This is a genomic window from Methylobacterium sp. CM6241 (assembly GCF_054817845.1).
Genome location: NZ_CM139246.1, coordinates 534,196 through 995,568, shown reverse-complemented (window position 1 = coordinate 995,568; position 461,373 = coordinate 534,196). Strand labels below are relative to the sequence as shown.

Here is a 461,373-nt window from a genome sequence, read left to right as displayed (position 1 = left end):
CAGGTCTCGTGCTCTAGATAGATATGCCGTCTGGTACAACTGTGCCGGAATGGCGTCATTCAGATAACCGCGCCTCACGTCGGCGCTTCGGAAACCCGATGAACGAACGCGTCGAACCGACGTCCCTCAAGGACATCAAGCCGTTGCAGACCAGCTCCTCCGCGACCGCCAGCCTGCCCTCCGACCATCCGCCCGTGCGCTGGGGCCGGGTCGGCGTGCTTCTGATGAATCTCGGCACGCCGGAGGGCACGAGCTATTGGCCCATGCGCCGCTACCTCAAGGAGTTTCTGTCCGACCGGCGCGTCATTGAGGTGCCGCGCCTGATCTGGTGGCCCATCCTGAACCTCATCATCCTCACGAAGCGTCCCGGCCCGAAGGGGCGCGATTATGCCAGCGTGTGGAACAACGAGCGCAACGAGGGTCCGCTCAAGACCATCACCCGTGGGCAGTCCGAGCGGCTGCAGGCAGCGATGGGTGATTCCGTCGTGGTCGACTGGGCGATGCGCTACGGCAAGCCGGAAGTGTCCCTGCGCATCCAGGCGCTCCTCGACCAGGGCTGCGACCGCATCCTGCTGGTGCCGCTCTACCCGCAATATGCCGCCGCCACCTCGGCTACCGCCTGCGACCAGGCCTTCAAGGCGCTGATGCAGATGCGCTGGCAGCCGACCGTCCGGGTCTCGGCGCCGTATCACGACGACCCCGTCTATATCGAGGCCATGGCCACCTCGATCCGCGAGGGATTGGCCAAGCTCGATTTCGAGCCGGAGGTGATCCTCACCTCGTTCCACGGCGTGCCGAAGAGCTATCTTCTCAAGGGCGATCCCTACCATTGCCAATGCGTGAAGACCGGGCGGCTGATCCGCGAGGCCCTGGGCTTCTCGACGGAACGGATGCGCACGACCTTCCAGTCGCGCTTCGGCAACGAGGAATGGCTCAAGCCCTATACCGACGAGACCGTGCAGACCCTCGCCAAATCCGGTGTGAAGCGCATGGCCATCGTGGCGCCGGGCTTCACCGCCGACTGCCTCGAGACCCTGGAGGAGCTCGACGGTGAGAACCGCCATTATTTCGAGGACAATGGCGGCGAGCGCTTCGCCTACATCCCCTGCCTCAACGACAGCGACCTCGGGATGAAGGTGATCGAGAACGTGGTCCGCCGCGAATTGCAGGGCTGGATCTGAGACGCCGACACCGCCCGCATGGGAGGTCGGCGGACTTCCCGCTCCGTGGGTGGTCGCCAAGTCCGGATGCGGTTGATAAAGGACGCGGCATCAGACGGCGGGTGAACCATGACGAGACCGGAGGCAGTCGATCCGATCGACACCGTGCGAGCGGATGAGGGAACGCGGCTCCTCGCGCATTTCTCGCACGGAGGCTACGGCCCGGTGACGCCCGCCGTGCTGCAGCCGGTGGAGCCGTTCCTCGAACTCTCCGGCGAGGATATCCGCCGGCGGATCTTCGTGACGCAGGACGCATCGGGCGCGGAACTGTGCCTGCGGCCGGAATTCACCATTCCGGTCTGCCGCCAGCATCTGGCGCGGGGCGTCGGGACGACCGCCGATTACAGCTATCTCGGCCCGGTCTTCCGGCTCGGCTCCGGCGAGGCGGAGGAGTTCCTCCAGGCGGGCATCGAATCCATCGGCCGCACCGACATCCCGGCGGCGGATGCGGAGGTACTCGGCCTCGCCCTCGAAGGCCTCGACCTGCTCGGAGCCGGTGAGGTCTCGGTAAGGCTCGGCGACATGGGCGTCATCGACGCGCTGCTCGATGGGCTCAACGTGCCGCCGGCCGCCAAGCGGCGGACGTTGCGAGCGCTGGCAGCCGGCCGTTCCCTGGACGACGTCACCACCGTGGCGACCGTGGAAGACCCGCATGCCGGCCTCCTGGCGGCGATCCAGGGCCAGGATCCGAAGGGCGTGCGCGCCTTCGTCGAGGACGTTCTGTCCATCGCCGGCATCTCCCGCGTGGGCGGACGCAGCGCCGGCGAGATCGCGGAACGCTTCCTCGCCAAGGCCTCGGCGCGGGCTAATGGCGGCGCCGGGCTCAACACTGAGAACCGCGCCATCGTCGAGCGCTACCGCGCCATCTCGGGCGATCCGGATCAGGCCGCCAACTCCATGCGCGAGCTCGCCGCCTCGGCGGGCGTCACTTACGCGCCGCTGGAAGCCGCCCTCTCCTTGTTCGAGGAGCGGACCGGCTTCATGGCCGCGCGCGGTCTCGACGTGGAGCGGTTCCGGTTTTCGGGCAGCTTCGCCCGCAACCTCGATTATTATACCGGCTTCATCTTCGAGGTGACGCGAGGGCAGGGCGCCGCCCCCCTCGTCGGCGGCGGCCGCTATGACGGCCTGCTCCAGCATCTGGGCAGCCCCACGCCGATCCCGGCCGTGGGCTGCGCCGTCTGGCTGTCCCGTGTCCTCACGTCGGAAGGATCGTCCCGTGGCTGAGACCGTTCCGACTCCCCAGGCTTCGCAAGGCCCGGCCGAGGGCCCCCTCGTCCTCGCCGTGCCCTCGAAAGGGCGCCTGCAGGAGAACGCTTCCGCCTTCTTCGCCCGGGCGGGGCTGAAACTCGCCCAAGGGGCGGGGGCGCGCGACTATCGCGGCAAGCTCGTCGGCGTACCGGATGTGGAGGTGCGCTACCTCTCGGCTTCCGAGATCGCCAACCAGCTCGCCAGCGGCAGCGCCCATCTCGGCGTCACCGGCGAGGATCTGATCCGCGAGAGCCTTCCCGATGCGCGGGGCCAGGTCGAGTTGCTGACGCCGCTCGGCTTCGGCCAGGCCACCGTCGTCGTCGCGGTGCCGCAGGCCTGGATCGACGTCCGCGCCATGACCGATCTCGATGAGGTCGCGGCCGAACTCCGCATCCGCCACGGGCGCCGCCTGCGCATCGCCACGAAATACGTGAACCTGACCCGGCGGTTCTTCGCCGAGCACGGGGTCGCCGATTACCGCATCGTCGAGAGCCTCGGTGCCACGGAAGGCGCGCCTGCTTCGGGCTCGGCGGAAATCATCGTCGACATCACCACCACGGGGGCGACGCTCGCCGCCAACGCCCTCAAGATCCTCGACGACGGCATCATCCTGCGTTCGGAGGCCAATCTCGTCGCCTCGCTGACGGCGCCCTGGGGCCAGAGCCAGAAGAAGGCATTGCGCACCGTGCTCGGCCGGATCGCGGCGGAGGAGCGCGCGCGCCTCACCCGCGAGATCCGGGCGGCGATGCCGGCCGACGGCGATCTCGATCTCGCCGGGATCAGCGCCCTGCACGATGCCCAGCTGCCCTACGGCATGCCGGAGAACCGGAGCGCCGAGATCGTGCTCCACTGCCCGGTGGACGCCACGTTCGACCTCGTGGACGATCTCGTGAAATCCGGAGCGAGCGCGGTCAGCGTCAGGCGGATCGACTACGCCTTCGGCCCGGACAACCCATTGATCGACCGGCTGCTCACGCGGCTGGGCTGAACCTCTGTGGGGCCTGCTTCCTACAGCGGCCCCTGCTTGGCGAATTCCGAGAAGACGCCGCGCAGGGTCTTCAGGCGCGCCTCGTAGGCCTTGGTCAGGCAGGCGACGTCCGCTGCGCAGCTGCGCCGTTCCTGCAGCCAAGCCTCCTGGTCGTCGCGCAGCTTGGCGTTTCCGCCCATGGGCAGGAGCCCGCGCAGGATCTCGAACCGGACCGCCATCTCCACGTCGAGATCGTTGAGGGGAAGATGGCCGCAGATCGCCTTTTCGTCGGGCGTCTCCGCCTTCTCGCACGGAAAGCTCGCGGCCTCGGCACCGGATGCGGCCAGCATCATGACCGCGGCAAGGCCCCATGCTCTGTAACGAGGATGCGATGCGATCATGATCAGAATCCCGGCTTGACGATGACGAGGATGACGATGGCCACCATGAGGAGCGTCGGGACCTCGTTGACCATCCGGTAGAAGCGGTGGGTCCGCGCGTTCCGGTCTGCGGCGAAATCCTTGACCATCCGCGAGAACCAGCCGTGGCAGCCGCTCATGGCGAGGACCAGGGCGAACTTCGCCTGCATCCAACCCGACGCGTAGAACCCGCTCTGCCAGACGAGGAACAGGCCGAGCAGCCAGGTGACGATCATGGCCGGGTTCATGATCGCCTTCATCAGGCGCCGTTCCATGACCTTGAACGTCTCGGACTGGGCCGAGGAGGCCGGCCCCTCGGGCAGGGACGCGTGGTAGACGAAGAGGCGCGGCAGGTAGAGCAGCCCCGCCATCCAGGAGATGACGGCGATGACGTGGATCGCCTTGATCCAGGGATAGAGCGTGTCGGCCATGGTCAGGCCGTCAGCGCCGCAATCTGGCGAGCATCCGCTCCACATGGGCGATCGGCGTCTGCGGGGTGATGCCGTGGCCGAGGTTGAAGATGTGCGGCAGTCCCTCCGTCGCCTCGAGCACCCCGTCCACGGCCGCGTCGAGGGCCTCACCGCCCTCGATCAGCGTTTCGGGGTGGATGTTGCCCTGGGTCACGGTGCGCGGCGCCACGGCACCGCGCAGGGCCTTCAGATCGACGCTCCAATCGACGCCGACGGCGTCCGCCCCGGTCTCCGCCATCACGCGGGCATGGCCTTCCAGGCCCGAGCCCCGGGCGAAGACGATGATCTTCGCCCCCGGCACGCGGGCCCTGACCCCGTCGACGATGCGGGCGATGGGGGAAAAGCTCCAATGTTCTAGGGCGTCCGCCGTCGCCCCGGGAGCGCGGGGCAGCGAACCGGCATGGGATTCGAAGATCTGGACCGCATCGGCACCGGCTTCGAGCTGGCGCGACAGGTACTCGATCTGCACCGAGACCAAGCGGTCGATGAGCGCTTCCACCAGGGCGGTCTCGGTATCGGCGAGCGCGCGGGCGGGAGCGAGGTCGGGCGTGCCGCGTCCGCCGATCATGTAGCTCGCCACCGTCCAGGGACCGCCACAGAACCCGAGAAGCGTCGTCTCGGCCGGCAACTCGGAGCGAAGGCGCCGGACGGTCTCGAAGACCGGCTCCAAATGCTGGAAGATGCTCGGATCGTCGGCCTGTTTCAGGCGGGCGAATTCGTCCCGGCCGTGGACCGGATCGAGACGCGGGCCTTCCCCTTCGACGAAGCGGACATTCTGCCCGAGGGCGTCCGGCACGACGAGGATGTCGGAGAACAGGATCGCCGCGTCGAAGCCGAACCGTCGGATCGGCTGCAGGGTCACTTCGGTGGCGAAGTCCGGATTGTAGCAGAGGTCGAGGAAGGAGCCGGCCCTGGCCCTGACCTCGCGATATTCCGGAAGGTAGCGCCCGGCCTGCCGCATCATCCAGGCGGGAGGAATCCGGGACGGCTTGCCGTCGAGAACCTGAAGCAGCGCACGATCGGTGCCGTCACGTCGAGTCATGCGCGTATCCGCCCGGTCCATCTTGATGGGGGGAGACCCTCCCCCTTGGAACAGAGCTATGACGTCCCGGCCCCTTCTCGGGAAGATCTTTTGCCGAGGGACGTTGTTTTACCGCAGGACGTCCCCGCTTCTCCCATGCCCACTTCCGAAAGCCCTGTTCCCTGCGAGAGCCTCTGGGGTGGCCGAAAATCCCTGTCCCCGTCCCGTCTATCTAATAAGAAAAGAGAGATTCGAGGACTCTGTTTTTTCTTTTAGACGGGGGATGACGGGACCGCGAACTTGTCCACACCCCATCCCCGCCGCACCGCCGTTAACGGGGCTTTAACGGGTTCGCGCTAACTTTCGAGAACGGGAAGTCTAATCAGCGACTTGCGCGCCGTGATGGGTCCCCCGTGCCCGAACCCTCCCTGAATCTCCCAAACCGGGATCGGGACGAGGGTCGTTGGTCTGCATGTTGACGTGAGAGTCGACAACGCGGGGGAAGGTTCCGCCCCCGGCCCGGACAGGGGTGCTTTATCCCCACCTGTCGACTCCGGCCTTCAGGTGTGGTGGATAACCCGGAGATCCCTCGAGCCCGTCCGCCGGCCTGGGATGGGAATTTCCGATGAGTCGCAGCTACTTCCACCTCCATCTCGTGTCGGATTCCACCGGTGAGACTCTCATCAATGTGGGTCGCGCCGCCGCCGCCCAGTATGAAGGCGTCTCGGCCATCGAGCATGTCTATCCGCTGGTGCGATCCTCGGCCCAGCTCGAACGGGTGATTTCCGAGATCGAGGCGGCGCCGGGCCTCGTTCTCTACACGCTCGTCGGGCACGACCTGACCGAGCGTCTGGAAGCGGCCTGTCGCGAGACCGGCTCGCCCTGCCTATCCGTGCTTCAGCCGGTCCACGCCCTGCTCCAATCCTATCTCGGTGCGGAGACGACGGCGCGGCCCGGGGCGCAGCACATGCTGAACGCCGAATATTTCAAGCGCATCGACGCGATGAACTTCACCCTCGCGCATGACGACGGTAACCTGCCCTTCGACATCGACGAGTCCGACGTGATCCTCGTGGGCGTCAGCCGCACCTCGAAGACCCCGACGGCGATCTATCTGGCCAATCGTGGGCTGAAAACCGCGAATTTCCCGCTCGTGCCCGGCATGCCGGTGCCGCCCAATCTCGAGAACGCCCGCAAGCCCCTCGTGGTCGGCCTTCTCGCGTCTCCTGAGCGGATCGTGCAGATTCGTCAGAACCGTCTGCTGAGCCTGAAGGCGGACGACACCTCTCTCTATGTCGATCGCGACGCCGTCGCCGACGAGATCGCCGCTTGCCGCAAACTCTGCAGCCGACATCGCTGGCCGACCATCGACGTCACGAGGCGGTCCATCGAGGAGACCGCCGCCGCGATCCTCGATCTCCATCGCGAGCACCGGCTCAAGTTCATCGTGGCGTGAAACGCGAAGCGAGTTCCGTCATGACCCATCTCTGGCTTCCCGAACGTCCATTGGTTCTTGCCTCCGGCTCGCCGACGCGCAGGCATCTCCTGGAAGCGGCCGGACTCGATGTGGAAGTCGTGATCCCGAATGTCGACGAGCGAGGCATCGAGGCCGATTCAGGCCCCCTCGCCCCCGCCGATCTCGCTTGCCGACTGGCCCTGGCCAAGGCACGGGCGGTCGCGGAAAAGGCCCGCGACAGGATCGTCCTGGCCGCGGATCAGGTTCTCGCCTGCGACGGGGAGGTGTTCCACAAATCCGCCTCCCTCGACGCGGCGAAACATCAGCTGAGCCGGCTATCCAACAGGATGCACTCCCTGCATTCCGCTGCCGCCCTGATCGTACCGGGACGGGAGCCGGACGTGATGCATGACGAGGCCCGTCTGACCATGCGGGATCTGAGCGCGGTCGCCATCGACACCTATCTGGCGATTGCCGGGCATGACCGCGTCACCGGCACGGTAGGGGGATACCAGCTGGAAGGCCTCGGCATCCATCTGTTCGCGGAAATCGAAGGCGCCCATCCCACGATCCTCGGCCTGCCGCTAACCGGATTGCTCGACCGGTTGCGCTGCCATGGCTGCCTTGCCTTCTGATCCCGAACGCCCCGCGAGACCCATTCATGATCAAAGCCTTCGTCGTCGGTCATCCGATCGCCCATTCCCGGTCGCCGATGATCCACGGACACTGGCTCTCGACCCTCGGGCTCGATGGGTCCTACGAGCGGATCGACGTGGCGCCGGAGGATTTTGGGGCCTTCCTGCGCGGCCTGAAGGCTGCCGGGTTCGCCGGCGGAAACGTGACTTTGCCACATAAGGAAGCCGCCTTCGCCGGGGCCGAGGTGCTGACGGCGTCCGCCCGGCGGATCGGCGCGGTCAACACGCTCTCCTTCGACGGCCAGGGTCGTCTCGTCGGCGACAACACGGACGCCGTCGGCTTCACCGCCCATCTCGACGAGACCCTTGGGGCGGATTGGCTCCGTGCGGATGCCGGCGATGTCGTCATCCTCGGAGCGGGAGGGGCGGCACGGGCCGTCGTCGCGGGCCTCCTCGACCGGCCGGCGAGCCGCATCCTCGTGGCCAACCGCACGCGCTCGCGGGCCGAGGCCATCGTAGAACTCGACCCGTCCCGCGTGGAGGCCATCGACTGGGATGGGCTCGACGATGCCCTCCGCCGCGCGCGGCTTCTCGTCAACACCACCTCACTCGGCATGACCGGAAAGCCGCCCCTCGACATCGTTCTCGATCGTTTGCCGGCTGAATGTGCCGTGGCCGATATCGTCTATTCGCCCCTGGAGACGCAGCTTCTCGCAGCAGCTGCGGCACGAGGGCATCGCGTGGTCGACGGGCTCGGCATGCTGCTGCATCAGGCGGTTCCCGGTTTCGAGCGCTGGTTCGGGACCCGCCCCGTGGTGACGCCGGAGCTGCGTGCCCTGATCGTCGCCGATCTGGTCGCGAAGCGATGACCCAGCCGTTCATTCTCGGCCTCACCGGCTCCATCGGCATGGGGAAATCGACCACGGCCGCCATGTTCGCCCGGCGCGGCATTCCGATCCACGACGCGGATGCAGCGGTGCGGCGCCTCTACGCCGCGGGTGGAGCCGGCGCCCGCCTCATCGCCGACCTGTTCCCTGACGCCATCGCGGAGGACGGCTCCGTCGACCGCGCGTGCCTGCGGGACCATGTGCTCGGCCGGCCCGATTCTCTCGCCCGGCTGGAAGCCGCGATTCATCCCCTCGTCCGCGCGGAGGAGCAGCGATTCCTCGACGAGCATGCCGACGGCTCCCTGGTGATCCTCGACATCCCCCTCCTGTTCGAGACCGGCGGCGAGGGCAGATGCGATGCGGTTCTGGTGGTGACGGCGGATCCTGAGATTCAGCGGCAGCGTGTGCTGGCGCGCCCCGGCATGTCCGAGGCGGCTTTTGCCGCGATCCTCGCCAAGCAGATGCCCGATTCCGATAAGCGCGCCCGTGCCGACTTCCTCATCGATACCGGGCTTGGCCTTGCTGGCGCCGAAAATCAGGTCGACGCTCTCATCGAACGGCTCGTCGGCGCAGGCCAAGCCTGACCGACCGCTTCGTTTCTCCTCGAATGGACCGCACCATGCTCCGTGAGATCGTCCTCGACACCGAAACCACCGGTACGGATGCCAAGAACGGGGACCGGCTGATCGAGATCGGCTGCGTCGAACTGATCAACCATATCCAGACGGGTGTGACCTTCCACCGTTACGTCAATCCGACACGGCCGGTCTCGCAGGGTGCGTTCGGCGTCCACGGTCTCTCCGACGCGTTTCTGGCCGACAAACCCGTCTTCTCGGCGATCGTGGACGATTTCGTCGCCTTCTGCGGCGATTCCCCCCTCGTGATCCACAACGCGCCCTTCGATGTGGGCTTCCTCAACATGGAGTTCGCCCGGCTCGGCGAAGGCGGGCCGCCGCAGATCGATCTGGGGGCGGTGGTCGACACGCTGCAGATGGCGCGGCGCAAGCATACCGGCGCTTCCAACAGCCTCGACGCGCTTTGCGTCCGTTATGGGATCGATACGACGCGGCGCACCAAACACGGTGCGCTTCTCGACGCTCAGATCCTGGCCGAGGTCTATATCGAGCTGCTGGGCGGCAAGCAGACAAGCCTTGGCCTGGCGATGGTCGAGGCCGCCGAACCGATCCAGATCGTCGCCTCCGGCGACGGTCCCGTCGCCACGGGGCCGCGCCGATTGCGCAACCGCTTGAACCCCTTGGACGTTAGCCAGCATGCTGCGTTCGTCTCATCTCTCAGTGCAAGCCCGATCTGGCGCGACTATGTCAGCGAGAGCGAAGGCGAGTAAATATCGCCTAGGTGCAATGCAATAAAACACATATTGCATTGCAACAGAACCAGCTTACATCTTTGCACAACGAGTCGGCGCGGAGGCGAATCGAGCCCATCGTCGATGCCGGATCAGCTTTTATCCTGCATCGATCAGATCCGCTGGCCGCTCGTCGACACACATGTCCAGCACCCAAGAAAGCGATCATGCGATGGCTGATCACCCGAACCGGACACAGGCACGTCTGGCCGATCTCGTCGAAGCCACCAAGCTGACGGGGGCGGGCCGCTTGCAAGAAGCGTCCGATCTCATCCAGCGCGGCCTGTTCGGGAGCCAGGGCGCCAGCCATTCCGGTCAGACGGCGGAATCCGCAACCTCCACGCATTCGGCAGGTGGGATCGCGGAAGGTCTGCACGATCAGTTTCGTGGGGCCCTGGATCAGGTCGCGCGGAAATTCGGCCTGTCGTCGCCATCCGGCGCGGTCGCTCAAGGCGCGACTGCGACTGCTCCGGCGACGTCCGGCTTCATGGGGTTCGATCCCGCGACGCTGTTCCGAGACGGAAACGTTCCGTCTCTCACCACGGGAGAGGGAACTTTCACCGCGCATTCCTTCGCCAACGAAGCGGGTGCGCGCGACTACAAGCTCTACATTCCCAGCCGTACGGTCACCCATCCTCCCCTGGTCGTGATGCTGCATGGCTGCACCCAGTCGCCGGACGATTTCGCTACCGGAACCGGCATGAACCTCCTTGCCGAGCAGGAAGGGTTCCTCGTCGCCTATCCAGGCCAGAGCACGAGGGACCATGGCCAGCGCTGTTGGAACTGGTACCAGCCCGGCGATCAGGCACGGGGCCTGGGCGAGGCCGAGATCATCGCTGGCCTTACCCGTGAGGTGATGCAAAACCACGATGTCGATCCGCGCAGGGTCTACATCGCTGGCCTCTCCGCCGGTGGCGCGGCCGCTGCCAACGTGGCCTTGGCCTATCCCGATCTCTACGCCGCTGTCGGCGTGCATTCCGGCCTCGCGGCAGGATGCGCTGGCGACGTCTCCTCGGCGCTCACGACGATGCGTCTCGGGCCTTCGGGAGCCGCCATCCTCCAGGAAGGGACGCCCCGCGTACCGACCATCATGGTTCACGGCGAGAACGACAGCACCGTCCACCCGCGCAATGGCGAGCAGGTCCTGCTCCAGGCCGGCGTCGATGCGCTCACGCCTTCCGTCTCGGACGGCGTGAGTCCGGGCGGGCTCTCCTTTATCCGCACGCGTTATGCCGACGAGACCGATCGTGTGGTGGTGGAAAGCTGGGTCGTGCGCGGCCTCAACCATGCCTGGTCGGGGGGCGACCCGTCGGGCAGCTACACCGACCGTCGGGGACCCGATGCGTCACGGGCGATGGTCGATTTTTTCATGGCCCACCGCCTCGACCGACCGCGCCAGTGAATCGCTGTCAGACCGCCACGTTGTCGATGAGTCGCGTCGAGCCGAGATAGGCGGCGACCAGAATCCTGGTCGCTCCCGTGGCGTGTTCCACCGGGGCCAGCGTGTCGGCATCGCACACGCTGAGATACTGGATCGTGCTGAACCCGGCCTCGATCAGCCGATCGGTCGAGGCGGAGACGAGGGGGGACGCGGCGTTCCCCGCCCGTAATCCTTCGGCGATGATCGACAGCTCGCGGTGCAGAAGAGGGGCGATCCGTCGCTCCTGTGCATCGAGGTAGCGGTTGCGGGAGGAGAGGGCGAGGCCGTCCTCCTCTCGCAATGTCGGGACGCCGCCGATGGCGACGGGGATGTCGAGGTCACGCACCGCGCGGCGGATGACCTGCAATTGCTGGAAATCCTTCTCGCCGAACAGGGCGGTATCGGGCTGGACCTGGTTGACGAGCTTCGTCACCACCGTGGCGACGCCGGAGAAATGGCCCGGACGAAACGCGCCGCACAATCCCTCGCTGATGCCCGCCACCGTGAGGCTGGTGGAGAAATCCGTCGGGTACATCGTCTCCACGGTGGGACAGTAGGCGGCATCGACGCCCGCCTCCGACAGGAGCGCGAGATCGGCCTCGGTATCGCGCGGATAGCGCGAGAAATCCTCGCTCGGCCCGAACTGCGTCGGGTTGACGAAGATGCTGACCACGACCCGCTCCCCCAGTTCCCGCGCCCGGGTCACGAGGGAGAGGTGGCCCTGGTGCAGGGCACCCATGGTGGGCACGAAGACGACACGGTCGCCCGCCGCTTTCCAGGCGCGGATGCAGGCCCGCATGGGGTCCACCGCGTCGAACCGGACCGGGGTGACGGGCGAGGCTTGGCTGCTCATCGGGGCTCTTCGGCGGGACTTTATGAGGGGTGTGGATCGTGCCTCGACTATCCCAGATCCATGCCGGAACGCCAGATGGCGCCGTTGGGCGACGTCAGTTGCAATAGGGCAGCAACGACCTGCCGAACGGATCGTCGACGCCCAGTGCCGGCTTGAAGCCGTAATAGCTCGGTTTTCCGAGCCCGTAGGTCGATCCGACATAGCTCGGATCGTCCGGCGCGTCGGTGGGAATGGGCACGCTTCTCGGGATACAGGCGACCCGTCGGGGTCTCGCACGCTCCCGTCGGGGCGTGCTGTCCTCGTCCGCGCGCGGGAAGTAACGCGGCGGCGGCTCGGCTCCCGGAACAGGGCGGTTGGCCTCCACACCGTAGGGGGTGGACCAGCGCTCCCGCGCGTCTGCGGCCCGGGCCGGGCCGTCCAAGACGGACGCGACGAAACTTGCCGCGATCAGCACCCTCGCGGCATGGCCTCCTGCTGTCTCGCGCCCTCGGCTCATGTCATCCCGCTGCGTGCTCCCGTCGCCGGAAGCCCTGTCGATGGGCGTTCACCGCCCAACTCCCCGTCCTTGGACGAGGCTCGAAATTCTCAGAACAGGGTGAACGAAACGTTACCGTCGCAGAGCCCGACCATCGAGATCCGCCAAAGGGTTGACCGGCTCGGCGGAAGGCCTGTCGATCTTGAACGGCTTCGACAGGTTGCCGGCTAATAGAGCCAGGTCCGGCGTCGCTTCCTCGGTTCGGCCATAGAGCGAGGCGTCGAGGGCGGCCAGTGCCTCGGAGATGACCGGATTGGAGCGCCAGAGCCGCGCGAGTTCGGGTTCGCGCTCGAAGACCGGGCCGAGGGCAGCGCGGAAACCCGGCCCATCACCGGCTTCCGCGTGGCGTGCGAGTTCGCGACGCGTCGCACGGTCGAGGCGCAGGGTCCGAGAGCGCCTCGGAACGCCAAAGCCGATGAGGGCGAGGCCGAACCCGAAAGCTCCCACGGCCGCAGCCGCAACGACCATCGGCGAGGCCGGAGCGACGGGTTTGGCGTCCTCGTCCCGGTCGGGCAGGCCGCCGCCGATCTGGCGGGCCGGGATTTCCGCTTCCCGCAAGGTCCGCGAGACGGTGTCGAACCAGGGAATGGTGATGGCATCGAGCGGGACGATCTCGGTGACGGCAGGGCGCACGTCCCATTGATAGGTCGCCCGCGCCACCGGACCAGTCGGGGTGATGATCGTCTCGCGGGTCACGGGGCCGGCGAAGGTGAGGATACCGCGTGTGCGCATGACCGGCCTTGGCGGCAGCCCTTCGGCCACCAGCCCCTGCGCCTCCAGGGTGACGATGCGCCTCGTGGTCTCGCCGATCTTCACCGTTTCGGGATCGGGGCTCCAGGAATCCGTGATCGTGACGTCCCGCGCCGGTAGCCACCACGGCTCCTTTACGTCGGGGCCGCCCACCGGCTTCGTCCAGGTGGCGACGGGCAGCGAGACCGGTACGGAGGGAACGTCCACCACCTTGCGGGTTCCGCCATCGTTGATGGTGAGGCGGTGGATGAACGGGTCGATGGTGAAGTCGCCCGGATGGTGCGGGAAAATCGCGATGGTGCGGTCGAAGGCCACCGCCACCTGTCCGTCCGGCAGGCGTGTCTTCGACCAGGTGTCCCGGCCGAGCTGGGTCCAGCTGAAATTCGCCAGCGACGGCTGGACGACCTCCTCCAGCAGGATCGCCTGCCGGTAGACGCCGCGAATGTGGAGCAGCACCATTTCCCGCGAGAACGGCGCAGCGTTACCGTTGAGCTCCGGCGTCACCGTCAGGGTGAGGTCGCCGGGAGCGATTTCGGCCTGTGCGGGAGCGGCGAGGAATAGGAACGCGCCGAGCATGAGGATGCCACGCCGTCCGTGATCCCTCCCCCCTCTGCGGGGGAGGGTGGCCCGCGAAGCGGGTCGGGAGAGGGGAGCGCCAGTTCCGGAGAGGTCGTCCCCTCTCCCGCCTGCTCCGCAGGCACCCTCCCCCGCAGAGGGGGGAGGGTTGGTATCCGGGCGATACACTCCGCTTACCATGGGTTGCTTCCTGCCGGGACCGCCGTGCCCGCTTCCACACGCACCGCTTGCTCGGCTTTCAGGCGCAGCTTGAGATACCGGCCCGGATCGTCAGGCAGGGTCTGGAGCCAGAGGCGGTCGGGGCGGATTTCGTGCGCCTCGAAACTCTTCGTCACGCGCCGCGCCTCCCGCTCCGGGGCGGCGGCGACCATGGCGGAACCGGCGCCCGTGCGTCCACGACCGGCGGCATCGCTGGCCGAGCCTCTCGCTTCACCTTTGCCGGAATCCACCGATTGCTGCTCGGCCTTGCCGCGCCGCGCCACCTTGCTGTTGCCCGGCGTCGAGGAGGAGGTGCCTCCCTCCTTATTGCCGGCCAGTCCCTCACCGACGGAGGAGGCCTTCATGTCGTCGTTGGGATCCTGATTCGAGGTTTTGTTGTAGCGCGAGCCCACGGTCGCGGTGGCATTGGCGAGGCCGCCGCCCTTGCCCGGATCGCCCGGCCCCTCGGCCACGAGGCGGGCGACGAGGGAACGATTGGCCTGCGCATCCGCATCGCGTGGATTGTATTGCAGGGCGACGTCGTAGGCGTCGATGGCGCCCTGGTAATCGCCCGAGCGCGCGAGCGCATTGGCGAGATTGTAAGCGTTGCGCCGGCTGCCATTCCGGAAGATCGCGATGGCCTCCTCGTAGCGCCCCGCCTCGTAGAGCGCGGGCCCGCGCCAAGCCGGATCGGCAAGGATGGTGGCGGCGGCGTTGGGCAGGCCGAGGCTCATCAGGCTGCGACCGAGCGTCGTGCGCGGCTCCGAAACCAGGGTGAGGCCGAGAATGCCGGCCCCCGCCAGCGTGATGCCGGCGATCCTGGCCCAGCCGGTCCAATGCCGGGGCAAGTAACGGGCGAAGGGAAGACGATCGGGCAAGGAGAGGCGCGCGGTGCTCATCAGGCGCTCCTGCGGAACAAGGCGAGGGCAGGAAGCAGGGCGAGGAGGATCAGCCAGCGTCCCAGATCGGCGAAGGCGAGCACGGTGTAGCCGCCCGCCGCCAGATGTTGCGCCGTGCTGGCCCCCACCACATCGAGGAGGGCGGCCGGCCTGTCGAGATCGACGGTGAGGCCGTTGCCCGTGCCGGTCACCCGGTCGAGGGCCGCCCGGTCCGGCTTGGGCGATCCCGCCGGCAGGGAATTGGTGGCCGGAACGAACACGGCATGGAGGTGCCATCCCTTGTTCCGGATCGCAGTGGCCTCGCGCATGGCGGCATCGCCGATCCCGTCGCCATCGGTGACGAGGACCACGTCGCCGGCGATGACGCCGGCCTCCTCCAGGGTCCGGCGCGCGATGGCGAGGCCGCGCTCGGGATGGGTGCCGCGATCGGGCACGGTGTCGCCGTCGAGGGCGAACAGGACGAGGCTCAGGGCGTCGCGATCCGTGGTCGGTGGGGCGGCGAGATAGGCGTCGCCGGCATAGACCACCACGGCGACGCTGCGGGTGCCCGCCGCCTGGGCCACGCTGTCGGCGATCTGGCGGACCTCCTTGAGGTGGCCGCCCTCGGCCACGGAGCGCGAGAGATCGATGACGACCACCGTCGCATCGAGGTTGCGGAAGGTCGCTGCGTCCGGGCGCTCGATGGCCGGTCCCGTGAGGGCGATGGCGATGAGACCGGCCGCGATGGCGGCGGCGAGGTTGGCCTGGCGCCGCCCACCGAGGACGGCTCCGCGCGTCTCGAGGAAGGCCATCAGGCCGGGATCGACCGCCTTCGCCCAATCACCCAGCGGGGCCGAGCGCCAGGCCGCGCGCAGGGCGAGGATGAGGATGACGGGAATCGCCAGGAGCCACCAGGGCCGCAGGATGGCGAGGGAGAGAAGGTCGCTCATGCCTTGCGCCTCGCCACCAGCAGGCCCGCCGCACAGAGCAGGGCGAGGCCGGCGGGCCAGGGCCACAGGTCCTGCCGCAGGGGGACCGGGGGAGCCTTGGCCCGACCCCCTTCGATGGCATCGATCGAATCCGCCATGGCGATGAGGTCGTCGGTGGTCTTCACCCGGAAGAAGGTGCCCCCGGTGAGAGTCGAGATGTCCCGCAAGGTCTCGGCATCGACCACATCCTGCTCGCCGTCGGCATTGGACATGTCACGGGGGCCGAGCGCGATGGTGTGGACCTTGACGCCGAGCTCCTTGGCCAAAGCCGCCACGTCGCGCGGCGTGGTCTGGCCGGCATTGTTGGCCCCGTCCGTCATCAGCACCACCACCTTCGATGTGGCCTGCGGGATATCGGACGCCTCGCCGGAGGTGGCCGGCACCAGCCGCTTGAGGGCGAGGCCGAGACCGTCGCCGATGCCGGTGGAGCGGCCAACGAGGCCGATCGTCGCCTCGTCGAGGGCGCGCGCCACGGTATTGGTGTCGAAGCTCGGGCTCGCGGCGACGTAGGATTCGTTGGCGAAGATCACGAGGCCGATCCGGTCCCCGGCCCGGCGGCGGATGAAGTCGGTGCCCACCCGCTTCACCGCGGTGAGCCGCGTCACGGTCTCGCCGTCGATGGCGAAGTCGCGCCGCTCCATGCTGCCGGACAGGTCCATCACCAGCATGATCTCGCGACCCGAGGCCGGAAGCGCGGTGGCGGGCAGGACGAGGCGGGGGCCGGCGAGCGCCGCCACCAAGGCGGCCCACAGGGTCCAGATCAGGAGCGAGCGCCCGCGCCCGCGCGCCGCCACGCCGTCCCCCCGGGCGGAGCCCATCACGACGGTGGCCGGAACGCGCAGGGCGCCGCTCGATCCCATCCGTTCGGGCGGCAGCAGCCGGGCCGCGAGAAAGGGCAGCGGCAGGAGCAGCAGCGCCAGGGGCGCGGCGAGATCGAAGGCCGAGAGGAAAGCGGTGAACCAGGCTGGCATCGGCTCAGGCCCTGATCCGCGCGAAAAGACGGCTGAGTTCGGAATCCAGGGTCTCGACGTCTGCCGGGGAGAAGCGCCGGTACAGGCCCTCCGTCACGACCCTGCCTGCGCCCTTGCTGAAGACATCCGTGGCGAAGAGGCGGTCGAGGGTGGCCGCCCAGTCGCGTCCCTGGGTCGAGGCGGCCTCGTCGCCGGCGAGCGTCCGGGCGAGGCGCCGCAACAGGCGGGCCTGCGCGATGAGGCGTGCGTCCGGAGCGAGTGTGCGCGTCTCGGCGAGGCCGCGCAGGGCCGAGGCCCGCACCGAAGCGTTCGACCGCGCCCGCATCAGCCTGACGAGGCCGACGAGAAGGGCCGCGACGAAGCCCAGCGCGATGGCCAGCACCACCTCGCCCTGCGCGCCGCTGCCCGCATCGGCCGGGAGGTGCAGGCCGCGCAGCTGGGTGAGATCGGTGGGGGAGCTAAGCGGGTTCACGCGCTACAGCACCGCATCGAGACGTTCCATCAGCGGAGCATAGGCCTCTGGACCCGCCTCGGCATCGAGGCGCAAACCTTCGATGCCGCGCCGCGCATAGGCGATGAGTCGGTCGTCGGGCACGCCGTCCGTATTGGCGGCGGAGCGCCCGACCTGAACCGTGCCGCGCTGCCCGTCCGGCGTGGCGAACGGAAAGAACCCCGCCGGCTTCCTACGCTCGAACGCATCGCTGACGAGGACGAGGCGGATCGACAGGCGCTCGGCCAGCACGGTGAGCAGGTGGTCGAATTCAGGCCCCGGCGCGTCCAGCGCGCTGCCGATGACGAGATGGCCGCCGGACGGAAGCAGGCTCGCCGCTACGGTGAGGCTGCGGTCGAGGGGGGGATCCTGCATGTCCGAGGCGGCGAGCGCCTGGGCATGGGCCATGGCAAGGGCACCCGTCACCGCCGTCATGGCCCGCTCGCCGCCGCCGGGACGGACCACCACCGGCTCCCCCGAGGACGCGGCCACGAGACCGATGCGGCCACCATCGCCGACGATGCGCCAGCCGAGCAGCACCAGGGCTTCGGCCGCGGCCACCGAGCGCAGGGCGCGACGCGTGCCGAACAGCATGGAAGGGCGGAAATCCGCCAGTAGCACCACGGCGCGGTCGCGCTCGTCATGGTGGGTCCGCACGTGGAGGATGCCGGTGCGGGCGGTGGCGTTGCGGTCGATATGGCGGCGGTCGTCGCCCTCGGACCAGAGCCGCACGTCGTCGGGCTCCGATCCGCGTCCACGCCGGCGGGTGACGATGCCACCGGGAAGGCCCGCCAGGGTGCGGGTGGCCGGCGAGACGCCGCGTCGGGCGAGGTGGCGTAGCCCCATCAGGGCCTCGCCCGAGAGGTGGATACCGGGGCCGTGCGCGGAGCCCGTGGTCGGGCCGGAGGGGGACGCCATGACTGTGCTACCCGACCATTCCGCCTTCAGAGCGCCCGGACCCGCTGGACGAGGCCCGTGATGATGCCCCGCGCCGTCTGTCCCTCGGCTGCTGCGCGCCAGGTGAGCCCGATCCGGTGCGCCAGGGCGTCGGCGGCGAGATCCGAGATATCCTCCGGGATCACGTGGTCGCGGCCGCGCAGATAGGCCCGCGCCTTGCCGGCGAGCATCAGCGCCAGCGTCCCGCGCGGGGAGGCCGGGTGCTCGATCGAGGCGCGGAGATCCGGGGCCGCCTTGTCGGTGCGGGTGCCGGCCACGAGTCGCACCAGATAGTCCTTGAGGGCCGACGAGACGTGGACGTTGAGGGCCGCCGCGCGGGCGGCGCGGATCTCCGCCACTGTGAGCTTCACCGGCATCGCCTCGGCATGGTGGTTCAGTTCGCCCTCGACGAGGTCGAGGATGCGGCGCTCGGAGGCTTCGTCGGGCATCTCCACCACCACATGGAGGAGGAAGCGGTCGAGCTGTGCCTCCGGTAGCGGGAAGGTGCCCGCATGCTCGATGGGATTCTGGGTCGCTACCACCATGAACGGGTCGGGCAGGACATGGGTATGGCCGGCGACCGTGATCTGTCCCTCTGCCATGGATTCCAGCAGCGCCGACTGCACCTTGGGCGGGGCGCGGTTCACCTCGTCCACGAGGATGAGGGAGTGGAACAGCGGACCGGGCAGGAACTCGAAATCCCCGGCATCCTGGCGCCAGACGGTGGTGCCGGTGAGATCGGCCGGCATCAGGTCGGGCGTGCATTGGATGCGGGCGAAGCTGCCGTCGAGCCCGTCCGACAGGCGTTTGACCGCGCGCGTCTTGGCGAGGCCGGGCGCGCCCTCGATGAGGAGATGGCCACCGGCGAGAAGCCCGATGAGCAGACGCTCCACGAGGGTTTCGGCGCCGATGAGTCCGTGGCTCAGGCCATCCCGCAAAGCGAGGATGCGTGCGCGAAGCGCCTCGTCGGCGGCTGGCGCCGCCGAGGTAGCGGGACGCATGGCCAGTGTCGCGTCGCTCATGAGCGCGCGTCGGCCGGAGCCGCCCGCAGGGCTGCCGCAACGGATAAGCGGGGCATGATCGTGGCAGGGCCGGCGTACAGCACCATGCGCGTCTCCTCGGGCGGATTCTTAAGAGATCCCTATATCGATCGGGTTTGCATGCAGCGGAGCACCGGCGTCAATCCCGTGGGACGTTTCCCGTGAAACACGAGGGTGAGATCGGGCAGAATGCCCGACCACCGGGATTTCATGAAGTCGAATGCATGCAGAGCGGATTTCTCTGCCGATCCCGAGGATCTAAGCCGGAATTCGGCGTTATGTCGCATCCTGCGAGACGTCGGTGGAAACCGAGGGCCGACCTCCCGGTTTCCGTGCCAACCCAGCGAGCAGACTGGAGCAGACCATGAATACAGACCTCTTCCCCGGCTTCAGCGCGGACTGGATCGACATTCCGGAGGGCCGTTTCTTCGCCCGCAGCGGCGGTCGTGAGGATGCACCTCCCGTCATCTTCCTTCATGGATTTCCGCAGACTCATGCCTGCTGGCACCGCATCGCGCCGGCTTTGGCCGAGACCCATCGCGTGGTGTGCCTCGATCTGAAAGGCTACGGCTGGTCGGAAGCGCCCAAAGGTGACCCCCACCACGAGGCCTATTCCAAGCGCCGCATGGGTCGCGACGTGGTGGCGATCATGGAGCGGCTCGGCCATGTCCGCTTCGCACTCGTGGGTCACGATCGCGGCGCGCGGGTGGGCTACCGACTCGCCCTCGACGAGCCGGGCCGGATCGAGCGCCTCGCCCTTCTCGATATCCTGCCCACCCTCGTTCAGTGGGAGCGGATCGAAACCGATCCCGACGTGTCGTCGCATTGGGCATCCCTGGCCCGGCCGGCCCCCGGTCCGGAGGAGGAGATCGGCCGCGATCCGGTCGCCTATTTCGAAGGCCTCCTTCGGCAATGGAGCAATGCCCGGAGCCTCGACCCCTTCGCCCCGGAAGCCTTGCGCCTCTATCGCGAGAACTGGAACGTGCCCGAGCGCATCCACGCCTTCTGCGAGGATTACCGCGCTGGCGCGACCCGCGACCGCGAGGCCGACCTCGACGACCTCGCGGCAGGAAAGACCCTCTCCTGCCCGACGCTGATCCTCACCGGCGACGGCTATCTCGACCATTCTCACGAGACCCCGCTGGCGGCGTGGCAGCGGACCTTCGCGCCGAAGGCCGAGGCCGTTGACATCACATCGGGGCATTTCCTCGCGGAGGAGAATGCCCCCGAGACGCTCAAGGCCCTGCGGGCCTTCCTCGGTGGCTGACGCGCGAAGCGTCACCGTTTCGTCATGGGCGGGCGACATGCAGCGCCCATGACTGCGCTCCTCGCTTCGCCACTGCCGGAATTCGTGAATTCCGCCGTCAGTCTCATCGTCGCTTTCGTGCTCGGCACGATGATCGGGGCCGAACGGCAATATCGCCAGCGTACGGCGGGCCTGCGCACCAATGTGCTGGTGGCGGTGGGGGCGGCGGCCTTCGTCGATCTCGGCATGCGCCTCGAAGGCACGCGCGGCGCGGTGAGCACGGTCGCTTACGTTATCTCCGGCGTCGGTTTCCTCGGGGCCGGCGTCATCATGAAGGAGGGCATGAACGTGCGTGGCCTCAACACCGCGGCCACGCTCTGGTGCTCGGCGGCGGTAGGAGCCTTCGCCGGGGCCGACTTCCCCCTGGAGGCCTGTTTCGTCACGGCGGCAATCCTGTCCGGCAACACCCTGCTGCGGCCCCTCGTCAACGCCATCAACCGCGTCCCCATCGATGAGAGCCAGACCGAGGCCACCTACGAGGTCCAGGTCACGGTGCCGGCCGAGCATGCCGGCCCCGCCCGCGACCTTCTCGTGGAACGGCTGGAGGCGGCGCATTACCCGGTCGGCGGCACCGAGGTGGTGGAACGCGGCGAGGAGACGGTGGAGGTGGTGGCGACCCTGGTGGCGACGGCGGTGGAGTCCGCCGAACTCGACGCGGTGGTGGCCGGGCTGGAGCGCGACGAGCGGATCAGCCATGCCACCTGGTCGGTCCAGACCGCCGATTGAGCGCGTCCGCCGCCATTGCCGCCGTGAGGAAAAGACCAACCTAGGCCCGTGATGCCGGGCCTCGCCCCGGCGATGGAGGACCCCAACCATGGCCGGAACACGCAGGAACGCATTGATCGTTGGGGCCTCCCGCGGCCTGGGCCTCGGATTGGTGGAGACGTTCCTCGCGCGAGGCTGGGCGGTCACCGCCACCCAGCGCTCGCCCTCCGCCGAATTGGCGGCTTTGGCCTCCGACGCGCTCGGCATCGAGACCGCCGATATCGATGATGACGCGGCGGTTGCCACTCTCCACGACCGACTTGCTCACCAACGCTACGACCTGATCTTCGTGGTGGCCGGCGTGGCGACCCAGGCGCACGATCCTACCCATGACGTCCCGCGCGAGGTCGCCGCGCATGTCTACCTCACCAATGCCATCAGCCCGATCCGCTTCGCCGAACGGTTTCGCGATCGGCTGGCGGGCAACGGTCTCATCGCTTTCATGAGCTCCGTCCTCGGCAGCGTCGCCCTCAACGAGAGTGGCGGATGGGAGACCTACCGCGCGAGCAAGGCGGCGTTGAACACGTTGGCGATCAGCTTCGAGATCCGTCACCGCGACGAAGGGTTCGGCGTGGTCCTTCTCCATCCCGGCTGGGTCCGCACGGAGATGGGTGGCGAGGAGGCGGATCTCGACGTGGCGACGAGCGTCGCCGGTCTGGCCGACGTCATCGAGAATCGGCTCGGCAAACCCGGTATCGCCTATCTCGACTATACCGGCGCGACCTTGGCCTGGTAGGCGGTCAGCGCCGCCCGTCGAGGGGACGGCCGCGCCGTTCCACCACGACGGGCGGGCGGGTACGACGCTCGACGATGACGGTGCGCGGCGCCCGGCTCGGGCTGCCGGCGGTGAGGATGCGCTCGGAGATCTTCTCGGGCTTCTGCTTCCCGGCGGCGAGCACGTGCGGGCGCACCTCGTCGAGGGGAAGTCCGATCAGGCCAGCGGCAATCTCGACCTGCTGTTCGAGATCGTCCGCGAGATCCTGCGCGGCAGCGACCGCCTCGGGGATCGTGGGCGGTTCGCGCCGCACGCGGATCGGGGGCAGGTCTTGGAAGGATTTCGGCGTCTTCTTCACGACTCGGCCCACGCTCGACATGAGCCGAGGATAGCGCGACAGGGGCTCCGGTGCATTGCACCATTTTAACGATGCACCCACGCGTTTCGCGCATTCCCCATCGTTGGAGTCGGAATTTCCGCCAGATCGAGGCCGGGATGCCATTTCCCTATTCGATTGCCTGAGCGAATGCCCATCGGAGGAGCAAAAGACGCGTCATTATGACGCATATTCCAGTGGCTCCGTTGGGGCCTCGCTCGATGCGTTGCGCGCCGTCAGGCTCCCGTCGATACTGCGCCCATCATGTCTCCCATCACCGATCTCACCGATTCCAGGCTGGTCCCGGCCCGCCCCGACCTCGCCGATCTCCGCCTTCGCGGCCGGATCGACGCCGACCGCTATGTAGCCGGGCAGCCCGGCCGGCTCATCGTGGCATCCGCGCCCTTGCGGCGGCGACCGAGTCTCGACGCCGGCATCGAGACCGAAGCGGTCATGGGCGATCCCCTGACCCTCTACGACACGAGCGACGGCTTCACCTTCGTACAGTTCGAAACCGACGGCTATGTCGGCTACCTACCGGCGGAATCCTGCGCCCCGGGCGTCCCGTCCCCGACCCATCGGGTGACGGCCATTCGGACCTTCCTCTATCCGGCCGCCAACATGAAACGGCCACCACTCGGGCACGTGAGCCTCGGTGCAGGGCTCGGCGTCACCGGGCGGGAGGGTGAGTTCCTGCGCTTGGCGGAGGACTCTTACGTCTTCGCCGATCATTGCGTCCCGGTCGGCACAGTGGAGTCCGACCCTGCCGCAACCGCCGAGCGTCTCGTGGGCACGCCCTATCTGTGGGGAGGTCGCACCAGTCTCGGGCTCGATTGCTCGGGCCTCGTCCAACTTTGCCTCGCCATGGCGGGCATTCCGTCTCCCCGCGACGCGGATCAGCAGGAAGCGGCTCTCGGCACGGCGCTGCCCCAGCACCTCGACGGCTTGGTCCGGGGCGATCTCGTCTTCTGGCGCGGCCATGTGGGGATGATGCTGGACGAGACCCGTCTCATCCACGCCAACGGCCACCACATGGCGGTGGCGGTGGAGCCCCTGGGGGTGGCGGTGGAGCGCATCGCCGAGAAGAGCTACGGCGTGGTGACCTCGCTCCGGCGCATTACGGCTTCAGCCGGGCCTTGATTCGGGTGATCAACCCGTCACGGACGTCGCGATAAGCTTCGAGGCGCTGATCGCGTGAGGCTTCCTGCATCAGCGTCGGGTCCGGCGTCGGCCAGTATTCCACGTCGACGGCGTTGGTCCGAGTGACCTCCAGAGCCGCGTGGTGCGCCTCGGGCGACAGGGTGATGATGAGGTCGAAATTCAGCCCCTCCCACTCCTCCAGTTCGAGGAGGGTCCGGGGTCGGTGCTTGGAGGCGTTGATGCCGATCTCGTCGAGGGCCGCAACCATGAACGGGTCTGCCGGCTCGCCGGAGCGGACGCCCGCTGACTGCACATAGGTGGACTTGCCGAAATAGTGACGCGCCACCGCCTCCGCCGCGAGGGACCGCACGGCGTTGAAGTTGCACATGAACAGCACCGACTGCACGCGCGTCTTCTTCGGGCCGGCCTCTTCCGCCATCCGGTGACTGCCTCGGGCTTCAAACGACGGGGAGGGCGCTCACGCCTTCCAGTGCAAGGCGAAGACCAAGGTGAACAGGCGTCGCGCGGTGTCGTGGTCGAGATCGACCTTGCCTTCGAGGCGCTGCCGGAGGAGTTCGGAGGCTTCGTTGTGCAGGCCGCGCCGTCCCATGTCGATCGCCTCGATCTGAGTCGGTGAGGCGGTCTTGATCGCGTTGTAGTAGCTCTCGCAGATCATCTCGTAGTCGCGGATCACCCGGCGGAATGGGGTCAGCGACAGGAGATGGGTCATCACCGGCTCACCGTCCTGCCGGCGGATCGCGAAGGAGAGCTTGTTCTCCACGAGGCCGAGGGTGAGGGCGTAGGGGCCCTCGCGTCCGGGAATGGAGAAGTGGTTCTCCTCCAGGATGTCGAAGATCGCGATGGCGCGCTCGTGCTCTTGATCGGGATTGCCCCGGCCGATGGAATCCTCGTCGAAGGTCACCGCCGCGAGGCGGTGGATGGACGACGCTTTCTCTGCCGCTTGTCCCGTTTCTGGTTGTTCTGAGCCGGCCATCGTCCCCTCACAGATTCAGGCGGATCGCGACCGAGCGGGCGTGGCCGTCGAGGCCCTCCGACCGTCCCAGCGCGATGGCTGCCGGCCCCAAGGCCCTCAGCGCGGCGGGATCGCAGCGCAGGATCGTCGTCCGCTTCATGAAGTCGAGCACGCCGAGGCCCGAGGAGAACCGTGCCGAGCGGGCGGTGGGCAGCACGTGGTTCGGGCCGCCGACGTAATCGCCGATGGCTTCCGGCGTATGGCTGCCGAGGAAGATCGCACCGGCATTGCGAACCTTGGCGGCCAGGGCCTCCGGGTCGGCGGTCTCGATCTCCAGATGCTCCGGGGCGAGGCGGTCGACCAGGGGCACGGCCTCCTCGAAATCCGAGACGAGGACGATCGCGCCGTAATCGCGCCAGCTCGCCCGGGCGATGTCTGCGCGGGGCAGGGTGGCCAAAGCGCGTTCCACCGCGATCTCCACCGCATCGGCGAGGGCGGGCGAATCGGTGATGAGAATCGACTGGGCGGCCACATCGTGCTCGGCCTGGGCGAGGAGGTCGGCGGCGACCCAATCGGGGTTGGCATGACCGTCGGCGAGGATCAGCACCTCGGACGGACCGGCGATCATGTCGATTCCGACCTGCCCGAACACCCGGCGTTTGGCGGCGGCCACCCAGGCATTGCCCGGTCCGACGATCTTGGCCACGGGGGCGATGGTCTCGGTGCCGTAGGCCAGCGCCGCCACGGCCTGGGCCCCGCCGATCCGGTAGATCTCGGTAACGCCGGCAAGGTCCGCCGCGGCCAGGACCAGGGGGTTCATCTGTCCCTCGGGCATCGGCACGACCATGACGACACGCGGGACCCCAGCGACGCGAGCCGGAATGGCGTTCATGAGGACGGAAGAGGGGTAGCTCGCCGTCCCGCCGGGCACGTAGAGCCCCACCGATTCCAACGACGTCCAACGCCAGCCGGACGTCACGCCGAGATCGTCGGTGGCCATGTGGTCGCCGGGTACCTGGCCGCGATGGAACGTCTCGATGCGGGTCGCGGCGAGCCGCAGGGCATCGAGGGACTCGGCCGGGCAGGCGGCGATGGCAGCCCGTACCTCATCCGGGGTCACCCGCAGGGTCGCGGCGGAGAAGTCCTCGCCGAGCCGGTCGAAGCGGCGGGTGTAATCCACCAGGGCGGCGTCGCCCCCGGAGATCACACCGGCGATGATCCCGCGAACGGTCTCGTCCACATCCTCGGAGATCTCGCGCTTGACGCTGAGAAGACCGGCGAAGGTGGTGGCGAAATCGGCATCGCGGCTGTCGAGGCGCACCATCAGGCAGAATCTTTCACGACGTTGTCCTTGTCGGAGGGAGCCGTACCCGCATCACCTTGGATCGCGGCGCGGCCGGCTTGCGCCGCCTCGTGATCGGGGCGGCCTTCCACCTCCCAGACCGGACCGAGATCCTTCAGCCGCGCTTCGATGCATTCCACATCGAGCTGGATCGCTACTTTGCCGGCAAAGACCAGGGTGATGGTGCCGGAGGGTTCCTCCTTCGGCTGGAAGGTGACGGCCAGAAGGTTGAGAGGCTCGTCGGAGGTGGAGCCGGGCGTGATTCCGCGCGCGCGCACGGCCATGACCCGCTCGAAATGGAGGCCGGTGAGGCGACGGCGCGGGGCCTCCCCCTCCGGGGCCGACCAGTCGAAACGCCGCCCCACCAGCACGAAGCGGTGTGACGGTGCGAGATAAGCGAGATCCTGCGGGAGCAGGACCGCATCCTGAAGATGGGCCGAGAGGATCGCGAGATCCTCCGCGTCGAGGGCAGCGAGCTTGAGGAGCTCCATGTCGGGTTCGCATCTGGCCGGACGCCGCCGGATCGGGCGCCGGATGTGGAAGAGGGTCGGCCGTAGGTAGCGAGGCGGCCGCCCTGCGGCAACTGCGCGGCCCGGAACAATTACGGCGTGCCGGCGATATGGGCCGTTTGCGGGGGGCGACGTCAGACGGCGTTCATGCGGAACAGGTTAGTCTTTCGCCGTACTCTCGATTGGGACATCCACCACCATGATTCTCGGACCCGTATGCCGCATCGCCTTCGCCGCCCTGACCGCCCTGGCGGCGACGACGGCCCTCGGCCTGGGGCAGGCCCAGGCGCAGGTCCAGTTCCGCATCGACGATGGCTACGACAGGTCGCCTCGTGGCCGTTCGCCCTACGGCGACGACCGGCCGCGGGGCTATGATCGCTACGATGGCTATGCCCGGCCCTACGAGGATGGCGAGCGTCGGCCGGTGCAGCAGCAGCGATACGGACGCCAGCGCATGGGTAGCGTCTGCGTCACGGCGCGCGGCAATTGCCCCGCCTATCCGAGCCCGATCCAGTCGCCCTGCCGCTGCGACATCCCGGGATTCGGCCCCAAGCGCGGCAACGTACTGGAATAGTGGCCTTGTCCGGGAGGCGAGGACCGCCTCCCGGACAGGAGAGGCTCAGGAGCGGATGCGGCTGATCTCGGCGCCGCAGCGGCCGAGCTTGGCTTCGAGCGCTTCGAAGCCGCGATCGAGATGATAGACCCGGTTGATGCTGGTCTCGCCCTCGGCGGCGAGGCCGGCGATGACGAGGGAGACCGAGGCGCGCAGGTCGGTCGCCATGACGGGCGCGCCCTTGAGGCGCTCCACCCCGTCGACGATGGCGAGATCGCCCTCGAGCCGGATCCTGGCCCCGAGGCGCGCCAGTTCCTGCACGTGCATGAAGCGGTTCTCGAAGATGGTCTCGCGGATGTGGGACTGGCCCTTGGCGAGGGTCATCAGCGCCATGAACTGCGCCTGGAGGTCGGTGGGGAAGCCGGGGAACGGGTCCGTGGTCACGTCCACCGCAGCGATGCCGCCGCCATTGCGCCGAATGCGGATCGTGTCGGCGGTGCTGGTGATCTCGGCGCCCGTCGTCGTCAGCACGTCGAGCGCGCTGTGCAGCAGGTCGGCCCGGGTGTTCTCCAGGGTCACGTCGCCCCCCACCATGGCGGCCGCCATGGCGTAGGTGCCGGTCTCGATCCGGTCCGGCAGGACGGTGTGGCGGGCGCCGTTGAGGCGCGAGACACCCTCGATGGTGATGCGCGGGGTGCCGGCCCCCGAGATCCTGGCGCCCATCTTGATGAGGCAATCGGCGAGATCGACGACTTCCGGCTCCCGCGCGGCATTCTCGATCAGGGTCGATCCGTTGGCGAGCGCCGCTGCCATCAGCGCCACATGGGTACCGCCCACCGTGACCTTGGGAAAGTGAATCTCGCCGCCGCGCAGGCCACTCTTGGCCTTCGCCACCACGTAGCCGCCGTCGATCTCCACGGTGGCGCCGAGGCGCTCCAGGGCCATCAGCATGAGGTCGATGGGGCGGGTGCCGATGGCGCAGCCGCCGGGCATCGAGACACGGGCCTCGCCGAAGCGCGCGAGCAGCGGCGCGATGACCCAGAAACTCGCCCGCATGGTGGAGACGAGTTCGTAGGGCGCGGTGGTGTCGATGACGTTGGAGGCAGTCAGCCGGATGGTCTGGCCGGTCTCCGTCGTATCGCCCGGGCGCTTGCCCACCACCATGTGGTCGACGCCGTGATTGCCGAGGATGCGCAGCAGGGCGTGGATGTCGGCGAGGCGCGGCACGTTCATGAGTTCGAGGGATTCCCCCGTCATCAGGCTCGCGATCATCAGCGGCAGGGCGGCGTTCTTGGCGCCCGAGATCGGAATGACGCCGTGGAGCGGCTTTCCGCCGATGATGTTGATCCGGTCCATCGTCGTCCTTCGCGCGGCGTCACGCCCCTCCCCGTAACGAGAGGGCGGCGCCATCCTGGTTCTGCAAACGGTAGCGGTGCGCTCGCGGCACGGCCTTATCGAGCCGCCTATACGTGAGTTTTGTCCGAAAAAGGATCGTCAGCCGTCTCCGTCGCGATCCGGCTTCGCGTCCGGTCGCTCATCGGCATCGCCTGTTTCCGCTGCGGTCGCTGCCTGCCCACGGATCCTCGTCTGCGCCTTGCGCCGTTTCAAGTTGTCCCGCAGGGCCGCCTTCAGGCGCTCGTTCCGCGTGGCATCGTTCTTCATGGCGATCACTGCGCGACCCTTCGTCGCCAGGGCGAAATACCGGCTTTGCGACCCGGTCTCAACAGGCGCAGAGCTGGAATGCAGGAGTCGACTTGAACCAATTCCAAGTTCGCCTGTATCGTCAGGGCCGTGGCGTCGAAATCAGCACCGTCTGATTCCTTCCGCGCCATGCGAAGCGAGATCGTTGCGCCAGCGGGACTCATATCGACGAGGCCTGCAGCGGAGAGTTTGGTGCTTCGGAACAAGCCCTTTGTAACGATGCTGCTGCTGAATGCAGACGAGCGGATGCCGAGGCCGCCTAGAGCGGCGCTGACATGCGGTCGGCCATAGCGTGAAGGACGGATGCCCGTGAATCGGATGCCCGCGATGACGATGATCAGCGATACGACGACGCCCCGTGATCCCTCGGCCGAAGGATCCTCTACCCGCGCGTCGTTCGGGCACGGACGAACCGATTACGAAGGCTACTTCCGCAGGGCGGTGGACCGGCTGCACGACGAGCGGCGCTACCGGGTCTTCGCCGATATCGAGCGGATCGCCGGACGTTTTCCCACCGCCAACTGGCGCCGTCCCGACGGTGGCACCCGCGAAATCACCGTATGGTGTTCGAACGATTACCTTGGCATGGGCCAGCATCCGGACGTGGTCTCGGCCATGACCAAGACCGCCGCCCGATGCGGCGTCGGCGCCGGCGGCACCCGCAACATCGCCGGCAACAACTCGCCGCTGGTGGATCTGGAGCGTGAGCTCGCCGATCTGCACGGCAAGGAGGCGGGCCTCGTCTTCACCTCGGGCTACGTTTCGAACCAGGCCGGCATCTCCACCATCGCCAAGCTGATTCCGAACTGTCTGATCCTGTCGGATGCGTTCAATCACAATTCGATGATCGAGGGCGTGCGCCATTCCGGCTGCGAGAAGCGCATCTTCCGCCACAACGATCTCGCCCATCTCGAGGAACTGCTGATCGCCGCCGGGGACCGCCCCAAACTGATCGCCTTCGAGAGCGTCTATTCAATGGATGGCGACGTCTCCGACATCACCGCCATCTGCGACCTCGCCGACAAGTACGGCGCCATGACCTATCTCGACGAGGTCCATGCGGTGGGGCTCTACGGCGAGCGCGGCGGCGGCATCGCCGAGCGCGATGGGGTGATGCACCGGGTCGATGTGATCGAGGGCACCCTGGCCAAGGGCTTCGGCTGTGTCGGCGGCTACATCACCGCTTCCACTGTGCTGTGCGACGCCGTGCGCAGCCATGCGCCGGGCTTCATCTTCACCACCGCCCTGCCGCCGGCCATCGCGGCGGCGGCCCGCGCCTCGGTGCGTTACCTCAAGCGCTCGCAGGTGGAGCGCGCGGCGCATCAGCGCCAGGCCGCCCTCACCAAGGCCGCGCTGGAAGAGGCGGGCCTGCCGGTGCTCCCCACCGAGACCCATATCGTGCCGGTGATGGTGGGCGATGCCGAGCTGTGCAAAGCGGCGGCCGACCACCTCCTCGAACAGCACGGCATCTACATCCAGCCGATCAACTACCCCACCGTGCCGCGCGGCACCGAGCGCCTGCGGATCACGCCTTCGCCGTTCCACGACGCGGCCCGCATCGCCAAGCTGACGGCGGCCCTGACGGAGACCTGGGACACGCTCGACCTGCCGCGCGCCGGCACGGTGTTCGTCGAGGCGGCGGAGTAGGAATCGATCAGTTCAACCGCCAGAGCGTGACGGTGAGCAGAGTCGCGAAGGCGACCCAGGCGGCGTAGGGCACGAGCAGCCACGCCGCGAACCGGTCGAAGCGCCAGGACAGGCGGATGGTCCAGAGGATCATCACCAGCATCGCCGCTGCGACGATTCCCGCCCAGCCGAGGGCATGGGCCGAGAAGAAGACCGGCGACCAGGCCGCGTTGAGAGCGAGCTGGGCGAGGAAGGCACCGACCGCCAGCCACCATCCCCGCCGCATCGGACCCGTCGCCGGAGACGCTCCGAGCAAACGCCAGAACGACAGCGCGATCATCGCGTAGAGAATCGTCCAAGCTACCGGGAACAGCCAGTTCGGCGGGTTGAAGCCGGGCTTCGTCAGGCCGGCATACCAGCCCTCGATGTTCGGCATGGTGCTGAGCGAGCCGACGACGGACGTCGCCACCACCGGCAGGATGGCGACCGCGAGTCTCGCTATCGGAGAGAGCGGCGAGCGATACGGAATGTGAGAGGTGGTCATGCCGATGTCTTACCCGTATCGCGATTCTCCGTTCCGGTCCCGTGGGGCCCGAACCCGACGAGATCGTCGAGGGAGACGGCCAGGGCCGAGGCGAGCTTGCACAGGGTCTCGATTGTCCCCTCCCGTTTTCCCGTCTCGATCTGCGACAGGTAGGCCTGCGCGATGCCGGCTTTGTCCGCGAGGGTTGCCGCCGTCATGCCGCGATGGTCGCGCCAGACACGGATGCGATTCTCACCCGAAAGCAATCGTTCGACGATCGCCGAGGGCACGAGTTCTTCTTCACCGAGGGCGAGCTTGCGCTGAAACTCGGTGACGGCGAGGCGATCCTCCGCATTCTCGGCGGCTTCGAGCAGGGCTTCGTATTCCGCTTCCGGCAACACGACGAGCCGCTCGCCCCCTGCCGTCACGATCGTCTGGGCACCCATGGCGAACCGTCCTGATTTAATCGTATGCGCTACCGCGAGGCGCGATTTTAATGATGGCGAGGATATGCCCGTCCTGGGTGAACAGGATTCGCCAGTCGCCGACCCGCAGGCGATAGACACCATGCTGACCCTTCAGAGCCTTCACGTTGTTGGCCTGAGACCCCGGATGTCCGGCATATTCGTCGATCTTCGTTCGAATGAGTCTCGCTACGTTCGCCGGCATGCGGGTCAGTGCCCTCACGGCGTCCTTGCTGTAGGCGACCTGCATCATGACGTGAGCGGATAGCGAAATTCGTCGAGGCGGAACATAGCATTCCGCTATTGTTTCGCTGCGTCTCTCCCACGGGTCAAGCGGCCCATTTGCCGGAACGATACCTATGTCCGAACCCGCCGAAGATCCCTCGTCCACTCACGCCAAGCCGGGTTTCACCAAGCGTACCCTCGCCGCGCAGGCCATGGGCCATGTCGATCCAGTGACGCGGGCGGTGGTGGCGCCGCTCCATGTCTCGACGACGTTCATCCGCGATCCCGACAACGGCTACAGTTCGAGCTTCTCCTATGCCCGGCCCGACAACGCCACGACCCGCGAGGCGGAGGCCGTCATTGCCATGCTGGAGGAGGCGGAGGCCGGCGCGATGCTGTTCGGCTCCGGCATGGCGGCGGCCACGGCCGTCTTCTCGGCCCTGGAGCCCGGAGACCATATCGTCGCCCCCCTCGTGATGTACTGGGCGCTCAAGCGCTGGCTGCAGCAGGAAGCGCCGCGCCGGGGCTGGGGCCTCGACTTCGTCGCCATGGACGATCTCGACGCCCTGCGGGCTGCGATCAGGCCGGGCACGACGAAGCTCGTCTGGGTGGAGACGCCCGGCAATCCGCTCTGGACCATCACCGACATTGCTGCCGCGGCCGAGCTCGCGCACGGGGCAGGGGCGCGTCTCGCCATCGATTCCACCGCCGCCTCGCCGATCCACACACGGCCCCTGACGCTCGGGGCCGACATCGTCATGCATTCGGCCACCAAGATTCTGAACGGTCATTCGGACGTTGTCGCCGGTGTCCTCGCTTCAGCGCGCACCGATGCGTTCTGGGAGCGGATCGGCGCGATCCGTGCCGGCGGTGGGGCGATCCTCGGGCCATTCGAGGCCTATCTCCTCATGCGCTCGCTGCGGACCCTACCCCTGCGGGTCGCCGCGCAATCGGCCAATGCGGCGGACCTCGCCAGGCGCTTGTCGGCGCATCCGCGCGTGGCGTCGGTGCTCTATCCCGGCCTCCCCGACGATCCCGGCCATGCGGTGGCGGCACGCCAGATGGAGGGCGGTTTCGGCTTCATGCTGTCGATCCGAGTCGCGGCCGGCGAGGAGGCAGCCATCGCCACGGCGGCACGGGTGCGCCTATGGAAGCGCGCCACATCGCTCGGCGGCGTCGAGAGCCTGATCGAACACCGCGCCTCGGTGGAAGGGCCGGGCACGCCATGTCCGCCCGATCTGCTACGGCTCTCGGTGGGGATCGAGCATGCGGACGACCTATTCGCCGATCTGGACGCGGCCCTCGGCTGATTTCCTCGTTCGTTCTTGGTGCGATCCCGCCCTTCGCGCATTGTGCGAGGGACGGACCGCCGCCGGGCGGTCGCCGCGCTGCGAGCGAGGACGACCCGATGCGATACCCTGTTCCCCTTCTGACCGGTGCCCTCGCGCTCGTCGCTCTCACCGGGGCCGCCTTGGCCGCCGATGGGCCGCCCAAGCTCGACGTGCAGGCGACCTGCAAGTCGTCGGTCCGCGCGGAAGCCAGCGTCAGCGACACTTCCACCGTCGAAGGCTGCCTCCGTTCGGAGGAGGCGGCGCGCAAGGAAGCCCAGCGCCGATGGGGCGACTATTCGCCAGCCGCCAAGAGGCAGTGCGAGAAGCAGTTCGAGGCCGGCGGCTTCCCGTCCTACGTGGAGATGGTGACTTGCCTCGAACTGGCGAGCGGCACGGTTCCGACGCAGGGCACCGGACCGGGCGCGGATACCAGTTCCGGCGCCCGACGTGAGAAGGCGGATGGGAATGCCGGCGCCGCCACCGCCGAGCCGAAGCCAAGCCAGCGCACCAACCCGATCGAAGTGCTGGAGAAACCCTAGCCTCTCACTGCTCTGACCTCATCGCGGTGCGGAGATTTCCGCCTCCGCGCTTGCCCAGACGTCCGGGCGAACGGGCTTGCTGCGCTCTTCGCCCCGGCGGACCGATGCGAGGTCCAGGAGTTCGGCGCCACGGTCGGTGTCGTCGATGGAGAGGAACAGGCCGTTCCTCTGCGAGGCGCGGCCGAGATCGGCACGGCTGGTCAGCACGCTGAAGGCCGGGCTCGTGAGCAGGGCGAGGGCCACCGGCCCCATCCACAGGGCGAGCCAGGGGTCACCTGCATATGCGAGAAGGCCGGTGAGCAGGGCGCCCGCCACCAGGGCGTCCACCTGCAAGCGGATCGCTTCCGACCATGGCACCTGCCGGTCGTCGCGCGCCTGTGAATCCCAGCGCACCACGCGGCCGATGAAGGTGGTGGCGACGGCGCCGGCGGCAAAGACCGTCATGATCGGCCAGAGCAGCACCCAGACGATCTGTTCGAGCACGGCGCTCTTCAGGAGCGAGGCGGTGCCGCCGAAGGCCGCACGGCGGGTCGACGACGCCAGGACGTGACCGAGGCTGAGAAGCTTCGGCAGGGCCAGCACGGCGACAACGAGGGCAGCCAGCGCGTGGGCGGCGAGGCCCGTCCCGGTGAGTCCATAGGCCAGGAGGCCGAGATCGCCGGTCACGGCGGCCTGGATAGAGGCGGTGGCGAGGAACAGCACCCAGAGCGGGCAGGCGAGGTAGGACAGGATCCCGACCATCAGGTGCCAGCGGCTCGCCGCCCGAAGACCCGGCAGGGTGGTGATGCGCAGGTGCTGCATGTTGCCCTGGCACCAGCGCCGCTCGCGACCGAGAAGATCGATGAGGTTCGTTGGCATCTCCTCCCAGGTGCCGCCCATCTCCGGCAGGAGGTGGACCTCCCAGCCGGCCCGGCGCAGGAGCGCGCCCTCGACGATGTCGTGGCACAGGATCTCGCCGCCGAGCGGCGCCTTGCCGGGCAGCACCGGCAGTTCGGCATTATCGGCGAAGGCCGCGACCCGCAGGATCGCGTTGTGTCCCCAATAGCTTCCATCCGCGCCCTGCCAGGTCTCGAGGCAGCGGATCGACAGCGGCGCGTAGAGCCGCACGGCGAATTGCTGGATACGGGCAAACAGCGTGTCCCGGCCGGTCGCGTAGGAGACGGTCTGGATCAGCCCGACCTTGGGCGCTTCCTCCATCAACCGGGCGAGGCGGCGCATGGTGGCGCCGGTCATCAGACTGTCGGCGTCGAGCACGATCATGAAATCGTATTCCGAGCCGTAGGACTTGCAGAACTCAGCGATGTTGCCGGCCTTGCGGCCCGCATTGTCCTGGCGCCGCCGGTAGCGGAAGCGCGGCAGGCCAGGGCCGTTCAGGCGCGCCCATGCCTCGATCCGGGCGAATTCATGCTCTTCCACCGCCGCGATGGCACCGTCACGCGTGTCGGAGAGGACGAAGATGTCGATATCGGACCCGTCGCCGCCGCCACGCTGAAGCGAGCGGGCCATGACGCGCAACGCGGCGAACACCGCCACCGCGTCTTCGGCATGGATCGCCACCACGGCAGCCGTGCGGCTGAGGCCCGAGGCGGTGGCCGGAACCGTGGCCGAGCGGATCTCGATCGCGGATTTGGCGTCATCGCCGAGCCCCGCCGCCACGAGTCCGTAGACGTATTGCCAGGCGACGAAGGATTGCCACGTCATCACGAGGCCGAACAGGACCAGCACGGTCCAACCCAGAATGCCGTCCGGGCGTCCGTAAGCGGACAAAGCGAGCCAGGAGATCGCGGCCGCGGTGGCCAGGGTCGGCAGGGCCAGCAGGAGCCGCCGCATCAGCAGCGAAGGGGCCTCGCCGGACTGACTTTCGGGAATTGCCGGGTTCGGGATTCCGACCGGGGATGCGTCGTGCGACAACCGCGTGATGGACATGGGGCGCTGGACACTCGATCGAGGCTGAGAGGGGCCGTCGTCCATCATGAAGCGAAGGACATCGATGATACGGGGCGACGGTGAAGACGAGCGTTCGGGGCGTGATGCCCCCTCGCGGCGACAGACCTTGCAAACCGCGCTCAGCGTGGCCGCAGGCATGATAATGCCTAGTGCCGTCGACCTGAATACCGTCAGAACGATGGCCGCCGATAAAGTCGACCCTCCCCGTGACGGGCCGATGACCTTCGAGGGCGTCGTGGCCCAGGCCCGCCGCCTCGCAGGCGCACCCTACCGGCCCGCTCCGGAGGATCTGCCGGCATCCCTCGCTGGCCTCAGCTACGACGGTTACCGCGCGATCACCTTCCGTCCCGACGCAGCCCCTCGCCTCGGTGGTTCATTCTCGCTGCAGCTGTTCCATCGCGGTTTCCTGCAGAAGAAGCGCGTCGCCCTGTTCCTCCAGCCGCCGGACGGGCCGCCGCAGCCGATCCTCTACCAGTCGGGCCTGTTCGATCTCGGCTCCGATCTGGCAGGGCAGGATTTTCCGCGCGATCTTGGCTTTGCCGGCTTCCGGCTGCATCACGCCTTCGACGATAGGAAGCCGGCTCACCAAGAGGAATTCCTAGTCTTCCTCGGCGCCTCGTATTTTCGGCTTCGCGGAAAGGCGCAGGAATACGGCCTGTCGGCGCGCGGTGCCGCGATCCAGACCGGCGGTCCCGGCGCGGAAGAGTTTCCGGACTTCACGGCGTTCTGGATCTGCGAGCCGAAGGCCGATTCCCGCGCCGTCACGATCCTGGCGCTCCTCGATTCACCGAGTCTCGCGGGTGCCTATCGCTTCGTGGTGGAACCCGGCGCGACCTCGCGAATGGTCGTCACCGCCTCGCTGCATCCCCGCGCCGCGATCCCGCGTCTCGGCCTCGCGCCGCTCACCAGCATGTTCCTGCATGGCGCGAACGGTCCGGGCGCGCGCGGAGCCGAGCCGTTCGACGATTTCAGGCCCCAGGTTCACGATTCCGACGGGCTCGTGGTGGCGACCAAGGACGATCGCCTTTGGCGTCCCTTGAGCAACGGACGGCGAGAGCCGCAGATCTCGGCTTTCCGCACCGAACCCCTCGACGGGTTCGGACTGTTCCAGCGCGAACGAAACTTTGCCGCCTATCTTGATGTCCAGGCCCGTCACGAGGCGCGACCCGGCCTCTGGGTCACGCCCCAGGCAGGGTTCGGCGCCGGGGGTGTGCAACTTTTCGAAATCCCGTCCCGCGAAGAGTACATGGACAACATCGTCGCCGCCTTCGTGCCGGATGCGGCCGTCGCGGCGGGGAGTGCCCTCGACCTCGCCTACACTCTCGCCACTGTCGGGGCCGAACCGGACACCGCGGTGCTCAGCGCGCTCGCCCGGGTGGTCTCCACCCGCGTCGGTTCGGCCGAGCGCTTGCGCCCGACCACGCCGCCCAGCCCGGAGCGGCGGCTCTACGTCATCGATTTCGAAGGGCCGGGCCTGCCCACCGGCCCAGCCGGTGACATCGCGGCCGAGGTCTCGGCCAGCGCCGGCGCCATGGTCGATCCGGTGGTGGAGCGGGTGCCCCAGACCGGCGGCTGGCGCCTCTACGTGGAATGGCGCCCGCCGACGCCGCTGCCGCCCGGCGACGTCGTCCTGCGTGCGCGCCTCATGCGCGCCGGTCGCCCGATCAGCGAGACCTGGGACAACGCCGCCTGATCGCCGGGCAACCTCACGACTTGGCGAGGTGCGACAGGGATCGGAACGAGAGTACCGGCCGGGGAGTCCTACCTTGGAACAACACCAAGTTGCGGAGCCGCACGGTTCTCTCGAGGCCGTCGAAACGCCTCGGGGCGCGGAATCCGCCATTCCCCGGAGCAGCACCCTTGGCGACCGAGACCCCCTACCTGCGCTACACGCCCGCCGTCGAGATCCCTGAAGCCGATGAGGCCGAGACCAGCCGGGCCCTGAACGAGACCATGCGCTCCATCAGCGAGACGACCCTCGCCCATGGCGGTCATGCCATCCGCAGCGTCCATGCCAAGGCGCATGGCGCGCTGAGGGCCGAGTTGGAGGTGGCGACCGACCTGTCCCCCGAACTGGCGCAGGGCCTGTTCGCGAAGCCGGGGCGCTATCCGGTGGTGATGCGCTTCTCGACCATTCCGGGCGACATCCTGGACGACAGCGTCTCCACCCCACGCGGCGTGGCGATCAAGGTCCTCGGTGTTGAGGGAGAGCGTCTCGAAGGATCGGAAGGGGATGCCACGCAGGATTTCGTGCTCGTCAACGGGCCGGCCTTCTCGGCGCCGGGACCGAAGCAGTTCCTGGCGACTCTGAAGCTCCTCGCCAAGACCACGGACCGGGCGGAAGGGCTCAAGAAGGCCGCATCGGCGGCGCTTCGGGGCGTGCAGAGCGCAGTCGTCGCGACCACCGGTTCGCCGAGCCCGACCCTGGCGACCCTCGGTGGGCAGCCCGAGACGCATCTCCTGGGCGACAGTTTCTACAGTCAGGTCCCGCTGCGCTTCGGCGATCACATCGCCAAGATCTCCCTCGTCCCGGTCTCTCCCGAAATGAGGGCGCTGGCGAACAAGCCTCTGGACGACACGAGCGCCGCCGACGCGATCCGCGAGGCGGTGATGGAGCATTTTCGCATCCACGGCGGCACCTGGGAATTGCGGGCGCAGCTGTGCCTGAACCTCGACGACATGCCGGTGGAGGACGCCTCCGTAATCTGGCCCGAGACCGCGAGCCCCTACCGTACCATTGCCACCCTCACCGCCGCGCCGCAGGCGAGCTGGAGCGAGGCCCGCGCCGCCTATGTCGATGACGGATTGTCGTTCAGCCCCTGGCACGGGCTGGCCGCGCACCGGCCGCTCGGCGGGATCATGCGCATGCGCAAATCGGCCTACGAGATGGGCAAGCGCTTCCGGGCCGAGAAGAATGGCCGCCGCATCGAGGAGCCGAAGAACCTCGACGCTCTGCCGGATTGACGCCGGACGTTGCTGCAATGCGACAGGGCAGCGGCGATGATCGGTGCGGGATCATCCCGCAATTGACCCTCTCGTCGCGGCCGACCTAGCCTGAGACTGACGGTTCCTCTTCGGGGGATCAAAAGGGAACGCGGTGAGGATCTTGCGTCCGATGCCGCGGCTGCCCCCGCAACTGTAAGCGGCGAGCCCATCATCAACACGTCACTGGGTCTTCGGGCCTGGGAAGACGATGAGAGGGCGTCGACCCGCGAGCCAGGAGACCTGCCGTCAGTCGTGGTCACACGCGAAACGCATCGGGCGGGGTGTCCTGGTGGGGTGTCGGGGCCTGCGCTCGCGTAGGGATCGGCTTCGTTCGCGGTGACGTGCCACTGCCGTTGCCCGAGGTCTCCGCCTGTGTCCGCCCGTCTCGTCCCTCCGCTCCTCGCCCTCGGATTTCTGGCATCCGCCTCGCCGGTTCTTGCTCAGTCCGGGACGGCAACCACCGCCGAGGCGACCCTCAACGAACTCTCCGTGGCCGCCGACATACGCCCGCCCCCTGCAACGGCCGGTCCCGGTCTCGGTGGGGCCACTGGTGGAACCGGCGGGGCCGAGGCGTTCGGCGCCCTGTCCGCTCCCGCGCTGACGTCGAGTTCGGGCGTCATCACCGGCAGGGCCCTCAACGATCGCCCGGTGACCCGCCCCGGCGAGGTGCTGGAGGCCGTGCCCGGCCTCATCGTCACGCAGCATTCCGGCGAGGGAAAAGCCAACCAGTACTTCCTGCGCGGCTTCAACCTCGACCACGGCACGGACATCGCCATCACCATCGACGGCATGCCGGCCAACATGCGCACCCATGGCCACGGCCAGGGCTATGCCGACATCAACTTCCTCATTCCCGAACTCGTCGGCGCGGTGGAGTTCCACAAGGGCCCGTATTTCGCCCGTGACGGGGATTTCGCCTCCGCCGGATCGGTGCGGATCGACACGATCGACGCGGTGCCCCGCCCTCTTGCGCTCACCTCCATCGGGAGCTTCGGCTACAAGCGGGCGCTCACCATCGCCTCCGCACCCCTCGGGGAGGGGACGCTCCTCGCCGCTGGCGAGGCTCAGGTCTATGACGGCCCGTGGGTGGTGCCGGACGACATCCGCAAGCTCAACGGCGTTCTCCGCTACAGCCAGGGCACTGCCCTCGACGGGTTCTCCCTCACCGGCATGGCCTATTCCAACCGCTGGACGGCGACGAACCAGGTTCCGCAGCGGGCCATTTCCGAAGGCGTGATCGGCCGCTTCGGCACTCTCGACCCGAGCGATGGGGGTAATGCGAGCCGCTTCTCCCTGTCGGGCCGCTGGAGCCGGTCGGACGACGGCGGCGTCACCCGCGCCAGCGCCTACGTCATCCGCTCGAACCTCAACCTGTTCAACAACTTCACCTATTTCCTCAACGACCCGGTCAACGGCGACCAGTTCCGCCAGCTCGACAGCCGCACCGTCGCCGGCGGCGAGATCGCTCGGGTGTTCAAGGGTGAGCTGTTCGGCCTGCCCATGGAGAACGAGATCGGCGTGCAGGCGCGGTTCGACGACATCCATGTGGGACTGTTCAACACGCGGGCGCGCACCTCGCTTTCCACCGTGCGCGACGACCGCGTGCAGGAGGGCAGCGCCGCCCTCTACTTCGAGAACCGCCTGCGCTGGACCGACTGGCTGCGCACCAGCGTCGGCCTCCGCGCCGACGCCTACGACGCGAGCGTGAGATCGAACAATCCGCTGAACTCAGGCCATGCGCAGGACGGCATCGTCAGCCCCAAGCTCGGCGTCGTGTTCGGCCCCTGGGCCGAGACCGAACTGTTCGTGAATTACGGCGAGGGCTTCCATTCCAACGACGCGCGGGGCGCGACCATCACGGTCGATCCGGGCAACCCTCTGTTCCCCCTCGACCGGGTGCCGCTGCTGGTGCGCTCGGTGGGCTCGGAGGTGGGCTTGCGCAACCGCTCCATCGCCGGTCTCGAATCGACCGTGACGCTGTTCCAGCTCGATTTCGATTCCGAGAACCTGTTCGTGGGTGATGCCGGCACCACCGAGCCGAGCCGCCCGAGCCGGCGCACCGGCATCGAGTGGACCAACCACTACGCGGTCACGCCCTGGCTCGCTCTCGACGCCGACCTCACCGTCACCCATGCCCGCTTCGCCGATCGCGACCCGGCCGGAAGCCGCATTCCCGCCGCCCCCACCGCCATCGCGGCGGCCGGCTTTACCCTCGGTGAGGCGCTCGGCTGGTTCGGCACGATGCGGCTTCGCTATTTCGGGCCGCGCCCGCTCATCGAGGACAATTCCGTCCGCTCGAAGCCGACCACGCTGGTGAATGGCCGCATCGGCTACAACTTCGAGAACGGCGTCACGGTGCAGTTCGACATCCTCAACCTGCTCAACGTCAAGGCGAGCCAGATCGACTACTTCTACGAGTCGCGACTGCGCGGCGAGCCGGCCGGCGGCGTGGCCGACACGCATCTGCATCCGGTGGAGCCGATGGCGGTGCGGCTGACGGTGGCGGGGCGGTTTTGAAGATTATCATCGGGGCAAATATTGCGATTGTAAATTGTTGGTGTTCAGAAATTAGCGGATAAATGAATGCTACCGATAAGATTTAGCCCATTCGGCCAAGGATTTTCGCACCGCACTAGGCCATTCTCTAACCGGTGGCTGTACGATTATATTTTTATATCTTGGCTTAAAAGCAGTGTAAATGGTTTTTGTCTGCAGATCGAGTGAAATAAATGAGCCTGTCTGATCGCATTCTGATTTAATGCATGCGGTTCCTGTCAGAATATCACCTTCATACACCGTGCTGCCAATCCCTGATATTTGTTCAAGATAATGTTTCAGATTAGGACCAACATTACGCTCGATAGATTTCAGTAACTCATTGCTTTCTAGAATATCGGACGGGTGCGTAATTTTACGATCCCACAGAGTGTTCCAGCCCTTTGACGTATCAGCAGATTTTGTCATCTCTGTACGGGAGAGCCCGGTCTCTGGTAACCAAATCCACGTGCGAACTTTTCTGCCGACAGCTCCTTTTTCAACGATATGAATGCTATCGTCTCGATATGTTATATTTGTTTCGGCGCAAACATCGAGTGGGCCAAATAATTTGGGGGGCTTGCCATTCTCGATTGATATTATGAATGGAGCAGCGTCGCACGTGTTGCCCCCAGGGCCAGCCGAGCCAACTATATAGAAAACATTATTCATCCGATCTATTTTTTTGAGATGGATATTGGCAGCCTTGACTATTATGTTTCCCCCAAAATTTAGAACACGATTGAAGTCCTTGTCCTCATACGAAGGATTGTAGGAAAGTCTGTGACCGAAAATCTCAATGTCGATTTGCTGGGCTTTGGCGGGAGAGAGTAAATAAGCAATGCATATTGTAACAATAATTAGGTATAATTTCATCGATATGGTGCCTTTTATAGCCTATTAAATAAGTATATTAGTGGTTATAGGAGAATGTAATTCGGAGGTATGTTCAAGATCTGTTGCCGTTTAGGTTGGGCCAGAGGTATTGTAATTTGGCGCTTGACGGACAACCCGGTCCTAAACGCGTCAGGCTGAACTCGGTCCCGTTCCAATAAAGGATCGGCCCGCAGGGATGCTCGTCGGCCTCGTCGCATTTCGGCCCGTGGTCGTCGATGAGGATCGCCGGGCGGCCATCGAGGTTTCGAAACGCGAGTTCGTGCACTTCCATGTCGAACACCTCGACGAAGGTGCCGTTCGACGAGGCGAGGATCTGCGTCGCGCAGCCCTCGGCGCTGCACGCCTCGGCCGACTCGCCGTCGTCGCCGCATCGAACGGCCCCAAAATTGAGGGTGAAATCCGGCACCCCGTCTCCGTTCACGTCCTGCCGCTTGAGGAAATCCGGCCTGAGTGTGGACGTCCGGCCCTTGCAGATATCCGTGGCCGCAGCGACGGCAGCCGCGACCGGCGGCGGCAGATCCTCTGCTGCGGCGGCGAAAGTCAGACCTGCGAACATCACGATTGCGGAGGCATGGCGCATACCGGAAGGATGTCGGCGCTGGCTGATTCTGTCGAGGGATGAGGGCAGCGTCCGGTTGAGTTGAAGCCTTTGGCGCGCGAGAACGCCTTCGCCGCCTTCAGCGCGACCGAATGCCGAAACGACATCACTGCCGCAGGATAAGACGACGCCTGTGACCCGACCTGAACGGCGACCGCTCTAGCGGAGAACTTGCTACGGCCCCACCCGCTTCCGCACCACCATCTCCCCCCGGAACAAGAACTTCTGCGCGCGCTTTCCGGTGTCCACCTCCGTGGTGAACACGTTGCCCTTGCTGTCCACGGCGAGGTTGTGGACCCAGTGGAAGTCGCCGGCCATGCGGCCGTTGCGGCCGAAGGCGCCGAGCACTTCGCCGGTGTCGCGCTTGAGGGTGCGGACCTCGTTGTTGGCGCCGTCCGCGTTGAGGAGGTAGGTCTGGTCGGGGTCGGGCCAGAGCGCCAATTCCCAGACCGAGCCGTTGGCGCGGGTGTTCTTTTCCACGAAGAACTCCTTCACGAAGCTGCCGTCGCGGCGGAACACCTGGACCCGGTCGTTGGCCCGGTCGCAGACATAGACCAGCCCGTCGCGGGCGATCTGGACGCAATGGACCGGGTTGCGGAATTGCTGGGCCGGCGCGGCGGCTGGGTCGTAGGCGGGCAGGGTCTCGTCGGTGGGCGGCTTGCCGTAGGCGCCCCACATCCGCTTGAACGCCCCGGTCTCGGCATCGAACACGATGACCCGGTGGTTGAAGTAACCGTCGGCGACGAAGAGCTCGTTGGTCTCGGGGTCCACCTGCATGGCGGCGGGCCGTCCGAGGCGGGTCGTGTCGAGGCTGTTGGTCTGTGGACCCTGCTTGCCGATCTGCAGGACGAACTTGCCCTCCGGCGTGAATTTCAGGATCAGCCCGTCCTGCTCGCCGTTGCCGGCGAGCCAGACGAAGCCTTTGTGGTCGATATGGATGCCGTGCTCGTTCTGCGGCCAATCATAGCCTTCGCCAGGCCCACCCCATGACCTGACGAGGGTGCCCGCCTGGTCGAAGACGAGCACGGGCGGAGCGGGGTGGCAGCATTTGGTGCGCGGCGGGTTGAGACTCGCGGCCTTCTCGTCGTCGGTGAGGGAGCGCGGGCGCTGCACCACCCAGATCCGGTCCTCGGCATCCACCGCGACGCCGGACGCCTGACCCATGATCCAGTTGTTCGGCAAGGGTTTAGGCCAAGTCGGATCGACCTGGAAGGTCGGGGGCTCCGCTGCGGCCACGCCTGCGAAGGCGACGGCGAGCACGGCCAGACCAAGCCTGAGCCTCATGGTATTTCTCTCCCAAACCCGTTTTTTGTTGAAGTAAGTCTCCGCCGGGCCGGGGCCTTTGTCCATCGACCGCACCTGACCGATCGGTATTGACACGCGGCATTTGTCACCAGGATCGGCCTTCGAGAATCCACCGGATCACCCCTCCGGTTTGACCGCTCTCCGGCCCGGCCTGTAGACACCGCGGCCCCTTCACGCGCGCGAGGATTCCATGGCGGCCATCACTGCAACCATCGCGGCGGAGCTCAAGGTCGCCGAGCGGCAGGTCGTTGCTGCCGTCGAACTCCTCGATGGCGGGTCGACGGTGCCGTTCATCGCGCGCTACCGCAAGGAGGTCACCGGCGGCCTCGACGATTCCCAGCTCCGCGATCTGGAGGAGCGCCTCGCCTATCTGCGCGACCTGGAGGCGCGCCGCGCCGCCATCCTCGAGAGCATCGACGGCCAGGGGAAGCTCGACCCGGCCTTGAAGGCGCGCATCCTCGGTGCCGACACAAAGGCACGGCTCGAAGACCTCTACCTGCCGTTCAAGGTGAAGCGCCGCACCAAGGCGCAAGCCGCCCGCGAGGCCGGGCTCGGCCCCCTGGCGGAGGCCTTGCTCGCCCATCCCGAACGCGCGCCGGAACAGGCTGCCGCCGCCTTCGTCGATGCGGGCAAGGGCATCGCCGATGTCGAGGCCGCGCTGGAGGGCGCCCGCACCATCCTGATCGAGCGATTCGGCGAAGACCCGGAACTGGTGGGCGCCTTGCGCGACACGGTCTGGCAGCGCGGCCGGATGACCTCCACCGTCAAGAAGGGCAAGGAAGCGGCCGGCGAGAAGTTCGCCGACTATTTCGACTTCTCCGAACCGCTCACGCGCCTGCCCTCGCACCGCATCCTGGCCCTGTACCGGGGCGAGAAGGAGGACATCCTCGACCTCGACATCACCGACGCCCCCGGCGACGTGGCCGAGAAGGGCGTGCCCACCTGGCAGGAACTGCGCATCGCCCGCGCCTTCCGCATCGGCGATCATGGCCGGCCGGGGGACCGATTCCTGATGGAGACCGTGCGCCGGACCTGGCGCACCAAGCTGAAACCCGCCCTCGACACCGATCTGCGCGGACGCCTGAAACAGGTGGCCGAGACCGGGGCCGTGGGCGTCTTTGCCGGAAACCTTCGCGACCTGCTGCTTGCCGCCCCCGCCGGTGCCCGGCCGACTCTCGGCCTCGATCCGGGGTTCCGGACCGGGGTGAAGGTCGCGGTGGTGGATGCCACCGGCAAGGTCGCGGCCACCGACGTGATCTACCCGCACGAGCCCCGCCGCGACTGGAACGGCGCGCTCGTCGCGCTGGCCAAGCTCTGCCGCGCCCATAAGGTCGAACTCATCGCCATCGGCAACGGCACCGCCTCGCGCGAGACCGACAAGCTCGCCGCCGAACTCATCGCCAAACAGCCGGAGTTGAAGCTCACCAAGGTGATGGTGTCGGAGGCCGGCGCCTCGGTCTATTCGGCCTCCGCCTATGCCAGCGCCGAATTGCCGGGCCTCGACGTGACCCTGCGTGGGGCTGTCTCCATTGCGCGGCGCTTGCAGGATCCGCTCGCCGAACTGGTGAAGATCGAGCCGAAGGCCATCGGCGTCGGTCAGTATCAGCACGATCTCGGCGAGGGCCAGCTCTCCAAGGCCCTCGATGCGGTGGTGGAGGATTGCGTGAACGGCGTCGGCGTCGACGTGAACATCGCCTCCGCGCCCCTGCTCGCCCGCGTCTCCGGTCTCTCCGAGCGGGTGGCGGCCAACATCGTGACGACGCGGGACGAGAAGGGCCCGTTCCGCACCCGCGCAAGCCTCAAGAAGGTGGCCGGCCTCGGGCCCAAGGCCTATGAGCTCGCCGCCGGCTTCCTGCGCATCCGCGATGGCGACGATCCCCTCGATGCGTCGGGCGTGCATCCGGAAGCCTATCCGGTGGTGCGCCGCATCCTCGCCGCCGCCGGACAGCCCATCCAGGCCGTCATCGGCAACGGTCCCGTCCTGAAGAGCCTCGACCCGAAGCGCTTCACCGACGAGACCTTCGGCCTGCCCACGGTCACCGACATTCTGTCGGAATTGGAAAAGCCCGGCCGCGATCCGCGACCGGCCTTCAAGACCGCGACCTTCCAGGAGGGCGTCGAGAAGATTTCGGACCTCCGACCCGGCATGCGCCTCGAAGGCGTCGTCACCAATGTCGCCGCCTTCGGCGCCTTCGTCGATATCGGGGTCCACCAGGACGGTCTCGTCCACATCTCGGTCCTGGCCGACCGGTTCGTGAAGGATCCGCGCGAGGTGGTGAAGCCCGGCGACGTGGTGCAGGTGCGCGTCGTCGAGGTGGATGCCAACCGCAAGCGCATCGCGCTCAGCATGCGCTCGGAGGAAGCGGGTGCGCCGCGCGGCGGGCGGCCGGAGGAACGCTCCTCACGTCCCCCGCAGAGACCTGCGCCAAATCCGGCGCCACGCGGCCCGGCCCCGGACGGCGCGTTCGCCGAGGCCCTGCGCCGGGCGGCTGAGGGCAAGGACCGGGGACGCCGCTGACGGTGCGCATTCCCCCTCTCCCCGTGCGCGGGGAGAGGATCGCGGACACCTTGCCGTGTTCGCGATGAGCGGAGGCAAAGCCGAAGCGAGGGTGAGGGGGACTCTTCGGATGAGGCTCCTTCGGACGCGCCCCCTCACCCTCGGCTGCCGCCTCGCCGCGCCGACGACGAGGTCGTCGCGGCCCTCTCCCCGCAAGCGGGGCGAGGGGATGCACCCTCCCTCAGCACGCCGCCACGTTCACCGCGAGACCGCCGAGCGAGGTCTCCTTGTACTTCGCCTGCATGTCGTTGCCGGTCTGGCGCATGGTCTCGATGACCTCGTCCAGGCTGACCCGATGGATGCCGTCACCGCGTAGTGCCAGGGAGGCGGCCACCACCGCCTTGTTGGCCCCGAAGGCGTTGCGCTCGATACAGGGGATCTGGACGAGGCCGCCGATCGGGTCACAAGTCATGCCGAGATGATGCTCCATGGCGATCTCGGCGGCGTTCTCGATCTGCAGGGTCGAGCCGCCCAGCAGCGCGGCGAGGCCCGCCGCCGCCATGGCCGCCGCCGAGCCGACCTCCCCCTGGCAGCCGACCTCGGCGCCGGAAATCGAGGCGCGGCTCTTGATGAGACCGCCAATGGCTGCCGCCACCAGCAGGAATTCGCGGCCGCGCTCGTCCGACCAGCCGGGGCAGAAATCGCGGGCGTAGCGCAACACAGCTGGGACGATCCCGGCGGCGCCGTTGGTGGGGGCTGTCACCACCCGCCCGCCGGCAGCGTTCTCCTCGTTCACCGCGAGGGCGAACAGGCTGATCCAGTCCACGATCTCGTGGGCCGGCCGGGCGTTGATGTGGCGGTTGGCCTCCAGATCCTCGAACAGCTTCTTGGCCCGCCGCCGCACCTTGAGGCCGCCGGGCAGTTCGCCGGTCTGGCGCAGACCCCGGTCGATACAGGCGAACATCGCGTCGCGAATCGCGTCCAGCCCCTCGTCGATGGTCTCGCGGCTGCGGCTCGCGCCCTCGTTGGCGCGCTGGACCTGGGCGATGGAAAAGCCGGTGCGCAGGCATGTCGCCAGCAGATCGGCGGCGCTGGCATAGGGCAGCGGAAACGTCATTGCCTCGCCCACCGCCGCCGCTTCCTCGCCGACCACGAAGCCGCCGCCGATGGAATAGCAGGTGACCGTGTCGAGCACGCCGCCATGCTCGTCGAGGGCGCGGAACCGCATGCCGTTGGTATGGACCGGTAGCACCTCGGTGAAGTTGAAGACGAGATCGGTCTCGAGGGCGAAAGCCGGTCCACCGAGGCCGAGCCTGCCCGTCCGCTTCGCTTCGGCCACGTATTCGTCGACCCGGTCGGGGTCGATCCCGGCGGGGCTATGGCCGAGCAGGCCGAGAAGAATGGCGACATCGGTCCCGTGCCCGCGCCCGGTCCAGGCGAGGGAGCCGAAGATCTCGGCGCGGATGCGCGCGAGGCCGGGACGCCGCCGCGTCCGCTCGCGGAAATCGAGGGCCGCCACCATCGGCCCCACCGTATGCGAGCTCGACGGGCCGATCCCGATCTTGAACAGGTCGAAAGCGCTGATCATCGGTCCCGGTCCGCCTCATCCGCAGCGTCGCGCCACCATGCGGCAGTGCGATCGCTCATCAGACAGACCGTGATCTGAAGATCGCGCCCCGTCTTCGCAAGTGCGCCGTCCGACCTGCGAAATCCGGGCCGGACACGTTCTGTTCCGACGGGCCGCGTGGCGGGGGCGATGCTCCGGCTCATATCAGGCCACACTGAACCTGACCCAAAGACCAGGGCCGCTGAGGTCCTGCGGACGACCGCCGCCGCGCCGTCGCGTGGGCAGACCTCGATGAGTCCGGCTCATCGAGGTCTGGTATCAGTGGAAGAACGGCAGAAAGTGCGGCGCGTAGAGGCCGAAGCCCAGCATCACGAGGCCGGCGACGCCCAGGAACCCGCCCGCCAGCGTCAGTGCGGCGATGCCGGTGATGACCTGGGCCGAGGCGAGCACGATCCCGATCTGGAAGGCGGCCGAGCCGAATTCGTAATGGTGGTAGCGGTGGAGCGCGAGGTCGCGATGCTCCTGCGAGGCCCGCGCCTTCTCCTGCAGCTCCTTGCGCCCGTCGCCGGTGGCGGGGTCCGATTCCCAGCGCGCCATGGTCTTGGCCCATTCGGCCCGTTTGGCGGCGATGGCCGGTGCGTTGGCCGTCTCCGGAGGGATCAGGGCGAGGGTTTCGTCGGCAGTCTTGAGGATGGTGCCGCGGATGGTGCGGGCCTGGTAATAGGCCCACTGGTTGGAGGATTCGACGTTGGCGCTGAGCGCCTCGGTCTGCGCCCCCTTGGCCAGGGTCTCGGCCAGCGCCAGGAACAGCGCCAGCACCGAAATCAGCAGCGCGACCTTCTTGTTCGAGCCCTCGATGGCTCCGTGACCCGACATGCCGGATGCTCCCTCTCGTGTTCGACGGCGGGAGTCACAGCCGATCCGCCGAGGAAGCGCAACCGTTTCCTCGGTGGTTCTGGGCCTGCGTCGTCCGGCTCCTCAATCCTTGAAGACGTAGCCGGCGATGATCTTGAGCCCGACCGGGCGGCCGGCGGCGAGGCGGTGGGTATCGGAGGCCTCCACCACGACGGTCTTGCCTTCGGGGCGGTCCACCTCGATCCGCTGGCGGCCCTGGCTGCGGTATGACGAACGCACATGGCCTTCGAGATGGGCCTGGTCGGGCTCGGCGAATTGCAGCTGCCACGGTCGGGCATAGAGCTTGACCGGGCCGACGAGACCGGCCGGGGCCTTGACCGGGGTCAGCCGGCCGTTGACCCGCACCTCGCCCCCCTGAACGATCGCTTCGACTTCGATCGTGTCGCCAAGGAACTTGAGCACGGTGGAGGAGACCGGGTTTTCCTGGACCTCGTCCGGGGTGCCGATCTGTTCGAGTCGGCCCTTGGACAGGACGGCGACGCGGTCGGAGAGCTCCAGCGCCTCGTCCTGGTCATGGGTCACGAAGATCGTGGTCTGGCCGGTGCGGTCGTGGATCTCGCGAAGCCAGCGGCGCAGGTCCTTCCTCACCTGGGCGTCGAGGGCGCCGAAGGGCTCGTCCAGCAGCAGCACGCGGGGCTCCACGGCCAGGGCGCGCGCGAGCGCGATGCGCTGGCGCTGGCCGCCGGAGAGCTGCGACGGGTAGCGGTCGGCGAAGCCCGAGAGCTTGATGAGGTCGAGGAGATCGCCGACCCGGCGTTTGATCTCGGCCTTGGCCGGCCTGTCCGCACGCTTCCGGGCGTTGAGGCCATAGGCGATGTTCTCGGCCACGCTCATATGCTTGAACAGGGCGTAATGCTGGAACACGAAGCCGACGGCCCGCTCCTGCACCGGAACCCGCGTGGCATCGTCGCCGCCGAAGATGATGCGGCCGCGATCGGGAAAATCGAGCCCGGCGATGATGCGCAGCAGCGTGGTCTTGCCTGAGCCCGAGGGGCCGAGCAACGCCAGCAATTCGCCCGCCTGCACGTCGAGGGAGAGGTCGTGCAGCACCGCCGCCGTGTCGAAGGTCTTCGACAGGTTCTCGACCCGGATCGCCGTGGACGAACCCACCGGGTCAGTGACCCCGTGCGCCCGCTGCGATCTCGGCACTGAAGCGCCATTCGAGGAGTGATTTGACGAGGAGGGTGACAAGAGCGAGGCCGGCAAGGAGGGAAGCGACGGCGAAAGAGGCAACGAAGTTGTACTCATTGTAGAGGATCTCCACGTGGAGCGGCAGCGTATTTGTCAATCCGCGGATATGGCCTGAGACCACCGACACCGCGCCGAATTCGCCCATCGCCCGGGCGTTGCAGAGGAGCACGCTGTAGAGCAGGCCCCAGCGGATGTTGGGCAGCGTCACGGTCCAGAACGCGTGCCAGCCCGAAGCGCCGAGGGTCAGCGCCGCTTCCTCTTCGGCGGTTCCCTGTTCCTGCATCAACGGGATCAGCTGGCGGGCGACGAAGGGGAAGGTGACGAAGATCGTGGCGAGCACGATGCCGGGAACGGCGAAGATCACCTGGATGTCGTGCGCGATCAGCCACGGACCCAGAAGGCCCTGGGCGCCGAAGACGAGTACGTAGATCAGCCCCGAGACCACCGGCGAGACCGAGAATGGCAGGTCGATGAAGGTCACGAGCAGGTTCTTGCCGCGGAACTCGAACTTGGCGATGGCCCAGGAGGCCATGATGCCGAAGACGAGGTTGAACGGCACGGCGATGGCCGCCGTCAGCAGGGTCAGGCGGATCGCCGAGCGTGCATCCGCCTCCGTGAAGGCGGCGAGATAGGCTGACCAGCCTTTCGCGAAGGCCTGGATGAACACCGTCACCAACGGCAGCACCAGGAACAGGGCGAGAAAGACTACCGCGATCCCAATCAACACCACCCGGACGACACGGCCTTCCGTGACCACGCTCCGTGCGCGGGCGGGCGGACCTCCGGCCTGGAGATCGGGATCCCGGACATCCGGGTTTCCGACAACGGCGCTAGACATAACCGAACCTCCTGCGGCTCCAGGCCTGGATCAGGTTGATGGCGAGCAGGGTCAGGAACGAGATCCCGAGCATGATCGTCGCGATGGCGCAGGCGCCCCCATAATCGAATTCCGAGAGCTTGATGACGATGAGGAGCGGGGCGATCTCGGAGACGTAGGGAAGGTTGCCGGCGATGAAGATGATCGAGCCGTATTCACCGACGCCGCGGGCGAAGGCGAGGGCGAAGCCCGTGAGCACGGCCGGGATCAGGGGCGGTAGCACCACCTTCACCAGCGTGTGCCAGCGGCCGGCGCCGAGGGTGGCCGATGCCTCCTCGATCTCCTTGTCGATCTCGACGATCAGGGGCTGCACCGTCCGTACGGCGAAGGGCAGGCCGATGAAGACCATGGCGATGTAGATGCCCACCGGCGTATAGGCGGCCTCGATCCCGAGCTTGGCGAGCTGTTCGCCCACGAGACCGTTGGGGGCATAGAGGGAGGCCAGGGCGATGCCGGCGACGGCGGTCGGCAGGGCGAAGGGCAGATCCACTACCGCGTCCACGATCTTGCGGCCGGGAAACCGGTAGCGGGTGAGAACCCAGGCGATGAGGAAGCCGAAGACCGAGGCGGTCAGCGCCGCGAGGAGCGAAACCCCGAAGCTTACGCGCAGGGCGCTGGCGACGCGCGGATCGGTGGCGACCGCCCAGATTCCCGACAGGCCGAGGCCGGAGGCGCGGGCGACGAGAGCGGCCAGGGGCAGCAGCACGATGATGCCGAGGCAGGTCAGGGTATAACCGAAGGTGATCCCGAAGCCGGGAATCACACTGGGCTGACGGAAGCGTCGTCTCGGACGCAGAGGGGGCTCTGCCATGGGGTGGTCCTGATAATGGATCGCCTCGCTCACGCATCGGCGGGTCGGGAAGCGGGCACGGTGTCCGGCTGAGGTCGCCCCCTGCTCCCTGGGCACCCTCCCCGTGACGGCTGCTAGATTCACACACCTGCTCTTCAAGGCAGAGCGCGTCCCTCTCCCCCCTTGTGGGGAGAGGCTAGGAGTGGGGGTGGCTCCGCCAGCCTCCGCAGCATCAGGGTCGCACAACCACCCCCACCTCCTACTCCTCCCCGCAAGGGGGAGGAGGGCAGGGTAGCGCGCATACCGCGACATGTGTGCCTATCGTCGGCCGGAGAGAGGCGCGCTACGGCGCCGGCTTGCTCAGCTGGTCGAACAGCCCACCATTGTCGAAGTTCTTCTTCTGGATATCGTCCCAGTTGCCCTGAAGATCCTCGATCTTGAAAAGTTTCAGTTCGGGCAGCTGCGCCAGATGCTCGGGCTTGGCGGCCTCACGCTTGATTGGGCGGTAATGATGCTTGGCGAAGATCGCCTGCGCCGCGTCCGAATAGAGGAACTGGAGATAGGCCTCGGCCTGCTTGCGGGTGCCCTTCTTGTCGACATTGGCATCCACGAGGGCGACCGGCGGCTCGGCGTAGATCGAGGTAGGCGGAACGATCACGTCGAACTTGTCGCGGCCGAACTCTTCGAACACCAGATAGGCTTCGTTTTCCCAGGTCGGCAGCACGTCGCCGAGACCGCGCTGGGCGAAGGTCACGGTGGAGCCGCGCGCACCGGTATCGAGCACCGGCACCTGCTTGTAGAGCTGGCCGACGAAGGCGTTGGCCTTGTCGGCGTTCTTGCCTTCCTTCTCGTAGGCGTAGCCCCAGGCCGCGAGGAAGTTCCAGCGGCCGCCGGCCGAGGTTTTCGGGTTCGGGGTGATCACCTTCACGTCGGGCTTCACGAGATCGCCCCAATCCTTCACGTCCTTCGGGTTCCCCTTGCGCACGAGGAACACCACGGTCGAGGTGTAGGGCAGGCCTTCATTGGGCAGCTTGGTGCGCCAATCGGCAGGAATCTTCTTCGAGATGCGGCTGATCGCATCGATGTCGGAGGGGATGCCGAGGGTCACCACATCGGCCGGGATGCCGTCGATGACGGTGCGGGCCTGCGAGCCGGAGCCGCCATGGGCCGCGCGGATGGTGACCGTCTCGCCGGTCTTCGCCTTCCACTCCTCGATGAAGGCCGCGTTGATCTCCTTATAGAGTTCCCGCGTCGGGTCGTAGGAGACGTTGAGGAGTTCGGTCTGCGCCTGGGCGCTGCCGGCGGCGAACAGCGCGGACCCGAACCCTGCCGAGACCAGGCCGAGCGAACCGGCGCACAGGGCAATGACACGTCTGCGGTTGGACAGACGGCGGGCATTCGGCGTGGAGGATAGGTTCGAGCTCACAGGTTCGTCTCCGGCTACATCGCGGCTGCGGGACAAAGCCGTCCCGACGCCTCGGTGGCGCTAGGTTTCGTTCGTTTTAAAGAACAATGTCAAGCTTGACCGAGGGGTGCCTCTTTCGTTCTAGATAGGCAATTCTCCTTACGAAAGCGAAGGCGTGAGGAGGAAAACATTTGCTATAGAAATATGTTCTATCTATATCCGCTAAAGTAGAATATATAGCCTCGGTCGGTTAGTTCTATAGAACGAACGTTCCGTAACATTTCCCGCGCTAAGGTGCATTGCAGCATCCAGCCCGGTTTCCCGGGTCCGTACGCGCGGAGTGTCTCATAGGTGGGGTCGGTCATGGAGCAGCGATAGCGCGCCATTCCGGCCAGACACGACGGAAAACCGGATGCGGGAACCCGCAGCCGGTTATGCTGGCAGGAGGGCTTCCCGAACGCCTGAGAATCAGGAGATCGGGACAGGCTTGGTCTGGAAGGAGCAGCGCCTGCGCAGGCGTCCCTTCGAGGAACGGCTCAGTCGGAGGCGAGGGCGACCAGGGAGAACAGGGTCGCGAGCAGGATGTTTCCGGCGACGACGAGAACGAGGACGGTCATGGGATGGGATTTCGCGGGTTGGCGGAAGACGGGCCGGGCAGGTCCAGCACGTAGGCGCGACCGATAGCACCGCAATTCTGAACGCTGTGTGTCGTCTCGCTCATCCCTCTGACGGATCGCGCCTGTAACGGGTCACCCCTTCCGCCGACCGAGCTTCAACAGCAGGGATTCGATGCGTTCGCCAACCGGTTCGATCAGCGAATCGGCGTAATGGGCCCGCAGGTTCAAACCGAGATGGCGTCGCACGCTTGCCGTGAGCGATACCGGCCTGCCCCGCGGCGTCCGACCGTCCTGCCCGTCATCCGGCTGCATTTTGGTCATGAGGGGAACTCCGCTCATGCCGACTTCCCAAGGAGGGACTGGGTCGGCCTTGACCGGAAGGCTGCCAGGGAATGGTTAAGAACAATTTTATCCATTTCCGTAAAAAGTCTGTAAGGCCAAGCTTCTAGGGCGAGCGCCCCGTTTTCCCTTATCTGTCAATGACATTTTACATTTTTCGAAGCGAAATAAATCCGCCAGCCATACCTCTGGGAGGAAACGGCGCGGGTGCAAAGGGTTGCGTCCGGCCAAGCCCCCTGCCGATCCGCAAACAGGGTTACCGAATGGTTTCCAGCTGTGGACGGCTGCGCCGAAGCGGGGTTACAACGCTCTCGCTCACTGAGTCGGATTCAAGTGTTCGGAGAGCAAAAATCGCATGAAGGGGAGATCTTCAAAGAATGCAGACCATCACCATCACAGTGCGAGAACGTGACACCGTATTAGCGGCGCTGCGTTACTATCAATTCTATCGCCTTCAGGGCCATCCTTTCGATCCTCGGCAAGATCACCTGATCGATGCAATTGCAAGTCACTCAGGTGAAAGTCTAGATCTTGCGGAGATCGACGATCTTTGTGCCGGCATTCAGGGCAACAAACACGCCTTGAGCGCGGCTGCGTAACACCCCCACAGGGGTCCTCGATACGTCGGCGGCGGCCCTCCTGCGCCGCCTAAAGACGGGGATGGGCCGAGCGCCGCACACTCCACGTCTTCGCCAAGACGACGCTGGTCGGGGCGGATGTCCGAAACGGCCTCAAAAAGAAAAACCTTCTCTTTTCACGATTTGCCAGGACATCCTTCACGACCCGCTGGGCCATCACCCATCCGGCCCACGTGCAGGCCGCAGGCACCGTGCCGGGCTCCCCCGGCCGGTGCGCCGCGACGATGCCCGAAAGCTCGACCGGACCCATCGGCCCTTCGCTTCACGGAGCCTTGGCGAGCTGATTCTTGGCCCGCTCGACCGCCGCGTTGCAGGCCTGGGCGTCGCCCTTGCCGTCGGCAGTGCGCGCCTCGTCCAGGGCGACCTTGGCCTGCATCGCGGCATCGGCGCCTTTTCCCGCCTCAGCGGATTTCTCCGGCGGAGCGGCCGGGGTGGAGGCATTGCCTCCCTGCGCGGTTTCTCCCTGGCCTTCGCGCGCGCCGGCCGCCGCCTTACCCGAGGTCGAGGCGGAGATGGCGCCCGTCGCCTCGTCCTTCACCCGCGTCTCAAGGCGCGCGATCTCTTCCGAACAAGGTGAGGCGAGGGCCGTGCCCGCCGCGAGGCCGATGGTGAAGCCGGCAGCCAGCAACACGGCGAGGGGACGGGATTTCTGAATCATGGGGTATCCTCAAGGGGGGCTGTGACGGGACAACCCGTGTCCGTCCCCTTCGGCTCCCCTGACGCGGCGAAGTTTACGCCTCGGCGAACCCTGTCGATCCCGGCCGCGCACCGCCATGGTCGTGGTCGCATTCACCGTGGTCGGCCAGCACCTGGATGACCCGGCACTCACCCACCCGCCCGTGCCCGCATTCCGTCACCATGCGCTGCAGCTCCGTACGCAGGGCGATCAGCCGGGTGATGCGCTGCTCCACCTCCGCGAGGTGCCGTCGCGCCAAGCGGTCCACCTCGGCGCAGGATTCCTCCGGTTGCGCGCTCATGGCGAGAAGTTCGCGAATCGCATCCACCTCGAAGCCGAGTTCGCGCGCGTGACGGATGAAGTTGAGCCTTGCCACCTCGGCGTCGCCATAACGGCGCTGCTGCCCGTCGGTACGCGGGGGCGACGGCATCAGCCCGACCTGCTCGTAATAGCGGATCGTCGGTACCTTCACCCCGGCGCGGCGCGACAAAATTCCGATCGAGAACGTCATTTTCCGCTTGATCCTCTAGTCGCTAGAGCTTGTAGGCTCCTGTTTAACGACGAAACGAGGAGAGAGCCATGGCCGAATCCTGCTGCGGCACGAGCCTGAAGCAGCCTGAAACCCACACGCACGTGCATTCCCACGATCATGACCATGACACGGCGGGCGCGCACGACCACGCCGTGGCGACGCAGGCTCCGAAGGCCTCGCCGCACGAGGAATCCTGCGGTTGCGGCGGGGGCGTTCCGGTCTTCGACGGGGTGGATCCGCGCTACAAACGGGTGCTGTGGTTCGTCATCGCCCTCAACGGCGCGATGTTCCTCACTGAGATGGCGGCCGGCCAGGCGGCGGGTTCGCAGGCGCTGAAAGCCGACGCCCTCGACTTCCTGGCCGATACCGTCACCTACGGCCTCAGCCTCGCGGTCATCGGTGCGAGCCTTCGCACCCGCTCGTTGGCGGCTCTGGCCAAGGGGGTGAGCCTCAGCCTGATGGCGGTCTGGGTCTTCGGCTCGACGATCTACCAGACGCTCGTTCTCGGCGTGCCGAGCGCGGAATGGATGGGCGGGATCGGCCTGCTGGCGCTCGCCGCCAACGTCGCCTCGGTGCTGCTGCTGATGCGCTACAAGGACGGCGACGCCAATGTCCGCTCCGTCTGGCTGTGCTCGCGCAACGATGCCATCGGCAACATCGTGGTGATGGGCGCGGCGCTCGCCGTCTGGGGCACCACATCCGCCTGGCCGGACCTTGCGGTCGCCGCTCTCATGGCCGGCATCTTCCTCACCTCTTCGGTCCAGATCCTGAAACAGGCCTGGGGCGAGTATCGCGAGGGGGGCCGGGAGGCGCGGGTCTTGGCGGCCGAGTGAGGGGGGGACCACCTTAATATGACGTGGTCATTCCGGGGCGCCGAAGGCGAGCCCGGAATCCAGAGCCACCAAAGGTACAGGACCTTGCGCTGTCGGCGTTTCTAGATCCCGGGCTCTGCTGCGCAGCCCCGGGATGACGTCGCTGATCCGGAAAATCTTCGGCCCCTTACAAGAAAGGGGCCGAAGAGTGTTGCGGTCTTACGAGCTCAGCTGGTCGCGGATCGGCAGCTGCCGGATGCGGCGGCCGGTGGCGGCGAAGACCGCGTTGGCGATGGCCGGCGCCACGGGGGGGACGCCCGGCTCACCGACGCCGCCGAGCGGACTGCTGTAGTCGTTGTTCTGGATCAGGTGGACGTGCAACTCCTTCGGGGCGGCGTCGAGACGGGTGATCTCGTAGCCGTCGAAGTTGTTCTGCTGCGCGCGCCCGTCCTTGAAGGTGATTTCGGCCGACAAGGCCAAGCCCATCCCCATGACGACGGCACCCTCCATCTGCGAGCGGATACGCTCCGGGTTGACCTGCGGCCCGCAATCGACGGCGATGTCGATGCGCTTGACCGAGACTTCGCCCTTGGCGCCCACTTCGACCTCGGCGGCGACCGCCGTGTGGGTGACGAAGCTGTAATGCCCGGCAATGCCGAGGCCTCGTCCCTTCGGCAGCTTGCGGCCCCAGCCGATCCCCTTGGCCGCCGCCTCGATGACCCCACGCAGGCGCGCGGTCTCGATCGGGTAGCGGGCCGGGTCCTCGCCGTAATTCCACACATCGCCGATGGTGGTCGGGTCGATCACCCGGTCGGGGCCGATCAGGGCCAGCAGGTACTCCTTCGGGTCCTTGCCCGCCGCGTGCGCCAACTCGGCGACAAACGACTGGATCGCGAAGGCGTGCGGGATGTTCGACACCGAGCGGAACCATCCGATGCGCACATGCGCGTCGGCCGCCGGGTTCTCGAGCCGGATATTCGGCACGGCGAACGGCGTGTTGGTCAGTCCCATCCCGAGCTCGAAGGGCAGCTCGTTCTTGGCGCCGGCGGCGAAGATCGAGCCGATCGTGGGCGCCGCCGAACGGTGGAGCCAGGCCACCGGCATGCCCTTGTCGTCGAGGCCGGCCTCCAGGCGCTCCACCGAGATCGTGTGGTAGTAGCCGTGATGGAGGTCGTCCTCGCGGGTCCAGGTGAGCTTGACCGGCGCACCGTCCACGGCCTGGGAGCACAGGGCCGCCTCGAGCACGTAATCGGGCTTCGACTTGCGGCCGAAGCCGCCGCCGAGCAGCGTCACGTTCACCCGCACCTTGTCGGCAGGCAGGTTGAGCTTCTTGGCCAGGCGGTCATGGGTCGCCTGGGGAGCCTGTGTGCAGGCCCAGGCTTCGCAGAACCCGTCCTTGATCCGCACGGTGGCGGCCGGCGGCTCCATCGGGGCCTGGACGAGATGGGGCACGAAATATTCGGCCTCGATCCGCTGCTTGGCCTTGGCCATGGCACCGTCGACGTCACCCTGGTTGCGAACGACCTTGCCGGGCGCGCGTGCCGCCTTCTCCAACTCGCCGCGGAAGGCGACCGAATCGTAATGGGCGTTCGGGCCGTCGTCCCAGGTGATCTTCAGGGCGTCGCGGCCCTTCATTGCCGCCCAGGTGTTCTTGGCGATGACGGCGACGCCGCCGATCGGCTGGAACTCGGACGGGATCTCGGGCGTGTCGATCTTGAACACCTTGACCACGCCGGGGACCTTCATGGTCTCGGCATCGTCGTAGCTCGCCACCTTGCCGCCGAAGACCGGCGGGCGGGCAACGAGGGCGTAGAGCATCCCGTCGAGACGGGTATCGAGGCCGTACATGGCCTTGCCGGTGGTGAAGTCTTGGTTGTCGATGAGGCCGATCTTGCCCTTGCCGATGAACTTGAAGGCTTTCGGATCCTTCAGGGTCACGCTCTCGCGGGCGGGCACGGCGAGTTCGGAGGCTGCCGCTGCCACGTCGCCATAGCCGAGCGTGCGCTTCGACTTGGCATGGGTGAGGACCGAGTTCTCGGCCTTCACTTCCGCTGCAGGCACGCCCCATTGCTTGGCGGCGGCCTGGACCAGCATGGCCTTCGCTGCCGCACCTGCATGGCGCAGATGCGGGAAGAAGTGGCGGAGCGAGCGCGAGCCGTCGGTGTCCTGGTTGCCGAACCGGGCTTCGTCACCCCAGGCCTGGGCGACCTTCACCTTGGCCCAATCCGCCTCGAGCTCGTCGGCGACGACGAGGGCGACGGAGGTGCGCACGCCTTGGCCCATCTCCGAGCGATGGCAGGTGATGGTGACGGTGCCGTCCGGCGCGATGGCCACGAACACCTTCGGGTCGTCCTGCCAGCCATGCGGCATGGCATCGGCGCCGAATTTCTTCGGCTCGTCCTTCTTGTCCTCGGCACGCGCGGAGTCACGCCAGGACAGGGCGAGCACCAGGGCGCCCATGCCGCCGAGCATGGCGCGGCGGCTGACATTGGCGAGAGCGCTGGGCGCTTCGGGGGCGGCGGTCGTCTCGGTGGCGAGGTCGGCCATGATCTGTGCGTCGTGAATCACAGGCGCTCTCCCTTGTTGGCGGCCGGCGCGTTTCCGGCGGCCTGATGGATCGCGGCGCGGATGCGCGGATAGGTTCCACACCGGCAGAGGTTGCCGCTCATGGCCTCGTCGATCTGGGCGTCGTTGGGCTTCGGCGTCTCCTTCAGGAAGGAGGCCGCCTGCATCATCTGCCCGCACTGGCAATAGCCGCATTGCGAGACATTGAGGTCGCGCCAGGCCACCTGGACCGGATGGTTGCCATCGGGCGAAAGCCCCTCGATGGTCACCACCTCCTGGCCTTCGGCTGCGGAGATGGGGGTGACGCAGCCGCGCACGGCAGTGCCGCCGAGATGGATCGTGCAGGCGCCGCACAGGGCCTGGCCGCAACCGAACTTGGTGCCGGTGAGGCCGACTTCGTCACGCAGGAACCACAGCAGCGGCATGTCGGGATCGCCGTCGAAGCTGCGTTCAGCCCCGTTCACGGTGAGTTTGATCATCGGTCTATCCTGTCATCGATCAGGCCACGGACCGGTCGAGATCGGCGGGCTACCGATCCGTTGGGCTCGCGAATACCTTGGAGGTCGTCACTCAGGCGCGGGGCGCGCGCGACATCGTCGCCGTCCCGCATCGAAACGTCCCTGAGGTGCGGCAGCGGATCCGGCACCCCTCGACAGGGAACCGTCGCAGTGCACGAAGCCCCCACGCCCCGTACCTCATAATGAATCCAATTAAACGGTAGGGGTGCTGCGGTGCAACGGCCGGCAGCCACGGGCGTCGCTTTCGTGAAGCTCGGCCGAGGATTCGATGTGCTGTTGCGCACAGTACGTATCGGGCGTCTGGGACGCTTTCGAATGTCGCTCGTTGTTTATGCCGGCTCTGCAGACATCGCTCCAGCGGGCCTCGGTGAAGCGCCAAACCTTTCGAATCGCTTCGACATAACGGTGCTCGAACCGTCCGGCACTTCGCCTCGATCAGGTCTCCACGAGGCCGAAGCTGGACCCGCTCGCCTCGGAATCACCGCGCCCATGGGGTAGAGCGAGGTATTCCGATGAGCGCATCTCGATGAGGCGCGAGACCGTGCGGTCGAACTCGAACGCCTCTCGGCCCTCGGTCGCTGTGTAGAGACCGGTCGGCTCGGCGGCGGCCGAGGCGATCAGTTTCACGTGGGCATCGTAGAACGTGTCGACGAGGGTGATGAAGCGCTTGGCCTCGTTGCGGTTCGCCTCGCCCATCACCGGGATGTCCGAAAGGATCACCGTCTTGAAGGAATGGGCGATGGCCATGTAGTCGGCGGCGCCCAGCGGCTGGGCGCAAAGGTCGGCGAAGCCGAACCGGGCGACGCCGGCGGCCTCCTCCGGCACGGCCACCTCGCGGCCTTTCACGCGGATCGTGGCAGGCTTGCCCCGGGCTTTGCCGGTGAGCCCCTTGAAGGCCTGATCGAGGGCGGCGGCGGCCGTCTCGTCGGCAGGCACATGATAGACAGAAGCGCCACCGAGCTTCTCCAGGCGGAAATCCGTCCGGGAATCGAGCTTCAGGATCTCGACCCGGCTCTTCAACTCCGCGACGAAGGGCAGGAACAGCGCGCGGTTGAGCCCGCCTTCATAGAGCCGGTCGGGCTCGACGTTGGACGTCGCGACGACGGTGACGCCGCGCTTGAACAACGCCCCGAACAGCCGGCCGAGGATCATCGCGTCGGCGATGTCGGTCACGGTGAACTCATCGAAACACAGCAGCGTCGCCTCGTCCGCCAGGGCGTCGGCCACCACTGGGATCGGGTCGTCACCCTTGGCCGTGCCCGCCTTAAGGGCCTGCCGGTGGGCATGGATGCGCTCATGGGCATCCGACAGGAAGCCGTGGAAATGGACGCGGCGTTTCTTGCCCGGCGCCGCCTCGTGGAAGAGGTCCATCAGCATGGTCTTGCCGCGGCCGACGGAGCCCCAGATGTAGAGGCCCTTGGGCGGACCTTCGCTGTCGCCGCTGCGGCCGAACAGCCAGCCGAGCGCGCTGCCCTTCTTCGCCCGCCGCCGCCGGTCGAGATCCTGGACCAGCCTGTCGAGGGCCTGGACCAGATGGGTCTGAGCCGGGTCGCGCTCGATGGCGCCCGACGAGACCAGCATGTCGTAGCGCGCCGAAACCGGACCGGCAGGAGAATCACCGCCCTGCGAACCGGTGGAGGATGCGGAACCTGAGGGGGGACTCACGGCGATGGCGACCTTGGATACGGGACGGCGCAAGGGCCGCGTGCGCGTCGATGGAACCGGTCCGGCGACAGGCCCGAAGACCGGTCTGCCGCGCGTCGCCGGAGGGATCAAGCACGGCATGCCGGCCGGATGACGTTTTGTTGCATTGCACAAAATCGGCGGCGATGCCATCTCGTGGCCTCCTCGAGGGAGGTCACGCCCGGAGCCAGCGCACATCAGCGCAATGTCATCCGGAGTACGACGGCACAATGCCCGACACCATTTCGACCGGACCGAATGTCCGGCGCCTCTGGCCCAGCGACCGAGCCATGGTCGAGGCCTATTTCCTGCGGCTCGACCCCGATACCAGAGCCAACCGGTTCATGGCCGCCGTGAGCGATACCGCGGCCGTTGCGTATGCAGCCCGCGCCCTCAAGGTCGAAGGGCTGGTCTTCGGCGGTTTCGTCGAGGGGACCTTGCGCGCGCTCGGCGAATTGCGTCCGCTCACCGGCCCCGTGCCGGGGCTGAGCCTCGGCCGCGATGCGGAGGCGGCCTTCGCCGTGGAGCGCGGGTTCCGCCGCAACGGCCTCGGCCATGCCCTCTTTCGACGGATCGTCTCGGCGGCGCGCAACCGCGGCGTCCGCGATCTTCATGTCCGCTGTCTGAGCCGGAACGGCCCGATGCGCGGGCTCGCCACCAAGCTCGGCGCCGAAGTGACCCTGGCCGATGGCGAAGCGGAGGGGGCGCTCGTCCTCGCCCGTCCGACGCCCGCCTCGCTCTGGCGCGAGGGGATCGACGAGGCGCTGGATTTCACCCTGGCGGTGGCCGCCGCCGCCGAGCCGCTGAAACGAGCGGCGTGAGAGATCAAGCGGATTGGCGGCGAGGTCGCCGGACGCTATCCTGGGTTACTCTCGGGCGTCGCCGTCGGCTTCGCATTCGCCCGGCTCCCTGTTCGAAAAGATCACTCCGCCATGAGATCCGTGCTTGCTGCCTGCATCGTCGTGGCTCCTCTCGCCGTTTCGGCGCAGGAGCGGCCAGCGACCCCCGCCATGCTCTGCGCCGACGCCGCAGCCCTGGTGAACCGCGTCGGGGCCATCGTGATGACGACGGGGCCGATCACCTACGACAGGATCGTCCGCGACGGTGGGTTCTGTCCCCTGCCGGAAGCGCCCAAACCCGCCTACGAACTCACCCAGGACGTGGCGAAATGCTTCGTCGGCTATGTCTGCCGCGACAAGTTCAACGAGGGCAGCACGCGCGACTGAGTCCGATCGCGGTTCAGGGCCACGGCCAAGCTGCCATGTTGAAGCCAAGTCTCCACCCGATGGCCGCCGCACCACGGCGCTAACGAAGCTCCTTCGATCACGATCGGGGAGGGGGCTTCTCATGACCATCGGCGAGAATTCGGCACAGGATCGGCGTTCCCGGGAGGGACATGCCACGACGCGCCTGGAGCATTGCGTCGCCCATACGCTGCGGGTGATCGAGGCGGCCCGCATCGAGCGGGAGGATGCGCCGGTGAAGGCGGCCCGTCGCCATCTGGCGGAAATCTACGGCGTCACGCGGCTCAACCGACGCCTGGAGCGCAATCGACATTCGGCGTGAATCCGGCGGCGTTCAGCGCGGCGCACTCCCCGGTTTCATCGCCAGCCAGATCGTATGGCGGGCGCCGCTGGTGACATTGGCCCTGACAGGAACCTCCTCCACGGCGAACCCGCCCCGGCGAAGGCGCTGAGTAAAGGTCCGGTCCGGATGCGCGGACCATACGGCGAGCACGCCGCCGGGCCGCAGGGCCGTCATGGCCGCGCCCAATCCCGCCCCGTCATAGAGCCTGTCATTGGCCGCCCGGGTGAGCCCGTCGGGGCCGTTATCGACGTCGAGGAGGATGGCGTCGTAGGCGGCGGTCGCCGAGCGGATCGCGCCGACGACATCGCCGATCCGCAGGTCCACCCGCGTATCGTCGAGGGCATTCGCCGACAGGGCGCTCAACGGCCCGCGCACCCATTCCGCCACGTTCGGCACGAGTTCGGCGACGACGATCGCGGCGTCGGGGCGCAACGCATCGAGGGCCGCGCGCAGGGTGAAACCCATGCCGAGACCGCCGATCAGGAAACGCGCGCCCGCGCGGCCTCCGACCCGCTCCGCCGCGAGTGTCGCGAGCGCCTTCTCCGAGCCGCTGAGGCGGCTGTTCATCAGCTCGTTATGTCCGAGCTGGATCGAGAATTCGCTGCCGCGCTGAAGCAGCCGCAACTGGCCCTCGTCCCCGGGGATCGGTGCGGTGTCGAGGACGAGCCAGGGAATCATGAGCGGGGCCGGCGGGACTGCATGCCGACCCGGCTATCACAGCTGGGGCGGGGGATCACGCGATGCCGGGCAGGCGCCCCTCCCCCGACAGGGGAGGGGCCATTGGCATCCGGCTAGAACAGGCCTTCGATCTGCCCGTCGGCATCGAGATGGATGCCCTCCGAGGCGGGGACCTTGGGCAGGCCGGGCATGGTCATGATCTCACCGCAGATCACCACGACGAAGCCGGCGCCGGCCGAGAGCCGCACGTCGCGCACAGAGATGAGGTGGCCCGAGGGAGCACCCATCAGGTTCGGGTCGGTGGAGAACGAGTACTGCGTCTTGGCCATGCAGACCGGCAGGTTGCCGTAGCCGTCCTTCTCGAACTGGGCGAGCTTGGTGGCGGCCTTCGATTCCACCTGGATGTCGCCCGCGCCGTAGAGCTTGGTGGCGATGGTCTTGACCTTGTCGGTGAGCTTGGTGTCGGTCTCGTAGGCGAAGGTCAGCGGCTTCTGCTCGCCCTCGGCGAGCTTGACCACGGCCTGTGCCAACTCCTCGGCGCCGGCTCCGCCTTCCGCCCAATGCTTGCAGGTGATGGCCTCGACATCGAGCTTCTCGCGGCACAGCTCCTTGAGCTTGGCGTGTTCCGCGTCGGTATCGGCGTAGAAGTGATTCACGCCGATGACGACGGGCAGGCCGAAGCCGCGCACGTTGGCGACATGCCGGGCGAGGTTGGCGAAGCCCTTCTCCAGGGCATCGAGGTTCTCGGAGCCGAGCTCCTTCTTCGACACGCCGCCATGCATCTTGAGGGCGCGCACCGTGGCGACGATGACCACCGCCGAGGGTTTCAGCCCCGCCTGCCGGCACTTGATGTCGATGAACTTCTCGGCACCGAGATCCGCGCCGAAGCCGGCTTCGGTGACCACGTAATCGCCGAGCTTGAGGCCGGCGCGGGTGGCGATCACCGAGTTGCAGCCATGCGCGATGTTGGCGAAGGGGCCGCCATGGATCAGGGCAGGGTTGCCCTCCAGGGTCTGGACCAGGTTCGGCTGCAGCGCGTCCTTGAGGAGCACGGTCATCGCGCCGGTAGCCTTGACGTCGGCCAGCGTCACCGGCTTGCGGTCGCGGGTCTCCGCGATGACGATGCGGCCGAGACGGGCCTCGAGGTCGTCGAGATCACGGGCGAGGCAGAACACAGCCATGACTTCCGATGCCACGGTGATGTCGAACCCGTCCTCGCGCGGGAAGCCGTTGGCGACACCGCCCAGCGACTGGGTGATCGACCGCAGGGCGCGATCGTTCATGTCGACGACCCGGCGCCAATGGATGCGGCGCACGTCGATATTGAGCTCGTTGGCCCAGTAGACGTGGTTGTCGATGAGCGCGGCGGCGAGGCTGTGCGCCGAAGTGATGGCGTGGAAATCGCCGGTGAAGTGCAGGTTGATCTGCTCCATCGGCACGACCTGGGCCTTGCCGCCGCCGGCGGCACCTCCCTTCATCCCGAAGCACGGGCCGAGCGAAGGCTCGCGCAGACACATCACCGTCTTCTTGCCGATGCGGTTCAGCGCATCGCCGAGGCCGACCGTGGTCGTGGTCTTGCCTTCGCCCGCCGGGGTCGGGCTGATCGCGGTCACGAGGACGAGCTTGCCCTCGGGCTTCGATTCCAGCGACTTGATGAAGGCATGGTCGATCTTGGCGATATGCCGGCCGTAATGGTGCAGGGCATCTTCCGGCACGCCGATCTTCTCGGCCACCTGCGTGATCGGCTGCAGGGTAGCCGCGCGGGCGATCTCGATGTCTGAGGGCATTGGTCTCTCCCGGTCTGTCGTCGCGATGGCGTGTCGCGCTTAACGCTTCTTGTGGACGATCGTGGGTTCGCGGCGTCCGGCGGCGACCCGCGAACAATCCATGCTTCACCGTTGCCATCACTGTGAGCGATGGAGCAAGCAAAAGCGCGTCGGAATTTTTCAACGCGTCTGCAAAATTTCATTTGAGAGCGCCGAGGCTCGGGCGGGTCGCCCGCCTAGGCGGTGTGCGGGGCGGAGTCAGCCCGACATCGCCGTCGCCGTGTAGCCGGCCTGGTTCAGCGCTTCGGCGATCGTCAGGCTCTGGGCGTCGGTGGTGATCGCCACGCGGCCGTGATCGCGGTCGACGGCGACATGCGCCTCCGGATCGATCCGCAGAATGGCCTTGCGCACCGCCTCAGCGCAGCCGTCGCAGGTCATGCCGTCCACCTGCATCAGCAGGTCTACCCGTCTCGTATCCATCCAACCGCTCCCGTCGCTGGGTCACGTCTCGCACCTCATGTAGAGCCAAATCCCCTCCCGCCGCGAGGGGGGATGGTCCGGGGGGCCTCGGAGGCGCTGCCAGGCTGGCTGAAGCCAAGCTTCGAAGCTCATGCAACACATGGCAAAAAACCGGTTCACGCAGCCCGCGCCCATCTTGTGGGACCTCGTCGCCTCGGCGACAAACGGAGCCTGTCTCGATTTGCGTAAACCGTGAGCGAGGCCCCGTGATCTCCGCTCGATCGTCGTGAGGATAAGAGTATTCCGATGGCCCGGATCGTCGGCCGACGCACGGGCCCGTGGCTCCTGAGTCTCATCGGGTTCGTGGTCCTGGCGCCGCTCGCAGTGATCTCCCCCCTCGGCGGCGCCTTCGGACTGGCGGCCATGAGTGGTCTCGTCGCCATCCTGGCCGCGCGCCGGGCGGGCGCGCTCGACCTGCGGTGCGAGAAGCTTTCGGGAGAGCTGGATATCTTGTCCCAACGCCTCGTGCGCCTGGAGACGGTGGCCCGGCTCATCGCCGACCAGCAGATGCGGATCGAGCGCGCCCGTGCCGAGGAGGACGGCCCGGCGGAGGCCAAGGCCCCCAAGGAATCCTCGGTGGATGCCGCCGTGGAGGAGGTCACTGCAGAAATCGGCCTGCTCAGTGGCATCGTCCGCGAACTCGCCGCCGTGGTCGCCACGCAGGACGGAGAGATCGCCCGCCTGAAGGCAACGCCACCGGCCGCTCCCACTCCGACCCCGATCGCCCGTCGTGACGCCGCGGATGCCTCCATCGTCCCGCCGCCTTCCCCGCCGCCGAGAACCGAGACCGCTGCGGCGCCCTGGGTGCCGCGCGCCTGGCCACCGCAGGAGCGGTCCGAGACGGTCGCGGACCGGGTACGGCCGGACCGGAGCCGGGATGCGGTCATGGTCGCGGCCTTCGACGGCGGCGGGCTCGAAGTCCATCTCCAACCCATCGTCTCTCTGCCGCAACGCAAGGTCGTGTCCTACGAGGCGCTGGCGCGCCTGCGACTCGGCGCCGACATTCTCAAGCCGGAACTGTTCCTGCCGGCCCTCGAACGCCATGGGCGAACCACCGAACTCGATCGCCGCATGCTTCCCCTCGTCGCCACGGTGGCCCGCCACCTCAGCGGACGCGGCAGTCAGGCTGCTGTGACGTACGGCCTGTCGCCGCATTCCCTGTTCGAGCCCGGCTTCCTGCGCACGCTGCCGCGGCTGCTCGCCGGTGAATCCGCGCAGTCGGGACGCCTCGTGATCGCACTGCCCCAGTCGAGCTGGCGCAGCCTCGACGCGGAGCAAGCCGGCGCCCTGGCAGAACTGCGCGGTCGCGTGGGCTTCGCCCTGGACCGACCCGTCGACCTGCGCCTCGACCCCCTGGCCCTGGCCGATCGGGGCGTCAGTCAGGTCAAGGTGCCCTCCGATCTTCTCCTGCGACCCGATCCCCGCCAGGCCATGCCCGATATCGCCCTGGACGATCTCGTCGCCTCCTTGTCCCGAGCCGGCATCCGGCTCGTCGCCGACGCCGTCGAGCGCGAGAGCGACGTTCCCGATCTCATCGACCTCGACGTGCCGCTGGCGCAGGGCTCGGTCTTCGCCCCGGCCCGAGCAGTGCGGGCCGAGGTCCTGGCCGCCGCTCCGGTTCAAGCCGCGCCGCCAGAGACGCCACCATCACCTCAGGAACCCGGCGACGATCCCGAACCGCCGCCGCAGCGCCGGCCGTTCCGCGACTTCCTGCGCCGGGCCGGCTGAAGCCCCCTGCTTCGATCCCGATGCGTTGATTTCGGAGTCCGGCGGGCCTAACCGGTCGGCCATCCCGTCATGCCCCGAATTCCTTGCCAGTCAGGCCAGATCCATGAGCGAACCGTTCGCGCGCGCCACAACGCCGGCGCAGATCCCGACCCTGGGCGGTCTTTCAGACGTCGCCGAGCGCTACGACCTCATTCTGTGCGACGTCTGGGGTGTGCTCCATGACGGGACGCGGGCTCATCGGGGAGCGGGCGAGGCGCTGATCCGATTCCGCACCCTGCCCGAAGCCGGTCGCCGACGGCGCGTCATTCTCGTCTCGAATGCCCCACGCCCCTGGGCCGGCGTCCAGACCATCCTCGACGGCTACGGCGTGCCGCGCGAGGCCTATGACGCCATCCTCACCTCCGGCGACCTGACCCGGCGCCTGATCGCGGAGCATCCGGGCGAGCGCATCCACCATCTCGGGCCGGAACGCGACGCGACGATCTTCGATGGCCTCGATATCCGCCTCGTGGCGGCCGGTGAGGCGGAGCGTGTGGTCTGCACCGGCCTGTTCGACGACACGGTCGAGACGGCGGAGGATTACCGGGATACGCTGGCCGGCTTCCGGGCACGGGACGTGCCGATGATCTGCGCCAATCCCGATCTCGTGGTCGAGCGCAAGAAGAAGTTGATCCCCTGCGCCGGCCTGATCGCGCAAGCCTATGCGGAGATCGGTGGTTCAGTGACCTATGCCGGCAAGCCGTACCGTCCCGTCTACGAGGCGGCGCTCGCCATGGCGGCGGACCTCGATGGCGGCACCGCGCCGGACGTCGCCCGCGTCCTCGCCGTCGGCGACGCCCTGCGTACCGATATCGCGGGGGCGGCGGCCTACGGAATCCCGAACCTGCTGGTGGCGCGCGGCATCCACGCGGAGGAGCTCGGCGTCCTGGCCGAACACGACACGCTCGGCGAGGTGGCCGAATGGCTGGCCCGCCAGGAGGTCCACCCGGATGCCGTCATCGAACGATTGGTCTGGTAGGCTCTCGCGGCTTGATCGTTCCAAAGCCGCGAGGCCCGACTGATCACGCGAACAGAGCGTCGATCTCGTCCTGGGCCGTGGCGGGGCCCTTGATCTGCGGTCCGTTGAGGAGGAGGAGCTCGGCCCGAACCCGGCGCTCCACCTCCGCCGGATCTGTGCCGCTTTCGTCCTTCGCCTTCACGGCGGTGGCGAAGCGCGACAGCCGATTTTCGAGCTGCCGCAGGGATTCGCTGACCTTCGCGATCCGCTGCCCAGTAATGTCCTGGAACGTGCAGGCCTCGAAGATATCGTTCATCCGTGACTCGACCGAGGCACGGTAGTTCTTGTCGTTGGGCAGGCTGAGGATTTCCTCGGCTGCCGTCATGATCGAGTTCGTCGCGCCGGCCGTCGCCTCGACGACGCTGCCGAGTTCCACATGGGCCATCGGCAGCCGGTCGCGGGTGAGCTCGTTCGCCCGCAGGGCCGCGATCTCCTTCCGGACATGCGCGATGTAGTCGGCGATCTCGACCAGCTCTCGGATCAGCGATGGGCGTGTCGATGCCAGCGTAGGGCCGTTCGTCCGTGCTTTCTCGCCCATGCCTATCGCTCCACGACACTCTGCTTCGTCGAAGAAGGGAAAGCGGGTCTGCGGCTCAAGCGCCGCAGACAGCCTCGATCTTGCTCTTCAGGGTTGCCGCATTGAAGGGCTTGACGATGTAGTTGTTCACGCCGGCCTTCTTGGCCGCGATCACGTTCTCGGTCTTCGATTCGGCGGTGACCATGATGAACGGCGTGGTGCGCAGGGCCTCGTCGGCACGGACATGGCGCAGCAGCTCGTAGCCCGTCATCGGCTCCATGTTCCAGTCGGAAATCACGAGGCCGTATTTGCGGTTCTTCAGCCGAGCCAGGGCCGCTGTTCCGTCAGAGGCATCATCGACTTCTTCGAAGCCGAGCTGCTTGAGCAGGTTGCGGATGATGCGGACCATCGTCTGATAATCGTCCACGACGAGGATCGGCATGCCGAGATCGAGGGCCATGGGTCGGGGTGCTCCGTCGGTGCAGGGCCGGTGCGGCGCGCCGCGGACCGGATCAGTGGCAATATTTCTTGGGGAAGCGCCGCCACGCGCCGCCTCTCGTTCGTGAAAGTACCGCACCCCGCATTGCGAAGCGGTTAATTGGACAGGGGATCTTGCATCCCGCACTGATCGACCGTCACTTCCCTTGACCCTCCCCCGGCTTTTCGACAGGTTCCGGCGCGAATTCCCCCTTCGGTCGCTCCTTCGGCCGCTGCATTTTCGAGACCGCTTGAACCTGATGGCGCCTGCCGACGACCTTTCCGCGCGTCCCGCAGCCCGCTCCCCGTCGGGGCGGCCTTTCATCATCTGCCGCGAGGACGAGGCGGTGCCGGCATCCCTAGCGGGGGCCATCGCGGCGATCGGGAATTTCGACGGCGTGCACCGGGGCCATGGCGCCCTGGTCGAGGCCGTCCGCGAGGAGGCGGACAAGCGCGGCGTCCCGGCGGTGATGCTGACCTTCGAGCCGCATCCACGCGCTTATTTCGCTCCCGACCTGCCGATGTTCCGGCTGACGGGCCCGGCCGCCAAGGAGATCGTCTTCGCCCGTCTCGGCCTCGACGGCCTGATCGTGCGCCGTTTCGACGCGCTCATGGCGGGGACGACCGCCGCCGGTTTCGTCCACGAACTGCTCAAGCGCGATCTTGGCGTGTCCGGCGTCGTGATCGGCCACGACTTCCATTTCGGGCGTGGGCGGGAGGGAACGCCGGAGGTGCTGGCTCGGCTCTGCGCGGAGGCCTCCCTCGCATGCCGGATCATTCCCGCCGTCTCCATCGGGGAGGGGGAAGCCCCCGTCTCGTCGAGTGCGATCCGGGAAGCCCTGCGGCAGGGCGACATCGTCCTGGCGAACCGGCTGCTCGGCTATCGCTGGTTCGTCTGCGGAGAGGTCCGGCACGGAGACAAGCGCGGCCGTACGTTGGGATATCCCACGGCGAACGTGGCGCTGCCCGATTGTGGCCTCGCCCACGGCATCTACGCCGTCCGAATCGGGCTACCCGATGGTTCGGTCCGGGACGGCGTCGCGAGCTACGGGCGGCGCCCGACCTTCGACGACGGCGCTCCCCTGCTCGAAGTCAACCTATTCGGCTTCTCGGGCGATCTCTACGGACAGACCATCGCGGTGGAGTTCCTGGGCTACATCCGCGGCGAGGAACGCTTCTCCGGCGCCGAGGCCCTGATTGCCCGGATGGATGTGGACGCGGCCGAGGCGCGCGTACTCATCGCAAACGACCGCGTTCCGTCGATGATCGGCTGAATTCCGTCGCGGCCTCCGGGTCGCGATATCCGCCGGCTCAGCGCTTGGCGGGATCGATCGAGGCGAGGCGACGCGCCGCCTCTTGCAGCGCGCTCTGGTGGCCGTTGCCGCTGAGCGCATAGACCGAACGGCCCGCCGTCCAGTAGACGGTCTCCCCGTCGCCCGGGCTCGCCACCTCGCCGGTGAAGGCCGCCTCGCTGGTGCCCCGCGCTGCGAACAGCGAGACTTCGCCGAGATCGGGCGCGTCGATCATGACCTCGACCCCGGCCCCGTGACGGGCGGGCACGATCTGGACATCGCGCACCGACCAATCTCCCGGCAGGTCCGGCAGGACGATGCCGGTGGCACTCGAGATGCCGGCTTTGTCGTAGCTCGGCGAGGCGGGCGAGCCGAGGCGGGCGCGGATATGGGCCACTTCCCTGGCCTGGCGCGCATCGGCGACCAGGGCCGGGTCGACCGGCGCGGCGAAGGTGTCGGGCACGCCGAACACGCCCGTATCCGAATGCGCGATCCAGCCGGCGCCCACGAGGAGCACGATCACCGCCGCACGCTTCAGCCGCTCACCGGCACGCCGCCATGCCATGGATCGATCGAGGCGGCGGGCCGCCGCGCGGTTGCGCTCCGGACCCGGCCCGGGCAGCTGCGCGAAAGCCTGACGCAGGGCGTCCCTGTCATGCATCTCGGCCATTACCCGCGCGGCAGCCGCCGGCGTTTGGGCGAGATAGGATTCCACCTCGAGCCGGCGCATGACGTCGAGCTGTCCGTCGACGAAGGCGGCGAGGTCACTGTCGGTGATCGGGTCGATCATGACGGTCGGTATCCAGTTCAACGATCGAAAGCGGTGACGCTTTCATGCAGTCCTGACACTCGTCACCGAGTGCCCTCGAATTCGGTGCGGTTACGGACCGCCCATGGCCTTGGATGCGAGGCGGATGTCCTGCCTCGTATCCTGGCCGTTCCAGTCGCTGACGAGGCGCAGATGCGGCCGCTCGGGCTTTCCCGAACCCGATCCGGGTAAGGAGCCGGAACGGCTTCGGCCGCTGCCGGCCTCGCCTTCCTCGAAAGCGCGCAGGGCCGCGCGGCCACGCCCGAGTCGCGACATCAGAGTGCCGATGGGAATACCGAGCACCGCCGCCGCGTCGGCATAGGCCATGCCCTCGAGGGTCACGAGATGGAGCGCGGCGCGCTGCTCCTCGGGCAATGTGAGGAAGGCCTGGCGGATTTGGGCGAGGCGCACCTGCCCTTCCTGGGAGGGCGGTACGCTCTCGTCGCTCATCTGGACGAGGGATTCGGCGTGGCGGGCTTCCACCCGCTTGCGGCGCTGGTCGTCGATGAAGACGTTGTGCAGGACCGTCATCATCCAGGTCCGCAGGTTGGTGTTCGGCCTCACGGAGAGGCCGGATTCCAACGCGCGGACGAGGGTGTCGTGGACGAGATCGTCGGCTTTCAGCGTGTCGCGCGTCAACGAGCGCGCATAGCGTCGCAAGGGGACCAGAAGGTCGACGATGGAGGAGGCGGTCTGAGTCGGTTCGGCCGTCATGGATCAGTTAACGCGCGAGCCCGGCCGGCTAATCCGACCGGGCGGCACCCTATTGATAGGTCGCCTTGAGATTCAGCGTGCAAGTCCGTCCGATCCCCTCGTAATGCTCGGCGAGCCAGGCTTGCGCCGCCGCGCGGCCCTTGTCGCGGAGGCCTTCGAACACGCCGAGCCGCGCATCCATCCGGGAGGACGCCTTGTAATCGTCGAGGGCGCCCGTCCCGTCGATGCGGTGCACCAGCATGCGGTGGTAGTCGTTGCGGCCGAGCACCCCGTCCTCGATCAGTCCGTCGACGAAATCGATGGCGCGCAATTCACGCATCAGGTTGGCGTTGAAGGTGATCTCGTTGAGCCGGTCCTGGATCTCTTCGCGCGAACGCGGGGTCTCACGGCGCTCTACCGGGTTGATCTGGACCAGCACCACGTCGCGCGTCTGGGCACCGTGGAAGAGTGGGTAGATCGGCGGATTGCCGAGATAGCCGCCATCCCAATAGGGCACGCCGTCGATCTCCACCGCCTGGAACACCGTGGGCAGGCACGCCGAGGCCATCAGGTGATCGATGCTCAAGGTATCCCGCTCGAAGACGGCCAGCTTGCCCGTCCAGACATTGGTGGCCGAGACATAGATCCCGGCGGTCTCCGCCGCCCGGAGGCGTTCGAAATCCACGTGCTTGGCCAGGGCCTTGCGCAGCGGGTTTACGTTGAGCGGGTTGGAGACGTATGGGCTGGTCTTGAGCGCCCGGGTCCAGAAGTCCAGGATCGGGTTCTGGCTCCAGAGGTCGAACAGCTGGTCGAAGAGCCCGCGCTGGGCCGGCCACAAATCGCCGTCGAGGCTCGCCTCACGCCAGAACCGGTCGAGAGCGGCGCGGGCGCCCTCCGGCCCTCCGGTGATCCATCCGTCGACCATCACGACCGCGTTCATCGCGCCGGCGCTGGCACCCGTGACGGCCTCGAAGGCGAGACGGCCATCCTCGATCAGGGCATCCAGCACGCCCCAGGTGAAGGCGCCATGGGCGCCGCCGCCCTGCAGGGCCAGGGCCACGGTCTTCTCGGCTTTCGGACCGGCGAGGCTGACGGCTGGACGCGAGACGGGCCGCGACTGGGCCACTTCCCTATCGGTAGAGGGCGAATCGACCGGGGAGGAAGGTTCGGATTCGAGCATCGTCAGCTCCACGTGGCGGGTTTGCACAGGCGCATCGAGAGGGTGCACATGGGCATGCTGCAATGCAGCATCAAAGGTCGCAGGGCAGCAAACCGGTGGCTGCATGGATCGGTTCCGCTTGGGATGCCCCTGTGACTCACATGTCGCACTGCGCCAATTCCCTCGACATCGCCCATGGGATAAGACATGTCACCCGACGCTGGGCCAAAGTGTCGTGCGCGGTCCGTCCTGCCCCGTGGTTCTCCCATGCGGTCAGCGGGCTTGACGCACGCGACGCCCCATCTCAGCTAACCAGCAGAGCCCTCTGTCACCGGGCTCTTCACCCGATCTTCGCAAAGGATCGGTAGAATTCGATACCAGACGACCATGGCCGGGCGCTCGCTCCAGGGCAGGCCAGGCCATAGGTAAGGTCAGCGATGGACGCCATGATGGAAGCCACCCCAGCCGATTCGTTCGGCCCCGGCATCTCGATTACCGGCCCGGAGATCGCCGGTCCCGCGCCGCGCCACCGCACGGTGGGCGTGACTGTCGGCGAGGGCGAGGGAGCGGTCACCGTCGGCGGTGGAGCTCCGGTCGTCGTCCAGTCGATGACCAATACCGACACGGCGGATATCGACGCCACCGTGGCGCAGGTCGCCGCCCTGTCGCGGGCGGGCTCCGAACTCGTGCGCATCACGGTCGACCGCGACGAGGCCGCCGCCGCCGTCCCGAAGATCCGTGACCGTCTCGCCCGCATCGGCGTTCACGTGCCGCTGGTGGGCGATTTCCACTATATCGGCCACAAGCTCCTCTCCGATCATCCGGCCTGTGCCGAGGCACTGGCCAAGTACCGGATCAATCCGGGCAATGTCGGTTTCAAGGAGAAGAAGGACACGCAGTTCTCGACCATCGTCGAGCAGGCGGTCCGCTACGGCAAGACCATTCGCATCGGCGCCAATTGGGGTTCCCTCGACGAGGCGCTGCTCACCCATCTGATGGACGAGAACGCCCGGTCCGCGCGTCCCATCGATGCCCGCGCCGTGATGCGCGAGGCCATGGTGCGCTCGGCATTGTCCTCGGCACAGCGCGCCGAAGAGCTCGGTCTTCCCAAGAACCGGATCATCCTCTCGGCCAAGGTCTCGGCGGTGCAGGATCTGATCGCGGTCTACCGCGAAGTCGCCCGGCGCTCGGATTACGCGATCCATCTCGGCCTCACCGAAGCCGGCATGGGCTCGAAGGGGCTGGTGGCGGCCTCGGCGGCCATCGGCGTGCTTCTGCAGGAAGGCATCGGCGATACGATCCGTTATTCGCTGACGCCCGAGCCCGGCGGCGACCGGACCGTCGAGGTCAAGGCATCTCAGGAACTCCTGCAGACCATGGGCTTCCGCACCTTCGTGCCGATGGTCGCTGCCTGCCCCGGCTGCGGCCGCACCACCTCGACGACGTTCCAGGAACTCGCCCGCGACATCCAGAACTGGATCGTCACCTCGATGCCGGAATGGAAGAAGACCTATCCGGGCGTCGAAGGTCTGAACGTTGCGGTGATGGGCTGCATCGTCAACGGCCCCGGCGAATCGAAGCATGCCGATATCGGCATCTCGCTTCCCGGCACCGGAGAGACCCCCACCGCTCCGGTCTTCATCGACGGCAAGAAGGCGATGACCCTGCGCGGTGCCACGCTCGCCAAGGATTTCGAGACGGTGGTGATCGATTACATCGAGCGCCGTTTCGGCCAGGGTGCCCGCACCGCCGCCGAGTGAGATCCTCCGTCGTGAGGATTAGCGTCCCGCGTCGTGCAGCCGCGGGACGCATTCGCTCGACCTACCGCGGGAGAGGGTTTCTTCGTCACGGGTTCGTCGTTCTCGACCCCCTGCCCGCGTGATACGGATCTGGCATGCTTCGCGCAGGTCTCCTCCCCAGAGGTGTCCTGCGGAGATGCGCGCTCACTGATTTGGGTCGCCAGGCTGGCAGCAAGTTGCCGGGGCGAGGCGGGAGACAGGGCCTCCACGATCCGGATGGTCGCTAGGTCGGTCGCCAAGGTCCCTCGGTCGAAGTCCAGCGTAAAGCCAAGCCTCCTCGTTCGATTCCCTTTCCCGTCGCAGAAGCCTGATCACAGCGCATGACGCAAACCGCCACCCCGAGCGTACCCGGCGCTCAGCCCGACCCCGCGGCTCGTCCCGAGACAGGGCCAAGCGAGCATGGGCATGGGAAGACGAGCTTCTGGACGCTGGTCGTCGGCTCGGTCGGCGTCGTCTACGGCGATATCGGCACCAGCCCGCTCTACGCGTTCCGCGAGGCGCTCGGCCCGGCGAGGGCCGACGGCATCTTGCTGACCGAGGAAGTTCTGGGCACGACGTCGCTGATCCTCTGGGCGCTGCTGCTGATCGTCACGATCAAGTACGTCGTCATCCTGCTGCGCATGGACAATAACGGCGAGGGCGGCATCCTCTCGCTGATGGCATTGGCCCGCAAGGCGCTGGGCGGGTCGCGCATCGTGTTCATGCTCGGGCTGCTCGGCGCATCCCTGTTCTACGGCGACGCCGTCATCACGCCGGCCATCTCCGTGCTCTCGGCCGTGGAGGGGCTGAAGCTCGTCACCCCGGCCTTCGAGCATTACGTCCTGCCGATCACGGTGGCGATCATCTTCGCCCTGTTCATGGTGCAGAGCCGGGGCACCAGCAAGGTGGCGGCCTTCTTCGGCCCGATCATGGTGGTGTGGTTCCTGGCGCTGGGGCTCGCGGCGCTGCCGCACATCGTTTCGCGCCCGGAGGTCTTCCAGGCCTTCAATCCCTGGTACGCGCTGCACTACCTCCTCGGCCACGGTACCGGGGCCCTGGTGGCGCTGGGCGCGGTGTTCCTGGCGGTGACCGGCGCCGAGGCGCTGTTCGCCGATCTCGGGCATTTCGGACGCCGGCCGATCCAAGTGGCCTGGCTCGGCCTCGTGGCCCCGTGCCTGACCCTGAACTATCTCGGCCAGACGGCGCTGGTTCTCAACGCGCCGGACACGACCGACCCGTTCTACCAGCTCGTGCCCGAATGGGGTCTTCTGCCCATGGTGATCCTGGCGACCATCGCCACCGTCACCGCGAGCCAGGCCGTCATCACCGGTGCGTTCTCGCTGTCGCGCCAGGCGATCCAGCTCGGGCTGCTGCCGCGCCTCGAAATCCGCCACACGTCGGAATCGCATTCGGGCCAGATCTTCCTGCCGCAGGTGAACATTCTGCTGCTGATCGGCGTTGTGGTGCTGGCCGTGCTGTTCCGCTCCTCCTCGGCGCTGGCCTCCGCCTACGGCATCGCCGTGACGGGGACGATGCTGCTCACCGCGAGCATGGGCTTCATCGTGCTCTGGAAGTCGTGGAAATGGTCGCCGATCGCCGCCGCCGCCGCGATCATGCCGTTCATCGTCATCGAGTTCCTGTTCCTGCTCTCGAACATGCTCAAGGTGTTCGAGGGCGGCTACGTGCCACTCGTGCTGGCCGGGATGCTCATCATCGTGATGTGGACCTGGGTGCGGGGTGTGAACATCCTGTTCAACAAGACCCGCAAGACCGACGTGCCGCTGCTCGAACTCGTCGGCATGCTGGAGAAGAGCCCGCCCCATCATGTGCGCGGCACGGCGGTGTTCCTCACCAGCGACCCGTCGATCGCTCCGGCGGCCCTGCTGCACAACCTCAAGCACAATAAGGTGCTGCACGAGAAGAACGTCATCCTGACGGTGGAGACCGTGGACACGCCGCGCTCCAGCGATGCGGACCGCATCCGCATGGAACCGATCGGCCCGCACTTCTCGAAAATCGTGATGAAGTTCGGCTACATGGAAACGCCGAACATCCCGCGGACGCTGACGCTCCTGAAGAAGCAGGGCTTCAAGTTCGACATCATGGCGACGTCGTTCTTCCTGTCGCGCCGCTCGATCCGCCCGGCAGCGCATTCCGGCATGCCGCTCTGGCAGGACCGGATCTTCATCACGCTGGCCAAGAACGCCAACGACGCCACCGACTTCTTCCAGATCCCCACCGGCCGCGTCGTGGAAGTGGGGACTCAGGTCACCGTCTGAACCGGCCGGGTCACGGCCTCGGCAGGTTGATGATGGGCGGCGGCGGAGGCGCCTCGGGGGCGAGGGCTGCCAGCGTCGCCGGGCTTTTGCCGGCCGAGCCTCTGGCAGCCGGACCCTGGGCATGAGCAACCCGCGTTGTCGTCGCCGGCTTCGGTGAGGTTTTGGAATGCGCTCCCTGGCTCACGGCGGCATGGGAGGTGGCGACGGCGCGACCCGGTTCAGCCTGGACTGCCTGGATCGCTGGAGCGGGCTGGGTGCCCGTCACCTCCGGTACGGCGGCGGCCACCGTTGCCACCGGAACGCTGGTGGGAGCCGAATTCGCGACGGCCTGGACCGATGCGGACGGGGCCGCTTCGGGGGCGACGAGCGTCGGTGCGGCCGCATAGGCCAGGGCGGCCGGCGGGCGGGCCTGCTCTACGGCGCCGGGCTTGCGCTTCTCGTAGAAGGCGTTGCCGCCGGCCACCGCGACGTAATGCATGTTGTTGTAGTGGAACGTGCGGCCCGCCGTGTGGAAGTACATGGCGCGACCGACCTTGGGATGGCGCTGGCCGGCCAGGACCGCGTCGGCCGCGTCCGCGACCTTGGTCAGGTCCTTCTCCGCCATGGGCTTGGTGAGTACGCCGGTGGCGAACTGCCGGGGCTGGCCGACGACGGCGCAGATGCCGCCATTCGGAAAGGCGGCGGCTTCGAGGCGGTTCATCACCACCGTGCCGACGGCGAGCAGGCCCTCGGAATCGCTGCGGTTCGATTCGAAATACATGGCGCGGCCGAGGCAGTCGCGCTCTTGGTCGCTCACCGCCATGGGTTTGGCCGCGAGGCCCGGGCCGCCGAGGGAGCCGGTCGTGGTGGGGGAATTGCAGGCACCGAGGCCCATCGTCGTCATCAGCAGGACTCCGTAAAGTCCCGTCGTCGCCGATCGGGGATACCCCATGCCGTCTCGCTCCCGTCCGTTTCTCGAACGGTCTAGCTCGACGGCAAATGTGGTTTCTTTTCGGACACGGTTCGAATGACCGGGGCTTCTTCCCGCCGCTGTGGTCCTGAGGTCACGCCCGGCCTTCGTCGCCGATGCGGAACGGGTGCCTGCGTCAGAGCATCGGCAGGTGCTTGGGCTTGCGCCCACGGGGAAAGGCGGCGTCGAGACGCTGCCGGTGATTCTCCGTCAGGATCAGGTCGCCGGCCGCGGCATTCTCCTCCACATGGGCGATTCGCGAAGCTTTCGGGATCGCCAGGATGGAGGGCGACTGCGTCAGCGCCGCGAGCGCGACCTGCCGCTGCGTCGCCCCCGTTTCGGCGGCAATCTCTCCGAGGACGCGCCCGCCGGCCGAGTCCGGACCCGGAAAATCGTCATGGCCGAAGGGGCTGTAGGCGACCAATGCGACGCCATGCGCCTCGCACCAGGGCAGGACGGCATGTTCGATCGCCCGTTCCCCGAGATGGTAGAGAACCTGGTTGCAGGCGATGCGGCCCTCGCCGGCCACGGCGAGCGCGTCATCGAGGTCGGAGACGTCGAAGTTGCTGACGCCCCAGGAGAGCAGCTTGCCCTGCCGGATCAACCCCTCGAAGGCACCGATGGTCTCTTCCAGCGGGGTCCCACCCCGCCAGTGCAGGAGGTAGCTGTCGAGCCGGTCCGTCTTCAGGCGAGCCAACGAGCGTTCGCAGGCGGTGACGACGGATCGGGCCGAGGCATGGTTCGGCAACACCTTCGAGACGAGGAACACCTCGTCGCGCCGCCCCTCGATCGCCTCGGCCACGACGAGTTCGGCCTCGCCATACATCTCGGCGGTGTCGATATGGCTCATTCCGAGATCGAGGCCCCGCCGCAGGGCGGCGACGGCGTCGGGCCGGTGTGCCTCGTCGAGGTACCACGTGCCCTGTCCGATGACAGAGACGGGGCGTCCGGTCTGCCCGAAGGTTGTCTGCCGCATGCGGATCTCCCCTTCGAATAGCCCACGGCCGGATGCAGGTCCGGCCGAGCGGGCCCGCCTCAGGCCGTCAGAGTGCCGTGGCAGTGCTTGTACTTCTTGCCAGAGCCGCAGGGGCAGGGCTCGTTGCGCCCGACGCGGCCCCAGGTCGTGGCGTCGTTCGGGTCACGCTCGATGACCGCCATGTCCGGGGAGAGCGCCTGCGCTGCATAGCCGTAGGCCGGGCCGCCGCCGCCATCGCTGCCCGTGCCGCGCCCGGCATAATCCATCTCGTTCTCGCCGGTGACGGGATCGAGATGCTGGGCGAACATGGAGGGCAGTTCCGGGCTGGCGAAGGGGTTCGCCCCCTGCGGCTCCTGCTCCTGATAGGTGATCTCTATGCGGGCGAGCTGCTGGGTCACCTGCTCGCGCAGGCTGCCGACGAGACCGTTGAAGAGCTCGAACGCCTCGGACTTGTACTCGTTGAGCGGGTCGCGCTGGGCGAAGCCGCGCCAGCCGATCACCTGACGCAGGTGGTCGAGGGTCACGAGATGCTCGCGCCAGAGATGGTCGAGGGTCTGAAGCAGGACCTGCTTCTCGACATAGGTCATGACCTCGGGCGTGTTCTTCTCCGTGCGGGCGGCATAGGCCTCGTCGGAGGCGGTGCGCAGGCGGTCGCGCATTTCCTCGTCGGCGATGCCCTCTTCCTTGGCCCAATCCTCTACCGGCACGTCGAGGTTCAGCACCTCGGCGACGCGCAGGCGCAGGCCTTCGATGTCCCATTGTTCGGCATAGGCATTCTCGGGCACGTGGATGGCGACGAGATCGTCCACGACGCCGTGGCGCATCTCGTCCACGGTGTCGCGCACGCTGTCCTGGCCCATGAAGTCGCGGCGCTGCTCGAACACGACCTTGCGCTGGTCGTTCATGACGTTGTCGTACTTGAGCACGTTCTTGCGCATGTCGAAGTTGCGCGCCTCGACCTTCTGCTGCGCCTTCTCGATCGCCTTGTTGATCCAAGGGTGGATGATCGCCTCCCCCTTCTCCAGGCCGAGGCGGGTGAGCATCCCGTCCATGCGGTCGGAGCCGAAGATCCGCATCAGATCGTCCTGGAGCGACAGGTAGAATTTCGAGCGGCCGGGATCGCCCTGGCGGCCGGAGCGGCCGCGCAGCTGGTTGTCGATGCGGCGCGATTCGTGGCGTTCGGTGCCGATGATGTAGAGGCCGCCGGGAAGGGCCTTCTTGCGGCCGGCCGCGAGGTCGGCGGGCTCGCCCGAGGCCAGAACCTTGGCGCGGTTCTCCTCGATCTCGGCCTTGATCGCCGCAATCTTCGCGTCGCGCTCGGCGCCTTCGGGCACGCCCGCGAGCTCCTTCTCGAGACGCATCTCCAAGTTGCCGCCGAGTTTGATGTCGGTGCCGCGCCCGGCCATGTTGGTGGCGATGGTGATGGCGCCCGGCACGCCGGCCTCGGCCACGATATAGGCCTCCTGCTCGTGGAAGCGGGCGTTCAGCACGGCGAAGGTCTTGGTCACACGGCCTTCGCGGGCGGCGGCGTAGACGTCGGTGAGCGCGTTCAGGTCGGAATAGTCGAGCTGGCGGAAGCCGGCCTTGGTCAGCATCTCGGCGAGGTGCTGCGACTTCTCGATGGAGCCGGTGCCGACCAGGATCGGCTGATGGCGCGCATGCGCCTTCTCGATCTCGGCGATGATGCCGTCGTACTTCTCGCCCACCGTCCGGTAGACCTCGTCGTCCTCGTCGACGCGCTCGACCTCCTTGTTGGTCGGGATGTCGACGACTTCGAGCTTGTAGATCTCGGCGAATTCATCGGCCTCGGTGGAGGCGGTGCCGGTCATGCCGGCGAGCTTGGAATAGAGCCGGAAGTAGTTCTGGAAGGTGATCGAGGCGAGCGTCTGGTTCTCGGGCTGGATCGTCACCCGCTCCTTGGCTTCGAGCGCCTGATGCAGGCCTTCCGAGTAGCGTCGGCCCTGCATCATGCGGCCGGTGAACTCGTCGATGATCACCACTTCGTCGTTCTTGACGATGTAGTCCTTGTCCAGGGTGAACAGGGTGTGGGCGCGAAGCGCCTGGTTCACGTGGTGGACGAGGCTGACATTGTGGGCGTCGTAGAGGTCACCCTCCTTCAGCAGGTCGGCGCCGCGAAGCAGATCCTCGATGAACTCGTTGCCGCTCTCGGTGAGCGAGACCGAGCGCTGCTTCTCGTCGAGGTCGTAATGCTCCTTCTCGAGATGGGGCATCAGCGCGTCGACGGAGACGTAGAGTTCCGAGCGGTCGTCCACCGGGCCGGAGATGATGAGCGGCGTGCGTGCCTCGTCGATCAGGATCGAATCGACCTCGTCGACGATCGCGAAATTGTGCCCGCGCTGCGACAGCTGCGAAAGCTCGTACTTCATGTTGTCGCGCAGGTAGTCGAAGCCGAACTCGTTATTGGTGCCGTAGGTGATGTCGCAGGCATAGGCGTCCCGGCGCTGCTCGTCATCGAGCCCGTGGACGATGGTGCCGACGGTGAGGCCGAGGAAGCGATAGACCCGGCCCATCCACTCCGCATCGCGAGAGGCGAGGTAGTCGTTCACCGTGACCACGTGCACGCCGAGGCCCGACAGGGCGTTCAGGTAGACCGGCAGCGTCGCCACCAGGGTCTTGCCTTCGCCGGTGCGCATCTCGGCGATGCCGCTCTCGTGAAGGACCATGCCGCCGATGAGCTGCACGTCGAAATGGCGCTGGCCGAGGGCGCGCTTGGCCCCTTCGCGCACGGTGGCGAAGGCGGGAACGAGGATATCGTCGAGGGTCTTCCCGGCAGCAAGCTCGGCCTTCAGCATGTCCGTCCGGGCACGCAGGGCCTCGTCCGACAGGGCGGAGATCTCCGGCTCCAGGGCATTGATCTCCGCGACGCGGGGGCGATAGCCCTTGACGCGGCGATCGTTGGACGAGCCGAATATCTTCTTAGCGAGGGCGCCGAGCATCGTGAACCTGCGGTCGATCGAAATATCAGAAGGCGTGAGTTGGCCGGGCTTATAGAGGTAAATATTGTACGGCGCATCCGAAAGGGCGGACTGCCTTCAACTCCGAAAGCCGGTGAGCGCGCGGCCGACATCCTCGTCACCGGACGGCAGTCGATCTGCTAAAGCGCCAAAGCGGCTCTTTGGTTCTCGATGATGCGGACCAGAGCCAGGGCCGTGAGCTCCGAGGATTTCGGATTGGCCGGCAGGGCCTGATTCTCGATGCTCATGTCGAGGGTCCCGAAAGCGCCCGTCGCCTGAAGGCGGTGTCCATTGCCGGTGGCGCGGGGATCCGCCACCAGGGCGATCCGCGTCCTGTCGAGGCCGATGCCGGCGAGCGCCGTGATCACCGCGACATTGGCGTTGGCCGGGAACAGCCGGGCTGCCTCCCGCGCCGTCCCTTCGAAGAAGGTCGTGGCCTCCGTCAGGCCATCGAGATCGATCCACTCTGCCGCCGGGGTGCCAATCCAGGCCACGGGCGGCTTGACGATGCGATGCGTCACCGAGTCCAGCGGCAGGATCGAGGCCGCAGCGAGGGCGTCGACGGCGGCGAGTGCGCCGGTGGGTACGAGGATCTGGCTTCCATGCGCCTCCGCGGCGGCGACGAGCCTGTCGAGAAGACCAGCCTCGCAGAAGGCGCTGGTCGACGAGACGGCGAAGCTCTCGGCGTGACGGAGCGCCACGAGGCCCCAGGGTTCCACCGCCGCCCGTCCGGCCGCTTCGATCACCATGTCGGGCTCGACCCCGGCCAGGGCAGCTGGTTCGGGTAGCCAGCGGATCCAGGCGGGAAGGTCGGCCTCATCGGGCCTCACTCGCGTCCCGACGCCGGCCAGGACGACGTCGCTGCCCCGAGCGTCGAGAAGGTGCGTCACCCGGCGCGCGATGGCTCCCCAGCCCACCAGGGCGATACGAAGCGGCCGACGGCGATCCGGCCGCGCCACCGAAAGATTAGAGAGTAGAGACAAGGGCCGGTATCCCACGACTGGCGAAGGCTGACGCGGCTCAACGCCCTGCTGCGCGATCTCAAGAAATCTTCGGCCGCGGGCCTGTCAAGCTTCCTGCCGGCCGCTGGACATACAGGCGTCAGTTGATCTCGCAGAAACCCATGCCGGTGCCGACGACGCGCTTGTCGGCGCACCATGTCGCGGCCGTGCGGATCTCCCTCGCCGCCGGCGCAGGGACCGGGAGGACGGGGCGCAAGGTCACGGCCCGTCCCGCTACGGTATCGTTCTCTGGCGCATGTGCACTGGAGCGGATGGGCCGCGACGCGCCGATTCCAGCACCCAGGGCAGCCGATCGGGCGGGAGTGACGGAGGGAGCCGGACGGGAGACCGAAACGGAGCGTCCGCCCTTGAAGCGGGCCTGCGCCGTCGTGATCGAGGCGGACAGGATGAGACAAGCGGTGGTGATGATGACGCTGGTCCGCATGCCGCTCTCCCAGGAAGTCCGGAAAGGATGGCGCATGCGGGCTTAAGACCGCTTTATCGTGATCGGTCGGATTCGCCCGAAACCCCACATGCGCTTGTCTTCCGCCCTTGCCCGCGCCACCTCTCGCCCACAGATGCCCGCGGCGTCCCGCCGCTCGCTGTTGCCACGTCTCCAACCTGGCCGGACAGAGCCTCATGGACGTGGCATCCACCTGTTCGAGGAATCCCCATTGATGACGACGCCTCTCCTTCTCCGGCGCTCGGGCGCCATGGCGCTGGCCGTTGCGCTGCCCTTCGCCTCTGTGGCCTTGCCGCTGCAGGCCTTGGCGCAGACGCCGCCTGCCCCGGCTGCGGCTGCGGCTGCGGCGGCTGCGGCGGCTGCCCCGGCCGCCCCGGCGCTGCCGCCCGAGACGGTGGTGGCCAAGGTGAACGGCTCGCCGGTCACCGCGGGCGACCTCGCCATCGCGGCCGAAGACCCGGCGCTCTCGCTGCCCGGCGTCGACGAGGCCCAGAAGAAGAACCTGCTCATCGATTACATGGTCGACCTCAAGGTCGGCGCGCAGGCCGCCGAGGCGGCCAAGGTCGGCGACTCGCCCGAGTTCCAGCGCAAGCTCGCTTATTTCAAGAGCAAGCTCCTCCTCGACGAATATCTGGAGCGCGAGGCCAAGAAGGCGGTGACGCCGGAGGCCGCCAAGGCGCTCTACGACCAGACCCTCACGACGATGAAGCCCGAGGAAGAGGCGCATGCCCGTCACATCCTCGTCGACAATGAAGAAGAGGCGAAGAAGATCTCGGCCCGGATCAAGGGTGGCGAGGACTTCTCCAAGATCGCAGCGGAAGTCTCGAAGGATCCGGGCTCGAAGACCGAGGGCGGCGATCTCGGCTGGTTCACCAAGGAGCGCATGGTCGCCCCCTTCGCGGAGGCCGCCTTCAAGCTCCCGGTCGGTCAGGTCTCCGACCCGATCAAGACGCAGTTCGGCTGGCACGTGATCAAGGTCGAGGAGCGGCGCACCAAGCCGGTGCCGACCTTCGCCGAGATGAAGGAACAGGTGGACCAGTACCTCACCCGCAAGTCGCAGCAGGACCTCATCCTGAAGCTGCGCGAGAGCGCCAAGATCGAGCGCACCGATGCGGCCACGCCCGCCGCCGCACCCAAAGCCCCCTGACGTTCGGCTTCCCGAATCCGGACGGTCTGCGAAAACGAAGAAGGCCTGCCCCGTCGCCGGGGCAGGCCTTCGTCTCGTCGATGCCGCGAGGAGGCGTCAGGCGATGTACTGGGCGCCGTTGATCGTCAGGGTCGAGCCGGTGATGAAGCCCGAATCTTCCGCCGCGAGATATTCCACCGCGCGGGCGATCTCCTCGGCCTCGCCGAGGCGGCCCACGGGGATGGTCGAGATGATCTTGTTGCGGATATCTTCCGGCACCGCCATCACCATGTCGGTGGCGATGTAGCCCGGCGCGATCACGTTGACGGTAATGCCCTTCGAGGCGCTTTCCTGGGCCAGCGCCTTGGCGAAGCCGATCACGCCGGCCTTGGCGGCCGAGTAGTTGGTCTGGCCGGCCTGGCCCTTCTGGCCGTTGATCGACGAGATCAGGATGATGCGGCCGAAATTGCGGGCGCGCATGCCCTCGATGACGGGGCGGGTGCAGGTGAACATCGAATCGAGGTTGGTCTTGATGACCGCCTGCCACTTCTCGAAGGTCATCTTGTGGAACGCGCCGTCGCGGGTGATTCCGGCATTGTTCACGAGGATGTCGATGGGGCCGACTTCGGCTTCGACGGCCTTGATGCCGGCTTCGCAGGCGGCGGCGTCGCCGACGTCGAACTTGAAGACCGGGATGCCGGTCTCGGCCTTGAAGGCGTTGGCGGCCTCGTCGTTGCCGCCGTAATTCGCGGCGACCTTGTAGCCCTTGGCCTTGAGGCCCGCCGAGATGGCGGCACCGATGCCGCGCGTTCCGCCGGTGACGAGGGCGATGCGTTCCTGAGCCATGGCTTCCTCCAATTTTCTTGACGTCTGATGGATCGTGACGTGCAATTTCTTGCACATGAGCGGCACTGCCGGGGCTTAGCGCACCCGTGTCCTTCCGCCCATTCCATTTAAATTTGCTGCGCCCTCAAGAATTCTCCTGGACGATGTCCAAGGTTTTTGTCGGGGGCGCAGCCGTTATACTGTATTCAATCGTGCCGGAACGCTTCAGGTGCGCTCAATGCACATGGCCACGCCCATTCCGCCGCCGATGCAGAGGGTGGCGAGACCCTTCTTGGCATCGCGACGCTTGAGCTCGTGCAGCAGCGTGACGAGGACGCGGGCGCCGGACGCGCCGATCGGGTGGCCGATGGCGATGGCGCCGCCATTGACGTTCACCTTGTCGGTGTCCCAACCCATGTCCTTGTTCACGGCCAGCGCCTGGGCGGCGAAGGCCTCGTTGGCCTCGATCAGATCGAGGTCGGAGGGCTTCCAGCCGGCCTTGTCCAGCGCCTTGCGCGAGGCCGGGATCGGGCCGGTGCCCATCACCTTCGGGTCGACGCCGGCGGTGGCCCAGGACACGATCCGGGCCAGCGGCGTGATGCCCCGGCGCTCGGCTTCCGAGGCCGACATCAGCACGATGGCGGCAGCGCCGTCGTTGAGGCCGGACGCGTTGGCGGCCGTCACGGTGCCGTCCTTCGAGAAGGCGGGCTTGAGCTTGGCCATCGCCTCCACGGTGGCGCCGTCACGGATGTACTCGTCGGTGTCCACGATGGTGTCGCCCTTCCGACCCGGGACGGTGACGGGGACGATCTCGTCCTTGAAGCGGCCTTCCTTGCGGGCGGCCTCGGCCTTGTTCTGCGACTTCGTCGCGAACTCGTCCTGCTGCTCGCGGGTGAGCTGGAAGGCCTGGGCCACGTTCTCGGCGGTGGTGCCCATGTGGTAGCCGTTGAAGGCGTCCCAGAGCCCGTCCTTGATCATCGTGTCGACGAGCTTCACGTCGCCCATCTTCTGGCCGCCGCGCAGGTATTGCGCGTGAGGGGAGAGCGACATCGATTCCTGACCGCCGGCCACGATGACCGTGGCGTCGCCATTGGCGATCTGCTGCATGCCGAGGGCGACGGTGCGCAGGCCCGAGCCGCAGACCTGGTTGACGCCCCAGGCGGTGGCCTTCTCGGGGATGCCGGCCTTGATGGCGGCCTGGCGGGCCGGGTTCTGGCCGGCGCCGGCGGTGAGGACCTGGCCGAAGATCACTTCGTCCACGTCGTCGGGGGAGACGCCGGCGCGATCCAGGGCGGCCTTGATCGCAATGGCGCCGAGCTCATGGGCCGGGACGGTGTTGAAGGCACCTCCGAACGAACCCACGGCGGTGCGCGCCGCTCCGACGATGACGATGTCTTCCGCTGCCATTGACGTTCTCCTCTGGGTAGCCCGCGCGACGTTGAAGCCCTCCGATGGGCATGCGCACTTAAGGCCAACTGAAGCGATGAAAGCGCTGGGCAAGGTGAAGTCAAGCGCGTGCGGAAGCTCGGCGAGGGAGTCGGCGAGTGACCTGCCGGTCTTTGTTACCGAAGGCGTCGCGCGGCGTGTGGCACTATTCTGCGGGGATCAGGGCCAAATTGCTGTTTTCGTCGGCGGGCGAAAGCCTTAAGGTCCGCTTACGCGCAGTGATAAATGATACCCGGACGGCGCATCGGGCCTCGAAGGGATTGGGCGCTGGAATGAATGTGTCGGGAAAGGCCACGAGGATGGCGGAGAACGGTAAGTCGCAGCAAACCGTTATCAAGAAATACGCAAACCGGCGTCTGTACCATACCGGAACCTCGACCTACGTCACCCTCGAAGACCTCTCGACGATGGTGCAGAACGGGGAGGATTTCCTCGTCTATGATGCCCGTTCCGGCGACGACATCACCCGCTCCGTCCTGACCCAGATCATCTTCGAGCAGGAGAACAAGGCGGGCGAGGACAACCTGCTGCCGGTGGCCTTCCTTCGCCAGCTCATCCGCTTCTATGGCGACAGCATGCGGACCATGGTGCCGAGCTTCCTCGAATTCTCCATGGCGAATTTCGCCCGCGACCAGGACGGCCTGCGCGAGAAGATGAACCAGAGCTTCGCCCCCTCGGTGTTCCAGAGCGCCATGGAGGAGCAGGTGCGGGCCAATATGAGCTTCTTCGGCGATGCCATGAAGATGTTCACCACCTTCGGCACCGGTCCGCTCTCCGGCATGAAGACCTCCGCATCGGCGCCGACGCCGACCCAGCCATCGAGCGCGGCTCCCGCGCCCGACAGCGACCTCGACGAGTTGAAGCGGCAGATGGCGGAGATGCGGAACCGTCTGGAAGATCTCGCCAAGAAGTAGCTCGGCGGCGCAAATAACCAATCGCCGATTTCGTCCTGAAGGAATGCTGACGAAACGTTAACGTCGGCCCGCGCGTTGCGCTTTTCTGCCCATCATAGGCGGAAAGGCGATAAGTGTCACAGAACGGCACGGGAAATCGCCCCAAAACGGGACAGTCGGTCCCCGAGGGGGATCGAGAGACGGCGCGGACGCTCGTAGTCGTCGATGGCGGCGAGGCAGTCTCACGCAGGTCGAGCGCTACCTATGGCAGGCCGAACGCCGAGTTTCTGACCCAGCTTCTCATCAGCGGCGACCCGGCCATGCGTGCCTCCCGCACGGAGCGTATGCGCTCCGCCACGGCGCGCTACGCCGAGACGACGCGGATCGGCACGGGCCGGCGTCGCGCCTGACGTATCGGGACAGGCGACGCAAAAAACCGCCCGAAGGCGGTTTTCGCAAGACAGCGTTTCATGACGTCGTTTCGTCCCGGTCCTTATCGAACCGATGACGGAGCGAAGAATCAGGCCTCGGCCGACTTCACCTTGAGGACCTGGCGGCCGCGGTACATGCCGGTCTTCAGATCGATGTGGTGGGGACGACGCAGCTCGCCCGAATCCTTGTCGGCGACATAGGTCGGGGCCTTGAGGGCGTCGGCGGACCGGCGCATGCCGCGCCGCGAGGGGGAGGTCTTTCGCTTCGGAACGGCCATGGGGTAGTCCTGCTACGGCAAAAAGGGTGCCCGGGCGCCGCCCCGCGAGGGAAGAGGCAACCTCGGCACCGTGTTCAAACGGAGATTCGATGGCGGGTGTATAGCGATACATCGGCCGTCTGGCTAGAGCCGCCCGAGGCCGGACGTCCGGAAAAAGGAACCGCCGATCCTGCGGGGAGGCTGCCGGTCCGGACTCGCCGGAAGGTTCACCGGTCTGTGAAGTCCCGTTAAGCGCCGGTTCAACCGCCGCGCTTCACTTTGCAGATACGGTGACGCCTCGTCGAAGACTGCGCCGCCACATCCCGGGAGATTGCCGTGACTTCATCTCGCATGACCACATCTCTGCTCCGCACTCTGGCCGTGCTCGGCTGCCTCGCGGCGGCTCCCGCCCTTGCCCAGGCGCCGAGCCCGTCGACGCCCTCGACGTCCACCCCTCCCACCGTTGCACCGAAGGCGCCGACAGCTCCGGCCGCCCCGGCCAAGCCCACGGCGGACAAGCCCGTCGCTCCCGTCACGCCAGCGGCCAAGGTCGATCTCATCGACCTGAACAGCGCCTCGGTGGCGGAACTCGAAGCCCTGCCCGGTATCGGTGCGGCGCGCTCCGCCGCGATCGTCAAGGGCCGGCCCTATCACGGCAAGGATCAGCTCGTGTCGAAGAAGATCCTCACACAGGGCGTCTATGACGGGATCAAGGACAAGGTCATCGCCAAGCAGAAGTAGCCGCCCGGCTCGATGACCCGGCGCTCGTCCGGCGCCGGGTTGTTCGCGGGCAGGCGCGGTGTTACGCGGCCGGGGTAGCGATTGCCCCGCCAGAAGACACAGAACCGATGCCTCCTCAGCCCATCATCCGCGTCCATCGCGGCGATCTCCCGGCCGATTACGTGCCGGGCGCGGCCATCGCCATCGATACCGAGACGTTGGGTCTCAATCCGCATCGTGATCGGCTCTGCGTCGTCCAGATCTCGCGCGGCGACGGCAGTGCCGATGTCGTTCAGATCGTGCCTGGCTCGAGCCCGCCCGAAATACTCAAGCGCGTGCTGGCCGATCCGGCTGTGACGAAGATCTTCCATTTCGCCCGGTTCGACCTCGCCGTGCTGTTCAGGGCCCTCGGCGTGATGCCGGCCCCCGTCTACTGCACCAAGGTCGCCTCCAAGCTCGCCCGCACCTATACCGACCGGCACGGCCTCAAGGATGTGGTCCGCGAACTCGTGGGCGTCGACCTGTCGAAGCAGCAGCAATCCTCGGATTGGGGCGCCGAGTCCCTGAGCCAGGCGCAGGTGGAGTATGCGGCCTCCGATGTGCTGCATCTGCATGCGGCGCGTGCCCGCCTCGACGCGATGCTCGCCCGCGAAGGGCGCATGGATCTCGCGCGGAACTGTTTCGACTTCCTGCCGACCCGCTCCCTCCTCGATCTCGAAGGCTGGGCCGAGACCGACATCTTCGCCCACACCTGATCGGGCACGCGCATGCCGCAGGAGGGTGTGCAGGGGACGGTGCGGCGGCGCACATCGATCGTGCCCCTGCGACCCCGTGCGGTTGATGATTCCTCAATGCTCCGCCCATAAGGTTGTTGCACGGCCACAACTTCGCCATCGGCCGCGCGCATCCGGCGCTCGACATGGTTGACGCTGGCAGGCACGGCTCAGCACATGATTGACGGGATGTGGCACGTTGCAGGGTGCAACGTGCCGGTGTCTCATCGGATCGGTCAGGCGAAGCGGCTCGGATCATCACCATGCACGGGGTCGACGCCATCCACGCGACGGGGACGACGGGATCGGGAGCCGATGCGCGCCGCAACCGCGCTCATAAGCGGGCTCGCAACCACAGTACGCAGGTTCGCTACCTGCGCCGCCTCATTCCTCTCTCTGCCGGTGCGGCGATTCTCGCCCTCGTCGTGGGGACGCTGTTCAACCCCTTCGGCACCGTCCTGCCGGCCGTCACCATGGGGCCGGTCACCCTGTCGGGCACCAAGGTCAAGATGGAGAACCCGCGTCTGTCCGGTTTCCGGAAGGACGATCGGGGCTACGAGGTCATCGCCACGGCCGCCTTCCAGGACGTGCGCAAGCCGACCCTGATCGAACTGCAGGCGATGAAAGGCCATCTCGTCACCGACGATTCCGGCGGGCTCGCCCATATGGAAGCCGCCTCGGGCCTGTTCGATTCGGCACGCGAGACCCTGGTTCTCGAACGCGACATCAAGCTCTGGACCGACAAGGGCGAGGATATCCGTCTCCTCACCGCCGCCATTGATTTCAAGGCCGGGACGGTGAAGTCCGACCAGGCCGTCGCTGTGACGCTTCCCACCGGGACGGTGGCCTCCGACGGCCTCGACATGGTCGATAACGGCCGCGTCATCTCCTTCATCGGCAACGTCCACGCGGTGTTCCACGGATCGGACAAGGCCGAGGGCGCCGGCTCCGAGAGCAAGCCAGACGTGAAATCGCCGCGCATCCTCACCTCCGCCGCCGAACCGCAGGATGGGAAGGCACGCCGGTGAACCGTTCCACGCTGGTCTCCACCCTCGCCCTCTGCGGCCTCCTCGCGGCGGGGAATGCGGTGGCGCAGATTCCGTCCGGCACGTCTCCGGCGCCTGCTGCGAAGGCGAACAAGCCGACCGCTCCCGGAAGCACCTTCGGCGCGAGCGGCGGCAAGGACCCCGTGAAGATCGACGCGGACCGGCTCGACGTGTTCGACCGGGAGAACAAGGCGATCTTCGCCGGCAACGTCGTGGCCGTGCAGGGCGACAGCACCATCCGCTGCTCGACGATGACGGTGCATTACAAGCGCGGCAAGGATGCCAAGCCCGGGGCACCCGCGCCTGCCGCCGATGGCGCCAAATCTCCAGCCGGTATGGCCGAGAACGGTATCCAGAAGGTGGAATGTGCCGGCCCCGTCACCGTGGTGCAGAACGATCAGGTCGCCACCGGCGACAATGCGGTGTTCGACCAAGAGGCCAAGCGCATCGTGCTCACCGGCAATGTCGTGCTGAGCCAGTGCCAGAACGTCACCCGCGGCAGCCGCCTCGTCTACGACATGAATACCGGCCGGGCGAACATGGACCCGATGGCCGGCGGCCGCGTCTCCGCGATGTTCGTGCCGCAGAAGGAGGAAGCCGCCAAGGGCGGGGCCAAGGGCTGCGCCCAGCCGGCGAGCGCTGCGGGCAAGCCGGCACCCAAGCCCTCCGAAGCCAGCGCGGACAAGCCTACCGCGAAACCGAGAGCGCAGGCCAATTGACCTCCGCTCTGCCGCTGGCCTCGGTGCCAGACCCGATCAGCCCGCGAATCGCCGGGTCCGTCTCAGACGGAGCCGGGCGTGCGCCGTCGCTCCTGTCGCGCCTCTTCGGCCGCGGTAAGGGACGGCCGGCGGCCGGGGAGACGGGCCTGTCCGGGAATGGCGGCGGTCCGGGCATCCTCCACGTCGAGGGCCTCCGCAAAAGCTATGGCGCGCGTACCGTGGTCCACGAGGCTGGGCTGACCGTGCGCAACGGAGAGGCCGTGGGCCTGCTCGGCCCCAATGGCGCGGGCAAGACCACGATCTTCTACATGATCACCGGACTGGTCTCGGCCGATCGCGGCTCGATCAGTCTCGACGGCCTGCCGATCACCCACCTGCCGATGTATCAGCGGGCCCGTCTCGGCATCGGCTATCTGCCGCAGGAAGCGTCGATCTTTCGCGGCCTGTCGGTGGAGGACAATATCCGCGCGGTGCTCGAAGTGGTGGAGCCGAACCGCAAGGAGCGCGAGCGCAAGCTCGATTCGCTGCTCGAGGAATTCGACATCGCGCGCCTGCGCAAATCACCCTCGATCGCGCTTTCGGGCGGGGAGCGCCGCCGTTGCGAGATCGCCCGCGCGCTGGCGACCTCTCCGAGCTTCATGCTTCTCGACGAGCCCTTCGCCGGCATCGACCCCATCGCGGTGGGCGACATCCAGGATCTGGTGAAGCACCTGAAGCAACGCGGGATCGGCGTTCTCATCACCGACCATAACGTGCGCGAGACGCTGGGCCTCATCGACCGCGCCTATATCGCCCATTCCGGCCGCATCCTCACCGAGGGTACGCCTGCCGAGATCGTCGCCAATGAGGATGCGCGGCGTCTCTATCTCGGCGAGGATTTCCGCCTTTAGGTCCTCGCTGGCTAGTAGGGTCCAAGGACCGCGAAGCTTCGCGCGACTCGCACGACCTGATTCATTCCAGATGTGACATGCGGTGAGACTAGGCGACCGCGATGCTGCGTTGCCGCCTCGCGGATGGCCCGAGGCGACGGATGCATCCCGGCCTCAGCCGGTGCCCTTCCACCCACTGCCTATTTTGTCGCCAAACTTCATACCTTCTCTAGATTGCATGCGTTTTGTGCATGTTGTTTCAGCGAGCCGGCAATGTCGCTCGCGAGGCGATGGCTTTTTGACGTGGAATATCAGAGCGTTGGGTTTGGCCGGGCCGGACGGAGGATGCTCTGAGTCATCCGCTTCGATGTTGCGCTGCGGCAAGTCCAAGGGAATCACGCACTTCGCGCTTTGACGGCAGGGCGAGATGGCGATAGACATATGCGAAGAGAAAAAGAAGCAATATTCATGCCGAGTGGCGTAGGGGTTCTGTGCCTGCCCTCGGCTGGGCTCACCTGAAGGCGTCGGGGCAACACCATGAGTTTGCTGCAGCGACTGGAAATGCGTCAGGGCCAAGCCCTGGTGATGACGCCACAGCTTCTCCAGGCGATCAAGCTTCTTCAGCTCTCCCAGATCGACCTCGCCACCTATGTCGACGCCGAACTCGAGCGAAACCCGCTGTTGGAGCGCGTCGAAGGCGATGCGGACGGTGAGCGCGTAGGCACGGAGCCGGCCGTGGACGCCTCGGGTGACGGGGAGGGGGATTTCGATTCGTCCGAGCCGGACAACTGGATGGCGACCGAGCTCACCGCCAGCGGTGCCGAGATGGAGAGCGTCCTCGACACCCGCCTCGACAACGTCTTTTCCGACGAGAATCCCAGCCATGCCCGCGAGGCCGCGTCCGGCGACATGCTGTCTCTGACACCTGCGCCCTACGGCAATACCGGCGGCAGCTTCGATGGAGAGGCGCCGGATTTCGAGGCGACCCTGACCTCGGAAGTCTCTCTCCGCGAGCATCTCAGCGCGCAGCTCGATCTCGCTACGCGCGACCCGGGCGACCGGCTGATCGCCGGCTTCCTCATCGATGCGGTGGACGATGCCGGCTACATGCGCGAATCCATCGACGAGGTGGCCGAGCGCCTCGGCGCCAGCCTCGATTCGGTGGTGCGGATGCTGAAGCTGATCCAGACCTTCGATCCGCCGGGAATCGCCGCCCGCGATCTCGCCGAATGCCTGAGCCTGCAACTGCGCGAACGGGACCGGTTCGATCCGGCGATGCAGGCGCTGGTCTCCCGCCTCGACCTCGTGGCCAAGCGCGATTTTCCGAGCCTGCGCCGTGTCTGCGGCGTCGACGACGAGGATCTCGTGGACATGCTGGCCGAGCTGCGCCGTCTCGATCCCAAGCCCGGCCGGGCCTTCGGCTCGCGCGCCGTGGAGGTCCTGATCCCCGATGTGTTCGTGCGGGCGGCCTCCGACGGGTCCTGGCTCGTGGAACTCAACGCCGAGGCGCTGCCCCGCGTGCTGGTGAACCAGAGCTACTATGCCCGCGTCTCACGCGGCGCCTCGGCCGAGGGCGACAAGGCGTTCCTGTCCGAATGCCTGCAGACCGCCAACTGGCTCACCCGAAGCCTGGAGCAGCGGGCGCGGACCATCCTCAAGGTCGCCTCCGAGATCGTGCGCCAGCAGGATGCGTTCTTCGTCAACGGGGTGGCCCATCTGCGGCCCCTCAACCTTAAGACCGTCGCCGAGGCCATCGGCATGCATGAATCCACCGTCTCGCGGGTCACCTCCAACAAGTCGATCGGCACCAGCCGCGGCACGCTGGAGATGAAGTACTTCTTCACTGCCGCCATTCCGGGGGCCGCGGGCACGGCCTCGCATTCCTCCGAAGCCGTGCGCCACCGGATCAAGCAGCTCGTGGACGGCGAGGCGGCCGGCGACGTGCTCTCGGATGACGCGCTGGTGCAGAAGCTCCGCGACGAGGGCATCGACATCGCCCGGCGCACGGTGGCGAAATACCGGGAATCGTTGCGTATCCCGTCCTCGATCGAGCGTCGCCGCGAGCACTTCGCCTACGCCCGCTGAGGCGCGGTCCGCGAAGCGCGGAGCCGATCCCGCAACCGCGTGCGGCGCACCCCGCGGAGCCGGCTTTCCATTCCGTTGACTTCTCTCCCCGACGCTCCTTTACTCACCTGCCGAACGTCGAAAAACCGGAGGATACATGGGGTCATTGCGTGTCACAGGCCATGGCCTGGACCTTGGCGAAGCCCTTCGCGGGCGCGTCGAAGAGCGAATGGCCGGGACCTTGTCGAAGTATCTCGACAGCCACATGAACGGCACCTGCTCCGGCCATGTGACGCTTCGACGGGACGGCACGGCCTACCGCACGGATTGCGTGCTCCACCTCGTTTCCGGCCTCACCCTCGAAGCCTCGGGCGCCTCGCATGACCCGCATTCGAGTTTCGAGCAGACCGCCGACAAGCTCGAGAAGCGCCTGAAGCGCTACAAGCACCGCCTCAAGGATCATGGCGCTGCCCTGCACGAGGGAGCGACGGTCCAGGCGGCCTATGCGGTGTTCCAATCGCCGAGCGAGTTGGACGGGGACGACCTTGAGGACGAGGCGGATCAGGAAGACGAGGCGCATCCTCCCGTGGTGGCCGAGAGCACCAAGACGCTGAAGCGTCATTCGGTGAGCGAGGCAGTGACGGCCCTCGACCTCACCGGTGCCCCGGTGATCGTGTTCGTTCATGCTGGCACCGGACGGATCAACGTCGTATACCGCCGCAGTGACGGAGCGATCGGGTGGGTGGACCCACCCGACGCGGCGTCCTGATCGATCGGCCCGGAGCGGAGATTCTTCTTCGGAGAAAGCCGGTCCGTGACGAGAGGCCGAATTGCCGTCCGGGATGCGTGATCCCGGCTGGCTATCCGGCCTAAGGGCCGTTAGTCGACCATCGGCCGTTTCCGGGTGCGTGGGAACCACGCATCCGTAGCGCTATTTCAAATGAGCGGCGTCCATTTGGCCGTCGCCGATGGGGCGACTGTCCTTATCATGCCAGTTCTGGAATTCCTCAGTCCAGATTCCGTGGTGACCTCTCTGCGCGCTCGCGCGAAGAAGCAGATCCTCCAGGAATTGAGCGCCCATGCGGTGCGCCAGCTTCCCGCGCTCGACGAGCGCGAGGTGTTCGAAACCCTGCTTCAGCGTGAGCGCCTGGGGTCTACCGGCATCGGCGACGGTGTCGCGATTCCCCACGGCAAGCTTCCGGGGCTCGACCGCCTGTTCGGCCTCGTCGCCCGCCTGGAGCGTCCGGTAGATTTCGAGTCGCTGGATGGCCAACCCATCGATATCGCCTTCCTCCTGCTCGCTCCGGAAGGGGCAGGGGCCGAGCACCTCAAGGCGCTCGCCCAAGTGGCGCGGCTGCTGCGGGAGCCGGGCATGCTGGAGCGGATCCGCGCGGCGCGGGATTCCAGCGCGCTCTATTCTCTGCTGACCCAGACGACGAAATCCGAAGCGGCATGAAACGCGTGAATTTGGATAAGTGCCGGTCTTCGGCCGCTGCCGCCGTCGCGTGTGCCATCCTGTGGGGCGCGCCCGCCCATGCCGATGTCGCGTGCGCGCGCGACGTCCTCGTCGCCAATTCGATGCAGCGCCAAGCCATCGACCAGCTCGAACAGGCCGATGGTGACGATGCCAACCGGTGCCGCGTCTGGCGCCGGCACGTGGAGACCATGCGCCGGGTCTCGAGCGTCTACGGCCGTTGCCTCTCCGGAGCGGAGCGGGCCGCCAAGCTCAACGAAGTGCAGACCTCGGAGAAGGATTTCTCGGGGCTCATCCGGACTCGCTGCCGCGGTCTTTGAAGACACGACCACGCACAGGCGGTTGATGCCCGCCGATTGACTCAGGGGCGAGGCATCGGTTGTCCTCGTCCACACCGCCATGCTTTTCGCCCGCCTCTCCGACGACCTGTTCAAGCCGCTCGCCTCGCCGAGCCGGGCGTTCAACGCGGCCCTGCTGCTGCATCTGCATGCGCGCGTCTTCGCAGAGACAACCGAACCTCTGCGCAAGAGCGAGTTGCTCGCCTCCATCGGCGATTTCTCCGCCGACTGGTCCCAGGGCGAGATCGCCGACGACGATGCCACGCCGGCCGATCCGATCGAGCGCCGCTCTGCGGTCTATCGGCGTCTCCTGGAGGCCGGCTGGCTCGTGGAGCGGCGCGAGCGCTACGTGCCGGTGGTCGATTTCGACCCCGATGCCCGCCACGTCATCGAGGAACTGGCCCGTATCGACCGGGGCGAGACCCGCTCCTATGGCGGCGCCGTGCTCGAAGTGCTGGGCAGTCTCGAGAGTGCCGTGGCCAACCCGGCCGAGCGTTCGGAGGCCCTCGTCAACGCCGCCAAGGCGTCCCGCGCCTTCCTCGGACACCTGCGCAGCCTCGCGGGCTCCATGCGCAAGATCGAGGAGCGCATCCTGCGCGAGGAGGACCAGGGTACGGCCTTCCGGCTCTATTTCGAGGAGTTCGTCGCGCGCCACCTCGTCAGTGACTACCGTACCCTGCACACGCGCCTGAACCCGTTCCGCTTCCGCTCCGGCATCGTGCGGGAGGCCGGACGAGCGCTGCGCGACCCCCTCACCATCCGGGCCCTCGCCGAAGCGGGACTGCGTGAGGGGCGGGCCGCCGACCTTCCCCTCGCCGAGCGGGCGGTGCGGCGCGACCTCGCTGAGATCCTGTCGATCTTCGAGGGGCTCGACCGGCATCTCGACAGCGTCGCCGACATCGTCGCCCGGCTGGAGCGCCGGATCGCCGCGTCCCTGCGCTACACGGATCACCGCGATTCCGACCGGATCGAGCGCACGGCGGCGGCGCTACGGGCGGTGGGGGCTGCCGAATGGTCGGATTCGGCGCCCCTCGCCCAGGTCTCGCTCCTGCGTCCGCCGATTGGGGAGCCGCATTTCTATACGCCCCGGATGAGGCGGACAGCGATCCTGTCCGAGCCCCTGCCGGAGATCCATCTCGACCCAGCGATCGAGGCTTTCATCCTGGCCAAGGACGCCTTCCGCCAGCGGGTAATGGTGACGCCCGAGCGCGTCATCGCCTTCGTCGAGCGCAAGCTCGGGACGAACCCCGCCATCCGCGGATCCGAGATCGTCGTGGCGGATGTGGACGAGTTCGTGGTGTTCCAGCGTCTGCGCGAGATCGACGTGCTGTTCGACGGGCTCCTCAACGATCGCTACCGCCTCACCCGTGTCGCGGGCCGTGTCTCCAACGGCTGGCTCGATTGTCCGGATTTCATGGTGGAGCGGTCGTCCCCGCCCCCAACACGCGGGCCAGCGAGCGCGGGCGAACGGCGACCGCGGAGATAAGACCCCGCGCGTCGTCCCGTACGGTGGGGAAGACCGAATGTTTGCGTGCATTGCACAATTGTCGTGACAGACGAGATGTCATCACAAACGTGTCAATGCCCTTGGCAGACTTGAAGAGTCGGATCATCCTCTCGGTATACCCGCATCAAAGCGGGACTGATAAGGAGGTTAACCCATGAGTACCGGCAAGTGCTTGATCAAATCCGCCTGGATCGCCGTCGAGGTGGGGAAGGAGCGCACCGAGAGGGTTCTCGTCGTCGAGACCTACATTGCCGTCAGCCCGCTGGAGCGGAATTTCGACGGTGACCGTTATTCCAAGGTGGTGGAGGAGGTGCAGCGCGTGCTCTCCCAGAACCCCTCTATCGACCGTGCCTCGATCCTGAGCATGCATCGCGACACGGAATGCCTGTCGTTGTTCAAGGCCTCCCCGGCGAAAGCCGCGTGAGGAAGCGGGTTTTGTGTCGCGAGGGCGATCCGAGTAACGAGGCGGGGTGACGGGGCGCCGTGTCCCGCTCGACTGGACCGTCTGAATGATCGAGGCCTTCCGCGCCATCGTCGATGGCGACGAGCCACCGCCTCCGGGTGCCCGTGCACCGTCCGAGGAGGATCTCATCCGCGCGCTTCAAGTCGTGCTGAAGAGCCAGTGCCTCTATGCCGATACGCCCGGTATCGGCCGGTCCTACGAGATCGCCCGGTATTACGCGCCGTTCTTCAAAAGCTATTTTGCCTGTCTCGGCTACTCGTTCGAGGTCTCGCCCCGCGACCAGATGGTGTTCCTGCGCGTGCCTGCCGACGGCGTACGCCATGACGGGCAGGCCGAGCGCCTGCGCAAGGACGAGACCCTCGTGCTGCTGGCCCTGCGCCTCGCCTATGAGGAAGGGCTTCGGAAACACCGCGTCACCACCGACGGTGTCGTGGAATGTACCACCGATGACATCGCCGAATCGATCCGCACCGCCGCCCGCAGCGAGGCGCCGGAAGAAGCGCGCCTCACGGAGATCCTGCGCCTTTTCGCCCGCAAGGGTGCCCTTCGCCTGGGCGAGCGCGACAAGGTCGAGAAGATCACGCCGTTGATGATCTTTCCCGGTGTCGCGGTGCTCTCACCCGATTCCTGGATGGAGCAGGTCCGCGCCTGGGCAGCGGCGCGAATGGACGATGACGGCTGAGCCCGATCAAGGGCGGCATCCACATCGGGGTTAAGATTTCACATGAAACATGCGTGGCACGGCTCGAAGCCCCGACGTCGCCCCCTGTGAAAAAGAGGACGATGGGACCGTCGACTTGCATCGTCGGGCCGCCCCGTCCATGCCGTGGCTCCGTCATTTCCATCGAGGACTTGCCCGCCCGGTGTATCGGCTCACCGACATCGCCCTCTCGAATTGGTACCTGATCCGCCGCGAACAGATCCGGATCCGGGGAGCGGCTGCCTTGGTGGGGCCGACGGGGGCCGGCAAGTCGACGATCTTCGACGCTGTCGGCACCGTGCTCGCCGGCAACAACGCCAGCCGCCTCGCCCTCAACGCGTCTGCCTCGGGGCGCAGCGCCCGCACGGTCCGCGATTACTGCCTCGGCTGGATCAGCGACCCCGCCGAGGGCGGTCGTCCCACCCGCGAGGCCTGCGAGACCCTCATCGTCCTCGTCTTCGAGAACGAGACCACCGGACGCGTCGTCTCCGTCGGTCTCGCGCTCGCGGCCCGGGCCGAGGACAGTCGCGAGACCACCCTCTCGCGCTTCATCGCGGTCGGACACCGGTTCGAGATCGCCGATTACGTTCGCGAGACCGCCGAGGGCAGCTACGTGGCGCCCTGGCCGGAGATCGCAAAGGATCTCCGCATCCGGGCGGACAGGTTCGAGGAGTTCCGCTCATCGGGCGAGCGTTTCACCGCCGACTTCCTGGCGCTGATGCGCGAGGGCGCGCCGAGCCCCGAGCCGCGCCACTTCCTGCGTACGTTCTCCAACGCCGTGGCGTTCAAGCCGATCTTCGATTCCTCCGCCTTCGTGCGCTCCTTCGTCCTCGAACCCGAGCCTCTGGACGTCGCGCGCATCCGCCAGTCGGTGGAGAACTGGCGCCGTCTCCTGGAGACCATCGAGGAATTGGAGCGCCGGCTCTCCCATCTCGGCCGAATCCTCAAGCGCTACGAAACCTGGGCGGAAGCCAGCCTCTCGGCCACCCTCGACGAGTTACGAGCGGCCGGCGCCGACCTGCGCCGCCGCATCCTCGACTACAGCCAGGCCCGCTCTCGCCTCGGCGACGTGGCGGAACGCCTGCGCATCGCCCGCGAGAGCGTGAGCACCAGCCAGGGTTTCGTGCGCGAGATCGACGGCGAGATCGCGGGCAAGAAAGCGATGCTGGCCGGGAGCCAGGGGGAGGGGCGGCTCGCCGCCTCCAATGCCGGCCTCGCCATGCTGGCGCGCGACAAGCGCGACCTCGCCACCCGCGTCGCCGATCTGGTGGGGCTGGTGCAGGAGGCGGGCAAGCTCAACGTCGTCTTCTCCGAGATCCAGCGCATCGATCCGGAATCGGCGCGGATCGTGGCCGCCTGCTCGCGCTCCGGCCTGCGCCGCGATGCGCCCCCCGAGGAATCGCTTCGCTCGGACGGACCGCTCGGCCCCCTTCTCACGGCCCTCGCTTCCCTCTCCGACATCGCCACCCCCCTCGATACCGCTGCCGAGGACATGGCCCTGCGTGCCCGCGCTCAGGAGAAGGAGGCGCATGCCCTCTCCGCCGAAGTCGGCAGCGGGCGCGCGGGCGGCGCGCGCCTCTCCTCGGACACGGCCGCTTTCCGCGACGAACTCGCCCGGCTCGGGATCGAGGCGACGCCGATCTGCGAACTCGCCGAGATCACCGATCCGAAATGGGGACCGGCTCTGGAGGGCCTGCTCGGAGGCGCCCGCGAAGCTCTCGTCGTCGAACCGGACCGGCTGAATGAGGCTTTCGCCCATCTCGAAGCCCGCAAGAGCCAGTTCTATCGCTGCCTGCTGGTGAAGACGACGGACACCGCGCGCCGCCGGGGCGGGCGCGACGACGAAGGGCCGATCTCGCTGATCGAGACTCGCGATCCCCATGCCCAGGCGTTTCTCGCGGCACGGCTCGGCGGCTACGATCTCGCCCCCAACGACGCGGCCTTGGCCCATATGAGCCGCGCCGTGGCGCCGAGCGGCCGCTCGACCTCCGGCATGGCCTATTCCGTAGTGCGGCCGGTTCAACTGATGATGACCCGTGGCAGCCGCGGTCCCACGGCGGAGAGCCGGCAGAACCTGGAACACGCGGTCAATGAGGCACGGCGCCTGCGCGGCGCGGCCGGCGTGCTGCGCGAGGCCGCCCGTATTGCCGCCATGCTGCGGGTCCGACTCGCCGACGCCAATCTCGACATCGTCTCCCTGCGCCAGGAGGCTGACGCGATGGAGGGACGGCGACGCAGCCTCACCACCGAGCGCGAAGCCGTGGAGAAGGCCGATACCGGCGCGTTGGAGGCCGAGATCAAGGAGCTCGCCAAGGAGCGATCGGCCTATCTCACCGAACTCGTTCAGGTGCTGGAGCCGAAGCGCGACGCGCTGCTCGGCGAAGAAGCGGGCCTGAAGGCGAAGGTCGCCACCGCGCGGGAGGCGATCCGCGCCGCGCTTCAGGCAAGGCGCGGCGCCCATGCCCGCTGGATCGCGGGGGATTCCGTGCGCATCCGTCTCGTCCGGCCGGACGGGTTCGATCCGCTGGCAGTGGCCAAGGCGCGGGCCGACGCGGCGGGCCTCGAATCCAAGGAGTTGGCTGCTTTGGCCAATGCGGCGCGCGGCGCCGCCCGCGAGGCGATGGAGACGGCGCGCACGCAAGGCCGTGCCGCCGAGCGCGATCTCGCTGAATACTGCGTCCAGTGGCGTATCGAGAACCCCCTGGGCAACGGTGATGCCCCGGCCTCCTTCGGCTTTTCCTGGGTCGCCCGCGCCCATGACGAGGTGGCGGGCCACGAGCTGCGGCGCTACCGCGACCAGGCCGTGCGCGCGGAGAGCGAGATGCGGCGCCTCATGACCGAGGACCTACTGACGCGCCTCGCCGACAAGTTCGAGCGGGTCCGCACCCGTCTCGATGCCCTGAACGAACGTCTCTCGACCCAGACCTTCACCGGTCAGACCTACGCCTTCGAGGCCACCGTCGATCGTCGCTACGCCGCCGTGCATGCCCTCGCCACCGAGGTGGCGCGTTCGGCCGACGCAGCGCAAGCGATCCTGCCGGGGGAGGGCGAGGACGTACCCCCGGGGCCGCTCGCTGCCGCGATCGAGGAGATCACCGCCCTGATCGCCGGGGACGAGAGCGCGGCGCGGCTCGCCGATTACCGCAATTACTTCGTCTACGAGATCGGCATGCGCGACAAGGCGGGCAACCGCACCACCATGTCGAACCGGGCCTTGCGTGGCTCGGGAGGCGAGGCGCAGGCGCCGTTCTACGTCGCCATCGCCGCATCACTCGCCTCGGCCTATTACCCTGGAGACCGGCCCGGCGACGAGAATCCCGGCCTCGGACTCTGTCTCCTCGACGAGGCCTTCTCGAAACTCGACGTGCGCAACTCCCAGGCTTTGGTGGACCTCTACCAAGCCTGGGGATTACAGCTTCTCATCGCGGCGCCCGAGGACAAGCGCACCACCCTCACCGAAGTGATGGACACCATCGTCACCGTCTACAAGAGCCCGGATCTGACCTCGGTTCGGATCGAGGCCGAGCATCCGCTCGAGACGGCCAAGCGCGCACTCGCCGCCATCAACCCGGAACGCCAGGGTATCGAGCGATTCCAGGTCTCCGACGCGGCGGAGTGAGGGGCTTGGCCGGAGGCACCTCCTTACCGTCGCTTTGGCTTCGCCTTTCGCTCACCGAAGGCATGACGGGGTGCCCTCCGTTCCTTTCCCCGTAGGCGGGAAGAAGGGAAGGGGTGCCTAACGCGATGCGCTTTGCTGTGACGAAGGCGCGATCAGACCTGACGCGAGGCAGCGTCTCGGATCGCGGTAAGAGTCAGGATGGCGGGGGCATCGCTCCCGGTTACCGCGAGGTGATCGGCGCCGCTGGATAGGAGCAGCGCCAGGGCGTCCTTCAACGACGTTTCCGCGGTGACGCCCGGCGCATCGCCTGGATCGCCCGGAACCGCGATCGCGCCCGCTTGGCTCAGGGCCAACCGGCGCAAAGCCCGGTCTTCACCGACGAAGCTCTCCACGAATCGGTCGGCCGGGGCTGCGAGCAGGCGGTCCGGCGTGTCAGCCTGGACGATCCGGCCCTCCCGCATGAGCACGACGCGGTCGCCCATCCGCATCGCCTCGTCGATATCGTGGGTGACGATGATCACGGTCTTCTTGAGCCGGCGCAGGATCTCGCCGACCTCTTCCTGAAGCCGGTCGCGGGCGACAGGGTCCACGGCGCCGAAGGGTTCGTCCATGAGGAGCACGTCAGGGTCCGCCGCCAGGGCGCGGGCGACGCCGACGCGCTGGCGCTGGCCGCCGGACAATTCGTCGGGCCGTCGCTGGCGATACGCGTCCGGGTCGAGGCCGACGAGGTCGAGCATCTCGTCCACCCGATCTGCGATCCGGGCGGGTGTCCAGCCCAGGAGGCGGGGCACGGTGGCGACGTTCTCGGCGACCTTCCGGTGCGGGAACAGACCGATGCCCTGAAGCACGTAACCGATACCACGGCGCAGCCGCACCGGATCGACCTCCGCCACGTCGCGTCCGTCGAGGAGAACACGTCCGGCATCCGGCTCCACCAGACGGTTGACCATGCGCAGCGTCGTGGACTTGCCGCAGCCGGAGGGTCCGATGAGGACGCAGGTCGTCCCGGCGGCGATGTCGAGTTCGATCCCGTCGACGGCGGGCCGCTCTGCGCCGGCAAAGCGGCGCGAGACGCCCTCGAACCGGATCATCGACCGAGCCTCGCGGTCTCTGGCGTCAGCAGCCGAGGCAGATCGAGCCCATGGTGGTCCGCATCTTCCGGTCCCAAGCCTTGTCGCGCGCTGCGGATATCTTCTGGGCCTTGAGCATGTCGGCTTCGGTGGAGGCCCGATTGAAGGTGGAGCCCGGCGGCTTGGTCACGCCCATGGCAGTGGTAATGCGCTTCGGCGCAGGCTGCTGTGAAATGTTCGAGGGCTGCGCCTGAACGGGCACGGCGACGAGCAGGCCCAGACAGACGGACGCGGCAAGGAAGCGTGTCATGATCAATCTCGACTTTTGAAACATATAATGACGCAGTAGCAGGCCGCGGATACCAGCGTTCCCGGTCCGCCATGCTTGGTCCGCCATGACGGCAAGGTTATGGCTTTCCGAGGCGGTCTACTGACGACAGCGCAGACAGTGCCGAATCCTCACGCGGTCTTGCGTGTGCCAGCGCACCGGTCGATCACCGGTAGTCCTCAGCGGCGTCAGGCGAGGTGGGACGTATCGGCCGGAACGCGACCAGGGTCATGTCGTCCCGGCGGCTCTCGAGCCCCCGATAGGCAACGAGCTCAGCCTCGAGAATGCTGATCTGCCGGCGGAGTTCCTCGTCGCGGCTGCGAACGAGAATATCCGACACGCCACGATGCCCGAGGAGCCGGCGTTGCGCGCCGGGGGGGGCCATCTGGTCGGTGAGGCCGTCGGTCATCAGGTAGAAGGTGTCGCCCGGCGCCACGTCCAGAATGATGTCCTCGGTCGTGAACCGGGTGCTCCCGTGCCGTGGGTAGCCGAGCCCGTGCCGCGCGCCCTTGATCCGGGCGAGGCCCGCTTCCGTGATGCTGGTGAGCGCCAGTCCGGCGCCGGCGAAGCTCAGCCTTCGTGCTGCGGGGTCCCAGATGCACACGCCGCAATCGAGCCCATCGTCGGATTCCGCACCGCGCCCGTCCTGGCGCAACTGGACGCGGACCATCTCGTCGAGGGCCGTCAGGATCTCGGCGGGCGAGCGTAGGCCGCGCTCGTGCAGCAGCCGGTCGAGCGCGGTGGCGACGATGAGGGTGATGAAGGCGCCCGGCACCCCGTGGCCGGTGCAATCGGCCACCACGACGATGCTGAGGTCGTCGAGGCGTTCCAGCCAGAAATAGTCGCCGCCGACTTGATGCAGCGGCTCCCACAGAACGGCGACGTCAATGCCGGCGCCGGCCAGTGCCGCCCGGTCGGGCAGGACGGAGGTCTGGATCCGGCGGGCGTAGCCAATGCTCTCCATCACCTGATTGTTGGCGTCCGCGAGCTTGGCATGAGCCTGTTCGAGCTCGGCGAGAAGCTGCTTCGCCTCGTCGCCGGCGCGCAGGCCCTCTACCATACGGTTGAAGGCCGAGGAGATGACGTCGATCTCGTTGCTGGCCCGGACGGCACCGTCGAACTCCACCAACGACCAGCGCTTGTGCTCGACCTCGCGCATGGCGAGCAGCAGTCGCTTCAGGGGGGCGAGGACGTGTTTGCGGACATTGGCATGGAGGGTCAACACGAAGGCGAGCATCAGGATGAGGGTCGCCCCCAACGCCAGGAGCGCCTGTTTCTCGGCGTTGCGGCGCAGGGCTTCGGTGGACAATCCCAGCGTCAGTCGCCCCGCGGATTCTGCGCGCCCCGCCACCGTGACGGTGCTGGAGGCGCGGATGAGTTCGAGGCCCCGACCGGCCGGTATCTCGCCGACGGACATCACCAGCCCGCCTGCCGCGTTCCAGGCGCGCACGAACTGGAAGGCCGGATCGAGGGTGAGGGCCTGGATCTGCGCCGTGAAGACGTCCGGGCGCTCGCTCCAATCGGGGCGGGCGATGGAATGGGCGGTCAGAGTGACGAGGAGGTTCGCCCGTTCGGTATAGAGCCTGAGGCTGTCGGTGTAGTTCACCCAGGCGATGCCGATCTGCGTCGCCAGCACGACGATGGCGATCACCGGGTAGATCCGCAGGAACAGGGTGTGGGCCAGACTGTCGAGGTCGCGTCCCTGCGCAGAGCCGCGCAGCGCCCCAGGCCGCATCGTGCCGAGCGCGGATGCCGAGGCGTCGGCGAAACCGGCGAGTTCCCGGAAGTCGTCGCCGCTCAGGGGACCGCCGCCCCTCAAGGAGCGCTTGCGGGGGGGAGAACCGACGGCGGGCGATGCCACCTTGCCCCCCGGATCGGAGGTCATGGCGGCGAGACGGTCCGGATCGAGCTGCGGAACGAGCGGACGCAGCCGCGTCCGGCATGTTTGGCGGCATAGAGCGCGGCATCGGCCCGGCCGAGCGTCTGTTCGAAGGTCTCGGTTCCCTCGATGGCCGCGACGCCGATACTGACGGAGAGCGCCAGCGGTCCGCCGGGCCATTCCACCCAGGTCTCGTCGACCAGCCGGCACAAGTCCTCGGCGACCACGAGCCCGGCATCGGGTTCGATCTCGGTGAGCAGGATCGCGAATTCCTCGCCGCCCATGCGGCCGATCACGTCCACCTTGCGCAGCCGCTTGCGACAGGTCTCGACGAAGCAGATGAGAGCCGCGTCCCCGGCGGCATGGCCGAACTCGTCGTTGAGCCGCTTGAACCGGTCGAGATCCGCCATGAGGAGGCAGGCGGGAACTCGGTCGCGTTCGTATCTCAGCCATTCACGCCGGCTGATTTCCATGAAGCGGCGACGGTTCACCGCGCCGGTGAGATCGTCGGTATCGGCCAGGCTCCTCAGCTTGGCTTCGAGACGGGTCCGATTCTCGATTTCGCCGGACAGCGCCTCGTTGAGGGCCTGGAGGTCGCGTTGCTGCTCCGCGAGGCGGCGGTTCGCCCTCTGCAGGTCGAACTGCATCCGGTCACTCAACCTCACGAGGCGGCGCTGCTCGTCATAGCTGCGGCGGTAGGCCTCGGCGAGTTGCTGAACGCCGCCCGCGACCTGCGCGAGGCCCGCCAGCATCCCGTCGGTCTTCACCAGGACCGCTTCTTCGGTGTCGTAAAGACTGAACGCTTCGCCGACGGCGGGTGGATCGCCGATCTGCGCAACGATCTCAGGCTTGGTCTTCATCCGCATCAGTGCCCCGTCTGCGCGGTCTCGACGAGATCGAACCGTGCGTGGGTGAAGTCCGACGCGAAATCCTCCCCGGCCTCGGCGATGGTCTCGTCCCCCTCGGCATGGAGCCAGCGGATGGTGACGCTACGGCCTGCCTCGGCGGCGTCCTCGAGAGGCATGAACAGGTTCATCAGGCCCTTCGCGCTCGAAGAGTTGAAATAGACGAGGGCGACTTCGAACACGATCGGATCCGTGCTCGATGCGGCGAGGTAGGTCCGCAAGGCCTGGAGCAGGGGGCCGAAGAAGGCCGCGGCATCCTCCGGGTACGATTCACCGGCCAGCCTGAAACGGCCGGCGGCGAAGTCGAAATCCACCTCGGGGGATCGGGGGGTGGCTGGAATCTGAATCCGGTCCATTGCTGGGGCGCCGTCAGATGAAGGCTTTGAGGCAGAACAGACTGCGCTCGCTGCCAAGGTCGTGAAATTCGAACTCGACCGGTGCGCTCGACCGGCGAGCGATCTCGATCAGCCCGATGCTGCCGCCCAGACTGCCTTCATCGGGGGCCTGGCGTAACTTTTCGCGGTAGAAACGCTTGAGTTCTTCGCTCGACATGCCGGCAATATGGTCCAATCGCTCGCGCAGGATAGCGGCATCGGCCTTGGGAATCTCGTTGCCGCACACGACGAAGAAATGTCCGTTCTCGACGCCCACAACGATCATTCCCGCGCTGATCATACCGCCGGAGGCCCGGTCCGTGGGAAGTTTGTCGGCCGAATACCGGATGATGTTCTGGGCCTGCTCGACGAAGATCGAGAACACCCGCTTGGCGATGGTGGCGTCCGTCTCACCCTGGATCATCCGAAGCTTCAGGACTTCCCCGAGCGAGAACAGGACATTCTCCGAAAGGTCGCCGCCGAACGAAAGGATGATGCCGTTGCGCTTCGACGTCTCGAAGAAGGATTTGAAATCCTGCGCGAGCAATGCGTCCTCCCTGGACAAGGCGGATGGTGATGCCGGAGCGGCGTCCAAGCACACGATCCGGAAGCATTAGCTCCAAAGCGTCTACGGAGAGTTATCGCTCCGGCGCTCGCCCGAGAGAAGCACAATTCGTTCCACCCGATTAACCACGGTGTGCCGGGCCAGGGTCCGTCATGATCCGGAAGGGGGACTTCCCAATTCCGAAGTCTTGTCGTCAAGTCATGAGCCGTTGAGCCGACCGGTCGAGAGAAACAATTTATAGGGATTTGACACTGTAGAAGTCGCGGGTGCGCGTTGGCGTGGGCACGAATCCAGACCTCGTCGGTCTGAAGTGGATCGGATCGTGACGCAAGAGAAGTCCGTCCTCATCGTATCGGATCGGCCGGACCGGGTAAGGCTGCTGGCGCGCGCCATCACCACGATTCTCCCTTGCCGCAGCGTCCTCGGCGACCAGTCGATACCCGCCATCCTCCCCGTCGTCGCAGTCATCGACATGGACCCTCGGGAAGGCGTGGCGGCAGCCTGGGCGACCCGCCTCCTCATGTTGCGCGTGCCCTGCCTCGTCCTCACCGGTTCGCCTGCCGACATCCCGCACAAGGCGAATCCGGCTCTGCGCATCGCCGCGGCCGATACTCCGCGCCCAACCATCCTCTCCCTCCTCCTCAGCCTGATCGACGCCGGCCGGAAGATGCGGACACGGCGCGACGGCGAGAACGCCGCTGTGGAAGCGAAGGCGCATCGCGCCTGTTCGGTCGTGGCGGGCATGTTCCATGCAGCGCAATTCGATCAGTCGATCTCGGCCGACGAGGTCGATGCCGGCACAGACGTCATTCTGGAAGCCGTCTCGGAGGGGGGGATCCGTGCGTGGCTCGACGTGCTCGGACGCTACGACGAGTTGCTCTATCAGCATTCTCTCAGCGTCGCCGGGTTCGCCGCGGCCTTCGGCTTCCACCTCGGGATTCCGCGGGCCGACCGGAAGCGCCTGACCAAGGCCGCACTGCTGCACGATATCGGCAAGGCCAAGATTCCCCTCGCCATCCTCAACAAGCCCGGCGCGCTGACCTCGGACGAACTGGCCATCATGCGGACTCACGCCGCCGCCGGCGCCGACATGCTCACCGGGCAGGAAGGGTTCGATCCCGCGATGCTCGATGTGGTCAGGCATCACCATGAGATGCTCGACGGCAGCGGTTACCCGTCCGGCCTCACCGGCGATGCGATTTCCGATCTCGTCCGCCTCGTAACGATCTGCGACATCCACTCCGCTCTCACCGAACGGCGCGCCTATCGCAAGCCGCTCCCGCATGCCGAAGCCCATGCCATCATGCTCGGGATGACGGGCAAGCTCGACATGCCGCTCCTGCGGGCCTTCCTGCCCATCGTCAGGCTCTCGACCCCCGACGACGCCCTGGTCTAGGGATTGCGGCGTTCGGTTTACCGAACCCGGACCCGTTTGCGGGACCCGTTCACTTGGATCGATGTCCCAGGACGGCCGCAATTTTTGCAAGAAAGTTCTAGTTCAAAAGTTTTATCTCTTCGTGTGAGATCTAAGCGAAGACTCATCTCCCTCGCCTTGTTCTTTTAAAAGCACGTTTCGTTGACCCGGATCGTCGCTGCGATCACAGTTCGGCAACGATGGCGGGGCGCATTCGACGATCGGACGGAACGGTCTGATCGATGCCCCCGGCACATTCCCGAACCCGATCGGTAGGCGCTCGATGTCTCTACAAGGCAGCTCTTTCTCAGGCCCGCTCCCCCGCATCGTCGGCTTCAGCGCCAATCTCCAGCGTCCCTCCAAGACGCGGGCGCTCGTCGAAGCGGTGGCCGAGGCGACCGGTGCGCGGCTCCGCGCCGATATCCGCCTGTTCGACGTCGTCGATGCCGGGACCGGCCTCGGCGCGGCCTGGTCGCGCGATCAGCTTTCGCTGCCGGCCCGGCGTATCCTGGAGGCGATCGAGAACGCCGATGCGCTCATCGTCGGGACGCCGGTCTACAAGGGCGCCTATACCGGCCTGTTCAAGCACCTGTTCGACTTCGTCGATCCGGCGGCTCTCGTGGGCAAGCCCGTCGTGCTGTCGGCCACGGGCGGAGGCGCGCGTCACGCCCTCGTCGTCGAGCATTCCCTGCGGCCTCTCTTCGGCTTCTTCAGCGCGCAGGCCGTCCCGACCTCCGTCTATGGCAGCGACGCGGATTTCTCCGACGGAATCCTCGTCGACGAGGGCGTGCGGGGCCGCGTTTCCGATGCTGCGTCCCAGCTCGCCGCGCTGCTCGGCGCACGGGCGAAGCCCTCGGCTTCGTTCGAGGCCGCGCCGGCCGCCGCCTTCGCCGCTCCGAACCGATAGCCCGCTCGGACGACCGGGGGCGCCGGCCGGGCGATGCGCCCGACGGCGCCGAGATCGGCGCCTCCTACAGAGCCTCAGTCAGCAAGGGCTGGACACATGCCACGGAAGACAACCATCGGTTCCGACATCCTCGGCCGCCTGACACCCTGGCTCGTGCCGGTGGCGATCATCGCCGGCTGGCAGGCGGCGGCCTCGACCGGCCTCGTTTCCACCCGCTTCATGCCCGCGCCCTCGGACGTGATCGCCGCGGGCTGGCAGGCGAGCAAGACCGGTGAGCTTTGGGCCAATCTCTGGATCAGCTTCCTGCGGGCGGCCGTCGGCTTCCTCATCGGTGGCAGCATCGGCTTCGCCCTCGGCCTCGCCAACGGCCTGTCGCAGCTCTCCGAGAAGCTCACCGACACGACCCTGCAGATGGTGCGCAACATCCCGCACCTGTCGCTGATCCCCCTGGTCATTCTCTGGTTCGGCATCGACGAGGAGGCCAAGCTCTTCCTTGTGGCCATCGGCGTATTCTTCCCGATCTACGCCAACACCCTGCACGGCATCCGCTCGGTGGATCCGCAACTGGTGGAGATGGGCCGGGTCTACGGCATGTCGCCCACGACCTTGTTCCTTCGGGTGGTCCTGCCCGGTGCGCTGCCTTCGATCTTCGTCGGCCTGCGCTACGCGCTCGGCATCATGTGGCTCACGCTCATCGTCGCCGAGACGATCTCGGCCTCGTCCGGCCTCGGCTACATGGCGATGCAGGCGCGTGAGTTCATGCTGGTGGACGTGGTGGTGCTGGCCATCGTCATCTACGCCCTCCTCGGCAAGATCGCCGACACCCTGACCCGGCTGCTGGAGCGTTCGTTCCTCGCCTGGAATCCAGCCTATCGGAATATCTGAGGGGCATCGACCCGACGTGCCCCTGTTCTTCGATCAACCCTACGGACGACGTCCATGACCGCCTCCACCCTGCTTCGGGCGTCCGACGCCCCTCTCGCGCCGCCCCGCGAGGTGCCCGTCGCTCCCCCGCTCCGCCAGTCCACGCGTCCTGCGGCGACCGCAGGCACAGGGGTCGCCGTCACCCTGCGCGGCTTGGCGAAATCCTTCGACGGTCATCAGGTGATCGAGGGGCTCGACCTGCACATCCCGGCGGGCCAGTTCGTGGCCATCGTCGGCCGTTCGGGCTGCGGCAAAAGCACCTTGCTGCGCCTGATTCTCGGGCTCGAACAGCCGAGCGCGGGGCGGATCGACCTGGAGAACCCAGGTGCGCGCTCGGCTACCAAGCGCATCATGTTCCAGGAGCCGCGCCTGCTGCCCTGGGCCCGGGTCGCCGACAACGTCGCCGTGGGGCTCGGCGGGGCCGGGCGGCGCCAGGAACGGCGCGAGCGGGCCGCTTCCGTGCTGGCCGAGGTCGGCCTCACCGACAAGGCCGGCAACTGGCCGGCGACCCTCTCCGGCGGCCAGCGCCAGCGCGTCGCCCTGGCGCGCGCCCTCGTCAGCCGGCCGGGCCTGCTCGCCCTCGACGAGCCCCTCGGTGCACTGGACGCCCTGACGCGCATCGACATGCAGGACATGATCGAGCGGATCTGGCGCAACCAGGGCTTCACCGCCATCCTCGTCACCCACGACGTCGCCGAGGCGGCAGCCATGGCCGACCGCATCCTCGTGGTGGAGGAGGGCCGCGTCGCCCTCGACCTGACCGTGGACGTGCCCCGCCCGCGCCGGCGCGGCGACCCCGAACTCGCTCGGCTGGAAGGCCGTATCCTCGACCATCTGCTGAAGGACCGTGCCCCGGTCTGATCCCCGGACGCGCGCGATCCCACCGGCACAACACCAGGAGCATCCCATGACCGCAGAGACCGACGTCCTCTGGTTCCTTCCCACCCATGGCGACGGCCGCTACCTCGGCGCGCAGGAAGGCGCCCGCGACGTGTCGCTGGCCTATCTCCGCCAGATCGCGCAGGCCGCGGACGAGCTCGGCTATTACGGCGTGCTGCTGCCCACCGGCCGCTCCTGCGAGGATTCCTGGGTCATCGCCTCGGCTCTCGCGGCGCTGACGAAGCGCCTGCGTTTCCTCGTGGCGGTGCGTCCCGGCCTGCAGGAGCCGTCGATGGCCGCGCGCATGGCCGCGACCCTGGACCGGATCTCGGACGGGCGCCTCCTCATCAACGTCGTCACCGGCGGCGACCCGGTGGAACTGCGCGGCGACGGCGTCTTCCTCGACCATGACGAGCGCTACGTTGTCACCGACGAGTTCCTGCATGTCTGGCGCGGGCTGATGTCCGGCGAGACGGTGAATTACGAAGGCAAGCATCTCAAGGTGGAGGACGGCCGGCTCATCTTCCCGCCGGTCCAGAAACCCTATCCGCCGCTGTATTTCGGCGGCTCCTCGCCGGCCGGCATCGAAGTCGCGGCCGAGCATTGCGAAGTCTACCTGACCTGGGGCGAGCCTCCGGCGGGCGTCGCCGAGAAGATCGCCAAGGCGAAGGAAGCCGCCGACCGCAAGGGCAAGACCTTCTCCTACGGCATCCGCCTCCACGTCATCGTCCGCGAGACCGAGGGCGAAGCCTGGGCCGCGGCCGAGAACCTGATCTCACGCCTCGACGACGAGACCATCGCGCGGGCGCAGGCCACTCTCAAGCGTCAGGATTCCGTGGGCCAGAGCCGGATGATGGCGCTCCATGGCGGCGACCGCACAAAGCTCGAAGTCTCGCCCAACCTCTGGGCCGGCGTCGGCCTCGTGCGCGGCGGCGCCGGCACGGCGCTCGTGGGCTCGGCCGATCAGGTGGCGGACCGGATGAAGGAGTATATCGACCTCGGGATCGATCGCTTCATCCTCTCCGGCTACCCGCATCTGGAGGAGGCCTACCGCTTTGCCGAACTCGTCTTTCCGAAGCTGCCGCTCCGCGCCACCACCGGCGTTCCCCCGAGCAACGCCCGCAACAACGGCCCGTTCGGTGAAGTCATCGCCAACGACATCGTGCCCAGCCGCCGCATCGCGGCGCATTGAGGGAGAGCATCGCCTCTCCCCGCTCGCGGGGACAGGGCTGCGACTACCCCGTCGTCGGCGCGGCGAGGCGGCAGCCGATGGTGAGGGGCTGACGCCGAAGGAGGTTCTTCCGGTGAGTCCCCCCTCACCGTCGTTCCGGCTTCGCCTCCACTCACCGGATGACCGACAAGGTGCATCCGGTCCTTTCCTCGCACGCGGAGAGAGGTGGGGCTCTCACCGGACATCTGTTCCAGAAGCTGTACGAGGACATTCCATGCCCCGTTCCACTGCGCGCACCCTCTCCCCGCCCAGGCCGACGACCCTCGCCCTCCTCACCGCCCTGGCGTTCCTCATCCTCGGTACGCTGCTGGCGCGCGCGGAGGACAAGGTCATCCGCGTCGGCTACCAGAAATACGGGACGTTGGTCCTGCTCAAGGGCAAGGGCCTGCTGGAAAAGAAGCTGGCGCCGCTCGGCTACCGGGTGAGCTGGGCCGAGTTTCCCTCGGGGCCGCCGCTGCTGGAGGCGCTGAATGCCGGGGCCATCGATCTCGGCTCGGCCGGGGAGGCGCCGCCGATCTTCGGGCAGGCCAACAACCCGGATTTCCTCTACGTCGCCCACGAGCCGGCGGCACCGCTCGGCGAGGCGATCCTCGTCGCCAAGGACAGCCCGATCAAGACCGTCGCCGATCTGCGCGGCAAGAAGATCGCCCTGAACAAGGGCTCGAACGTCCATTACTTCCTGGTCGAGGCCTTGGCGAAGGCCGGCGTGCCCTACGAGGCGGTGACGCCGGTCTTCCTGGCGCCCGGCGACGCGGTCGCGGCCTTCTCGCGCGGCGCCGTCGATGCCTGGGTGATCTGGGACCCCTTTCTCGCCTCGGGCGAGCGGGCCACCGGCGCGCGGACTCTCGTCAACGGCACCGACATCGTGCCGAACCGGCAGTTCTACCTGTCGACCCGCCCATTCTCCGACGCCAACAAGGAGGCGCTCGATACCACCCTCGCGGCGATCGGCGAGATCAACGCCTGGGCCAAGGACAATACCGACGCGGTGGCAGGCGAACTGGCCCCCGCCATCGGCATCCCGGCGCCGATCCTCACGATCGCCCTCAAGCGGCTGACCTACGGCGTGACCCCGCTGGACGCGGCCGTGATCGCCGACCAGCAGAAGGTGGCCGACACGTTCCACCGCCTCGGCCTGCTGCCCAAGCCCATCACGGTCTCCGACGCCGTGCGGAAATCCGGGAGCTGATGGGGCTCTACCGCCCGGCCGGCGCCGACATGAGCCGGCGCAGGACGAGGTGGGTCGTCCCGCACAGGACGAGGGGGATGACGACGAGAAGGCTCGCGAACCAGGCCCAGGCCGGCATCATCGTCTGGGCGACGGCGTCGCTCATGCCCCAGACGTAGTTGATGTTGACGGGGTCCAGCCCGGCATCGGGGCGCGGACCGGGCATCAGGAAGAAGCACACGAACAGCACCGCGACTGCGAGGCCGGACCATGCCGCCCAGGCACGCCGGTCATAGCCGAGGCGCCAGACTAGGTAGACGAGCAGGAACGGCAGCCAGCCGTGGAACAGCGAGAGCCCGCGCAGGAACAGCGGGTTCCCGGCCTTGACCATGTAGGCGGTCATGCCGGTGAGCGACACGCCGCCGAGTTCGGCGAGAAAATCTACCACCCAGAGCAACTGGGGTGCCAGGATGCCCACCGTCGGCATGGAGACCAGGAGCGGGCTCTCCCGCCAGATCCCCACCAGGGTGAGCAGCAGGGCGACGTCGCAGAAATAGAGGAAGTTGGTCGGCCCGTACCAACTCCAGTAGACGGGCACGAGCACCGCCATGAAGGCCGTATAGGCGAGCTTGAGGGCTAGCGGCAGGCGTTGTGCGCTCGCCGGTTCGAGAGAGGCGGCGGCGTCGGCCAGGGTCGCTTCCGCGACCGCGAGGGGATCGGTCGCTGGGACCATGCTACCGCTCATGTCCGATCCTCATTCATGTCCGCCGCCCCTTCGTCCGTCGAATCGATCGGCCGCTTCAAAGCTTGGCCCAGGCGGAGGACACACGAATTCGCGAGCCTCCGGCGTGACGCGTCGCACGCGAGGGGCGTCATTGCTGGGGGCCGGCTTCGCATGCGAGCCGCGATGAGCCTTCACGGCGGTCAGGCCGCGGCGCGGTCGCGTCCCGACGCCTTGGCCTCGTAGAGGGCCTCGTCGGCCCGCGCGATCGCCCGGATGAGCGACGTTTCCCCCGCCGCGACCATGCTCACCCCCATGCTGGCGGTCCAAGTCGGCAGGTCCGGCAGCGCCCGGAAGGCACGTCGTAGATCGTCCGCGAAGGCGAGGGCGGTCTCGCGGGCGGTGTCGGCGAGAACGACGATGAACTCGTCGCCACCCAGGCGCACGAAAAGGTCCCGGCCCGAAAGGCGGCGCATGGTGCAGGTGGCCAGGGCGACCAGCACCGCGTCGCCCGCCGCATGGCCGTAACGGTCGTTGATGGACTTGAAGTGATCGACATCGATGGCGATCACCGCCGTGTCCAGGGCGACGATAGCCGGCGAATCCGCCGTGAGGCCGGCGCGATTGAGAGCGCCCGTCAACGTATCATGCAGGGCGAGACGGCGAAGAACTGCTTGCGCCCGTTCGCCCGGCATCGAGATGAGGCCGAGATTGAGGATAGGGAGCAGGATCTGGTCCGCCAGCAGTGGCACCAGGGCCACGGCATAGGGGATCTCACTGTGGTTCGTCAGGATGACGAGCGTGAGCAGATAGGCGGGGATGTATCCGAGGAGCGCCAGTCCGGCGATGCGGCGCCCTCCCATGACGTCGCCGCGCCGGCCGCTCACGAGAACCGAGCCGATCGCCAGCATGACGACCGCCAAGCCCAGGATGCCACCCATTTGCGCGGCCGTCCGGTCCAGCAGAAGGGCGGGGCCGAGATATCCGAGGCCGGGCACCAGGATCAGGGGAATCGCCCAGGGGCGACGCTTTGGCAGACCGTCGAACCGGTCCACACCGGTGAGGACCAGGAGAGAGGAAGCGCCGAGCAGCGCGTGCAGGACCGCGATCGCAACCGGATGATCGCCCACCACTCCGAAGCCGATCATGATCGCCGCGTAGAGTCCGGAACTTGCCGCCCAGTCGAGCAGGAAAGATTGTCCGGTCCGGTTGCGCCACAACGTCAGATAGACCGTCATGAAAGCAACGCTTATCAGCGTGCTGCATAGACTAAGGGTCGGCACGTCGGGAATCGGAAACATGAAGGCGACTTCGTAGCGGCACGGACCGAAACTGTCTTAACGGCAAAGCCTTAAGAGCGCATCACCGAAGGATCCGGTCCAGCTGAATCCTGGCGATAACTGTCGCGAGGTTGGTGTGATGTGATAAATACCGGCGCTCTGCTCGTGGCGATTGGGCGAGGATAATCCATCGCCGGTGCACTAAGTCGTCGCGAAGTATCGTTGCTCGTCGAGCGCGTGTAAGCCTTTCGCGCGACTTTCAAGGTTGCACCACGACCTGCCGGGTCGGCGGTCACTCCAGCCTCACAACAACGCTGTCGCTGGCACCCGACGCGTCCATCACCGAGATCCTGGCGAAGCCCGCGCCGTCCGGTGACCATTCCGATTGGCGCCGGGCGCTCTCGGCGACGGGCAGGCTGTTGACCATCCAGGTGAGGGGCAGCACCCCGCCGAGCGCCTTCAGGGCGAGGCTCGGCGCAGGGCCGGGTTCGGCGAGGCCGAGATCGATGCGGGCGCCATTCGGCGGGTAGGCGATCTTGAGGGCCGAGCCCAGGGCCGCCGACAGGGTCTTGGGCACGTCCTTGCGGATGTGGCGCAGGGGCGGCGGCAGGCCGGCGGTGGTAGTCACCAGGGCGTCGCGCGGCATCGGCACGGAATCGGGCTCGCCGCCGAAGCGCGAGAACGCGTCGAACAGGATCGGCGCGGCCACCGCCCGACCGACGAGACCCGGCACGGCGTTGCCGTCCGCCCGCCCGACCCAGACCGCGATGGTGACGCGCCGGTCGAACCCCACCGCCAAAGCATCGCGATAGCCGTAGGATGTGCCGGTCTTGAACGCGATCCGGTTGGGTAGCGCGTTCTCCGGCGGCGGCGCACCGCGCAGGGTATCGGCGACGTACCAGGCCGCCACCGGTTCGGTGACGCGCAGCTCCGGCGGGGGCGATGCGGCCGGCCCGTCGAGGCGGCGGATCAGGTCGGGCACCGAGCCTCCACGGGCGAGGCCGGAGAACAGCCGCGCGAGGTCGGTGAGGGTGATGCCGAGGCCGCCCAGAGCCACCGGCAGGCCGGGTGCCGTGTCGCGCGGCAGGTCGATCCGCGCTCCCGCGCCGCGCAGGCGGGCGACGAAGCGGGCGGCGCCCACCGCCTCCAGCAGGTCCACCGCCGGCACGTTCAGGGAGAGCTGGAGCGCGCGCCGCGCCGTGACGGTGCCCTGGTAGCTGAGGTCGAAATTCTCCGGCGCGTAGGAGCCGGCAAAGCGCACCGGCCGGTCGTCGAGAAGGGTCTCGGGATGGGCGATGCCGTTCTCGAAGGCCAGCGCGTAGATGAACGGCTTCAGGGCCGAGCCGGGCGAGCGGATCGCCCCCGTCATGTCGATGGCACCGGAGCGGCTGGCGTCGAGATAGCCGGCGCTCCCTACCTGCGCGATCACCGCGCCGGTGCGGTTATCGATGGCGAGGATCGCCGCCGAGATGCCCGGCCCGATGGCCGCGGCGCGCTCGGCGGCCAGCCGTTCGAGGCTCGCCTGCAGCCGCCCGTCGAGGGAGAGGCGCTGGACCCGCGCGGCGGGATCGGCGGCCACGGCCGCTTCTGCCGCATGGGCCGCCAGCATCGGGAAGGGCTTTCGCTGGTCCGGCACCGGTTCTGCCTTGGCGGCCTTCGCCTCGGCGGGCGTGATGATTCCGCGCGCGGCGGCGATGTCGAGCACCCTGTCGCGCGCCTGCCGGGCGCGGGCGGGAAAACGATCCGGCCGGCGCGCCTCGGGCGCCTGCGGCAGGCCGACGAGCAGGGCGGATTCGGCGAAGGAGAGCCGGGCGGGCTCGCGCCCGAAATAGGCGAAGCTCGCCGCCCGCAAGCCCTCCACCGGGCCGCCATAGGGGGCGAGCGCGAGATAGAGGTCGAGCACGCCGTCCTTCCCCAACCGGCGTTCCAGCTGGACCGCCCGCACCATCTGCCGAAGCTTGGCGCTGAGCGAGCGCTCGGGGCGCGGCTCCACGAGGCGAGCCACCTGCATCGACAGGGTGGAGCCCCCGGAAACGATTCTGCCGTGGCGGAGCCATTGCCAGGCGGCGCGCAGGGTCGCTGCGGGGTCGATGCCGGGATGGTCGGCAAAGCGCCGGTCTTCGTAGGCCTTCAGCATGGCGAGCATGCGCGGATCGACATCCGCCCCCGTCACCGGCAACCGCCAGCGCCCGTCGGCGGTGGCGAAGGGGCGCAAGAGATGGCGGTCCCGGTCGAGGATGACGGTTGATCGGAGGCTCGCCTGGGTCAGGTCGAGGGGCGGGAGGGTCGCGACGAAGCGCCAGAGGGCGAGGGCGGGGAGGAGGATGAGGAGGGCGATCACGCCGCCGGAAACCCTCCCCCCCTTGCGGGGGAGGGTGCCTGCGGAGCAGGCGGGAGAGGGGGCGACCTCTCCGGACGTGGCGCTCCCCTCTCCCGACCCACCTCGTGGGCCACCCTCCCCCGCAAAGGGGGGAGGGGAGGGGATGTCGCGTTCCATGAGCCTACTTCGCGCTCACCTCGACCGAACCGAAGGCGGTGCGGCCGAAGCGTTCGGGGCGGTACATGTCCTCGATGGTGGCGCCGGGATGGACATAGGTGCCGGGTGAGACCGCCCGCACGGTGTAGGCCACGGTGAAGAAGGCGGATTGCTCGGGGCTGCGCTCGTAGGCCGCCACGAAACGATCGTCTCGGAACTCGGTGCTCACCGGCTGCACGTCCGACTTGGCGAAAGCGAGCCCCGCCAGGGCATCGGAATCGAGGAGCTTCGGATTGTCGATCTCCAGCCCGGCGGGCAGGCGGTCCACCAGCAGGAGGCGGCCGGCGCTGGCCTTGGCCTCGGCCACCTTAAGCACCACCACGAGGCGGTCGTTCTGGCGAACTCCTTGCGTGAGATCCACCACCGTGCCGTCGAGGCGATGATAGGTTCGCTCGATGGAGTAACCCCGTGATTCCGCCGGCTCCGGCGCGATGGGATTGCCCGACACGCTCACCACCGTCTGGGCGGCGCCCGTCCCGTCATTGGTGATGGTGACGGGCCTCGCGTCGAGGGCGGGGGCGCGGTAGAGCCGCGAGACCGGGCCCGATTGCCGCGTGCCGTCGACGCTGAAGCTCAACGCTTCCGCGTCCTTGGCGAGCCCCTCGGCGGCAAGCACCATCCAGGCATTCTCCTGGGTGCTGGTGAGGCGTCCGCTGGCCCGCTCCTGGGTGATGACCTGACCCAACGGCCGGATCGTCTCGCGGGCGAGGCCCGTCTCGGCGGCGAGAGCGAGAAGGCCGGCCCCGTCGCGCAGGCGCGAGCCGTAATCGGCGCGATAGGTCGAGGTGTCGCGCGCGGATCCGAGCGCGGTCACCGCCGACTCGAACGCCTTGGCCGCGCGGCCCCGGTCGCCGAGGAGGGCGAGGGCGGCTGCGATCTGGCCGCGTCCGAGAGGGGTCGCGAACTCACCGAGCTTGGTGTCGGCGAGGTAGCGCAAGTCGCCCATCACCGGGCGCCCGTTCCGGGCCAGCACGTAGGCGGCGTAGGCGATGTCCATGCCGCCGTCACGCACCTCCGTGGTGTTGGCTACGGTGTTGCGCAGGCGGTCCAGGGCGTTGGCGAAGGCGGTCTGCGGCACCGCGAATCCGCGTTCACGGGCGCGGGTCAGGAAGTCGGTGACGTAGGCGTTGAGCCAGACGTCGCTCGACCCCCCGACGCTCCACAGGCCGAAATCGCCCGAAGCGTCCTGGCGCGAGAGCACGCGGTCGATGGCCTCGCGCACCCGCTCGTCCACTTTGTCGTCGATGCCGAGCCTGTCGAGGGAGGCGAGCTTGTTGACGTAGAGGAGCGGCATCGCCCGGCTCACCGTCTGTTCCGAGCAGCCATAGGGATAGCGGTCCAGTGCCTGGAGCAGGGCGGGCACGTCGAGGGCGGCGAGCGAGGAGGCCGTCACCGAGACCGAGCCGGTGCCGGGGAGGATGTCGGCGAGGAGGTCGCCCGTCACCTGCATGGTGGCGCCGGGTTCGAGGGAACTCACCGAGCGGCGGACCAGGGCTCCGGTCCCGGGGCCGATATTCAGCGAGAAGCTCTGGCCGACGGTGCCGGTAATTCCGGGGCCGGAGAGGTTCACGTCGAGCCGCGACAGGCCGGGGCCGGAGGCGGTGATCGGGATCACCAGGGAGCCCTTGGCGCCGGCCTCCAGCTTCATGGTGCTGTGGACCGCGCCGGCCGAGACCAGGACCGGGCCGGTGAGGTCGAGATCCACGGTATAATCGCCGGCCTGTCCCTCGACATTGTCGATGGCAATGAAGAAGCGCGAGCGGTCGCCGACATTGAGGAAGCGCGGCAGGGTGCCGGTGAGCACGACGGGATCTCGGATGATCACGTCGGCCTGCGCGGAGCCGACCTTCGCTCTGCTCCAGGCGGTCACCATCACCCGGCCGGTGCCGTTGAAGGCGGGCAGGGGAAAGTCGACGCTGGCCCGGCCATCGGGGCCGACGCGGACCACACCGGAATAGAGCGCCAGCGGCGCCTGGGTCGGCGGAGAATCAGATAGTTCCGCCGCGCCGCCGTCACCGCCCGAGCGGATCGCGCCGAGCGTGCCCTGCATGCCGTCGATTAGGTATCCGTAGAGGTCTCGGATCTCCGGTCCCAGCGCCTTCTGGCCGAAGAAATAGCCGAAGGGATTGGGCGATTCGTAGCGGGTGAGGTTGAGGATGCCGACATCGACCAGGGCCACGCTGATCCGTGCTTCCTCGCCGGAGGAGAGACCGGCGAGCTGGATCGGCAGGGTCAGGGTTTCGCGGGGCCGCGTGGTCACAGGCGCCCCTACGGTCACGGCGAGGCTGCGCTTGTCGGTATCCACCGAGAACCAGGCGAGGCCCAGTGCCCGGCCCGGCAGGCGCTTGGCCGCCTGGTCGAGCGGACGGTAGGCGGTGGCGACGAGATAGGCGCCCGACCCCCATTCCGCCTTCACGGGAATATCCACGGTGGTCCCGCTGTCCGACACCGTGACGTCGAGGATGTCGTGGACCTTGTCGCTCACCACGGCGAGGGTGGCCGTGCCCCTGAAGCGCGGCTGGAGGCGCGCCCGCAGGGTCTCACCGGCGGCATAGCTCGGCTTGTCGAGCTTGAGGTCGAGGAGATCGGGCACGTCCGCGGTCTCGGATCCGCCCCAGCCCACGGTGAAGGTGACGCTGACTGTGGCCTCGGGCCGGCCGGCGACCAGGGCTTCGAGGCGGTAGGTACCGAAGCTGACCGTGGAACTGACCCGGCCCGGCGCATCGGCGGCGAGGTCGAGCCGTCCATCGGCGATGCGCCGCGTCGAGGTGACCGGCTCGAACGACCAGCGCCCGCCTTCGCGGTACCATTGGTAGTTCCGGTCGACCTTCGACAGGGTCCAGGCGACGCCGTTCTGTGGGATCTTCCGTCCTTCGGGACTCGCCATGACCACGTCGAACGTGGCGACACCGCCTTCCGCGAGGTCGCCAGAAAAATTCTTGCGGATGGCGAGGACGGGGCCGGAAGGCAGGATCGGCAAGGTGAGGCTGCGGCTCAGCGCCCGCCCGCCCGGCTCGCCGACCTGCAGCGTGATCTTCGCCTCGGTGGGGCGCGGAGCGCTGAGCGCCTGGACCGGCACCGTCACGGTCGCCGATCCCTTGGCGTCGGTGGTGGCCTTGGCCTCGATCTCGGCCGAGGTCGCCTCTACCTTCTCGTCGTCGAGGCCGATGGAGAACCCGTCGAGCCCCTTGATCCCGCTCGTCGCGGCGGCCTGGACCAGGACCGTACCCGACACGTCGAGGCCCGAGCCCGGCGCGCCGTAGAGGTAGCGCGCGGCGACGTCGATGGTCGCGGCCTCGCCCTTCGTCAGGGTCGGGCTCCTCGGGGTGAGGGTGACCTCCAGGCGCTCGGGTACGTAATCCTCGACGAGGAACGTGGCCTCGCCGACAGGTGGCGCCTTCGCATCGGTATAGGCGGCGATCCGCCAGGTGCCGTGCATCGCTCCCGGCATCAGGGCGAGGGGCAGGGCGCGGCCGCCGAGGCCGGCATCTGCGACCTGGACGCGGCGATACTCGACCCCGTCTGGACGCTTCACCACCAGGGTGAGGGGAAGGTTCGGCACGGCGATGCCGGCGGCGTCACGCAGCAAGGCCGTGACCTGCACGGTCTCGCCGGAGCGATAGACACCGCGCTCGGGGAAGACATAGGCCTCCACCGCACCCGGCTGCGGACGGCCCTTCACGCCCCGGTCGGTGAGATCGAAGGCGCTCTGAGAGAAGTCGAGGAAGCCGTAATCGTCGCCGAGCTGGGCGACGACGAGGCCGGGCGCGATCCCGCCCTCGCCCCGCGCGAGGCCCGGATCGAAGGCGACGTGGCCCTGGCCGTCGGTCTTCTTCGTCGCCAGCACCTCGTTGTTGCGGGCCACCAGACGGATTTCGGCGCCGGGAACCGTCTTCGCGTTGGCAAGCGAGCGGGCGAAGACGTGGATGCCGTCGCGGCCCTTGAACGCGGTGAGGCCGAGATCCGAGACGACGAACCATTGCGTGGCCTGGGCCTCGTAGCCGCCATCCTCGTCCGTCGAGGCGGCGACGCCGCTGGCCTGGGCCAGCATGATGTAGATGCCGGGCTCCAGCTTGCCGACCGCCTGCAGCACCGGAAAGGCGGTGATGGCCTCGTGGTTCAGTTCGGCCTTGGCCGTGTCGAGGGTACCCTTCCAGACGCGCATGCCCTTCTGATCGGCGATGGTCTTCGCGGTCATGCCGCTGAGCTGACCGAGGAACTCCTCCGAGCGCAGGGACGGCAGCAGGCCACGGTCGCCAACGCGCAGCACCTCCACGTCGATCTTCGGCGCGTTGACCGAGACCAGCGGCACGCCGGCCTGTCCGGTGCGCGGCAGGACGTAGTTGCGCCCGGTGAAACGTACCTGGGGCGAACGGTCCCGCACGTAGACTTCGTAATCGGCCGATTTCAGCAGAGCCTCGCCCACGGAGGACGGGATGCCCGAGCGCAGCACGAAGGCGTAGCGCTCGCCATGCTTCAGCCCGTCCACGCAGATCTGCTGCCCGCTGCCGGTGACGGCGGCGTTGGCGGCGCCCGAGACGGCGACGAAGGGCGTGAAATCGGTCTTCGGGGCTAGGCTTTCGGAGAACTGGAAGCAGACGCGCGGGGCGGCGGCGTCGGAATCAACCTTGTAGTCGAGGATGCGGAAGCCGTGCTCAGCGCGCAGACCCTCATAGGTTTCGCGCACCGTGGCATCGTCGGCGAGCGCGAGGCTGGCGCGGTAGGCCTCGAGCGAGGGCCGCCATTCGGATTCATCGGCATAGACCTCGCCCAGCGTCGCCAGGGCCTCGGCCTCGGCGGTGGCACCGCGTGCCTTCAAGTAAGCCTGATAGGCGGCTGCCCGAGCCTGGCCGCGGAGGCGCTGGCGGAAGGAGTAGTCCCCGGTCTGGTCGTCATTGCCCACCGTGCTCGCAGCGCGGGCATAGGCGATCCAGTTCTGCGGGTCGCCCGCATCGGCGGCAATGGCCCCGGCGAGGGGCTTGAGGGCATCGGCCGGCTTCTCGGCCTCCACCAGGGCCTCACCCTCGGCGCGCAGCTTGGCCGCCGGTTTGGCGGGACCGGGGGCGGCCTCCGACCGCAACGTCGCCTCGAGACGGAATCCGTCACTGGCCAGCGCGTCACGCTGAAAAGCCTTGGGTAATGGCGCTGGTTTCGGGGGTGCGATCCGCGCCACCGGACGGTCGGGCGCCTGGGCGAGAGCCGGCATCGCGACCAGACCGCCGAGCGCCAGAGTACTGGCGAGAACGCTTCTGGCAAAGACGGTTATGGAAAAATGGGCGGTCGCGCGCCCGAGCCTGGTTGATCCCGACATCGCCCACCTCGTCTTCGGCGGCATCCGATCCCCCCTCGGTGCCGCGCCGGACCCTAGCACCTCGCGCGCGCGCCGCAATGACGCGCTCGCTCTGACAATCGGCTGGAAATCCGGCGATCCCTCTGTCACACCTTCGCAAACGGCATCGGCACAGGCCATCGGGGAGCGTGGACCATGACGCAGCGCGCGCGATTCGCAGGGGTTGCGGCGGCTCTGGCCCTCCTCGTCCTGCCGGTTCAGGCGCAAGGCCCCGCCCAGGCGCCTGCCCGTGCGGCACCGGCGGCCGACCCCGCTTTCGAGGCGGCGAAGGCGGCTTTCGAGCCCCTGCCGGAGGCGGAGAGGAAGGGCCTGCAGGACGCCCTGGTCTGGACCGGCGACTACAACAGCGTCATCACCGGCACGTTTGGGCGCCGCACCTATGACGCCCTGCTCTCCTACCAGAGGCGTGCCGGCAACCCGGCGCCCGGCTTCCCGGACGCGAGGATGCGGGCGGCGATCCTCGCAGCCGGCGAGATGGCTCGGAAGGCGGCGCGCTTCACCGTGAAGCCCGATTCGGCGAGCGGCGTCATGATCGGCGTGCCCGAGCGGCTACTCGCCAAGCGCAGCCCTCAGGCCGGCGGAACCCGCTGGCAGGGCGGGGATGGCCGCGTCACCCTCGACACGAAGTCCTTCGCTCCAGACGAGACCAGCCTCGACGCCCTGTTCACCCGCATCACCGCGCCGGGCCCCGACCGCAAGGTCACCTACAAGATCAAGCGGCCGGATTTCCTCGTGGTCACCGGCGAGACGGCGACGGGCAAATCCTACATCCGCTATGCCGCCGCCCCGGGGGGAGTTCGCGGCTTCACCATCGGCTACGACAAGGCCCTCGGGCCGGATGTAGACCGCTTGGTCATCGCCGTCGCCAACAGCTTCGTACCGTTCCCGGAGACGGCCGATGCCGCTCCTGCCCAGGTAGCGGTCAAGCCCGGTGGGACACTCGACAGGTCCACGCCGGCTCCGGCGGTGAAAGCCCTGCCGCCTCTGGTCCGCGCCGCTGTGACGACAGGCATCGGCCTCGTCGTCGCCCCGGGGCGTGTCCTGACAAGCTCCTCGGTCCTGGAGACCTGTGCGGCACCACGGATCGCCGGCGCGGCAGCACGCATCGTCAAGGTGGATGCAGGCCGCGGTCTGGCACTTCTCGAAGGGACCGGCGCGAAGGGCCGCGTTGCCACCCTGGCCTCGAAAGGGAGCGCGTTGACGCCGGGCGATGCGCTCGTGGTCCTGGGGGCCGATGCGGGAGGCGGGATCGCCGTCTCGTCGGGCCAAGCCGCCGGGGATCGGCTCTCCGCGCCGCTACAGCCCGGATCGTCGGGGGCCATCGTGCTCGACCGGGACGGAGCCCTGGCGGGCCTTGTCGCCCGCTATCCGTCGTCGCCCCGTCTCGTCGCCGGTGTGGCGCCGCCAATGAGCTACCCGATGGTCGATGGCCTCGTGGCCTTCGCGTTCCTGGCCGAGAACGGCATCTCGCCGGGGGCGGCCAGCGGCGGATCGGGTTCCACCCTCGGCGCGGTCGCCTCCAGGGTGGCTGACTCGGTGGTCGGCCTCACCTGTCCATAAGGATCGCGTTGTCCCGGATGCATGACCTGCGGGGCGCCGGAACGCCCCGCAGATCCGGTCGTGCGGTCAGAGGCGTCCCGTGACCAGAAGCACGATCAGGATGATGATGAGGATACCGCCCAGACCGAAGCTCTGCCCGCGATAAGCGCCGCCACCGAGGAAGTTGCCGCCGCCGAGGACGGCGAGGATCAGAATGATGAGCAGGATGGTGGTCAGGGTCATGGGAAAGAAACTCCGGTCACGCCCAACCAACATTGCTTGAGCTTGACCGGTGCAACGTCCATCCGCCGATTCCGTTCAACGCGACCGCGTCACGATGATGCAGATTGATGACGGTGTTGCAGGAAAGTCGATTTCAGCCCCAGCAGCACGGTCGGACGGCCATGAGACGCACCCGTCACCGTCCGGTATCAGGCCCGCCAGTCGGGGAGATCGCCCGCCGTTTCCGTGAGCCAGGCCGGCACCGGTAACCCGCGCTCGGTAAGGAAAGCCGGGTTGAACAGCTTCGATGCGTAGCGCGCCGCCCCGTCGCAGAGAATGGTCGCGATGGTGTGGCCGGGGCCGAGAACCCGCGCGAGCCGGATCGCGCCGGCGACGTTGATCCCCGATGAGCCGCCCAGGCTGAGCCCTTCCTCGCGCATCAGCCCGAACACGATGTCCAGGGCTTCCGTGTCGGGGATGCGGAAGGAATGGTCCGGCCGGAACCCTTCGAGATTGGCGGTCACCCGGCCCTGGCCGATCCCTTCGGTGATCGAGGAGCCTTCGGCCTTCAGCGTGCCGGTGGTGTAATAGGCATGTAGCGCCGATCCCTCTGGATCGGCGAGCGCGACGGTGATTCCGGGCTTGAGCGCCCGCAAGGCCTGGGCGGTGCCGGCGAGGGTGCCCCCCGTCCCAGCGGCGCAGACGAAACCGTCGATCCGACCCTCCGTCGCGGCGAAGAGCTCGGGGCCGGTCGTGTCCACATGCGCCTGGCGGTTGGCGATGTTGTCGAACTGGTTGGCGAAGAAGGCGCCGGCGGGTTCGGTCGCAGCGAGGCGCTCGGCGAGCCGCCGCGCTACATGCACGTAATTGTCCGGGTTGGAGAACGGTACGGCCGGCACCTCGACGAGGCGGGCGCCGGCGAGGCGCAGCGTCTCCTTCTTCTCGGCCGATTGCGTCTCCGGGATGACGATGACCGTGCGGTAGCCGCGGACCGAGGCGACGAGGGCGAGCCCGATGCCGGTATTACCCGCCGTCCCCTCGACGATGGTGCCGCCCGGCCGGATCGACCCGCGCCGCTCCGCATCCGCGACGATGGACAGGGCCGCCCGGTCCTTCACCGACAGTCCGGGATTGAGGAACTCGGCCTTGCCGAGGATGGTGCAGCCGGTGAGGTCCGACGCCCTGCGCAGGTGGATCAGCGGCGTTCCGCCGATGGCGGCGAGGACGTCGCCGGTGAGGGAAGGGGTGCGCGTGGTCATGACGGGTCGGGCGTCTCCTGCGATGTGAGGAGCGACGAGCATGACCGACACGGCGTCCCGCGACCACCCACGATCACGCGGATCGCAGAAAGGTACGCGTATCTGTCGAGAAGGGGTTGCCAAGCTGAAAAGGAGATTCTAGACACCCCCACCGACGGCGGAGCGCACAACTCTCCCCCGGTCAGGTCGGCGCCCGTAGCTCAGCTGGATAGAGCACCAGACTACGAATCTGGGGGTCAGAGGTTCGAATCCTTTCGGGCGCGCCAACACTTAGCTAGGTTTCCAGTCTAGCTGAAACTTCCAGGAGCCATGCTACGGGTAACACCGTGAGCGCCCTGTGAAATTAACCCTACCCTATCTCATTCTTGATCCTGCTTCATCGTTCAAGCGACTGACTCGCTGTCCGATCGATTCGGACGTGCCTTTCCGTGCTGCGCCGTTCGGGACGGATGAAACCAAGGCTATTCTGACGCTTTGATCGATTACGATCCGCCACGGGTTGGCGATCGTTGGCGAACGAAGCCGAAGGAGGGAAGGGTGCCGAGACGTGTCGCGGAGCTGAGAGGAGATCCGGCATTCGCTCAGGCCGTGCATGCGGTGCGGGGAGCCGCGAGCGTCTTGAGCGGACGTGCCGTTACGCAGGAGGAAGCGGAACTGCTGGTGAGCTTCGCACTCGCTGCCTATGCGAATGCGGGCGGTCTGACCGAGCCCAGCCTGAGCCGCCTTTCGCAATTCTCGAACACGCTGCCGTCCCAGGAGAAGTTCGAGACCCTCCTGAAACACTGATGTCGTTTCGAGACTTGTCGAGCCAAGCGACAGAGGCTGGCTCTCGTCAAAGAGCCGCCTCGCAAGATCCGATCTCCACCATCAGGGAGCTTTCCATGCAGGATACACCCGAAGCCGATAAGGCCGCGCGCGACATCGCGGAGAACGTTCTGGCTGCCTATGTCAGGCAGGTGAATTCGCGGATCCACCCAGGCGTCGAGCAGACCCTCGTCACGCGTCTGGCCGAGGCCATTCGTCCCCGGATGGATGCTGCGGCGGAAGACCTTGTCGCGATCGCCAATGCGGTACTCGACGATGTCGAGTTGACCGCCCCCGAGATGCGCGGACCCAGGATGACATCCCTGAACCCGATCGACAGATCCGTCACGGCGGCTTTGCGCTGACGGTCGACGCAGCCGGCGAGAAGCGTCCCGCGCGTGGGGGCATGGGTCGAGCACCTGACGGGGGAGACCATCTGCCATGAGCCGGAGCCGGGATACCTCCTCCACCGCTCTGGATGTGGTTGGCCGGCTGTCGGAAGTTTCTCGGCTCGCGGGCCAGCTGGTAGACCGTGTCCTCGGCGCCCAGATCGCCAGTCAACCCATTCCCGAAGCGCAGATCCATGCGCTGCTCGATGCCGCCATCATCCTCGATGCCTATGCGATGAAGCTGCCACCGCTGCTTGAGCAGATGATCGGCAAGGTCGAGGATGACGAGAGGGACAATCCGGCGGCGGGTTGCAAGGCCGATGGTGCGGGGGTGGACGCCGAGCGCCGGGCTTGGCCGTCGCCCCACTCCGAGGGGACAAAGGATTGAGAGAACCCTTTGGTCGCGGGATCATCGACCGGTTCGTCAGAGTTGATCGATCACACCCATAGCACGGAGGCAGTTCCATGGCCGACATCCGTCATTCGCGCCCCGACCCAATCGAGCAGGGCGCGCAGGCCCGCATCCATGGTCATCCCAAGGATGCATGTCCCTATCCTCGCGATAGCGAGGAGCGTTTATCCTGGATGGAAGGGTATGACGGCACGCCGCGCGAGGAAGAGCCGGTCCGACCATCGTACGAAAGGCGTCTTTGAGCGGAAGCCGGGCGCGGCCCATCGCGTGAGAGAAGGAAGGGCCGCGTCTGTAAACAAAGCGCGACGGACGGTCAGGCTGCCGTCCGCGCCTCGTAATAGAACGCGGCAATTTCATCGATCAAATCGCGCTTCTGCTCATCGATCAGATCCGAGAGGATGTCGTCACCTTCCCGGTCGATGGCCGATACGAGGCGGATGTCGGGGAAAACTCCCTCGAACGTCACCAGCACTTCCGCCTGGGCGTAGGGATCATGGGGGTCGAGACAGTGATGGCTCATCATTGGGCAAACGGCGCTCACTTCGGTCAAGAACGAAAATGCCATACACGCGGTCCGCCCAGGATAATATATAGCATGATAATGCTTATTCGCGCATCGGGGCGGCACGCCGCCACGCTCTGACCCATTTTGGCGGGGAGCGGCGGCGCGTCGGATACCGCAACGCGGCCCCCGTTTCGACCGCAACGCGACCCCCCTTCGACCGCCATCCATCGGTCCTTGGCCTCAGTCCGGCGGAACGGCGCATCCTCCCGATGGTTGTCGGCGCGGAGGGCCACCAATGCGCGCAGTGATTTTCGATATCGACGGGACGCTGCTCGACAGTGTCGACCTGCATGCCCAGGCCTGGGTCGATGCCTTCGCCCATTTCGGGGTGGAGACCGATCCCGCTCTGGTCCGGCGCCAGATCGGCAAGGGCGGCGACGAGCTGATGCCGGTCTTCCTGCCGCCGGATCGCGTCGCTCGCGAGGGCGAGACGATCGAGGCTTACCGCTCCGACCTGTTCAAGCGCGAGTACCTGGATCGGGTGCGGCCGTTCCCCGGGGTGAGAGCTTTGTTCGAGCGGATCAGGGCAGCGGATCTACGGATCGCCCTGGGGTCCTCGGGCAAGAAGGACGAAGTCGAGCATTATCAGGAGTTGCTCGGCATCGCCGACCTCGTCGACGTCGTTACGTCTTCGGATGATGTGGAGCGCTCCAAGCCCCATCCCGACATCTTCGAATCGGCCCTGAAGAAACTCGCGCCCCTCGAACCTCGATCGATCCTCGTGGTCGGCGATACGCCCTACGATGCGGAGGCCGCGGCCAAAGCCGGTCTCTCGACGATCGGCGTCCTCTGTGGCGGCTTCCCCGCTGCGGACCTGTCGAAGGCCGGCTGCATCGCGATCTATCGAGACCCGCAGGATCTGCTCGCCGGTTTCGATCGCTCTCCCCTCGTCGCCTGACATCGCCCCATCGGTCCGACACTCCGTCGGAGCGCAGGTCAGGGGCTCGCTTCGTCGCAGCCTGGAACAGGGGCGAGTGGTCGTTCTTATCAGAATGACGCTGCGCACCGCCTGGATGCGAAGTAACGGAGCCAATAAAGATGATGACGATTCGTCGAAGCCTTGCCGTAGCGGCGGCCGTACTCATTGCGGGTCCGGCTTATTCCCAAAGCAAGCCTCTGGCGCCACCGGCAACCGATGCGATGCCGCCGGTCGAACTGACGGTTGCACTCGAGAATGGAAAGCCCGTCTGCAGTCCGGCCGAGTTGCGGCTGCCCGCCGACACCAATGTGGAGCTTCATATCGTCAGCACGGCGAACGCGCCCGTAACGATCACCGCCGAGGGACAGTTCGAGAACGCCAAGGTGCTGCACGCGGATGGCGACCTCGTCCACGTCATGAGCGAGAAGGGCTACACCGTGAAGCAGAACGGCAAGGGCGTGCTGCGGTTGCGGACCATGAAGGCGGGCGAGACCGCCTATGGCTGCACCAGCACCCGTAATGCCGATGCCCCCTTCGTCGGCAAGCTGATCCTGACGCCACCCGCCGGATGACCAGATGGCGCTCCGGCTCAAAGCCGTGCGCCGTCATCTTCTTGGCCGGCTGCTCTGCCCCTGGCAACTCTTCGGAGATCCGCCTGTCCGGCCACCATTCTCAGTGTCGTTAAGCTATGTCTTAACCGGAAAGCCTCAAGAACCCAGTCTTGAGCGCTGTCGATGCGAGCCATCGCCCTGACCGGCCATCACGGCGCGAACAATCATGCTCGATTGTGAAGGCGCGAGACAATGGCCGTACCGGGTTCAGCACCAGCCAGCCGCAGCGACGGCAAGACCGCCCTGCTGTATCAATTCCAAGATCGCGACGGGACGTACCATTTCGCCGGGGAGGACCATATCGACGGGGTCCTGATCGGCGCGAAATGGACGATCGGCACGCTGACCTACAGCTTTCCCACGAGCGGGAGCTTCTACGAAGGGTCCGGTTATGAGGAAAATCCGGGTCAGTTCGGAGACCCCCTCTACCACCAGGCCTTCGATCCGCAGCAGCAGGAGGCGACGCGCTACACCCTCGACCTCGTGGCTTCCTACACCAACCTGAATTTCCAGGAGATCACCGAGACCGCCACGACCCATGCCGAGCTGCGCTTCAGCCAGACCTTCTGGAAAGAGGAGGGCTCGGCCCATGCCAACTTCCCGTCGAGCAATCTCCAAGCCGGGGATGTCTGGTTCGGAACCTACTCCGACCAGCCGTTCTACAGCGTTCCGGCGATCGGAAACTGGGGCCAGGCAACGAACATGCACGAGATCGGGCATGCGCTCGGCCTGAAGCATGGCCATCAAGATTATACCTACGTCCCCCTGAATGGCGACCTCGGTCTCGCCGGTAGCCCGCCCCGCTACGGCACGGCGGCGCTTCCCCTGGAGAAGGACGGGCAGGATTGGTCGCTGATGACCTACCGGTCCGACCCGACCAATTTCGATCATCCGTTCGAAGGCGAGGGGTTCAACCAGCCTCAGACCTACATGCAGGACGACATCGCCGCCCTGCAATTCCTCTACGGCGCCAATTTCAAGACCCAGAGTGGCAACACGACCTATCGCTGGGACACCAAGACCGGCGAGCTATCCATCGACGGCATCGGCCAGGGCGCTCCGACCTCCAACAAGATCTCCATGACCGTCTGGGACGGCAACGGCCGGGACACCTACGATCTCTCCAATTATGCGACCGCCCTCGACGTGGATCTCCGCCCGGGGGCTTTCTCGACCTTCTCCACCGCGCAGCTCGTCAACCATCAGGCCTATAGCGGCGGCGACGCGATCGCGGTCGGCAACGTCGCCAACGCGCTCCTGCACCAGGGCGATCCCCGCTCCCTGATCGAGAACGCCATCGGCGGCCGGGGGCATGACCGGATCGTCGGAAACACGGCCGATAACAGGCTCGACGGTGGCCTCTCGTCCGACAAGATGTTCGGCCTGACCGGGAACGACACCTACCTCGTCGATGACGGGCGCGACGTGGTGGTGGAGTGGGCCGGCCAGGGAACCGACTACGTGCGGAGCAGCGTCTCCTACGCGCTCGGCGAGAATGTCGAGCACCTGATCCTCATCGGCAATGCCGCGACGAAGGCCACCGGCAACGATGGGGCGAATGCGCTGCGCGGCAATGCGGGCGACAATGCCCTCAATGGCGGGTCCGGACACGACCGGCTCTACGGCAATGACGGCGCTGACACGCTCCTCGGCGGCCTGGGCAACGACCGGCTCGAAGGCGGCGCCGGCAACGACAGGCTCTATGGCGGTTGGGGCAACGACGTTCTCATCGGCGACAGGGGCGACAACGTCTTGATCGGCGGGCGCGGAGACGACCAGTTCTTCCTCGGCGCGGGAGCCAACCGCTCGGTTTTCGACATCCATTCGGGACACGACACGCTGTTCGATTTCAGCGCCTCGAGCGGTGACCGGATCGATCTCTCCGGGCAGAGCTATGCCGTCGGGCGATCCTCCGACGGCTATGCCCTGCTCACCCTGTCGGGCGGCGGTACGGTCGAGCTCGACCATATCCGAGTCTCGCAGGTCGATTCGGGTTTCTTCGTCTGAGAACAGACCTCGCTGAGTCTGACTCATCGAGGCCTGCCCGCGCGACGGCGCGGGGGCGGTCGTGCGCCGGATCTCACTGATCCTGACCTATGGGTCAGGATCAGTGAGACCGGGTATGAGGCCGTTCATGCCGCATGGTCCGCTTGCAAACCCCATCTCGCCATGGCGGCCGATTGCCGTGCCGCCCGGTCACTCGGTCGCTGGGCGTTTGTTCAAGGGGCTCTCAGGGGAAAGGCGGCCGATTCATCGCTGCTCTTCCACAACGATCGATAAAAGCCCCGCAATGCCGGGTGAGACCTGTTCGCTCTCTTCAGTCTGCAAACAAGCCGATGACTATTGCTGAATGTTAGCCGCCACATAAAGTAAGAATTAATTAATACTTAAGCTTCGTGGGCGATATCGCGCTTGCACATGCAAATGGAGGGCGCAGTCTTCCATGGGTAAGACGGCAACGAATAGGCTATATAATGCTATTTAACAGGGCCGTGAAAGCAGCGACCTCTCGCAATACTCTCTTCGGAGGATTTTCCGGCGTCGCCTCCAAAGCGACGGCGTCGATCGTGATCTCCCTGTTCCTGGTCCTGATCTGCCTGTCGCTATACTTGTTTACGAGCCAGTCTCAGGAAGTCGAGAGGGCGGTCAGGCTGAGCGCCACCAATCTCGGAAACGCCGCGTCCCGGAACGTCAGCAATTGGTTGATCGGCAAATCCGACTTGGCGGAAATGGCCACCCAGCAGATCGTCAAGGGAATGGACGACCGTCAGATCGACAAGGTTCTGGGATCGCCGGCCATGACCAAGTCGTTCATTCTCAGTTCCTTCGGGGACGTCCGGGGGAATTACACGAAGATCCCGAAGGGCCCCATCCGGCCAGGATACGATGCACGCGAGCGTCCTTGGTTCAAGGCTGCGGTCGAAGCCGGGGGCGTCGCCATGACGGACCCCTATATTGCCGCCAGCACCCAGGAAATGACCATCACGATTTCAGCGCCGGTCTATGACGAGACGAAGGAGCTGTTCGGCGTGATCGGCAACGACTTCAGTGTCGATGTCCTTTCGAAGATGATCAACGAGGTCGATATCGGTGGTTTCGGCTACGCCTACCTGGTCTCGAAGACCGGTAAGATCCTCGTCCATTCAAAGGCCGAGCTCCTCGGAAAGCCGCTTTCCGACTTGGTCTCCGGACCCCTTCCGCCGATCGGACCGGCTTTCACGGAGGTGACGGAGGAGGGCCGTTCTACGCTCATGACCTTCGTTCGCGTGCCCAACCTGCCGCCCGCGATGGAATGGTACGTCGCCTTGTCGATCGATCAGGCCAAGGCGTTCGCCCCCGTCCAGCGCCTCAAGTTCGTGATGATCGTCGCAACGCTCTCGGCCCTGGTCATCATGGCCCTCGTCGTCAGCCAGCTCCTGTCACGCACGGTCGCCCGTCCGCTGGGAAGTCTCGTGAAGGTTCTGGAGCACATGTCCGCCGGTCACATCGACACCGAGATCAAGGCCGCCGCCCGGAAGGACGAGATCGGCGCGGTCGGGAGAGCGGTGGAGGGCATCAAGACGATGGTCGCCCAGAAAGCCGCCGACGTGGCCGACCGTGATCGGATCGCCAAGGAAGCCGCTCTCCGGGAGCGCCAGAGCACGATGATGGCGATGGCCGACGATTTCGAGAGGTCCTTCAGCAGTGTCATCGGGCTCGTCGCCTCGTCGGCCACGGAGCTTCAGGCCACGGCCCAGACGATGACATCGGCCGCCAGGCAGACGGCCGGTCGGTCGACCACCGTGGCGGCGGCGGCCGAGGAGGCGGCGACCAACGTCAACACCGTCGCGGCCGCGGCCGAGGAACTGGGATCGTCCGTGCAGGAGATCGGGCGTCAGGTCGATGGCTCCGCCAATCTCGCGCAATCCGCCGTGTCCGAGGCCAGCGAGACACGCCGTCTCGTGGAGGAACTGAGCGGCAGCGTCGCGCGCATCGACGCGGTGGTCGAGATGATCTCGACGATCGCGAGCCAGACGAACCTGCTCGCCCTCAACGCCACCATCGAAGCGGCGCGGGCCGGGGAAGCGGGACGCGGATTTGCCGTTGTCGCCGCCGAGGTCAAGGAACTCGCCAACCAGACGGCCCAGGCCACCAAGGAGATCTCCGGGCAGATCGCGCGTGTTCAGGGCTCCACCGAGCAGACGGTCCATGCGATCGGCGAGATCGCAGGCCGCCTCCAGGAGATCAATGGTGTCGCGACCGCCATCGCTTCCGCGGTGGAAGAGCAGGGGGCGGCGACCCAGGAGATCGTGCGGAACGTGGCCGAAGCGGCGGCCGGAACGAAGGAGGTGACCTACAACATCTCCGGCGTGGCAGGCGCCGCCGAGGAAACGGAAGCCGCCGCCGCCCAGGTGCTCGTCTCGGCGTCCGAACTCTCGCGTCACTCCGAGTATCTCTCGAGCGAGGTCGGCCGCTTCCTGGCGACCGTGCGGGCCGCCTGACCCCGAGGGGAACACGTCGTCGGGTTTGGACGGACGAGAATGGAAGGGGTGGGACGCCACCGGGCGGCGTCCCACCCCTCGTGCCCTTGGAGGAAGCCGGACGGCGCCGGCCAGACCCGGCCTCACCCCGCCCCCGCCTCCACGACCCTGACCACGCTGCGGCCGTTGCCGCGCTTCTCCACCCGGACCTGCACGGCGATGCGCTCGATCATCGCCGCCACATGGGTGATGACGCCGACCTTGCGGCCGCGGCCCTGGAGCGTCTCCAGGGCGTCCACGGCGAGGTCGAGGGTCTCGGCGTCGAGGGAGCCGAAGCCTTCGTCGATGAAGAGCGTGTCGACGAAGGAATCGCGGCCCTCCAGACCGGACAAGGCAAGGGCGAGGGCGAGGGAGACGAGGAAGCGCTCGCCGCCCGAGAGGCTGCGGGTGGCGCGCACCTCCTCGCCCATGTCCCGGTCGACCACGTGGAGGGAGAGGTTGGCCGGGTCGCCGCGCACCAGCCGGTAGCGCGGGCTCAGGGCCAGCAGGTGCTCGTTGGCGAGCCGGACCAGGTGCTCCAGCGTCACCCCTTGCGCGAAGAGGCGGAACTTGATGCCGCTGGCCGAGCCCACGGCGTCGTTCACCGCCTCCCAGACAGAGAAGTCGGCGCGTGCCTCGGTGATCGCCGCCTCCAGCCCCGCCGCGCGCAGGCGCGCCGCGTCGTCCCGTTCGAGATCAGCCGTGATGGCGCCGAGACCCTGTTGATGGGCGGTGATCGTCTCGCCGAGGCCGGACGCCGCCGCTTGCGTGGCGGGACCGTCGATCTCGGGCGCGTCGAGCAGGTTTGCGAGGTCGGCCCGCCGCGTGGCGAGGGCGGTCTCCGCTTCGCGGGCTTCCGCCATGCGCGCATCCACGGCGAGGCGCAGGGAGGAGCGGATCTCCGGCGCGAGGGCGAGGGCCTCCCGCACGGCCTCGACACTGCGCGGGGCGCAGGCGGACGTGAAGACGGCATCGGCCTCCTCACGCAGCCGCCGGGCCGCGTCGCGGGAAGAGGTCCCGTGCTCGGCCGCCGTCACCGCCGAGGCGAGGGCGGCGAGGGCGGCGGCGCGGGCCTCCTCCGCCCGTTTCAGCGCATCGCGGGCGAGCTTGCGCGCGTCGTTGGTCCGGGTCCGATGCAGGCCGGTCTCCTCGCCGCCGAGGAGGGGCGCCCGTTCGGCCCGCAGCTCGGCGAGCTTTTCGGAACGGGCCAGCGCCTGGCGTCCGGCCGCGTCCGCGGCGGCACGGGTGAAGTCCAGGGCCTCGACCGCGCCGGCACGACGCGACGCGAGGGCCTGGACCTCCCGCTCGAGCTCGTCGCGCTGCCGGTCGAGGGTGCGGTGCACGGCGGCGATCTCGGCCACGCGCCTGGCCGCGCCAGCCCCGTCCCGGTCGAGATCGGCCAGCGACAGGCCGGCGCAAGCGAGATAGGGCGCGATCTCGCGGGCAAGGGAGTCGAGCCGCTCCGTATGGCCCAAAACGCGGACCGTCTCGCCGTTGGCGGTGAGTTCGGCCAGACGCAGGGCCTCGCGCTCGGCGGCGCGGGACAGTTCCGCCGCCTCGATCTCCCGGCCACCGGCCTCGATCCGCGTCGCGACGGCGTCGATCTCGCCGCGCAATGTCCCGGCCCGCTCCAGCGCGGCCAGCAGCGGCTCGCGTGCGACCTTGAGGGCATCGATCAGGCCCGTGAGCATGGACACCGCCTCGGCATCGAGCCTTGCCGGGACATGTCCGCCGACCGCCGCATCGCCATGGGTGGCGAGGAGGTGCGGGTGGAGTAGCGCATAGGCGGCGTTGGCGCGGTCCAGCGTCTCGATGGCGGCTGCCGCTGCCTGCTCGGTATTGCTCAACCTCGCACCGGCGGCGGCGCGTGCCGACGCTGCCTCCGCCTGGGATTGTCCGGCGGCGGCGATGGCCGCATCCTGCTCCGCGCGCTGCGCCTTCAGTGCCGCCGCCACCCGCCCGAGCCCATCCTGATCCTGGTCCCGGGCATGCGGATGATCGGTGGCGCCGCAGACCGGGCAGGGCTGATCCTCGATCAGCACGCTGCGCAGATGGGCGGCCTGCTGCGAGACGGCCTCCTCGGCCAGCTCCGCCAGAGGGGCGACGGCCTTTCGCAGCTCGACCGCGCGGGCCTGCCGGGCGGCGGCCTCTTCGCTGGCCAACCGCGCGGATTCGAGGGCCAACCTCGCGGATTCCGCCTCTGTCCTGGCCCGTTCGAGGGCGAGGGACGCCTCCGCGTGGCTGCGCGCGAGGGGCAGCGCCTCGCGCAGCTGCTCGGCGAGCCGGTCGATCGTGCCCGAGCGCGCCCGTGCCGAGGCTTCGCCGACCTGTTCGAGCTCGGTGCTCAGCGCTGCCCGGCGCTCGGCCGCTTGCGTCCGCGCCGCCTTCGCCTGTGTGATCGCCCGGTCCCCCGTGGCGATCGATGCCGAGAGGCGGGAGGCCTCGTCCGTGGCCTTGCGGAGATCGGCCTTGGCCTGGGCCAGTTCCGCGCCGAGGCTCGCGCGCTTGGCGAAAAGCTGCTCGGCCTCGTTCGTCCGTTGGGCGAGAAAAGCCCCGCCCGTATCGGCCGCGAACCGGGCGGCGACGTCGCTGCGCGCGGACGCTGCCGCCGCGTGACTGGCATCCAGATGGGCCAGCGCCGTCTGTGCCTCCAGAGCCTTCGCCTTGGCGGCGTCGGCCGCCTCGGCGGCAAGGGCGGATTCGGTGGCGGCCTCGCCGATCCGGGTGTCGAGTTCGGCCGCCCGCGTCCACACCGGCCCCAGCGCCTTGAACCCGGCTTCCGACGCCTCGTCCGCCTTGGCGGCCTCGTCATGAGCCACCCGCGCGGCGCCGGCCCGCGCCTCGGCCTCGCCGCGCGTCGTCAGGGCCAGTGCCAGGGCGGCTTCGGCGGCGGCGAGATCCCGCTCTGCCCGAGCCGCATTTCTCGCCGGCTCGCGAAGGGGCTCGACCGCGTCGAGCTCGGCCAGGCGAAGGCTGTCGGGCCGATGGATGTCCAGCGCCTCGCGCGCCAGGGCGAGGCGGGCTTCGGCCGCCGCCACCTGCCCCCGTGTGTCGGCGATGCGCCGTGCATGGGCCAGCGCCGCGTTCAGCTCCGCCAGACGGCCGGACAACTCCGCCACCTCGGTGAGAATGCGCGCCCGCTCGGCGTGTTTCTCCGTCCGCGCCGCCTCGTCGAGGAGGCCGACGGCGTCGCGATGAGCCTCCAGCTCCTTCACCTTGGCGCGCTCCGCCTCGGTGCCGGCATGAACCCGTTTCGAGATCTCGGAATAGATCGCCGTGCCGGTGATCTTCTCCAAGAGTTCCGCGCGCTCGCCCTCGGCAGCCAGGAGGAACGCGTCGAACTCGCCCTGGGCCAGCAGGACGGTGCGGCGGAACTGGTCGAAGGTGAGGTCGGTGAGGTCGCAGATCGCCGCGTCGACGAGGCCGGCCTTGCTGTCGCCGACGGAGCTCCCGTCCGCCAGCCGGGTGAGGGAGCGCGTCTTGTTCTGGAGACGGCCATTGGCCTTGCCGCGCGCTCGGTAGACCGACCATCGCGCGCAGTAGCTCTGCCCGTCCCGGCCGATGAAATCGACCTCGGCGAAACCCTCCGTCGCCCCCCGCCTCAGGATCGCCCGCTCGTCGCCGATGGTGATGGGATCGCCGCCGGGATCGGGCGCGCGCTCGCGGCCGCTCGTGGCGACACGCGGATAGCGCCCGTAGAGCGCGAGGCAGAGGGCGTCGAGGATGGTCGACTTGCCCGCCCCCGTCTCGCCGGTGATGGCGAAGATCCCGGTGGCGCCGATGGGGCCGCCGGACAGGTCGACGGAGAAGGGAGCCGCCAGGCTCGCGAGATTTTCGCCGCGTATCGCCAGGATGCGCAAGGGTCGTGGCCTCGTCTCAAGAAGTCAGGGGGATGCGGGGAAGGGTGTCATAGCCCAGGATGACGAGCGGACGAGGGTGATGCAGACGCCGCGCAACGATGTCCACACGCGGCGGGATGGCGGCAGGGCTTCGAACTCGGGTGAACGGGATGTGGCATGACACTGAACAAGCCACGTCGTCATTCCGGGGCCGCATCGCTGAGCCCGGAATCCAGAGCCGCTCCGTGGGCTCGATAGGGCACGCCCGGCGGATCTGGCTCGCACGCCTCTGGCGCGGCCCTCCGGGGCCGGGCTCGCCTTCGGCGCTCCGGAATGACGGCGCTGGTGCCAAAATTGGTGTGAACGGTCCCGCAGACCGGATGGCATCGACCCGCATTCGGAGCTCTTGGGATGGCGGACGCCCATAGTCGCTCATCTTGACTGCGCCCCCTCGGAGAACGCCGGAAGGAAACGAGCGGTCTCTTCGGAGGAGAAAACGAGATCGAAGAGTGCAGCATCTGCCTCGTGCCGCGCTTGGAAGCTCTTCGGCGCCTGTCATGAGGCCACATCTCACGACCTTATCGCTGACGACCCATCCGCAATCCACCCAAGCCAGCCGTAGAACGGACAGACAGGTCCCGCCCCAACACCGCCGTGAGAAGCAGTTTTTGTCGGGCTCGAAAGCCAACATAGGAACATGGCTCCACCAATCCTAAGGGAGGCTGGAGTGTGACATCGCGCCACAAACGATGCGATGAGACGCTACGCCAAGACTTCCGAGCGCAACAGTAGAATCCCTTCATATGCGTCTGTCGCGCATCGTGCTAATGCCTCTCGAAATATTTAATTAAGAGGGGGGAAATGCAATGGCTAACTCGGTAAGCAAAGGGCTGAAGTTCGAATATTTCGACGCGGCCTTGAACGTTGCAAATCTAGCCGTCAACTTGGTCTCGCTGATTCCTGGTGTCGAACTCCCTAAAGAATTGACCCAGCTCTTCGGTGGTGCAGACACGGATCCGACCGTGGAACGCCTGGATGAAATGAGCGAGCAGCTCGATCAGATCGTCGAGCTGAACAAAAAGGTACTTGCGGCAGTCGATGAAGTTAGGAACGATATCGATCGAAATATTCTATCAAATATCAAGTCCGACGTAAGCGATGCTAAAACTTACGTCCATCAGTACCTAACAACAAGCGATCCTGAACTGGCAAACAGTTACCTGTTTGAGGCGGAAAGACTCTCGACATCTGCGGTCACACGGGCAAAGAACTATCTTTTGGATAGCAATGCCGATGCCGCCATTGCCGTTCCGGCGCTGCTATCCGCAATTACCACTCGAATTGCCGTCATTCGCGAGATCGGCGATGGGGCAACGTCCAGCGCACAATATAAAGAGACATTGCAGACGGCAATCGAATCGCTGTCCACGGGTATCGAAAAGTTCGAAGAGTCCGCTCAGAACAATATGCCGGCGAAGCTCGATGTGTATGAGAGGCAATCCGGTGATTTCACGCAAGTATGGATCAGGGTTTCCTACGAGCCGGCGTCCGGATCGATTTTTCAGGCTGAAATATTCGCAGGGGACAAGGGGACTGCATCGGTACAGCAGATGCTCGATGCGACAACCCTCATTTACGCCAATGGATCTCAATCCCTAAGAGAAGTGACTGATTATAGTGCCATCAAGGACCTATACATAAGGCGCGCACCTGTAGAGCAAACAACAAAACCGAATTTTTTGACTGATTTCAATAAATTAGAAGAAGATACCTTCAACAATTATTTCAGAGAAGCAAGAGGCATTGAAAAGCTCGAAAAATCTGCCGCTGCCCTGCTGAGCTTGACGCAAGGTCAGCATATCAAGGGTACGAACAACGACGACACCAATATTCGGGCTGATTCGAGCCTCGATGTGATCACCACCAAATGGGGTGAGAAGTTGCTCGCCCCTCACACACTGGAGGGCCTGAAAGGCAACGACACCCTCTTCGGCGGCCAAGGCGGCGACACGCTCCGGGGCGGCGGCGGCGGGATCGTCTACAGCGCGGAGGGCGACGGCAACGATACCCTTCACGGCAACGGCGGCGACGACATCCTGATCGGCGGCACGGGCAACGACCGGCTCGACGGCGGCGTCGGCGACGACCGTATAGACGGCGGCGACGGCGTCGACATCGCGAGCTACAAATCGGCGAAGGCCGGCGTGATCGTGTCCCTCGATGAGCAGGACTGGCAGGCGGTCGTCCCAGAAAAGACGATCGTGTTTCAACCAGACCCTTTCCCCTCCGAGGGGGGAGTCATCATCACCCCCCCTCCCATCATAACAACGATCCCGGCGGAAAAGGACCGCCTCCTGAACATCGAGAACCTCGAAGGCAGCGAGTTCAGCGATCGGCTCACGGGTGACGAAGGGAAAAACGTCATCCTCGGTTTGGCCGGCAACGACATCGTCAACGGCGGTAGGGGCGCGGACCGGATGGCGGGCGGCGTCGGCAACGACACCTACGTGGTCGACAACGCCGGGGATGTCGTCGTCGAGGCGGCCAATGCCGGCACAGACACTGTCCGCTCGTCCGTCAGCGTCACGTTAGCGGCCAATGTCGAGAACCTGACACTCACCGGCACCGCCGCCATCAATGGCACCGGTAACGCGCTGGCCAACACGATCCTGGGCAATGGCGGCGCCAACATCCTCGACGGCAAGGCTGGAGCCGACACGCTTCAGGGGTTCCGCGGCAACGATATCTACTATGTCGACACTGCCGGCGACCGCGTGTTCGAGGTGGCGGGTGGGGGCACCGACCGGGTGTTGACGAGCATCAGCTACGCGCTCGGAGCCGGTCAGGAGATCGAGCGGCTCGACACGACGAGTGCGGCCGGCACCACCGCGATCAAGCTCAGCGGCAACGAACTTGCCAACACCCTGGTGGGCAATGCGGGTGCCAACACCCTCGACGGTGGCGCTGGCGCTGACCTGCTCTATGGCCGCGCCGGCAACGACACCTACCTCGTCGACACTGCGGGCGACCGCGTGTTCGAGGTGGCGGGTGGGGGCACCGACCGGGTGCTGACGAGCATCAGCTACGTGCTCGGAGTCGGTCAGGAGATCGAACGGCTCGACACGACGAGTGCGGCCGGCACCACCGCGATCAAGCTCAGCGGCAACGAACTTGCCAACACCCTGGTGGGCAATGCGGGTGCCAACACCCTCGACGGTGGCGCTGGCGCTGACCTGCTCTATGGCCGCGCCGGCAACGACACCTACCTCGTCGACACTGCCGACGACCGCGTGTTCGAGGCGGCGGGTGGCGGCACCGACCGGGTGCTGACGAGCATCAGCTACACGCTCGGAGTCGGTCAGGAGATCGAGCGGCTCGGCACGACGAGTGAGGCCGGCACCACCGCGATCAATCTCAGTGGCAACGAACTTGCCAACACCCTGGTGGGCAATGCGGGTGCCAACACCCTCGACGGTGGCGCTGGCGCTGACCTGCTTTATGGCCGCGCCGGCAACGACACCTACCTCGTCGACACTGCCGACGACCGCGTGTTCGAGGCGGCGGGTGGCGGCACCGACCGGGTGCTGACGAGCATCAGCTACACGCTCGGAGTCGGTCAGGAGATCGAGCGGCTCGGCACGACGAGTGCGGCCGGCACCACCGCGATCAATCTCAGTGGCAACGAACTTGCCAACACCCTGGTGGGCAATGCGGGTGCCAACACCCTCAACGGTGGCGCTGGCGCTGATCTACTCTATGGCCGCGCCGGCAACGACACCTTCGTGTTCTCGACGGCCTTAGGTTCGAGCAACATCGACCGCCTCACCGATTTCGCGGCGGCGGATGACACGATCCAGTTGGCGCGGGACGTGTTCACCGCCCTCTCGGCGGGTGGCCTCGCGTCGAGCGCCTTCAAGGATCTCGGCAATACCGGCGCCGTGGTCGATGGCACCGACCGCATCCTCTACAACCACGACACCGGTGCGCTCTCCTACGACGCCGATGGTAGCGGCACGGCCAAGACGGCCATCCAGTTCGCCGTCATCGACACCAAGGTCACGCTGACCCACGCCGACTTCCTGGTGGCGTAAGCCCGTGACACGCCCTGGCCGGACACTTTGCGTTCGGCCAGGGCTTCTTGATTCTCAAAGCTCTGGGCCACCTACGCAAGATATCGCCGTGGGTGGTCTGCCAGCACGTCGCACGCCCCTCATAGGAAGGGTCGCCGCCGGCCGGGATGGGTTCTCCGCTCTCGAGCCCTCACAAGCATTTGGCCGTCTTGTCACGGCACCTCACTCAGGCGTGGTGTAGCACGCGGCGCGAGCCCTAGGAGCCCGTCCGAGTAACGATTTTTCGGATTGAGGTCGGGGTTGAGATCAAGGCGAGCCCGCCCGCGTCATGCTCAGCGCCCGGCCTTGGCCAGCTTGAGGAGGTTGTGGGCGGTGCAGATCATCGCCCATTCGCCCCGGACCTGATCGAGCCCGCGGAGCAGGAACTGGCGGAAGCCCAGGGCCTGCTTGATCTGCCCGAATACCGGCTCGACGACCTGCTTCCTGAGGCGGTAGCGGCTCCGGCGGCCAGCCCGCTTCAGCCGCGCGGCCATCGCACGCATCAGGGGCGTCTTCGTCAGCTTACGACGCCCGGCCGCATCCGCCTCGCCGTGACGCGCCCGCCCCGGAGCGAGATAGGCGGTGATCCGCCGCTCCTTCAGCGCGGCCAGGTTCGCCTCGTTGGCAAAGCCTGCATCGCCCGAGACCTCGCGCGGCTTGCGCCCGAGATGAGCGCGGACGTCGTCGATGAGCGGCACGAGGGCGCGAGCGTCGGCGGCGTTCGTCACGAGGCGGTGGGCTACGATGATCTGATGCGCGGCATCGACGGCGATCTGCCCGTTGTAGCCCTGCACGAACCCGTCGCGGGTCGGCAGGATCCGGCTGTCCGGGTCGGTGAAGTTGCGCTGCGCCCGGTCCGGCGGACCGCCGTCCTCACCGCGCAGGGGCCGCCCCTGCCGGCGCATGCCCGAGGATGCACCCGGCCCGCTCTCGTCCTCGGGGTCGGGCGGATCGACCGCTTCCGCTTCCAGCGCGGCCTTGGCGGCGCGGATCGTCTCCAGCCGTCGCTGCTTGTCGGCCATCCAGTCCGGCGTCTCGTCGCCCCGTCGGTTCGCGCCCTGCACCGCATCCTCGGCCGCGTCCGCCTCCCGCGCCTGCTCCAGCCAGGCGTCGACTTCGGCGGCCAGCGCCGGCTCGGCCGTCTTCATGCGTCCGTAGCTCATCGCCTTGTGGCGGGAGGCGTTGGCCTTCACCTTGGTCCCGTCCACCGCCACGTGGGCGAACTGGACCAGACCGGCCGCGCGGCACAGGCGCAGCACCTGCACGAACAGGTCCGACAGGGCCACGAGGTGGCGCTTGCGGAAGTCGGCGATGGTGCGGAAGTCCGGCCGGTTCAGCCCGGTCACCGCCATGACGTCGACCCGCTCCTCGCAGGCCCGGGCGAGCTGACGCGACGAGTACAGGCCACGGCTGTAGCCGTAGAGCAGGAGCGCCACCATCATGCCCGGGTGGTAGGGCGGGTAGCCGCGCTCCTCGACGTAGGTGTCGAGGATAGCCGAGAGGTCGAGCGCTTCCCGCACCGTGTCGCGGACGAAGTGCGCCATGTGCCCGGGCGGCACGAACTCGTGCAGCGAGGGCGGCAGCAACCAGCCCTGATCCACATCCCAGGAGCGAAACACCTTGGCCATGAGCCGAGTGAATCACCCTCTGGCCTCGCCGTCGAGAGGATTACTCGGACGGGCTCCTAGCGGATCGGCGGACAGGGGACGTTGCAGAACGTCTGGACGTAGCTGGGCGAGACGTGAGGACCTCATCGGGGTCGGCTCCTCAGATCGGTGCCGGCGTCTCCCGCTCATTGATCTAAGCTTTCAAGTGGGAGTCCGACGAAGCCTTGGATGATGCCCGCCTAGGGCGTTCCTCGCCCAAAAGCAGACTGGCAAAAATCCACCCTTCCCGGACGTTGAGCGATGGGGACCAAGCGTCGAATTTCCACCACCAGGAATCGGAACGGGAGCCTGGGGGCGATCTTTCAGGGCGACCTTTCAAACGGAGATACTGACCGGCAGGCGCCGCGACTTTGACATCGGACACCGGCTCGTGTCATCGGGCCGCGATGACGATGCGAGACCTTCCCCCCGGTGAAGGCCCCCTTGGCACGGGCTCCGGCGGGGAACGGCGGGTCGACCTTGGCCGTTGGCAGAGGCATCGCTTCTGTGCGGGCGCGCGATCCGATCCCGCATCGGGCCATCCTGCATCGAGCATGGCGACGAAGAGAGGGTGGCAGTGAGTGTCCTCGTGAACGGCGGCGAGTGCGGCGCGCTGATCGAGGCCGCGGATTGGTCTGCGACGCCCCTCGGGCCCTTCGAGTCCTGGCCTGTTTCCCTCCGCACGCTGACGGCGATGATGGTCGCCTCGCGCCAGCCCATGTTCATCACCTGGGGGCCGTCGCGGATCGTCCTCTACAACGACGCCTATGCGCTGCTGCTCGGCCACAAGCACCCGGACGCGATGGGGCGTCCCATCGCGGAGGTCTGGTCGGAGATCTGGAGCGACCTCGCGCCCATCGTCGCCGATGCCTATGCGGGACTCTCCATCCAGATGGACGATGTCTCCTTCGTCATGGAACGCAACGGCTTTCCGGAGGAAACGCATTTCGCCTTCTCCTACACGCCGGTGCGGGAAGAGGACGGCTCCGTCGCGGGTTTCTTCTGCGCCTGCACCGAGACGACCGGCCGGGTCGGCGCCGAGACCCGGCTGCGCGAGAGCGAGGCCGAGGTGCGGGGCGTCCTCGACGGGATGGGCGAGGGTTTCCTCCTGCTCGACCGCGATTTCCGTGTCCGCCGCATCAACGCCGAGGGCCTGCGCCTCGACGGGCGCCCCTCCGAGGCGATCCTCGGCCGTCACCTCCTCGACGTGTGGCCGGATGCCGAGCGGATGCCGACCTGGCCGCTCTACCGCCGCGCCATGGCCGAGCGGGCCTCGGCCGAACTCACCTACCGCCATACTTCGACGCAGCAGGACATCTGGATCGAGGTGCGGGTCTACCCGTCGGGAAGCGGCCTCTCTGTCTTCTACCGCGACATCAGCGAGCGCAGAGCGTCCGAAGAGGCCCTGCGCGAACGTGAGGAGCGCCTGCGCCTCGTGATGGAGGGCGCGCGCGACCACGTCGTCTTCACCATGAACCCGCAGGGCGTCATCACGAGCTGGTCGGCGGGCGCCGTCGAGGTTCTCGGCTGGAGCGTCGCCGATGCGCTCGGCCGTCACGGTTCGATGATCTTCACGCAGGAGGACCGGGCGAAGGGGATCGATGCCGGGGAGATCTCCAGGGCCGTCGAGACCGGCCGCGCCGATGCCGAGCGCTGGCACCAGCGTTCGGACGGGACGCGCGTGTTCCTCGCCGGCTCCCTCCACCGGCTGCCGCCGGACCTGCAGGGCCGCTCGCCCGGCTTCCTTCGGATCGCCCGGGACGAGACCCAGCGCAGGGCACAGGCCGAAGCGCTGACGGAGAGCGAGGCGCGGTTCCGCAACATGGCGGACCACGCTCCCGTGATGATGTGGGTCACGATTCCGGACGGGTCCTGCATCTATCTGAACCGGCGCTGGTACGAGTTCACCGGGCAGACCGAGGCGGAGGCCCTCGGCCTCGGCTGGACCAAGGCGACGCATCCCGACGACGAGGGGCTGGCGGCCGACACCTTCCTGTCCGCCAATGCTTCGCACGAGCCCTTCCGGGTCGAGTATCGCCTGCGCCGGGCCGACGGCACCTATCGCTGGGCCATCGATGCGGCGACCCCGCGCTTCGGCACGGAGGGCGAATTCCTCGGCTATGTCGGCTCGGTCATCGACATCGACGAGCGCCGGGAGGCGGAGGAGCGCCTGCGCCAGAGCGAAGGGCGTTTCCAGGCCATCGCCGATTCCATCGACCATATGGTGTGGTCGACCCTGCCGGACGGGCACCACGATTACTTCAATCAACGCTGGTACGACTATACCGGCGTCCCGGCGGGTTCCACCGACGGCGCGGGCTGGAACGGCCTCTTCCACCCCGACGACCAGGACAAGGCCTGGACGGTCTGGCGCCATAGCCTGGAGACGGGCGAGCCCTACCATATCGAGTATCGCCTGCGGCACCGGTCGGGCCAGTACCGCTGGGTGCTGGGGCGGGCGCAGCCCGTGCGCGACACAGGCGGCCGGATCGTGCGCTGGTTCGGCACCTGCACCGAGATCCAGGACATCGTCGAGGCGCGCGACGTGCTGGCTCGCTCGCGGGCGGAGCTCGAACGCGAGATCGCCGAGCGCATCCAGGAACGCGTGCGGATCTGGACGCTGATCCCCGACCTGCTGATGTCGGGCACCCTGGGCGGCCAGTTCCTCAGCGTGAACCCGGCCTGGAGCAAGATGCTCGGCTACGACGAGGCGACCCTGCTGGCGACGCCGTTCTGGCAGATCATCCACCCCGATTTCCTCGATGTCAGCGCCGGTGTCGTCGAGGCGATGCGCCAGGGCCGCACCATGCGGCACCAGAACCAGATCCGCACGGCGGCCGGCGAGTATCGCTGGTTCGATTGGGTCAGCGCGCCGGTGGGCGACGTCTTCTACGCGGTGGCCCGCGACATCACCGAGGAGAAGGCCCGCGAGGCCGCTCTCGCCCAGACCCAGGAGGCCCTGCGTCAATCGCAGAAGATGGAGGCGGTGGGCCAGCTCACCGGCGGCATCGCCCACGACTTCAACAACCTGCTCACCGGCATTTCGGGCAGTCTCGAATTGCTGCAGACCCGCATGGCGCAGGGGCGGCTGACCGAACTCGACCGCTACATCAACGCGGCGCAGGGCGCCTCGCGCCGGGCGGCGGCCCTGACCCACCGGCTGCTCGCCTTCTCGCGTCGCCAGACGCTGGACCCGAAGCCCACCAACGTGAACGGCCTGGTCTCGGGAATGGAGGAACTGATCCGCCGCACGGTCGGGCCGGCGGTGACGATCGAGGTGGTCGGCGCAGCGGGCCTGTGGCCGGCTTTGGTGGACCCCAACCAGCTCGAGAACGCGCTGCTGAACCTCTGCATCAACGCGCGCGACGCCATGCCTGATGGCGGCCGCCTCACCATCGAGACCGCCAACAAGTGGCTCGACGGGCATGCCGCCCGCGAACGCAACCTCGAACCCGGCCAGTATCTCTCCCTCTGCGTCAGTGACAACGGCACCGGCATGACGCCGGAGGTGATCGCCCGCGCCTTCGATCCGTTCTTCACCACCAAGCCGCTGGGCGAGGGCACCGGCCTCGGCCTGTCGATGATCTACGGCTTCGTGCGGCAATCGGGCGGCGAGGTGCGGATCTATTCCGAACTCGGCGAGGGCACGACCATGTGCCTCTACCTGCCGCGCCATTACGGCGAAGCCTCCGAGGTGGACGAGGCCGGCGCCTTCGCCGCCGCGCCGCGCGCGCAACGGGGCGAGACCGTGCTCATCGTCGATGACGAGCCCACCGTGCGCATGCTCGTGACCGAGGTGCTCGAAGAGCTCGGCTACACCGCCATCGAGGCGGCAGACGGGGCCTCCGGCCTCAAGGTGCTGCAATCGGACGTGCGCATCGACCTCCTCGTCACCGATGTCGGCCTGCCCGGCGGCATGAACGGCCGCCAGATGGCCGACGCCGCTCGGGTGGCGCGGCCCGACCTCAAGATCCTGTTCATCACCGGCTATGCCGAGAACGCCGTGGTCGGCAACGGGCATCTCGAGCCCGGCATGCAGGTGCTGACCAAGCCCTTCGTGATGGAAGCGCTGGCCGGCCGGATCAAGGACATGATCGCCTCCGGGTAGGGCTGAATCCGGCACCCGAACCCTCGTCTCCCTTCGGGGCGGCCCGACGCGAGGGTGGCGGCGCTCGTCACCCGCCCACAGGGAGGAGAGTCTTTGGCTCGGAAGGGGTTTATCCGGCTGTTTTCAGACAAAGACCTAACTGTATTTTAAATAGCGGAGTCATATTGGATCAGATCGGTTTCAGCACAAACCTGTTCTGTAGGGGTTCAAGATGGCGCAATTTCGTTATACGGCGAACGGTAATTATGACTTCGACAAATCCGAGTTAAAATATCAAGATTCAATCAACACGGAAGCCAGGACGCTAGATTTCGGTCCAGGATCGGCGATTTCAGGGTATAGCCAATATGGAGACGAGTTTATCTACTTGATAGATGGTCCGGAATTCGAGTCGGTATTCCGTTCCTCCGGCGTGACGATCCAGGAAGTCGGCCTCTACGGCGATTCTAGCGACTTCGACTACGTCACGCGCGTCACCGGCGGGAATTTCGGGGATGTGTTCCGCACGGGCGACGGCGACGACGTCCTGAACGGCGGCGGCGGCAACGATGTGCTGGAGGGCGGTGGCGGCGCCAACGCCTTCGACGGCGGCACGGGCACGAACACGCTGAGCTACGAGCATTTCGATATGCCCGGCGGCTCGTTCGGAATGATTGTCGACTTGTCGACCGGCCAAGCCAGCGATTGGTCAACTGGCACGGCCGTCAAAGATACGTTCTCGAATATCTCAAATGTTCGAGGATCGCTGTATAAAGATGGTGTAACCGGTGACAATAACAGCAACGTCATCGAAGGCGGTGCGGGTGATGACGAAATGATCGGCGGTGGTGGCCTCGATACTCTGAGCTATGCGCATTCGAGCGAGAGTGTGAATGTCGATCTTGATCGAGAATTTGGTATCGGAGGCGACGCGGAGGATGATCAATTTACATCGTTCGAGAACATCCTCGGCAGTACGTTCGGCGATGCACTCTACGGAGACGGCGGTGCCAACACGCTGTACGGCAATGGCGGCGCTGACGAATTGTACGGACGGGGTGGCGACGATCGCCTCGTCCTCAGCAGCTCGCCCGCGAAGGTGCAGGGCGACGAGGGAACGGACCTGCTCTTCATCCTCACGGGCAACCTTGTCGAGCTCACCGAGCTTTCGTTCACCAGCTCTGCCAGTATCGAGAAGGTCTACGTCCGCAACCAGGCAGCTCTCGACATGACGGGTGTCGATGTCGGCACGAAGATCTATTCGCAGAGCCAGGCCAACGGTTTCTCCATCATCACTGGCACGGACAGTGCCGACCGCATCGTGGCCGGAAAGGGCGGCGACACCCTCAACGGCGGTCAGGGTGGCGATGCCCTCTTCGCCGGCGCGGGAGCCAACGTCTTCGTCTTCGCCTCGGGTGATGGCCGCGATGTCATCCGCAGGTTCGAGGCGGGCAGCGACGTCATCGACGTCAGCATGCTCGCGAGCAGCATGGATGGGCTGAAGATCGGATCTTTCCACGGCGAGGCCAACACGATCATCACGTTCACGGGCGATTCCGGACCGTCCGACAAGATCATCCTGCTCGGCGTAACGGCCGATTCCGTGACGGAAGGCAGCTTCGTCTTCTAAGGTCTGCACCCTCCTCCGGCCTGCCCGGTCGCGCGATCCCAGCAGCGCGACCGGGCGATCGTCTATGCCGAGCACCGTGGTCGGCAACGGTCCTCTGGCATGCGGGTGCCGGCCGGCCGCATTGAGGACATGATCCCCTCCGGGCGGGGCTTAAGGACGGCATCCGGCCCTCGCCCCCTTCGATGCAGCCCGGCGCGAGGGTCGCGCCGCTCGTCACCCGCCCGTAGGGAGGAAAGTCTTGGGCTCGAAAAGACTTTATCCGGCTATTTTCAGACAAAGCCATGTTTGTATTTTAAATAGGTGTGTGGTATTGAATAATATTGGGTTTAGCACGAATCTGTTCTGTGGGGATTCAGGATGGCTCAATTTCTTTATACGTCGAACGGCAATTACGACTTCGAAAAATCCGAGTTAAAATATCAACAGCCAATCACCACGGAAGCTAGGACGCTCGACTTTGGTCCTGGATCGGCAGTGCAAGGGTATGATTTTTTTGGAGACGAATTTATATACTTGGTCGATGGCCCGGAATTAGTAGCGCATGCCCTTCCCTTCAACCTGACGACCCGGTCTGCCGGTCTCTATGGCGATTCCAGCGACTTCGATTACGTCACGCGGATCACTGGCGGAAATTTCGGGGATATGTTTCGCACCGGCGACGGTGACGACGCCCTGAATGGCGGCGGCGGCAACGATGTGCTGGAGGGCGGTCGCGGCAGAAACACCTTCGATGGCGGCACGGGTACGAACACGCTGAGCTACGAGCATTTCGATGCGCCCAGTTTCGACGATTCGTATGGTGTGGGCATCGACATGGTGAGCGGCACAGCCAGCGATGGCACTGACAGCATCGTCTTGGATACATTCTCGAATATTTCTAACATTCGCGGCACGCAGTATGCCGACACCATTGAAGGCGACGCGGCAAACAACGTCATCGAAGGCGGTGCAGGCGTAGACGATATGATCGGTGGCAATGGTATCGATACGTTGAGCTTCAAACATTCGAGTGCTGGCGTGATTGTTGATCTCCGAGAAGGTGACGGCTTCGGCGGTGACGCGGAGGGAGATACATACGAATTGTTCGAGAACATCCTCGGCAGTACGTCCATTGATGTGCTTTACGGAAACGGCGACGCCAACACGCTGAACGGCAATGGCGGTTCCGACGAATTGTATGGCCGGCGTGGCGACGATCGCCTCGTCCTCAGCAGCTCGCCCGCGAAGGTGCAGGGCGACGAGGGAACGGACCTGCTCTTCATTCTCAAGGACAGCACCGTCGAGCTCACCGACGTCTCGTTCACCGGCTTGGCCAGCATCGAGAAGGTCTATGTCCGCGACGGGGCAACCCTCAGCATGTTGGGTGTCGATGTCGGCACGAAGATCTATTCGCAGAGCCTGGCCGATGGCGGCTCCACGATCACCGGCACGGACGGAGCCGACCGCATCGTGGCCGGAAAGGGCGGCGACGACATCACCGGCGGTCAGGGTGGCGATGCCCTCTTCGGCGGCGCGGGCGCCGACACCTTCGTCTTCGCCGCGGGCGATGGCCGCGACGTCATCCGCAAGTTCGACGCGATCAACGACAAGATCGACCTCAGTAGCCTCGACGGCGACACGGATGGCCTGGACGTCCGGTCGTTCCAAGGCGGCGACAGCACGCTCATCACCCTGACCCGCGAATCCGGACCGACCGACAAGATCATCTTGATCGACGTCGCGTTCGGTACCCTGTCGGAGGGTAGCTTCATCCTCTGACGCCCGAACCGTCATCCAGCCTGCCCGGTCGCGTGATCCCAGCGCGACCGGGCTATCGCCTATGCCGAGCACTGTCGTCGACAACGGTCCTTTGGCATGCGGGTGCTGGCCGGCCGCATCGAGGACACGGTCGCCTCCGGCCGGGGCTGAGGACGGCATCCTGCCCTCGCCCCCCTTCGGTGCGGCCCGGCGCGAGGGTGGCGCCGCTCGTCACCCGCCCGCAAGGGGGGGGCAGCTTTTGGCTCGGAAGGGCTTTATCCGGCTTTTTCCAGATAAAGCCATAACTGTATTTTAAATGGTAGAGTCATATCGAAGCATAGCGGTTTTAGCGCGAACCTGTTCTGTGGGTGATCAAGATGGCTCAATTTCGTTATACGTTGAACGGCAACTACGATCCCGAAAATTTCAATATTGGATATCAATCATTAATCAACACGGAGGCCAGGACGCTCGATTTCGGCCCTGGTTCCGTGATTGACGGATATGAAGATTCTGGAACTTCTCTTGTGTACTTCTTGGATGGGCCGGGGATTGAATATGAGGACCAGATCTTCCAACTGACGACCCAGATGGCTGGCCTCTACGGCGATTCCAGCGACTTCGATAAAATCACGCGGGTCACCGGCGGGGATTTCGGGGATGTGTTCCGCACGGGCGATGGCGACGACGTCCTGAACGGCGGCGGCGGCAACGATACCCTGGAGGGCGGTCGCGGCGCCAACACCTTCGACGGCGGAGCCGGCACGAACACGCTGAGCTATGAGCATTTCGATGCGCCCAGTTTCGGTGATTCGTATGGTCTGGGCATCGACATGGCACGCGGCACAGCCAACGATGGCCTAGGGACCATCGTCGCGGATACATTCTCGAACATCGCCAACATTCGCGGCTCGCAGTATGGAGACACCATTGACGGCGACTCGGCGAACAATGTCATCGAAGGCGGCGATGGTGCCGACTATCTCACCGGCGGCGGCGGCATCGATACGTTGAGCTACGCGCATTCCGAAACAGGCGTGACCATCGATCTTGAGCAAAGAATTGGATCCGGTGGCGACGCGGAGGGGGATGACCAATGGGGGTTCGAAAGCATCCTCGGCAGCACGACCGATGACGTCCTGTCCGGAAACGGCGACGCCAATACCCTGAATGGCAATGGCGGTTCCGACGAATTGTACGGTCGGGATGGCAACGATCGCCTCGTCATCAGCAGTTCGCCCGTGATGGTGGATGGTGGCGAGGGGACGGACCTGCTCTTCGTCAACAAAGGCAGTGCCGTCGCCCTGACCGACGCTTCGTTCACCGGCTTGGCCAGCATAGAGAGGGTCTATGTCCGCGATGGGGCGGCCCTCAGCATGACGGGCGTCGATATCGGTGCGAAGATCTATTCGCAGAGCCTGGCCGTTGGCGGCTCCACGATCACCGGCACGGACGGCGCCGACCGCATCGTGGCCGGAAAGGGCAGCGACTACATCACCGGCGGCAAGGGCGGCGATTCCCTCTTCGGCGGCGCGGGTGCCGACACCTTCGAGTTCGTCTCGGGCGATGGTCGCGATGTCATCCGCAAGTTCGATGTCACCGAGGATGTGCTCCACATCGGTGTCATCACGAGCAGCATGGATGACGTGAAGATCGGATCGTTCCACGGCGAGGCCAACACGATCATCACCTTCACGGGTGACACCGGAGCCTCGAACAAGATCATCCTGCTCGGCGTCACGGCCGATTCCGTGACGGAAGGCAGCTTCATCTTCTGACGCCCGCGCCGTCCTCCGGCCTGCCCGGTCGCGTGATCCCCTCGCGACCGGGCAGGCGGGTCGAGCGTCTCTCTATTGGGCGCGGCGCGACAACGACACCGCATAGGCCGGCGAGCGAATCGCGAACATCGGGTCGTCGGCCGGGCCGGCGATGCCGGCGGGGAGGTCCACCACCGGATCGAACGTGGCCGCGTCACAGGTGGCGGCGGGCTCGAGAGCCGTGATCGCGAGTGTGCCGAGCGTCGTGCTCTTGCGGCTGTCCTCGGGCCACAGAGCGGTCGGGTCGGCGGTGGGGTCGCCGGCCTCGCCGTGGATCGCCACCAGGGAGAAGGTGGCCGGCCCCTTGGCGAGGCGGTCCTTCAACTCGTCGGCATAGAAGCTGTCGGGCTTGGCCTTGAGATCGTCTTCGCTCAGGCCGAGCTGTCCCGCATCCGCGACGGTCTTCAGCTTCACCACCTGCGCCTCGCCCTTGGCGTTCGTCAGCGTATAGGCATGGACGCCCCAGTAATCGACGCCGGCATAGCTCGCCGGAACCGGGCGCGCATTGAGCCAGGCCGCCTGTTTCGTGGTCTCCGGATTGGCGGCGGCGAAGGCCTTGACCTTCTCGGCATCGGGTTTGCCGTCGGGCCCGGGCGCGCGGACGGAGACGAAATCGAACAGCTGCTGGGGCGTGCGCGCCGAGAAGACCGGCGCGGAAATGATGACGAGGACGAGGTCGCCCGCCGGGTCGCGCAGGCGCATGGCGAAGCCCCGCGTCACCGGCTTGGCCTTGTCCGACACGTTCGGATTGCTGCCGCCCATGGAGAAGCGCGCGGTCACCGGCACAGTCTTGGCGAAATGCGGTGCCTTCGACAGCCCCGCCGCCTCGGCCGAGGGCGTGAACTGCCCGGTGAGGCAGACGCCCTTGGCGCCGCTGGCCCGCACGCCGGGCTTGTTTCCGCCGGCCACGAACTGGCCGTTGACGATGGCGGCGGCATCCGCCTCCTCGGCTTGAACCGGGGAGGCGAGGGCGAGCGCCATGGCGCAGCCGGTGGCGACGATCGTAGATTTCATGGCGCTGTTTCCCCCGTCGCCCGGCTCGCATCGGCATGGGCCGGCAAAACTCGATGGCGCACAATCGAATTATAATATGTACAGGGTAACGGCGGCGTGACAAGGACCGGTTCGTCGGGACCGACCCCCCGAGAGCCTGTTTAAGGTGTTTGTCCAAGGCTTCACCTCATCCTGAGGCGCTCGGCTTGGATGATCGACCTTGCCATGGGCATTCGCCGATCAATCCAATCAAATTGCTGACGGATTCAGGCCTCGGCCTCGGCCCGGACCCGGTGGAACACCTCCAGATGCCCCGGCTCCGGCGGGGTGCCCCGCACGCGCGCGAAGGCGAGGCGGAAGAGGTCTTCGGGGTCGCGCTCGGACAGGCGCACGAGCGGCGCCGCGTCGACGGCCTCCGCGACCGGATCGGCCGCCGCCGTCACGCGGGTATCGACGATGCGGACGGGGAAGCCTTCGGCGATCCGGTCCACCTCCGCGCGGTGGCCCGGCCCCAGCCCCTCGCGGGCGAGGCGGACCTGGATATAGGGCCGCTCCTCCATCGGCAGGGCCGGGTCGAGGCCCAGCGCCTTGAGATGGTCGCCGAGTTCGGAGAGCCGCATGTCGCCGCGCGGCGGCAGGCGCAGGAACGGAACCGGGCGCGGGATCGGGATGTGTTCCACCCGGGCCGGTCCGTCGCCGAGGGTGACGAGGCTGACCCCATGCGCGTAGGGCTGCTCGGTGGCCGAGAGCGGGATCAGCGAGCCGGAATACCGCACCATTCCGCCGCCGATGGTCTGGGCCTTGTGGAGATGGCCCAGCGCCACGTAATCGGCCTCCACCGGGAACACGTCGGGCGGCACGGCGTGTTCTCCCCCCACCAGGATGCGGCGCTCGGCCCCCTCCGATTCGGTTCCCCCGGCCACGTGCAGATGCCCGGTGAGGAGAAGCGGCAGGCCGGAGAGATGCGGGGCCGCCGCCTCCATCACCTGGGCGTAGAGGGCCCGCACGGCCCGGACGATGGGGGAGCCCTCCTCCCGGCGCATCTGCGGCAGGCAGGCGGCGGTGGGATAGGACACGGCCAGGATCTGGGCCGCCACATCGCCGTTCCTGAGGATCGGAACGAGATGACGCTCGATGGACAGGGCGCCGTCGCGGCGGCGGACATTGCCGATGACCCGAACCCCGATGGCCTCGAGGATCGGGCTCGGCGCTTCGAGGCGCCCGGCCGCGTCGTGATTGCCGGCGGTGAGGACGATGGTCATGGAAGGGCGCGCCCGGTGCAGGCGCACCAGCACCTCGTAGAGCAGCGCCTGCGCCTCGCCCGACGGGTTCTGGCTGTCGTAGACGTCGCCCGCCACCACGAGGGCGTCGACCTCGTGGCCGACGACGATGGCTTCGAGATGGGCCAGCGCCCTCGCATGCTCGTGGGTGCGCGAATAGCCGCGCAGTGACTGCCCGATATGCCAGTCGCCCGTATGCAGCACGCGGATCACGTCATCGCCTCCAACTCGCCCGGACATCGTCTGTGCGGCGAGGAGGCTTGTAGCGCGCCGCCGCCACCGGTCCCACCCGGCGGCCCGCAACCGCTCGTCGGATAGCCGCTTAACGGCAGACCGTCACGTTCTTGACCACCCAGCCTTCGCCCGCCTGCCACAGCTTGCGGCGGCTGCGACCACAGCGGAGTTCGTCCGGCTCGGCCGATGTCCAGGTGACGCCGGGCGCTTCCGTCGAGCTGGTCTCGGCGGCCTCCTTGGCGAGGGATCCGGTGGCGACGGGCGCAGCCTTCGTCTTCACCGTGTTGGCCTTCACCGTCCGCGACCTTTTGGCAATCTTCGTCCGGGAGGCTCCGGTCTTGGCGGAGTCGACGGCCTTGAGCGCTGTCGACGATTGGGCGGGCTTCGGACCCGCGAAAGCGGGTTTCTCCCCCGCGAGTGTCAGCCCGAAGGCGAGCGTCAGGACCGACGCGCCGAGGCGTGCGAAAGAAGAGATCGGCACAGAATTCGTCCGTCTTCCAAAGATGTGATGGTGTTGAAATGCAGCGCCTTATGTCGATGCGGACGGATATTTTTGCAATCGCAAGGATCGATGAAATCGGACATCTCCCGCATATTCTCGCGGCATGATGAAAGGTCGGTGGATTCTCCCTTCCCGGACCGTGCCGCCGGTCCGACCGGACCGCAATGCTGATGAGCGACGGCCCGGCGTGACGGCGGCCCCTGGTCTTGCTAAGTCACCGCCCAATCTTGGCTTTAGTCCTCGCGCCCTGGCGAGCGGCCCATCTTTGAGTACCTCATGTCCGAACGCCCCCTCATCGAGCGTCCCACTCTTCCCTTCAGCCGGCGGACCCTGCTGAGCGGCGCCGGCGCGACCCTGGTCCTGGCCGGTTCACCGCTCGCCGCTCTGGCCCAGGTCCGTGGCCGCCTCGCCATTGAATCCGACGACGGATACGGCCCCTATGACGACGACCGTCTCTACCGGGACGAGGCCGGACGGCTCTATCGCCGCCGTGGCGGTCGCTACGAGCCCTATCGCGAGCGCGCCACCGCACCGCGTTTCGAGGACGACCCCGATTCGGATCCCTATGCCGATCTGAACGCCCACCGCCGTGCCGAGCAGCCGCCGGCGAACCAGGGCAACCCCGTCTCGCGTCCCGTGGATAATGGTCCGATTGACTACGCCCGGGCCTATGCGGCGATCACCGACGAGCCCTTCCCGGTTCATGCCTTCAACTGGCGCAAGGCGAACCCGAACTTCCTGCGCCAGGAGATCGCCTATACGGGCGCGGAGCCTCCGGGCACCATCGTGGTCGATCCGCGCGCGCACCACCTCACCCTGGTTCAGCCCAACGGGCGGGCGCGCCGCTACGGCGTCGGCGTCGGCAAGCAGGGCTTCTCCTGGTCCGGCGTCTCGACGGTGAATTCCAAGCAGATGTGGCCGGATTGGTATCCGCCCAAGGAGATGATCGCGCGGACGCCCAAGCTCGCCCGCTCGGTGACCCAGCTCCAAAGCGGCCTCGGCGTGCCCGGCGGCTCCCGCAACCCGCTCGGAGCGCGGGCGCATTACCTCTGGCAGGACAACAAGGACACGCTCTACCGGATCCACGGCACCCTGGAGCCCGAATCCATCGGTCTCAGCGTCTCGTCCGGCTGCATCCGCATGATCAACCAGGACGTGATCGACCTCTACGGCCGCGTCGAGATCGGCACGCGGGTAGTCGTGCTGACCTGAATCCGGTCATCGCCGGCGGGCGCCGCCCGCCGGATTCCACCCCGGCGCCGGCATCCGGGGCCGTATGAGTGTCACGACAGCGCGAGCGTCACCGTGCTGCGGCCCGGGAATCGGAACTTCCCTCGCCTCTCTGGCTTCTTCCCGTCACAGGGTGTGCGCTGAGCGCCGCCCACGATCGGAATTCAACCGGAGTTATGACGTCATGGCAAAGAGTTTGAGCGGGCGTACGCGCGTCGATGGGGATCGCCTGAACACCCCGACCGATCTCGCCCCCGAGGCGACGAAGAAGATCGCCGAGGGCCTGACCGTGCTGCTGTCGGACCTCTTCGCCTTGTACGTGAAGACGAAGAACTTCCACTGGCACGTGAGCGGCCCGAACTTTCGCGACTATCACCTGATGCTCGACGAGCAGTCGCAGCAGATCTTCGCCATCATCGACGATGTCGGCGAGCGCGCCCGCAAGATCGGCGGCACGACCCTGCGGTCGCTCGGTCAGGCCGCGCGGCTGTCCCGCGTCGAGGACAACGACGCCGAGTATGTCAGCCCCCTCGAAATGCTGGCCGAGCTGCGCGACGACAACAAGACTCTCACCGCCAACATGCGTGAGCTCCACGAGGTGACGGACGAGGCCAAGGACGTCTCCACCACCAGCCTGCTGGAAGAGTGGATCAACCAGTCCGAAGAGCGGACATGGTTCCTCTACGAGGCGACCCGCAATGCCACCGAGGGCGGCCACTAATCCTCACCGTCTCCGTATCGAGACATGAAAAAGGCCCCGCATCGAAGGATGCGGGGCCTTTTTCCGGTCGTCTCCAGCAGGTGGCCGGAGCGGTGACAGCCTCACAAGGCGAGGGTGATCTCGCCTTCGCGGACGGCGCGCTCGGCTCCGCCGGCCTTGATCCGGTAGAACGGCTCGCCGGTCTGGTCCTCGGGAACGAGGCGGACGATCTCGAAGACGTCGGTCGGATCGGCCTTGAGGTCGGCATAGCCGATGCGCTCGCGGCGCACGCGCTGCCCGAGCTTGAATTTATGGGCCATGAGATATGCCTTTCTGAGCGGACGCAAACGGTTCTGCGTCCTCGGACGGGTATTCGTGGTCGCGCGTCGCCTTGCCGGAAGGCACAGGACCGAACATCGGCCTGCCTTGCGGAAAAGGACGAGATGGGCGGCAACCCCGTCCGGAGATGCCACCCTGCGCTCGAACCCACACGAAGGACCGAGCCAACCCATTGACCGTCGCTGCCCCGATCATGCCGGAGCGGCCACGACATCGCAGCCGGACAGCGCCATCATCGAACGTCATGTTCGGTAAAGCCGTCCGGTAGTTCGTTCCGAAACATCGGCTCTCGCAGGGCGGAATCCGCCGCGAGGCCGGAGACTTCGGAGGCGAATGCCTTACTTGCGCGCCTTCGCCTTGCGGGCGGCGTAGCGGGCATCGCGCTGCTGCTTCTGCTCGATGCGAGCGGCGGCGGCGAGGGCGATCTTCTCTTCGGCGACGCGAGCCGCTTCGATGGCCTGGCGCTCACGCTCGGCCTCGGCCTCGGCGACGGCCTGGGCGGCGGCAGCGGCGCGCTCGGCCTCACGGGCGGCGACGCGGATCTCGCGCTCACGGGCAATGGCTTCACGCTCGGCCTTGCGGGCGAGAACCGTCGGATCGTCAGCGGCCGGCCGGTCGCGGAAACGCGCCAGGGCGGCCTGACGGGCTTCTTGCGAAGCCTTGAGGCGGTCGGTCATGGAGTTTTCGTTGAATTGGCTCACACAGAATCCTGGTCTGGGAAGCGGCCGGGAACGACCGCGGGACAGTGGACGAGGCTCCGAACCGAACCGGTCGGGAGATGGATAAAAACGCAGGAAGCCGCTCTCCAATGGAGAGCGGCTCCTTGTCCAATGTCAGGCTCTCGTAGGAGCCTCACATGGCCCATATGCGATATGGTTCAGGCGGCCTGGAGATTGCCGGCGGACTGCTTGCCGCTGCGCTTGTCGGTTTCCATTTCGTAGGAGACCTTCTGGCCTTCGGCGAGACCACGCATTCCTGCGCGCTCGACAGCGGAGATGTGCACGAACACATCGTTGCCGCCGTTATCCGGCTGGATGAAGCCGAAGCCCTTTTGCTCGTTGAACCACTTAACAGTACCGACAGCCATCATAATCCTTCGCCCTTGCGGGCATCATAGTTCGGAGGTCCGCACGAAGATGTACGGCCTTCTCCGTTGTCTCGATTCGCACCCGACTTCCACTCTGCGAAAGCTCTTTGGCTCACACAGATGAAAATCTGATCACGCTTCGATCTCTGTTATGTACTCTCAATGGCGGGATTTAGCAAATGCCATGAAAAACTTGGGTTTTATTTTCGAGCACGGAGAGAAATTTCCGCCGGTGCCGCGTCAATACGGGCGCTGATTTCGCTCTGCCGAGAGGCCTCATTCGGCCGGGGAGGAGCCCAGCGGCAGGTCCATCTGGGCGCTCTCGGTATCGCGCCCGCTGCGGCGGTCGAGAAAGCCGAGGATCGGCGAGACGCTTACCCCGTGCAGGACGATGGAGAGCAGGATGGTCAATCCCGCCGTGCTCCAGAGCAGGCTCGCTCCCTCGAAGGCCGCATGACCGGAGGCGTAGGCGAGATAGTAGATCGTGCCGAGCCCCCTGATTCCGAAGATGCTGATCACCGCGCGTTCGGCGGCGGGCTGATCGTGCCCGAAGAGGCTGATCCAGCCGCAGAGCGGCCGGACCACGAAGATGACCAGAAGCGCGAAGGCAACGCCCGCCCAGGTGAGGTCGCGCAGGAGTCCGCCGCCGATGGCGAGTCCGAAGCCGACGAGAAGGATCATCATCGTCAGGCGCTCGAACGCTTCGGCCGACCCGTGCAGCGCGTGATGGTAATCGTGGCCGTGGTCGGACCAGCGCATGGCCAGCGCCGCGACGAAGACGCCGATGAAGCCGTAGCCATGCACGGCCTCCACGGCCGCATAGGTCAGGCAGGTGATGCCGAGAGCGACGAAACCGTCGCCCGTCCGCGAGAGCCGTGCCCGGTTCGGCAGGTGGAAGGTCAGCCAGCCGAAGCCCCGTCCGATCGCGGCACCCAGCGCGACGCCGGCCAGGATCTTCCACACCAGCGAGACGCCGACCCATTCGGTCCACCCGGCGGCGCTCAGGCCGTTCGCGGCCACGAGGGCGATGGCGAGGTGGACGAAGGGGAAGGCGAGCCCGTCATTGAGCCCGGCCTCCGAGGTGAGGCCGAACCGCATATCGTCCTCGACGCCCTGAGACGGCGGGCCGACCTGGACCTCGGAGGCGAGGACCGGGTCGGTCGGCGCGAGGGCGGCCGCGATCAGGAGGGACGAGGCGAGGCCGAGGGCGAGGAGATGCGAGGCCAGGAACCCGAGGATCAGGATCGTCAGCGGCATGGCGAAGGCGAGGAGGCGCCATGTCACCATCCAGCTTTTCCAGCCGACCCTGCGGTCGAGCTTCAGCCCGGCCCCCATCAGCGAGATGATGACGACGAATTCACTGACCTTCTCGATCAGGCGCAGATGCTGCTGGGGCCGGGGGGAGAAGTCGGCGATTCCGGGGATCAGCGAGAGGCCGGCCCCGATCGCGACGCAGCAGATCGGCAGCGACAGCGGCAGCTGCCGAAGAACCATCGGCAGCCAGGCGGTGAGGAGCACGAGGGCGCCAAAGCCCCCGAGCATGATGACATAGGCGTCCATAACCCGCGATTCGTCCCTGTACGCTCTTCGCCGGAATCACCACGACCCATACGCAAGACCGATTGTTCACCGTCAGCATGTCGTATGGGAGCGACGCCGTTGCGGGCCGCTCCCGATCCATCCTCAGCGCGTGCCCGACCGCATCGTCATGTCGGGGTTGAGATCGACCCATTGGCGCGTCTCCGCCGCCCGGTAGAGCGCCTCGATCAGGCGGACGTCGCGCAGGCCCATCTCGCCGGGCGTCCGCAGCTCTCCGCCCTCGGCGATGATCTGCGAGAGGTGGTCGATCTCGCCGGTGAATTGCACCGCATCGCCCTCGGCCGTCAGCACTTCGTCGGCCCGCTTGGCGTCGCTGACGACGAGCCGGTTGCCCTGGTAGGCGGTGCCGGGATCGAGGGTCGCCACGCCCTTCTCGCCCCAGATGTCGATCCGCTTCTTGTCGGAGCTGTAGCCCGACGAGACCGTGGCGCGCCGGCCCGAGGGAAAGACCAGCTGCGCCGTGAACACATCCTCGACCTGCCCGAAACGCGGATCGCCTTCCGGCGAGTGCATCGAGGCCGAGACCGAGGACGGGCTCTCGCCGAAGAACCATTGCAGGCCGTTGAGGCCGTAGATGCCGATATCCACGAGCGATCCGCCGCCGGCCACGGCCTTCAACATGCGCCACTGGTCGCGCGGCCGCGACGGCTCCAGGGGGCGGTGGTGGTCGGAGGAGGCGAAGCGGACGTCGCCGAACTCGCCCTTGTCCATCATCGCCTTGGCGCGCAGGTTATGCGGCTCCCAATGGACCCGGTAGGCGATCATCAGGCGGCGGTCGGCGGCCTTGGCAGCGTCGATCATCCGCTGGCAATCGGCGGAATTGGTGGCCATCGGCTTTTCGCAGAGAACGTGCTTGCCCGCCTCCAGCGCCTTGATGGTCAGGTCGGCATGGGTGGAGTTCGGCGTCACGATGTAGACGGCCGCAATATCCTTGTTGTCGGCCATCTTTCCCATCGTGCCGTAATCGTAGATCCCCCCGGCCTCGACTCCGTAGCGGGCCGCGACGGCTTTGGCCTTGTCCAGATTGCCCGAGACGAGGGCCACGGTCTTCGAGCGGCGGGCCCGTTCCAGAGCGGGCAGAACCTGGGCCTGGGTGAAATCGCCGAGGCCGACCACGGCCCAGCCGAGATGCTTGTCGCGCGGCAGGGGCGGGGGCTGGTCGAGCTTGGGCTCCGGCCGGCCGGTGGGGGTGGTGGGGATCGCCTGCGAGGCGGCGCGCTCGGAAGCCAGTACACCGCCGATTCCGGCGAGGCTGCCGGCCATGAAGAGGCGGCGGGACGGCGTCGTATGCGAGGCGTCGGACATCGTATCTCCGGATCCAGGAGGGTTGAATCTCGCGGCCGGATCGAGGATGCCGCCCCCTGACAACGCATGACGCTCCAATCGGATTCCATCGGAACCTGCGGTGGAGGCGCGCGGGGCGGATTAAAACACGAGACCCATCTCGGCGGGTCTCGCGCGACAGGCGGTTTTTACTGGGACGTCGTTGTTACTTGAACGTCTTGCGGGGGTCGAAAGCGTCGCGCACGGCTTCGCCCGCGAAGATGAGCAGGCTCAGCATCACCGCCACCACGAAGAAGCCGGTCAACCCGAGCCAGGGAGCCTGGATGTTGTCCTTGCCCTGCGCCAGCAACTCGCCGAGGGAGGCCGAGCCGGGCGGCAGGCCGAAGCCGAGGAAGTCGAGGGAGGTCAGCGTCCCGATCGAGCCGTTGAGGATGAACGGCATGAAGGTCAGCGTCGCGACCATGGCGTTGGGCAGGAGATGCCGGCTCATGATGCGGATGTTGGAGAGGCCGAGCGCACGGGCGGCGCGGACATATTCGAAATTGCGCGCCCGCAGGAACTCGGCCCGCACCACGCCGACCAGGGCCACCCAGGAGAACAGCAGCAGGATGCCCAACAGCACGAAGAAGCCCGGCGCGATGAAGGCCGAGATGATGATGATGAGGTAGAGGGTCGGGATGCCGCTCCAGACCTCGATGAAGCGTTGCAGGGTCAGATCGACCCAGCCGCCGAAATAGCCCTGCACCGCCCCGGCGATCACGCCGATCACCGAGGAGACGATGGCCAGGATCAGCCCGAACAGCACCGAGATGCGAAATCCGTAGATGACGCGGGCCAGCACGTCGCGGGTGGTATTGTCGGTGCCGAGCCAGTGCATCTCCAGGCCCTCGCAACCCTCCCGGCCCGTGGTCTCCGCGCCATTCTGCTTCGCCGCCGCCTGGCATTGCTCGTCCGTGAGCATCCAGGTGGGCGGCGAGGGCGAGGGGGTCGGCAGCCCGTCGATGATCGTGTCGTAGGAATAGGGGATCGGCGGCCAGACCGCCCAGCCATGATCGGCGATCTCCTTGCGGGTCTCCGCCGAGCGGTAGTTCGGCCGCGCATAGAACCCGCCGAACTTTTCGTCCGGATAGTCGATCAAGACGGGAAACAGGATCTCGCCCTTGTACGAGACCACCAGGGGCCGGTCGTTGGCGATGAATTCGGCGAACAGGCTCAAGGTGAACAGGCCGACGAAGATCACGAACGACCAGAAGCCGAGCCGGTTGCGCCGGAAATTCGAGAGCCGCCGCCGGTTCAGCGGCGACAGCCCCCGTGCCGTCGGCACGAGGGGAGGCGGAGCGGCAACGGGGACGGCTTCCGCGGGGCGGGCGATCTCGTTCATGAGACCGCCCCTATTGGATTGTGCGTCAGCCGTCGAGACGGACGGCCGTTCCCTCGATCTCGTTGGGGCGCAGGCCGCCGGTCTTCTCGAGGTGGCGGCGCAGCAGGCGCACGTTGCGACGATTGGCCTTGAACGCGGCATCGAAGATGTCGCCGGCCAGTGGGACGGCACCGATCACCCCGTCGAAGGCCACGTTCATGGCCATGCGGGCGAGCAGCCATTTCGGCGCGCCGAGGCGGCGTGCCTCGTAGACGATGTAGGAGGCGAGCAGCATGCCCGCCGCATCGCCGATGATCGGAACGAGGCCGACCACGGCGTCCAGCCCCACCCGCCGGTTGATGCCGGGGATCACGAACGCCGAGTCCATGATGTGGGCGAACTGCTCCAGCCGCAGCAGCGCGGCCTCCCGGCTGTCGGGCTCGGCGCGGAAGCGTGTGGCGGTCCCATCGCGCCGGCCGAAGGGGTCGTTGGGCAATTCGCGAGTGGCGAAGACGGCGTCGTTGAAGGCCATGGCGGGGCTCCGGGGGATGCGCGTCGTGGTCATGATGCAGGATGTGGCCCTGCCCGGGGCAAGCTGCAAGCACCGGGCCCGCACGGCCGTGCCGCTTCATCAAAAGCTGCTCCGCATCAAACCCGCGAGACGGTCCAGGGCCGCGTCGAGGGTCGCATCCTGCTTGGCGAAACACAGCCTGACGAGGTTGCGCACGGCCCCCTGCGCATAGAAGGCGCTGATGGGAATCGCCGCCACCCCGTGCTCCCGCACGAGATGCCGGCAGAAGGCGACGTCGTCCGCGCAGCCGAGGCGCGGGCCCAACTCGGCGATATCGACGGTAAGGAAGTAGGTCGCCTGCGACGGCAGCACGGAGAAGCCGAGGCCTGTGAGTCCGGCGCTCAGCCGGTCGCGCGAGCGGGCGAACCGGGCGCGCATCTCGAGGAAATAGGCCTCGTCCTTGGAAAGCCCGTAGGCCACCGCCTCCTGCAGGTTCGGCGGCGTGGTGAAGGTGAGGAACTGGTGCGCCTTCGAGACCACCTTGAGCAGGGGCGGCGCCGCCATGACGAAGCCGACCTTCCAGCCGGTCAGGCTGAAGATCTTGCCGGCCGAGCCGATCTTCACGGTGCGGTCCCGCATGCCCTCGAACCCGATCAGCGGGCGATGGGGCCGTCCATCGAAGGTCACGTGCTCCCACACCTCGTCGCAGATGGCTGTCACGTCGAATCGCTCGCAGAACCTCGCCAGCAATGCGAGATCCTGTTCCCCGAACATCGTCGCGGTCGGGTTCAGCGGGTTGTTGAGAACGACGACGCGGGTGCGCTCGGAGAAGGCCTGCGCCAGCGCCTCTTCGTCGAGGCGGAAATGCGGGGGCTGCAGGGTGACGAAGCGCGGGATGCCGCCGGCCTGCCGGATGATCGGCAGGTAGGCGTCGTACATCGGCTCGAACAGCACGACCTCGTCGCCGGGCGAGACCAGGGCGAGCAGGCTCGCGGCCAGGGCCTCGGTGGCGCCCGATGTCACCATCACCTCGGTGTCGGGATCGAGAGCGAGTGCCTGATGGCGCTCGTAATGGGCGGCGATGGCGCGGCGAAGCACCGGCAAACCCATCATCGGCGGGTATTGGTTGTAGCCGTCGCGCAGGGCATCGGCGGCCTTCTCGCGCACATCCGCCGGCCCGGGATCGTCCGGGAAACCCTGTCCGAGATTGATCGCCCCGAGCTCGCGCGCCAGCACCGACATCACGTCGAACACGGTATTGGGGAGGTCGGCGAAAACAGGGTTCATCCGGGAAACGCTCGTGGGCGATAAACTGAAGCTGACGTCGTCCGCCCCCCTCGGTAGCATGGGCGTTTCGGGCCGGAAATCGTGCTTTTGGGAACGTGCGCGATCGCACGCCCCTCCGCCCGTAATCCCGGACCGCGCCTGACGATTGTTGACATTCATCAGGCGTAACGTAGGTTCTGGCCATGGCCGGAGCGGTCGCCGCTCAACAGGAACACCGCCCCCTCGTTTCGGTTGGGCGACGTACCGCTCCGGTCCTTCCCAAGAAGCCGATCCCCCAAGGATTGAAGTCGTCGCTCCGGCTCGGGGCGGCGGCTTTTTCCGCGTTCCGCTTGTGCTTCGACGGTCCTCCGGGGTAGCGACCTCGTATCGGATTACGAGGACGACCGCGTTGAGTACCCGCGCCTGCTGCGCCCTTGCCTTCCTCATCGCCCTGGCGGGAGCGGGATTGCGCCTCGCCATGCCGGTGACGCCGCCGGACGCGGCCTACCACGCGGTGGTCGAGGCCTACCCGTCGAAGCCACTCCCCTGAAGGCTTCGGCCGATCCGCCGCCGGAACGTCGGAAACAACCCGGAAACTTCCGCGCCGCACTGGCGTCGCAATAATCCGGCATTTCGGCCGCGATGCTGAGCGATCGATCGACGGGTAAGACCCACCGGCAACCCAGCGCGGCTCCCGGCACTGTCCCGGATCGGCGCCCCGCTGCGCGGTGGTCGCGCCCCCTGTTCCCTCGGGACTCACGTCGCCATTTCGTCCAGACTGCGCGGTGCCGTTCGGGAGCGATCGGCTGGATTGTCGAGGCATGAACGAACAATCGCCCATCCGGACCGAAACGGCCCGGGAATTCAGACCGGACACCCCGGCGCCGACGCGCCGGCGAAGCCGTGTGGGAACATGGTTGATCCTGCTCCTCCTCCTTGCGGGGGCGGGAGCGGCCGGCTACAGATTCTATCTCGCGCCCAAGCTCGCGCCCAAGACGGAGAGCACGGCCGACGGCGCGCCCGCCCGCGGCAAGGGCGCCCGTGGACGTCCGGGCGACATGCCACAGGCGGTCGGGGTCGCCACGGTCTCCACCGGCGAGATCCCGGTGGTGCTGTCGGGCCTCGGCACGGTGACGCCGCTCGCCACCGTGACGATCCAGTCGCAGATCAGCGGCTATCTCACGGAGATCGGCTTCCGTGAGGGGCAGACCGTGAAGAAGGGCGATTTCCTCGCCCAGATCGATCCGCGCATCTACGAGGCGCAACTCGCCCAGTACCAGGGCCAGCTCGCCCGCGATCAGGCCCTGCTGCAGAATTCGAAGCTCGACCTCGCCCGTTTCCAGCGCCTCAGCCTGCAGGATTCGATCTCGAAGCAGAACGTGGACACGCAAGCGGCCCTGGTGAAGCAGAACGAGGGCACGGTCGCCATCGACCAAGCCCAGGTCGACCAGCAGAAGCTCAACATCGCCTATACGCGCATCGTCTCGCCCGTGGAGGGCCGCGTCGGCCTGCGCCAGATCGACCAGGGCAATTACGTCACCGCCGCCTCCACCAACATCGTGGTGGTGACGCAGCTGCATCCGATCTCGGTGGTCTTCACCCTGCCCGAGGACGACGTGGCGCGCGTCATGCGCCGCCTGCGCTCGGGGGCGAAGCTCACGGTGACCGCCTATGACCGGGGCGATGCCAACGTGCTCGCCACCGGCACCCTCGACACGGTGGACAACCAGATCGACACCACCACCGGCACGGTGAAGCTGCGCGCGCTGTTCGACAACAAGGACGAGAGCCTGTTCCCGAACCAGTTCGTGAACGCCAAGCTCACCGTGGACACGGTGCGGGATACGCCCATCGTCCCCACCGCCGCGATCCTGCGCGGCACGCCCGGCGCCTATGTCTACCTGCTCGACAGCGACGACAAGGTCGTGGTCCGGCCCATCACCGTCGGCGAGGCCGATGGCACGCGCAGTGCCGTCACCAAGGGGCTGGCGGTCGGCGACCGGGTGGTGGTCGACGGGACCGACCGCCTGCGCGACGGCGCCAAGGTCCGCGTCACCGAGGGCGGCAAGGGGCAGGCGCCACCTCCCGGCGAACCTGCGGCGCCCGGCCAAGCCGCGCCCGGCCAAGCCGCACCTGCAACCGACGCCCCGGCCACGACATCGACGCCCGCCGCCGGGACACCTCCCGAAAACCCGCCGCAGAAGCGCGAGCGCCGCAGAGAGCGGCCGGCGGCGCAGCCGTGATGGTCACTCTCGACGCCGTTTCTCCCTCCCCCCTCTGCGGGGGAGGGTGCCTGCGGAGCAGTCGGGAGAGGGGACGACCTCTCCGGACAGCGCGCTCCCCTCTCCCGACCCACTGCGTGGGCCACCCTCCCCCGCAGGGGGGGGAGGGGAGTGGCGGCGCGCCCGTCATGGCCCTTACCCCATGAACCCGTCCCGCATCTTCATCCTGCGTCCCGTCGCCACCACGCTGTTCATGCTGGCGATCCTGCTGGTCGGCATGGTGTCGTACCTGAACCTGCCGGTCTCGGCCCTGCCGTCGGTGGAGTACCCGACGATCCAGGTGCAGACCTTCTATCCCGGCGCCAGCCCCGAGGTGATGACCTCGGCGGTGACGGCGCCGCTCGAGCGGCAGTTCGGCCAGCTCGCCAACCTCAACCAGATGACCTCGCAGAGTTCTGCGGGCGCCTCTGTCATCACGCTTCAGTTCAGCCTGGATCTCGGCCTCGACATCGCTGAGCAGCAGGTCCAGGCGGCCATCAATGCGGCGGGCAACCTGCTGCCCTCCGACCTGCCGGCGCCACCCATCTACGCCAAGGTCAACCCGGCCGACGCGCCGATCCTGACCCTGGCCCTGACCTCCACGACGATGCCGCTCACCGAGGTGCGGGATCTCGCCGAGACGCGGCTCGCCCAGAAGATCAGCCAGGTCTCCGGCGTCGGCCTCGTCAGCATGGGCGGCGGCCAGCGCCCCGCCGTGCGCGTGCGCTTCAATTCGCGTGCGCTGGCTGCCTACGGCCTCAACATCGACGACCTGCGCACCACGATCACCAACCTCAACGTCAACACGCCGAAGGGTACGATCGACGGGCCGACCCAGTCCTACGCCATCAACGCCAACGACCAGATCCGCGATCCGAAGGCCTACGAGCAGGCGATCATCGCCTACAAGAACGGCTCGGCGGTGCGGCTCTCGGACGTCGCCGACGTGGTTAACGGCCCGGAGAACACCAAGCTCGGCGCCTGGATGGACGAGACGCCCGCCGTCATCCTCAACATCCAGCGCCAGCCCGGTGCGAACGTCATCGCCACCGTCGACAAGATCAAGGCGCTGCTGCCCCAGCTGCAGGGGACGCTGCCCGCCGCGATCACGGTGACGCCGCTCACCGACCGCACCACCACCATCCGCGCCTCGGTGCACGACGTGCAGGTGGAGCTGGCGCTCGCCATCGGCCTCGTGGTGCTGGTGATCTTCCTGTTTTTGCGCAGCCTGTCCGCGACCCTGATCCCGAGCCTGTCGGTACCGCTCTCGCTCATCGGCGCGCTCTCGATCATGGATCTCTACGGGTTCTCCCTCGACAACCTGTCCCTGATGGCGCTGACCATCGCCACCGGCTTCGTCGTCGACGACGCCATCGTGGTCATCGAGAACATCGCCCGCCACGTGGAGGAGGGCGATTCGTCGATGGAGGCGGCCCTGAAGGGCAGCCGCGAGATCGGCTTCACCATCATCTCCCTCACCGTCTCGCTCATCGCGGTGCTGATCCCGCTCCTGTTCATGGGCGACGTGGTGGGGCGCCTGTTCCACGAATTCGCCATCACGCTCGCCGCCACCATCGTGATCTCGGCGGTGGTCTCGCTCACCCTGGTGCCGATGCTGTGCGCCCGCCTGCTCAAGCACGCCCCGGAGGCGGAGCGCCGCGAGGGATTCATCGCGCGGGCCGGCCGTAGGGCCATGGACGGGGTAATCTCCGGCTACGGGCGGATGCTGCGCATCGTGCTCAACCACCAGGGCCTGACCCTGGTGGTCACCCTCGGCACCATCGCGCTCACCGCCTACCTGTTCGTGGTCATCCCCAAAGGGTTCTTCCCGGTCCAGGATACCGGCGTCATCCAGGGCGTGACCCAGGCCGACCAGACCGTCTCCTATGCCGAGATGGCCGACCGCCAGCAGCAACTCGCCCGGATCGTCCTGCAGGACCCCGATGTGGCGAGCCTGTCCTCCTTCATCGGCGTCGACGGGCAGAACGTGACGCTGAATTCCGGACGGTTCCTCATCAACCTGAAGCCGCATGAGGGCCGCGCCACCGATGCCAGCGCGATCATCCGCCGCCTGAAGGAAGCGACGCGCGGGGTCGCCGGCATCCGGCTCTACATGCAGCCGGTGCAGGACCTCACCATCGACACGGCGGTGAGCGCGACGCAGTATCAGGTGATCCTGGAGAACCCGAACCTCTCCGAGTTCGAGACCTGGGTGCCGCGCTTCGTCCAGGCGCTGCAGCGCTCGCCGCTGCTGTCGGACGTGGCGAGCGACCTCCAGGGCAACGGGTTGGCGGCCTACATCACCATCGACCGGCCCACCGCGGGCCGCTACGGCATCACCCCCGCCACCGTGGACAACGCGCTCTACGACGCCTTCGGCCAGCGCATCGTCTCGACGATCTTCACCCAGTCGAACCAGTATCGGGTGATCCTCGAGGCCGACCCGGACCTGCACAAGACCCTCGACAGCCTGAACGGCATCTTCCTGCCCTCCTCCACGGCGGCCTCGGGCCAGGTGCCGCTTTCGGCGGTGGCGCGGATCAGCGAACGCCGGGCGCCGCTTCTCATCAGCCATCTCGGCCAGTTCCCGGCCACCACCGTCTCGTTCAACCTCGCCGAAGGCGCGGCGCTGGGCGATGCGGTGCAGACGATCGAGGCGGCGCGGAAGGAGATCGACCTGCCCCCGAGCTTCCGCGTGGTGCCGCAGGGCTCGGTCTTCGCCTTCCAATCGGCGCTCTCGAACCAGCTCTTCCTGGTGATCGCCGCCATCGTCACCGTCTACATCGTGCTCGGCGTGCTCTACGAGAGCTTCGTCCACCCGATCACGATCCTCTCGACCCTGCCCTCGGCCGGGATCGGCGCCCTCGTCGGGCTGATGCTCTACGGCATGCCGCTGGACATCATCGGCGTCATCGGCATCGTGCTGCTCATCGGCATCGTGAAGAAGAACGCGATCATGATGATCGACTTCGCGCTCCAGGCCGAGCGCGAGGAGGGCATGGCCCCGCGCGACGCGATCTACGAGGCCTGCCTGCTGCGCTTCCGCCCGATCCTGATGACGACGCTGGCCGCCCTGTTCGCGGCGGTGCCCCTCATCCTCGGCACCGGCGTCGGTTCCGAACTGCGCCAGCCGCTCGGCATCGTCATCGCCGGCGGCCTCATCGTTTCCCAGGTGCTGACCCTGTTCACCACCCCGGTGATCTACCTCGCCTTCGACCGGCTGGAGCGCCGGTTCAAGCGCGGCGGCGGCGCGAAGGCGGCGGGGGTGACGCCGTGAGCTGGGACCTTGCCGTCACTCTCCCTCCCCCCTCTGCGGGGGAGGGTGGCCCCCGAAGGGGGTCGGGAGAGGGGAACCCGGTTTCCGGATCGGACGCGCAGAGCGACGATGGGCGCACCCTCGTCAGACCGACTCCCCATTTGCGTGCGTTCGCCCGCGAGCAACGTCGGCTCCGTACCCTTGCCGAGGATGCGTTCTGGCAGCAGGTGCGCGGTAGCCGCTTCCGTGGGCTCAAATTCAGACGCCAGGTTCCCCTGCCGCCCTACATCGCCGATTTCCTCTGCGCCTCCGCCCGTCTGATCGTCGAACTCGACGGAGCCCCGCATGACGAGGCCGAACGCCGTGATCGCGACGCCGCGCGCGATGTCTGGCTGCGGGAGCAGGGGGGCGAGATTCTGCGCTTCCCGAATGACCGTGTCCTGAGCGATCTCGCCTCGGTCCTCGACACGGTCGGCGCGACCGTCGAGGCGCGGCTGGCTCGCGCCGCGTCCGGCCGCGTCGCTCCCCTCTCCCGACCCGGCCTGGCGGCCGGGCCACCCTCCCCCGCAGAGGGGGGAGGGAGTATGCGCCCGGCTCCCCGCCCATGAACGTCTCCGAGCCGTTCATCCGCCGTCCGGTCGCCACGACGCTGCTCACCATCGGGGTGTTGCTGGCGGGCATCTTTGCGTTCTTCAAGCTGCCGGTGGCGCCGCTGCCGCAGGTGGATTTCCCCGTCATCCTGGTCCAGGCGCAGATGGCCGGGGCCTCGCCCGAGACCATGGCGACGACGGTGGCGGCCCCCTTGGAGCGGCGCCTCGGCATCATCGCCGATGTGGGCGAGATGACCTCCACCAGTTCCGTCGGGACGGTGCGGATCGTCCTGATGTTCAATCTCAACCGCGACATCGACGGGGCCGCCCGCGACGTGCAGGCGGCGATCAACGCCGCGCGGGCCGACCTGCCCACCGCCCTGCGCTCGAACCCGACCTATCGCAAGTTCAACCCGGCCGATGCGCCGATCCTGATCCTCGGGCTCACCTCGAACACCCTGTCGCCGGGCCAGCTCTACGATTCCGCCGCCACGGTGGTGCAGCAGAAGATGTCCCAGCTCCCCGGGGTAGGGAATGTCGATATCGGCGGCTCGTCGCTCCCGGCGGTGCGGGTCGAACTCGATCCAACCGCCCTCTACAATTACGGGATCGGGCTCGAAGGGGTGCGCGCCGCGATCGCCTCGGCCAATGCCAATTCCCCGAAAGGGGCGATCGAGACCGACACCCGCCATTACCAGCTCTACGCCAACGACCAGGGCCGGGTGGCGGCGGATTATCGCGACATCGTCGTGGCCTACCGCAACGGGGCGGGCGTGCGCCTCACCGATGTGGGCAAGGTCGAGGATTCGGTGGAGGACAAGCGCAACCTCGGCCTCGTGAACGGCCGGCCGGGCGTGATCCTGTTCATCTACAAGCAGCCCGGCTCCAACGTGGTCGACACCATCAAGGCGGTGAAGGCGGCGCTGCCGCAGGTCCAGGCCGCGCTGCCGGGAGATATCGATCTCACCGTCACCGGCGACCGCAGCGCCACGATCCGTGCCTCCCTCGCCGAGACCGAGGAGACCCTGATCATCGCGGTCGTCCTCGTCATCGGCGTGGTCTTCGCCTTCCTGCGCTCCGGCCGGGCGACCCTGATCCCGGCCGTGGCCGTGCCGATCTCGATCATCGGCACCTTCTCGGCCATGTACCTGCTGGATTACAGCCTCGACATCCTGTCGCTGATGGCCCTCATCATCGCGACGGGCTTCGTGGTGGACGACGCCATCGTCGTCCTGGAGAACATCCAGCGCCATATCGAGCTCGGCAAGCCGAGGGTGGAGGCCGCCCTAACCGGGTCGAAGGAGGTCGGCTTCACCGTCATCTCCATGACCCTGTCGTTGATCGCGGTGTTCATCCCGATCCTGCTGATGGGCGGCATCGTCGGGCGGCTGTTCGAGGAATTCGCCGTCACCCTGTCCCTGGCGATCCTGATCTCCCTGGTCCTCTCGCTCACCACCACGCCGATGATGTGCGCGCTGCTGCTCAAGCGCGAAAGCGTGCCGGAGGGAGAGGCGCCGCGCCGCCCCAACCTCCTGATCCGGGGGCTGGAAGGCGCCTTCGAGGGAACGCTGCGCGCTTATGAGCGGACCCTGCGGATCGCCCTCGCTCATCGCCGCCTGGTGCTGCTCACGCTGTTCGCGACGATCGGGCTCAACGTCTATCTCTACATCATCGTCCCCAAGGGCTTCTTCCCCGAGCAGGATACGGGTCAGATGATGGGCGGCATCCAGGCCGACCAGCGCATCTCGTTCCAGGCGATGAAGCAGAAGCTGGAACAGGCGACCGCCATCGTGCAGGCCGACCCGGCGGTGGACAGCGTCGTCGGCTTCACCGGCGGGCGCGCCACCAACTCAGCCAACGTCTTCGTCGGTCTGAAACCGCGGGGCGAGCGCGCCTCGATCACCGAGGTGATGACCCGGCTGCGGCCGAAGCTGGCGCAGGTGGCGGGCGCCCGGCTGTTCCTGTTCCCGCGCCAGGACCTCCGCATGGGCGGGCGCCAGAGCTTCGCCCAGTACCAGTACACCCTCCAGGGTGACACGGCCGACGAGCTCTATGCGGCGGCGCCCCGGCTCGTGGAGGCGCTGCAGAAGAATCCGGTCTTCGCCGACGTCACCTCGGACCAGCAGGAGGGCGGGCTCGAGAGCCGCCTCGTCATCGACCGGGCCACGGCCTATCGCTACGGCATCACGCCCGACAAGATCGACAACACGCTCTACGACGCCTTCGGCCAGCGGCAGGTCTCGACGATCTACAATCCGCTCAACCAGTACCATGTCGTCATGGAGATCGCGCCGCGCTACCTGCAGAGCCCGGAGACCCTGAAGACCGTCTTCGTCTCGACATCGGGCGGCAAGGCGCGCGGCTCGGCCATTACCAACGCCGTGGCCGGGACGGTGGCGGGGGCCGCGACGACGGGGACGACGGCCTCCACCATCGCCGCCGATTCCGCCCGTAACGCCGCCTCCAACGCCATCGCGGGCGGGGCGGGGGCCTCGTCCAGCGCACCCGTTTCGAGCGCCAAGGAGACGATGATCCCGCTCTCGGCCTTCGCCCGGGTCGAGACCGCGAACGCGCCCGTGCAGGTGAGCCACCAGGGCCTGTTCGTGGCGACCACGCTCTCGTTCAACCTGGCGCCGGGCAAGAGCCTCTCGGACGCCACCGCCGCCATCGAGGAGGCCGAGGCGCAATTGCGCCTGCCGGCGACGATCCACGGCGAATTCGCGGGCGCCGCCAAGACCTTCCAGGCCTCGTCCTCACGCCAGCCGCTGCTGATCCTGGCGGCTTTGCTGGCCGTCTACACCATCCTGGGGATCCTCTATGAGAGCTTCGTCCATCCGGTGACGATCCTCTCGACACTGCCCTCGGCCGGCATCGGCGCGCTGCTGGCGCTCCTCGTCTCCGGCACGGAATTCACCATCATCGCGCTGATCGCGGTGTTCCTGCTCATCGGGATCGTGAAGAAGAACGCGATCATGATGATCGACGTGGCGCTGGATGCCGAGCGCACGCGTGGGGCCACACCGAAGGATGCGATCTTCGAGGCCTGCCTCTTGCGCTTCCGGCCGATCATGATGACAACGCTGGCGGCCCTGCTCGGCGCCCTGCCTCTCATCCTCGCCGGGGGCGAGGGGTCGGAGATGCGCCGCCCCCTGGGCATCGCCATCGCCGGCGGCCTGATCGTGAGCCAGCTCCTGACCCTCTACACCACACCCATCGTCTATCTCTATCTCGACCGCCTCCGCCGGCGGAAGCCGACGCCCGGCGTTTCGGTGAGCCCGGCCGAATGAGCGGGCGTGACCGGACGATGCGACCCGCGCGTAGCAACCCTTCCCCCACGGACCTCGGGCTTGCCCGAGATCCGTCTTTGGCTGGCCAAGTCGGGCAGGCCCGACTTGGTGCGGGGGAGGGTGCCTGCGGAGCAGGCGGGAGAGGGGCCGATCTCTCCGGTCAGGGCGCTCCCCTCTCCCGACCCTCGCTGACGCGAGGGCCACCCTCCCCCGCAAAGGGGGGAGGGAAGGGGCGTTGGTGCCTGCCCGTCCTCGCCCTCGCCGCAACCCTCTCCGGCTGCATGGTCGGGCCCGATTACTCCCGCCCCTCCGTGGAGACGCCGCTGGCGTTCAAGCAGGGCGGAATGCGCGAGGACAGCGTGGCCCATGTCGCCACGCGGAAGGGCTGGCGCGCGGTGCAGCCCAATGACGGGGCCGAGCGCGGCGATTGGTGGCGCGTGTTCCGCGACCCCGCCCTCGACCGGCTGATCCGCCTCGTCGACGTGGACAACCAGAACCTGCGCGTCTCCCTGGCCTCCTACGACCAGGCGCGCGGCCTCGTCGCCCAGGCGCGCTCGGCGCTCTACCCCACCGTCATCGGCGCGCCGACGATCACGCGCTCGCGGACGCTCGGCACCGAGCGCACCTCGGTCTCGCTCCAGGCCCAGGCCTCGTGGGAGCTCGACCTGTTCGGCCGCATCCGGCGCAACATCGAGAGCGAGGTCGCCAATGCCCAGGCGAGCGCGGCGGATCTGGCGGCCGTGCGCCTGGCGATCCAGTCCGAGGTCGCCACCAACTATTTCAGCCTGCGCTACCAGGATTCGCTGCAGCGCCTGCTGAACGAGACGGTGGAGGCCTATAAGAAGAGCCTCGCCATCACCGAGAACCAGTACAATGCCGGCGTGGCGGCCCGCTCCGACGTGATTACGGCGCAGACGCAGGTGCAATCGACCCAGGCCCAGGCCATCGCGGTGGGCCTGCAGCGCGCGACTTTCGAACACGCCATCGCGACGCTGATCGGGCGGCCGCCCTCCGAATTGTCCCTGCCGAAGGGCAGCCTGCCGAAGACGCCGCCTGCGGTTCCGGTGGGTATTCCCTCCGCCCTGCTGGAGCGGCGCCCGGACATCGCGCAGGCCGAGCGCAGCGTGCAGTCCCAGAGCGAGCAGATCGGCGTCGCCGTGGCGGCCTTCTACCCGACCCTGGTCCTCTCGGGCTCGGGCGGCGTCTCGGGGCTGACCAGCAACGGCGTCTTCTCGGCGGCCAACCAGGTCTGGTCGGTGGCCGCCGCCGGCAGCGAGACCCTCCTCGATGGCGGCGCCCGCACCGCCGCCGTGCAGATCGCGAGAGCCGCCTACGACGCCACGGTGGCGACCTACCGCCAGACCGTGCTCACCGCCTTCGCCGAGGTGGAGAACGGCTTGGCCGGCGTGCGCATCCTCGCCCGCCAGCAGGCGGCGCAGGAGGAGGCGGTGGCCTCGGCCCGCCGCGCCGTGGAGATCACCCTCAACGAGTATCGCGCCGGCACGCAGAACTTCACCACGGTCATCACCGCCCAGGCGCTGGAGCTGAACAACGAGGTGACCGCCCTGCAGGTGCGGCTCAACCGCTTCACCACGGCGGTGAGCCTCATCCGGGCGCTGGGCGGCGGCTGGGACGTGCGCAGCCTTCCGACACCCGACGAACTCAAGGGCGACCGCCTGCCGATCGACCGGGGCCAAGCCGTCCGCACGGACGAGTGAGCCGTCCGCTGCGGGCGGATGGCGAGGGATTGCACGGGCGGTGACGGTGCGCGGCGCCGCGCGGATCAGGCGATGATGAGGAAGTCGGAGGCGGCGAGGGCCGTCTCCTTGGTGAGATGCGCGAACAGGACGGGTTTGTAGGTCGCCCCCGAACCGTCCCGGTCGAAGAAGAGATCGCCCGTCGCCGTGTCGTAGAGGATGCGGTCATCCGCATCCGAGGCTCGGGTGCCGATGGCGAAGGCGCCCTTGGCGAGCCGCCCGGTGGCAAGCCCGAGGAAGACGTCGTCGTCCAGCTTGACGGTGTCGTCGGCCCGCGAAAAGTCGGTGATCCGATCGACGTTCTTCCGGGCATCGAGGGCGGTGGCGAACACGAAGACGTCGTCGCCCGCCCCGCCCTTCAGGCGATCCTTCCCGGCGCCGCCGAAAAGCGTGTCGTTGCCGTCGCCCCCGAACAGCCTGTCGTTTCCCGCCCCGCCGAGGAGCCGGTCGGCGCCCGCCCTCCCGTCGACCCTGTCGTTGCCGGCGAGCCCGTCGATCCGGTCGGCGAGGACGCTGCCCCGCAGGATGTCGGCCTTGCCCGTCGGCAGGATGTAGGCCGGGTCGCCCTCATGGGTGCCGACCAGTCGGTCGAGGCCGCGCGTCGGCGCGGCGAAGGGGATGAAGCCGTCGACGAGGGCCAGGGCATCGAACTCCGCCACGCGCTCGGCGCCGTTGACGTAATCGACGGAGAAGACCGGCTTTCCGTTGCCGAGGAAGTCCTGCTTCAGGATCCCGATCGTCTCGGCATCGGGCCGGAGCGGATTGTTCTCGTCGCGGGCGCCGCGATAATAGAGGTCTTCCACCGCGATCCCGCCGATGACGTCGAGATAGGCTTCCCTGCGCGCCGTATCGTTGCCGAGATCGTTGAGGATCCAGGCGCCGTTCTGCGGGATGACGAAGAAGTCGGGGTTGGTCTCGCGGGTGTGTTCCGTGAGAGCGACGACGAAATCGACCATGCGCTGCGCGGCCTGCTTCACCGAGACGGGGTCGCCGGCCTGCCGGTCCTCGGCGGCGACTTCCGTGCCCCAGAAATAGTAGCCGTCGATGATGTCGAGATAGGCCGCGTCGAAACCCGCCGCGACGATGGCGTCGAAATCGCCCGTCCGCGCGTCGTTGAAGAGGATGTCCTGCCACTCCTTGTCCCAGAAGCGCACCTTGCGCGATTCCGGCCAGTCGGGATTGAGCGGCCCGAGCCAATCGGGCGCCCGCGCGCCGAGGTCGCCCTCCGCCAGTCCCGTCTCGGTCCAGCCGGGTTGCCAGTAATCGCGAAAGTCGGACGCCTCGCCGATGGAGATGTACGAGACGACCATGGAACGGCCGCCCATCCCGTCCTTCATGCGCGTGATGTCATCAGCCGAGAACCGGAGGGCGTTGGTGCCGTCGCGGGAGGAATCGATGACGAGGAGGTCATGGGTCGCCGAGGCGAGCAGATCCCGGTCGAGGGGCGCGCCATCGCGTCCTTGCAGTTCGTATCCCCAGGTCTCGACCGCGACGGTCCCGGTGGAGGTTCTGAAGGTGACCATGGGTCGATCGGTCCTCGCATTCGGCCGCGTCGCGGCGAGCGTCCTGCTGGGCGTGGCGGACGTTCGGCCTCTCTATGGGGTCGCAAGCCCTTAACGGAGGCTTCGATCGATCCGGCGTTTTCGATGCAAGCGATGCGTCCGATGTCGGCCGTCGAGCACGGGCCATGTTCCGCCACCACGGCAGCGTGATCGCTGCTATGCACCATGGATCGGAACGGCACGGCGCAAATCCGGTTTGACCCGCGTCGCCGATCCATCCCGGAGTATCCGTCCCATGAGCCGATCCGACGTCCCAGCGAGCGACGGCAAGCAGAAGCTCGCCAGTTCCGAGGTCGAGACCGCCCCCCCCTGCACCCTGGTGATCTTCGGGGCGGCCGGCGACCTGACGAAGCGCCTGCTGATGCCGGCCCTCTACAATCTCGCCGCCGGCGGGCTGCTCTCCGAGGGGCTGAAGATCGTCGGTATCGACCATAACGACCGGACGAGCGAGGGTTGGCGCGACGACCTCTCGCAGACGATGCAGTCCTTCACCCAGGACCACACCTCCGAATTCCACCCGGATTCCATCGACCCCCATCATTGGGGCTTCATCCGTGAGCGCCTGACCTTCACGAAGGGGGATTTCGAGGCGGCGGAGACGTATCATCGGCTCGCCCAGGACATCGGCGGCAACGCGATCTTCTACCTGGCCGTGTCCGCGCGCTTCTTCGGCCCGGTGGTGGACCATCTCGGTGCGGCGGGCCTGCTGAAGGAGGGGGAAGGCGCCTTCCGCCGCGTGGTGATCGAGAAGCCGTTCGGCACCGATCTCGCCTCGGCGCGCGCCCTCAACGCCCGCATCCTGGACCAGGCCGACGAGTGTCAGGTGTTCCGCATCGATCACTTCCTCGGCAAGGAGACAGTGCAGAGCATCCTGGCGCTGCGCTTCGCCAATGCCATGCTGGAGCCGATCTGGAGCGCCCGCCACATCGACCATGTGCAGATCACCGCCGCCGAGACCATCGGCGTCGAGCAGCGCGGCGGCTTCTACGAGCCGACCGGCGCACTTCGCGACATGGTGCCGAACCACCTCTTCCAGCTTCTGTCCATGGTGGCGATGGAGCCGCCCGCCAGTTTCGATGCGGAGGAGATCCGCAACGAGAAGGCGCGGCTCGAGGAAGCCGTGCGGCCGGTGACGCCGGATCAGGCGGTGCGTGGCCAGTACGCCTCCGGTGAGGAGCATGGGCATGCCGTGCGGGGCTACCGCGAGGAGGCCGATGTCTCGGCCGACTCCCGCACCGAGACCTACGCGGCCCTGAAGCTCTCCATCGATAACCCGCGCTGGTCCGGCGTGCCGTTCTACCTGCGCACCGGCAAGCGTCTGGCCGGGCGCCTCACCGAGATCGCCGTGCATTTCAAGCCGCCGAGCCACGGCCTGTTCGCGGGCACCGCTCTCGCGCCGAACGTCATGCACCTCCACATCGACCCCGACCAGGGGCTGAGTACCCAGTGGAACGCCAAGCGGCCGGGGCCGGAGATGCGCCTCGGCGCGGTCACCTCCTCCGTGCGGTTCGGCGATTTCTTCACGGAGGCGCCGAGCGTCGGCTACGAGACCCTGATCTACGATTGCATGATCGGCGACCCGACCCTGTTCCAGCGGGCCGACGCCATCGAGGCGGGCTGGGCCGCCGTCGATCCCCTGATCCGGGCCTGGGGCGACGCCCCGGTGGAGCTCTATGCGGCGGGCAGCAACGGACCGGCGGGGGCGGATGCCCTGCTCGCCCGCGACGGGCGGGCCTGGCTGCCTCTCGCGGAGGGGTGAGGCTCGCGCGTCTGGGCCTGTTTAAGGTGTTTTTCCCAAGGCTTCCCCTCATCCTGAGGTGCCGCGTAGCGGCCTCGAAGGAGGCTTCCAAGGATCGCGCGCCCACTGGAAGTCTCGCTCAAAGCCCTTTGCTGAAGCAAAGGGCACCTCAGGAAGAGGTGGTCGGCTTGGGAAAATGGACCTTGCCGGATGGCCGACTTTGGCATGCGCCGCCGCTGAGAAGTCCGATCGAAGGTCTCTTAGGCTGGCTCAGCGTCAAGCCGCCGGGATCTGCGGATGGGCGCGAGCGTGCGCAAGGCATCGTGGTGGAGGAGAAGGACGCCGGTGGCGCCCGACAGCCTGCGCGCGGCGGGGGTGAAGCCGGCATTGGAGACGACGGCCGCCATATCCGCCTGCCAATAGCGTGCGGCCGCCGAGGCCTCCTGGACCGCCGCGTTGCCCACGGGCTTCGTGTAGCGCTTGCACTGGAGGACGAGGCGGATCCCTGAGCGCTCGGCGACCACGTCGGCCCCCTGGTCGCCGCTGGCCTTCGTCGGGCGCGCCGCCCATCCCGCCTCGCGCAGCGCCTCGGCGCAGAAGCGCTCGTAGGCGATGCCGTCTTCCGGGGCCTCGTCCTCGTCCGGCAGAGCGACGGACAGGGCAACGTCGTCGATGATGTCGAGGACGATCGGCCAGCGGGTGTCGGCGAGGTCGGTGAAGCCCTTGGCATCGAGATGCGGCAGGATCGTCCGCTCGGCGAAGTAATCCCGCTCACGTAGCCAGCCATCGTCGATCCGGTTGCCGTAGGCGTCCTCGAAACATTCCTGGCGGCGGCGGAGGGCGAGGGTCTCGGCATGCGCGCGCGCGAGCCGGCGCACTGTCCGCCTGAAGCGCCGGGGCCTGTCGAGGCGATGCAGCAGGATCAGGCAGAGACAGAGGCCGGTCGCCGCCAGGGCGGGGAGTCCGAACCAGAAGGCCAGGCCCCCACCCAGGAGGGTGGTCCAGAACAGGCGCGCGACAAGGCTCGATCGACCGGACATGCGCACCCTTTCCCGCTGCCAACGCGCCCGCATCGGCCGCGCCCTCTTTCGCAGAATGCCGGGAGGGTCTTGCGACGGGCCTAACGTCGGCTCACGCCAGAAAAACCGCCTGCTCCGATAGTGCTGTGTTGCGCGAGACGAAATCGGATGTCGTCAATCGACATCAGGCAACAATGATGGGATTCATGCCCCTGGATTGGTGCGAATCCATTCACATCGAAGTGTGTTTGCGAAGGAAACGCACAAAGTGGATGATGCTACCGTGCGAACGGGGGAATTATTTATTATTTTGCATGCAGTTTGGCCCCAAAGAGTCTCGGGACAGGAAAGCGCAAGCGTTCCATCGGAGATGTGCTCGGTCGATGTGTGATCGCGACCGATGATATCTGTGTAGTTTTCTTGTGGATGAGGATGCCATTGGGCCGTGTGCCGGCCCCGATAGCACCGAGCACATCCGTTTGGCGTCCCGAACGAGTAATCCGCTCACGGCGGCCCCATCGATGCGGCACACCTATCGTCCGCACGTGAGAGAGCGGGGTACCACTCGCCTTCTCAAGCGAGAGAGCTTCTGATTCCGCGACGAAGCTCGATGAAGCGTTCGCAAGCCCGAAACGAGAGAACAAAAACGCGTAGAGTTGCATCCGACATGACCGAGTCAAATCGAATGCAGCTCTCCGTGTTCGTCCTACCGTGCATGCTTTAGACGAGGCGATCTCCCGCGTCGTCTCATCCTGCTTCAGCTCCAGGCCTTCGTTGTGTCACGCTCTTTCTAGCCAAAGCGGCATCCGCTTCGGCAGAGAGGCTTTAGGCTCCGGACCCATAAATTTGGCTTGGCAGGAGTGTCTGTGATTCGTTTGCCGTGGAGGAAGACCGGATGGACGAGTTTTGGCTGACGGACGCACAGTTTGCGAAGATTGAGCCGCACTTACCGACAGATACGCGCGGCAAGGAGCGCGTCGATGACCGTCGGGTGATCAGCGGCATCATCCAGGTGCTGAAGTCGGGCGGGCGTTGGGCGGATGCACCGCGCGAGGTCTATGGTCCGAAGAAGACGCTCTACAACCGGTTCGGGCGCTGGGCGGCCAAGGGTGTCTGGACCAATCTGTTCGAGATCTTGGCCAAGGCTGGCGGTCCACCCTCACAGGTGCTCATCGATTCCTCGGCCGTGAAAGCGCATCGCTGCGCATCCGGCGGAAAAGGGGGGAGCACAATCAGGCCATCGGCCGCTCGCGCGGCGGGCGCACGACCAAAATCCATGCGCTCACCGACCGGTTCTGCCGCCCGCTCGCTTTCCTGCTGACAGGCGGACAGGTCGCGGACTGCAAGGCAGGAGCCTTGCTCCTCGAGCGTTCGCCCCGGTGCCGTATCCTGCTCGCCGACAAAGGCTACGACAGCGATGCCATCCGCCGGCAGATCGAGGCGACGGGAGCCGCTCCCAACATCCCGCCAAAGTCCAACCGGCGCTGGAAGCCGTGCTTCTCGCCAGTCCTCTACAAGGGCCGCAATGCCATCGAGCGCATGTTCGGCCGCATCAAGGACTTCCGTCGCATCGCCACACGATACGACAGGCTCGCAACCCACTATCTCGCTGCCGTCTGCATCGCGGCAACCGTCAGCTATTAGTTATGAGTCCGGAGCCTAGGAGGCCAGAGCCGCGCGGGGGCGACGGCCGCGCGGTGCGGGAGAGGTAGGGGCTTCGGCGGCGGGAGGCTTTACGCGGGTCTTCCGGCGCTGCTGGCCCAGACCCATGTTCTTCGCCAGTTCCGACCTTGCCGCTGCGTAGTTCGGGGCAACCATCGGATAGTCGCTCGGAAGGCTCCATTTCGCCCGATACTCGTCAGGCGTCATGGAATAGCGGGTCCGAAGGTGACGCTTTAGCGATTTGAACTTCTTGCCGTCTTCGAGACAGATGATGAAGTCCGGCGTGATCGAACGCTTGATGGATACGGCCGGCGTCAACGGCTCGAATTTCTCCAGCGAAGCAGCCGCCGTCAGGTTGCTCAGGGTCGCATGGATCGATGCGATCAGCGCTGCGATATCCGAAACAGGTACGGAATTGTTGCTCACGAATGCCGAGACGATGTCGGCGGTAAGCTCAATGTAATCCGTTACAACGTCGTTCTCGAGTTCCACGCTCACCCCCGGAAGTAGGACAGTTTTAGACCGGCCCAAGGCACCGATCGATGCCGGCGGAAGGGTCTTGTCATCAACATGAGTTGACTAGGCAGTTCGTAGGGCAGCCATTAACAAAGCGCAAGAGGCTATGGCAAGACCACATCCTTAATGAAAACTGGAATGAAGCTTCAGGTCTGTTGGGGGAGCTTCAAGCACCGCAGAATTGGCTGATGTTACCGGGAGGGAGAGGATTTTTTTATCCCCTAAGCTCTGAAAAAAATTGCAGGCGACCATAGAAACGGCAATTTATTTGTTGAATTGGAACCTCGCTGCCCAGGTCTGAGCTATTTTAGGTCAGTTTCGCAACTTTGAATGTAGGCTTCCGAAATAAACTACACGCTTTGTAAGAATGTCTAAGCGTCCGTCGAATCGGCTGCCGAAACAGCCTCCCGTTGCGCAGGAGAAGAAAAGTTTTTCTGGGAATCTGCTGCCGAAAGACCGTTCAAGCCGTAGATGAGGGGCGATGCAGTCGGTTCTACGTAATCATCGCACCCCGTTCCGTCCGACAGAGTCGGATGTTTTCACGGCGCTACGTCCCGGCTTCGCGGCCCATAGCTTTCGAACCGCCTGACGGTTCGGGCGATCTCGGCATCCGACAGTATGATTGGTTTGCCCACCTGCAGCGCGGCTGCATATTGTCGGCATAGTGCTTCCATCTCTACCGCCAGCCACAACGCCTTCGTGAGGTTGCTGCCGATGGCGATCATGCCATGGTTGGCCAGCAGGCAACCAAGGCGATCCTCGAGGGCCGCGACGGCCGCGACAGAGAGCTCTTCCGTACCGTAGGGCGCGTAGGGTGCGCAGCGTATAGTCGGGCCGCCCGCCGCCGCGATCATGTAATGGACGGCGGGAATCTCTTGTCCGCACATGGCAAAGGCGGTGCAATAGGTCGGATGGGCATGCACGACGGCGCCGATCTCGGGTCGCCGCTGCAGGATATCGCGATGAAAGCGCCATTCGGAGGAGGGGGCGAGGGCATGGTCATGACCGCCCGCCATGGTCATCGGCACGATGTCCTCCGGCCGCAAGTCGTCGGCCGGGATGCCGGAGGGCGTCATGAGAAAGCCGTCGCGATAGCGTACGGAGACGTTTCCGGCGGTGCCCTGGCTCAGTCCCAGTGAGATCAGGGACCGCATCGCCTCGACGATGGCGCAGGAAATCTCGTAAGCTTCTGGCTCTGACATGTGGTTCCCCGAGTCGCGAAAGACCCATGCCTTATACCGTGCCGGTCGGCGTGATGTCGCATTCCGCCGCGCCGGCCTGATCGAAGGTCACGCCAGTTCATGAGCACCTATCGCTTCGAGGCGTTGCTGGCGCCACGGGCGATCGCGGTCGTCGGCCTCGGCCGGGGCGCGCTCGGCCAAGCCGTGGTCGGCAATCTGGAGAAGGCCGGGTTCGCCGGCCTGGTTCATCTCGTCGGCGAAGCGGGCCTTCCTACCCTCGACGACCTGGATGACACGCCGGATCTAGTCGTGATCGTCGCGGAGGCCGCGTTGGTGGAAGGCTGGGTCGAAAAGGCGGGCCTCCGGGGTGTCGCCGTGGCCGCCATCCTCACGTCCGGCCTGTCTCAGGAACTGTGCGAGGCGGTGCGCAACCGTGCGAGGCAATGGGGCATGCGCCTCCTCGGCCCCAACAGCATGGGGCTGATCGTACCGCGTGCCCAACTGGATGCCAGTCTGTTCGCGGCGGCGCCGAAAGCCGGCGATCTCGCCCTCATCTCGCAATCGGGCACGGTGGCCGCCGGCATCGTCGCCTGGGCCGCGCATCGTGATGTCGGGTTCTCGGCCGTCCTGTCCCTCGGCGCCGCCTGCGACATCGACATCGCCGATTGCCTCGACCATTTCGCCGCGGACATCCACACCCGCGCGATCCTGCTGTCGCTGAACGTGATTCCCAATGCGCGCAAATTCATGTCGGCCGCCCGCGCGGCGGCGCGCGCCAAACCCGTCCTGGTGCTGCGCACGGGGCGCCACGAGGCGCCTCTGCGCCACACGGTGACCCATACCGGCGCCCTCGCCCGGCCGGATGCCGTCTACGAGGCGGCGTTCCGGCGGGCGGGACTGCTCAGCGTCGACGGGCTCGACGCCATGTTCTCGGCGGTGGAGACGCTGGGCCGGCAGCGCCCCTTCCCCGGCCAGCGCCTTGCCATCCTGGGGAATGGCGAGGGCATCGGCGCGCTCGCCGCCGACAGGCTCGCCGACCGGGGCGGCACCCTGGCCGCGGCGGGGCTCGGCGGCAATCCCGCCGATCTCGGCGTCGAGGCGGATGCGCAGGCCTATGCCGACGCCCTTGGGCCCCTTCTCGCCGACCCGGCCAACGACGCCGTGCTGGCGATCCACGTGCCGACGGCCCGCTCCGACAGCGCCGGTGTCGCCTCGGCCATCGCCGACACGGTGAGCGCCGCCCGGCGCAAGGGTGGGCGGCGCAAGCCTGTCTTCGCGGTGACGGTGGGCGACGATGGCGAGGCCGGTGCCGTGCTCGCCGCCGCCGGCATCCCGCGCTTCGCCACGGACGCCGACGCCGTGGAAGGCTTCATGCATCTGGTCCGCTACCGCGAGGCGCAGGACGACCTGATGCGCACGCCGGATTCCCTCCCACGGGAATTCTCACCCGATGTCGAGGCCGCCCGCGCCATCGTGGCAACTGCCCTGGATGCGGGGGAGACTTGGCTCGATCCCCTCGCCGTGGCGGAGCTCCTGGCGGCCTACCGGATCGACAGCGTGCCGCTCACGCTCGCCCCCGATGTCGATGCAGCGGCAGCCGCTGCCTGGCCCATCATCGCCGAGGGCGGCGCCGTGGCACTCAAGGTGGTCTCACCGGACATCGTCCACAAATCCGATGTCGGCGGGGTGCGCCTGGACCTCACCAGCGAAGCCGATGTGCGCGCCGCCGCCGCCGACGTCCTCACACGAGCCCGGCGGCAGCGGCCGGATGCGCGGATCATGGGGTTCGCGGTCCAGCCTATGGTGCGCAAGGGTAAGCGCCGCGAGCTCATTGCCGGCCTCGCCGAGGATCCCGTCTTCGGCCCCGTCGTGGTATTCGGGCGGGGCGGCGTTGCCGTGGAGGTCATCGACGACCGGGCGCTTAGCCTGCCTCCCCTCGATCTCCGGCTCGCCAGCGAACTCATCGACCGTACCCGGGTGGCGCGGCGGCTCGCCGCCTATCGCGACGTGCCGGCGGTGGACCGGAGGGCGCTCGGCCTCATCCTAGTCAAGCTCGCCCAGCTCTCGGCCGACCTGCCCGAGGTACGCGAACTCGACATCAATCCCCTGCTCGCCGATGCCAACGGCGTGCTGGCCCTGGATGCCCGCGTGATGATCGGCCCCGGTCCGGAGCGGCGAGGCGGCACCCGAAACCCGCGCTTCGCCATCCGCCCCTATCCGGTGGAATGGGAACGCAATCTTGTGCTGAAGGGCGAGCGGGTCACCGTGCGCCCGGTGCGGCCAGAGGATGAGGGGCTGTTCAAGAGCTTCTTCGAGCAGGTCAGCGCCGAAGATCTGCGCCTGCGCTTCTTCATGCCCGTGCGCGACTTCAACCATGCCTTCCTGGCCCGGCTGACACAGCTCGACTATGCCCGCGCCATCGCCTTCGTCGCCATCGACGCGGAGACGGCGTCGATGCTCGGCGCGGTCCGCCTGCACGCGGATGCGAACCATGAGAGCGGCGAATACGCCATCCTGGTCCGCAGCGATCGCAAGGGCACCGGCCTCGGCTTCGCGCTGATGCAGTTGATGATCGACTGGGCGAGGGCGGAGGGTCTGAAGCGTATCGAGGGCACGGTCCTTCGAGAGAACCGCCCCATGCTGGCCGTGTGCCGCAACCTCGGCTTCTCGGCCCATCCGGACAAGGATGACGGCACTGTGATGAAGGTGAGTTTGGCTCTCGGCGAGCCGTAAGTGAGGCCGGGCAAGGCTCGGTGTCTCTCACGAAACTCCCGTTGCGCCGTCCCCCTGAGCGATAGCCGACGCTGACCGGGAGTTTCGTGAACGTTCTCAGTGCTTGGCCTTATTGTTGTACAGCAGGATCCCGATGAAGATCGTGCCGATGCACCATTTGGTGAGATAGACCCCATCGAAGCTGACATGCGGATAGTTCGGGTAGAATCCTAGCCGGAACAGCTCGATGACATGCGAAAGCGGATTCCAAGAATAGATCGTTCGCATTGGCTCTGGGGATAGGTCGACGGTCTTGAAGGCGCCGCTGAACATCATCATCGGTCTGCTCAAAAAGGCGTAGATTTTGCTCCAGCCGGGAAAATACGACTGAATGCTCGAGTTGATGAGTGCCATCCCCAGAGATAGGCAAGTGATAGCGAAAAGACTGATGAGGCACATATCCGGAGACCAAGGTGCGGCCTCTCGAATACCGTAGATGTAAAGTCCAAGAAAGAAGATAGTCATCAAGATTAGGTTTTGTATGACTTGAATCAGAAAGCGAGACAGAAGAAAATCGAATGGTTTGACGAAGTAATACTCTGCCGCTCGCGACTTCAGGCTACGAACGCCGCGAGCACAACGTCGGAAGACATAAAAGGGGAATACACCGGTTCCCATGAAGAGGAGTACAGACGATCCAAAAGGAGGTTCTTTTCCAAATAGAAAAATTCGCAATCCTGCTACGGTCGCGATGACGACGATCGGTTCGATGAAAAGCAGAATGCCGATGGCAGGATGAAAGTTACGAAAGCGAACTCCGAAATCCCGGACGATCAACGCCGTCATGATAGTCAGCCACGGTCGTGCCCTCTGCTTCGAATAAGCGGCCGGAAGGACGATCGAGGAGTTTGCCATCGTTCAGTCGCGATCAAAGTATGCCGGGTGACGCGGAGTGGCGGGTTGCGTGACCGGCACCGGGTGCCGGGTGCCGGGTGTTGCCTCGTCAAAAGGCCGGAATTTTATTCAAGGCCGCGCCGGCGGTCATGACGACCGAAGGCCGACCGCAGTCAGGCTCGGCTGTTCACAATCGAGCGCACGGCGAGCAGGCCAATGAACCAGATCGCCGCCAGGATGACAGCCCCGAGCACCATCGACAGGAACACGCGCGGGCCGCCTGCGCTTTCGGGCAGAGCCGGGCGAACGTAGGGCGTGAGATAGAGGTGCTGGGCGGCCGCGCTGGCTCGTGCGCGGTCGAGGGATTGCAGCGAGGTGAGCAGGATCGCCTGCGCATATTGCCGGTCCATATCGAGGGCCTCGAACCGGGCCACGACTCCGGCCAGGACATTGCGGCCAGAGCGGCTGCCCGAGACCTCTCGCTCGACAGAGGCCAACTGCTCGCGCGCTGCCTGGACGCGGGACTTGAGGGCCAGGACCGAGGGGGCTGTCTCGCTGAGATTCTGCCTGCGGATCGTGTCGTAATCCGCCTCGAGCTGTGACACCGATCCGCGCAGTGTGCCGATGAGCTGGGTGTTGCCCGAGACGACGCTGGGAATCGGATCGATCACTCCCTCCTTCTCACGGAACTCGGCCATGGCGGCGCGGGCCTTGTCAAGGCCGGCCTTGGCCCTCACGACCTCCTGCTCGGCGAACTTGACGGCATCTTCCTCGGCACGCTTGGCGATCTTGTTGACGAGGGTCTCAGACAAGGTGACGAGCTGGTTGGCGATGGTCAGGGCATCATCGGGCCGGAACGCCTTGATCTCGACGGAGGCGAGCCCGGTGAGGGGATCGAAGTTCGCCCAGATCATCTTGTTCCAGTATCGCACCAAGTGCTCTGCCGACCGGCTCCTGTCGAACCGGTTCGGCCAATCGATTTCAGGACGGCTGTAGATCTCGCGGATATCGACATTCTGAGACAACTCGTCGACCACCTGACGACTCTTGAGATAATCGATCACGACGAAGTTCTGTGCGGTGCCACCGCTCGCCGGCCCGCCGTGGCCGCCCATGGCGCTGGCGACCGCCGCTGCAGTCGTACCCCCGCTGCCGCCGCCGCCGAGGGGGCCGGCCGACGGCGTCACCTCGGTCACGGAGAACCGGAACTCGGCGAAGTATTGCGGGGTGGCGAGAAATAGAAAGTACAGCCCGAGCAGGCATAGCGGCAGGAGCACGACGATGCAGAAGCTGATCAGCATATAGCTCCAGTTGTGATCGGGCTGCGGCATCGGGACGAGCGAGAACGTCTCGTCTTCCGCGCCCTCGAGCGCCAGTTCCCGCCGCGCTTCGTCGTCGCGCCGGGGGAGCATCTCGAGGTCGTCGTTCACCGCCAGTTCGTTGGCCCGGGCCCGCTCTTCCTTGACCAGCGCGTCTTTAGTCTCGAGCACGGTTACCTTCGCGGTCGGCAAGCGCGTGATGTTGTTGGGCGCTGAGCTCATGCGTCGCGGGGCCTGTCATCAAAATTCGTCGTCCCTGACAGTAGGTCATTTCCCGGCCCTTTTGTGGCGGCGCACCAGGGATGTGGCCCGTGTGGCTTTCAAGTCGCCAGACGAGAGCTCGCAAGTGATCGTCGGGAAAGCCAGCTATTTCCTGCAATCTTCTGCTGGATAGAGCGGCTCTGGCGCACGCCCTGCACACATCTCCTGTCGCGCCTCCCCATTCTCCGGCGGGGCGCCGTCACGCCTTCGTGATGAGGTCTGGGCGCCTCGCGGCCAGCGGTCACGTCAGATCGGAAAAGTGCGCATCTGAACGGTGACGCGCAACGAAAGACGATCCGCTCGGGTCTACGGATAGCCGTAACGCGACTTGGCGGCGGCGAGCAGGGCGATGGCCTCACGGTCCTGCCCGGCATTGCAGGCCTCGGAAGCGCGGGCGAGGTCGGCCGAGAAGCGCGCGCCCACCGGCGGGTTGAGGTTGCCGGTCGCGACATCGCTGTCGACCACGGCCTGGGTGCGGGTGATGCTGGGACCGCAGCCCGAGCCCGTCGGCGAGGGGGCCAGGGCGGGGGCGGCAGCGACCGTGGCGGCAATGGGCGCCACCGCCGCTTTAGGGGAAGGACCGAATGCACTGCAGGCGCCGAGCGCAGCGGCAAGGCAGGTGACCAGCGTCAGGCCGGCGCGTCGTGGTAGCACCAGGTTCTTGGTCACGGAGCTATTCCTTCACGTTCCGGCGCGACGGGCCGGCGCAGCGTGGCCGCTGCGCCGGAATCTCGCTCTCCGGGCAAGTTCTTGCCCTCACGCAACCCGCTGGTCAATCGCCGGGCCTGGGCTCCGGCGACGATCCCATGTCGTCATATTCCAATCTTGTGTCGGCGGGTCATTTTGCCTTCTCGGCGATCGCCGCGAGACCGGATTCGTAGATTCCCGTGATGGCATCGGCCGCGACCGTATCCGGGACGCCCTTCGCCTTGAAGGTTCCCGTCCACGTCACCGTCGAGCCGGACCCTTTCGGGCTCACCGCGAGGGTGGAGGAGTAATTGGAGACCGGCAGGGGGCTCTCGACGATGGCGTAGGTGTAGCGCATCGCCGTGTCGTCGCGTGCCGTCTGCGATTCGACGATGGCGCCGCCACCCTTGAGGCTGAGGGTGCGCAGCATCGTGCGTCCCTTGGAGGAGGGCTCGCATTTGGCGATGGCCGGGTGCCAGGTGCCGATGCCGCAGAAATCGCCGATCGTCGACCAGACCTTGGCCGGCGGAGCCGCGATATCGATGGTCTTGGTGAGGTCGATGGCGAAGCCCGGAGCAGTGCCGGCGATGAGGACCAGACCCGGCAGAGCGAGGCGACGCATGAAGGTGCGCGACATGAGAGAGGGGTTTCCTTCTGGTTGATTTATAAGCGCGGATGGGTCCGCGCCTTGCCACCGTGCAAAGAGCAGCGAGCGGATAGGGGTAAGGCTGGTCGCGAACCGGGCCGGGGCAATGGCTCCGAGTCAAGCCCACGAAGATTTGACACCGGTCGGGGCGGTCGCAGTGCGATCCTTGTCAACGGAAGCGCCGGGGTTTACGTAGCCGCCTGACCGCGTGCTTCGCACGCCTGTCACGCCATTCGGGAGAGACGAGCCTTGGCCAACGCCGGCTCCACGCAGGACATCGCCGACGCTGCCTTCACGGCCGCGCGCGGTTCTGCGCGTCCTGGTGCTCTTTCCGCCGGCCTTCTCCTCCTTATCCGCCCCTGAGGGCCGGCCGGGCGCCTGCGCCTGGGCACTCAGGGGATCGTTTCGCGGCCGTGACTCCGAAGAGTCCGGTCGAGCCAATCGATGGGTTTAAAAGGCGCCGCGTCCTGAAGCGACCGCGCCTCCGACAGGACGACACGCCATGACCGACATCATCGCCCCAACCGCGGCCTCTCCGAAGGACAGGGTCCTCATCTTCGACACCACCCTGCGCGACGGCGAGCAATGCCCCGGCGCCACCATGACCCTGGACGAGAAGCTCGCCGTCGCCGAACTCCTCGACGCGATGGGGGTCGACATCATCGAGGCGGGCTTCCCCATCGCCTCGATCGGCGATTTCGAGGCCGTCTCCGAGATCGCCCGCCGCGCGAAGCGCGCCACCATCGCCGGCCTCGCCCGCGCCATTCCCGCCGATATCGCGCGGGCCGGCGAAGCCGTCCGCCTCGCCCGGCGCGGCCGCATCCATACCTTCGTCTCGACCTCGCCGATCCACCTCGCCCACCAGATGCGCAAATCCCAGGACGAGGTGATCGAGATCATCCTCAAGACCGTGGCGCAGGCCCGCGACCTCGTCGAGGACGTGGAATGGTCGGCCATGGACGCGACGCGTACGCCGATCGACTACCTGTGCCGTTGCGTCGAGGCGGCGATCCGCTCGGGCGCGACCACGATCAACCTGCCCGACACGGTGGGCTACGCCACGCCGGACGAATACCGCAGCATGTTCCGCCAGGTGCGCGAGCGGGTGCCGAATGCCGACAAGGCGATCTTCTCGGTCCATTGCCATGACGATCTCGGCCTCGCCATCGCCAATTCGCTGGCCGGTGTCGAGGGCGGCGCCCGGCAGGTGGAGTGCACGGTGAACGGGATCGGCGAGCGCGCGGGCAACGCCGCGCTCGAGGAGATCGTCATGGCGATCCGAACCCGCGGCGACGTGATGCCCTACGAGACCGGCATCGATACCACGATGCTCACCCGCGCCTCGAAGCTCGTCTCCCACGCGACGAACTTCCCCGTGCAGTACAACAAGGCCATCGTCGGCCGGAACGCCTTCGCGCATGAAAGCGGCATCCACCAGGACGGCATGCTCAAGCATACCGAGACCTACGAGATCATGACGCCGGCCTCGGTCGGCGTCGCCAAGACTTCGCTGGTGATGGGCAAGCATTCGGGCCGCGCGGCCTTCCGCTCGAAGCTGGAGGAGCTCGGCCTGCATCTCGCCGACAATCAGCTGCAGGACGTGTTCGACCGGTTCAAGGCGCTCGCCGACCGCAAGAAGCACGTCTACGACGAGGATATCGAGGCCCTGGTCGATCAGAACCTCGCCACGGCCCATGACCGCATCCGCCTGGTCTCGCTCTCGGTCATCGCGGGGACGCGAGGCCCCCAGCGCGCGACGATGAAGCTCGCCATCGACGACCGCATCGTCACCGAGGAGGCCGACGGCAATGGCCCTGTGGACGCGGTGTTCAACGCGATCCAGGCCCTGGTCCCGCATGAGGCGCAGCTCGAACTCTACAAGGTCGACGCCGTGACCGAGGGCACCGACGCCCAGGCCGAGGTCTCTGTCCGGCTCAAGGCCGGCGATCGTAGTGTCACGGCGCGGGGCGCCGATCCCGACACGCTCGTGGCCTCGGCCCGCGCCTATCTCTCGGCCCTGAACAAGCTCTCGGCGACGGCGGTCCGCCTCCACGCCCAGCACGCCGCATCGGTTTAGCCGGGAAAATGAAGCCCCGGGGGTGGACACCCTCCGGGGCCTTTGCTATCAGCCCCCTCGTCGCAGCGGGTTTTGGTGGCCGCCGCGATTGCCGCAAGGCAATGGGTGCATAGCTCAGTTGGTAGAGCAGCTGACTCTTAATCAGCGGGTCCAAGGTTCGAACCCTTGTGCACCCACCAAGAAATTCAAAGACTTAGTTGATTTTGCAGTCCAGCCTTCAAAGGCTGGGCTGCAAGTGGGCCGCAGTGGATATCATTGGGCATGTCCGCTCATCTCATTTGTTACGACGGTTCTCTTCACTTCCTACGATAATTCGTAGGTTCTGTGCCTGCGTTGCCCAATTTAAAGCACGGATCGAAGCCGTTCAGACGAGTGAATTGCGGAACCGTGCCAACGTGATGGCTATCCTACAACCTGCGCGAAGAGAGACGGGACGTTCAGTTCTCTCCGCCCGCCATATATTTGAATGACATAGCTAAGTTTGGCCTACTGACTGCCTACCGTGTGGCAATGTTGGCAGGGCAGGGAAGTCCCGGCACTAATCGATGTTGCTGCTTGCGTCGGCAGCAGAGACCGGATGGTCTAGAGCATCTTATGCGTATGTGGTCGATGCCGCGCAAGATTGCGAGGTTTTCCTAACGGAACGCCTATGGTGCCTCCTTGACGTGGACCTTGTGCTCTAGCTGGGTGACCACGACGGCGCTCATACTGCCGTATCAATCCTGGGTTACCGCTCCCTGCTGCGTAGCTGCCTCATCCAGCCAGCGATCACGTACACTGCGTATGCGGTAGCGTGCAGCCCCTTATGGGAAACGAGCGGCATGGGCTGACCAAGACCAGTCTGGGCCACATCCCCCAGTAGCATCAAATCGGCTAGCAAGAAGATCGAGAGACGCGCCGATTGGAAGCGAGAAAATTAAGAAGCATTGGTGCGTAGCCCGAAAGGAGTCGTCTCTTGGGCGCCTGCCACATATGTCACTGGGTGAGCTGATATGGCTACGCACATGAGAACTTGAAGCGTCGAGCGTCTGAGTGTGTCGGCTCCTCGCCGATAAGGTATTATTCCTGAGCGACGTCGTTGAGGCTGGTTTGGCAAAAGGCCGGTTGTTATGACTAACGAAAGTCGCTCACGGTTTAGCTAGGGGGCTCACGGTAAACTGAATTTACGGCTCAACACGGCCCAGGACCAAAAGCATTTTGCGCGGCCGGAATAAACACGATATGTCGCTGCATCTCGTTCAATATATATAAGGAAGTGAGAATTTGACTAGATACGTAATCCTACGCAGTCCAGCGACTGCGCCAGCTACATCGAGTTCCCGCCGAACCAGGGGGGCGCCTGCAATTGCCGACGAAGCAAGTATCGAGGTGGAAAACCTGCCCGACAAAGAGGTTGCGGGTCTGCGTCGAGACCCGGAAATTGTTGCGGTATGTCCAATCATGCCAGTTGCTCTGATAAAACCTTATATCTCAAGCCCCGGAACACCAGTAGATAATTGGGGGATCACAGCCGTGAAGGCGCGTGAGTCATCTTTCACCGGAGCAGGTGTTACAGTTGCTGTGCTCGATACTGGTATTGACGCGGAACATGAGGCATTCACCGGAATGAAATTGGTCGAGGCCGATTTTAGTGGCTCTGGCAACGGAGATCGTAATGGCCACGGTACGCATTGTGCGGGGACGATCTTCGGCAGGGACGTCGGCACAAGAATTGGCATAGCTAGAGGCATAGACACTGCCTATATAGGTAAGGTTCTAGCCGACAACGGAGGCGGTAGCTCTGATGCTCTATTCAACGGAATTAATTGGGCCCTGCAGCATAGGGCAAACATCATATCTATGTCCGTAGGGTTTGATTATCCGGGATTGGTGAATAAGCTCGTCGAAGACGGCTGGCCTACTAATTTGGCGACATCGAAGGCCCTAGAGGCATATCGGGGTAACTTGCGGCTTTTCGATGCTCTGATGCGACTGAACAAAGCGCAAGAAGACTTCGCCGCCTCTTCCCTGATCGTTGCGGCTGCTGGGAACGAGAGTCAACGTACCACTAGTCCGGACTACCGAATCGCAGCATCCTTACCTGCAGCTGCCGATGACGTTATCTCAGTAGCTGCAATCGGACGGAGTAACAACTTATACGACGTGGCAGACTTTTCCAACAGCCTTGCTACCGTTGCTGGCCCTGGCGTTGATATCATATCAGCTAAGGCCGGCGGTGGGCTGATTAGCTTAAGTGGGACTAGCATGGCATGCCCACATGTTGCGGGCGTCGCTGCATTATGGTGGGAAGCGGTTGGTCAGGGTCGTACGCAGGCAAGCCCATTGAACGTGCGGTCTAATCTCATCGCTTCAGCACAGGGTGATGTCTTCGTTGCTGGACTTGATGCGGCAGATGTAGGTGAGGGACTTATCTCTGCTCCGATTTAACAACAGCCCCATCCGGAACTAAGGGTTAATTTTTGTTATTAATGGACAGTAGAAAAAGTTAGAAGGAGTACAAAATATGACAGACTCTAAGAAAGTCAAAGACGAGGTTGTAGCTGGGTCCAAGTTTCGACATAGGATCAGGGGGTCAACATACAAGGTAGTTGGGGAAGCCCAGCTACAGTCGTCCACTCCAATCGGAGACAATGAGCGGCTCATTATCTATCGGGGAGCAGACGGTCGGATCTGGGCACGTCCTCTGAGTGAATTTCTCGATGGGCGGTTTGAGAAGTTGAGTGAGGAATAAGTTGCATGTCTGGCGCGGAAATATTCGCTGATTTATCGCCTATATACAGAACTGATTCGGTTTTGCTAACTCAGGTCGAGGCTCTCACGGGTATGAATAGTATATTTGTTTGATTCCCTGCGAGAATGATTTAGGGATACGTCTTCCACCGCAGATCTGAACGCCTGTTTGAAGCACAATCCGCCGGCAAGCGACACGTAAAACGATCCTGCAAATGTTATTGCTGCGTCATCATCGATTTCAGCGTTGCAGCCGATCACATAATCAACATGCGTCTTGAGCGCTCCGGCCAACGAAGTTGAGAAGCACGCGTTCAGCAGAACGCACTTAATGTTCTTCCCTAGACGGGCGAGATAATCAGCGATTTCTTCTGCGTATATGATTTGATGATGGCCGGCAGCATCTTCGAAAATTAAGCCGCCTGATATGCCATGTCCGCTGAAGTGGAAGATGTCAGCATTAGATCCTAATACGTTTGCGAGTAAATCTTTAGTACGCGCCGCGGTCTCAATCGAAAAATGTAAATCAGCGGCGCTATTTCTCAAGATCCGCAAGCGATGGTCGATATCTCGGTGCTCTTCCTCCAGCCTTATTCTAGGCTTATCGATTGGGCTTGCTGACAAAAGAAGAACCCTAAAACTCGGTCGGGGGGTGACACCAGCGATTCGATTGCGGATTGCTGCCCCCAAATCGTAGGCATTGCCCATTTGATCGAGAAGACTCAAAGTTTCGGCCGCCTTAAGTTTGCTATACAAACTAGTTTTGGCAGCGCCAAGCATTAGCCTCTCACTGAAATGGGGCGATTCCTCGTTAATACGCAGAGCTGCAGTTTCATAAAGTGGGCAATCATCAGAGAAGCGGGCGAAATGCTCTGCAAGGTGGCCGCGAACTATCTGATTCTGCTCCTGCGCGTACCAGTCCAAAGTGACGCCTTCAAGGCCATCGTAATAAGACGACCTGACGCCTTTTGCTAACCCCTCTCTCGCATCATCGGTCGCTTCGAGCGATGATCCCTGGGCGGTAATGTTAAGCCTTCGCCTCATCTCTGGGTCTCGTTCGGCAACTAATTGATAAACTTTCGCCTGAACATTTGGCTTTAAATCCCCAATTCTATCGAGATCTATTCCAAGGTCGCTGAAATCAAGGCGCTTGTTTTCGATAACTGACCAAACACTGTACTGCTGCACAATGTCGTCCGGGTGTGCGCCCAAACGTTTGACAAGTACGCCGTTCTTATGGGTCGGATGAAATAAATTCTCAATATCCCGATTAAGACCGACTGTAATAAGAGCGAGCCTGAGAACGTCATTTTCGGCCGTATCGATATCAATTTTTAGGGATCCAAGATCTAATTTGTCTGGGCTAGTAACTTGCAACGCAGCTAGCTTCCAGATCTTTGGATCGATTTCAGCAAGCGCAGCGATCGAATCGACGTCACCTCTTCGCATGAAACATAGCGCAGCAACACCAGCAGCCTCGATCTCGGCGTCACCTTGATATCTTTTGAGGGCGGCGTTCACGTAAAACTCAGAGTTTGCGTAGCGCCCAAATCGTGCGAGCGCATTGAGGCACCAGCGTACAACCTTCAAATCTTGCCCGGTTTGAAGCAACAGCCCGTTTATAATAGCCTCGACACCCTGGACTTCTTCCGAGGCAAGAAAAAATTCCTTTCGATAGAGCGAACATAGATCCTGGAGGGCCACCTTCTTGCGCTTGGCATCTCCACGCTCCAGCTCAAAACGCAGAATCGCGAGTTGCTGAGGGCTAATCCTTGGCATTATCGATCTTTTGACGAGAGTTGTATTTCAAACCTGCTAGCGCCAGAGCTGAAACTGGTTCAAAGGCATCTGGATCATTCAGTCTTTGATTTGGGTCGATCCAACGAAGATCGTTTAACGATAACCGGCGTGCAGTGGGTTCAAACCAGTCTGGGCATTCCCATTCTAGCACAAAAATTACGGACGGTTTTATTTGGTGTCCCGATAGTACGGCTGCAAATAAAATGGCAGGCTTTTCGATCTCTGATGGAAAAGCAGAGTATGAAAGGTCAAGGTCGTACATGACGGTCCTCAGGCCGCAGTCGGCAATCCCGAGATCGTCACTAAATAAAGTCTGATTCTTATAAGTAACTATTTCCGCAAATCCTATTGATTGGCGATTGGCGAATGCATCTCTGTTATCTCTATATAGACCGTTTCTATAAGAGAGGATTTTGTCTTTTTTCCGAACAACAGAAAACGCCCAAACGAGGTGATATCCCTCGTGCTGCGTCTTAGGGTCTATATGTTTCAGAGCTCCAGTTTGTGTTGCTTTCTCGATTACGCTGTGCCAATCAACAAACTGATCTTTGATAGTCAGCAGAAAATCTTCGGCTATTGCTAATGCTTCGGCTTTATCCAAGTCTCTGGTTCGGCGGCGTGCATGAAAGGGATCTTTATACTTTTCCGGGATCGCGGGGTCCGACCGCAATCGAGACAGGAAAAATTGTCCTGGGTTCGTTCTGAAGAAACGACTTTCCAGTTTATGCAGAACGATGTCTTCACTTAAACGTGCTTGTAATGTTTTGTGCTGAGTTTTTCCATAGAAACGGCGAGGAACGATTCCACCGCGATGGGCTGCGTCCATAATAGCGCGCGCCGTAAGCGGTCGACGAGCGGTTTCAAGAACTAGCTCGGCAATTTTCAGATAATTCTCGGGCTTCATAGGCGGCGGCTCATAACCCCATGAGCCACATAAATATTTTGGAATAGTTAATTTTTCCCATGCGGAATTTGGTCTGCTATCAGTTCTTGGGTTGAGGCGATAGTAATGCATCATTAATAATTGATTGCCGTGTCCGAATCATAACATCCTAATTGAGGGGAGGTGATGGCACAACCTGGGCGGTGCCGCATTCAGCTGTGGGGCTGTCTCGGTAGGGTTTGCCGGCGCGTGATGATGGTGCAGGTGATTTGGGGCATGATGGGGTAATCTCCCGGTTTCTTAATTCAGGAAATGAGAATGCAGAGGAGACGGTCGAGCCTGCAGAAGGCTTGTGCTTTGATCCCCCGGGGTGCCGTCGGCAGCTCGCCCTTCACCCGCGATTTTCTCGCTGCAGGCCGGAAGTGCGGGATAAGTGCGAAGGCTTAAGCTAACGCGAAGGGCTCCTGAAATCCATAGCCCTGTCCAAGTAGAGATGCTGAGAATTCTAGTCGCTCGGTCGAGGCCGGGGGAGGGGGATCGCTTTTCGGGTCTCACCCATGTGGGTGTAGTCGTCGGGGTTGGCGTTCAGCCAAGACGACGGAGAGCTGTATGCCGGGCCCGTCGGTTAGCAGGCTCCGCTCTATTTCATACTTGACCCGATCCGTTAAGTTGGGGTCACTTATTTCCGCCTACCGAGGGGCGTCTTGCTCGCTGCTACGGCCAGTGACAATTACTTCTAGGTGATTCCGTTCAAATTGTCGAAGGTTGGGAGAACTGTTTGTCCTTAGGCCAAAACCATAGGGTTTGTGCAGCTATGGTCGTAATGTAGGGGCATGGCGGCAACTCTGGCTACGAGCATTATCAATCTGGAGCACAATTCTGCTTACCGCTCATGACCTTCTCGGAGCTGCGTCGCGGGATCGTGCTACGATTCTGCCAACTTGCATAGCACTCCAGATACCCCCCCGCGCAGTCGCGATCCGCCGTGCATTCAGCTCGGCAGCGATAGCACGATGTGAAGCGATGCCAGTCTCTTGGATACTTTGGATCACCGGTATGATGTTGGCTGCGAAGACCGAAGCCTGAGCACGGTTCGCGCTGGCACCTTTGGCCGCGGCCTCCGCAAGGCTGGTCATGTTGCCCAGTCGGACCCCACGCAGCTTCAGGCTGGCAAGGGCAGCGCGGGTCCGGGCCGCGATCAGCTTGCGCTCTTGTTCAGCCAGCGCCGCATAGATGTGGAGCATGAACGGGTCAGCGTTCTCTCCCAGCTCTGTCACCAGGAACGGGATGCGTTGCGCCATCAGGCCGGCGATGAAGGCCACGTCTCTCGATAGCCGGTCGAGCTTTGCCACCACCACCGGGCATCGGAGCTTACGGGCCGAGGCCAGGGCGGCGGCGAGCTGAGGCCGTCGGTCCAGGGCATCGCTTCCCTTGCCAGTCTCTTGTTCCTCGTGCTCGGCCACGATGGCGAACCCATTGGCCCCGGCGAAGGTCAGCACTGCCTTGCGCTGTGCCTCGATTCCGAGGCCGCTCTTGCCCTGCTTGTCGGTGGACACTCGGAGGTAGGCCACCAGAGGTCGGATCACTGGTGTGACAACTCCGAAGGAACGTTCGGACTTGTCACAGAGCTCCATCCCGACCGGCTTGTTCATCTCGACCCTCACCCCTGCTCCGCCGACGGCGGAGCGTAGTTAAGCGAAGGTCGCCCGTAATCGAAGAACAAGCAACCAAACAATCTAGACGGAAAGCAAACAAAACACTTGACGATACTATGTAAGCGGATGGGTCGGTGCTTTTATATGGATATTAACATGCCCTAATATCAACTATGACAAATTAATGTTTCCAATAAAATTTCGTTTTACTTCGATGATAACAGGCAATGGTACCGCCGCCACACGCCTCTAGAGTTTCAAGTGGCACGCTCCGTCCATAAGCCTGAGCGGAACAGCAACCAAGCGCGGCTCCTTGCCCTTAGGTCTACCCCAGATGGGCGCAGGGGGAGCCTCGGATGAGTATTCCGGTCTCTAACGTGCGTGCCATTGGCTCGTCGCTGTTCATTTCGAAGCGACGTGTGGTTCTAGAAGCCGCTGGCGGTGGCTTGTTCATCGGCGTCTTTTGCGTCGTAGGGGCAGGCCTGCCCATGCTTCACTGAGCACACGTTGCCAAGTGATGATTAGGTCCGCCTAGAACGGTATCTGCTTCTGGGAACCCTTACACAGGTTGGCGTAGAGGTGGACTAGTGCCCGGTCGACGCGGGCAGTCCGCTCGTCCTGATCTGGCAGGCCGCGGACGATCGACAGGCGCTCGAACTCCACGTTGTCCGAACAGGACTTCCGTCCGTCCGGCCAGAAGATGCACCAGATCTCGTCGCCTGGGCTGCCAGGCAGACGCCACTTTGCATCCGTCATTTGGTCCACCACGATGCCGTTTCGGGTGCCTAGGACCTGGGGAACCTTCTTGATGTTCTCGGCCACCACGCGACCGAGGTAGAGTTCCTGGTAAAGTCCGTCGGTGTTCGGGCTCGGGGTTGCGGGCTTGTTGTCCCACTCCCCTGATATGCTCTTGAATGCCGGCCGGTTTCGATCGGTTATCCTGACCGTGCAGGACGCCTCGTTTGTGACACGGACCTCCCAGTTCAGGTCGGCAACAACGACGACACCGGGCGCTTCACGCTTTACCGTCGACGCCGCGCCGGATCGATGCAGCGTAAGTGCGGTTTCTTCAAGGGACTGCGCCGAAGCCGCATTGTGACCCATCAGAGAGATCGCGAGGACCACAATGGAAATCCGCTGCATCTTGTTTCCTCCTGACCCGACGTGGGTCTACCGCAATCCAACGCTGCCGTATTGAAGCGGGGACAGTAACGGATGAATGCACTTGAGGCTGTGATTCAGGCTAAGAATTAGACTTCGATCGGTGTGCTCAGTTCCCGATCCAAAACGGAGCGAGTGGTTCCCTTTTGGATGCTGATCACACTGGAGGCTCCAGCATCACGCGAGCGAGTGGGACGAGCTTGTGAGCTGCTACGAGCGCAGCATCAACTTTATCGATTTGATGTTGAAACGGCAGCTCCATATCGCACTGAGGGACAGAAAGTCTTAGTACTGTAGACTTTCCTGTCTGCAGAATCAATAAGTCCTCGGGCCAACTCGGCTGCCGCTGCGCGATTACATCTGTTTTAAGTGTTCCCTGAAATTCTAGATCCATGCACGCAGAATTATTTTTATGATTCAATGTCGTCTTTTTTGGAAAGCCCGATGCTTTAAAACGCATCCAGTCTGATTTAGGGCCCTTGGGTCCCGGCTTCTCCATTAATAATATCGGATGATGGGCTTGCAAGTGCTCCCAATAAGCGCGGTGAAATGCCGTCTTCCCGGCATGAACTTGCATTATACTCCCACGCCTACCCTGTTCTATAGCCTCGTCCATGATGGCACGACGCCACGCGGTCCGGAGGCCTTCTTGAGTAGCGAACCATTCCCTGATCGCTTCGTAAGGAACACGATGCTCATAGGCCGAATGCGCTGGTAGAGCATCGAGATAGATCTGAGGCGCACACATGCAAGTCACGAAGCGATCATAACGTCCAGCCTCTTGCGAGCGGACGCCCCGCAAGTGGTAGCGTACATCCTGTTCGTCCTGCTCGGGGGCCCCAACTTTGTTCTCGATCAGCACTGCGACGCGTTCGAGGCCAATCCGCACTCGCAGCAATAAGTCAGTCTCTCCATGCTGATCGTTGAGCGAATGCCACGCCCCATCAAAGACGGCATTAAGCCCTAGGCCAACTTGCTTGGCGAACCACTCTGCAAACGCAGGCACAACGTGGAACTCCTCCATTAGGAGGAGGTCGACATCTCTCTCCTGAACGGACTGCAGGTAACGGCCGAAATCAGAACTGGATGCGGGCATAAAGGGGCTTCTATGTTGATCACCCTCGTAGGGGTTCATGCTGGTAGCGTTTCCTGGAACTGAGCGCCAGGAGATCACGGGTGTCCAAGCCAATGCCTACGCCGCGCCGATGCTCTAAAATCTAGAACCGCGGCAATGTCTCGGTGAAGTTAGGGCTGCCTACTTGGCTATGGAGCCTCTGAGAAGGGTCAGGTCGATCAGCGCGCTGCTTCATGCAGCCTAAAAACCTTGTCCGTTAGCGACGCTCGCGCTGCAAGGAGCTTCTCCGGATTGACCTTGCTCGACAGTTCCTGGCGGCGCTTGCGCCCAAGAAAGGAAGCGATGCGCTCCGCGTTGGCACCGCTCGGGTTAGGAAGGCCGGCCAGGACCTGCCGACGATCAAGCTTAACCTGTGCAGCTACCATCTCGATCGCCTCACTGGCAACAGGCCCGAGCGGGACGAACACGGGGTTCGGAAGTGCCCTCATCTCCTCGCCGAACCACTTCATCAGGTGGGTGCGCAGCAGCTGCGTCGCGATCGTAGAGGGTGCTCCGGCGTAATTGGCGCCGTCAACGAAGACAGGGTAGCGCGGGATCGAGGTGAAGTGAACGCGATGCGCATTGCCTGCCCAGAGCGATCCCGCCGTGGCAATCCCAAGGGATCGGTTCAGGCCGATGCTGTCCAGCATGGCCACGAGGTTCATTCGCATAGGGCCGGAGAAACTACCGAAAACCTTAACGTCCTCCTCAACCTCTGTCTCGGTGCTACCGTTCTGAAGGCTTCTGCGGGGTGCGACCAGCGCATAGGCAACGTCAAGCGTCTTGCCTTGGCTACCGCCGGTCTCGATCCGCAAACGCTGCGGCCGAGCGATCTCCCCCTCAAGCTCGGTGGTCGTGATAGTTCGCAAGAGAGACACGAACGTGGAAAACAGGCTGTTGGTCATGGGCGATGAATCTCGATCGCTGCGAGTGAGGTGACGGAAAAGCGGAGGAGAAAGTGCTAGTGGCGCCGGAAGCGTCGGGTACGGTGCACGGCCGTGACGACGTACCCGTCGTCGCTGACCACCGCATAGACGCTCAGCCAGCACTAGATGGCCTGGGGGCCGCGCTGACCGCCAAATTCGTGGACCCACGTAACTGAGACAGCGACCGGCGACCGAAGCATCCTGCACCTCACGCAAAAAGCAGCAGGCTCGCTAGGTAGGCTGAGAACCCGGCCGGGGTGAACCGAACATCCTCTACGACCGGCCCAACTGCTCGTGCATAGAGGTGCGCCAGGTTGCGCATTTCCTCTGGGTCAGACACCTCAGCTCCAAAATCGGCGAGGTGGCAGAGCTGCCAGGCGGCGAGAGTGTCGAGTTGTTCCCCATTACGAGCGGCGAGCCATGTGAGCACTTGGTCCACGCGATAGACCAACGGCCGGCCGGGAGTAGGGCGGAACCAGGCTGCAGGCATTGGGTCTGGTGTGAGGCGGCGAGAGCGCCAGGTTGCCCATAGGCCTCGGTCTAGGTTGAGGGCAGCGGTCAGGGCGGAGGTAGAGATCGGGGACCAGGCGTAGAGGCCAGGAAACGTCACCTCTGAGGAGGGTGGGAGGGCCCCCAGAGTGGTCGGAGGCTTCATAATAGTAGCAGCCTGAAGTGAGATTGGTCTAGTATCAGGTAACACGTAACACTCCATTTTAAATTAGATCTCAAAGTGTACAGACTGGGGGTGGCGGGAGGTGAATGACTTGTCTTCTCCGCCCACCCCCACACTGGCGTTGTACAACCAGCCTCGGCGGGGAAGCCGGCCTGTTACATGTTACCGTGTTACCTCTCATCCTGCCTTGGCCTGCACGGCTTCCTCCTGACCCGTAGCCTGCTTCATAGGCGTGATGTTGGATCTATCCGCTGGAGCGCGCATCACCTCGACCTTCAGCGTGCTGTCCGGCGCGTTGAGGTAATCACGCATGTTGCGGATTGCCCACAAACGCACCTTCAGACCATTTGGGAGAGAGATCAGGCGATGCTCTCCGCCGTGGGACACGCCGACCTTCCGGGCGCCGACCTGCTTCATGGCCGCAACCACTTTCCCGGTCTCGACAGAGCCGACTACGCCGGCCATATGCGGGAGCCGTAGGGCCTCCTCCACCTCTCGCATCAGCACGATATCGCGGTAGAACGGGCCACTCTGCTCCTCGATCATTCGCGCGATCACCCGGCCGAGCGGAGTACGGCTGGCCTCTTCAGCGGCGTCGCGAGCACCTGTCCGGGGTGGTTCGGCGTGGGGCTTGAAGCTGCTGATGTCACGTGTGAGCAGCGCGTGCTTGAACGCTCCCATCGCAACAACATCCTCGATGGTGGCATAGATGTTCGCGAAGTAGGCATCGGTCTCCAGTTTGCGAGTGGTTGCGCCCACGAAGAACCGCCGGCTTCCAGGCCCGATCACCAAAGGAGCGTCATGATTACTGTAGATGATAACCCCGCGAGGCGTACGGCCGTCATGGAAGGGAATGTTCTTGCCTTCTACGCCAAACCACTCAGCAGTGAACCAGTCCTTTAGCTCCTCTGTCACCTCAAAACGTTCGCCGTGATTTGCTTCTTCGACGACCACCACCTGACGGTTGACCATACGGTCCTTGAAACGGCCTGAGAGTTCCTTTCCGCCCACCTTCTGAACGTTGCGGGCCCCGAACAAGGCTTCTAGGATAGTTCCGATCGTAGACTTTCCGTATCCTTCATCTCCAGTGATGATAAGGGCGCTCTTGATTTTGATGCCGGGCTTCTGAACGAGGTGCGCGAAATAGTCGAGAACGTGCTTCCGGGTGAGATCATCTGGGAACAGCATCTCGAAATGCAGCATAACACGCTTGGCTGCCTCCGCGTCATCATGCGCGACGGCGCCGCCCGCGAGCCAGGTATTGCACCAGGGCAGATCGTTCTCCTTCTCCACCATAAGACGGGTATCGCCTGGTAAGTAGTCGAATTGGGCCGCGCGGGGCGTTGCTGCCCAGCCCAGCAAAGTGTCAATTGTATTCTTCCCCACCTTGTCCCGGACCATGGTGCCAAAAGCTTTTGCCTTCAGCACCGCGCCACTTGCCGGAAGGAAAACTCGATCAGTTTCTGCGTCGTAGATCATGTTGGTCTGGAGTTTGACTCGTTGCAGGAGGTCATAGCCAGTCACCTCCTTGGTGCGCGGGTCACGAGGTTTGGGCGGGAGCTGTCCGAGGTTGTAGGGACCTTTGATGCGTCCCCAGAAAGGGCAGCGTTCGCAGCCCTTAAAAGCAATTTTGTTCTTGATGTTGGTGCAGGAGCGCGGACCGCTGGCACGGTGCGCCTGCATCATCTTCTGGGTGGTCTCTTCCTTGTCATAGCCGGGATACCTCGCGCTGATGACGTGCGAGATGTTCTCGCCGTCCCGGCATCGGCTGGTTACCGAAAGGACTGCGTACCACTCTTCTTCGCTGAGGTCGGCGGGGCGCTCATCAGCACGTTTGATGAAGGCGCAGCCCTCGCGGATGGGAGCGAACTCAGCGGGTCGGGGGTTGGCCGCGAGCTGCGCTTTGAACTCAGCGGACAAGTACTCAGCGACGGCACCACCCCCGCTGATGGCTGGTGTCTCGGGCTCGAAGGCACGTACCGCCTCGACCACAACCTTGGGAAGCTCAGCGAATTCGATTTCGCCTGGTGCCCGGCCGTCCTTCCAACGGTGTTGACCAACCGTGCCATTCGGGTAGCTCACCTTCGAGGGTGGCAAGATGCAGTTCACGGGTCCGATGCGGAACTCCAAGTCTGGCAAACCGAGCATCTTGCGCTGGAATTGAAGACCAGCGTCAGCTGGCACTCGGTAGATGCGCAAGCCGCCACCGCTGGCAGTAATCGCCTCGACGGTTTCGGGCATCGGCCCGAAACGTTCGTTGACTTTCGCCCAGCTCTCCAAGCCCTTACCACCGTGCTTGATGTCAATGTCGATCACCACGAACGAGTTGCCCGGCTTGAAACCGATGTTCTGTGCAGGGTCCAGAAACATGATGCCCGCGTGGTCGGGCCGGGTAATGCCAGGTCGGGTCTGCCAGTCGTTTCCGACTGGCTTCTTGGTGAGGGGGTGGATGAGCATCAGCTCCATGCCGAGACTGACGTAAGTTTTAGCGGCGTCCGCTGGTGAGATATTGTCAAAAAGAGAAAGAGAGCGCATATTCATAATGCTGAATGTCCTTTGCAGGCGTTAGTTTAGTAACTAGGAAGCCAGGTGTTGATTTCGCTTGGCCTTCTCGTTTTTGTATTCACCCCTGATATCCTGCAGGGCTTCGAATTTCTAAAAATACTGTGTGGCTCACAGTAAGAACCGGTGGGACGATCTCCTAAGCTGCGTATTCGCTCGATCCTGCTAGCGGTATGACCAATGCGGGGGGGGGCTGACCTGCATAGATTTTGTGTGGCAAATTTTGTAAATTTGAGCAGGAAAGATCTGCAAAAGCTTCGTTCTATCCGCAGTCGGCCATGACACACATTAGCGAGACCGACTCGCCAACCACTCCTCAAGGTCGCAGCGTCGGATGCCGATGCATCGCTCACTAAGCTGGATAATGCGCGGGCCACAACCGGCCTTTATTAGGCGACGGAGTGTGGACATAGAGACGCCTGCGGCAGTGCATACGGCAGGCAGCCGCAAGACAGTGGTCGTGTTCGATGAGGGAATACTATGAGTGTGCGCATCGCCCGTTACCATGCTTAACATGATAACCTCCAACCTTGATCGGATGAGCTGGGATTAGACCCTCGCAGTTAGTCCGGGGCCTGGCGCTAGTCCGCACCCAGAATGCGAACCTACATTACCCAGCAAAATAAGTGTTTATAGCGTGTCAGGCAAGCCTATAAGACGTCACGCCGTGAGATTTTTATTACCAAGTATTGCGTGCGGCACCGCTACGAGGTGGAAGAGCTTCAGGAGGTTCTTGAGGTATTGCGTTGCTCGACGCCAGTATTGCTGATTGCAAGGACGTGCGTGACCCACCGATCTAGGGCCTCGCGCTTCTCGCTCGCATACGAAGCTCGATTATATACGCCAGCTACACCGGCTCGTGAGCCAGAGACGTGGTTCAACACAGCCTCAACTACGTGCGGCAGCACACCAAGGTCCGCCATGCCAGTGGCGGTCGTCCGGCGCAGGTCATGGAGCACCCAAGGCGTGGTAATCCCCGTCAACTTATCCAACTCAACCTTGGCCTTGCTGAAACCGGAAAAGCCCCCCTCCCGTTGGCCGAATAGGAGGTCTCGCCCTTCTCGCATCGGCACGGCCGCCAGGATCGCAAGAGCAGCGGCTGATAGTGGCACGTCATGCCGGCGCTTGTTCTTCGTTCGCTCGGGCGGTAGCGACCACATTGCACCCTTAAGGTCCAACTCACTCCATCGAATGGCAGCCACTTCCTCCCGCCGCTGACCCGTAAGGATGAGCAGTCGGACGATCCGGCCGAAATCGCCATCGCCACAGCTGAGCCAGATAGCTCGCACCTCGCTGCCGGTGAGAGTGCGCTCGCGGGATATTTCCGCTGTTGCTTTGTTGGTGCCAATGACGGGGTTTACCTCGCTCAAGCCTTCGCCGGTGGCCCAGCTGAAGAATGCCGAAAGCGCTGCCCGTGCGCGGTTGGAGGCGAATGGGCCAGAGCTGGCTGCTATGCCGCTCAGCAGTGTTGCTACCTGCGCCCGCTTGATGTCGGCCAACGGCAGGGCATGCAGCGGCTTTGATTGAACGTCGAGGTAGCGCTTCACGTCGCCAAAGCTCGATGCACGAAGGCGGCCTTCCGCTCGCGTTAGGTAGCGGGGGAGAACGCTGCCGAACGTGACCGCCGCCCGTGCTTTGGCGGTTTCGCGCTCGGCCACTACGTCTATGCCGAGAGTGGCGTTGGCGATCCGTTTGGAAGCCTCCACGCGGGCAGTCGTAAGAGGAATTGAGCCCACTGATCCAAGCGTGAAGACCGTTGAGCTGCCGCCTTTCCGAGGGGGGCTTACGACCCAGTAGGCGCTTCCACTTGCGCGAAGACGAACGCCTAGGCCGGCACACTCAGTGTCCCAAACCTTCCGCTCGGTTTGCCCCGCCTCGAGCGTTAATGCAGCCACGCTGGCCTTGGTGAACTTCAGCAAATTTTTAGAGGGTGCACGTCGGGCCACGGATCGTCTCTGGGCTGAGCTGGGCGGCAAATGGGCCGCAGCAACAGCTATCATAGCCGAAACATCCTGGCTGCCCCTGATGCCGAAAGTCAGCGGGCCTTATCAAAAAATGAAGTTCTGACAGTAGTTTGGGCTGAGATGGACGGCGGGCTGATCGCTTCTGAACGCGCTTGAACCCTCAAGCTCCGTTTCTCTTAATCAGCGGGTCCAAGGTTCGAACCCTTGTGCACCCACCAAATATTTCAATGACGTAGCTGCTGATTGCTGGCTTCCTGAAAAGCCCTGGTAAACACATAGCTACCGGTTCGTTGCAGCGACCCTCCTTATGTTTCGAAGCTGGTGTTGAGCGAACGGAAACCCGTGAGCGCGGTGAGTTCGCACCTTCCTACAATTTTTCGAGTCGGGTCGATCCAAGCTGAGTCGGATGAGTTTGAATGGCAGGTCGCTGCCTGAAGCTTGCGGCGCCGTCGGATCCGTATGGCTACTTTCTTCACCTCAGACACCCATTTCGGGGATGCTCACATCCTGCGTCAGCGTGGAGGGGCGTTTGGATCACTCGATGATCACGACGCGGCTCTGATCGAGGGTTGGAACGACGTTGTCGGCGCGGACGATGACGTCTGGCATCTCGGTGATTTCGCTGCCGGAGCGAGCCGGGGGCGCTGCGTGGAGATCTTCGAGGCCCTGAGAGGCCGAAAGCGGCTGATCCGGGGCAATCACGACACCAATCGGGTTCTTGAATTGCCGTGGGTGAAACCGCCGCAGGAAACTGCGCGGATCACTGTTAGCGATGCCGATGGCACGGAATGGCGGCTGTTTCTCGCACATTACGCGCATCGAGCCTGGCCCGGCCTGTGGCGCGGGACGCGGCACCTGTATGGCCACACACATGGTTCACTGCCCGACACCCGCTTCTCATGCGATGTCGGCGTCGATGCATGGGGCTACCGACCCGTCGGTGTCGGCGAACTCATAACCCACCAGAACCAGGCTCACGCTGTCCCGGAAGAACTTCAACGGCGGAACGATTCTCGGACCGTATGATCGGCGCCGACGCTGGCGTCTCGGCACGAAAAATCCACCTGTGTCTCCGCACGGAGGCACCGCGTTTGCGGATATGGCAGCCGCCGAGGGTCAGGCCGTCGGCGTAAGGTCGTCGGTCGACCAAGTCTCACGAACGCCGCCGACATCGACCTCGTAGGCTTCGCCGAGGTTCCAGACGCCGACGATGGCTCCGACCCGACCGTCAGGCAGTCGGACGAGGTCGAGCTTTATGAATGGGGAAAGGGTCATGGCACGGCTCCTCTCTCCATCAAACGGCGCGCAGGCGTATTTGATCCGGACCAAGCTCCACGACAGCGGCGGAACGGCACTCGCCTGCCCCGCCGATACCATGACGGCAAGCGTGAGTGATTTCGCGCCAACCCGTTTCGGCCAATCGGGATCGGGACCTTCAACCTCTTTCAGCGTGGCGTTCATCGACGGCGACCTCGTCGTACATCCACGACCGACCGGTGCCCCTTCGTAAGCAAGCATTAACGCTGAGCGGGCATTCTCTCTTACTCGATCGATCAGCCGTTCGGACCATTGGGGTCCGCCCAGTTGAGATGGGAGTCAAACGGCCATGCCTCGCATGCTCGAACTGCTACGCTGGAAACTCCAGCTGCTTTTTGCTTGGACGCCGACACGTACTGTCGCGCTCAATCTGATCCTGGGAGTTTACGCTCTGGCAGGATGGGGTGCATTCGCGAACAAAGCTTCGCTCAACCGCGATCTGACGGATCAGGTCAGCCTCTTGCAGACAGAGCGAAACGGGTTGGTCGACCGGCAAAAACAGCTGGAGCAGGCAAGCGGCGAACTCTTGCGTGAGTGGCAAGGTAAGCTCGCCTCTGCCCGAGAGGAGCTCAGCCAAGCCGTTTCGGCTCGCGACGCAGCCAAAGGCCAGCTTGCCAGCTCTCAGCGCGCAGCTGCCGCTTCCAGGAAGCGCGTCGAGCAGGCTCGGGATCGGGTATCGGAGACAGGCAGCATCAAATCCGCGGAGCCGTCGAAGAAGGCTGCGGTCAAGCCGTAGGATCGCCTGGCCTGTCTGCCTTTGGTGTCCCGAGCCCTGACACGTGCTGTCTCCATCGGGCACCGAGGCTCGGCTCGTCGCGTTGAGCCAACGCAACCGTGTCTATCTACGAGCAGGTCACGGCCTTGAAAGGCCACGCGACGGTGAGCTTGAAGGCAAGGAAACGGTCGAGGTGACGCAACCCGTTCGGCACGCATTGCTTGCGTGCTGGAGAGCGGAGGCGAATACCGTGTGCTGCGGAGGGTCGAACCGTTCGCCGGTTGCTCCGATCAGCCGACCGAGTCCGCGTTCATTAGCCTGATCCTCGATACGCCGCTCCTGGACGGACCGATCACCGGGATCTGCTTCCGCCGCTACGTCGAAGAGACCTTGGTGCCGACCTTGAAGCACGGTGACACGGTCGTGCTCGACAACCTGACCGCCCACAAGGTCAGCGGCAGTGGCGCGACCATTGGGCGGCAGGCGCCCGTCTGCTCTACTTGCCGGCCTAATCGCCCGAACCGAAGGACCGCACGGCCAGGACAGCAATCCGGCCGGTGAGGTGCATCATCCCGCCCCCCTGAATGGCGTGTGTGCAGAGTTCGCCAGCGAACAGTTCCTTATCGCGACGGCCATGCGCGTCGAAGGTGACCTTGCGTTGTGAGCACCTCCCAAACGGCGGAGGCACTGAGGCCATTACCCAGCCCGGCGTTCACGGAGCCCGCAACGGCACCTTGGTCCCGAGGTTGTCCACCGAGGGGCAGGAAACCCTGCGCCTCCCTCTCACTCGCGGATCTCTTCACCGGTGGGCTTCCCGCCCCGAAATGTTCCCTGATCGAAACGAAAAGGGGTTGCAGTGATGGCAACCCCTTCGAACGTCTGTCGGAGACCCGGCCTTATTCAGCCGTGCCCCATTCGTCCTTGGCTTGGGCGGTGGTTCTATTCAGCTTCACCGTGCCGTCCTCCACCGTGTCGATGGAGTCGACATGGATGAAGTGATGCTGACCCTTGGCCTCGGGATCGGTCCGGGTGAGCTTGATGCGCTGCCCATCGAGATGATCCACCGTGCCCACATGCCCGCCATCCGAACCGATGACCGGCATATGGTCCTGGATCTTGCTGGGATCGACCATGATCGGAACTCCTTATTCGGCCTTGGCCTTGGCGCCCTTCTTCCGGGGGGCCGCCTCGTCCTCGGCCGGAGCCTCGTCCGACCCTTCGACATTGATGCTCTGTGCGATCTGCGTCAGGAGCTCGTCGGTCTTCTTCTCCTCCTGAAGGGTCTCGTCGAGGAGCTTGGCGGCATCCTCGTAGCCGAGCTGGCTCGCCCAGGTCTTCAGGGTGCCGTAGCGCGCGATTTCGTAGTGCTCGACCGCTTGGGCGCAGCCGATCAGGACCGCATCCGCCGCCGGGCTGCCGCCGAAATCCTCGAGATCTTCTTCCATCTCGGCGGTCAGGCCCTGCATGGCCTCACAGGTCTTCGAGCGTGCGGACTTGCCGATGATCTCGAACACCTGCTGGAGGCGCTCGACCTGCACGGCGCTCTCCTCGGCATGGGTCTCGAACGCCTGACGCAACTCGTCGTGCTCGGCGGCCTTGGCCGACTTCTTCAGAGCGCGAACGGATTGTCTCTCAGCGTAATAGACGTCCTTGAGCGTCTCGTAGAACGCATCGTGCAAGGTTTTCTGCTTGGCAGCCATAGATACCATCCCAATTTGTCGAATGTCTTATTTGATACCGACGCGTCGCAGCGCTGTCCGTCTCCTATGAACGCTCGCGTTGCCTTGCGGGTCCCAAAAAAGAAACGTCGGGATTTCGGGGAAAACTATGAAGAGCGCTGCCGTGCGGGGAACCTTTCGCCGCCAGCCTGGCTCCCCCGCCGCCGCCCGGTCGAGCCACGCCGGTGGTTGGCTTCAAGGCGCCGTGGCAGAATCGTCCGTTGCCTCCTGAAGCAGTCCGGGGGCGAGGCCGGAAATCTCCCGCGCGAGGAAACCCAGTGGGCCGATATCGGCGGCGAGGCGATGTCCCGCTTCGCCGTGCAGATAGACCCCCCAGAGGGCCGCGGTGAGGGGAGCGGCCCCTCGGGCGAGGAGCCCGACCACGAGGCCCGCCAGGGCATCGCCGGAACCGGACGTCGCCAAGCCGATGCCGCCGCCCTCGTAGAACCAGTGCGCGCCCTGCGGATCCACGATCCAGGTCTTGGCGCCCTTCATCACCACGACGACCTGCAGCGAAGCCGCTGCGTCGACGGCCGCGCGCAACGGATCGGCCTCGATCTCATCCCGGCTGCGATCCAGCAACTGGGCCATCTCACCGGCATGGGGCGTGATGACGGCCCGGCTTCCGAAAGCGCGGATGTCGGCCGCGTGGGCACCGAGCCCACAGAGGGCAGCGGCATCGAGGATGAAGGCGGCGGACGAGTGCTGCTTCAGCAAAGCCATCGTCAGAGCGGTCGTTGCCTCATCCTCGACCATGCCGGGTCCGATCAGGATGGCATCGCAGCCCTTCGTCACCGCCAGCAGCCGATCGAGGGCGCCCTGGGCCTCGACGCCGCCCGATGGCGTTTCCGGCAGGCCGACGACCATGGCTTCGGGAATCGCGAGGGCCAGGGGGATGGCCACGCTGCGGACGGTGGCGATCTTCAGCTTGCCCGCGCCGGCCCTGAGAGCCGCGACCCCTGCCAGGAGGGCGGCCCCGGGCACTTCCGTGGAGCCGCCGAGGACGAAGGCGCTGCCGCGTTCGTCCTTGCTGCCCTCATGGGGGATGGGAAGCCGAAGCGTCCGGAGCCGGGCGAGGGTGAGGCTCTGCGTTTCCATTACCGGGCCGCCACGTTCGCGTCGGGTTCGGAGGTGACGGGTGCGCCCGCCTCGAACAGGGGCGCCACGAAATTGTAGCGTTCCAGCCTCAGCTTACCCGTCGTCTTCTCCTCAGGCTGGAAGCTGTATTCCGTGACGGAGCAGTTCACGACGTCGCCAGCGGCATCGATGGCGAGAATCTCCGCCTCGGTCATCTCCTCCAGCAGATAGCGCAGGCATAGAACCACGACCTGATGCGCGACGATGAGGACGCGCTTCTCACCGTGATGCAGGGACACCGTGTCGAGCGCGCTCCTGAGGCGCAGGATGACGTCGCACCAGCTCTCGCCGGACGGTGGCCGGTGATAGAACTTGCCCAGGCGCCGGCGCATCTCGGCCTGTTCGGGATGCAGCTGTTCGACGCCCGAGCGGGTCAGGCGGTCGAGGATACCGAGCTCCTTCTCGCGAAGCCGCACATCGACCAGGTCAGCCGGCACCTGATCCGCCAGGCCGCCTGCGGCGCGGATGCGGGAAGCGGTCTGCCGCGCTCGCCTATAGGGCGAGGTCAGCACCGTCTCCGGTCGCTCGTTCGGAGGAAGCGTAGCGAACCATCGGCCCAGCGCGTCGGCCTGTTCCTCGCCTCGTTGGCTCAAGGGGACGTCGACGTCGCGCTCGGCGATATCGATCCGCGCAAGATTGGCCCCATGCGCCGCTTCGCTCGCGACGTTGCCGGCGCTCTCACCGTGACGAACGATCCAGATACGGTTCGGCCAGCATTGTCCCATTCGTGGATCCTGTTCCGATGCCGTTGCCTAACGTCCGTGATAACCTCCGGGTTCGGCAATGCTCGCTCTGTTTCTGTGACGCGGCCCCATGAATTCGGGTGGAATAGTCTGCGTCGAATTGTCGGAATCGCTGCCTCGATGACGCTTCATTATGGAAAGGGGAGAGAGAAAGGCCGCATGGCGTTCGGCCTGCACATGATCGAATTTTGTTTGGGGCCATGATTGCCTCAGGCTCTGAAACGGCAAGCCGCGTCTGGGCCCGGCCCTGTAGAGCCTGGGTTCGGAAACCCTATGGTTCTTCATCGGGCCGCGGGATCGACGATCCGGGCACCGTCCGTTCCATGGCGTTCAGGCTGCCGGCGAGGGTGTGAGCGGCCTCACGGCACAATCCGACCTGTCGAATGCCGTCCACCATGGCGGGCTCAAGGGTCTTCGTGTCGTAGACCGTCCAGCCGCCGAGTTCGGGGGCGATGGCGTAGACGGCATGTTCGTTGTCGTTCACGGCACGCCTCGCTTCAAGGGAGTGAGGAGGAGGCGCGGAGGCCGGATTCCCCCTTCCTCGCAGGTGGCGACGGCCCCGTGCGCAGGCAGCGCCCCTTCCCGATTCGCCAACGGCCGAGCGCGTCGCGGGTTGCGGAGCGACGAAAAAACCCGCCTCGGCTCACGCCGGGCGGGTAAAGTTTTGCTCATAGGAAGGCTCCTCACGAGGAGCGATCACACCATGTGCCTTCTGGTATACCAGCGTCAAGCATAGAATGCCGAAGATTATCGAGATCCCTCATCGAAGTGTCTCGGCAAAACGGATCGGGATCATCTCGTGATCGACATCGATAACAGCGACGATTGTGATGGTATCCTGTTCGTCGGAGAATGATGACGCTCCGGGATCGTTGAAGAAGGACGGGGAGCCGCCGGCCCCTCGCCCTTCCGTGGTCATTCTCGAAGGCTCGGACCGTCAGACGATGAAGGATCCATTGTCGAGCACATGATGGCCCTGAAGGATGACGGCGAAATCCGTCGCCCCATCGCCGTTGGTGTCGCCCTGGATCAGGGTGTTGCCGCCGCCGAATTTCATCCGCAATTCACCGGCCTCTCCCGAGAAGGCATCGGTTCCGATGAAGTCGAAGCCCTGGTCCCCGGCCTGCCCGAAATTCGCATCGATCGCACTGAGATCGATGCGGTCGCCCGCGGCGAAATCGAAGTCCTTGATGATGTCGCGTCCGCCGATGGCGACGTCGCTGTCGGTGGCATCCTTGAACACGAACGTGTCGGCACCGCCGCGGCCATAGAGAAGGTCACGGCCGTCACCGCCGTAGATCTCGGTGTCGCCGGCATTGCCGTAGATCTGGTTGTTGCCGGCATTGCCGTTGGCGATGAGATCCGCGGTTCCACTGAGAACCATCTTGTCGGTGTTGGCTTCCATCGTGTGGCTGACGGTCGAGCGGATCGTGTCGAAGCCTTCGCCCGGCTGCTCGGTGGCGCGATCCCCGGCATTGTCGATGACGTAGGTGTCGTTGCCGGTGCCCCCGCGCATCGTGTCGGCGCCGCTGCCTCCGAGCAGGGTGTCGTTGCCGCCATGGCCCGTCATGACGTCGTCGCCAGCACCGCCGCTCAGACGGTTGCTGCCGTTGTTGCCGGTGATGTCGTTGTCGAGGTCGTTGCCGAAACCTCTCAGGTTGCGAGCCCCCGTCAGGACGAGGTTCTCGACATTGGCTGAGAGGCCGTAGGTCACGGAGGCATAAACCGTGTCGTTGCCCTCGCCCGGAAGTTCCACGATCTTATCGCCGACCCTGTCGACGAAGTAGGTGTCGTCGCCGAGACCGCCATGCATCGTGTCGTTGCCGGTTCCGCCGTCGAGAATGTCGGCTCCGCCCTTGCCGAATAGGGTGTCGTTGCCGCCGCCACCATTGAGCACGTTGTCCCCGCCGGTGCCGAAGATGGCGTTGTTCAGAGTGTTGCCCGTCCCGTCGAGATCCCCGGCTCCCGTCAGTACGAGCCGCTCCACATTGGCCCCTAGGGTGTAGTCGATCGAGGCGCGCACGGTATCGGTGCCGTCGCCAGCCAGTTCTATGACTCGATCGCCGGCATCGTCGACCACGTAGGTGTCGCTGCCGGTGCCCCCGCGCATCGTGTCCGCGCCGGTGCCGCCGATAAGGGTGTCATTGCCCCCGCGTCCGGAGAGCGTGTCTTCGCCGGCGCCCCCATCGAGGCGGTTGGCACTGTCATTGCCGGTCAGGCCGTCGGCGCCGTTGGTTCCCGTGGCGTCGATGGCACCGGTTCCGATCAGGATGACGTTCTCCACGTTGGCGCCGAGGCTGTAGGTCACCGAGGAGCGGACGGTGTCGTTGCCCTCGTTGGCGGCCTCAATGACCTGATCGCCCGTGGAATCCACGACGTAGACGTCGTCACCGGCCCCGCCGCGCATGATGTCGTCGCCGGTGCCACCTATGAGGACGTCGTCGCCGCCGCGTGCGGTGAGGCGGTCGTTGCCGCCTGCGCCATCGAGACGGTTGTCCCCGCCATTGCCGACGATGCTGTTGTCGAGGGTGTTGCCCGTCCCGTCGATGGACCCGGTGCCCGTGAGAACGAGGTTCTCGACGTTGTCGGGAAGGGTGTAGGTCACCGAGGAGCGAACGGTGTCCTCGCCTTCGTCGGCATCCTCCACGACGGTGTCGCCGGCCGAATCGACAATGTAGGTGTCGTCGCCGGCGCCGCCGATCATGGTGTCGTTGCCGGCGCCGCCGTCGAGGGTATCCCCACCGATGCCGCCGCGCAGCGTGTCGTCGCCGTCGCCGCCCGTCTGGGTGCCACCAGCATCGATGACGATGTCGATGAGATCGGGCGTGGCGTCGAGGTTGAGCCCGACCAGGGAGACGGTCTCGTCCAGGGTTCCGAGGAGGAGATCCACGGTGCCGCCCACGAGATCCGTGGCGAGGTCTACAACGTTCGCAAGAACGCCGGGGCTGGTTTCCGTCCCGAGGTCGACCGGCTGGAATGGCAGGTCGAGCGTCGCCAGGACCGTATCGCCGAGCTTCACTTCGACGCCGTCATAGCCGCCGCTGGCCGAGACCGTCCCCGTAGCGAGGCCCGTCGAGGCTTCGATCTCCCAATTGCCGGTGTAGTTGTAGGTAAGGCCGTTCGCTTCGACGGTGAGAACCTCGAACGTATCCGTTCGGCTGCCGCCGAGGAGGAGGTCTCCGACACTGCCGACCAGACCCGTGAACGTGACGCTATCGGCATCGCCGAGATTGGGCAGGAAGAAATCACGAACATCGAAGCCGGCATTGGTGAGGATCGATACGGTTGCCATAATATTCTCCAACCCCAGGGACTGTAACCAACTGGTCAGTTTGAAGCCCATGCTAGATCGATTGGCATGGGCAGGCTTGTCGCTTGCGCAGATAAGCTTCACCTGCCCCGATACTGTTCCGCGAAAACTCCGATCTCCCAAATGATAGCCGACATTGGTAGGATAGGATACTTAATGGAATGTTTAATCAGTAATGATGAATGTGAAGAATTAGATGGAAAAGTCGCGAATTGATGCGGCGCAATATCAAATAGATGCATAGCGATAAAATATTGTATCGGCCTGTGTATTCGAGCTAATCAAAGCGTGGGCATGCTGCGTGTGAGCTCTTGGAGAGACCAATTTGGATCGTTCTATGGCCGAGATGGGCGTTTGACGCTCAGTCCCGACTTGAATCATGGCCGTGATCACATGTATGAGGGGCGTTATCGAAGAGTCTCACACCACGTCGCGGTGAGCCCGTTTCCTGCCACGCACGGCATCGACAACCCGTATGGGGCCATGCCGGGAAGGCTGGTCTCGGCGAGCATTGTCGCCGCCCTGCCGCGTTGCGTACCCTTTTTCAGAAGATCGGTTTCGTCGCGGACCGCCAAACCCGTGGGCAACCGTCCCTCGATGGGCGCATCGGCAGCCGACTGAAGAGCCGGAGCCAAGCTCAGCCAGTCCGCCTCCCGACAGAAGCTGGCTTTCGCCCGATGGCATCATGCGAAGCGCCGCAGTCATCGTCGGCTCCGTGGCATCGTCTCTCAACACCGACACGACCACTTGGAATCAGCAGACTGTCATTGGTGACAACCTGCATTGGCGCGGTGCCACAAAAGAGCAGGTCGGCACGGCCGTTCTTGGCTGGATCGCCTGCAAGGAAACCGGATCTTTACTCGAGTAGAGCCCCTATGATCGACGATGAAGACGCCGTGCCCGACCCCCAAGCGGAGATCGCGCCCCCACTGGTGACGACGACCATCATTCCAGTGCGCAAGGCGTGGCGAAGGCGGCAGCATAGATGTGGAGCGAGCCGAAGTCACAACCAACGAAGGCGTCGAGGTGAGCCGCACGATCCGATTAGAGCTCCAATGCGTCGGGCTCGACGTGGCCCGTGGACGTTCGGGAAATCTGCCGGGCGTGGTGGAAGCTCTACGAGGCGCAGTCTGGCCAAGAAGCTGACACGCGCCCCATTCGGACCCTAAGGCCGGTGGAGGCATCTCGCCGCCGACAGCATCAGAACCGCATAGGCGCTCGCCGCACCTTCGACGCTGTCAGAGCCTCAGGCCAGTAGCCGGCCCATTCGATGACGGCGAGGGTCAGGCCAACGGCAATCACGACGAGCGCAATGATGGCCTCTGTCCGGGTCCAGCGTCGTCGCGTCCACCGGCTCAGGATGATCGTCAATCGTAGAAACTGATCCATCCGGACAGTTTATCACTTCCGTGCGTCTGGGTCGCCGCTCGGCATATCCCAGTCGAGGTAAGCTGCACGGGGGGGACGACGCCTATCGTGAAGCCGGGCGGAAAGCTCATCATCCGGCCGACGATCCGGTATACGCGGGATTGTCGTGGGCATATCGACGGCGTCCTCTACGACGCTCACGCGCATCGAAAATGGCTGTCCGACGTCGGCTACGAGCGCCCGACTCGCGGTCTGGGCGAGCCCATAGTGATGTTCGTCGAGGATGTGCCGAGCTACTTCGAGGCGGGGACGCCAGCTACCGCACGGTGCCGGTTTATGTCTGCAACCTTGACCACCGGTACCTCTGGCCGCTGACACGGGATGAGACCGTAATCCGTTTCAAGGTCAAAGGGGTGCCGTTTTGATGACTGAAGACAGCGAGTTGACGCTATCGTTTGCAAATAATAACACTCGTCTTGTTGATTTATTCTGTAAAATCCATTCCTAGTGCATGAATTATCAGCCTGGCTCCTTTGGTGATTGATGGCAGGGATTGTGCAATATTTTGCGTCCGCAGTCGCGGAAATGAAATTTCTTTCATTATTTGCATGGGCGGCAACCCCGAGCTATATGAAGGATCTAATTAAAGCCTGCAGCAAAAGAACGATCGCTGAGGAAGCACTGGAATCAAAGCAAAATAGTAAGGCCTTATCTGTTGCGGTTTGCTCGTAGCTACAGGAGGCATGTTCTTGGCCGTCGGAAGCAGATCGATGTCGGGTCATCGAAAGCCGGACCCATGGGAGGGACGCTCACGCCTGCCCTCCCCAACATAGGAAAGAGACAGGCCCGAGCGATCCGGTAATCTATGATCTATACCCTATCTGAAACTTAAGCTGCCCGGCTCAGGCCATGGCGGCTTTCTCGTGTGTGCATCGCGCATCACCAAGGATTGCGAACTATTCGCGCTTGCGGCATTGCGGGGCGACGCGATGACGAACAGGATCACGGTTTCGATGGCAACAGATGGAACTCTCAGTGTTCTCACCAAAAATCGGGACCGCCACGTCACGCGCAAGGTGACTGAGTTTCACCACATGGAGCGCTGGACGGAGCTGCTCGCTGCTGCAAAGAAAAGCAGATCCGCTGATGGGCGCCTTCGATCGCTGATCTATGAATATCATGCTGCGATCCGGCTCGATAATCCCGAAGAAATCGAGCGCTGCAAAAAATTACTCGCCGAAATCAAGGATGCGGAACAACTTATCAAGTATTCGGCGTCGCTGGTGAAATGGAAGCTGCCTGTTCAAGCTGCTGAAATACTCGCGAGCTTGCCGTGGGGATTTCAGTCCAGCGTGGCAACGAAGCTAGCTAGGCGTATTCAGGCATCGTCGCGAGACAAGCTGGTTCGTCGGAAGGTGCGGCGCTTTATCGTTGGCGCCTCGACAGATGACAGCGCTACGAGTGTGATCCATCGTTACCCGAATGATCTCGGTGATGTAGTCATTCCCGGGTCACGAATTGAGGTCGTTCGCGGCTCTGGCGTCGATCCGAAGATTGAAGCCCTCGCAAACTCATTGGTCGCGCGATCTGCCGCAGTGCTGAGGGCTAACAAGTTTCCTTTCGTAAAAGAATATAAAAATGTTAGGGTCACCAAGCTTGGGCAGATTTCACCTGCAAACGGCGAGCTGGGTGATGCGAATGACAGCTCTTTAAATTTATCTGACTCATCCTCCGTCCCGGTTTTCGATGAAGCATTTATTTGCGCCGGGAAGCACAAAGGCTATTTTGAGTGGATCGTCAGACGGCTCAGCTCTTTGAGTTGGTATCTTGAGCCAGGAACGCCTAAATGTCCGATACTATTGCGCAAAGAGCATTGGAACCTGGCGGTTGACGCTCTTGGCGCCCTTTGTGTTCCGAAGGAGAGAATGGTCGTCATCGACGGACCGGTCTTATGCCGTCGTCTTTACGACGCTCACGTCCCAATGTCGACGTTGATACGTAAACCCGCGTTTGAGCGAGCATATGGTGATTTGATCAGAGCGGCTGAGCGACTGAATACGCCTCCAATGCCTAGCCGTTTTTACATTTCTCGCCGCGACTCCGCCCGTCGCTCCATAGCCGACGAGGCAGCATTTGAGAAAGAGATGATCGCTCGCGGAATCGCTCCATTGGTACTAAGCGAACTCGGCTTGCTCGAAAAGATCAATCTGTTCCGCAATGCGGAATTAGCCATCGGCGCACATGGCGCTGGTTTCTCGCATCTCGTCTTCGCCAAGCCCGGCATGCGGGTCATCGAGATCACGCCCACGTCCTTAACGGAATCGAAAATGCTAGGAGTGCAGACGTGTTTCACGCGCCTGTCGGCGATGTATGGCCATCATCATACGTTTATGCTGCAAGGCATGGACCCGGTAACGTCCGAGTGGTCGCCGGATATCGCAGATATCGATAGGGTGCTGGCCGCTGGTTGATGGCTCTACGCACGATTTGGGTTCAAACATATTCCGAGGGGTGACTACGAAAGCCATTATCCTGGCAGGCGGGCTCGGTACCCGTCTCAGTGAAGAAACTTCGGTAGAGCCCAAGCCCATGGTGGAAATCGGCGGCCGGCCGATCCTCTGGCACGTCATGAAGATCTACGCCGCCCATGGCGTAAACGATTTCGTGATCTGCTGTGGCTATAAAAGCTACGTCATCAAGGAATACTTTGCGAACTATGCGCTTCATAATTCCGACATGACGATTGATCTCTCGAGCGACGGGATGGTGTTCCATCGTCGCTGGGCCGAGCCCTGGCGCGTAACGCTGGTCGATACCGGCGAGGAATCGATGACCGGCGGCCGACTGCTGCGGACCGCGGACCACGTCCGTGACGAGAAGGAATTCTTCTTCACCTAAGGCGATGGGCTGGGCGATGTGGACATCACCGCGAGCCTCGCCTTCCATCGGGAGCATGGCCGGCGAGCCACCCTGACGGCGGCGTACCCACCGGGTCGGTTCGGCGCCCTGGGCATCCACGACAAGGTCGTCACGAATTTCGAGGAGAAGCCCAAGGGCGATGGATCGATGATCAACGGCGGCTTCTTCGTGCTCTCGCCGAAGGTCATCGAGCGCATCACCGACGATTTCACCGTCTGGGAACACGAGCCGCTGCGCGGTCTCGCCAGCGACGGCCAATTGATGGCGTACGAGCATCGCGGCTTCTGGCAGCCGATGGATACGCTGCGGGACAAGCACTTGCTCCAAAGCTTATGGGCGTCCGGCAAGGCTCCGTGGAAGGTATGGGCATGAGCGCCGCAGCCGAGCGTGGGGGAGCCGCGTGGTGGCGCGGCAAGCGCGTCTTCGTGACCGGCCATACCGGCTTCAAGGGGGCATGGCTGTCGTTGTGGCTTACCCGTTGGGGTGCGGAGGTCACTGGCCTGTCCCTGGCACCGCCGACGCAGCCGAGCCTCTTCGAGGAGGCCGAGATAGCCAAGCGGATGACCTCCCATATCGGCGACATCCGTGATGCCGATCTCGTCCGGCGCCTGATTGTTGAGGCACAGCCGGAGATCGTGCTGCATCTCGCGGCACAGCCTCTCGTGCGCCTGTCCTATCGTGAGCCGGCGGAAACCTACGCCACCAACGTCATGGGGACGATCCACGTTCTGGAAGCCGTCCGCGCCACGCCGTCGGTGAAGGCGGTCGTCTCTGTCACCAGCGACAAATGCTACGAGAACCGCGAATGGCCCTGGGGCTATCGTGAGAACGACCCGATGGGCGGGCACGACCCCTACAGCAGCAGCAAGGGCGCGTGCGAAATCGTCATCGCGTCATGGCGCAAGTCGTTCTTCTCCGCCCCGGATTCGGCGCGGGTCGCATCGGTGCGGGCGGGCAACGTCATCGGCGGCGGGGACTGGGCGGAGGACCGCCTAGTTCCGGACATCCTGCGGGCCTTCGAGGCCGACCAGCCCGTCGTGATCCGCAATCCGGGGGCGACCCGGCCGTGGCAGCACGTGCTCGAACCGATCGGCGCCTATCTCCGCATTGCAGAGCATCTGTACGAGGACGGCCATGACTGGGCCGAGGGCTGGAATTTCGCCTGTGACGGGGACGACATTCGCCCGGTCGGCTATATCGTCGACCGCATGGTGAAACTGTATGGCGGCACCGCGCGCTGGGAATTGGACAAGGACGGGCATGTCCATGAGGCGCATGCCCTGTCGCTGGACTGCTCCAAGGCACGCCAGCGGCTCGGCTGGCGGCCGACATGGCGGCTGGACCGGACGCTGGAGCGGATCGTCGAATGGTCGCAGCGGCGGCTCGCCGGCGAGCAGGTCGGTGCTTTGAGCGAAGCGGAGATCGACCTGTTCCTGGCCGACATGGCCGCACGCCAATAGAGTGATGTGGCCTGATGTGGACTGGGTGAGGAGGCCGGAACGGTGAGGGTCGCAATAACCGGAGCGTCCGGCTTCCTGGGCAAGAGAGTTACCGCCGCGCTCGTCGCACGGGGCGACGAGGTCACATGCCTCTCCCGTCCTTCGTCGGAGGTGGAATCTGGCGGAGCATCCGTCCTTCGCTTCTCGAATGCGGAGGAAGCGGGCCGCCATGCGGCTTCGCTTGCACCCGCCGTGCTGATTCATCTCGCGGCTGCTCAGGGGCGGCGAGGCGAAAGCCCAGCGACAATGGTGGATGGCAACGTGACCCTGAGTGCCGCGTTATTCGGAGCGATGCGGGACGGAACGCTGTTCATCAACACCGCGACGACGCTTCCGCCAGACGTGAACCTTTACGCCCTGACCAAGTACCAGTTCGTCGCTCTTGCCCGCCTTCTCGTTTCGCAGGGACGAACCGGCGTCCATATGGCGAATGCAGAAGTCCAGATGATCTACGGGCCGGGAGACGATCCGGATAAGTTCGTGCCCGGCCTCGCGCGGCAACTGATCGCGAATGTAAAGCCGCTCTTGACCACGCCGGCCACCCAGCGGCGTGATTTCATCCATGTGGACGATGCCGTCGCGGCAATCCTGACACTCGTCGATTCCCGTGCGCAGCTTCCGGCTTAGCAGGATGTGCCGATCGGGTCCGGCGTGGCGGTGCCGCTCGGCGATTTCATCGAGCGTGCCATCCTCGCGAGCGGCTACGGCCAACCATGGCAGAAGTCGCTGCCGCCACGGGCGGGAGAACCGCCAGAAATGGTAGCCGACGTCTCGGTCCTGAGACACCTTGGCTGGAAAGCTCGTGTGACCCTCGATGCCGGCATCGCCCAGTTGCTCGACGATGCGCGCGACCGCGCGAGCGCCATCGCCTGAAGGGCATCACGACATGGCCGGCTCCTGATCCGGGCCCGGCGGCGCGACACTGAGATACCGGCAACCAAGCGAGGAGTTCGGCGTTCTTGCTCGAGAACTCCGCCTCGGTTTGCACGCCCTTTCGGTGAGGGCCGCCTCACGCCGCGGCGATTTTTTTGGTGCCGATGCCCTTACTTGCCCGCGCGAGCCACGGCCCCATCATTGAAGCTGGCATGGTCGAGCGCACTTTTGATGAGCGCGCCGTCGACGGTCCAGTTGGACAACGTCGGGGTAGATGTTTGGTTCCGGCATTTGGTGAGGCTGGTTTTGACCTACCCCCATTCGGTAGCCCAGGTTCGAAGTTAGTGTATCGTCGGTCGCGTGACGATGGCAGGGCGAGCGAGCGGCGGTGAGCCGTTCGGTTCCGTTGGCCAGATGATGACCTCGGGCGCAGGCGGCTGGTAGCGGAGCGACGAGTGCGGTCGGATGCTGTTGTAGTGATGGGGCGGACGCCCCCCGACGGCATCGACGTGCCAGACTGGTGGTGTTGTGAACCACCCGAGGGAGGCGTCCGTGACAGAGGTTAGCATCATCGGCCTGGATCTGGCCAAGAACGTCTTCCAGGCGTACGGCGCGAACGCTGCCGGTGCGCCGATCTTCCGCAAGAAGCTGCAGTGAGCAGGTGCTGGCCTTCTTTGCGGCCCAACCACCCTGCCTCGTGGCGATGGAGGCCTGCCCCGGCGCGCATCACTGGGGCCACGAGATCGGCAAGCTCGGCCACACGGTCAGGCTGATCGCGCCTGCCTACGTGAAGCCCTTCGTCAAGCGCCAGAAGAACGACGCGGCCGATGCCGAGGCGATCTGCGAAGCTGCGCAGCGTCCGACCATGCGCTTCGTTGCCGTGAAGAGCGAAGCCAAGCAGGCCTCCGCGGTGATCTTCCGGACCCGCGACGTGCTGGTCGGCCAGCGCACCCAGCTCATCAACGCGATCCGCGGCCATCTTGCCGAGTACGGCCTGATCGCGGCGCAGGGGCCCGCCCATATCGAGCGGTTGATCGCGCAGATCGAGGATCCCGCTTCGGACATTCCTCCAGCCGCCCGCGCCAGCCTCGCCGTTCTCGTCTGTGCGCTCCGCCATCTGCAGGAGCAGACCGCAACCCTGGATGCTGAGATCGCCACGCGCGCGAAGGCCGACGATACGGCACGGCGGCTGATGAGCGTGCCGGGCATCGGCCCGCTGATCGCCACTGCCATCGAGGCCCTGGCCCCGCCCGTTGAGACGTTTCGTTCGGGCCGCGACTTCGCCGCCTGGGTCGGGCTGACACCGGTGCAGCGCTCGACCGGCGGCAAAGAGCGCCTGGGTCGCACCTCGCGCATGGGCGAGCGGACGCTGAGACGCCTGCTCATCATCGCGGCCAGCGCGGTGGTACGCTGGGCCAAGCGCAAGGGCGTGCCGGCCGACTCATGGCTCGGCCAAATGCTCGCTCGCAAGCCGCCGATGCTGGCCATCGTAGCTGTGGCGAACAAGAACGCGCGCATCGCGTGGGCCCTTCTGACGAAGGGTGGGATCTACCGAGCTCCGGCCGTCACCGCGTAGGCGGGGCGGACGCGAGGCTGTCGGAGGGCGTGAGGAGGTCGACGGACAGGTATGGCGCAACGTCGGTGAGACGGAGTTGGGAGAACCAGGCGCACGGGGAGCGCTTCGAGCGCGCTGTAGTGATGTGGTCCCGACTCTCGCACTCCCATACGGGCCCGCGGCATGTGACCCGCCGCATCAGAGGCCGGACACATGGCAGCACCCGATCACGCACCGCACCCGTCCAGAGATTTTGCTTGCACCCGAAGGGGCGTCCACACATGAAGGGTCGTGGACGATGTGCAACCTCTGCAGTCTCATCACCTCGCAGGCGGACATCCGTGAGGCATTCGGCGCTGCGGAGGATCGCGCCGGCAACCTTCCAAGCTTGTCCGGCATCTTCCCCGACCAGATGGCGCCCATCGTGCGGATCGAAGATGGCAGGCGGGCCCTCGAGATGTTTCGGTGGGGCATCCCGGGTCCGAAGCAGTACGGGGAGCACCCGGTCACGAACGTCCGGAACGTGAGAAGTCCGCATTGGCGGCCCTGGCTCAAGCCGGAATACCGCTGCCTCGTCCCGGTCTCCTCCTTCAGCGAATACGCGGACACCAAGCCGAAGAAGACGCCCACGTGGTTCGCTCTCGATGACGACCGGCCGCTCTTCGCCTTCGCCGGCATCTGGCGTCCCTGGACCGGCGTGCGCGGCACCAAGGCCGAGAACCCCGATAGGGAGGAGGCCGAGCACCGGCTGTTCTCGTTCCTCACCTGCGATGCGAATGGGATAGTTGGCCCGGTCCACCCAAAGGCCATGCCGGTCCTGCTGACGACGCCGGAGGAATGGCGGACATGGCTCGAGGCGCCGACCGAGATCGCCCTTGAGCTACAGCGCCCGCTGCCCGACGCCATGATGAAGATCGTTACTGCCGGTGCGCGAAAAGATCCTGCGGAATGAGCATTGTAGCGGGGATCGGTTGGTGGATCGGCACGAACGGCGCCATTGCTGCCTACTGCGCGTAGGAAAGCCAGAACCGGTCCGCGATCGCCGCCTCCATGCCAGAAATGGCTGCGTTGAAGCACACAAACAAAAAAAATTATCTCGAACACTTAGCACAGCTCACGCCTTCGGGCTAAGGCCCATGAGGCCGTGGGCAGCCGGATCGATATTGCACACCTGGCTGGCAAGGTCCGTTTCGGGTCTTCGCAGTCATTGTTGCGGTGGACGAAGCGTTCGAACCTATCGAGGCGAGCGAGGCTCTATCCAGGATTGTCGGCCTGGATTGGCGCCTCTATAACCCTACCATCCGCAAAGAGGGGATACGTAAAGTCGCGACTGGGTTGCCTCGCGTCGGCACGTCTTCCGGAAGACCGGCGTCGGGCACGAGAGGCGCGGAGGGACACGTCACATGTTGCGCATACGACCCACTGTTCCGCCCTCGCCCCAAAAACTCAAACGTCTAGCCAAAGAAGCAGACGAGCTCGGCCAGAACGAATTGGCCATTCAATATCTGAAAGAGCTATATTCCATTAATAGCGACAACGAAGAAGTAAATATAAAATATATCCGTGTTCTTATAAAAAATAAAGACACGTCTACTGCCGAAGATATTGCCGAAAAATATTATCAACTCGGATCGCCAAGCGCGAAGATTGTACAAATGTATGCCTTACTGGATTATAATACTTATACTATTCCATCATGTCTCGATCTCGTCGAGCGCAAGCTCAAAATTTTTCCTGACCATTGCGCTATTCATGCAAGAGCGTCGGTTGCGTATTGTTGGCATGGCGATATCGAGCGTGCCAAGCGCCATGCGAGAAAAGCGATGGCTCTTTCGGACAATGAGACCGTGGCGGAGACGATCCGCAGGTGCCTCGCCAAGCGGATCTATAATTTCGGTCATGAGGACACAGCCGACTGGATCTGCCGGATCGGACGGGTCGGTCGATCCGTCGACCACGAAATTTTGTACGATCGGCTTCTGATCAGAACCGGGAATGCCGCGGACAATCCGACAACCTATCGCCTCTTTAAGAAGCTGCTCGCGATAGATAACTTTGCTCAGCGCGCAGACCTGATCGAAGACTATGTCGACTTCACATGGCGGTTGGACGGCCCGTCGATCGCCTTGGTCGAGATGATCGATGAGCATGTTGCCCGGCATCCGGCGGATATCCAAGATAGCCTCCTGTTGATGAGGATCTCGCTCCTCGTTCAACTCGGCTTGGACGACAGGGCTCTGGTGACGCTCGACGAGCGGCCGGCGCTGAAATCCAAGTTTCGTGGCTGCCTGTCGGTTGCCAAACTCATCCAGAGCCATCGCCTTGCGGTACCGCCTGAAGCCGCGGCCGATGTCGAAGCATATGCCGATCTCTACGGCCAACTCGCGCGCAGCGAGGCGGTTTTGAGAGAGCGTCTTTCCGACGAGTGTCGGTCGATCGCGGTCGTCGGTAATTCCAGCTGCGAAATCGGCCGTAACAACGGTCAGCGGATCGATGCCCATGACGACGTCGTTCGGTTCAACAGATTCGATACCGATCCTCCCTACGATGTCGATTATGGTCGGAAGACCACGATTCTCGTCCGTCACGGTGCCGACAAGACGGATTTCGAACTCAGGGACGACGGTGCCTCCCTGGTCATCATTTCCTCGGGGAGCATCCTCTATCGAGGACGCGCATGGCGGGCTGCCAAGCGGTTGCATGACGACGGCCGCACCCTCTGCGTTTTTCCGCAGCGATTTCACACCGAACTGTCTGGCCTGATCAAGGGCAGCCCGAGCTCGGGCATTTCATTCATCTACCTCCTCAACCAGCTTCGACCGAAGTTGAGGCGAGAAGATTTCTTTGGGTTCTCGTTCACCGACCAGATCGAATCCAGCCAATGTTCGGCCCATTACTTTGAGAAGGCCAAACCCTCCTTCGTCCATCAATGGAAAAACGAACGCGACCTTTTCGATAGTTTGTTCGACAATGAGGCCGGCCGGTGATGAAAGCGAGACTCCTGGGGGACCACTCGGCGTATCACTCCGGTTCGGAGGCTGCTTTCCTCACCCTGAAGCGAACCGTGAGCGTGAGCCACGAAATCACCGAAAAAGACGATTACGATATCCTATTCGTCAATGGCGAAGGGTCAATGCATCACAACTGCAAAGACTACGTCGAGAAAATGACCGCGTTGAAGACCGCTCTCGACGACGGGCGGAAAGCCGCCCTCGTCAACACGGTCTGGCAGGAAAATGGCAGTACCTTCGATGCAACACTGAGGCGCCTTCACGAAGTCGTCGTTCGAGAGCCGAAGAGTCAAGCTGACCTTCTCGGCAGGCATCAGGTCTCGTCGCGCGTCCATCTCGACCTCTCCTACTATGCGGAGATCGACGAGGACGCGCCTGTTACAGACTGGTCCAAGCAAATCGTCGTCAGTGACTTTCATCATCGCGAGCAGGATTTCTGGTATCGCATCACGCGCGGCCCCTTGGCCCAGAGAACTTACTTCGACATGCGGGACCATAGCTGGTCGTCTCTGGTAAGGTCCCTCAGAACCTGTCGTCTCGTCGTGACGGGACGACACCACGCGGTCTATGCCGCCTGCGTGGCGCGTCGACCCTTCGTCGCCATGACCGGCAATACGCACAAGATCGAGGGCCTGATCGCGGCATCGGGCTTTCCGATCCCGGTGGTCACATCCATCCGTGAAGCGAGCAAGACGCTGCATTGGGCGCTCGAGAACCGGGGAATGTTCACCGAATTCTTCCACTGGATGGACGAATATCCGCGCTGGGCGCCATAGAGAAATCCGCGACCGGATCGCCGGCCGGGATTGGGCAGGCCATATACGGTTTCGCGCCCGTCTGGTGCGATCCCGGCATCCGGCGGGTCCGACGTTTCGGCAATGGGTTGGGACAAGAGTGAAACATGCCGATTCTCCACTTTTGCGGCGATAGTCACCTCCTGCCGGTCAAGTACGGTTTCAAACGGGGACTGTTCGCTCCGTTCGACTGTCGCTTCGAGGCCGTCGGCGGCGCGACGGCGGTGGGACTGCGTCATCCCACGTCGAAGAAGCAGGCCCTTGTCCGATACCGGTCCTGCCTGCTGCCCTTCGACCCGGAGGTCATTCCGATCTTTCAGCTCGGCGAAGTGGATTGCGGCTTCGTCGCCTGGGTACGATCTCAGCGCTATGGCGAAAGCGTGCCGGACCAAATCACGCAGGCCCTCGATGCCTATCGAGGGTTTCTCTGCGAGATCAAGGCTGCCGGCTACGACAACCTGATCGTCACAAGCGCAACACCTCCAACCCTGCGCGATGGAGAACTGGACGGAGACGTAGCGCACCTGCGCCGCGAGGTTCAGGCGACCTACCGCGAACGCAGCGATCTGACACACGACTATAACCGACGCCTTGCTGCCATCTGCCAAAGCGAGGGTTTCACCTTCGTCAATCTAACGCCCGATTTCACCGACCCCCAAACCGGCCTTCTAAATGAGACGTTCCGGAACACCGATCCCTTGGATCACCATCTTCAGAACGACGTCGCATCGAAGGTCTGGGCCCGACGAATTCTCAAGGTAGTCCGCCACGCCGAACCGGATGCCGTCGAAGCGCCGGCCCCGGATCTACCAAGCGTGATCGAGCAATCCGGCGGCTCGGGCAGCCCGTCGACGCCGTGCCGGATCGAGAAGCTCGGTGTCTTGGGCTTCAGCTATGCGAATGCCGAAAAGTCGGCGCACAAGCTCGCCGAGGAGCACTTCTACACGATCAACCTCGGCGATAGCGCGCAGACTATCGCCATGCGGCAGTTGCTCGACGGACTTGGTGTCGACGCTGCGCAGGTCGAAACCATCGACCGGGATACGTTGCCGACCTATTCAGGCGCGCCCGTCGCCCTCTTGATGAATGGGGTGTTCTTCGACCGCAACTTTCCGGTCTCCGACAAAATCACCCCGATCTTCGTGGGCTTCTGCACGAAGAGCGCCGATGCGGTGCGGAGAAATCGCGACTGGTTCAAACAATTCGAACCCATCGGGTGCCGCGACATCCATACGACCACGCTTCTGAAAGCGGAGGGGATTGTGGCCTATGTCACCGGATGCGTGACGGCAACGTTCCCCCGACGCACCAAACTACCCCGCCGTGGGCGCGTCTTCGTCGTTCACGGGCTACAGGCGGGACAGCTTCCCTCAGCCGTCTTAAAACACGTTCCGGGCGACCTGTTGGACAAGGCCGAGTTCATCTTTCATAGGCTCCCGGTGAACGAACTTCCACTGTCCTCGGAATCCCGATCATGGATCGAGCACTACGAGCAGCATCTTCTCGACCGCTATCGCAACGAAGCCAGTTTTGTCATCACCCCGTTGCTCCACGTGGCGTCACCCTGTCTTGCTATGGGTGTGCCGGTGGTGGTCGTGCGAAAGAATCTCGATACGCGCTTTGGATTCTTACAGACGCTTATACGCGTCCATACGCCCGAAGATCTGGATCAGATCGACTGGCACCCGAATGCCATCGACATTCGTGAGACCGCCCGCGCGTTTAATGAGGACGTAGAACGTCGGATTGCAGCGTTCCGGGTGTGAGCCAAGGTTGAAATGCTCGCCGGACGGCGGCCATCTGCCGGGATCAATCATCTCCGCTCCCGCCACAGCCTTGATGGCGCTTGCCAACGGTCGTGATTGCGGTGCTTAAGCTTCGACGGTCTTGAGAATGGTGTCGAAGGGGCTACTGCCTTTGCGGTGTGCAGTATCGACACGGTTCGGATAGGCCGGGAATCGCATACCCTCGTGGCTCGGAACCGAATGCCGGCACCTCCCCCGTTCTCGGGGATGAACTCCAGGTCGGTCCTCACCGGTTGCCCTCGGCCGGCGCAGCCAGTCGCACACCAGGCCGCCCGTGGTTCAAGAACTCGACGCCTGCCGCTTCGAGAGTTACCTGTACCTTGCGCATGATATCGACCCCGCTGGTCAGCGTGCTGCCGGCACCAGAGGTGTTCGTGCCAGCGTTCTCCGCTTGGCCAGCTGCGCTCGCCCGACCAGCTCCGCCGGCCAAGCTACCTGTGGTGGAGCGGCCTGACCTTGACCCAGCAAAGTGGTCCGCGCTGAGCGCAAGTTTTTCGGGCATCTTGAACCCTGAAGGAGGGAGGATGCCATGCCTCGCAAACGCTTCACGAACGAACAGATCGCCTTTGCCCTGCGACAGGCGGAGAATGGCGGCACGGTGGGCGAGGTCTGCCGGAAGATGGGTGTATCCGAGTCGACGTTTTACCGTTGGAAGAAGCAGTTCGTCGGCATGGGCGTGCCTGAGATTCGGCGGTTGAAGCAGCTGGAGGACGAGAATGGTAAACTCAAGCGGTTGGTCGCAGACCTGACGCTGGACCGCTCGATGCTGCAGGACGTGCTCAAGCGACCCGAAGGGCAGCGTCAGCAAAAGTGGTGAGGCCCGCCGTTCGCCGTGAGATCGCCGGTCACCTGCAGGTGGCCTACGACATCAGCCAGCGTCGGGCCTGTCTGGCCACCGGCTTCGGCCGTTCGTCCCAGCGCTATACCAAGCGCTCTGATCCGCAGGTCGCGCTGCGGATGCGACTGAAGGAGCTGGCTGCCGCACGGGTCCGCTACGGTTACCGGCGGCTGCACATCCTGTTGCGACGGGAGGGCTGGAAGGTGAACCACAAGCGCACTTACCGGATCTACCGCGACGAGGGACTGTCGATCAGGTCCAAGCTGCCCAAGCGCAAGCGGGCCTGGCGATATCGCCAAGGGCGACCAGCGATCGGTGGGCCCAACGAGGTCTGGGCGATGGACTTCGTATCCGACCGCATCTTCGACGGGCGTCCGTTCCGGATCCTGACGGTCGTCGATTGCCACACGCGAGAGGCGCTCTCACTCACGCCGAGAGCCAACTTCCGCGCCTTCCAAGTGACCGAGGCTCTCGATGCTTTGGTCCGGCTGAGGGGGCGGCCCAAGAGCCTGCGGGTCGCCAATGGGCCGGAGTTCGCCGGCCGCATGCTCGACCAGTGGGCTTACCTGAACGGGGTCGAGATCGACTTCTCCCGGCCGGGTAAGCCGACCGACAACGCCTACATCGAGTCGTTCAACGGTCGTCTACGGGCGGAGTGCCTGAACGCCTCGTGGTTCCTGTCGCTGGCCGATGCCCGCGAGCGCATCGAGATCTGGAGGTGCCAATACAACGAAGATCGACCCCACACGGCCTTGGGCGGCTTGCCCCCCGAGCCTTCGCCAACCAAGCTGTCACAGCCCGAGAACTTTCATTGGCCGTGGACCACAAAGCGGGTCAACTCCAAAGCCTACCGCGCACTAACTTTACCCTTGGACCACCGCGTGGGGGCCGATCAGAATGACCCGTCATTGCCTTGGATCGCCGCCGCGTACCCCCATGAGACAAGCGACAACGCTGCGTAGATTGAAACCAGGGCTAGCCCGGTTCTGCTGATTCTCATCGCTTAAAACACCGTACTATCGGTGAGACACCTAGCAGGCGCCTGAGCGAACTCGGAGGCTAGAGCGGTGTCCGATCGGCTTGAATCGACCGGGGTTTCGGGGGCGGCGCAGATGTGATTCGATGCGCGGCTTTCCGAGGAGGAGAGCCGGATGCCCTCAGCCCTGTCAGTCGATCTGCGTGAACGGGTCGTGATGGCGATCGAGGCAGGAGCCTCGCGCCGGGAAGCCGCCAGACGGTTCGAGGTTAGTCCGGCTAGCGCCGTGCGCTGGCACGAGGCCTTCATGCGGGAAGGACGCACATGGGCCAAGCCGATGGGCGGCGATCAGCGCTCGCACGCCATCGAGGCCCAGGCTGGCCTGATCCGGCGGACCTATGAGGCCAAACCGGAACTGTTCCTGCGGGAGCTACGCACCCATCTGGCCGAACGCGGCCTGCGGGTCGGGGTCAGCAGCCTGTCCCGCTTCTTCAAGCGCCACGGCATCACGCGTAAAAAAACACCGGCCACGCCGCAGAGCAGGATCGAGAGGACGTGAAGGCCGCGCGCCTGGCCTGGTTCGAGGGCCAGCTCGACCTCGATCCAGACCGGCTCGTGTTCCTGGACGAGACCGCAACCAACACGAAAATGACGCGTCGCTACGGATGGGCGCTGCGTGGCAAGCGCTGCCGGGTGGCCGTGCCGTTCGGTCACTGGAAAACCATCACGGTCACAGCGGGACTGCGGGCCAGCGGCCTGACGGCGACCGCGCTCTTCGACGGCCCCATGACCGGGGTCCGCTTCCGCCGCTATGTCGATGAGACCCTGGCGCCGACTCTGAAGCAGGGTGACACAGTCGTGCTCGACAACCTGCCCGCCCACAAAGTCAGCGGCATCCGCGAACGCATCGAGGCGGCCGGTGCCCGCCTGCTCTACCTGCCGGCCTACTCGCCCGACTTCAATCCGATCGAACTGGCCTTTGCCAAGCTCAAGGCCTGTTTGCGAGCCCAGGGCGCCCGCACGGTTGTGGAACTCTGCGACACCATCAAGCAGGCCTTCAGGCGCTTCACACCGAATGAGTGCCGCAACTACCTCGTGGCCGCAGGCTACGATGCTTTCGATCCAACCTGATCGGATGCCGCTCTAGGTCGGATTGCAGCGCACGAAGATCTTAAAGTCACCACGCCTACGAGCGTCGGGTTGTTCGCCTACCTTTACGAAATCCTCGCCCACGACCCTACCGTTCGGGCATTCGCCCTTCATGGCAGCCAGCGACATCGTATTGCGATCCTGCTGGATGTCGGCATCATACTCGGCCTCGTACACGTTGCGCACGGTCACCGTGTAGTCGTGGGTTGCCGTTGGTGTCCGGTCCACCCGCACCTCGCCACTCCGCGTTATCAGCGACAAGCGCGTGTTGTTGGAGCATCCCGCCACCGCGACGAGACAGAGAGTGACGATCAGCTTCGATTTCATGGGTGCCCGATCCCCGACTGAACGGACCACCTAACCGATGACTGCACGTACAACCAAGATGGATCGCAACCGCAGCCACGATGCGCGGCGACGTGATGTAGCGTGGCGACACTACGCTCTGAACGCTGTGATGGCGGATCGTGTGGTGGTGGCGACGACTGAGCGCGCCGCATCCTCCCCGCCGTCCTAGGTCCACGACCGAGCGCCGCAACCATCATCACCAATCGGCCATCAGTCGAAGCTGCCAGCATCCGTCGGTGGTGCACCTCTGGCCAGGGTGAGTGATCCCTGGCCGCATCGTCCCGCTCCTGCCTCAATACTTAAGACTGAGGCCGGCCGCGCCGACCGCGCACACGCTGTGCCGACGGGAGGGCATCTGGAACGAGGGTTGCGATTACAGGGTTCGGGAAATGGTCGAATGCAGCGCCGGTCGCAGCATCTACGCCAATGCCAATGACGCCGCCGAGCAGCACATTGCCGGCCATTCCTGCAGCGCCGGTCCCCACAACCTTCGTGCGCACAGGAACGACTTCGGGGCGGTAGCCTGGCTTTACGAAGGTGACATCAAACTCGTCCGACCGGTCGACATCCAGGGAGCAGGGTGTTGCAGGGCAGGCGTAGCCCTTGGTGGTGGTCATCGTTGCGCCGGGCGGCTCTGTCTGGAAGGCCATCTTCTCTGATGTACCGCGGGTAATGCTTCCGCACGCGCCGACGCTCGTCGATGCACCACGTCATCCGGTAATCGTAGCCCTGGATGCCCTCGTCCGCCTGCCCTGGCAGATGGTGCGGATACCCCTGGAAGCCGCGCCAGATGTCGCCCTTGGCATTGCGAATGTGGTCGGGTTTCAGGTTGCCGCCGGTCACCATCGAGCCGGCCTGCCACTCGCCATAGGTCAAGCGCGACTCTGAGCGACCGATACCGTAGGGCACACCGGGGGCCATGCCGAGTTCCGCGCTATAGCTGGCGCTGATCATCTGCCGACAGGTGATCGTGTCGCCATTGCTGAGCGTGACGGCCTTGCCCTGCCCGCCATCCTTCGTGATGCCGACGACCTTGATGTCGACGAGGGTCTTGGCGTTACCGATGGCGAGATTGCGAGCATAGACGGCGCTGCTCGGGGTGTATCGCTCGGGAACCCGATGTGAGGCGGGCAATGATCGACGGCGAGGATCGCGCGCATCATGTCAGCGAGCGCGTCGCGTTGGGTCTTGGTCATGGCCGCCTCTTAAGGATGCCGCCCATGCGGCGGGTTGTGGAGCGGGCGTGGCTTGTTCGCCCTAGCGGGCCGTCGTGGCAAAGCGCATCAGCTTCGATGCGTGCCTACGAGGATCCGATGCTGAGACTTCCCACCATGTTCGCGTTGGTCGTGGCCCTGGCGGGCTGCGGCGGGTCAGAGATCCACCGGGTGTCGATCGAGGCCCACGGCGGCATTAAGCTGACACCGACCGCGGGGCCTGGGTACGACCATACCGTTGAGATCAAGAACGGCCTCGACTTCGGGTATGACCCTGATGTGAAGGTTCAACGGGACGACATCGCCCTCAAGACCATCGCTGCGCAGTGCCCAGCAGCCGTCATCGTAAGCGAGGACTCGATTAAGCACGGCGAAGCGCTCACGGGGCGCGCGCGTCTCACCTACTTCATGAGGATGCGCTGCCGTCCCGCGTGATTGGCACCGGCCCAAGGAGTCGAACCCTGATCTGAGGCTTTGGAGACCTGATTGCGCCCAGCGCAGGCCGATAGGTGAAGGGGAAATCTCGTAGGCTTCGCACTTTGAAGCCCGTCATCCAGGGAGCGCGTGCGCTTGGCCTGCATCACATCCGAACTTGTTGCCGAACTCGATCTCTGCCGTGATCGCTACCTGCCGTGCGATGGGCCACTTCCGCCAGCGCTGTATGGGCTGGTAAGCCAGGGATCAACGAGGAGGAGAGTTCCATGAAGAAGCTGATTCTGATGGCCGCTGCCATGGTCGTAATGGGCTCGGCCCCAACGCTGGCAATGGATTGCTGCGGCGGAGCCAAGGGTAAGGCGCCGATGTGCGGCAAAGGCTCGATGGCGATGGGCCATAGCGGGATGAAGGCCAGGAAGGGCAGCTGCTGCTGCGAGGGCATGTCCGGTGGCATCAGTAGGAAGCGTGCCTAGTAGCAGAAGCCCGGAGCTCATTGCCCTTCCTGGATGGCGTCAACGGTTGATCAAACGACGCCTGCTTCCGAAGGACGGATATAGGAAGCGTAGGATCGCCTACCGACCAGGTCAGCCCTTCTTCTTGTAGGCCTGGATCGCGTTCTGGCATCCTGGCGACAGCTTCGACATGTTTTTTTGGAAGCAAGCCTGCGTCTCGGGACCATCCTCAGGGGGCATGCCGGCGCAGAAGGTCGTGAAGTCGCCAGCGCATTGCATCTGTAAAGCGGCCTTGTCCTCAGCGGACATCGGTGCGGCCATCGCGGCACTGGCCGCAGCGGTCGCGAGTATGAGGCTCAACCCAAAACGTCCGATCATGTTCTGCTCCCTCGACCCCAGATGCTGGGGTCGAAGTAAAGAACTCTGACTTGGGCTGAACCGTTGCACCTCCGATGGCCGCCAGCCCTTTGACCACGCGAGACACGGTCAGACCTGCCTTACATGCTAGGCCTCGCGGACGTAAGTTAGCACTTTGCTATTGTTTGATCGATAGCGATCTGCTACATAATCAGCATGCGCCAGATCACCTATACCAAGGAAGCGATCAAGACGCTGAGCCGGACGCCGGCCAACGTCTCCAAGCTGATCCGCGCAAAGGTGAAACAGTACGCCGAGGACCCCAAGTCGCTGGCGAACAACGTCAAGACGCTGCAAGGCCACGAGAACCGCCTGCGTCTTCGCGTTGGAGACTGGCGCGTCCTCTTCAACGAAAACGGCGAGGTCGTCGCCGTTCTGAGGGTTGCTCCGAGAGGGGGAGCTTATGACTAGACGACCTTGGATAGGAGAGACGCCATGAACGCCCAGACCATCGTCACCCCTGCAGGGGAACGCCTCGTGCTCATCCCTGAGGCTGAATATGCCGCCCTTGTCGCTGCAGCCGAGGATGCCGCCGACAACGCTGCATTTGACCGCATTGAGAAGCGTCTCGCCTCTGGTGAGGAGGAGCTAATCCCCTCCGATATCGTAGACCGCCTTCTTGATGGCGAGAACCGTGTCCGCGTTTGGCGCGAGCATCGCGGCATGTCTGCCAAGCAGCTCGCCGAGAAGGCCGGTATCGCAAAGCCGTTCCTCTCTCAGATCGAGACGGGAAAGCGTGAGGGAACCGTGGACACCCTCCGGAAGATTGCCGATGCGCTATCGCTGACGATCGATGATCTGGTGGGATGAAGGTTGCGGCGCTCGGATTCGAACCGAGGACCTCCAGGTTATGAGCCTGGCGCGCTACCGGACTGCGCTACGCCACGTCGATGAAGTTTCCGTGCAACAGTTCACAGCTACGCATCGCGCGGCAGTGTCCAAGTCTTGCGTAGCATTCGCGGTACCGGCACAACCGCTTGCCGCCAATGCACGCGGCATTGGGGAACGTCATGACCGGGCGAATTCTTGTGGCTGCGGCTCTTGTCGCGGTGATCCGAACGGATTGCCGATCCAGCCGCCGGAGGGATACCGCGAGGAGGACTTCGCCGACTACATCCTGGCCTGCCCCCTGAAAAGTGGTCCTCCCTAAGGTATGGCTTTGAGCCATGTGGAGGATGTTGTCATGGGACGGAAGAAGCATACGGCTGAAGAGATCGTTGCCAAGCTGCGCCAAGTGGATGTTCTGGTCTCACAGGGTCGCAAGGTTGCCGAAGCAATCCGGTCCATCGAGGTAACAGAGGTTACGTATTACCGTTGGCGCTCTGAGTACGGCGGCCTGAAGGGTGACCAGGTCAAACGGCTGAAGTCCCTGGAGACGGAGAACCAACGCCTTCGTCGGGCGATCTCCGACCTGACCTTGGAGAAGCTCATCCTCAAGGAGGCCGCATCGGGAAACTTCTGAGCCCGGCTCGCCGCCGGGCTTGTGTCGACTACGTCGTTGCCGAGCACGGTGTGTCCGAACGTTTCGCCTGCCGTGTCCTGGTTCAGCATCGTTCGACGCAACGCAGGGTCGCCGTCCTGGTCGAGGACGAGGCCACTCTGACGGCCGCCATCATCGCCCTGGCTCTGCAGTATGGGCGCTACGACTACCGTCGGATCACGGCTTTGCTCCAGCGTGACGGCTGGACGGTAAACGTGAAGCGGGTCGAACGGATCTGGCGACGAGAGGGGCTCAAGGTCCCGGCTCGGCAACCGAAGCGAGCGCGTCTCTGGCTCAACGACGGTTCCTGCCTGCGACTACGACCGGAGCACCCCGACCACGTCTGGTCCTACGACTTCGTCGAGCACCGCACGCACAACGGGCGCAAGTACCGAATGCTGAATGTGATCGACGAGTTCACCCGCGAGTGCTTGGCAATCCGGGTCGCTCGTAAGCTCAAGGCGCTGGATGTGATCGACGTGCTCACAGACCTGTTCAGTCTTCGCAGGGTGCCCGGTCACATCCGCTCGGACAACGGGCCGGAGTTCATCGCCAAGGCTGTTCAGGACTGGATCGCGGCGGTTGGATCAGTGACCGCCTACATCGAGCCGGGCAGTCCATGGGAGAACGGGTACTGCGAGAGCTTCAACGCGAAGCTGCGGGACGAACTCCTCAACGGCGAGGTGTTCTACACCCTCAAGGAAGCCAGTGTCGTCATCGAGCAGTGGCGGAAAGACTACAATACTATCCGACTGCACTCGTCGCTGGGCTACCAGCCACCTGCACCAGAGGTTGTTATCTGGCCAACGGAACCAAGTGGCTCAGCGCCGCTCGCTCACCCCGCCATCGTCACGCGACCGACGATGCACTAACTTCGAACTTGGGCCACTGCATGGGGGCAGGCCACATGGGCTTCGTCAAAATCGCTGCTATCGCCATATGGCTCAAATAGTTAAATCGTCACCACGACCTAGGCCAGTTCGGCGAGAACCCAGGCGATCTGGCTGAAAGCGTTGAGTCGGCATGATCCATAAACCCGCCCGGCTCACGCCGCGGCAGGTTTTTTGTTCCGATGTTCTTACTCAGCCGCGCGAGCCACAGCCCCATCATAAGAGCCGGCATGTTCCAGAACGCTCTTGATGAGCGCGCCGTCGGCGGTCCAATTGGAAACAGTCGGGTTTGCCGGGTACAGGATCATCGTGTGGTCGAGCCCGAATGCCCTCGATATCATCGAGAAGCAGGTTCTGATGTTCATCTGAGTCACTTGGCTCATCGCCGCTGGCATCATCTCGATCACCTGCAGGCCGGGCTTACCGAACACGAGGTGCGCTAGGCCGGCGCCGTGGGCGCTGACGACGACATCGGCATGGTGGAAGAGGTCGACCTTCTCGATGAGACTGAGCTTGCTCAGAACCACCGGCACGATGCCATTGGCGGCCATCGCCTGCTCGAACTCCAGCTCGTTCAGCATGGCCCGACGAGGAGTGTCGCGCCGGGAGATATAGAAGCGGCGCGGCGTCGATCCATTGTTCCTCTTCACCGCCTCCTCGATCAGTCGCCCATAGGTATGGTGATACGCCGCCTTCCGGGTCATGGCCTGTGTGGACGAGGTTCCGAGGTACAGCTTCCGGCAGAATACGACACCCTCAAGGGCAACAATCCGGTCTGCTGGAACGCCCAAGGTGCCGAGCGCATCCAAGGCAAGGCCACGCTGCTCTTTCCTGACGAGGATTGGGCAGTCCGGCGTTTCGGGCGCCAAGCACCAGCTCAGTTTCGCAACTCGATCGGCGATCCAGTCGTAATAGCCCTTGCTCCCGCCGATGCAGAGGTAGGCTTCGTCTATGTTCGGCACAGATGCCGGATCGGCGATCTCTTCCTTCGGAGCGCTGGACGCACGAAGGTCCGTTCCATCGAGCGTCCAGATCCGTCCCTCTTGGTTGACGAAGACGTCCGTGAACTCTCGCACGAACGGATAAGGCTTTCGCTCCATCCGCTTCTCGAACAGCCTCCACAGATCGTGGATGTAAGCCTCAAAGGAGGGGCCAACGCCTTCGAGCGCCACGGTCTTCATCTGGGAGGTTGGGATAGCGAAATCGTCGCCGTCGCCGGGGTGCCGGATCACCTCGTCGGCGCCCATCTTCTTCTTGGGGCGCGGAGCGACGAGGTGCCGGACCTGCTTCAGGGCTGTTGCATCCTTGGTTGTCGCTCGGATGCGGCGGACGACGTTCGACGCCTGAGACGACCTGAAATCAGCCGGCAGTGAGCCTATGATCGCCGCTGCTTCGTTCGGCAGATGGGCGTTGACCAAAGTCGAAGCCAGCTTGACTCGATAGGCCTCGCTTTCCACCGCGATGACCAGAGGCTGGCATCGCCCTATCTCGTCTTTGTCATCGAGCTCGATGGCGGCGCGCAGCCGAAACTCGAGAATTTCGGGTCGCGCTGCGAAATTGCTCACTTCCGCGATCTGAATGATCTTACGCCAGCGGCCCTGCGCGGCGAGAGCCTGCGCCTGCCGCATTACCTTGCGCACCTCAGGACTAGGTCGGTGGCTCGGGCTGGCACTCTCCGCGGTGGGCACCTCGTCCGGCTCCTGCTCAGAAAGAACCGCGCCCATCCCGTAAGCCCCGCATTGTCACGAATTTGTGAGATCACGCGAGATTGATCGAAATCGCAGGGGCAACACAACCATCGAATGTTAATTTTGCGTCGCGCTAATATTCAGGGTGTCTTATGATGCATTCCAGGCACACCGTCTGACTCCTCATCTCCCCACGCCTCGTTCAGCTTCGGCTGGGCGGGGCCGATTTCGTTCTCGCGCCTCACGAGAACGTGGTTGAGCGCGACAGCCTCGGCAATCCAACGTTCATTTTGCGAAGCCCATAACCGCGTCGTTGAAATTCAGGGAGGCAATCGTGCGGATGCGTTCAAGCAAGATCCTTTTGACGATCGCGGCCTGTGTCGGCTTGGCCTCCATCGCCGAAGCGGCGCCTATGCCTATCGCCGGGGTAAATGATGCCCCGCAGCCAAAAATCGAGACCGTGCAGTACTACGGCGGCGGCTATGGCTACGGTGGCGGCTACGGCTACGGCTACGGCTACGGCCACTCGCCGGAGCACCGCTACCGGCAACACATTCGTCGCGAATTCCTTCATGAGCGGCGCTACGATGCGCATCTGCGTCGCCAGGCGCAGCACTACCGTCGCGCCTACCGCTACGGGTACTAGGCCGCCGCATCCACCCTGACATATCCTAAAGTCCTTCACCCGCCCGGCTCACGCCGCGGCGGGTTTTTCGTTTCACACCACAGGCGGATTACGTACGATGCGAACCTTCGCTAAGTCAGTGGGCAATATGACGGCTTCGTTGTATTTGTTACCCCCAAGGTGACAGTATAGAAACCCGCCCCTCATGCCAGCACGATACTGTGATTCCTTTTCCAGTAATACGCGGCCGCCAGTTGGGTGCATTGCAGATATATCTTCAAGCATGAGCACTTTGTCGTCGGCGCCGTTGTTGAGGCGGAAGATTGCAGGGTCCACACCATCTTTCCAATTCTCCATTGTGCCTCCTCGGGGGTAGTGTCTCAGTTTGAAAATTGCGTAAAGCGAAGCACGCGGACGAGGTGGCTGAGAGCGCCCCTAACTCAAACGAGACTTAGCTCATTCCAACCCTATCGTGGCGTGCAGATGAATTTCTGCGAGAATGGTTTTTGATCCGCCCGGCTTACGCCGCGGCGGGTTTTTTGTTGAAGCCAAGCTTCAGCGGCCTACATGCATCCGTCCTACCCACAAGGAAGGATACCCGATGAAAGACCTGCGCTCCATCGCACTCGCCGCTGCGCTCGTTTGTGCTGGCCTGACGTCTACCGTTCAGGCCGCGCCCTTAACCGCCAACGCCACCTCGTTGGAGCAGCCCGCAGCGGCTGAAACGGTCCAGTACGGCTACCGGTCCGGTTATGGCCATTCTCCGCAGCACATGTATCGGAAGCGTGTTCGCCGTCAGATGTTACAGGATCGCCGCTATGGCGCACACCTGCGCCGTCAGGATCAAAACTACCGTCGCGCTCGACGCTACGGATACTGAGCCAACTGCATCCGCCTAGGCATCCCCTAACGCCATCAACCCGCCCGGCTCACGCTGTGGCGGGTTTTTCGTTCGCATGTTCTGCAGGCCTCGTGGATTGCGAACCCTTCGCGCTTGCGGCATTGCGAGGCAACGCGTTGGCAAACAGGATCACGGTTCCAATGGCCACAAATGGCAAGCCTTCGTTGGCAACCCTGGCGGATGCGCGCCAGGCCACTTCTCACGGGAAATGGCAGCAAATCCTCGAATGGGGAGGCGATGACGCCTTCCTCCTTCAGAGCCATCATATCCTGAACGCGTACATCGCGGCGGCTTTCGATCTCTCCGAGGAGAATGCACTCAGGCGAGCGGCTGACATAGCTTTGTCCAGCCGCTGGGATCGGACCCATCGCTACTCTTTTGCGCGGTCGTTCGTCGCCTCTGAGCGGTGTGACCTCGCCTGGAAAACCATTCAGGCCAATCCCGACCTGCAGACTGATCCTGCTTTCGTTAAGCAGGCGCGCCGCATAATCGCCTATACGCAAGATGAAACTCTCAAGAATGAAATAAAAGCGGTCATTGTCTCGGCGCTAAAGGGGGGCGCCGAGATCAAACCGACACCATCAAAATTCCGGTTTCCGAACGGAAAATCAGATCCCGCCTTATTAGGCAGCGCAGTTGCCAAGCTCGGCTCGCGAACGGCTCCGAGGCATCTAGCAGCCTTTGATCTCGCTATGGAGCGTACTCGTGCTACGCTTTCAAAAGCAAAGAAGCCAGTGCTTCGTGAATACAAAAGCGTCTTTGTGGATCGTCATGGCCAGATTTGGCGCGAAGACGGTGCTATTATAAAAACAACTGGAAAGCCTATTGTCGCGGTGAAACAAGGCGATGTTCCAAATCACTATACGGCAATGTTTGGGATCAAAGAAACCCGCGGCATCTACCATTGGCTCGTTGACAGACTTGCTGCGTTCTCATGGATGGTTGACCGAGACGATGCGGTATTGCCAATCTTGTTGAGCGATCGAGCCTCACCGTTCGAGGCGGAGACGCTAAAGCTGGTAGGCATCGGTGGGTTAGTTTGCCCCATCGGGGGGCCCGAGTATGTCGAAAAGCTCATCGTGCCGCGCGTTGGTTTCGAGGGTATGATGTACTGGGATCAGGTATCCCCAATCTTTGACAAGATAAAACAGTATGTCATGGAGAGGGCAGAAGACGCTTCCCTCGTAGCTTCAGAGAGGATCTACATCTCACGTAGCGATGCGAAGCGGCGTCCTATGTCAAATGAAAAGGAAATCGAGGCGCTTCTGGCTGCCGACGATTATGAAATCGTCTCATTTACCGGGATGCCACTCTGGCAACAGTTCTTCATAGCTCTTTCGGCTACGGAAATCGTTGCTCCACATGGAGCCGGGCTGTCGCACCTAATCATGTGCTCACCTGGAACGAAGGTGACTGAAATACTTCCCATTAGCGATGGCACACATAAGCTGCGATTTAATTATGCAAGATTGAGCCTATTGCGAGGGCACAATTACCGCGCTTGGCTTGAGCCTCAAATTGGTGAAGACGACAGCTGGTCATTGGATGTGAAGGCTTTTTGGGAATATCTATACGGAAAAGAGTTTCCCAAACACCTGACTTGATGCCCCAAGCACTGCTTACTCGGCTCACGACACGTAGGGTTTTGGGTCCTTCGGTTTGCGGGTTGCATTCCAAATGAGCGGGATGTATTTCTACAACTCCGCTCGAAAAGGGCGTTTTCGTCCTGCGTTAAACCAGGAGACTTATCAATCAGCGAAACAGCAGCGGTCGTTCGATCCGAGAAGGCCGAAGCAAAGCGTCAGGCGCGCATCACTGCCCGCCGCTCGACTAAGATCGAGGCTCGCAAGGCCGATCGCAAGACTCAACGCGAATTGCTGAAATCGAGTGAGGGTGGTTCCGAGTAAGCCCGAAATCGTCGGTTGTGGACGATCTAACGGCCCCTTAAGAGCACGAAAGGGCCTCGTTCAGCTTCGGCTGGGCGGGGCTTTTCATTTCGGGCGGCCCAAGCGAAGCGTGCCTTTCCGGGGCGACTGGCCCTGGAGCCCGACCTTGCCCGCCCGGTGAGAACCGGAGCGGGGTTTTCTTATTGCACCTTGGCTCGGCGGTGTCTGTTAATCAGTAGCCGCGATAAGCGGGACGACCGTAAGCGGGGCGTCCATACGGACGAGCATACGGACGGCGATAGGCCGGAGCATAGCGGCGTCCCGCTCCATGGTTGATTGAGCCGTTACCACGGCAGCGGCCGGTGAACCGATCCGGGTAATATCCAAGGCCGCAATAGCCGGCGACATTCGTTACAAACCCATCCTCCGAGAGGCCCGCAATAGGTGCGGCAGCGATCGGTGCAGCCTGAGCGGCGGTGCCGACGCCAATGGCGCTTGCCAGCACTGCGACTGCTGAGAGCATTTTAAACGTCATCATTTTTGTCCAAGGGGCCTTCGGCAGGGCAGTTTTAAAAGCCTTGAGCCGGCGCCTTGGTGAAGCCATACGCCAAATTGATGAACGCAGCCTAATGGCCATATGCCTTTCACCCGCCCGGCCCATGCCGCGGCGGGTTTTTCGTTGAAGGGGGTGCGCATAAGCACATCAAGCCGACGCCGGAAGTCTTCGCAACCAAGCATGGATTGCCAACTCACAATCGTTGATCCTAACTCCTAGCTTGGCGCCGAGGGGGCTTTGAGCTGGATTGACATGTCGGCGACGCAAGAAATCGCTTTTGAGCAAGCTGATCGTGTGGGCGAAGGACGCAGCGCGGAAGTTTTTGCCGATAGGTCCGGGCGAATAATCAAGCTCTACAAAGCAAAATGGGGGAAGAGTCTTGCGGAGAAGGAGTTCGCCGCAACGTCATTTGCCCATTCCCATGGCCTGCGTGTCCCGGCTGCTTTGGGTATTATCGAGCGAGATGGACGAACTGGCGTTATCTTTGAGCATATTCACGGCAAGACAGTCTTGGAGCAATATAATAGAAGCCCCCTTGGAATGCTGGGTGCTTTAAGGCAGCTTGCTTATATTCAGCACAGCATTCATAAAGTTGGGAAACCGCCGCTTCCAAGCCAGCAAGATGCGATCCGCATTCAAGTCTTGAGAGCGCGGGTGCCGCCCTGGTTAAAACAAACGACCCTTGCGGTTCTTGACCGCTTACCGGATGGTGACAGGCTCTGTCACGGGGATCTCCACCCGGAGAATGTTCTGCACACCTCTAACGGCTTGGTCGTCATAGACTGGGAGAAGTCGACATCTGGGCATCCTGCGGCAGATGTCGCCCGTACCGACCTCATCATCCGATCCGGGCGCGTCGGCAAAACTCGTACGCTAAGGAGAGCGGCAAGTAGAATTATCCGCAAAGCTCTAGCTGAATTTTATATTTGGCAGTATTGCCGGTTGAGCATGATTAGCAGGGAGGATGTCATGGCTTGGCGTTTGCCGATGCTTGTTGCTCGCCTTTCCGGTCAGGTTGCTACGAATGAGCATGAAATTCAGGCAGAAGCTTCAGAGCTCGGAACTCAGTTCGCGCATCTCATATGAAGGATGGTCACACCGCCCTCGGCCGAACTCGAGCGCCGCGAGCGCAAGCCGAAGCCCGGTGCGGGGGAGTGAGGGAAATCAGCGTTAGGATTTCTTAACCATTCCCCCAGCATCTTTCGGACTACGCCCGGAGGCCGCCATGACGCTCACCGTTTTCGCTCCGATCTCGGGCAAGCTGGTGACGATTGAGGTGCCGGTCAGGAAGTCATGTCCCTGAGCCTTTACCGCATTGGACCGGACGAGCATCATCTGATCCAGGGTGGCGAGGTCGTCGGCAATCTGGCGCGAGAGGAAGGCAAGTCGAGTTGGCGGGTATCGCTGCTTGAGGACGCCGGGACGATCCGGCAGCGTCTTTTCAGATCTTTCGACGCCGCACTGGAATGGCTGGGCCTGCCGACTGTGGCTGAGCCGGTTTAGCGCTCACCACCAAACTCCGCCGTCAACGCCCTGGCGATCACCTTCGCCATCTCCACGGCCTCAGCCCGCGTGACGCGCTTCGTGCTCTGCCGGCGGATCGGCTCGTACTCGTAGTACAGATAGGCGCAATTCGTCCCCACCGCGTCCAGCACGGCGATGGCCTCGCCTACCTCGGTGATGCGAAGGGGAAAGCGGATCGTGGGGCGCTCAGGAGCTGCCACTCAGCGGCTCCGGCGCATCGTTGTCATGATCCTCAGGAGGCGTCCCGCCTTTCAGCATATCGTCCAACATCGAGAGCAAACCGAGGAGTTCGAGCTTGCCGTCGTTCGTGATGTCGGGCTCGTAGATCCGACGCTGGATCGTTGCTCTCATGCCGGCCAAAGCCTCGATGTATCCCTCGGCGCGTTCGGTGCTCATGATCGGGTTCCTGGCGGTGCCCGCGAGGAGATAGCGCAGGACTTTGGGCCGCCTACTGCCTCTTCGTCCAGATCGGCACCGCGCCCGTCGGCCGGCCCGGCACGTACCGAAAGTACCGCGTCCGCGCGAAGCGGATGAAGTCGGGATGAACCTCGGTCACGAGATCGCCACTCAGGACCATGGCCCCGCAGAAGTCGGAGCGGATCACGCCGAGGTCAGAATGCACGCCAAAAAGCTGCAGCGTCGTCCAGCCAAGCCGGCCAGCCTCGTCGGCATGCTTGTCGAGGAAATCCAGGGACGCAGCATGAATAGCCGGCCAGCTGGTAGGCGTCAGCCCAGAGCAGGACACCACGCTCGGCTTCAGGTTGAGGAAGGCTTCACGCCATGCCTGCGGGGAGTTCGGTTCGATCTTGAAGGCTGGTGAAGCTGACATGAGGCCCAGCGGCAGTGATGGGCCGGACGGGATAGGGGAGGTGGCGCAGGGTAGCTACGCCCGGAGCGTCACCGGCGGCGGTACAACAGCATCAACCAATAAGCCCGAACATGAACCCGAGCGCGATGGTCACCACCATGGCGATCGCAATCGCGACACCTAGACCTGGGTTGGGACCGTGATCCTTAATCCGCATGCCATGCTTTCTTCACACTCGCGAACCCCCAGACGCAATGCGAAAGCGGCGCTAAGCCGAACTCCTATCCGCTCGTCCTGAGTTGGTTTGCCGGGTTTCTGTCGGGATAACTGTCGGGGCAGCTATCAGAAACCGAGCTAAGTATTGGTCGGAGTGGCAGGATTTGAACCTGCGACCCCCACGTCCCGAACGTGGTGCGCTATAGCGCAAGCATTGATTTCATTGGCTTTTCAGTCATCGAAACCGGTCCATGTGGACCGCTTCATACACTCATTCGGTCCACGTTCCGGTCCACGGTCTGCAAAGGTTCGTGGAGCGTTCCGCGCGGCGGCCCGGCACCTTAAGGGTCAGGCGTGAGCGGTCGGCAGCTCGGACACCTGCGTCGTGTAGCGCGGGCTGCGCATCTCAAACTTCGTCGACCAGGTTCGCCTCTTCTCCATGCCTGCCCGGGCCGGCACGACGGCACCGCGTCCGAAGCGCCGATTACACTCGTCCATCGCCGCCATCAGCGGCGCGCTACGCTCGCGGTCAAGCTGGCCAATTAGGGCCCGCTGGGTGTCTTCGAGCAGCTTGAGATCGGTGGTGATGACGCCGGCCTTACTGTAGCGCCACGGCCGGTCGCCCGATGCCTCTCGCCAGGTGCGGGCCACACCCTCGCGCGCAGCCTTGATCAGGGCCAGCGTGTCGTTCGTCGCCTCCGGCAGCGTGACGGTCGTCGAGACCGAGCGCATCGGGTCCCCGCGGTCATGTTCCGACGTGTGGTAGAAAACCGAGACGTGAGTCGTGCCGAGCCCACCCCGGCGCAGCTTCTCGCCGAGACGGGTGGCGTGCGCGGCGACCGCCTGCTCCATCGTCGCCCGGTCCTCGATCCGGCTGGAGAACGAGCGCGTGACGGCGCAGCCCTTCCGCTGGGCCGGCATCAGCTCGAGCGGCAGGCAGCATACGCCGCGCAGCTCATGAATGATGCGCTCTCCCACCACCGTCATCGCCTTGCGGACGGGACGCGGATCGAGGTCGCGCAGATCGGCGATGGAGTCGACGCCCATAGCTTCCAGTTTCGCCAGCGAGGCACGGCCGATGCCCCAAACCTCGCCGACGTGGATGCGGCAGAGCCACGCCGCTCGCTCGTCCTCGTCCGAGAGGTCGCAGACACCACCCAGATCCGGGATCGTCTTGGCGATGTGATTGGCGAGCTTCGCCAGCGTCTTCGTCGGCCCGATCCCAACGCAGGTCGGAATCCCGGTCCAGGTCCGCACCGTCGCGCGGAGGTCCCGCGCGAGCTCGAGGCGCCGATCGTCGCGCACGTCCGACAGATCGAGGAAACTCTCGTCGATGGAGTAGATCTCCACCGCCGGCGAGAAGTCGCGATAGACCGCGTTCGCCCGGGCGCTCATGTCGCCATAGAGGGTGTAGTTGGAAGAGAACGCCCGCACGCCCTCACGCTTGCATAAGTCGCGGATCTTGAACCAGGGCTCGCCCATCTTGATGCCGAGCGCCTTGGCCTCGGCGGTCCGGGCCACCGCGCAGCCGTCGTTGTTGGACAGCACGACCACCGGCACGCCGGCGAGCTTCGGGTCGAACACCCGCTCGCATGAGCAGTAGAAGCTGTTGCCGTCGATCAGCGCGAAAGCCCGGTTCATCGGCACCCGTATCCGGCTCCACGGGATCGATGCGCCGGAGAGCGGACAGCTCTGCCAAGACAGGGCAGGGGAGGCGTTCCGATGCGGACAGGCCGTGCCCTCGCGCTGGCTGACCGGATCGGCTCCACGCCCATCTCCTGCGACCCTAGGTACACCGACAAGTGCGGGCGCACCGTCGCGGTCTGCCGGAAGGGCGCGGAGGACCTGAACGGTTAGCTGGTGGCGCAGGGCCATGCCGTCGCCTATCGCCGGTACTCGCAAGACTACGTCCCGGCCGAGGACACCACGAAGGCGGGGAAGCTCGGGATATGGGCCGGGTCCTTCACGACGCCGGGGGACTGGCGCAAGGGCGAGCGGGCGATGACGATGGGGTTCGCAGCTCCCGGCGGCCCGGATGGTCCCATACCCTCGCCAGCACCTACGCAGCCGGCCATCCAGTCCGGGGGCTGCGCCATCAAGGGCAACATCAGCCGGAAAGGCGAGAAGGTCTTCCACGTCCCCGGATCGCGCGACTATGACCGGACCCGGATCAGCGAGAAGATGGCGAGCGCATGTTCTGCTCGGAGGAGGAGGCGAGGGCGGCGGGGTGGCGGGCGCCGCGGTGATCTCCCCGGACGCCGGCTCACGGATCGGATAGGTCGAGACGAAGCCGATCCTGGCATGTCGGCCGGGCAGCGCTGTTAAGTCAACGGTAACGAGATGTGATGGCTCTGAGCGACATCTGCGGAATAGGTTCAGGGATGCTTGCTCTGGGAGCGGCTGCGCTTTGGTTTCGGTCGGCTGCGATCGTTCTGCCATCCGACGGCAGCATGCAGCAGGACGCTAGGGGCATTGTTCGCTCCCGCCGTGACATCGCTCTAGATCTTCAGTCGAGGCGCAGTGCCCAAGCTGCAATTTGTGCCGGCCTCGCTGCCCTGTTGCAGGTAGCAAGCGCCTATCTGAACGTGCGATAGCAGGCTCATTGTGACGATGACCGCACGCGAGTTCGCCGACGAAATCGTCGAGCCGACGATCCGTGAGTTCATGGCGGATCCGAGCAGGCGGCGCGGCTATCTGGCCTGCATCGTCTCGTACCATCTCGGCGACTATCTCAGCCCAACGGCCCGCACGAATGGAAAGGCCGCCCTCGGCCTCCCGTTCGTAGCTCTCGACCGGATGTGCAATGCCGCCAAGCACCGCGAGGCGACGCATGGGAAGGCACCGCCAATGGCGGCTGGCTCCGACCCGGAGCGGCTGGTCTCGGGCTTCGGGAGCCTATGGGCAGACCTGCGGCTCGACGACCGCGGGGGCAGGCACATCGAGCACGACGGCCGGCAGTATGACATGTTGGACCTGTGCCTGATCGCCGTTCGGCACTATGCGGAGCAGTACCCGAACGAACTGCGGGACAGTGCGGTGACGCGCTTCCACTACAACACGAAGGCATATCCCGCCGTCTGATGGGCGGCTGGCTTCGACTACTCCCAGGAGCCCAGCCGTATCCGGCGATATCCTCCTGCTCGCCCTGGCGGCCGAGAACGCCGAGTTGCGCGCTCTGCTCGCGGAGGTCCATGACCAATGCGTCGAGCTGGCCGTGGATGCCGGCGAGCTGCACGCCGAGGTCGAGGCACTGCGGCGGGAGTTGGCGGAGGTGCGGGCCAAGCAGGATGGATAGTAAATCTGAACCAGATCTAGCCAGATATACCAGCTTTTTGTGTACATCGCGCGTCGGGTGACCGATGTGAGACGCTCCGACAATTCTTTCGGCGGGTACGTAGCGGTCCGCCATTGCATGTCGGGTCGCGATAGCGCCTCTGGTCCTCAAACCGGCTGAGATTGTCTCAGAGGGGCAATGTTTGGCGCAAGCGCGGATCAATCCCTCGCGGCGTTGGGTGAGGGGAGATATCGTGGGCACGTTCCGATATACTGTTGGTGGAAGCTATAATTCCACAAATGACAAACAGGGTTTTTACACACTATCCCCGGTCGGCAGCGTGCCGACACCAAATGGATTTATTGACGTAAAAGAAGTTGAATTCACACAAGTAGAAAACACGATCGGGCTTACAGAGTACAATGCAGATCAAGATATAAATGCATTTACTGATTCGACCGGCAAGCTTCTTGATTTCAATACAACAGGATATTACCTAGATTATACAACTGCGCAAAATGAAATGGAGATCATTGGCGGTAGACGTGGCGATATTATCAATGCAAGTCGCGGCGCTGATTTGGTGTACGGCAATTTTGGCGATGATGAGCTTTTTGGGAACGGCGGCGACGACCATCTGATTGGTGGAAGTGGTGCGGACATCCTGAATGGTGGCGAAGGCAACAATACCGCCAGCTATCAAGGATCCAGCATGGGCGTGATCGTCAATCTGAGAGCCAACACCGCCTCGAACGGCGATGCCCAGGGTGATACCTTCGTCAACATCCAGAATCTCGGTGGCAGCAACCACAGCGACATTCTGATGGGCGACGCAAACGCCAATGTCCTGAGGGGCGGAACTGGCGACGACACTCTTCGCGGCTATGGCGGTGCGGATACGCTGCGCGGCGGAGACGGAAACGATCGTCTGGTGATCACTCAGGCCATGGCCGGCGTCATCGTTCACGGCGGTGAAGGCGTCGATAAGCTGTTCCTGCAGGGCCAGGATACCTTCAAGTTCGGCAGTCACGATAGCTTCGGCGGCATCGAGAGGGTCTACGTTTCCGACGGCGCGAGCCTAGACCTGACAGGTATCGAGGAAGGCGTGACAATCGTCTCGCGGAATGCGTTTACCTACGGCACGGGCTTCAAAGATATCACTCCCACCCATATCACGGGCACCGACGCTGCCGACAGGATCGTCGGCGGCAAGGGCAACGACTACATCAACGGCGGTGGTGGAGATGACGTCCTGAAGGGCGGCAGTATCGTGGGCATTGTCAATGTCTTCTCGGAACTCCATGGCGGAGACGGCAAGGATACCCTGAGAGGCATCGGGGGAAACATGAACCTATACGGTGACGCCGGCAGCGACACGCTGAAGGCGGGCATATCGGATCCCAACAGCCTCGTACTATCTTCACGCCTCGACGGTGGCACGGGCGGTGACAAGCTGTTCGGCAACGACGGCCGCGATGTCTTTGTGTTCCAGAAGGAATTTGGGCGGGATAACGTCTATAAATTCACGTCTGGCCAGGACTTTTTCGATGTTTCCGGCGTTGCAAGTTCCGCCGAAGATGTTCGGATCGATATCTTAGAAAATGGCAACTCCGTTGTTACCTTTGCCGGGGTAGAATTATCTAATAAGATCATCGTTCATGATTCGATAGCATTAAAGGATCTTCTGTTTAAGCCGATACCGCCTCACAACGGAATCGATTTAATCTAATATCATCCGTGGCCCTGATATGATCGAAAGCCCGGCACGGAGTGATCCGGCCGGGCCTTTTGCTGTGCTGAGAAGTTCGATCGCAGCCCGATGAGTTGCAGCGGCCGGCCGGACAGCGAATGCGATGCTCTACGTCAACGATTTGAGGGGCATCTGAACGGCCGCTGTCACGGTGCCTTCGGCTCCATCGACGTCTTGCAGCCCGGCCCAGACCTTCCAATCCTCCCAAGCCTCACGCATCTTCGATGCCGCCTCGTCAGCAGAGCGGCCATTCCCGCCTCGCCGGAATGGCGCCACACCAATATCGAGGTGCATTGCCCATGCCCACTGCTGGTCCGCCACAGGTTCGGCTTGAATACAATCGATCCTTCCGACGATCAGGGCCGCGCTGGTGACAATGTATGTCTCGCGCGGCTCCTCCAGCATCAAATTGAAAGCTAGCTTTGCCATTGACTGTCACTGTGCGAGAGTTCGATCTGATCCGTATGGCAACTCGGCGGAGCTCTCTAGGTGGTCGGGTTCGTCAATCAACGCTTTCGCCATCCGCTTTTGCTGGATCGATACGCCGGGGCTTCGCTGCCCGAGCCTTGCGCGGTTCCTTCTTTGCAACGCCGCCGGACGGATTGAACGGAACGACATCTCCGCCGCACCCAATGCAAACGGACTTCGATAGACGGTCGGTGCGGGCGTCGCGGTCCTTGTCCTTCTTCGCTTGGTTTACCGAATTCTCGACTTGCTGCCGATGCATGGCCTCCATTCGCTTATCCCGATCTGCGTCGGACGCGTTCGGCGACGGTTGAGACGAAGCGGTGCCAGAAGGTAGCCACAGGCTGCCCACGGTAAGTGCCAGAAGTGCAGAGCGCTTTAGCAGGATCGTTCCGCACGGCATGGGGTCTTCCTTCTTTGCCTACCCCTACACCCTAATCAGAAATGCGCCGAATGGCGTGTTGGCAGCGAGTTGCCCCTCGCCAAGTCGACCAAGATTGCCGGGGATACGCCATGTGACAACGTGTCGGGTGGGATTTCTCACTTCAAAAATCTGTCAACTGCTTGGTTTTCTTGATCACTATTTAGTTCGTCCTGTTGTGAAAGCGCGCGAAAGCGCCCTATGGGATCTTTTTTGATAAACGGAAAAATCACTATGACCGACAGCAATAAAGAATACCAAGATAACCACATCGAACTCACGGCCGACATCATCGCCGCCTACGTCTCCAACAACTCAGTCGCGGTAGGTTCATTGCACGAACTGTTAAGCAGCGTGCACGCCGCCCTCAGCGGCCTTACCAGCGGTGGGTCTGCCGCGGCGGAGGCGGATAAAATTCAGAAGGCCACGGCGGCTCAGATTAAGAAGTCCATCACACCGGATGCGCTGATCAGCTTCGAAGATGGCAAGCCCTATAGGACGCTGAAGCGGCACCTGACGATCCGCGGCCTGACTCCTGAGGCTTACCGTGCGAAGCATGGCCTACACGCCAATTACCCTATGACGTCGGCTGGCTACTCGGCTGCAAGGTCCGCCCTCGCCAAGGAGCTCGGACTTGGGAAGCTCCGTAAAGGCGTGACAAAGGCGAAGGCCGCTGTTCCGGAAAAGGCTGCTGTTGAAGTGGCCGCTCAGGCTCCTGACAAGCCCAAGAAGGCCGGTCGGCCTCGCAAGACTGCTGTCGCTGCCTGAAGAGGCTTGGGCGACGCCATGCGCGTTCTAGGTTGATTGGGGGCGAACTTAACCCCGCCCCCCGATCTCATCACGGGGCCGGCGGGGAGGGTCGTCCATCTCACGTGGAGCCGGTACGCAACTTGACTCGACGGGAGGATGGTCCGCATCGGTTAGCGGGCGGACAACCCAACGGTCAGGCGACTGGCCCGGGTTGAGACGAGAACTCATCAGCAGGTCGCAATCCCTTCACGCGATCTCAAAATCCAGATGAGTCAGGGCCGCTTTGTTGGCGAGGGTCGCGAACTGGAGGGCCGCCTTGGCCGTGCCACTTCCATCGGCGTCGTAGGAGAGCACGCCGGTGTGGTGGTCGTAGAGAATGCGGTCGTCGGCATCGAGGGCGCCTTTGGAAAGATCCTTGAAGGCGGTACCGGCCAGGTCGCCGAGCGGTAATCCACCGAAGATGGCGTCGTCGAGCCGGATCGTGTCGTGGATTGAGGCCGTGGAAGCGAAGAAATCGACGATGGTGTCGACATTGCTCGACTTCAGGGTGGTGGAGAACACGAAGGTGTCGGCGCCGCCCAGGCCCTTGAGGACATCGCTGCCGTCGCCGCCGTCGAGGACATTGGCATCCGACGCACCGGTAATTGCATCGTTGCCGTGCCCCCCGACGACGTTCTCGAAGTTTTTGATTGAGTCAGTTTCCGTCGAGCTAACGATCACTTTCGATGTAGCCGCCGTCTTCAAGGTGATAGCGAGGTTGGGCGCCAGGGTTCCATCGAACGATCCCACCTTGTCGCTGTAGTCGAGCGTGTCCTTGCCGAGGCCGCCGTCCAGCGTGTCGCTACCCGCACCACCCCGAATGATGTCGTTGCCAACTCCGCCGCTCGCGGTATCGTTGCCCCGGCCCATGTAGAGCGTATCGTCGTGTTCCGTGCCGGCAAAGGTCGTATCGGTGCTGGACCCGACATAGGTCAGATGTTCGTAATTGACGATCCTACCAACGATCGTCGTACCGTGGCGCACGTAGGTTCCGTCGAAGGATCCGCCCTCGGTGGCCCGGAAGATCACCGTATCGTCATTGGCACCGGCATCGTAGAGCGCGGTACGGCGGCTAGCCTCGAACGTGTCGTCGACAACAGTAAGGGTGTCGTTGCCGGCTCCTGTCCGGACGATGTCCTTGCCGCCAATGTTTACGCCAACGACATCGTCCCCGGTCCCGGTATCGAGGATGTCCGTACCGCCGTTGGCGTAGATCGTGTCACTGCCGCCAAACGTCCTCACAGTGTCGTCGCTGGGGCCGTACAAGCGGATGGAATCGGTCAGATCGCCGCCCGTGATGGTGATTTTTCCATTGCTGTAACTGGATAACGTAACCGCCTCCACCGATGTTGCGGTGAGGACGCTTATCCCGTCGAATTTCAATGCCGTGCTGGCACCGAGGATCAGTTCGATCGTGGTGGCGCCGGAAGTGCCATTGACGCCAAGCGTATCGTCACCTGCCCCTCCGTTGAACGTATCTGCAAAGCTGTCGGTGCCGTTGACCTGATAGGTCAGCGTATCATTGCCTGCATCGCCGTAGAGACGATCACGGCCCCAGCCGCCGACCAGCACGTCGTTGCCGTTGCCGCCTTGCAGAACATCATTCGACGTTCTGCCGGCGACTTCGTAGGTCTGACCGGCCTCCGCGTAGAGCCTGTCGTTACCATCGCCGCCTTTTATCTTGTCGGCCCCGGTTCCACCATAGACAGTATCTCGTCTATTTCCACCTGTGATGACGTCGTCGCCGGCGCCTGCATCGACGGAGGTAGTGAACTTGTAACCATCTGCAGTACCGTCATCAGGTGGCAAGTCTTTCACTGACCCGACCGCGATTTTATCGGAGCCTGAACCCGTATAGATGGCCGCGAAGCCCTCAATGCCGGTGAGCGTGCCGTGCGCGCCGATTGCGATTGTGCCGCCGGCTATCAACGAAAGGCTTTCCGTTGCATCCGCGAGGTTGAGCGAGGCGATGTCGAAGCCGCTACCACCGTCGAGATCCTGCAACCCAGACCCACCGTCGAGATAATCATCACCCGCTCCGCCCTTGAGCACGTCGTCACCCCCACCACCTTGGATGACATCAGACGAGGCTCCGCCGGTGACGATGTCCTTCTCGTAGCTGCCGAAGAAGGACAGATGCTCAACGTTCTTGACCAGAAGCATGTTCGTGGAGCCGACGCGGACGTAACTACCTGACGTCGCCGCAGTGAGCGTGAACGTCATTGTTTCAGAGTTGTCGGTCTGGCTGCTGTCGCTGGACGCATAGATCTCGGCCGTGTCATCGTCAGCGCCACCGTCGATGAGGCCGCCCCGGAGTGAAGTTCGGGCAACACCCGCAACAATTAGGTCGTTACCCGAATCCCCATAGAGCTTATCGCCATCGATACCGGGACTCCATCGCTCATTGGCGAAGGCAAACAAGTAGTCGTCACCAGTGCCGCCGTGGATCAAATCGGTACCGCTACCACCGTAGATCACATCGTTGCCGCCGGCCCCATTCAACGAATCCTTTCCGCCCTTTCCAAACAGGATCTCGTAAAGATTCGTGCCAACGACGGTTTCGTCAGTGTCATCACCATTGTAGGTGGCGCCATCGAATGTCCCGGTCACGATACCACCTCAAATTTATCGCCGTATCGACAATTGCAATGGCCTCGAACGTACTGCGCTCGCTTGCTACGAACTCGCATCCGCTCAGTTCGCAATCATGCTTCATTCGAGCATACAGAGGCATACTGAGAAGAACAAATAATAAAATGTGAGTATTGAGATATTATTTGATACTAATACTTTTTGGCAAAAGATATTTATTTTTATGCGGAATATTATTTGCAAAATAACGATTTAATCGACTTAACGTGAAATTCCTCATGTGAGGGGGAAAGATAAGAGGAACAGCACGTTCATCCTGTCACGCTGGCAGATCTTGGCCCATGCGACGCATTCGACCGCGAAAACATGGTCGTGGCCGTCGCACTTCTCGTCGTTGTTGCCAGCGGTCCTTTGTCCTTGTATTCGCGCGGCGTGTCGCCCTCGAAAATAGGGCTTTTATGCCGCGCGTCTCAACGCGTTTCTCTTTCGGCCACTCCTCTGCTGATTAAAAAGCGGTGCCATTTATGGGGTACCCGAGATCGGGTCGGCAGACTTCCGCTTCCAGAACCGGATGTGGGCACCATCTGTACTCTGCTGGGTGAACTCCAGCTCGGCCTTCACCGGCCACCATCGGCCGGCGCCGCCAACCGCACGCCCGGTCGTCCATGGTTTAGGAACTCGACGCCGGCCGCTTCGAGAGCTGCCTGAACAGCCCTGACAGTATCGAAACCGCTCGTCAGCGTGCTTGCCCTCTTCCCCTCCATAGACCGGATGGTGTTCGCGCTGACGCCCGAGCGTTCAGCGAGCGTGACTTGATCCATATCAACGAGCCCTCTGGCGGCCCGCAACTGGTTCCCGGTCGATAGCATCAGGCCCTCGGTTGTTTTTATAACAAGCGCCCTGTTGACGAAACCAAGGCATTGGTATTATAACAAGTCTGACGCTGATAACAACCAGCGCAGCCTTGTTCATACCTTCTACCCTTGGGGATTCCAACGGGTAGCCAGCCCCCCTCCTCAGCCCTGCCACCACGAGCCCTCTGGAGCCCGAACGATGACCTATGTCCGGATCCCCGATTTCAGCCAGCCTCTGACGCCCCGCGCCGTCGAGCGGACGCCCTTCCGCGCCGACCCCATCCTGGCGGCGATCGATGCCCGCGACGCAGCCTGGACGGCCTGGCAGGTGTCCTCCGCTCACCGGCGCGCTGCTGCCTTCTCCGAGATGGGCGCAGCCCTCGGCCGCCTCCTCACCACCCCGTGCGTCACGGAGTTCGGATCGATCGCGCTGCTTCGGCATTTGCGCTGGCATATAGAGCAGGATGCCATCACGGACGCCCCGGTGCTGGCCTGCGCCGCCGGCCTCGCCAGCAGCCTGCAGCTCGACTTCCCGCCCAGCGACATGCCGCGCTCCCAGGTCGCCCCGGTCCTGCGCGCCCTCACTGCCGCTTCTCGGCCGGCCTCCCGCTACGACGGCCCGGCCTTCGCCGAGTTCCCCGCCGAGATGATGCCGGGATCAATCGAGCCATGGGAGGCCGTGGCTCCCGTCCGGCCGGACACCGCCCATGTCCGCGCGCCGCGCCTACTCGACTACCTCGGCGAGGCCCTGGCTGCCGTCGCCTTCGTCGCTGGCGGGACGCTTCTCGTCGGCCTCGCCACCCTCGCCTGATCTGCCTTCCTGGCCGCCTGCCCACAAGCCTGCAAAGCCACAAGCCCCCAAGAGGTCAAGCCATGCGAAATCCCCTCGCCCGCCTCGTCCATCACGATCCCGACAAACCCACCCTCCGCGAGCGTGCAGCCTCCCTGAGGGCATCGGCAGTCCGAGTGATCCGTCCCGTCAAACCGATCGAGGCCGAGCCGGAACCGGATTGGAGCGATCCGCCTGAAGGCTGTCTACCCTACCCGGTTGATGCACCTGTCAGCTTCATCAGCATCGAGAAGTACCTACGCCTTGAGGCCGAGCGCCTCCACAACGTGGCCTCGACCCATTTCGCTCGCCGGTCAGAGGAATATGCAGATGGGCTGACCGGCCCCGATCTGGCGGGTGCCCTCGACCGCGCGCGGCGACGCCTCCGCCTGGATGAGCTGGCCCGCGCCGCTGACCCAGAGCGTGCGATTTCAACGGAGTTCATCCCTGGGGACGGCAACATCGCCTTCGAGGATGTGACCGGCAAGGTCCACCATGAGCCGGTTGCGCGGTGGATCGGGTTCATGGCGCACCGCATGTGGCTCGTGGCGAAGGAGGAGGAGAGTCGGGCTTTCAAGGCGAAGTCCGTCTCTGGCCAGGAGGCCAACCGCCCTCTGGAGGATGGCCTTCGCTGGGATCTCCGGCTCGACGCTCTATACGATCTGGCGTTCCGGCCCGAGGCGGTGTTCGAGGCTGCGAAGGATCATCGTATAGGCCACGGTGCAGTCGCGCCTCAGCTCGTGAGCCAGATACTGGCCGGGTGGGCTGAATGGTCCAAAACCAACTCAGCCTCGGCCGGGCGCGTCGACGAAGCAGAGTGGGAGCGCCACGCTCAACTTAGGGATAAACTGATTGACGCTGCTGAGGCCCTACCAGCCTCGCGCGAGAATGCCCCTGCGAAGGCACTTGCCCTTGCCTGGATCGGATATGCCGAACTTTGGGAACGTGGAATGCCCAGGGACGGCTACGGGATCGACGGGCGCCTCTGCCTCGACATCCATAACGCGGTTCAGGGGGCTGCGACCGACGATGCCATTCCCTTGGTTGAGCCGGCATCACTACCCGACATTGCGGCAATCGCACTCCCCGAGCTTCGCTCCCTCCATGACGTCGCAGATCTGCTCCACGGCGTTTGCCACGCACTGAAGTGCCAGCCGCGGTGCTGGACCTACGAGGGAGGGGACAAGCCGGCCGGCGTATTCGTCGAGCGAATCTTGGGTCAGTGCGTGCGCATGGTCGAAGCCTGCGAAAGCGAGGCCGAGGGACGCAAGCCGGTGACACCTTGGGAGGCAGATGTACGGCTGAGTGTCATCGCGCGAGCTGTGATCGACAACGGTGACCCTGCCCAAACGGCAGCCTTTGCCCGTGACGTTCAGGCGGCGGTGGCATGACCATGAGCAACGTCCACATCTTCCGCCCGCGCTCCGCAGCGGCGCAAATCTCTCGTCCCTCCCCGGCGATGATCCGCACAGAGATCGAGGCGGCCGCCGTGGCTGCCATGGATGCTGCCGACCGGTTGATTGCCATCCTCGACGGCCTCGACGGCGACGAAGACCTTGAGGACGGCGGCGATGCCGAACCGTCCCTCGGTGCACCCGAACAGCATCATGGCAGCCAGGTCGTCTGGCTCCGCGGCTCCGACTCCGATCGCGAAATCTCCCAGCAGAACATCACACGATGAAGCTCCGTCTCTTCATGCGCGCCGCCGTCGCCCTCGGCTATTCCGACATCGCCCGGTTCCTTGGCCGGGCCCGCCGCTGGCGCCGCGGCGTCCTGCAGCGTGCCGGCCACGAGGCAGGGCGCGGCAACGTCATTACCGCCGCTGTCCTCGTCGCGGTCTATGTGGTGGCGCTCTGAACTGTGGAACTCAGGCGCTGCGAGGCATGCCCCTCTTAACGACGTCGCTGTACGGTGGCATCACAACCGCTTGAATCAGGGAATGGAAACAGGGACAGGTCGTGTCGAGAAACGTCAATCTTGCCTACCGAGGCCATCAGATCATCGCCGCGATGATAAAGGGCGCACCCCTCGCGCAGGTCTATGTAGGGAAGACATTGGCGACCCGAGAGCGCTTCGCCGGTGACACTCTCGACGATGCGGTCAACCGAGCCCGCTCCTGGGTTGATACGCAGCGCTCAGAAGCCATCCAGAACAGGCGGTCGGCTGGGGTCGGCACGGTCGAAGAGTACGTCGCATTCTTTTCCGCGCAACCACTTGCCGAGCACCATCGCGTTATGCTGGTCGCTCACGCTTCTGCGCCAGATCGAACCCTCACCGCGGGCGAGCTAGCCGCCGCTGCTGGGTGGGCGGATTTCGGTGCTGCGAACCTCCACTATGGGAAACTCGGCGACCAGGTCGCGCAGACCCTCGAGTTAGAGCTTCCGAAGCATTTGAGCGGGAAGCCCATTGCCACGTCGGCACTTGCCGATTCGGTTGATCCTGATTGGAAGCCTATTGAAGGGTTCTTCCGTTGGCGGCTCCACGAGGAGGTGGCGGAGGCCCTCGAGCGTCTCAACATCCGATAAAAGCCTCCGCGAGGGCGGCCGACCTCGGCGCTGACATGGCCCGCATCATGGACGTGTCGGGCCATCGCGATCCGAGGACGGTCGTTGGGTACATCCGCCGGGCGAATGCCTTCAAGGGGCACGCGGGGAGTGGGTTTTTGTAGGGGCAGGCAGGGCGCGCTTACGGCCAAGTCAGCAAAATTGGGGGAGGAAAGCCTGCCTATGTGCCGGAAGAAGGACCGGACCCCGGCTCTGGTTAGCTCCGAGAAATCAAAATCTCCGATTATGTGACTGTTAATAAATGATATTTCTAGAAATCGCAGTGTTTATTGGCTCCGGCATTCTCCTCGCCCACCACCTCGGTCTGTTTTAAGGCCCCCGCCTCTCGCGCCCTCTTCGGAGGGTGCGAAGGCACCACCATCTGATTGCCGAAGCTGCCCGGTCGCGCCATCTTGCGCCCATGCGACGAACCATCCTGACCACCATCCTCCTCTCGGCGATCGGGGCGCCGGCCATGGCCCAGACGACGAAGGGCGCACCTCCGGCCCTCATCGGCCACTACGGCAATTCGCCAGCGCAGTGCCGCTCCTACAACAGGAAGACCGACGACGTCCGTTCGATTGAGCGGGATACCTATACCTTCTGTGGCGGATCGAGCTGCGAGGCGAAGATCGTCAGCACCACCAAGACGGCGAGCGGGTATAAGCTCAAGACGATCGGGACGTTCTCAGGCGTCGAGTCGACCGACCAGTTTCGAGAGATTGCCCCTGGCGTCTTCGAGATCCCCGGCGTTGCCGGCAGGAGGCAGACCATCGTCCGCTGCACCTCCAAGGACATCGTCGCCGGCATCGGCCTGGAGCCGAACACAGAGGGCCAAGTGACCAACTCTCTCAGCGCGGTATTCACGGCCCATTATGCCGAACACGTGACAACCCTGTGCCCGAGCACGGCACTGAATGAGGGCTTGGCCAAGCAGATCATCGCTACTGGAATCGATGCTTGGGAGGCGCACCTGAAGCGCTACGGACTTCGGCCCGGCGCCTCCGCCAAAGAGATCAGGCAGGGCGCGGAATACGATGTGCGGCGCGAGAAAGGGGAGGCAACCTACGCCGCCAAGCAGGACGCCGAGGCGTTGCCCAACTTCTGCGAGGAGGTCATGCGGGCGTTCGGCGATGGCGCCCGGGTAGTCCCCGGCCTCGTCATCGATCAGCGCAAGAAGGCGTGACAGGACGCAGCCTCCATTACTCGGAACTGTCCGCTTTCGACCCAATTACGTCGTAGCCGACACTTGGAGTGGCTCTTGAAAGCGGACGGTCCGCTGGAGGGCGAAAAAACCTGACATCCGCTGCATCCGATCCTCCGGCTCATGGCTAGCGCTGTCGATGCCGCCTTCGCGGCAGATGGAGAACGCCATGCGACTGAGCCTCATCGCCGTTACCCTGCTGGCCGGCACCGGCCTTGGAACCGCCGCGCGTGCCGAGACCGTCGCGGCCCTCGTCGGCGATGCCACGCTGGCGCATGTCGACACGGCCGCGAAGACGGTCACGAAGACGATGACGATCACCGGGATCGGCGGCAGCGTCCTCGGCATCGACGTGCGGCCGGCCGACGGCATGCTCTACGCCGTGATCTCGGATGGCAGCGTCGTCACGATCGATCCGATGTCCGGCAAGGCCACGGCCAAGTCGAAGCTCGACACGATGCTGGCCGCCGGCACCGCGGCAACGGTCGACTTCAATCCCGTCGCCGACCGCCTGCGCATCATCGGTTCGGACGGCACCAACCTTCGCGCCAATGTCGATGACGGCAAGGTGACGAAGGACGGCCAACTCAAGTTTGCCGAGACGGATTCGATGAAGGGTAAGACCCCGAAGGTGACGGCTGGCGCCTACACCAATGCCTTTAAGGGCACGAAGGAGACGGCCCTGTTCGACATCGACGCTGCTGGCGCGCTGCTGAAGCAGGCTCCGCCGAATGACGGCATCCTGAACACGGTCGGCATGCTCGGCATGTCGGGCGAGGCCGTGGCCTTCGACATCCTGTCCGATGGCCAGGGCGGTAACCAGGCCTGGGCGATGGCCGGCGACACGCTCTACAAGGTGGATCTCGCGACCGGGAAGGGCGAGATGGCCGCCAAGATCACCGGCGTCTCTGGTAAGGTCCGAGACATCGCCATTCTGCCCAAAATGTAACATCGCTCCGTCACTACAGGACCGGCCCGGCGGCCGGTCCATCCGATCGCCGGGAGGGTCATGGAGCCGTTCGATCACGCCTCCGCGCTGGAAGGCTGCGCCCGTGGAGATCCGGCGTCGCTGCGTCGTCTCTACGACCATGAGGCCGGGTTCCTGCTCGCCGTCGCGCTACGGATCGTGCGGCGGCGTGATGTTGCCGCCGACGTCTTGCACGATGCTATCATGGACATCTGGGAGCGCGCCGGCACCTTCGATAGTAGCCGCGGCGCGGGCCGCGCCTGGATCACCAGCATCGTGCGACACCGCGCGCTCAAACACATCCGGGTCGCCGGCCGGGAGACGGACCTCGACGCGGCCGCAGCGACAGAGATCGCGGACGACACGCCCGATCCGTTCGCCGCGCTGGCGGCGTTGCAGGATGGGACACGCCTCCATGGTTGCCTTGCGCAGCTCGACGCCGAAAGGCGGCAGGTCATCTTGCTCGCCTATGTCGATGGACTGTCGCAGTCTGAGATCGCCGAGCGATTGGGGACACCGCTCGGGACCGTGAAGGCGTGGGTCCGCCGCAGCCTCATCGCCTTGAAGGATTGCTTGTCATGATCCCGAGCCAGCCGGAAGACCGCGACGTCCTGGCGGGAGAATACGTGCTGGGTCTGCTCGACCCTGCAGCCACGGCGGAGATCGAGCGCGCCTTGGCTTCGGATGCCGACCTCCTTCGCCGCGTCGCCTTCTGGGAGGAGCGCCTGCTGCCGGCCTCTGCGGCACTCGGGAAGGCCGATGTCGATCCAGCACAATGGGCGCGGATCGAGCAGGCCCTCGTGACGCGCCGGCAGGCGCTCGGCCCGACCACAGCTCCCGCCCTCACCGGGATGCGACACGGTATGTTGAGGGCGGCATGGCGCAGCCCTGCGCTGTGGCGGGCCACTACAGGGCTCGCCACAGCCGCCGCGATACTTCTAGCGATCCTGCCGAGCCGCGTCTCGGCGCCGGCCGAGAGCCCGACGCGGTATTATGCAATCCTGCAGAGCCGGGACGCCTCCGGGCAGGAGAGCGGGCCGGGATGGCTCATCCAAGTTGCCCAGAACGGTATGGTCCAGTCCCTGCCGCTGGCTGATGTGCGGCCAGGAAGCGGACGCGCTTTGCAGCTCTGGACCCTGTGGGATCAGGCGCGCGGTCCGGTCTCCCTCGGCGTGCTGCCCCCGGGGGGAGCGATCCGACTGCCACCGGAGCGGCTGGAAGCCATCGGCGACGGGCAGCTTTTCGAGATCACGCTGGAACCCGAGGCGGGCTCTCCCATCGGTCGCCCGACGGGCCGGATCCTGTTCATCGGCCGCGCGAAGGGGGCTGCGACGCAGGCTCTGTAAAGGGGAGATCGAGGTGCTCGAAGGACTTCAGTCGCGTTCGAGGCACGTTGTGACAACTCTGGGTCGTCGTTTCCGTTACATTCTAAGCAGAAGCGAACCATCGCAAATTCAACCCGATCCGATCCTATGGCGGACGGCCCCGTCCGACCCAACATAGTCATACATGCTGCTGCGAGCGTCGCCTGGAAGCGGTCATAGACCCAGGCTCTGCCGAACGGCAAAATTCGGCCCAATGCGGTCATTAGGCCGAGTTCATGAACAAATCACCCGCACCGGGCGAGGCGGAAAAGCGGCGTTGTCCATCAACTGCATCTCATGCGCCTGCGCCAGGACCGCCATATGCGGCAACGCGTCGTAGATCGTCAGACTTTCCAGGGCTCTGTTGCCGCCAAGTGCCAGGATCGGGTTAAAGCCATAGATCTGCCCGACGCCGAGCTTTCCCAGCTTGGCACATGTCGGCTTGAAAAGCTTTTTGACCTTTGCGTCATATTCATCGAGGGTCGGATCATCGATCATCATCAATTGGCTGGTGACGGCCATATTGGGATCGAAGGTCTTGCCGCTTACAAGAGAAGGGCACGACACCTGGCTGCTCACGAGGTTGATGGCGACGTCCTGATACACTTCATTCCATGCGACGATCGTTCCAAACGCCCCGAAGCCTAGGGCATGTGTCTGTTCGGGTCTGATCTCGTTGTCGCCATTGAAAACAACCTTCATGATCGAAGCAAATCGAGCGGGATCGCAAAACTGAAAATATCCATCCAATACGATCCCGGTCCCATACTGCTCCCAGAACTCGATCATGGCGTCCGGGACTTGGCCCCTATGGCGTTCCATGTCGACCGCTTCTCCGTCCTTGGGAACGCCGAAGTTTTCCACGATCGAAGCAAGCCTGACCTGGTATTCGTTCATATGGCGCTCCCATCACTGCCTTCAAAGTGCATCAATAAATCAGAACGACCGTGAGTTTCCTAGGATTCGACACGTCATAGAGCATATCGCCATCACTGCATGACCGGTGTTGGCGCGAAGCGGTCGTCCCTTAAAATTCGCGCGAACGTCTGATTTGTTGATTCTGATTCCCAAAAGCAGACCGGCAACAAACCACCCGACCTGGCCGTACAACGGTCCGGCGGTTCTCGACCCGGAGAAGCCATTCGACGTGTGGCCAGCGAAGGCCAGCTGACGGATGCATAGCGGACATCTGACGGACTGCGTCGTAAGTGGCGCAGGCTTGCGCGCTCACAAATGTTGCTACGGTGCTGCACAGGCTCTGACACATTGACCCTCGTTGGCGAACCAGTGCTCACCGATAGCGAGGCGAGTGATGCAGGACGAAAAGCAAAGACCGAAACGCCAGCGGGTGCTGGCCGATTTCGGCGAGTTCGCCCTGCGTAGCCAGAACATCGACGAGCTCCTCATCGAAGCCTGCCGTCTCATCGCAGAGGCCCTCGATACGGACCGCGCGAAGATCCTTGAGATCGAGGAGGATGAGCAGTGCCTGTTGGTCCGGGCGGGCGTCGGCTGGGACTCCGGTATCGTCGGTCATCTGCGATTGCCCATGAGCGAGCGATCCTCCGAGACCTTCGCGATCAAGGTGGGCAAGCCTGTCATCACGCAGGACATCGCCAAGGAGGAGCGCTTCGCGCTTCCTGCCTTCTTGCAGGAGGCCGGTGTGCAGGCGCTGGTGAACGTGCCGATCTTCGTGCCGGGCGGGAAAGCCTATGGACTTCTCCAGGTGGACGCGAACGAGCCACGCGACTTCCAGCAGGACGACATCGAGTTCCTGCGCACCTACGCCACGATTTTGGGCCCGGTGATCGACCGCCTCCACAAGGTGATCAGCCTGAGTGCCTCGGAGGAGCGCTTCCGCCTCGTAGCGGAGAACGCCCGCGACTACGCCATTTTCATCTGCGACCCCGAGGATCGGATTACCGACTGGTACCCCGGAGCTGAAAATGTGTTCGGCTGGACGGCGGAGGAGGCACGAGGTCAGCTCGGCAGCATCATCTTTACGCCCGCGGATCAGGCGCAAGAGCAGCCGAGGATCGAGACCGAGACGGCTCACCGGGAGGGTTGGGCGCCGAACGTACGCTGGCATCAACGCAAGGACGGCGCGCAGGTGTTCATCGATGGTGGCGTCACGGCTTTGTATCACCCCGACGGATCGCTGCGCGGCTTCCTCAAGATCGGCCAGGACGTCACGGAACGGGGCCGGATCGATGAGGCGCTGCGCGAGAGTGAAGAACGCTTCCGGACCCTGGCCAGCCTCGTTCCAGTTCTACTCTGGTGCTCGGACGCGAGCGGCGTGCACAATTCCGCAAACCAGCCCTGGCTCGACTACACCGGCCAGAGCCTGGAACAATCGCAGGACGGGGGCTGGCTCGACGCCGTCCACCCCGATGACCGGACGGCAACATATGAGGTTTTCAGCGTCGGGCATGCTGAGCAGAAACTGGTGGAGGTGCAGCACCGTATCCGTGGTCAGGATGGCTCTTACCGCTGGTTCCTGATTCGGCAGACGCCGATCACCGATGAGGACGGGCGTCTCATCCAGTGGTTCGGTGCGGCTATGGACATCGACGAACTGCGCAACGCGCAGGTGCGCCAAGAGGTGCTGGTCAAGGAATTGCAGCACCGCTCGCGCAACCTTCTGGGTGTCGTCAGCTCTCTAGCAAACCGCACCGTTGGAAAGGGCTCACCCGTAGCAAGCTTCACGACGCGGCTGCAGGCACTGGGTCGGGCGCAAGCGCTGCTCAGCCAGTCTGGCGCCGACACCGTCGAAGTCCGAGCACTTGTGAATGCGGAACTGGCAGCCCATGCCGATGACGCCCCATCACGGATCACGATTTCTGGGCCGAAGGTGCTGCTCACCTCGCAGCAGGTGCAGAACTTTGCCCTCGCCATGCATGAGCTGGCGACCAACGCGGTCAAATACGGTGCGTTGAAGGACGAAACGGGCTGTCTCTCGGTCACGTGGGACCTGATCCTTGGTGCCGACAGCAACAAGCAACTGGCGCTGAACTGGATCGAGAGCGGGGTGGATGTGCAGCCGGAGGCTGCGACACGGCGCGGCTACGGACGTGAACTGATCGAACAGGCGCTCGCCTACGCGCTTGGCGGACGGACCGAGTTCGTGCTGGGCACGGATGGGGTGCGCTGCCGGATCGAACTGCCGGTCACATAACATTAGGAAAGGATACTCGTCGCCAGGTCAACTAGTCTCTTCACTCACTCACAGCGAGCCTCGCATGCTACATCCTTTTGTCTCGCTTGCTGGACGACGCATCCTCCTGGTCGAGGACGAGTACTTCATCGCCATGGACATGCAGCAATGGCTACAGAGCGCGGGAGCTGAAGTGGTTGGCCCTGTTCCAGACGTGGAGCAGGCCCTTGCACTGATTGCGACCGGACCGCTCGATGCGGCAGTGCTCGACGTGAACCTCAACGGTAGGACGGCATACTCAGTGGCAGACCAGCTCCGCGACCGGGGCGTGCCGTACCTGTTTGCCACGGGCGAAACGCAGATCGCCGATGGTTCGGACTACCGCACGCGGCCGAAGCTGGAGAAGCCGATCAACGATGCGGAGCTGTTGCAGGCTGTCGCGAAGCTCGTGCAAAGCTGATCGTTAAAAATTCGTTTCCACCATATCCGCTCTTGGTTGTAATGCAGTCTGTTGCGATTGCTTGGCTTGATGACTGCTTTCCACCCGGGGCGGAAAGGCTGGATTGGTTCGAGAACGCCTATATCTGGGACGGCATCATGTCGGGGTAAACGACGGCTTCAGATGCGCCGCATTCCTGGAGCCTGCATGGCCTCCTCAACATTGCCGCTGAGGAGGCCGGGCTTCAGATTTCGGTCGCTTCTGCCAGAGCGAGCGCGTCTTCAACGTCCACGCCGAGGTAGCGTACCGTGCTCTCGATTTTCGTATGCCCAAGCAGAATCTGCACAGCGCGTAAGTTGCCGGTTCGCTTGTAGATCAATGCCGCCTTTGTACGGCGTAGAGAATGTGTGCCGTAGTCTTCGCGCCGTAGCCCTATGCCCGTCACCCATTCATCGACCAAGCGGGCGTACTGCCGGGTGCTTATGTGCGCCTCATGGTCGATCCGGCTGGGAAAGGCGTAATCGTCAAGCCCGCCCCCTCGGCACCCCAACCAAGTCAGAATGCTGGTACGTGCTGGTTCAAGCAGTTCGAACTGCACGGGCGACCCCGTCTTTCGCTGAACGACGATGACGCGCGCCCGCACATGCCCGCCACTGACAAGCTCGCCGATCTTCAATTTGACGATGTCACAACCGCGCAACTTGCTGTCGATGGCTAGGTCGAACATGGCCCGGTCGCGTACGCGCCGCTCTCCATCAAGCCAGAAACGGATGGCCCAAACCTGTTGTGGTTTGAGCGCACGTTTGGCGCCGAGCTTGCGTCCTACGTTCCACGGTCGGCGGCTCTTGAAGGCTGGGTCGTGCTCTGAATGTCCCATCTCTCATCTCCCAACCGGCCCATGCCGGCAGAGAGAGAAGGGGCGCTGCGAACGTAGCCTGCGCATTACCGGTCAGACGTTCGGGATGTGTGCAACGCAGCTGCCAGGCTTGAAATGCAGCCCTGCTGCGTCCGACCTAACATTGCCGAACAGGCCGATTTGCAACATTCCCGGAAGCGGACGTTCGCTGGTTGAACGTTCCGGAGTTTCCCTCGCGGCGGCGAGACGACAGAGACGGCGCGACGACCAGCTATGGGGGCGTTCCAGGGCGATGACGATCGTCAGGACTTGAGGTGTCGGAACATGTTGGCGCGGGCCTCGTCGTCCATTTCTGGCTTGAAGGCGAAGCGGTCCTTGAGACCGACCGCACGCACCGCAGCCGGGCGAGCGGCGATCTCATCGTGGTGGCGCTTGAGGTGGGGCAACTCCGCCCAGGCCGTTTCGCCGAGAACGAAGGGGATCATGCGGGCCCATCCCCAGGCGCTCATATCTGCGATGGTATACTCGTCGCCCACGAGATAGCGGCGCTGCGCGAGGTGTGCGTCTAGCACGTCGTAGTGACGGCGTGCCTCGAAGCTGTAACGCGCCTGGGCATAGGGCACCTGCTCCGGGGCGAAGTGCTGGAAATGGACCGCTTGGCCGGAGAACGGCCCGACGCCCGTCGCGACGAACATCAGCCAGGACAGGAGCGGAGCTCGGTCGCTACCCAAGGGCGGCAGGAATCGTCCGGTCTTCTCGGCGAGGTAGAGCAGTATAGCATTGCTGTCGAAGATCACGTCCGCGTCGTCGACGAGGACCGGCACCTTGCCGTTCGGATTGAGGGCCATGAAATCAGGCGCGAACTGGTCACCCTTGCGGGTGTCGATCGGGATGGGCTCGTAGGGCAGTCCGAGCTCCTCCAGCAGCAGCGCGACCTTCGTCGGGTTCGGAGAGCCATTGAAAAAGAATTTCAGCATTTCAAAACCTCATGCCGTTCCGGGAGCCGGTGGCCGCCAAACCGCTCGGCAACACCCGTTTAGCTGCGGTCCACATGTCATCGATCGATGGATGTCGGGCGATTCACGTTCAGACTCACTACAGCCCGGAAAACCAGTTGTAGCCCTGATCTTCCCAGTAACCGCCCGGATAATCGTTCGTCACCGTAATCGCCATGATGTGCTTCGGGTTCTTGAACCCGAGCTTCGTCGGGATGCGCAGCTTCACTGGGAAGCCGTATTTCGGTGGCAGGGGCGCGCCGGCGTAGTCGAGCGCCAGGATCGTCTGGGGGTGAAGCGCGCTCGGCATGTCGATGCTCGTCCAGTAGTCGTCGCCGCAGGCGAAGCGGACGTAACGTGCGGTCGTGTCGGCCCCGATCCGTTCGAGGAAGGTGCGGAACGGGACCCCAGACCATTGCCCGATGGCGCTCCAGCCCTCCACGCAGACGTGGCGGGTGATCTGCGCTTCCTGCGGCAGGGTCCTCAGCCTGTCGAGCGTCCACGGCGCCTTGTCAGAAACGAGACCGGCGAGTTCGAGCTTCCAGGTCGAACCGTCGATCACCCGGATCTTGCTCGCCGGATAATAGGCGTTGAAGGGAAAGTCCGGGGTGATGTCCGCGACATCGAAGGTCGGGGCAAGACGCGTGCTTCCGAATAGGGCGCCCTGAACGCGATCGTTCAGCCGCGAGATGCCACCGAGGATGCTCTCCACCTGCGGGTTGTCCGAGAGGTCGCACCCGCCGAGTGCGAGGCTTCCCGCCGCGACGAGGCCGCCGCGGAGGAACAGGCGTCGGTCGGCCCGAATAAGGTGAGTCTCGGGAATCGTGATATCCGGACGTGGACGGCGGAGAAGGCGATCGAGGGGCTTCATGGCTTCACCACGTGGTTGCGGCCGAGATGGATCTCCCGGCCGATGATCATCGTCGGAAGGGTCTTCGGAACCAGGAGCACCAGGGCGAGGTGCACCGCTACGAAGCCAGCGATGCCGGTCATGGCGAGGAAATGGACGATCCGGGCCGTGTCGTAGCCGCCCAGCAGCGCTGTCAGTGGCGCGAACTGGACCGGCTTCCAGATCGCGAGACCGGAGAGCACGATGACGATGCCAATGAGCAGGACCGCAACGTAGAGGAGGCGCTGAACGGCGTTGTAGACGCCCGGGTCGTGGGGGAGCCGGAACTTCAGGGCCGCGACGAAATCATGCGCGATCTCGCGCGGCCGCAGGGGCGTGAGGCGCCGGCGCAGGTGGCCCGAGGCGAGACCATAGGTCAGGTAGACGAGGCCGTTGGCGACGAGGAGCCACATTCCCGCGAAGTGCCATTGCAGGGCCCCGCCGAGCCAGCCGCCCAGGGTGATGGCCTTCGGGAACGCCCAGTCGCCGAAGATCGGTGAAGCGTTGTAGATGCGCCATCCGCTGGTGATCATGATCAGCATGGCCAGAGCGTTCACCCAATGGGTGATCCGGACGACGAGGGGGTGGATCGGGCGCTCGGCCCGTGGCGAAGGGGGATGCATCGGGACCGTCCTGAAGGGTTGCTGGCTTGCGGAGCGTTGGACCCGAAAAGCGGGATCGTTTCAGGCGGGCTCGAAGCGCAGCGCGATGCCGTTCATGCAGTAGCGCTGCCCCGTGGGCTTCGGTCCGTCGGCGAAGACGTGACCGAGATGCCCGCCGCAGCGGCGGCAATGCACCTCCGTCCGGCTCATCCCCAGGCTGGAATCCGTCGTCGTGCCCACGGCCTCCACGAGGGGGGCGGTGAAGCTCGGCCAGCCGGTTCCGCTCTCGAACTTCGCGCTGGAGGCGAAGAGCGGCTGGTCGCAACCGGCGCAGACGAAACGACCGGCGCGCTTCTCGGCGTTGAGCGGGCTCGAGCCGGCGCGTTCGGTACCGTGCTGGCGCAGAACCGCGTAGCCGGCGGACCCGAGCTGGGCCCGCCAGGCGGCCTCGCTCTTCACGACGGCGAAGGTTCCGGCCAGGGCCCCTCCGGCGGCGCGAAGGAATGTCAGGATGCCGAGCGCCGAGACGCCGGCCGTGAGGATCTGTCTGCGGTCCATGATGCCGAGCTCCATGATGGCGAGTTCCTTGCCGAGGCCCTGGACTGTCATTCGCCCTGTGGATCGAGCAGGTTACAGGTCGGCCTCGCGGTGCCGGCCTCGCGACCCTGCGGTCCCGTCGAGAAGGCGCCCGCCGAAGAGACCGTTCAGGCCGACGACCATGAGGACGGCGACGAGGTGAACCAACAGATCCGTCGCGGTGGCGTCGTGCGGATGAAACGGTACCAGCAATGCCGCGGCAGCCGCTGCTGCGGCGAGTCCCCCGAGGGCCGCCGTTAGATTGGGGCGTAACGGACAGGCTCGCCGCAGCATCACCACCAGCAGGACGGATAGCGGCAGCGAGACCCCCATCAGGAACACGAAGCAGCCTCGCATCTCCTCCGGCTCGGCGAGGTTGGCGGCCGGCGCGAGCCAACCGCGAAGGCAGCCGAGCCCACTGGCGCCGAGCCAGAGGACGAGCGGGGGAAGCGGGAGCCATGACCAGGCCGCGCTTCGGCCGGGCACGCTGCTCTGGAAGGCGGCAAGGGCGGCCGCGATAGCCGTGAGGATCGCGCCGACGGCCGCCCAGTGCAGGTCCGGCACGGCGAGGCGCGCCCGCAATCCCGAAAGGTCGGACATCGGCACGAGGAGGAGCCCCACCGTGAGCACCGCACCGGACCAGATGAGGGTCCGGCGCCCCGGGCTCGGGAGCCGGCGGACCGGCGTGAGCGATTGAGCCAGATCCTCGACGAGGTCGTGGGTGGACGGGACTTGAGTGGATCGGTCATGGGTGGCCGGATCAGGCATCCGTGCCCTCCTTACGGGATGAGAGAGAGACGCGGAGGGCCTTCAGACCGCGATGGAAGTTGACCTTGAGCGCACCCTTGGTCCGCCCTGTGAGCGTTGATGTCTCGTCGAGGGACAATTCGCGTAGGGCGATGTGCTCGATCGCCTCCCGCTGTCCTTCGGGGAGATGCGCGACGGCCGTAGCGAGGATCGCTGCGCGCTCGCGACGCTCCAGGTCGTCACCCGGCATGGGACCGGCGTCGGCACGCGCCTCATAGGCGAGCGGCTCATGCACTTCCTTCGGACGACGCCCCTTGCGGCGCAACGCGTCGACCGCCCGCCGCTGTGTAATGGCGCGCAACCACGGCAGGAACGGGCGGGCCGGATCGTAGGTCGCCCGTGCCTGATGGAGGGTAAGCAGGGTGTCCTGCACAACGTCGTCGAGAGCTGCGCCCTGAACCCCCTTTGCCCGTGCCATCGCGGAGATCACCGGCACGCAATCGCGCAGGAGCGCCCGGTAAGCGGCGGCATCGCCGACCTGCGCCGCCTGCATCGCGGCGGACAGGGACGCCTCGCCGGACAATGCCGCTGATTGAACAGGCATGGGAGCAGGGATTCCGGACGCTGCGGGGAGAGCCGGCGAGAAACCCGGCATGAGGAACGGGCGGCCCGGAAGGCCGACCCGCGCCGTCCGCATGAGTCCGAACTTACTTCTTCATGGAGTCCTTGGCCATGCTGTCTTTCGCCATCGAGTCCTTGGCCATGCTGTCCTTGGCCATGGAATCCTTGCTCATCCCGTCCTTCTTCATGCCGTCCTTGGCCATGGAGTCTTTCGCCATGCTGTCCTTGGCCATGCTGTCCTTGGCCATGCTGTCCTTGGCCATGGAATCGACGGCATAAGCCGGGGCCCCGGAGACGGCGGTGGCGAGGACGAGAGCAGCGGCGACGCGGAAGAGAATGCTCATGTGAGGTTATCCTTCTGGGATGTACCGAACATCTTGGCGGTACTGGACTGTGTTTCGGCAGGGCGCCGACGACGGTTACAGGTCAGGGCGAAAATTCCGTCGTTGTCTTGTTTGCGTTCTCGCGCTCCGCCCGCACGATGGCAGCTCGCATCGTTGCCGGCGTCAGCAATTCCGGCAGGGCTTCTCCGCGCGGTAGACCGGGCCCGTAGACGGCCACGAGCGGAATCCCGAAACGTCCGAAGTGGCGCAGGAAAGCGAGGATGGCCGGGTCGGCCTGGGTCCAGTCCGCCCGCATCGCGACCGTGTCGGGCGCCGACAGGCGCGCACGGTTCTCCGCGCGATCGAGGGTGGTGACATCGTTGAGCCGGCAGGTCAGGCACCAGGACGCCGTCACGTCCACGACGACGACCTTGCCCTCCGCCACCAGGGCCGGGATCGCCTCGGGGGCGAAGGCGCGCCAGGGTCCACCCTCCGTCCGAGCCACCGGGGAGGGTTCGAAGCCGGACGGCCACACCGTGACGGGGACGAGCGCGAGGACGAGGGCCGCCGTGACCAGGCTTCGGCGACGATAGGGAACGCGCGGCGGTCGGCTCAGGGCGAGCCAGCCAAGGAGAAGGATCAGGATACCCGCCAACCCCATCGCCCGAGGAATGCCGGCCAATTCGGCGAAGACCGTCATGAGCCACGCGGCCGTTCCGAGGAGAAGCAGGCCGAACCCGCTCCGAAGCCGGATCATCCAAAAGCCCGGTCGCGGCAGCAGGCGCGTCCAACCCGGTTTTAGCGCGAGGAGCGCGAAGGGGAGCGCCATTCCGAGGCCGAGCGTCGTGAAGACCAGCAGGATATCGACATGTCCCCGGGTCAGCGCGAAGCCCACCGCGCTTCCGACGAACGGGGCCGAGCAGGGCGTGGCCAGCAGGGTGGCGAAGGCGCCGGTGAGGAAGGCCTCCGACAGGCGGCCGGACCCGCGCAGCGATCCGAGCGCGGCGATCGGACGGGGTAGCCCGATGGTGACCCATTCGAACAGGCTCGCGGCGAACAGCACCGTGAGCAGGGCCATGCCGGCGAGAAACCACGGCGCCTGAAACTGGATGCCCCAGCCGATACTGGCGCCCGAGGCCTTCAGGACGATCAGAACCAGGGCGATGGCGAGGAAGGACGCGACGATGCCCGCCGCCGTGGCGAGGAGTTCTACACCACGCTCGCGGCGATCAGGGAGATGCGCGCGCTATGTCGGCGGAAGCCAAAGGTCCAAGGCTCTGGTTCAAGCGGGGGAATGTCGGTGCCGATGGAAAGCGCCGGCCTGGAACCTGGACCATCAAAGACGATGGAGACATCCGCGTCAGCACTGGCGTCCGCGCGGCTCGTGGCGGAAAGCCTCCGCAAGCAGCTCAAGACGCCCTTGCCCGTTACATCCTCGAGCGCCGCGAAATCCCGCGCGAGAAGCACCGTAGTGCCGATGCCGTCCAGGTCGCAGACGTCATAGCGATCTACCTTGAGGAGCGGGCCAAGAAGCAGGCCCGCCCGCTGGAGGTGATCCAGCGCTGCGAGGCTCTCCTCACCTTCTGGGGCGAGCGTCGCCTTTCGGACGTCACCGGCAGGTCCTGCCGTGAGTACGTCCAGTTTCGTGCAAAGCCTGTGGCCCGTCGCGAACTGGAGGACCTGCGTTCGGCGATCAACTATCACCGTAAGGAGGGGTATTGCCGCGAGATCGTCGAGGTGACCCTCCCCGACGCACCCCAGCCGCGCGACCGCTGGCTGACCCGATCTGAGGCAGCCCGGCTCATTTGGGCGGCATGGCGCTATCGCGAGGTGCAAAAAGGAAAGGCAACCGGTCGTCGGTCGCGCCAGCACGTCGCGCGCTTCATCCTGGTGGCGCTCTACACCGGCACCCGCGCGGGAGCGGTGTGCGGCGCGTCGCTCGGCCCCGTTCAGGGATCGGGCTGGATCGATCTGGAACGCGGTGTCTTCTACCGGAAAGCCGCCGTGGACCGGTCCACGAAGAAACGGCAGCCGCCGGTGCAGATCCCGGTTCGCCTCCTCGCGCGCATGCGCCGCTGGCACGCGAACGGCCAGACCTATGCCGTCGAGTGGCTGGGCAAGCCGGTCGGGACGGGAATCGAGAAAGCGTTCGGCCGCGCCTGCCTCGATGCTCGCCTCGACGACGTGACGCCTCACATCCTGCGCCACACCGCAGCAACGTGGCTTGTCGCCAACGGCACGCCATTCGAGAAGGCAGCAGACTTCCTCGGCATGACGATCGAGACCCTCACGCGGGTCTATCGCCACCATGCTCCGGGCTTCCAGCAGGAGGCGGCGGACAACATTACGCGGAAACCGACGCTCGCCATTCGGTCCACGCTGTCGGGCTTCGATTTTTAGGGAAGCAGTAAGAGACTGCAAACTCTCGGGAAATTTGGTCGGAGTGGCAGGATTTGAACCTGCGACCCCCACGTCCCGAACGTGGTGCGCTACCAGACTGCGCTACACTCCGACGGCCGGCATCACCACCGGCGAGCGGACGTATAGCGAGGCCGACGCGGAGCCGCAAGCGTCATCATCGACCTTGTTGCCATATAGCTGCCCGCCCGGTGGGCCAGTCGAGCGGGAGGGTCTGGTACAGGCAGCCTATATCCGCTGCCCGGATGGCGAGGGCCGCGGAATAGCCCGGCGCGGCGGGGAGTGCGTGCAGGCTCCACTCCTTCGTCCCCCCCGGCATGGCCAGCAGCTCCGCCTCGTCCGGCGTGATGGAGACGGCGAAGCTGTCGAGGCGCAGGGAGAGGCCCTGGCCGGTGGCTTTCGCCACGGCCTCCTTGCGCGTCCAGCAGGCGAAGAACGCGGCCGTCAGCTCGCCCGGCTCCAGCGCTTCCAGGGCTGCGATCTCGCATCCGGCGAAATGGGCGCGGGCGATGCGAAGGAGATCGGGCATCGGGCGCACCTCTTCCACATCGACGCCGATCTCGGCGGAGGAGGAAAGGGCGATCAGGGCGCGGCTGCCGGAATGCGACAGGCTGAAACGGCATGCTCCAGCTGCCGCCCCCGCCAGATACGGCTTTCCCGACGGCTCCGCGCCGAAGACGATGCCGCGCGGGTCCGATCCGAGACGATGGCCGAGGGTGAGGCGCAGGGCCGCATGGCTGGCCTCGAAGCGCCATCGATCCGCATCGCGCACGAATCGGTCCGCGCGAGCCTTCTCGTCATCGATGAGGAGATCCCGGCACCGCGCGCGATGCTCGTCCGAGAGGGTCAGATCGACATCCCAGACCGTGACAGACTCGTCGGAGCGGGCTCGATCCGATGCCCGGTTCCCCGAACGCGTGTGGTGAAAGTCGACGGCCACTTTAGCGGCTCGATGCCGTGCCGCCCGATGTCATCGTTCCCGATGCCATCGTGGGGCTATTCGGAGCGAGGGCGGCCTGGACGCGCCCGGCATAGGTCGCTCGGGCGCTCCATCCCGCGTGAAGGCGACGACGAGGGCGAGATAGGCGATCTGACAGAGAGCGACGATGCCGTAGAATGTCCCGGCGGCGGCCAGCCAGGACAGGTTGTGCCTGACGGCAATGATTCCAACGAGCGCGACGCTCAAGGCGAGAATCATCGCGAGGGTGAGGAGAGGCCTCTGTGTCGCGACGTCCATCTCTGCCGACCTGCCCGTCTACGTGCCATCACGCCCCGGCTTCCCACAGACGGGATGCCGAAGCGTTAATGTGCAGCGCACTGAGTCAGGCGGCAAGCGACATCCGGTCAGACATACACGTTACCGGCACTCTGTGGAAAACGCTCCGCCAGGGCACGGCGCAGCTTCTCTAGGGCGCGGTTCTCGATCTGGCGCACGCGCTCTTTCGAAATCCCGAGACGGCGGCCGAGGGCTTCGAGGGTGGCCTGGTCTTCCGTCAGCCGGCGCTCGCGGAGGATCCGCAACTCGCGCTCGGACAGGACGGTGAGCGCCTCGTTGAGCCAGGTGAGCCTGCGCTCGCCATCCACCGAGGCGGAGACCGTCTCGTCGGGAAGGTCGGAACCGTCCACCAGAAAGTCCATCCGTTCGGATGAGGCTTCGCTTTCCTCGCCCACCGGAGCGTTCAGGGACATGTCCGGCCCGGACAGTCGCGCGTCCATCAAGGCCACATCTTCGCGGGAGACGCCGATGGCCGTGGCGATGCGGCGATGGATCTCGTCGCCCACATGCTCCTCGGTGGATTGCATCAACCGGGCGCGTAGGCGGCGCAAATTGAAGAACAAGGCCTTTTGCGCGGAGCTCGTGCCGCCGCGGACGATGGACCAGTTGCGAAGGATATAATCCTGGATCGAGGCTCTGATCCACCAAGTCGCATAGGTGGAGAAACGGACCTCGCGCTCCGGCTCGAACCGGGCCGCCGCTTCCATCAGGCCGACATGCCCTTCCTGAACGAGATCGGCCATGGGCAGACCGTAATGCCGGAACCGCCCCGCGATGGCGATGACGAGACGCATATGCGCCGAAATCAGGCGATGGAGAGCGTGTTCGTCGCGCTCATCCTTCCAGCGGACGGCGAGACCGCGTTCCTCGTCCCGCGCCAGGAAGGGCGCCTCCATGGCCGTACGAATGAACTGTCGCCGTATCCCCGCGATATCCGCCATTCCCGCCTCCGCCTTTCGTCCGTTGCGTGCGCGCGCCGCGACGGACGTTCGGGGTCGATCGACCCGAATGGTCCAGAAAGCGAGGGCACCAGCCCGGGGGCATCGCCCAGGCACCGAACAACGGAGCCGTTGCGTGGATAGTTCCGCAGGCCGGGGCTGACAGGGGGGCCGTGACCCTGCGGCGCATCGGAGCAGCCGGCCGACGCAGTGCCGACAAAGAAAAAGGCCCGGCGCTGGTGCGCCGGGCCCGATCGTCGAACGGATCCGTCTGGGATCGGCGGGCCGCTCAGGCGGCCTCTTCCCGGATCTCGTCGCTGTCGCCGTCCGTCTCGGCATCGCCTTCGGCTTCCGCCTCGCCCTTGGCGCGGCGGGGCGACTTGGCGAGGCTCTGCTCGATCAGCTTGAGTGCCTCGGTCTCGGTGATGCGGTTCACCGACGAGATCTCGCGCAACACGCGGTCGAGTGCGGCCTCGTAGAGCTGGCGCTCGCTGTAGGATTGTTCCGGCTGAGCCTCCGACCGATAGAGGTCGCGGACCACTTCGGTCACCGACAGCAGGTCGCCGGAATTGATCTTGGCCTCGTATTCCTGGGCGCGGCGCGACCACATGGTGCGCTTGATCCGGGCGCGGCCGGTCAGAACGTCGAGGGCCTTCTTGACAAGCTCGGGCTCGGCGAGCTTACGCATGCCGACGCTGTTGGCCTTCGCGGTCGGAACGCGCAGGACCATCTTGTCCTTCTCGAAAGAGACGACGAAAAGCTCGAGCTTGTAGCCGGCGATTTCCTGCTCTTCGATCGCAGTGATGCGGCCGACGCCATGAGCTGGGTACACCACCGCTTCGCCGGTCTTGAAGCCTTGGCGGCCTGCCGTCGTCTTCTTGGCTGTGGTCATGCGAGAAGCGCCTCCAGAACATCGCGCGGGTCGAATCGCGCCGAACCTTCATTCCCGGGGTGGGTGACCCGGCTTGAGCCTCTTGTCCGCCGGCCATCGATGCAGCATGCATCGGCCGGGCGGGTCCCAGGCTAGCCGATCATCCACACCATGCGACCGGTGCCGCGGGAAGCGCATGCGCCTCCAGCGGTCGATCACATGCCGCCTCGTCTCGGAAAGGTAGCGTCCCAATGGAATGGGATGCCGACTCTGTCGAAAGGTTTGGAAACCACCGCTTGGGTGGCCAAAGGCAGCACGTCAGGCACGAACGACGGCAGACCCTTGATGTACCACAAACCGGGCACCGAATCAAAGGATTGCCGACGCAGGGCATGCGTGCGCGATCTGCCGGAGGGATATCCGCAGGGAGTCGGTCCCGCGCGGAGAGCGCAATCGCAACGGCCTCAGGCGGTGGGTTGCACGACCGCCTGCGACGTCATGAGGCGCATGCGATCCACCGAAATCCGACAGGGCCGGACGCATCATCGCGGGCAGGCGCGCGATTCACCAACGCGCGGACCAAAACCTGCGAGACGCCATCCGGGTGGAGCCTTCGCTCGATATCGCCTGCTCGGGAGCCGGCCTAGTCGCCCTTGCCCGGCGAGGCGGAGAAATGAGCCTCGAACTTGCCGCTGACGCCGTCCCAGTCCTTCGCATCCGAAGGCGCGTCCTTCTTCTGCGTGATGTTGGGCCAACTCCGCGCGTAATCGGCATTGAGCTTCAGCCAGGTCTCCAGGCTCGGCTCTGTGTCGGGCTTGATCGCCTCGGCGGGGCATTCCGGCTCGCAGACGCCGCAATCGATGCACTCGTCGGGATGGATGACGAGCATGTTCTCGCCCTCGTAGAAGCAATCCACGGGGCAGACTTCCACGCAGTCCATGTACTTGCACTTGATGCAATTGTCGGTGACGACGTAGGTCATGTGCCCTTCAGCCTCAATCCATGGTCGGGCGAGTCAACCACCTCGGCCCGTTCGGGCGCGATCCTAGACCCGGCCCTTGCACGGCCTCGTTAACGCGCCCGTGGGTCGCGCGAGGCCTCACTATTTCCGCACGGCTCTAGCCCCTGCCACCGGGGCTGACAAGCAGTGGCCGCATCATGGCCGCTCGGGCGATGTTACCGGGACACACTTCCGCCGCTCGGTCTTCGCGGCGACGATCAATCCTGATCGTCGGGCACGGCGTTCCGGCCCGCCGACAGGTCGGCATAGAGCCGTTGCGCCTCCGGCGCGGGACCGCGCCGCTCTCCGAGATCGACCACCCTCACCGCCGCCGTCCCATGGGCGGCGGCGACCGTCACCACGTCACCGATGGCGATCCCCTTGGCGGGGTTGTCGATGCGCGTCCCGTTCACCCGCACGAAGCCGTCCTCCACCAAGGCGGCGGCAAGAGAGCGGCTCCGCGCGAAGCGGGTGAACCAGAGCCATTTGTCGAGACGCTGACGCCCCGGCTTCATCCGCCCTCTTCAGATTCCCGGTTCAGCGCTTGCCGCCGTCGCCGGCTTCGAGCTGGGCCTTGAGGGCGGCCAGCTTGGCGAAGGGCGAATCCGGATCCGGAGCCCGTTCGCGCCGCTGCGGACGCTGTTCCTGCGGTGCGGCGGAACGACCCTCGTCCCGACGCTCGGGCCGGACCCGGCCGGGCTCGAAACGCTCGCGACGCGGCGGACGCCCGCCGTCCGGCCGGCCGCCATCGCGACGCCCACCATCCTGCCTCTCGCCTTGCCCGCTCCGCTCGCCCTGGCCGCCACGGTTGCGCTGGGCGCCGTCCGGGCCGCCGGCATGAGCGGGGCGACGGTCCTGGCGGCCTTCGCCGGGACCACGATCGCCCGCCTGAGCGTTATCGCGACCGCCGCGCGGGCGGTTCTGCCGCGGAGCGGAGCTGCGCTGATGCCGCTGCAGGCGCCAGACCTCGACCATCACTGGCTCGGCCGGGGCGGATTCCACGGGCGTTTCGCCCTCGGCCGCATCAGGAGAGGCCGTCTCGGCCGTTTCCGGCTCGATGCCGGCGAGGGCTGCGGATTCCGCCACGGGGACGGGAGCCGCCTCGGGTTCCTCAGCGGCATCGACCGGCGCTTCGGCGGCCGGTGCCGGCTCGTCCTCCGCGGGTGCGGCCTCAGAGGACACCGTCTCGGGGTCGGGCACGCCTTCCGCCACGGGCTCGGCCGTGTCGGGCGAGGTCTCGTCTTCGGTGGTCGTCCCGTCTCGAGAAGCCGTCTCGCCTTCCGAAGGCGTCTCGGCGTCCGGCTTGGCCTCGTCTTCGGTCGCGGGTGCGGCCTCCTCGGACACCGTCACCGCGTCGTCGGTCGATGCGGCTGCGGGTACGATGGGGCGGGTCGACGCGGCCGGAAGAAGCGGCACGGTGATCGCCGGGCCGGGGCGCGTTTCAGGTGCATAGCCGAGGGATTTCAGGATCGAGCCGAAATCCTCGCCCGAACAGCCGACCAGCGAGGTCATGCCCACGGTGGCGACGAAGGCGTCGCCATCGGCGGTGCCGGCGGGCGCCTCGCCCGGCGTGGTGCCGGGGCGGTAGGTGACGGCCGGGCGGATCAGGTCGGCCAGACGCTCCAGGATGTCGACGCGCACGGCGCGCTCGCCACAGACGCGGAAGCCGGCGGCGCGGTAGAGGCCCTTGGCGATCTCGGGATCGACCTTGATCGAGGTGCGGCCGGAGCCGGCCAGATGCGCGATCTCGTCGAGGCCGCGCTGGTCGAGGCCACCGTTCTTAAGCGCCCAGAGCTGGGCGGCGAGGGTCCGGGGGGCCGGCTTCAGTAGGGCCGGCAGGAAGATGTGATAGGCGCCGAAGCGGACCCCGTGACGGCGCAGCGCGCCACGGCCCTCCTGATCGAGGGTGCGCATCTCGTGCATCACCTTCGAGCGTTCGAGGACGCCGAGCGATTCCACGACCTGGTAGCCGATGCCCTTCGACAGGCCGACGAGGTCGGCGGCGGTCTCGATCTCGATCAGCGGACCGAGGAGCCGGACCACATAGGCCTTCAGCCAGGCGACCAGCCGGGCCTCGACCTTGTCGCGGGCCGGGCCGGTCAGCTGCTCGTCGGCGAGCAGCCGCACATGCGGCTCGAACAGCTTGTCGCCCGGCGTCAGCTTGGCGACCGGGTCTCCGGTCCAGCGGATGATGCCGTCATGGGACAGGACCAGGGACGAATCCGCCGCGGCCGAGAAGCGCTCGGCACGCGCCTCGATCTCGCCGCCCAGCGCCTTTTCGGCGGCGCTGCGCAGGGTCTTGGCCTCGTGGCCTTCCGCGCCCGGGTCGGCGACGAACTGAAACCCGTGCAGGTGGCCGACATGCTGGCCCTCGACGGTAACGTCCCCGCCGGCGGTGATCTCAGCTTCCAACATCGTGTTCTCTCTCAGGCGCCGCATCAGGACGCTAGTGCGCCGATCGACGAAACGGCTCGCAAGGCGCTCGTGCAGGGCGTCAGACAGCCTGTCCTCTACCCGACGCGTCTCGCCCTGCCAATGCACCGGATCAATCAGCCAGTCCGGACGGTTCGCAACGAAGGTCCAGGTTCGCCCCTGGGCGATGCGCTGGGACAGGGCGTCGATGTCGCCGTCGGTGCGGTCGATCATCGCCACGTGCTTGGCGAACCAGTCGTTGGGGATGCGCCCGGCCATGCCCCGCGTGAGGAATCGGAACAGCTGGGCGACGAGATCCGCATGGGTCTGGGGGTGGACCTTGCGGTAATCGGGCACGCCGCAGGTGTCCCACAGGCGTCGCACCACCGTCGGATTGGTGGCGATGTCGCGGATGTCGTCCTCGCGCATCAGGATTTCGAGGGCGGACTGGTCCTCGCCCATGGGCGCGCGGGTCAGTCCCTTCTCGTTCGGATGCTCGTCCAGGCTCTCCTGGAGCGCCTTGAGCGAGGTGAAGTCGAGATCGGGGTTGCGCCATTGCAGCACCCGCACCGGCTCGAAATCGTGGTTCTCCAGGGCCTCGATCATCTCGGGCTCGAACGGGGCGCAGCGCCCCGTGGAGCCGAAGGTGCCGTCCGAGAGGTGGCGTCCGGCGCGTCCCGCGATCTGCCCCATCTCCGGGGGCGTCAGCCTGCGGAAGCGCGTGCCGTCGTATTTCCAGTTCGCCGCGAAGGCGACGTGATCGACATCGAGGTTGAGGCCCATCCCCACCGCGTCGGTGGCGATGAGGTAGTCGACATCGCCCGATTGGTAGAGCTCCACCTGGGCGTTGCGGGTGCGCGGAGACAGCGCACCGAGCACCACGGCGGCCCCGCCGCGCTGGCGCCGGATCAGCTCGGCGATGGCGTAGACCTCCTCCGCCGAGAAGGCGACGATGGCCGTGCGCCGGGGCAGGCGCCCGAGCTTCTTCTCGCCCGCGAAGGTGAGCTTCGACAGGCGCGGGCGGGTGGTGGTGTGCACGCCGGGAATCAGCGACTGCACCAGGGGCAGCATGGTGGAGGAGCCGATCAGCAGCGTCTCCTCGCGCCCGCGCTGGTGCAGCAGGCGGTCGGTGAAGACGTAGCCGCGGTCCATGTCGGCGGCGAGCTGGATTTCGTCGATGGCCACGAAGGCGACGTCGAGGTCGCGCGGCATCGCCTCGATGGTGGAGATCCAGTAGCGCGGCCGGTCCGGCTTGATCTTCTCCTCGCCGGTGACGAGGGCGACCTGCTCGACCCCCACCCGCGCGACGACGCGCAGGTAGACCTCCCGCGCCAGCAGGCGCAGGGGAAGCCCGATCATCCCCGTCGGATGCGCGAGCATCCGCTCGATGGCGAGATGGGTCTTGCCGGTATTGGTCGGCCCGAGCACCGCCGTGACGCCGCGTGAGCGGGCCTGCGGGGGGAGGGAGCGGCGCGTCATGTGTGCGGGACGGGTCCCTTCGGCGAAAGCGGCCGGCGGCAGGGTCTCATGACGGCCCGTCGAGATGGCCGCCTCGGGTCAGTCGCCGCTGCGCAGGGGCCGTCCGGATGGTCGGACCCCACGCTGCGTCTCCCCGCCATATGGGGCGTCACCCCCGCGATAGCCACCGCCCCGGTACCCATAAGGATCGACATAGATCTCCACCGGGTTCGCCGGCTGCTGCGGCGCGAGATCGGCGCAGAGCGTGTCCGGCATCGCCACGAGAGGGCCGCGCCGTGGCGGGCGACCCTCGATCACCTCCGCGGAGGAATAGGCGTCGCCCCCGCAGGGCGAGATGTCCGAGCTGAGCTCGCCCGCATGGCCGGGACCGGCATGGCCCGCCACCGCGACGAGGCAGCCCGCGAGGGCGAGGAAGCGAAGAGAGCGGGGCAGAGGCGACATCAGCGAGTCCCGGTACCCGAGGGGGCCCGCCAGAGGGCAGTGCCGGACAGGGCGTCGCCGAGGGCCGCGAACCCGCCCTGGAGATCGGCGCCGCCGATGGCATAGCCATAGGCGCCGAGCCCGGTGAAGGGGGCCATCCTGCGCCGCCCTTTGAAGATCGGCAATCCGGCCGAGCGTTCGGGATCGACGCGAAGCACGAAATAGCGCTGGCGTCCCCGCATGACCGGTTTGAGGTCCTCGACCGCGTCCCAGGGGATCCAGCCGCTCGACAGGCGGCGATCGAAGATCCCCTGCCGCCCGATGGAAACCAGCGTGCCCGAACGGAACATCCGGGGGGCGCTGACGACGCTGGCGGCGCCGAAGAAGAACAATCCGAACCAGATCAGGAATGTGTGAAAGCTGCCGGGCTCGAAAGCGTGCCCGTGGATTCCGGGCCGGGCGTAGAGGATCGAGGCACAGCCGACCGTGAAACACAGGGCGATGACGAACATGCCCACCGAGCGAGGGCGCGAGACCGGAATGTCGATGGCCTGGTCCATGGTTCAGCCCCGATTCGCCGTCATGGATCGACCGAAGCCGCCTGCGCCACCTGGCTCGGCGCCCCGCCACGGCTCCACCGGGTCGCCTCGATGATGTTGGTGCCGAGCGTCGTCCGCACGGCGATGCGCACCGGCAGCAGCACGCGGGTGCCCTCGACCGGCGCCAGCCATACCGACATGTCGCGGTTGTCCTCCATGAACTTCACGCCCGGCCGGTCGGGGCGATGCCCGGCAATGGCCTGATAGCGGGCGTTGCAGACGAGGACCGGCCCGGAATAGCCGGGCTTCTCGACGTTGCGCGTCTCGCCGTAGCTCAGCACCACGTTGAAGCGCGTCGCGCCGTCGAAGATCGGGATGGTGCGGTTGCAATTGGCTTGGTCGGTGAGCTCGCCCCGGCTCACCGCCGGCATCATCAGGGCGCTGGCCGGATCGACGATGCCGCGCTTGTTGGCCGGGGTCACCGGCACGCGGTCGCCCATGTCGATTAGGGGCGGCGTCACCTCGGATTGGGTGACGTTGCCGCGCGCCAGCGCCATCCGCACGGCGATGCCGGAATTCGAGGTCTTGGTGGAGATCGCGAAGGTGTTCGGCTGCGGCCCCTCGGCGATGAGGCCGTTGGCCCGGGCCGAGCCCATGCCCCCGGTCACCGCGCCGACGAGGCCGGTGAGGCGGGCCGACACGTCCATGCGGTACCGCGTGGTCTCGAACAGGCCCGAGACCTGCGCGGTGCCGATGGGGATGCCGGCCAGCGCGATGCCGTAATCCACCGTCACCGTCGCCGGCGCAGCGGTCTTGGCGGAGGTGGCCTTCGGCCGCGCGAATCCCTCGGAGGCGGGAATCACGCCGAGGGCGGCGAGGAGGCTGGCGCGGAGGAGGCGCATGGCGCACATGGCGTGAGGCTCTGATGTTCCAAGGCTTGGAGCCGCGCGGCAGTAGAGACCGGGCGGCATCGTTCCGTCATCGTCCCCGTTCGTGGTTAATACATCGTATGGATGCCGCGGCGCGGGGCGCCTGGATGGCGCTGCACCGGCCTCGGAGCGCGGTTATTCCGATGGGCAAAACGCAGCGCCGCCCTTGACGGATGCCCTGCCCGTCACCTATAGGCTCGCGCCTTCAATGAGACGCCGCTCGATCGGAGTTTGGCGTGCGTGAGGCCCGTGGCGCGTTGCGACCGGTCTTCCGCCATTGCCCGATCAGACGCGGAACGAGACGGGATTTAGAACAATGTCGCGCCGTTGCGAACTCACGGGCAAAGCCGTGCAGACCGGCCACCTCGTGAGCCACTCGAACCGTAAGACCAAGTGCCGGTTCCTGCCGAACCTGTGCCAGGTCACCCTGCAGTCCGACGCCCTGAAGCGTCGGGTTCGCCTGCGCGTCACGGCTCACGCCCTGCGCTCGGTCGAGCATCGCGGTGGCCTCGATGCCTTCCTCATCAAGGCCCGCGAGATCGAGCTGTCGCAGACGGCCCGTCTGATCAAGCGCGAGCTGCACAAGAAGCTCGCCGAAGTCGAGACCCCGGCCGCCGCCTGAGGCTGCGATATCGAAGCGCCGGCGAGAGCCCGCTTCGATCACGCTCGACGTCTCATTTTAATCTCGAACGGCCGCCGCATGCTTTGTGCATGCGGCGGCCGTTCGCGTTGATTCCGACTGACCCACTATCCGGCTCTTCCCGATGACCGTGCTGTCGCTCATCGCCCCGATCTTCGGGCTGATCCTCATCGGCTGGGTCGCGGCGCTCGCCGGGTTCCTGTCGGAGAAGGTCAGCGACGGCCTCTCCGAATACGTCTTCGCCATCGCGGTGCCGGCGCTCATCATCGCGACGCTGACGCGGCCGGGTCTCACCGGCGAGGTCACCTGGGCGTACTGGTTCAGCTATTTCGGCGGCGCCGGCCTGTCCTGGCTCGTCGGCTCGCTGATCGGCCTGCGTCGCGAGGGCGTCGGCCGGACGGGCGCGATCCTGCACGGATTCGCGGCCAGCCAATCGAACACGATCTTCATCGGCGTGCCGATGATCCTGCAGGCCTATGGCGACGAAGGCGCGTTTCCGCTCTTCATGCTGCTCGCCGTCCACCTGCCGCTGATGATGGGCTGCGCCACCTTCCTTATCGAATCGGACGGACGGCAATCGATCCTCAAGCGGCTGAAGGGGCTCGTCCTCGTCCTGTTCCGCAACCCGATCTTCCTGTCATTGATGATCGGCCTGGGCCTCAAGTCGTTCGGTCTCGCCCCTGGCGGCATGGTCAAGTCGCTGGTGGATGCGCTGGCCGGCACCGCCTCCACCTGCGCGCTGATCGCGCTAGGCGCCGGCCTCGTGCGCTACCGGGTGCTGCACGACCTGCCCGGCGCCATGGTGGTGACGACCCTGAAACTCGTCCTGCATCCGCTGGCGGTCTGGGTGCTGGCCTTCCACGTCTTCACCATGCCGCCCGCCTATGCCGGGGTCGCCACCCTGTTCGCGGCGATGCCCGTGGGCATCAACTCCTACCTGCTGGCCGTCCGCTACAAGGCCGAGACGGGTCTGATCGCCGCCGCCGTCATGCTCTCGACGCTGCTCGCGGTCGCCACCACCGTGGCGTGGCTCGCGATCCTCGGTCACACCTGAACGGTTCGACACCTTGACCCACGTGCGGAGTGTTTGTACCGATCGGTACAGACAAGCGCAGGAGCCCTAGCCGATGTCTGAATCCCGTCCACCGCTGCCCCCCTTCACCCGCGAGACCGCGATCCAGAAGGTCCGCGCCGCCGAGAACGGCTGGAACGGCTGCAACCCCGAGAAGGTCTCGCTGGCCTACACGGCCGACAGCCGCTGGCGGAACCGCTCGGAATTCTTCTCAGGCCGTGCGGCCATCGTCGAGTTCCTCACCCGCAAATGGGCGAAGGAGCACGAATACCGTCTCATCAAGGAGATCTGGGCCTTCACCGAGGACCGGATCGCCGTGCGCTTCGCCTACGAGTTTCACGATGCGGTCGGCGACTGGTTCCGCGCCTATGGCAACGAGAACTGGGAGTTCGACGCCAACGGCCTGATGCGGCTGCGCCATGCCAGCATCAACGACCTCGCGATCTCCGAATCGGAGCGCAAGTTCCACTGGGACCGCGCCGCGCCGCGCCCCGACGACCATCCGGGCCTCACCGAACTGGGGCTCTGACAGGACCATGACGAAGAAGCCGGGGGCGCGGGAGGACGCGCTGCCCGCCATCGCCGAGGTCTTTCGCGAATATGGCTACGAGGGTGCGAGCCTCACCCTCATCGGAGCCCGCACCGGCCTCGGCAAGGGCAGCATCTACCACGCCTTCCCCGGCGGCAAGGCCGAGATGGCTGAGGCCGTCCTCGATGTCATCGGCGCGTGGTTCGACGAGAAGGTCTACGCGCCCCTGCGTGACGATCCCGATCCACGGGCGGCGATCCGGCTCATGCTGTCGGAGACGGACGCCTATTTCCGCTCCGGCCGAAGGGTCTGCCTTGTCGGCGCCTTCGCCCTCACCGAGGGACGCGACGGGTTCGCGGACCGGATCGCCGGCTACTTCCGGGATTGGCGTGAGGCCCTGGCACAGGCGCTGATCCGCGCCGGGCGCCCGACCGCCGAGGCGGATTCCCTCGCCGAGGATGCAGTCCTGGCGATCCAAGGCGGCCTCGTCCTCGCCCGCGCCCTCGACGATCCGGCCGTGTTCGGGCGGATGCTGGGGCGGTTGGAGATGCGGTTGGTGCCGTAGGGGAGATATCCGATCAGGTTGTACCCGCTCGGAACGGCAGTAATGGGTGGGGATCGGACCCTGTCCCCTGGCCCTGAAGCGGACGTTCTGTCACCAACCCTTATCGAACATTGCGTCGTTGTGCTTCTCGGGTATGCGCAAGCAAAATACTCAGCAGCAACTACAAACGGGTCAACCACTTATGGCCGACAGAGTTCGAATCGCGCTCGACGCGATGGGCGGGGATCATGGGGTCGATGTCGTCCTACCGGGCGCAGCGATCGCGCATGCTAAAAACCCCGATGTGTCGTTCTTGTTCGTTGGCGATGAAGCTCGAATTCGACCGATACTCGACGCAAATCCTAAGCTCGCCGCCGTATCCGACGTCCTACACACAGATGTCGCGATTGGCATGGGGGACAAGCCTAGCGCTGCCCTGCGCAAAGGCCGTGGTAAAGCCTCGATGTGGTTGGCGCTTGACGCCGTGAAAACCCACAGGGTCGATGTTGCGGTTTCGGCGGGGAATACGGGCGCGCTGATGGCGATGTCGCGGTTTTGCCTTCGCATGATGCTAGGCGTGGAGCGGCCGGGTCTTGCAGTGTTGTGGCCAACACGGCGCGGTACGAGCATCGTCTTGGATGCTGGCGCAACGATCGGAGCAAATGCCCAGCAGCTTGTCGGGTTCGCAGTTATGGGAGCGGCGATGGCCCGTATCGTGTTCAACATCGATCGACCAAGCGTTGGGCTACTTCATACCGATGCCGAAGACGTCCATGGTGCGTGTGATGTTGGCGAGGCTGCCCAGCTTTTGCGTGACTTTGATCCCGCAGAACTCAACTTTCGCGGGATCATTTCAGGGGATGCGCTGGGCGATGGTCAGGTCGATGTCATCGTCACGGAGGGCTTCACGGGCAACATTGCGCTGAAGACTGCCGAGGGAACAGCCCGTCAGATGGCCCAGGTGCTTCGATCCGTCATGGGCCAGAACCTACGATCGAAGATCGGCTACGCGCTGTCCAGAAGAGCCTTCGGTTCTCTGCGAGAGCAAATGGACCCAAATAGAGCGAATGGCGCTGTCTTCCTCGGGCTCGATGGCATCGTGATCAAGAGCCATGGAGACACAACACCCGACGGTTTTGCGGCGGCGATAAAGCTTGGCCACGACATGGTCCGACGAGACCTAATGGCAAAAATTCACGATGGCTTCGCGCAGATCAGCGCACATACAACTGTGTAGGAATTTCCGCTTTCTACCCAACCTAGTCGCAGGCCTCCGCCTCATAGATCGCCTGGAAACAGACGTTCCCAGGGTCACAACGGGTCCAAAGCCGCCCCGGGAACAGGCCCCGTCCGCCGACGCCTGTCGTCTACCGCCGCCCGCCCGCAGCCCTGCGCACGGGCATGGCACCACCCGCATCTTCCTCGAACAGCTCCGCCAGCTTCTCCGTCATCGCCCCGCCGAGCTCCTCGGCGTCGATGATGGTGACGGCGCGGCGGTAGTAGCGGGTCACGTCGTGGCCGATGCCGATGGCGAGGAGTTCGACCGGTGAGCGGGTCTCGATGTCCTCGATCATCCAGCGCAGGTGGCGCTCGAGATAATTGCCCGGATTGACCGAGAGGGTCGAATCGTCGACCGGCGCGCCGTCCGAGATCACCATTAGGATCTTGCGCTGTTCGGGCCGGGCGAGCAGGCGCTTGTGCGCCCAGTCCAGGGCCTCGCCGTCGATATTCTCCTTCAGCAGACCCTCGCGCATCATCAGCCCGAGGTTTTTCCGCGCCCGGCGCCAGGGAGCGTCGGCGCTCTTGTAGATGATGTGACGCAGGTCGTTCAGACGGCCGGGACCGTTGGGCTTGCCCGCCGCCAGCCACGCCTCGCGCGATTGGCCGCCCTTCCAGGCGCGGGTGGTGAAGCCGAGGATCTCGACCTTGACGCCGCAGCGCTCCAGGGTCCGTGCCAGGATGTCGGCACAGGTGGCGGCCACCGTGATCGGCCGGCCGCGCATGGAGCCCGAATTGTCGAGCAGCAGCGTGACCACGGTATCGCGAAAATTCGTGTCCTTCTCGCGCTTGAACGAGAGCGGCTGGAACGGGTCCGTCATCACCCGCACGAGGCGGGCCGGATCGAGCTGGCCTTCTTCGAGGTCGAATTCCCAGGCCCGGTTCTGCTGGGCCAGGAGCCGGCGCTGCAGCCGGTTGGCCAGCCGGCCGACCACGCCCTGGAGATGGGCGAGCTGCTTGTCGAGATAGGTGCGCAGGCGCGCGAGCTCTTCGGCGTCGCACAGATCCTCGGCGTCGATCATCTCGTCAAAGCGGGGATTGAACACCTTGTATTCCGGGCCGCGCGGCTCGACGGGCCGGTTGTTGGGCGGACGCTTGGCCTCGGAGGCCTCCTCGGATTCGGCGTTCTCGGACTCGTCCGGCAATTCGCCGGAGGGAGCGTCGGCGGCTTCCGTGGCGCCGTCCTGCAGCTCGTCCGAGGCTTCCTCGGAGGTCTCCATCTCGGACTTGTCGCCCTGGGACTGCTCCTCGGCCTCGCCCTCGCTCGGGGTCTGCTCGTCGTCCTGCCCTTCGTTGTCGTCCTCGTTGTCGTCGTCCTCGGGGTCGAGGGGCGTCTCGTCCGCCATGTCGAGGGAGGACAGCAACTCGCGCACCGAGCGGGCGAAGGAGCGCTGGTTCTCGAGATTGCCGATGAGGCCGTCCAGGCTGGGGCCGGCCTTCTCCTCGATATGCGAGCGCCAGAGGTCGACGATCTTGCGCGCGGCCTTGGGCGGGGCTTCGCCGGTCAGGCGCTCGCGCACCATCAGGGCGACGGCATCCTCCATCGGGGCATCGGCCCGGTCGGTGATGTCTTCGTATTTGCCGCCGCGATGGTAGCGGTCCTCCAGCATGGCCGTGAGGTTCGAGGCCACGCCGGCCATGCGGCGCGAGCCGATGGCCTCCACGCGGGCCTGCTCGACGGCATCGAACACGGCGCGCGCACCGGCATTCTCGGGGGCGAGGCGGCGATGGACGGCCACATCGTGGCAGCCGAGGCGCAACGCCATGGAATCGGCGTTGCCGCGCAGGATCGCCACATCCTCCGGCGTCAGCTTGCGCGGCGGCTCGGGCAGGCGCGCCTTGTCGCCGGTGAGCGCCGGCCGGTCGCTGGCATAGACCACCTCGATCTCGGAACGCTTGGCGATGGCGCGCAGGCATCCGGCGACCGAACGCTTCAGCGGTTCGGCGATGGGCTCCCGGCGTTCGCCGGCTTTGCGGTTCGAGATGGCCACGATCGCTACTTCTTCACCGAGTCGAAATCGAAGGGGCGGTCCAGGATGTCGTCCCAGCCGTAGGGGCATTCCGCGGGAAACTCATCCGGCGGCAGATGGGTCTCGTCGGCGGCCCAATCGCGTGCGTCCGGGTAGGCGTCGCTCAGCGCCTCGTCGATACGAGGCTTCAGCCCGGGATTGCTGGACAAGATCCGCCCGTAGCGCCGCCGTTGCTCACGGATCGAGAAGATCCAGCTCGGCGTGCGGTGCTCCGGCTGCTGGTCCCATTTCAGCATGTGCATGACGAGGACGCGCAGGGTGCTCTGAAGCTTGGCGAACTCGCTCTTCGACAAATCCTCGAGTTCCTCGGCCATGTGCTCGAGATCGAGCTCCTCGAAGCGACGGGCGCGCAGGAGATCGGCTTGCTGGATCAGCCACGAATAGAAGTCATCCTCGTAGCGCGCACGATTCGGTGCGCGCTCGGACGGTGACGATTCCCGTGTCTCACCCTTCAAGGCCGGTTCGGCCATCGCGTCCTCCGCGTCGATCCTCAGCTCAGCGCCACGTTCATCGCGCTCTCGGGCAGTTCCTTGCCGAAGGCGCGCTGGTAGAATTCCGCCACCAGGGTGCGCTCCAGCTCGTCGCACTTGTTGAGGAAGGTCACCCGGAAGGCGAAGCCGATATCCTGGAAGATGTCGGCGTTCTCGGCCCAGGTGATCACCGTGCGCGGGCTCATGACGGTGGAGAGATCGCCGTTCATGAAGGCGTTGCGGGTCAGGTCGGCGACGCGGACCATGCGGCTGACGATGTCGCGGCCGCCGTCGCGCTGGTAATGCAGCGCCTTCGACAGGACGATGTCCACCTCGCGGTCATGGGCGAGGTAGTTCAGCGTCGTCACGATCGACCAGCGGTCCATCTGGCCCTGGTTGATCTGCTGGGTGCCGTGATAGAGGCCGGACGTGTCGCCGAGGCCCACCGTGTTGGCGGTGGCGAACAGGCGGAAGGCCGGGTGGGGGCGGATCACTCGCTTCTGGTCGAGCAGCGTCAGGCGGCCCGAGACTTCGAGCACGCGCTGGATCACGAACATCACGTCCGGGCGGCCGGCATCGTATTCGTCGAAGACCAGCGCCACGTTGTTCTGCAGCGCCCAGGGCAGGATTCCGTCCTGGAAGGCGGTGATCTGCTTGCCGTCCTTCAGCACGATCGCGTCCTTGCCGACGAGATCGATGCGGGAGACGTGGCTGTCGAGGTTGATCCGGATGCAGGGCCAGTTCAGGCGGGCGGCGACCTGCTCGATATGGGTCGACTTGCCGGTGCCGTGATAGCCGGTGACCATCACGCGCCGGTTACGGGCGAAGCCCGCCAGGATCGCCAGGGTGGTCTCGCGATCGAAGATGTAATCCGGGTCGAGATCGGGAACGTGCTCCTCGCTCTGCGAGAAGGCCGGCACCTTGAGGTCGAGATCGATGCCGAAAGCCTCGCGGACGGAGACCATCCGGTCGGGCAGCGAGGCGGGGGTGTCGTCAGAAAGCATACGGGACCTCGTCGGGGCGGGCGCCGGCATGGGCCGGGCTCGCGGATCTATCTCGGTGGGCATTGCCGGGTCCCGCACGGGGCGAGACGTGGAATACCACCTTTAAGGGGCTGCGTCGGCGGACGCCAAGGGGTGCGAGAACTCGATATAGGGCCTCCCGCGCGGTTTGCCGCCTCCCACCGCACGTCATTTGCAAAAACGTGCATCGTTCGTGCCGGTTCGCGGCACCCGGCTCAGCACAGGCCGGCGGCACGCAGGGTGTCGTGGGCGCGGATGATGTCGCGCAGCCGCTCCTCGAACGAGCGGTCGCCGCCATTGGCGTCGGGGTGGAAGCGCTTCACCAGCACCTTGTACTGCGCCTTGATGGCGGCCGTGTCCGCGTTCTCGTCGAGGCCGAGCACGTCGAGGGCCTTCAGGGCGGCCACCGTGAGGCGCGGCCGGCTCGGCTCGGGCTTGGCCCGGCGCGAGGTCTCGCCGACGCCTTCGCTGCGCAGGATGTCGAGCGGGTCGACATAGGCCCAGTCGCGCTTCGGGTCGCCCGGTTTCGCTCCGGCGGCCCGCGTCGCCGGGTTCACGCCCATCGCCCAGGTCGGGCGATGCCCGATCACGGCGTCCTTCTGGTAGGCCTGGACGGCGGCGTCGTTCATGCCGTCGAAGTAGTTGTAGGTGGCGTTGTAGGCGCGCACGTGGTCGATGCAGAAGCGCCAGTACTGGCCTTCCGCCTTGCGACCCTTGGGAGCGCGGTAGAGCCCGGCATTGGTGCAGCCGGGGGTCTCGCAGCCCGTCTGGGACGCAGCCTTGGGCTCGTCGCAGGAGGGTTTGCGCTTGATGCGGATGCTGTCGAACAGACGCGAGTTGAGATCCATGGTGGGGCGATTATGAGAGGGCGGGTCCGAGACACAAGGGCGGCGGGCCTGATGACGCATGCGGAGATCGGGGGTTGACGACCCCGAAGCCTCCGGGCGCCTACAGGCTAGGAACGAAGCGACGGAAAGACGAGGACACGATGGCCGGCACGCTCAAGGATTGGATCACCGGAGCGCTCGACGCGCGACTGGCGCCGCAAACCCTGGTGGTCGTGGACGAATCCCATCTGCATGCGGGCCATTCGGGCGCACGGCCCGAGGGCGAGACGCATTTCCGTGTCGAGATCGTTTCCGCCGCATTCGAGGGGAAGAGCCGGGTCGAGCGCCACCGGATCGTGAACGGCGTTCTCGACGAGGCGTTCAAGCGCGGGCTCCACGCCCTCGCGGTGAAGGCGAAGGCGCCGTCCGAGGCCGCCTGAACGGCTCCGGCACACGAGGAATATGGTGGCGATGGCCCTGCAATGCACCCCGCATCTCGCCATCGACGAGGCCGAACTCGAAGAGACTTTCGTGCGCGCCTCGGGACCTGGCGGGCAGAACGTCAACAAGCTCTCCACGGCGGTCCAACTCCGCTTCGATGCGCGGCGCTCGCACTCCCTGCCCGACGCCGTGGCGGTGCGCCTGATGCGGCTCGCCGGGCGGCGGCTGACTCAGGACGGGGTCATCGTCATCATGGCCCAGCAGTTCCGCACGCAGGACCGCAACCGGGCCGATGCGCGCGAGCGCCTCGCCGCGCTCGTCGCCGAGGCGGCGGTGCCGCCGACGCCGCGCCGGGCGACACGCCCGACCCTCGCCTCGAAGAAGCGCCGCCTCGACGAGAAGTCCCGGCGCGGCGCCACCAAGCGCCTGCGCAGCGACGGCGGAGGCGATTGAGTTACTTCACCGGTCCCCTTGCATCCGGCGGATGGTATTCTTCGGCGCCGGTGACATAGGCGCTGCCGGGCTTCAGGACGGTGAGGGCGATGGCGATCAGGGCGAGGAGCGCCGCCAGGGCGGCGGGGAACAGGAAGGCGTCCTCGCCGAAACGGGTCTGGAGGAAGCCGCCGATCACCGCCCCGGTGCTCAGGGCTCCCCAGAGCGGCGCCTGGATCCAGAACGACGGTGCGACCTTGCCCATCAGCAGGTTGGCGAGCCCGGTGCCGAAGCGGACCACCGCGCCCGTGACATAGGTGAGGGCGAGGCTGCGCCCGGCCTCGTCCTGCAGCGTGGCGTTCTGGAGGCCGAGCGCGATGACGATGGGATAGACGTGCAGCGGCCAGGAGAAGGTGCCGTAGGGCATGACGAGGCCGATCGCGAGGAGCACCGCCTGGAGCAGCAGCATCACCGAGAGCCGCCAGCGCCCGACCCAGGCCGCGATCAGCGTGCCGATGAAGGCGCCGAAGCAGAACATGACGATGACCGAGCTGACGCGGGCCGTGCTCTCCCAATCGAACTTGCTCACCGAGACGCCGAAGCGGGTGGTGTTGCCGCTCATGAACGACATGAAGAGCTGTGAAAATTCGAGGAAGCCGATGGAATCGGCGCATCCGGCCAGTGCCGAGAGGGCGAGTGCGAAGGGAATGCGCGTGCTCGGGCTCGCGGGAAACGACTTGTCGGTCTTATCGGCCATGCGTCTGAACAGGCTCCTGGAAGAGGATTGTAAGGGTCGGGAGAAGGCCGGACCTTACCGATCGGACGCGACGGATAAACCGCCTGCGCCGCGTTGGTGCGGATGAATGGGGGAGTGTCGTGCCGTGCAACACATGCCGGCCCGCTTCGGTTCAACTCAATCGCGCGCAATTGGGATTAAGGCGCCGGAGGACCCGGTTTGCGCAACAGGACGACGCGCGCCGCCACCTCGCTCCCGCGCTCGCGGCGGATCACGGCGGGTTCGAGACCGAGCATGTCCAGACCGGCCTCGTCGGCCAGCCGGCGCAGGTAGCGCGCGCCATGGGCGTAGCGCGCATCGGCACCGAGAACGAGGCCGCCATCGGGGTTCCACTGCACCGTGAAGGCCACGAGGCCCGTGGGCCTGAGTATGCGGGCGGTCTCGGCCATGACCGGGGAAAGGCCGCCGACATAGATGAAGACGTCCGCCGCGATGACGAGATCGGCGCTGTCTTGCTTCTCGCCTCGGAGAATGGGGACGAGATCGCCCTCGATGAGCCTGTCGTAGCGCCGCCGCCGGGCGGCTTCGGCGAGCATGCCGGGGGAGATGTCGATTCCCGTCAGGGTTCGCGTGCGCCCATTCAAAGCCTCGCCCACCAGGCCGGTGCCGCAGCCGAGGTCGATCACGTCGCCGAAATCCGCCCGCGCGCCGTCCAGCCCGTCGAGGGCCCTCACCAGCAGTTCCGGCCCGCGATATTGCAACTCGCCTACGAGGTGGCGCTCGAATCGCGGAGCGTAGCCGTCGAACAGGGCGCGGATATAGGCCGGCGAGATCGCCCCCAAAGCCGCGCCCTCGCCGATCTGGACGAGGCGCAGCCGGGCCCCGAGTTCGTCATGCGGGTCGAGGTCGAGGGCGTTGCCATAGGCCCGCAAGGCGGCATGGTGGTGGGCGACATCCGCCGTGGCGAGGTGGCGGGCCTCTCGCGCCCGTCCGAGCAGGAACCACGCCGCCGCGTAACGCGGCGCGATCTCCAGGACCTGCTCGGCCATCTCGGCCGCGCCCTCCGCATCGCCCTCGCAGAGACAGGCCTCCGCATAGGCGTAGCGCCGGTCGGCGAGGAGATCGCCCGAACTGTTCTGAAGTGACGTCTGCGCTCGCGGGTTCATGCGAGCGCCCTATATCACGTCGCATGATCCGCCATCCCCATGTTCGGCCCTTCGCAGTTCGGCCCTTCGCAGTTCGGCATCCCGCATGAGCCTGAGTGCGAGCGACCTCCTGACCCTGACCCGCGAGGGGCTGTATTGTCCGCTGGGCGGGTTCCACGTGGACCCGACCTGGCCGGTGCCGCGCGCCCTCATCACCCACGGCCATGCCGACCATGCCCGGTCTGGCCACGGCAAGGTGCTGGCCACGGGCCAGACCCTGCGGATCATGGCCGTGCGCTACGGCGAGGATTTCTGTCAGACGCGCCAGGAGGCGGTGCTCGGCGAGGATATCCGCATCGGCGACGTGACGGTGCGTTTCGCGCCCGCCGGCCATGTCCTCGGCTCGGCCCAGATCTCCATCCAAGCCCAGGGCGTCCGGGTGGTGGTGTCGGGCGATTACAAGCGCGCCTACGACCCGACTTGCCTGCCCTTCGAGGTCGTCCCCTGCGACGTCTTCATCACCGAGGCGACCTTCGGCCTGCCGGTCTTCCGGATGCCGGACACGGCGGGCGAGGTCCGCAAGCTCCTCGATTCCGTCGCCCTGTTCCCCGAGCGCGCCCACATCGTCGGCGCTTATGCGCTCGGCAAGGCGCAGCGGGTCATGGCCCTGTTGCGGGAGGCCGGCTACGACCAGCCGATCTATCTCCACGGCGCCATGGAGAAATTGACCGAGCTCTACAAGCGCGAGGGCATCCCGCTCGGGGAGACGCCGAAGGTCGTCGCGACGGAGCGCGGAAAACTCCACGGCGCCATCGTGCTCTGCCCGCCCTCGGCGATCCAGGACGTGTGGTCGCGCAAATTCCCCGATCCCGTCACCTCCTTCGCCTCGGGCTGGATGCGGGTGCGGGCGCGGGCCCGGCAGAAGGGCGCCGAACTCCCCCTCGTCATCTCCGACCATTCCGACTGGCCGGACCTCTGCCGCACCATCCGAGAGACCGGGGCCGGCGAGGTCTGGGTGACCCACGGGCAGGAGGACGCCCTGGTGCATTGGTGCGGGACGCAAGGGATCAAGGCCAAGCCGCTGCACATGCTGGGCTATGGCGATGACGGCGAGGGCGAAACCGCCGCGCCGGCCGAGGAGGCCGCCGCGTGAACGACTTCGCCCATCTCCTCGACCGCCTCGCCTACGAGCCGCGCCGCAACGCCAAGCTGCGCCTGCTGCAGGATTACTTCGCCCATGCGCCCGACCCGGAGCGGGGCTGGGCGCTGGCCGCCATGACCGGCAATCTCAGCTTCCGCGAGGCCAAGCCGGCCATGATTCGCGGATTGGTGGAAGCGCGGGTCGACCCGGTGCTGTTCGCGCTCTCCCATAATTATGTCGGCGACCTCGCCGAGACCACGGCGCTGATCTGGCCGTCTCAAAACCCTCCCCCCTCTGCGGGGGAGGGTGGCCCTCGCGTGAGCGAGGGTCGGGAGAGGGGAGCGCCATCTCCGGAAAGGTCGTCCCCTCTCCCGCCTGCTCCGCAGGCACCCTCCCCCGCAGAGGGGGTAGGGGATGCAGCAGCGGCCGGTCCGGGCCACAACAACCCGCCGCCGCACATCCCGACCCTCTCGGAAGTGGTCGAGACCCTCGCCACCGTGAAGAAATCCGACCTGCCGGCCCATATCGCCGGCTGGCTCGATGCCCTCGACGAGACCGGGCGCTGGGCGCTGCTGAAGCTCATCACCGGGGCGCTTCGCGTCGGCGTCTCGGCCCGCCTCGCCAAGACGGCGGTGGGGGCGCTCGGCGGCCACGAGGCCGATGCGGTGGAGGAGGTCTGGCACGGGCTGGAGCCGCCGTATCTCGGCCTGTTCGCCTGGGTCGAGGGGAGGGGGGAGCGCCCCACCACCCTCAACCCCGCGCCGTTCCGCCCGCCGATGCTCTCCCACCCGATCGACGAGGAGACGGATTTCGACAAGCTCGATCCGGCCGCCTTCTCGGGCGAGTGGAAATGGGACGGCATCCGCGTCCAACTCGCGGGGGGGCGCGACGAGGCCGGGGAGCAGGTGGCGCGGGTCTATTCGCGCACCGGCGAGGACATTACCGGCGCCTTCCCCGATCTCGCCGAGGCGATCACCTTCACGGGCACGATCGACGGCGAATTGCTGATCCTGCGGGAGGAGCGGGTTCAGAGCTTCAACGTGCTGCAGCAGCGCCTCAACCGGAAGGCCGTCACGCCCAAGCTGCTGGAGGAATTCCCGGCCCATGTGCGGGCCTACGACCTTCTCACGGCGGAGGGCGAGGATCTTCGCCCGCTGCCCTTCGCGACCCGCCGCGCGCGGCTCGAGAGTTTCGTCGCCGCCCTGGATCACGCCCGCATCGATCTCTCGCCGCTGGTGACGTTCGAGACCTGGGACGACCTCGCCGAGGCCCGCGCCGATCCCGCGAGCGTGGGGGCGGGCGAGGATGCCGACGCCATCGAGGGGGTGATGCTGAAGCTGCGCGACAGCCCCTATCTGCCCGGCCGCCCCAAGGGTCCGTGGTGGAAGTGGAAGCGCGAGCCGCATCTCGTGGATGCGGTGATGATGTATGCCCAGCGCGGCCACGGGAAGCGCTCGTCCTTCTATTCGGACTACACCTTCGGGGTCTGGCGCGAGCGGCCGGAGGGCGGGCGGGAACTGGTGCCTGTGGGCAAGGCCTATCACGGCTTCACCGATGCGGAGCTCGCCAAGCTCGACCGCTTCGTCCGCAACCACACGACCAAACGCTTCGGCCCCGTGCGCGAAGTCGCCTACGGGCCGGAGGAGGGCCTCGTCCTGGAGATCGCCTTCGAGGGCGTGCAGCGCTCCACCCGGCACAAATCCGGCGTCGCCATGCGCTTCCCCCGCGTCCACCGCATCCGCTGGGACAAGCCGGCCGCCGAGGCGGACGGGATCGGAATTCTGGAGACCATCCTGGCGCGCGGCGAGCGGGAAATCGCGCCGGGCGCATCGATCGACGAGGAGGCATCATGATGGCTGCAGGCAGGATCGGCGGGATCGAAGGTTTTCAGGAAGGCGAGATCCGGCGCCAGGCCAGCGCCCGCTTCACCGTCTCGACGCGGGGCCAGGGCTTCACCGATGTCACGGCGGCAGTGGCCGATTTCCTCGGGCGCAGCGGCATCGCGCAGGGCCTGCTCACGCTCTTCTGCCGGCACACCTCGGCCTCCCTGACGATCCAGGAGAATGCCGATCCCGACGTGCAGAGCGACCTGATGACGGCCCTGGACGGGCTCGCCCCGCGCCATCCCGGTGGCGGGTACATCCATTCGGCGGAAGGCCCCGACGACATGCCGGCGCATATCCGCACCCTGCTGACGGATTCAGGCCTGACGATCCCCGTCATCGATGGACGTCTCGTCCTCGGCACGTGGCAGGGCATCTATCTCATCGAACACCGCGACCGGCCGCACCGGCGCGACATCGTCCTGCACGTCGCCGGCGCATAGGGGACCGGCGGCGCACCGTCATCGGGCGCGCCGCCGGTCCGGGTCACGCGGCCCGGCCGTTCCGGCGGCAGCCGACCGTCGGGGTGCCGTGTTTCGAAACCCAGACCGCCGCCTGGGTCCGGTTGCTGACATTGATCTTTCTCAAGACGTTCTTGACGTGGATCTTCACCGTCGCCTCGGAGATCCGCAATTCCCGGGCGATCGACTTGTTGGAATGCCCGGTCGACAAGCAGGCGAGGACTTCGATCTCGCGATGCGAGAGATCCGATGCCGCTGCGGGCGCCGTCTCTACGCCCTTGGCGAACCGCATGAGAGCCGGCCTCGGGAAGCCGTTGCTGCCCCCGGTCAGATGCGAGGCGGCACCGATGGAGATCACGATGTTGCCGCCCATCACGACGTTCAACGATCGGATCAAGGCGATCGGCTGCGCGCTCCGGTTCAGGCAGGCCTGGATGCCCCGCTGCAGCAGGTACCGCGGCACCGCCGGATCGGTCTCGGCCGTGAGGGCGACGATCCGGGCCGTGGGAAAGTGGGATTGCACCAGGGGAACCAGCGCTCCCTCGATCTCATCCTGGCCGAACTCGCTCAGGATGATCAGATCCGGCATGTATCCGATCTGTAGATCTGCAATATCGTCTATCGAATCGAGGACTGAATATCCGTTCTGGTTCAATATTCCAACGAGACCGTCCCGTTCGAGCCCTCTCGGGCCAATGACGATGGCGGGTATGGTCGTGGTCGCAGAGGTCAGACTATCCGGTCCGACGATCATGCTGGGAAGGAAATCGGATTGGGGAGGTTCGGAAGAAGCAGTGATACTGAGTGGCATCGGGCTAACTCCAATGAAGACTTGGAAATAGATGGCATGGCCATCGCTCTGCCGGCATGAATGAAATGCCGCCGTATGAACGTCGCACTGTCGTCCTGCTGCGAAGGCGAGACGCAGTCTCATAGCAGTCGATCGAAAATCGGGTCGTCGTGCTGAGCAGGTGATCGTGATGAAACAAATGTTATTATTTCAGGTTGCAAATATCAGCGGATCGTTGTTGCCCCCTCCCTCAGTTTCGAATTCTATGACGATTGAATAACATGGAGACATCGCGTGCAACAAGGAAAAATGAACACTTCAAATCTGTCGCGTCGAGTGCGTATGACTGCCTGTAGGTCAATGATGCCGCGCTCGCTGAAGCCTCGATTTCAGCAAGCCTCGGGTGGTAAAACGCTCTTGCACGTAGGCGTGGAAGCCGAAACCGACGTCTTGGAGCGGCCCCCATCATGCCGGCCTCCGAAGCCTGGAACAGTCGAGACCTGTGAAAGGCCGTACCGTGGTATGACTACTTAGATCCGGTCCGAACCAGGGATTGTCCAAGGTTAGAGCAGGTTACCGGCCCTCATGGACCGGCTCTCATGGACCGGCGCGATCCTCGCCGTGCCGAAAGCTGCGCCCGAGGGGGGAGCGGAAGATCATGCTGGCGCCGATGCCGAAGCCGAAGACGCACCAGAACCAGATGCCCAGCATCGGTCCTTCGAGCGCCACGTCGAAACACGCGTCCACGAACATGCCGAGGCCGTAGCAGCCGATCCAGATGAACAGCTTGGCCCAATGCTCCTCCCCGCGCCGGCGGGCCCAGAGCAGGCTGTGGAACAGCATCGTGAACCAGGTCGCCAGCACGCCGAGCCACAGCACGAGGCCGGGGACGCCCGAGCGCGCCAGATAGGTCATGTTGACGTTGTGGGGGCTGCGCAGCACCGCGTCGGCCGTCACCCATTGCTTGTAGCCGTCCTCGAGGGCGATGTTCACCCCGAAGCCCTTGCCCGTCCAGAAATACGGCCCGCGCAACGTGTAGTCCTGAATCGTCGCCCACCAGCGCAGGCGGAACTCCTTCGTCGCCTCGAAATTCGAGGCTTCGCTGACGCCGACCACGCTCTTCAAGCCCTCGACGATCTGCTTGGGTCCGGTCGCCCGCTCGTTGCCGGGAAGCTGGACGCTGAGATCGAACAGCGTCGCGATGATCGCGGCGACGAAAAACACCAGGACGATGGGCATGAACTGCCGCAGCCGCCGCCCGGCGATGGCCGCGACCACCACCGGCGCGAGGCAGGTCAGCATGGCGCCGCGGCTCGAGGTGACGACGATCATGCTCGCCATCAGCACGGCGATCCAGAGGCGCGAGAAGCGGCCGAGCCCCAGCAGGACGAAGACGGCGATGGCCGCGAGGTGGCTGGCGGCCTCGCCGGCCCGGACGCTGGGGATCTGGATCTCGGTGCCGGGGATCTTCAGGAACGCCGAACTCAGGCCGTACACGATGCCGCCGGCCAGGGCATAGAACCGCGCGAACCGGCCATAGGCGTCCATGGCCCGCCCGAACCGGCCGGGTTCCCCCAGCAGCAGGGCGACGACGATCAGGGCGAACAGGCCGTAGAGGGCCAGCACGCTGTCCCGGGGGGCGTCCATCCCGTAGGGCCCCAGATACGGCACGGTCCGGTAGAGGACCCAGCCCATCAGGACGATGAGCATCCGGCTCGCCGGCGTCGCCAGGATGGCGAGCCAGCATCCGGACCGCAGCAGCGCGATGAGCCCCCCGGCCAGGGCCATCTCGCCGACGAAGAGCGGCGGGATTCCCAGATAGGCGAAGGTCTTCCCCAGCACCGCGTAGCCCAGGAGCACGATGACGAGGGCGCGGGAGTAGCGTTCGGTGAAGTCGTCGGCGGACCGGCCGAGGGGGAGGGCGGTGTCGAGAGGGGACTGGATCACGCGGGCGACCTCATTCGACGGGCCGGGAGTTATGCGAGCACTCTGAGGGGCGTTCGATGGGATGTTTCGGCCGGTTCACTTGCGAAGGTCGATCGTCCCACCGCACCATCTCGTCCTGAGGTGCCCTTTGCCCGAGCAAAGGGCCTCGAAGGAGCGCTCCAGCCACCAAGGCGATCCCTGGAGGGCTCCTTCGAGGCCGCTACGCGGCACCTCAGGATGAGGTCGAGCCTTGGAAAACGGTTCAAAGAGGCTCCTGGAGCTACGCCCGACCACGTTGGGCCGGGGCACATCTCCAGGCCTTTGTTCTGCCGCGCTGTTTTTCGCCGAACCGGCATCCACTTCGGCGGAGAGCGCTCTAGACCGCGATCGGCATCGTCCGGTGCGAGTCCATCGCCTCGGCGTAGATCCCCAGGAGCTGGTTCGTGGTGACGGTCTCGCTCCAGCAGGTTTCGTATTTCAGCCGTGCCGCCCGGCTCATGCGCTCGGACGCGGCGCGATCGGTGAGGATCCGCGTCATGGCGCGGGCGAGATCGGCGGCGTCGCCCGGGGCGGCGTGCAGGCCGGTCACCTCGTCCGAGACGATCTCGGCCAGCGAGCCGATCCGCGACGCGATCACCGGCAGGCCCATGGCGAAGGCTTCGACCACCACCATCGGCAATCCCTCGTACCAGAGCGAGGGGACGATCAGGGCCCTTGCCCCCCTCATCGCGGCGCGAACCTGCGCGGGGGTGACCTGGCCCCGGTCGTCGAGATCGGGCGAGGCGGCGACCTGCGCGGCCAGCGGCCCCGTTCCGATGACCGTGACCCTGCAACCGGCGATCCTGGCCGCGGCATCGAGGGTCTCGACGCCCTTCTCGGTGGTGAGGCGTCCCACGAACAGTAATCCCTCCCGCGCATCTGCCGAGACCGGGCCGGGATCGGCGAGCCCGTTCGCCTTCACGGCGATGCGGTGTCCGGGCAGGCCCGCCGCGATGAACCGGCTGCGCTCGAACTCGGTCAGCGCGATGAAACGGTCGACATGGTTCGCCCAGGTGCCGGTCTGCCTGTGATGCTGGATGGACCGCGCCACCGCGAGCGATCCGAGCCGGGAATCCCGGTAGCACCGGTGCAGCACCGCGTTGTAGGCGGAGCCGCCGACGCAGACCTCGCAGGGCGAGCCGTTCCGCGTCAGCATCGCGTTGGCGCACATGATCCGGTAATTGTGCAGCGTCTGGATCGTGGGCGTTCCCGTCTTGCGGACGGCCACATGCACCATCGGCGAGATCAGCGGGAAGTAATTGTGGACGTGGACCACGTCCGGCCGGAAGAGATCGATCTCCTTCAGGACGAGGCCGATGTTCTTGGGCGAATTCACCGACTGGAACGCCGCGCGCAGGCGGTCGACCGGCGTGACGATGGACTTGTTGCTCAAGGTGAAGAGGCGGACGTCGCAGCCGGCCCGTTCGAGGGCGCCGATCTCCTGGGCGACGACGGAATCCTCGCCCCCGTGGAACTGGTACTCGTTGTGGACGATCAATACGCGTTTCGACATCTCGATCGCCTCACAATCGTTGCTGTGACCGCTGGTCAGTCTTCGTCCGGCCGCGGGCGCGGCGTTACTCGGCCGCCACGGAATGCAGGACCGGCTGAGCCTGCGCGATCTCTTCCTCGATCCAGCGGTAGGTCGGCACGAGCCCCTCGCGGATCATGATCTTGGGCTCCCAATCGAGAACCTTGCGGATCAGGCTGTTGTCGCTGTTGCGCCCACGCACGCCCTGCGGCTTCGTCAGGTCGTGGCGCTTGGTGATCGTCTTGCCCGCGATCTCCGCCGCGATATCGACGAGGTCGTTGATGCTGATCATCTCGTCGGTGCCGAGATTGATCGGCGCGCAGTAATCGGAATGCATCAGCCGGTACAGGCCCTCGACGCAATCGTCGATATACATGAACGAGCGGGTCTGCAGGCCGTCACCCCAGACCTCGATCTCGCCGCCATCGGGGCAGAGCACCACCTTGCGCGAAATTGCCGCCGGCGCCTTCTCCCGGCCGCCGTCATAGGTGCCGAGCGGACCATAGACATTGTGGAACCGTACGGACCGGGTCGGGATCTTCCAATCCTCGGTCATGTATTGGCACATCTTCTCCATGTAGATCTTCTCGAGCCCGTAGCCTTCCTCGGGCTGGGCCGGCCAGGCGACGTCCTCGGAGAGCGGGGTGACGTCGGGCGAGAGCTGGAGATGCTGGGGATAGACGCAGGCCGAGGAGGAGAAGAGGAACTTCTCCAGGCCGCTATAGCGCGCCGCCTCGATCATATGCGCGCTGATCAGGGTGTTGTTGAGCGTGATCTCGGCATGCGAGCCGCTGATGAAGCCGATGCCGCCCATGTCGGCCGCGAGGTGGTAGACCTCGTCCATGTCCTTGACGGCGATGGCGCAATTGTCCCGCATGCGAAGATCGACCTGCATGAAGTCGTGCGCGGCCGAGGCTTCGTATTGCGGGAGCTTGATGTCGGCCCCGCGGACCCAATAGCCCTTGTTGACGAGGCTTTTCACGAGATGATGTCCGATGAAACCACCGGCCCCGGTCACAAGTATCTTTTTCATGACAGACAGCCCTTATTCAATGCGTGTCGTCAGAAGAACTGCATGATCGCCGAATGTATTGGTAGGAACCTTGAGGGTTAGATCGAACGCGCTCACGGTGTCGCGTATAGTACCCTTGCGCCGGACGTGGCGACTTGGCGGTCGGAGGTGCCGGGCAAATGTGAGCCCACGGCCTCCGCCATCCTCCGGATGCCCTGCTTGATGGGACTTCTTAGCGGATGCTCATGCCGAAGTCGGTCATCTGCCAGAGCAGATCATCCGAGCCGACCATCTCAGGATCGGGGCTTCGATTTCTGGTCAATGGGGGGGGTCGACAAGACCATGAGCAGACCACGCCGTCATTCCGGGGCCGCATCGCGGAGCCCGGAATCCAGAGCCGCCGCGCAAGCTCAACTTGGCACGCCCGGCGGCACTGGATTCCGGGCTCGCCTTTGGCGCCCCGGAATGACGGGCTGGGTGTCAAAACCGATGTGAACTTTCCCGCAGATCGGATGACATCAACCCGAGTTCGGATCTCTGACCTCAGGATGAGGTCGTGCCTTGGAACAACAACGCGAAGAGGTCCTGAATTCCGTCCCGCGCGGATCCTGTCGGGCCACCGAATCGGGATGACGAAATGTCGGATCGCGTGTTCGGAATCAATCATTATCGCCGATCCTGTAGCTTTCGGACTAGTTTCCGACCACTCGGAAGAGATGTTCTCCAGGACAAGATGATATTTTAAGGTTGTCGCTTGCGGCGGTTGCTGTTCCAAACCCGTGACCGCCTTTGCTCATCTGAATGATCCATGGAGGCTGGAATGCGGGTGGCGGTCATCGGCGTCGGATATGTCGGTCTCGTATCCGGGGCGTGCTTTGCCGAATTCGGGCATCATGTGCATTGCGTCGACAAGGATCCGCAGCGGATCGCCGCCCTGCGCGCGGGTCGCATGCCGATCTACGAGCCGCATCTCGACGCGCTCGTCGCCAACAACGTCGCCGCCGGGCGCCTGAGCTTCGGCACCGATCTCGCCGAGGCGGTGGGCGACGCGGAAGTCGTGTTCATCGCCGTCGGCACGCCCGCCCGGCGCGGCGACGGCCATGCCGACCTCGCCCATGTCTTCGCCTGTGCCCGCGACATCGCGCAAGCGATCCGGGGTTACGCCGTGGTGGTGACGAAATCGACCGTCCCGGTGGGCACGGGGGACCGGGTCGAGCACATCATGCGCCTCGTCCAGCCCCAGGGCGCCTTCGCCGTCGTCTCGAACCCCGAATTCCTTCGCGAGGGCGCGGCCATCGCGGATTTCCAGCATCCCGACCGGATCGTCATCGGCACCCAGGACGAGCGGGCGCGGGCGATCATGACCAACCTCTACCGGCCCCTGGCGGAGGCGGCGGTGCCGCTGTTCTTCACCACCCGGCGCACCGCCGAGCTGGTGAAATACGCGGCCAATGCCTTCCTCGCCATGAAGATCGGCTTCGTCAACGAGATGGCCGATCTGTGCGAGCGGGCGGATGCCGATGTGGAAGGGGTCTCCTACGGGATCGGCCTCGACCGGCGGATCGGCGCGCAGTTCCTCCAGCCCGGCCCCGGCTTCGGCGGCTCGTGCTTTCCCAAGGACATCCAGGCGCTGATCAAGTCGGCGCAGGATTACGGCGTCCCCTCCCGGATCATCGAGACGGTGGCGGCCGCCAACGAGCAACGCAAGCGATTAATGGCGCGGCGGCTGATCAAGGCCTGCGGCGGCTCCGTCAGGGGGCTGACCATCGCGGTGCTCGGCCTCACCTTCAAGGCGAATACCGACGACACCCGCGAGGCGCCGGCCACCTCGATCATCACTGCCCTCCAGGACGAAGGCGCCGAGGTGCGGGCCTATGACCCCCAGGGGATGGACCAGGCTCGGGCGCTCATGCCCGACATCGCCTACGCCACCGACCCCTATTCCTGCGTGGCCGGCGCCCATGCCGTGGCGATCGTGACGGAATGGAGCGTGTTCCGCACCCTCGACCTCGCCCGTCTCCGGGCCCGCATGGCGGGGTCGGTCCTCGTCGATTACCGCAACATCATCCCGGTGGCGGAGGCGACGGAGGCCGGGTTCCGCCATGTGGGAATCGGCCGGCGCAGCGTCACGGCGGAGCGCCCGGCGCCACGGATCGACCTGACCCAGCCGCAGGGAGCGGTGCTGCCGGAGCTCGCCATCGCCGCTGGGTAATCCCCCGAAGGCACCGACCGAGCGATAGCCGCCCTGCGACTGCGGGGCGGCTTTCGTGTGTCGGTTCTACTTGGGGGTACTTGGGGAAGTCTGTATCGTTGCAAGACGACGGATCTTCCCGCCCTCTCACCTTATCCTGAGGCGCGCTTTGCGCAAGCAAAGGGCCTCGAAGGAGCCCTCCAGTTCGCTGAGCAAGGACTGGAGACCTCCTTCGAGGCCGCTTCGCGGCGCCTCAGGATGAGGTAAGAGGTTGGAAGAACAAGGGAAAACGGAGCTCGGCAAAGTCGATGCGGGAGCGAGGCTCCGGCTATCGGCGCCTATTCACCGTCCGGTCGCGGTCCTCAGGGCGGGCTTCGGCCAGAACGCGGAGGCCTGGGCCAGCACGGTCTCGATCACCTCGTCCTGCTCGTCGATGCGCAGATCCGGGAAGAGCGGCAGCGAGAGCGTGCCCTCGCCCCATTCCTGCGCGACGGGCAGGGACGATGCTTCCGGCACGTCGCGGTAGAGGGTCAGCGTGGGCACGCTGCGGTAATTCACCGTCGTGCCGATGCGGGCCTCGCCCAGCGCCCGGAGCATGTCGTCGCGGCGCCCGTCGGGCACGTGGATCGGGAACAGGTGCCGGGCCGAGACCACGCCCGGCTCCATGGCCGGCCAGGTGAACGGGGTGCCGGCGAGCGCGCTCTCGTAGCGTCGGCTCAAGGCCTCGCGCCGGGCGCACTGAACCTCCACCTGATCGATCTGGGGCGCGAGCAGGACCGCCAGCAGGTCCGGCAGGTTGGCCTTGGTGCCGAGGCGGTCGATGTCCCAATGGTTGTAGGTCCCGCCCTGGAAACGCTGGGCCGCGCCGGCGGACATCCCGTGCAGCACCGTCTGGACCAGGGTCCGGGCGAGGACCGGATCGCGGGTGACGACGGCGCCGCCCTCGCCGCAGGTCACGTTCTTCGTGGCGTAGAAGGAGAAGATCGCCGCGTCGCCGTCCTGCCCCGGCCGGCGCCCGTTGCGGCTGCCCTCGAAGCAATGGGCCGCGTCCTCGATGATCCGGATCGAGGAGGGGATCGCCGCCCGCAGAGCCGGGATGTCCACCATCTGCCCGTAGAGATGGACGGGGATGATCGCCCGCGTCCGCTCCGTCACGGCCGCCGCCGCGAGACCCAGGTCGATCAAGAGCGTGTTCGGGTCGCTGTCGACGAAGACCGGCGTCGCGCCCACGAGGCGCACCACGTTGGCCGTCGCCGCGAAGGTCATGGCCGGTACGATGACCTCGTCGCCGGGGCCGATCCCCATGGCGAGGAGGGTCGCCACCGCCCCTTGCGTCCAGCTCGAGGTGAGCTTGGCATGCGGCACGGCGAAGAAGTCCCGCAGCAGGTCCTCCACGCGCGCGCCCTCGGGGCCGGTCGTCAGGAACGCGCTCCCCAGGACCGAGGCCACCCGCACGGCGTAATCGGGCGAGAGCGCATGCCTATAGAACGGGACTGCCATCGGTTGCCTCCATGTCTTCGCTGAGAGCCGGCGATGCCGGTGTGGTTCGGTAGAGGGCGTGCAGGCGCGCCGCGACCACGGTCCAGTCGGCCGAGCATCCCATCCGGTGGGCGCCGCGCGACATCGCCCGCCATTCCGCGGAATCGAGGGAAGCGGCCCGGGCGAGCGACCGGGCCACGGCCTCGGCCGTCAGATCTTCGATGAGGAGGCCGGCGCCGTGCCGCGTCATCGCCTCGGTCATCCCCGCCTCGGCGGTGATGAGGAGCGGCACGCCGAGGATCTGGGCTTCGAGGGCCGCCGTCGGCCAGCGGTCGAGGCGCGAGGGAAAGGCGAAGAAGTCCCAAGACCGGACGATGTCGTCCCGCTCGGCCCCGTAGCGCGGCCCCTCGAAGGTCACGGCGGATTCGATGCCGAGGCGGCGGGTCGTCGCCATCAGCTCGTCTCGCTCGTCGCCGGGGCCCATGACGACGAGGCGGCCGGTGCCGCCCTGCCGCCGGTAGAGGGCGAACCCTTCGATCAGCAGGTCGAGCCCCTTGTGGAACACCGCCAGCCGGCCGCAGAAGCCGAAGACGGGCAAGCCGCCGGCAGGGCCTGATAACCCGCCGGCAGGGCCTGATAACCCGCCGGCAGGGCCGGACCTGTCTACGAATCCCGGACGTCCGCTGAGCGCGCTCGAATAGACCCCGTGGGGCACGAGGACCGACCGGGCCTTGGGCGCCAGGCGGCGAAGTTCGGCCTGTTCCAGGGCGGTGATGACGTGGACGAAGCGCGCGCCTTCCAGAACCCGCCGCTCCAGCAGCCGGACGTAGAGGGCCGTCGACGGCTTCACCAGCCGGCCGGCCCGGTCGTAGAAATGCGAGAAGCAGGCATGGAGGCTGATGACGTAGGGGATGCCGCGACGGCGCAGCATCCGCGTCAGCGAGACCAGGAGCGGCTGGCGCGCGCCGTGGAAGTGGAAGATCGTCCGCGTGTCGGCCCCATCGAGGAAAGCCTCGCAGGAGCGGCGCGACAGGCTGACCGTTCGGCCGAGGATCCTGAGCCCGTCCAGCGGGACATGATCCATCCGGATGCCCGCCGGCACCGTCATCCCGTTGGGATCGCGCGACAGGAACAGGATGCGGGATGCCTCGCCCGACACGGTCTGCTCCGTGACGAGGGAGCGCGTATTCTGGTGAATACCGTTGGCGAAGGAGGGATATCCCTCCTTGTTCTCGATGATGACGTGGCGGACGGACAAGGGGGAGCCACCATCCGGCCGTCGGACCGTGGACGAGGGAGGCACGTCATAGGCTCGCATGGATGTCCTCTCGGGCCGGCCGGTCGGAGATGCGGGTCCGGGCGGACGCGGACCCGTTTCGTCTCAGGCGCGCGCCGCCTCGGCGCCGGCCTCGAAGGCCGGGCGGGGAAACACGCCCGGAGGCGCGGCGATGGCCTCTTCGGCCGGGATCGGCAGGCTCAGCCGCTGGAGCGGGTCGGCGAGCAGCATCTTGTACCACTTGACCGTGTTGCAGACGGCGGTGTTGCGCAGGAGCTTGGCGTCGATCGCGTTCTGGATCTCGATGACGGCGTCCTCGATCCGGTGTCTCGCCCTGAAGCCGAAACTTTCCCGCGCCTTGGCGAAGCTCACATGGTAATCGCGCCGGTCGAGCCCGCAGGGCATGAACTCGATCTCGCTCGCCTTGGTGACGGTGTTCTTCACCGCGAGCGCGATGTCGACGATCTGGCGGTTGTCCCAGCCGATGTTGAAGGCCGCACCGGCGACGACGCCTGACGGCGCGCGCAGGGCGCTGAGGAAGGCGGCGGCCACATCCCGCACATGGACAACCGGACGCCATTGCGATCCGTCGCCCCCCACCGTGATGCGGCCGAGATCCAGGGCGTCGAAGGTCATCTGGTTGACGACGAGGTCGAACCGCATGCGCGGCGACAGGCCGAACACGGTGGCGTTCCTGAGCGCCGTGGCGGCGAAATGGCCGGTATTCAGGTCGAGCACCGCCTCTTCGGCCCTGGCGCAGGTCTGCGCGTAGATGGTGAGGGGCCGCAGAACCGCGTCCTCGGTGAGGAACATGTCCTGGCCGGCGCCGTAGACCGCGCAGGAACTGGCGAAGAGGTAGCGGCGGACGCCGGCGCGCTTGGCGGCCATGGCGGCCCGTATCCGGCCCTTCTCGTTGATCGACCGTGTCAGCTCCGGGTCGAGGTCGCCGGACGGATCGTTCGATAAAGCGGCCAGATCGATGGCATAATCGCAATCGTCATAGGCATGATGGTCGATGAGCCTGATGTCCTGCTTGACGATCTCAAGCTTGGGGTGGCCATCATATTTCGAGAGAGCAAGGTCTCCGAAATAAAAGGCATCTATGGCTCTGACCTTGTACCCGTTCCGAAGTAATTCTCCGACCATGACGGAGCCAATGTAACCGCCGGCTCCCGTGACAGCAACTTTCGCGTTCATGATTGTCATCCATCGCAGTCTTGAGAACAATGCTTCAGTCTTCATGTTCAATTTAATGTGATGAATTTCGTAAGGCAAAAGAACAATGGGACTAGCAACGATGGTTCGGGGTGCAGTTCAGTAATACGAAATCAAGATGCCGCGGCGCGAATGGATTAGCCGGGGGTGTTTCCTATGTGGCGCGTCTCGTCGGCGACGATCGACTGAACAAGGAGCGCACGCGCTCGGTATCGACGCGCGTCAGCGCACGGGCCGTCCTTCGACGATTTCGGCGAGCGCATGGTCGTTCACGGGGAGCCGACCTCGCGGGAGGCGGGGTTTCCCAGGCGTGAGAGCGTGGCAATGGTGCCGAGCGGGAGGAGCGTCAGGCCGGACGCCGAAGGCGTCGAAAGGCACCGGGCCAAGTATGATTGGCCAGGGGACCGCGTAAGACGGCACGGGTCCGAAGAGAGATGTAGGACGATAAATGAAGGACAAGAGATCTGAGACGAGAGATGGGATTAGTCTCAATCGAATCCGCGCCTCTGCTCGGCGCGGGTCATGTCTTGCGAGATCCACCCCGTCGAACGGGATGGATCCGCCCGGATGGCGGCGCCTCTATACGGCCGCCATCCCTTCGAGCGTATCGTTGAGCGATGCCGCGCCGGGATGATGCTTGGCGAAGCTCGCTCGGTCGCCCGAGTTACAATATTTGATACCCCAGAGGGCCGCTTGTGTCCTGTTCCGTACGTTAATCTTTCGGAGGATCGCCTTCACATTACCCTTCACCCGTCCTTCGGCGATGGACAGGCGCTCGGCGATGGCGCGGTTTGAATCGCCCTTGATCAAGCAGGCGATGATACTGAGTTCCCGGTCTGACAGATGAAGTGTCTGATCCTGAGAGGGGAACGGCTCGTCGGCCTCAGGTTCCCCGCTTTCCTCCTCACCGGGGAGGGGGTCGGCCTCGGCCCCAATGCACAGATGGGGCACCACGCAGTGGTCGAGCAGGATCAGTTCCAGGGCCTGCACCAAAGTATCAGAACACGCACTGTACAGAAGAATAGCCGCCGCACCGCATTCCAGCATGGGGGCTACATGCTCGGCCTCGCAGGTCGCGCAAATGCAGATGATGAAACTGTTGGGAAAACGAAGACGAGCGTTCAAGATTTCCTCGGTCGGGGCGTTCGCCGTCGAGGGAATACTCATGATGACAATAAGGTTCGAGTCGGAAGATTCAGGTAAATCCTGGGCCTGATCGAGATTTCCGACCATGGAAATCACGTCGAACCCGCTCTTCAGCAATATGTATCGTAACCCTTCTCTGTAGAGCGCCGTTCCACCGCTGATCACGGTTGCGGGTCGCGCCGTAGATGCAAAATTGGGTCGTGGAAAGGTAGTTCCGGAAACGTGAATCATCGTCAGCCCCCCACCAATTCGTACTGATAAAGTCGACCGCTCCACTTACAAGTAATGTACAAATCGATACATTAAAGTGAGAGTCTGGTATGGATCGGAACAATCTGACCGTCAATGAAAAAACGATTAAATAATCCTTTTTTGGTCATCCCATTTGATCGATAGCCGCGCCCGACTGTGATCTGCCATCCGAAAGCTCTATACGGATGTTAATTGCGGATGGTTCTACGGGCGAACATTGGGGAGTGTGCCCGCGGATTCCTGGCATATCTCGAAGTCATCGATTGTATAGATTCCCTCGTGTTCGTTCGGACTCGCTCCTCGTCCCAGATCGACCGTTCGGAGTAGGTCTCTTTCGATCTCCGTTGTCTGGCAGCGCGAGGTACAATCACCGGCATTCAGTTGCGGTGATGTAGGATTCGCTATGCTGGGCAGGTGGTTAGACAAGCAAAACAGCTTTGCCGGCTCTCAAGGCGCGCAGGGTGCCGGTGGGCGGTGCTTGGCCGATGCGGCGCAGGCTGGTTCGGCATCCTCGTCGGCCGGCGTAGAATCAGGGTCCGGCGGGGCAGGAAGCTGGGCCGAGTCGTTCAGGCTGGACCATGCCGAGCTCATTGGCCCGCACCGGCCGGGCCCCCGTATTCCCGGCAGTCTCACCTGGCTGCTGGCGACGACATCGATCCTTTCCGCGCTGGTCTTCGGTCTCGTCGTCGAGACGACCCGGTCGGTCGGTGCGCGCGAGGCGCGCCAGAGCGAGGACGGACATCGCGTCGCGTTGCAGCAGGCCGAAGACCGGATCGCGACGCTCGCCCTGGAACTCCGCTCCGAGAAGGACGCGGCCGAGATCTCGCGCTCCCTCCTGAGCCGGCAGCTCGATGAGGGAAGCCGGGCATTGGAGACCGTCGAAGCCGATCTCAAGCGGGCGCAATCCGAGCGGCAGGCACAGGCCGCCCGCGCGGACGACCGCGAACTGGCGCTCCGGCGTCTCGAAGAGCAGTTCGAGGCGAGCCGTCGGGAAGCCTCGACCCTCCGGTCCGAAGCCGCGGATCTCCTGGCGCGCACCGATGCCGCGATGCGTGCGCAGGCCGCGGCGGATGAGGCGCGCCGGGCGGCCGAAGCGGTTCTGGCGAATGCCGGGGGCGCCCGCGACGGCGATGCGCCGGCACGGACGGAACTGGCCTCGATCGATGACGACGCGAAAAGCGATGTCCGGTCCGCTGCGCTGCCGGTCGCCATGGACAGGTCAGTGGAGGCCGCGCCGCTGGCGGTCCCGCCCGTGGCTGATCCGCGCCCGGGATGGTTGACGCATGGCAGCGCCACCTTCGCTTCCCTCGACGCCGTTACCCATTCCCGTGGCCTCGGGCCTCTGAAGGCCCAGCCACAACCAACGGCCTCCGCTGTTCGCCGCGCGCCGCCGCGCCCGAACCGTGGGCGGCCTCAGGCGAGCGACGCGGTGTCGATGCCGGCCTCCTCCGCCGCTCAGCCCGTGGCGAAAGGGGGCCTCGACGACGGTGAGGCCGGTCCGGGACCGGACGGCGCGCCACAGCGTATGCCGGTCTCCGCCCTCTTGCGTCCGTCACCGGTCCGGGCCGCGCCGCAACAGAAACCCGCCCGTGGCGAGGGAGTATCCGCGGAGAAAAAGCTAAGTAATCCCAAGTAGTGCTTCTCCTGGGCGCATTCGCGCCGCATTCTCCTTGCCGAGCTTGGATTAAAGTCATTCTCTAAGTCACGCTGAGTGAAAAATCATTATCCAGGTGATTTAACGGCAGATTTGTGTCGGTTATATTCCGCGATGATGCATTTATAGTTTGGTTGCGTCGATGTATTCGTGATTTTTTCGAATGACGGCGCGATGCATCGCCGTCTTTGCGCGGTGAATGCGAAGCCTTGGATGCGTCATCGCCAAACATCGATCTCTGTGACGCGCAGCGATGCCGGAGCCTGTCGAGATGGAATTCATCGAGAACCGTTCCCAGGACGAAACGGATATCCGTCAGGCCGACGACGATGGGCGGTCCACCGCCTACTTCATCGGCGACGGAACCTTGCTGATCCGATGCGCGGAGCTCTTCCTGGCCGCCGGGCATGCGATCTCCGCCGTGATCACGCGGGATCGGCGCGCTGCCGAATGGGCGCGCCGCGCCGGTATCGCGATCATCGACAAGGATGCGTTCCTGGCCGCCGGCCATCGCGATCCTCCGGTGGATTTCCTGTTCAGCGTCGGCAATCTCGACGTGATCCCATCGGCCGTGCTCGCCCGGGTCCGGCGCCGGGCGATCAACTTTCACGATGGCCCCCTGCCGAGGCATGCCGGCCTCCATGCCACGACCTGGGCGATCCTCGCCGGGGAGACCTCGCATGGCGTCACCTGGCATCAGATCGACGAGACCATCGATACCGGCGCCATCCTGGCGCAGGAGCATTTCGATATCCTGCCCGGCGACACCGTCTTCAGCCTCAACGGCCGCTGCTACGAGGCCGGCGCCTCGAGCTTCGCCGCCCTCCTCGACGGGCTCGTCTCGGGCCGCGTGGAAGCGATGCCGCAGCGGGGCGAGCGCCTCTATCATGGCCGGCTCAAGCGCCCGGCTCGCGCCGCGACCCTGGATTTCCGCCAGCCCGCCGCCCGGATCGCCGCCCTCGTCCGCGCCCTCGATTTTGGCCCGGTGCACAATCCGCTGGCGCGCCCGAAGATTTTCACCGGGCAGGATCTGGTCCTGGTCCGGGGCGCGGAGATCGGTCCCGCCTCCGATCGTCTTCCACCCGGCACGATCACGCGGGTGGGCCCCGATCTCATTTCCGTCGCGACGGCGGATCGCGAGATCGTCCTTTCCGGCCTCACCACTCTGCGCGGCGAGCCGGCCGGCACTTCGTTCAGTCCCGGCACGGTCCTGCCCGAGATCGAAGGGCCGCGCGCCGAGGCGCTCGCGTCCGCCCAGCGCCTCGCCGCCGTCCACGAAGCGTTCTGGATCGAGCGCCTGGAGACGGTCGCCGCGCCGACCTTGCCTTATCCCCGTCGCGGGGGCGGTGGTTCCGATGCCGCCCCTCACCGGATCGCGATCCCGCTGACCCGCACGGCGAGCCCGGACGATGCGGCGGCGGCCTTCCTCGCCTGGATCGGCCTCGTCTGCGACACACCTCGCGTCACGCTGGCGTTGAGCGAGGCCGCCAAGGCCCAGGACGAAACGGGGACCGGGCTTGAGCCGTGGTTCCTGCCGGACCGTCCCCTGACCCTGGCCGTCGACCGGGACGGCTCGGTTGCGGAGCTCCGGGCGGCGTTCGCAGCCGAGCGCGCCGACCTCGCCGCGAGGGGCATTCTGGCCGCCGATCTACCACAACGCGCCGCCTCTCCCGAAATGCGCGAAAGGGCCGTCGCATGGCGCAAGATAGGCTTGGTCCATGGCGGTGCGAAACCGGGTCTCCTGGCGCGTTCCCGCTCCGAACTGTTGCTGGTTCTGAGCGAGGGCGAAAGCCGGGCGGAGCTCCTCGTCTGCGGCCGGACCTTCGATGCCGAGGTGGCGCAAGCCATGGCGGGACAGTTCGCGGCCTTCCTCCAGGCCTTCCTGGCCGATCCCGAGATTCGCCTCGGCGCGCTCCCCCTCGTGCCGGAGGAAGAGGCGGCCATCGTGGCGGCGCTCAACGCCACCACCCTGCCTTTCCCGCACAATCGCACGATCCAGAACGAGATCGCCGCCAGGGCGGCCGAGCTGCCCGAGCGGGACGCCGTGGTCGCCGGGAAGGCCCGCCTCTCCTATGCCGAGCTCGACCGCGCCGCCGGGGAACTCGCCGGCCGCCTCGTCGCGGCCGGGATCGGGCCGGGGACCATCGTCGGCATCTGCCACGAGCGGGTGCCCGATCTCGTCGTCGCCGTCCTCGCGACCTTGAAGGCCGGTGCGGCCTACCTGCCCCTCGATGCCGATTATCCGCGTGAGCGCCTCGCCTACATGCTCGAAGATTCGGGCGCCGAGGTCCTGCTGACGAGCCGCCCCATCCAGGATCGCCTCGCCTTCGCTCCGGCGCAGGTGCTCTACACCGCGGAGGCCAGCGGCGAGGCCGCGCCGCCGCCCGGTCGCGCCGGCGGGCAGGATCTCGCCTATGTCATGTACACCTCGGGTTCGACCGGCCGGCCCAAGGGTGTGGCGATCACCCATCGCAACCTCATGAATTTCTGCGCCGGCATGGATGCCCGCATCCCGCACGATCCCCCCGGCACCTGGCTCGCGGCGACGAGCCTATCCTTCGACATCTCGGTGCTCGAAATCCTCTGGACCCTGGCACGCGGCTTCTCGGTGGTGCTGCACGGCCAGCGCTCCGAGCCGAGTTCCGGTCCCGGCTTCAGCCTGTTCTACTTCTCGAACGACGACGCGGCGGACCCGCAGGACAAGTACCGCCTGCTGCTGGAGGGCGCACGTTTCGCCGATCGCAACGGTTTCGAGGCGGTGTGGACGCCGGAGCGGCACTTCCACGCCTTCGGCGGCCTTTACCCCAACGCCGCCCTCAGCGCCGCCGCCCTCGCCGCCTGCACCGAGCGGGTCAAGATCCGCGCGGGCAGCTGCGTCCTGCCGCTGCACCATCCCCTGCGCGTCGCCGAAGACTGGGCAATGATCGACAACCTGTCGAAGGGCCGGGCCGGCATCGCCTTCGCGTCGGGGTGGCAGCCGAACGACTTCGTCCTGGCGCCCGAGCGCTTCGCCGAGCGCAAGGACAAGATGGCGGGGCAGATCGATGACATCCGCCGCCTCTGGCGCGGCGAGCGCCTGCCGTTCCCCAACCCGCTGGGCAAGGTCGTGGAGATCGGCACGATGCCCCGGCCGATCCAGCCCGAACTGCCGATGTGGCTCACGGCGGCCGGCAACCCCGACACCTTCGTCCAGGCCGGGCGGCTGGGATGCGGCGTCCTCACCCATCTCCTCGGCCAGAACCTCGAGGAACTGGCGGACAAGATCCGGCAATACCGCCAAGCCTGGCGGGAGGCCGGGCATGCCGGCGAGGGCCATGTGACCCTCATGCTCCATACCTTCGTGGGCGAGGACGAGGATGCGGTCCGCGAGACCGTCCGCGAGCCCATGAAGCGCTACCTCGGCAGCGCGATGGATCTGGTCAGGCAGGCCGCCTGGACCTTCCCGACCTTCGTCCAGCGCGCGGCCTCCGACGGTCGCACGCCGGCCGAGATCCTCGACGCCGAGGATTTGTCACCCGCCGATCGCGACGCGCTGCTGGACCACGCCTTCGAGCGCTATCACAGCACCGGCGGCCTGTTCGGCACCCCGGAATCTTGCCTCGGCATGGTCGAGGCGGTGCGGCGCATCGGGACCGACGAGATCGCCTGCCTCATCGATTTCGGGGTGCCGACCGATCTAGCCCTCGACCATCTCGAGCACCTGAAACGGCTGATGGTTCTGGCCGGAACCCTCACCGCGACAATGCCCGCCTCGGTCCCGGAGGAGATTGTCCGGCACCGGGTCACCCACTTCCAATGCACCCCCTCCATGGCTCGGATGCTGGTGGCCGATGCGGCGGGCCGGCGCGCCCTCGCGCAACTCGGCACCATGATGGTGGGCGGCGAGGCCTTGAGCGCGGACCTCGCCGGCCGGCTGCGCGACCTCCTGCCCGGAAAATTCCTCGGCATGTACGGCCCGACGGAGACGACGATCTGGTCGGCCGTGGTCGAGATCGACGGCGTGGAACGCGGCGTGACCCTCGGCGAACCCATCGCCAACACGGTGCTGCACGTGCTCGACGCGCACCGGCTCCCGTGCCCGGCCTATGTGGCGGGCGAGCTCCATATCGGCGGCGAGGGCCTCGCCCGTGGCTATCTCGGCCGCGACGAGCTGACGGCGGAGCGGTTCGTCCCCAACCCCTTCGGTCCGGGGCGGCTCTACAGGACGGGCGACCTCGTCCGCCGGGACGCCGCTGGAGGGCTCGTGTTCCTCGGGCGGCTCGATCACCAGGTCAAGGTGCGGGGGCACCGGATCGAGCTCGGCGAGATCGAGGCCGCATTGGCGCGCCAGCCCGGCATCGCCGCCGCCGTCGTGGTGGCGCGCGAGGATAGCGACGGCGACCAGCGCCTGGTGGGCTACGTCACCGCCAGGGACGGCGCGACCCTGCGGCCCGAGGCTCTGCGCGAGGCAGTCGCCTCGACCCTGCCCGCCTTCATGGTCCCGGCTGTGATCGTCGTTCTGCCCGCCCTCCCGATGACCCTGAACGGCAAGGTCGACCGAGGCGCGCTGCCCGCGCCGCATCAGGCACCGGGGGCCGCTGCTCCGCCCGAAGTGCCGATGAGTTCAGTGGAGGCGCTGATCGCCGGCATCTGGGGCGAAGCGCTCGGCCGGCCGGTCGTCGCCACAACCGAGAACTTCTTCGACCTCGGCGGTCACTCCCTCCTCGTGGTGCAGGTCCAGCGCCGTCTCGGCGAGGAGCTCCGCCGGGAAATCGCGATCACGGACCTGTTCCGCTTCCCCACGATCCGCACCCTCTCGCTGCATCTCGGAGGATTCGCCACCGGCCCCTCGGCAACCGACCGGGGACACGATCGGGCCAAGGCGCGGCAGGCGCTGAGACGGCGCCAGGAGATGCCGGCGCCCGTCGCGTAGCCGTCGGCCAGTAGAGAAACGTGAGGTACGTCATGATTTCGCCGACCCCTGAAACGGCAGGTGATGCAACCGGCAGGATCGCCATCGTCGGCATGGCGGGGCGGTTTCCGGACGCAGCCACGACGGGCGACCTCTGGCGCCTGCTGAGGGCGGGGCGCGAAGCGACGCATTGGTTCAGTGACGAGGAGTTGCTGGCCTCCGGTGTCTCGGCCACGCATCTGCGCGACCCGCGCTACGTGAAGGCCGGAATGGTCCTGCCCGACATGGAAGCGTTCGATGCGGGGTTTTTCGGTCTGAGCCCTCGGGAAGCGGCCATTCTCGACCCCCAGCACCGCCATTTCCTCGAATGTACCTGGGAGGCGCTGGAGGATGCAGGCCATTGTCCCGAGACGTTCGAGGGAGCCATCGGCGTTTTCGCGGGCTGCGGCATGCAGGCCTATTTCGCCAACAACCTGCTCACCAATGCCGAGCTCCTCGAACAGGTGGGGCTCTTCCTCCTGCGTCATACGGGCAACGACAAGGACTTCCTCGCGACCCGAGCCTCCTACCTCCTCAACCTGCAGGGGCCGAGCATCTCGGTGCAGACCGCCTGCTCCACATCCTTGGTGGCGGTCCATTTCGCGATCCAGAGCCTGCTGTCGGGCGAGTGCGACATGGCTTTGGCAGGCGGGGTGACCATCGAGGTACCGCACCGACAGGGCTACCGGGCTGCTGAGGGCGAGATTCTCTCGCCGGACGGGCATTGCCGTGCCTTCGACGACGAGGCCAACGGCACCCTCTTCGGCAGCGGGGCCGGTATCGTGGCCCTGCGCCGGCTGGAAGACGCCGTCGCCGCCGGCGACCACATCTACGCGGTCATCTGCGGTTCCGCCGTCAACAACGACGGCTCGACCAAGGCCGGCTACCTCGCGCCCAGCGTCGAGGGGCAGGCACGCGCGGCGGCCGAGGCTCTCGCCGTCGGGGGGATCGACCCCGGCAGCGTCAGCTACATCGAAGCCCACGGCACCGGCACGCCGGTGGGCGACCCCATCGAACTCGCGGCCCTGAGCGAGGCCTATTCCGTTCCCGGCCGGCGCCAGTTCTGCGGCATCGGCTCGCTGAAGACCAATATCGGGCATCTCGACACGGCGGCCGGGGTGGCGGGCCTGATCAAGGTCGCCCTGGCGATGCATCACGAGGAACTGCCCGCGAGCCTGAACTGCGCCCGGCCCAATGGCCGGTTCGATTTTTCCGCGAGCCCATTCTCCGTGGTCACGACGGCCAGGCCCTGGCCCCGCACCGGCGCGCCCCGGCGCGCCGCGGTGAACTCCCTCGGGGTCGGCGGCACCAACGCCCATGTCATCCTGGAAGAGGCCCCGGCCGTGCCTGTGCCGAGTCCCGCGCGGGACTGGCAGATCCTCGCCCTGTCGGCACGAACCGCCGAGGCTCTCGACGGGGCGAAACGCAAATGGCGGGAGGCGCTGGCCGATCCCTCGCCGAATCTCACCCTGGCGAACGCGGCCTTCACCACCCAGGCCGGCCGCCGCGCCTTCCCGCATCGCTGCGCCGTCATCGCCCGCGATCGCGCGGGGGCGTGCGAGATCCTGGCCAGCCACACGCATCGCCGCATGGGCACGGGGAGCGTCGGCGCCGGGACCGTCGGGGCGGTCTTCATGTTCCCCGGCGGCGGGGCGCAGTATCCCGGCATGGGCCGCGATCTCTACCGGGAGGTCCCGGCCTTTCGGGAGGCGCTGGAGGCCTGTCTGGCGCTGCTGCCGCCCGATGCCCCGGACGGCCTGCGGACGCTGCTCCTCGACAGCGAACCGGGCGATGCGGCCGCCGCCGCCCTCCTCGCGCGGCCGCGCTACACCATCCCTGCCCTGTTCATCGTCGAATACGCCACGGCGCGCATGATGCTCGCCTGGAACATCCGCCCCGCCGCCGTGATCGGGCACAGCATGGGCGAGTATGCCGCCGCCTGCATCGCCGGCGTGATGTCCCTCGCCGATGCCTTGTCCGTCGTCGTCCTGCGCGGGCAGATCTTCGAAGCCGCGCCCGCGGGCGCCATGCTGGCGGTGTCGCTACCCTCGGCCGAGCTGCGCGACCGGATCGGCGACGCTCTCGACATCGCGGCGGAGAACGCCGCGACGCTGACCGTAGCGACCGGGTCCGTCCACGAGATCGCCGCCCTCGAACGGCGGCTGGCGGAGGACGGGATCGAGTTCCGCCGCCTGCGCATCGACGTCGCCGCCCATTCGCGCATGCTCGACCCCTTCCTCGACCGGTTTCGCGCATGCCTGGCATCGATCGCCCTCCACGAGCCCAAGCTTCCCTTCGTCTCGAACCTCAGCGGCGCGTTCGTCGGTCCGGGTGAACTCACGCGGCCGGACTATTGGGTGTCGCATCTCAGGCAGACGGTCCGCTTCGCGGCCGGCGTTTCGGCGATCCTGGCGGAGCCGGACCGGGCGCTCCTCGAGATCGGGCCGGGCCACAGCCTCGGTGCCCTCGCGCGTCTTGCGGAGGGCGGGGCCTTCGCGCCTCTGGCCATCGCTCCGACCATGGGCCAGCCGGGGGACACGGAATCGGACGTCTGCGTCGCGCTGACCGCGATCGGCAAGCTCTGGGCCTGCGGCCATGCCGTCGATTGGGCGGCGATCCGAGGCGGCGATGCGCGCCGTGTGTCCGCGCCGACCTACGCCTTCGAGAAGCACAGGCATTGGATCGAGCCGACGCGGTCGGCTGCGACGCCGGTCGTCGCCGAGGCCGAGGCGCCTGTGCTGCAGCGCCTCGACGCGATGGAAAACTGGTTCTCGGTGCCGCAATGGTTGCCTGCGTCGGTCGCGCCGAACCGGGCCACGCCGGACCGGACATGGCTGGTCTTCGCCGACGCGTCGCGCCTGAGCACCGCGATCCTCACGGCTCTCGAAAACCGGGGCGCCAGCGTGGCGGTCGTGCGCTCCGGCGAAACCTTCACCGTCCGCAACCGCCTGTTCCAGTTGCGGCCCGACCAGCCGACCCAATACCGGGACCTGATCACGGCCCTCGACCGCGAAGGAATGGTGCCGGATCACATCCTCCACCTCTGGTCGATGAGCATGCCCGACCCGTCCCTGGATCGCCCCTCGGCCGAACAGGTGCTGGGTTTCGACAGCCTTCTCTCCCTCTGCCAGGCGATGCAATATTGCGACGTCGCCCTGCCCAAGCGCCTGACCATCGTGACGCGGGAGAGCCAGTCGCCCCCGAACCATGCGGCCCGCCACCCGGAGCGCGCGACACTCCTTGGCTTGTGCCGCGTCCTGCCCCGCGAGATGCCGGGCCTGGCGACGCAGGTCATCGATCTCGGCGGCGAGGATGGCCCCATCCGCGACGCGGATCCGGTGGCGGAGGCCGCCCTTATCCTCGCGGAATGCGATGCGGAGCACGGCGTCGATTTAGTGGCTCATCGCGCCGGCATACGCCTGGTTCAGCGGATGGTCCCGGCGCGGGTCGAGGATCCTGCCGGGTTACCGCACCGCCTGCGCCAGAGCGGCGTCTATCTCATCACCGGCGGTTTCGGCGGACTCGGCCTCACCCTCGCTGCGTGGCTGGTGCGCGACGTGAAGGCGCGCCTCGTGTTGGTGGGGCGCAATGCCTCCGCGCATGCGGCAGCGATCCACACTCTGGAGGCGGAGGGAGCCGAGATCCTGTCGCTAAGCGCCGATGTGACCGACCACGCTGCCATGGAGCGGGTGATCGCCGCCGCGCGGAAGCGTTTCGGCGCGATCCACGGGGTCTTCCATGCTGCGGGCTCCATCGACGACGGCCCAATCTTGGAAAAGACCCTGGAATCCAGTCGTCGGGTCATGGCGCCGAAACTGGCCGGCGGTTTGGTCCTCGATGCACTGCTACCCCAGGGAAGCCTCGATCTGTTCGCGGTGTTCTCGTCCACGAGTGCCCAGATCGGGCCTCCCGGACAGATCGATTACGCCGCCGCCAACACCGCCCTGGACGCCCTGGCCGCCCGCCGTAGCGACGGCCTGTCGGTGGCATGGGGAATCTGGGGCGACATCGGCATGGCGGCCCGGATCCACGGGGGAGCGTCCCTGTCCGGTACCCCGGAAGGGCACCCGCTCCTCGGGGCCGAGACGGGTCGCACCGAGACCACCATCACCTTTCAGGCGCTCTACGATCCTGCGCGTATGTGGGTCCTGGCGGAGCACGTCCTCGACGGACGTCCGATCCTGCCCGGCGCGGCCTATGCCGAGATCGCTTTGGCCGCCGCCACGGCGGGGTTCGCATCGACGGGTGTCGACCTGCGCGGGCTCACCGTCGATCTTCCCCTCGTGTTCGAACCCGGGGTGAAGCGTCTCGTACGGACGACGCTCACGGTCCTTGCCAGCGGCTGGTACAGAATGTCCGTCGAGAGCCGTCCCCTCCTGGGCGAAGAATGGGTCGAGCATGCGCGCGCCACCCTGTGGCCGGGATCGGCCCTGCCCTGGGCTGTCCGGAGGGTGGCCCGCCGGGCGGCGCGTCGGGAGGGGGTGCACGCGCTTCCGGGCCTTGGTTTTCCGCAGGGTGAGACCGTGACGTTCGGGCCGCGCTGGCACACGATACGCTGGATCGAGCGCGGTGATTGGGAGGCCGTGGCCGAACTGGAACTGCCCGCCGAGTTCGCTGCCGACCTCGACGGCATCACGGCGCACCCTGCGCTCACGGATCTCGCGACCACCTTCGGGCTGCATCTCCTCGCGCCCCCGGCCGACGACATGGTCTACGTCCCTACGTCGATCGAGCGCATGCGGCTTCCCCCGGGGCGCTGGCCTCGCCGAATCCGCAGTCACGTACGACTGACGGCGCTTCAGCACGGTGCCTCCGCTCGGTTCGACGTGGTGATCGGCGACGTGAACGGGGTACCGCTCGCCGTGTTCGAGGGCTTCACCCTGCAGAGCGTGTCCCGATCGGTGAAGTCCTCGCAGGCAGATGCCCGTCCGCCGAGCCTGGAGGCCCGGCTCAATGCCGGCATCATGGCGGCCGACGCTCCCGAACTGCTCCGCCGGGTGCTCGACTGCCGGGGCGCCGGGATCGTGGCCTCGTCGATCGCCCTGTCCGACCTGCGCCGGGAAACCCTTGCAGCCATTCGCCCGAAAACGATGTCGGCGCAGCGTTCGGCCAAGCCGGTCGGCGGCGATCTCGACTACGCGAACGCTCTCGAGCGTCAGATCGCCGGATACTGGGCGGACCTGCTCGGCATCGCCGTCGTGCGTCCCCAGGACGACTTCTTCGAGCTTGGCGGTTTTTCCTTGCTGGCAGTGCGGTTGTTTGCCCGGATCCGCAAGAATCACGACGTGGATCTGCCGATCGCCACCTTGTTTCGTGCATCGACCCTGCGCCAATTAGCGACTCTGGTCGGCGGAATGGTCGCGCCGGAACCCACGGACGAGGGCACCGCCGGGGGAGGCGAGCCGGACAAGGTGCTGGTCATGCCGTCCGTCGCCTGGTCGCCTTTGGTGGAGATCTGCCGGGGCGTGCCCACCCGTGCCCCGATCTTCTGCATCCATGGCGGCCAGGGCAACGTCCTCAACTTCGAGAAGCTGAGCCGGCGCCTCGGCCGGGACCAGCCCTTCTATGGATTGCAGGCGCGCGGTGCCGACGGGCGGCTCGCGCCGCTGGAATCCATCGAGGAGATGGCGGCCTCCTATATCGCAGCCATCCGCGAGGTCGATGCGCACGGTCCCTACCGGATCGCGGGTTATTCCGGCGGCGGGGTGATCGCCTACGAGGTCGCGCAGCAGCTGACCCGCGCGGGCTATTCCATCGCGCTCCTGGTCCTCTTCGACACTCTGTCGACCACCAGCGTCGCGCAGCAGCACAGCACGGTCGAACGGCTCTGGGCGGTCCGCCGCTGGAGCCTCGGCTACACGCTGGGATGGCCGTCCCGCCTGATCGAGCGCCGCCGCCGCGCCGCGGAATTCGCGCGGGAGCGCTTCGACCCGAACGTCCCGATCCCCGACATGTACCGCGCGCAGTTCATCATGAACGCCTATCTCGTCGCGCAGAGCCGCTACACGCCTGAGCCCTACGCCGGGAGCATGCTGCTGTTCCGCTCGACGGATGCGTATGTCCCCTATCTCCTCGCCGGCCCGGATCTCGGCTGGGGCGGTCTCGTCCGGGGGGGGATCGACATCCACAAGATCGCGGCGACGCACGAGACGCTGTTCCAGGAGCCCGCCGTCGACAAGCTCGCCGCCATCCTCCGGCGCAGGCTCGACGGCCTGATGCATTATCCCGTGCGCAAGAGCGCCTGATCCGGGGGCCGCATCGTCCGTCGGTGCCGTCCCGTTCCGCGATGGACGACACCCCGTTGCCCGGCAGGGAGACCGAAGATGGATTTCGTCGATCGCGCCTACAGGCACTACAGCGACGTCAAGCAACTCGGCCTGCCCGTGCTCCTGCGCGGGCTGCACCGCCGCGCATCCTCCCGCGAGGCCCGTCTGGTCCGGACGGTCCACGGTGCGTTCTACATCCGGCCGCACACGTCGGACATGGAGGTGCTGAGATCCGTCTTCGGCCGCATGGTCTACGACCTCGACCGGGTCCGCCAGGGGGCGGCCACCCGGAGCGAGTACGAGCGGATCTGCGCGGCGGGACACACGCCGATCATCATCGACGGAGGCGCCAATGTGGGAATCGCGGCGCGCTATTTCGCTCGGGCCTATCCGAGGGCGGTCGTGCTGGCGGTGGAGCCGGACGAGGACAACCTCGTCGTCTGCCGGCAGAACACCGAGGTCTGCGCCAATATCTGCGTCGTCCCCACCGCCCTCGGCGGCCGGAGCGGCTGCGTGAACCTCGAACACGGCAACGGCAACGCCGACAGGGGGCGGACCGAGCGGTCGGACCACGGCATCCCCATCACCGTCATCGCGGAACTCAAGGACCTGCTCCCCAATGGCGAGTTGCTGATCGTCAAGATCGATGTCGAGGGCTTCGAGAAGGACGTGTTCTCCGGCGAGATCGGCTGGGTCTCCGAGCCGCATGCGATCATCGTCGAACCGCACGACTGGATGCTGCCGGGCGACGGAACCAGCTTTCCGCTGCAGGACATCCTCCTGCGCGAGCGGCGGGAGATGATCCTGTCGGGCCACAACCTGATGCTCTTCAAGTCCCGCGCCGCATCCGCGAGGGGCGACACGTCGCGCTGGCCGACGAGGGGGCTTCTCAAGGTGGTGCCGTCCGCGTGACGAGGCGGCCGAGCTTCTCCTGCCCGGCATCGCGAAAACCGGCATAGTCGATGGGCGTCCGCCCCCAGATGAAGACCGGCTTCACGTCGGCGGGCGCGGCGTAGGTGTTCCTGTCGAAACTGTTGCCGCCCTCCTCGATGATCCGGGCATTCGGGGCGGCCTCGTCCGTATCCGTGACGCCGCCGGCGCTGCCCCTGCCGGTGAACAGGATCCGGTTGTCGTGGACGCGGTTTCCGGTCGTCCTGTAGAAGCCGCCGCCGTCCTTCTCGCGGCCCTGGTCGACGAGCACGATCGCGCGGCCGTCGGGCCGGACGGTGATGGTGTTGTCGAAGACCTCGACGCCGCTCGAGGCCGCCACCTGGATGTCGGCCCCCCAGAACCAGACCGGATGGCCCGCGCCGTTGAAGCGCAGCGTATTTCCGCGGATCACGGCGTCGTAGGAGATCTCGAAGAAGATCCCGGCGGTGGAATTGTTCTCCACCGTATTCTTCTCGAACAGGACGTCGCGGCAATCGATGTCGCACCAGAGGCCCGGACCCGCATTGTCGTGGACGCGGTTCCCGCGCAGGACCACCTCCTGGCTCTGGGTGATCTTGAGGCCGCCGGCCTCCCATTCGGGGTCGAAGCCGGCCGTGTTGTTCCAAGCGATGCGGTTGTTCTCGATCAGGATCCGCTGGCCTTGCGCGGCCGCGCCGAGCTGGCCGTTCCGCTCGATCGTGCTGCCGGTGATCGCCCCGTCGGAGCCCACATCGACGCCGAGCCCGGCATTCAGGCGGATCTGCGAATCTTCCACGCGCCACCCGGTGCCGTCGCCGCCGCGGATCGCCCCCATCTGGGTCGGCGAGTCGTATTTTTCCACGACGAGCCCCTTGATCCGCACATCGGCGGCCCGGCTGCGGAAGGCGAAGCGCGCCGCGCTGACCTCGACGCGGCGTCCCTCCGGGTTGTCGGCAAGGATCGCGCGGCCGGCCGCCGCCTCCACCACGTAACGTCCGGGACCGAGATCGCCGCGCGACGCGACGCGGGTGAGCGGCTGTCCGTCGAGGAACACGGCCAGCGACAGGAGGCAGAGCGAGCCGCCGCCGCGACACCGGCCGGCGCCCACATGGCGCGGGTACAATCCGGTGAGGGACCAGTACGGGCCCGCCCGCTCGAACTGCCGGACGATGCGCGAACCGTCGAGGACGCTGCCGGGCCCGCCGAGGAACGTCTGACCCCGCAAGGGCGCGATCTCCTGCATTCGGTAGAGGCCGGTGCCGATGCAGATGGTCCCGCCCTCTCCGGCGCGGATCGCGGCCCGCTGAATCGACTCGCCAGCGGCGACGCGCACGGCCTTGCCGGGGCAGCCGCCCTCCGCGCCCTCTCCCCGCGCCGAGTCGCCCCCCTGCCAGAGGATCAGCCCGGCGAGGGGCAGCGCATGGCGGAGCGCGCGCCACGTCATGGCTCCCGCCGTCCGGTGAGCGAAGTGCGCGACGGGGATCGCTGCCGGTGAGGGCTGTGCCGAGCGGTCATCCACCAGTTCGATCCTGCAGGGAGCAATTATCACCTTCCGTTACAGTTGCGGCCGGCACGAGATCTCAATGCCGCCGGCCCTGTACCGGCTTCTGCAAAACAGTGAGGGCTACTTCTCGCCGAAAGGAAGGTGAAAAACGGTCTAGAGCGCCGGGGCGAACGAATTAGTCCGTGATCTCACTTCCCAAGCCAAGTCGAAATCCCGCTCAATCACACCGACCAGACGGTGGATCGGCCGGATGGTGGATGAAAGCTCCGCCGTCATGGTCCGGATGCCCGGAAGACGGCCGATCCTCCGACCGGAGCGCCGCACATGCCACGATCAACGAGGACGGAATGAACCGGGTTCTGGACCACTCGAAGAGCGGGGTCAGCGTCGTGCTCCGCCAGACCTACGAAGCCCAGACCCTGGGGTTCCTCACCGCGATCCTTCGGCATCGCCGGGTGATCGTCGGGCTCGCCGCCGCCGCCCTGGTGCTCGCGACCGCCATCTGCTGGTCACTGCCCGACAAGTACAGCGCCGAATCCCTGATCCAGGTCGATCTCAGCCGCGTCGCTGCCTCACAGGCCACGTCGCCGAACCAGCAGGCGGCGACCAGTCTCGACGCCGGGGCCATCGTCGAGAGCGAGGCGCGGGTGATCCGTTCGCTGGCCACCGTCAGACATGCGGTCGAGGACCTCAAGCTCCAGGACGACCCGGCCTTCGCGCGGGGGCCGGGCTTCGTCTCCCGCATCCTTTCCACGGTACTACCCGGATCGGCGAAGGAGCCCGCCGATTCCACCGCCTCGGTGGAGGCGGTCACTCGCGAAGTCTCGCGGAACCTGACCGTGACCAACGACACGCGGGCCTACCTGATCAACGTGTCCTACAACTCGACCTCGCCGGAGCGTTCGGCGCGGATCGTCAATGCCGTGGTCGACGCCTATCTGCGCAACCGCCTGGAGATGGGGGTGGCGGCGGCCGAGCGGACGAGGACCTGGCTCGAGGAGCAGATCGGCGAGAGCCGGAGGGAACTCGAGAATGCCGAGGCTGCCGTCGATCGCTACAGGCGGCAGACCGGCTATGTGGAGGGCGGCACGCAGGGCATGAGCCTGCCGCAGCAGGAGGTGCGTGATGCCGTGGCCCACCTCGCCGCCGCTCGCCAGACCCGGATCGCCGCCGAGGCGCGCCTGTCGCGGGCGCAGGAGGTCTTCGCCGCCGGCGGCACTCCATCGGCGCAGGACCTTTCCGGCGCGCCCCTGATCCAGAGGATGCTGGAGAGCGCGGAATCGGCCACGCGGGAATTCGCCAACGTCGCCGCGACCGGACCGCGTCATCCGGCCTACCTGCAGGCCAAGGCCAATATCGAGGCCGCGCAATCGCGGCTTCGCGAGGAGATCAAGCGCGCGATCGGCAATCTCGAGAGCGACGTCAAGGCGGCCACCGCCGACGAGGCGAACCTCGCCGACAGGGTCGACGTGCTGAAGGCGAACCTCGTCGAGGGGATGGGGCAGGACGCCAAGCTGCAGAGCCTGCAGACCAACGCGGTGGCCATCCGCGAGCGCCTCAAGTTGCTCAGCGACGGCCATGCCCAGGCGCTGGCGCTCACGGGGATGAAGTCGTCGACCACGCAGATCGTCATGGCGGCCAAGCCCGTGACGGTCCCGTCGGGGCCGAACCGACTCATGCTGATCTGCCTCAGCGTCCTCGGGGCGAGCGGCGTGGGGATCGGCTACGCCGTGATGATGGACCGGCGCGACACGGGCTTCCGGTCCGATGCCGAGATCGCGCACGAAACCGCCCACCGCTGCCTCGGGATGGTACCGGAACTCACCGGCAGCTCGTCGACCGCCGAGGTCCGGATGTTCGACGAATCGATACGCCTCGTCAGCGCATCGCTCACCGGAGCCCGCGCTCTGGCCGAGCCCCGGGTCGTCATGGTGACGTCCTCGGTACCTGGCGAGGGCAAGTCGCTTCTCTGCATGGCGATGGCGAGTCTCCTGGCTCAGCGCGGCATCCGGACCCTCGTGATCGACAGCACGCCGCGCCGCTACGCGGAGGCCGACCAGCCCAGCCTCGAGGATGTCGTGTTCGGCGACCCGGCGGGATTCCCAATGCGGAACGACCCCGGCAGGGTCGTGGTGCTGCATCGCGCCGAGAACGGCGACTCGCACGACCTCTTCCTGACGCCGGCTTTCGAGAGTTTCATTGAGCGGGCTCGAGAGAACTTCGATCTCGTCCTCATCGAGGCTCCCCCGGTGATGCTGTCCATCGATGCCCTGACGATGGGCGGTCTCGCCGACGTCACGGTCATGGCCGTTCACTGGAACCGGACCCCGCGCGAGACGGTCCAGGCGGCGTTGCGGCGGCTGCAGGACAATTCCGTGCGCCTGCGCGGCCTGGTCCTGACGCATGTCAATCTGACGGAGCACAAGGACTTCCGCGTGGTCGACCAATGCTCCCACTACAACGATTACCGGGGGCATTTCGAGGAAGCAGGGTCGCATCACCCCCGCGGCAACCTGCTGCCGTCCAAGCTGTCCTCATAGGACCGGCCCAACGGCCCGTTCCCTTTCTGCACGACTTCTTCTCGGCGGCCATCCAGCGGATGTCGATCATGGCTTCGATCATCATCGTGTTCACGCCTGTCGGCGGAGGCGGCGCGCCGCTGTCCCGCGCGGCCGTGGCCTGCCCGACGCCGTCGGCGGTGGAGCCGGCCGGTGCTCGCTAGAGTGCGGGCTGCACGGATCGCCTGGCCCCTGATCGATCAAGGCGTCGCGAGCCTCGGCAACTTCCTGTTCACGATCGCCCTCGCGCGGACATTGCCGCCGCAGGAATACGGTGCCTTCGCGCTGCTCTTCGGGATCCTGATGATCCTCTACACCGTCATGGCGTCGGTGCTGTTCTATCCGATGTCGGTCCTGGCCGATCCCGCGGACAGGGACCGCATCGGCGAACTGATGAGCGTGAGCTTCATCCTGCTCGTCGGCCTGTGCGTTCCGGCCGGTCTCGTCCTGGCCGTCACGGCCTTCCTCATCGGCCGGCCGGATCTCATCGCGGCTCTGCTCGTCTACTTCTTCGTCTGGCAGGTGCAGGAGGCGTTCCGGCGCTACCTGTTCGTGGAACTGCGCTTCCGAGCCGCCGTCCCCGGCGAGATCGTCAGCTATATGGGGCAGATCCTGATCGCCCTCTGGCTCGCGCTCCGGGGTGACCTGACCCTGGAGACCGCCCTCTATGCCATGACCGTCACATCGGCGGCGGCGGCCGTCCTCCAGGGGATACAGGTGGGGTTCTCCCTGCGCCGGCATGCGATGATCCGTATCCAGACCGTCGCCCTGGAATTCTGGCGCCTCGGCGGATGGGCGCTGGCGAACAACCTCTGCGCCGCCTTGCGGGTCCAGTTCCTGTTCTGGTTCCTGGCCGCCCTGTCCGGGGCCGCTCTGCCGGCGCTGCTCCAGGCCGGCTTCAACATCGTCAACCTGCTCAACCCGCTCATGATCGGGCTCGGCAACGTCATCCTTCAGGTCTCCTCACGGGCGCATGCCGGGGGAAAGGCGGAGGCATGGCGCGCCACCCACCCCCTCGCCCTGTCGGGGATGCCCATCGTGATCGTGTTTCTGGCGGCCATCGTGGCATTCCCCCACGAGGTGCTGGGCCTGATCTACGGTGCCCACTCGCCCTATGCGGACATCGCGACCCCGGTCCGGCTCCTCGCCATCGCGGCCCTCGCCGCGTTCGTGACGGACATCGTGTGCGCCTATTTTCACGGCGTCTCGCAAGCCAAGCAGGCCCTGATCGTGAACGCGGCCGGGGCCGTGGCGACGATCCCGATCGCCATCCCGCTCATCATCGGGTTCGGCCTGAACGGAGCCTGCATCGCCCTCTGCCTCGCCAACGCCGTCCGCCTCGTCGTGCTTCACCTCCTCTTCACCAGGATGATCGCTACCGACACCGCCGACGCTTCCTCCGACCGGGTGCGGGACCAGGCTGTCCCGGCCCGCTCCGCGGACGATCAGGGTGAGGCCATAGGCAACGCCGTGGCGTCACGCGTGGCTGCGCTGCCGGCCTCGAAACTGAGGCAGACCTGATCGGCGCTCTCGCCGAATCCGGCACCGGCGGACGAGTGCATCCGCCGGTGCCGCAGGGCCTCGCCGTACCTGTCCGACCAGCTTTTGCGAGGACTTCCATCCGGCCGACGCGCGAGGTGGGTCACTTCCATCCGAGAGCCTCATCGTCCGGCGCCCTTCGAGACCACTGCGCGCGCCTCGGCGGTTTGGACATGCAGACCTAACGCGCCGACAGGGAAATCGACGCTAGTTCCGTCCGATGCTTGGCCTCGGCGCGTTCGGCGGACGCCCGCCGTCGCACGGGCGGCGGGTGATGAGTTCCCTCACCTCCGTCTAGGTGTACGGTCCCGGGATGAGGTGTGACGGATCGATCCTGAAGCGATCGGGCTCTTTCGTCCAGGCATTCAGGATGAACTCGGTGGGCGTCAGGCCGCGCAGCGTCTTGAGCCTGCGGGCATGATTGTAGGCATCGACGAACAGATGCAGATGCGCTCTCAGCTGAGCATGGCTGTCGTAGTGGTAGCGTTTGACCGTCGCGTCCTTGATCGTACGGTTCATTCGCTCGACTTGCCCGTTGGTCCAAGGGTGGTTCACCTTGGTCAGACGGTGCTCGATGCCATGCTCGTCGCAGACACGATCGAAGATGTGCTGACTGTCGTAGATATCCCGCTGGCGTGATGTGAACTGAATGCCATTGTCCGTGAGCACAGTGTGGATGCGGTAAGGCACCGCTTCGATGAAGTCGCGGAGGAACTGAGCGGCCTCCATCTTGCCGGCGCTCTCGACCAGCCGCACGAAGACGAATTTGCTGGTTCGGTCGATGGCCACGAACAGCCTGAGCTTGCCCTCAGCGGTGCTGACCTCGGCGATGTCGATATGGACGTAGCCGATGGCGTAACTCGCAAAGCGCTGCTTTTTGGGTTTGTCGCCGTCGATCTCGGGCAGTCGGCTGATGCCGTGCCGTTCCAGACAGCGATGCAGCGAGGACCGGGTCAGGTGCGGGATCGTCGGTTGCAGGCCATAGAGGCAATCGTCGAGCGGGAGCAGCGTGTGCCGTCGGAAAGCGACGATGATCGCCTCCTCCTCGACCGTGAGCACGGTGGAGCGCGGCTCCTTGGGTCCCATCCGGGCATCCGCCGTCGTCGCCCGTTTGCGCCACTTCTGCACCGTCGTCGGACTGACGCTGTAGCGCCGGGCCAGCGCCCTTACGCTCTCTTCACGTAGCTGGATCGCGCGACGGACTGCCTCCGTCGTGGTGGCGCTTCCATGGAGAACTTGGTCCATAGCGCTTCCCTCGCAGCATGATGCGCAACCGTATCACCACACCGCGGGATCAAACACCTAGTCTTAGATGAAGGGGCCGATCAGCCGTTCGTACTCGGCCTCGGCGAGACCATAGCTGTCTCCGGCCAGTTCGACGAGCTTGAGCCGGTCACGGATCGTGATCTGCCCGCGGCGCATCACGATCATGCGCGTGCGCTCCAGTTCGTGCAGGGCGACGGTGACACGCGGGCGGTGCATGCCGAGCATCAGCGCCAGCATCTCGTGAGTCATGACCACGCGGCCCTCATCGAGCCTGTCGCTAGCCAGGAGGAGGCAGAGCGCCAGGCGTTCCTCCACCGAATGGTGACGGTTGGCCAGCGCCATCTGGCTGGTCCAGAGGATGACGACCTGGACGTAGCGCAGAAGGATATCACGCAGAGCACTGCTCTGGGCCATCGCCTGGCGCAGGGCGCCCGCGCCGATCCGCAGGGCCCGGCCCGCCACGCGGACCTCCACGGTGAGCGGCGTGTGCTCGATGCCAAGCACCAGGGCGGTGCTGACCATGCCGTCGCGCCCGACGACGGCGATCTCCACGGTGCCGCGTTCGGCGATGGCCATGGTCACGGACGCTAATCCGCTTTCGATGAAATAGGCGTGCGGGATGGGTTCGTTGGCGATGACGATCCGCTCGCCGACGACCAGAGCCACCTCCTCCAACTGCGGCAGCATCTGGTTGAAGACCTCGATGGGGAGCGCCCGCAGGAGACGGTTCTCGACCAATGGTGCCTGGAGTGGCTGGAGTCGTGAGTTCATCAATGACGCTCCGCCAAGCATCTCGCCTGTACTTTCAAGGAAATCGAAATCCGCGTAGGCGGGAGCTAGTATTCTGCAGGGTAATGAATAAAATTCCAGTAAAATAATGCAATATTAAGTACTATAATTTCTGTAGTAGAGCAATTTTTTTCAATGTGTTTGTAGATGCGCCGCGTGTCTGAGCAGTTCGGGTGTCGAGGTGAAGCTGCGATACCGATACGTCCGAGGAAGTGTCCGGTGCCAGCCTGTGCCGATGTGGGTTCAGTAAGCAGTTGGAGGATCGCCGTCTCGGCATCGACGCGCCAGCGGCATCCGGGGCGAGCCGGTCTTCGCTGGGAAGAGTCTGCGTCCTGGATCAGCGCGGGGGGAGGGCGCTCGGTTCGGGTAGGACAAGGCTCGTCCTGATCGATGCCGTCGGCGGCTCGCGACGCACATCGATGATGTCGCCTGGCTGGAGGAGCGCCCGCTCATCGGCCTCGAAGGTTTCCGTCCGCTCTCCTACGGTTCGCGTGATGAAGACCTTTCGCGCCGGGGCGCCGGGGCTGGCGGCACCGAGCGTGCCGCCGGATTGGAGGCGCGCCTCCCGGATCTCGCGGGCGCTGGGCAGCTGCATCTCTACTTCGGTCAGGCGCGTGGTGACGTCCTGCAACTCGGTGAGGATTCGGCGATGATAGGTGTCGGTGAGTTCCTGCACCCTCAGTCCGAGATCACCGATCGCCAGGTCGAGCCGGGCGAGTTCGGAGTTCAGCCGAGCGATCGTACCCTTGTTCCGGGCCTCCTCCCGCTGCAGCTCGATGCCTTGGTATCGTCGTGCCAAGCCATTGCTGATGAGTTTCTCGTAATCTTCGAGATGGGACTGAATCAGCCGGAGTTGGGTTTCTTCCGCCTTCCGTTGCGCCTCGACGCCGCCGATCTCGGCCTCGATCCGCGGTTTCTGCGCTCGCAGCATCTCCGCGGATTGCACGAACGCACTCCGCTGCGCCTTCAGGATCCCGCGTTCCTCCGCAAGCAGGCGGGAGAAGCCCTCGTCGTGCCCGCTGCTGCGCGGTGGCGTGAAGTCCTCCCGGTCGTGTCGTTGCGCCTCCAGCCTCTCGCGCCGGAGCATCAGCAGGCGCTGGGTCGCCTCCAGCACACGGACGCGCTCGTCTGAGCTGAGGAACTCCGTGCGTTGGCCGATCTGCGCCTGTTCGGGCAAGGCGAAGCCGCCGGCCAGGGCGATGCCGCTGAGGACCGAGGCGCCGTAGCGGAAGGGATAGCTCCCCGCCACGCGCACGTCGCCGAGGAGGTAGATCGGCCGCATCTCGGTGATGCGCAGGCTCACCACCGGCTGCTGCAGAAAGCCGTCGGCCAGATGGCTGACGATCTGCTTCTGCGCCTCCGGCAAGGTCATGGCGGACACAGAGACTTCACCCACCAGGGGTAGGAACAGAGCGCCGCTGCCATTGACCACGAACTCGCCCGACAGTTCGGCCTGCCCATAGACCGATAACCCGACCCGGTCGCCGGGCGCCAGGCGATAGGTCGAATCCTGGGCCAGCGCCGCCCCGCCGAGGGCGACCCATAGGGCAAGCGCTGCAATGCGATGGGATACGCGCCCGGAGCGCGTCCGCTGATGCTGTTTCATCCTGGATCAACCGACCGCTCGTCTCGTGAGGCCCATCCCGCACGTTCGCCGATATTCTAAACGTCGGGAATTCGAGCTTCGGCATCGCCTTTCGGACAAGCTGGGTTCTACGACGAGGTAATCCTTTCGAAAATACGTATTTATGCGAAGGAAAAACAGTTATTCCTAATCCATTTCGCACGATTATTCGATAGTACTATTCCTTATTCGGGGCATGTGATTGTCAAATGCACCGGATGCGCCACTTGTAGTCAACGGTCTTTGCCCGCCATGGTTCAACAACGCTCCGAGTTCCCGGCAAGGGAGCGGTAGGGCGAGATCACCGACGGAACGCTCATTCAACGCCCGGACGAGACCGTCGTCAGTCCAGGGAATGAGCCGGAGGGGCACCGACAATGAAGCGCATCCTCGTAACGGGTGGGGCCGGGTTCATAGGGTCTCATCTCTGTGGAAGGCTGATCAAACAGGGAAATGAAGTTCTCTGCGTCGATAATTTCCTGACAGGTGCGCGCTCGAACCTGGATAAACTGCTCACGCATCAATCCTTCGAGCTACTTCGCCATGACGTGACGTTCCCGCTCTATGTGGAGGTCGACGAGATCTACAATCTCGCCTGTCCGGCTTCTCCGGTTCACTATCAGCGTGACCCCGTTCAGACGACGAAGACCAGCGTGATGGGCGCGATCAACATGCTTGGCTTGTCCAAGCGCCTCCATGCTCGCATCCTCCAGGCCTCGACCAGCGAGGTGTATGGCGATCCGGACGTTCATCCGCAGCCCGAGGGCTATTGCGGCCATGTCAGCATCGTTGGGCCGCGGGCTTGTTACGACGAGGGCAAGCGCTGCGCCGAGACGCTGTTCCACGATTACCGGCGGCAGCACCGGATGTCGGTGCGCGTCGCGAGAATCTTCAACACTTACGGACCGAACATGCATCCGCAGGATGGTCGGGTCATCTCGAACTTCATCGTCCAAGCACTGACGCATCAGCCGATCACGATCTACGGCGACGGATCCCAGACGCGGTCGTTCTGCTACGTGGACGATCTCGTCGAAGGCTTGCTCCGGCTGATGGCGGTGGATGAGGAGCCCGGCGACGCGGTCAATCTCGGCAACCCTTCCGAGATCAACGTCCTCGCTCTGGCCGAACGCATTGTACAGCTGTGCAATTCGCGCTCGACCATCGAATGCCGACCCTTGCCGCAGGACGACCCGAAACGGCGTTGCCCCGACATCTCCCGCGCCCGCGAGAAGCTGAGATGGTCGCCGCGTGTCGATCTCGACACTGGTCTGGTGCGGACCATCGCGTATTTCGAAGCGAGGCTCATCCAGAAAGGTTCGCCGATTCACGCTCTGCGCGAACTGGCTCGTTCTGAACCCCTGACGCAGGCCGTGTGATGACCGAGGATCTCTCGCCGACCGGCGCCGACCTGAATCGCTGGGCGCGATCCGTGCTCCCAGCGACTCACCTGCACCACGCGGTCGAGGCGACAGGGGGAGCATCGCCGGCCTCGGTGGAGCACCGGGAGTTGCCCCGCGCCGAGGTGCTCGGCCTTAAGGTCAGCGCGATCACCTTCGCGGATGCAATCGCTGCCATCGATGCCTTCGTCCGCTCCCGGACGCCGCATTACGTCTGCATCACCGGCGCCCATGGGGTGATCGAGAGCCGGAGCGATCCGCGATTGCTTGCCATCCACAACACGGCGGATCTCGTCACGCCGGATGGCATGCCGCTCGTCTGGATGTCGCGGTTGCTGGGCCACAAGGCGACCGAGCGGGTCTACGGCCCCGACCTGATGCGTGCCATCACGGGCCTTTCTCCGGCCCGCGGCTATCGACATTTCTACTATGGCGGAGCGCCCGGCGTGGCCGAGGCGCTGAGCGCACGCCTTCAGGACGCGCATCCGGGGTTGTCCGTGGTCGGAACGTGCTGCCCTCCCTTTCGCAGCCTTTCGCGGGAGGAGGACGAGGCAGTGGTGGCGCAGATCAATGCCGCGCAGCCCGACATCGTCTGGGTCGGCCTGAGCACGCCCAAGCAGGAAAACTGGATGGTCTCGCATCTCGGGCGCATCGATGCGCCGGTGATGATCGGCGTCGGCGCCGCCTTCGATTTCCTGGCAGGCACCAAACGCCAGGCCCCGGTCTGGATGCAGAAGCGGGGCCTCGAATGGCTGTTTCGTCTCGTCACCGAACCGAGGCGGCTCTTCGCCCGCTACATGAAGATCGTACCCCTGTTTCTTCTGCTCGCCGCCGGCCAACTTTTGAGGCGCTGGTTCGCTGCTCGCTTCCGGGGGGGAGCCTCACCGGCGCCTCATCGTCCCGGGTGATGCCTGCTCCTGCGCCGTGCCGGGTTTTTAGCCTAGTCGCGACGGTGTCCCGCCTCCTCTCGTTCCAAGGCCGGCATGGCCTCGCGCTTCCGGAATGGCTTCCCATGAGCACCACCGACAGCATCGTTCTCGTGGGCCCTACGGTCGAGCGTACCGTGCCGGTGCGAGCAGAACTCCGGCCGGGACGGCGGCGGGCAATCGTCACCGCCGTTCTGGTCGGAGGCGACCTGTTCTTTTCCGGATTGGCCGGTCTGTTTCCCCAACTGATCACCGGCTGGCTACCTGCCGAGCATTGGCTTGGATCGTCTACCCCGGTGCCGATTCCCCCGGTTGCTCTTGTGTTCGTCCTGGCGGCGTTCGGGCTCTATTCCAGCTACGGGCCGAGCCCGCCGGAGCGGTTCCGGCTACGCGTTCTCGGTATCGGAATCTACGCGATCAGCTGCCTGCTGGTCGCAAGCGCTCTCGGGACATCCGCGCGTGGCGTCGCCGATATCGCGGTGGTGTCGGCGCTCCTCATCGTGATCGGGTTCTATGGTGAATCCGCGCTGAGGAGCGCACTGATCCGCTGGAAGCTTTGGGGGGCTCTCACCGTGATCGTGGGGGCCGACACTGCCGGACGCGATCTGGCCAATACGCTCCTCGCCCAGCCGGAATTGGGGTTCCGTCCGGTGGGCTTCCTCGTCGAGCCTGGACAGGAGTCGATCCGGACGGAGGGACTGCCCGTCCTTGGCGGCATCGACGAGAGCCCGGCGGTGCCCGCGGAGGTCTTGCTGTTCTCGTCCTGCGCGACCCTTGCCCTGTATGATGGGAAAGGCACGGGCCAGCTTCCCGCTCCGCGCACCGTCCTGGTTCAGCAGATCCACGAGTTGCAGAACATGTGGGTCCAGGTTCAGCCCCTCGGCAACGCCATCGGCCTGGAGATCCGGCGCGAACTTTACCGGTCGCGAAACCTGGCCCTCAAGAGGGTGATCGACTGCACGCTCGGAGGGATCGGCCTGATCCTCGCCCTGCCGGTGATCGCGATCCTCGCCTCGACGATCCGTGTGCTCGATCCCGGCAGCCCGTTCTATGTCCAGATCCGCGTGGGACGGGACGGGCGACCCATCAGGGTCTTGAAGCTGCGGACCATGTATTCCGACGCCGAGCGCCGGCTGCATGCCCATCTCGAAGCCTGCCCGGCCGCCCGCGAGGAATGGAGGCGCTTCTTCAAACTCTCCGATGATCCGCGAATCTTGCCGAAGATCGGGAACTTCATCCGGCGAACGAGCCTGGATGAGCTGCCTCAGCTCTGGAATGTCGTGCGCGGCGATATGAGCCTCGTCGGCCCGAGGCCGTTTCCCGCCTATCACATGGACGGGTTCGATTCCGATTTTCGAACTCTTCGCACCAGCGTCCCGCCCGGGCTGACTGGCCTATGGCAGATTTCGTCGAGAAGCGACGGAGATCTTGGGGTCCAGCGTAGCCAGGACACCTATTACATCCGCAACTGGTCACCCTGGCTCGACTTATACATCCTGCTCGCAACGGTCTCGGCCGTCCTTGGCGCCAAGGGTGCCCGGTAGCTTCCCACCGCCGTGACACGGTCATGTCCTTCGCTCTCGTCACGACTTTGTCTTGGTGGTGCGCTTGCCGTGAAGTTGATTTCCTTGAAGCAGGCCCTTGCATATCTGTGATCTAATTGGTCGAATGATCATCCCATTCGATGCGTTGGCGTTTTTCGGGCCATAGAAATATACATATCAACCCAATGCTGCCGAACACGGACACAAGGGCGGAGATCCAAAATATGATTTCCAGCAAGGCACCCTCCGGTGCTGCAGTGGCACCGGATATCTTTTGCGGATGATGGATTGACTGTCAATTGCCCCGCGAATTCTATGGTGCCACGGTTGAAGTCTAGGAGGGCTAGTGACCATAGTCCTGGTTAGGACTGATTTCGCCAGTTCAAGCTTCAGGCGATTGGGGGGCGGTGAGGTCACCGGACGGACGGGCAGCGTTCGCCACCGCCTCGGCCACGAATTTCGCATGGCCCTTCGCGCGCAAGTCACAGGCGGGGCAGGTGCCGCAGCCATAACCCCAGGCATGGCGCTGGCCACGCTCGCCGAGGTAGCAGGTATGAGTGTCCTCGACGATGAGGTCGACCAGCGGCGGGCCGCCGAGATCCTCGGCGAGTTTCCAAGTCTCGGCCTTATCGATCCACATCAGCGGGGTGTGGAGCACGAAGCGTCTGTCCATGCCGAGATTGAGGGCCACCTGAAGCGCCTTGATCGTATCGTCGCGGCAATCGGGATAGCCGGAATAATCCGTCTCGCACATGCCGCCGATGATGTGACCGAGGGATCGCCGGTAGGCGAGAGCGGCGGCGAAGGTGAGGAAAATGATGTTGCGGCCGGGCACGAAGGTGTTGGGCAGCCCCCCCGCCTCGAAGGCGATCTCGGTGGTGCGGGTGAGGGCGGTTTCCGACACCTTTCCCAGCGCATCGAGCGAAATCGTGTGGTCGCGGCCGAGACGTCGGAACCAGCCTGACTTCATGCCGGCCATGCTCTGGCGCAAGGTCGCCCGCCGGTCGAGCTCGACCTTGTGGCGCTGGTTGTAGTCGAAGCCGAGGGTTTCCACCCGCGGGAACCGCTCCAGTGCCCAGGCTAGGCAGGTCGTGGAATCCTGCCCGCCGGAAAACAGGACCAGGGCGCCTTCGTCGTTCATCGTCAGCCTTCGTATTCTGCCCAGGACATCGGGGTCTCCAACACCTTGACCGAAGATAGGCCGGGCAGAGCCGGCTTCGTCCGATGCCAGATCCAGGCCGCGATGTTCTCTGCAGTGGGGTTCTCGAGCCCCTCGATCTCGTTGAGGCAGTAATGGTCGAGCTGGAGCAGGATCGGCGCGAAGGCATGCTCCACATCGAAGAAGTCGATGACCCAGCCGGTTTCGGCATTGACCTCCCCCGAGATCGTCAGCTCGACCCGGTAGGAATGCCCATGCATGCGATGGCAGCGATGGGTCTCCGGCACGTTGGGCAGGCGGTGCGCCGCCTCGAAGGTAAAGGCTTGGGTGATCTTCATCGACTGACTCTGGGGTTCCTCACGCGCTGACGTGACCGGTTCGGGATTACGGAATACCGATGATCTTGTGGGTCTGGAGCGACAGCCGCCAGCGCGCGTCTCGACGGCAATACTCCACCGCAGCCTGCGTATGGGCAACCCGGTCCGGCCCGTCCATTGGCTGGAGCCAATGGTGGCGGAAGCCGAGGGCGGCAAACAGATCGGGCATCGCTGCAGCCTGCGGATAGACGAGTTTCAGTTCGTGGCCCGTAGTCTGGACGAGGGCGTTGCCCGCCTTCGGGCTCACGCAGATCCAGTCGATCCCCTCGGGGGCCGCCAAGGTGCCGTTGGTCTCCACCGCGATCTCGAAGCCGCGCGCATGCACCGCCGCGATAAGTGCGGGGTCGAGCTGCAGCAACGGTTCGCCGCCAGTGAACACCACGTAATGACGGGAGGCGCCGCCCTCCCAGGTGGCGGCGATGGCGTCGGCCAAAGCCTCCGACGTCGAGAAGCGTCCGCCGCCCTCGCCGTCCATGCCGATGAAATCCGTATCGCAGAAGGTGCAGGCGGCCGTGGCGCGGTCCTCTTCGCGGCCGGACCAGAGATTGCAGCCGGAGAACCGGCAGAACACCGCGGCGCGGCCCGCTTGGGCCCCTTCACCCTGAAGGGTATGGAAGAGTTCCTTGACCGCGTAAGCCATCGATTCCTCGGCCGATCTCCTTGTGGAACCCGTATGGAATTCCGTCCCGCGATGGCGCGCGGCCATCCTCATCGCCTGAACGCGGTGAGACAGCCCATAGACTCACCGCCGCTCCGAGGCCATGGCGCAAGGCCCAACGCATCCATGCACTTACGGCAACGTCGTTTCATGCCAACCGTGCGGCGCACCATGATCCTGGCTGCGCCGCCATGCTGTTGCCACGGAAACGGCGTTGGTACCGTTGCCGGGTCCCTCCTATGGGGAACGGTCGAGAGGACGATCGACGATTGGCATCCCTCGCCAAAGCTCGGCCGTTGCGCTAACTTTTTCCGGACGCACCGGCCGTTATGGCGTCGGAGCGTTCCCAGCCGAGACAGGCCCGATGTCGAACCGAGTGTTGAGCCGCGTTGTCCTTGGTCTAGCGGTCGCGGCGGGACTTCTCGGATCAGGTGCGGCCGGCGCGGTGACGTCGCCTATCCTGGTGGTCGAGGTCGATTCGGGCAAGGTCGTCTACGCCCAGGGCGCCACCGACCCGTGGTTCCCCGCCTCCATAACCAAGCTGATGACCGCCTACGTCGCCTTGGACATGGTGCGACAGGGTAAGGTCTCCCTCGATTCCCTCATCACGATCTCGCCTGCCGCGGCCGCGGAGCCGCCTTCGAAGATGGGGTTCCGGCCGGGTACGAAGCTGACCCTCGACAACGCCCTGAAGATCATCATGGTCAAGTCGGCGAACGACGTGGCCTGGGCGATCGGCGAAAATCTCGGCGGCTCGGTCGAAGGCTTCGCCGCCATCATGAACGAGACTTCCGCCCGAATCGGCATGCATGAAAGCCGCTGGACCAATCCGAACGGCCTGCCCGATGCGCGGCAATGGACTTCGGCCCGCGACATGGCAGTGCTCGGACGAGCGCTGATCCGCGATTTTCCCGAGAGCCGCGCGCTATTCTCCATCAGCGCCATCCAGTTCGGCAAGTCGATCATGGCGAACCATAACGGCCTGCTCGGGCGCTATGCCGGGGCCGACGGCATGAAGACCGGATTCATCTGCGCGGGTGGATTCAACGTGGTGGCGAGCGCCACTCGCAACGGCCGCCGTCTCATCACCGTGGTGATGGGCCAGCCGAGTGCGCGCGAGCGCGACCTGAAGGCCGCCGACCTGTTCGACCACGGGTTCAGCCAGTCCGCCGGCTGGACCGCCCAGACGCTCGATGCGCTGCCATCCTCGTCCATCTCCGAGCCGCCGGATATGCGTCCCTATATCTGCGACAAGCGTAGGCCGATGCCGGTCGATGAAGGGCCGGGGGCCATCGCCTCGCAGGCCGGCAACGAGAACGCTTCGATCCTGGCCGCCGCGGCACCCGTGGGCTCGGCCCTGGCCTTCGCGACGCTGAACAATGGCTCGATGAAGGGCCGCGCCCTGCCGCCGCGCGCCCCGCTGCAGCCCATCCTGGTCTGGATCGGCCGCGATCCGGCCGAAGGTGCCATTGCCCTGAACGAGCAGGCCGAGGCGGAGAAAGCCGAAAAGGCCGCCAAGCTCGCCGAACTCCGCAAGGCCAAGGTCGATGCTGCGAACGCCAAGCGCGAGGCATCCAGGCTCACTAGGCCGGACGCGAAGTCAAAGGCTGCGAGTGGAAAGGCCGCCGTGCCTGCCAGCGCCAGCGCCTACGCTCCGGTGGAAACGACGCCTGTCATCGCAGGGGGCGGAAAGCCGTCGACCAAGGCTGAGGCCGGGAAAAAGCCTGCTGGAAAAGCCGTTGCAAAGCCGGGCCAAAAGACGTCGGATAAGCCCGCGGCGAAGGCTGAGGCCAAGCCCAGTGCAAAGCCTGGCGTCAAGCCTGCAAAGAGCGCCACCAGGACGTCCGGTAACAATAAGACGTCCGCTGCCAGTTCGGCCGAGGATTGAGCCGGCGGCGTTGCCGGGGTAGGGCGGGTTCATGCCGAATCCTTTCTCGACCGCTCCGGTAGACACCGCTTCCCGTCGTCCCGAGCCGATCCCGCTCACGGTCCTCACCGGCTTCCTCGGGGCCGGCAAGACCACGCTCCTCAATCGCATGCTGCGCGATCCGGCCCTGTCGGACACCGTGGTCATCGTCAATGAGTTCGGCGAGATCGGTCTCGATCACCTGCTGATCGAGACGGTGGACGAGGACATGATCCTTCTCGGCGCCGGGTGCTTGTGCTGCACCGTGCGCGGCGACCTCATCGCTACCCTCGAGGATCTGCTGCGCAAACGCGACAACGGACGGATCGCGCCGTTCCGCCGGGTCGTCATCGAGACGACCGGCCTCGCCGACCCGGCTCCGATCCTCCATGCCCTGATCTATCACCCCTATCTCGCCATGCGGTACAGGCTGCAGGCGGTCGTCACGGTTGTGGACGCGATCAACGGCGCCGCCACACTCGACGTTCATCCCGAAGCCCTGCGCCAGGTCGCCGTAGCCGACCAGCTCATTCTCGCGAAGGAGGATCTCCTCTCGGGTGGCAGCGAAGCCTTACGCACCCGGCTTCATGCCGTGAACCCGATGGCGCCGATCCACGGCCCCGACATCGCTCCGACCGATCTGCTTGGCGGGTTCTTCGGCCTCGATGGCAAGAGCGAGGAGGTCCGGGCCTGGCTCGGCGCTGAAGCCTTCCTGGATCACGATCCCCATCATAGCCACCACCATCACGACGTGAACCGGCACGATGCCGCGATCCGCGCTTTCACACTCACCAGCGACGTGCCGGTAAAGCGGGCGGCTTTCGAGATGTTCCTCGACCTGCTGCGGTCCGGGCATGGCCCCAAGCTCCTGCGCTTGAAGGGGCTCGTCGCGCTTGCCGACGAGCCGGATCGTCCCGTGGTGGTTCACGGTGTCCAGCACGTGATCCACATGCCGGTCCAACTCGCCGCTTGGCCCGACGACGACCATCGCTCGCGTCTCGTCCTGATCGTGCGCGATCTGGAGCCCGCCTTCGTCACCGGCTTATGGGATGCCTTCCTCGGACGGCCGAGAATTGACGCGCCCGATGCCGCAGCCCTGACCGCCAACCCATTGGCGATCCCAGGGGCCTGATCTACCAGAAATCTCCGCCAAGACCGTCCCGTTTCAGGAATAATCGGGCGGCATTCGATTTGATTCTATATACCATACTTCGCCGCGAGGCGAAGAATTCTGTCCCGTTTCGGGACGGAGCGGTAGCGGGATCGCCGAATGAAACAGGGGCTGAGCATCATTGAGGGCGGGCTGCTCATAGAGGCGGGTGGCATCGGGGCGGATCAGGAACCGGCGGAGTGGCACATCGACCTGCGGCGGCCCAACCTGGTGGAGCCGATCGAAGCCGAGGCGTGGCGTGCGTTGCTCACTCGCATCCGCTGGCCGGAACCGATCTACGCGGATCCCGACTACCTGCTCACGGCTGCCGTGCACCAGTCCGCCGGCCGTGACTTGGTCTTTGCCTTTGCCTGGAGCGGGTCGGGCGAGCGCGCTCGCCTGCGCGGCGTCATTCCACTCGCCATGCCGCACGGTCTGTGGGGCAATGGTCGGGTACAGGCCTGGTATCCGCCCGGTCCGGTTCTCGCCCCCACCATCGAACCCGGCTTCCTCGATGAGGTCGAAGCCGCGTTGCGGGCCGCGATCAAGGCGGTCCATCCCCGCTCGACCCTGATCATGGTGCCGTCGCCGGCTGCGCCCGCACCAAAACAGGCGGCCCTTCTCGCACAGCCGGTGCCTGCGGAGGTCGTTCCGGCGAGGGATCGAGTCGGCATCCGCCTTGTCGGACCTTGGGCCCGTGATGGCGTTGAGATCGAGCGCATCACCGAACCCCGCAGCATTCGCGATGCCGTCGAAGCCTATCTCTCTTTCGATGCGCAGGTGTCTGGAAACCCCATCGTCGCGGATCCGTCCGCCTCGTCCATGGTCAGGGTGGTCACGCGGCGCTTCGCCCAGCGTCGCCAGACCAGCGTCGATTTCGCCCGCAAGGACGGCGTCATCGTCGCGGCAGCCCTGCGCCTCGGCGCCGGTCCGGGCTCGATCGTGTGGCGCCAGGCCGAAGCGCGAGCGGCCTGACGCGATCCGCCGGATCGTCCGGCCCAGTTGATGCCGAGGGCGGGACCCGCGACGTCGATCGTCTCGAGAATCGACGTTCGTCTCTCGGAGCGGGCCCTATTCGTCCTCGCCGAACTTGTTGGCGAGGAGGTCTGTGATGGCCGCCAGGCACGCCTCGGCATCGCTGCCCGATGCTACCACGGTGATCGAGGTACCCTGTGCCGCGCCGAGGGTGAGCAGCCCCATGATCGAACGCCCGCCGACGGTTTCGCCGGAGCGCGTCACCGTCACTGCAGCCTCGAACTTCTCCACGGTCTGCACGAACTTGGCCGAGGCCCGCGCATGCAGGCCTCGCCGGTTGATGACCGGGAGAACCTTCAGGTGGCCGCCATCGGGAACCGGGACTTCGGCCTCGGCATCATCGTCGTAAGCGTCGCTCATGGGCCTGTGCCGTCCCTGTCGCCGGTGCGCCAACGGTAAGCCCGAGGCGACCGGTCCGATCCTCGTTCAGTGATGGCACGGCCGCGCCGAGGAAAGGCCGCGCGAAATCGCCACGCTTGCCTGATAGGCCGACAAGGGATGTTTGGGAAAGTCCGATCGTCTCGCGGAAGTGTTATTTGCCGGCGAGGACGCGAGACGCGACGTTGATGTACTTACGACCCGCTTCCTGGGCATGAAGCACCGCATCGCCCAGGGGCTCTGCGTCGCGCACGCTGGCAAGCTTGATCAGCATCGGGAGGTTGATACCGGCCACGACCTCGACAGTCCCGCCATTCATGCAGGAAAGGGCCAGATTCGACGGCGTCCCGCCGAACATGTCGGTGAGCACGACGACGCCTTTACCGGAATCGACGCGATCCACGGCGGAGACGATGTCGAGCCTGCGCAGCTCCATATCGTCCTCGGGACCGATCGTGATCGTCTCGATCTGCTTTTGCGGACCGACCACATGTTCAAGGGCAGCCTTGAACTCCGTGGCGAGCAGCCCGTGGGTGACGAGCACCATTCCAATCATAGACACGTGTTCCGACACCCAGTGGGAGCCGCCATTTTGTGCAGCGCAAGGTCGGGCGCAAGACGAGAGTTGCGTTCTCACGCCTCCTAGCCCCCTGATCATGTCATGTGGGTCGTCGCCACGCTACATGGGAGAGCCGAATTCGCATGAGACGGTGCTGAGGTGCGTCCATGGGGCAACGCTCGCCTGCTCCAATAGGGTATCGAGGACGATTCCAGGCGCCAGCCCCCGGTCGCGAATGCTGCGGTCCAGCATGATTCGGCGAATCGCCACGCCGATGAGATCGACGGAATTGACGGGCGCTTCGGGCAACCGAGGCAGCGTCTCGACGAGATCGACGACGAGCCGGATCACCGCCGCATCCGCCAGAGGGAGTGCGCGTGCGAGGCCCAGGCCCCGGACTTCGATGAGGCCATGCAGGGCCGGATGACCGTGCGCGACGATGCGGTCGTGATGCCGATCGAGCCCGATACGGTCGTCGCCTACCAGCGCGGCATAGGAGCCGTTCTGCCGAGCCCGGTCGAGAAGGGCGAGGGCCAAGCTCGATTTACCGGCCCCCGATTCGCCCCTGATGAGAAGCCCCGCCTCTCCCATGACGAGGCAGGTGGCGTGGATCGTGACAGCCCGCGAGGAAGTTGGCCGTTCCACGGGCGGGCTCGTCTAGCGGGAAGCGGCGGGAAGGCGCACGACGAACCGCGCGCCGCGCACCGTTGCCTCGCCCTCCTCGTCAGCCGGGCCGGGGCGGTTTTCCGCCCTGATGGTGCCCCGATGGGCCTGGACGATCTGGCGCGAGATCGACAGGCCGAGACCGGAATTCTGGCCGAACCCCTGCTCCGGCCGGTCGGTGTAGAAGCGCTCGAAGATCCGCTCCAGGGCATGTTCCGGGATGCCGGGCCCCTCGTCCTCGACGATCAGTTCCACATCGCCGCGGACCCGGCGCAGGGCCACCCGCACCTTGGCGTCCGGGGGCGAGAACGAGCGGGCGTTGTCCAGGAGGTTGTTGACGACCTGACCGAGCCGGCTGTCATGCCCGAAGATCATGAAGGGCGCCTCCACATCGCCGGGGGGCGTATCCACGTCGAACTGGATGAGGGCGTCCTTCGGGCGCCGCCGCTCATTGGCGACGGAGACCACCGTGGTCATCAGCTTGTGCAGATCCACCTTGCGGGCTTCGGCGCGGGCGAGTTCCGCGTCTAGACGCGAGGCGTCCGAGATGTCGCTGATGAGGCGGTCGAGGCGCTTCACGTCGTGCTGGATGATGGCGAGCAGGCGCGAGCGGGAATCGTCGGTCTTGGCGAGGGGCAGCGTCTCGACAGCACTGCGCAGGGAGGTGAGGGGGTTCTTCAGTTCGTGACTGACATCGGCGGCAAAGCTCTCGATGGCGTCGATGCGCCGATAGAGGGCCTGGGTCATGTCCCGCAGGGCGCCTGACAGGTGGCCGATCTCGTCGGTCCTGCCGGTAAAATCGGGGATTTCTTCCCGCGACTTGATGCCGAGGCGGACCTTCTCGGCGGCATCCGCGAGGCGGCGGACCGGCCCGGCGATGGCTCCGGCCAGCAGGATCGACAGGACCAGCATGACGGAGGCGGCGATGAGGAACACTTGGAGCAGGCCGAACCGCTCGGAGGCGATGACCCGATCGATGTCGCCGCCTTGCGTCGAGAGCATCAGGGCGCCCCGGACTGTGCCTGACCGCAGGATCGGAACCGCTACGGAGACGTTCGTCTCGCCGGCCTCGTTGCGGCGGACGAGGGTGCCGCGGGCGCCGCCGAGGGCGACCTGGACTTCCTTCAGACTGTGGCCGCTCGCCGGTCCGACTTCCTCCAGAACCGGCGTCCGAGCGGTGCCGAACAGCTTGGCCTGGATGAATTCCCAGGCCTGTTCCAGCAGGTTGCGCTTGCTCCTGACGACGATGCCGTCGCTGCGGCCCATCTCGCCGCGGGCCGAGAGCGTGCGGGTGTCGAACAGCAGGCCGCCATCCTGGTCGTAGACCCGCGCGCGATTGCCCGTCGGTGTAATGAGGCGGCGCAGGAGCGGCGCCACCCGCTCGGGGTTGAGGGAGAAGGTGAGCGGGGAGGGGTTGTCGTCGCCTGCACCACCTTCCCCGGCCTGCAATTGGAGCAGCTTGTCGGGGTCGATGCGGATCGCGTCGGTATCCACCGAGGCCGAGGAGGAGATCGCACCGGCGATGATCTCGCCCTGGATCAACAGGCTCTGCACCCGTGCCTGGATCAGCCCCTGCCGGAACTGGTTCAGGTAGAGGAAGCCGAACAGCAGGGCGATCAGCCCGACGAGGTTGAGAACGACGATCCGGCGGGTCAGGCTCGACGAGGCGCGCTGGCCGATGCCGCGCCAGATCGTGCGCGGCAGGGCCAGGAGGCCGCGTTGCGGGGCGTCGGCTTGGTCTTGGGAATCCACGATCGTCCGAGGTTGGAGAGTCGGCCCGGAATGGGCGCCATCGTTGCAGCAAAAGCACCGCCACGGAACGCCCGAAACCACCGCCACGCGACGGCGAAACCCGTCCGTTCGAGCGGGCGGCGCGTGGCGGTGCCGGGCGGGCGGGAGTTCGGCGTCCGTGCGCCGCGCTCAGCCTTCCTTGAAGCGGTAGCCGACCCCGTACAGGGTTTCGATCATGTCGAAATTGGTGTCGACCACTTTGAACTTCTTGCGCAGGCGCTTGATGTGGCTGTCGATGGTGCGGTCGTCGACGTAGACCTGGTCGTCATAGGCCGCATCCATGAGGGCGTTGCGGCTCTTCACGACGCCGGGCCGGTGGGCCAGGGCCTGCAGGATGAGGAACTCGGTCACCGTGAGGGTGACGGCCTCGCCCTTCCAGGTGCAGGTGTGCCGCTCCGGGTCCATCATCAGCAGGCCGCGCTCCAGGGAGCGGGCGGCGGCATCGGCCTCGCGCGCGGCAGCGCCCGGCCCGTCCTTGGGGGCGAAGCGGCGCAGCACGGCCTTCACCCGCTCCACCAGGAGGCGCTGCGAGAACGGCTTATGGATGAAGTCGTCGGCGCCCATCTTGAGGCCGAACAATTCGTCGATCTCCTCGTCCTTCGAGGTGAGGAAGATCACCGGCAGGTCGGATTTCTGGCGCAGGCGGCGCAGCAGCTCCATCCCGTCCATGCGCGGCATCTTGATGTCGAAGATCGCGAGGTCGGGCGGGGAGTGTTTCAGCCCGTCAAGGGCCGAGGCGCCGTCGGTGTAGGTCTGGATCCGGTAGCCTTCGGTCTCGAGGGCGATCGAGACGGAGGTGAGGATGTTTCTATCGTCGTCCACGAGGGCGATGGTGGGCATTTCGCGTTCCCTGTTGCTCGGATGCGGCCTTCGCGGACGTCAGTTCGCTCATGTCGTCTCCGCATCCCGCCCTCCGAAGACGAGGGCCGGCAAGACGCGCTGGCGAACCATTCGAGAAGCAGGGTCGCATTCGCGCGGAGAGTCAGGCTGTGTAAAGACTTCGGTTGAAAAAAGCGAGCTTGCTCGGTGGATAGATCGGTTTGACGCTTGACTGAGGCCGTCGTGCCGCAGTGCGGCGGCCTCGCGTAAGCGGTCCGAGTACTCCTATCATCGCGATTCTGAATGAAGGCCGGCGGTCGAAAAGTCCGGTCCGAGACCTCTTGAGGGCAGGGTGCACCATGGCTGACGGAAACCGGATCGAAGAGGGTCGGGGCGAGGCGGGAGAGGCACCGCCGCAGCGGCGGGGGCCCGCCGCACCGCTCCCGGCCTCCGAGTCCCCGTTCGATGCGATCGGCCTCGCCCGGCATCTCTTGCGCAGCATCCGCTCCGGGGCGCTGGCGAGCCTCGACGCCCAGGACGGGACGCCCTTCGCCTCGCTGGTGACGATCGCCACGGATGTGGACGGCACGCCCCTGATGCTGCTCTCGCGCCTCTCGGCCCATACGCGCAACCTCCTGGCCGATCCCCGCGCGTCGCTGCTGTTCAGCGCCGGCGGCAAGGGCGATCCCCTGGCCCATCCCCGCCTCACCGTCACCGGCCGCGTCAGCCGGACCACGGAGCCGCGCATCCGCGAGCGCTTCGTCGCCCGCCACCCGAAGGCGAAGCTCTATGCGGACTTCCCCGATTTCGGCTTCTTCGCCCTCGAACCCAGCGCCGGGCATCTCAACGGGGGCTTTGCCAAGGCGGCCACGCTGACGCCCGCCGAACTCCGCCTCGACCTGTCGGGGGCCGAGGCCCTGATCGCCGGCGAGCGCGGGGCGGTGGAGCACATGAATGCCGACCATGCCGACGCCCTCGCCCTCTACGCCAAGGGCGAGGGCGGCGGCGACGGACCCTGGCGCCTGACCGGCCTCGATCCCGAGGGGATGGACCTCCTGGCCGGCGACCGGACCGCGCGCATCCGCTACCCCGCGCCGGTCACCGACATGGGCAGCCTGCGCAAGGTCCTGGTGGAGATGGCCGCGAAGGCCCGCGGCGCGGAGGAGGATCGCGGCCCGGTTCCGAGCGGCGGTTGAACCGGGCCTTCCGCCACGCAAGCGACGGGCCTGCCGCTACGCAATCGAAACGACTCCGCATTTAGGTGAGGCGAGGCAGGCCTCCCGTCGGGACGCCCATCGGCAGGGTGGCGAGCGGTGATCGGAGGCAGAGAGCGGAGGCAACACTCGGCCGTGGCGACCATGATGGTCTTTGCCCTGGCCATCGCGCTCCCTCTCATGGTGCTCACCGTCACCACCACGGATTGGTATGTCGCGGCGGAACGCGCTCGCCTGCAGACGATGGGGCAGCTCACCGGAGACCACCTCCGCGAGCGCCTCGACCGCGATCTCTCCGAGATGAGCGCGATGGCCAGGACCCTGGCGACCTCGCCCTCCATCGACGCCCAGGATTGGGCGCGGTTCGACGCCCAGGGCCGGGCGCTGGTGGACACCACCGAGTTCACCGTGTCCCTCACCCGCTTCGACGGCCGTCACATCGTGAATACGCGTGTGCCCGCCGGTCAGTCCATGCCGACCTCTCCCCGGCCCGACATCGTCGCGGCGCTGCTCGCCACCCGGCTTCCGGTCATCTCGTCGGCCGTCAAGAGCGCGGTGACCGGGGCCGACATCATCCTGATCTGCGCCCCGGTCCTGCGCGGCGGCCCACCGGACATGTACGTCTCCGTCGCCGTGCGGGTGGATCACTTCGCCCCGCTGATCGCCCAGGCGGCGATCGACGATTCGTTCGCGGCCGTCTTCGTCGATGGCGCGCAACACGTGATCGCGCGAACGAGCGATGTGCCGAAACCGTCCGCATCGCCGGCCGGCAGCCCGTTTCCACCCATGTCGAAGCTCCAGCTGCTGGAGGATTGGGAGAAGGCGGAAGCGAGCGTCATGGAGTTCCGCCATCGCTCCGGCGTCTCCGACTGGACGGTGGTGACCGGGCTGGACCGGGACGCGTTCGAGGTTCCCCTGCGGCGGTCCCTCGTGATCCTGTCCCTCCTCGCCTTCGCGCTGCTGGGCAGCGGCGGGATCGTCGCCTGGCTTTATGCCCGTCAGGTGGCGAAGGCGGTGCGAGCGCTGCGGCGGGCCGTCAAGGCGATCGGGCGGGGCGAGACCGTCGAGCCGCCCTCCAGCCAGATCCGCGAGGTGAACCAGATCGGCCTGGCCCTCGTGACGGCAGCCCGCGTCTCGGCCGAGCAGCGCGCCACCATCGCGGAGGCCAATGCCCTCCTGGAGGTCCGGGTGGCCGAGCGCGGTCGTGAGCTCGCGGCGAGCCAGGCGCATTACCAGCTCCTCGCCGAGACCATGACCGACGTCGTCATCCTGCGCCATGCCGATTGGCGCATCGCCTATGTGTCGCCCTCCGGCGCGGCGCTGTTCGGTACGGAAGGGCCGGATTTCGATCCGCGCGCGCGCATGCACCCCGACGACCTGGCCGCCTTCTCGGCCGCGGATGCCCGCCTCGGCCCCGACCGGCCGAGCATCGTCTCCCTGTTCCGGATGCGCCATGCGGATGGCCGCTGCATCTGGATCGAGGCGGTCAACGACCTTCTCACCTCGGCGGAGCCGGGGGACCCCAACGTGATCTCCACCCTGCGGGACGTGACGAAGCGGCAGGATCAGGCCGACGAACTGCGCATGGCCCGCGACGCCGCCGAACTGGCCCAGGCCAAGGCCGAGAATGCGAGCCGGGCTAAATCCGAGTTCATGGGTCTCGTGAGCCACGAGATCCGGACCCCCCTGACGACGATCAAGGGCTTCACCGACCTCCTCGCGCACACGACCGGGCTCTCGACCGAGCAGGTCCGCTATCTCGCCCTCGTCGGGGCGGCCACCGATTCCCTCATCGGCACGGTGGACGACGTCCTCGACTATGCCCGGGCCGGGGAAGGCGAGCTTCGCCTCGACAGGGTCTCCCTCGACCTCCCCGCCCTGGTGAGCGGGGCCGCCGATCTGGTGCGGCCCATGGCCGAGGCGAGGGGTGTCGCGATCGACGTGACCGTCACCTGCGAAGGCTCCCGCCACGTCCTCGGCGACGAGCGCCGCCTGAGGCAGATCCTCCTCAATCTGCTCCAGGACGCCATCGGCACGCTGCGCCGGGGCAACGTCACGCTCGCGCTGCAGGGTCCGCGCGGCGGCGAGCCCGTCGAGCGCTGGCGCGTCTCCGTCACCGCCGAGGCCAACGAAGACCCGGAACAGGCCGCGTCCCGCACCGTGGCTCTCGATGGCAGCGGCCTCGGTTTCATCATCGCCCAGCGCCTCGTCGGCCTGATGGGGGGCGGGCGCATCGACCGGAGCACACCGCTGGGCGAGGCGGCGGCTTATCGATTCTCCCTCTCCCTGGCGCCGGCGCTCGTCCTGACAGACGCCGCCCCGGCCCCCAGCCCAGCCGCGACCGGGGCGGGCCGCATCCTCGTGGTGGAGGACAACCCGATCAACCGGGAGGTCGTCCATGCGATGCTGCATCGTCTGGGCTACAGCGTCGACATGGTCGCCGACGGAGAGGCGGGCATCCGCGCGGTCCAGGCCAGCGCCTACGACCTCGTCCTCATGGATGTGTCGCTGCCCGGAATGGACGGGACCACGGCCATCCGGCGCATCCGCTCCCTGCAGCACCCGGCGCGTCGGGTGCCGATCGTGGCCATGAGCGCCAACCTGATGCCGGATCGGGTCCGCGACCTCACGGGAGCCGGCGCCAACGGCTATCTCGGCAAGCCGTTCGATCTCCCGACCCTGTCGCGGGCGGTGGCCGAGCAGATCTCGTCCATCGTGCTGCGGGAGCGGGACGAGAGCATGCCGATGCCGGAACGACCGCCGATCTTCGACCGGGCGGCTTTCGACGCCCTGATCGCCGAGATCGGCGAGGAGGCGGCCCGTGAGGCGGTGCGCGCCTTCGTCAGGCGCCTCGACCATTCCGCGGTGGACCCGGGCGCGGCCAATGCGGAATCACTCGCCGCCGAGGCCGACAGGACCGGATTCCGCGACCTCGCCAAGGCCTACCGGACCCTCGCCGCGCTTTCCCCCGGTGCCGCGCGCGACGAGGCCGAGGGGCGATGCCGCGTCGCCCGCGACCTGATGAACCGCATGGTCCACGAGATCACGGGGCCGACCATGCCCGAGATCCGCCAAACGGTGGCTTTGCTGTAAGGCTGCGCGCGCCCTCCGCTGCGCCGTCGTGCTTTACCGGTCGCTCCCGCTACCTATTGATCGGCGAGTGGAACGACACTCTCGTCGTCGTCATCGTATTGCCCCCGCGAGAGAGGGACGTTCGATATCGTCAGCATTCGCCCCGCAGATACGAAGGCGACGATATTCACACATTTTGCGGGATGCGCGGGTCCCCTCTCCTTCCAGGCGGGGCGATCGCATATGACACCACACCGTCATTCCGGGTCGCCACAGGCGAGCCCGGACCCGGAGGGCCGCGCCAGAGGCGTGACATCCAGAGCCGCTGACAGTGTAAAGTCCTGCACCACTCGTGTTTCTGGATCCCGGGCTCCGCTGCGCGGACCCGGGATGACGGGGTGGTGCCAGCGGGTTTCTGACAAGCAAATTGGCATATGCCATAGCCCTGCCTTCCAGGAGAGGGGGCCTGTCGCGCCCTCCTGGATGGAAGAACAGCCGTCGAGCAGATGGGTGAATCCAGTCGGATACGACGGAGAGGACGACCTATGACGATCGTCGATCCCAAGCCTGAGGGCGTCAGCTTCTCCCAGGAGGACTGGGACGAGGTGTCCGACTCGCCCTCGATGACCGACGCCGAACTCGCCGAACTCAAGCCTCTCAAGGAAGGGGCACCGGAGATTTTCAAACTCATGACGAAGCGTGGGCGCGGCCGGCCGCCCGTTGAGTCCCCCAAGGCGAACCTGACGCTCCGCGTCGATCCCGCCGTGCTCGACGCCTACAAGGCGAGCGGCGCGGGCTGGCAGACGCGGATGCACGAAGCCCTCGCGAGGGACGCGGGAGACTCGGCGAGGGGTACAGGAGACTTGGCGCGATGACGGGCGAACGGATCTATTCGGTGGAGCTTCGCCGAGAGGAGGACGGCGCGCTCCACGCCTATTGCTCTGCCGTGCCGGAAGCGATCGCCTGGGGGGCGACCCGCGAGGAGGCATTGCATGAAATGGGCGAGGCCCTGTTGGCCGTCCGGCGGGGGCATGAGCGCTGGGGCCTTCCTATGCCGCCGCCAAACGAGGGGACTCCGGAGGAGACCGAGCGTGTCGCCTTACGGGACGTCGTCTCTACCAGACGACGATGACGTCGCCTCACCGTCGGCTGTTATGAGACCCGCCGCACCCGGAGCCGAGGGGCGCGACCACGTGCTGACGCGGCTCCGCTTGGCGTGCCGGGGCCACACTGCTATCTCCCGACACGCGTCCACACACCGAAAAGCCGTGCGCCGGGCCCGTCCTTACGCCGACGGACCGCGACCGCGCCGGAGACAGACCCCTCGATGACCACCGTCCCCATCGACAACATCCGTAATTTTTCCATCGTCGCGCATATCGACCACGGCAAGTCGACGCTGGCGGATCGGTTGATTCAGACCACCGGCACGGTGGCGCTCCGTGACATGAGCGAGCAGATGCTCGACTCCATGGACATCGAGAAAGAGCGCGGCATCACCATCAAGGCGCAGACCGTGCGCCTCGAATACAAGGCGGAGGACGGCAAGAACTACGTCCTCAACCTGATGGACACCCCCGGCCACGTCGACTTTGCCTACGAGGTCTCGCGCTCGCTCGCGGCCTGCGAGGGCTCGCTGCTGGTGGTGGACGCGTCCCAGGGCGTCGAGGCGCAGACGCTGGCCAACGTCTACCAGGCGCTCGACGCCAACCACGAGATCGTGCCCGTCCTCAACAAGATCGACCTGCCGGCCGCCGAGCCCGAGCGCATCCGTGCCCAGATCGAGGAAGTGATTGGCATCGACGCCTCCGAGGCGGTGGCGATCTCGGCGAAGAGCGGCCTCAACATCGAGGCGGTGCTGGAGGCCATCGTCAAGCGCCTGCCGCCGCCCAAGGGCGACCGCGACGCCCCCCTCAAGGCCCTGCTGGTGGACAGCTGGTACGACGTCTATCTCGGCGTCGTCGTGCTGGTGCGCATCGTCGACGGCGTGCTCAAGAAGGGCATGAACATCCGCATGATGCGGGCCGACGCCGTGCACGGCGTCGACAAGATCGGCGTGTTCCGGCCGAAGATGGCCGATATCGGCGAGCTCGGCCCCGGCGAGGTCGGCTTCTTCACCGGCTCGATCAAGGAGGTCGCCGATACCCGCGTGGGCGACACGCTCACGGAAGACAAGCGCCCCTGCAAGGAGATGCTGCCGGGCTTCAAGGACGTGCAGTCCGTGGTGTTCTGCGGGCTCTTCCCGGTGGATGCCGCCGAGTTCGAGACCCTGCGCAGCGCCATGAGCAAGCTGCGCCTCAACGATGCGAGCTTCTCCTACGAGATGGAGACCTCGGCGGCGCTCGGCTTCGGCTTCCGCTGCGGCTTCCTCGGGCTGCTGCATCTCGAGATCATCCAGGAGCGTCTGGAGCGCGAGTTCAACCTCGACCTGATCTCCACGGCCCCTTCCGTGGTCTATCGCCTGCAGATGACCGACGGGACGATCAAGGAATTGCACAACCCGGCCGACATGCCGGACGTGATGAAGATCACCGCCATCGAGGAGCCGTGGATCCGCGCCACCATCCTCACGCCCGACGAGTATCTCGGGGGCGTGCTCAAGCTCTGCCAAGACCGGCGCGGCACCCAGGTCGACCTCAACTACGTCGGCAAGCGCGCCATGGTGGTGTACGACCTGCCCTTGAACGAGGTGGTGTTCGACTTCTACGACCGCCTGAAATCGATCTCGAAGGGCTACGCCTCGTTCGACTACCACATCTCGGATTACCGGGAGGGCGACCTCGTGAAGATGTCGATCCTCGTCAATGCCGAGCCGGTGGACGCCCTCTCGATGCTGGTCCACCGCAGCCGCGCCGAGCATCGCGGCCGGGCCATGTGCGAGAAGCTGAAGGACCTGATCCCCCGCCACCTGTTCCAGATCCCGGTCCAGGCGGCGCTCGGCGGCAAGATCATCGCCCGCGAGACCATCAAGGCCCTCTCCAAGGACGTGACCGCCAAGTGCTACGGCGGCGACATCTCGCGCAAGCGCAAGCTCCTCGACAAGCAGAAGGAGGGCAAGAAGAAGATGCGCCAGTTCGGCCGCGTGGAGATTCCGCAGGAGGCGTTCATCGCCGCGCTGAAGATGGACGATTGAGGAAGGCCGGAGGTGGGGCACCGTCTATTTTCAACCCCAGGTAGCGCTGCCGGGTTCGGCAACCTGGCCTTAAGACATCCGGCTTACGATGCCTCGTCCTAGGTATCGTGACAGGGACGGCGTCCTGGCGGGAGCGAGGGCGGCGTTGTCAGAACCAAGACCCCGAGGGGGGCTTGGGAGGGGGTGAGATGATCCTGGTGCGACGACTCGCTCGCAGGTTCCAGTCGGCGCATACGTGGATCGCCTTCGGAATCCTGGCGCCTGTGGGCATGCTCGTCGTGTCGGCCATCATGTTGCTCGACCTCCGGCAGGATGCCTGGGAGAAGGCCGAGCAGACCTCCCAGAACCTGCTGCAGGTCATCGAACGCGACATCGCCCGCAACATCGAGATCATCGATCTCTCGCTGCAAGGCGTCATCGAGAACCTGAAACTGCCCGCTCTGGCCAATCTCTCGCCGGACCTGCGCCAGCTGATCCTGTTCGACCGGGCCATCACCGCGCAGGATATGGGCGTGATCCTCGTCCTCGACGAGAAGGGCGACAGTATCCTCGACGGCCAGGCCATCCCGGCGCGCCCCGTCAACAATTTCGACCGCGACTATTTCCAGGCCCACAAAGCCCGGGCCGGCCTCGGCCTCCTCATCAGCCGGCCGCTGCTGTCGCGCCTGACCGGCGCTCGTGTGATGGTGCTGAGCCGCCGTGTCGACAAGCCGGACGGGTCCTTCGGCGGGGTGGTGCTGGGCACGCTCAAGCTGTCGTATTTCACGCGGCTGTTCGATCGCCTCGGCCTCGGGAGCGAGGGCGCGATCAACCTGTACCTGCGCGATGGCACGCGCATCATGCGCTACCCGTATATCGATTCCCACATCGGGCTGAGCATCGCCGGCTCGTCCAATCTGCAACGATTCGTGCGGGAGGGCAGCGGCAGCTTCGTCGCCCCATCCGCCCGCGACGGGGTCGAGCGGAACTATGCCTTCACGCAGGTCGCGACCTTGCCGCTGATCCTCAACGTCGCCCTGGCGGTGAACGAGATCGAGGCCGAATGGCGCGCGAAGGCGATCGTCATCAGCGCCATCGTGGTGGTGCTGTGCGGCCTGACCATCGGCCTCTCGCTCCTGTTCGGCCGGGAGTTGGAGCGTCGCACCGCGATGCAGATCGAACTCGCCCGCCAGTCGCGCACCGATGCGCTGACCGGCCTGCCCAATCGCCGCCGGTTCGAGGAGGCCCTGGCCGCCCTGCGCAGCGACGCCGCCCTCGCGACCCGTCCGTTCGCGCTTCTGGCCATCGATGCCGACCACTTCAAGCGTTTCAACGACCGCTACGGGCATGCGGTGGGTGACGATGTGCTGCGCGGCCTCGCCCGCTGCCTGCTGGAGAGCATCCACCGGCCCGCCGACATCGTCTGCCGAGTGGGCGGCGAGGAATTCGTGATCCTGCTGCAGGACGGCGACAAGGACGAAGCCCTGCGCATCGCCGAACGGGTCCATGCCAGGGTGGCGCTTCTGTCGGTGGAGGCGGCCGGGATCGAAGCCGGATCGGTGACCGTGAGCATCGGCGTCGCGACCATGGGCGCGCCCGCGACCGATCCCCTGGCGCCATCGGACCTGTACAGTCTCGCCGATGCGGCCCTCTACGAGGCCAAGGCCAACGGCCGCAATCAGACCCGCTGCGTCGAGCGCCGTCGCGGGGAGGCGGACCGGCGGCAGGCGAGCTTTCGTCTGGCGGGCGCCTGACAGAGCGCATCACCACCCCCGGTCGATGCGGAGCGATTGGGACCGCGATCCTGGCACAGGCCTTCAACGGGCCGAGACGGCCAGTTGCCGCGTCGCTTCGCCGAGGTCGCGACCTTGGTCGCGCAGGTGGCCGGATGTCGCCCCGAGGGCCTGTGACGAGGCCAGCGCTTCCTCGGTCGTGGCGCGCAGGGCGTCGAGGTGGCGGGTCGCTTCGAGGATCGTGCCGCGCACCCGCGACACGCCTTCGGCGATGCCGCCCGCAGCCTCCTGGTGGGAGGCGCTGACGCGGGAAATGTCGGCAGCGTTGACGCGGACGGATGTCACCTCGTTCCGCACCGAGGCGAGGGAGGCGGTCGACTGGGCGGCGACCTCCCTGAGGCGACCGATCTGCTGCGAGATCTCGGCTGTGGCGGTGCTGACCCGGTTCGAGAGATCCTTCACCTCCGCGGCCACCACCGAGAAGCCACGTCCGGCGTTGCCCGCGCGGGCCGCCTCGATCGTGGCGTTGAGGGCCAGGAGGTTGGTCTGGGCGGCGATGGTGCCGATGAGGTCGCTGATCTGCCCGATGCCGGCGATCCGCTCCTGGAGTTCGGAGAAGACGTCCACCGCTTGATCCAGGATGCCGCCCGTCCGGTCGGCGATGATCTCGACCTGTCCGGCATGGGCGCTCGCCTCGCGCGAGAGCGCGACGAGGCCCTGAGCGGCATCCGACACGCCGTCGATGTCGCGGGAGGCGGCGAGGTTCGCCCGGTCCGCCTGGGCCCGGCTTTCGTCCACGGTCTCGGCCACGGCGAGGACCGTGCGGGCGCCCGCCTCCACCTGCATCGTCGTGTCCGCGAGCCCGGAGGCGATCCCGTCGAGGGCCGCCATGAGCGAGCGGACGCGCTCGCGCTGGGCATGGTCGGTGATCGTGATGGCGAGGCGGTCGGCCACGTAGGCCATCAGTTCGAGCAGGGCTTCGTTCAACTCCGCCTTCTCGCGGGAGAAGAATTCCAGCACGATCTCGACCCTGTCGCCGATGCGGACCGGAAACATGAAGCAGCCGCGTACGCCGTTTTCCCGCGCCGCCGTCGCGCGCACGAAGCCGGGCACAACCGTCACGTCCTCGCAGGAGATCGCGCGTCCCTCCGCGCAGACGCGCCCCACCAGCCCTTGGCCGGGGGCGAAGACCGCCCGCTCCGAACTTGCGACGAAGGCGTCCGCCGGCCCCGGCTCGTCGGACGTGGCGAGGTACCACGCCCTCATCGACACCATTCCGCCCGCGGCGCCCATTCCACCGGCGTCCACGCCGTCCTGATTCATGCGTCGGTAGGCATGGGCGATCGGCCATTCGGTGAAGCGGCCGACGATGGCGAGGCAATCGACGATAGCGGCCTCCGGCGTCGGCGCGTTGGTGCAGGCGCGCGAAATCGCGTTCAGGAAGGCGAGCACTGCGCCGAGGTCGTGAGACAGCATCCCGGCCGCAGGTGGGTTCTCTTCCCGCCGCCGACCGCTCCTGCCGAGCCATCCGTCGACGATCGACCTGACCATGAAACCCTCATGCGAGCCTTGCGAGCCTGTCGGTCCGGGCGACCGGAAGCCGGGCTCGGTCGGCAGCCTCTTTGCAGCCGGAACTTAGAGCGCCTAACAGAACCGTTTGATCTGGTTGAGAGTGATGAGGCTGGTCGCGAGGCTGGTGAAGGCCTCGTAGATGTCTGCACGTCGCTCGTAGCGGACGGGCAGGCGGCGGAAGCGGTTGAACCACGCGTGGGTACGCTCGACGACCCAACGATGCCGACCGAGTTTCTCGCTGCTTTCGATACCCTTCCGCGCGATGCGCGGGACGATGCCCCGCGCCCGGCACTCATGGCGGCGGGGTCGGGCATCGTAGGCCTTGTCGGCGTGCAGCTTGTCCGGACGGCGTCGCGGTCGCCCTCGTCGACCACTCCGCAGAGGCGGAATGGCATCGAGGGTGGCCGCCATCATGACGGTGTCGTGTCTGTTGGCCCCGCTCAGGCAGAAGCCGAGCGGCGTGCCGCGCGCGTCGGTGACGAGGTGGCGCTTCGTGCCCGGCTTCCCCCGGTCCGTCGGGTTCGGGCCGGTGGCAGACCCCCTTTTTTAGCCGGGACAGACGCGCTGTCCAGGCAAGCCCGGTTCCAGTCGATCTCACCCGCTGCGTGCAGGCGCTCCAGCAGCACGTGATGCAGGCGGCTCCATACGCCCGCCGCTTGCCAGTCCCGCAGCCGCCGCCAGCAACTCATGCCGGAGCCGCAGCCCATCTCGGCCGGTAGCATCTCCCACGGCAGACCCGAGCGCAGCACGAACAGGATGCCCGTCAGGGCGGCCCGGTTCTCGATCGGACGACGCCCGCCCTTCGGACGGGGCCGAGGTGGCGGGAGGAGCGGAGCGATCTCATCCCAGAGATCATCGGGGAGAAGCGGTCTGGCCATGCCAAACCAACGCTGAACTTCCAGCTTCGTGCCGTTCTGTTAGACGCTCTTAGCGTCCCTTTCCTTGATCAAGCCTTCGGTTCATCCCGCGCGACTGGGTAATTTGGTATCAATCCTGCGCAAATTCTCATCAAAGATCAGGCGCGACCGCCCACGGTGCCGGGAGTTCATGGCGGTTCCGGTCCGTGCGGAATTCGGAACGTACCCGCGACGGGTTTCCCCCAGGCTCACCTCGCCATCCTCGATCGCCTCTCCGCGCTTCGCCCTTCGCCCTTCGCCCATCGGCAAGGGCGGCCTCCCCACAGGCATCGTGCGCTCGACCCTTGATGGACAACCTGAGGTATACTAACCCGCTCCTCTCTCCTGAGGAGGCGTGGATGTCGATCGACGGTGATTCCCTGAGCGCGATCGTCGCGGAACTCTCGATCCGTCCGGGGCATGAGAAGGTCAGGGCTTTGCTCTACCGCTTGCTGACCGAGGCGCTGGGCGCCAAGAGCGAGCAGATCTTCTTCGAGAGAAAGATACCTGAGGTTAGGGGCCGTCTCGATGCCCTGCTCGGCCGGACGATCATCGAGATCAAGTCCGACCTGCGCCGGGAGGGCAAGGAGGCCGAGGCCCAGCTCACCCGCTACCTGCCCGAACGCGAGGGGGCCACCGGCCAGCGTTACGTGGGGCTCGCCACCGACGGCGCCAGCTTCGTCGCCTACGAGATGCGGGACGGCGTCCTGGTGCGGCTCACCGAGCACGAGGTGAGGCTGGCGGATGCCCGTGACCTCACCGCCTGGCTCGAAGGCGTCATCGCCGTCCTCGACTGGCTGCCGGCGGACGCGGCCGGGATCACCAACGAGCTCGGCCGCCAGAGCGCCGCCTTCGCGCGGACCCTCGGCCTTCTCGCCAAGGCCTGGGAGGCGCTGGCGGCGGACCCGGAGGCGGTCCTGAAGCGGCAGCTCTGGTCGCGCCATCTCGGCTTCGTCTACGGCAAGGCCATCGACGACGACACGCTCTGGCTCCAGCACACCTACTTGGTCATCCTCGCCAAGGCGATCGCCGCCGGAACCATGGGCGCCACCGGGCGCTCGCCCGAGGATCTGCTGTCGGGGCGCGCCTTCCACGAGGCGGGGGTCCACGGCGCGGTGGAGACGGATTTCTTCGGTTGGGTGATCCAGGCGCCGGGCGGGGAGGCCATCGTCGCCAGCCTGGCCGCGCATGCCGCCCGGTTCGACCTCGGCAGCGTCGATGTCGACCTTCTGAAGGTGCTCTACGAATCCCTCATCGATCCGGCGCAGCGGCACGATCTCGGTGAATATTACACCCCCGACTGGCTCGCCCGGAAGGTGGTGCGGCGCGCCCTCGACCGGCCGGCCGAGCAGACCTGCCTCGACCCCGCCTGCGGCTCGGGCAGCTTCCTGTTCCACGCCGTGCGCCTCAAGCGCGAGGCCCTGATCGCGGCGGGCGTGCCCCTCACCGAGATCGCGTCGCGCTGCTGCGCCTCGGTCACGGGGCTGGACGTCCATCCGGTGGCCGTCATCTTCGCCCGCGTCACAAACTTGTTGGCGCTCGGCGACGCCCTGCCGGGGCGAGGCGGCGACATCTCCCTGCCGGTCTATCTCGGCGATGCGCTGCAATGGAACGTGAAGCGCGACGCGTTCGAGAGCGACCTCGTGGTCGAGGTGCCGCGCGACCCCCGCGAGGGCCGCAAAGGCGCGCCGACCCTGCGTTTTCCCCTCGGCCTCTGTGCCGATCCGCCCCTGTTCGACCGCGTCGTCACCGCCATGCACGATGCCAGCGAGGCCGGCCGCACGGCGGACGCCTTCGCGCGCGGGCTCGCGGGGCTCGGCGTCGCGGCGGAGCAGCACGCGACGCTCGTCACCACCTTCACGATCTACGACCGCCTGCGCCGGGCCGGCCGCGACCATGTCTGGGGTTTCTTCGCCCGCAACCTCAGCCGACCGGTGGCACTCTCGGACGGCGCCAGGGTCGATGTCGTCATCGGCAACCCGCCCTGGCTGTCCTACCGCTACATGGCGCCCGCCCTGCAGGCGCTGTTCCGGGATACCGCGCGCCGGCTCGGCATCTGGGTCGGCCCCGACGAGGCGCGGCTGGTGACGCAGACCGATCTGTCGGGCCTGTTCTTCGCACGCGCCGCGGAACTCTATGTCCGGCCGCCGGAGGGCGACCGGCCGGGCGGGCGGGTCGCCATGGTGCTGCCGCTGGCCGCCATGAGCCGGGGCCAGTTCCGCGCCTTCCGCACCGGGGACTGGACCGAGGTCCGTGTCGCGTTCTCGGACGCCTGGGTTCTCGACAACCAGGCCGTCTCGCCCCTGTTCAGGGTTCCCACCTGCGTCCTGTTCGCCGATGTCACGGCGGGGGAGGCCCGGCCGACGCCCATGCGGGTCACGGCTTTCGCCGGGCGCCTTCCCTTCAAGGACGTGCCCGAGGAGGTGGCGGATCGCTGCTTGCGGCAGGATCAGGCCGATGCGCCGGTGGCGGCGAGTTTCGAGGCGGGCTCGCCCTATCGCCCGCTCTTCCATCAAGGGGCGACCCTCGTTCCGCGCATGCTGTGTCTGGTGGATCGCGTTCAGTCCGGCCGTCTCGGCGGCAACGCCGCAGCGCCGCTCTTGAGAAGCAGGCGGTCCCCACAGGAGAAAGCTCCTTGGCGAGACCTGCCCGCTCAACAGGGGGCTGTCGAAAGCGGTTACGTCCGGCCGGTCTATCTGGGCGAATCCATCGCGTCGTTCCGCGTTCTGAACGCATTCGAGGGCATCGTGCCCGTGGCGTCCGATGGGGATGTTCTCGACGCAAAACAGGCGAGCGATCGTGGTGTGAACCGTCTCGGAGCCTGGATGCGACAAGCCGAGGCAAGCTGGGCGCACCACAGCGCCGGACGCATCACCCTCAAGCAGCGATGGAATTTCCAACGCGGATTGTGCTCGCAATTTCCGCTGCCGCCCATTCGCGTGGTCTTCGCCAAGGCCGGATTATGGCCCGCGGCCTGTATCGTCAGGGATCGCCGGGGAATCATCGACCACAAACTCTACTGGGCGGACATTCCTTCCGAGGACGAAGCCCGCTTCCTTATCGCCATCCTCAACAGCGAGGCGGCTCGCATCCGCATCGCCCATCTGCAGAGCCGGGGTGAGCAGGGCGCGCGGGACTTCGACAAGCTGATGTTCACGCTTCCGATCCCCCGCTTCGACCCGCGCGAGGCGGTCCATGCCGCGCTGGCGGCGGAGGGCGCGGTGGCGGAGGAGGTGGCGGCCGACGTCGCGCTGCCCATGGGGGCCTCGTTCCAAAAGGCGAGGGCCCTGGTGCGGGACGCCTTGCGGGAGGAGGGCGTGTCGGCCCGTATCGACGCTTTGGTGGAGACGCTCCTCGGGCCTGATCCGCGCCTCGCCCTACCGGACGAAGAGGCCGTTCCTGCCCGCGACGAGGAGGAGACCGTCGACGCCTGATACCGAGGCCCGGCGGACGACCGCCGCCGCGCGGACAGGCCTGAGTGAGCCGACCCGGCGAGGCTCGGTTCGAGGCCGCTACTGGGCCTTGTCGCCGGTTTCCGGGGCGGTCCTGTCGGCGGGCGGTTCGGCGGTCGCCACCGCCGTGCGTTCCAGCATCGGCTGGAGGCGGATGGCGAGCTCGCCGCCGAGATGGCGGGTATAGGCGGCCTTGAAATAGCGCTGGCCGGTGCCGTTGCCGAAGAGCCGGTCATGGGTGCGGATCATCGCATCCACCTCGGGGCGGCAGAGGAAGCCGATGATTCCCGCCGCCTCGTACCAGCGGCCCGCCCGGGCGTGGCGCATGGCGGCCGGGTTGGCCATCACCGTCTCGGCGAAGCAATCCGTGGCGGCGCGCTCAAGCGGCGCCATGGTCGCATGGGCGTGTCCGGGTGTGCGGGGCGCCGCGTTCGCGGCACCCGCCGTCGCGACAAGGGTCAAGAGAGCGCCAAGCAGCCGAGCTTTCATCGCGCACATACCTCGAGGTCGATCGAAATCGATTCGCCCCAAGTATTCATCGAAGACTTGGACAGGAACAGGGCACGGTGCGCCCCGAAACCTGCGATGCGAGATTTCGTGAGCCGACTGTGCCCGGCCGATCACAGGGGCCGGATCAGCCCCGCTTCTCGGCGTTCCAGCGGCCGGAGCAGCGGATCGCGCCGTTGCTCGTCCATGTGCCGCTGCCGTAGCCGCCGCGATCCAGCTGGCCGACCACGGTGGCACCGTCGGAACCGCGCATGATCGTCGCCCGCACGGAGCCGTTGCCGGAGACGCGCCCCCGGATGTCGAAATCGCCGCCGGGATAGCTCGCCTCGCCCTTGGCGATCCGGACGCCGTAGCGATAGGCGCGATCGCAGGGGCCGTCCTGGGTGATGACCTCGATGCTCCAGGCGCCGTCGTAGCGGTTGGGCACCGAGACCTTCCGCGTGGCCGCCTCGGTGGTCCCGAGGGACGTCGTGAGGAGGGCGAGGGTGCCGGCGGCAAGAAGGAAGCGTCGCATCGTAGCCTGTTCTGCAAGGACGTGATCGGGGCTGGGAACGTCCCTGATCGCGTATCGGTTGCGGTTCACGCTGTCGTGGCTTCGCCCAAGGCGGCCTGAAGCAGCGTGAGGAGATCACCTCCCGCGTGCAGATAGGCATCGACCCCCGCGGCTTTGAGCCCCTCCGCGAGATCGCCGGGCTTGCCGGCGAGGTACACGGTCGTCGCGCCCGCTTTCTTCAGAGCCTCGGCCGCCGCGACGGCGTGAGTGGCGTAGAGGGCGTCCGATGAGCAGAGGCAGGCGATGCGCGCGCCGGATGCGGCGAAAGCCCTGGCCAGTGCGTCGCTCTCCGAAAAGCCCTCTTCGTTCACCGCCTCGATGCCGCCGGCCGCGAAGGCGTTGGCGGCGAAGGTCGAGCGGGCGTTGAAGACGGCGACCGTCCCGAGATTGGCCAGGAACACCCGAGGGCGCCGCCCCGTCTCGGCGAGATGGGCGTCGGACGCGTCGCGCAGGGCCTCATAGGGCTCCGCGAGGCGGAAGGAGGGCAGGGCCTCGCAGGTGATCGTCCTGGCCCCGTCGAGGGCGAAAGCGGGCGCCACCACATCGGAGGGTGGCAGGTCGAGGACCGTCACCGGCTTCTCGGCGAGGAAGGGGAACTCGCTCGCCCCTGTGAGGGGCTCGCGGCGCGTGGCGACGTTCTTCGCGCGGGTGGCGCGGGTCTCGCCGATCCGGGCCTGGATCGCGCCGGCCTGCAGGCTGGCGACGATGCCGCCCTCCCGCTCGATCGCCTGGAAGGCGGCCCAGGCCGTGGTCGTGAGTTCCTCGGTGAGCGCCTCGAACCCGCCGGCCCCAGCCGCCGGATCAGCCACGCGGGCGAGGTTGGATTCCTCGATCAGGACGATCTGGCTGTTGCGGGCGACACGCCGGGCGAAGGCGTCGGCGAGGCCCAGCGAGGCGGTGTAGGGGATGACGGTGACGGAATCGGCACCGCCCAATCCGGCCGAACAGGCCGCCATGCCGGTGCGCAGAATGTTCACGAACGGGTCGTTCCGGTTCATCATCCGCCACGCGGTCTCGGCATGCAGGCGCAGCGGCTTCGGGTCGAGCCCGCAGGCGGCCTCCACCCGCGCCCAGAGGCGGCGCATGGCGCGGAACTTGGCGATGGTCAGGAACTCGTCGGCATCGGCCACGAGGAGGATGGCGACGGCATCCCGGGCGCGGGCGAGGTCGTGCCCGCCGGCCTCCAGCATGCGCAGATAGGCGACGGCCGTGGCGAGGGTGGCGGCGAGTTCCGCCGCCTCGCTGGCCCCTGCCTCGTGATAGGGGCGCCCGTCGGCGAGCATCGCCCGGCCCGTGAAGCCGGCTCCGTCGAACTCCGACAGGAGCGCCGAGACCGCCGCGCCGATCTCAGGGAGCGTCGCGTCGAGGCGGCCGGTGGCGGCGAGCGTCCCGATCGGGTCGAGGCCGAGATCGAGGTCGAGGCTGCCGAGATCCTCGTTGCGGTGCGCGGCCAAAGTCTTGACCAGACGGGCGGCCTCCAGCCCGCGCCCGCCGGCATCGAGCCGCGTTGCGATGAGAGAGAGCATCACGCCCGACAGGGCGGTGTCGAGGGCCGGGACGTCGTCGACGGCGAGGCCGAAGCCGCGCGCCGAGACCGCGCCCGCGAAGACGAGGTTCAGCGCATCGGCGCCGCCTTCGAGATCGGCCATGGCGAGATCGCGGGCGGCCTGCGCGTCCGGGTGGTCCACCCGTTGGGCGATGCGCCAGGGGCCGGGCGCGCGCATGGGCTGCGCCACCGGCGCGGCGGGCTCGTAGAGCGGTTCGATCCGGATGCCGTCCGCCGTCTTCGAGACCAGGCGCTTCTCGAAATCGCCGCCCTTGAGCACGCCCTCGACCAGGCCGAGCCACCGCTCACGGGTGGGCGTGGGGAACAGGTCGGCGAGGGGGCGATTGTCCATCGTCAGGGCCTTGGCGCACGCTTCCGCCGGCCGCGCGTGGCCGGACGCTGTCGGCGACAGCCCTCGCACGGCGAGGCTTGCCGGGCAACACGCCCGACTCATCAAAGAAATCAGCGCGGACTCAAAGAAAAACGAAGGTCGGAGCCAAGTCCCCAACCTGCTGCATCCCGAGCCTGCTGCCCGCGCCTGGGCCCCGGGGTCCCGGCACGAGCGCGGGTCCGGAGCCGCGAGGCGGGTTCGTCAGCCGAACAGGATCAACCCCGCGAAGCCGAGCGAGCCGACGATGATGCGCCACCACGCGAACAGCCGGAAGCCGTGGGAGGAGACGTAGTCGAGCACGGTGCGGACCACGACGAAGGCCGAGAGGAAGGCCACGACGAAGCCGATGACGATCAAACCGGCATCGTCCTGCGAGAGGTTCTTGTAATTGTCGAGGAGATCCTTGGCGAAGGCGCCGGCCATGGTGGGGATCGCGAGGTAGAACGAGAACTCGGTGGCCGAGCGCTTGTCCGCCCCCATCAGCATCGCGCCGACGATGGTGGCGCCGGAGCGTGACACGCCGGGGATCATCGCGATGCACTGGAACAGGCCGATCTTGAAATCCATCGGCAGGGTGAAGTCGAAGACGTCGCGCTTCTTCACCTCGAGGTCGGTCTCGTCGAGGACGAGGAGGACGAGGCCGCCGGCCACCAGGGTGGCGCAGACGATCCACGGGTTGAACAGGTAGAACTTGATGGCTTTCGAGAACAGGCCGCCGATGATCGCCGCCGGCAGGAAGGCGAGGAGGATGCCGAGGACGAAGCGTCTCGCGTTCGGATCGCTCGGAAACGCCACGGCGATTCCGAGGAGGCGGCGGAAATAGACGGCCAGGATCGCCAGGATCGCGCCGAGCTGGATCAGCACCTCGAACGTGTTGTTGGGCGATTGGAAGCCGATGAAGTGGCCGACCAGGAGCTGGTGGCCGGTGGAGGAGACCGGAATGAACTCGGTGGCGCCTTCGACGACGGCGAGCACGACCGCCTTCACGATGCTCATGGCATCCATCATGTCTCGCCTCGGTTGTTGTGGGGTGGGAGCGCGGGGTCGCCGGACGGTGTCGGCGATCAGAGTTGACGAGCGGTTACCGGAACATGTCCAGCGTGTTAATGAGGCGGCAATGATCGGGCAATAAGTCTCGACTGGCGACCCTCACCCACCGGCGGTCTCGATACGGCGCGTCCCGCGGTTCCATCCCCTTCGAAACGGCCTCTATGGCGACGCTTCACCACTCCCCCTTCTGTCCGCATTCGCGCTTCATCCGTCTCGTGCTCAGCGAGATGGGCATGGAGCCCGCACTCGTGGAAGAGCGGGTCTGGGACCGGCGCGAGGCGTTCCTCCTCATCAATCCGGCCGGGACGACGCCGGTCCTGGTGGAGGAGACCGGGCTCGCGGTGCCGGGGGCCGGCATCATCGCCGAATATCTGGACGAGACCCGCGGCCTCGGCCTGTCCGGGCGCCGGCTGCTGCCGGAGGCCACCGCCGATCGCGTGGAGGTCCGCCGCCTGCTCGACTGGTTCCTGGTGAAGTTCGATGCCGAGGTGACCGGCTATCTCGTCACCGAGAAGATCTCGAAGCGCTTCATGACCAGCGCCAATGGCGGCGGTCCGCCGGACATGCATGCCATTCGTGCGGCGCGCACCAATGTGCGCTACCATATGAAGTATATCGGCTACCTGATGTCCCGCCGGAAATGGATCGCCGGCGACCATCTGACCTATGCGGATCTCGCGGCCGCGGCCCACCTCTCCTGCGTGGATTATCTCGGCGACGTGCCATGGGACGAGGACGAGACGGCGAGGGACTGGTACGCGCGGCTGAAATCGCGCCCCTCCTTCCGGACGCTGCTGGCGGACCGGGTTCCGGGCATGGCCCCGGCGGATCATTACGCGGACCTGGATTTCTGAACGCCCCTTCGGGCCAGTTCCGGGCAGAGGGCAAGCAGGCCGCCGGCCGCCGTGAGCAGCGCAAAATTCTCTCCGGCGTTGCCCTGAGGCAAGCGCTCGAGGCCCGCGCCCGGCATCTCGGCTTCGACGCGGTGCGGGTGACCACCCCCGATGCGGTGCCGGCCCTGCGCGAGCGGCTGCCGGCCTGGCTCGCCGCCGGGCATCACGGCGAGATGGAGTGGATGGGGGAGCGCGCGGACCAGCGCGCCGATCCGGCGGTTCTCTGGCCGGGCGTTCGCAGCATCGTGATGTTGGGCATGAACTACGGCCCCGAGGCCGATCCGCTTGCGCTGCTGGCGCTGAAGGATCGCGGCGCCATCGCAGCCTATGCCCAGCGCCGCGATTATCACGATGTGGTGAAGGGCAAGCTGAAGGAGCTCGGCGGCTACCTCTCCGCTAAGGGCGACGTGCGGGTGAAGGTCTTCGTCGATACCGCGCCGGTGATGGAGAAGCCGCTCGCCGCCGCGTCGGGCCTCGGCTGGCAGGGCAAGCACACGGTCCTGATCTCGCGCGAGCACGGCAACTGGCTCCTGCTCGGGGCGATCTATACCTCCGCCGATCTCGTGCCGGATTCAGCCGAGTCCGACCATTGCGGCTCCTGTCGGCGTTGCCTCGACATCTGCCCGACCGCCGCGTTCCCCGCCCCGTACCAGCTCGATGCGCGGCGCTGCATCTCCTACCTCACCATCGAGCACGAGGGGCCGATCGCGCCCGAATTCCGCGAGGCCATCGGCAACCGGGTCTTCGGTTGCGACGATTGCCTCGCCGTCTGCCCCTGGAACAAGTTCGCCGCCGCCGCCTCGGAGGCGCGCCTCGGCGCGCGGGCCGACCTCGCCGCGCCTCCCCTCGCCGAACTGGCGCGTCTCGACGATGCGGCCTTCCGGGCGCGGTTCGCCGGAACCCCGGTGAAGCGCACGGGGCGCGACCGCTTCCTGCGCAACGTCCTCATCGCGATCGGCAATTCCGGCGATCCGGCGCTCGCTCCAGAAGCTGAACGCTGTCTCTCCGATCCGTCGCCCCTGGTGCGCGGCATGGCCGTATGGGCGTCGAGCCGCCTCACCGACGCGGCGGCGATGCGCGGCCTTTTCAACAGACACGCCATCGGCGAAACCGATGCCGAGGTCGGCGCCGAATGGCGCGCGGCACTCGATCACGCGGGAAACACGTCGGCATGAACCTCTTCGTCTTCGGTCTGGGTTTCACGGCGCGCCGCTTCGTCGAACGCGCGGCGGGGCGGTTCGGCGAGATCCGCGCCACCGTCACCGACCCGGCCCGGCCGGGCGCTGGCCTCGACGGCGTCGCCCTGCGCGGCTTCGGCCCCGAGACGGACGACGCGCGGATCGCGGGCGACCTCGCCGATACGGACGTGCTGCTGGTCTCGGCACCGCCGTCCCGCGACGGCGACACGGTGCTGGCCCGCTACCGGGACGCCATCGCCGGCAGCCGGATCGGCTGGATCGGTTATCTCTCCACGATCGGGATCTACGGCGACCAGCAGGGTGCCTGGATCGACGAGACGACGCCGCCCAACCCCACGAGCGGGCGCTCGCATGGCCGCATCGCCGTGGAGAAGGCCTGGCTCGCCTTCGGGCAAGAGACCGGCAAGGCCGTGCAGGTGTTTCGGCTGTCCGGCATCTACGGGCCGGGCCGCAACCCCATCGTGAAGCTGCGCGAGGGCAAGTCGCAGCGCATCATCAAGCCGGGTCAGGTGTTCAACCGCATCCATGTGGACGACATCGCCACGACCCTGCTCGCCTCCATCGACAGGCCGAGGGCGCAGGCGGTCTACAACGTCACCGACGACGAGCCGACGCCGCCGCAAGTGGTGACCGAATACGCCGCCGGCCTCGCCAACCTGCCGCTGCCGCCCGAGATCGATTTCGAGACGGCGGATCTGAGCCCGATGGCGCGCAGCTTCTACGGCGAGAACAAGCGCGTGCGGAACCGCCTGATCCGCGAGGAGCTCGGCGTCGATCTCGCCTATCCGACCTACCGCGAGGGCCTGGCCGCGCTGGTCGCCGATGCCAGGGCGTGACGCTCGAGAACATATCCCATCGCGAGGACGACGCAGATTTCGGTCATTTCCCTCACAGGAGGGAGCCGAATGGCAGCGAAGCGTCTGTTGTCGCGATTGCGTCTTTGCTCGGGCATGGATGATCTACGGCGGAATGAATGATTTCAGTTTATTTTTAGTCGGCCCCCGACCGCAGGAATCCCCCTTGCGCGACCGGTTTTCGGATCGGGCTGTAAAAAAATTCGATGCGGGCTGCTAGGTTTCTTGCGAAGACTTTCTCTATCTGAGGAGGAAGAATTCATCTCGGCTCGAATTCACGCTGATCTATGGAATTGCGGTATTCATGTCTTGATTCATCGGAGCCGTGTGCGATCCGGCCATCGATCAATTTTGGCCCCATCCTCTGCATACTAACATCGGTTTATAATAAATGTGTCGTATAGGCAAAGTCACGTCTAGTACATCTATATCGGTAGATTTCTATATTGTTGTAGAAACTTGCCTTAAAATATGGTGCGACAATTTGAATGCAAGTCAAATGCGCTATTTCACGATCACATTGACTTCTCATTAAGGCGCTCTTCGCATAACGATGCTTGAAGCATGAGGGGCACCGGCTGATTCTGGCGGTTTTGCGCAAGTATCGCCATCGAATGGAAAGCGGGTCGTGGCGGCACACGGTTCATGGTCAGAGCGAAATTCGTTCACCCCGCAAGGGTGCGGGCGATTCTCACATCCGCCTCAGACTTGCATCCGCCTCGGACTTGCCGGTCGATGAGTGAAGCGATGACGTCGCCGCTGAAGATGGCCGCGTGGCTTCGAACGATGGTCTGGCGGCTGCGACCGTCCGCAACCGATGCCCGACCCGCCAGCGGGGATCTGCCGACGGACATGTCTCGCCGGACTCATTTCCCCGGCCGTGCCTTCCGCGGCGCGGATGCGGGACGGTCCGGCCTTCGCATCGTCCTGAAGGGCTGGTCGAGATCCGTGCGGGCCTTGCGCGCAAGCGAGGAGAGAAGGCGGCTGGGCGAGGAGCGTCTCGCGCTCGCGCTCGATAGCGGCGTAGAGGGGATCTGGGATTCGAACCTCGCCAACGGGACGATCTGGATGTCCGAACGCTGGCTGGCGCGGCTCGGTTACGCCGTCGATGCCATCGAGGCCCGCCAACCGATGGATCACATCGTCCATGCGGAGGATCGTGAGCGCCTGACCCTCGCCATGGCCGAGCATATCAGAGGCCTCACCTCCACCTGCGAGTGCGAGCATCGCGTGGTCTGCCGCGACGGCACGTCGTTCTGGGTCCTGACCCGCGGTCGCGTCGTGGAGCGTGACCGCACCGGCCGGGCCCTGCGCGCGGTCGGAACCCAGATCGACATCACCCATCGCCACGAAGCCGAGGCGCGGGCCGAATACCTGGCCCTGCATGACGACCTGACGGGCCTGCCGAACCGCCGCCTGCTTCGCCACCATCTCGACCGGGTCGTGATGCGCCCCCGCGAGGGCCGCTCCACCGTCGCGGTCCTCACCTGCGATCTCGATGGCTTCAAGGCGGTCAACGACACGCTGGGCCATAGCGGCGGCGACCGTCTCCTCCGCATCGTCGCGGACCGCCTGCTCCAGGCGGTGGGCGACGGCGGCACCGTGGCGCGGCTCGGGGGCGACGAATTCGCGCTCGTGCTCGAAGGGCTCGGCGGTCCGCACGAGGCCGATGCGATTGCCCAGCACGTGATCGCGGTTCTCGGCGCACCCATTGAGATCGACGGCATGGTGGTCGAGATCGGTGTCGGCATCGGCGCCGCGATGGTGCCGGAGGAGACCATCACCGCCGACGACCTGCTCCGGCGGGCGGATATCGCGCTCAACGAGGCCAAGACGACCGGGCGTGATACTTATCGGCTGTTCGAGCCCGCCTTGGCCGCGCGCCATTCCTCGCGGCACCTTCTCGCCTTCGACATGAAGGAGGCGATCCGGCGGGGCGACTTCTTCCTCGTCTATCAGCCGGTCATCGACCTCGTGACCGACAGGGTCACGAGCTTCGAGGCTTTGATGCGCTGGCATCACCCCGAGCGGGGGCTCATCTCGCCCGGCGAATTCATTCCGGTGGCCGAAGAGACGGGATTGATCGTGTCGCTCGGCGCCTGGGCCCTGGCGGAGGCGTGCCGCGAGGCGATGACGTGGCCGGACGAGATCCGCGTCGCCGTCAACGTCTCGACGGTGCAGTTCCAGCACGACCTCGAGCGCTCGGTGTCGAGTGCCCTCGACGGGGCGAGCCTGTCGACGGATCGGCTCAAACTCGAAGTGACCGAGAGCGCGCTGATGCGGGACCCGGAGGGCGTCGTGGCGACGTTGCACCGCCTGCGGGCACTGGGCGTCAAGATCGCCCTGGACGATTTCGGCACCGGATACTCGTCGCTGAGCTATCTCCGTCGGTTTCCCTTCGACAAGATCAAGATCGACCGCGCCTTCATCAAGGATATCGCGGAGCCGGACGCGGCGGCCATCGTCCGCGCGGTGGTCGGCCTCGGCGAGCGGCTCGGCATGGGGATCGTGGCCGAGGGCGTCGAGACGACCGAGCAGCTCGAACTCGTCAGGAGCGAGGGCTGCGACGAGGTGCAGGGGTTCCTATTCAGCCGGCCGCTCCCCGCCAACGAGGTCGCGGCCTATCTGAAATCCCGCCGCGTGAGCGCGGCGGCCTAAGCAGGCTTCGCAGAAGTGGCCCCCGGTTCTGCGATGTAAACCTGCTGAGGGGCTCAGGCCGCGCGCTTGTTCGCGGCCGGGCCGAAATGGCCGATATAGCGGGCGGCGATGGCCGAGACCGGCAGGACGACGAACACGTCCGTGGTGCCGAACTGGTGGTCGATCACCGCGCCGTCGCCGAAGGTGGCCCCCACCCGCAGGTAGCCCTTGATCAGTGGCGGCAGGGATTGGAGCGCCGCCTTCGGGTCCACCACCTCGCGCGGCAGCCTGTCCATGGCGACGTGACGCCCGGGCAGCGCCCTGGCGCACCAGGGCTCGGGGGCGCGGGCATGGTGGTGGAGGAAGCTGAGCGCCAGGGCGAGCCTGTCCGGGTCGGTCCCCTCCAGGCTGGCGCAGCCCAGCATCGCGTCGATGCGGTGGTGCTGGACATAGGCCCAGATCCCGGCCCAGAGCAGCTCCACCGTACGCTTGGTCCGGTAGGGTTTCAGCACGCAGGAGCGGCCGAGTTCGAGGAAGCGCTTGCCGGGATGCGCCGCCAGCAGCGGTGCGATGTCGTATTCGCCGGCGGTGTAGAAGCCGAAATTGCGGTCGGCCGCGTCCTGGCGCAGCAGGCGGTAGGTGCCGACTACCTTCGGCCTCGGGCGCCGGAAGGGTTTCGCCTCCGTCGCCGCATGGTCGATCACCAGCAGGTGGTCGCAGACCGTGTCGTAATCGTCGATGTCCCGCCGGGACAGCAGCGACATGCCGGAGGCCACCGCCGACATCTCCTGGTAGAATACCTGGTAGCGCAGGCGCTGGGCGCGGCGGATCTCGGAAACGGTGGTGGCGAGGCGGACTTCGAGATCGCCGATGCGTCCGAGGACCGGGTCGAGCCCCGGTGCGGCGAGGGGCTTCTTCAGGCGCGGCTTGAACCGGATCGGCGTCGCACCGGGGGGAACCAGCGCCCTGGCGCCGAAGCCGGGAAGGCCGGCAAATCCCGGAATGCCCGCGAAACCCGCATGCCCCGCCTCAAGGCGTTTCTGCTTGAACCGGGCGATGGGAGCATGGACATGCGCCTCCCAGCCATTGAGCCACGCCGTGGAGGCATCGCGTGCGAAGTTCGGGACCATCAGTCCATTCCGCTCTGTCGGACCCGCGAGGCCGGCTCCCGATGGAGCGCCGGAGCCTCATATCCGCGAGGTCACATCACCACGAAGCCCGAACGCTTTTATGACAGGCTTTTGCGTGAATCCAGAGACGGTTAGTGTCGCGCCGAAATGGTTCGCCGGCGACCCTTCCATGGGTAGCCGCCGAACCTTTCCCATTCTCCTCTTCTCCGGCTCAGGCACCGGGGAAGAGAGGCCAGCCGAACCGGTCTCAGACGAACTGGTTCAGGCCGGGGATCGAACCGACGATCGGCCCCATCACGTCCTCGCCGGCCTTCTCGCGGCCGAAGGCGAAGAGTTCGCGGCCGAGGGGCTGCATCTGCCCCATGGGCACGCCGGCCGCCATCAGCTTCTGGCCGAGGGCCAGCACGCCCCCGCCCATCATGCCGCCGAGCATGCCCATCAGGCCGCCGCCGCCCTCGCCCTCGTTCGCCTGGGCCGCCGCCGCATCCGCGCCGGGCATCGCCGCGAAGAGCTGGGCGACCTCGGTGGCCGGGCCTTCCTTCTGCAGGAAGGCGAGGATGTGGCCGATGGCCGTCTGGGCCGTCGCGGCGTCGAGCCCGGTCTTGGTGGTGACGCGGGCAATCAACTCTTCCATGTAACGATGCTCCAACGCATGAGTGTGCCTAGTCCATCTGGTCTGTCCGCGATGAAATCAAGCGCCGGGTGCGGTGCTGCTGGAAAATGCGTCCCCCGGGCGTCATAACTGCGGGGTCGCAGCGCTGGGCGCGACGCGAGGCGGTGGGATCAGGCGACCATGCAGAGCGACGGCACCCTCCTCGTTGGCAAAAGCGGCACCAAGCCGGAAGCCCTCACGCTCAGGCTCGCCAACCGCCACGGCCTCGTGGCCGGGGCCACCGGCACCGGCAAGACGGTGACGCTCCAGGTACTGGCCGAAGGGTTCTCCAATGCCGGCGTCCCGGTCTTCGCCGCCGACATCAAGGGCGACCTCTCGGGGCTGGCGGCGGCGGGCGAATCGAAACCGGTCTTCGTCAAGCGCGCGGAGGAACTCGGGATCACGTACGAGCCCGACCGTTTCCCCACCGTCTTCTGGGACCTGTTCGGGGCGCAAGGGCACCCCATCCGCTGCACGGTGATCGAGATGGGGCCGCTGCTGCTGGCCCGGCTGCTCGAACTCAACGACACGCAGGAAGGCGTGCTCAACATCGCCTTCCGCGTCGCGGACGACAACCAATGGCCGGTCCTCGACCTGAAGGACCTGCGCGCGCTGCTGCTCTATTGCACCGAGAACCTCAAGGAGATCTCGGGCAAATACGGCAACGTCTCGGCCGCCTCCGTCGGGGCGATCCAGCGGCAATTGCTGATGCTGGAGAACCAGGGCGCCGACCAGTTCTTCGGCGAGCCGGCGCTCGACCTCAACGATTTCATGAAGCGGGACCGCGACGGGCGCGGCATCATAAACATCCTGGCCGCCGACAAGCTGATGCAGCGGCCGCGCCTCTACGCCTCGTTCCTGCTCTGGATGCTGTCGGAACTGTTCGAGCAGCTGCCGGAGGTGGGCGACCTCGACAAGCCCAAGCTGGTCTTCTTCTTCGATGAGGCGCATCTCCTGTTCGACGATGCGCCCAAGGCCCTCCTCGATGCCGTGGAGCAGGTGGTCCGCCTGATCCGCTCCAAGGGTGTCGGCGTCTATTTCGTGACCCAGAACCCCCTCGACCTGCCGGAATCGGTGCTCGGCCAGCTCGGCAACCGGGTCCAGCACGCTTTGCGCGCCTTTACGCCGCGCGACCAGCGGGCGGTGAAAGCCGCCGCCGACACGTTCCGGCAGAATCCCGGTTTCGACGTCGCCTCCGCCATCACCGAACTCGCCGTCGGCGAGGCCCTGGTGAGTTTCCTCGAGGCCAAGGGCACGCCCTCGATGGTGGAGCGCGCCCTCATCGCTCCGCCGCAGGGCCGGGTCGGGCCGCTGAGCCCAGCCGAGCGCGCGGAGTTGATCGCGAAAAGCCCGCTGCGCGGCAAATACGACGAGGCGGTGGACAATGAGAGCGCCTACGAGATCCTCGCCGCTCGCAAGGGGCTGGATTCCGCTCCTGCCGAGGCGGCGCAGCAATCGGAAGGCGGCCTGAGCGGCATGCTCGGCAATCTCCTCGGCGGAGTCCTCGGCTCCAAACCCGCCGCGAAGGGAGGCCGACGCCCGCCGCAGGGCCTCGCCGAACAGGTCATCGGCAACGCCGCTCGCTCCATGGCGCGGACGGTGGGAACGCAGGTGGGCAACGCGATCCTGCGGAACGTGCTGGGCGGGTTGATGAAGCGGTGATCATTCGGAAAGAGCGGCTCGTTATCCGATGGCCTTGTCGTTGAAGGAAGCACTCGCACGACGGGGCGTACCAAAGGTCGCATCCAGCGCCCGTTTCGGTACCCCCATTCGTCTGCGGCTGCGCATGAACGCTGAGATCGACCGGCCGGTCGACGTGGCGCGCCTCCTGGTCTCGCAGGGCGTGTCCCTCAAGCGGGCACATGCGTTCCTTCAGCGGATCGCCGCGGGCGATACGGTCGCCGCTCAAATGTGGAGCGAGGATTCCGGCGCTCTCGTGGCCCGGTTCTCGGACCTTGGAATCGAGGCCGTCGAGTTGAGAATTCCGGACGTCAGTCCCAAGGAGATCCGGACGCGGATGAACCTGTCCCAGGCGGATTTCGCGACGGCATTCGGATTCGAGCTCGATACGGTGCAGAACTGGGACCAGGGCCGCAACCGGCCCGACGCCTCCGCACGCATCCTGCTCGCCATCATCGCGCGCCATCCCTCCATCGTGGAAGCCGTGCTCGCGGAACGGGACGACATCGGATTCAAGCCGGGGTGAGCGGCGCTCCGGCATCGTTGCATTGACAAATCACCCCCTCCACGCTTATCCACCGACGCTCGCGCGGCTTCCTCGACGAAGTCCGCGCGTTTCGCGTTCGCAGCATCGCTCGATCGGTGTCGCGGATGACCTGAACAAGAAGACGGTCCAGGCTCGCTAGGCTGGAGGCCGGCAGAGAACACGAAGAGAGAACGATGTTCGCAGTCATCAAGACGGGCGGCAAGCAGTATCGCGTTGCCGCCAACGACACCATCACGATCGCCACCGTCGAGGGCGAACCCGGCTCCGCCGTGACCTTCGGCGAAGTCCTGCTGTTCACGGACGGCGCGGGCGCCACCCAGGTCGGCGCTCCGCTCCTGTCGGGCATCAGCGTCGCCGGCGAGATCGTCAGCCACGGCCGCGACGCCAAGGTCATCGCCTTCAAGAAGCGCCGCCGTCAGAACTCGCGCCGCAAGCGCGGTCATCGCCAGCACCACACCGTGGTGCGCATCACCGGCATCAGCGCCTGACGTTCTGATCGAGACATTTCGGAGTTTAAGCCACCATGGCCCATAAAAAAGCAGGCGGTTCGTCCCGCAACGGCCGCGATTCGGCCGGCCAGCGCCTCGGCGTGAAGAAGTTCGGTGCCGAAGCCGTCATCGCCGGCAACATCATCGTCCGTCAGCGCGGCACCAAGTTCCACCCCGGCGTCAATGTCGGCATCGGCACGGACCACACCCTCTTCGCCAAGGCGGATGGCCGCGTGCTGTTCCTGACGAAGCGCGGCCGCGCCTTCGTCACCGTCGTGCCGCATCAGGAAGCCGCGGAGTAATCCACGGTCTCCCACGGCGGAGCGGCGTGCCTTCCTAGGCAGGCCGCGCGACGATCGTCCGACAGCGAAGGGAGGATGGCGCGCCATCCTCCCTTTCGTCGTCTCGACGATCGGTCCCGCCCGGAGGTGTGGCGTTCGGGAGCGGACCCGCGATGACGAAGGGTAGTCTCGGTCTCGCGGGGCTCGCCGTGGTCGGTTCGGTCGTCCTCGCCCTCTTCGTTCTGGGTGAGGGGCGCGAACCGCCCGCACCCTCTGTCGCGGAGGTGCCCCGACCGGTGCCAGGGCCGTCGCGCAAGAGTCCGACGCTCTATTGCGAATTCTACAATTTCGTCGGGCGAAGCCCCAAGGTCGGCTTCGCCTTCGCGATCTCCGACCAGGACGAGCGGCCGGTCTTCGCCCAGGTGAGCCAGTTCGAGATGGACGGTAGCCGGGCCGATTTCGGTGAGGGCGTGCCGCGCCCGATCTGGGCTTTCGACGATGCGCAGGTGCCGGCGACGCTCACGTCTCCGGATGGCGCCATCGTCATCAATCTCTACGCCTACGACCGGACGAAGTCGGGTGGGGCGTGGTTCGAGGCGGGCCTGCGCAGCGTGCAGTACCTGAACCTCGACGGGAAGTGCCGTCAGGGCGCAGCCTGAACCCGAACCCGCATGTGATTCGCGTAAGGTCCGGCCCCAGATGGGGGGCAGGGCACAAGCGAACCCAAGACAGAGACGAGAACACCCGTGAAATTCCTCGACGAAGCCAAGGTCTATGTCCGCTCCGGTGACGGCGGCGCCGGCTGCGTCGCGTTCCGGCGCGAGAAGTTCATCGAGTTCGGCGGCCCCAACGGCGGCGATGGCGGCCGTGGCGGCGATGTCTGGGTCGAGTGCGTCGACGGCCTCAACACGCTGATCGACTATCGCTACCAGCAGCATTTCAAGGCCAAGAAGGGCGAGCACGGCATGGGCTCGAACCGCCACGGCGCCAATGGGGCGGATGTGGTGCTGAAGGTGCCCGCCGGAACCGAGATCATCGCCGAGGATGGCGAGACCCTGATCGCCGACATGACCCATATCGGGCAGCGCGTGCGCCTGGCCAAGGGCGGCAATGGCGGCTTCGGCAACGCCTATTTCACCACCTCGACGAACCGCGCCCCCAAACACGCCAATCCGGGCCTCGAAGGCCATGAGCAGTGGATCTGGCTGCGCCTGAAACTCATCGCCGATGCCGGCCTCGTCGGCCTGCCCAATGCCGGCAAGTCGACCTTCCTCGCAACCGTGACGGCGGCCAGGCCCAAGATCGCCGATTATCCCTTCACCACCCTGCATCCGGGTCTCGGCGTGGTCCGCTCGGACGAGCGTGAATTCGTGCTCGCCGACATTCCCGGCCTGATCGAGGGCGCGCATGACGGCGTCGGCCTCGGCGACAAGTTCCTCGCCCATGTGGAACGCTGCCGTGTGCTGCTCCACCTCGTGGAGGCCACGAGCGAGCATGCCGGCAAGACCTACAAGCTCGTCCGCAAGGAACTCGAAGCCTATGGCAACGGGCTCGCCGACAAGCACGAGATCGTCGCCCTGTCGAAGTCCGATGCCGTCGATCCCGACACTCTGAAAGAGCAGGTCGCGCGCCTGAAGCGGGCCTCCAAGGCGAAGCCGCTGATCCTCTCCTCGGCCACCGGCCTCGGTGTGCAGGACGCCCTCCGCGCGATCACCCGGGAGATGATGGAAGCCAAGGCCGCCGAGGCCGAGGCACGGCCGGCGGAGGCTTGGCAGCCATAAACGAGCGTTTTGTCTGCCGCGCGACTCGCGATAGAGTGCTTCGATGTCTATCGAAGTCCTTTATCTGCTGAGGAAAGACGATCCGGGAGCCGCGCTCCGGGATTTGGACGACGTGACCCTGCTTGCGGATGTGACGACCGATGACGGTGCGACGATTCCAGTCGGCACGGCAGGGACGATTGTCGGCGTCTGGCGTGACGGCGAAGCGTTTGAAGTCGAGTTCGCGCTCCCCGAGGGAGCAGTGGCGACGGTGCATGCCGGGGCGTTGACCCGCACGCGGCGTAGCGCCTCTTGAGCCGAGATCTACCTTCGATCCGTGGTCTGACGATCAGCGAGGACAAGGTGACTCGCTACTGTCTCAATATCGATCATCCGCGCGGCGGCCCGAAGGCGAGATTTCTGTTCCGCTTCGGTTTCGAGGCTGGCGAGCCGCGTGTCCTGCAGGATTCGCTCGCCGATCACCTTCTGCTCGCTCCAGACGCATGGACGATCTCGACTGCGCAAGGCGACACCAAGATCGTGTGCGAGGGGCCGATCACTTCACCGGATGGGCGCCACCCCATGATCCGAACCGTCTGGATGCTGGAGGATGGATTCGCCGCTTTCGTTACCCTCATTCCTCTCTCGCGCGGAAAGCCGAGTCCGATAACGTGAGGCGACGGGTCGGTATCGCCCCGACCCATGCGCTGCCGCTGCTGTTCAAGGGTGAGGACTTCGTTCACACGGATATCGCGTTCGCCTACACCCCCGTGCCATGACCTCTTCTGCCCAAACCGCCTTGTCCCAGATCCCCGTCCTTCAGGATTTTCGCCGCGTCGTCATCAAGGTCGGCTCGGCGCTTCTCGTCGACCGCGCGCGCGGTCGCCTGCGCCATGCCTGGCTCGCGGCTCTCGCCGAGGACATCGCCGATCTGCATGCGCGGGGCGTGGATGTCCTCGTGGTTTCTTCGGGCGCCATCGCTCTGGGGCGGACGGTGCTTGGCTACGCGCCCGGCACGCTCCGGCTGGAGGAGAGCCAGGCCGCCGCCGCCGTGGGGCAGATCGCGCTCGCGCGCTACTGGGCCGAGGCGCTCGGCCATCACGGCATCGCCGCCGGCCAGATCCTGGTGACGCCGCAGGACACCGAGGAGCGCCGCCGCTACCTCAATGCCCGCGCCACGGTGCTGAAGCTCCTCGAAGTCCGGGCCGTGCCGGTGGTCAACGAGAACGATACGGTCGCCACCAGCGAGATCCGCTACGGCGACAACGACCGTCTCGCCGCCCGCGTCGCCACCATGATCGGGGCCGACGTCCTGGTGCTGTTCTCCGATATCGACGGGCTCTACACGGCCCCCCCCGCCACCGACCCGGAGGCGCGGCACCTGCCCCTCGTCGAGCGCATCACGCCCGAGATCGAGGCCATGGCGGGCGGGCCGGCCTCGGAATTGTCCCGCGGCGGTATGCGCACCAAGGTCGAGGCGGGCAAGATCGCCGCCAGCGGCGGCACCCACATGGTCATCGCCGACGGACGCGAGAAGAACCCCCTTCGCACCATCCTGCAGGGCGGGCGATGCACCTGGTTCCTGTCCGGCTCGAACCCCGTCGCCGCCCGCAAGGCCTGGATCGCCGGGTCATTGGAGCCGCGCGGCGTCCTCGTGGTCGATGCCGGGGCGGCCCGTGCCTTGCAAGGCGGCGCGAGCCTTCTGCCGGTCGGCGTCACCGGATTGTCGGGCAGCTTCGGGCGCGGGGACGCGGTGATCATCCGGGACGTGCAGGGACGCACCCTGGGGCGTGGCCTCGTGGCCTATGACAGTGCACAGGCTGCGCAGATCATCGGTCGCCCGAGTCGGGAGATCGCGGAATTGCTTACTCATCCCGGTCGTTCTGAAATGGTGCATCGCGATGACCTCGCAATGGTCGGGGAATAGGCTCGAATATTGAGCAATGTGCTTGTTTTGCTGCCTTAACGCGTGGCATGAGGGCACAGTCAACATGCCGCCATCGCCTTGAACGGTGAGCTGCGAGGAAACAGACCGTGCCCGTTCTGAATCTGAGATCCGATTTCGCCGCCGCTCCCGATCTTACCGAGCAGATGCAGGAGATCGGCCACCGGGCCCGTGCGGCCGCCCGCAAGATCGCCCAGGCTTCGGCTCAGGCGAAGGACGTCGCCCTTCGCCAGGTGGCCGATTGCCTGAGGGCGAGCCGGGACGCGATCCTCGCCGAGAACGCCCGCGATGTCGCCGCCGCCACGACGAGCGGCCAGACCCAGGCGCTGATCGACCGCCTCACCCTCGACGAAGGCCGTCTCGCCGCCATGGCCGACGCGGTGGCCAAGATCGGCGCGCTGCCCGATCCCGTCGGTCGCCAACTCGCGGCGTTCGAGCGCCCGAACGGGCTGCTGATCGAGCGGATCGCCGTGCCGCTCGGCGTCGTCGGCGTCATCTTCGAGAGCCGCCCCAACGTCACCGCCGATGCGGGTGCCCTCTGCCTCAAGGCCGGCAACGCCGCGATCCTTCGCGCCGGGTCGGACAGCCACCGCACCGCCATGGCCATCGCGCGTGCCATGCGCGAGGGGCTGGAAGCCGCCGGCCTGCCCGCGGATGCGGTGCAGATCGTCCCCACCCGCGACCGCGCGGCGGTGGGCGCCATGCTGTCGGGCCTCGATGGCTGCATCGACGTCATCGTGCCCCGGGGCGGGCGCGGCCTCGTGGAGCGGGTCCAGGCCGAGGCCAAGGTGCCGGTCTTCGCCCATCTCGACGGCATCTGCCACGTCTACGTGGCCGCCGGCGCGGATCTCGACATGGCGCGCACGCTGGTGACCAACAGCAAGATGCGCCGCACCGGCATCTGCGGCGCCGCCGAGACCCTGCTCGTCGATGCCGCCGTGGCGGAGACCCACCTCGCCCCCCTGGTCACGGCACTGATCGAGGCCGGCTGCAGCGTCCGCGGCGATGCGGCGACGCAGGCGGTGGATGCACGGGTCACCGCCGCCACCGAGATCGACTGGCGCACCGAGTATCTCGACGCCATCATCGCCGTGAAGGTGGTGGACGGGCTCGACGCCGCGATCGCCCATATCGAGGCCAACGGCTCGCACCATACCGACGCCATCGTCACGGCCGACGCCGCCGAGGCGGCGCGCTTCCTGGCGGAGGTCGATTCGGCCATCGTCACCCACAACGCCTCGACGCAATTCGCCGATGGCGGCGAGTTCGGGTTCGGCGCCGAGATCGGCATCGCCACCGGGCGCATGCATGCGCGCGGTCCCGTGGGCGTGGAGCAGCTGACGACCTTCAAGTACCGGGTCCACGGCCGTGGGCAGACTCGTCCCTGATGCGGATGGCCGGCATTCTCCATGCGGCTTGATGCGGCCGGGCTCGCCCGGCTGCCTCCCGCCGCGCCCGGCCTGCGGATCGGGCTCTATGGCGGGTCGTTCAACCCGGCCCATCTCGGCCACCGGCATGTGAGCCTGGTGGCGTTGAAGCGGCTCGCCCTCGACCGGGTGTGGTGGATGATTACGCCGGGCAATCCGCTGAAGGACCGCTCGGCGCTCGCCCCCCTCGATCGCCGGATCGCCATCGCCGAGGCCGTGGCAAACCATCCGCGCATCGCCATCACCGATTTCGAGACGCGGATCGGGGCCCGTTACACGCGCCAGAGCCTGGATTATCTCCGGGCCAGGCATCCAGGCGTCCGCTTCGTCTGGATCATGGGCGCCGACTCTCTCGCGGCATTTCACCGCTGGCGCGATTTTCGTGCTATCGCCGCCATGATGCCGATCGCGATCATCGATAGGCCCGGTTTCACCCTGACGGCGACGAGTGCCCGAGGGGCGCAGGCCATGGGCCGGTGGCGCATCGACGAATCGGATGCGGGCCTCCTCGCCGATCTCGAACCCCCGGCCTGGGTGTTTCTCCACGGCCCGCGCTCGACCTTGTCGTCCACCGCCCTGAGGGCGGGACGGTGACGAGCGCGTCGCGACTCTTGAAAACGGAGAGTGATCGTTCCACTCTCTCCAGACTATAGATTGTTCAGATACAATGACCGCCGTCACTTCGGGAATCGAGACACTGACCGATTCGCACCATTCTGGAACCACAGGTTCCGACCACGCCGCCGATCAGAGGATCGGTGATCTGAAGACGCTCGCGCTCGATTGTCTCGAAGACATGAAGGCCGAGGAGACCATCGAGATCGATCTCGCCGGTCGGACCTCGCTGGCCGACACGATGATCATCACCTCCGGCCGCTCGCAGCGCCATGTCAGCGCCATCGCCGACCGCATCCTGCAGGAAATGAAGAGCAAGGGCTTCGGTACGGCCCGGGTCGAAGGCATGCCCGCCTGCGACTGGGTTCTGATCGATACCGGCGACATCATCGTCCATATCTTCCGGCCGGAAGTCCGCGGCTTCTACAATCTCGAGAAGATGTGGGGCGCGGACCGTCCGACCACCGACCTGCTGGCCGGCTGAGCATCGGATCGATGGCGCGGGGCGCCTGACGCGTGCGTCTGCTCGTCACGGCGGTCGGCCGCCTCAAACCCGGACCGGAACGGGACCTCGCATCCCGCTATCGCGAACGTGCGGTCCAGCTCGGTCGCGGGTTAGGTCTCACCGCTTGCGACGTCGTCGAGATCCCCGAGAGCCGCGCCCGGCGTGCCGTCGACCGCAGCGTGGAGGAGGGGGCAGCGATCCTGTCCCATGCCCCGGCCTCCTCGAGCGTGCTGCTGGTCTATGACGAGCGCGGGCGCTCGGACTGGACCAGCGAACGCATCGCCGAGCGGATCGCGTCCTGGCGCGACGCGGCCACGGCGACGCTGGTCGTCGCCATCGGCGGCGCCGACGGGCTCGCGCCGGCGGTGCGCGCGCGCGCCGACCTCTCCCTCGCCTTCGGGGCGGCCACCCTGCCTCACGGCCTTGTGCGCGTGCTGGCGCTGGAGCAGGTGTACAGAACGCTGACGATCCTGGCAGGGCATCCCTATCATCGGGGCGACATCGACGCATGAGGGGCGGACACGCGCGGCGCGGGCCTGACGGCGGAGCGATCCGTATCGCTGCCTATGCGGCGATGGCGGTGCTGACGCTCGGTCCGGCCTACGCACAGGACGCTCCAAAGCAGCAGGACGCACCGAAACCGCAGGATGCTTCTGCCGACGCGATCCAGCGCGCCATCGACGAGAAAGCCCGCCGCGCCGAGAACCTGAAGCGGATCGAGGAGCAGCTCGCCGCCTCCACCGGTGCGCGGGCGAAGCTCGAAGCGGAGGTCGCCTCGGTCGCCGGAGACCGGGCCAAGCTGAATGCGGCCCTCCTCGACGCCGCCCGTCAGGCGCAGGCGACGGAGGGCAGGATGAGCCGGCTGGAGGAGCGCCTGAAGACGCTCACCGCCAGCGAAGCCGGCATCCGCCGCTCCCTCGAAGCCAGACGGGGCGTCATCGCCGAGATCCTCGCCGCCCTGCAGCGCATGGGACGGAGGCCGCCCCCGGCGGTCCTGGTCCAGCCGGAGGACGTGCTCGCCGTCATCCGCACCTCGATGCTGCTCGGCGCGGTGGTGCCCGAACTGCGTGGCGAGGCCGAGACCCTGGCCGCCGACCTGACCGAGATGGTGCGGCTGAAGGGGCTCATCGCCGCCGATCGCGAGGGTCTGCAGAACGACCTCGCCGGCTGGGCCAGGGAGCAGCAGCGGCTCAACGCCCTGATCACGGCGCGCCGCACCCGGCTCGCCGAAGTCGAGAGTGGTCTCGTCACCGAGCGCGCGCGCACGGCCGAGCTCGGTGTCCAGGCGAAAAGCCTGAAGGAACTCCTCGACCGGATGGAGAACGAGGTCGCCTCGGCCCGCCGGGCGGCGGAGGAGGCCCGCGCCGCCGAGACGAAGGAAGCGCGGGCGACCCAGGAGCGGTTCGCGGCGGCCGGCACGCGCGATCCCGCGCGGCTCGCCCCCAAGATCCGCTTCGTGGACACACGCGGCGACGTGCCGAGGCCGGTGAGCGGCACGACGCTGCGCAGCTTCAACCAGCCCGACGGCAATGGCGGAACGACCCGCGGCATATCGCTCGCGACCCGCCCGAAGGCGGTGGTTTCCTCTCCATCCGATGGGTGGGTGTCGTTCGCCGGGCAGTTCCGCTCGTATGGACGACTCTTGATCATCAATGCCGGCGATGGCTACTATCTGCTGCTGGCCGGTATGGATCAGATCAACGTCGAGGTCGGACAGTTCGTGCTTGCGGGGGAACCGGTGGCAGCTATGGGTGAGGGCGGCCAGGGCGCCACACCGGGCGACCGCGACAGACCGGTCTTGTACGTCGAGTTCAGGAAAGACGGCGGCTCCATCGATCCGGAGCCTTGGTGGGCGAAGAGCCCCAGCGAGAAGGTTCGCGGATAATGCGCAAGATTTCCCTAGTCCTGGCCGGCGCGTTCCTTGGCGTCGGTTCCTCACTCCTCGCCACCCAGACGCATCTGCTCTCCGGGACCAGCGCGGTGGCGGCTTCCGCCGAGACCTACCGCCAGCTCAGCCTGTTCGGTGACGTGTTCGAGAAGGTGCGGACCGACTATGTCGAGAAGCCCGACGAGGCCAAGCTGATCGAGGCGGCCGTCAACGGCATGCTCACCTCCCTGGACCCGCATTCGAGCTACATGGACTCGAAGAGCTTCCGTGACATGCAGGTGCAGACCAAGGGTGAGTTCGGCGGCCTCGGCATCGAGGTCACGATGGAGGACGGCCTGATCAAGGTGGTCAGCCCCATCGACGACACCCCCGCCTCCAAGGCCGGCATCCTCACCAACGACATCATCACGCAGATCGACGAGGACCAGGTCCAGGGTCTCACCCTGAACCAGGCCGTCGACAAGATGCGCGGCCCGGTGAACTCGCCGGTGAAGCTCAAGATCTCCCGCAAGGAATCCAAGGATCCGATCGACGTCGTGCTCAACCGCGACGTCATCAAGATCAAGCCGGTGCGCTCGCGCGCCGAGGGCGGCGATGTCGGCTACATCCGCCTGACGCAATTCACCGAGCAGACCTATGACGGCCTGCGCAACGCCATCGACAAGCTCTCCGGGGAAGTGGGCCAGGACAAGCTGAAGGGCTACGTCCTCGACCTGCGCAACAATCCGGGCGGCCTCCTCGACCAGGCCGTGTCGGTCTCCGACGCGTTCCTAGACCGGGGCGAGATCGTCTCCACCCGTGGCCGCAACCCAGACGAGACCCAGCGCTTCTCGGCCAAGTCCGGCGACCTCACCAAGGGCAAGCCCATCGTCGTCCTGGTGAATGGCGGCTCCGCCTCGGCCTCCGAGATCGTGGCCGGCGCCCTGCAGGATCACAAGCGCGCCACCGTGCTCGGCACGCGCTCCTTCGGCAAGGGCTCGGTCCAGTCGATCATTCCGCTCGGCGGCAGCGGCGCGCTGCGCCTCACAACGGCGCGCTACTACACGCCGTCGGGTCGCTCGATCCAGGCCAAGGGCATCGAGCCGGACCAGGAGGTCCTGCAGGAGATCCCGGACGAGCTGAAGGGCAAGGACGAGACCAAGGGCGAGGCCGGCCTGAAGGGGCACCTGAAGCAGAAGGATGTCGAGGAGCGCGGTGGTTCCTCGGCTTACGTCCCGCCGGATCCGGCCAAGGACAAGCAGCTGATCGCGGCCGTGGACTTCATCCGGGGTATCCAGAAGGGCGCGGCCAACACGCCGAAGGCCGCCGTTCCGAACTGAAGATCACGGCTCCATCCTGAAACGCCGCCGGCGTCGCGGGATTTAAAGAAACGTTAACCAGCGCGGCCCGCAATGTCGGTCAGACCGACTCGGCGGGCCGCTTCGTTTCTCACACGATAAGCCCGCCTCGGTCGTTCGCGAGCCCTCAGGGAAACGGCTGACCGTGGCCACCGACGACATCCTGACCCGTCCGCTGGGAACCAAGAGTGCTGCGGCGTCCCGCACGCTCGGCCAGCGGCTGCGCGGTCTCTCGATGCCCCGGATGAGCCCGCCGACCTTGGTCGCCCTCGCGGCGGCCGGCCTCGCCATCGGAATCACGATCCTCGCCGTGACCGGTGATCCCCAGGGCGGCGAGCCCGCCGCCTTCGCGGCGATCACCCTGCGCGAACCGGCGGCCCCTGCTCCCGTGGCGAAGGCCCCCGAGCCTCCGCCCGCGTCGTCAGCGCCGCGTTCGGCCGGCGAGGTCGAGACTGCCTCGGGCGTCCGTGTGGTGCGGCCGGCCGGTGCCGCCGCCACCGATGCGGTGATCATCCGCGTGCCCGACAGCGAGCCCGTGCGCCTGGCCGCCCCTGATCCTCGCCTGCTGGAGCGGGGCCGTCATGGCAGCGTGCCGAAGATCGGCGACGGCCGCCGCCGGCCCCTCGACGTCTATGCCCGCCCCGATCCCGATGCGGGCGCGCCGGGCGCGCGCATCGCCATTCTCGTCACGGGCCTCGGCGTCGGGCAGGCCGCGACGGCGGGCGCCATCACCAAGCTGCCGCCGGCGATCAGCCTCGCCTTCTCACCCTATGGCGGCGATCTCGAACGCAGCGTCGCCCGCGCCCGTGATTTCGGCCATGAGATCCTGGTCCAGGCGCCGATGGAGCCGTTCGATTATCCCGACAGCGATCCCGGCCCGCAGACCATGCTGACGAGTTCGCGACCGCCGGAAAATCTGGACCGGCTGTCCTGGGTCATGAGCCGGTTCGGGGGCTATGTCGGTCTCGTGAACTTCATGGGAGCCAAGCTCGAAGGCGATGCCGCCGCGTTCGAACCGGTGCTGCGCGAGATCGGCGCCAGGGGGCTCGGCTTCGTGGATGACGGCGCGTCGTCGCGCTCGCTGGCGACGTCTCTCGGCGGCAAGCTCAAGATCCCCGTCGCCCGCGCCGAGATCGTCCTCGATGCCTTGCCGCAGGCGGATGCGATCGACCGCGAACTCGCCCGGCTGGAGGCCCAGGCCAAGGCGACCGGGTTCGCGCTGGCCTCGGCGGGCGCCATGCCGATGACGATCGAGCGGATCGCCCGCTGGGCGAGTGACCTCGAAGCCCGCGGCGTTCGCCTCGTCCCCGTCAGCACCGCCCTGCGGGGAGCGCCACCCGCGCGGCTGTCGAGCGCGGGACCGTGAGAGGGGCGGCGGCTGAGTCCTTCGGCTGAGCTGATCGACCACGTGCGGTCCGGGCGTGAGCATCCCCTCGCCCCGCCTGCGGGGAGAGGGGAACCCGCTTATCCGTAGGGTTAGCGCTGCGCCAGGGTCTCGATGATGGCCGGCGGGGCGGGGGGCGGCATCTGTCCGGTGAGGGAGGCCGAGAGCATCGTCGGCAGGGTCTGATCGTAGCGCATGACGAGGGCGGCGAAGCGCGACGGCTCGGTCTCGTAGGCCGGCTTGAACCCGCGCACCCGCATGAGCGCGGGAACCGAAGCCGCCACCATCCAGCGCGACCAGACCGCCTCGGCGACGAGGACCGGGCGGCGCTGGGCCGGAATCACGATCACGTCCTGGCCGGCATAGGCGAGGGCCTCGGGCCGGCTGACATCGCCGAGCGAGACGCCCTTGGCGGAGAGGGCGGCCCAGAAGGGATGCTGTGCACCGTCCGAATAGGTGGTGCGCACGGCAGCGCTCCCATCCTCCACCAAGCTTGCGATGCGGGCCTCCTCCTGCACCCGGCGCGCCGTCACCAGCGATTCCAGGGCGGGGTCCTTATAGGGAAGGAAGGCGTAGCGGCCGGCGGTGACGGTGACGTTCGGCTCCTCGCCCGTCGCCTCGAACCGGTCCGAGCCTTCCTTGAGCTGGCGCCAGAAGGCGATGTTCGGGTCCGTCCGGTAGCGGGCCATGTTCGCCGCGCTCATCCGGAACGGGTAGGACTGGAACTGGAACGCCGCCTGTCCGCCGGCGAAGGCGTCGCGGGCGATGGCGTAGATCTCGCCGACCACCTGGTCGGTCATGGCGAAACACCCCATCGACGAGCAGACGCCGTGGACCATCACGGCCGAACCGGTGAAGCCGTGCGCGCGGTCATAGGCGTTGGGGTAGCCGACATCGAAGGAGAGGTAGTAGCTCGAATTCGGGTTCATCTGGCGCGGGGGCACCGAGTAGAACCCTTCCGGCGTCTGGCGGTCGCCGGTCTTGCGCTTGGGGCCGAGCTGGCCCGACCAGCGGCAGATCGGGAAGGTCTTGATATGGACGAAGCGCCCACTGGCGGCTTTCTTCCAGACCTCGATCTCGGATTCTTTCTTGTAGGCTCTGAACAGGACCGGCGCCGAGGCGCTGGTGCCCTTCTGGCTCATCAGCGCGAGGGTCGCCGCCGGGATCGGAGCCGTGGCCTTGGCCGATTGCGCCCGTGCGATGCCCGGCGCGGCGAGCCCCAGAGCCAGCAGGAGAAGCCAGGCGACGGCGCGGCGCTGTACGACTGGCGAGGGTAGAACGACCATGCCCGGCCCTGGAGAGGGATGCGCCGACCGACCGCCGACACCGTGCAACAGGGTGCACGAAGCCTTGCTTATCCCATCCCAATGGGGCGGCAATAGGGGAAGCGCCGCGGCCTTTCTTCTTTGGTCGACCGACGATCACCGACGCCGGCCGAAATGCGGAGGTTCGGCGGGTCGAGGGACGCTCTGTCGCGAAGATCACATCGGAGGGAGATATCGTCGGCCTTGCATTCGTGGGTTGTCACCCCATGCCGGCAATGGAGCATCGAGATGCTGCGACCCATCAATCCGCCCGGTCCCTCGATTCCCGGCATCTCGCAGGCAATGCTGGTTTCGGAGGGCCGATTGCTCATTCTCTCGGGCCATGTCCCCTTCGATGGCGCCGGCGAAGTGGTCAGCGGGGATCTGGCGACTCAGCTCGATCGGGTGTTCCGGAATATGCAGGCGACGCTCCATGCGGCGGGTGCCGATTTCAGCGCCGTCGCGCGTCTCACGATCTATGTCCGGGACTATGATCCAAGCCAGCTCCCAATCATCCGGGCGGTGCGCGATCGCTGGATCGACGCCGAATGCCCACCGGCCAGCGCATTGATCGGCGTTGCGGCGCTGGCATTCCCCGACATGTTGGTCGAGGTGGATGCGATGGCGTTCCTGCCCGCCTAGCCTCGCCGCCGTTGAGCGGCAGCGGCGTGGCGAAGCGGACCGGAGGGGACAGCGGCCGGCAATGTCGGACGGGCCACCGGCGACCAGGGGGGGCATGTCATGGCCCCGTCAGGCGGCCATCACCGTGTTGCGCTCCACATGCAGCACCGCGCCGAAGGGATCGTTCGCGTCGAGCGTATCGGTACTCGGCAGGCAGACGATGAGGCCGCGGCCGGCTCGCGCCGCGCGCAGGCTGGCGAGGCGCGTCCTGATCTCGGCGGCCTTGCCGTCGTCCAGCGCGATGGCGACGACCACGATGTCCGGTTTGCGCACGAGGCAGCGGGCGAGGTCGATGCCGATGCGCTCGCGCGAGCCGATGGCGTTCTCCCCGAGGCTCGCCCCGCCGCCGCCCATGCCCGGCTCCACGCGGCTGGCGAGGCCGAGCCGGTAGACGGTTGATTCGAGGCCCTGCTGCACGAGGACCCGGCGCACCAGGGCTCGCACGCGCGGCTCCGCCCCGGCCTCCTCGCCGTTGATGCGGCCGAAGAGGAGGTTCTCCTCCAGGCTGGCGGCCGGGTTCAGCCGATCGGGATCGTAGAATTCCACTGCCGAGCGCAGGTTCTGAGGCAGAAGCCGCGCGAAAGAGTGGCGTGCGGCGACGATCCGGTCCTCGAAGGCGGCGTCGATGAGGCCGAACCGGTGTCGCGTCTCGCTGTAGCGAAGCGCCAATCCGATCAGGCGCTTGCGGTCGCGCTGGCCCGCCGGGCCCCGGCGCCAGCCCTTCGCCTCCGGCTGACGGCTGACGAGATCTTCGAAGAACCCGCGCTCGGCCGCGGGAAACAGCGAGAACGCGTCGAAGAGCGGGTGGTCGTCCGGAAGGTCCGCGAAAATCTCGATGGTGCTGCGCGCCACCTGCAGCCCGATCTCGGTGAATGGCCGGGTCAGGTCCTCGGCCTCGAGCACGGCGCGCAGGTAGGGATGGGCCGCGATATGGCTGCCGGAGAAGGCCGGTCCCACGGCCTCGCCGAACAGGATGTTCTCGCCCACCGTCGCCTGATGGTTGTAGCGGGCGGGATCGAACGGCTCCACCAGCCGCGCCGCCTTGTCCTCAGCCAGGGCCTCGCGCACGGCGTGGCGGGCGGAGACGATGGAATCGGCGATGCCGGGCTCGGCGTTCGGGTCCACCGTTCCTTCGAGGCCGCGCGCATAGACGAAGGTGTCGAGCCCGGTCAGGTGCAGCACCTCGATGAGGTCCGCCTCGGACGGCTTTTCCTGCCGCGCGGCGCCGTAGAGGATGTTCTGTTCCAGCGTGCCTTCGATCAGGATCGCCTCGGCGCCGGCCAGCGCGATGTGGCTGGCGCGCTCGGCCGGGTCGAGGCTGCGCAGGTCGATCCCGTCATAGGTCACCGCGCCCGCGGTGGGTTCGAGCTGTCCGGCCAGCAGGGCGGCCAGTGCCCGCGCGCCGCTGCCGCGCTCGCCCACGATGGCGAGGTGGGAGGGCATCGCCACGGTGACGTCGACGCCGGCGAGGCGTTCGCCGCTGGCGGGATCGTAGACGCCGACGCCGGACGCGGCGAGTTTCCCTCCCTTCGGCAGAGCGGCGAAGGCGCCGGGCCTGTTGCCGCCGCGCCCTTCGAGGGACACGAGCGTCGCCGCCAGATCCCGGAAGACCGGCGCCACGGCCTCATGGATCGAGCGCAGGCGTAGCGTCACCGCCAGGGCCAGAACGGCGAGGGCGAAGCCGCCGCCGGCCGCCACCAGGGCACCGGGCTCCACCGGCATCGTCGTGCCGTCGTGCCCGCGCCAGAGCGCCACCGCCACGACGATGGCAGGCAGCAGGATGACGAGTGCCGTGGACGGCGCGCGCGCATAGGCGAGGCGCGATTCCGATGCCGCCAACGCGTCGCGGGTGCTGGCCCCCTTGGCGGCGAGGCGGCTGCGCTCGAAGGCCGCCGCGCCGTGAGCGCGTACCGCCGGCATCCGCCGGATGAGATCGGCGAGGGCCCGCCCCGCCGCCCCCCCGGCCCGTAGACGCAAAGCCGCGCGATCGTGCACACGCCGCTGGATCAGGACGCGGGCGAGCCCGGATGCCAGGAGGCCGACGGCCACGGTGGGCATCAGGCGCGGGGCGGCCAGCGCGGCGAGAATCAGGGCGAGGATCCCGCTGCCGATCGCCAGCGCCGGCACCAGGACCGCCAGTCCGAACAGGGTGTCGAGGCGGCCCAGCATGTCGGCCAGGATCTGCGCCAGGGCGCGCGCCTCGTCGCGGGCGCTCGGCGGCGCGCGCAGGATCGCCTCGGTGACCCGACCATGCAGGGCCGCCACCGTGCGCGCCTGCGCCTGGAAGCAGAGGCGCGCCACCGCCCAGCCGAGGCCGGCCGAGGCCAGGGCCGCCGCCGCCAGGCCGAGGAAGGCCGCGCGCACGAGATCGGCCGTGGGCAGGGCCCAGCCGGCAAAGGCGACGAACGGCTCCGCGTCGCCCGTCCGCCACGGCAGCGTCGCGGTGATTCGCAGGAACCGGCCCGCCGTTTCGGTATCGTGGACCTGGACGCCCACGAGGTCGCGCATGCACAGCAGCGCGAGAAACGCGAGTGGGCCCCCGAGACCGAGCGCGAGCCCGACCGCGGCGACATGCTCGCTCCGCGCGGTCCGCCAGGTGAAGGCGATCGGATCCCGGTCCATCGGCACTCTGTGCAAATCGCCCCGGGAAACCGAGGCTCGCTGAGCGGCTTAGAGGATCGGGCGCGGCGGCGAAAGCGCTGGCGCGCACCTCGGCGGGCGATGCCGCCATTCTCCCAGCGCCGTTCTTCAGCCTTCGTCCATCGCGCCGGGAACGGCCATCCGGCGCTACACGCGCGCCACGAATGCCCTGCCGTGTTCGCGCCAGGCGATTTTCGTCACGGCATCGTCTTACGGCCAAGCTAGCACCGCGCCGCCAACAGGCTGCTGCTTTTTTCCGTGCGAGGCTTCCGTGTCCACACCACTCAAGACCGCCCTGCTTGCCGCGACGTGCCTCCTGCCGGTCGGTGCGCAGGCGCAGCAGATTCCGACCTCGCCGGGCATCGGCTTCACGAACAGCACCTCGGTCGTCCCCGGGACGGTCATTCCGCGCGTCCTCGACAGCTACATCGGCCTGATGACGTCCAATCCCGCCGTCATGATCCAGAACTACCAGACGGTGGTCGGGATGACGCAGGCCCGGAATGCGGACCAGACCCTGGCGGCGATCCACGACGACCGCACCGTACAGGCCTACAGCATCCTGAACGGGCTCGGCCCCCTCACCTCCGCCTACCTCACCGGGGCCGGGGCCTCGTTCACCGGCACCCGGCCGACGAGCCTCACGCCGACCACCTATGCGACGACGACGCTGGCCGACTACGCGGCCAACCTCAGCACCGGCGCGAGCGCGAGCGGAGGCGCGACGAGCTTCGGCGACGGGACGGCGACACCCCTCGCGGCGGCGGTCAGCTTCATCGACAACACGGTCCGGGCCAATGCTTCGACGGAACCGTCGAAGCGGGTCTTCGGGCGCTACCAGGGCCCCAATCCGGCCATCGACCCCCTGGCGCCCCGCTTCAACGATTACAACGCCATCACGAACAAGGCGGGCCTGACCACCGCGGACACGGCGAACTTCGTCGTGCCCGGCTACCTCTCCAATTTCCCCGTTCCAGCGGTCTACGGAACGACCGAGCGCTGGGTGAAGGGCTTCACAGTCACCCAGGAGATGATCGATGCCAATGGCGGACGACCGCTGACGGCTCCCAATGTCGGCTCCTTCGGCTCCACCGGCGCCTTCAACCCGACGACGTTCGGGGTCGGCGAGTACGTTCCGGGAATCGGGACCTCGCCCCGTCCGTTCCGCGTCAGCACGGCGGTCGACGTGCCGACGCTGCTCAACCCCCGCACCAACACCACGAATGCCTACGCGGATGGTGGCTATCCGAGCGGCCACACCAATTCGGGCTATCTCCAGAGCCTCGGTGTCGGCTTCCTCGTCCCGCAGCGGATGCAGGAACTCCTGACCCGTGCCTCCGAGCTCGGTAACAACCGCATTCTGACCGGCATGCACTCGCCCCTCGACGTGATGGGCGGCCGCATGCAGTCGACGGCGATCGCCGCCACCAACATCTACGCCGCCCTCTACGACGCGGCCGGCAACCGGATCGACTGGACCAACCCGGCCAATGCCGGCGCCTACGCCGTGTATCAGGCCTACCAGCAGACCCAATCCTACCTGGCCGCGAGCTGCGGGGCGGGGACCGTGGCGGGGTGCCTCGCCGCAGGCGCGGCCTCCGGAGCGGCCGATTCCTTCGGCAACGCCGCGCAGAACAAGGCGGATTACACCGCCCGGATGACCTACGGCTTCCAGCCGACCGGACCCAGCACGCCCCTGACGGCCGCCGAGGTGCCGGTCCAGGCGCAGGTTCTGCTCCTCACCCGCTTCCCCTATCTCAGCGACGCCCAGCGGCGGGAGGTGCTGGCGACGACGGGCCTGTCCTCGGGCTACCCGCTGCTCGACGGCAACACCTATGACGGCTGGGGCCGCCTGAATCTCGTAGCGGCGGCGGACGGCTACGGCGCCTTCAACGGCGCCGTCACGGTGACGATGGACGCCGCCAAGGGCGGGTACGACGCCAGCGACACCTGGCGGAACGATATCGGCGGAACCGGCTCCCTGACGAAGGCCGGCACCGGCACGCTCACCCTCACCGGCACGAACACCTATTCGGGCGGCACCACCATCGCGGGCGGTACCCTCGTCGCCTCCGCCGCCAGCCTCGGCTCGGGTGCCATCACCGACAATGCCAGCCTGATCCTCGACCAGGCCACCGACGGAACGCTGGCGAATTCCATCGCCGGCACCGGCATCCTGACCAAGGCCGGATCCGGTACTCTCAACCTCACCGGCACCAGCACGTTCAGCGGCCTCACGGGCGTCGCGCAGGGGCGTCTGGACGTGAACGGCAGCCTCGCGCATTCCGTGGTGACGGTGGGCGCGGGCGCCGCCATCGGCGGCACCGGCACGGTGGGCGGGCTCGTGGCCCGGTCCGGCGCGGCGGTGGCGCCGGGCAATTCCATCGGCACCCTCAACGTGGCCGGCAATGCCAGCTTCGCGCCCGGTTCCACCTTGCAGGTCGAAGCCAATGCCGCCGGCCAGTCCGACCGCGTCGCGGCGACCGGCACCGCCACCCTCGACGGCGGCACCGTCCAGGTGCTGGCCGGTGCGGGCCGCTACGACCCGCGCACGAGCTACACCGTCCTGACCGCCGCCCGCGGCGTCACGGGGCAGTTCGCCGGCGTCACCTCCAACTTCGCCTTCCTCACCCCGACCCTCCGCTAAAGCGCGGGCGCGGTCGACCTGACGCTGACCCGCAACGACATCGCCTTCTCCACCATCGCCCAGACCCGCAATCAGGCCGGCGTCGCCGACGCCATCCAGGCGGGCGGCGCGGGCTCCGCCCTCTACGGGCGCACCGTCGGACTGACCACGCCCGAGGCGCGCGCCGCCTTCGGCGCGCTCACCGGCGACATCCACGCCAGTGCCGCGAGCGCCCAGTTCGAGACCGCCTTCTTCGTGCGCGAGGCCATCCTCGACCGCCTGCGCTGGGGCGCGGCGGAGGTCGCCGATTACGGCAGCCTGCCGGCCACTTACACGGCCGACCTGCCGGGTCGGTCCGCTCCGGTGGCGCCCGTGCCCGTGCGGGTTCTCGACCCGCGCGTGTTCGGGCTCTGGGGACAGGGTTTCGGCAGCTTCGGCCAGGCCCGGAGCGACGGCAACGCCGCCGGGCTCTCGCGCCAGACCTCCGGCTTCGTGCTCGGTGCGGATCTCCGTCTGGAGACCGGCTTCCGCCTCGGCGTGGCCGGTGGCTACACCGCGACCAGCCTCGACAGCGCAGGGCGCCTCTCATCGGGCACGATCGAAAGCGGCTTCGGCGGCGTCTATGGCGGCTTCGAGCGGGGGGCCTTCGCGCTACGCCTCGGTGCGGTCTATGCCGACCAGTCGAGCCGCATGAGCCGGGTCGTGAGCTTCGCCGGGTTCTCCGACAACGACACGGCCCGCTACGGCGGCTCGACCGTGCAGGGCTTCGGCGAGGTGGGCTACCGCTTCTTCCTGGGCGCTGCCCAGCCCGTCCTGGTCGCCAAGGGCGGGGCGGCTCCGGCCCCGGTCCAGCCGACCTATATCGAGCCCTTCCTGGGCGGGGCCTACGTGTCGATCGGGCGCGACCGCTTCACCGAAGCGGGTGGGCTCGCGGCGCTGACGAGCGCGGCGCAGACCACCGAGGTGGCGACCTCGACGTTGGGCCTGCGCGGCCAGACCAGCTTCGATCTCGGGTCCGGTGCGCCGGTCTCGCTGAACGGGTTGGTTGGCTATCGCCGGGCCTATGGCGACGTGGTGCCGAAAGCCCTCCTGAGCTTCGGCACGGGGCCGAGCTTCCTCATCACGGGCACGCCGATCGGCCGGGACGCCCTGGTGGCACAAGCCGGGCTCGACGTGCGGGTGGCGCGCGGCACCACGCTCGGTGTGTCCTATACGGGCCAGGTGGGCGAGCGGGCGCAGGACCATGCCGTGAAGGGCAACTTCACCTATCGGTTCTGAACCTTACGGCGGTCATTGCGCCGCCGGACCGCGCGGGTCCGGCGGCGTTTACATCCCAGGAGGAAATGGCCTCCGAAGGTCGTGCGCTTTCTCGGTGCCGACCAAGGCTTTCTGCGCGAGGAAGGCTGTTTGCGTGAAGCGGAGCGTTTCGGAAGGATTACCGGCTCCCGCGGGTGGGAAAATCCTCTAGAGTGGGTAGCTTGGCGGTCTCCCCAAGGACTCCGTCCTCCGCAAGCCCACCCGTTCCTCCCACGCGAAGTCCCCGAACCTCCATGTGCGAATTGCTCGGCATGAGCGCGAACGTGCCCACCGACATCCGTTTCTCCTTCGCGGGCCTCGCCCGGCGCGGCGGGGAGACCGGGCCTCACGCCGACGGATGGGGCATCACCTTCTACGAGGGGCGGGGCGCGCGCGCCTTCCACGAGCCCGAGCCGAGCGCGCGCTCGGTCCTCGCCAAGCTGCTGCGCGACTACGCGATCAAGAGCCGGATCGTGATCGCGCATGTGCGCAAGGCCAATCGCGGGCGGGTCGGGCTCGAGAACACCCATCCGTTCAGCCGCGAGCTCTGGGGCCGGCGCTGGACCTTTGCCCATAACGGCCAACTCAAGGGCGTGAAGAAGTGGCCGCTGACCTGGTTCAAGCCGGTGGGCTCCACCGACAGCGAATACGCGTTCTGCTGGATGCTCGACCGGCTGCAAACCCGCTATCCGAGCCTGCCGAGCCCGGCGCGGCTCGACAATGCCGTCGCTGAACTCTGCGCCGAGCTGCACGGGCTCGGCGTGTTCAACATGCTGCTCAGCGACAGCCGGACGCTCTATGCCCATTGCGGCAAGCGCCTGTGCTACCTCACCCGCTGCGCGCCCTTCGGCACCGCGACCCTCATCGACGAGGATTGGCACGTGGATTTCGCGCAGGAGACGCGGACCGACGACGTGGTGACCGTCATCGCCACCAAGGCGCTCACCCGCGACGAGTGCTGGACCGATGTGGAGCGCGGCCACATGCTCTCCCTGCGCGACGGCATCGTCCGCATCGTCAAGCCGGGAGTGCCGAAGCCGGTGCGAATTCCTCCGCCTTGTTCCGGGGTCGGGCGTCCCGACGGTCAGGCCGGCCAGGCCGCCTCGCGGTAAGCGCTGTCCCAGAACATCCATTCGAGCTGCGTCGCGCGGGAGAAAGCGCGGTGCATCCGCTCACGCAGCGAGGCCGAGACCCCGAGCGCCGCGGAATCGGTGGTCGCGATCATCTCGGCGACGGCGGTGCCGAATTCCTCGCCCGCGTAGGTGTCGATCCAGGCGGCGTAGGGATTGCCGGTGCCTGCCCGTGACAGGATGTCGGTGCCGATCTCGGCATAGATCCAGAAGCACGGGAGCAGGGCGCCGAGCAGGACCTCGTAGGGCTCGGCATAGGCCGTGGCGAGGAGATACGAGACATAATGGTCGCAGGCCGGCGAGAGCGGCGTCGCCGCGAAGGTCTCGGCCGTGATGCCGTAATCCCGGAAGAAGCCGCCATGGAGGGAGCGCTCGACCACGATCGCCGTCTCGGCGGCCTTGGCGAACTGCACGATGCCCTCGGGCTCCGGCGACTTCGCCGCCGCCAGGGCCAGCGCCCGGCCGAAGCCGATGAGGTAATGCGCGTCCTGCAGGATGTAGTGGCGAAAGCGAGCCTCGCCGAGGGTGCCGGCGGCGAGCTCGGCATTGAACGGCATCGTCCGGATGGCCTCGTAGGCCGTCTCGTTGCGCGCCCAGGCTTCGGCCGAGAAGCCGTTCTCGTCGACGGGGCGGATCATGAGCGGGGACCTTCCAGGGTAAGGCTGACCCCGTGGCGGACGCGCTGGCCGGGGGCGATGGGGCGCTGTGAATCCCGGCGGGTCAGGTCGCCGTCGAACCCGGCCCAATCGGCATGGCCGGTCCAGCATTCCAGGGACAGGAACGGCGCCGTGGGCTTCGTCCAGATGGCGAGATGCGGGAAATCCGAGACATCCATGCGGATGGCGCTTCCGTCGGGCGCGGTGAAGCGCATCCGTGCGCTCGCCGCATCGCGCAGGACGATGGCCTCGGCGAATAGGTCGGGATCGAGGGGCAGGATGCGGCCTTCGAGGGGGAACGGACGCTCCTGGCGCAGGAGCAGGCCGCCATCCCCCACCTCCGGCGCCAGCGCCCGTTCGGGGTGCTCGAACTCCACCGCGTAGCCACCACCCGCCTTGCGCTCCCCGCCGGCGAAGGGCCAGGGGAAGGCCGGATGGAAGCCCAGGGCGTAGGGCAGGTTCGTCCCACCGGTATTCTCGATCCAGATCTCGAAATCGAGATGGGCCGGGCCGACCCGCGTGGTGATGTCGAGTTGGAACGGATAGGGGTAACGGGCGCGCGTCGCCTCGCTCTCGATGAGGCGCAACGTGACGCTGTCGTCGCTCTGCGAGACGATCGTGAAGGGCAGGTCGCGGGCAAAGCCGTGCTGGCCCATCGGATAGGCCATGCCATCCACCCGGACCACGCCGCCGGACGAGGCGCCGACCACCGGGAAGAGCCAGGGCGCATGCCGGTTCCAATGCGCCGGATCTCCGTTCCAGAGATACTCCCGCCCACCCACCTGCCAGGAGACGGGCTCGGCACCGGACGCCGCGACCACCGCCACGGTGCCGTCTCCGGCCTTGAGAGTGATGCGGTCGCTCATGTGATCTTCCTCGGTGCTGTCACGCTCAGGGCCTTCACGCTGACGCGGTTGTGGCCGCAGCCGGAGCGCCGGTCCAGCCTCGACAGGGACGATTAAGCGTTCACCGTCACGGAGAAATCCCGGCGCCGCGCCAAATTGCCCATACGGCTGGTCCGCCAAGTCAGGCATACAGTATTATGGCCAAGCTGATTCGGTCGGCCGAACCGGGTCCGTCTGGCTGAAACGTTCCCCATGGCCGACCTCCCGTCATGACGCTCACATCCCGTATCGTCGCGCTGGTCGTGCTCGCCCTCGTCCCTGCCATCGCGGTCCAGAGCTTCAACGAGCACGCGCTGCGCAGCGCCCGCGAGGATGCCGTGACGGCCTCGGCAATGCGCAACGCCCGCGCGGTGGCGGAAGACCTCACCCAGTTCGCCAGCGGCATGCGCCAGCTCCTCGATATCCTCGCGGAGGCTCCGTTCATCCGCGACCAGGAAGCGGCGGGGTGCACCAGCTTCCTGCGCTCCATCATCCGAAAGCTTTCCGGTGCCACGATCCTCATCGTGGCGGATGCGAAGGGGCAGCTCGTCTGCAACAGCCTGGGAATGGAGCAGGGCGCCTATTCCATCGCAGACCGGACCTATTTCCAGAAAGCGATGCAGTCGGGCGTGCCGGTGATCGGGGAATATGTGGTCGGTCGCGGCAGCCGGGTTCCCACCATCCAGTTCGCCTATCCGATCCGGGATTCCAGCGACAGGTCCTCCGGCCTGCTCATCTTCGGCTTCGATCCCGCCTGGCTGGGCGAGCGGCTGGCCCATGCCGGGCTGCCCAAGGACGCCGCCGTGACGGTGACCGACCGCAGCGGCACCATCATCGTCCAGAATCCCGATCTCGGCTCCTGGGTCGGTCAGACGATGCCGGCCGCCTTCGCGTCCGGTCTGGACAGGGCCAGCACCCTCGGAAGCGCCGTCGAGATGCCCGGTCTCAACGGAATCCGCCGCATCACCAGCGTGGTCCGTCCCGATGGCGCCCTCGACGGGATGACCGTCGCTGTGGGCCTCGCCCGCGATACCGCCTTCGCCGATATCGATGCGGCGACGCGGCGCGGCGTGATCCTGATCTTCCTCGGGACGCTCGTCGCCATCGTGGCGGCCTTGATCGGCGGCCGCGTCTTCATCCGCAAGCCGGTGCGGCGGCTGTTGAAGGCGTCCCGCGCCTGGCGTTCCGGCCAGCTCTTCGCCCGGTCGGGCCTGACGGGCCGCTCCGAATTCGGCCAGCTCGGCCAGGCTTTCGACGCCATGGCCGCCACGCTCGAGAAGCACGAGGACGGTCTGCGAGCCGAACTCGAACGCACGCGCAGCCTGCAGGAGCAGCAGGTGACGATGATGCACGAGCTGAATCACCGGGTGAAGAACACCCTCGCCACGGTCCAGTCCCTCGCCCGGCAATCGCGCGGCGGCGAGGAGCAGGCGGCGCAGTTCGAGGGCCGCATCCTCGCTCTGTCGAAGACCCACGATCTCCTGACCCGCGACGACTGGACCGGCGCGCCGCTCCGCGCCGTGCTCGAGAACGAGCTCAGCCCCTACCGCAGCTCGGCGGACCATATGGAACTCGTCGGCCCCGATATCGACCTGCCGCCGCGCTACGTGCTGGCCTTGGGGATGACCGCCCACGAACTCACCACCAACGCGGCGAAATACGGCGCCTTGTCAGGCAGCCAGGGCCGCCTGTCGGTGATCTGGCGCGTCACTGAGGATGGCATGGGTGGGCGGCGGCTGGAAATCGAGTGGCGGGAACGCGGCGGCCCGGCCGTGGCGCAGCCGAAGCGCCGCGGCTTCGGCACCCGGCTCATCACCGGCGGCATCGCCCGCGAACTCGCGGGCTCGGTCGAGCTCGATTTCCAAGCCGAAGGCCTGCGCTGCCGGATCGACGTGCCGATCGAGACCGCGCCGACGGTCCGCTTCCACTGATCTACTCAAACCAAGTCTCGATCAGCGCGACGCATGGATCGGGCTCATCGAGACCTGGTTTAGAGGCTGCTCGATCGAATTTCTCGGCGGACGCTCATGCCCGAATCGATCATCCAATCAGCCCCCTCATCCTGAGGCGCCCGCGTCAGCGGGCCTCGAAGGAGCCCTCCAGTCATCGCGCGATCCCTGGAGCCCTTCCTTCGAGGCCGCTACGCGGCACGTCAGGATGAGGTAAGATCTTGGACAACCACCGCAAACAGGCTTTTCGCAAAATCCTACTTGGCGGCGTTGGGGATGCCTTCGATCGGGCATTCCGGCGTGCCGAGATCGGGGCGGGTGATGGCGCGGACCGCCTCGCGGGTGCCGGCTGGGTCCTCGATCCAGCGACGATAGAAGTCGTAGGGACAATCGGCCTTGCCGGGCTCGTTTTCTTTCGAGTTGATCATGCCCGTATAGCCACGGTGCAGCAGTTTGAAGAGATGGTTCTCCGACTGCATGTTGGCGCGGGCGTCGCGGATGAGGAACTTCGAGAGGGCGGCATATTGAACGCCCATCTCCTCGGTGCCGCATTCGCCGAGCGTCCGGCCGTCGAAGCCGATGATCGCCGAATGGCCGAAATAGCTATAGACGCCGTCGAAGCCGGCCGCATTGGCCACGGCCACATAGGTGTTATTGGCGAAAGCCATCGCTTTCGACATCAGGATCTGCTGCTCCTTGGCCGGATACATGTAGCCCTGGCAGCGGATGATGAGCTCGGCGCCCCGCATGGCGCAGTCGCGCCAGATCTCGGGGTAATTGCCATCGTCGCAGATGATGAGGCTGATCTTGAGGCCCTTCGGCCCGTCCGAGACATAGGTGCAATCGCCCGGATACCAGCCCTCGATCGGGGTCCAGGGCATGATCTTGCGGTATTTCTGCACGATCTCACCCTGGTCGTTCATCAGGATGAGGGTGTTGTAGGGCGCCTTGTTCGGATGCTCCTCGTGGCGCTCGCCGGTGAGCGAGAACACGCCCCAGACACCCGCCCTCCGGCAGGCCTCGGCGAAGATCGCGGTCTCCTCGCCGGGCACGGCGGATGCGGTCTCGTACATCTCCTTGCCGTCATACATGATCCCGTGGGTCGAGTATTCGGGGAAGATAACAAGATCCATGCCGGGCAGGCCGGACTTCATGCCCACCACCATGTCGGCGATCTTTCGCGCGTTCTCCAGCACTTCTGCCTTCGTGTGCAGACGCGGCATCTTATAGTTGACGACCGCGACGCCGACGCTGTCGTTGCTCGAGGAAATGTCGCCGTGCATCATGGGTGGGGTTCTCCTGGATTCGGGAGTGCAATGCGCCGTTTCCCTCCCCGCAGAGGGGGGAGGGTGTGGCAGCTTTCAGTGGCTGATCATCCACGGCCGCGCGTTGGGGAAGCTTTTCGCGGCCGCCGGTTGCTTGGTTTTCGAGGCCCCCGAGCAACAGCCGCAGCCGGCTCCGTGCCCCGATGATTTGCGGGGCGCGTGGGCGCTCCGCTCGTTGACCGCATGCGCCTTGCGCCGGCCTGCATCCATGGAGGCGAGGTTGGGCGCGGTGAGGAAGGCGCGGCCGCAGGACGAGCCGCAATCGGGGCAGTCATGCGGGTCCTTGAACTGCGCCATCGGGCGCAGCACCGTGAAGGGCCCGCAGGCGTCGCAGGCATAATCGTAGACGGGCATGGGGGCCTCTCGAAGGATCGACAATGGGCGACGCGACGGGGGAAACGTACTTCCCCCTAAAGGGCCTTCGGTCTCATGCATCGCATGCGTCGCGCGCCTTCCCTCCCCCTTGTGGGGAGGGATCGAGGGTGGGGGTGGTTGGGTGACCCTCGACCTCTGGAGGCTGGCGGAGCCACCCCCACCCCTAACCCCTCCCCACAAGGAGGAGGGGGACGCGCTCGACTGAAGGGCAGAACCGCCTCTCAAAGATCCGGCGAGAGCGGCATCTGGATCGAGCCGTCGATATGCTTGATCGGCCCGTCCGCACCCGGATTGATGTCGAAGTCGAAGATCTTCGTCGGAATCCAGAGCGTGGCGCAGGCGTTGGGGATGTCGACGACGCCGGAGATGTGGCCCTGGACCGGGGCGGTGCCGAGGATCGAATAGGCCTGGGCGCCCGAATAGCCGAACTTCTTCAAGTATTCGATGGCGTTGAGGCAGGCCTGGCGGTAGGCCACGGTCACGTCGAGGTAATGCTGCTTGCCGTATTCATCGACGGAGATGCCCTCGAAGATCAGGTGATCGTCGAATTTGGGCGTCATCGGCGACGGCTTGAAGATCGGGTTCTTGATCCCGTATTTCGACATGCCGTCCTTGATCAGGCTGACCTTGAGATGGACCCAGCCCGCCATCTCGATGGCGCCGCAGAAGGTGATCTCGCCATCGCCCTGGCTGAAATGCAGGTCGCCCATGGAGAGGCCGGCGCCCGGAACGTAGACGGGGAAGTAGATCTTCGAGCCGCGCGACAGATCCTTGATGTCGCAATTGCCGCCATGCTCGCGGCCCGGCACCGTGCGGGCGCCTTCCGCCGCGGCCTTGTCCTTCGCCTCGCCCTTGAGCCGGCCCATATGGGCGGTGGGGCCGAAGGGCAGGGTGGCGAGCGCCGGCACCCGGCCGGGATTGGTGTCGTAGAGCGCCTTCTCGCGGGTGTTCCAGGTGTCCAGCATCTTCGGATCGGGCAGGCAGCCGATCAGGCCGGGATGGATCAGGCCGGGGAACCGCACGCCGGGGATGTGGCGCGACTTGGTGAACATGCCCTCGAAATCCCAGATCGACTTCTGCGCCTGGGGGAAGTGTTCGTCGAGGAAGCCGCCGCCGTTCTTCTTGGAAAAGAAGCCGTTGAAGCCCCACTGGCTCTCGGGCTTGGCGCCGATATCGAGGAGATCGACCACCAGGAGATCGCCGGGCTCCGCGCCCTCGACGCCGATGGGGCCGGAGAGGAAGTGGACGATGGACAGGTCGATGTCGCGCACGTCGTCGGCGGAATCGTTGTTCTTGATGAAGCCGCCGGTCCAGTCATAGGTTTCGACGATGAAGTCGTCGCCGGGCTTGACCATGGCCACCATCGGAATGTCCGGGTGCCAGCGATTGTGGACCATGTCGTTGTCGTAGGCCGACTGCGTCAGGTCGACCTTGATCAGGGTCTCAGCCATCGTTGTTCGACTCCCTCTGGCGTGACCGGGGCGTGCGCCCCGTTTGGGCCGGCCGGCTCATCCGGCGGGCCGTAGACGATGGCCGGCGGCGCCCTTGGCGGCGCGGCCCGGCGTTCAGCTCGCGAGCAGCTCTTTGAGCGCGGCGTCGAGCGTGGCGATGTCGTCGGGGCTGGTGCCGGGGCCGCCGGCGAAATGGCCCCACCAGGTCTCGATGACCCGCAACTCGGCGTTCGGCATCGATTCCGCCTCGATCCGGTTGTCCTCCGGCGGGAAGTACAGGTCGGTGGAGGCCGGCATCAGGATCGCCTTGGCGCGGATCGCGGCAAGCGCAGCCTTGGTGTCGCCCTTGAAGACCGGGTTGGCGCCGATATCGCCGTTCTGCCAGGTCCAGAGCATGGCCAGCAGATCGTTGGCGTCACGCGAGTAGAACAGGCCTTCCCAGAACCCGACGAGGAAATCCTCCAGGGACGCGTAGCCCATATGGGTCAGGTCGGCTTCGATCCGGTAGAAGGTCTGCGACAGGCCCCAACCGGCATAGACCCGGCCGAAGGCGCGCAGCCCCTTGTTCGGCGGCGAGGTGTACCAGCCCTCCGCGAAAGCGGCGTCCGCCTGGAGGGCGGCCTTCGCCCCTTCGAGGAAGACGAAGTTGTGCCGCGAACACTTGGCCGAACCCTGGAACGGCAGGATGCGCGGGACCATGTCGGGATAGAGCGCGCCCCAATGGTAGGTCTGGAGCGCACCCATCGACCAGCCCGTCACCAGCACCAGCGTCTCGATGCCGAAATGCTCGGTGACGAGGCGGTGCTGGGCCACGACGTTGTCGTAGGCCGTCACATTGGGAAAGCGCGGCCCGTCCCAGGGGGCGGGCGTGTTGCTCGGCGAGGACGAGAGCCCGTTGCCGAACATGTTCGGGATGATGATAAAGTATTTGTCCGGGTCGAGGGCCTTGCCCGGCCCGATCAACCATTCGTTCTCCGTGTGCTGGCCCGAATACCAGGTCGGATAGACAATGGCGTTGTCCTTGGCCGCGTTGAGCGTTCCGAAGGTCTTGAAGGCGAGCTTGGCCTTGCGCAGCGTCTTACCGCATTGGAGCACATAGTCGCCGAGTTCGAAGATCTCGTAATCCGCCATGGGGGCTCCCTGGAGCTGTGTTGCGGAACGGCGGGCGGATGCTGCCCCGGCGATCAGACCGAGAGGAAGCGGGCGACCTGTGCCTCGTCGATATCCGCCCGCATCGCCTCGTGGACGATGTGGCCGTTCTCGATGACCAGCACCCGGTCGGCGACGTCGAGGGCGAAGCTCAGCACCTGCTCCGAGACGACGATGGAAAGGCCGCGCTCGTCGCGGATCTTCTTCAGGGTCCGTCCCATCTCCCGGATGATCGAGGGCTGGATACCTTCGGTCGGCTCGTCGAGGAGGAGCACCTTCGGCCGGCTGGCCAGCGCCCGCGCGATGGCCAGTTGCTGCTGCTGGCCGCCGGAAAGGTTGCCGCCGCGTCTTGCCTTCATCTCCAGCAGGACCGGGAACATCGTGTATAGATCCTGCGGAACCTTGCGCTCCTTGGTGACGGTCAGGCCCGTCTCGATATTCTCCTGCACCGTCATGGCCGAGAAGATCATCCTACCCTGCGGCACATAGGCGAGGCCGCCCGCCACGCGCTGGTGACTCTTGAGGGCGGTGATGTCCCGGCCGTCGACGGTGATGGTGCCGGACTTCACTGGGACGATCCCCATCAGGGTCTTCATCAGCGTGGTCTTGCCCATGCCGTTGCGGCCCATCACGGCGACGATCTCGCCGGGTGCGATGCTGATGTCGAGGCCGTGCAGCACCTCGCTCTGGCCGTAGGCCGAGTGCAGGTCGCGGATCGCCAGCATCGGCTGAGCCCCGAGAGCGGGCGCCGGCGGGAGGGTAGCCGAGGCGGAACTGGTCTGAAGCATGGCGCCGGTCCTGTTCAGTGGCCGAGATAGACTTCGATGACCTTCGGGTCGTTCTTCACCCGCTCCATCGAGCCTTCGGAGAGCACCTTGCCCTGGTGCAGCACGGTGACCCGGTGGGCGATGTCCTCGACGAACTTCATGTCGTGCTCGATCACCAGCACCGAGCGGCCGACGATGATCTGGTTGAGGAGTTCGGCGGTCTTGATGCGCTCGCCGACGCTCATTCCGGCCACCGGCTCGTCGAGCATCAGGAGTTCGGGGTCCTGGATCAGCAGCATGCCGATCTCGAGCCATTGCTTCTGGCCGTGGCTGAGGAACTCGGCCCGCTCTTTAAGCTGATCTTTCAGGAAGATCATGGTCGCGACTTCGTGGATGCGGTCGCGGACCTCGGCATCGCGTTTGAAGGTCAGCGCGCCCCACACCGTGCGGCCGCGGGGGAACGAGATCTCCAGATTCTCGAACACCGTGAGGTCGTCGTAGATCGACGGCGTCTGGAACTTGCGGCCGACGCCGGCCTGGACGATGGCGCTCTCCGAGATCTTCGTGAGTTCCTGGCCCTTGAACTTGATCGACCCGGCGCTGGCCTTGGTGCGCCCGCAGATCAGGTCGAGCACCGTGGTCTTGCCGGCGCCGTTGGGGCCGATGATGACGCGGATCTCGTTGGGATCGACGTAGAACGACACGTCGTTCACCGCCTTGAAGCCGTCGAAGGAGACGGTGAGGGCTTCCACCGAGAGGAGGAAGTCCTTCGCGTCGGGGGATTCGCCGATGATCGGCGAGCTCAGGATGGCAGCGTTCATCGTCAGTCTCGCTCCTATTCGGCGGGGGTGCCGTGGGGGACGGGCGCACCCACCGGCGCCAGGGCCTTCACCTTGCGGGTCAGGCGCGGCTCGACATAGCTGCGGTAGATGCCGGCCAAGCCGTTGGGGAAGGCGAGCACGACGGCGATGAACAGGGCGCCGAGGCCGAAGAGCCAGAGTTCGGGGAAGCTCTCCGAGAAGGTGGTCTTGGCCCAGTTGACCAGAAGCGTTCCCCAGACGGCGCCGAACAGGGACAGGCGCCCGCCGACGGCGGCGTAGATCACCATCTCGATGGAGGGCACGATGCCGACGAAGGACGGCGACATGAACCCGACCTGCAGGGTGAACATCGCGCCGCCGATGGCGGCGAAGCCGGCCGCGAGGCAGAAGGCGAAGACCTTGAACCCGGCCACGGAATAGCCCGAAAACCGGACCCGGTCCTCTTTGTCGCGCATGGCGAGGAGGATGCGCCCGAGCTTGGCCTTCTTCACGTATTGCGCCGCCAGGATGCAGCCGAGGAGCAGGCCGCCATTGACGAAGTAGAGGATGAACTTCGCGCTGTCGGTGCGGATGTCCCAACCGTGCAGGGTCCGCAGGTCGGTGATGCCGTTGATGCCGCCGGTATAGCCCTGCTGGCCGACGATGAGGATCGTCAGGATCGCGGCGATGGCCTGGGTGATGATGGCGAAGTAGGTGCCGCCGACCCGGCGGGTGAACATCGCGAAGCCGATGATGAAGGCGAAGAACACCGGCACGGCCACGACGAGGATCAGCGTCAGCGGCAGGCTCTGGAACGGCTTCCACATCAGGGGAAGTTCGGTGATCTGGTTCCAGTCCATGAAGTCCGGGATGCCCGGCGTCGACTGGATCTTGGTGTTCTCGACGCTGGAGGCTTCGAGCTTCAGGTACATGGCCATGCAATAGCCGCCGAGCCCGAAGAACACGCCCTGTCCGAGAGACAGGATGCCGGCATAGCCCCAGCACATGACGAGGCCCAGCGCCACGAAGGCGTAGGTGAGATACTTGCCGACGAGGTTGAGGCGGAACGCGTCGAGGGTCGCCGGCAGGACGAAGAGGATGAGACCGGCGAGGAGCGCGAGGCTCACCCACTCCATCGGCTTCATGAAGGGATTGTCGTTCACGGTGAGCGACTTCGACAGGGTCTGGACGGGGCTTGTCATCGGGATGGCCTCCTCAGCGCCGGACCTTGAGGGTGAACAGACCCTGCGGGCGGACCATCAGGATCCCGACGACGGCGAGCAGCGTCAGAACCTTGGCGGTGGAGCCGGACAGGAAGAATTCGAGGGTCGACTGGGTCTGCGAGATCGAGAAGGCCGAGGCGATGGTGCCGAGGAGGCTCGCCGCGCCGCCGAAGACGACGATCAGGAAGGTGTCGACGATGTAGAGCTGGCCCGAGGTCGGCCCGGTGGAGCCGATCATGGTGAAGGCCGAGCCCGCCACACCGGCGATGCCGCAGCCGAGGCCGAACGTGTAGCGATCCACCTTCTCGGTATCGATGCCGACCGCGCCCGCCATGGGGCGGTTCTGCATCACCGCGCGCACCTGCTGGCCGAAGCGCGAGCGGTACATCAGCAGGCCGACGCCGACGGTGATGAGGGTCGTGATCGCCATCACGAACAAGCCGTTGATCGGCACCTCGATCGTGTCGGTGACCTGGATCGAGCCGATGAGCCATGAGGGCAGCTCGACGCCGACTTCGCGGGCCCCGAAGATGGTGCGGTAGGCCTGCTGCAGGATCAGCGAGAGCCCCCAGGTGGCGAGCAGCGTATCGAGGGGGCGCTTGTAGAGATGCCGGATGAGCGTCCATTCGACGATCATCCCGAGGGCTCCCGAGGCCAGGAAGGCCAGGATCATCGCCACGAAGAAGTAGACGCCGAACAGGCCGGGCAGGTGGGTCTGGAAGAAGGTCGAGCACAGATAGGTGACGTAGGCGCCGAGGATCATGAACTCCCCATGCGCCATGTTGATCACGCCCATCTGACCGAAGATGACCGCGAGGCCGAGCGCCATCAGCACGTAGACCGAGAACAGGATCAGGCCGGCGAAACCCTGCATCGCGAAGATCGCGCCGAGATCTCCGAGGGAATAGTCACCGAGCATGTTTTCGTACTCCGAGGGAGGCAATGACGGTCGTGCAATCCTTGGGCCGCCGGCGTCTTCCCTTCCGAATGGGCGACGGTATCTGGCATCCCGTCATTCCGGGGCGCCGTAGGCGAGCCCGGAATCCAGAGCCGCCGACGGTGCAGAACCTTGTGGAACCTGCGTTTCTGGATCCCGGGCTCCACTGCGTGGACCCGGGATGACGGAGTGTCCGAGTTTCCGGTGGAGGCTCTCGTCGCCAGCTATTGTCCCGTCTGGACGACGAAGAAATCTACGCCGGTAGCGCAGTCCTACTGGTAGCCCTTCGGGAAGGGGTTCGGCTCGATGAGCGCGGGGCTCTCGTAGACGATCTCGAACTGGCCGCTCGGCAGAGCCTTTGCGACGCGGGTCTTCGACCAGAGATGGTGGTTCGGGTGGATCTTGACGTAGCCCTCGGGGGCTTCCTTGAACTCGATGTCGGCGGAGGCCGCGACCACCTTGTCGACGTCGAAGGAGCCGGCCTTCTCACAGGCCATCTTCCACAGGAACGGGCCGAGATAGGCGGCCTGGGTCACGTCGCCGATCACGGTCTTCTCGCCCCACATCTTGTGGAAGGCGGCGACGAACTTCTCGTTGTTAGCGTTCTTGAGCGACTGGAAGTACTTCATGCAGGAATAGGCGCCCGCGATGTTGTCGCCGCCGATGCCGTCGATCTCGTCTTCCGTCACGGAGATGGTCAGCAGGGTCTGCTTGTTGAGGTCGATACCGGCCGCCTTGAGCTGCTTGTAGAACGCCACGTTCGAGCCGCCGACGACGTCGGTGAAGATCACGTCGGGCTTGGTCAGCTTGATCTTGTTGATGACCGAGTTGAACTGGGTGTGGCCCAGCGGGAAATATTCCTCGCCGACGACCTTGGTCTTCAGCACGTTCTCGATGTGCTTGCGGGCGATCTTGTTCGAGGTGCGCGGCCAGATGTAGTCCGAGCCGATGAAGAAGAACGTCTTGGCGCCCTTCTCCTTGGTCACCCAGTTGAGCGATTCCAGGATCTGCTGCGTGGCTTCCTGGCCGGTATAGATGACGTTCTTGGACTGCTCCAGGCCCTCGTAGAAGGTCGGGTAGTAGAGCAGGCCGTTATACTGTTCGAACACCGGGAGAGCGGCCTTGCGCGAGGCGGAGGTCCAGCAGCCCATCACGGCGGCGCAATGGTCGTTGACGAGGAGCTTCTTGGCCTTCTCGGCGAAGGTCGGCCAGTCGGAGGCGCCGTCCTCCTGGATGATCTTGATCTTGCGGCCCAGCACGCCGCCGGCCTCGTTGATCTGCGCGATGGCGAGCTTCTCCGCCTGGATCGATCCGGTCTCGGAAATCGCCATCGTGCCGGTGGCGGAATGGAGGATGCCGACGGTGACTTCGGTGTCGGTCACCGCGAGGCCGGTGGTGTTCACCGCCGAGGTCGGAGGAGCCGCAGCGAAGGCGCTGCGCGGCATCATGGCCATGGCCGGAATGCTCGCCAGACCCATGAGAAGTTTGCGACGGAGGGCCGAGTGCGGTCCGTGCTCGTTGTCGGCTGCCATCCTGCGTGAACCCCTTCCAGGAAATGTCCCGCCGGCTCCTGCATAAGGCGGGCCGTTGCGGATGGCGGAAGCTAGGCGTGATGGCGCGGCGCAGCATATACGCTGTTTTGCGTAGGGAGAGAGGTTGTGCGCCTCGCCTCTCGCCCCCTTCGGAGAATCGTCTTCCCTGTGCGAGGCATGCCTTCCCTGTGGAGCGGGGCCTCGACGCGGCTCTCCTGGTGTACCAATGTCTCCCGGCCCCGCGGCACGGGGATTGCTGATCGACCGCCGTTTGCCCGTGACCGCATGCGGGCCGGCTCCTCCCACACGTGACGCTTACCGGGCAGACTGAACGACCCCATGAGCGGCCGCCAGCAGATTCCCCCGATCCGGCGAGCCTATAACCGCTTCGTCGCGGACGAGACCCTCGAAGATTACGCCCTGCGCTTCACCGCCAAGAAGGCGCGGCGCTGGTCGAGCCTGCGGGTGGCGCAGACGGCGCTGGGGTCGCTCTCGTTCCTGGCACTGGAGGCGATCGGCGGCACCCTGGTCCTGGCCACGGGCTTCACCAACACCGTGACGGCGGTACTGTTCGTGGGCGTGCTGATCTTCGCCACCGCCGTGCCGATCAGCCTCTATGCCGCCCGCTACGGCGTCGACATCGATCTCCTCACACGCGGGGCCGGCTTCGGCTATCTCGGTTCCACCATCACCTCGCTGATCTATGCGAGTTTCACCTTCCTGTTCTTCGCCATCGAGGCGTCGATCATGGCGCTGGCGCTGCAACTCTGCCTCGGCCTGCCGCTTTGGATCGGCTATATCGTCAGCGCGGTCGTGGTGATCCCCCTCGTTATCTACGGGATCAGCCTGATCAGCCGGTTCCAGATCTGGACCCAGCCGCTCTGGATCGGGCTCAATCTCCTGCCCCTCGGCTTCATCGCGTGGAAGAGCGGCCCCGCCTTCGGTGACCTCCTGTCCTATCCGGGGGCATCGGAAGCCGTCGGCTCGATCTCCACATTCATGGGTTACCCGATCTCGGGCTTCGACCTCGCCCAGTTCGGCCTCGCCTCCGGCATCCTCCTCGCGCTGTTGGCGCAGATCGGCGAGCAGGTGGATTTCCTCCGCTTCGTCCCGCCGGCCGAGACGTCCGAATCGGGGAGCAATCCGCGCTGGTGGCTCGCCGTGCTCGGGGCCGGCGCGGGCTGGATCCTGCCCGGCATGTTCAAGATCATGCTCGGCGCCTTCCTGGCGGTGCTGGCCCTTGGGCAGGGCGTGCCCTACGATCAGGCGGCCGAGCCGACGCAGATGTATGGGGTCGCCTTCGGCTACGTGATGCCGTCGCGGGAGGGGGCGATCCTCCTCACCGGCCTGTTCGTGGTGATCTCGCAGCTCAAGATCAACGTCACCAACGCCTATGCCGGCTCCATCGCCTGGTCGAATTTTTTCTCGCGCCTGACCCACAGCCATCCCGGCCGCGTGGTCTGGCTCGTCTTCAACGTCGCCATCGCGCTGCTGCTGATGGAACTCGGCATCGACAAGACCCTCGCCAGCACGCTCTCGCTCTATGCGGTGGTGGTCTCGGCCTGGGTCGGCGCGCTCTCGGCGGATCTGGCCATCAACAAGCCCCTCGGCCTGTCGCCGCGGGGGATCGAGTTCAAGCGCGCGCATCTCTACGCCGTGAACCCGGTCGGCACCGGAGCGTCCGCGCTGGCGCTGGTGGTGGGCTCCCTCGCCTATGTGGGTCTGCTTGGGGGCGGGCTCCAGAACTTCGCGCCGCTGCTCGCCCTCGTCACAGCCTTCGCCGCCGCACCCGCCATCGCCTACGCCACCGGCGGCCGGTACTACCTCGCCAGGCCTGCTACCGCCGAATGGGGCGGACTGCCTGAGATCCAGTGCACCGTCTGCGAGCATCCGTTCGAGGGCGAGGACATGGCCCATTGCCCGGCCTATGCCGGGCCGATCTGCTCGCTCTGCTGCTCGCTGGACGCCCGCTGCGGCGACCTGTGCAAGCCGCATGGCCGCCTGGAGGCGCAGGCCCAGGGCGTGCTGTCCCGGATCATGCCCGAGAAGACCGCCGCCTGGATCGGGGCGCCCCTCGGCCGCTACCTCGCCCTCATGCTGACCCTGGTCTCGGTGATCGGGCTCATTCTCGGCATCGTCCATGGTGGGATCTCGACGACGCAGCCGGAGCATCGCGAGACCTTGCGCGCCGCGCTGACCAGCGTGTTCTTCATCCTCGTGGTCATCCTCGGCATCGTCGCCTGGCTGTTCGTGCTCGCCCAGGAGAGCCGCCGCGTGGCGCAGGAGGAGACCACCCGCCAGACCGCCCTCTACGAGGCCGAGATCGAGGCCCACAAGATCACCGACGCCAAGCTGCAGCAGGCCAAGGAGACGGCCGAGGCCGCCAACCTCGCCAAGAGCCGCTACGTGGTGGGCATGAGCCACGAGCTCCGCACGCCGCTCAACGCCGTCCTCGGTTACGCGCAATTGCTGGAGGGGGACGACGACATCCCGGCCCCGCGCCGCAACGGCATCCGCGTTATCCGGCGCAGCGCCCAGCACCTGTCGGGCCTGATCGACGGTCTCCTCGACATTTCGCGCATGGAGGCGGGGCGCCTGCAGATCCACCGCAACGAATTCCGCCTCGCCGAATTCCTGGACCAGATCGTCGACATGGTCCGGCTCCAGGCCAACGCCGCCGGCCTCGAATTCCGGTTCTCGCGCCCGCCCGTGCTGCCGGCCGTGGTGGCGGCGGACGAGAAGCGCCTGCGCCAGATCCTGCTCAACCTCCTCTCCAACGCGATCAAGTTCACGGAAACCGGTTGGGTCTCCCTGGAGATGACGTATCGCAGCCAGGTCGCGGTGTTCTCGATCCGCGATAGCGGCCTCGGCATTCCCGAGGGCGACCTGCAGCGGATCTTCGGACCCTTCGAGCGCGGCTCGCTGCCCGCCGCCCGCAACACGCCGGGAACCGGGCTCGGGCTCACCATCGCGCATCTCCTCGCCCAGGTGATGGGCGGCGAGGTCAGCGTGGAGAGCGAAGTCGGCCGTGGCACCTGCTTCAGCCTCCGGCTCATGCTGGCCTCGGTGCACCGCCCGGCCGGTCCCAAGCCCGCCGAACCGTCCGAGCGCGCCGCCGGCAGCCGGCGGGAGAGGCCGGTCCATGTCGGGCCGCCGCGCGTGGTGCTGGTGGCCGACGACGATGCCGCGCATCGCGCCCTCATGCGCGAGGTGCTCGAACCGCTCGGCCTCGTCGTGCTGGAATCCCCCGACGGGCCGCATTGCCTGAACCTGGCGATGGAGCGGCGGCCCGACATCATCCTCCTCGACATCGCCATGCCGGGGATGAGCGGCTGGGCCGTGGCCAAGGCCCTGCGCGATGCCGGGCTCTCCTCCCGCATCGCCATCATGTCCGCCAACGTCCACGAGATCAGCCCGATCCGGGGTGACGACGCCCCGCATGACGAGATCATCCCGAAGCCCTTCGACCTGCGCGATTTCCTGGAGCGGATCGACCGGCTGCTGGCGCTGGGCCAGCCCGCCCCCTCCGCGCCCGCCATGGTGGAGGCTCCGCCCCGGAGCGGACAAGGCGGCGAATCCCTGCGCCAGGACCACATCGCCGAGCTGATCCGCCTCGGCCGGATCGGCCATGTCCGCGGTATCGAGGCCAAGCTGACGGAGCTCGAAGGCCAGTCGGCCATGCCCGCCGAGATCGCCGCGCAGATGCGCGGGCTCGTCGCTTCCTACGACCTCCGGCGCTACGTGCGCATCCTCGAAGGGATGCGCGATGGCTGAGACGCAGCGCGACATCGTCCTCGTCGTCGACGATTCCCCCGAGACCCTGAGCTTCCTCACCGAGGCGATCGAGCGCTCCGGCGCCACCGTGCTGGTGGCGGTGGCGGGCGACCTCGCCTTGGCGCTGGTGGAGGAGATCACCCCCGACATCATCCTGCTCGATGCGATGATGCCCGGCATGGATGGGTTCGAGACCTGCCGGCGGCTCAAAGCGCGCAGCGACCTCGCCCTCGTGCCGGTGATCTTCATGACCGGTCTGTCCGAGACCGAGCATATCGTGAAGGGCCTGGAGGCGGGCGGCAGCGACTACGTCACCAAGCCGATCGCCCCCGACGAGATCCTGGCCCGCATCCGCGTGCATCTGGCGAGCGCGCGGGCCGCACAGAGCGCGCGTGCCGCCCTCGACACGACCGGCCGCACGCTCTTCGCGGTGGATCGCCAGGGCACCGTCCTGTGGAGCACGCCACAGGCCGCCCGCGTGCTGGCCAAGCTCGGCGACGGGGGCTCGCGCCTGCCCGAGGCCGGCCGCTCCTGGCTCGCCGAACAGCTGAAGGGCGGCAACGCGGCCTCCGTCACGCTGCCGGATACGGAGGGCGCCGCCCATAGCCTCAGCCTCATCGGCACCACCGGCGACGAGGTGCTGCTGCGCCTCTCCCGCGATGCTTCCGCCAGCGGCATCGAGCGCCTGCGCGCCAACCTGCCGATCACCGCCCGCGAGGCCGACGTGCTGTTCTGGCTGTCGCGGGGCAAGGCGAGCCGCGATATCGGCGACATCCTCGGCCTGTCACCGCGCACGGTGACGAAGCATCTGGAGAGCATCTACGCCAAGCTCGGCGTCGAGAACCGCACCGCCGCCTCGATGATCGCCTCCCGCTACATCGACGATCAGGCCTGATTTCAGCCTGTTGCCGCCGTCCTCGCGGATCGCGGTGGCGTCTCGGCGACGATGTGGAACGCTGCCGGGCGACGGAACAGGAAGACGAAGGGCGTGTGGCGCACCACCCGCTCGATGGCGAGGGGGACGAGCACGGCGACGAGGGTCACGACGAGGCTGGCCAGCCCGATATCGGCGATGGCGCCGGTCTTCACGATCAGCGTCCGGGTCGCCGCCATGGGCAGGAAGAACGCGAGGTAGATCACGATCGAGCGCTCGCCGCAGGCTCTGAGCGCCGCCGTCACCGGCCCCCCGGCGAGGGTGAGCAATGCGCCGACGGCCACGATGGCGAGCGCCCCGGCCCCGCCGAGGGCGAGGCTGACGAGGGGCAGGCTGGCCAGGGTCGGAAAGGTCTCGTGGCCTGTAGCGGTGAAGGCGAAGAGGCCGTTCACCAATGCCCAGGCCGCGAGGCCGCCGAGCGCGGCGCGGGGGTGGCGGCGGACGAGGTCGGCGAACCGGAAGATCCGGGCCGCGAACAAGTAGCCGGCAACAAACCAGACGTAGCGGCCGCAGAATTCGGTGACGAGATCCGAATGACCTTCGAGGGGGAGGCTCTGCAGCAGGGCGGCCCCGCCGAGGAGGAGCGCCGGATGCAGGCGGCGCAGGAGCTTCGTCAGCACCGAGAAGACGGCGAGCAGATAGATGAACCAGAGGGTCGAATAGGGCTCCACCAGAGCGTGCGCGAGATGGGCGAGGAAGGCCCCCGGCCCGCCGCCGTCGACGATCTGGCCGTATTTCACCGTCGACTGGATCAGCACCCAGAGCAGGTAGAAATAGGCGAAGTGGACGACCCGCCGGTCGGCGAAGAGACGCCAGTCCCGGTCGATCACGCGGCCGACGAACAGGCCCGACAGCAGGAAGAAATCGGGAATCCGGAACGGCTTGGCGAAGGCGACGACGGTATGGAGGAAGCCCTCGCCACCCATGTCCATGCCGGTGCCGAGGGTCGAGTGCATCATCACCACGAGGATGATGCACAGGCCCTTGGCGACGTCGACCCAGGCGAGTCTCAAGGCCTCCTCGGCGCCGGGGCCTGGGATCTGGGTCGCTGGGGCCAAAGCTGCACTCCGTCGAAATCCGGGAACGAGCATGGCCGATCCGGAATCAAGGCCGGCTGCCTGTGATGCAGCTTTCCTTGATCGATGCCGAAGGCCCGGTCAACGCGAAGGCTCGGATCGCAGAGCGGTCCATAATGCCGTTTCGCATCGCGATGGCCTCGATGTCATGGCGGAATGTCAAGTATTCGCATAATCTATTGCGCTTCGCCGGTGGCGAATCGAAAGACATGGGAGGGATTCGTGAAACTATGCGTTCCCGCCGCGGCGTGGTGCTTCGTCGCCTCGTCTGCCGTCGCGCTCGAAGCGCACGACATTCATGGAACGTGGCGCCTCGCGAGCGCCACCCGCAAGATCGTCGATACGAACGAGACGCTCGATGCTTATGGCGGACCCCGCCCCAGCGGTTGGCTCACCTACGGCAAGGACGGGCGCATGATAGTCATCTGCGCCTTCGAGGGCCGCACGAAACCCATCGCCAACGACAAGATGACCGACGAAGATCGTATCCATCTGCACAAGACGTTCTTCGCTTATGCCGGCACGTACACGCTCGATGGACAAAGGATCACGCACGCGATCGACACGTCGTGGAACGAAGCGTGGAGCGGAACCTCGCAGATCAGGGATGTGGAACTGAAGGATGGCAAGATCATCCTGACGACCCCTCCCTTCAAGTTCAACGTCGACGGCAAGACGAGCATTCTCACCCTCGTCTGGGAGCGGTACCCTCGATGATAGCCCCGTCCTGGGCAGGTTCGGGGGCAGGGCTCGCCGAGCCCCGCCCGGTTCTACGGCATCAGAAGTCGAGGGAGGCGGACAGGATGAAGGTCCGGGGCGATGCGACGGTCACGAAGGTGCCGGTCGTGAGCCAATAGCGGTTGTCGGCCACGTTCTCGACATTGAACCGGAAGGTGATCGGCCTGTCATAGACCAGCGTCGCGTAGCGAAAGCCGAGATCGACCCGCGTCCAGTCGGGGAAGCGCAAGGTGTTGGCGTCGGTGAGGTATGCGCCGGACGTGTAGATCACCCGGCCGTTGAGGGAGAGGCCCGGTACCCAGGGCGTATCCCATTCGAGGCCGGCGGAGACGGTGAGATCGGACACGCCGGCGGCGTCGTTCCCCCGCCGCAGGGGATCGATCGGCTTGGTCAGTTCGGGGCGAAGGAAGGTCGCGCTCGCGAACCCGCGCAGGTTGGGTGCGATGGCACCGTAGGCCGACAGTTCCAGGCCCTGGTTGCGTTGCTCGCCATTGTAGGCCTGGGCACCGGAGGCGGTCTGGACCAGATCGGGCCGGCTGATCTGGAAGAGGGCGGCCGTCGTCGTGATGGTCCCCCAATCGACCTTGATCCCGACTTCCTGCTGATCCGACTTGTAGGGGCTGAGGATCGCGCCCGCATTGCTGAAGCCGGGACCGACGATGGTGCCCGTCGTCAATCCCTCGGCGTAGTTCGCGTAGAGGGAGACGTTCTGCCAGGGCTTGATGACGATGCCGGCGAGGGGCGATGTGGCATCGGAATCGTATTCGCTCGTCCGTGCCTGGGTGATGGTGTTGTAGCTTTTCTGGTTCACCATCTGGTAGCGGACGCCCGCGGTGAGCAGCAGAGAATCGTCGAAGGCCGACATCGTGTCGACGACGGCGACGCTCGTCAGCGAGGTGTCGGCATAGCGTTGGGGATTGAGGCGCGCCCCGGTGACCACGGGAAGCGGCGCCGGCCGGTAGATGTTCGACGGCACCGATTCACCCGGTGTGTTCGACACATAGGCGAAGCTGTCCTCCCGATTGAACCCGGTGAAGACGAGGTTCAGCGAATGGTTGATGGGGCCCGTGACGAAACGGGCCTTCACGCCGGCGTTGCCGCTGATCGTGCTGCTCTCGGAATCGTAAAAAGCGTCGATGAGCCGGAAGTTGCCGAGAGCATCGACTCCGTTCGAGTACCCGAAGACGCGCGTATCCGGGAAGGTCTGCTGATTGGAGCCCGCGCGATAGCCGATTCCACCATAGGCGGTCAGCCAATCCGTCAGGTCGTATTCCACGAAGGAGGCGACGGTGTTGTCGCGTTGCTTCAGCTGCGTCCCCGGAAACCAATTGCCTCTTGCATCGGGCGGCCGGGGAATGAAGGGGATATCCGATTGTAGACTCAGCTGGGGCCGGAAGTTCTTGGTGTCTTCGTTCTGCGAGATGACATCGAGGGCCCAGCGCAGGCGTTCGCCGCGATAGTCGAGCGAGAGGGCGCCGATGCCGCTCTGCAGGTTGCCGTTGTCGATCGAGGCCTCGCCGGTCCGGCCCAGGCCGTTGAAGCGGATGCCCCATTCCTTGTTCTCGCCGGCGCGGGTACCGGCATCGACATGGACGCCGAAATTGCCATCGCTGATGAATTGCGGCGTGACGCGCACGAAAGGGATATCGAGCGCGCGCTTGGTCACGATGTTGATGCTGCCGCCGACGCTCCCGCCCGGCGGGATGCCGTACATGAAGGCACCGGGCCCTTTGAGCAGCTCGATGCGCTCGATGTATTGCGCCGCCACGCGGTTGGAGGGGACCAGTCCGTACAGGCCGTTCAGGCCCACATCCTGTGACTGAACGGGAAAGCCGCGGATCTGGAACGTATCGTCGAACCCGTTGCTGCCCGTCGTCAGGCGCACCGAGGAATCGTTGATGAGCGTATCGGCGACGGTGCGCGCCTGCTGATCCTGGATCACCTGCTGCGTGAAGTTGACGGTGCTGAAGGGCGTGTTCAGCACATCCCTGGTGCCGAGGATCCCGAGGGACCCGCCGCGCGCCACCTGACCGCCGGCATAGGGGGGCGGCAGGTCTCCCAGGCGCCCCGACCCCGAACTGCCCCGGCCCGCGGCGCCGGACGAGGCCTCCACCGACAGCTCGTCCAGCCGCACCGCGGTCTGCGCCCATGCGCTCGAGGATGATCCCATCCAAGCGAGACCGAGCGAAGCGGCGCCGATTGCGGAGTAACTCAGGGTTGTCGCCAGTGTCGAGACGCGCTTACGCACCGTTGCATTCCTGCTTTTGCGACGGGCACGCGAGCTTTCGGCTCGGGGCCGGCGCATGGAAGATTCAAAAATTTGGGGGAACGACTTTGTGTATACGCAAGCGAATAATTTATTACATGAAACCGAGCAAGTACTTGGGAATCGTTGCTCAGGCTGCGTGCTTCCAGAGCAACAAAAACGAATTGTTCTAAAGAAAAACAGCCGACTTTATGGAGCGGCGACCACCCGCCCGACGGCCGTGCGGGGGCGACCATCGAAGCGGATGGCGGGGCGTCAGGAAACCTTGCGGCGCGAGAGTTTGCGCGCCCGCGTCATCCGCGTCGCGGCGTGGAAATCGTCCGGCTTGGTCCGCACCCAGGCGAGGAATCCGCTGATCTCGGGATCGGCCCGCAGAACCTCGATATCGGCGAGGCGGCGGGCGATCTCGGCCTCGCTGTAGCGGGCGTGGATCGCGGAATGGCAGATCTGGTGCAGGCGGACGGTGCCGGCCTTGGCGCCGCCCTTCAGCTTGGGCGTGAGGTGGTGCAGGCTCGATTTGGCGCGCGGCGGGATCGGCCGTTCGCAGAGCGGGCAGATCGTGGGGCCGGACGGAAGGTTCCCGGTCTCCTCGTCCTCCCGCCATTGCCGGGCGCGTCGTCCCAAATTCCCGTCTCCCATCCTGCCGCTATCAACGCGGCATTGCCGGAATGGGCTCGGCACTCCTGACGGGACGGAACGTCGCTTCCGCCTCCGCGTCGCGTTGGCCGAGGAGCGAGACGTGATCGCCCGGCACGGCGACGAAGCGCGCCCTGGTCCCGGCGAGGGCCGCGAGGTCGCGCCCATGCGCCACGGGAATCACGGGGTCGCCGGTGCCGTGGACGATGAGGATGCGCCCCGTCGCCTCGCCGATGCGGCGATCCGAGCGCCAGGTATCGCGCAGGAGCAGCCGGGGCAGCAGCGGGAAGTGTTCGCCGACGAGGCGGGTGAGGGAGACGAACGGGGCTTCGAGATAGAGGCCGAGATGAGGCTCGCGCGCGGCCACGGCCACGGCCACTGCCGCCCCCATGGAATGGCCGTGAAGCAGGATCGGTGCGTCCGGGGCGCGGTCACGGACGAGGCGGTAGGCCGCCAGCCCGTCCTCAATGAGGCCGGCTTCGTTCGGTGAGCCGGTCGAGCCCGGATAGCCGCGATAGGCGATGGCGAGGGTGCCCCAGCCGGCGGCGCGCCAGACCCCGTTCGAGAACCGCGCGGCATGCGGCTCGGGAAGCGAGCCGTTGCCGTGGAAGGTCAGCACCACGCCGCGTCCGGGTTCCGGTGCCCACCACAGGCCGTAGAGGCGGTGGCCGTCGGCCGTATTCAGCGTGATCGCCTCCGTCCCGGCCGGCACCCCGCGCTCGCCCTCGCCGAAACCGCTCCCGAAAGCGCCGGGATAGATGAGATGACGCTGGAACAGGAACAGGGCGCCGAGGACCGAGGCCGAGAGCCCGAGGGCGAGGAGCAGGATGACGCGGAGCAGGGTCATGCGTGACGGGCTTGGCTCATGGAAGAGTGGTCGAGAAGGGCGGTCGGTGACGGTGCGCTGTTGAGACCACCACTTTATCGTGTCATGCGCACGAAGCTCCCGCGATGCGACGGTGCCTCGCGCGGGGTTACGTGCGTAACGAAGGCCGGGATCTTCACCGGCCGCCGCCCGTCCGTCGGTCACAGATTCCATCGGGGGTGAGATGTCGTCAGAGCTTCCGCCAAGCCAGGTTCGCGCCGCCACCCTTCCGGTCGGCCCCAGTGCGAACTTCCTGCTGATCGCCCTGATCTTCCTTGGGACCGGCCTCGCCATCGGCACCGGCGCCGTGGCGGGCTCGGGTGTGGCGTTCGTCTTCGTGATGGCCGGCTGGCTGCTCAGCCTGTGCCTGCACGAATTCGGCCATGCCTTCGTCGCCTGGAAAGGAGGCGATACGGACATCCCGCAGAGCGGCTACCTCACCCTGGACCCGCGTCTCTACGCCGACCCGCTCTCCTCCATCGTCCTGCCGCTGCTGTTCACGATCCTCGGGGGGATCGGATTTCCCGGCGGGCGCGTGTTCGTGAACACCCATCTCCTGTCCAGCAAGCTCTGGATCTCGGCAGTCTCGGCGGCCGGCCCGGCGATGAACGGCCTCGTCCTCCTCGCGCTGGCCGTGCTCTATTCCCTCACGGGCGAGGAATCCGACACGCTGCGGGCGGTTCTCGCCGTCTCCGCCCTGTTCCAGGGCACCGCCATCATCCTCAACCTGCTGCCGCTTCCGGGCCTCGACGGCTACGGCATCCTTCAGCCCTGGCTGCCCGAGCCGGTGCGGCGCTTCGCCGATCCGCTGGCGGGACATGTCAGCCTGATCCTGGCGGGTCTCTTCCTGTTCTCCGGCGCCTTCGGCCCGGTGGTGTTCCGGGTAAGCCTCCTCCTCATCGGCCTTCTCGGCATCGAGATCGTGGACGCGCGGGACGGCTACGGCCTGATCCGTCTCTGGTAAGGTGTCCGCGCCCGGCCTATGAGGCAGGGAGGGCGGTACGGCCCACGGAGACGGCTATGGCCCTGAAGACGACGTTCGTGGTCCAGACCTTCGTGATCAAGCGCAAGCGCCTCGTGCCCGGTGACCGCGAGGTGGCACCCACGGAGAGCGGCGCCCTGAAGAAGGCGGAGGCCATGTCTGGCCGCCTGCCCGGCACCGCTGCCCTGAAGGTGGTCGCCGACGACGAGACCGGCGAGCTCGAAAGCGCGACGATCCTCGGCCAGTTCGGCGAGGTGCCCGACGATTTCGCCGAGAGTCTCACCGGGGGCTGAGAAGCTCACCGGCGGCCGATGCTGGCGCGCGCGTGAAAACCGCGCAGGCCGGCGCTGCCGGCAACGCATTCCCGACTCATGCGTAGGTTTGGAGATTTTCCAACCCCTGCAGTGACCGGGAGAACGCGCCGATGAAACATAAACCCCTGCGCGAGCAGGTTATCGTGATCACGGGGGCATCGAGCGGCATCGGCCTCGCCACGGCCCGCATGGCCTCGGCGCGGGGCGCCCGCGTCGTCCTCGCGGCACGGAGCGCGGACGTCCTCGCACGCCTTCGCGAGGAGTTCGGCGGCGCCGGCCGTGCCGCCTCCGTCGTGGCGGATGTGGGACGCCGCGAGGATGTCCAGGCCATCGCCGACGCCGCCATCGCGACCTTCGGCGGTTTCGACACCTGGGTGAACGTCGCCGGCCTCACCGTCTATGGGCCGCTCTCTGAGATCGCCCAGGAGGACCACGAGCGGCTCATCCGGACCAACCTCTGGGGCACGGTGAACGGGTCCCTGATCGCGGTCGAGCACCTGCGCCGGCGCGGGGGCGCGCTCATCAATGTGGGCAGCATCGCCTCCGACCTCGCCTTCCCGTTCCAGGGCCTCTACGCGACCTCGAAACACGCGGTGAAGGGCTTCACCGACACGCTGCGCATGGAGTTGATCGCCGAGGACGCACCGGTCTCCGTCACGCTGATCAAGCCGGCCTCGATCGACACGCCACTCCCCGACCGGGCCCGCAACTACATGGACCGGCGGCCGGCTTTGCCTCCGCCCATCTATCCGCCAGAGGAGGTCGCCAACGCGATCCTTCACGCGGCGGAGCATGGCCAGCGCGACATCATCGTCGGCGGTGGCGGCAAGCTGTTCGTCATGGGCAAGGAATTCGCCCCCGGCGCCTACGACCGGCTGGCCTCCTCCATCATCGCGCTCCAGAAGCGCTCGGAGCCGGCGGAGCAATCCGAGGGGGCCCTGCACGCCCCGCGCGGCGCGGGCGAGGTGAGGGGCGCGCCGCCCTATCCCGTCATGCGGACGAGCACCTATACCCGGGCGACCCTGCATCCCCTCGTGGCCATGGGCACCGTGGCGGGCCTCGCCGCCACCGCCGCCGTGATCCTTGGCCGCAAGTCTTTGCCCGGAAGACGATACTGAGGTGGCGTTGACGATCGATGCCGAACCAAGCCGCGATGCAGCTCTCCTCGAAGCGTCTCCCCCGCCGGTGACGCGATGGGGGGCTGTGCCGCCACGCCGCTTCCTCGACATCCCGGACGGGCCGAGGATCGCCTACGTCGAAGCGGGGTCGGGGCCGGACCTCATCCTCGTCCACGGCGCGGTGATGACCCTGGACGACATGTGGCTCGGGCCCATGGAAGTGTTGTCGCGGCACTTCCACGTGGTCGCCGTCGACCGTCCCGGCCATGGCGAGAGCGAACATGTCCGCCAGAGCGACGCGTCGCTCTGGCGCCAGGCCGATATCCTGCGGGAGGTCTCGCGCGCTCTGCAGCTGACCCGACCCATCCTGGTCGGCCATTCCTTCGGCGGCGCGGTCTGCCTCGCCTTCGGCATGGCTCATCCCGACGACGTTGGCGGTGTCGTCGCCATTTCGCCGATCTGCTTTCCCGAATTGCGCCTCGAACAGATCCTGTTCGGGCCGCGCGCCAGCCCGGTGGGCGGGGAGGCACTGTCGCGGATGCTATCGGGCAGCGACGCGATGCTGATGCCGTTGCTGTGGCGGGCCATGTTCCTGCCGCAGCGGATGCCGGAGCGTTTCGCCGCCGAATTTCCCTTCCGGCTCGCGGGCCAGCACCGCCGCCTCGTCGCCGATGGCGAGAACGCCAATCTGCTATGGGGGGATCTGTCCCGCAGCGCGATCAGTTACGCGACCTGCCGCGTGCCCGTCGCCATCCTGTGCGGGAGTGCCGACATCGTCACGAACCCGCTGGTCCATGGGCGTCAGGCCGCGCGCCTGATTCCGGGCGCGACCTTTCGCTGGCTGCATGGGCTCGGCCACATGCTGCACCATTTCGAGGTCGACGCGGTGATGGACGCGGCGCTGGACATCGAGCGCAGGCGGAGAGACGAGACGTGACCGGTGCCGCTGGGGAGCGTTACTCGCTCATCGATGTCCCGTCGCAACCGCCTCCCGGTCGAGGGCGTCGAGGTACGGCGCGGCGGCTTTCTCCGCCGCCGCCTCGATGGCACGGTAATCGCGGACCAGAGCCGTTCCGAAGGCCGTGAGCCGTGCCCCGCCGCCGCTCCTGCCGCCGATCTGCGCTTCGACCACCAGTCGGCCGAAACCGGTGTTCAAGGCTTCGATCAGCGTCCAGGCGCGCCTGTAGGACATCCCGATGGCCCGTCCCGCCGCGGAGATCGAGCCGTGCTCGGCGACCATTTCGAGCAAGCGGACTTTGCCGGGGCCGAGGCGGTTCCCGGGGCCGAGATCGATCCGGATGCTCAATGTCGCCATCTATCTGCCCCTCGCCGGCCCACGCCCTGGAACCGTTCCGGTGAGGATCGACGATAGGCCAGGCGGTCGGGCGATCAATCCTTGAGCAACCGATATATCCGAATGTATATAGCGCTTGGCCGGGACTTCCGTCGATGACGGGGTCGGGCGAGGATGGGGCGGGGTGGCACAGGGCCGCCTCGGCCAGCAGATCGCGGAGATACGAGCATGTTCACCTGCACCGGCTACGCATCCACCAGCGCGGAAGCGCCGCTCTCGCCCTTCACCTTTGAGCGTCGCGACCCCGGCGCCTCCGATATCGAGATCGAGATCCTGTATTGCGGCGTCTGCCACTCGGACCTGCACACCGCCCGCAACGAATGGGGCGGCACGCTCTACCCCTGCGTTCCCGGCCACGAGATCGTCGGCAAGGTGACGCGGGTCGGCGCGAATGTCTCGGCGTTCAGGGCGGGCGACCTCGCCGGCGTCGGCTGCATGGTCGCCTCTTGTCGCGAGTGCGACAGCTGCAGGGAGGGCCTGGAGCAGTATTGCGTGCCCGGCTTCACCGGCACCTATAACGGTCCCGAGCCGCAGACCGGCGGGCACACGTTCGGTGGCTATTCGAGCCATATCGTGGTCGACAGCCACTTCGTCCTGCGCATCCCCGAAAACCTGGATCTCGCCGCCGTCGCCCCGCTCCTCTGCGCGGGCATCACCACCTATTCGCCCCTGCGCCACTGGGGCGTGAAGGCCGGGCAGAAGGTCGGCGTCGTGGGGCTCGGCGGCCTCGGCCATATGGGCGTCAAGCTCGCCCATGCCATGGGCGCGCATGTGGTCCTGTTCACCACCTCGCCCGGCAAGGAGGCCGATGCGAGGCGGCTCGGCGCCTCCGAGGTGGTGATCTCGAAGGATCCCGGCGCCATGGCGGCGCAGGGCGAGACCTTCGACTTCATCCTCGACACCGTGGCGGCCGACCACGACATCAACGCCTATCTCGGCCTGCTCAAGCGCGAGGGCACCCTCGTGCAGGTGGGCGCACCGGAGAAGCCCCTCGCCGTCAACGCCTTCAGCGTGATCTGGCGGCGCCGCAACTTCTCCGGTTCGCTCATCGGCGGCATCGCCGAGACGCAGGAGATGCTGGATTTCTGCGCCGAGCACGGGATTACCTCGGATATCGAGATCATTCCCATCGACCAGATCGAGACGGCCTATGGCCGCATGCTCAAGAGCGACGTGAAATACCGCTTCGTCATCGACATGGCGTCGCTGCCGAAAGCCGCCTGACGACCCGTCCCTGTCTGCTTTCGGGAAGCTCCCCTCCATGCGCCACGCCCTCCGTGCCCTCATGCTCGCCGGCCTCGTCGTTCTGGCGCCTGCCGCCAGGGCGGCCGAGACGACCACCGTCTTCGCCGCCGCCAGCCTGAAGAACGCCCTCGACAATGCCGGCAAGGCCTTCACCGCCAGGAGCGGCGTCGAGGTGAAGGCGAGCTACGCTGCCTCCTCGGCCCTGGCGCGGCAGATCGAATCCGGTGCCCCGGCCGATCTGTTCGCCTCGGCGGATCTCGAATGGATGGACTACCTCGCAAAGAAGAACCTCATCCGTCCCGAGACCCGCGTGAACCTGCTCGGCAACCGCATCGTCGTCATCGCGCCGAAGGACGCCGCGACCGCCGACCTGCCGTTCACCGCCGAGGGCTTTTCCGCCGCACTCGGACCCGAGGGGCGTCTCGCCACCGGCGAGGTCAATTCGGTGCCCATCGGCAAATACGCGAAAGCCGCCTTCGAGAAGCTCGGCCTGTGGGGAGGCCTGCAGCCGCGCCTTGCCCAGGCCGACAACGTGCGAGCTGCATTGCTCCTGGTCTCGCGCGGTGAAGCGCCGCTGGGCGTGGTCTACGAGAGCGACGCCAGATCCGATCCGGGCGTGAAGATCGTGGGCGTGTTTCCGCCGGACAGTCATCCCCCGGTCGTGTACCCCTTCGCCGTCACCGCCGAAGCCAAAGGAGAGGGGGCGGCGAAATTCCTCGCCTTCCTGAAGAGCGCCGAGGCGAGGCCGTTCTTCGAGGCGCAGGGCTTCACGCTCCTCGGCCCCAACGCAGCAAAACCATAGGAAACGTCATGAAGATCAGCGCGCGCAACACCCTCAAGGGCAAGATCGTCGCCGTCGAGAAGGGCGCGACCACCGCCCATGTGAAGATCGAGATTGCCGACGGCACGGTCGTCACCGCCTCGATCACCAATGACTCGGTGGATGCGCTCGGCCTCGCCGTGGGCGGCGAAGCCTATGCCGTCGTCAAATCCTCCGACGTGATGATCGCCGTCGACTGAACGAGCCGACCCACCTCATCCTGGCCGGTACCTTCGTTCCGCAGGGAGCGGCGGTCCCCCGCATGGGAGGTGAGAGGGGAGGTGACGCCGTGGCCCTGAACTTCACCCGGATGGGACCTGCCACCTGGGTCGCACGGATCGACCATATCACCCTCTACCTCGGCGAAGAGAACGGCGAGGTGAGTCACGTCCAGGCTGGCCTGGCGACCAAGGTCGCAGCCTCGCTCCCGGGCGTGCGGGACGCGGCCTCGGCCTATCTCGACCTGTTCGTGAACAAGACGAAAGCCTGCGGCCTCGCAGACGAGCCGTGGTGGCTCGACGAGATCGAGTTCCGCGACCCCGCCGGGGAGGGCGGTGCCGCCTACGCGTTCCACTTCACCCTGGACGGTGACGATGGCGGGTTGTGGACCGTCGAGATGCGGGCCTTCGAGGTCGAGCACCGCCCTTTCCGGTTCGAGCGGCGGCAGGGATGAGGGGCGGGCCGGATTGGCAGTAGGGAGCCCATCGACGGTCCGCGCCGTCTTGGCCTTACCCGCGCATCGGCGGTGGTAGGCGGGCTCATGCCGGGTTTGAACGGTCTCTTCTTTCTCTCACCCTCGCCGCCGAAGACTTTGTGTCGATCCACCTCGAAAATCGAAATTCCATTTCGTTGACAGGGACGGCCCGTGCCTCATGATACGGATGTCATCTTGAGCAGTCGCCGAGCGGCATAGTCGAAAGCCGGAATAGACTTCATCTTCGACGGAACTGTAGTTCCGATCATTTCGGTCGATGCCGGGATCACGCCGCTTCTGCGAAGCGGTGACCGATATCCCTCGGCCAATGCCCCCGTCCCGTTCCCTTTCCCGGAGCCACCCCATGTCGAACCAGAACACGACGCCCACGTCGCCCCGGCCCAAGTCGCCCCGGCCCGCCTCGCTTCACCCCGAGACGATCGCCCTGCATGCGGGCTGGCGCGCCGATCCGACCACGGGTTCGGTGGCGGTGCCGATCCACCAGACCACCTCGTTCCAGTTCCGCGACACGGCCCATGCCGAGAACCTGTTCGCCTTGAAGGAACTCGGCCACCTCTACACCCGTGTGACGAACCCCACCGTCGACGTGCTGGAGCAGCGCCTCGCCGCCCTCGAAGGCGGGGCGGCGGCGCTGGCGCTGGCGTCGGGCCAGGCGGCCTCCGCCCTGTCGGTGCAGAACCTCGCGCGGGTGGGCGACAACATCGTCGCCTCCACCGACCTCTATGGCGGCACCTGGAACCTCTTCGCCAACACGCTGGCCGAGCAGGGAGTCGAGGTCCGCTTCGTCGATCCGGCCGACCCGGAGAATTTCCGCCGCGCCACCGACGACCGCACCCGCGCCTATTACGGCGAGACGCTGGCCAACCCGAAACTCGCGGTCTTCCCCATCGCGGAGGTGGCCGAGATCGGCCGGGGCTTCGGCATCCCGCTCATCGTCGACAACACCGCCGCGCCGCTCCTGGCGCGCCCGTTCGACCATGGCGCGGCGATCGTGGTCTATTCCACCACCAAGTATCTCGGCGGCCACGGCATCGCCATCGGCGGCGCCATCATCGATGGCGGTCGGTTCGATTGGGCGGCCAACCCCCAGCGCCAGCCGGCCCTCAACACCCCCGATCCGAGCTATCACGGCGCGGTCTGGACGGAGGCGGCCAAGCCCCTCGGGCCCATCGCCTATATCCTGCGCGCCCGGGTCCGGCTGCTACGCGACCTCGGCCCGTCCGTCTCGCCGCTCAACGCCTTCCTCACCCTGCAGGGGCTGGAGACCGTGGCCCTGCGCATCGAGCGCCACAGCCGCAACGCGCAGGCCGTGGTCGATTACCTCGCCGCACGGCCCGAGATCGAGCGGGTCATCCACCCCTCGCACGCCACCGGCAAGGCGCGCGAGCGGGCGGAACGGTACCTCAAGGGCGGCTATGGCGGCCTCGTCGGGTTCGAGCTCGCTGCCGGGCGCGAGGCCGGCCGGCGCTTCATCGAAGCCCTGTCGCTGTTCTACCACGTGGCCAATATCGGCGATGCCCGCAGCCTCGCCATCCATCCGGCCACCACCACCCACGCGCAGCTCACGCCCGAGGACCAGCGCGCCACCGGCGTGTCCGACGGCTATGTCCGCCTCTCCATCGGCCTCGAACATATCGACGACATCCTGGCCGATCTCGACCAGGCCCTGGCCTCGGTCGGGTCCTTCGCGAAGGCCGCCTGACCATGGCGGCTTCCCCGCTGGCTCCGTGGGCGGCACCGGAATCCTCTGCTTCCGCCGCCTCGATCCCCCGTCTCGACCTGCGCCGGCTGGATACCGGACCGGCCGAGCGGGAGGCCTTCCTGGTCGAACTGCGTGATGCCGCCCGGGATGTCGGCTTCTTCCACCTCGTCGGCCACGGCATTCCGGCGGCGGAGATCGCGCAGGTCCAGGCCCTGGCCCGGCGCTTCTTCGCGCTGCCTCTCCCGGAGAAACAGGCCGTGGCCATGGTGCGCTCGCCGCATTTTCGCGGCTATACGGCGGCCGGCCGCGAGATCACGCGCGGCGCACCGGATTGGCGCGAGCAGTTCGATGTCGGCGCCGAGCGCGAAGCCCTTCCGCAAACCGCAGCCTCGCCCCCCTGGAGCCGGCTGCAGGGCCCCAACCAATGGCCCGTCGGCCTGCCCGAACTCCGCGTCGGCCTGCTGCGCTGGCAGGCGGCGGTGACGCAGCTCGGCATCCGCCTGCTGCGCGCCTTCGCCCTGGCCTTGGGCCAGCCGGAGGACGTCTTCGCCCCGATCTACCAGGGCGCGCCCAACCAGCACATCAAGATCATCCGCTATCCCGGCTGTGAGGCCACGCAGGGAGAGCAGGGCGTCGGCGCCCACAAGGATAGCGGCTTCCTCACCCTGCTGGTCCAGGACGGGCAGAGCGGCCTTGAAGTCGAGGGGACGAACGGCTGGATCGCGGCCGAGCCGGTGGAGGGGAGCTTCGTCGTCAATATCGGCGAACTCCTCGAACTCGCCTCCAACGGCTACCTGCGGGCCACGATCCACCGGGTCGTTACCCCGCCGCCGGGGCGCGACCGCCTCTCGGTCGCGTTCTTCCTCGGCGCCCGCCACGACGCCACCGTTCCCTTGCTCGATTTGCCGCCCGACCTCGCCGCAGAGGCGCGCGGGCCGGCGAGCGACCCCGACAACCCGCTCTTCCACGAGGTCGGCCGCAACTACCTCAAGGGCCGCCTGCGCTCCCATCCCGACGTGGCGGCGCGGTTCTACGGCGACCTCGCCGTGACGGGGGGCGCATGATTGGCGGCCCCCGGCGCGTGATCTCCGGCCTGCTGAACGCGTTCCTGCGCGGTCCGCCCTGGCACGGCGATAGTCCGCCCGGCACCCCTGACACCGCTCATCTCGGCGGTGTCGCCGCCATGTTCAGCCACGCCACCTTCCTCACCGAGGTTTCCCCTCCATGGCAGCCGACATCGCCGTCTCCGACCCGGAGCCACAGGCCTATCGAGACATCCGCGCGGCCAACGACCGCTACGCGGAGAGCTTCGACAAGGGCGACCTCGCCCTTCCGCCGGCCCGCCGCTTCGCCATCCTGACCTGCATGGACGCGCGCCTCGATCCGGCGAAATATGCCGGCCTCGGGGAAGGCGACGCCCACGTCATTCGCAATGCCGGCGGGCGGGCCAGCGACGACGCCATCCGCTCCCTGGTGATCTCCCACAAGCTCCTTGGCACCGAGGCGTTCTTCGTGATCCACCACACCGATTGCGGGATGGAGCTGTTCACCGATGCCGTCATCGGCGACCTCCTCACCGACAGTCTCGACACCGCGAGCTTCGACGGCACGGTCTGGTCGAACCCGCATCATGGCGGCGGCTCGCCGGCTGGCTACGCCATCGACTGGCTGACCATCCCCGAGCAGAGCCATGCCGTCACCTCGGACGTCCGGCGCATCCGCGCGCATCCTCTCATGCCGAGCCGCATCCCGATCTTCGGTTTCGTCTACGACGTCACCACGGGGCGACTGAACGAGATCGCCGCAGCCAGCCAAGCCGGCCGGCCCACGCCGCCGCTCCATCTCGGGTAGGGAGAACTCTATGAGACGTGCCTTGTGGCCGATCCGCTCCCGCTCCCGCCGGATGCTGAAACGCAGGCTGCGGAGGGCGAGGGCGTTCCACCCGGGCCTGCTTCGCGAAAGAGTCAGGCTCCCGGCCGATGCGTCGGCCGACGAAACAGCTTCGGATTAGATGCGTCCCGCTCAGAGCCCTTTTGATCGGATGTCTCAGCCGATGCTCATGCCAAAGTCGATCGTCTGCCAAAGTCGATCATCCAAGCAGACCTCCTCATCTTGAGGTAACGCCCTGGACAACAACTCAAACAAGCTCTCAGCCGGGCGGGCCCGCCGCGGGGATCGCCGCGATGCCAGCCGAGGCGGCCCAGGCCGTGAGGTCGGATTTCCGGATCGCCGCCGCCATCAGGTCGGGGAACAGGTCTGGCGTGCAGGCGAAGGCGGGCACGCCCAACGCGGCGAGCCGGCCCGCCAGCGCCCGGTCGTATGACGGCGCGCCCTCGTCGGACAGGGCCAGCAGCGCCACCACCTGCACGCCCGACGCCACCATCCGCTGCGCGCGCGCCAGGAGCCCGGCCTCGACGCCGCCCTCGTAGAGGTCCGAGATCAGGACCAGGATCGTGTCCTCGGGGCGGGTGATGCGGGATTCGCAATAGCCCATCGCCCGGTTGATGTCGGTGCCGCCGCCGAGCTGGACCGAGAACAGCACCCCCACCGGGTCTTCCAACTCGTCGGAGAGATCCACCACCTCTGTGTCGAACACCACGAGCCGGGTGGTCACCGCCGGGAGCGAGGCCATCACCGCGCCGAAGATGCTCGAATAGACGACCGAACTCGCCATCGACCCGGATTGGTCGATGCACAGGATCACGTCCTTGAGGCTGGCGCGCTGGCGCCGGCCATGGCCGAACCGGGTCTCGGGGATGATGGTGCGGTATTCGGCCTGATAATGGCGCAGGTTGGCCCGGATGGTCCGGTTCCAGTCGATCTCCGCATGGCGCGGACGCCGGTTCACGCTGGCGCGATCGATGGCCCCGGTCACCGCCTGGCGCAGGGGCTCTTCGAGCTTGCGCATCAGAGCGTCCACGACCTTGCGCACCACGAGGCGGGCGGTGTCCTTGGTCTTGCCGCCGAGCAACCCGCGCATGGAGATGAGGGTCGAGACGAGGGCGACGTCGGGGACCACCGCCTCCAGCATCTCGGGCTCGGTGAGCATGCGTTTGAGATCGAGGCGCTCGAAGGCGTCCCGCTGCATCACCTGCACCACCGAGGCCGGGAAATAGTCGCGGATGTCGCCGAGCCAGCGCGGCACGGAGGGGGACGAGGCACCGAGCCCGCCCTTCCGGTCGGAATCGTAAAGGGCGCCGAGCGCCCGGTCGATGCCGACATCGCGGCCCGACAGGCCGCAGCCGGTGCCATCCGCCGCGCCCCCGCCGAGGACGAGGCGCCAGCGGCGCAGACGCTCGGTGTCGCTCATGGCGTGTCCTCCGTCGTCTCGTTCTCCACAGGCGCCAGGAGGAGGCGCAGGACCGGCAGCACCCTTGCGGCGCGTTCGGCGTCAAAGAGGCGGCCCGATCCCTCTCCCTCGGAAACACCGGCCCCATGGCGGTTCAAGGCCTCGCCGATGGCGCGTCGCTCGCCCTGCGAGATCGTCGCGAAGGTGCGTCGCAGCAGGGGCAGCAATTCGGCAAAGAGCGTCCCGTCGAGGCCGGCGAGCCATTCGTCGATGACCGCGAGCAGGGTGCCGCCATGGATCAGGACCGTGCCGCTCTCCTCCAAAAACCCCTCGATCCAGGCGGCCGCCGCCATCGTGCCCGAGGCGCGGGACAGAGCGAGGCGAAGCCGGTCGCCGGCCTGCTCCGCATCGAGGGCCCGGTCGTCGAACAGCAGCCGCACGGCGCGCCCGACGACGCGGCCATGCACATGGCTCTGGTCGGCCAGGCCGTGAAGCGCCTCCTGCCAGACCGCCTTCAGGTCGGGCTCCTCCAGGAGGGAGATCGCCGCGTGGACGCCGACGATCCGCGCCTTGGCGGCGCTCGCGGCATCGTCGTCGAGGCTCTGGCAGGCCGCCGTCAGCCCCGCGGCGGCGCGCGGCACGAGCCCGCGCACCACGCCCAGAACCGGCTCCGTATCGGACGAGCGCACCGACCCGTAGCGCGCCAGTTCGGCGAGCGGCGGTAGCGCCTCCATCAGGTCGAACACGTCCGCCGAGACGGCGGCGCGGTCGTTGAGGGCGCGGATCACGTCCTCCCCGGCTCCGGCGAGATCGGCGTCGAGGAGCGTGCCGACGAGGCCCGACAGTTCCGCGACGCGGGTCGCTTCGCGCGCCCGCCTGCGCACCCGGCTGGCGGCGGCCTCGGCCACCGTGCCGCCATCGGCGGAGGCGGCGACCAGATCCACCACCCATTCGGGCTGCCAGGACAGGAACCACGCCTCCTTGAAGGTGCCGCGCCCGCGCGCCTGCTGACGCCGGCCCCAGGGGATGCCGATGAGGTGGAGCCGGTTGAGGAAATGGCTGCGGGCGAGGTCGTTCTCCTTGCGCAGGTCGAGGACGAGGTCGCCCGCGACCGCCTCCGGCTTGAGGCGCAGGCTCTTGCAGGTCGCGGCGAAATCAGCCTCCACCGGCGTGCCGGGACTGTCCGGCGGGGTCGCGCCGAGGCGCTCGCCGATGACGAGCTTGCGCCGGATCAGCACCATCGGGGCCGGATCGGCAAAGCACAGGGTCGCCTGCGCGGCCTCGTGCAGGTCGTCGAGGGAGGGGCGTGCCCGGCCCCGGAACCCGGCCAGCGCCTCGGCGAGGCGGGCGGCCTCGATCACGGAGGCCGGCGAGGCGTCGAGGTCTTCCGCGCGGAGCAGGGCCGCCGCGCGCGCCAGCCACCGCGCTGCGACACGGCCCTCGTGGTTCCATAGCGTGTCGTACCATTCGGGCGACAGTACCCCGGCCCGGTAGCCGCTGGCGGTGGCGAGGCGCTCGTAGGACCACGGCGCCCAGGCCGCGGCGACCTTGGTCCGGGGCAGTCCCTTCAAGGTCGCCGCATCGAGGCCGACCTGTCCCTTCGCATCGTGGCGCGCCAGCGCCGGGGCGTGCCAGGCGCCGCAGATCACGGCGATGCGGGCGAAATCCTCACGCGCCGCCTTGCGGAGGCAGGTGCGCATATGCGCCTCGCGCGCCTCCTCTCGAAACGCCTCCCCATCGGTGTCCTGGCCGGGAGCGGTCTCCGCGCCCTCGCGCAGGGCCGTCATGGCCTCCTGGATCGCCGCGAACACGTCGCCATCCTCGCCCGCGCGGCTCTCGACGAAGGCGTCCCACCAGCGCTCGCCGTCGGGAAAACCCGCGACCTCGGCCAGTTCGCCGAGGGGATCGCGCCGCAGGGCGAGGGAGGGCGCCTCGCTTGCATCATCGGACGCAGGCGCATCGAGCCCGGCCGGTGCCGTCTCGCCTTCGGGCGCCTCTCCCCTCCTTTCGAACCCGTCGGCGAGCTGGATCGCGTGCGGCAGGTCGATGAAGCGCAGGGTCGCCCCATGGTCGAGGCCGTGCCGCATGGCCACCCATTCGGGCGAGAAGGCCGCGAAGGGGAAGAAGGCGCAGGTCTGCGGCCGGTCCGCCCGGTAGACGAGCAGGGCCACCGGCGGTGTCATTGCCGGGTCGGCGACGAGGGGGATCAGGGCGTCGGCATCCGGCGGCCCCTCGATGAGCAGGCAATCGGGCCGGAACGCATCGAGGGCCGCGCGCAGCGAGCGGGCCGAGCCCGGCCCGTGGTGGCGGATGCCGAAGATCCGAACCTCAGGCATCGCGGCCGGGGGTGGTGGGGCTTGGGCTCATGGCACGCTCGTTACTCTTGGGTGGGGTGTCGCGGTGGATGGCGCGCGGGGCTTTCCCTCCCCCCTATGCGGGGGAGGGTGGCCCTCGCGTCAGCGAGGGTCGGGAGAGGGGAGCGCCGTATCCGGAGAGGTCGCCCCCTCTCCCGCCTGCTCCGCAGGCACCCTCCCCCGCAGAGGGGGGGAGGGTGAGAACGCCCTCACGCGCTCTCGCGGGCGGCGCGGTAGAAGTCCTTCCACTCCGACCGTTCCTTCACGACGGTCTCGAGATATTCGCGCCAGACGATGGCGTCCTGCACCGGATCCTTGATCACCGCGCCACTGATCCCGGAGACGAGGTCGTGGGCCGAGAGCTGGCCGTTGCCGAAATGCGCGGCCAGCGCCAGCCCGCTGCCGACGACGCTGATCGCCTCCGCCGTGGAGAGCGTGCCGGACGGCTGCTTGACCTTGCTCTTGCCGTCCGCGGTCACGCCCTCCCGCAACTCGCGGAAGATGGTGACCACGCGGCGGATCTGGTCGGCGCCGGGCGGTTCGGCGGGGATTTCGAAGGCGCGCCCGAGGGCGGCCACGCGGGTCTCGACGATGGTGATCTCGGCCTCGATCGTGGCCGGCGAGGGCAGCACCACGGTGTTGAAGCGGCGCTTCAACGCGCTCGACAATTCGTTGACGCCGCGATCCCGGTTGTTGGCGGTGGCGATGAGGTTGAAGCCCCGGGCGGCGGCGATCTCCTCGTTGAGTTCCGGGATCGGCAGCGTCTTCTCGGAGAGGATCGTGATGAAGCTGTCCTGCGTCTCGGAGGGAATGCGGGTCAGTTCCTCCACGCGGGCGATTTTGCCCTCCTCCATGGCGCGCACGATCGGGCTCGCCACCACCGCCTCGCGGCTCGGCCCCTTGGCCAGCAGCAGGGCGTAATTCCAGCCGTAGCGGATCGATTCCTCGCTGGTGCCGGCGGTGCCCTGCACGATGAGGCGGGAGGTGCCGCAGATCGCGGCGGCCAGATGCTCGCTGACCCAGCTCTTGGCGGTGCCCGGCGTGCCGAGGAGGAGGAGCGCCCGGTCGGTGGCCAGCGTCGCCACCGCCACCTCCATCAGGCGCCGGTCGCCGATGTATTTCGGCGTGACCTCGAAACCGGAGTCGAGCCGCCCGCCCATGAGGTAGGTGACGACCGCCTGCGGCGAGAGCAGCCAGTTCGGCGGGCGCGGCCTGTCATCGGCGGCGCGCAGCGCCTCCAGCTCCTCGGCGAAGGCATCCTCGGCGGCCCGTCGGAGCTGCGTCGTCTTGGTTCCGTTGGTCTGGCTCATGCCTCAGGCGAACTCCCGTCGGATGGTGGCGCGCAGCGCGAGGGTTTCGGCAAAATCCTCGATCTGCCGGCGCAGGTTGTCCTCGGCCTCGTCCGGCAGCCGGGCGAGGATGGCGGCGGCGGAGGCCGCATGGTCCTCGTCGGGCCAGGCCCGTTCGGCGAGGCGGGTGAGCAGGTAAGCGGAGGCGAGGTCCTGGCGGTCGGATTGCGAGGTCCGCGTCACCGAGGCGAGCCAATCGAGGAGGGCCGCCGTGAAGGCCTCGGACAGGGAGGAGGGTGCCTGTCGCAGCAGGGTCAGAATCGTATCGATCTCCCCCTTGCCGAGGAGCTGCGCCACCGTCGCCTCCCATTCCGCATCGGGGAGCGACCGCACGGCGCGGGCCCAGGTCTCACGGAGCGCATCGCCCGGCTCGATGCCGGAGAGGCGCCCGGCCGACGCCTCGGCCAGCACCGACACCATCGTCCGTACCCAGTCGAGGTCGCGCTCGCGGCGCGCGGCGGTGAGAAAACCATCGACGATCTGGATCGCCCATTCGCTGCGCAGGGCCAGTTCGATCCAGAGCCTCGGCGGATGATCGGCGAAGGCGTGGAGGGGAGCGGCGGCGATGACGCTCTCGAGCAGACCGGCCTTCGCGCCGCCGCGCCTCCGCTCGTAGGCGTTCAGCTCGATCCCGTCCCGCGCGAGCGTCGGCGATTCCTCCGGCAGCGTCACCACCAGAGTGTGTTTCGTCCCGCCGAGGAGCTTTCGGCTGCTTTCGACCACGAGCGCGGTTCGCGCCCTCGCCGCCATGCGGGAGGCGAAGAGCGAGTGGGTGAGGCGCGGTAGCAGGACTCTCGCTGCCGCGCGCACGCCGCCCGCGCGATCGTCCAGGCAGGTTTCGAGGAAGGGCGCATCCGCCTCCGACAGGCCGATCTCCAGGATGTAGACGAGGCGCTCGCGCATCTCCGCCTTCTCGGCGCGGAACCCAGCCTCCAGATCGGCGCGGGCTCCTTCGGGATCGCGCAAGCGGAAGTCGGCGAAGGCGGCGTGGCGCTCGGCCGGGCTCGCTTCAGCGCCATCCGGGGCCGAAATCGCCGCCTCGGCGCCTCGGGCGGAACAGGCCGCCTCCAGCCAGGCGAGCTCCTCGCCCGCGACCGCGTCGATGGTCTCGTCCCACTCGCGCCGGTAGGGCGCGAGGGCGGGGAGCAGCCAGGGCGGAGCGCGCATGCCCCGCTCCGCCGCGATCTCGCACCACTCCTTCACGCGGCCCCGCGCCTCCGTGCCCGCGGCGAGGAGCAGCCCGAGCCGCGCCGCCGCTTCGGGTGGGCAGGGACGGCCCTTCGCCTCGTGAGGGGGCGTCGGCGTGAAGGCTTCTGGCGGAAAGCCGCTGCCGGCGAGATGGTGGATGCCCGCGACCGCGACCCGCGCCAGCAGGGTCATGCCCGGCTCTGCGCGCGGCAGCGCACCGGCGACCGTCTCGAGATCGACAGGGGAGGGGGAGCGGTCGGCCCCCAGCAGAGCGGAGACGAGGGCCGACTCCCAATCGTCGGGGGCGGAGACGTCGAGGCCCATCAGGCCGCCCTCACCAGGATCGGCCGGGGATCCTGGGCCGGAACCGCGTAGAGATGCCCGCCGGCCACCATGGCGAGGGGCGTGAGCGCGAACCCGTCATAGAGACCGAAAAGATCGACATAGCCCCCCGCCGCCACCGCCATCAGAGGAAGGACATGTGCGGAATCGGCAAGGGTCAAACAGCCGGTGGCGTCACCCGCGCCCATGGCGCCATCCGCGAGATGTCCGAGGCGTAGGCCGGACAGCCGAAGCGGCCAACGGTCGATCCACGGCGCCCGCGCCAGGGCCCCGGCGAACCCGTCGAGGGCCTCGGCGACGCTCGTCGCGCCAGGCAGAGGGCCGACCGGTGCCGCACTGGCGCGCCCCTCGCGAAACGCGGCCCTGAGCGGCGGATCGCCGGGATGGAAGGCGAGCGCGCCCGAGAAATCCTGTCCTGCCGCCGGGACCGGCGGCAGCGGCGAGCCGGAGGTGCCGTAATCGACGACCTGGGCCATGGCGCCACTCGTCCGTCCGGCGAGCCAGACGGTGCGGGCGGTGAGCTTGTCCTCGTCCTCCACCGCATGCGCGAGGACGGCCCACTCGTCGACGAGACCCGGACGTGCCGCCATCTCCTCGGTGGTCACGGGATAGCCGATGGCCGCGCGGACGCCCGCTGCCTGTTCGGGCGTGAGCCGTTCCAGACGCCGGGCGGCCCGGGCCAGCAGGGACAGGCGGCCGAGGGCGAGGGCAAGGGCCGCCTCCGGACGTGCGGCAGAGCCGGGCGCGGCCGCGATGAGGCCCGGCATGGCCCGCACCCTGCGGGCGAGGCCCGGGGCCTGTCCATCGACGAGGCGTCCTGCCATGCGGTCCCAGAAGGCATAGGGCTCGCGCCGCACCGTCGCGAGACCGCGCCGCATCAGGTCGCCGAGCCAGAGATCGAGTTCATCGAGCGCCGCCGAGACCTTGTCCTCGCGGGCCTGACGGCGCTTGGCCTGCCCCTTTTCGTCGACGGGGGCAGAGGCTTGCTGGGACCGCGTTTCGGCGGAGACGGCGCGGCTCTCGCGCCCCCGGATCCAGGCGGCGACCCAATCCGGCGGTTCTGCCTCGGAGATCGGCGCGGCGGCATCTACCAGCATCAGGCCGATTGCGTGCTTGCAGGGAAATTTCCGGCTCGGGCAGGTGCATTTCGAGGCTGGACCGGAGAGATCGGCCACCGTGCGATAAGGGTTCGCTCCGCTTCCCTTGATCTCGCCCCAGACGACGGCGCCTGCCCGCCCGAGCCCGCTCCACTTGGCCGCCTTCGCCTGATCCTGCCCGGCCTTGCGGCTCGACGCATCGGGAGCGAGGTCGAGGATTTGCGCGGAAGTGAGGCTCATATGGCGATGGGACGGCGATTCCGAAGCTGGATGATTCGAGGGAGCCTAGCCGCCCCGAGCCGCAACGCAAGCATAAATCTGTATTTCAAGTTTATAATAAGAATAAAACAAATCTTCATCTGTGAGAAAGAGGCAGCAGAAATGCCGATATATGAGAAAAGCGGCGCAGAGGTGTATTTGTCCATCCCTGATGGCAGTGCTCTGGTGTCCGTTCGTCAACGATCAGCAAGCCCGCCGCCGTCGCTCGACCTCGAAAGGTGCTCTCGATATCTTAGCTACAGTTTCGTTCGATGGTCGTCTGCGAAGTAAAAACGATGGTTCGGTATTCTCAAAAAAATCTCCCGACGGGTCATTCTGGTCTGAGCGCAACCCGTCCGTGACCGGAAGTTCTGTGGGCAGTCTCAACGCTGTGACTTTCTGATCGACGCTGGCGCTGACTTCTGCCGGGAGGTATTCTCGCACTCAGGGGCCTATCTCCGTCGCGCTCGTTCCCTCGGGCGGTAAACCCCGTTCACCGCGACATATGAACCTATCTTCGATCCCGGCGTTCACATTTCTTGTGTTATCGAAGGAGTGGCGATGCTCATTGAAGACTATCGCGAGCCAGCCCGGCCCCGGCCGCGCACCAGGGATCTCAACAGCGCGCTGACCGAGACCACCCGGCGGCGTCTCGGCGAGGAGTTGCAGGCCCTCTACGAGCCCGTGATCGACGAGCCTCTCGACCCTCGCCTTGCCGAGCTCATGAAACAGCTGGAGGCGGACAGGGACCGTTAGATCCTGTCTGGCTAAATCCGATCCAGGGATCGGGGGTGATCCTGTCGGTGCCGCCCGGCGATCTCCCGACGGCGGATGTCCTTTCTCCCCATGCGGGCTCCGGCCCAACCCGCACCTTGCCGCGGCCCTCGGTTCAACGCTGTTCGGACCCTCAACGCGGGAGAGGCCCCGATCTCGTGGCGATCCGGGTTCGAACCGCCGGAGGCCCGGCGGAACGACATCGTCCAGGGTCGGAGCGGACGAGCGTTCCGCAGCCATGACCGATTCTGAATGGCATTCGATGTCGGCGGGGCACCATCCTGCGTCATTCGTCTGCGGAGCGCGGGCTCAAAGTGCCTCGCCGGCCATGTAGTCGATACGAAGACGTCCTGATCGGTGATAGCGGCATTAATATCCTGACGGGCTTGGCCGGTAACGATTTCCTCCGGGGAGTAGGAGCATCCGATACACTGATCGGCGGCGACGGCAATGATAAGCTGGCAGTTACCAATGCACCAACGCTGGTCGACGGGGGAGATGGGCAGGACAGGCTCCTGCTTCTTGGACCCGATACTTTCACGTTCACAGACGCAAGCTTCAAGAGTATCGAGACGATCTATGTGCGCGGAGCACTGACCCTCGATCTGTCGGGCGTGACCGCAGGCACCACGGTCAACCTGCAGAACGCCAAGGATACCTTCGCCACGGTGTCGGGGACAAAGGGGAACGATGTCATCAGGGCCGGCGAGGGTGACACGGTGATCGATGGCGGCACCGGTAACGACAAGCTGTATGCTGGTGGGGGAGCTGATACCTTCACTTTCAAAATGAATTTCGGGATGGATAACGTCTATGGTTTTGCGAAGGGCTTCGATCATTTCGACGTGTCAGCCCTTGTGAACAGCTTCGAGGATATCAACCTTACTATGTTGAACGGGGGGTGCGGACACTCTTGTCACGTTCGATGATGTTGCTCTTGGCAACAGTATCATCCTGAGAAATGTTGCTAAGGGATCCTTGCGTGGGGCGGACTTTGGACTCCTGATCTAGTAGTATGTCGGTAATTTACTTCTAGAGGGTAGTCTGAATCGTCTTACGAAATGAGGATGCAGGACGGGGCGGAACGAAGCTAACGGAAGAGATGTCCAGCGACGGCCTGCCGCACGCTGGACGCGAATAGCGACGATGAAGACCTCGGACGACGCGACGTTATTTTCCGCCCAGTCCGACGAACCTTGGCGAAGTGCAGATGCTGCAGGCAAGCACAGGCGATGTTCATCATCACTGCATGCCCTTCCACGAGCGCTTGGCCCAGCACGGCCCGCCGAAAAATGTCGCGCACGCGACCGTGATGCGAAGGCGACTGGTGACGCTCAGCGCGATCCCTCGCGAATGCACGTCATGATGGCCAATCACGGCTCGACCATCGACGTCGTCGCTTCGCCCCGTCCCTGTGAGTCGTCTGATCCATCGGGAGAATACGATGGCAGCAGACGCGCCTCGTCGTCATCACAGTGTCGCCCAGCCTTGCGATCCAGCGCGATAGTGAGCCGGTATTTTGCCGGCCATGTTCGCCGCGAACGCATTATGCAGCATCTTCTCATTGAGGAATCGTCCCTCCCGGGGCTGATCTTCGCCCTCGCCTTCGACACGGATGGACGGGGACGCCAGGTTGCGCTGGGGGACGAGCTTCCTTCCCTCGGTGACCCGGAACACGGCTTCGTTTGGCTTCACGTCGATCTCGTCGATGCGCGGACCGAGGCGCTGATCCTTGAGGGACGCCTCGGCCCGCCCCGTCTCGCCGCCGCAACCTTCGCCCGCGACGAGCATCAGCGTGTCGTCGTCGATGGCCCTCATGCCGGCTTCGTCATCGCGGACCGGGAACGCGCTTTCGACGGCTCGTCGAGCGAAGAGCCGAACGGCCGCCTCCATTGCGTTCTCGGTCCAGGCTATCTGGTCAGTGGCCGTCGCCATGCCACGGCCTGCGCGGTCGCCGCCCGCGACGCGGTCCTGTCCGGCACCCTCGTTCCCGGCCCGGCAAAGCTACTGGAGCGCTTCGTCGGCAGCACCATCGCATCACTCAATGCCACGTCCGATCGCCTGTCCTCCTCCCTCGATGCCATCGAGGACGACATGCTCGACGAGGCCAAGGCCGACGATGCCAGGCCGTTGGGACCGATCCGCCGCCAATCCGTGCGCTCCCACCGTCAACTCGCCGGCTTACGCGCGGTGTTCCACCGGCTCGAGGATGAGGCCGCCATGGAGGGCGACCAATTGCCGGAAGCCGTCGGCGCCATGGCGGCGCGCGTGGTCCAGCGCCTCGATTCGCTCCACCGGGACATGCATGTCCTGTCCGAGCGCAGCCGGCTTCTCCAGGACGAGATCGCCGCCCGCACGACCGCGCTGACCAACCGCCAGCTCTTCACCCTCTCCATCCTCACGGCCCTGTTTCTGCCGCCCACCCTGGTCACGGGCGTCTTCGGCATGAACACCAAGGGCCTGTTCTTTTCCGAATCCGACAGCGGCTCCATGATCGCCCTGATCATCGGCGCGCTCGCGGCGCTGGCCGTCTATGTCGTCATCCGCCGGCTCAATCTCGCCGGCCGGCCTGGTTGATCCCGAACGCGAACGCGCCCACACACCCTCGATTCATCCGACCACCGGAGCCTTCCCCCGCATGGACTTCTTTCGCCGCTTCACCGTGCTCATGTGCGCGCCTAACTTCGACCCGGACGACCTCGAGGGCGTGCGCGTCCAGCAGATCATCGGCTCTGTGGAGAAGCTCGGCTTCGAAGTGGTCCGCGCCCGCCGCGTGGAGGACGCAGCCATCGCGGTCCAGACCGATGCCGCCATCGGCTGCATGGTGGTGGATTGGGGCAAGCGCGGCCTCGACGGCAAGGCGGCGGCCCTCATCAACCTGATGCGGAAGCGTGGGCTCGAAATGCCCATCGTCATCATGGTCCGCCGCAAGCGCCTGGAGGACATCCCCGTCGAAGTGCTCGACTTCATCGACGGCTACATCTTCCTGGCCGAAGAGACCCCGGACTACATCGCCCGCGGCCTGGTGAGCCGCGTGAAGCAATATGCCGAGACCCTGAAGACGCCGTTCTTCGGCGCGCTGGTGGACTATGCCGAGCAGGGCAACCAGCTCTGGACCTGCCCCGGCCATAACGGCGGCATCTTCTACAACCGCTCGCCGATCGGGCGTATCTTTGTGGAGCATCTCGGCGAGGCCGTGTTCCGCGACGACCTCGACAATTCCGTGCTCGATCTCGGCGACCTTCTGGTCCACGAAGGCCCGGCCTTGAAGGCGCAGAAAGAAGCCGCCGTCATCTTCGGCGCCGAAAAAACCTATTTCGTCCTCAACGGCACCTCGGCCTCCAACAAGATCGTGCTCTCGGCCCTGGTGGCGGAGGGCGACCTCGTCCTGTTCGACCGCAACAACCACAAGGCGGCCCATCACGGCGCCCTGTTCCTCGGCGGCGCGGTTCCGGTCTTCCTGGAGACCGACCGCAACTGCTTCGGCCTGATCGGCCCGATGTATCACGAGGCCCTCGACGAGGCGGCCATCCGTGAGAAGATCCGCACCAACCCCCTCATCACTGACAAGGAAGCCTGGAAGCGCGAGCGCCCGTTCCGCGTGGCGGTGGTGGAGCAGTGCACCTATGACGGCACCATCTACAACGCGCAGATGATCCTCGAGAAGATCGGGCATCTCTGTGACTACATCCTCTTCGACGAGGCCTGGGCGGGCTTCATGAAGTTCCACCCGCTCTTCGCCGGTCGCTTCGCCATGGGACTGAAGGGCCTCGACGAGACCTCGCCGGGCATCATCGCCACGCAATCGACCCACAAGCAGCTGGCAAGCTTCTCACAAGCCTCGCAGATCCATACCAAGGACAGCCATATTCGCGGCCAGACCCGGCGCATCGAGCACCGGCGCTTCAACGAGACCTTCCTCGTCCACGCCTCGACCTCGCCGTTCTACCCGCTCTTCGCCTCGCTCGATGTCGGCGCGCAGATGATGAAGGGCCGCTCGGGCGTCGTCCTGTGGGACGACACGATCCGGCTCGGCATCGAATGGCGCAAGAAGGTCCGTGCCATCCGCCGCGAATTCGAGGAGAAGGAGGGCGATCCTCTGCGCCGCTGGTTCTTCGACCCCTTCGTGCCGGACACGGTGAAGGGCCCGGAGGGCAAGGTGCCGTGGGAGAGCGTCTCGACGGACGAGCTCGCCAGCGACGCGAAATACTGGGAGCTGACCCCCGGTGCCGCCTGGCACGGCTTCAACCATGTGGCGCCGAACTACGCCATGACCGACCCGAACAAGCTCACCGTGCTCACCCCCGGCTTCGACCGGCGCACGGGGGAATATGCCGAGCACGGCGTGCCCGCGCCCATCGTGGCCCAGTACCTGCGCGAAAACCGCATCGTGCCGGAGAAGAACGACCTCAACTCGCTCCTATTCCTGCTGACGCCGGGCGTCGAATCCTCCAAGGCCGGCACGCTCATCTCCGGCCTCGTGGCCTTCAAGCGCCTGCATGACGAGAATGTGCCGCTCGAGGATGCCATGCCGGAATTCGTCCGGCGCCGGCCGAACCGCTACAAGGGCGTACGCCTGCGCGACCTCTGCGCGGATTTCCACGCCTTCCACCGCGAGCACGGCACCAGCACCCTTCAACGCAAGCAGTTCGAACCCGGCCACCTGCCCGAGATGGTCATGACTCCGAAGGAGGCGGTGCAGCAGCTCACCCGCAACAACGTCGATTACGTGCCGATCGCGGAAGCGGAAGGTCGCGTGGCGACGACCTTGCTTCTGGTCTACCCGCCGGGCATCGGCACGGTGCTGCCGGGCGAGCGACTGGACGAACGGGCGAAACCCATGCTGGACTACTTCAAGATGTTCGAGCGCTCCGCGAACCTGTTCCCAGGCTTCGAGGCCGAGATTCAGGGCGTGTTCCGCAACGTCGATCCCGACGGGACGATCCGGTTCTACACCTATGTCATGCGCGAGAATCGCCCGTGAGTCCGGAAGGGCCGCCCGCCGCCTCCGATACCGGGATCATCATCCGGCCCTCCTCGGATGCGGACGTGCCGGCCATGGTGGCAATCTACGCCCACCATATCCGGCGGGGCGTAGGTGATGTGGGGGATTTTGAAGCGGATCCGCTCCATCCCGACGACCTCAAGCGCCGCCGCAAGGCCATGCGCAAGAGGCGTCTGCCGCATCTTGTGGCCGACCGCGATGGGGTGGTGGCGGGCTACGCTTACGCTGTCCCGTTCCGGAAGCGCCCGGCCTATCGCTACACGCTCAAGCACTCGATCTACGTTCATCACGAGCACCTGAACGCCGGCATCGGGCGACGCCTGCTGCCGGCTTTGATCGAGGCCTGCGCCGCCGGCGGCTACCGCCAGATGATCGGCTATATCGACGCGCAGAACGAAGCGTCCCTGCGGCTCCACGAGACCTGCGGCTTCGTCCGTGTCGGCCTGTTGCCGGCGGTGGGCTACAAGTACGGCCGCTGGAGCGACAGCGTCATGGTCCAGCGGGCACTCGGCACCGGCGCCACCGACCAGCCCGGCACCTGGACACGATCGGTTGAGGCGCTGGTGGCAGGGCACGATTGGATGGGGAAGTAGCACTTCCCCATCGGGCCGGTACGGAGCGCGTCAACTCCCGCGACATCGCTCTCCATCAGGCATTTTCGAGCCCGGCATCGACCCTCGCCGCCACGTCCTGCGAGACGTCCAGGGCCTCGGCCAATCGCTTCAGGAACTCCCGCTCCTGCAGTGTATCGGCATTGATGGCCAGACGCGCTGCCGCATAGAGGCGGGCACCCTTCTCCGGCGAATCCACGCGTTCGGCGAGTTCGTCGATCTCGGCCGGGTCGGCCAGCTCCTTTTCGAGCCAGGCGCGGCCATCCTTGTCGATACCGGCCGCCTCTACCACCTCGTCGAGGCGCTGGCGCTCCTGCGTGTCCACGATGCCGTCGGCCAAGGTCGCCGCCACCATGGCGCGCAGCATGATGCGGGCCTCGTCCTCGCCGACTTGGCTGAGATCGGGGGTTTCGGGCTCATGGGAAGGACGGAGTGCTAGAAGAGCCAGGCCCGCGACGAGGGCGAGCCCACCGAGGGCGGCCGTGGCGGCGATCCCGCCCTTGCGTGAGCGCACGAGCGCGTCGACGATCTGTCTTGCATCGGCCATGGTGGTCATCCTGAAGGCGGGTTGAGGATCAGACCAGAAACGGACGAGACCCATCCCGGGTTCAAGGCGGGCCGTGCGGTGGAATCAGCCTGCCCCGCTTGTGCCGCACGGAACGGACACGATCTGTGGCGGGTCCGTGCAGCGCCAAGGGAGCCGCAAGGCAGCCCCAAGGACGATCTTCCATGACCATCACCTCCATCGAATCCCGACTTTCGGTCTCCGGCCAGCCGAACGAAGCCGAGATCGCCGACTTGGCGGGAAAAGGGTTCGCCCTGCTGATCAACAACAGGCCCGAGGGGGAAGAACCCGGCCAATTGGGCACGGAGGCCGAAGCCGCAGCCGCTAGGGCGGCGGGGCTGGCCTATCTCCATCTTCCGGTTACCGGCCCAGGCATCACACTCGACGACATCGCGCAGTTCCGCGACGCCGTGGAAGGAGCGTCCGGCCCAGTCCTCGCGCATTGTCGTAGTGGTACCCGCTCGCTCACCCTCTGGGCTTTGAGCGAGGTGTTGGCGGGACGCTTGAGGCGCGATGACGTCGCGGCCTATGGCCGGGAACGGGGCTTCGACCTCAGCGGCGCAATTCGCTGGCTCGACGCGCATGGCGAGGGGATCGTCGAGGATTGAAGCCGCAGGTGGCGGTCCGCAACATTGGATCAAGCCCGTGCTGTTCGCGGCGACCGCTATGGGAGATCGGGTCCAGACGCTTCCCGATCCGAGGCCTGCACCGTCTGGCGGTCGACCTCGTCCCTGATACGGCGGCCCGCCATCAGGATCTCGAGAAGGAAGGCGACGATGGCCGCCACCGTGCAGACCAGGGCGACGCCGAAGCATCCGAACAAGACGGAGGCCGTGGCGGCATCGCGCAAGGCCCCGACGAAAAGCGTGAGCACCGCGACGCCGGTCATGATGCTGCCGAAACAGGTCAGCACCACAGCCACATCGAGCATGAAGGAGTGCTGACGCAGATAGGCCAGTTGGCGCGACAGGTGCGCCGCCTCGGCCGCATCCGCCTTCTGCAAGCTGGCGGCGGCATCATCGACACGGTCGGCCACCCGCCCAAGGCGCGTTGAGAAGACATTGAGCAGCGTCGCCAGCGCCGTCAGCAGGAAAGCGGGAGCGAGCGCGACCTGAATGACGTGGGCGATGTCGTCGGGAGCGAGGAGAGAACCGGAAGCCACCATGACGTGGCGTTACGCCATGCCGAGCAGCCCCGGAAGATCCCTCCTCGCTGCGACCGCCGTTCCTAGACCCAGACCCTCGAACGGGGTGGAGGCGGGGTCGTCAGGTATAGATCATCATCTCCGCCGATGGACCGATGGTAAAGACGGCGCGGATAAGTAAGGCAGGCGCCACTGGGCCCAGATGCGACGAAGCCCCGCAACGAGTGATGCGGGGCTTCTCTTGTCGGATGAGGCTGAAATGTCTTCGCTCTTGGTGCAGGTCTTCCGTGCAGTTGCTATTGCGGGCAGCGGTGACGCTGACCATCATTGCCCAGATAGGTGCCCGATCGCTGATCGTAGGAGCGGAAGCGCTGGATGCAGTAGGCGACGTCCTGATCGGACCCGCCGACATCCTGCTGAACCTCGACGGCGCCACCATAATAGGCTGGGGCATAGCCGCCGCCGTAATAGCCACCGTTATCGTAGTAACCGCTGCCATAGCCGTAACCGATTCCGGCTCCAGCCAAGCCTAGCCCCAAACCAAGACCGAGTCCGCCGTAGCCGTATCCCCGGCCGTAGCCACGATTGTAGCCATACCCGCGGTGATGACCGTAGCCGCCACGGTTGAAGCCACCGCCGGAGTTCGGACCGGCGGCGATCCCGCCCTGTCCGCGTCCACCGCCCCAGCCTCCCTGGCCAGCGCCCCCCAAGGCAGCGGGACCGCCGCCAGCACCGCCACGGCTCAAGCCGCCACCGCCCCAGCCTCGCCCACCACCGCCCGCAGCCGCGAGTCCCGCGCCGCCAGCACCTCCACGGCTCATTCCACCGCCGCCCCAGCCGCCGCCTCCACCACCCGCGGCGAGCCCACCGCCGCCACGGCTCATGCCACCGCTGCCACCGCCACTACCCCAGCCGCCTCCGCGAGCGTCGGCGGTTGTCGGAACGAACGCGACCGCGCCGAGCAATGCGGCGGATGCGAGAATGAGTTTGTTCATGGAACGCCAGCCTGATTGTTTTTTGGAATTGATGACTGACAACGCGCCGTCAGCAGGGAAGGCTCCATTATGGGAGGGCCTTTGACGGACTGAAATATGCCGCACCGAAAATGGACTGTGCTTGCGGATGAAATCGAACACTACGGTCGCGGAGAGCTTAACGGCCCGACCCGAACGATCCGCGATCGGCGCGACGTCATCGTTGCCGTGGTGGGAGTCCTTGCATTCGACTGGGGATGTCGGCTCCGGCGATTGACAAAGGCGCGGCGAACGCAGACTTTCGAATCGTTCCGAGGGGGGCCCCGTTCAGGGGGCTGAGATAGGGCCGCAGCCCTGACCCTTGAACCTGATCCGGCTCATACCGGCGGAGGGACGGGAACTACGCTTGGGTTGTCTGCTCCAAACGAGCGGGTGCCCGTCGTCCTGACGTACCGTTGCGAACCGGATCGCCTCCCACGCCAGGAGCGAATCCGATATGAACGCACCCGTCCTTCCCAAAGACCTTTCCGGACAAGAACCCGCCAAGGGGCAGCCGCAAGCGGTGACCACCGGCCCGATCATGGGCTCGCGCAAGGTTTATGCGAGCGTGGCCGGCCGTGACGACATCCGGGTGCCGTTCCGCGAGGTCACGTCGAGTGATCCGAAGGAGGCGCCGGTGCGGGTCTACGATCCGTCTGGCCCCTATACCGAGACCGATGCCCGGATCGACCTGAATGCCGGCCTGCCCCTGCTGCGCGACCCGTGGATCGCCAAGCGCGGCTACGCCACGATCACGCCGCGCGCGGTCAAGCCCGAGGACAACGGCTTCGTGCCGGAGGACAAGCTCGTCGCCCCCTGTCCGGCGATGCGCCAGATCCGCAAGGCCGGCTCCGGCCAGATGGTGACGCAGTACGAGTTCGCCAAAGCCGGGATCATCACCGAGGAGATGATCTACGTCGCCCACCGCGAAAACCTCGCCCGCGAGACGATGCTGGAAGGCGCGCAGACCGCGCTGGCCGACGGCAACAGCTTCGGTGCCTCGCTCCCCGCTTTCATCACCCCCGAATTCGTGCGCGACGAGGTGGCGCGCGGCCGCGCCATCATCCCGGCCAACATCAACCACCCCGAGGTGGAGCCGATGGCGATCGGCCGCAACTTCCTCGTCAAGATCAACGCCAATATCGGCAATTCGGCCGTGACTTCGTCGGCAGCGGAAGAGGTGGAGAAACTGGTCTGGGCGACCCGCTGGGGCGCCGACACGGTGATGGACCTCTCCACTGGTCGAAACATCCACAACATCCGCTCGTGGATCGTGCGCAACTCGCCCGTGCCCATCGGCACCGTGCCGATCTACCAGGCGCTGGAGAAGGTCGGCGGCGATCCGCTGAAGCTCGACTGGGAGGTCTTCAAGGATACCCTCATCGAGCAGGCCGAGCAGGGCATCGATTACTTCACCATCCATGCGGGCGTCCGCCTGGCCCATGTGCCGCTCACCGCGCGCCGGGTCACCGGCATTGTCAGCCGAGGCGGCTCGATCATGGCGCGCTGGTGCCTCGCCGGTCACCGGGAATCGTTCCTCTACGAGCGGTTCGACGAGATCTGCGACATCATGAGGGCCTACGACGTCTCGTTCTCGCTGGGCGACGGCCTGCGCCCTGGCTCCATCGCGGATGCCAACGACGCGGCGCAGTTTGCGGAACTCGAGACCCTCGGCGAGCTGACGAAGATCGCCTGGGACAAGGGCTGCCAGACCATGATCGAGGGTCCCGGCCACGTGCCGATGCACAAGATCAAGGTGAACATGGAAAAGCAGCTGGAGGAGTGCGGCGAGGCGCCGTTCTACACCCTCGGCCCGCTGACCACCGATATCGCACCGGGCTACGACCACATCACGTCGGGCATCGGCGCCGCCATGATCGGCTGGTTTGGCTGCGCCATGCTCTGCTACGTCACCCCGAAGGAGCATCTCGGCCTGCCCAACCGCGACGACGTCAAGGAAGGCGTCATCACCTACAAGATCGCGGCCCATGCCGCCGATCTCGCCAAGGGCCATCCGGCGGCGCAGCTGCGCGACGACGCCCTGTCACGCGCCCGGTTCGACTTCCGCTGGGAGGACCAGTTCAACCTGTCGCTCGATCCCGACACGGCGCGCGCCTACCACGACGAGACCCTGCCGAAGGACGCCCACAAGGTTGCGCATTTCTGCTCGATGTGCGGCCCCAAATTCTGCTCGATGAAGATCACGCAGGATCTGCGCGCCGAGGTCCTGGCGATGGAGGCGGCCGGTCAGGTGTTGGGCGAGGCGACGCCCATGAGCCAGGCCGAACGCGAGGCGGGAATGGCGGCCAAATCCGCCGAGTTCCAGGCCGAGGGCGGCAAGCTCTACGTCGACGCGGCCGAATAGGCCGCCTCGCCTCACCCTCTCGCGCCCGGCGCGAGAGGGCATTACCCCGTTGTCAGGCTCCGCGTGCGTAGCGGCTGACGGCGAGGTCCGGGGTGGCGATGTCCGGCGTGCGGCTGGAGATAAGATCGGCCAGCACCCGGCCCGAGCCGCAGGCCATGGTCCAGCCCAGGGTGCCGTGGCCGGTATTAGTGTAGAGGTTCGACAGGCGCGTTCCGCCGACGATGGGCGTGCCGTCCGGCGTCATCGGCCGCAGGCCGGTCCAGAACGTGGCCTGCGAGAGATCGCCGCCCGCCGGGAACAGATCACCGACGGAGCGGACTAGGGTTTCCCGGCGCGGTCCCCGCAGGACCGCGCTGAAACCGGCGAGCTCGGCGGTGCCGCCGACCCGGATGCGGTCGCCGAGCCGGGTGATCGCGACCTTGTAGGTCTCGTCCATCACCGTCGAGACCGGGGCGGCGTCGATATTGGTGACCGGCAGGGTGAGGGAATACCCCTTCACCGGATAGACCGGCAGGTCGATGCCGAAGGGCCGGAGCAGAGCCGGGGTGTAGCTGCCCATGGCCGCCACATAGGCGTCGGCGGTCAGCACCTCGCCCGCTGCCGTCGCCACGCCGCTGATCCGGTCGCCTTCGCTGCGCAGGCCTGTGATGGCCGTGCCGTAGCGGAAGACCACACCAAGGTCTTCGCAGAGTGCGGCGAGCCGCTGGGTGAAGAGGTGGGCGTCGCCGGTCTCGTCGCCGGGGAGCCGCAGGCCGCCGACGAAGGTCCCGGCCACCCGCGCCAGGGCCGGCTCGGCCATGATGCAACCGGCGGGCTCCAGCACCGCGTAGGGAACGCCATAGGCGTCGAGGACGCGGGTGTCGTCCCCGACATGATCGAGCTGCTTCTGCGTCCGGAACAGCTGGAGCGTGCCCTGCTCGCGGTGATCGTAGGCGATGCCGGTCTCGGCGCGCAGGTCGCGCAGCACGTCGCGGCTGTATTCGGCCAGACGCACCATCCGGCCCTTGTTGCGCTGGTAGGCTTCCTCCGTGCAATTCGCCAGCATCCGGGCGAGCCAGCCGTAGAAACGCGGCTCGAAGCTCGGCCAGACCACGAGGGGCCGGTGGCGCATCATCAGCCACTTCATCGCTTTGAGGGGAATGCCGGGCGCCGCCCAGGGCGCCGAATATCCCGGTGAGACCTGGCCGGCATTGGCGAAACTCGTCTCGAGCCCCGCCGCCGGCTGGCGCTCCAGCACGGTGACCCGGTGGCCGGCTTTGGCCAGGTAATAGGCCGAGGTGACGCCGACGACACCGCCACCGAGGATCAGGACATGCATGGCCGGCGTTCCGTAGAGGGTCGGGGTTAGGGTCCGGAATGAGCTTGGCACCCCGAGCGGGCTCGCATGGGCGGGCCAACACGTCACCTTGCTCAGTCCCTATGGCGTGTCGCAGGTTTCAGGCCGCAGAAGCGGCGACACTCGTTGCGAAACCCGCCCAGGGCCTGTTCGATCGGGTTTTCCAGCGGATGCTTGTGCCAGAGCAGATCATCCCAGCAGACCACCTCATCCTGAGGCGCCCTTTGCTTGAGCAAAGGGCCTCGAAGGAGCCCTCCAGTCGTCTCCCGATCCCTGGAAGCCTCCTTCGAGGCCGCTACGCGGCACCTCAGGATGAGGTTAAGCTCTAGAATAAGAACTCAAACGGTTGTCAGAGTTCGCCGGTGAGGAACTGCGCCCGGCCGTGGCCGAAGGACCAATCCTCGTCGGTGTTCTCCACCGTGGAGACCATGACGTCGGCCGGGGCGATGCCGCAGGCGGCTTCGAGCTTCTCGGTCAGCAGCTTGTAGAACAGCTGCTTCTTCTCTTTGCCGCGCGGCCGGGTGATCATCTGGACCACCACAACGTCCTTGGTGCGCGGGATGTCGAGCCCGGTATCCTCGACGATCATCCGCAAGGGCTTGTGCTCGGTGACGATCTGGTAGCGGTCGCCCGGCGGGACGTTGAACGCCTCCAGCATTGCCTCGTGCGCGGCGTCGAGGAGCGTCTTCAGTTCGGAATCGGTGCGGCCTTCCAGGATATCGAAGCGCATCAGGGGCATGTCGGTTCAACCTTTGAAGAGAATGGAACGGGTCACGGGCCGTCTATCGGGAGTGCGCCGGCCGCCGGTCAGGCTTCGGCGCGGATGAGACCGCGCAGCATCTCGATCATGCCGGTGATCTCGGCGGGGGTCGAGATGAAGGGCGGGCCCATGGCGATGGTGTCGCCGGTGAAGCGCAGGAGGATGCCTTCGCGCAGGCCGCGCTCGAAGATCCGCAGAGCGCGCGCGCCGGGCTGGCCCGGTGTCGGTTCGAGATCGACGGCCGCCGTCAGGCCGAAATTGCGGATGTCCTTGATGCCCGGTTCGTCGCGCAGCGTGTGGACGGCCCCCTCGAGGATCGGCTCCAACTCGCGCACGCGGGCGAAGAGGTCGCCCTCCTCCATCAGGTCGAGGGAGGCATGGGCGACGGCCGCCGCCAGGGGATGGCCCGAATAGGTGTAGCCGTGGAACAGCTCCACCGCCGCGGCCGGCCCGGTCATGAACGTGTCGTAGATCTCCTTGCGGACGATGACGCCGCCCATCGGCACGATGCCGTTGGTGATGCCCTTGGCGAAGGTGATCATGTCCGGGATCACACCGAGGCGGTCCGCGCCGAAGGGCGCGCCGAGCCGCCCGAAGCCGGTGATCACCTCGTCGAAGATCAGCAGGATGCCATGGCGCGTGCAGATTTCGCGCAGGCGCTGGAGATAGCCGAGCGGCGGCACGATGACCCCGGCCGAGCCCTGCAGCGGCTCGACGATGACGCAGGCGATCGTGCCCGCATCGTGGAGCGCCACCATCCGTTCGAGGTCGTCGGCGAAATGCGCGCCCCAAGTCGGCTGGCCCTTCGAGAACGCCATCTCGGCATAATCGTGGGTATGGCGCAGGTGGTCGACGCCCTGGATCATGGCGGTGGCGAACATCTTGCGGTTGGCCACCATGCCGCCCACCGACATGCCGCCGAAGCCGACGCCGTGATAGCCCTTCTCGCGGCCGATCATGCGGAAGCGGCCGGCCTCGCCGCGCAGGCGGTGATAACCAAGGGCGATCTTGAGGGCGGTATCGACGGCCTCCGAGCCGGAGTTGGTGAAGAACACCCGGTCCAGCCCGTCCGGGGCCATGTCGGCTATACGCTCGGCCAGCCGCAGCGTCACAGGGTTGGTCATCTGGAAGGCGGTACAGTAATCGAGGGTCTCGGCCTGCCGGCGCAGGGCCTCGACGATCCGCGGCTGGGCGTGGCCGAGGGGGCAGCACCACAGGCCCGACAGGCTGTCGAACAGCTCGCGCCCCTCGGCGGTGCGGTAATAGGCGCCCTTCGCCGAGGTGATGATGCGCGGCGTCGGGTCGGCCTTCACATGGCGATTGGGCGTGAACGGCATCCAGTACGGCTCGACATTGAGCTGCCGGTCCGCCGCCTGATCGATGATCGCATGATCCATGTGTCTCTCCGCCGATCCGCGATGCAAGATCCCGACCCTCGCCGCGCTGCGTTATCGCCCGGCCCTGGCTCACCGACTATCGACAGTTGGCGGGTTGGCACGCGCAGCTGTATCTGTTCACCCACCCATACAGTCGGATCGCCGAGACCGGCCTCGCCCGTGGATGACGGCCCATGATCAGCCTCGACCCCGCCAGCACCGCCCCCCTCGTCGCCCAGCTGGTGGAGGCCGTGTCCGAGCGCATCCGCAGCGGGAGCGTGGCGCCGGGCGCCCGCCTGCCATCGGTGCGCAAGCTGGCCGTTCAATGCGGCGTGAGCACGCTCACCGTCTCGAACGCCTACAATCGGCTGGTCGCGGACGGCCTGCTCGAAGCCCGACGCGCGAGCGGATACTTCGTCTCGGCCCGGCTGCTCGATCGCAAAGCCGCCGTCCCCCGGCGGAAGCCGGTACAGATCTCGGTGGATTCCGGCTGGCTGCTCCAGCGGGTCTACGAGGAGGACGCCTTCACCGTCAAAGCCGGCTGCGGCTGGCTGCCCGACAGCCACCTGTTCGCCGACGGGATCAAGCAGGCCCTGGCTGCCCTGTCGCGGCGCCCCGACCGGCTGGTCTCGCGCTATGGGCATCCCCTCGGCCACGCACCCTTGCGCCGGGCGATCCAGCTGCTCCTCGCCCAGCGCAACATCGAGTGCGAGCCGGACCAGATCCTGCTGACGCATGGGGCGAGCCAGGCCCTCGACCTGACCATGCGGACCTTCCTGCAGCCGGGCGACGTCGCCTTCGTGGACGATCCTGGCTATTGCAACCTCTACCCCTCGCTCCACGCGATGGGGGTGACCATCGTCGGCGTCGAGCGGACCCTCCAGGGGCCGTCGATCCACGCGCTCCAGGCACTGGCGGAGCGGCACAAGCCGAAGCTGTTCTTCACCAATACGAGCTTCCACAACCCCACCGGGACGTCCTGCTCGCCGGCCACCGCCTACCAGATCCTCCGCATCGCCGAGAAACACGACTTCCAGATCGTCGAGGACGACATCTATGCGAGCTTCGTCGAGGAGACGGCGCCCAGCATCGCCAGCCTCGACCAGCTCGCGCGCGTCATCCACATCAGCAGCTTCTCGAAGACCATCTCGCCCGCCCTGCGGGTCGGCTATCTCGCCTGCAACCCCGAGAATGCGCAGCGGCTCCTGCGCATGAAGATGGCGGCGAGCCTGACGAGCTCGGAAATCTCCGAGAGCATCGTCCACTCGATCCTGACGGAAGGCCAGTACCGCCTCCACATCGCGAGGCTCCGCGAAAAGCTCGCCGCCGAGCAGAAGATTGTGGCCGAGGCCCTGCTCTCGGTGGGCCTGTCGCTGTTTCACCGCCCCGCCAACGGGCTCTTCCTCTGGGCCGGCTTCGGCGGCGATCCGGACACGGCCGGCCTCGCGCAAAGGGCCGCCGCGAAGGGCATCATGCTCGCCCCCGGACACCTGTTCCGCGCCGATCAGGAGCCGACCCCGTGGCTGCGCTTCAACGTGGCGCATGCCAACGCGCCGGCCCTGTTCCGCTTCCTCGACACCGAGCGGCCTGCGCTTGCGTGACTTACGACGCCGAACCGGCGAGAACTCCGCATTCCCGACGTATCCCAGCTTGAGCGGCGATGACAGACGATTTCACCCTCGACCCGCGCCTCGTCGCCGACACCGTGCCGGTGGGCGACCTCGCCTTGTGCAGTGTCCTGCTGATGGATGACGCCCGGTTTCCCTGGCTGATCCTGGTGCCGCGCCGGGCGGTTGCCAGCGAACTCACCGACCTGTCGGCGGAGGATGCGCGCGACCTCATGGACGAGATCCGGATCGCCACCGGCGTGATGCTGGCCCTCGCCAAGCCCGACAAGGTCAACGTCGCGGCCTTGGGCAACGTCGTACCGCAGCTCCATGTCCATGTGATCGGGCGTTTCCTGTCCGATCCGGCCTGGCCCTCGCCGGTCTGGGGCGTAGGCACGCGCCAGTCCTATCCGCACCACGCCCGCGCCCAGATGATCGAGCGCATCGGCGCCCTGTTCGCGGCCGCCTGATGAGCGCGCGCCTCGACCAACTCGGCTATGCGGAAAGCCGGCTCGTCCGCCATTCGGCCGAGAGCAGCGACCTCGTGCCGAAGCCGGACGCGCCGGATGCACGGATC

General features: G+C 66.0%; 399 protein-coding genes, 4 tRNA genes, 7 pseudogenes and 2 riboswitches (1 of these 412 only partly in view). Of the genes and pseudogenes, 205 read left to right on the top strand and 205 right to left on the bottom strand.

Features of this window, described 5'->3' with window-relative positions:
• The first annotated feature begins 98 nt into the window (after positions 1-98).
• From hemH to hisG, 3 genes are all read left to right on the top strand, one after another.
• Entirely contained in the window at positions 99-1,181 is a 1,083-nt protein-coding gene (hemH, locus tag ACYQR9_RS04610) for a ferrochelatase (RefSeq protein ID WP_056422969.1), read from the top strand.
• 108 nt (positions 1,182-1,289) lie between these two features.
• Positions 1,290-2,444 (top strand): ATP phosphoribosyltransferase regulatory subunit, encoded by a 1,155-nt coding sequence (locus tag ACYQR9_RS04605; protein WP_461228845.1) that lies wholly within the window; start codon positions 1,290-1,292, stop codon positions 2,442-2,444.
• On the top strand, positions 2,437-3,456 hold the full coding sequence (hisG, locus tag ACYQR9_RS04600; protein ID WP_056422962.1) for an ATP phosphoribosyltransferase: 1,020 nt from the start codon (positions 2,437-2,439) through the stop codon (positions 3,454-3,456). The genes ACYQR9_RS04605 and hisG overlap by 8 nt, the downstream gene beginning before the upstream one ends.
• 20 nt (positions 3,457-3,476) lie before the next feature.
• Here hisG and ACYQR9_RS04595 read toward each other — a convergent pair whose 3' ends face one another.
• The 3 genes from ACYQR9_RS04595 to hemE are packed head-to-tail and all read right to left on the bottom strand — an operon-like array spanning position 3,477 to position 5,366.
• A complete protein-coding gene (locus tag ACYQR9_RS04595; protein WP_311275645.1) occupies positions 3,477-3,836 on the bottom strand; it encodes a lysozyme inhibitor LprI family protein in 360 nt (119 codons plus the stop codon).
• Positions 3,837-3,838: 2 nt separating this feature from the next.
• On the bottom strand, positions 3,839-4,285 hold the full coding sequence (gene hemJ / locus ACYQR9_RS04590) for a protoporphyrinogen oxidase HemJ (protein WP_207411146.1): 447 nt from the start codon (positions 4,283-4,285) through the stop codon (positions 3,839-3,841).
• Between the two features lie 10 nt (positions 4,286-4,295).
• Entirely contained in the window at positions 4,296-5,366 is a 1,071-nt protein-coding gene (gene hemE / locus ACYQR9_RS04585; protein ID WP_461228844.1) for a uroporphyrinogen decarboxylase, read from the bottom strand.
• 604 nt (positions 5,367-5,970) lie between these two features.
• On the opposite strand from hemE, the gene ACYQR9_RS04580 reads away from it, so the two are divergent.
• The 6 genes from ACYQR9_RS04580 to ACYQR9_RS04555 all read left to right on the top strand — a co-directional run bounded on the left by ACYQR9_RS04580 (position 5,971) and on the right by ACYQR9_RS04555 (position 11,091).
• Positions 5,971-6,801 (top strand): pyruvate, water dikinase regulatory protein, encoded by an 831-nt coding sequence (locus ACYQR9_RS04580; protein ID WP_056422951.1) that lies wholly within the window; start codon positions 5,971-5,973, stop codon positions 6,799-6,801.
• 20 nt (positions 6,802-6,821) lie between these two features.
• Positions 6,822-7,436 (top strand): Maf family protein, encoded by a 615-nt coding sequence (locus tag ACYQR9_RS04575; protein WP_461228843.1) that lies wholly within the window; start codon positions 6,822-6,824, stop codon positions 7,434-7,436.
• A 26-nt stretch (positions 7,437-7,462) separates the two neighbouring features.
• Positions 7,463-8,305, top strand: a complete 843-nt coding sequence (locus ACYQR9_RS04570; protein ID WP_461228842.1) for a shikimate dehydrogenase — start codon at positions 7,463-7,465, stop codon at positions 8,303-8,305.
• The gene (gene coaE, locus ACYQR9_RS04565; RefSeq protein WP_461228841.1) at positions 8,302-8,907 is read left to right on the top strand and encodes a dephospho-CoA kinase; all 606 of its coding nucleotides are present in this window, start codon (positions 8,302-8,304) and stop codon (positions 8,905-8,907) included. The genes ACYQR9_RS04570 and coaE overlap by 4 nt, the downstream gene beginning before the upstream one ends.
• Before the next feature lie 35 nt (positions 8,908-8,942).
• On the top strand, positions 8,943-9,668 hold the full coding sequence (gene dnaQ / locus ACYQR9_RS04560; RefSeq protein WP_056423355.1) for a DNA polymerase III subunit epsilon: 726 nt from the start codon (positions 8,943-8,945) through the stop codon (positions 9,666-9,668).
• A gap of 193 nt (positions 9,669-9,861) precedes the next feature.
• Entirely contained in the window at positions 9,862-11,091 is a 1,230-nt protein-coding gene (locus ACYQR9_RS04555) for an extracellular catalytic domain type 1 short-chain-length polyhydroxyalkanoate depolymerase (RefSeq protein WP_461228840.1), read from the top strand.
• A 7-nt stretch (positions 11,092-11,098) separates the two neighbouring features.
• Here the strand turns inward: ACYQR9_RS04555 and panC are convergent, their stop codons facing one another.
• The 9 genes from panC to ACYQR9_RS04510 form a co-directional block, all read right to left on the bottom strand.
• Entirely contained in the window at positions 11,099-11,962 is an 864-nt protein-coding gene (gene panC, locus ACYQR9_RS04550; RefSeq protein WP_461228839.1) for a pantoate--beta-alanine ligase, read from the bottom strand.
• 94 nt (positions 11,963-12,056) lie between these two features.
• On the bottom strand, positions 12,057-12,458 hold the full coding sequence (locus ACYQR9_RS04545) for a hypothetical protein (protein ID WP_246747816.1): 402 nt from the start codon (positions 12,456-12,458) through the stop codon (positions 12,057-12,059).
• Between the two features lie 111 nt (positions 12,459-12,569).
• On the bottom strand, positions 12,570-13,823 hold the full coding sequence (locus tag ACYQR9_RS04540; protein ID WP_461228838.1) for a hypothetical protein: 1,254 nt from the start codon (positions 13,821-13,823) through the stop codon (positions 12,570-12,572).
• A gap of 173 nt (positions 13,824-13,996) precedes the next feature.
• Positions 13,997-14,920, bottom strand: a complete 924-nt coding sequence (locus ACYQR9_RS04535; protein ID WP_461228837.1) for a tetratricopeptide repeat protein — start codon at positions 14,918-14,920, stop codon at positions 13,997-13,999.
• A complete protein-coding gene (locus ACYQR9_RS04530; RefSeq protein WP_461228836.1) occupies positions 14,920-15,849 on the bottom strand; it encodes a vWA domain-containing protein in 930 nt (309 codons plus the stop codon). The genes ACYQR9_RS04535 and ACYQR9_RS04530 overlap by 1 nt, the downstream gene beginning before the upstream one ends.
• The gene (locus tag ACYQR9_RS04525) at positions 15,846-16,859 is read right to left on the bottom strand and encodes a VWA domain-containing protein (RefSeq protein ID WP_419953195.1); all 1,014 of its coding nucleotides are present in this window, start codon (positions 16,857-16,859) and stop codon (positions 15,846-15,848) included. Before ACYQR9_RS04525 ends, ACYQR9_RS04530 begins: the two co-directional genes overlap by 4 nt.
• Positions 16,860-16,863: 4 nt before the next feature.
• Positions 16,864-17,331, bottom strand: coding sequence for a DUF4381 family protein (locus ACYQR9_RS04520; protein WP_461228835.1), 468 nt, complete (start codon positions 17,329-17,331; stop codon positions 16,864-16,866).
• A gap of 3 nt (positions 17,332-17,334) precedes the next feature.
• On the bottom strand, positions 17,335-18,267 hold the full coding sequence (locus ACYQR9_RS04515) for a DUF58 domain-containing protein (RefSeq protein ID WP_207411133.1): 933 nt from the start codon (positions 18,265-18,267) through the stop codon (positions 17,335-17,337).
• 26 nt (positions 18,268-18,293) lie between these two features.
• Positions 18,294-19,307, bottom strand: a complete 1,014-nt coding sequence (locus tag ACYQR9_RS04510) for an AAA family ATPase (RefSeq protein WP_461228834.1) — start codon at positions 19,305-19,307, stop codon at positions 18,294-18,296.
• Positions 19,308-19,689: 382 nt separating this feature from the next.
• Between ACYQR9_RS04510 and ACYQR9_RS04505 the strand changes: the two genes are divergently transcribed.
• The 3 genes from ACYQR9_RS04505 (at position 19,690) to ACYQR9_RS04495 (ending at position 22,132) form a co-directional block, all read left to right on the top strand.
• Positions 19,690-20,592, top strand: a complete 903-nt coding sequence (locus tag ACYQR9_RS04505) for an alpha/beta fold hydrolase (RefSeq protein WP_461228833.1) — start codon at positions 19,690-19,692, stop codon at positions 20,590-20,592.
• A gap of 48 nt (positions 20,593-20,640) precedes the next feature.
• Positions 20,641-21,357: an MgtC/SapB family protein gene (locus ACYQR9_RS04500; RefSeq protein WP_461228832.1), complete on the top strand. Its 717-nt coding sequence runs from the start codon at positions 20,641-20,643 to the stop codon at positions 21,355-21,357.
• Between the two features lie 88 nt (positions 21,358-21,445).
• Complete coding sequence (locus tag ACYQR9_RS04495) at positions 21,446-22,132, top strand: SDR family oxidoreductase (protein WP_461228831.1); 687 nt, start codon at positions 21,446-21,448, stop codon at positions 22,130-22,132.
• 4 nt (positions 22,133-22,136) lie between these two features.
• Here ACYQR9_RS04495 and ACYQR9_RS04490 read toward each other — a convergent pair whose 3' ends face one another.
• Positions 22,137-22,469 carry a hypothetical protein gene (locus ACYQR9_RS04490; protein WP_200919017.1) on the bottom strand — a complete coding sequence of 111 codons (333 nt, stop codon included), beginning with the start codon at positions 22,467-22,469 and terminating at the stop codon, positions 22,137-22,139.
• 291 nt (positions 22,470-22,760) lie between these two features.
• On the opposite strand from ACYQR9_RS04490, the gene ACYQR9_RS04485 reads away from it, so the two are divergent.
• Positions 22,761-23,627, top strand: coding sequence for a C40 family peptidase (locus ACYQR9_RS04485; protein WP_461229733.1), 867 nt, complete (start codon positions 22,761-22,763; stop codon positions 23,625-23,627).
• Here ACYQR9_RS04485 and ACYQR9_RS04480 read toward each other — a convergent pair.
• The 4 genes from ACYQR9_RS04480 to ACYQR9_RS04465 are packed head-to-tail and all read right to left on the bottom strand — an operon-like array spanning position 23,605 to position 26,433.
• Positions 23,605-24,066 carry an arsenate-mycothiol transferase ArsC gene (locus tag ACYQR9_RS04480; RefSeq protein WP_056422907.1) on the bottom strand — a complete coding sequence of 154 codons (462 nt, stop codon included), beginning with the start codon at positions 24,064-24,066 and terminating at the stop codon, positions 23,605-23,607. The two genes, ACYQR9_RS04485 and ACYQR9_RS04480, sit on opposite strands and share 23 nt — an antisense overlap.
• 39 nt (positions 24,067-24,105) lie before the next feature.
• Positions 24,106-24,621 carry a UPF0262 family protein gene (locus tag ACYQR9_RS04475; RefSeq protein ID WP_056422904.1) on the bottom strand — a complete coding sequence of 172 codons (516 nt, stop codon included), beginning with the start codon at positions 24,619-24,621 and terminating at the stop codon, positions 24,106-24,108.
• A gap of 7 nt (positions 24,622-24,628) precedes the next feature.
• Entirely contained in the window at positions 24,629-25,924 is a 1,296-nt protein-coding gene (gene hisD, locus ACYQR9_RS04470; protein WP_461228830.1) for a histidinol dehydrogenase, read from the bottom strand.
• Positions 25,924-26,433, bottom strand: coding sequence for a DUF2948 family protein (locus ACYQR9_RS04465; protein ID WP_461228829.1), 510 nt, complete (start codon positions 26,431-26,433; stop codon positions 25,924-25,926). Before ACYQR9_RS04465 ends, hisD begins: the two co-directional genes overlap by 1 nt.
• A gap of 217 nt (positions 26,434-26,650) precedes the next feature.
• On the opposite strand from ACYQR9_RS04465, the gene ACYQR9_RS04460 reads away from it, so the two are divergent.
• Entirely contained in the window at positions 26,651-27,025 is a 375-nt protein-coding gene (locus tag ACYQR9_RS04460) for a hypothetical protein (protein ID WP_207411126.1), read from the top strand.
• A 45-nt stretch (positions 27,026-27,070) separates the two neighbouring features.
• Here ACYQR9_RS04460 and murA read toward each other — a convergent pair whose 3' ends face one another.
• Together murA and ACYQR9_RS04450 are read right to left on the bottom strand one after the other, a co-directional pair.
• A complete protein-coding gene (gene murA, locus ACYQR9_RS04455; RefSeq protein WP_056422896.1) occupies positions 27,071-28,360 on the bottom strand; it encodes a UDP-N-acetylglucosamine 1-carboxyvinyltransferase in 1,290 nt (429 codons plus the stop codon).
• Between the two features lie 138 nt (positions 28,361-28,498).
• Positions 28,499-28,666, bottom strand: a complete 168-nt coding sequence (locus ACYQR9_RS04450) for a hypothetical protein (RefSeq protein WP_461228828.1) — start codon at positions 28,664-28,666, stop codon at positions 28,499-28,501.
• Positions 28,667-29,008: 342 nt separating this feature from the next.
• Between ACYQR9_RS04450 and hemA the strand changes: the two genes are divergently transcribed.
• Positions 29,009-30,352, top strand: a complete 1,344-nt coding sequence (gene hemA, locus ACYQR9_RS04445) for a 5-aminolevulinate synthase (RefSeq protein ID WP_207411124.1) — start codon at positions 29,009-29,011, stop codon at positions 30,350-30,352.
• A 7-nt stretch (positions 30,353-30,359) separates the two neighbouring features.
• On the opposite strand, the gene ACYQR9_RS04440 is transcribed toward hemA, so the two are convergent.
• The 3 genes from ACYQR9_RS04440 to ACYQR9_RS04430 are packed head-to-tail and all read right to left on the bottom strand — an operon-like array spanning position 30,360 to position 31,571.
• Positions 30,360-30,875: a TspO/MBR family protein gene (locus tag ACYQR9_RS04440; protein WP_461228827.1), complete on the bottom strand. Its 516-nt coding sequence runs from the start codon at positions 30,873-30,875 to the stop codon at positions 30,360-30,362.
• The gene (locus tag ACYQR9_RS04435; RefSeq protein WP_461228826.1) at positions 30,872-31,300 is read right to left on the bottom strand and encodes a helix-turn-helix domain-containing protein; all 429 of its coding nucleotides are present in this window, start codon (positions 31,298-31,300) and stop codon (positions 30,872-30,874) included. Before ACYQR9_RS04435 ends, ACYQR9_RS04440 begins: the two co-directional genes overlap by 4 nt.
• 16 nt (positions 31,301-31,316) lie before the next feature.
• Positions 31,317-31,571, bottom strand: a complete 255-nt coding sequence (locus ACYQR9_RS04430) for a type II toxin-antitoxin system RelE family toxin (protein ID WP_056422885.1) — start codon at positions 31,569-31,571, stop codon at positions 31,317-31,319.
• A gap of 106 nt (positions 31,572-31,677) precedes the next feature.
• Here ACYQR9_RS04430 and ACYQR9_RS04425 point away from each other — a divergent pair, with 106 nt between their 5' ends.
• A complete protein-coding gene (locus tag ACYQR9_RS04425) occupies positions 31,678-32,853 on the top strand; it encodes a trans-sulfuration enzyme family protein (protein ID WP_461228825.1) in 1,176 nt (391 codons plus the stop codon).
• A 98-nt stretch (positions 32,854-32,951) separates the two neighbouring features.
• Positions 32,952-33,413, top strand: coding sequence for a hypothetical protein (locus ACYQR9_RS04420; RefSeq protein ID WP_461228824.1), 462 nt, complete (start codon positions 32,952-32,954; stop codon positions 33,411-33,413).
• 18 nt (positions 33,414-33,431) lie between these two features.
• Here the strand turns inward: ACYQR9_RS04420 and mdoH are convergent, their stop codons facing one another.
• The gene (gene mdoH, locus ACYQR9_RS04415) at positions 33,432-35,339 is read right to left on the bottom strand and encodes a glucans biosynthesis glucosyltransferase MdoH (RefSeq protein ID WP_461228823.1); all 1,908 of its coding nucleotides are present in this window, start codon (positions 35,337-35,339) and stop codon (positions 33,432-33,434) included.
• A 238-nt stretch (positions 35,340-35,577) separates the two neighbouring features.
• Between mdoH and ACYQR9_RS04410 the strand changes: the two genes are divergently transcribed.
• The 3 genes from ACYQR9_RS04410 (at position 35,578) to ACYQR9_RS04400 (ending at position 40,862) form a co-directional block, all read left to right on the top strand.
• Positions 35,578-37,053: an OpgD/OpgG family glucan biosynthesis protein gene (locus tag ACYQR9_RS04410; RefSeq protein ID WP_461229732.1), complete on the top strand. Its 1,476-nt coding sequence runs from the start codon at positions 35,578-35,580 to the stop codon at positions 37,051-37,053.
• 167 nt (positions 37,054-37,220) lie between these two features.
• Positions 37,221-38,324, top strand: a complete 1,104-nt coding sequence (locus ACYQR9_RS04405) for a catalase family protein (protein WP_461228822.1) — start codon at positions 37,221-37,223, stop codon at positions 38,322-38,324.
• Positions 38,325-38,407: 83 nt separating this feature from the next.
• Positions 38,408-38,607, top strand: a riboswitch (cobalamin riboswitch).
• Positions 38,608-38,717: 110 nt separating this feature from the next.
• The gene (locus ACYQR9_RS04400) at positions 38,718-40,862 is read left to right on the top strand and encodes a TonB-dependent receptor (RefSeq protein ID WP_461228821.1); all 2,145 of its coding nucleotides are present in this window, start codon (positions 38,718-38,720) and stop codon (positions 40,860-40,862) included.
• A gap of 69 nt (positions 40,863-40,931) precedes the next feature.
• On the opposite strand, the gene ACYQR9_RS04395 is transcribed toward ACYQR9_RS04400, so the two are convergent.
• The 3 genes from ACYQR9_RS04395 to ACYQR9_RS04385 all read right to left on the bottom strand — a co-directional run bounded on the left by ACYQR9_RS04395 (position 40,932) and on the right by ACYQR9_RS04385 (position 43,659).
• Positions 40,932-41,756 carry a hypothetical protein gene (locus ACYQR9_RS04395; RefSeq protein ID WP_461228820.1) on the bottom strand — a complete coding sequence of 275 codons (825 nt, stop codon included), beginning with the start codon at positions 41,754-41,756 and terminating at the stop codon, positions 40,932-40,934.
• A 73-nt stretch (positions 41,757-41,829) separates the two neighbouring features.
• Positions 41,830-42,357, bottom strand: a complete 528-nt coding sequence (locus ACYQR9_RS04390) for a hypothetical protein (RefSeq protein WP_461228819.1) — start codon at positions 42,355-42,357, stop codon at positions 41,830-41,832.
• Positions 42,358-42,549: 192 nt separating this feature from the next.
• Positions 42,550-43,659, bottom strand: a complete 1,110-nt coding sequence (locus tag ACYQR9_RS04385; protein ID WP_461228818.1) for an NHL repeat-containing protein — start codon at positions 43,657-43,659, stop codon at positions 42,550-42,552.
• Between the two features lie 211 nt (positions 43,660-43,870).
• Between ACYQR9_RS04385 and ACYQR9_RS04380 the strand changes: the two genes are divergently transcribed.
• A complete protein-coding gene (locus ACYQR9_RS04380; protein WP_461228817.1) occupies positions 43,871-46,198 on the top strand; it encodes a Tex family protein in 2,328 nt (775 codons plus the stop codon).
• Positions 46,199-46,418: 220 nt separating this feature from the next.
• On the opposite strand, the gene ACYQR9_RS04375 is transcribed toward ACYQR9_RS04380, so the two are convergent.
• The 7 genes from ACYQR9_RS04375 to ACYQR9_RS04345 form a co-directional block, all read right to left on the bottom strand.
• Positions 46,419-47,765, bottom strand: coding sequence for an L-serine ammonia-lyase (locus tag ACYQR9_RS04375; RefSeq protein ID WP_461228816.1), 1,347 nt, complete (start codon positions 47,763-47,765; stop codon positions 46,419-46,421).
• Positions 47,766-48,062: 297 nt separating this feature from the next.
• The gene (locus ACYQR9_RS04370; protein ID WP_207411111.1) at positions 48,063-48,620 is read right to left on the bottom strand and encodes a DUF4337 domain-containing protein; all 558 of its coding nucleotides are present in this window, start codon (positions 48,618-48,620) and stop codon (positions 48,063-48,065) included.
• Positions 48,621-48,722: 102 nt separating this feature from the next.
• The gene (locus ACYQR9_RS04365; protein WP_056422852.1) at positions 48,723-49,769 is read right to left on the bottom strand and encodes a sulfate/molybdate ABC transporter ATP-binding protein; all 1,047 of its coding nucleotides are present in this window, start codon (positions 49,767-49,769) and stop codon (positions 48,723-48,725) included.
• Positions 49,770-49,773: 4 nt separating this feature from the next.
• Entirely contained in the window at positions 49,774-50,688 is a 915-nt protein-coding gene (gene cysW, locus ACYQR9_RS04360; protein WP_461228815.1) for a sulfate ABC transporter permease subunit CysW, read from the bottom strand.
• Positions 50,681-51,538, bottom strand: coding sequence for a sulfate ABC transporter permease subunit CysT (gene cysT / locus ACYQR9_RS04355; RefSeq protein WP_056423334.1), 858 nt, complete (start codon positions 51,536-51,538; stop codon positions 50,681-50,683). Before cysT ends, cysW begins: the two co-directional genes overlap by 8 nt.
• A gap of 322 nt (positions 51,539-51,860) precedes the next feature.
• Positions 51,861-52,883: a sulfate ABC transporter substrate-binding protein gene (locus ACYQR9_RS04350; protein WP_348646085.1), complete on the bottom strand. Its 1,023-nt coding sequence runs from the start codon at positions 52,881-52,883 to the stop codon at positions 51,861-51,863.
• A gap of 788 nt (positions 52,884-53,671) precedes the next feature.
• Positions 53,672-53,860: a hypothetical protein gene (locus tag ACYQR9_RS04345; RefSeq protein ID WP_461228814.1), complete on the bottom strand. Its 189-nt coding sequence runs from the start codon at positions 53,858-53,860 to the stop codon at positions 53,672-53,674.
• 395 nt (positions 53,861-54,255) lie between these two features.
• On the opposite strand from ACYQR9_RS04345, the gene ACYQR9_RS04340 reads away from it, so the two are divergent.
• Positions 54,256-54,477, top strand: a complete 222-nt coding sequence (locus tag ACYQR9_RS04340) for a hypothetical protein (protein ID WP_018045985.1) — start codon at positions 54,256-54,258, stop codon at positions 54,475-54,477.
• A gap of 301 nt (positions 54,478-54,778) precedes the next feature.
• Here the strand turns inward: ACYQR9_RS04340 and ACYQR9_RS04335 are convergent, their stop codons facing one another.
• Entirely contained in the window at positions 54,779-55,174 is a 396-nt protein-coding gene (locus tag ACYQR9_RS04335; RefSeq protein WP_461228813.1) for a hypothetical protein, read from the bottom strand.
• Between the two features lie 73 nt (positions 55,175-55,247).
• On the bottom strand, positions 55,248-55,703 hold the full coding sequence (locus ACYQR9_RS04330; RefSeq protein WP_461228812.1) for a MerR family transcriptional regulator: 456 nt from the start codon (positions 55,701-55,703) through the stop codon (positions 55,248-55,250).
• Between the two features lie 68 nt (positions 55,704-55,771).
• Between ACYQR9_RS04330 and ACYQR9_RS04325 the strand changes: the two genes are divergently transcribed.
• Positions 55,772-56,557 (top strand): cation transporter, encoded by a 786-nt coding sequence (locus tag ACYQR9_RS04325; protein WP_461228811.1) that lies wholly within the window; start codon positions 55,772-55,774, stop codon positions 56,555-56,557.
• A 198-nt stretch (positions 56,558-56,755) separates the two neighbouring features.
• Here the strand turns inward: ACYQR9_RS04325 and ACYQR9_RS04320 are convergent, their stop codons facing one another.
• The 3 genes from ACYQR9_RS04320 to zapE all read right to left on the bottom strand — a co-directional run bounded on the left by ACYQR9_RS04320 (position 56,756) and on the right by zapE (position 61,200).
• Positions 56,756-59,104 carry a xanthine dehydrogenase family protein molybdopterin-binding subunit gene (locus ACYQR9_RS04320; RefSeq protein WP_461228810.1) on the bottom strand — a complete coding sequence of 783 codons (2,349 nt, stop codon included), beginning with the start codon at positions 59,102-59,104 and terminating at the stop codon, positions 56,756-56,758.
• The gene (locus ACYQR9_RS04315; RefSeq protein WP_056422827.1) at positions 59,101-59,580 is read right to left on the bottom strand and encodes a (2Fe-2S)-binding protein; all 480 of its coding nucleotides are present in this window, start codon (positions 59,578-59,580) and stop codon (positions 59,101-59,103) included. Before ACYQR9_RS04315 ends, ACYQR9_RS04320 begins: the two co-directional genes overlap by 4 nt.
• Before the next feature lie 474 nt (positions 59,581-60,054).
• Entirely contained in the window at positions 60,055-61,200 is a 1,146-nt protein-coding gene (gene zapE / locus ACYQR9_RS04310; protein ID WP_461229731.1) for a cell division protein ZapE, read from the bottom strand.
• 88 nt (positions 61,201-61,288) lie between these two features.
• On the opposite strand from zapE, the gene ACYQR9_RS04305 reads away from it, so the two are divergent.
• From ACYQR9_RS04305 to ACYQR9_RS04290, 4 genes are all read left to right on the top strand, one after another.
• Positions 61,289-61,417, top strand: a complete 129-nt coding sequence (locus ACYQR9_RS04305; RefSeq protein ID WP_280136528.1) for a hypothetical protein — start codon at positions 61,289-61,291, stop codon at positions 61,415-61,417.
• Between the two features lie 115 nt (positions 61,418-61,532).
• The gene (locus ACYQR9_RS04300) at positions 61,533-62,123 is read left to right on the top strand and encodes a GNAT family N-acetyltransferase (protein WP_056422821.1); all 591 of its coding nucleotides are present in this window, start codon (positions 61,533-61,535) and stop codon (positions 62,121-62,123) included.
• Between the two features lie 111 nt (positions 62,124-62,234).
• Complete coding sequence (locus ACYQR9_RS04295; RefSeq protein WP_461228809.1) at positions 62,235-62,528, top strand: hypothetical protein; 294 nt, start codon at positions 62,235-62,237, stop codon at positions 62,526-62,528.
• A gap of 121 nt (positions 62,529-62,649) precedes the next feature.
• Positions 62,650-62,868 (top strand): hypothetical protein, encoded by a 219-nt coding sequence (locus ACYQR9_RS04290; RefSeq protein ID WP_056422815.1) that lies wholly within the window; start codon positions 62,650-62,652, stop codon positions 62,866-62,868.
• 12 nt (positions 62,869-62,880) lie between these two features.
• Here ACYQR9_RS04290 and ACYQR9_RS04285 read toward each other — a convergent pair whose 3' ends face one another.
• The 3 genes from ACYQR9_RS04285 to ACYQR9_RS04275 all read right to left on the bottom strand — a co-directional run bounded on the left by ACYQR9_RS04285 (position 62,881) and on the right by ACYQR9_RS04275 (position 65,813).
• Entirely contained in the window at positions 62,881-63,567 is a 687-nt protein-coding gene (locus ACYQR9_RS04285) for a spermine/spermidine synthase domain-containing protein (protein WP_461228808.1), read from the bottom strand.
• A gap of 113 nt (positions 63,568-63,680) precedes the next feature.
• A complete protein-coding gene (locus ACYQR9_RS04280; protein ID WP_056422809.1) occupies positions 63,681-65,354 on the bottom strand; it encodes a formate--tetrahydrofolate ligase in 1,674 nt (557 codons plus the stop codon).
• 237 nt (positions 65,355-65,591) lie between these two features.
• A complete protein-coding gene (locus tag ACYQR9_RS04275; protein ID WP_056422806.1) occupies positions 65,592-65,813 on the bottom strand; it encodes a heavy-metal-associated domain-containing protein in 222 nt (73 codons plus the stop codon).
• Positions 65,814-66,098: 285 nt separating this feature from the next.
• Between ACYQR9_RS04275 and ACYQR9_RS04270 the strand changes: the two genes are divergently transcribed.
• On the top strand, positions 66,099-67,580 hold the full coding sequence (locus ACYQR9_RS04270) for an EAL domain-containing protein (protein WP_461228807.1): 1,482 nt from the start codon (positions 66,099-66,101) through the stop codon (positions 67,578-67,580).
• Positions 67,581-67,683: 103 nt separating this feature from the next.
• Positions 67,684-68,598 (top strand): TIGR01459 family HAD-type hydrolase, encoded by a 915-nt coding sequence (locus ACYQR9_RS04265; RefSeq protein ID WP_207411102.1) that lies wholly within the window; start codon positions 67,684-67,686, stop codon positions 68,596-68,598.
• A 43-nt stretch (positions 68,599-68,641) separates the two neighbouring features.
• On the opposite strand, the gene ACYQR9_RS04260 is transcribed toward ACYQR9_RS04265, so the two are convergent.
• Together ACYQR9_RS04260 and ACYQR9_RS04255 are read right to left on the bottom strand one after the other, a co-directional pair.
• On the bottom strand, positions 68,642-69,175 hold the full coding sequence (locus tag ACYQR9_RS04260) for a protein phosphatase CheZ (RefSeq protein ID WP_056422799.1): 534 nt from the start codon (positions 69,173-69,175) through the stop codon (positions 68,642-68,644).
• Positions 69,176-69,230: 55 nt separating this feature from the next.
• Positions 69,231-69,614, bottom strand: a complete 384-nt coding sequence (locus ACYQR9_RS04255; RefSeq protein ID WP_018046001.1) for a response regulator — start codon at positions 69,612-69,614, stop codon at positions 69,231-69,233.
• Between the two features lie 277 nt (positions 69,615-69,891).
• On the opposite strand from ACYQR9_RS04255, the gene ACYQR9_RS04250 reads away from it, so the two are divergent.
• Positions 69,892-70,905, top strand: a complete 1,014-nt coding sequence (locus ACYQR9_RS04250) for a bifunctional riboflavin kinase/FAD synthetase (RefSeq protein ID WP_461228806.1) — start codon at positions 69,892-69,894, stop codon at positions 70,903-70,905.
• A gap of 37 nt (positions 70,906-70,942) precedes the next feature.
• Here ACYQR9_RS04250 and ACYQR9_RS04245 read toward each other — a convergent pair whose 3' ends face one another.
• The 3 genes from ACYQR9_RS04245 to ACYQR9_RS04235 all read right to left on the bottom strand — a co-directional run bounded on the left by ACYQR9_RS04245 (position 70,943) and on the right by ACYQR9_RS04235 (position 73,604).
• A complete protein-coding gene (locus tag ACYQR9_RS04245; protein ID WP_056422795.1) occupies positions 70,943-71,713 on the bottom strand; it encodes an anti-sigma factor family protein in 771 nt (256 codons plus the stop codon).
• A 90-nt stretch (positions 71,714-71,803) separates the two neighbouring features.
• Entirely contained in the window at positions 71,804-72,445 is a 642-nt protein-coding gene (locus ACYQR9_RS04240) for a sigma-70 family RNA polymerase sigma factor (protein WP_056422792.1), read from the bottom strand.
• 49 nt (positions 72,446-72,494) lie between these two features.
• Entirely contained in the window at positions 72,495-73,604 is a 1,110-nt protein-coding gene (locus ACYQR9_RS04235; protein WP_246747814.1) for a patatin-like phospholipase family protein, read from the bottom strand.
• A 416-nt stretch (positions 73,605-74,020) separates the two neighbouring features.
• Here ACYQR9_RS04235 and ispG point away from each other — a divergent pair, with 416 nt between their 5' ends.
• Both ispG and ACYQR9_RS04225 read left to right on the top strand, forming a co-directional pair.
• Positions 74,021-75,343, top strand: a complete 1,323-nt coding sequence (ispG, locus tag ACYQR9_RS04230; protein WP_056422789.1) for a flavodoxin-dependent (E)-4-hydroxy-3-methylbut-2-enyl-diphosphate synthase — start codon at positions 74,021-74,023, stop codon at positions 75,341-75,343.
• A gap of 359 nt (positions 75,344-75,702) precedes the next feature.
• Positions 75,703-77,640 (top strand): potassium transporter Kup, encoded by a 1,938-nt coding sequence (locus ACYQR9_RS04225; protein ID WP_207411098.1) that lies wholly within the window; start codon positions 75,703-75,705, stop codon positions 77,638-77,640.
• Positions 77,641-77,650: 10 nt separating this feature from the next.
• On the opposite strand, the gene ACYQR9_RS04220 is transcribed toward ACYQR9_RS04225, so the two are convergent.
• The 5 genes from ACYQR9_RS04220 to ACYQR9_RS04200 all read right to left on the bottom strand — a co-directional run bounded on the left by ACYQR9_RS04220 (position 77,651) and on the right by ACYQR9_RS04200 (position 83,986).
• Positions 77,651-78,523, bottom strand: coding sequence for a cell wall hydrolase (locus tag ACYQR9_RS04220; protein WP_461228805.1), 873 nt, complete (start codon positions 78,521-78,523; stop codon positions 77,651-77,653).
• Positions 78,524-78,725: 202 nt separating this feature from the next.
• A complete protein-coding gene (locus tag ACYQR9_RS04215; protein ID WP_461228804.1) occupies positions 78,726-79,565 on the bottom strand; it encodes an aldo/keto reductase in 840 nt (279 codons plus the stop codon).
• Positions 79,566-79,624: 59 nt separating this feature from the next.
• A complete protein-coding gene (secA, locus tag ACYQR9_RS04210; RefSeq protein WP_461228803.1) occupies positions 79,625-82,522 on the bottom strand; it encodes a preprotein translocase subunit SecA in 2,898 nt (965 codons plus the stop codon).
• A gap of 158 nt (positions 82,523-82,680) precedes the next feature.
• Entirely contained in the window at positions 82,681-83,523 is an 843-nt protein-coding gene (locus ACYQR9_RS04205) for an aspartate dehydrogenase (RefSeq protein ID WP_461228802.1), read from the bottom strand.
• 118 nt (positions 83,524-83,641) lie between these two features.
• Complete coding sequence (locus ACYQR9_RS04200; RefSeq protein WP_461228801.1) at positions 83,642-83,986, bottom strand: hypothetical protein; 345 nt, start codon at positions 83,984-83,986, stop codon at positions 83,642-83,644.
• A gap of 232 nt (positions 83,987-84,218) precedes the next feature.
• Between ACYQR9_RS04200 and ACYQR9_RS04195 the strand changes: the two genes are divergently transcribed.
• Positions 84,219-85,151, top strand: a complete 933-nt coding sequence (locus ACYQR9_RS04195; protein ID WP_207411094.1) for a peptidylprolyl isomerase — start codon at positions 84,219-84,221, stop codon at positions 85,149-85,151.
• A gap of 96 nt (positions 85,152-85,247) precedes the next feature.
• Here the strand turns inward: ACYQR9_RS04195 and phbB are convergent, their stop codons facing one another.
• Both phbB and ACYQR9_RS04185 read right to left on the bottom strand, forming a co-directional pair.
• The gene (gene phbB, locus ACYQR9_RS04190) at positions 85,248-85,976 is read right to left on the bottom strand and encodes an acetoacetyl-CoA reductase (RefSeq protein WP_056422767.1); all 729 of its coding nucleotides are present in this window, start codon (positions 85,974-85,976) and stop codon (positions 85,248-85,250) included.
• Positions 85,977-86,180: 204 nt separating this feature from the next.
• A complete protein-coding gene (locus tag ACYQR9_RS04185) occupies positions 86,181-87,362 on the bottom strand; it encodes an acetyl-CoA C-acetyltransferase (protein ID WP_056422764.1) in 1,182 nt (393 codons plus the stop codon).
• Between the two features lie 338 nt (positions 87,363-87,700).
• Here ACYQR9_RS04185 and phaR point away from each other — a divergent pair, with 338 nt between their 5' ends.
• Positions 87,701-88,315, top strand: coding sequence for a polyhydroxyalkanoate synthesis repressor PhaR (gene phaR / locus ACYQR9_RS04180; RefSeq protein ID WP_056423315.1), 615 nt, complete (start codon positions 87,701-87,703; stop codon positions 88,313-88,315).
• A gap of 113 nt (positions 88,316-88,428) precedes the next feature.
• The gene (locus tag ACYQR9_RS04175) at positions 88,429-88,704 is read left to right on the top strand and encodes a hypothetical protein (protein ID WP_207411093.1); all 276 of its coding nucleotides are present in this window, start codon (positions 88,429-88,431) and stop codon (positions 88,702-88,704) included.
• Positions 88,705-88,814: 110 nt separating this feature from the next.
• Here ACYQR9_RS04175 and rpmF read toward each other — a convergent pair whose 3' ends face one another.
• Complete coding sequence (gene rpmF / locus ACYQR9_RS04170) at positions 88,815-89,003, bottom strand: 50S ribosomal protein L32 (protein ID WP_018046018.1); 189 nt, start codon at positions 89,001-89,003, stop codon at positions 88,815-88,817.
• Between the two features lie 330 nt (positions 89,004-89,333).
• Here rpmF and ACYQR9_RS04165 point away from each other — a divergent pair, with 330 nt between their 5' ends.
• The 13 genes from ACYQR9_RS04165 (at position 89,334) to ACYQR9_RS04105 (ending at position 103,274) form a co-directional block, all read left to right on the top strand.
• A complete protein-coding gene (locus tag ACYQR9_RS04165) occupies positions 89,334-89,723 on the top strand; it encodes a ComEA family DNA-binding protein (protein WP_207411092.1) in 390 nt (129 codons plus the stop codon).
• A 107-nt stretch (positions 89,724-89,830) separates the two neighbouring features.
• Positions 89,831-90,457, top strand: coding sequence for a ribonuclease D (locus ACYQR9_RS04160; protein ID WP_207411091.1), 627 nt, complete (start codon positions 89,831-89,833; stop codon positions 90,455-90,457).
• A gap of 281 nt (positions 90,458-90,738) precedes the next feature.
• Positions 90,739-91,503, top strand: a complete 765-nt coding sequence (gene lptC, locus ACYQR9_RS04155) for an LPS export ABC transporter periplasmic protein LptC (protein ID WP_461228800.1) — start codon at positions 90,739-90,741, stop codon at positions 91,501-91,503.
• Positions 91,500-92,240 carry an LptA/OstA family protein gene (locus ACYQR9_RS04150; protein WP_207411090.1) on the top strand — a complete coding sequence of 247 codons (741 nt, stop codon included), beginning with the start codon at positions 91,500-91,502 and terminating at the stop codon, positions 92,238-92,240. Before lptC ends, ACYQR9_RS04150 begins: the two co-directional genes overlap by 4 nt.
• A gap of 35 nt (positions 92,241-92,275) precedes the next feature.
• Positions 92,276-93,130, top strand: a complete 855-nt coding sequence (gene lptB / locus ACYQR9_RS04145; RefSeq protein WP_156467647.1) for an LPS export ABC transporter ATP-binding protein — start codon at positions 92,276-92,278, stop codon at positions 93,128-93,130.
• A 516-nt stretch (positions 93,131-93,646) separates the two neighbouring features.
• Complete coding sequence (gene rpoN / locus ACYQR9_RS04140) at positions 93,647-95,194, top strand: RNA polymerase factor sigma-54 (RefSeq protein WP_461228799.1); 1,548 nt, start codon at positions 93,647-93,649, stop codon at positions 95,192-95,194.
• A gap of 136 nt (positions 95,195-95,330) precedes the next feature.
• Positions 95,331-95,942: a ribosome hibernation-promoting factor, HPF/YfiA family gene (gene hpf / locus ACYQR9_RS04135; RefSeq protein ID WP_056422745.1), complete on the top strand. Its 612-nt coding sequence runs from the start codon at positions 95,331-95,333 to the stop codon at positions 95,940-95,942.
• Between the two features lie 219 nt (positions 95,943-96,161).
• Positions 96,162-96,629 (top strand): PTS IIA-like nitrogen regulatory protein PtsN, encoded by a 468-nt coding sequence (gene ptsN, locus ACYQR9_RS04130; RefSeq protein ID WP_056423307.1) that lies wholly within the window; start codon positions 96,162-96,164, stop codon positions 96,627-96,629.
• Positions 96,626-96,967 (top strand): hypothetical protein, encoded by a 342-nt coding sequence (locus ACYQR9_RS04125; protein ID WP_056422741.1) that lies wholly within the window; start codon positions 96,626-96,628, stop codon positions 96,965-96,967. The genes ptsN and ACYQR9_RS04125 overlap by 4 nt, the downstream gene beginning before the upstream one ends.
• Before the next feature lie 79 nt (positions 96,968-97,046).
• Positions 97,047-98,471 carry a Wadjet anti-phage system protein JetA family protein gene (locus tag ACYQR9_RS04120; protein ID WP_461228798.1) on the top strand — a complete coding sequence of 475 codons (1,425 nt, stop codon included), beginning with the start codon at positions 97,047-97,049 and terminating at the stop codon, positions 98,469-98,471.
• A gap of 175 nt (positions 98,472-98,646) precedes the next feature.
• On the top strand, positions 98,647-98,916 hold the full coding sequence (locus ACYQR9_RS04115; RefSeq protein ID WP_056422735.1) for a hypothetical protein: 270 nt from the start codon (positions 98,647-98,649) through the stop codon (positions 98,914-98,916).
• 85 nt (positions 98,917-99,001) lie between these two features.
• The gene (locus tag ACYQR9_RS04110) at positions 99,002-99,637 is read left to right on the top strand and encodes a DUF4194 domain-containing protein (protein ID WP_461228797.1); all 636 of its coding nucleotides are present in this window, start codon (positions 99,002-99,004) and stop codon (positions 99,635-99,637) included.
• Between the two features lie 181 nt (positions 99,638-99,818).
• Positions 99,819-103,274 (top strand): SbcC/MukB-like Walker B domain-containing protein, encoded by a 3,456-nt coding sequence (locus ACYQR9_RS04105; protein WP_461228796.1) that lies wholly within the window; start codon positions 99,819-99,821, stop codon positions 103,272-103,274.
• Positions 103,275-103,426: 152 nt separating this feature from the next.
• On the opposite strand, the gene ACYQR9_RS04100 is transcribed toward ACYQR9_RS04105, so the two are convergent.
• From ACYQR9_RS04100 to ACYQR9_RS04075, 6 genes are all read right to left on the bottom strand, one after another.
• On the bottom strand, positions 103,427-104,365 hold the full coding sequence (locus tag ACYQR9_RS04100; RefSeq protein WP_461228795.1) for an ABC transporter ATP-binding protein: 939 nt from the start codon (positions 104,363-104,365) through the stop codon (positions 103,427-103,429).
• A gap of 25 nt (positions 104,366-104,390) precedes the next feature.
• Positions 104,391-104,654, bottom strand: coding sequence for a hypothetical protein (locus tag ACYQR9_RS04095; RefSeq protein WP_461228794.1), 264 nt, complete (start codon positions 104,652-104,654; stop codon positions 104,391-104,393).
• Between the two features lie 184 nt (positions 104,655-104,838).
• Entirely contained in the window at positions 104,839-106,557 is a 1,719-nt protein-coding gene (locus ACYQR9_RS04090) for a SpoIIE family protein phosphatase (protein WP_461228793.1), read from the bottom strand.
• A complete protein-coding gene (locus ACYQR9_RS04085; protein WP_461228792.1) occupies positions 106,554-107,417 on the bottom strand; it encodes a GGDEF domain-containing protein in 864 nt (287 codons plus the stop codon). Before ACYQR9_RS04085 ends, ACYQR9_RS04090 begins: the two co-directional genes overlap by 4 nt.
• On the bottom strand, positions 107,417-107,812 hold the full coding sequence (locus ACYQR9_RS04080) for a DUF1987 domain-containing protein (RefSeq protein WP_056422718.1): 396 nt from the start codon (positions 107,810-107,812) through the stop codon (positions 107,417-107,419). The genes ACYQR9_RS04085 and ACYQR9_RS04080 overlap by 1 nt, the downstream gene beginning before the upstream one ends.
• Positions 107,813-107,825: 13 nt before the next feature.
• Entirely contained in the window at positions 107,826-108,431 is a 606-nt protein-coding gene (locus ACYQR9_RS04075) for a SiaB family protein kinase (protein ID WP_419953157.1), read from the bottom strand.
• Positions 108,432-108,717: 286 nt separating this feature from the next.
• Here ACYQR9_RS04075 and ACYQR9_RS04070 point away from each other — a divergent pair, with 286 nt between their 5' ends.
• The 6 genes from ACYQR9_RS04070 to ACYQR9_RS04045 all read left to right on the top strand — a co-directional run bounded on the left by ACYQR9_RS04070 (position 108,718) and on the right by ACYQR9_RS04045 (position 114,939).
• Positions 108,718-109,791: an HD-GYP domain-containing protein gene (locus ACYQR9_RS04070; RefSeq protein WP_244478194.1), complete on the top strand. Its 1,074-nt coding sequence runs from the start codon at positions 108,718-108,720 to the stop codon at positions 109,789-109,791.
• Between the two features lie 301 nt (positions 109,792-110,092).
• Positions 110,093-110,716, top strand: coding sequence for an FMN reductase (gene msuE / locus ACYQR9_RS04065; RefSeq protein WP_461228791.1), 624 nt, complete (start codon positions 110,093-110,095; stop codon positions 110,714-110,716).
• Positions 110,717-110,812: 96 nt separating this feature from the next.
• On the top strand, positions 110,813-111,601 hold the full coding sequence (gene ssuC / locus ACYQR9_RS04060) for an aliphatic sulfonate ABC transporter permease SsuC (protein WP_056422707.1): 789 nt from the start codon (positions 110,813-110,815) through the stop codon (positions 111,599-111,601).
• A gap of 54 nt (positions 111,602-111,655) precedes the next feature.
• Positions 111,656-112,501: an ATP-binding cassette domain-containing protein gene (locus ACYQR9_RS04055; protein ID WP_461221837.1), complete on the top strand. Its 846-nt coding sequence runs from the start codon at positions 111,656-111,658 to the stop codon at positions 112,499-112,501.
• A 46-nt stretch (positions 112,502-112,547) separates the two neighbouring features.
• On the top strand, positions 112,548-113,711 hold the full coding sequence (gene ssuD, locus ACYQR9_RS04050; protein WP_056422701.1) for an FMNH2-dependent alkanesulfonate monooxygenase: 1,164 nt from the start codon (positions 112,548-112,550) through the stop codon (positions 113,709-113,711).
• A 253-nt stretch (positions 113,712-113,964) separates the two neighbouring features.
• Entirely contained in the window at positions 113,965-114,939 is a 975-nt protein-coding gene (locus ACYQR9_RS04045; protein WP_461228790.1) for a sulfonate ABC transporter substrate-binding protein, read from the top strand.
• Between the two features lie 7 nt (positions 114,940-114,946).
• On the opposite strand, the gene ACYQR9_RS04040 is transcribed toward ACYQR9_RS04045, so the two are convergent.
• The 4 genes from ACYQR9_RS04040 to ACYQR9_RS04025 all read right to left on the bottom strand — a co-directional run bounded on the left by ACYQR9_RS04040 (position 114,947) and on the right by ACYQR9_RS04025 (position 124,661).
• Positions 114,947-115,663 carry a hypothetical protein gene (locus ACYQR9_RS04040; RefSeq protein ID WP_461228789.1) on the bottom strand — a complete coding sequence of 239 codons (717 nt, stop codon included), beginning with the start codon at positions 115,661-115,663 and terminating at the stop codon, positions 114,947-114,949.
• 179 nt (positions 115,664-115,842) lie between these two features.
• Entirely contained in the window at positions 115,843-116,877 is a 1,035-nt protein-coding gene (locus ACYQR9_RS04035) for a GGDEF domain-containing protein (RefSeq protein WP_461228788.1), read from the bottom strand.
• A gap of 334 nt (positions 116,878-117,211) precedes the next feature.
• A complete protein-coding gene (gene pbpC, locus ACYQR9_RS04030) occupies positions 117,212-119,416 on the bottom strand; it encodes a penicillin-binding protein 1C (RefSeq protein ID WP_461228787.1) in 2,205 nt (734 codons plus the stop codon).
• A 4-nt stretch (positions 119,417-119,420) separates the two neighbouring features.
• Positions 119,421-124,661 (bottom strand): alpha-2-macroglobulin family protein, encoded by a 5,241-nt coding sequence (locus ACYQR9_RS04025; RefSeq protein WP_461229730.1) that lies wholly within the window; start codon positions 124,659-124,661, stop codon positions 119,421-119,423.
• Positions 124,662-124,940: 279 nt separating this feature from the next.
• Here ACYQR9_RS04025 and ACYQR9_RS04020 point away from each other — a divergent pair, with 279 nt between their 5' ends.
• Positions 124,941-126,365 carry a trypsin-like peptidase domain-containing protein gene (locus ACYQR9_RS04020; protein ID WP_461228786.1) on the top strand — a complete coding sequence of 475 codons (1,425 nt, stop codon included), beginning with the start codon at positions 124,941-124,943 and terminating at the stop codon, positions 126,363-126,365.
• 66 nt (positions 126,366-126,431) lie between these two features.
• On the opposite strand, the gene ACYQR9_RS04015 is transcribed toward ACYQR9_RS04020, so the two are convergent.
• Together ACYQR9_RS04015 and ACYQR9_RS04010 are read right to left on the bottom strand one after the other, a co-directional pair.
• Positions 126,432-126,587: a hypothetical protein gene (locus ACYQR9_RS04015; protein ID WP_018046049.1), complete on the bottom strand. Its 156-nt coding sequence runs from the start codon at positions 126,585-126,587 to the stop codon at positions 126,432-126,434.
• Between the two features lie 188 nt (positions 126,588-126,775).
• Positions 126,776-127,825 (bottom strand): cysteine synthase A, encoded by a 1,050-nt coding sequence (locus ACYQR9_RS04010; protein ID WP_461228785.1) that lies wholly within the window; start codon positions 127,823-127,825, stop codon positions 126,776-126,778.
• 189 nt (positions 127,826-128,014) lie between these two features.
• Here ACYQR9_RS04010 and ACYQR9_RS04005 point away from each other — a divergent pair.
• From ACYQR9_RS04005 to rmf, 5 genes are all read left to right on the top strand, one after another.
• Positions 128,015-128,091 (top strand) — tRNA-Arg (locus tag ACYQR9_RS04005).
• Positions 128,092-128,362: 271 nt separating this feature from the next.
• Positions 128,363-128,611 (top strand): hypothetical protein, encoded by a 249-nt coding sequence (locus tag ACYQR9_RS04000; RefSeq protein ID WP_461228784.1) that lies wholly within the window; start codon positions 128,363-128,365, stop codon positions 128,609-128,611.
• A gap of 95 nt (positions 128,612-128,706) precedes the next feature.
• Positions 128,707-128,994, top strand: coding sequence for a hypothetical protein (locus tag ACYQR9_RS03995; protein WP_461221871.1), 288 nt, complete (start codon positions 128,707-128,709; stop codon positions 128,992-128,994).
• A gap of 76 nt (positions 128,995-129,070) precedes the next feature.
• On the top strand, positions 129,071-129,406 hold the full coding sequence (locus ACYQR9_RS03990) for a hypothetical protein (RefSeq protein WP_461228783.1): 336 nt from the start codon (positions 129,071-129,073) through the stop codon (positions 129,404-129,406).
• A 77-nt stretch (positions 129,407-129,483) separates the two neighbouring features.
• Positions 129,484-129,672: a ribosome modulation factor gene (rmf, locus tag ACYQR9_RS03985; RefSeq protein WP_207411070.1), complete on the top strand. Its 189-nt coding sequence runs from the start codon at positions 129,484-129,486 to the stop codon at positions 129,670-129,672.
• Between the two features lie 71 nt (positions 129,673-129,743).
• Here the strand turns inward: rmf and ACYQR9_RS03980 are convergent, their stop codons facing one another.
• Positions 129,744-129,995 carry a hypothetical protein gene (locus tag ACYQR9_RS03980; RefSeq protein ID WP_461228782.1) on the bottom strand — a complete coding sequence of 84 codons (252 nt, stop codon included), beginning with the start codon at positions 129,993-129,995 and terminating at the stop codon, positions 129,744-129,746.
• Positions 129,996-130,230: 235 nt separating this feature from the next.
• On the opposite strand from ACYQR9_RS03980, the gene ACYQR9_RS03975 reads away from it, so the two are divergent.
• From ACYQR9_RS03975 to ACYQR9_RS03960, 4 genes are all read left to right on the top strand, one after another.
• The gene (locus tag ACYQR9_RS03975; RefSeq protein ID WP_056422673.1) at positions 130,231-130,893 is read left to right on the top strand and encodes an HAD family hydrolase; all 663 of its coding nucleotides are present in this window, start codon (positions 130,231-130,233) and stop codon (positions 130,891-130,893) included.
• 140 nt (positions 130,894-131,033) lie between these two features.
• Positions 131,034-131,486: a cupredoxin domain-containing protein gene (locus tag ACYQR9_RS03970; protein ID WP_156467635.1), complete on the top strand. Its 453-nt coding sequence runs from the start codon at positions 131,034-131,036 to the stop codon at positions 131,484-131,486.
• A gap of 231 nt (positions 131,487-131,717) precedes the next feature.
• Positions 131,718-133,532 (top strand): M10 family metallopeptidase, encoded by a 1,815-nt coding sequence (locus ACYQR9_RS03965; RefSeq protein WP_461228781.1) that lies wholly within the window; start codon positions 131,718-131,720, stop codon positions 133,530-133,532.
• A 560-nt stretch (positions 133,533-134,092) separates the two neighbouring features.
• Entirely contained in the window at positions 134,093-136,006 is a 1,914-nt protein-coding gene (locus ACYQR9_RS03960; protein ID WP_461228780.1) for a methyl-accepting chemotaxis protein, read from the top strand.
• Between the two features lie 122 nt (positions 136,007-136,128).
• Here ACYQR9_RS03960 and ACYQR9_RS03955 read toward each other — a convergent pair whose 3' ends face one another.
• Positions 136,129-139,884 (bottom strand): AAA family ATPase, encoded by a 3,756-nt coding sequence (locus ACYQR9_RS03955; RefSeq protein WP_461228779.1) that lies wholly within the window; start codon positions 139,882-139,884, stop codon positions 136,129-136,131.
• Between the two features lie 845 nt (positions 139,885-140,729).
• On the opposite strand from ACYQR9_RS03955, the gene ACYQR9_RS03950 reads away from it, so the two are divergent.
• Positions 140,730-143,954 carry a hypothetical protein gene (locus tag ACYQR9_RS03950; protein WP_461228778.1) on the top strand — a complete coding sequence of 1,075 codons (3,225 nt, stop codon included), beginning with the start codon at positions 140,730-140,732 and terminating at the stop codon, positions 143,952-143,954.
• Positions 143,955-144,265: 311 nt separating this feature from the next.
• Here ACYQR9_RS03950 and ACYQR9_RS03945 read toward each other — a convergent pair whose 3' ends face one another.
• On the bottom strand, positions 144,266-145,600 hold the full coding sequence (locus ACYQR9_RS03945) for an IS1182 family transposase (protein ID WP_461227898.1): 1,335 nt from the start codon (positions 145,598-145,600) through the stop codon (positions 144,266-144,268).
• A gap of 595 nt (positions 145,601-146,195) precedes the next feature.
• On the opposite strand from ACYQR9_RS03945, the gene ACYQR9_RS03940 reads away from it, so the two are divergent.
• The 4 genes from ACYQR9_RS03940 (at position 146,196) to ACYQR9_RS03925 (ending at position 154,850) form a co-directional block, all read left to right on the top strand.
• Complete coding sequence (locus tag ACYQR9_RS03940; protein ID WP_461229729.1) at positions 146,196-149,726, top strand: hybrid sensor histidine kinase/response regulator; 3,531 nt, start codon at positions 146,196-146,198, stop codon at positions 149,724-149,726.
• A gap of 211 nt (positions 149,727-149,937) precedes the next feature.
• Positions 149,938-151,335, top strand: coding sequence for a calcium-binding protein (locus ACYQR9_RS03935; RefSeq protein ID WP_461228777.1), 1,398 nt, complete (start codon positions 149,938-149,940; stop codon positions 151,333-151,335).
• Positions 151,336-151,692: 357 nt separating this feature from the next.
• Positions 151,693-153,093 (top strand): calcium-binding protein, encoded by a 1,401-nt coding sequence (locus ACYQR9_RS03930; protein ID WP_461228776.1) that lies wholly within the window; start codon positions 151,693-151,695, stop codon positions 153,091-153,093.
• A 356-nt stretch (positions 153,094-153,449) separates the two neighbouring features.
• Entirely contained in the window at positions 153,450-154,850 is a 1,401-nt protein-coding gene (locus tag ACYQR9_RS03925) for a calcium-binding protein (protein WP_461228775.1), read from the top strand.
• 72 nt (positions 154,851-154,922) lie between these two features.
• Here ACYQR9_RS03925 and ACYQR9_RS03920 read toward each other — a convergent pair whose 3' ends face one another.
• The 3 genes from ACYQR9_RS03920 to ACYQR9_RS03910 all read right to left on the bottom strand — a co-directional run bounded on the left by ACYQR9_RS03920 (position 154,923) and on the right by ACYQR9_RS03910 (position 157,877).
• Positions 154,923-155,903, bottom strand: coding sequence for a catalase family peroxidase (locus ACYQR9_RS03920; protein WP_461228774.1), 981 nt, complete (start codon positions 155,901-155,903; stop codon positions 154,923-154,925).
• A 245-nt stretch (positions 155,904-156,148) separates the two neighbouring features.
• Positions 156,149-157,375, bottom strand: a complete 1,227-nt coding sequence (locus tag ACYQR9_RS03915) for an exonuclease subunit SbcD (RefSeq protein WP_207411059.1) — start codon at positions 157,373-157,375, stop codon at positions 156,149-156,151.
• A 109-nt stretch (positions 157,376-157,484) separates the two neighbouring features.
• The gene (locus ACYQR9_RS03910; RefSeq protein WP_461228773.1) at positions 157,485-157,877 is read right to left on the bottom strand and encodes a hypothetical protein; all 393 of its coding nucleotides are present in this window, start codon (positions 157,875-157,877) and stop codon (positions 157,485-157,487) included.
• Between the two features lie 297 nt (positions 157,878-158,174).
• Between ACYQR9_RS03910 and ACYQR9_RS03905 the strand changes: the two genes are divergently transcribed.
• Both ACYQR9_RS03905 and ACYQR9_RS03900 read left to right on the top strand, forming a co-directional pair.
• Positions 158,175-159,110 carry a L,D-transpeptidase gene (locus ACYQR9_RS03905; RefSeq protein ID WP_461228772.1) on the top strand — a complete coding sequence of 312 codons (936 nt, stop codon included), beginning with the start codon at positions 158,175-158,177 and terminating at the stop codon, positions 159,108-159,110.
• A 202-nt stretch (positions 159,111-159,312) separates the two neighbouring features.
• Positions 159,313-159,849 (top strand): Dps family protein, encoded by a 537-nt coding sequence (locus tag ACYQR9_RS03900; RefSeq protein WP_461228771.1) that lies wholly within the window; start codon positions 159,313-159,315, stop codon positions 159,847-159,849.
• 101 nt (positions 159,850-159,950) lie between these two features.
• On the opposite strand, the gene ACYQR9_RS03895 is transcribed toward ACYQR9_RS03900, so the two are convergent.
• The 8 genes from ACYQR9_RS03895 to ACYQR9_RS03860 all read right to left on the bottom strand — a co-directional run bounded on the left by ACYQR9_RS03895 (position 159,951) and on the right by ACYQR9_RS03860 (position 167,295).
• A complete protein-coding gene (locus ACYQR9_RS03895) occupies positions 159,951-160,148 on the bottom strand; it encodes a hypothetical protein (RefSeq protein WP_056422637.1) in 198 nt (65 codons plus the stop codon).
• 357 nt (positions 160,149-160,505) lie between these two features.
• The gene (locus tag ACYQR9_RS03890) at positions 160,506-160,868 is read right to left on the bottom strand and encodes a DUF6481 family protein (RefSeq protein WP_280136526.1); all 363 of its coding nucleotides are present in this window, start codon (positions 160,866-160,868) and stop codon (positions 160,506-160,508) included.
• 176 nt (positions 160,869-161,044) lie between these two features.
• The gene (locus ACYQR9_RS03885) at positions 161,045-161,254 is read right to left on the bottom strand and encodes a cold-shock protein (RefSeq protein WP_056423281.1); all 210 of its coding nucleotides are present in this window, start codon (positions 161,252-161,254) and stop codon (positions 161,045-161,047) included.
• A gap of 276 nt (positions 161,255-161,530) precedes the next feature.
• Positions 161,531-162,814: a cation:proton antiporter gene (locus ACYQR9_RS03880; protein ID WP_461228770.1), complete on the bottom strand. Its 1,284-nt coding sequence runs from the start codon at positions 162,812-162,814 to the stop codon at positions 161,531-161,533.
• Positions 162,815-162,937: 123 nt separating this feature from the next.
• Positions 162,938-164,158, bottom strand: coding sequence for a Gfo/Idh/MocA family protein (locus ACYQR9_RS03875; RefSeq protein WP_461228769.1), 1,221 nt, complete (start codon positions 164,156-164,158; stop codon positions 162,938-162,940).
• Between the two features lie 184 nt (positions 164,159-164,342).
• A complete protein-coding gene (locus tag ACYQR9_RS03870) occupies positions 164,343-165,518 on the bottom strand; it encodes an ABC transporter permease (RefSeq protein ID WP_461228768.1) in 1,176 nt (391 codons plus the stop codon).
• Between the two features lie 25 nt (positions 165,519-165,543).
• Entirely contained in the window at positions 165,544-166,029 is a 486-nt protein-coding gene (locus ACYQR9_RS03865; protein WP_461228767.1) for a DUF4112 domain-containing protein, read from the bottom strand.
• Positions 166,030-166,128: 99 nt separating this feature from the next.
• On the bottom strand, positions 166,129-167,295 hold the full coding sequence (locus tag ACYQR9_RS03860) for an aminotransferase (RefSeq protein ID WP_461228766.1): 1,167 nt from the start codon (positions 167,293-167,295) through the stop codon (positions 166,129-166,131).
• Positions 167,296-167,683: 388 nt separating this feature from the next.
• Between ACYQR9_RS03860 and ACYQR9_RS03855 the strand changes: the two genes are divergently transcribed.
• The 6 genes from ACYQR9_RS03855 to ACYQR9_RS03830 all read left to right on the top strand — a co-directional run bounded on the left by ACYQR9_RS03855 (position 167,684) and on the right by ACYQR9_RS03830 (position 178,386).
• Positions 167,684-167,824, top strand: coding sequence for a hypothetical protein (locus ACYQR9_RS03855; RefSeq protein ID WP_200919012.1), 141 nt, complete (start codon positions 167,684-167,686; stop codon positions 167,822-167,824).
• Positions 167,825-168,095: 271 nt separating this feature from the next.
• Entirely contained in the window at positions 168,096-169,517 is a 1,422-nt protein-coding gene (locus ACYQR9_RS03850) for an MdtA/MuxA family multidrug efflux RND transporter periplasmic adaptor subunit (protein ID WP_461228765.1), read from the top strand.
• A gap of 181 nt (positions 169,518-169,698) precedes the next feature.
• Complete coding sequence (locus tag ACYQR9_RS03845; protein ID WP_461228764.1) at positions 169,699-172,812, top strand: MdtB/MuxB family multidrug efflux RND transporter permease subunit; 3,114 nt, start codon at positions 169,699-169,701, stop codon at positions 172,810-172,812.
• A gap of 140 nt (positions 172,813-172,952) precedes the next feature.
• A complete protein-coding gene (locus ACYQR9_RS03840) occupies positions 172,953-173,399 on the top strand; it encodes an endonuclease domain-containing protein (RefSeq protein WP_461228763.1) in 447 nt (148 codons plus the stop codon).
• Entirely contained in the window at positions 173,396-176,668 is a 3,273-nt protein-coding gene (locus ACYQR9_RS03835) for an efflux RND transporter permease subunit (RefSeq protein ID WP_461228762.1), read from the top strand. Before ACYQR9_RS03840 ends, ACYQR9_RS03835 begins: the two co-directional genes overlap by 4 nt.
• Before the next feature lie 281 nt (positions 176,669-176,949).
• Positions 176,950-178,386 (top strand): efflux transporter outer membrane subunit, encoded by a 1,437-nt coding sequence (locus tag ACYQR9_RS03830; RefSeq protein ID WP_056454636.1) that lies wholly within the window; start codon positions 176,950-176,952, stop codon positions 178,384-178,386.
• Between the two features lie 65 nt (positions 178,387-178,451).
• On the opposite strand, the gene ACYQR9_RS03825 is transcribed toward ACYQR9_RS03830, so the two are convergent.
• A complete protein-coding gene (locus ACYQR9_RS03825) occupies positions 178,452-179,948 on the bottom strand; it encodes an endo alpha-1,4 polygalactosaminidase (RefSeq protein ID WP_461228761.1) in 1,497 nt (498 codons plus the stop codon).
• Between the two features lie 274 nt (positions 179,949-180,222).
• Here ACYQR9_RS03825 and zwf point away from each other — a divergent pair, with 274 nt between their 5' ends.
• Entirely contained in the window at positions 180,223-181,746 is a 1,524-nt protein-coding gene (gene zwf, locus ACYQR9_RS03820) for a glucose-6-phosphate dehydrogenase (protein WP_461228760.1), read from the top strand.
• 239 nt (positions 181,747-181,985) lie between these two features.
• Here the strand turns inward: zwf and ACYQR9_RS03815 are convergent, their stop codons facing one another.
• Positions 181,986-182,765 (bottom strand): restriction endonuclease, encoded by a 780-nt coding sequence (locus ACYQR9_RS03815; RefSeq protein ID WP_461228759.1) that lies wholly within the window; start codon positions 182,763-182,765, stop codon positions 181,986-181,988.
• Between the two features lie 874 nt (positions 182,766-183,639).
• On the opposite strand from ACYQR9_RS03815, the gene ACYQR9_RS03810 reads away from it, so the two are divergent.
• Positions 183,640-184,388, top strand: a protein-coding gene (locus ACYQR9_RS03810; protein WP_461228758.1) for an IS5 family transposase whose coding sequence is annotated in 2 segments (ribosomal slippage) — positions 183,640-183,969 and positions 183,972-184,388 — 747 coding nt in all. Because the reading frame shifts where the segments join, the coding sequence is not laid out codon by codon here.
• 15 nt (positions 184,389-184,403) lie between these two features.
• Here ACYQR9_RS03810 and ACYQR9_RS03805 read toward each other — a convergent pair.
• Positions 184,404-184,898, bottom strand: coding sequence for a Ros/MucR family transcriptional regulator (locus tag ACYQR9_RS03805; protein WP_461228757.1), 495 nt, complete (start codon positions 184,896-184,898; stop codon positions 184,404-184,406).
• A 563-nt stretch (positions 184,899-185,461) separates the two neighbouring features.
• Positions 185,462-186,124: a class II aldolase/adducin family protein gene (locus tag ACYQR9_RS03800; RefSeq protein ID WP_461228756.1), complete on the bottom strand. Its 663-nt coding sequence runs from the start codon at positions 186,122-186,124 to the stop codon at positions 185,462-185,464.
• A gap of 99 nt (positions 186,125-186,223) precedes the next feature.
• Between ACYQR9_RS03800 and ACYQR9_RS03795 the strand changes: the two genes are divergently transcribed.
• On the top strand, positions 186,224-188,836 hold the full coding sequence (locus ACYQR9_RS03795; protein WP_461228755.1) for a bifunctional acetate--CoA ligase family protein/GNAT family N-acetyltransferase: 2,613 nt from the start codon (positions 186,224-186,226) through the stop codon (positions 188,834-188,836).
• Between the two features lie 96 nt (positions 188,837-188,932).
• Here ACYQR9_RS03795 and ACYQR9_RS03790 read toward each other — a convergent pair whose 3' ends face one another.
• The 4 genes from ACYQR9_RS03790 to ACYQR9_RS03775 form a co-directional block, all read right to left on the bottom strand.
• A complete protein-coding gene (locus ACYQR9_RS03790) occupies positions 188,933-189,661 on the bottom strand; it encodes an ABC transporter permease (RefSeq protein WP_461228754.1) in 729 nt (242 codons plus the stop codon).
• A 221-nt stretch (positions 189,662-189,882) separates the two neighbouring features.
• Complete coding sequence (locus tag ACYQR9_RS03785) at positions 189,883-191,199, bottom strand: hypothetical protein (protein ID WP_461228753.1); 1,317 nt, start codon at positions 191,197-191,199, stop codon at positions 189,883-189,885.
• Between the two features lie 396 nt (positions 191,200-191,595).
• Positions 191,596-191,958, bottom strand: a complete 363-nt coding sequence (locus tag ACYQR9_RS03780) for a hypothetical protein (RefSeq protein WP_461228752.1) — start codon at positions 191,956-191,958, stop codon at positions 191,596-191,598.
• Positions 191,959-192,127: 169 nt separating this feature from the next.
• Positions 192,128-192,613: an SRPBCC family protein gene (locus ACYQR9_RS03775; protein ID WP_461228751.1), complete on the bottom strand. Its 486-nt coding sequence runs from the start codon at positions 192,611-192,613 to the stop codon at positions 192,128-192,130.
• Between the two features lie 511 nt (positions 192,614-193,124).
• Between ACYQR9_RS03775 and ACYQR9_RS03770 the strand changes: the two genes are divergently transcribed.
• The 3 genes from ACYQR9_RS03770 to ACYQR9_RS03760 all read left to right on the top strand — a co-directional run bounded on the left by ACYQR9_RS03770 (position 193,125) and on the right by ACYQR9_RS03760 (position 197,126).
• Positions 193,125-194,699 (top strand): 2-isopropylmalate synthase, encoded by a 1,575-nt coding sequence (locus ACYQR9_RS03770; RefSeq protein WP_461228750.1) that lies wholly within the window; start codon positions 193,125-193,127, stop codon positions 194,697-194,699.
• Positions 194,700-194,802: 103 nt separating this feature from the next.
• A tRNA-Lys gene (locus ACYQR9_RS03765) sits at positions 194,803-194,878 on the top strand.
• A 1,189-nt stretch (positions 194,879-196,067) separates the two neighbouring features.
• Positions 196,068-197,126: a S8 family peptidase gene (locus tag ACYQR9_RS03760; protein WP_461228749.1), complete on the top strand. Its 1,059-nt coding sequence runs from the start codon at positions 196,068-196,070 to the stop codon at positions 197,124-197,126.
• A gap of 369 nt (positions 197,127-197,495) precedes the next feature.
• On the opposite strand, the gene ACYQR9_RS03755 is transcribed toward ACYQR9_RS03760, so the two are convergent.
• From ACYQR9_RS03755 to ACYQR9_RS03710, 10 genes and pseudogenes are all read right to left on the bottom strand, one after another.
• Positions 197,496-199,208: a CHAT domain-containing protein gene (locus ACYQR9_RS03755; protein WP_461228748.1), complete on the bottom strand. Its 1,713-nt coding sequence runs from the start codon at positions 199,206-199,208 to the stop codon at positions 197,496-197,498.
• Complete coding sequence (locus ACYQR9_RS03750; protein WP_461228747.1) at positions 199,195-200,247, bottom strand: HTH domain-containing protein; 1,053 nt, start codon at positions 200,245-200,247, stop codon at positions 199,195-199,197. Before ACYQR9_RS03750 ends, ACYQR9_RS03755 begins: the two co-directional genes overlap by 14 nt.
• Before the next feature lie 755 nt (positions 200,248-201,002).
• On the bottom strand, positions 201,003-201,764 hold the full coding sequence (locus ACYQR9_RS03745; protein WP_461228746.1) for a recombinase family protein: 762 nt from the start codon (positions 201,762-201,764) through the stop codon (positions 201,003-201,005).
• A gap of 534 nt (positions 201,765-202,298) precedes the next feature.
• Entirely contained in the window at positions 202,299-202,910 is a 612-nt protein-coding gene (locus tag ACYQR9_RS03740; RefSeq protein WP_461228745.1) for a hypothetical protein, read from the bottom strand.
• Positions 202,911-203,085: 175 nt separating this feature from the next.
• The gene (locus tag ACYQR9_RS03735) at positions 203,086-204,063 is read right to left on the bottom strand and encodes a hypothetical protein (RefSeq protein WP_461228744.1); all 978 of its coding nucleotides are present in this window, start codon (positions 204,061-204,063) and stop codon (positions 203,086-203,088) included.
• A 158-nt stretch (positions 204,064-204,221) separates the two neighbouring features.
• Positions 204,222-204,947, bottom strand: coding sequence for a hypothetical protein (locus ACYQR9_RS03730; RefSeq protein ID WP_461228743.1), 726 nt, complete (start codon positions 204,945-204,947; stop codon positions 204,222-204,224).
• A gap of 871 nt (positions 204,948-205,818) precedes the next feature.
• Positions 205,819-208,182, bottom strand: a complete 2,364-nt coding sequence (locus tag ACYQR9_RS03725) for a bifunctional DNA primase/polymerase (RefSeq protein WP_461228742.1) — start codon at positions 208,180-208,182, stop codon at positions 205,819-205,821.
• 309 nt (positions 208,183-208,491) lie between these two features.
• Positions 208,492-208,710 carry a helix-turn-helix transcriptional regulator gene (locus ACYQR9_RS03720; protein WP_461229728.1) on the bottom strand — a complete coding sequence of 73 codons (219 nt, stop codon included), beginning with the start codon at positions 208,708-208,710 and terminating at the stop codon, positions 208,492-208,494.
• Between the two features lie 215 nt (positions 208,711-208,925).
• Entirely contained in the window at positions 208,926-209,750 is an 825-nt protein-coding gene (locus ACYQR9_RS03715) for a tyrosine-type recombinase/integrase (RefSeq protein WP_461229727.1), read from the bottom strand.
• A 105-nt stretch (positions 209,751-209,855) separates the two neighbouring features.
• Positions 209,856-210,203, bottom strand: a pseudogene (locus tag ACYQR9_RS03710) (Arm DNA-binding domain-containing protein); the annotation flags it as partial.
• Positions 210,204-210,626: 423 nt separating this feature from the next.
• Between ACYQR9_RS03710 and ACYQR9_RS03705 the strand changes: the two are divergent.
• Positions 210,627-211,193, top strand: coding sequence for a metallophosphoesterase (locus ACYQR9_RS03705; RefSeq protein ID WP_461228741.1), 567 nt, complete (start codon positions 210,627-210,629; stop codon positions 211,191-211,193).
• A 90-nt stretch (positions 211,194-211,283) separates the two neighbouring features.
• Here ACYQR9_RS03705 and ACYQR9_RS03700 read toward each other — a convergent pair whose 3' ends face one another.
• A complete protein-coding gene (locus ACYQR9_RS03700) occupies positions 211,284-211,628 on the bottom strand; it encodes a hypothetical protein (protein WP_461228740.1) in 345 nt (114 codons plus the stop codon).
• Between the two features lie 145 nt (positions 211,629-211,773).
• Here ACYQR9_RS03700 and ACYQR9_RS03695 point away from each other — a divergent pair, with 145 nt between their 5' ends.
• Positions 211,774-212,220 carry a hypothetical protein gene (locus ACYQR9_RS03695; protein ID WP_461228739.1) on the top strand — a complete coding sequence of 149 codons (447 nt, stop codon included), beginning with the start codon at positions 211,774-211,776 and terminating at the stop codon, positions 212,218-212,220.
• Positions 212,221-212,529: 309 nt separating this feature from the next.
• Positions 212,530-212,708 (top strand): annotated as a pseudogene (locus tag ACYQR9_RS03690) (IS630 family transposase); the annotation flags it as partial.
• Between the two features lie 387 nt (positions 212,709-213,095).
• Here the strand turns inward: ACYQR9_RS03690 and ACYQR9_RS03685 are convergent.
• From ACYQR9_RS03685 to ACYQR9_RS03655, 7 genes are all read right to left on the bottom strand, one after another.
• Positions 213,096-213,332: a DUF2171 domain-containing protein gene (locus ACYQR9_RS03685; RefSeq protein ID WP_056422565.1), complete on the bottom strand. Its 237-nt coding sequence runs from the start codon at positions 213,330-213,332 to the stop codon at positions 213,096-213,098.
• 12 nt (positions 213,333-213,344) lie between these two features.
• Entirely contained in the window at positions 213,345-213,899 is a 555-nt protein-coding gene (locus ACYQR9_RS03680; protein WP_461228738.1) for a YciE/YciF ferroxidase family protein, read from the bottom strand.
• 213 nt (positions 213,900-214,112) lie between these two features.
• Entirely contained in the window at positions 214,113-215,015 is a 903-nt protein-coding gene (locus tag ACYQR9_RS03675) for an NAD(P)H-hydrate dehydratase (RefSeq protein ID WP_461228737.1), read from the bottom strand.
• Positions 215,015-215,779 carry a histidine phosphatase family protein gene (locus ACYQR9_RS03670; RefSeq protein WP_461228736.1) on the bottom strand — a complete coding sequence of 255 codons (765 nt, stop codon included), beginning with the start codon at positions 215,777-215,779 and terminating at the stop codon, positions 215,015-215,017. The genes ACYQR9_RS03675 and ACYQR9_RS03670 overlap by 1 nt, the downstream gene beginning before the upstream one ends.
• Before the next feature lie 289 nt (positions 215,780-216,068).
• On the bottom strand, positions 216,069-216,281 hold the full coding sequence (locus tag ACYQR9_RS03665) for a hypothetical protein (protein WP_461228735.1): 213 nt from the start codon (positions 216,279-216,281) through the stop codon (positions 216,069-216,071).
• 276 nt (positions 216,282-216,557) lie between these two features.
• The gene (locus tag ACYQR9_RS03660; RefSeq protein WP_461228734.1) at positions 216,558-216,716 is read right to left on the bottom strand and encodes a hypothetical protein; all 159 of its coding nucleotides are present in this window, start codon (positions 216,714-216,716) and stop codon (positions 216,558-216,560) included.
• Between the two features lie 18 nt (positions 216,717-216,734).
• A complete protein-coding gene (locus ACYQR9_RS03655; RefSeq protein ID WP_461228733.1) occupies positions 216,735-219,089 on the bottom strand; it encodes a calcium-binding protein in 2,355 nt (784 codons plus the stop codon).
• A 703-nt stretch (positions 219,090-219,792) separates the two neighbouring features.
• Here ACYQR9_RS03655 and ACYQR9_RS03650 point away from each other — a divergent pair.
• The 6 genes and pseudogenes from ACYQR9_RS03650 (at position 219,793) to ACYQR9_RS03625 (ending at position 225,766) form a co-directional block, all read left to right on the top strand.
• On the top strand, positions 219,793-219,975 hold the full coding sequence (locus ACYQR9_RS03650) for a hypothetical protein (protein ID WP_461228732.1): 183 nt from the start codon (positions 219,793-219,795) through the stop codon (positions 219,973-219,975).
• A gap of 1,489 nt (positions 219,976-221,464) precedes the next feature.
• A complete protein-coding gene (locus tag ACYQR9_RS03645) occupies positions 221,465-222,946 on the top strand; it encodes a glycosyltransferase family 61 protein (protein ID WP_461228731.1) in 1,482 nt (493 codons plus the stop codon).
• 40 nt (positions 222,947-222,986) lie between these two features.
• A pseudogene (gene rfbF / locus ACYQR9_RS03640) lies at positions 222,987-223,766 on the top strand (glucose-1-phosphate cytidylyltransferase).
• Positions 223,763-224,854 (top strand): CDP-glucose 4,6-dehydratase, encoded by a 1,092-nt coding sequence (rfbG, locus tag ACYQR9_RS03635; RefSeq protein ID WP_461228730.1) that lies wholly within the window; start codon positions 223,763-223,765, stop codon positions 224,852-224,854. The pseudogene rfbF and the gene rfbG overlap by 4 nt, the downstream one beginning before the upstream one ends.
• Before the next feature lie 42 nt (positions 224,855-224,896).
• Complete coding sequence (locus ACYQR9_RS03630; protein ID WP_461228729.1) at positions 224,897-225,520, top strand: NAD-dependent epimerase/dehydratase family protein; 624 nt, start codon at positions 224,897-224,899, stop codon at positions 225,518-225,520.
• Between the two features lie 6 nt (positions 225,521-225,526).
• Positions 225,527-225,766, top strand: a complete 240-nt coding sequence (locus tag ACYQR9_RS03625; RefSeq protein ID WP_461228728.1) for a hypothetical protein — start codon at positions 225,527-225,529, stop codon at positions 225,764-225,766.
• Between the two features lie 341 nt (positions 225,767-226,107).
• Here ACYQR9_RS03625 and ACYQR9_RS03620 read toward each other — a convergent pair.
• Positions 226,108-226,245, bottom strand: a pseudogene (locus ACYQR9_RS03620) (IS3 family transposase); the annotation flags it as partial.
• Positions 226,246-226,318: 73 nt separating this feature from the next.
• Here ACYQR9_RS03620 and ACYQR9_RS03615 point away from each other — a divergent pair.
• From ACYQR9_RS03615 to ACYQR9_RS03585, 7 genes and pseudogenes are all read left to right on the top strand, one after another.
• A pseudogene (locus ACYQR9_RS03615) lies at positions 226,319-227,342 on the top strand (IS110 family RNA-guided transposase).
• Between the two features lie 277 nt (positions 227,343-227,619).
• Positions 227,620-228,273, top strand: a complete 654-nt coding sequence (locus tag ACYQR9_RS03610; RefSeq protein WP_461228727.1) for an SOS response-associated peptidase — start codon at positions 227,620-227,622, stop codon at positions 228,271-228,273.
• Between the two features lie 451 nt (positions 228,274-228,724).
• Positions 228,725-230,308 (top strand): glycosyltransferase family 29 protein, encoded by a 1,584-nt coding sequence (locus tag ACYQR9_RS03605; protein ID WP_461228726.1) that lies wholly within the window; start codon positions 228,725-228,727, stop codon positions 230,306-230,308.
• Positions 230,308-231,108: a polysaccharide pyruvyl transferase family protein gene (locus ACYQR9_RS03600; RefSeq protein WP_461228725.1), complete on the top strand. Its 801-nt coding sequence runs from the start codon at positions 230,308-230,310 to the stop codon at positions 231,106-231,108. The genes ACYQR9_RS03605 and ACYQR9_RS03600 overlap by 1 nt, the downstream gene beginning before the upstream one ends.
• Before the next feature lie 125 nt (positions 231,109-231,233).
• Positions 231,234-232,892, top strand: a complete 1,659-nt coding sequence (locus tag ACYQR9_RS03595; protein ID WP_461228724.1) for a polysaccharide pyruvyl transferase family protein — start codon at positions 231,234-231,236, stop codon at positions 232,890-232,892.
• Between the two features lie 568 nt (positions 232,893-233,460).
• Positions 233,461-234,580: pseudogene (locus tag ACYQR9_RS03590) on the top strand (IS3 family transposase); the annotation flags it as partial.
• Between the two features lie 340 nt (positions 234,581-234,920).
• Positions 234,921-235,876 (top strand): IS630 family transposase gene (locus tag ACYQR9_RS03585; RefSeq protein WP_461227386.1). Its coding sequence is split into 2 segments (ribosomal slippage): positions 234,921-235,260 and positions 235,260-235,876, totalling 957 coding nucleotides; the frame shifts between segments, so codons are not numbered across the junction.
• A 12-nt stretch (positions 235,877-235,888) separates the two neighbouring features.
• Here ACYQR9_RS03585 and ACYQR9_RS03580 read toward each other — a convergent pair.
• Together ACYQR9_RS03580 and ACYQR9_RS03575 are read right to left on the bottom strand one after the other, a co-directional pair.
• Positions 235,889-236,221 carry a hypothetical protein gene (locus tag ACYQR9_RS03580; RefSeq protein ID WP_461228723.1) on the bottom strand — a complete coding sequence of 111 codons (333 nt, stop codon included), beginning with the start codon at positions 236,219-236,221 and terminating at the stop codon, positions 235,889-235,891.
• 564 nt (positions 236,222-236,785) lie between these two features.
• The gene (locus tag ACYQR9_RS03575; RefSeq protein WP_461228722.1) at positions 236,786-237,376 is read right to left on the bottom strand and encodes a hypothetical protein; all 591 of its coding nucleotides are present in this window, start codon (positions 237,374-237,376) and stop codon (positions 236,786-236,788) included.
• Between ACYQR9_RS03575 and ACYQR9_RS03570 the strand changes: the two genes are divergently transcribed.
• The gene (locus ACYQR9_RS03570; RefSeq protein WP_461228721.1) at positions 237,376-237,891 is read left to right on the top strand and encodes a hypothetical protein; all 516 of its coding nucleotides are present in this window, start codon (positions 237,376-237,378) and stop codon (positions 237,889-237,891) included. The genes ACYQR9_RS03575 and ACYQR9_RS03570 overlap by 1 nt on opposite strands.
• 266 nt (positions 237,892-238,157) lie before the next feature.
• Complete coding sequence (locus ACYQR9_RS03565; protein ID WP_461228720.1) at positions 238,158-238,364, top strand: hypothetical protein; 207 nt, start codon at positions 238,158-238,160, stop codon at positions 238,362-238,364.
• Between the two features lie 111 nt (positions 238,365-238,475).
• Here ACYQR9_RS03565 and ACYQR9_RS03560 read toward each other — a convergent pair whose 3' ends face one another.
• The gene (locus ACYQR9_RS03560) at positions 238,476-238,721 is read right to left on the bottom strand and encodes a hypothetical protein (protein ID WP_311274821.1); all 246 of its coding nucleotides are present in this window, start codon (positions 238,719-238,721) and stop codon (positions 238,476-238,478) included.
• Positions 238,722-238,916: 195 nt separating this feature from the next.
• On the opposite strand from ACYQR9_RS03560, the gene ACYQR9_RS03555 reads away from it, so the two are divergent.
• On the top strand, positions 238,917-239,171 hold the full coding sequence (locus ACYQR9_RS03555; RefSeq protein WP_461228719.1) for a type II toxin-antitoxin system RelE family toxin: 255 nt from the start codon (positions 238,917-238,919) through the stop codon (positions 239,169-239,171).
• Positions 239,172-239,195: 24 nt separating this feature from the next.
• Positions 239,196-239,570 (top strand): helix-turn-helix domain-containing protein, encoded by a 375-nt coding sequence (locus ACYQR9_RS03550; RefSeq protein ID WP_461228718.1) that lies wholly within the window; start codon positions 239,196-239,198, stop codon positions 239,568-239,570.
• Between the two features lie 3 nt (positions 239,571-239,573).
• On the opposite strand, the gene ACYQR9_RS03545 is transcribed toward ACYQR9_RS03550, so the two are convergent.
• A tRNA-Met gene (locus ACYQR9_RS03545) sits at positions 239,574-239,647 on the bottom strand.
• A 296-nt stretch (positions 239,648-239,943) separates the two neighbouring features.
• Between ACYQR9_RS03545 and ACYQR9_RS03540 the strand changes: the two genes are divergently transcribed.
• Positions 239,944-241,112, top strand: a protein-coding gene (locus ACYQR9_RS03540; RefSeq protein WP_461228717.1) for an IS3 family transposase whose coding sequence is annotated in 2 segments (ribosomal slippage) — positions 239,944-240,208 and positions 240,208-241,112 — 1,170 coding nt in all. Because the reading frame shifts where the segments join, the coding sequence is not laid out codon by codon here.
• A gap of 206 nt (positions 241,113-241,318) precedes the next feature.
• Here ACYQR9_RS03540 and ACYQR9_RS03535 read toward each other — a convergent pair.
• The gene (locus ACYQR9_RS03535; protein WP_461228716.1) at positions 241,319-242,854 is read right to left on the bottom strand and encodes a glycosyltransferase family 61 protein; all 1,536 of its coding nucleotides are present in this window, start codon (positions 242,852-242,854) and stop codon (positions 241,319-241,321) included.
• Positions 242,855-243,158: 304 nt separating this feature from the next.
• Between ACYQR9_RS03535 and ACYQR9_RS03530 the strand changes: the two genes are divergently transcribed.
• Positions 243,159-243,464 (top strand): hypothetical protein, encoded by a 306-nt coding sequence (locus ACYQR9_RS03530; RefSeq protein ID WP_461228715.1) that lies wholly within the window; start codon positions 243,159-243,161, stop codon positions 243,462-243,464.
• A 72-nt stretch (positions 243,465-243,536) separates the two neighbouring features.
• Here the strand turns inward: ACYQR9_RS03530 and ACYQR9_RS03525 are convergent, their stop codons facing one another.
• Positions 243,537-243,800 (bottom strand): hypothetical protein, encoded by a 264-nt coding sequence (locus ACYQR9_RS03525; RefSeq protein ID WP_461228714.1) that lies wholly within the window; start codon positions 243,798-243,800, stop codon positions 243,537-243,539.
• Positions 243,801-244,044: 244 nt separating this feature from the next.
• On the opposite strand from ACYQR9_RS03525, the gene ACYQR9_RS03520 reads away from it, so the two are divergent.
• The 4 genes from ACYQR9_RS03520 (at position 244,045) to ACYQR9_RS03505 (ending at position 248,289) form a co-directional block, all read left to right on the top strand.
• Positions 244,045-244,323 carry a hypothetical protein gene (locus ACYQR9_RS03520; RefSeq protein ID WP_461228713.1) on the top strand — a complete coding sequence of 93 codons (279 nt, stop codon included), beginning with the start codon at positions 244,045-244,047 and terminating at the stop codon, positions 244,321-244,323.
• A 161-nt stretch (positions 244,324-244,484) separates the two neighbouring features.
• Positions 244,485-245,948, top strand: a complete 1,464-nt coding sequence (locus tag ACYQR9_RS03515; RefSeq protein ID WP_461228712.1) for a glycosyltransferase family 61 protein — start codon at positions 244,485-244,487, stop codon at positions 245,946-245,948.
• Positions 245,949-247,038: 1,090 nt separating this feature from the next.
• The gene (locus tag ACYQR9_RS03510; protein WP_461228711.1) at positions 247,039-247,872 is read left to right on the top strand and encodes a phosphotransferase family protein; all 834 of its coding nucleotides are present in this window, start codon (positions 247,039-247,041) and stop codon (positions 247,870-247,872) included.
• A gap of 207 nt (positions 247,873-248,079) precedes the next feature.
• Positions 248,080-248,289, top strand: coding sequence for a hypothetical protein (locus ACYQR9_RS03505; RefSeq protein ID WP_461228710.1), 210 nt, complete (start codon positions 248,080-248,082; stop codon positions 248,287-248,289).
• Here ACYQR9_RS03505 and ACYQR9_RS03500 read toward each other — a convergent pair.
• The 5 genes from ACYQR9_RS03500 to ACYQR9_RS03480 all read right to left on the bottom strand — a co-directional run bounded on the left by ACYQR9_RS03500 (position 248,286) and on the right by ACYQR9_RS03480 (position 251,430).
• Complete coding sequence (locus ACYQR9_RS03500) at positions 248,286-248,510, bottom strand: hypothetical protein (protein WP_461228709.1); 225 nt, start codon at positions 248,508-248,510, stop codon at positions 248,286-248,288. The two genes, ACYQR9_RS03505 and ACYQR9_RS03500, sit on opposite strands and share 4 nt — an antisense overlap.
• Positions 248,497-248,706, bottom strand: a complete 210-nt coding sequence (locus ACYQR9_RS03495) for a hypothetical protein (RefSeq protein ID WP_461228708.1) — start codon at positions 248,704-248,706, stop codon at positions 248,497-248,499. Before ACYQR9_RS03495 ends, ACYQR9_RS03500 begins: the two co-directional genes overlap by 14 nt.
• A gap of 52 nt (positions 248,707-248,758) precedes the next feature.
• Positions 248,759-249,139, bottom strand: coding sequence for a hypothetical protein (locus tag ACYQR9_RS03490; protein WP_461228707.1), 381 nt, complete (start codon positions 249,137-249,139; stop codon positions 248,759-248,761).
• A gap of 543 nt (positions 249,140-249,682) precedes the next feature.
• Positions 249,683-250,975, bottom strand: coding sequence for a Y-family DNA polymerase (locus ACYQR9_RS03485; RefSeq protein ID WP_461228706.1), 1,293 nt, complete (start codon positions 250,973-250,975; stop codon positions 249,683-249,685).
• A 263-nt stretch (positions 250,976-251,238) separates the two neighbouring features.
• Positions 251,239-251,430, bottom strand: coding sequence for a hypothetical protein (locus tag ACYQR9_RS03480; protein WP_461228705.1), 192 nt, complete (start codon positions 251,428-251,430; stop codon positions 251,239-251,241).
• A gap of 514 nt (positions 251,431-251,944) precedes the next feature.
• On the opposite strand from ACYQR9_RS03480, the gene ACYQR9_RS03475 reads away from it, so the two are divergent.
• From ACYQR9_RS03475 to ACYQR9_RS03465, 3 genes are all read left to right on the top strand, one after another.
• Entirely contained in the window at positions 251,945-252,415 is a 471-nt protein-coding gene (locus tag ACYQR9_RS03475) for a hypothetical protein (RefSeq protein ID WP_461228704.1), read from the top strand.
• An 85-nt stretch (positions 252,416-252,500) separates the two neighbouring features.
• Positions 252,501-252,629, top strand: coding sequence for a hypothetical protein (locus tag ACYQR9_RS03470; protein WP_461228703.1), 129 nt, complete (start codon positions 252,501-252,503; stop codon positions 252,627-252,629).
• A 232-nt stretch (positions 252,630-252,861) separates the two neighbouring features.
• The gene (locus tag ACYQR9_RS03465; RefSeq protein ID WP_461228702.1) at positions 252,862-254,337 is read left to right on the top strand and encodes a calcium-binding protein; all 1,476 of its coding nucleotides are present in this window, start codon (positions 252,862-252,864) and stop codon (positions 254,335-254,337) included.
• Between the two features lie 129 nt (positions 254,338-254,466).
• Here the strand turns inward: ACYQR9_RS03465 and ACYQR9_RS03460 are convergent, their stop codons facing one another.
• Positions 254,467-254,787 (bottom strand): hypothetical protein, encoded by a 321-nt coding sequence (locus ACYQR9_RS03460; RefSeq protein WP_461228701.1) that lies wholly within the window; start codon positions 254,785-254,787, stop codon positions 254,467-254,469.
• A gap of 73 nt (positions 254,788-254,860) precedes the next feature.
• On the bottom strand, positions 254,861-255,094 hold the full coding sequence (locus tag ACYQR9_RS03455) for a hypothetical protein (protein ID WP_461228700.1): 234 nt from the start codon (positions 255,092-255,094) through the stop codon (positions 254,861-254,863).
• A 384-nt stretch (positions 255,095-255,478) separates the two neighbouring features.
• Here ACYQR9_RS03455 and ACYQR9_RS03450 point away from each other — a divergent pair, with 384 nt between their 5' ends.
• Positions 255,479-256,012 (top strand): Ros/MucR family transcriptional regulator, encoded by a 534-nt coding sequence (locus tag ACYQR9_RS03450; RefSeq protein WP_461228699.1) that lies wholly within the window; start codon positions 255,479-255,481, stop codon positions 256,010-256,012.
• A 228-nt stretch (positions 256,013-256,240) separates the two neighbouring features.
• On the opposite strand, the gene ACYQR9_RS03445 is transcribed toward ACYQR9_RS03450, so the two are convergent.
• The gene (locus ACYQR9_RS03445; protein WP_461228698.1) at positions 256,241-258,643 is read right to left on the bottom strand and encodes a hypothetical protein; all 2,403 of its coding nucleotides are present in this window, start codon (positions 258,641-258,643) and stop codon (positions 256,241-256,243) included.
• A 1,035-nt stretch (positions 258,644-259,678) separates the two neighbouring features.
• Here ACYQR9_RS03445 and ACYQR9_RS03440 point away from each other — a divergent pair.
• The 9 genes from ACYQR9_RS03440 to ACYQR9_RS03400 all read left to right on the top strand — a co-directional run bounded on the left by ACYQR9_RS03440 (position 259,679) and on the right by ACYQR9_RS03400 (position 266,368).
• Positions 259,679-260,290, top strand: a complete 612-nt coding sequence (locus ACYQR9_RS03440) for a hypothetical protein (RefSeq protein WP_461228697.1) — start codon at positions 259,679-259,681, stop codon at positions 260,288-260,290.
• 62 nt (positions 260,291-260,352) lie between these two features.
• A complete protein-coding gene (locus ACYQR9_RS03435) occupies positions 260,353-261,699 on the top strand; it encodes a hypothetical protein (protein ID WP_461228696.1) in 1,347 nt (448 codons plus the stop codon).
• Positions 261,696-261,989 (top strand): hypothetical protein, encoded by a 294-nt coding sequence (locus ACYQR9_RS03430; RefSeq protein ID WP_461228695.1) that lies wholly within the window; start codon positions 261,696-261,698, stop codon positions 261,987-261,989. The genes ACYQR9_RS03435 and ACYQR9_RS03430 overlap by 4 nt, the downstream gene beginning before the upstream one ends.
• Positions 261,986-262,165 carry a hypothetical protein gene (locus tag ACYQR9_RS03425; RefSeq protein ID WP_461228694.1) on the top strand — a complete coding sequence of 60 codons (180 nt, stop codon included), beginning with the start codon at positions 261,986-261,988 and terminating at the stop codon, positions 262,163-262,165. Before ACYQR9_RS03430 ends, ACYQR9_RS03425 begins: the two co-directional genes overlap by 4 nt.
• A 101-nt stretch (positions 262,166-262,266) precedes the next feature.
• Positions 262,267-262,833: a hypothetical protein gene (locus tag ACYQR9_RS03420; protein ID WP_461228693.1), complete on the top strand. Its 567-nt coding sequence runs from the start codon at positions 262,267-262,269 to the stop codon at positions 262,831-262,833.
• A 439-nt stretch (positions 262,834-263,272) separates the two neighbouring features.
• Complete coding sequence (locus ACYQR9_RS03415; protein ID WP_461228692.1) at positions 263,273-264,037, top strand: hypothetical protein; 765 nt, start codon at positions 263,273-263,275, stop codon at positions 264,035-264,037.
• 187 nt (positions 264,038-264,224) lie between these two features.
• On the top strand, positions 264,225-265,004 hold the full coding sequence (locus tag ACYQR9_RS03410) for a DUF4394 domain-containing protein (RefSeq protein WP_461228691.1): 780 nt from the start codon (positions 264,225-264,227) through the stop codon (positions 265,002-265,004).
• A 60-nt stretch (positions 265,005-265,064) separates the two neighbouring features.
• Positions 265,065-265,604 carry a sigma-70 family RNA polymerase sigma factor gene (locus tag ACYQR9_RS03405; protein ID WP_461228690.1) on the top strand — a complete coding sequence of 180 codons (540 nt, stop codon included), beginning with the start codon at positions 265,065-265,067 and terminating at the stop codon, positions 265,602-265,604.
• Positions 265,601-266,368: an anti-sigma factor gene (locus ACYQR9_RS03400; protein ID WP_461228689.1), complete on the top strand. Its 768-nt coding sequence runs from the start codon at positions 265,601-265,603 to the stop codon at positions 266,366-266,368. The genes ACYQR9_RS03405 and ACYQR9_RS03400 overlap by 4 nt, the downstream gene beginning before the upstream one ends.
• Before the next feature lie 252 nt (positions 266,369-266,620).
• Here ACYQR9_RS03400 and ACYQR9_RS03395 read toward each other — a convergent pair whose 3' ends face one another.
• Complete coding sequence (locus ACYQR9_RS03395) at positions 266,621-267,283, bottom strand: GAD-like domain-containing protein (protein WP_461228688.1); 663 nt, start codon at positions 267,281-267,283, stop codon at positions 266,621-266,623.
• A 415-nt stretch (positions 267,284-267,698) separates the two neighbouring features.
• Here ACYQR9_RS03395 and ACYQR9_RS03390 point away from each other — a divergent pair, with 415 nt between their 5' ends.
• Positions 267,699-269,558 (top strand): PAS domain S-box protein, encoded by a 1,860-nt coding sequence (locus ACYQR9_RS03390; RefSeq protein WP_461228687.1) that lies wholly within the window; start codon positions 267,699-267,701, stop codon positions 269,556-269,558.
• A gap of 64 nt (positions 269,559-269,622) precedes the next feature.
• On the top strand, positions 269,623-269,997 hold the full coding sequence (locus ACYQR9_RS03385; protein ID WP_461228686.1) for a response regulator: 375 nt from the start codon (positions 269,623-269,625) through the stop codon (positions 269,995-269,997).
• A gap of 223 nt (positions 269,998-270,220) precedes the next feature.
• On the opposite strand, the gene ACYQR9_RS03380 is transcribed toward ACYQR9_RS03385, so the two are convergent.
• The 9 genes from ACYQR9_RS03380 to ACYQR9_RS03340 all read right to left on the bottom strand — a co-directional run bounded on the left by ACYQR9_RS03380 (position 270,221) and on the right by ACYQR9_RS03340 (position 276,744).
• Positions 270,221-270,853 (bottom strand): tyrosine-type recombinase/integrase, encoded by a 633-nt coding sequence (locus ACYQR9_RS03380; RefSeq protein ID WP_461228685.1) that lies wholly within the window; start codon positions 270,851-270,853, stop codon positions 270,221-270,223.
• A gap of 281 nt (positions 270,854-271,134) precedes the next feature.
• Complete coding sequence (locus ACYQR9_RS03375) at positions 271,135-271,809, bottom strand: glutathione S-transferase family protein (RefSeq protein WP_461228684.1); 675 nt, start codon at positions 271,807-271,809, stop codon at positions 271,135-271,137.
• A gap of 118 nt (positions 271,810-271,927) precedes the next feature.
• Entirely contained in the window at positions 271,928-272,698 is a 771-nt protein-coding gene (locus ACYQR9_RS03370; protein ID WP_461228683.1) for a molybdopterin-dependent oxidoreductase, read from the bottom strand.
• Positions 272,695-273,339: a cytochrome b/b6 domain-containing protein gene (locus ACYQR9_RS03365; protein ID WP_461228682.1), complete on the bottom strand. Its 645-nt coding sequence runs from the start codon at positions 273,337-273,339 to the stop codon at positions 272,695-272,697. The genes ACYQR9_RS03370 and ACYQR9_RS03365 overlap by 4 nt, the downstream gene beginning before the upstream one ends.
• 60 nt (positions 273,340-273,399) lie before the next feature.
• Entirely contained in the window at positions 273,400-273,876 is a 477-nt protein-coding gene (msrB, locus tag ACYQR9_RS03360; RefSeq protein WP_461229726.1) for a peptide-methionine (R)-S-oxide reductase MsrB, read from the bottom strand.
• 72 nt (positions 273,877-273,948) lie between these two features.
• Positions 273,949-274,662 carry an NrsF family protein gene (locus tag ACYQR9_RS03355; protein WP_461228681.1) on the bottom strand — a complete coding sequence of 238 codons (714 nt, stop codon included), beginning with the start codon at positions 274,660-274,662 and terminating at the stop codon, positions 273,949-273,951.
• The gene (locus tag ACYQR9_RS03350; RefSeq protein WP_056142526.1) at positions 274,655-275,245 is read right to left on the bottom strand and encodes a sigma-70 family RNA polymerase sigma factor; all 591 of its coding nucleotides are present in this window, start codon (positions 275,243-275,245) and stop codon (positions 274,655-274,657) included. Before ACYQR9_RS03350 ends, ACYQR9_RS03355 begins: the two co-directional genes overlap by 8 nt.
• A 103-nt stretch (positions 275,246-275,348) precedes the next feature.
• Positions 275,349-275,606, bottom strand: coding sequence for a pentapeptide MXKDX repeat protein (locus ACYQR9_RS03345; RefSeq protein ID WP_461228680.1), 258 nt, complete (start codon positions 275,604-275,606; stop codon positions 275,349-275,351).
• Positions 275,607-275,688: 82 nt separating this feature from the next.
• Positions 275,689-276,744, bottom strand: a complete 1,056-nt coding sequence (locus tag ACYQR9_RS03340) for a protein-disulfide reductase DsbD family protein (protein ID WP_461229725.1) — start codon at positions 276,742-276,744, stop codon at positions 275,689-275,691.
• A gap of 89 nt (positions 276,745-276,833) precedes the next feature.
• Here ACYQR9_RS03340 and ACYQR9_RS03335 point away from each other — a divergent pair, with 89 nt between their 5' ends.
• Positions 276,834-277,985, top strand: coding sequence for a tyrosine-type recombinase/integrase (locus ACYQR9_RS03335; RefSeq protein ID WP_461228679.1), 1,152 nt, complete (start codon positions 276,834-276,836; stop codon positions 277,983-277,985).
• Positions 277,986-278,020: 35 nt separating this feature from the next.
• Here the strand turns inward: ACYQR9_RS03335 and ACYQR9_RS03330 are convergent.
• From ACYQR9_RS03330 to ACYQR9_RS03280, 11 genes are all read right to left on the bottom strand, one after another.
• Positions 278,021-278,097 (bottom strand) — tRNA-Pro (locus ACYQR9_RS03330).
• A gap of 63 nt (positions 278,098-278,160) precedes the next feature.
• Positions 278,161-278,943: a 4'-phosphopantetheinyl transferase family protein gene (locus tag ACYQR9_RS03325; RefSeq protein ID WP_461228678.1), complete on the bottom strand. Its 783-nt coding sequence runs from the start codon at positions 278,941-278,943 to the stop codon at positions 278,161-278,163.
• A gap of 30 nt (positions 278,944-278,973) precedes the next feature.
• Positions 278,974-279,240, bottom strand: coding sequence for a hypothetical protein (locus ACYQR9_RS03320; RefSeq protein WP_461228677.1), 267 nt, complete (start codon positions 279,238-279,240; stop codon positions 278,974-278,976).
• Positions 279,241-279,347: 107 nt separating this feature from the next.
• Positions 279,348-280,220, bottom strand: a complete 873-nt coding sequence (locus tag ACYQR9_RS03315) for an RNA polymerase factor sigma-32 (protein ID WP_056422529.1) — start codon at positions 280,218-280,220, stop codon at positions 279,348-279,350.
• 286 nt (positions 280,221-280,506) lie between these two features.
• Positions 280,507-281,109, bottom strand: a complete 603-nt coding sequence (locus tag ACYQR9_RS03310; RefSeq protein WP_056422526.1) for a CarD family transcriptional regulator — start codon at positions 281,107-281,109, stop codon at positions 280,507-280,509.
• 622 nt (positions 281,110-281,731) lie between these two features.
• The gene (gene fdxA, locus ACYQR9_RS03305; protein WP_311276481.1) at positions 281,732-282,070 is read right to left on the bottom strand and encodes a ferredoxin FdxA; all 339 of its coding nucleotides are present in this window, start codon (positions 282,068-282,070) and stop codon (positions 281,732-281,734) included.
• 236 nt (positions 282,071-282,306) lie between these two features.
• Positions 282,307-282,603, bottom strand: a complete 297-nt coding sequence (locus ACYQR9_RS03300) for an RNA-binding S4 domain-containing protein (RefSeq protein WP_461222047.1) — start codon at positions 282,601-282,603, stop codon at positions 282,307-282,309.
• Positions 282,604-282,625: 22 nt separating this feature from the next.
• Positions 282,626-285,979, bottom strand: coding sequence for a helicase-related protein (locus ACYQR9_RS03295; RefSeq protein WP_461228676.1), 3,354 nt, complete (start codon positions 285,977-285,979; stop codon positions 282,626-282,628).
• 78 nt (positions 285,980-286,057) lie between these two features.
• Complete coding sequence (locus tag ACYQR9_RS03290) at positions 286,058-286,420, bottom strand: hypothetical protein (RefSeq protein ID WP_461228675.1); 363 nt, start codon at positions 286,418-286,420, stop codon at positions 286,058-286,060.
• On the bottom strand, positions 286,420-286,959 hold the full coding sequence (locus ACYQR9_RS03285; protein ID WP_461228674.1) for a hypothetical protein: 540 nt from the start codon (positions 286,957-286,959) through the stop codon (positions 286,420-286,422). Before ACYQR9_RS03285 ends, ACYQR9_RS03290 begins: the two co-directional genes overlap by 1 nt.
• A gap of 20 nt (positions 286,960-286,979) precedes the next feature.
• A complete protein-coding gene (locus ACYQR9_RS03280) occupies positions 286,980-287,849 on the bottom strand; it encodes a DUF3108 domain-containing protein (protein ID WP_207412163.1) in 870 nt (289 codons plus the stop codon).
• A gap of 334 nt (positions 287,850-288,183) precedes the next feature.
• Here ACYQR9_RS03280 and rpmB point away from each other — a divergent pair, with 334 nt between their 5' ends.
• The 5 genes from rpmB to plsX all read left to right on the top strand — a co-directional run bounded on the left by rpmB (position 288,184) and on the right by plsX (position 291,889).
• On the top strand, positions 288,184-288,489 hold the full coding sequence (rpmB, locus tag ACYQR9_RS03275) for a 50S ribosomal protein L28 (protein WP_018046086.1): 306 nt from the start codon (positions 288,184-288,186) through the stop codon (positions 288,487-288,489).
• A gap of 142 nt (positions 288,490-288,631) precedes the next feature.
• The gene (locus ACYQR9_RS03270) at positions 288,632-289,561 is read left to right on the top strand and encodes an AEC family transporter (protein ID WP_461228673.1); all 930 of its coding nucleotides are present in this window, start codon (positions 288,632-288,634) and stop codon (positions 289,559-289,561) included.
• A 73-nt stretch (positions 289,562-289,634) separates the two neighbouring features.
• The gene (locus ACYQR9_RS03265; protein WP_461228672.1) at positions 289,635-290,108 is read left to right on the top strand and encodes a nuclear transport factor 2 family protein; all 474 of its coding nucleotides are present in this window, start codon (positions 289,635-289,637) and stop codon (positions 290,106-290,108) included.
• Between the two features lie 7 nt (positions 290,109-290,115).
• The gene (locus ACYQR9_RS03260; protein ID WP_461228671.1) at positions 290,116-290,673 is read left to right on the top strand and encodes a TetR/AcrR family transcriptional regulator; all 558 of its coding nucleotides are present in this window, start codon (positions 290,116-290,118) and stop codon (positions 290,671-290,673) included.
• A 181-nt stretch (positions 290,674-290,854) separates the two neighbouring features.
• Positions 290,855-291,889: a phosphate acyltransferase PlsX gene (plsX, locus tag ACYQR9_RS03255; protein ID WP_461229724.1), complete on the top strand. Its 1,035-nt coding sequence runs from the start codon at positions 290,855-290,857 to the stop codon at positions 291,887-291,889.
• A gap of 130 nt (positions 291,890-292,019) precedes the next feature.
• Here plsX and cobT read toward each other — a convergent pair whose 3' ends face one another.
• The 4 genes from cobT to ACYQR9_RS03235 form a co-directional block, all read right to left on the bottom strand.
• The gene (gene cobT, locus ACYQR9_RS03250; RefSeq protein ID WP_461228670.1) at positions 292,020-293,921 is read right to left on the bottom strand and encodes a cobaltochelatase subunit CobT; all 1,902 of its coding nucleotides are present in this window, start codon (positions 293,919-293,921) and stop codon (positions 292,020-292,022) included.
• A gap of 5 nt (positions 293,922-293,926) precedes the next feature.
• Positions 293,927-294,430: a DUF29 domain-containing protein gene (locus ACYQR9_RS03245; protein WP_056422490.1), complete on the bottom strand. Its 504-nt coding sequence runs from the start codon at positions 294,428-294,430 to the stop codon at positions 293,927-293,929.
• Between the two features lie 20 nt (positions 294,431-294,450).
• Positions 294,451-295,434, bottom strand: coding sequence for a cobaltochelatase subunit CobS (cobS, locus tag ACYQR9_RS03240; protein ID WP_056422487.1), 984 nt, complete (start codon positions 295,432-295,434; stop codon positions 294,451-294,453).
• A 233-nt stretch (positions 295,435-295,667) separates the two neighbouring features.
• A complete protein-coding gene (locus tag ACYQR9_RS03235) occupies positions 295,668-296,300 on the bottom strand; it encodes a J domain-containing protein (protein WP_056422483.1) in 633 nt (210 codons plus the stop codon).
• A gap of 140 nt (positions 296,301-296,440) precedes the next feature.
• Here ACYQR9_RS03235 and ACYQR9_RS03230 point away from each other — a divergent pair, with 140 nt between their 5' ends.
• Together ACYQR9_RS03230 and arfB are read left to right on the top strand one after the other, a co-directional pair.
• Entirely contained in the window at positions 296,441-296,719 is a 279-nt protein-coding gene (locus tag ACYQR9_RS03230; RefSeq protein ID WP_461228669.1) for a BolA family protein, read from the top strand.
• 31 nt (positions 296,720-296,750) lie between these two features.
• Positions 296,751-297,173 (top strand): alternative ribosome rescue aminoacyl-tRNA hydrolase ArfB, encoded by a 423-nt coding sequence (gene arfB, locus ACYQR9_RS03225; RefSeq protein ID WP_200919010.1) that lies wholly within the window; start codon positions 296,751-296,753, stop codon positions 297,171-297,173.
• Between the two features lies 1 nt (position 297,174).
• Here the strand turns inward: arfB and ACYQR9_RS03220 are convergent, their stop codons facing one another.
• Positions 297,175-297,909 carry a YoaK family protein gene (locus tag ACYQR9_RS03220; protein WP_056422475.1) on the bottom strand — a complete coding sequence of 245 codons (735 nt, stop codon included), beginning with the start codon at positions 297,907-297,909 and terminating at the stop codon, positions 297,175-297,177.
• A 176-nt stretch (positions 297,910-298,085) separates the two neighbouring features.
• Positions 298,086-299,054 (bottom strand): class I SAM-dependent DNA methyltransferase, encoded by a 969-nt coding sequence (locus ACYQR9_RS03215; protein WP_461228668.1) that lies wholly within the window; start codon positions 299,052-299,054, stop codon positions 298,086-298,088.
• Between the two features lie 85 nt (positions 299,055-299,139).
• On the opposite strand from ACYQR9_RS03215, the gene ACYQR9_RS03210 reads away from it, so the two are divergent.
• From ACYQR9_RS03210 to ACYQR9_RS03200, 3 genes are read left to right on the top strand one after another with little or no spacing between them, the layout of a single operon-like run.
• Positions 299,140-300,186, top strand: a complete 1,047-nt coding sequence (locus ACYQR9_RS03210; RefSeq protein ID WP_461228667.1) for a ligase-associated DNA damage response exonuclease — start codon at positions 299,140-299,142, stop codon at positions 300,184-300,186.
• A complete protein-coding gene (locus tag ACYQR9_RS03205; RefSeq protein WP_461228666.1) occupies positions 300,183-302,027 on the top strand; it encodes a cisplatin damage response ATP-dependent DNA ligase in 1,845 nt (614 codons plus the stop codon). The genes ACYQR9_RS03210 and ACYQR9_RS03205 overlap by 4 nt, the downstream gene beginning before the upstream one ends.
• Positions 302,024-302,500 (top strand): secondary thiamine-phosphate synthase enzyme YjbQ, encoded by a 477-nt coding sequence (locus ACYQR9_RS03200; protein ID WP_461228665.1) that lies wholly within the window; start codon positions 302,024-302,026, stop codon positions 302,498-302,500. The genes ACYQR9_RS03205 and ACYQR9_RS03200 overlap by 4 nt, the downstream gene beginning before the upstream one ends.
• A 43-nt stretch (positions 302,501-302,543) precedes the next feature.
• Here ACYQR9_RS03200 and ACYQR9_RS03195 read toward each other — a convergent pair whose 3' ends face one another.
• The 4 genes from ACYQR9_RS03195 to ACYQR9_RS03180 all read right to left on the bottom strand — a co-directional run bounded on the left by ACYQR9_RS03195 (position 302,544) and on the right by ACYQR9_RS03180 (position 307,837).
• Positions 302,544-303,107 carry a response regulator transcription factor gene (locus ACYQR9_RS03195; RefSeq protein WP_461228664.1) on the bottom strand — a complete coding sequence of 188 codons (564 nt, stop codon included), beginning with the start codon at positions 303,105-303,107 and terminating at the stop codon, positions 302,544-302,546.
• A 798-nt stretch (positions 303,108-303,905) separates the two neighbouring features.
• Positions 303,906-305,255 (bottom strand): O-antigen ligase family protein, encoded by a 1,350-nt coding sequence (locus ACYQR9_RS03190; RefSeq protein WP_461228663.1) that lies wholly within the window; start codon positions 305,253-305,255, stop codon positions 303,906-303,908.
• A 355-nt stretch (positions 305,256-305,610) separates the two neighbouring features.
• Positions 305,611-306,786 carry a glycosyltransferase gene (locus tag ACYQR9_RS03185; protein ID WP_461228662.1) on the bottom strand — a complete coding sequence of 392 codons (1,176 nt, stop codon included), beginning with the start codon at positions 306,784-306,786 and terminating at the stop codon, positions 305,611-305,613.
• A 64-nt stretch (positions 306,787-306,850) separates the two neighbouring features.
• Entirely contained in the window at positions 306,851-307,837 is a 987-nt protein-coding gene (locus ACYQR9_RS03180) for an NAD-dependent epimerase/dehydratase family protein (protein WP_461228661.1), read from the bottom strand.
• A 799-nt stretch (positions 307,838-308,636) separates the two neighbouring features.
• Here ACYQR9_RS03180 and ACYQR9_RS03175 point away from each other — a divergent pair.
• Positions 308,637-310,028, top strand: coding sequence for a UDP-glucose dehydrogenase family protein (locus tag ACYQR9_RS03175; protein ID WP_461228660.1), 1,392 nt, complete (start codon positions 308,637-308,639; stop codon positions 310,026-310,028).
• A 321-nt stretch (positions 310,029-310,349) separates the two neighbouring features.
• Here the strand turns inward: ACYQR9_RS03175 and ACYQR9_RS03170 are convergent, their stop codons facing one another.
• The 4 genes from ACYQR9_RS03170 to ACYQR9_RS03155 form a co-directional block, all read right to left on the bottom strand.
• Complete coding sequence (locus tag ACYQR9_RS03170) at positions 310,350-311,507, bottom strand: DegT/DnrJ/EryC1/StrS family aminotransferase (protein ID WP_311275765.1); 1,158 nt, start codon at positions 311,505-311,507, stop codon at positions 310,350-310,352.
• The gene (locus ACYQR9_RS03165; protein WP_461228659.1) at positions 311,488-312,804 is read right to left on the bottom strand and encodes a glycosyltransferase family 4 protein; all 1,317 of its coding nucleotides are present in this window, start codon (positions 312,802-312,804) and stop codon (positions 311,488-311,490) included. Before ACYQR9_RS03165 ends, ACYQR9_RS03170 begins: the two co-directional genes overlap by 20 nt.
• A gap of 63 nt (positions 312,805-312,867) precedes the next feature.
• Positions 312,868-313,959: an NAD-dependent epimerase/dehydratase family protein gene (locus ACYQR9_RS03160; RefSeq protein ID WP_461228658.1), complete on the bottom strand. Its 1,092-nt coding sequence runs from the start codon at positions 313,957-313,959 to the stop codon at positions 312,868-312,870.
• A gap of 597 nt (positions 313,960-314,556) precedes the next feature.
• Complete coding sequence (locus tag ACYQR9_RS03155) at positions 314,557-315,288, bottom strand: LuxR C-terminal-related transcriptional regulator (RefSeq protein ID WP_461228657.1); 732 nt, start codon at positions 315,286-315,288, stop codon at positions 314,557-314,559.
• A gap of 565 nt (positions 315,289-315,853) precedes the next feature.
• On the opposite strand from ACYQR9_RS03155, the gene ACYQR9_RS03150 reads away from it, so the two are divergent.
• The 4 genes from ACYQR9_RS03150 (at position 315,854) to ACYQR9_RS03135 (ending at position 329,137) form a co-directional block, all read left to right on the top strand.
• Positions 315,854-317,011 carry a hypothetical protein gene (locus ACYQR9_RS03150; RefSeq protein ID WP_461228656.1) on the top strand — a complete coding sequence of 386 codons (1,158 nt, stop codon included), beginning with the start codon at positions 315,854-315,856 and terminating at the stop codon, positions 317,009-317,011.
• A gap of 289 nt (positions 317,012-317,300) precedes the next feature.
• Positions 317,301-321,941, top strand: a complete 4,641-nt coding sequence (locus ACYQR9_RS03145; protein ID WP_461228655.1) for a MupA/Atu3671 family FMN-dependent luciferase-like monooxygenase — start codon at positions 317,301-317,303, stop codon at positions 321,939-321,941.
• 32 nt (positions 321,942-321,973) lie between these two features.
• On the top strand, positions 321,974-328,204 hold the full coding sequence (locus ACYQR9_RS03140; protein WP_461228654.1) for a type I polyketide synthase: 6,231 nt from the start codon (positions 321,974-321,976) through the stop codon (positions 328,202-328,204).
• A 78-nt stretch (positions 328,205-328,282) separates the two neighbouring features.
• The gene (locus tag ACYQR9_RS03135; RefSeq protein WP_461228653.1) at positions 328,283-329,137 is read left to right on the top strand and encodes an FkbM family methyltransferase; all 855 of its coding nucleotides are present in this window, start codon (positions 328,283-328,285) and stop codon (positions 329,135-329,137) included.
• Here ACYQR9_RS03135 and ACYQR9_RS03130 read toward each other — a convergent pair.
• Positions 329,115-330,653 (bottom strand): right-handed parallel beta-helix repeat-containing protein, encoded by a 1,539-nt coding sequence (locus ACYQR9_RS03130; protein WP_461228652.1) that lies wholly within the window; start codon positions 330,651-330,653, stop codon positions 329,115-329,117. The two genes, ACYQR9_RS03135 and ACYQR9_RS03130, sit on opposite strands and share 23 nt — an antisense overlap.
• Before the next feature lie 332 nt (positions 330,654-330,985).
• Between ACYQR9_RS03130 and ACYQR9_RS03125 the strand changes: the two genes are divergently transcribed.
• Positions 330,986-333,178: a GumC family protein gene (locus ACYQR9_RS03125; RefSeq protein WP_461228651.1), complete on the top strand. Its 2,193-nt coding sequence runs from the start codon at positions 330,986-330,988 to the stop codon at positions 333,176-333,178.
• Positions 333,179-333,349: 171 nt separating this feature from the next.
• A complete protein-coding gene (locus ACYQR9_RS03120) occupies positions 333,350-334,717 on the top strand; it encodes a lipopolysaccharide biosynthesis protein (protein WP_461228650.1) in 1,368 nt (455 codons plus the stop codon).
• 312 nt (positions 334,718-335,029) lie between these two features.
• Here ACYQR9_RS03120 and ACYQR9_RS03115 read toward each other — a convergent pair whose 3' ends face one another.
• From ACYQR9_RS03115 to ACYQR9_RS03105, 3 genes are all read right to left on the bottom strand, one after another.
• Positions 335,030-335,980, bottom strand: coding sequence for an IS481 family transposase (locus ACYQR9_RS03115; protein ID WP_461228649.1), 951 nt, complete (start codon positions 335,978-335,980; stop codon positions 335,030-335,032).
• 63 nt (positions 335,981-336,043) lie between these two features.
• On the bottom strand, positions 336,044-336,772 hold the full coding sequence (locus tag ACYQR9_RS03110; RefSeq protein WP_056422411.1) for a Crp/Fnr family transcriptional regulator: 729 nt from the start codon (positions 336,770-336,772) through the stop codon (positions 336,044-336,046).
• Between the two features lie 355 nt (positions 336,773-337,127).
• A complete protein-coding gene (locus ACYQR9_RS03105) occupies positions 337,128-338,396 on the bottom strand; it encodes a polysaccharide biosynthesis/export family protein (RefSeq protein WP_461228648.1) in 1,269 nt (422 codons plus the stop codon).
• A gap of 395 nt (positions 338,397-338,791) precedes the next feature.
• Between ACYQR9_RS03105 and ACYQR9_RS03100 the strand changes: the two genes are divergently transcribed.
• From ACYQR9_RS03100 to ACYQR9_RS03090, 3 genes are all read left to right on the top strand, one after another.
• Complete coding sequence (locus ACYQR9_RS03100; protein ID WP_056422405.1) at positions 338,792-339,793, top strand: UDP-glucuronic acid decarboxylase family protein; 1,002 nt, start codon at positions 338,792-338,794, stop codon at positions 339,791-339,793.
• A complete protein-coding gene (locus tag ACYQR9_RS03095; RefSeq protein WP_461228647.1) occupies positions 339,793-340,722 on the top strand; it encodes a WecB/TagA/CpsF family glycosyltransferase in 930 nt (309 codons plus the stop codon). The genes ACYQR9_RS03100 and ACYQR9_RS03095 overlap by 1 nt, the downstream gene beginning before the upstream one ends.
• A 104-nt stretch (positions 340,723-340,826) precedes the next feature.
• Entirely contained in the window at positions 340,827-342,284 is a 1,458-nt protein-coding gene (locus tag ACYQR9_RS03090) for an exopolysaccharide biosynthesis polyprenyl glycosylphosphotransferase (RefSeq protein ID WP_461228646.1), read from the top strand.
• A 382-nt stretch (positions 342,285-342,666) separates the two neighbouring features.
• Here the strand turns inward: ACYQR9_RS03090 and queC are convergent, their stop codons facing one another.
• The 3 genes from queC to queE are packed head-to-tail and all read right to left on the bottom strand — an operon-like array spanning position 342,667 to position 344,460.
• Positions 342,667-343,425, bottom strand: coding sequence for a 7-cyano-7-deazaguanine synthase QueC (gene queC, locus ACYQR9_RS03085; RefSeq protein ID WP_056422403.1), 759 nt, complete (start codon positions 343,423-343,425; stop codon positions 342,667-342,669).
• A 2-nt stretch (positions 343,426-343,427) separates the two neighbouring features.
• Positions 343,428-343,781, bottom strand: coding sequence for a 6-carboxytetrahydropterin synthase QueD (gene queD / locus ACYQR9_RS03080; RefSeq protein WP_461228645.1), 354 nt, complete (start codon positions 343,779-343,781; stop codon positions 343,428-343,430).
• Between the two features lie 46 nt (positions 343,782-343,827).
• Positions 343,828-344,460, bottom strand: coding sequence for a 7-carboxy-7-deazaguanine synthase (gene queE, locus ACYQR9_RS03075; RefSeq protein WP_461228644.1), 633 nt, complete (start codon positions 344,458-344,460; stop codon positions 343,828-343,830).
• A gap of 382 nt (positions 344,461-344,842) precedes the next feature.
• On the opposite strand from queE, the gene ACYQR9_RS03070 reads away from it, so the two are divergent.
• The 3 genes from ACYQR9_RS03070 to ACYQR9_RS03060 all read left to right on the top strand — a co-directional run bounded on the left by ACYQR9_RS03070 (position 344,843) and on the right by ACYQR9_RS03060 (position 348,509).
• Complete coding sequence (locus ACYQR9_RS03070; RefSeq protein ID WP_461228643.1) at positions 344,843-346,366, top strand: D-alanyl-D-alanine carboxypeptidase family protein; 1,524 nt, start codon at positions 344,843-344,845, stop codon at positions 346,364-346,366.
• A gap of 31 nt (positions 346,367-346,397) precedes the next feature.
• Positions 346,398-347,516, top strand: coding sequence for a CobW family GTP-binding protein (locus tag ACYQR9_RS03065; RefSeq protein ID WP_461228642.1), 1,119 nt, complete (start codon positions 346,398-346,400; stop codon positions 347,514-347,516).
• A 138-nt stretch (positions 347,517-347,654) separates the two neighbouring features.
• Positions 347,655-348,509, top strand: coding sequence for a GNAT family N-acetyltransferase (locus ACYQR9_RS03060; RefSeq protein WP_311275780.1), 855 nt, complete (start codon positions 347,655-347,657; stop codon positions 348,507-348,509).
• A gap of 96 nt (positions 348,510-348,605) precedes the next feature.
• Here ACYQR9_RS03060 and ACYQR9_RS03055 read toward each other — a convergent pair whose 3' ends face one another.
• From ACYQR9_RS03055 to ACYQR9_RS03035, 5 genes are all read right to left on the bottom strand, one after another.
• Positions 348,606-348,929, bottom strand: coding sequence for an HPr family phosphocarrier protein (locus ACYQR9_RS03055; RefSeq protein WP_207412194.1), 324 nt, complete (start codon positions 348,927-348,929; stop codon positions 348,606-348,608).
• 172 nt (positions 348,930-349,101) lie between these two features.
• Positions 349,102-349,503, bottom strand: coding sequence for a PTS sugar transporter subunit IIA (locus ACYQR9_RS03050; RefSeq protein ID WP_026597351.1), 402 nt, complete (start codon positions 349,501-349,503; stop codon positions 349,102-349,104).
• Between the two features lie 123 nt (positions 349,504-349,626).
• Complete coding sequence (locus ACYQR9_RS03045; protein ID WP_461228641.1) at positions 349,627-350,151, bottom strand: HPr kinase/phosphorylase; 525 nt, start codon at positions 350,149-350,151, stop codon at positions 349,627-349,629.
• A gap of 12 nt (positions 350,152-350,163) precedes the next feature.
• Positions 350,164-351,921 (bottom strand): sensor histidine kinase, encoded by a 1,758-nt coding sequence (locus ACYQR9_RS03040; protein WP_056422374.1) that lies wholly within the window; start codon positions 351,919-351,921, stop codon positions 350,164-350,166.
• 168 nt (positions 351,922-352,089) lie between these two features.
• Positions 352,090-352,800, bottom strand: a complete 711-nt coding sequence (locus tag ACYQR9_RS03035) for a response regulator transcription factor (protein WP_018046124.1) — start codon at positions 352,798-352,800, stop codon at positions 352,090-352,092.
• A gap of 338 nt (positions 352,801-353,138) precedes the next feature.
• Here ACYQR9_RS03035 and ACYQR9_RS03030 point away from each other — a divergent pair, with 338 nt between their 5' ends.
• The 6 genes from ACYQR9_RS03030 (at position 353,139) to ACYQR9_RS03005 (ending at position 361,931) form a co-directional block, all read left to right on the top strand.
• A complete protein-coding gene (locus tag ACYQR9_RS03030) occupies positions 353,139-353,975 on the top strand; it encodes a HugZ family pyridoxamine 5'-phosphate oxidase (protein ID WP_461228640.1) in 837 nt (278 codons plus the stop codon).
• A gap of 162 nt (positions 353,976-354,137) precedes the next feature.
• Positions 354,138-357,086, top strand: a complete 2,949-nt coding sequence (locus ACYQR9_RS03025; RefSeq protein WP_461229723.1) for a response regulator — start codon at positions 354,138-354,140, stop codon at positions 357,084-357,086.
• A 524-nt stretch (positions 357,087-357,610) separates the two neighbouring features.
• Complete coding sequence (locus ACYQR9_RS03020) at positions 357,611-357,940, top strand: BrnA antitoxin family protein (protein WP_461228639.1); 330 nt, start codon at positions 357,611-357,613, stop codon at positions 357,938-357,940.
• Positions 357,937-358,197, top strand: coding sequence for a type II toxin-antitoxin system HicB family antitoxin (locus ACYQR9_RS03015; protein ID WP_311275787.1), 261 nt, complete (start codon positions 357,937-357,939; stop codon positions 358,195-358,197). The genes ACYQR9_RS03020 and ACYQR9_RS03015 overlap by 4 nt, the downstream gene beginning before the upstream one ends.
• Before the next feature lie 195 nt (positions 358,198-358,392).
• Entirely contained in the window at positions 358,393-360,198 is a 1,806-nt protein-coding gene (gene lepA, locus ACYQR9_RS03010; protein WP_056422367.1) for a translation elongation factor 4, read from the top strand.
• Between the two features lie 188 nt (positions 360,199-360,386).
• Complete coding sequence (locus ACYQR9_RS03005; RefSeq protein WP_207412197.1) at positions 360,387-361,931, top strand: GGDEF domain-containing protein; 1,545 nt, start codon at positions 360,387-360,389, stop codon at positions 361,929-361,931.
• 63 nt (positions 361,932-361,994) lie between these two features.
• Here the strand turns inward: ACYQR9_RS03005 and ACYQR9_RS03000 are convergent, their stop codons facing one another.
• Positions 361,995-363,461, bottom strand: coding sequence for a methyl-accepting chemotaxis protein (locus tag ACYQR9_RS03000; RefSeq protein ID WP_461228638.1), 1,467 nt, complete (start codon positions 363,459-363,461; stop codon positions 361,995-361,997).
• Positions 363,462-363,554: 93 nt separating this feature from the next.
• A protein-coding gene (locus tag ACYQR9_RS02995; protein ID WP_461228637.1) for an IS5 family transposase occupies positions 363,555-364,360 on the bottom strand; the annotation gives its coding sequence in 2 pieces (ribosomal slippage) (positions 363,555-364,030 and positions 364,030-364,360; 807 coding nt in all).
• 377 nt (positions 364,361-364,737) lie between these two features.
• On the opposite strand from ACYQR9_RS02995, the gene ACYQR9_RS02990 reads away from it, so the two are divergent.
• Entirely contained in the window at positions 364,738-367,812 is a 3,075-nt protein-coding gene (locus ACYQR9_RS02990; RefSeq protein ID WP_461228636.1) for an N-6 DNA methylase, read from the top strand.
• Positions 367,813-367,890: 78 nt separating this feature from the next.
• Here the strand turns inward: ACYQR9_RS02990 and ACYQR9_RS02985 are convergent, their stop codons facing one another.
• The 4 genes from ACYQR9_RS02985 to ACYQR9_RS02970 form a co-directional block, all read right to left on the bottom strand.
• A complete protein-coding gene (locus ACYQR9_RS02985; RefSeq protein ID WP_207412200.1) occupies positions 367,891-368,319 on the bottom strand; it encodes a hypothetical protein in 429 nt (142 codons plus the stop codon).
• A gap of 145 nt (positions 368,320-368,464) precedes the next feature.
• The gene (locus ACYQR9_RS02980) at positions 368,465-368,851 is read right to left on the bottom strand and encodes a hypothetical protein (protein WP_461228635.1); all 387 of its coding nucleotides are present in this window, start codon (positions 368,849-368,851) and stop codon (positions 368,465-368,467) included.
• A 65-nt stretch (positions 368,852-368,916) separates the two neighbouring features.
• Positions 368,917-370,788 carry a methylmalonyl-CoA mutase family protein gene (locus ACYQR9_RS02975; protein ID WP_461228634.1) on the bottom strand — a complete coding sequence of 624 codons (1,872 nt, stop codon included), beginning with the start codon at positions 370,786-370,788 and terminating at the stop codon, positions 368,917-368,919.
• 240 nt (positions 370,789-371,028) lie between these two features.
• Positions 371,029-371,832 (bottom strand): undecaprenyl-diphosphate phosphatase, encoded by an 804-nt coding sequence (locus ACYQR9_RS02970; RefSeq protein ID WP_056423249.1) that lies wholly within the window; start codon positions 371,830-371,832, stop codon positions 371,029-371,031.
• A 206-nt stretch (positions 371,833-372,038) separates the two neighbouring features.
• On the opposite strand from ACYQR9_RS02970, the gene ACYQR9_RS02965 reads away from it, so the two are divergent.
• The 4 genes from ACYQR9_RS02965 to ACYQR9_RS02950 all read left to right on the top strand — a co-directional run bounded on the left by ACYQR9_RS02965 (position 372,039) and on the right by ACYQR9_RS02950 (position 377,481).
• Entirely contained in the window at positions 372,039-372,731 is a 693-nt protein-coding gene (locus ACYQR9_RS02965; RefSeq protein WP_018041671.1) for a glutathione S-transferase family protein, read from the top strand.
• 137 nt (positions 372,732-372,868) lie between these two features.
• Positions 372,869-373,945 carry a tRNA epoxyqueuosine(34) reductase QueG gene (gene queG, locus ACYQR9_RS02960; RefSeq protein WP_461228633.1) on the top strand — a complete coding sequence of 359 codons (1,077 nt, stop codon included), beginning with the start codon at positions 372,869-372,871 and terminating at the stop codon, positions 373,943-373,945.
• Entirely contained in the window at positions 373,942-374,805 is an 864-nt protein-coding gene (locus ACYQR9_RS02955; RefSeq protein WP_461228632.1) for an SDR family oxidoreductase, read from the top strand. Before queG ends, ACYQR9_RS02955 begins: the two co-directional genes overlap by 4 nt.
• A gap of 870 nt (positions 374,806-375,675) precedes the next feature.
• Positions 375,676-377,481 carry a putative bifunctional diguanylate cyclase/phosphodiesterase gene (locus tag ACYQR9_RS02950; RefSeq protein ID WP_461228631.1) on the top strand — a complete coding sequence of 602 codons (1,806 nt, stop codon included), beginning with the start codon at positions 375,676-375,678 and terminating at the stop codon, positions 377,479-377,481.
• 53 nt (positions 377,482-377,534) lie between these two features.
• Here the strand turns inward: ACYQR9_RS02950 and olsB are convergent, their stop codons facing one another.
• Both olsB and ACYQR9_RS02940 read right to left on the bottom strand, forming a co-directional pair.
• Positions 377,535-378,590: a l-ornithine N(alpha)-acyltransferase gene (olsB, locus tag ACYQR9_RS02945; RefSeq protein WP_461228630.1), complete on the bottom strand. Its 1,056-nt coding sequence runs from the start codon at positions 378,588-378,590 to the stop codon at positions 377,535-377,537.
• A 247-nt stretch (positions 378,591-378,837) separates the two neighbouring features.
• Positions 378,838-379,224, bottom strand: coding sequence for a DUF2267 domain-containing protein (locus ACYQR9_RS02940; RefSeq protein ID WP_461228629.1), 387 nt, complete (start codon positions 379,222-379,224; stop codon positions 378,838-378,840).
• Positions 379,225-379,383: 159 nt separating this feature from the next.
• On the opposite strand from ACYQR9_RS02940, the gene ACYQR9_RS02935 reads away from it, so the two are divergent.
• The 17 genes from ACYQR9_RS02935 (at position 379,384) to ACYQR9_RS02855 (ending at position 393,081) form a co-directional block, all read left to right on the top strand.
• The gene (locus ACYQR9_RS02935; protein WP_461228628.1) at positions 379,384-380,904 is read left to right on the top strand and encodes a helicase HerA-like domain-containing protein; all 1,521 of its coding nucleotides are present in this window, start codon (positions 379,384-379,386) and stop codon (positions 380,902-380,904) included.
• Positions 380,905-381,028: 124 nt separating this feature from the next.
• Positions 381,029-381,448 carry a helix-turn-helix domain-containing protein gene (locus tag ACYQR9_RS02930; RefSeq protein ID WP_461228627.1) on the top strand — a complete coding sequence of 140 codons (420 nt, stop codon included), beginning with the start codon at positions 381,029-381,031 and terminating at the stop codon, positions 381,446-381,448.
• A 194-nt stretch (positions 381,449-381,642) separates the two neighbouring features.
• Entirely contained in the window at positions 381,643-381,957 is a 315-nt protein-coding gene (gene rplU / locus ACYQR9_RS02925; RefSeq protein ID WP_056422333.1) for a 50S ribosomal protein L21, read from the top strand.
• A 35-nt stretch (positions 381,958-381,992) separates the two neighbouring features.
• On the top strand, positions 381,993-382,259 hold the full coding sequence (gene rpmA / locus ACYQR9_RS02920; protein ID WP_056422330.1) for a 50S ribosomal protein L27: 267 nt from the start codon (positions 381,993-381,995) through the stop codon (positions 382,257-382,259).
• A gap of 152 nt (positions 382,260-382,411) precedes the next feature.
• Positions 382,412-382,897: a hypothetical protein gene (locus ACYQR9_RS02915; protein WP_461228626.1), complete on the top strand. Its 486-nt coding sequence runs from the start codon at positions 382,412-382,414 to the stop codon at positions 382,895-382,897.
• 87 nt (positions 382,898-382,984) lie between these two features.
• Positions 382,985-384,019 (top strand): GTPase ObgE, encoded by a 1,035-nt coding sequence (obgE, locus tag ACYQR9_RS02910; RefSeq protein ID WP_056422324.1) that lies wholly within the window; start codon positions 382,985-382,987, stop codon positions 384,017-384,019.
• A 43-nt stretch (positions 384,020-384,062) separates the two neighbouring features.
• A complete protein-coding gene (locus ACYQR9_RS02905; protein ID WP_461228625.1) occupies positions 384,063-384,314 on the top strand; it encodes a DUF4926 domain-containing protein in 252 nt (83 codons plus the stop codon).
• Entirely contained in the window at positions 384,311-384,673 is a 363-nt protein-coding gene (locus tag ACYQR9_RS02900) for a DUF6883 domain-containing protein (protein ID WP_461228624.1), read from the top strand. The genes ACYQR9_RS02905 and ACYQR9_RS02900 overlap by 4 nt, the downstream gene beginning before the upstream one ends.
• A complete protein-coding gene (locus ACYQR9_RS02895) occupies positions 384,670-384,777 on the top strand; it encodes a type II toxin-antitoxin system VapC family toxin (protein ID WP_162239882.1) in 108 nt (35 codons plus the stop codon). The genes ACYQR9_RS02900 and ACYQR9_RS02895 overlap by 4 nt, the downstream gene beginning before the upstream one ends.
• A complete protein-coding gene (gene proB, locus ACYQR9_RS02890) occupies positions 384,774-385,925 on the top strand; it encodes a glutamate 5-kinase (RefSeq protein WP_056422313.1) in 1,152 nt (383 codons plus the stop codon). Before ACYQR9_RS02895 ends, proB begins: the two co-directional genes overlap by 4 nt.
• A 107-nt stretch (positions 385,926-386,032) precedes the next feature.
• Positions 386,033-387,331: a glutamate-5-semialdehyde dehydrogenase gene (locus tag ACYQR9_RS02885; protein ID WP_461228623.1), complete on the top strand. Its 1,299-nt coding sequence runs from the start codon at positions 386,033-386,035 to the stop codon at positions 387,329-387,331.
• A 21-nt stretch (positions 387,332-387,352) separates the two neighbouring features.
• Positions 387,353-387,964: a nicotinate-nucleotide adenylyltransferase gene (locus ACYQR9_RS02880; protein WP_056422307.1), complete on the top strand. Its 612-nt coding sequence runs from the start codon at positions 387,353-387,355 to the stop codon at positions 387,962-387,964.
• 73 nt (positions 387,965-388,037) lie between these two features.
• Positions 388,038-388,469 carry a ribosome silencing factor gene (rsfS, locus tag ACYQR9_RS02875; RefSeq protein ID WP_311275799.1) on the top strand — a complete coding sequence of 144 codons (432 nt, stop codon included), beginning with the start codon at positions 388,038-388,040 and terminating at the stop codon, positions 388,467-388,469.
• A gap of 32 nt (positions 388,470-388,501) precedes the next feature.
• A complete protein-coding gene (rlmH, locus tag ACYQR9_RS02870; RefSeq protein ID WP_056422305.1) occupies positions 388,502-389,002 on the top strand; it encodes a 23S rRNA (pseudouridine(1915)-N(3))-methyltransferase RlmH in 501 nt (166 codons plus the stop codon).
• Between the two features lie 62 nt (positions 389,003-389,064).
• A complete protein-coding gene (locus tag ACYQR9_RS02865) occupies positions 389,065-390,375 on the top strand; it encodes a murein hydrolase activator EnvC family protein (protein WP_461229722.1) in 1,311 nt (436 codons plus the stop codon).
• Complete coding sequence (locus ACYQR9_RS02860) at positions 390,375-391,697, top strand: S41 family peptidase (RefSeq protein ID WP_056422300.1); 1,323 nt, start codon at positions 390,375-390,377, stop codon at positions 391,695-391,697. Before ACYQR9_RS02865 ends, ACYQR9_RS02860 begins: the two co-directional genes overlap by 1 nt.
• A 157-nt stretch (positions 391,698-391,854) precedes the next feature.
• Positions 391,855-393,081: a divergent polysaccharide deacetylase family protein gene (locus tag ACYQR9_RS02855; protein WP_461229721.1), complete on the top strand. Its 1,227-nt coding sequence runs from the start codon at positions 391,855-391,857 to the stop codon at positions 393,079-393,081.
• Between the two features lie 110 nt (positions 393,082-393,191).
• Here the strand turns inward: ACYQR9_RS02855 and ACYQR9_RS02850 are convergent, their stop codons facing one another.
• A complete protein-coding gene (locus ACYQR9_RS02850; protein WP_461228622.1) occupies positions 393,192-394,385 on the bottom strand; it encodes a L,D-transpeptidase family protein in 1,194 nt (397 codons plus the stop codon).
• A gap of 267 nt (positions 394,386-394,652) precedes the next feature.
• On the opposite strand from ACYQR9_RS02850, the gene ACYQR9_RS02845 reads away from it, so the two are divergent.
• Positions 394,653-395,045, top strand: a complete 393-nt coding sequence (locus ACYQR9_RS02845; protein ID WP_461228621.1) for a RidA family protein — start codon at positions 394,653-394,655, stop codon at positions 395,043-395,045.
• A gap of 108 nt (positions 395,046-395,153) precedes the next feature.
• Here the strand turns inward: ACYQR9_RS02845 and ACYQR9_RS02840 are convergent, their stop codons facing one another.
• The gene (locus ACYQR9_RS02840) at positions 395,154-397,706 is read right to left on the bottom strand and encodes an ATP-binding cassette domain-containing protein (RefSeq protein WP_461228620.1); all 2,553 of its coding nucleotides are present in this window, start codon (positions 397,704-397,706) and stop codon (positions 395,154-395,156) included.
• A gap of 289 nt (positions 397,707-397,995) precedes the next feature.
• On the opposite strand from ACYQR9_RS02840, the gene ACYQR9_RS02835 reads away from it, so the two are divergent.
• The 3 genes and pseudogenes from ACYQR9_RS02835 to ACYQR9_RS02825 all read left to right on the top strand — a co-directional run bounded on the left by ACYQR9_RS02835 (position 397,996) and on the right by ACYQR9_RS02825 (position 402,758).
• A complete protein-coding gene (locus ACYQR9_RS02835) occupies positions 397,996-400,371 on the top strand; it encodes an autotransporter-associated beta strand repeat-containing protein (RefSeq protein ID WP_461228619.1) in 2,376 nt (791 codons plus the stop codon).
• Positions 400,372-400,386: 15 nt separating this feature from the next.
• Positions 400,387-401,628, top strand: a pseudogene (locus ACYQR9_RS02830) (autotransporter outer membrane beta-barrel domain-containing protein); the annotation flags it as partial.
• A 272-nt stretch (positions 401,629-401,900) separates the two neighbouring features.
• Positions 401,901-402,758: a class II glutamine amidotransferase gene (locus ACYQR9_RS02825; protein WP_461228618.1), complete on the top strand. Its 858-nt coding sequence runs from the start codon at positions 401,901-401,903 to the stop codon at positions 402,756-402,758.
• Here ACYQR9_RS02825 and ACYQR9_RS02820 read toward each other — a convergent pair.
• Complete coding sequence (locus tag ACYQR9_RS02820; RefSeq protein WP_461228617.1) at positions 402,731-403,414, bottom strand: TenA family protein; 684 nt, start codon at positions 403,412-403,414, stop codon at positions 402,731-402,733. The genes ACYQR9_RS02825 and ACYQR9_RS02820 overlap by 28 nt on opposite strands.
• The gene (locus tag ACYQR9_RS02815; RefSeq protein ID WP_461228616.1) at positions 403,411-404,298 is read right to left on the bottom strand and encodes an aldose 1-epimerase family protein; all 888 of its coding nucleotides are present in this window, start codon (positions 404,296-404,298) and stop codon (positions 403,411-403,413) included. Before ACYQR9_RS02815 ends, ACYQR9_RS02820 begins: the two co-directional genes overlap by 4 nt.
• 248 nt (positions 404,299-404,546) lie before the next feature.
• Here ACYQR9_RS02815 and ACYQR9_RS02810 point away from each other — a divergent pair, with 248 nt between their 5' ends.
• The gene (locus ACYQR9_RS02810; RefSeq protein ID WP_056422270.1) at positions 404,547-406,247 is read left to right on the top strand and encodes a sensor histidine kinase; all 1,701 of its coding nucleotides are present in this window, start codon (positions 404,547-404,549) and stop codon (positions 406,245-406,247) included.
• A gap of 275 nt (positions 406,248-406,522) precedes the next feature.
• Here ACYQR9_RS02810 and ACYQR9_RS02805 read toward each other — a convergent pair whose 3' ends face one another.
• The 9 genes from ACYQR9_RS02805 to urtA all read right to left on the bottom strand — a co-directional run bounded on the left by ACYQR9_RS02805 (position 406,523) and on the right by urtA (position 415,824).
• Positions 406,523-407,551: an aliphatic amidase gene (locus ACYQR9_RS02805; protein ID WP_461228615.1), complete on the bottom strand. Its 1,029-nt coding sequence runs from the start codon at positions 407,549-407,551 to the stop codon at positions 406,523-406,525.
• Between the two features lie 75 nt (positions 407,552-407,626).
• Complete coding sequence (locus tag ACYQR9_RS02800; protein WP_018041701.1) at positions 407,627-407,944, bottom strand: FmdB family zinc ribbon protein; 318 nt, start codon at positions 407,942-407,944, stop codon at positions 407,627-407,629.
• A gap of 242 nt (positions 407,945-408,186) precedes the next feature.
• Positions 408,187-409,416, bottom strand: coding sequence for a formamidase (gene fmdA, locus ACYQR9_RS02795; protein WP_056422266.1), 1,230 nt, complete (start codon positions 409,414-409,416; stop codon positions 408,187-408,189).
• 114 nt (positions 409,417-409,530) lie between these two features.
• Positions 409,531-410,547 (bottom strand): alpha/beta fold hydrolase, encoded by a 1,017-nt coding sequence (locus tag ACYQR9_RS02790; RefSeq protein ID WP_056422260.1) that lies wholly within the window; start codon positions 410,545-410,547, stop codon positions 409,531-409,533.
• Between the two features lie 53 nt (positions 410,548-410,600).
• Entirely contained in the window at positions 410,601-411,353 is a 753-nt protein-coding gene (gene urtE, locus ACYQR9_RS02785) for an urea ABC transporter ATP-binding subunit UrtE (RefSeq protein WP_056422257.1), read from the bottom strand.
• Between the two features lie 14 nt (positions 411,354-411,367).
• Positions 411,368-412,153 carry an urea ABC transporter ATP-binding protein UrtD gene (urtD, locus tag ACYQR9_RS02780; RefSeq protein ID WP_018041704.1) on the bottom strand — a complete coding sequence of 262 codons (786 nt, stop codon included), beginning with the start codon at positions 412,151-412,153 and terminating at the stop codon, positions 411,368-411,370.
• 14 nt (positions 412,154-412,167) lie between these two features.
• Positions 412,168-413,334 carry an urea ABC transporter permease subunit UrtC gene (gene urtC, locus ACYQR9_RS02775; RefSeq protein ID WP_207414355.1) on the bottom strand — a complete coding sequence of 389 codons (1,167 nt, stop codon included), beginning with the start codon at positions 413,332-413,334 and terminating at the stop codon, positions 412,168-412,170.
• A 13-nt stretch (positions 413,335-413,347) separates the two neighbouring features.
• Positions 413,348-414,274, bottom strand: a complete 927-nt coding sequence (gene urtB, locus ACYQR9_RS02770; RefSeq protein ID WP_461228614.1) for an urea ABC transporter permease subunit UrtB — start codon at positions 414,272-414,274, stop codon at positions 413,348-413,350.
• 290 nt (positions 414,275-414,564) lie between these two features.
• On the bottom strand, positions 414,565-415,824 hold the full coding sequence (urtA, locus tag ACYQR9_RS02765; protein WP_056422246.1) for an urea ABC transporter substrate-binding protein: 1,260 nt from the start codon (positions 415,822-415,824) through the stop codon (positions 414,565-414,567).
• Positions 415,825-416,163: 339 nt separating this feature from the next.
• Between urtA and ACYQR9_RS02760 the strand changes: the two genes are divergently transcribed.
• Entirely contained in the window at positions 416,164-419,598 is a 3,435-nt protein-coding gene (locus tag ACYQR9_RS02760) for a hybrid sensor histidine kinase/response regulator (RefSeq protein WP_461228613.1), read from the top strand.
• Entirely contained in the window at positions 419,591-420,493 is a 903-nt protein-coding gene (locus ACYQR9_RS02755) for a DNA-binding response regulator (RefSeq protein WP_311275809.1), read from the top strand. Before ACYQR9_RS02760 ends, ACYQR9_RS02755 begins: the two co-directional genes overlap by 8 nt.
• A gap of 2 nt (positions 420,494-420,495) precedes the next feature.
• Here the strand turns inward: ACYQR9_RS02755 and ACYQR9_RS02750 are convergent, their stop codons facing one another.
• The gene (locus ACYQR9_RS02750) at positions 420,496-421,623 is read right to left on the bottom strand and encodes an acyltransferase family protein (protein ID WP_461228612.1); all 1,128 of its coding nucleotides are present in this window, start codon (positions 421,621-421,623) and stop codon (positions 420,496-420,498) included.
• 207 nt (positions 421,624-421,830) lie between these two features.
• On the opposite strand from ACYQR9_RS02750, the gene ACYQR9_RS02745 reads away from it, so the two are divergent.
• On the top strand, positions 421,831-422,325 hold the full coding sequence (locus tag ACYQR9_RS02745) for a lipocalin-like domain-containing protein (protein WP_461228611.1): 495 nt from the start codon (positions 421,831-421,833) through the stop codon (positions 422,323-422,325).
• Between the two features lie 61 nt (positions 422,326-422,386).
• Here ACYQR9_RS02745 and ACYQR9_RS02740 read toward each other — a convergent pair whose 3' ends face one another.
• The 3 genes from ACYQR9_RS02740 to ACYQR9_RS02730 form a co-directional block, all read right to left on the bottom strand.
• Positions 422,387-424,516, bottom strand: a complete 2,130-nt coding sequence (locus ACYQR9_RS02740; protein ID WP_461229720.1) for a TonB-dependent receptor — start codon at positions 424,514-424,516, stop codon at positions 422,387-422,389.
• A gap of 351 nt (positions 424,517-424,867) precedes the next feature.
• A complete protein-coding gene (locus ACYQR9_RS02735) occupies positions 424,868-425,251 on the bottom strand; it encodes an RING finger protein (RefSeq protein WP_461228610.1) in 384 nt (127 codons plus the stop codon).
• A gap of 10 nt (positions 425,252-425,261) precedes the next feature.
• Positions 425,262-426,095 carry an alpha/beta hydrolase gene (locus ACYQR9_RS02730; protein WP_461228609.1) on the bottom strand — a complete coding sequence of 278 codons (834 nt, stop codon included), beginning with the start codon at positions 426,093-426,095 and terminating at the stop codon, positions 425,262-425,264.
• Between the two features lie 202 nt (positions 426,096-426,297).
• On the opposite strand from ACYQR9_RS02730, the gene ACYQR9_RS02725 reads away from it, so the two are divergent.
• The 4 genes from ACYQR9_RS02725 (at position 426,298) to ACYQR9_RS02710 (ending at position 429,464) form a co-directional block, all read left to right on the top strand.
• Positions 426,298-427,077 (top strand): site-2 protease family protein, encoded by a 780-nt coding sequence (locus ACYQR9_RS02725; protein ID WP_461228608.1) that lies wholly within the window; start codon positions 426,298-426,300, stop codon positions 427,075-427,077.
• Between the two features lie 56 nt (positions 427,078-427,133).
• Positions 427,134-427,388 (top strand): hypothetical protein, encoded by a 255-nt coding sequence (locus ACYQR9_RS02720; RefSeq protein ID WP_018041714.1) that lies wholly within the window; start codon positions 427,134-427,136, stop codon positions 427,386-427,388.
• Between the two features lie 131 nt (positions 427,389-427,519).
• Positions 427,520-428,527 (top strand): SDR family oxidoreductase, encoded by a 1,008-nt coding sequence (locus ACYQR9_RS02715; RefSeq protein WP_311275816.1) that lies wholly within the window; start codon positions 427,520-427,522, stop codon positions 428,525-428,527.
• A 1-nt stretch (position 428,528) separates the two neighbouring features.
• Positions 428,529-429,464: an alpha/beta fold hydrolase gene (locus tag ACYQR9_RS02710; RefSeq protein ID WP_461228607.1), complete on the top strand. Its 936-nt coding sequence runs from the start codon at positions 428,529-428,531 to the stop codon at positions 429,462-429,464.
• A gap of 27 nt (positions 429,465-429,491) precedes the next feature.
• On the opposite strand, the gene ACYQR9_RS02705 is transcribed toward ACYQR9_RS02710, so the two are convergent.
• Positions 429,492-429,842, bottom strand: coding sequence for a winged helix-turn-helix domain-containing protein (locus ACYQR9_RS02705; RefSeq protein ID WP_461228606.1), 351 nt, complete (start codon positions 429,840-429,842; stop codon positions 429,492-429,494).
• 207 nt (positions 429,843-430,049) lie between these two features.
• On the opposite strand from ACYQR9_RS02705, the gene ACYQR9_RS02700 reads away from it, so the two are divergent.
• The 7 genes from ACYQR9_RS02700 (at position 430,050) to ACYQR9_RS02670 (ending at position 436,214) form a co-directional block, all read left to right on the top strand.
• The gene (locus ACYQR9_RS02700; protein ID WP_461228605.1) at positions 430,050-431,105 is read left to right on the top strand and encodes an NAD(P)-dependent alcohol dehydrogenase; all 1,056 of its coding nucleotides are present in this window, start codon (positions 430,050-430,052) and stop codon (positions 431,103-431,105) included.
• Between the two features lie 37 nt (positions 431,106-431,142).
• A complete protein-coding gene (gene modA, locus ACYQR9_RS02695; protein ID WP_311275820.1) occupies positions 431,143-431,928 on the top strand; it encodes a molybdate ABC transporter substrate-binding protein in 786 nt (261 codons plus the stop codon).
• Positions 431,929-431,936: 8 nt separating this feature from the next.
• Positions 431,937-432,146, top strand: a complete 210-nt coding sequence (locus tag ACYQR9_RS02690; protein ID WP_461222119.1) for a TOBE domain-containing protein — start codon at positions 431,937-431,939, stop codon at positions 432,144-432,146.
• 89 nt (positions 432,147-432,235) lie between these two features.
• A complete protein-coding gene (locus ACYQR9_RS02685; protein ID WP_461228604.1) occupies positions 432,236-432,619 on the top strand; it encodes a hypothetical protein in 384 nt (127 codons plus the stop codon).
• Positions 432,620-433,004: 385 nt separating this feature from the next.
• Positions 433,005-434,363, top strand: a complete 1,359-nt coding sequence (locus ACYQR9_RS02680) for an O-acetylhomoserine aminocarboxypropyltransferase/cysteine synthase family protein (RefSeq protein WP_461228603.1) — start codon at positions 433,005-433,007, stop codon at positions 434,361-434,363.
• Positions 434,364-434,365: 2 nt separating this feature from the next.
• Positions 434,366-435,427: an isopenicillin N synthase family dioxygenase gene (locus tag ACYQR9_RS02675; RefSeq protein ID WP_461228602.1), complete on the top strand. Its 1,062-nt coding sequence runs from the start codon at positions 434,366-434,368 to the stop codon at positions 435,425-435,427.
• A 160-nt stretch (positions 435,428-435,587) separates the two neighbouring features.
• Positions 435,588-436,214, top strand: coding sequence for a beta-class carbonic anhydrase (locus ACYQR9_RS02670; RefSeq protein ID WP_461228601.1), 627 nt, complete (start codon positions 435,588-435,590; stop codon positions 436,212-436,214).
• A 298-nt stretch (positions 436,215-436,512) separates the two neighbouring features.
• On the opposite strand, the gene ACYQR9_RS02665 is transcribed toward ACYQR9_RS02670, so the two are convergent.
• From ACYQR9_RS02665 to ACYQR9_RS02645, 5 genes are all read right to left on the bottom strand, one after another.
• Positions 436,513-437,673, bottom strand: a complete 1,161-nt coding sequence (locus ACYQR9_RS02665; RefSeq protein WP_461228600.1) for a VWA domain-containing protein — start codon at positions 437,671-437,673, stop codon at positions 436,513-436,515.
• On the bottom strand, positions 437,670-439,988 hold the full coding sequence (locus ACYQR9_RS02660; protein WP_461228599.1) for a DUF5682 family protein: 2,319 nt from the start codon (positions 439,986-439,988) through the stop codon (positions 437,670-437,672). Before ACYQR9_RS02660 ends, ACYQR9_RS02665 begins: the two co-directional genes overlap by 4 nt.
• Positions 439,989-440,215: 227 nt before the next feature.
• Positions 440,216-441,316, bottom strand: coding sequence for an ATP-binding protein (locus ACYQR9_RS02655; RefSeq protein ID WP_461228598.1), 1,101 nt, complete (start codon positions 441,314-441,316; stop codon positions 440,216-440,218).
• 3 nt (positions 441,317-441,319) lie between these two features.
• A complete protein-coding gene (locus tag ACYQR9_RS02650) occupies positions 441,320-442,867 on the bottom strand; it encodes a DUF5691 domain-containing protein (protein WP_461228597.1) in 1,548 nt (515 codons plus the stop codon).
• A complete protein-coding gene (locus tag ACYQR9_RS02645; protein WP_461228596.1) occupies positions 442,867-444,222 on the bottom strand; it encodes an SWIM zinc finger family protein in 1,356 nt (451 codons plus the stop codon). Before ACYQR9_RS02645 ends, ACYQR9_RS02650 begins: the two co-directional genes overlap by 1 nt.
• Before the next feature lie 579 nt (positions 444,223-444,801).
• Here ACYQR9_RS02645 and ACYQR9_RS02640 point away from each other — a divergent pair.
• The 5 genes from ACYQR9_RS02640 to ACYQR9_RS02620 all read left to right on the top strand — a co-directional run bounded on the left by ACYQR9_RS02640 (position 444,802) and on the right by ACYQR9_RS02620 (position 450,612).
• Positions 444,802-444,996: a hypothetical protein gene (locus ACYQR9_RS02640; RefSeq protein ID WP_056422192.1), complete on the top strand. Its 195-nt coding sequence runs from the start codon at positions 444,802-444,804 to the stop codon at positions 444,994-444,996.
• Positions 444,997-445,328: 332 nt separating this feature from the next.
• Entirely contained in the window at positions 445,329-445,943 is a 615-nt protein-coding gene (locus tag ACYQR9_RS02635) for a M10 family metallopeptidase C-terminal domain-containing protein (protein WP_461228595.1), read from the top strand.
• Between the two features lie 619 nt (positions 445,944-446,562).
• The gene (locus tag ACYQR9_RS02630) at positions 446,563-447,591 is read left to right on the top strand and encodes a CorA family divalent cation transporter (RefSeq protein WP_461222130.1); all 1,029 of its coding nucleotides are present in this window, start codon (positions 446,563-446,565) and stop codon (positions 447,589-447,591) included.
• Positions 447,592-447,652: 61 nt separating this feature from the next.
• Positions 447,653-449,998, top strand: coding sequence for an Orn/Lys/Arg family decarboxylase (locus ACYQR9_RS02625; RefSeq protein WP_207414111.1), 2,346 nt, complete (start codon positions 447,653-447,655; stop codon positions 449,996-449,998).
• Positions 449,995-450,612 (top strand): GNAT family N-acetyltransferase, encoded by a 618-nt coding sequence (locus ACYQR9_RS02620; RefSeq protein WP_461228594.1) that lies wholly within the window; start codon positions 449,995-449,997, stop codon positions 450,610-450,612. Before ACYQR9_RS02625 ends, ACYQR9_RS02620 begins: the two co-directional genes overlap by 4 nt.
• 55 nt (positions 450,613-450,667) lie before the next feature.
• Here the strand turns inward: ACYQR9_RS02620 and ACYQR9_RS02615 are convergent, their stop codons facing one another.
• Positions 450,668-451,177: a DUF533 domain-containing protein gene (locus ACYQR9_RS02615; RefSeq protein ID WP_461228593.1), complete on the bottom strand. Its 510-nt coding sequence runs from the start codon at positions 451,175-451,177 to the stop codon at positions 450,668-450,670.
• Between the two features lie 182 nt (positions 451,178-451,359).
• Here ACYQR9_RS02615 and ACYQR9_RS02610 point away from each other — a divergent pair, with 182 nt between their 5' ends.
• A complete protein-coding gene (locus ACYQR9_RS02610) occupies positions 451,360-451,803 on the top strand; it encodes a protein tyrosine phosphatase family protein (RefSeq protein ID WP_461228592.1) in 444 nt (147 codons plus the stop codon).
• Between the two features lie 56 nt (positions 451,804-451,859).
• Here the strand turns inward: ACYQR9_RS02610 and ACYQR9_RS02605 are convergent, their stop codons facing one another.
• On the bottom strand, positions 451,860-452,360 hold the full coding sequence (locus ACYQR9_RS02605; protein WP_461228591.1) for a DUF2721 domain-containing protein: 501 nt from the start codon (positions 452,358-452,360) through the stop codon (positions 451,860-451,862).
• A gap of 275 nt (positions 452,361-452,635) precedes the next feature.
• On the bottom strand, positions 452,636-453,334 hold the full coding sequence (locus ACYQR9_RS02600) for a BA14K family protein (protein WP_461228590.1): 699 nt from the start codon (positions 453,332-453,334) through the stop codon (positions 452,636-452,638).
• 283 nt (positions 453,335-453,617) lie between these two features.
• A riboswitch (TPP riboswitch) is annotated at positions 453,618-453,724 on the top strand.
• A gap of 85 nt (positions 453,725-453,809) precedes the next feature.
• On the opposite strand from ACYQR9_RS02600, the gene thiC reads away from it, so the two are divergent.
• Positions 453,810-455,717 (top strand): phosphomethylpyrimidine synthase ThiC, encoded by a 1,908-nt coding sequence (thiC, locus tag ACYQR9_RS02595; RefSeq protein ID WP_461228589.1) that lies wholly within the window; start codon positions 453,810-453,812, stop codon positions 455,715-455,717.
• A 52-nt stretch (positions 455,718-455,769) separates the two neighbouring features.
• Here thiC and ACYQR9_RS02590 read toward each other — a convergent pair whose 3' ends face one another.
• The 3 genes from ACYQR9_RS02590 to aptA all read right to left on the bottom strand — a co-directional run bounded on the left by ACYQR9_RS02590 (position 455,770) and on the right by aptA (position 459,210).
• Entirely contained in the window at positions 455,770-457,086 is a 1,317-nt protein-coding gene (locus ACYQR9_RS02590; protein ID WP_461228588.1) for a D-amino acid dehydrogenase, read from the bottom strand.
• A gap of 316 nt (positions 457,087-457,402) precedes the next feature.
• Positions 457,403-457,792 carry a tautomerase family protein gene (locus tag ACYQR9_RS02585; protein WP_461228587.1) on the bottom strand — a complete coding sequence of 130 codons (390 nt, stop codon included), beginning with the start codon at positions 457,790-457,792 and terminating at the stop codon, positions 457,403-457,405.
• Positions 457,793-457,860: 68 nt separating this feature from the next.
• Positions 457,861-459,210, bottom strand: coding sequence for an omega-aminotransferase AptA (aptA, locus tag ACYQR9_RS02580; RefSeq protein ID WP_461228586.1), 1,350 nt, complete (start codon positions 459,208-459,210; stop codon positions 457,861-457,863).
• 173 nt (positions 459,211-459,383) lie between these two features.
• Between aptA and ACYQR9_RS02575 the strand changes: the two genes are divergently transcribed.
• The 3 genes in view from ACYQR9_RS02575 to nudC are tightly spaced (at most 59 nt apart) and all read left to right on the top strand, a layout consistent with a single transcriptional unit that may run on beyond the window.
• Positions 459,384-460,790, top strand: coding sequence for an aminotransferase-like domain-containing protein (locus tag ACYQR9_RS02575; protein ID WP_461228585.1), 1,407 nt, complete (start codon positions 459,384-459,386; stop codon positions 460,788-460,790).
• A 59-nt stretch (positions 460,791-460,849) separates the two neighbouring features.
• Complete coding sequence (locus tag ACYQR9_RS02570) at positions 460,850-461,266, top strand: HIT domain-containing protein (RefSeq protein ID WP_461228584.1); 417 nt, start codon at positions 460,850-460,852, stop codon at positions 461,264-461,266.
• Positions 461,266-461,373, top strand: partial view of an NAD(+) diphosphatase gene (gene nudC / locus ACYQR9_RS02565; RefSeq protein WP_461228583.1) — the 5' end (the start) only. It continues 798 nt past the right edge of the window; the window shows 108 of its 906 coding nt (coding positions 1-108); it begins with the start codon at positions 461,266-461,268; its stop codon lies off the right edge, out of view. Before ACYQR9_RS02570 ends, nudC begins: the two co-directional genes overlap by 1 nt.

Coding starts and splice junctions, on each gene's coding strand:
- ACYQR9_RS04440 (WP_461228827.1), bottom strand. CDS start 30,875: ATGACCACCTCTCACATTCCGTATCGCTCGCCGCTCTCTCCGATAGCG.
- ACYQR9_RS03790 (WP_461228754.1), bottom strand. CDS start 189,661: ATGACGGCGTTGATCGTCCGGGATTTCGGAGTTCGCTTTCGTAACTTT.
- ACYQR9_RS02880 (WP_056422307.1), top strand. CDS start 387,353: ATGCGGCTTGATGCGGCCGGGCTCGCCCGGCTGCCTCCCGCCGCGCCC.
- ACYQR9_RS04025 (WP_461229730.1), bottom strand. CDS start 124,661: ATGCCGGCTCTCGCCCAGGCGCCCGACCGTCCGGTGGCGCGGATCGCA.
- ACYQR9_RS04420 (WP_461228824.1), top strand. CDS start 32,952: ATGCGATACCCTGTTCCCCTTCTGACCGGTGCCCTCGCGCTCGTCGCT.
- ACYQR9_RS04035 (WP_461228788.1), bottom strand. CDS start 116,877: ATGACGGTCTATCTGACGTTGTGGCGCAACCGGACCGGACAATCTTTC.
- ACYQR9_RS03055 (WP_207412194.1), bottom strand. CDS start 348,929: ATGAGCGACGCTTACGACGATGATGCCGAGGCCGAAGTCCCGGTTCCC.
- hemE (WP_461228844.1), bottom strand. CDS start 5,366: ATGACTCGACGTGACGGCACCGATCGTGCGCTGCTTCAGGTTCTCGAC.
- ACYQR9_RS02700 (WP_461228605.1), top strand. CDS start 430,050: ATGTTCACCTGCACCGGCTACGCATCCACCAGCGCGGAAGCGCCGCTC.
- ACYQR9_RS03925 (WP_461228775.1), top strand. CDS start 153,450: ATGGCTCAATTTCGTTATACGTTGAACGGCAACTACGATCCCGAAAAT.
- ACYQR9_RS02940 (WP_461228629.1), bottom strand. CDS start 379,224: ATGGAAGAGTTGATTGCCCGCGTCACCACCAAGACCGGGCTCGACGCC.
- ACYQR9_RS04340 (WP_018045985.1), top strand. CDS start 54,256: ATGCAGACCATCACCATCACAGTGCGAGAACGTGACACCGTATTAGCG.
- ACYQR9_RS03185 (WP_461228662.1), bottom strand. CDS start 306,786: ATGTCGAAACGCGTATTGATCGTCCACAACGAGTACCAGTTCCACGGG.
- ACYQR9_RS03975 (WP_056422673.1), top strand. CDS start 130,231: ATGCGCGCAGTGATTTTCGATATCGACGGGACGCTGCTCGACAGTGTC.
- ACYQR9_RS02840 (WP_461228620.1), bottom strand. CDS start 397,706: ATGGACCGGGATCCGATCGCCTTCACCTGGCGGACCGCGCGGAGCGAG.
- ACYQR9_RS02680 (WP_461228603.1), top strand. CDS start 433,005: ATGTCGAACCAGAACACGACGCCCACGTCGCCCCGGCCCAAGTCGCCC.
- ACYQR9_RS04375 (WP_461228816.1), bottom strand. CDS start 47,765: ATGATCAGCGCTTTCGACCTGTTCAAGATCGGGATCGGCCCGTCGAGC.
- ACYQR9_RS02970 (WP_056423249.1), bottom strand. CDS start 371,832: ATGGATGCCATGAGCATCGTGAAGGCGGTCGTGCTCGCCGTCGTCGAA.
- ACYQR9_RS03770 (WP_461228750.1), top strand. CDS start 193,125: ATGACCGACATCATCGCCCCAACCGCGGCCTCTCCGAAGGACAGGGTC.
- ACYQR9_RS02815 (WP_461228616.1), bottom strand. CDS start 404,298: ATGAGCGACCGCATCACTCTCAAGGCCGGAGACGGCACCGTGGCGGTG.
- ACYQR9_RS04020 (WP_461228786.1), top strand. CDS start 124,941: ATGACGCAGCGCGCGCGATTCGCAGGGGTTGCGGCGGCTCTGGCCCTC.
- ACYQR9_RS04450 (WP_461228828.1), bottom strand. CDS start 28,666: ATGAAGAACGATGCCACGCGGAACGAGCGCCTGAAGGCGGCCCTGCGG.
- ACYQR9_RS02705 (WP_461228606.1), bottom strand. CDS start 429,842: ATGGCGACATTGAGCATCCGGATCGATCTCGGCCCCGGGAACCGCCTC.
- ACYQR9_RS03740 (WP_461228745.1), bottom strand. CDS start 202,910: ATGCAGCGGATTTCCATTGTGGTCCTCGCGATCTCTCTGATGGGTCAC.
- ACYQR9_RS03900 (WP_461228771.1), top strand. CDS start 159,313: ATGGCAAAGAGTTTGAGCGGGCGTACGCGCGTCGATGGGGATCGCCTG.
- cysT (WP_056423334.1), bottom strand. CDS start 51,538: ATGGCAGAGCCCCCTCTGCGTCCGAGACGACGCTTCCGTCAGCCCAGT.
- ACYQR9_RS03125 (WP_461228651.1), top strand. CDS start 330,986: ATGAACCGGGTTCTGGACCACTCGAAGAGCGGGGTCAGCGTCGTGCTC.
- ACYQR9_RS03310 (WP_056422526.1), bottom strand. CDS start 281,109: ATGACCACAGCCAAGAAGACGACGGCAGGCCGCCAAGGCTTCAAGACC.
- ACYQR9_RS03580 (WP_461228723.1), bottom strand. CDS start 236,221: ATGAAATCGAAGCTGATCGTCACTCTCTGTCTCGTCGCGGTGGCGGGA.
- ACYQR9_RS04185 (WP_056422764.1), bottom strand. CDS start 87,362: ATGGCAGCGGAAGACATCGTCATCGTCGGAGCGGCGCGCACCGCCGTG.
- ACYQR9_RS02755 (WP_311275809.1), top strand. CDS start 419,591: ATGGCTGAGACGCAGCGCGACATCGTCCTCGTCGTCGACGATTCCCCC.
- ACYQR9_RS03825 (WP_461228761.1), bottom strand. CDS start 179,948: ATGGTCACCTTCAGAACCTCCACCGGGACCGTCGCGGTCGAGACCTGG.
- hemJ (WP_207411146.1), bottom strand. CDS start 4,285: ATGGCCGACACGCTCTATCCCTGGATCAAGGCGATCCACGTCATCGCC.
- ACYQR9_RS03720 (WP_461229728.1), bottom strand. CDS start 208,710: ATGGTAACGGGCGATGCGCACACTCATAGTATTCCCTCATCGAACACG.
- ACYQR9_RS03370 (WP_461228683.1), bottom strand. CDS start 272,698: ATGAAGCCCCTCGATCGCCTTCTCCGCCGTCCACGTCCGGATATCACG.
- ACYQR9_RS04395 (WP_461228820.1), bottom strand. CDS start 41,756: ATGAAATTATACCTAATTATTGTTACAATATGCATTGCTTATTTACTC.
- ACYQR9_RS03610 (WP_461228727.1), top strand. CDS start 227,620: ATGTGCAACCTCTGCAGTCTCATCACCTCGCAGGCGGACATCCGTGAG.
- ssuD (WP_056422701.1), top strand. CDS start 112,548: ATGACCGCAGAGACCGACGTCCTCTGGTTCCTTCCCACCCATGGCGAC.
- hemH (WP_056422969.1), top strand. CDS start 99: ATGAACGAACGCGTCGAACCGACGTCCCTCAAGGACATCAAGCCGTTG.
- ptsN (WP_056423307.1), top strand. CDS start 96,162: ATGCCAGTTCTGGAATTCCTCAGTCCAGATTCCGTGGTGACCTCTCTG.
- ACYQR9_RS04430 (WP_056422885.1), bottom strand. CDS start 31,571: ATGATGCAGGTCGCCTACAGCAAGGACGCCGTGAGGGCACTGACCCGC.
- ACYQR9_RS03060 (WP_311275780.1), top strand. CDS start 347,655: ATGAAACAGGGGCTGAGCATCATTGAGGGCGGGCTGCTCATAGAGGCG.
- ACYQR9_RS03380 (WP_461228685.1), bottom strand. CDS start 270,853: ATGGGACATTCAGAGCACGACCCAGCCTTCAAGAGCCGCCGACCGTGG.
- ACYQR9_RS03930 (WP_461228776.1), top strand. CDS start 151,693: ATGGCTCAATTTCTTTATACGTCGAACGGCAATTACGACTTCGAAAAA.
- ACYQR9_RS02965 (WP_018041671.1), top strand. CDS start 372,039: ATGGCGACGCTTCACCACTCCCCCTTCTGTCCGCATTCGCGCTTCATC.
- ACYQR9_RS04265 (WP_207411102.1), top strand. CDS start 67,684: ATGAGCGAACCGTTCGCGCGCGCCACAACGCCGGCGCAGATCCCGACC.
- ACYQR9_RS04540 (WP_461228838.1), bottom strand. CDS start 13,823: ATGCTCGGCGCGTTCCTATTCCTCGCCGCTCCCGCACAGGCCGAAATC.
- ACYQR9_RS03595 (WP_461228724.1), top strand. CDS start 231,234: ATGCCGATTCTCCACTTTTGCGGCGATAGTCACCTCCTGCCGGTCAAG.
- ACYQR9_RS03025 (WP_461229723.1), top strand. CDS start 354,138: ATGATGGTCTTTGCCCTGGCCATCGCGCTCCCTCTCATGGTGCTCACC.
- ACYQR9_RS02930 (WP_461228627.1), top strand. CDS start 381,029: ATGAACGCTGAGATCGACCGGCCGGTCGACGTGGCGCGCCTCCTGGTC.
- ACYQR9_RS04390 (WP_461228819.1), bottom strand. CDS start 42,357: ATGCGCCATGCCTCCGCAATCGTGATGTTCGCAGGTCTGACTTTCGCC.
- ACYQR9_RS03235 (WP_056422483.1), bottom strand. CDS start 296,300: ATGGATCTCAACTCGCGTCTGTTCGACAGCATCCGCATCAAGCGCAAA.
- ACYQR9_RS03725 (WP_461228742.1), bottom strand. CDS start 208,182: ATGAATATGCGCTCTCTTTCTCTTTTTGACAATATCTCACCAGCGGAC.
- ACYQR9_RS03830 (WP_056454636.1), top strand. CDS start 176,950: ATGGTCGGGCCCGATTACTCCCGCCCCTCCGTGGAGACGCCGCTGGCG.
- ACYQR9_RS04505 (WP_461228833.1), top strand. CDS start 19,690: ATGAATACAGACCTCTTCCCCGGCTTCAGCGCGGACTGGATCGACATT.
- mdoH (WP_461228823.1), bottom strand. CDS start 35,339: ATGTCCATCACGCGGTTGTCGCACGACGCATCCCCGGTCGGAATCCCG.
- ACYQR9_RS04315 (WP_056422827.1), bottom strand. CDS start 59,580: ATGATCAAACTCACCGTGAACGGGGCTGAACGCAGCTTCGACGGCGAT.
- ACYQR9_RS03510 (WP_461228711.1), top strand. CDS start 247,039: ATGTCGGCGACGCAAGAAATCGCTTTTGAGCAAGCTGATCGTGTGGGC.
- zapE (WP_461229731.1), bottom strand. CDS start 61,200: ATGCTGGTCTCGTCGGGCGCCATCGAGCGCGACCCGGCTCAGACCCAT.
- queD (WP_461228645.1), bottom strand. CDS start 343,781: ATGAAGATCACCCAAGCCTTTACCTTCGAGGCGGCGCACCGCCTGCCC.
- ACYQR9_RS04250 (WP_461228806.1), top strand. CDS start 69,892: ATGGCGCCTGCCGACGACCTTTCCGCGCGTCCCGCAGCCCGCTCCCCG.
- ACYQR9_RS02655 (WP_461228598.1), bottom strand. CDS start 441,316: ATGAGCCAGACCAACGGAACCAAGACGACGCAGCTCCGACGGGCCGCC.
- msuE (WP_461228791.1), top strand. CDS start 110,093: ATGTCTCTACAAGGCAGCTCTTTCTCAGGCCCGCTCCCCCGCATCGTC.
- thiC (WP_461228589.1), top strand. CDS start 453,810: ATGAACGCACCCGTCCTTCCCAAAGACCTTTCCGGACAAGAACCCGCC.
- ACYQR9_RS03415 (WP_461228692.1), top strand. CDS start 263,273: ATGCGACGAACCATCCTGACCACCATCCTCCTCTCGGCGATCGGGGCG.
- ACYQR9_RS03845 (WP_461228764.1), top strand. CDS start 169,699: ATGAACCCGTCCCGCATCTTCATCCTGCGTCCCGTCGCCACCACGCTG.
- ACYQR9_RS03485 (WP_461228706.1), bottom strand. CDS start 250,975: ATGAACCGGGCTTTCGCGCTGATCGACGGCAACAGCTTCTACTGCTCA.
- ACYQR9_RS03600 (WP_461228725.1), top strand. CDS start 230,308: ATGAAAGCGAGACTCCTGGGGGACCACTCGGCGTATCACTCCGGTTCG.
- ACYQR9_RS04240 (WP_056422792.1), bottom strand. CDS start 72,445: ATGACGGCCGAACCGACTCAGACCGCCTCCTCCATCGTCGACCTTCTG.
- ACYQR9_RS02640 (WP_056422192.1), top strand. CDS start 444,802: ATGCTCATTGAAGACTATCGCGAGCCAGCCCGGCCCCGGCCGCGCACC.
- ACYQR9_RS03670 (WP_461228736.1), bottom strand. CDS start 215,779: ATGGGACAATGCTGGCCGAACCGTATCTGGATCGTTCGTCACGGTGAG.
- ACYQR9_RS02935 (WP_461228628.1), top strand. CDS start 379,384: ATGCAGAGCGACGGCACCCTCCTCGTTGGCAAAAGCGGCACCAAGCCG.
- ACYQR9_RS04295 (WP_461228809.1), top strand. CDS start 62,235: ATGAGATCCGTGCTTGCTGCCTGCATCGTCGTGGCTCCTCTCGCCGTT.
- ACYQR9_RS03210 (WP_461228667.1), top strand. CDS start 299,140: ATGAGCCTGAGTGCGAGCGACCTCCTGACCCTGACCCGCGAGGGGCTG.
- fdxA (WP_311276481.1), bottom strand. CDS start 282,070: ATGACCTACGTCGTCACCGACAATTGCATCAAGTGCAAGTACATGGAC.
- ACYQR9_RS04010 (WP_461228785.1), bottom strand. CDS start 127,825: ATGACCACGCGCACCCCTTCCCTCACCGGCGACGTCCTCGCCGCCATC.
- ACYQR9_RS03700 (WP_461228740.1), bottom strand. CDS start 211,628: ATGAACGCCACGCTGAAAGAGGTTGAAGGTCCCGATCCCGATTGGCCG.
- ACYQR9_RS04270 (WP_461228807.1), top strand. CDS start 66,099: ATGGCCCGGATCGTCGGCCGACGCACGGGCCCGTGGCTCCTGAGTCTC.
- ACYQR9_RS03480 (WP_461228705.1), bottom strand. CDS start 251,430: ATGGCGCAGCCCCCGGACTGGATGGCCGGCTGCGTAGGTGCTGGCGAG.
- ACYQR9_RS03335 (WP_461228679.1), top strand. CDS start 276,834: ATGTCGGCGGAAGCCAAAGGTCCAAGGCTCTGGTTCAAGCGGGGGAAT.
- ACYQR9_RS02650 (WP_461228597.1), bottom strand. CDS start 442,867: ATGGGCCTCGACGTCTCCGCCCCCGACGATTGGGAGTCGGCCCTCGTC.
- ACYQR9_RS03860 (WP_461228766.1), bottom strand. CDS start 167,295: ATGAACCCTGTTTTCGCCGACCTCCCCAATACCGTGTTCGACGTGATG.
- ACYQR9_RS03870 (WP_461228768.1), bottom strand. CDS start 165,518: ATGAACGAGATCGCCCGCCCCGCGGAAGCCGTCCCCGTTGCCGCTCCG.
- ACYQR9_RS03475 (WP_461228704.1), top strand. CDS start 251,945: ATGACCGCACGCGAGTTCGCCGACGAAATCGTCGAGCCGACGATCCGT.
- ACYQR9_RS02615 (WP_461228593.1), bottom strand. CDS start 451,177: ATGGCCGATGCAAGACAGATCGTCGACGCGCTCGTGCGCTCACGCAAG.
- ACYQR9_RS03995 (WP_461221871.1), top strand. CDS start 128,707: ATGCAGGATACACCCGAAGCCGATAAGGCCGCGCGCGACATCGCGGAG.
- murA (WP_056422896.1), bottom strand. CDS start 28,360: ATGGACCGGATCAACATCATCGGCGGAAAGCCGCTCCACGGCGTCATT.
- ACYQR9_RS02740 (WP_461229720.1), bottom strand. CDS start 424,516: ATGGGATCATCCTCGAGCGCATGGGCGCAGACCGCGGTGCGGCTGGAC.
- ACYQR9_RS02805 (WP_461228615.1), bottom strand. CDS start 407,551: ATGATGCACGGCGACATTTCCTCGAGCAACGACAGCGTCGGCGTCGCG.
- ACYQR9_RS03270 (WP_461228673.1), top strand. CDS start 288,632: ATGACCGTGCTGTCGCTCATCGCCCCGATCTTCGGGCTGATCCTCATC.
- ACYQR9_RS04125 (WP_056422741.1), top strand. CDS start 96,626: ATGAAACGCGTGAATTTGGATAAGTGCCGGTCTTCGGCCGCTGCCGCC.
- ACYQR9_RS02575 (WP_461228585.1), top strand. CDS start 459,384: ATGATCAGCCTCGACCCCGCCAGCACCGCCCCCCTCGTCGCCCAGCTG.
- ACYQR9_RS03165 (WP_461228659.1), bottom strand. CDS start 312,804: ATGCGAGCCTATGACGTGCCTCCCTCGTCCACGGTCCGACGGCCGGAT.
- ACYQR9_RS03885 (WP_056423281.1), bottom strand. CDS start 161,254: ATGGCTGTCGGTACTGTTAAGTGGTTCAACGAGCAAAAGGGCTTCGGC.
- ACYQR9_RS03405 (WP_461228690.1), top strand. CDS start 265,065: ATGGAGCCGTTCGATCACGCCTCCGCGCTGGAAGGCTGCGCCCGTGGA.
- ACYQR9_RS04220 (WP_461228805.1), bottom strand. CDS start 78,523: ATGACGACGATGGGCCTCGGTGCCTGCAATTCCCCCACCACGACCGGC.
- ACYQR9_RS03170 (WP_311275765.1), bottom strand. CDS start 311,507: ATGGCAGTCCCGTTCTATAGGCATGCGCTCTCGCCCGATTACGCCGTG.
- ACYQR9_RS04570 (WP_461228842.1), top strand. CDS start 7,463: ATGATCAAAGCCTTCGTCGTCGGTCATCCGATCGCCCATTCCCGGTCG.
- ACYQR9_RS03260 (WP_461228671.1), top strand. CDS start 290,116: ATGACGAAGAAGCCGGGGGCGCGGGAGGACGCGCTGCCCGCCATCGCC.
- ACYQR9_RS03290 (WP_461228675.1), bottom strand. CDS start 286,420: ATGTCGCCTCTGCCCCGCTCTCTTCGCTTCCTCGCCCTCGCGGGCTGC.
- ACYQR9_RS04200 (WP_461228801.1), bottom strand. CDS start 83,986: ATGCGGACCAGCGTCATCATCACCACCGCTTGTCTCATCCTGTCCGCC.
- ACYQR9_RS02820 (WP_461228617.1), bottom strand. CDS start 403,414: ATGATCCGCCCCGTCGACGAGAACGGCTTCTCGGCCGAAGCCTGGGCG.
- ACYQR9_RS03050 (WP_026597351.1), bottom strand. CDS start 349,503: ATGATTGGAATGGTGCTCGTCACCCACGGGCTGCTCGCCACGGAGTTC.
- ACYQR9_RS03800 (WP_461228756.1), bottom strand. CDS start 186,124: ATGTCAGAGCCAGAAGCTTACGAGATTTCCTGCGCCATCGTCGAGGCG.
- ACYQR9_RS02750 (WP_461228612.1), bottom strand. CDS start 421,623: ATGCTCGTTCCCGGATTTCGACGGAGTGCAGCTTTGGCCCCAGCGACC.
- ACYQR9_RS03490 (WP_461228707.1), bottom strand. CDS start 249,139: ATGTCAGCTTCACCAGCCTTCAAGATCGAACCGAACTCCCCGCAGGCA.
- ACYQR9_RS03875 (WP_461228769.1), bottom strand. CDS start 164,158: ATGTCCGACGCCTCGCATACGACGCCGTCCCGCCGCCTCTTCATGGCC.
- ACYQR9_RS03505 (WP_461228710.1), top strand. CDS start 248,080: ATGTCCCTGAGCCTTTACCGCATTGGACCGGACGAGCATCATCTGATC.
- urtB (WP_461228614.1), bottom strand. CDS start 414,274: ATGCTCGGTGACTATTCCCTCGGAGATCTCGGCGCGATCTTCGCGATG.
- msrB (WP_461229726.1), bottom strand. CDS start 273,876: ATGGACCGCAGACAGATCCTCACGGCCGGCGTCTCGGCGCTCGGCATC.
- ACYQR9_RS04465 (WP_461228829.1), bottom strand. CDS start 26,433: ATGGAGCTCCTCAAGCTCGCTGCCCTCGACGCGGAGGATCTCGCGATC.
- ACYQR9_RS03705 (WP_461228741.1), top strand. CDS start 210,627: ATGGCTACTTTCTTCACCTCAGACACCCATTTCGGGGATGCTCACATC.
- ACYQR9_RS02905 (WP_461228625.1), top strand. CDS start 384,063: ATGTCTATCGAAGTCCTTTATCTGCTGAGGAAAGACGATCCGGGAGCC.
- ACYQR9_RS03680 (WP_461228738.1), bottom strand. CDS start 213,899: ATGGCTGCCAAGCAGAAAACCTTGCACGATGCGTTCTACGAGACGCTC.
- ACYQR9_RS04500 (WP_461228832.1), top strand. CDS start 20,641: ATGACTGCGCTCCTCGCTTCGCCACTGCCGGAATTCGTGAATTCCGCC.
- ACYQR9_RS03950 (WP_461228778.1), top strand. CDS start 140,730: ATGGCTAACTCGGTAAGCAAAGGGCTGAAGTTCGAATATTTCGACGCG.
- hpf (WP_056422745.1), top strand. CDS start 95,331: ATGGGGTCATTGCGTGTCACAGGCCATGGCCTGGACCTTGGCGAAGCC.
- ACYQR9_RS02865 (WP_461229722.1), top strand. CDS start 389,065: ATGGCGGTGCTGACGCTCGGTCCGGCCTACGCACAGGACGCTCCAAAG.
- ACYQR9_RS03350 (WP_056142526.1), bottom strand. CDS start 275,245: ATGCCTGTTCAATCAGCGGCATTGTCCGGCGAGGCGTCCCTGTCCGCC.
- ACYQR9_RS03970 (WP_156467635.1), top strand. CDS start 131,034: ATGATGACGATTCGTCGAAGCCTTGCCGTAGCGGCGGCCGTACTCATT.
- ACYQR9_RS02660 (WP_461228599.1), bottom strand. CDS start 439,988: ATGCCTGAGGTTCGGATCTTCGGCATCCGCCACCACGGGCCGGGCTCG.
- ACYQR9_RS03140 (WP_461228654.1), top strand. CDS start 321,974: ATGATTTCGCCGACCCCTGAAACGGCAGGTGATGCAACCGGCAGGATC.
- ACYQR9_RS02665 (WP_461228600.1), bottom strand. CDS start 437,673: ATGAGCGACACCGAGCGTCTGCGCCGCTGGCGCCTCGTCCTCGGCGGG.
- ACYQR9_RS04110 (WP_461228797.1), top strand. CDS start 99,002: ATGATCGAGGCCTTCCGCGCCATCGTCGATGGCGACGAGCCACCGCCT.
- ACYQR9_RS03100 (WP_056422405.1), top strand. CDS start 338,792: ATGAAGCGCATCCTCGTAACGGGTGGGGCCGGGTTCATAGGGTCTCAT.
- ACYQR9_RS02670 (WP_461228601.1), top strand. CDS start 435,588: ATGGCAGCCGACATCGCCGTCTCCGACCCGGAGCCACAGGCCTATCGA.
- ACYQR9_RS03660 (WP_461228734.1), bottom strand. CDS start 216,716: ATGACCACGGAAGGGCGAGGGGCCGGCGGCTCCCCGTCCTTCTTCAAC.
- ACYQR9_RS03555 (WP_461228719.1), top strand. CDS start 238,917: ATGCGCCAGATCACCTATACCAAGGAAGCGATCAAGACGCTGAGCCGG.
- ACYQR9_RS03945 (WP_461227898.1), bottom strand. CDS start 145,600: ATGGCCAAGGTGTTTCGCTCCTGGGATGTGGATCAGGGCTGGTTGCTG.
- ACYQR9_RS04385 (WP_461228818.1), bottom strand. CDS start 43,659: ATGAGGCTCAGGCTTGGTCTGGCCGTGCTCGCCGTCGCCTTCGCAGGC.
- ACYQR9_RS04080 (WP_056422718.1), bottom strand. CDS start 107,812: ATGGACCGGATTCAGATTCCAGCCACCCCCCGATCCCCCGAGGTGGAT.
- ACYQR9_RS03455 (WP_461228700.1), bottom strand. CDS start 255,094: ATGGAGGCCATGCATCGGCAGCAAGTCGAGAATTCGGTAAACCAAGCG.
- ACYQR9_RS04480 (WP_056422907.1), bottom strand. CDS start 24,066: ATGGCGGAAGAGGCCGGCCCGAAGAAGACGCGCGTGCAGTCGGTGCTG.
- olsB (WP_461228630.1), bottom strand. CDS start 378,590: ATGGTCCCGAACTTCGCACGCGATGCCTCCACGGCGTGGCTCAATGGC.
- ACYQR9_RS03430 (WP_461228695.1), top strand. CDS start 261,696: ATGACCATGAGCAACGTCCACATCTTCCGCCCGCGCTCCGCAGCGGCG.
- ispG (WP_056422789.1), top strand. CDS start 74,021: ATGGACGCCATGATGGAAGCCACCCCAGCCGATTCGTTCGGCCCCGGC.
- ACYQR9_RS03145 (WP_461228655.1), top strand. CDS start 317,301: ATGGAATTCATCGAGAACCGTTCCCAGGACGAAACGGATATCCGTCAG.
- ACYQR9_RS02600 (WP_461228590.1), bottom strand. CDS start 453,334: ATGAACAAACTCATTCTCGCATCCGCCGCATTGCTCGGCGCGGTCGCG.
- ACYQR9_RS03685 (WP_056422565.1), bottom strand. CDS start 213,332: ATGGTCGATCCCAGCAAGATCCAGGACCATATGCCGGTCATCGGTTCG.
- ACYQR9_RS03450 (WP_461228699.1), top strand. CDS start 255,479: ATGACCGACAGCAATAAAGAATACCAAGATAACCACATCGAACTCACG.
- ACYQR9_RS03795 (WP_461228755.1), top strand. CDS start 186,224: ATGAGCACCTATCGCTTCGAGGCGTTGCTGGCGCCACGGGCGATCGCG.
- ACYQR9_RS04015 (WP_018046049.1), bottom strand. CDS start 126,587: ATGACCCTGACCACCATCCTGCTCATCATTCTGATCCTCGCCGTCCTC.
- rpoN (WP_461228799.1), top strand. CDS start 93,647: ATGAGTTTGCTGCAGCGACTGGAAATGCGTCAGGGCCAAGCCCTGGTG.
- ACYQR9_RS03215 (WP_461228668.1), bottom strand. CDS start 299,054: ATGAACCCGCGAGCGCAGACGTCACTTCAGAACAGTTCGGGCGATCTC.
- ACYQR9_RS04255 (WP_018046001.1), bottom strand. CDS start 69,614: ATGGCCCTCGATCTCGGCATGCCGATCCTCGTCGTGGACGATTATCAG.
- ACYQR9_RS02645 (WP_461228596.1), bottom strand. CDS start 444,222: ATGAGCCTCACTTCCGCGCAAATCCTCGACCTCGCTCCCGATGCGTCG.
- ACYQR9_RS04380 (WP_461228817.1), top strand. CDS start 43,871: ATGGCGGCCATCACTGCAACCATCGCGGCGGAGCTCAAGGTCGCCGAG.
- urtE (WP_056422257.1), bottom strand. CDS start 411,353: ATGCTTCAGACCAGTTCCGCCTCGGCTACCCTCCCGCCGGCGCCCGCT.
- ACYQR9_RS04055 (WP_461221837.1), top strand. CDS start 111,656: ATGACCGCCTCCACCCTGCTTCGGGCGTCCGACGCCCCTCTCGCGCCG.
- ACYQR9_RS04495 (WP_461228831.1), top strand. CDS start 21,446: ATGGCCGGAACACGCAGGAACGCATTGATCGTTGGGGCCTCCCGCGGC.
- ACYQR9_RS03435 (WP_461228696.1), top strand. CDS start 260,353: ATGCGAAATCCCCTCGCCCGCCTCGTCCATCACGATCCCGACAAACCC.
- ACYQR9_RS02675 (WP_461228602.1), top strand. CDS start 434,366: ATGGCGGCTTCCCCGCTGGCTCCGTGGGCGGCACCGGAATCCTCTGCT.
- ACYQR9_RS03895 (WP_056422637.1), bottom strand. CDS start 160,148: ATGGCCCATAAATTCAAGCTCGGGCAGCGCGTGCGCCGCGAGCGCATC.
- rpmB (WP_018046086.1), top strand. CDS start 288,184: ATGTCGCGCCGTTGCGAACTCACGGGCAAAGCCGTGCAGACCGGCCAC.
- proB (WP_056422313.1), top strand. CDS start 384,774: ATGACCTCTTCTGCCCAAACCGCCTTGTCCCAGATCCCCGTCCTTCAG.
- ACYQR9_RS04090 (WP_461228793.1), bottom strand. CDS start 106,557: ATGACCTCCGATCCGGGGGGCAAGGTGGCATCGCCCGCCGTCGGTTCT.
- ACYQR9_RS02690 (WP_461222119.1), top strand. CDS start 431,937: ATGAAGATCAGCGCGCGCAACACCCTCAAGGGCAAGATCGTCGCCGTC.
- ACYQR9_RS04305 (WP_280136528.1), top strand. CDS start 61,289: ATGGCGACCTTGGATACGGGACGGCGCAAGGGCCGCGTGCGCGTCGAT.
- hemA (WP_207411124.1), top strand. CDS start 29,009: ATGCCCGTGAATCGGATGCCCGCGATGACGATGATCAGCGATACGACG.
- ACYQR9_RS03565 (WP_461228720.1), top strand. CDS start 238,158: ATGAAGAAGCTGATTCTGATGGCCGCTGCCATGGTCGTAATGGGCTCG.
- ACYQR9_RS03015 (WP_311275787.1), top strand. CDS start 357,937: ATGACGGGCGAACGGATCTATTCGGTGGAGCTTCGCCGAGAGGAGGAC.
- ACYQR9_RS02570 (WP_461228584.1), top strand. CDS start 460,850: ATGACAGACGATTTCACCCTCGACCCGCGCCTCGTCGCCGACACCGTG.
- ACYQR9_RS03730 (WP_461228743.1), bottom strand. CDS start 204,947: ATGACCAACAGCCTGTTTTCCACGTTCGTGTCTCTCTTGCGAACTATC.
- ACYQR9_RS04345 (WP_461228814.1), bottom strand. CDS start 53,860: ATGACCAAAATGCAGCCGGATGACGGGCAGGACGGTCGGACGCCGCGG.
- ACYQR9_RS03115 (WP_461228649.1), bottom strand. CDS start 335,980: ATGGACCAAGTTCTCCATGGAAGCGCCACCACGACGGAGGCAGTCCGT.
- ACYQR9_RS03750 (WP_461228747.1), bottom strand. CDS start 200,247: ATGATGCATTACTATCGCCTCAACCCAAGAACTGATAGCAGACCAAAT.
- ACYQR9_RS04335 (WP_461228813.1), bottom strand. CDS start 55,174: ATGATTCAGAAATCCCGTCCCCTCGCCGTGTTGCTGGCTGCCGGCTTC.
- ACYQR9_RS03005 (WP_207412197.1), top strand. CDS start 360,387: ATGATCCTGGTGCGACGACTCGCTCGCAGGTTCCAGTCGGCGCATACG.
- ACYQR9_RS04280 (WP_056422809.1), bottom strand. CDS start 65,354: ATGCCCTCAGACATCGAGATCGCCCGCGCGGCTACCCTGCAGCCGATC.
- ACYQR9_RS03815 (WP_461228759.1), bottom strand. CDS start 182,765: ATGTCCGGTCGATCGAGCCTTGTCGCGCGCCTGTTCTGGACCACCCTC.
- ACYQR9_RS03980 (WP_461228782.1), bottom strand. CDS start 129,995: ATGGCATTTTCGTTCTTGACCGAAGTGAGCGCCGTTTGCCCAATGATG.
- ACYQR9_RS04260 (WP_056422799.1), bottom strand. CDS start 69,175: ATGGGCGAGAAAGCACGGACGAACGGCCCTACGCTGGCATCGACACGC.
- ACYQR9_RS03230 (WP_461228669.1), top strand. CDS start 296,441: ATGGCCGGCACGCTCAAGGATTGGATCACCGGAGCGCTCGACGCGCGA.
- ACYQR9_RS03200 (WP_461228665.1), top strand. CDS start 302,024: ATGATGGCTGCAGGCAGGATCGGCGGGATCGAAGGTTTTCAGGAAGGC.
- ACYQR9_RS04330 (WP_461228812.1), bottom strand. CDS start 55,703: ATGACGTTCTCGATCGGAATTTTGTCGCGCCGCGCCGGGGTGAAGGTA.
- modA (WP_311275820.1), top strand. CDS start 431,143: ATGCGCCACGCCCTCCGTGCCCTCATGCTCGCCGGCCTCGTCGTTCTG.
- ACYQR9_RS03550 (WP_461228718.1), top strand. CDS start 239,196: ATGAACGCCCAGACCATCGTCACCCCTGCAGGGGAACGCCTCGTGCTC.
- ACYQR9_RS03070 (WP_461228643.1), top strand. CDS start 344,843: ATGTCGAACCGAGTGTTGAGCCGCGTTGTCCTTGGTCTAGCGGTCGCG.
- ACYQR9_RS03265 (WP_461228672.1), top strand. CDS start 289,635: ATGTCTGAATCCCGTCCACCGCTGCCCCCCTTCACCCGCGAGACCGCG.
- ACYQR9_RS03965 (WP_461228781.1), top strand. CDS start 131,718: ATGGCCGTACCGGGTTCAGCACCAGCCAGCCGCAGCGACGGCAAGACC.
- cysW (WP_461228815.1), bottom strand. CDS start 50,688: ATGTCTAGCGCCGTTGTCGGAAACCCGGATGTCCGGGATCCCGATCTC.
- ACYQR9_RS03375 (WP_461228684.1), bottom strand. CDS start 271,809: ATGCTGAAATTCTTTTTCAATGGCTCTCCGAACCCGACGAAGGTCGCG.
- ACYQR9_RS03065 (WP_461228642.1), top strand. CDS start 346,398: ATGCCGAATCCTTTCTCGACCGCTCCGGTAGACACCGCTTCCCGTCGT.
- ACYQR9_RS03315 (WP_056422529.1), bottom strand. CDS start 280,220: ATGGCGGATATCGCGGGGATACGGCGACAGTTCATTCGTACGGCCATG.
- ACYQR9_RS03495 (WP_461228708.1), bottom strand. CDS start 248,706: ATGAGCACCGAACGCGCCGAGGGATACATCGAGGCTTTGGCCGGCATG.
- ACYQR9_RS04545 (WP_246747816.1), bottom strand. CDS start 12,458: ATGAGCCGAGGGCGCGAGACAGCAGGAGGCCATGCCGCGAGGGTGCTG.
- ACYQR9_RS03105 (WP_461228648.1), bottom strand. CDS start 338,396: ATGAAACAGCATCAGCGGACGCGCTCCGGGCGCGTATCCCATCGCATT.
- ACYQR9_RS03095 (WP_461228647.1), top strand. CDS start 339,793: ATGACCGAGGATCTCTCGCCGACCGGCGCCGACCTGAATCGCTGGGCG.
- ACYQR9_RS03745 (WP_461228746.1), bottom strand. CDS start 201,764: ATGAACAAGCCGGTCGGGATGGAGCTCTGTGACAAGTCCGAACGTTCC.
- ACYQR9_RS03605 (WP_461228726.1), top strand. CDS start 228,725: ATGTTGCGCATACGACCCACTGTTCCGCCCTCGCCCCAAAAACTCAAA.
- urtD (WP_018041704.1), bottom strand. CDS start 412,153: ATGAACGCTGCCATCCTGAGCTCGCCGATCATCGGCGAATCCCCCGAC.
- ACYQR9_RS04425 (WP_461228825.1), top strand. CDS start 31,678: ATGTCCGAACCCGCCGAAGATCCCTCGTCCACTCACGCCAAGCCGGGT.
- ACYQR9_RS03535 (WP_461228716.1), bottom strand. CDS start 242,854: ATGGGCGCGGTTCTTTCTGAGCAGGAGCCGGACGAGGTGCCCACCGCG.
- ACYQR9_RS04235 (WP_246747814.1), bottom strand. CDS start 73,604: ATGCTCGAATCCGAACCTTCCTCCCCGGTCGATTCGCCCTCTACCGAT.
- ACYQR9_RS03560 (WP_311274821.1), bottom strand. CDS start 238,721: ATGATCGGACGTTTTGGGTTGAGCCTCATACTCGCGACCGCTGCGGCC.
- ACYQR9_RS03520 (WP_461228713.1), top strand. CDS start 244,045: ATGAAAGACCTGCGCTCCATCGCACTCGCCGCTGCGCTCGTTTGTGCT.
- ACYQR9_RS03135 (WP_461228653.1), top strand. CDS start 328,283: ATGGATTTCGTCGATCGCGCCTACAGGCACTACAGCGACGTCAAGCAA.
- ACYQR9_RS02730 (WP_461228609.1), bottom strand. CDS start 426,095: ATGACCCTGCTCCGCGTCATCCTGCTCCTCGCCCTCGGGCTCTCGGCC.
- ACYQR9_RS03110 (WP_056422411.1), bottom strand. CDS start 336,772: ATGAACTCACGACTCCAGCCACTCCAGGCACCATTGGTCGAGAACCGT.
- ACYQR9_RS03195 (WP_461228664.1), bottom strand. CDS start 303,107: ATGCCGGATCTGATCATCCTGAGCGAGTTCGGCCAGGATGAGATCGAG.
- ACYQR9_RS04245 (WP_056422795.1), bottom strand. CDS start 71,713: ATGATCGACCCGATCACCGACAGTGACCTCGCCGCCTTCGTCGACGGA.
- rpmA (WP_056422330.1), top strand. CDS start 381,993: ATGGCCCATAAAAAAGCAGGCGGTTCGTCCCGCAACGGCCGCGATTCG.
- ACYQR9_RS02585 (WP_461228587.1), bottom strand. CDS start 457,792: ATGCCCCTGATGCGCTTCGATATCCTGGAAGGCCGCACCGATTCCGAA.
- ACYQR9_RS03570 (WP_461228721.1), top strand. CDS start 237,376: ATGATCGACGGCGAGGATCGCGCGCATCATGTCAGCGAGCGCGTCGCG.
- ACYQR9_RS03385 (WP_461228686.1), top strand. CDS start 269,623: ATGCTACATCCTTTTGTCTCGCTTGCTGGACGACGCATCCTCCTGGTC.
- zwf (WP_461228760.1), top strand. CDS start 180,223: ATGAGCCGATCCGACGTCCCAGCGAGCGACGGCAAGCAGAAGCTCGCC.
- ACYQR9_RS04435 (WP_461228826.1), bottom strand. CDS start 31,300: ATGGGTGCCCAGACGATCGTGACGGCAGGGGGCGAGCGGCTCGTCGTG.
- ACYQR9_RS03000 (WP_461228638.1), bottom strand. CDS start 363,461: ATGGTCAGGTCGATCGTCGACGGATGGCTCGGCAGGAGCGGTCGGCGG.
- ACYQR9_RS04095 (WP_461228794.1), bottom strand. CDS start 104,654: ATGACACGCTTCCTTGCCGCGTCCGTCTGTCTGGGCCTGCTCGTCGCC.
- ACYQR9_RS03245 (WP_056422490.1), bottom strand. CDS start 294,430: ATGGCCGAACCGGCCTTGAAGGGTGAGACACGGGAATCGTCACCGTCC.
- ACYQR9_RS02610 (WP_461228592.1), top strand. CDS start 451,360: ATGACCATCACCTCCATCGAATCCCGACTTTCGGTCTCCGGCCAGCCG.
- ACYQR9_RS04300 (WP_056422821.1), top strand. CDS start 61,533: ATGCCCGACACCATTTCGACCGGACCGAATGTCCGGCGCCTCTGGCCC.
- ACYQR9_RS03160 (WP_461228658.1), bottom strand. CDS start 313,959: ATGAACGCGAAAGTTGCTGTCACGGGAGCCGGCGGTTACATTGGCTCC.
- coaE (WP_461228841.1), top strand. CDS start 8,302: ATGACCCAGCCGTTCATTCTCGGCCTCACCGGCTCCATCGGCATGGGG.
- ACYQR9_RS04225 (WP_207411098.1), top strand. CDS start 75,703: ATGACGCAAACCGCCACCCCGAGCGTACCCGGCGCTCAGCCCGACCCC.
- ACYQR9_RS03300 (WP_461222047.1), bottom strand. CDS start 282,603: ATGAAGCCGGGGCGTCAGCGTCTCGACAAATGGCTCTGGTTCACCCGC.
- ACYQR9_RS02735 (WP_461228610.1), bottom strand. CDS start 425,251: ATGGGAGACGGGAATTTGGGACGACGCGCCCGGCAATGGCGGGAGGAC.
- ACYQR9_RS04115 (WP_056422735.1), top strand. CDS start 98,647: ATGAGTACCGGCAAGTGCTTGATCAAATCCGCCTGGATCGCCGTCGAG.
- ACYQR9_RS04575 (WP_461228843.1), top strand. CDS start 6,822: ATGACCCATCTCTGGCTTCCCGAACGTCCATTGGTTCTTGCCTCCGGC.
- ACYQR9_RS02800 (WP_018041701.1), bottom strand. CDS start 407,944: ATGCCCGTCTACGATTATGCCTGCGACGCCTGCGGGCCCTTCACGGTG.
- urtC (WP_207414355.1), bottom strand. CDS start 413,334: ATGACAAGCCCCGTCCAGACCCTGTCGAAGTCGCTCACCGTGAACGAC.
- lptC (WP_461228800.1), top strand. CDS start 90,739: ATGCACGGGGTCGACGCCATCCACGCGACGGGGACGACGGGATCGGGA.
- ACYQR9_RS04410 (WP_461229732.1), top strand. CDS start 35,578: ATGACCTTCGAGGGCGTCGTGGCCCAGGCCCGCCGCCTCGCAGGCGCA.
- ACYQR9_RS03345 (WP_461228680.1), bottom strand. CDS start 275,606: ATGAGCATTCTCTTCCGCGTCGCCGCTGCTCTCGTCCTCGCCACCGCC.
- ACYQR9_RS04120 (WP_461228798.1), top strand. CDS start 97,047: ATGCTTTTCGCCCGCCTCTCCGACGACCTGTTCAAGCCGCTCGCCTCG.
- ACYQR9_RS02715 (WP_311275816.1), top strand. CDS start 427,520: ATGAAACATAAACCCCTGCGCGAGCAGGTTATCGTGATCACGGGGGCA.
- queC (WP_056422403.1), bottom strand. CDS start 343,425: ATGAACGACGAAGGCGCCCTGGTCCTGTTTTCCGGCGGGCAGGATTCC.
- ACYQR9_RS03880 (WP_461228770.1), bottom strand. CDS start 162,814: ATGGACGCCTATGTCATCATGCTCGGGGGCTTTGGCGCCCTCGTGCTC.
- ACYQR9_RS03090 (WP_461228646.1), top strand. CDS start 340,827: ATGAGCACCACCGACAGCATCGTTCTCGTGGGCCCTACGGTCGAGCGT.
- ACYQR9_RS04580 (WP_056422951.1), top strand. CDS start 5,971: ATGAGTCGCAGCTACTTCCACCTCCATCTCGTGTCGGATTCCACCGGT.
- ACYQR9_RS04510 (WP_461228834.1), bottom strand. CDS start 19,307: ATGAGCGACGCGACACTGGCCATGCGTCCCGCTACCTCGGCGGCGCCA.
- dnaQ (WP_056423355.1), top strand. CDS start 8,943: ATGCTCCGTGAGATCGTCCTCGACACCGAAACCACCGGTACGGATGCC.
- ACYQR9_RS02720 (WP_018041714.1), top strand. CDS start 427,134: ATGGCCCTGAAGACGACGTTCGTGGTCCAGACCTTCGTGATCAAGCGC.
- ACYQR9_RS02625 (WP_207414111.1), top strand. CDS start 447,653: ATGGACTTCTTTCGCCGCTTCACCGTGCTCATGTGCGCGCCTAACTTC.
- secA (WP_461228803.1), bottom strand. CDS start 82,522: ATGCTCGGCGCCCTCGCTAAGAAGATATTCGGCTCGTCCAACGATCGC.
- ACYQR9_RS04165 (WP_207411092.1), top strand. CDS start 89,334: ATGACCACATCTCTGCTCCGCACTCTGGCCGTGCTCGGCTGCCTCGCG.
- ACYQR9_RS03920 (WP_461228774.1), bottom strand. CDS start 155,903: ATGAAATCTACGATCGTCGCCACCGGCTGCGCCATGGCGCTCGCCCTC.
- ACYQR9_RS03530 (WP_461228715.1), top strand. CDS start 243,159: ATGCGTTCAAGCAAGATCCTTTTGACGATCGCGGCCTGTGTCGGCTTG.
- ACYQR9_RS04290 (WP_056422815.1), top strand. CDS start 62,650: ATGACCATCGGCGAGAATTCGGCACAGGATCGGCGTTCCCGGGAGGGA.
- ACYQR9_RS02845 (WP_461228621.1), top strand. CDS start 394,653: ATGCTGCGACCCATCAATCCGCCCGGTCCCTCGATTCCCGGCATCTCG.
- ACYQR9_RS03180 (WP_461228661.1), bottom strand. CDS start 307,837: ATGAAAAAGATACTTGTGACCGGGGCCGGTGGTTTCATCGGACATCAT.
- ACYQR9_RS04460 (WP_207411126.1), top strand. CDS start 26,651: ATGATTCTCGGACCCGTATGCCGCATCGCCTTCGCCGCCCTGACCGCC.
- ACYQR9_RS03030 (WP_461228640.1), top strand. CDS start 353,139: ATGGCTGACGGAAACCGGATCGAAGAGGGTCGGGGCGAGGCGGGAGAG.
- ACYQR9_RS03460 (WP_461228701.1), bottom strand. CDS start 254,787: ATGGCAAAGCTAGCTTTCAATTTGATGCTGGAGGAGCCGCGCGAGACA.
- ACYQR9_RS03320 (WP_461228677.1), bottom strand. CDS start 279,240: ATGGACGTCGCGACACAGAGGCCTCTCCTCACCCTCGCGATGATTCTC.
- rpmF (WP_018046018.1), bottom strand. CDS start 89,003: ATGGCCGTTCCGAAGCGAAAGACCTCCCCCTCGCGGCGCGGCATGCGC.
- hisD (WP_461228830.1), bottom strand. CDS start 25,924: ATGGTGCGCCTCGACAGCCGCGATGCCGATTTCGCCACCACCTTCGCC.
- ACYQR9_RS03650 (WP_461228732.1), top strand. CDS start 219,793: ATGCGAAGCGCCGCAGTCATCGTCGGCTCCGTGGCATCGTCTCTCAAC.
- ACYQR9_RS03295 (WP_461228676.1), bottom strand. CDS start 285,979: ATGACGCGCCGCTCCCTCCCCCCGCAGGCCCGCTCACGCGGCGTCACG.
- ACYQR9_RS03390 (WP_461228687.1), top strand. CDS start 267,699: ATGCAGGACGAAAAGCAAAGACCGAAACGCCAGCGGGTGCTGGCCGAT.
- ACYQR9_RS03525 (WP_461228714.1), bottom strand. CDS start 243,800: ATGGAGAATTGGAAAGATGGTGTGGACCCTGCAATCTTCCGCCTCAAC.
- aptA (WP_461228586.1), bottom strand. CDS start 459,210: ATGGATCATGCGATCATCGATCAGGCGGCGGACCGGCAGCTCAATGTC.
- rfbG (WP_461228730.1), top strand. CDS start 223,763: ATGAGCGCCGCAGCCGAGCGTGGGGGAGCCGCGTGGTGGCGCGGCAAG.
- ACYQR9_RS03395 (WP_461228688.1), bottom strand. CDS start 267,283: ATGAACGAATACCAGGTCAGGCTTGCTTCGATCGTGGAAAACTTCGGC.
- ACYQR9_RS04215 (WP_461228804.1), bottom strand. CDS start 79,565: ATGCGGCAGACAACCTTCGGGCAGACCGGACGCCCCGTCTCTGTCATC.
- ACYQR9_RS04535 (WP_461228837.1), bottom strand. CDS start 14,920: ATGAGCACCGCGCGCCTCTCCTTGCCCGATCGTCTTCCCTTCGCCCGT.
- ACYQR9_RS03865 (WP_461228767.1), bottom strand. CDS start 166,029: ATGGCCTTCAACGACGCCGTCTTCGCCACTCGCGAATTGCCCAACGAC.
- ACYQR9_RS02915 (WP_461228626.1), top strand. CDS start 382,412: ATGACGAAGGGTAGTCTCGGTCTCGCGGGGCTCGCCGTGGTCGGTTCG.
- ACYQR9_RS02985 (WP_207412200.1), bottom strand. CDS start 368,319: ATGAAAGCTCGGCTGCTTGGCGCTCTCTTGACCCTTGTCGCGACGGCG.
- phaR (WP_056423315.1), top strand. CDS start 87,701: ATGGCGGAGAACGGTAAGTCGCAGCAAACCGTTATCAAGAAATACGCA.
- ACYQR9_RS02860 (WP_056422300.1), top strand. CDS start 390,375: ATGCGCAAGATTTCCCTAGTCCTGGCCGGCGCGTTCCTTGGCGTCGGT.
- ACYQR9_RS04040 (WP_461228789.1), bottom strand. CDS start 115,663: ATGAGCGGTAGCATGGTCCCAGCGACCGATCCCCTCGCGGTCGCGGAA.
- urtA (WP_056422246.1), bottom strand. CDS start 415,824: ATGGCAGCCGACAACGAGCACGGACCGCACTCGGCCCTCCGTCGCAAA.
- ACYQR9_RS04325 (WP_461228811.1), top strand. CDS start 55,772: ATGGCCGAATCCTGCTGCGGCACGAGCCTGAAGCAGCCTGAAACCCAC.
- ACYQR9_RS02950 (WP_461228631.1), top strand. CDS start 375,676: ATGTCTCGCCGGACTCATTTCCCCGGCCGTGCCTTCCGCGGCGCGGAT.
- rplU (WP_056422333.1), top strand. CDS start 381,643: ATGTTCGCAGTCATCAAGACGGGCGGCAAGCAGTATCGCGTTGCCGCC.
- ACYQR9_RS04530 (WP_461228836.1), bottom strand. CDS start 15,849: ATGAGCGACCTTCTCTCCCTCGCCATCCTGCGGCCCTGGTGGCTCCTG.
- ACYQR9_RS04555 (WP_461228840.1), top strand. CDS start 9,862: ATGGCTGATCACCCGAACCGGACACAGGCACGTCTGGCCGATCTCGTC.
- ACYQR9_RS03220 (WP_056422475.1), bottom strand. CDS start 297,909: ATGGCCGATAAGACCGACAAGTCGTTTCCCGCGAGCCCGAGCACGCGC.
- ACYQR9_RS04160 (WP_207411091.1), top strand. CDS start 89,831: ATGCCTCCTCAGCCCATCATCCGCGTCCATCGCGGCGATCTCCCGGCC.
- pbpC (WP_461228787.1), bottom strand. CDS start 119,416: ATGGAACGCGACATCCCCTCCCCTCCCCCCTTTGCGGGGGAGGGTGGC.
- queE (WP_461228644.1), bottom strand. CDS start 344,460: ATGGCTTACGCGGTCAAGGAACTCTTCCATACCCTTCAGGGTGAAGGG.
- ACYQR9_RS03935 (WP_461228777.1), top strand. CDS start 149,938: ATGGCGCAATTTCGTTATACGGCGAACGGTAATTATGACTTCGACAAA.
- ACYQR9_RS03365 (WP_461228682.1), bottom strand. CDS start 273,339: ATGCATCCCCCTTCGCCACGGGCCGAGCGCCCGATCCACCCCCTCGTC.
- lepA (WP_056422367.1), top strand. CDS start 358,393: ATGACCACCGTCCCCATCGACAACATCCGTAATTTTTCCATCGTCGCG.
- ACYQR9_RS02605 (WP_461228591.1), bottom strand. CDS start 452,360: ATGGTGGCTTCCGGTTCTCTCCTCGCTCCCGACGACATCGCCCACGTC.
- ACYQR9_RS03695 (WP_461228739.1), top strand. CDS start 211,774: ATGCCTCGCATGCTCGAACTGCTACGCTGGAAACTCCAGCTGCTTTTT.
- ACYQR9_RS03410 (WP_461228691.1), top strand. CDS start 264,225: ATGCGACTGAGCCTCATCGCCGTTACCCTGCTGGCCGGCACCGGCCTT.
- ACYQR9_RS03775 (WP_461228751.1), bottom strand. CDS start 192,613: ATGTCGCGCACCTTCATGCGTCGCCTCGCTCTGCCGGGTCTGGTCCTC.
- ACYQR9_RS03355 (WP_461228681.1), bottom strand. CDS start 274,662: ATGCCTGATCCGGCCACCCATGACCGATCCACTCAAGTCCCGTCCACC.
- ACYQR9_RS02990 (WP_461228636.1), top strand. CDS start 364,738: ATGTCGATCGACGGTGATTCCCTGAGCGCGATCGTCGCGGAACTCTCG.
- ACYQR9_RS03850 (WP_461228765.1), top strand. CDS start 168,096: ATGAACGAACAATCGCCCATCCGGACCGAAACGGCCCGGGAATTCAGA.
- ACYQR9_RS03035 (WP_018046124.1), bottom strand. CDS start 352,800: ATGCCCACCATCGCCCTCGTGGACGACGATAGAAACATCCTCACCTCC.
- ACYQR9_RS03400 (WP_461228689.1), top strand. CDS start 265,601: ATGATCCCGAGCCAGCCGGAAGACCGCGACGTCCTGGCGGGAGAATAC.
- ACYQR9_RS02630 (WP_461222130.1), top strand. CDS start 446,563: ATGCAGCATCTTCTCATTGAGGAATCGTCCCTCCCGGGGCTGATCTTC.
- ACYQR9_RS04475 (WP_056422904.1), bottom strand. CDS start 24,621: ATGGCCGGCTCAGAACAACCAGAAACGGGACAAGCGGCAGAGAAAGCG.
- ACYQR9_RS02955 (WP_461228632.1), top strand. CDS start 373,942: ATGAACCTCTTCGTCTTCGGTCTGGGTTTCACGGCGCGCCGCTTCGTC.
- phbB (WP_056422767.1), bottom strand. CDS start 85,976: ATGGCTCAGGAACGCATCGCCCTCGTCACCGGCGGAACGCGCGGCATC.
- ACYQR9_RS03990 (WP_461228783.1), top strand. CDS start 129,071: ATGAGCCGGAGCCGGGATACCTCCTCCACCGCTCTGGATGTGGTTGGC.
- arfB (WP_200919010.1), top strand. CDS start 296,751: ATGGCCCTGCAATGCACCCCGCATCTCGCCATCGACGAGGCCGAACTC.
- ACYQR9_RS03280 (WP_207412163.1), bottom strand. CDS start 287,849: ATGTGCGCCATGCGCCTCCTCCGCGCCAGCCTCCTCGCCGCCCTCGGC.
- ACYQR9_RS03675 (WP_461228737.1), bottom strand. CDS start 215,015: ATGGAAACGCAGAGCCTCACCCTCGCCCGGCTCCGGACGCTTCGGCTT.
- ACYQR9_RS04100 (WP_461228795.1), bottom strand. CDS start 104,365: ATGATCCGGTTCGAGGGCGTCTCGCGCCGCTTTGCCGGCGCAGAGCGG.
- ssuC (WP_056422707.1), top strand. CDS start 110,813: ATGCCACGGAAGACAACCATCGGTTCCGACATCCTCGGCCGCCTGACA.
- ACYQR9_RS03835 (WP_461228762.1), top strand. CDS start 173,396: ATGAACGTCTCCGAGCCGTTCATCCGCCGTCCGGTCGCCACGACGCTG.
- ACYQR9_RS04285 (WP_461228808.1), bottom strand. CDS start 63,567: ATGATTCCCTGGCTCGTCCTCGACACCGCACCGATCCCCGGGGACGAG.
- ACYQR9_RS02850 (WP_461228622.1), bottom strand. CDS start 394,385: ATGGTCGTTCTACCCTCGCCAGTCGTACAGCGCCGCGCCGTCGCCTGG.
- ACYQR9_RS03905 (WP_461228772.1), top strand. CDS start 158,175: ATGTCCGAACGCCCCCTCATCGAGCGTCCCACTCTTCCCTTCAGCCGG.
- ACYQR9_RS04605 (WP_461228845.1), top strand. CDS start 1,290: ATGACGAGACCGGAGGCAGTCGATCCGATCGACACCGTGCGAGCGGAT.
- ACYQR9_RS03755 (WP_461228748.1), bottom strand. CDS start 199,208: ATGCCAAGGATTAGCCCTCAGCAACTCGCGATTCTGCGTTTTGAGCTG.
- rsfS (WP_311275799.1), top strand. CDS start 388,038: ATGACCGCCGTCACTTCGGGAATCGAGACACTGACCGATTCGCACCAT.
- ACYQR9_RS02810 (WP_056422270.1), top strand. CDS start 404,547: ATGACGCTCACATCCCGTATCGTCGCGCTGGTCGTGCTCGCCCTCGTC.
- ACYQR9_RS02790 (WP_056422260.1), bottom strand. CDS start 410,547: ATGGCGGATTACGAGATCTTCGAACTCGGCGACTATGTGCTCCAATGC.
- ACYQR9_RS04595 (WP_311275645.1), bottom strand. CDS start 3,836: ATGATCGCATCGCATCCTCGTTACAGAGCATGGGGCCTTGCCGCGGTC.
- ACYQR9_RS02725 (WP_461228608.1), top strand. CDS start 426,298: ATGTCGTCAGAGCTTCCGCCAAGCCAGGTTCGCGCCGCCACCCTTCCG.
- ACYQR9_RS04085 (WP_461228792.1), bottom strand. CDS start 107,417: ATGCGGATGAAGACCAAGCCTGAGATCGTTGCGCAGATCGGCGATCCA.
- ACYQR9_RS04045 (WP_461228790.1), top strand. CDS start 113,965: ATGCCCCGTTCCACTGCGCGCACCCTCTCCCCGCCCAGGCCGACGACC.
- ACYQR9_RS04195 (WP_207411094.1), top strand. CDS start 84,219: ATGACGACGCCTCTCCTTCTCCGGCGCTCGGGCGCCATGGCGCTGGCC.
- ACYQR9_RS02975 (WP_461228634.1), bottom strand. CDS start 370,788: ATGGACAATCGCCCCCTCGCCGACCTGTTCCCCACGCCCACCCGTGAG.
- fmdA (WP_056422266.1), bottom strand. CDS start 409,416: ATGGCTGAGACCCTGATCAAGGTCGACCTGACGCAGTCGGCCTACGAC.
- ACYQR9_RS04370 (WP_207411111.1), bottom strand. CDS start 48,620: ATGTCGGGTCACGGAGCCATCGAGGGCTCGAACAAGAAGGTCGCGCTG.
- cobS (WP_056422487.1), bottom strand. CDS start 295,434: ATGCTTTCTGACGACACCCCCGCCTCGCTGCCCGACCGGATGGTCTCC.
- ACYQR9_RS04515 (WP_207411133.1), bottom strand. CDS start 18,267: ATGGCGTCCCCCTCCGGCCCGACCACGGGCTCCGCGCACGGCCCCGGT.
- ACYQR9_RS03515 (WP_461228712.1), top strand. CDS start 244,485: ATGGCCACAAATGGCAAGCCTTCGTTGGCAACCCTGGCGGATGCGCGC.
- ACYQR9_RS03285 (WP_461228674.1), bottom strand. CDS start 286,959: ATGGACCAGGCCATCGACATTCCGGTCTCGCGCCCTCGCTCGGTGGGC.
- plsX (WP_461229724.1), top strand. CDS start 290,855: ATGGCCGACAGAGTTCGAATCGCGCTCGACGCGATGGGCGGGGATCAT.
- ACYQR9_RS03655 (WP_461228733.1), bottom strand. CDS start 219,089: ATGGCAACCGTATCGATCCTCACCAATGCCGGCTTCGATGTTCGTGAT.
- panC (WP_461228839.1), bottom strand. CDS start 11,962: ATGAGCAGCCAAGCCTCGCCCGTCACCCCGGTCCGGTTCGACGCGGTG.
- ACYQR9_RS04525 (WP_419953195.1), bottom strand. CDS start 16,859: ATGCCAGCCTGGTTCACCGCTTTCCTCTCGGCCTTCGATCTCGCCGCG.
- ACYQR9_RS02825 (WP_461228618.1), top strand. CDS start 401,901: ATGTGCGAATTGCTCGGCATGAGCGCGAACGTGCCCACCGACATCCGT.
- ACYQR9_RS02760 (WP_461228613.1), top strand. CDS start 416,164: ATGAGCGGCCGCCAGCAGATTCCCCCGATCCGGCGAGCCTATAACCGC.
- ACYQR9_RS03020 (WP_461228639.1), top strand. CDS start 357,611: ATGACGATCGTCGATCCCAAGCCTGAGGGCGTCAGCTTCTCCCAGGAG.
- ACYQR9_RS02980 (WP_461228635.1), bottom strand. CDS start 368,851: ATGCGACGCTTCCTTCTTGCCGCCGGCACCCTCGCCCTCCTCACGACG.
- ACYQR9_RS04275 (WP_056422806.1), bottom strand. CDS start 65,813: ATGGATACGAGACGGGTAGACCTGCTGATGCAGGTGGACGGCATGACC.
- ACYQR9_RS03440 (WP_461228697.1), top strand. CDS start 259,679: ATGACCTATGTCCGGATCCCCGATTTCAGCCAGCCTCTGACGCCCCGC.
- ACYQR9_RS03645 (WP_461228731.1), top strand. CDS start 221,465: ATGACGAACAGGATCACGGTTTCGATGGCAACAGATGGAACTCTCAGT.
- ACYQR9_RS03735 (WP_461228744.1), bottom strand. CDS start 204,063: ATGAACCCCTACGAGGGTGATCAACATAGAAGCCCCTTTATGCCCGCA.
- ACYQR9_RS03425 (WP_461228694.1), top strand. CDS start 261,986: ATGAAGCTCCGTCTCTTCATGCGCGCCGCCGTCGCCCTCGGCTATTCC.
- rmf (WP_207411070.1), top strand. CDS start 129,484: ATGGCCGACATCCGTCATTCGCGCCCCGACCCAATCGAGCAGGGCGCG.
- ACYQR9_RS03175 (WP_461228660.1), top strand. CDS start 308,637: ATGCGGGTGGCGGTCATCGGCGTCGGATATGTCGGTCTCGTATCCGGG.